This window comes from Sphingobacterium sp. R2 (genome assembly GCF_040760075.1).
Lineage (GTDB): Bacteria > Bacteroidota > Bacteroidia > Sphingobacteriales > Sphingobacteriaceae > Sphingobacterium.
Genome location: NZ_CP142884.1, coordinates 2018500 through 2479872, shown reverse-complemented (window position 1 = coordinate 2479872; position 461373 = coordinate 2018500). Strand labels below are relative to the sequence as shown.

370 protein-coding genes, 8 tRNA genes, 3 rRNA genes, 1 other RNA gene and 1 other annotated feature (2 of these 383 cut by a window edge) are annotated in these 461373 nt (G+C 39.6%); of the genes, 176 read left to right on the top strand and 206 right to left on the bottom strand.

All coding sequences use genetic code 11. The annotated features are described in order from the left end of the window. The 3 genes in view from VXM68_RS10345 to VXM68_RS10335 are tightly spaced (at most 12 nt apart) and all read right to left on the bottom strand, a layout consistent with a single transcriptional unit that may run on beyond the window. Window positions 1-18: the 5' portion of a nitroreductase family protein gene (locus VXM68_RS10345; protein WP_367211191.1), read on the bottom strand. It extends 618 nt beyond the left edge of the window; the window shows 18 of its 636 coding nt (coding positions 1-18); its start codon is at window positions 16-18; its stop codon lies beyond the left edge, outside the window. Between the two features lie 12 nt (window positions 19-30). Further along, entirely contained in the window at window positions 31-399 is a 369-nt protein-coding gene (locus VXM68_RS10340) for a DUF1304 domain-containing protein (RefSeq protein WP_293937007.1), read from the bottom strand. A gap of 3 nt (window positions 400-402) precedes the next feature. Then, a complete protein-coding gene (locus VXM68_RS10335; RefSeq protein ID WP_294185771.1) occupies window positions 403-828 on the bottom strand; it encodes an organic hydroperoxide resistance protein in 426 nt (141 codons plus the stop codon). Window positions 829-1169: 341 nt separating this feature from the next. Here VXM68_RS10335 and VXM68_RS10330 point away from each other — a divergent pair, with 341 nt between their 5' ends. Further along, window positions 1170-1736, top strand: coding sequence for a Crp/Fnr family transcriptional regulator (locus tag VXM68_RS10330; RefSeq protein WP_294185770.1), 567 nt, complete (start codon window positions 1170-1172; stop codon window positions 1734-1736). 58 nt (window positions 1737-1794) lie between these two features. After that, on the top strand, window positions 1795-2376 hold the full coding sequence (locus tag VXM68_RS10325) for an NAD(P)H-dependent oxidoreductase (protein ID WP_294185769.1): 582 nt from the start codon (window positions 1795-1797) through the stop codon (window positions 2374-2376). A gap of 85 nt (window positions 2377-2461) precedes the next feature. On the opposite strand, the gene VXM68_RS10320 is transcribed toward VXM68_RS10325, so the two are convergent. The 10 genes from VXM68_RS10320 to VXM68_RS10275 form a co-directional block, all read right to left on the bottom strand. Further along, window positions 2462-3697, bottom strand: coding sequence for a porin (locus VXM68_RS10320; RefSeq protein ID WP_294185768.1), 1236 nt, complete (start codon window positions 3695-3697; stop codon window positions 2462-2464). A gap of 299 nt (window positions 3698-3996) precedes the next feature. After that, a complete protein-coding gene (locus VXM68_RS10315; RefSeq protein WP_294347554.1) occupies window positions 3997-5532 on the bottom strand; it encodes a RagB/SusD family nutrient uptake outer membrane protein in 1536 nt (511 codons plus the stop codon). 11 nt (window positions 5533-5543) lie between these two features. Further along, the gene (locus VXM68_RS10310; RefSeq protein WP_367211190.1) at window positions 5544-8786 is read right to left on the bottom strand and encodes a SusC/RagA family TonB-linked outer membrane protein; all 3243 of its coding nucleotides are present in this window, start codon (window positions 8784-8786) and stop codon (window positions 5544-5546) included. Between the two features lie 729 nt (window positions 8787-9515). Further along, window positions 9516-10922 carry a RagB/SusD family nutrient uptake outer membrane protein gene (locus VXM68_RS10305; RefSeq protein ID WP_367211189.1) on the bottom strand — a complete coding sequence of 469 codons (1407 nt, stop codon included), beginning with the start codon at window positions 10920-10922 and terminating at the stop codon, window positions 9516-9518. Window positions 10923-10935: 13 nt separating this feature from the next. Continuing rightward, entirely contained in the window at window positions 10936-14142 is a 3207-nt protein-coding gene (locus VXM68_RS10300; RefSeq protein WP_367211188.1) for a SusC/RagA family TonB-linked outer membrane protein, read from the bottom strand. A 1104-nt stretch (window positions 14143-15246) separates the two neighbouring features. Then, window positions 15247-16257, bottom strand: a complete 1011-nt coding sequence (locus VXM68_RS10295; protein ID WP_367211187.1) for a hypothetical protein — start codon at window positions 16255-16257, stop codon at window positions 15247-15249. Window positions 16258-16375: 118 nt separating this feature from the next. Then, complete coding sequence (locus tag VXM68_RS10290) at window positions 16376-17833, bottom strand: SusD/RagB family nutrient-binding outer membrane lipoprotein (RefSeq protein WP_294347564.1); 1458 nt, start codon at window positions 17831-17833, stop codon at window positions 16376-16378. Window positions 17834-17851: 18 nt separating this feature from the next. Beyond that, on the bottom strand, window positions 17852-21085 hold the full coding sequence (locus VXM68_RS10285) for a SusC/RagA family TonB-linked outer membrane protein (protein ID WP_294347565.1): 3234 nt from the start codon (window positions 21083-21085) through the stop codon (window positions 17852-17854). 723 nt (window positions 21086-21808) lie between these two features. Continuing rightward, a complete protein-coding gene (gene serS, locus VXM68_RS10280) occupies window positions 21809-23080 on the bottom strand; it encodes a serine--tRNA ligase (RefSeq protein ID WP_293955741.1) in 1272 nt (423 codons plus the stop codon). 119 nt (window positions 23081-23199) lie between these two features. Then, a complete protein-coding gene (locus VXM68_RS10275; RefSeq protein WP_293955742.1) occupies window positions 23200-24273 on the bottom strand; it encodes a class I fructose-bisphosphate aldolase in 1074 nt (357 codons plus the stop codon). A gap of 111 nt (window positions 24274-24384) precedes the next feature. Here VXM68_RS10275 and rsmI point away from each other — a divergent pair, with 111 nt between their 5' ends. The 4 genes from rsmI (at window position 24385) to VXM68_RS10255 (ending at window position 28843) form a co-directional block, all read left to right on the top strand. Next, window positions 24385-25050, top strand: a complete 666-nt coding sequence (rsmI, locus tag VXM68_RS10270; RefSeq protein ID WP_307187404.1) for a 16S rRNA (cytidine(1402)-2'-O)-methyltransferase — start codon at window positions 24385-24387, stop codon at window positions 25048-25050. Between the two features lie 36 nt (window positions 25051-25086). Further along, window positions 25087-25845, top strand: a complete 759-nt coding sequence (locus tag VXM68_RS10265; protein WP_293955744.1) for a PH domain-containing protein — start codon at window positions 25087-25089, stop codon at window positions 25843-25845. 23 nt (window positions 25846-25868) lie between these two features. Continuing rightward, window positions 25869-27491: an apolipoprotein N-acyltransferase gene (gene lnt / locus VXM68_RS10260; RefSeq protein ID WP_367211186.1), complete on the top strand. Its 1623-nt coding sequence runs from the start codon at window positions 25869-25871 to the stop codon at window positions 27489-27491. 215 nt (window positions 27492-27706) lie between these two features. Then, window positions 27707-28843 carry a cysteine desulfurase family protein gene (locus VXM68_RS10255; protein ID WP_293955746.1) on the top strand — a complete coding sequence of 379 codons (1137 nt, stop codon included), beginning with the start codon at window positions 27707-27709 and terminating at the stop codon, window positions 28841-28843. Window positions 28844-28998: 155 nt separating this feature from the next. Here the strand turns inward: VXM68_RS10255 and VXM68_RS10250 are convergent, their stop codons facing one another. Together VXM68_RS10250 and VXM68_RS10245 are read right to left on the bottom strand one after the other, a co-directional pair. Further along, window positions 28999-29418, bottom strand: a complete 420-nt coding sequence (locus tag VXM68_RS10250; RefSeq protein WP_293955747.1) for a copper resistance protein NlpE — start codon at window positions 29416-29418, stop codon at window positions 28999-29001. 84 nt (window positions 29419-29502) lie between these two features. Further along, window positions 29503-29835, bottom strand: a complete 333-nt coding sequence (locus VXM68_RS10245) for a tetratricopeptide repeat protein (RefSeq protein WP_367211185.1) — start codon at window positions 29833-29835, stop codon at window positions 29503-29505. A gap of 400 nt (window positions 29836-30235) precedes the next feature. Between VXM68_RS10245 and VXM68_RS10240 the strand changes: the two genes are divergently transcribed. The 4 genes from VXM68_RS10240 to VXM68_RS10225 all read left to right on the top strand — a co-directional run bounded on the left by VXM68_RS10240 (window position 30236) and on the right by VXM68_RS10225 (window position 34106). Beyond that, a complete protein-coding gene (locus VXM68_RS10240) occupies window positions 30236-30973 on the top strand; it encodes an electron transfer flavoprotein subunit beta/FixA family protein (RefSeq protein WP_293955749.1) in 738 nt (245 codons plus the stop codon). A gap of 20 nt (window positions 30974-30993) precedes the next feature. Further along, window positions 30994-31968 (top strand): electron transfer flavoprotein subunit alpha/FixB family protein, encoded by a 975-nt coding sequence (locus tag VXM68_RS10235; RefSeq protein ID WP_367211184.1) that lies wholly within the window; start codon window positions 30994-30996, stop codon window positions 31966-31968. 115 nt (window positions 31969-32083) lie between these two features. Beyond that, complete coding sequence (locus VXM68_RS10230; protein ID WP_293955751.1) at window positions 32084-32710, top strand: bifunctional nuclease family protein; 627 nt, start codon at window positions 32084-32086, stop codon at window positions 32708-32710. Window positions 32711-32753: 43 nt separating this feature from the next. Further along, entirely contained in the window at window positions 32754-34106 is a 1353-nt protein-coding gene (locus tag VXM68_RS10225; protein ID WP_293955752.1) for a nucleoside permease, read from the top strand. A gap of 354 nt (window positions 34107-34460) precedes the next feature. Here the strand turns inward: VXM68_RS10225 and VXM68_RS10220 are convergent, their stop codons facing one another. The 3 genes from VXM68_RS10220 to VXM68_RS10210 all read right to left on the bottom strand — a co-directional run bounded on the left by VXM68_RS10220 (window position 34461) and on the right by VXM68_RS10210 (window position 37535). Then, entirely contained in the window at window positions 34461-36020 is a 1560-nt protein-coding gene (locus VXM68_RS10220; protein WP_293955753.1) for a calcineurin-like phosphoesterase family protein, read from the bottom strand. Between the two features lie 348 nt (window positions 36021-36368). Beyond that, a complete protein-coding gene (locus VXM68_RS10215; RefSeq protein WP_209576593.1) occupies window positions 36369-36788 on the bottom strand; it encodes a hypothetical protein in 420 nt (139 codons plus the stop codon). A 174-nt stretch (window positions 36789-36962) separates the two neighbouring features. Next, window positions 36963-37535, bottom strand: coding sequence for an NlpC/P60 family protein (locus tag VXM68_RS10210; protein ID WP_293955755.1), 573 nt, complete (start codon window positions 37533-37535; stop codon window positions 36963-36965). A 277-nt stretch (window positions 37536-37812) separates the two neighbouring features. Between VXM68_RS10210 and VXM68_RS10205 the strand changes: the two genes are divergently transcribed. After that, window positions 37813-38709: an EamA family transporter gene (locus VXM68_RS10205; RefSeq protein WP_293955756.1), complete on the top strand. Its 897-nt coding sequence runs from the start codon at window positions 37813-37815 to the stop codon at window positions 38707-38709. 287 nt (window positions 38710-38996) lie between these two features. Here the strand turns inward: VXM68_RS10205 and VXM68_RS10200 are convergent, their stop codons facing one another. Next, window positions 38997-40532, bottom strand: coding sequence for an IS1182 family transposase (locus tag VXM68_RS10200; RefSeq protein WP_367209531.1), 1536 nt, complete (start codon window positions 40530-40532; stop codon window positions 38997-38999). Window positions 40533-40663: 131 nt separating this feature from the next. After that, window positions 40664-41986, bottom strand: a complete 1323-nt coding sequence (gene mtaB, locus VXM68_RS10195; RefSeq protein WP_367211183.1) for a tRNA (N(6)-L-threonylcarbamoyladenosine(37)-C(2))-methylthiotransferase MtaB — start codon at window positions 41984-41986, stop codon at window positions 40664-40666. Window positions 41987-42253: 267 nt separating this feature from the next. Here mtaB and VXM68_RS10190 point away from each other — a divergent pair, with 267 nt between their 5' ends. The 4 genes from VXM68_RS10190 (at window position 42254) to VXM68_RS10175 (ending at window position 45562) form a co-directional block, all read left to right on the top strand. Continuing rightward, complete coding sequence (locus VXM68_RS10190; protein WP_293955758.1) at window positions 42254-43075, top strand: thymidylate synthase; 822 nt, start codon at window positions 42254-42256, stop codon at window positions 43073-43075. A 64-nt stretch (window positions 43076-43139) separates the two neighbouring features. Next, window positions 43140-43634 (top strand): dihydrofolate reductase, encoded by a 495-nt coding sequence (locus tag VXM68_RS10185; protein WP_293955759.1) that lies wholly within the window; start codon window positions 43140-43142, stop codon window positions 43632-43634. A gap of 238 nt (window positions 43635-43872) precedes the next feature. Next, on the top strand, window positions 43873-44289 hold the full coding sequence (locus tag VXM68_RS10180; RefSeq protein WP_367211182.1) for a hypothetical protein: 417 nt from the start codon (window positions 43873-43875) through the stop codon (window positions 44287-44289). 64 nt (window positions 44290-44353) lie between these two features. Further along, window positions 44354-45562: a serine hydrolase gene (locus VXM68_RS10175; protein WP_367211181.1), complete on the top strand. Its 1209-nt coding sequence runs from the start codon at window positions 44354-44356 to the stop codon at window positions 45560-45562. A 125-nt stretch (window positions 45563-45687) separates the two neighbouring features. Here VXM68_RS10175 and VXM68_RS10170 read toward each other — a convergent pair whose 3' ends face one another. Next, window positions 45688-46695, bottom strand: a complete 1008-nt coding sequence (locus VXM68_RS10170; RefSeq protein WP_367211180.1) for a D-alanine--D-alanine ligase — start codon at window positions 46693-46695, stop codon at window positions 45688-45690. A gap of 145 nt (window positions 46696-46840) precedes the next feature. Here VXM68_RS10170 and VXM68_RS10165 point away from each other — a divergent pair, with 145 nt between their 5' ends. The 6 genes from VXM68_RS10165 to VXM68_RS10140 all read left to right on the top strand — a co-directional run bounded on the left by VXM68_RS10165 (window position 46841) and on the right by VXM68_RS10140 (window position 53504). Continuing rightward, a complete protein-coding gene (locus tag VXM68_RS10165; protein ID WP_367211179.1) occupies window positions 46841-47806 on the top strand; it encodes a PASTA domain-containing protein in 966 nt (321 codons plus the stop codon). Window positions 47807-47989: 183 nt separating this feature from the next. After that, a complete protein-coding gene (mltG, locus tag VXM68_RS10160) occupies window positions 47990-49030 on the top strand; it encodes an endolytic transglycosylase MltG (RefSeq protein ID WP_293955764.1) in 1041 nt (346 codons plus the stop codon). Beyond that, window positions 49030-49437: a thioesterase family protein gene (locus VXM68_RS10155; protein WP_209576611.1), complete on the top strand. Its 408-nt coding sequence runs from the start codon at window positions 49030-49032 to the stop codon at window positions 49435-49437. Before mltG ends, VXM68_RS10155 begins: the two co-directional genes overlap by 1 nt. A 1-nt stretch (window position 49438) precedes the next feature. Then, complete coding sequence (locus VXM68_RS10150) at window positions 49439-50404, top strand: YihY/virulence factor BrkB family protein (RefSeq protein WP_294185738.1); 966 nt, start codon at window positions 49439-49441, stop codon at window positions 50402-50404. 228 nt (window positions 50405-50632) lie between these two features. After that, window positions 50633-52564 (top strand): 30S ribosomal protein S1, encoded by a 1932-nt coding sequence (rpsA, locus tag VXM68_RS10145; RefSeq protein ID WP_293955766.1) that lies wholly within the window; start codon window positions 50633-50635, stop codon window positions 52562-52564. Window positions 52565-52664: 100 nt separating this feature from the next. Continuing rightward, the gene (locus tag VXM68_RS10140; protein WP_367211178.1) at window positions 52665-53504 is read left to right on the top strand and encodes a sulfurtransferase; all 840 of its coding nucleotides are present in this window, start codon (window positions 52665-52667) and stop codon (window positions 53502-53504) included. A gap of 1 nt (window position 53505) precedes the next feature. Here VXM68_RS10140 and VXM68_RS10135 read toward each other — a convergent pair whose 3' ends face one another. From VXM68_RS10135 to gyrB, 4 genes are all read right to left on the bottom strand, one after another. Beyond that, window positions 53506-55407 carry an ATP-dependent DNA helicase RecQ gene (locus VXM68_RS10135; RefSeq protein WP_367211177.1) on the bottom strand — a complete coding sequence of 634 codons (1902 nt, stop codon included), beginning with the start codon at window positions 55405-55407 and terminating at the stop codon, window positions 53506-53508. Continuing rightward, window positions 55404-57488 (bottom strand): ComEC/Rec2 family competence protein, encoded by a 2085-nt coding sequence (locus VXM68_RS10130; protein WP_367211176.1) that lies wholly within the window; start codon window positions 57486-57488, stop codon window positions 55404-55406. Before VXM68_RS10130 ends, VXM68_RS10135 begins: the two co-directional genes overlap by 4 nt. Next, a complete protein-coding gene (locus tag VXM68_RS10125) occupies window positions 57485-59464 on the bottom strand; it encodes a helix-hairpin-helix domain-containing protein (protein ID WP_367211175.1) in 1980 nt (659 codons plus the stop codon). The genes VXM68_RS10130 and VXM68_RS10125 overlap by 4 nt, the downstream gene beginning before the upstream one ends. Window positions 59465-59690: 226 nt before the next feature. Beyond that, a complete protein-coding gene (gene gyrB / locus VXM68_RS10120; RefSeq protein WP_293955771.1) occupies window positions 59691-61649 on the bottom strand; it encodes a DNA topoisomerase (ATP-hydrolyzing) subunit B in 1959 nt (652 codons plus the stop codon). A 192-nt stretch (window positions 61650-61841) separates the two neighbouring features. Here gyrB and VXM68_RS10115 point away from each other — a divergent pair, with 192 nt between their 5' ends. Next, on the top strand, window positions 61842-62459 hold the full coding sequence (locus VXM68_RS10115; protein ID WP_367211174.1) for an OmpH family outer membrane protein: 618 nt from the start codon (window positions 61842-61844) through the stop codon (window positions 62457-62459). 86 nt (window positions 62460-62545) lie between these two features. Next, on the top strand, window positions 62546-63451 hold the full coding sequence (locus tag VXM68_RS10110; protein WP_293955773.1) for a CorA family divalent cation transporter: 906 nt from the start codon (window positions 62546-62548) through the stop codon (window positions 63449-63451). Here VXM68_RS10110 and tsaB read toward each other — a convergent pair. The 5 genes from tsaB to mscL form a co-directional block, all read right to left on the bottom strand. Then, window positions 63446-64153 carry a tRNA (adenosine(37)-N6)-threonylcarbamoyltransferase complex dimerization subunit type 1 TsaB gene (gene tsaB / locus VXM68_RS10105; RefSeq protein ID WP_367211173.1) on the bottom strand — a complete coding sequence of 236 codons (708 nt, stop codon included), beginning with the start codon at window positions 64151-64153 and terminating at the stop codon, window positions 63446-63448. The two genes, VXM68_RS10110 and tsaB, sit on opposite strands and share 6 nt — an antisense overlap. A 14-nt stretch (window positions 64154-64167) precedes the next feature. Beyond that, a complete protein-coding gene (yidD, locus tag VXM68_RS10100; protein ID WP_209576635.1) occupies window positions 64168-64422 on the bottom strand; it encodes a membrane protein insertion efficiency factor YidD in 255 nt (84 codons plus the stop codon). Continuing rightward, a complete protein-coding gene (locus tag VXM68_RS10095) occupies window positions 64385-64801 on the bottom strand; it encodes a ribonuclease P protein component (protein ID WP_367211172.1) in 417 nt (138 codons plus the stop codon). The genes yidD and VXM68_RS10095 overlap by 38 nt, the downstream gene beginning before the upstream one ends. A 61-nt stretch (window positions 64802-64862) precedes the next feature. Then, window positions 64863-65021: a 50S ribosomal protein L34 gene (gene rpmH, locus VXM68_RS10090; protein WP_075991291.1), complete on the bottom strand. Its 159-nt coding sequence runs from the start codon at window positions 65019-65021 to the stop codon at window positions 64863-64865. A gap of 240 nt (window positions 65022-65261) precedes the next feature. Further along, window positions 65262-65669, bottom strand: coding sequence for a large-conductance mechanosensitive channel protein MscL (mscL, locus tag VXM68_RS10085; RefSeq protein WP_293955776.1), 408 nt, complete (start codon window positions 65667-65669; stop codon window positions 65262-65264). Between the two features lie 278 nt (window positions 65670-65947). Between mscL and VXM68_RS10080 the strand changes: the two genes are divergently transcribed. Beyond that, complete coding sequence (locus VXM68_RS10080; RefSeq protein WP_209576641.1) at window positions 65948-66589, top strand: response regulator transcription factor; 642 nt, start codon at window positions 65948-65950, stop codon at window positions 66587-66589. Between the two features lie 29 nt (window positions 66590-66618). On the opposite strand, the gene VXM68_RS10075 is transcribed toward VXM68_RS10080, so the two are convergent. The 14 genes from VXM68_RS10075 to mraZ all read right to left on the bottom strand — a co-directional run bounded on the left by VXM68_RS10075 (window position 66619) and on the right by mraZ (window position 83647). Next, the gene (locus tag VXM68_RS10075; protein ID WP_294185729.1) at window positions 66619-67761 is read right to left on the bottom strand and encodes a sugar phosphate isomerase/epimerase; all 1143 of its coding nucleotides are present in this window, start codon (window positions 67759-67761) and stop codon (window positions 66619-66621) included. Between the two features lie 85 nt (window positions 67762-67846). Further along, a complete protein-coding gene (gene ftsZ, locus VXM68_RS10070; protein ID WP_293955778.1) occupies window positions 67847-69547 on the bottom strand; it encodes a cell division protein FtsZ in 1701 nt (566 codons plus the stop codon). A gap of 140 nt (window positions 69548-69687) precedes the next feature. Continuing rightward, window positions 69688-71064, bottom strand: a complete 1377-nt coding sequence (gene ftsA / locus VXM68_RS10065; protein ID WP_209576646.1) for a cell division protein FtsA — start codon at window positions 71062-71064, stop codon at window positions 69688-69690. 25 nt (window positions 71065-71089) lie between these two features. Further along, window positions 71090-71926 carry a cell division protein FtsQ/DivIB gene (locus VXM68_RS10060; RefSeq protein ID WP_367211171.1) on the bottom strand — a complete coding sequence of 279 codons (837 nt, stop codon included), beginning with the start codon at window positions 71924-71926 and terminating at the stop codon, window positions 71090-71092. Then, on the bottom strand, window positions 71919-73274 hold the full coding sequence (gene murC, locus VXM68_RS10055; protein WP_367211170.1) for a UDP-N-acetylmuramate--L-alanine ligase: 1356 nt from the start codon (window positions 73272-73274) through the stop codon (window positions 71919-71921). Before murC ends, VXM68_RS10060 begins: the two co-directional genes overlap by 8 nt. A gap of 9 nt (window positions 73275-73283) precedes the next feature. Then, complete coding sequence (gene murG / locus VXM68_RS10050; RefSeq protein ID WP_367211169.1) at window positions 73284-74384, bottom strand: undecaprenyldiphospho-muramoylpentapeptide beta-N-acetylglucosaminyltransferase; 1101 nt, start codon at window positions 74382-74384, stop codon at window positions 73284-73286. Window positions 74385-74397: 13 nt separating this feature from the next. Beyond that, a complete protein-coding gene (locus VXM68_RS10045) occupies window positions 74398-75597 on the bottom strand; it encodes an FtsW/RodA/SpoVE family cell cycle protein (RefSeq protein ID WP_075991285.1) in 1200 nt (399 codons plus the stop codon). Between the two features lie 29 nt (window positions 75598-75626). Further along, window positions 75627-77000 (bottom strand): UDP-N-acetylmuramoyl-L-alanine--D-glutamate ligase, encoded by a 1374-nt coding sequence (murD, locus tag VXM68_RS10040; RefSeq protein WP_294347659.1) that lies wholly within the window; start codon window positions 76998-77000, stop codon window positions 75627-75629. Between the two features lie 2 nt (window positions 77001-77002). Continuing rightward, window positions 77003-78247 carry a phospho-N-acetylmuramoyl-pentapeptide-transferase gene (gene mraY / locus VXM68_RS10035; protein ID WP_293955782.1) on the bottom strand — a complete coding sequence of 415 codons (1245 nt, stop codon included), beginning with the start codon at window positions 78245-78247 and terminating at the stop codon, window positions 77003-77005. 4 nt (window positions 78248-78251) lie between these two features. After that, window positions 78252-79712, bottom strand: a complete 1461-nt coding sequence (locus VXM68_RS10030) for a UDP-N-acetylmuramoyl-L-alanyl-D-glutamate--2,6-diaminopimelate ligase (RefSeq protein ID WP_293955783.1) — start codon at window positions 79710-79712, stop codon at window positions 78252-78254. Further along, the gene (locus tag VXM68_RS10025; RefSeq protein WP_294185726.1) at window positions 79712-81829 is read right to left on the bottom strand and encodes a penicillin-binding protein; all 2118 of its coding nucleotides are present in this window, start codon (window positions 81827-81829) and stop codon (window positions 79712-79714) included. Before VXM68_RS10025 ends, VXM68_RS10030 begins: the two co-directional genes overlap by 1 nt. 8 nt (window positions 81830-81837) lie before the next feature. Beyond that, on the bottom strand, window positions 81838-82251 hold the full coding sequence (locus tag VXM68_RS10020) for an FtsL-like putative cell division protein (RefSeq protein ID WP_293955785.1): 414 nt from the start codon (window positions 82249-82251) through the stop codon (window positions 81838-81840). Window positions 82252-82266: 15 nt separating this feature from the next. Continuing rightward, on the bottom strand, window positions 82267-83181 hold the full coding sequence (rsmH, locus tag VXM68_RS10015) for a 16S rRNA (cytosine(1402)-N(4))-methyltransferase RsmH (protein WP_293955786.1): 915 nt from the start codon (window positions 83179-83181) through the stop codon (window positions 82267-82269). 4 nt (window positions 83182-83185) lie between these two features. Next, complete coding sequence (mraZ, locus tag VXM68_RS10010) at window positions 83186-83647, bottom strand: division/cell wall cluster transcriptional repressor MraZ (protein ID WP_070564930.1); 462 nt, start codon at window positions 83645-83647, stop codon at window positions 83186-83188. Between the two features lie 434 nt (window positions 83648-84081). Between mraZ and aspS the strand changes: the two genes are divergently transcribed. Next, a complete protein-coding gene (aspS, locus tag VXM68_RS10005) occupies window positions 84082-85833 on the top strand; it encodes an aspartate--tRNA ligase (RefSeq protein ID WP_367211168.1) in 1752 nt (583 codons plus the stop codon). Window positions 85834-85929: 96 nt separating this feature from the next. Beyond that, on the top strand, window positions 85930-87318 hold the full coding sequence (locus tag VXM68_RS10000) for a LutB/LldF family L-lactate oxidation iron-sulfur protein (protein WP_367211167.1): 1389 nt from the start codon (window positions 85930-85932) through the stop codon (window positions 87316-87318). Between the two features lie 84 nt (window positions 87319-87402). On the opposite strand, the gene VXM68_RS09995 is transcribed toward VXM68_RS10000, so the two are convergent. Both VXM68_RS09995 and VXM68_RS09990 read right to left on the bottom strand, forming a co-directional pair. Continuing rightward, window positions 87403-87939: a hypothetical protein gene (locus VXM68_RS09995; protein ID WP_294185722.1), complete on the bottom strand. Its 537-nt coding sequence runs from the start codon at window positions 87937-87939 to the stop codon at window positions 87403-87405. Window positions 87940-88038: 99 nt separating this feature from the next. Continuing rightward, the gene (locus VXM68_RS09990) at window positions 88039-88947 is read right to left on the bottom strand and encodes an energy transducer TonB (protein WP_367211166.1); all 909 of its coding nucleotides are present in this window, start codon (window positions 88945-88947) and stop codon (window positions 88039-88041) included. A 72-nt stretch (window positions 88948-89019) separates the two neighbouring features. On the opposite strand from VXM68_RS09990, the gene VXM68_RS09985 reads away from it, so the two are divergent. After that, entirely contained in the window at window positions 89020-89841 is an 822-nt protein-coding gene (locus VXM68_RS09985; protein ID WP_367211165.1) for a hypothetical protein, read from the top strand. A gap of 69 nt (window positions 89842-89910) precedes the next feature. On the opposite strand, the gene tsaD is transcribed toward VXM68_RS09985, so the two are convergent. Continuing rightward, window positions 89911-90912 (bottom strand): tRNA (adenosine(37)-N6)-threonylcarbamoyltransferase complex transferase subunit TsaD, encoded by a 1002-nt coding sequence (tsaD, locus tag VXM68_RS09980; RefSeq protein ID WP_367211164.1) that lies wholly within the window; start codon window positions 90910-90912, stop codon window positions 89911-89913. A gap of 52 nt (window positions 90913-90964) precedes the next feature. Here tsaD and VXM68_RS09975 point away from each other — a divergent pair, with 52 nt between their 5' ends. Next, a complete protein-coding gene (locus tag VXM68_RS09975; protein WP_367211163.1) occupies window positions 90965-95344 on the top strand; it encodes a translocation/assembly module TamB domain-containing protein in 4380 nt (1459 codons plus the stop codon). 291 nt (window positions 95345-95635) lie between these two features. On the opposite strand, the gene VXM68_RS09970 is transcribed toward VXM68_RS09975, so the two are convergent. Both VXM68_RS09970 and VXM68_RS09965 read right to left on the bottom strand, forming a co-directional pair. Beyond that, window positions 95636-96961 carry a trigger factor gene (locus VXM68_RS09970; protein ID WP_293955795.1) on the bottom strand — a complete coding sequence of 442 codons (1326 nt, stop codon included), beginning with the start codon at window positions 96959-96961 and terminating at the stop codon, window positions 95636-95638. Window positions 96962-97029: 68 nt separating this feature from the next. Further along, window positions 97030-97111: transfer RNA gene (locus tag VXM68_RS09965), tRNA-Leu, on the bottom strand. A gap of 149 nt (window positions 97112-97260) precedes the next feature. Here VXM68_RS09965 and VXM68_RS09960 point away from each other — a divergent pair. From VXM68_RS09960 to VXM68_RS09945, 4 genes are all read left to right on the top strand, one after another. Next, window positions 97261-97872, top strand: a complete 612-nt coding sequence (locus tag VXM68_RS09960) for a hypothetical protein (protein WP_367211162.1) — start codon at window positions 97261-97263, stop codon at window positions 97870-97872. Next, window positions 97869-98171, top strand: coding sequence for a transcriptional regulator (locus tag VXM68_RS09955; protein ID WP_293955797.1), 303 nt, complete (start codon window positions 97869-97871; stop codon window positions 98169-98171). The genes VXM68_RS09960 and VXM68_RS09955 overlap by 4 nt, the downstream gene beginning before the upstream one ends. A gap of 50 nt (window positions 98172-98221) precedes the next feature. After that, the gene (locus tag VXM68_RS09950) at window positions 98222-98713 is read left to right on the top strand and encodes a hypothetical protein (RefSeq protein ID WP_367211161.1); all 492 of its coding nucleotides are present in this window, start codon (window positions 98222-98224) and stop codon (window positions 98711-98713) included. A 266-nt stretch (window positions 98714-98979) separates the two neighbouring features. Continuing rightward, window positions 98980-101061, top strand: coding sequence for a prolyl oligopeptidase family serine peptidase (locus VXM68_RS09945; protein WP_367211160.1), 2082 nt, complete (start codon window positions 98980-98982; stop codon window positions 101059-101061). A 411-nt stretch (window positions 101062-101472) separates the two neighbouring features. On the opposite strand, the gene VXM68_RS09940 is transcribed toward VXM68_RS09945, so the two are convergent. Further along, on the bottom strand, window positions 101473-102420 hold the full coding sequence (locus VXM68_RS09940) for an MlaD family protein (protein WP_294185712.1): 948 nt from the start codon (window positions 102418-102420) through the stop codon (window positions 101473-101475). A gap of 61 nt (window positions 102421-102481) precedes the next feature. Continuing rightward, a complete protein-coding gene (locus VXM68_RS09935) occupies window positions 102482-103282 on the bottom strand; it encodes an N-acetylmuramoyl-L-alanine amidase (protein WP_293955801.1) in 801 nt (266 codons plus the stop codon). Window positions 103283-103438: 156 nt separating this feature from the next. On the opposite strand from VXM68_RS09935, the gene VXM68_RS09930 reads away from it, so the two are divergent. The 3 genes from VXM68_RS09930 to VXM68_RS09920 all read left to right on the top strand — a co-directional run bounded on the left by VXM68_RS09930 (window position 103439) and on the right by VXM68_RS09920 (window position 109057). Then, window positions 103439-106114: a putative LPS assembly protein LptD gene (locus tag VXM68_RS09930; RefSeq protein ID WP_367211159.1), complete on the top strand. Its 2676-nt coding sequence runs from the start codon at window positions 103439-103441 to the stop codon at window positions 106112-106114. A 176-nt stretch (window positions 106115-106290) separates the two neighbouring features. After that, window positions 106291-107595 carry a competence/damage-inducible protein A gene (locus tag VXM68_RS09925; protein ID WP_367211158.1) on the top strand — a complete coding sequence of 435 codons (1305 nt, stop codon included), beginning with the start codon at window positions 106291-106293 and terminating at the stop codon, window positions 107593-107595. Window positions 107596-107707: 112 nt separating this feature from the next. Next, window positions 107708-109057 (top strand): dihydrolipoamide acetyltransferase family protein, encoded by a 1350-nt coding sequence (locus VXM68_RS09920; protein WP_293955804.1) that lies wholly within the window; start codon window positions 107708-107710, stop codon window positions 109055-109057. A gap of 76 nt (window positions 109058-109133) precedes the next feature. Here VXM68_RS09920 and VXM68_RS09915 read toward each other — a convergent pair whose 3' ends face one another. Continuing rightward, window positions 109134-110510: an MATE family efflux transporter gene (locus VXM68_RS09915; RefSeq protein WP_367211157.1), complete on the bottom strand. Its 1377-nt coding sequence runs from the start codon at window positions 110508-110510 to the stop codon at window positions 109134-109136. A gap of 240 nt (window positions 110511-110750) precedes the next feature. Between VXM68_RS09915 and VXM68_RS09910 the strand changes: the two genes are divergently transcribed. The 7 genes from VXM68_RS09910 to VXM68_RS09880 all read left to right on the top strand — a co-directional run bounded on the left by VXM68_RS09910 (window position 110751) and on the right by VXM68_RS09880 (window position 117566). Further along, window positions 110751-111272 carry a twin-arginine translocase TatA/TatE family subunit gene (locus VXM68_RS09910; RefSeq protein ID WP_367211156.1) on the top strand — a complete coding sequence of 174 codons (522 nt, stop codon included), beginning with the start codon at window positions 110751-110753 and terminating at the stop codon, window positions 111270-111272. Window positions 111273-111357: 85 nt separating this feature from the next. Further along, on the top strand, window positions 111358-113595 hold the full coding sequence (locus VXM68_RS09905; RefSeq protein WP_367211155.1) for a Tex family protein: 2238 nt from the start codon (window positions 111358-111360) through the stop codon (window positions 113593-113595). 175 nt (window positions 113596-113770) lie between these two features. Then, window positions 113771-114484, top strand: a complete 714-nt coding sequence (locus tag VXM68_RS09900) for a hypothetical protein (protein WP_367211154.1) — start codon at window positions 113771-113773, stop codon at window positions 114482-114484. A 5-nt stretch (window positions 114485-114489) separates the two neighbouring features. Continuing rightward, the gene (locus tag VXM68_RS09895; protein WP_293955807.1) at window positions 114490-114765 is read left to right on the top strand and encodes a hypothetical protein; all 276 of its coding nucleotides are present in this window, start codon (window positions 114490-114492) and stop codon (window positions 114763-114765) included. A gap of 533 nt (window positions 114766-115298) precedes the next feature. Next, entirely contained in the window at window positions 115299-115643 is a 345-nt protein-coding gene (locus VXM68_RS09890; RefSeq protein ID WP_294185706.1) for a PadR family transcriptional regulator, read from the top strand. A gap of 49 nt (window positions 115644-115692) precedes the next feature. Beyond that, a complete protein-coding gene (locus VXM68_RS09885; RefSeq protein WP_367211153.1) occupies window positions 115693-116250 on the top strand; it encodes a hypothetical protein in 558 nt (185 codons plus the stop codon). Next, window positions 116247-117566 carry a serine hydrolase domain-containing protein gene (locus VXM68_RS09880; RefSeq protein WP_367211152.1) on the top strand — a complete coding sequence of 440 codons (1320 nt, stop codon included), beginning with the start codon at window positions 116247-116249 and terminating at the stop codon, window positions 117564-117566. The genes VXM68_RS09885 and VXM68_RS09880 overlap by 4 nt, the downstream gene beginning before the upstream one ends. Before the next feature lie 727 nt (window positions 117567-118293). Here the strand turns inward: VXM68_RS09880 and VXM68_RS09875 are convergent. Then, on the bottom strand, window positions 118294-118491 hold the full coding sequence (locus VXM68_RS09875; RefSeq protein WP_294185704.1) for a hypothetical protein: 198 nt from the start codon (window positions 118489-118491) through the stop codon (window positions 118294-118296). A gap of 84 nt (window positions 118492-118575) precedes the next feature. Further along, window positions 118576-118905 (bottom strand): zinc-ribbon domain-containing protein, encoded by a 330-nt coding sequence (locus VXM68_RS09870; protein WP_367113679.1) that lies wholly within the window; start codon window positions 118903-118905, stop codon window positions 118576-118578. Window positions 118906-119363: 458 nt separating this feature from the next. On the opposite strand from VXM68_RS09870, the gene VXM68_RS09865 reads away from it, so the two are divergent. The 5 genes from VXM68_RS09865 to VXM68_RS09845 all read left to right on the top strand — a co-directional run bounded on the left by VXM68_RS09865 (window position 119364) and on the right by VXM68_RS09845 (window position 128438). Then, window positions 119364-122453, top strand: coding sequence for a SusC/RagA family TonB-linked outer membrane protein (locus tag VXM68_RS09865; protein WP_294185703.1), 3090 nt, complete (start codon window positions 119364-119366; stop codon window positions 122451-122453). A 78-nt stretch (window positions 122454-122531) separates the two neighbouring features. Next, window positions 122532-123971, top strand: coding sequence for a SusD/RagB family nutrient-binding outer membrane lipoprotein (locus tag VXM68_RS09860; RefSeq protein WP_293954163.1), 1440 nt, complete (start codon window positions 122532-122534; stop codon window positions 123969-123971). 103 nt (window positions 123972-124074) lie between these two features. Then, on the top strand, window positions 124075-124500 hold the full coding sequence (locus VXM68_RS09855) for a hypothetical protein (protein WP_367211151.1): 426 nt from the start codon (window positions 124075-124077) through the stop codon (window positions 124498-124500). A gap of 424 nt (window positions 124501-124924) precedes the next feature. After that, the gene (locus VXM68_RS09850) at window positions 124925-127255 is read left to right on the top strand and encodes a TonB-dependent receptor (protein ID WP_367211150.1); all 2331 of its coding nucleotides are present in this window, start codon (window positions 124925-124927) and stop codon (window positions 127253-127255) included. A 1-nt stretch (window position 127256) separates the two neighbouring features. Further along, on the top strand, window positions 127257-128438 hold the full coding sequence (locus tag VXM68_RS09845; RefSeq protein WP_367211149.1) for a PepSY-associated TM helix domain-containing protein: 1182 nt from the start codon (window positions 127257-127259) through the stop codon (window positions 128436-128438). A gap of 142 nt (window positions 128439-128580) precedes the next feature. Here VXM68_RS09845 and VXM68_RS09840 read toward each other — a convergent pair whose 3' ends face one another. From VXM68_RS09840 to VXM68_RS09820, 5 genes are all read right to left on the bottom strand, one after another. Next, complete coding sequence (locus VXM68_RS09840; protein WP_367211148.1) at window positions 128581-129306, bottom strand: LytR/AlgR family response regulator transcription factor; 726 nt, start codon at window positions 129304-129306, stop codon at window positions 128581-128583. Between the two features lie 74 nt (window positions 129307-129380). Then, window positions 129381-130700 (bottom strand): RagB/SusD family nutrient uptake outer membrane protein, encoded by a 1320-nt coding sequence (locus VXM68_RS09835; protein WP_367211147.1) that lies wholly within the window; start codon window positions 130698-130700, stop codon window positions 129381-129383. Window positions 130701-130721: 21 nt separating this feature from the next. Further along, window positions 130722-134060: a SusC/RagA family TonB-linked outer membrane protein gene (locus tag VXM68_RS09830; RefSeq protein ID WP_367211146.1), complete on the bottom strand. Its 3339-nt coding sequence runs from the start codon at window positions 134058-134060 to the stop codon at window positions 130722-130724. 19 nt (window positions 134061-134079) lie between these two features. After that, window positions 134080-136620, bottom strand: a complete 2541-nt coding sequence (locus VXM68_RS09825; protein ID WP_367211145.1) for a zinc-dependent metalloprotease — start codon at window positions 136618-136620, stop codon at window positions 134080-134082. A 446-nt stretch (window positions 136621-137066) separates the two neighbouring features. Beyond that, window positions 137067-138413: a sensor histidine kinase gene (locus VXM68_RS09820; protein WP_294185695.1), complete on the bottom strand. Its 1347-nt coding sequence runs from the start codon at window positions 138411-138413 to the stop codon at window positions 137067-137069. A gap of 249 nt (window positions 138414-138662) precedes the next feature. On the opposite strand from VXM68_RS09820, the gene VXM68_RS09815 reads away from it, so the two are divergent. Next, entirely contained in the window at window positions 138663-139196 is a 534-nt protein-coding gene (locus tag VXM68_RS09815) for a hypothetical protein (RefSeq protein ID WP_293954145.1), read from the top strand. Window positions 139197-139209: 13 nt separating this feature from the next. Here VXM68_RS09815 and VXM68_RS09810 read toward each other — a convergent pair whose 3' ends face one another. Together VXM68_RS09810 and VXM68_RS09805 are read right to left on the bottom strand one after the other, a co-directional pair. Next, window positions 139210-139623, bottom strand: a complete 414-nt coding sequence (locus tag VXM68_RS09810) for an NUDIX domain-containing protein (protein ID WP_367211144.1) — start codon at window positions 139621-139623, stop codon at window positions 139210-139212. Window positions 139624-139758: 135 nt separating this feature from the next. After that, window positions 139759-140901, bottom strand: a complete 1143-nt coding sequence (locus VXM68_RS09805) for an aminotransferase class III-fold pyridoxal phosphate-dependent enzyme (protein ID WP_294185693.1) — start codon at window positions 140899-140901, stop codon at window positions 139759-139761. A 631-nt stretch (window positions 140902-141532) separates the two neighbouring features. Between VXM68_RS09805 and VXM68_RS09800 the strand changes: the two genes are divergently transcribed. Next, entirely contained in the window at window positions 141533-142531 is a 999-nt protein-coding gene (locus VXM68_RS09800) for a beta-ketoacyl-ACP synthase III (protein ID WP_367211143.1), read from the top strand. A gap of 142 nt (window positions 142532-142673) precedes the next feature. Here VXM68_RS09800 and VXM68_RS09795 read toward each other — a convergent pair whose 3' ends face one another. The 4 genes from VXM68_RS09795 to VXM68_RS09780 all read right to left on the bottom strand — a co-directional run bounded on the left by VXM68_RS09795 (window position 142674) and on the right by VXM68_RS09780 (window position 147466). Beyond that, window positions 142674-144950 (bottom strand): multicopper oxidase family protein, encoded by a 2277-nt coding sequence (locus tag VXM68_RS09795; protein ID WP_367211142.1) that lies wholly within the window; start codon window positions 144948-144950, stop codon window positions 142674-142676. Window positions 144951-145042: 92 nt separating this feature from the next. Then, a complete protein-coding gene (locus VXM68_RS09790; protein ID WP_367211141.1) occupies window positions 145043-145939 on the bottom strand; it encodes a DUF3347 domain-containing protein in 897 nt (298 codons plus the stop codon). Between the two features lie 162 nt (window positions 145940-146101). Beyond that, complete coding sequence (locus VXM68_RS09785) at window positions 146102-146512, bottom strand: hypothetical protein (protein WP_367211140.1); 411 nt, start codon at window positions 146510-146512, stop codon at window positions 146102-146104. A gap of 147 nt (window positions 146513-146659) precedes the next feature. After that, a complete protein-coding gene (locus VXM68_RS09780; RefSeq protein ID WP_367211139.1) occupies window positions 146660-147466 on the bottom strand; it encodes an alpha/beta hydrolase in 807 nt (268 codons plus the stop codon). Window positions 147467-147664: 198 nt separating this feature from the next. Here VXM68_RS09780 and VXM68_RS09775 point away from each other — a divergent pair, with 198 nt between their 5' ends. From VXM68_RS09775 to VXM68_RS09760, 4 genes are all read left to right on the top strand, one after another. Beyond that, complete coding sequence (locus VXM68_RS09775) at window positions 147665-148096, top strand: SRPBCC domain-containing protein (protein WP_367211138.1); 432 nt, start codon at window positions 147665-147667, stop codon at window positions 148094-148096. A 134-nt stretch (window positions 148097-148230) separates the two neighbouring features. Continuing rightward, a complete protein-coding gene (locus VXM68_RS09770) occupies window positions 148231-148689 on the top strand; it encodes a MaoC family dehydratase (RefSeq protein WP_367211137.1) in 459 nt (152 codons plus the stop codon). Then, window positions 148658-149188 (top strand): GNAT family N-acetyltransferase, encoded by a 531-nt coding sequence (locus VXM68_RS09765; protein WP_367211136.1) that lies wholly within the window; start codon window positions 148658-148660, stop codon window positions 149186-149188. Before VXM68_RS09770 ends, VXM68_RS09765 begins: the two co-directional genes overlap by 32 nt. A gap of 60 nt (window positions 149189-149248) precedes the next feature. After that, complete coding sequence (locus VXM68_RS09760; protein ID WP_293954127.1) at window positions 149249-149626, top strand: VOC family protein; 378 nt, start codon at window positions 149249-149251, stop codon at window positions 149624-149626. 56 nt (window positions 149627-149682) lie between these two features. On the opposite strand, the gene cysM is transcribed toward VXM68_RS09760, so the two are convergent. From cysM to VXM68_RS09740, 4 genes are all read right to left on the bottom strand, one after another. Then, window positions 149683-150555, bottom strand: a complete 873-nt coding sequence (cysM, locus tag VXM68_RS09755; protein ID WP_294185687.1) for a cysteine synthase CysM — start codon at window positions 150553-150555, stop codon at window positions 149683-149685. A 5-nt stretch (window positions 150556-150560) separates the two neighbouring features. Further along, window positions 150561-151370 carry a serine O-acetyltransferase gene (locus VXM68_RS09750; protein ID WP_367211135.1) on the bottom strand — a complete coding sequence of 270 codons (810 nt, stop codon included), beginning with the start codon at window positions 151368-151370 and terminating at the stop codon, window positions 150561-150563. A 122-nt stretch (window positions 151371-151492) separates the two neighbouring features. After that, window positions 151493-151876 (bottom strand): DUF3037 domain-containing protein, encoded by a 384-nt coding sequence (locus VXM68_RS09745; protein WP_367211134.1) that lies wholly within the window; start codon window positions 151874-151876, stop codon window positions 151493-151495. Then, window positions 151854-152651: a HipA family kinase gene (locus VXM68_RS09740; protein ID WP_367211133.1), complete on the bottom strand. Its 798-nt coding sequence runs from the start codon at window positions 152649-152651 to the stop codon at window positions 151854-151856. Before VXM68_RS09740 ends, VXM68_RS09745 begins: the two co-directional genes overlap by 23 nt. Before the next feature lie 289 nt (window positions 152652-152940). On the opposite strand from VXM68_RS09740, the gene VXM68_RS09735 reads away from it, so the two are divergent. The 4 genes from VXM68_RS09735 to VXM68_RS09720 are packed head-to-tail and all read left to right on the top strand — an operon-like array spanning window position 152941 to window position 156138. Further along, entirely contained in the window at window positions 152941-153483 is a 543-nt protein-coding gene (locus tag VXM68_RS09735; protein ID WP_367211132.1) for a DUF1599 domain-containing protein, read from the top strand. A 7-nt stretch (window positions 153484-153490) separates the two neighbouring features. Beyond that, on the top strand, window positions 153491-154675 hold the full coding sequence (locus tag VXM68_RS09730) for a BT_3928 family protein (RefSeq protein WP_293954115.1): 1185 nt from the start codon (window positions 153491-153493) through the stop codon (window positions 154673-154675). Between the two features lie 5 nt (window positions 154676-154680). Next, window positions 154681-155196 carry a shikimate kinase gene (locus VXM68_RS09725; protein ID WP_294185682.1) on the top strand — a complete coding sequence of 172 codons (516 nt, stop codon included), beginning with the start codon at window positions 154681-154683 and terminating at the stop codon, window positions 155194-155196. Window positions 155197-155199: 3 nt separating this feature from the next. Next, complete coding sequence (locus VXM68_RS09720; RefSeq protein WP_367211131.1) at window positions 155200-156138, top strand: glycerophosphodiester phosphodiesterase family protein; 939 nt, start codon at window positions 155200-155202, stop codon at window positions 156136-156138. Between the two features lie 51 nt (window positions 156139-156189). Here VXM68_RS09720 and VXM68_RS09715 read toward each other — a convergent pair whose 3' ends face one another. Then, window positions 156190-158709: a cation-translocating P-type ATPase gene (locus tag VXM68_RS09715; protein ID WP_367211130.1), complete on the bottom strand. Its 2520-nt coding sequence runs from the start codon at window positions 158707-158709 to the stop codon at window positions 156190-156192. 184 nt (window positions 158710-158893) lie between these two features. Next, window positions 158894-159103, bottom strand: coding sequence for a hypothetical protein (locus VXM68_RS09710; protein ID WP_367211129.1), 210 nt, complete (start codon window positions 159101-159103; stop codon window positions 158894-158896). A gap of 246 nt (window positions 159104-159349) precedes the next feature. Between VXM68_RS09710 and VXM68_RS09705 the strand changes: the two genes are divergently transcribed. Beyond that, window positions 159350-160654, top strand: a complete 1305-nt coding sequence (locus VXM68_RS09705) for a hypothetical protein (RefSeq protein WP_367211128.1) — start codon at window positions 159350-159352, stop codon at window positions 160652-160654. A gap of 111 nt (window positions 160655-160765) precedes the next feature. After that, window positions 160766-162301: an IS1182 family transposase gene (locus VXM68_RS09700; RefSeq protein WP_367209531.1), complete on the top strand. Its 1536-nt coding sequence runs from the start codon at window positions 160766-160768 to the stop codon at window positions 162299-162301. A 357-nt stretch (window positions 162302-162658) separates the two neighbouring features. On the opposite strand, the gene VXM68_RS09695 is transcribed toward VXM68_RS09700, so the two are convergent. Then, the gene (locus VXM68_RS09695; RefSeq protein ID WP_367211127.1) at window positions 162659-164092 is read right to left on the bottom strand and encodes a succinate CoA transferase; all 1434 of its coding nucleotides are present in this window, start codon (window positions 164090-164092) and stop codon (window positions 162659-162661) included. 410 nt (window positions 164093-164502) lie between these two features. On the opposite strand from VXM68_RS09695, the gene VXM68_RS09690 reads away from it, so the two are divergent. After that, window positions 164503-165336, top strand: a complete 834-nt coding sequence (locus VXM68_RS09690; protein ID WP_367211126.1) for an AraC family transcriptional regulator — start codon at window positions 164503-164505, stop codon at window positions 165334-165336. Window positions 165337-165375: 39 nt separating this feature from the next. Continuing rightward, window positions 165376-166227, top strand: coding sequence for a DUF1080 domain-containing protein (locus tag VXM68_RS09685; RefSeq protein WP_367211125.1), 852 nt, complete (start codon window positions 165376-165378; stop codon window positions 166225-166227). A gap of 146 nt (window positions 166228-166373) precedes the next feature. Here VXM68_RS09685 and rpsT read toward each other — a convergent pair whose 3' ends face one another. Then, entirely contained in the window at window positions 166374-166628 is a 255-nt protein-coding gene (rpsT, locus tag VXM68_RS09680) for a 30S ribosomal protein S20 (protein ID WP_046671646.1), read from the bottom strand. Window positions 166629-166742: 114 nt separating this feature from the next. On the opposite strand from rpsT, the gene VXM68_RS09675 reads away from it, so the two are divergent. Together VXM68_RS09675 and sucD are read left to right on the top strand one after the other, a co-directional pair. After that, window positions 166743-167276 carry an RNA methyltransferase gene (locus tag VXM68_RS09675; RefSeq protein WP_293954098.1) on the top strand — a complete coding sequence of 178 codons (534 nt, stop codon included), beginning with the start codon at window positions 166743-166745 and terminating at the stop codon, window positions 167274-167276. A gap of 90 nt (window positions 167277-167366) precedes the next feature. After that, the gene (gene sucD / locus VXM68_RS09670) at window positions 167367-168239 is read left to right on the top strand and encodes a succinate--CoA ligase subunit alpha (protein ID WP_209576846.1); all 873 of its coding nucleotides are present in this window, start codon (window positions 167367-167369) and stop codon (window positions 168237-168239) included. Window positions 168240-168317: 78 nt separating this feature from the next. Here sucD and VXM68_RS09665 read toward each other — a convergent pair whose 3' ends face one another. The 22 genes from VXM68_RS09665 to VXM68_RS09560 all read right to left on the bottom strand — a co-directional run bounded on the left by VXM68_RS09665 (window position 168318) and on the right by VXM68_RS09560 (window position 191092). Continuing rightward, window positions 168318-168818: a DinB family protein gene (locus VXM68_RS09665; RefSeq protein ID WP_294185675.1), complete on the bottom strand. Its 501-nt coding sequence runs from the start codon at window positions 168816-168818 to the stop codon at window positions 168318-168320. A 7-nt stretch (window positions 168819-168825) separates the two neighbouring features. After that, entirely contained in the window at window positions 168826-169713 is an 888-nt protein-coding gene (locus tag VXM68_RS09660; protein WP_367211121.1) for a DUF4886 domain-containing protein, read from the bottom strand. A gap of 273 nt (window positions 169714-169986) precedes the next feature. After that, window positions 169987-170098: ribosomal RNA gene (rrf, locus tag VXM68_RS09655) — 5S ribosomal RNA — on the bottom strand. Between the two features lie 127 nt (window positions 170099-170225). Next, window positions 170226-173107 (bottom strand): 23S ribosomal RNA (locus VXM68_RS09650). Window positions 173108-173338: 231 nt separating this feature from the next. After that, a tRNA-Ala gene (locus VXM68_RS09645) sits at window positions 173339-173412 on the bottom strand. Between the two features lie 11 nt (window positions 173413-173423). Continuing rightward, window positions 173424-173497 (bottom strand) — tRNA-Ile (locus VXM68_RS09640). Window positions 173498-173619: 122 nt separating this feature from the next. Beyond that, window positions 173620-175147: ribosomal RNA gene (locus tag VXM68_RS09635) — 16S ribosomal RNA — on the bottom strand. Together the 16S, 23S and 5S rRNA genes with 2 tRNA genes alongside form the textbook arrangement of a ribosomal RNA operon. 810 nt (window positions 175148-175957) lie before the next feature. After that, entirely contained in the window at window positions 175958-180235 is a 4278-nt protein-coding gene (gene rpoC, locus VXM68_RS09630) for a DNA-directed RNA polymerase subunit beta' (protein ID WP_367211120.1), read from the bottom strand. A 71-nt stretch (window positions 180236-180306) separates the two neighbouring features. Continuing rightward, window positions 180307-184116 carry a DNA-directed RNA polymerase subunit beta gene (rpoB, locus tag VXM68_RS09625; protein WP_209582325.1) on the bottom strand — a complete coding sequence of 1270 codons (3810 nt, stop codon included), beginning with the start codon at window positions 184114-184116 and terminating at the stop codon, window positions 180307-180309. A gap of 169 nt (window positions 184117-184285) precedes the next feature. Further along, window positions 184286-184663 (bottom strand): 50S ribosomal protein L7/L12, encoded by a 378-nt coding sequence (gene rplL, locus VXM68_RS09620; protein WP_002992785.1) that lies wholly within the window; start codon window positions 184661-184663, stop codon window positions 184286-184288. Between the two features lie 78 nt (window positions 184664-184741). After that, window positions 184742-185260: a 50S ribosomal protein L10 gene (gene rplJ, locus VXM68_RS09615; RefSeq protein WP_367211119.1), complete on the bottom strand. Its 519-nt coding sequence runs from the start codon at window positions 185258-185260 to the stop codon at window positions 184742-184744. A 2-nt stretch (window positions 185261-185262) separates the two neighbouring features. Then, window positions 185263-185961, bottom strand: a complete 699-nt coding sequence (gene rplA / locus VXM68_RS09610; RefSeq protein WP_046672240.1) for a 50S ribosomal protein L1 — start codon at window positions 185959-185961, stop codon at window positions 185263-185265. Between the two features lie 22 nt (window positions 185962-185983). Then, window positions 185984-186427 carry a 50S ribosomal protein L11 gene (rplK, locus tag VXM68_RS09605; protein ID WP_070566323.1) on the bottom strand — a complete coding sequence of 148 codons (444 nt, stop codon included), beginning with the start codon at window positions 186425-186427 and terminating at the stop codon, window positions 185984-185986. A 268-nt stretch (window positions 186428-186695) separates the two neighbouring features. Beyond that, window positions 186696-188279, bottom strand: a complete 1584-nt coding sequence (locus VXM68_RS09600; RefSeq protein ID WP_367211117.1) for a S41 family peptidase — start codon at window positions 188277-188279, stop codon at window positions 186696-186698. Between the two features lie 69 nt (window positions 188280-188348). Continuing rightward, window positions 188349-188894, bottom strand: coding sequence for a transcription termination/antitermination protein NusG (gene nusG, locus VXM68_RS09595; protein WP_209582306.1), 546 nt, complete (start codon window positions 188892-188894; stop codon window positions 188349-188351). 20 nt (window positions 188895-188914) lie between these two features. Then, the gene (gene secE, locus VXM68_RS09590) at window positions 188915-189109 is read right to left on the bottom strand and encodes a preprotein translocase subunit SecE (protein WP_028072657.1); all 195 of its coding nucleotides are present in this window, start codon (window positions 189107-189109) and stop codon (window positions 188915-188917) included. Window positions 189110-189132: 23 nt separating this feature from the next. Continuing rightward, window positions 189133-189203 (bottom strand) — tRNA-Trp (locus VXM68_RS09585). Between the two features lie 163 nt (window positions 189204-189366). Further along, window positions 189367-190551 carry an elongation factor Tu gene (gene tuf / locus VXM68_RS09580; protein WP_075991174.1) on the bottom strand — a complete coding sequence of 395 codons (1185 nt, stop codon included), beginning with the start codon at window positions 190549-190551 and terminating at the stop codon, window positions 189367-189369. A gap of 72 nt (window positions 190552-190623) precedes the next feature. Next, window positions 190624-190695, bottom strand: a tRNA-Thr gene (locus VXM68_RS09575). A 95-nt stretch (window positions 190696-190790) separates the two neighbouring features. Continuing rightward, window positions 190791-190863: transfer RNA gene (locus VXM68_RS09570), tRNA-Gly, on the bottom strand. Between the two features lie 49 nt (window positions 190864-190912). After that, a tRNA-Tyr gene (locus VXM68_RS09565) sits at window positions 190913-190993 on the bottom strand. Between the two features lie 26 nt (window positions 190994-191019). Continuing rightward, window positions 191020-191092 (bottom strand) — tRNA-Thr (locus VXM68_RS09560). Window positions 191093-191419: 327 nt separating this feature from the next. On the opposite strand from VXM68_RS09560, the gene VXM68_RS09555 reads away from it, so the two are divergent. Then, window positions 191420-192583, top strand: coding sequence for a BamA/TamA family outer membrane protein (locus VXM68_RS09555; protein WP_367211116.1), 1164 nt, complete (start codon window positions 191420-191422; stop codon window positions 192581-192583). Between the two features lie 181 nt (window positions 192584-192764). Here the strand turns inward: VXM68_RS09555 and VXM68_RS09550 are convergent, their stop codons facing one another. From VXM68_RS09550 to VXM68_RS09535, 4 genes are all read right to left on the bottom strand, one after another. Then, window positions 192765-193292 (bottom strand): hypothetical protein, encoded by a 528-nt coding sequence (locus VXM68_RS09550; protein ID WP_367211115.1) that lies wholly within the window; start codon window positions 193290-193292, stop codon window positions 192765-192767. A 115-nt stretch (window positions 193293-193407) separates the two neighbouring features. Further along, window positions 193408-194727: a PAS domain-containing sensor histidine kinase gene (locus VXM68_RS09545; protein WP_367211114.1), complete on the bottom strand. Its 1320-nt coding sequence runs from the start codon at window positions 194725-194727 to the stop codon at window positions 193408-193410. Between the two features lie 3 nt (window positions 194728-194730). Next, on the bottom strand, window positions 194731-196092 hold the full coding sequence (locus tag VXM68_RS09540) for a sigma-54-dependent transcriptional regulator (protein ID WP_367211113.1): 1362 nt from the start codon (window positions 196090-196092) through the stop codon (window positions 194731-194733). 101 nt (window positions 196093-196193) lie between these two features. Then, complete coding sequence (locus VXM68_RS09535) at window positions 196194-197576, bottom strand: TolC family protein (protein WP_367211112.1); 1383 nt, start codon at window positions 197574-197576, stop codon at window positions 196194-196196. A 655-nt stretch (window positions 197577-198231) separates the two neighbouring features. On the opposite strand from VXM68_RS09535, the gene VXM68_RS09530 reads away from it, so the two are divergent. The 17 genes from VXM68_RS09530 (at window position 198232) to VXM68_RS09450 (ending at window position 232916) form a co-directional block, all read left to right on the top strand. Then, a complete protein-coding gene (locus VXM68_RS09530) occupies window positions 198232-199485 on the top strand; it encodes an efflux RND transporter periplasmic adaptor subunit (protein ID WP_367211111.1) in 1254 nt (417 codons plus the stop codon). Window positions 199486-199551: 66 nt separating this feature from the next. Beyond that, entirely contained in the window at window positions 199552-201918 is a 2367-nt protein-coding gene (locus VXM68_RS09525; protein WP_367211110.1) for an ABC transporter permease, read from the top strand. A 95-nt stretch (window positions 201919-202013) separates the two neighbouring features. Continuing rightward, a complete protein-coding gene (locus tag VXM68_RS09520) occupies window positions 202014-202691 on the top strand; it encodes an ABC transporter ATP-binding protein (protein ID WP_046672289.1) in 678 nt (225 codons plus the stop codon). Window positions 202692-202735: 44 nt separating this feature from the next. Continuing rightward, window positions 202736-205141 (top strand): ABC transporter permease, encoded by a 2406-nt coding sequence (locus VXM68_RS09515; protein ID WP_367211109.1) that lies wholly within the window; start codon window positions 202736-202738, stop codon window positions 205139-205141. A gap of 60 nt (window positions 205142-205201) precedes the next feature. Beyond that, on the top strand, window positions 205202-207622 hold the full coding sequence (locus tag VXM68_RS09510) for an ABC transporter permease (protein WP_367211107.1): 2421 nt from the start codon (window positions 205202-205204) through the stop codon (window positions 207620-207622). Between the two features lie 92 nt (window positions 207623-207714). Beyond that, on the top strand, window positions 207715-210117 hold the full coding sequence (locus VXM68_RS09505; protein ID WP_367211106.1) for an FtsX-like permease family protein: 2403 nt from the start codon (window positions 207715-207717) through the stop codon (window positions 210115-210117). 45 nt (window positions 210118-210162) lie between these two features. Further along, a complete protein-coding gene (locus VXM68_RS09500) occupies window positions 210163-212571 on the top strand; it encodes an ABC transporter permease (protein ID WP_367211105.1) in 2409 nt (802 codons plus the stop codon). Window positions 212572-212620: 49 nt separating this feature from the next. Then, a complete protein-coding gene (locus tag VXM68_RS09495) occupies window positions 212621-214984 on the top strand; it encodes an ABC transporter permease (RefSeq protein ID WP_367211104.1) in 2364 nt (787 codons plus the stop codon). 215 nt (window positions 214985-215199) lie between these two features. Then, entirely contained in the window at window positions 215200-217590 is a 2391-nt protein-coding gene (locus VXM68_RS09490; RefSeq protein ID WP_294345489.1) for an ABC transporter permease, read from the top strand. Between the two features lie 97 nt (window positions 217591-217687). After that, window positions 217688-220048 carry an ABC transporter permease gene (locus VXM68_RS09485; protein WP_367211103.1) on the top strand — a complete coding sequence of 787 codons (2361 nt, stop codon included), beginning with the start codon at window positions 217688-217690 and terminating at the stop codon, window positions 220046-220048. Between the two features lie 74 nt (window positions 220049-220122). Beyond that, window positions 220123-222516 (top strand): ABC transporter permease, encoded by a 2394-nt coding sequence (locus VXM68_RS09480; RefSeq protein ID WP_367211102.1) that lies wholly within the window; start codon window positions 220123-220125, stop codon window positions 222514-222516. A 191-nt stretch (window positions 222517-222707) separates the two neighbouring features. Beyond that, a complete protein-coding gene (locus VXM68_RS09475) occupies window positions 222708-225113 on the top strand; it encodes an ABC transporter permease (protein WP_367211101.1) in 2406 nt (801 codons plus the stop codon). Between the two features lie 27 nt (window positions 225114-225140). Further along, window positions 225141-227537: an ABC transporter permease gene (locus VXM68_RS09470; RefSeq protein ID WP_367211100.1), complete on the top strand. Its 2397-nt coding sequence runs from the start codon at window positions 225141-225143 to the stop codon at window positions 227535-227537. 246 nt (window positions 227538-227783) lie between these two features. Beyond that, window positions 227784-228008 (top strand): helix-turn-helix transcriptional regulator, encoded by a 225-nt coding sequence (locus tag VXM68_RS09465; protein WP_293939600.1) that lies wholly within the window; start codon window positions 227784-227786, stop codon window positions 228006-228008. 245 nt (window positions 228009-228253) lie between these two features. After that, window positions 228254-230656: an ABC transporter permease gene (locus tag VXM68_RS09460; RefSeq protein WP_367211099.1), complete on the top strand. Its 2403-nt coding sequence runs from the start codon at window positions 228254-228256 to the stop codon at window positions 230654-230656. Window positions 230657-231304: 648 nt separating this feature from the next. Next, complete coding sequence (locus VXM68_RS09455) at window positions 231305-231964, top strand: ABC transporter ATP-binding protein (protein WP_367211098.1); 660 nt, start codon at window positions 231305-231307, stop codon at window positions 231962-231964. A gap of 103 nt (window positions 231965-232067) precedes the next feature. Further along, the gene (locus tag VXM68_RS09450; RefSeq protein ID WP_367211097.1) at window positions 232068-232916 is read left to right on the top strand and encodes a transglutaminase-like domain-containing protein; all 849 of its coding nucleotides are present in this window, start codon (window positions 232068-232070) and stop codon (window positions 232914-232916) included. An 8-nt stretch (window positions 232917-232924) separates the two neighbouring features. Here VXM68_RS09450 and VXM68_RS09445 read toward each other — a convergent pair whose 3' ends face one another. Beyond that, the gene (locus VXM68_RS09445) at window positions 232925-234085 is read right to left on the bottom strand and encodes a hypothetical protein (RefSeq protein WP_367211096.1); all 1161 of its coding nucleotides are present in this window, start codon (window positions 234083-234085) and stop codon (window positions 232925-232927) included. A gap of 177 nt (window positions 234086-234262) precedes the next feature. Between VXM68_RS09445 and VXM68_RS09440 the strand changes: the two genes are divergently transcribed. The 12 genes from VXM68_RS09440 (at window position 234263) to VXM68_RS09385 (ending at window position 244322) form a co-directional block, all read left to right on the top strand. Further along, the gene (locus VXM68_RS09440) at window positions 234263-234913 is read left to right on the top strand and encodes an epoxyqueuosine reductase QueH (RefSeq protein WP_367211095.1); all 651 of its coding nucleotides are present in this window, start codon (window positions 234263-234265) and stop codon (window positions 234911-234913) included. 102 nt (window positions 234914-235015) lie between these two features. After that, window positions 235016-235552 (top strand): DUF177 domain-containing protein, encoded by a 537-nt coding sequence (locus VXM68_RS09435; RefSeq protein WP_367211094.1) that lies wholly within the window; start codon window positions 235016-235018, stop codon window positions 235550-235552. A gap of 14 nt (window positions 235553-235566) precedes the next feature. Then, a complete protein-coding gene (rpmF, locus tag VXM68_RS09430; protein ID WP_046672269.1) occupies window positions 235567-235758 on the top strand; it encodes a 50S ribosomal protein L32 in 192 nt (63 codons plus the stop codon). Between the two features lie 106 nt (window positions 235759-235864). Next, complete coding sequence (gene plsX / locus VXM68_RS09425) at window positions 235865-236803, top strand: phosphate acyltransferase PlsX (protein ID WP_367211093.1); 939 nt, start codon at window positions 235865-235867, stop codon at window positions 236801-236803. A 7-nt stretch (window positions 236804-236810) separates the two neighbouring features. Continuing rightward, window positions 236811-237800 (top strand): beta-ketoacyl-ACP synthase III, encoded by a 990-nt coding sequence (locus tag VXM68_RS09420; RefSeq protein ID WP_293956477.1) that lies wholly within the window; start codon window positions 236811-236813, stop codon window positions 237798-237800. 74 nt (window positions 237801-237874) lie between these two features. Next, window positions 237875-238357 (top strand): acetyl-CoA carboxylase biotin carboxyl carrier protein, encoded by a 483-nt coding sequence (gene accB, locus VXM68_RS09415; protein WP_367211092.1) that lies wholly within the window; start codon window positions 237875-237877, stop codon window positions 238355-238357. Window positions 238358-238431: 74 nt separating this feature from the next. Next, on the top strand, window positions 238432-239787 hold the full coding sequence (gene accC / locus VXM68_RS09410; protein WP_293956474.1) for an acetyl-CoA carboxylase biotin carboxylase subunit: 1356 nt from the start codon (window positions 238432-238434) through the stop codon (window positions 239785-239787). A 76-nt stretch (window positions 239788-239863) separates the two neighbouring features. Further along, window positions 239864-240724 (top strand): twin-arginine translocase subunit TatC, encoded by an 861-nt coding sequence (gene tatC / locus VXM68_RS09405; protein WP_293956473.1) that lies wholly within the window; start codon window positions 239864-239866, stop codon window positions 240722-240724. A gap of 13 nt (window positions 240725-240737) precedes the next feature. Then, on the top strand, window positions 240738-241184 hold the full coding sequence (rpiB, locus tag VXM68_RS09400) for a ribose 5-phosphate isomerase B (RefSeq protein WP_294184119.1): 447 nt from the start codon (window positions 240738-240740) through the stop codon (window positions 241182-241184). Between the two features lie 178 nt (window positions 241185-241362). Continuing rightward, on the top strand, window positions 241363-242937 hold the full coding sequence (locus VXM68_RS09395) for a M28 family peptidase (protein ID WP_367211091.1): 1575 nt from the start codon (window positions 241363-241365) through the stop codon (window positions 242935-242937). A gap of 157 nt (window positions 242938-243094) precedes the next feature. Next, window positions 243095-244027: a J domain-containing protein gene (locus VXM68_RS09390; RefSeq protein ID WP_294184115.1), complete on the top strand. Its 933-nt coding sequence runs from the start codon at window positions 243095-243097 to the stop codon at window positions 244025-244027. 4 nt (window positions 244028-244031) lie between these two features. Then, window positions 244032-244322, top strand: coding sequence for a chaperone modulator CbpM (locus VXM68_RS09385; protein WP_294184113.1), 291 nt, complete (start codon window positions 244032-244034; stop codon window positions 244320-244322). A 22-nt stretch (window positions 244323-244344) separates the two neighbouring features. Here the strand turns inward: VXM68_RS09385 and VXM68_RS09380 are convergent, their stop codons facing one another. From VXM68_RS09380 to VXM68_RS09355, 6 genes are all read right to left on the bottom strand, one after another. Then, on the bottom strand, window positions 244345-245238 hold the full coding sequence (locus VXM68_RS09380) for a hypothetical protein (RefSeq protein ID WP_294184111.1): 894 nt from the start codon (window positions 245236-245238) through the stop codon (window positions 244345-244347). 15 nt (window positions 245239-245253) lie between these two features. Then, a complete protein-coding gene (locus tag VXM68_RS09375; RefSeq protein ID WP_367211090.1) occupies window positions 245254-246498 on the bottom strand; it encodes an energy transducer TonB in 1245 nt (414 codons plus the stop codon). Between the two features lie 29 nt (window positions 246499-246527). Further along, window positions 246528-246896, bottom strand: coding sequence for a BlaI/MecI/CopY family transcriptional regulator (locus VXM68_RS09370; protein ID WP_367211089.1), 369 nt, complete (start codon window positions 246894-246896; stop codon window positions 246528-246530). A gap of 143 nt (window positions 246897-247039) precedes the next feature. Continuing rightward, window positions 247040-247444, bottom strand: coding sequence for an alternative ribosome rescue aminoacyl-tRNA hydrolase ArfB (arfB, locus tag VXM68_RS09365; protein ID WP_367211088.1), 405 nt, complete (start codon window positions 247442-247444; stop codon window positions 247040-247042). Beyond that, window positions 247441-247839 carry a DUF1003 domain-containing protein gene (locus VXM68_RS09360; protein WP_367211087.1) on the bottom strand — a complete coding sequence of 133 codons (399 nt, stop codon included), beginning with the start codon at window positions 247837-247839 and terminating at the stop codon, window positions 247441-247443. Before VXM68_RS09360 ends, arfB begins: the two co-directional genes overlap by 4 nt. A gap of 70 nt (window positions 247840-247909) precedes the next feature. Beyond that, window positions 247910-248158, bottom strand: coding sequence for a hypothetical protein (locus tag VXM68_RS09355; protein ID WP_367211086.1), 249 nt, complete (start codon window positions 248156-248158; stop codon window positions 247910-247912). 319 nt (window positions 248159-248477) lie between these two features. Here VXM68_RS09355 and bshA point away from each other — a divergent pair, with 319 nt between their 5' ends. From bshA to VXM68_RS09335, 4 genes are all read left to right on the top strand, one after another. Continuing rightward, window positions 248478-249620 carry an N-acetyl-alpha-D-glucosaminyl L-malate synthase BshA gene (gene bshA / locus VXM68_RS09350; RefSeq protein WP_294184103.1) on the top strand — a complete coding sequence of 381 codons (1143 nt, stop codon included), beginning with the start codon at window positions 248478-248480 and terminating at the stop codon, window positions 249618-249620. Window positions 249621-249694: 74 nt separating this feature from the next. Beyond that, window positions 249695-250399, top strand: coding sequence for a UMP kinase (gene pyrH / locus VXM68_RS09345; protein WP_075991132.1), 705 nt, complete (start codon window positions 249695-249697; stop codon window positions 250397-250399). A gap of 28 nt (window positions 250400-250427) precedes the next feature. After that, window positions 250428-250991, top strand: a complete 564-nt coding sequence (frr, locus tag VXM68_RS09340) for a ribosome recycling factor (RefSeq protein ID WP_294184101.1) — start codon at window positions 250428-250430, stop codon at window positions 250989-250991. 234 nt (window positions 250992-251225) lie between these two features. Beyond that, the gene (locus VXM68_RS09335) at window positions 251226-252209 is read left to right on the top strand and encodes a sugar phosphate isomerase/epimerase family protein (RefSeq protein WP_367211085.1); all 984 of its coding nucleotides are present in this window, start codon (window positions 251226-251228) and stop codon (window positions 252207-252209) included. A 44-nt stretch (window positions 252210-252253) separates the two neighbouring features. On the opposite strand, the gene purE is transcribed toward VXM68_RS09335, so the two are convergent. From purE to VXM68_RS09315, 4 genes are read right to left on the bottom strand one after another with little or no spacing between them, the layout of a single operon-like run. Continuing rightward, window positions 252254-252763, bottom strand: a complete 510-nt coding sequence (purE, locus tag VXM68_RS09330) for a 5-(carboxyamino)imidazole ribonucleotide mutase (protein WP_293956462.1) — start codon at window positions 252761-252763, stop codon at window positions 252254-252256. 8 nt (window positions 252764-252771) lie between these two features. Further along, a complete protein-coding gene (locus VXM68_RS09325; RefSeq protein ID WP_293956461.1) occupies window positions 252772-253914 on the bottom strand; it encodes a 5-(carboxyamino)imidazole ribonucleotide synthase in 1143 nt (380 codons plus the stop codon). 31 nt (window positions 253915-253945) lie between these two features. After that, entirely contained in the window at window positions 253946-254449 is a 504-nt protein-coding gene (locus tag VXM68_RS09320; RefSeq protein WP_367211084.1) for an NADH-quinone oxidoreductase subunit B, read from the bottom strand. Window positions 254450-254452: 3 nt separating this feature from the next. After that, on the bottom strand, window positions 254453-255046 hold the full coding sequence (locus tag VXM68_RS09315) for an NADH-quinone oxidoreductase subunit A (protein WP_294184097.1): 594 nt from the start codon (window positions 255044-255046) through the stop codon (window positions 254453-254455). 301 nt (window positions 255047-255347) lie between these two features. Between VXM68_RS09315 and VXM68_RS09310 the strand changes: the two genes are divergently transcribed. Beyond that, window positions 255348-256883, top strand: coding sequence for an IS1182 family transposase (locus tag VXM68_RS09310; protein WP_367209531.1), 1536 nt, complete (start codon window positions 255348-255350; stop codon window positions 256881-256883). A 156-nt stretch (window positions 256884-257039) separates the two neighbouring features. On the opposite strand, the gene ffh is transcribed toward VXM68_RS09310, so the two are convergent. From ffh to glyA, 4 genes are all read right to left on the bottom strand, one after another. Then, the gene (gene ffh / locus VXM68_RS09305) at window positions 257040-258380 is read right to left on the bottom strand and encodes a signal recognition particle protein (RefSeq protein ID WP_367211083.1); all 1341 of its coding nucleotides are present in this window, start codon (window positions 258378-258380) and stop codon (window positions 257040-257042) included. 134 nt (window positions 258381-258514) lie between these two features. Then, window positions 258515-259210 carry a zinc metallopeptidase gene (locus VXM68_RS09300; RefSeq protein ID WP_209578567.1) on the bottom strand — a complete coding sequence of 232 codons (696 nt, stop codon included), beginning with the start codon at window positions 259208-259210 and terminating at the stop codon, window positions 258515-258517. A gap of 391 nt (window positions 259211-259601) precedes the next feature. After that, window positions 259602-260198 (bottom strand): sigma-70 family RNA polymerase sigma factor, encoded by a 597-nt coding sequence (locus tag VXM68_RS09295; protein WP_293956458.1) that lies wholly within the window; start codon window positions 260196-260198, stop codon window positions 259602-259604. Window positions 260199-260720: 522 nt separating this feature from the next. Continuing rightward, window positions 260721-261992, bottom strand: coding sequence for a serine hydroxymethyltransferase (gene glyA / locus VXM68_RS09290; protein ID WP_294184093.1), 1272 nt, complete (start codon window positions 261990-261992; stop codon window positions 260721-260723). 285 nt (window positions 261993-262277) lie between these two features. Between glyA and VXM68_RS09285 the strand changes: the two genes are divergently transcribed. The 7 genes from VXM68_RS09285 (at window position 262278) to VXM68_RS09255 (ending at window position 270024) form a co-directional block, all read left to right on the top strand. Further along, complete coding sequence (locus VXM68_RS09285) at window positions 262278-262628, top strand: iron-sulfur cluster assembly accessory protein (protein WP_293956456.1); 351 nt, start codon at window positions 262278-262280, stop codon at window positions 262626-262628. Between the two features lie 212 nt (window positions 262629-262840). Then, window positions 262841-266254 (top strand): isoleucine--tRNA ligase, encoded by a 3414-nt coding sequence (gene ileS / locus VXM68_RS09280; RefSeq protein WP_294184092.1) that lies wholly within the window; start codon window positions 262841-262843, stop codon window positions 266252-266254. Window positions 266255-266257: 3 nt separating this feature from the next. Continuing rightward, window positions 266258-266644 carry a TraR/DksA C4-type zinc finger protein gene (locus VXM68_RS09275; RefSeq protein WP_046674049.1) on the top strand — a complete coding sequence of 129 codons (387 nt, stop codon included), beginning with the start codon at window positions 266258-266260 and terminating at the stop codon, window positions 266642-266644. A 55-nt stretch (window positions 266645-266699) separates the two neighbouring features. Next, the gene (locus VXM68_RS09270) at window positions 266700-267350 is read left to right on the top strand and encodes a lipoprotein signal peptidase (RefSeq protein ID WP_293956454.1); all 651 of its coding nucleotides are present in this window, start codon (window positions 266700-266702) and stop codon (window positions 267348-267350) included. Between the two features lie 87 nt (window positions 267351-267437). Further along, the gene (locus tag VXM68_RS09265) at window positions 267438-268382 is read left to right on the top strand and encodes a M20/M25/M40 family metallo-hydrolase (protein WP_367211082.1); all 945 of its coding nucleotides are present in this window, start codon (window positions 267438-267440) and stop codon (window positions 268380-268382) included. A gap of 185 nt (window positions 268383-268567) precedes the next feature. Then, window positions 268568-269482, top strand: a complete 915-nt coding sequence (locus VXM68_RS09260) for an NAD(P)-dependent oxidoreductase (RefSeq protein ID WP_367211081.1) — start codon at window positions 268568-268570, stop codon at window positions 269480-269482. A gap of 14 nt (window positions 269483-269496) precedes the next feature. Beyond that, the gene (locus VXM68_RS09255) at window positions 269497-270024 is read left to right on the top strand and encodes an acyl-CoA thioesterase (RefSeq protein ID WP_293956522.1); all 528 of its coding nucleotides are present in this window, start codon (window positions 269497-269499) and stop codon (window positions 270022-270024) included. A 116-nt stretch (window positions 270025-270140) separates the two neighbouring features. Here the strand turns inward: VXM68_RS09255 and VXM68_RS09250 are convergent, their stop codons facing one another. The 4 genes from VXM68_RS09250 to VXM68_RS09235 all read right to left on the bottom strand — a co-directional run bounded on the left by VXM68_RS09250 (window position 270141) and on the right by VXM68_RS09235 (window position 272653). Then, window positions 270141-270548 (bottom strand): EVE domain-containing protein, encoded by a 408-nt coding sequence (locus tag VXM68_RS09250; RefSeq protein WP_294184084.1) that lies wholly within the window; start codon window positions 270546-270548, stop codon window positions 270141-270143. A gap of 27 nt (window positions 270549-270575) precedes the next feature. Then, window positions 270576-270926: a gliding motility protein GldC gene (gldC, locus tag VXM68_RS09245; RefSeq protein WP_088160288.1), complete on the bottom strand. Its 351-nt coding sequence runs from the start codon at window positions 270924-270926 to the stop codon at window positions 270576-270578. Window positions 270927-271030: 104 nt separating this feature from the next. After that, the gene (locus tag VXM68_RS09240) at window positions 271031-271276 is read right to left on the bottom strand and encodes a hypothetical protein (protein ID WP_293956450.1); all 246 of its coding nucleotides are present in this window, start codon (window positions 271274-271276) and stop codon (window positions 271031-271033) included. A 6-nt stretch (window positions 271277-271282) separates the two neighbouring features. Then, on the bottom strand, window positions 271283-272653 hold the full coding sequence (locus VXM68_RS09235; protein WP_293956449.1) for a DEAD/DEAH box helicase: 1371 nt from the start codon (window positions 272651-272653) through the stop codon (window positions 271283-271285). Between the two features lie 176 nt (window positions 272654-272829). Here VXM68_RS09235 and VXM68_RS09230 point away from each other — a divergent pair, with 176 nt between their 5' ends. Continuing rightward, window positions 272830-274968: a S46 family peptidase gene (locus VXM68_RS09230; RefSeq protein WP_293956448.1), complete on the top strand. Its 2139-nt coding sequence runs from the start codon at window positions 272830-272832 to the stop codon at window positions 274966-274968. A gap of 116 nt (window positions 274969-275084) precedes the next feature. Further along, the gene (locus VXM68_RS09225; protein WP_046674057.1) at window positions 275085-275264 is read left to right on the top strand and encodes a hypothetical protein; all 180 of its coding nucleotides are present in this window, start codon (window positions 275085-275087) and stop codon (window positions 275262-275264) included. 377 nt (window positions 275265-275641) lie between these two features. Here VXM68_RS09225 and VXM68_RS09220 read toward each other — a convergent pair whose 3' ends face one another. The 5 genes from VXM68_RS09220 to VXM68_RS09200 form a co-directional block, all read right to left on the bottom strand. After that, window positions 275642-276430 (bottom strand): GLPGLI family protein, encoded by a 789-nt coding sequence (locus VXM68_RS09220; protein ID WP_294184078.1) that lies wholly within the window; start codon window positions 276428-276430, stop codon window positions 275642-275644. 18 nt (window positions 276431-276448) lie between these two features. Beyond that, entirely contained in the window at window positions 276449-279172 is a 2724-nt protein-coding gene (locus tag VXM68_RS09215) for an outer membrane beta-barrel protein (protein ID WP_367211080.1), read from the bottom strand. A 186-nt stretch (window positions 279173-279358) separates the two neighbouring features. Beyond that, entirely contained in the window at window positions 279359-279712 is a 354-nt protein-coding gene (locus VXM68_RS09210) for a hypothetical protein (RefSeq protein WP_367211079.1), read from the bottom strand. Beyond that, window positions 279705-280256 carry a sigma-70 family RNA polymerase sigma factor gene (locus tag VXM68_RS09205; protein WP_293956444.1) on the bottom strand — a complete coding sequence of 184 codons (552 nt, stop codon included), beginning with the start codon at window positions 280254-280256 and terminating at the stop codon, window positions 279705-279707. The genes VXM68_RS09210 and VXM68_RS09205 overlap by 8 nt, the downstream gene beginning before the upstream one ends. A 7-nt stretch (window positions 280257-280263) precedes the next feature. Next, window positions 280264-280578 carry a hypothetical protein gene (locus VXM68_RS09200; protein WP_293956443.1) on the bottom strand — a complete coding sequence of 105 codons (315 nt, stop codon included), beginning with the start codon at window positions 280576-280578 and terminating at the stop codon, window positions 280264-280266. Between the two features lie 107 nt (window positions 280579-280685). Between VXM68_RS09200 and VXM68_RS09195 the strand changes: the two genes are divergently transcribed. The 16 genes from VXM68_RS09195 to VXM68_RS09120 all read left to right on the top strand — a co-directional run bounded on the left by VXM68_RS09195 (window position 280686) and on the right by VXM68_RS09120 (window position 298315). Then, the gene (locus VXM68_RS09195; protein ID WP_367211077.1) at window positions 280686-282056 is read left to right on the top strand and encodes a dipeptidase; all 1371 of its coding nucleotides are present in this window, start codon (window positions 280686-280688) and stop codon (window positions 282054-282056) included. Between the two features lie 61 nt (window positions 282057-282117). After that, window positions 282118-283020 (top strand): LysR substrate-binding domain-containing protein, encoded by a 903-nt coding sequence (locus VXM68_RS09190; protein ID WP_367211076.1) that lies wholly within the window; start codon window positions 282118-282120, stop codon window positions 283018-283020. 80 nt (window positions 283021-283100) lie between these two features. Continuing rightward, on the top strand, window positions 283101-284081 hold the full coding sequence (locus VXM68_RS09185) for a c-type cytochrome (RefSeq protein ID WP_294184064.1): 981 nt from the start codon (window positions 283101-283103) through the stop codon (window positions 284079-284081). A 31-nt stretch (window positions 284082-284112) separates the two neighbouring features. Further along, entirely contained in the window at window positions 284113-284583 is a 471-nt protein-coding gene (locus VXM68_RS09180) for a DsrE family protein (RefSeq protein WP_293956438.1), read from the top strand. A gap of 6 nt (window positions 284584-284589) precedes the next feature. Beyond that, a complete protein-coding gene (locus VXM68_RS09175; RefSeq protein WP_367211075.1) occupies window positions 284590-285504 on the top strand; it encodes a molybdate ABC transporter substrate-binding protein in 915 nt (304 codons plus the stop codon). Between the two features lie 66 nt (window positions 285505-285570). Beyond that, window positions 285571-286362 carry a 1-acyl-sn-glycerol-3-phosphate acyltransferase gene (locus VXM68_RS09170; protein ID WP_307187585.1) on the top strand — a complete coding sequence of 264 codons (792 nt, stop codon included), beginning with the start codon at window positions 285571-285573 and terminating at the stop codon, window positions 286360-286362. Continuing rightward, window positions 286344-287102 (top strand): ABC transporter ATP-binding protein, encoded by a 759-nt coding sequence (locus VXM68_RS09165; RefSeq protein WP_293956432.1) that lies wholly within the window; start codon window positions 286344-286346, stop codon window positions 287100-287102. The genes VXM68_RS09170 and VXM68_RS09165 overlap by 19 nt, the downstream gene beginning before the upstream one ends. 122 nt (window positions 287103-287224) lie before the next feature. Continuing rightward, window positions 287225-287446 carry a DUF2795 domain-containing protein gene (locus VXM68_RS09160; RefSeq protein WP_028072584.1) on the top strand — a complete coding sequence of 74 codons (222 nt, stop codon included), beginning with the start codon at window positions 287225-287227 and terminating at the stop codon, window positions 287444-287446. A 148-nt stretch (window positions 287447-287594) separates the two neighbouring features. After that, window positions 287595-288062, top strand: coding sequence for a hypothetical protein (locus tag VXM68_RS09155; protein ID WP_367211074.1), 468 nt, complete (start codon window positions 287595-287597; stop codon window positions 288060-288062). Window positions 288063-288412: 350 nt separating this feature from the next. Then, the gene (gene trpD, locus VXM68_RS09150; protein WP_367211073.1) at window positions 288413-289402 is read left to right on the top strand and encodes an anthranilate phosphoribosyltransferase; all 990 of its coding nucleotides are present in this window, start codon (window positions 288413-288415) and stop codon (window positions 289400-289402) included. 1 nt (window position 289403) lies between these two features. Beyond that, entirely contained in the window at window positions 289404-290030 is a 627-nt protein-coding gene (locus VXM68_RS09145; RefSeq protein ID WP_367211072.1) for a phosphoribosylanthranilate isomerase, read from the top strand. Continuing rightward, window positions 290027-291211 carry a tryptophan synthase subunit beta gene (gene trpB / locus VXM68_RS09140; protein WP_367211071.1) on the top strand — a complete coding sequence of 395 codons (1185 nt, stop codon included), beginning with the start codon at window positions 290027-290029 and terminating at the stop codon, window positions 291209-291211. The genes VXM68_RS09145 and trpB overlap by 4 nt, the downstream gene beginning before the upstream one ends. A gap of 3 nt (window positions 291212-291214) precedes the next feature. Continuing rightward, window positions 291215-291976 carry a tryptophan synthase subunit alpha gene (gene trpA, locus VXM68_RS09135; RefSeq protein WP_367211070.1) on the top strand — a complete coding sequence of 254 codons (762 nt, stop codon included), beginning with the start codon at window positions 291215-291217 and terminating at the stop codon, window positions 291974-291976. Between the two features lie 139 nt (window positions 291977-292115). Next, window positions 292116-294626, top strand: a complete 2511-nt coding sequence (locus VXM68_RS09130; RefSeq protein WP_367211069.1) for a phosphocholine-specific phospholipase C — start codon at window positions 292116-292118, stop codon at window positions 294624-294626. 299 nt (window positions 294627-294925) lie between these two features. Further along, window positions 294926-295465: a hypothetical protein gene (locus VXM68_RS09125; protein WP_367211068.1), complete on the top strand. Its 540-nt coding sequence runs from the start codon at window positions 294926-294928 to the stop codon at window positions 295463-295465. 264 nt (window positions 295466-295729) lie between these two features. Then, window positions 295730-298315 (top strand): TonB-dependent receptor, encoded by a 2586-nt coding sequence (locus VXM68_RS09120; protein ID WP_367211067.1) that lies wholly within the window; start codon window positions 295730-295732, stop codon window positions 298313-298315. A 53-nt stretch (window positions 298316-298368) separates the two neighbouring features. Here VXM68_RS09120 and VXM68_RS09115 read toward each other — a convergent pair whose 3' ends face one another. Further along, window positions 298369-298947 (bottom strand): nucleoside triphosphate pyrophosphatase, encoded by a 579-nt coding sequence (locus tag VXM68_RS09115; RefSeq protein WP_367211066.1) that lies wholly within the window; start codon window positions 298945-298947, stop codon window positions 298369-298371. A 2-nt stretch (window positions 298948-298949) separates the two neighbouring features. Beyond that, the gene (locus tag VXM68_RS09110; protein ID WP_367211297.1) at window positions 298950-299429 is read right to left on the bottom strand and encodes a KdsC family phosphatase; all 480 of its coding nucleotides are present in this window, start codon (window positions 299427-299429) and stop codon (window positions 298950-298952) included. A gap of 1002 nt (window positions 299430-300431) precedes the next feature. Between VXM68_RS09110 and VXM68_RS09105 the strand changes: the two genes are divergently transcribed. The 7 genes from VXM68_RS09105 to VXM68_RS09075 all read left to right on the top strand — a co-directional run bounded on the left by VXM68_RS09105 (window position 300432) and on the right by VXM68_RS09075 (window position 309679). Further along, window positions 300432-303863: a response regulator gene (locus tag VXM68_RS09105; protein WP_367211065.1), complete on the top strand. Its 3432-nt coding sequence runs from the start codon at window positions 300432-300434 to the stop codon at window positions 303861-303863. Then, window positions 303851-304690 carry a protein-glutamate O-methyltransferase CheR gene (locus tag VXM68_RS09100; RefSeq protein WP_307187597.1) on the top strand — a complete coding sequence of 280 codons (840 nt, stop codon included), beginning with the start codon at window positions 303851-303853 and terminating at the stop codon, window positions 304688-304690. The genes VXM68_RS09105 and VXM68_RS09100 overlap by 13 nt, the downstream gene beginning before the upstream one ends. Before the next feature lie 6 nt (window positions 304691-304696). Then, complete coding sequence (locus VXM68_RS09095; protein ID WP_293956418.1) at window positions 304697-305257, top strand: chemotaxis protein CheB; 561 nt, start codon at window positions 304697-304699, stop codon at window positions 305255-305257. Window positions 305258-305278: 21 nt separating this feature from the next. Beyond that, entirely contained in the window at window positions 305279-306880 is a 1602-nt protein-coding gene (locus VXM68_RS09090; RefSeq protein ID WP_367211064.1) for a response regulator, read from the top strand. Window positions 306881-307057: 177 nt separating this feature from the next. Continuing rightward, window positions 307058-307591: a plastocyanin/azurin family copper-binding protein gene (locus VXM68_RS09085; protein ID WP_307187600.1), complete on the top strand. Its 534-nt coding sequence runs from the start codon at window positions 307058-307060 to the stop codon at window positions 307589-307591. A 210-nt stretch (window positions 307592-307801) separates the two neighbouring features. Continuing rightward, window positions 307802-309208 carry a dihydrolipoyl dehydrogenase gene (gene lpdA / locus VXM68_RS09080; protein ID WP_367211063.1) on the top strand — a complete coding sequence of 469 codons (1407 nt, stop codon included), beginning with the start codon at window positions 307802-307804 and terminating at the stop codon, window positions 309206-309208. A 66-nt stretch (window positions 309209-309274) separates the two neighbouring features. Then, window positions 309275-309679, top strand: a complete 405-nt coding sequence (locus VXM68_RS09075; RefSeq protein ID WP_307187602.1) for a hotdog domain-containing protein — start codon at window positions 309275-309277, stop codon at window positions 309677-309679. 148 nt (window positions 309680-309827) lie between these two features. Here VXM68_RS09075 and VXM68_RS09070 read toward each other — a convergent pair whose 3' ends face one another. Further along, entirely contained in the window at window positions 309828-310127 is a 300-nt protein-coding gene (locus VXM68_RS09070) for a DUF3817 domain-containing protein (RefSeq protein ID WP_209578608.1), read from the bottom strand. A gap of 245 nt (window positions 310128-310372) precedes the next feature. On the opposite strand from VXM68_RS09070, the gene lpdA (VXM68_RS09065) reads away from it, so the two are divergent. Then, complete coding sequence (gene lpdA / locus VXM68_RS09065) at window positions 310373-311761, top strand: dihydrolipoyl dehydrogenase (RefSeq protein ID WP_307187603.1); 1389 nt, start codon at window positions 310373-310375, stop codon at window positions 311759-311761. A gap of 86 nt (window positions 311762-311847) precedes the next feature. Here the strand turns inward: lpdA (VXM68_RS09065) and VXM68_RS09060 are convergent, their stop codons facing one another. From VXM68_RS09060 to VXM68_RS09045, 4 genes are all read right to left on the bottom strand, one after another. Beyond that, a complete protein-coding gene (locus VXM68_RS09060; RefSeq protein ID WP_367211062.1) occupies window positions 311848-312852 on the bottom strand; it encodes a LacI family DNA-binding transcriptional regulator in 1005 nt (334 codons plus the stop codon). A 127-nt stretch (window positions 312853-312979) separates the two neighbouring features. After that, window positions 312980-313510 (bottom strand): HAD family hydrolase, encoded by a 531-nt coding sequence (locus tag VXM68_RS09055; protein ID WP_307187605.1) that lies wholly within the window; start codon window positions 313508-313510, stop codon window positions 312980-312982. A 77-nt stretch (window positions 313511-313587) separates the two neighbouring features. After that, on the bottom strand, window positions 313588-314067 hold the full coding sequence (locus VXM68_RS09050; RefSeq protein ID WP_367211061.1) for a hypothetical protein: 480 nt from the start codon (window positions 314065-314067) through the stop codon (window positions 313588-313590). A gap of 63 nt (window positions 314068-314130) precedes the next feature. Further along, window positions 314131-314781, bottom strand: coding sequence for an ABC transporter ATP-binding protein (locus tag VXM68_RS09045; protein WP_307188045.1), 651 nt, complete (start codon window positions 314779-314781; stop codon window positions 314131-314133). A 172-nt stretch (window positions 314782-314953) separates the two neighbouring features. On the opposite strand from VXM68_RS09045, the gene sucC reads away from it, so the two are divergent. From sucC to VXM68_RS09030, 3 genes are all read left to right on the top strand, one after another. Further along, window positions 314954-316147, top strand: a complete 1194-nt coding sequence (gene sucC, locus VXM68_RS09040; protein WP_209578613.1) for an ADP-forming succinate--CoA ligase subunit beta — start codon at window positions 314954-314956, stop codon at window positions 316145-316147. Window positions 316148-316453: 306 nt separating this feature from the next. Next, window positions 316454-317899, top strand: a complete 1446-nt coding sequence (asnS, locus tag VXM68_RS09035) for an asparagine--tRNA ligase (RefSeq protein ID WP_367211060.1) — start codon at window positions 316454-316456, stop codon at window positions 317897-317899. A gap of 149 nt (window positions 317900-318048) precedes the next feature. After that, window positions 318049-318669 carry an L-threonylcarbamoyladenylate synthase gene (locus VXM68_RS09030; RefSeq protein WP_293956399.1) on the top strand — a complete coding sequence of 207 codons (621 nt, stop codon included), beginning with the start codon at window positions 318049-318051 and terminating at the stop codon, window positions 318667-318669. A 366-nt stretch (window positions 318670-319035) separates the two neighbouring features. Here VXM68_RS09030 and VXM68_RS09025 read toward each other — a convergent pair whose 3' ends face one another. The 7 genes from VXM68_RS09025 to tilS form a co-directional block, all read right to left on the bottom strand. Beyond that, window positions 319036-319470 (bottom strand): SRPBCC domain-containing protein, encoded by a 435-nt coding sequence (locus VXM68_RS09025; protein ID WP_293879585.1) that lies wholly within the window; start codon window positions 319468-319470, stop codon window positions 319036-319038. A gap of 251 nt (window positions 319471-319721) precedes the next feature. After that, window positions 319722-320285 carry a Crp/Fnr family transcriptional regulator gene (locus tag VXM68_RS09020; RefSeq protein WP_294184028.1) on the bottom strand — a complete coding sequence of 188 codons (564 nt, stop codon included), beginning with the start codon at window positions 320283-320285 and terminating at the stop codon, window positions 319722-319724. Window positions 320286-320296: 11 nt separating this feature from the next. Continuing rightward, complete coding sequence (locus VXM68_RS09015) at window positions 320297-320623, bottom strand: DUF721 domain-containing protein (protein ID WP_293956396.1); 327 nt, start codon at window positions 320621-320623, stop codon at window positions 320297-320299. Then, complete coding sequence (locus VXM68_RS09010; RefSeq protein WP_294184026.1) at window positions 320616-321719, bottom strand: DNA replication/repair protein RecF; 1104 nt, start codon at window positions 321717-321719, stop codon at window positions 320616-320618. Before VXM68_RS09010 ends, VXM68_RS09015 begins: the two co-directional genes overlap by 8 nt. Before the next feature lie 33 nt (window positions 321720-321752). Further along, window positions 321753-322073 carry a DUF4834 family protein gene (locus VXM68_RS09005; RefSeq protein ID WP_209578618.1) on the bottom strand — a complete coding sequence of 107 codons (321 nt, stop codon included), beginning with the start codon at window positions 322071-322073 and terminating at the stop codon, window positions 321753-321755. Between the two features lie 85 nt (window positions 322074-322158). Then, entirely contained in the window at window positions 322159-322653 is a 495-nt protein-coding gene (locus tag VXM68_RS09000) for a hypothetical protein (RefSeq protein ID WP_367211059.1), read from the bottom strand. A 188-nt stretch (window positions 322654-322841) separates the two neighbouring features. Continuing rightward, window positions 322842-324173, bottom strand: coding sequence for a tRNA lysidine(34) synthetase TilS (tilS, locus tag VXM68_RS08995; protein ID WP_312331536.1), 1332 nt, complete (start codon window positions 324171-324173; stop codon window positions 322842-322844). A gap of 54 nt (window positions 324174-324227) precedes the next feature. Here tilS and VXM68_RS08990 point away from each other — a divergent pair, with 54 nt between their 5' ends. Then, window positions 324228-326801 (top strand): OstA-like protein, encoded by a 2574-nt coding sequence (locus tag VXM68_RS08990; RefSeq protein ID WP_367211057.1) that lies wholly within the window; start codon window positions 324228-324230, stop codon window positions 326799-326801. 159 nt (window positions 326802-326960) lie between these two features. On the opposite strand, the gene VXM68_RS08985 is transcribed toward VXM68_RS08990, so the two are convergent. From VXM68_RS08985 to VXM68_RS08970, 4 genes are all read right to left on the bottom strand, one after another. Then, on the bottom strand, window positions 326961-327536 hold the full coding sequence (locus VXM68_RS08985) for a non-canonical purine NTP diphosphatase (protein ID WP_293956388.1): 576 nt from the start codon (window positions 327534-327536) through the stop codon (window positions 326961-326963). Between the two features lie 310 nt (window positions 327537-327846). Beyond that, window positions 327847-328509 (bottom strand): hypothetical protein, encoded by a 663-nt coding sequence (locus VXM68_RS08980; RefSeq protein ID WP_367211056.1) that lies wholly within the window; start codon window positions 328507-328509, stop codon window positions 327847-327849. A gap of 91 nt (window positions 328510-328600) precedes the next feature. Next, window positions 328601-329581 carry a deoxyhypusine synthase family protein gene (locus VXM68_RS08975; RefSeq protein WP_367211055.1) on the bottom strand — a complete coding sequence of 327 codons (981 nt, stop codon included), beginning with the start codon at window positions 329579-329581 and terminating at the stop codon, window positions 328601-328603. Between the two features lie 242 nt (window positions 329582-329823). Continuing rightward, the gene (locus VXM68_RS08970) at window positions 329824-330921 is read right to left on the bottom strand and encodes a mandelate racemase/muconate lactonizing enzyme family protein (protein ID WP_367211053.1); all 1098 of its coding nucleotides are present in this window, start codon (window positions 330919-330921) and stop codon (window positions 329824-329826) included. A gap of 307 nt (window positions 330922-331228) precedes the next feature. Between VXM68_RS08970 and gltB the strand changes: the two genes are divergently transcribed. Both gltB and VXM68_RS08960 read left to right on the top strand, forming a co-directional pair. Continuing rightward, entirely contained in the window at window positions 331229-335743 is a 4515-nt protein-coding gene (gltB, locus tag VXM68_RS08965; RefSeq protein WP_294345374.1) for a glutamate synthase large subunit, read from the top strand. A 17-nt stretch (window positions 335744-335760) separates the two neighbouring features. Then, on the top strand, window positions 335761-337221 hold the full coding sequence (locus VXM68_RS08960) for a glutamate synthase subunit beta (protein WP_293956382.1): 1461 nt from the start codon (window positions 335761-335763) through the stop codon (window positions 337219-337221). Between the two features lie 151 nt (window positions 337222-337372). Here the strand turns inward: VXM68_RS08960 and VXM68_RS08955 are convergent, their stop codons facing one another. After that, window positions 337373-338665, bottom strand: coding sequence for an esterase-like activity of phytase family protein (locus VXM68_RS08955; protein WP_367211052.1), 1293 nt, complete (start codon window positions 338663-338665; stop codon window positions 337373-337375). 339 nt (window positions 338666-339004) lie between these two features. Between VXM68_RS08955 and VXM68_RS08950 the strand changes: the two genes are divergently transcribed. Then, window positions 339005-342046, top strand: a complete 3042-nt coding sequence (locus tag VXM68_RS08950; RefSeq protein ID WP_367211051.1) for a VIT domain-containing protein — start codon at window positions 339005-339007, stop codon at window positions 342044-342046. A 138-nt stretch (window positions 342047-342184) separates the two neighbouring features. Here the strand turns inward: VXM68_RS08950 and VXM68_RS08945 are convergent, their stop codons facing one another. From VXM68_RS08945 to tgt, 3 genes are all read right to left on the bottom strand, one after another. Continuing rightward, window positions 342185-343096 carry an EamA family transporter gene (locus tag VXM68_RS08945; RefSeq protein ID WP_293956378.1) on the bottom strand — a complete coding sequence of 304 codons (912 nt, stop codon included), beginning with the start codon at window positions 343094-343096 and terminating at the stop codon, window positions 342185-342187. Window positions 343097-343192: 96 nt separating this feature from the next. Then, complete coding sequence (locus tag VXM68_RS08940; protein WP_293956519.1) at window positions 343193-344269, bottom strand: LptF/LptG family permease; 1077 nt, start codon at window positions 344267-344269, stop codon at window positions 343193-343195. A 28-nt stretch (window positions 344270-344297) separates the two neighbouring features. Beyond that, window positions 344298-345428 carry a tRNA guanosine(34) transglycosylase Tgt gene (gene tgt, locus VXM68_RS08935; RefSeq protein WP_367211050.1) on the bottom strand — a complete coding sequence of 377 codons (1131 nt, stop codon included), beginning with the start codon at window positions 345426-345428 and terminating at the stop codon, window positions 344298-344300. Between the two features lie 276 nt (window positions 345429-345704). On the opposite strand from tgt, the gene VXM68_RS08930 reads away from it, so the two are divergent. Then, on the top strand, window positions 345705-346847 hold the full coding sequence (locus tag VXM68_RS08930; protein ID WP_367211049.1) for a glycosyltransferase: 1143 nt from the start codon (window positions 345705-345707) through the stop codon (window positions 346845-346847). 22 nt (window positions 346848-346869) lie between these two features. Then, complete coding sequence (gene rsmG, locus VXM68_RS08925) at window positions 346870-347505, top strand: 16S rRNA (guanine(527)-N(7))-methyltransferase RsmG (RefSeq protein ID WP_293956375.1); 636 nt, start codon at window positions 346870-346872, stop codon at window positions 347503-347505. Here the strand turns inward: rsmG and VXM68_RS08920 are convergent, their stop codons facing one another. Both VXM68_RS08920 and VXM68_RS08915 read right to left on the bottom strand, forming a co-directional pair. Continuing rightward, window positions 347506-348096, bottom strand: a complete 591-nt coding sequence (locus VXM68_RS08920) for a hypothetical protein (protein WP_367211048.1) — start codon at window positions 348094-348096, stop codon at window positions 347506-347508. A gap of 86 nt (window positions 348097-348182) precedes the next feature. Further along, entirely contained in the window at window positions 348183-348416 is a 234-nt protein-coding gene (locus VXM68_RS08915; RefSeq protein WP_367211047.1) for a hypothetical protein, read from the bottom strand. A 206-nt stretch (window positions 348417-348622) separates the two neighbouring features. Between VXM68_RS08915 and dprA the strand changes: the two genes are divergently transcribed. The 5 genes from dprA (at window position 348623) to accD (ending at window position 352846) form a co-directional block, all read left to right on the top strand. Continuing rightward, a complete protein-coding gene (gene dprA, locus VXM68_RS08910; protein ID WP_367211046.1) occupies window positions 348623-349741 on the top strand; it encodes a DNA-processing protein DprA in 1119 nt (372 codons plus the stop codon). Between the two features lie 112 nt (window positions 349742-349853). Next, complete coding sequence (locus VXM68_RS08905) at window positions 349854-351359, top strand: MFS transporter (RefSeq protein WP_367211045.1); 1506 nt, start codon at window positions 349854-349856, stop codon at window positions 351357-351359. Further along, window positions 351352-351579 carry a DUF6814 family protein gene (locus VXM68_RS08900; protein WP_312331515.1) on the top strand — a complete coding sequence of 76 codons (228 nt, stop codon included), beginning with the start codon at window positions 351352-351354 and terminating at the stop codon, window positions 351577-351579. The genes VXM68_RS08905 and VXM68_RS08900 overlap by 8 nt, the downstream gene beginning before the upstream one ends. 106 nt (window positions 351580-351685) lie before the next feature. Then, an RNA gene (ffs, locus tag VXM68_RS08895) (signal recognition particle sRNA small type) lies at window positions 351686-351783 on the top strand. A 220-nt stretch (window positions 351784-352003) separates the two neighbouring features. After that, a complete protein-coding gene (gene accD, locus VXM68_RS08890; protein WP_209578637.1) occupies window positions 352004-352846 on the top strand; it encodes an acetyl-CoA carboxylase, carboxyltransferase subunit beta in 843 nt (280 codons plus the stop codon). Between the two features lie 89 nt (window positions 352847-352935). Here accD and VXM68_RS08885 read toward each other — a convergent pair whose 3' ends face one another. After that, window positions 352936-353295, bottom strand: a complete 360-nt coding sequence (locus VXM68_RS08885) for a hypothetical protein (RefSeq protein ID WP_367211044.1) — start codon at window positions 353293-353295, stop codon at window positions 352936-352938. A 165-nt stretch (window positions 353296-353460) separates the two neighbouring features. Here VXM68_RS08885 and VXM68_RS08880 point away from each other — a divergent pair, with 165 nt between their 5' ends. Continuing rightward, a complete protein-coding gene (locus VXM68_RS08880; RefSeq protein ID WP_209578639.1) occupies window positions 353461-353796 on the top strand; it encodes a MerR family transcriptional regulator in 336 nt (111 codons plus the stop codon). Between the two features lie 170 nt (window positions 353797-353966). Here VXM68_RS08880 and VXM68_RS08875 read toward each other — a convergent pair whose 3' ends face one another. Next, a complete protein-coding gene (locus tag VXM68_RS08875; protein WP_293886085.1) occupies window positions 353967-354461 on the bottom strand; it encodes a metallophosphoesterase family protein in 495 nt (164 codons plus the stop codon). A 3-nt stretch (window positions 354462-354464) separates the two neighbouring features. Further along, on the bottom strand, window positions 354465-355172 hold the full coding sequence (locus VXM68_RS08870; protein ID WP_367211043.1) for a tRNA1(Val) (adenine(37)-N6)-methyltransferase: 708 nt from the start codon (window positions 355170-355172) through the stop codon (window positions 354465-354467). 97 nt (window positions 355173-355269) lie between these two features. Here VXM68_RS08870 and VXM68_RS08865 point away from each other — a divergent pair, with 97 nt between their 5' ends. Further along, window positions 355270-356424 (top strand): hypothetical protein, encoded by a 1155-nt coding sequence (locus VXM68_RS08865; RefSeq protein WP_367211042.1) that lies wholly within the window; start codon window positions 355270-355272, stop codon window positions 356422-356424. A gap of 128 nt (window positions 356425-356552) precedes the next feature. Here VXM68_RS08865 and mutS read toward each other — a convergent pair whose 3' ends face one another. Beyond that, window positions 356553-359159: a DNA mismatch repair protein MutS gene (gene mutS / locus VXM68_RS08860; RefSeq protein WP_367211041.1), complete on the bottom strand. Its 2607-nt coding sequence runs from the start codon at window positions 359157-359159 to the stop codon at window positions 356553-356555. A 137-nt stretch (window positions 359160-359296) separates the two neighbouring features. Here mutS and mtgA point away from each other — a divergent pair, with 137 nt between their 5' ends. Beyond that, window positions 359297-360061 carry a monofunctional biosynthetic peptidoglycan transglycosylase gene (mtgA, locus tag VXM68_RS08855; RefSeq protein WP_312363747.1) on the top strand — a complete coding sequence of 255 codons (765 nt, stop codon included), beginning with the start codon at window positions 359297-359299 and terminating at the stop codon, window positions 360059-360061. Between the two features lie 115 nt (window positions 360062-360176). Here the strand turns inward: mtgA and VXM68_RS08850 are convergent, their stop codons facing one another. The 16 genes from VXM68_RS08850 to VXM68_RS08775 all read right to left on the bottom strand — a co-directional run bounded on the left by VXM68_RS08850 (window position 360177) and on the right by VXM68_RS08775 (window position 377312). Continuing rightward, the gene (locus VXM68_RS08850; RefSeq protein ID WP_367211040.1) at window positions 360177-360632 is read right to left on the bottom strand and encodes an ABC transporter ATPase; all 456 of its coding nucleotides are present in this window, start codon (window positions 360630-360632) and stop codon (window positions 360177-360179) included. A gap of 25 nt (window positions 360633-360657) precedes the next feature. Then, entirely contained in the window at window positions 360658-361203 is a 546-nt protein-coding gene (locus tag VXM68_RS08845; protein WP_367211039.1) for a DUF420 domain-containing protein, read from the bottom strand. A 7-nt stretch (window positions 361204-361210) separates the two neighbouring features. Next, window positions 361211-361939 carry an SCO family protein gene (locus VXM68_RS08840; protein ID WP_367211038.1) on the bottom strand — a complete coding sequence of 243 codons (729 nt, stop codon included), beginning with the start codon at window positions 361937-361939 and terminating at the stop codon, window positions 361211-361213. Window positions 361940-361948: 9 nt separating this feature from the next. Further along, window positions 361949-362326, bottom strand: coding sequence for a cytochrome C oxidase subunit IV family protein (locus VXM68_RS08835; protein ID WP_209578650.1), 378 nt, complete (start codon window positions 362324-362326; stop codon window positions 361949-361951). Between the two features lie 27 nt (window positions 362327-362353). After that, on the bottom strand, window positions 362354-363088 hold the full coding sequence (locus VXM68_RS08830; RefSeq protein WP_121125511.1) for a cytochrome c oxidase subunit 3: 735 nt from the start codon (window positions 363086-363088) through the stop codon (window positions 362354-362356). Between the two features lie 9 nt (window positions 363089-363097). After that, on the bottom strand, window positions 363098-363679 hold the full coding sequence (locus VXM68_RS08825) for a cytochrome c oxidase subunit 3 (RefSeq protein ID WP_293956360.1): 582 nt from the start codon (window positions 363677-363679) through the stop codon (window positions 363098-363100). Continuing rightward, entirely contained in the window at window positions 363679-364584 is a 906-nt protein-coding gene (gene cyoE, locus VXM68_RS08820; protein WP_293956358.1) for a heme o synthase, read from the bottom strand. Before cyoE ends, VXM68_RS08825 begins: the two co-directional genes overlap by 1 nt. A gap of 73 nt (window positions 364585-364657) precedes the next feature. Then, complete coding sequence (locus VXM68_RS08815) at window positions 364658-365701, bottom strand: heme A synthase (protein WP_307187640.1); 1044 nt, start codon at window positions 365699-365701, stop codon at window positions 364658-364660. A gap of 80 nt (window positions 365702-365781) precedes the next feature. Further along, window positions 365782-367653, bottom strand: a complete 1872-nt coding sequence (locus VXM68_RS08810) for a cbb3-type cytochrome c oxidase subunit I (RefSeq protein ID WP_367211037.1) — start codon at window positions 367651-367653, stop codon at window positions 365782-365784. A gap of 28 nt (window positions 367654-367681) precedes the next feature. Further along, window positions 367682-369019: a cytochrome c oxidase subunit II gene (locus VXM68_RS08805; RefSeq protein ID WP_367211036.1), complete on the bottom strand. Its 1338-nt coding sequence runs from the start codon at window positions 369017-369019 to the stop codon at window positions 367682-367684. A gap of 44 nt (window positions 369020-369063) precedes the next feature. Beyond that, window positions 369064-370299, bottom strand: coding sequence for a quinol:cytochrome C oxidoreductase (locus tag VXM68_RS08800; protein ID WP_294183983.1), 1236 nt, complete (start codon window positions 370297-370299; stop codon window positions 369064-369066). Between the two features lie 19 nt (window positions 370300-370318). Then, window positions 370319-370969 carry a cytochrome c gene (locus tag VXM68_RS08795; RefSeq protein WP_293956353.1) on the bottom strand — a complete coding sequence of 217 codons (651 nt, stop codon included), beginning with the start codon at window positions 370967-370969 and terminating at the stop codon, window positions 370319-370321. After that, window positions 370941-371477 carry a DUF3341 domain-containing protein gene (locus VXM68_RS08790; RefSeq protein WP_293956352.1) on the bottom strand — a complete coding sequence of 179 codons (537 nt, stop codon included), beginning with the start codon at window positions 371475-371477 and terminating at the stop codon, window positions 370941-370943. Before VXM68_RS08790 ends, VXM68_RS08795 begins: the two co-directional genes overlap by 29 nt. A 6-nt stretch (window positions 371478-371483) precedes the next feature. Further along, window positions 371484-372968 carry an NrfD/PsrC family molybdoenzyme membrane anchor subunit gene (gene nrfD, locus VXM68_RS08785; RefSeq protein WP_367211035.1) on the bottom strand — a complete coding sequence of 495 codons (1485 nt, stop codon included), beginning with the start codon at window positions 372966-372968 and terminating at the stop codon, window positions 371484-371486. Between the two features lie 29 nt (window positions 372969-372997). Continuing rightward, on the bottom strand, window positions 372998-376012 hold the full coding sequence (locus tag VXM68_RS08780; protein WP_293956351.1) for a TAT-variant-translocated molybdopterin oxidoreductase: 3015 nt from the start codon (window positions 376010-376012) through the stop codon (window positions 372998-373000). Window positions 376013-376049: 37 nt separating this feature from the next. Then, the gene (locus VXM68_RS08775) at window positions 376050-377312 is read right to left on the bottom strand and encodes a cytochrome c3 family protein (RefSeq protein ID WP_307187647.1); all 1263 of its coding nucleotides are present in this window, start codon (window positions 377310-377312) and stop codon (window positions 376050-376052) included. 438 nt (window positions 377313-377750) lie between these two features. Here VXM68_RS08775 and VXM68_RS08770 point away from each other — a divergent pair, with 438 nt between their 5' ends. Beyond that, window positions 377751-378131 (top strand): methionine-R-sulfoxide reductase, encoded by a 381-nt coding sequence (locus VXM68_RS08770; RefSeq protein ID WP_293956349.1) that lies wholly within the window; start codon window positions 377751-377753, stop codon window positions 378129-378131. On the opposite strand, the gene VXM68_RS08765 is transcribed toward VXM68_RS08770, so the two are convergent. Next, on the bottom strand, window positions 378121-379131 hold the full coding sequence (locus VXM68_RS08765; protein ID WP_293956348.1) for a LacI family DNA-binding transcriptional regulator: 1011 nt from the start codon (window positions 379129-379131) through the stop codon (window positions 378121-378123). The two genes, VXM68_RS08770 and VXM68_RS08765, sit on opposite strands and share 11 nt — an antisense overlap. Before the next feature lie 148 nt (window positions 379132-379279). On the opposite strand from VXM68_RS08765, the gene VXM68_RS08760 reads away from it, so the two are divergent. The 4 genes from VXM68_RS08760 to VXM68_RS08745 all read left to right on the top strand — a co-directional run bounded on the left by VXM68_RS08760 (window position 379280) and on the right by VXM68_RS08745 (window position 384716). Beyond that, window positions 379280-381562, top strand: coding sequence for a GH92 family glycosyl hydrolase (locus VXM68_RS08760; protein WP_367211034.1), 2283 nt, complete (start codon window positions 379280-379282; stop codon window positions 381560-381562). A 77-nt stretch (window positions 381563-381639) separates the two neighbouring features. Then, window positions 381640-381966 carry a DUF493 domain-containing protein gene (locus VXM68_RS08755; RefSeq protein ID WP_293956345.1) on the top strand — a complete coding sequence of 109 codons (327 nt, stop codon included), beginning with the start codon at window positions 381640-381642 and terminating at the stop codon, window positions 381964-381966. Between the two features lie 310 nt (window positions 381967-382276). Beyond that, window positions 382277-383032, top strand: coding sequence for a hypothetical protein (locus VXM68_RS08750; protein ID WP_367211033.1), 756 nt, complete (start codon window positions 382277-382279; stop codon window positions 383030-383032). A 22-nt stretch (window positions 383033-383054) separates the two neighbouring features. Beyond that, window positions 383055-384716, top strand: a complete 1662-nt coding sequence (locus VXM68_RS08745) for an IPT/TIG domain-containing protein (protein ID WP_367211032.1) — start codon at window positions 383055-383057, stop codon at window positions 384714-384716. Between the two features lie 58 nt (window positions 384717-384774). Continuing rightward, window positions 384775-384870 (bottom strand) — a sequence feature (Trp leader region). Here the strand turns inward: VXM68_RS08745 and pnp are convergent. The 7 genes from pnp to VXM68_RS08710 all read right to left on the bottom strand — a co-directional run bounded on the left by pnp (window position 384825) and on the right by VXM68_RS08710 (window position 391891). Further along, window positions 384825-387011: a polyribonucleotide nucleotidyltransferase gene (gene pnp, locus VXM68_RS08740; protein WP_294183962.1), complete on the bottom strand. Its 2187-nt coding sequence runs from the start codon at window positions 387009-387011 to the stop codon at window positions 384825-384827. (Overlaps the previous feature by 46 nt.) Before the next feature lie 183 nt (window positions 387012-387194). Further along, on the bottom strand, window positions 387195-387956 hold the full coding sequence (locus VXM68_RS08735) for a hypothetical protein (protein WP_293956341.1): 762 nt from the start codon (window positions 387954-387956) through the stop codon (window positions 387195-387197). 322 nt (window positions 387957-388278) lie between these two features. Then, the gene (locus tag VXM68_RS08730; protein ID WP_367211296.1) at window positions 388279-388503 is read right to left on the bottom strand and encodes a helix-turn-helix transcriptional regulator; all 225 of its coding nucleotides are present in this window, start codon (window positions 388501-388503) and stop codon (window positions 388279-388281) included. Window positions 388504-388554: 51 nt separating this feature from the next. After that, a complete protein-coding gene (locus VXM68_RS08725) occupies window positions 388555-389784 on the bottom strand; it encodes an ATP-binding protein (protein ID WP_367211031.1) in 1230 nt (409 codons plus the stop codon). Window positions 389785-389885: 101 nt separating this feature from the next. Next, window positions 389886-390080, bottom strand: coding sequence for a tyrosine-type recombinase/integrase (locus VXM68_RS08720; protein WP_367211030.1), 195 nt, complete (start codon window positions 390078-390080; stop codon window positions 389886-389888). A gap of 217 nt (window positions 390081-390297) precedes the next feature. Further along, complete coding sequence (gene rpsO / locus VXM68_RS08715; RefSeq protein WP_046674145.1) at window positions 390298-390576, bottom strand: 30S ribosomal protein S15; 279 nt, start codon at window positions 390574-390576, stop codon at window positions 390298-390300. 103 nt (window positions 390577-390679) lie between these two features. Next, on the bottom strand, window positions 390680-391891 hold the full coding sequence (locus tag VXM68_RS08710; protein ID WP_367211029.1) for an acyltransferase family protein: 1212 nt from the start codon (window positions 391889-391891) through the stop codon (window positions 390680-390682). 250 nt (window positions 391892-392141) lie between these two features. Between VXM68_RS08710 and VXM68_RS08705 the strand changes: the two genes are divergently transcribed. The 6 genes from VXM68_RS08705 (at window position 392142) to VXM68_RS08680 (ending at window position 400883) form a co-directional block, all read left to right on the top strand. Next, window positions 392142-393329: an ROK family protein gene (locus VXM68_RS08705; RefSeq protein ID WP_367211028.1), complete on the top strand. Its 1188-nt coding sequence runs from the start codon at window positions 392142-392144 to the stop codon at window positions 393327-393329. A gap of 3 nt (window positions 393330-393332) precedes the next feature. Beyond that, the gene (locus VXM68_RS08700) at window positions 393333-394007 is read left to right on the top strand and encodes a carboxypeptidase-like regulatory domain-containing protein (RefSeq protein ID WP_367211027.1); all 675 of its coding nucleotides are present in this window, start codon (window positions 393333-393335) and stop codon (window positions 394005-394007) included. Further along, complete coding sequence (locus VXM68_RS08695; RefSeq protein ID WP_367211026.1) at window positions 394001-396580, top strand: SusC/RagA family TonB-linked outer membrane protein; 2580 nt, start codon at window positions 394001-394003, stop codon at window positions 396578-396580. Before VXM68_RS08700 ends, VXM68_RS08695 begins: the two co-directional genes overlap by 7 nt. An 11-nt stretch (window positions 396581-396591) precedes the next feature. Next, window positions 396592-398178, top strand: a complete 1587-nt coding sequence (locus VXM68_RS08690) for a SusD/RagB family nutrient-binding outer membrane lipoprotein (protein ID WP_294183952.1) — start codon at window positions 396592-396594, stop codon at window positions 398176-398178. 72 nt (window positions 398179-398250) lie between these two features. Continuing rightward, the gene (locus tag VXM68_RS08685) at window positions 398251-399687 is read left to right on the top strand and encodes an alpha-L-fucosidase (RefSeq protein WP_367211025.1); all 1437 of its coding nucleotides are present in this window, start codon (window positions 398251-398253) and stop codon (window positions 399685-399687) included. Window positions 399688-399848: 161 nt separating this feature from the next. Beyond that, window positions 399849-400883, top strand: a complete 1035-nt coding sequence (locus VXM68_RS08680; RefSeq protein WP_367211024.1) for an exo-alpha-sialidase — start codon at window positions 399849-399851, stop codon at window positions 400881-400883. Between the two features lie 222 nt (window positions 400884-401105). On the opposite strand, the gene VXM68_RS08675 is transcribed toward VXM68_RS08680, so the two are convergent. The 8 genes from VXM68_RS08675 to VXM68_RS08640 all read right to left on the bottom strand — a co-directional run bounded on the left by VXM68_RS08675 (window position 401106) and on the right by VXM68_RS08640 (window position 412970). Next, window positions 401106-403469, bottom strand: coding sequence for a glycoside hydrolase family 3 N-terminal domain-containing protein (locus VXM68_RS08675; RefSeq protein WP_367211023.1), 2364 nt, complete (start codon window positions 403467-403469; stop codon window positions 401106-401108). A 133-nt stretch (window positions 403470-403602) separates the two neighbouring features. Further along, window positions 403603-404052: a hypothetical protein gene (locus tag VXM68_RS08670; protein WP_367211022.1), complete on the bottom strand. Its 450-nt coding sequence runs from the start codon at window positions 404050-404052 to the stop codon at window positions 403603-403605. Next, window positions 404043-404441: a glycerophosphodiester phosphodiesterase family protein gene (locus VXM68_RS08665; RefSeq protein WP_367211021.1), complete on the bottom strand. Its 399-nt coding sequence runs from the start codon at window positions 404439-404441 to the stop codon at window positions 404043-404045. The genes VXM68_RS08670 and VXM68_RS08665 overlap by 10 nt, the downstream gene beginning before the upstream one ends. A gap of 161 nt (window positions 404442-404602) precedes the next feature. After that, entirely contained in the window at window positions 404603-405796 is a 1194-nt protein-coding gene (locus VXM68_RS08660) for a metallophosphoesterase family protein (RefSeq protein WP_294183943.1), read from the bottom strand. Window positions 405797-405861: 65 nt separating this feature from the next. Then, on the bottom strand, window positions 405862-407514 hold the full coding sequence (locus VXM68_RS08655; protein WP_293956330.1) for a SusD/RagB family nutrient-binding outer membrane lipoprotein: 1653 nt from the start codon (window positions 407512-407514) through the stop codon (window positions 405862-405864). A 12-nt stretch (window positions 407515-407526) separates the two neighbouring features. Then, window positions 407527-411180 (bottom strand): SusC/RagA family TonB-linked outer membrane protein, encoded by a 3654-nt coding sequence (locus tag VXM68_RS08650; RefSeq protein ID WP_367211020.1) that lies wholly within the window; start codon window positions 411178-411180, stop codon window positions 407527-407529. 116 nt (window positions 411181-411296) lie between these two features. Then, a complete protein-coding gene (locus tag VXM68_RS08645) occupies window positions 411297-412286 on the bottom strand; it encodes a FecR family protein (RefSeq protein WP_367211019.1) in 990 nt (329 codons plus the stop codon). A 63-nt stretch (window positions 412287-412349) separates the two neighbouring features. Beyond that, entirely contained in the window at window positions 412350-412970 is a 621-nt protein-coding gene (locus VXM68_RS08640; RefSeq protein WP_367211018.1) for an RNA polymerase sigma factor, read from the bottom strand. A 585-nt stretch (window positions 412971-413555) separates the two neighbouring features. On the opposite strand from VXM68_RS08640, the gene VXM68_RS08635 reads away from it, so the two are divergent. Both VXM68_RS08635 and VXM68_RS08630 read left to right on the top strand, forming a co-directional pair. After that, the gene (locus VXM68_RS08635; protein WP_367211017.1) at window positions 413556-414203 is read left to right on the top strand and encodes a hypothetical protein; all 648 of its coding nucleotides are present in this window, start codon (window positions 413556-413558) and stop codon (window positions 414201-414203) included. A gap of 14 nt (window positions 414204-414217) precedes the next feature. After that, complete coding sequence (locus VXM68_RS08630; protein ID WP_367211016.1) at window positions 414218-415306, top strand: Gfo/Idh/MocA family protein; 1089 nt, start codon at window positions 414218-414220, stop codon at window positions 415304-415306. 48 nt (window positions 415307-415354) lie between these two features. Here VXM68_RS08630 and VXM68_RS08625 read toward each other — a convergent pair whose 3' ends face one another. The 9 genes from VXM68_RS08625 to VXM68_RS08585 all read right to left on the bottom strand — a co-directional run bounded on the left by VXM68_RS08625 (window position 415355) and on the right by VXM68_RS08585 (window position 428273). Continuing rightward, entirely contained in the window at window positions 415355-416875 is a 1521-nt protein-coding gene (locus VXM68_RS08625) for a RagB/SusD family nutrient uptake outer membrane protein (protein WP_367211014.1), read from the bottom strand. Between the two features lie 135 nt (window positions 416876-417010). After that, window positions 417011-420262: a SusC/RagA family TonB-linked outer membrane protein gene (locus tag VXM68_RS08620; RefSeq protein ID WP_367211013.1), complete on the bottom strand. Its 3252-nt coding sequence runs from the start codon at window positions 420260-420262 to the stop codon at window positions 417011-417013. Between the two features lie 131 nt (window positions 420263-420393). Continuing rightward, window positions 420394-420717: a hypothetical protein gene (locus tag VXM68_RS08615; RefSeq protein WP_367211012.1), complete on the bottom strand. Its 324-nt coding sequence runs from the start codon at window positions 420715-420717 to the stop codon at window positions 420394-420396. Between the two features lie 120 nt (window positions 420718-420837). Further along, on the bottom strand, window positions 420838-421209 hold the full coding sequence (locus VXM68_RS08610; RefSeq protein ID WP_294183920.1) for a hypothetical protein: 372 nt from the start codon (window positions 421207-421209) through the stop codon (window positions 420838-420840). Window positions 421210-421317: 108 nt separating this feature from the next. Further along, window positions 421318-422079 (bottom strand): hypothetical protein, encoded by a 762-nt coding sequence (locus VXM68_RS08605; protein WP_367211011.1) that lies wholly within the window; start codon window positions 422077-422079, stop codon window positions 421318-421320. 6 nt (window positions 422080-422085) lie between these two features. Further along, window positions 422086-422739, bottom strand: a complete 654-nt coding sequence (locus tag VXM68_RS08600) for a hypothetical protein (protein ID WP_367211010.1) — start codon at window positions 422737-422739, stop codon at window positions 422086-422088. After that, window positions 422723-423025, bottom strand: a complete 303-nt coding sequence (locus VXM68_RS08595; RefSeq protein WP_312364318.1) for a hypothetical protein — start codon at window positions 423023-423025, stop codon at window positions 422723-422725. The genes VXM68_RS08600 and VXM68_RS08595 overlap by 17 nt, the downstream gene beginning before the upstream one ends. 13 nt (window positions 423026-423038) lie before the next feature. Beyond that, window positions 423039-426536, bottom strand: a complete 3498-nt coding sequence (locus VXM68_RS08590) for a DEAD/DEAH box helicase (RefSeq protein WP_367211009.1) — start codon at window positions 426534-426536, stop codon at window positions 423039-423041. 39 nt (window positions 426537-426575) lie between these two features. Then, window positions 426576-428273: a hypothetical protein gene (locus tag VXM68_RS08585; protein ID WP_367211008.1), complete on the bottom strand. Its 1698-nt coding sequence runs from the start codon at window positions 428271-428273 to the stop codon at window positions 426576-426578. Window positions 428274-428921: 648 nt separating this feature from the next. Here VXM68_RS08585 and VXM68_RS08580 point away from each other — a divergent pair. From VXM68_RS08580 to VXM68_RS08560, 5 genes are all read left to right on the top strand, one after another. After that, window positions 428922-429449, top strand: a complete 528-nt coding sequence (locus VXM68_RS08580) for an RNA polymerase sigma-70 factor (RefSeq protein WP_367211007.1) — start codon at window positions 428922-428924, stop codon at window positions 429447-429449. A 97-nt stretch (window positions 429450-429546) separates the two neighbouring features. Then, window positions 429547-430494: a FecR family protein gene (locus tag VXM68_RS08575; protein WP_367211006.1), complete on the top strand. Its 948-nt coding sequence runs from the start codon at window positions 429547-429549 to the stop codon at window positions 430492-430494. Between the two features lie 67 nt (window positions 430495-430561). Beyond that, window positions 430562-433909, top strand: a complete 3348-nt coding sequence (locus VXM68_RS08570; protein WP_367211005.1) for a SusC/RagA family TonB-linked outer membrane protein — start codon at window positions 430562-430564, stop codon at window positions 433907-433909. A 180-nt stretch (window positions 433910-434089) separates the two neighbouring features. Next, window positions 434090-435610 (top strand): RagB/SusD family nutrient uptake outer membrane protein, encoded by a 1521-nt coding sequence (locus tag VXM68_RS08565; protein WP_294183903.1) that lies wholly within the window; start codon window positions 434090-434092, stop codon window positions 435608-435610. After that, window positions 435604-437457 (top strand): alkaline phosphatase, encoded by a 1854-nt coding sequence (locus VXM68_RS08560; RefSeq protein WP_367211004.1) that lies wholly within the window; start codon window positions 435604-435606, stop codon window positions 437455-437457. The genes VXM68_RS08565 and VXM68_RS08560 overlap by 7 nt, the downstream gene beginning before the upstream one ends. 159 nt (window positions 437458-437616) lie before the next feature. Here VXM68_RS08560 and VXM68_RS08555 read toward each other — a convergent pair whose 3' ends face one another. After that, window positions 437617-439392, bottom strand: a complete 1776-nt coding sequence (locus VXM68_RS08555) for an aminopeptidase P family protein (protein WP_367211003.1) — start codon at window positions 439390-439392, stop codon at window positions 437617-437619. Between the two features lie 237 nt (window positions 439393-439629). Between VXM68_RS08555 and dacB the strand changes: the two genes are divergently transcribed. The 7 genes from dacB (at window position 439630) to VXM68_RS08520 (ending at window position 446961) form a co-directional block, all read left to right on the top strand. Continuing rightward, the gene (gene dacB, locus VXM68_RS08550) at window positions 439630-441054 is read left to right on the top strand and encodes a D-alanyl-D-alanine carboxypeptidase/D-alanyl-D-alanine-endopeptidase (RefSeq protein WP_367211002.1); all 1425 of its coding nucleotides are present in this window, start codon (window positions 439630-439632) and stop codon (window positions 441052-441054) included. Between the two features lie 93 nt (window positions 441055-441147). Further along, entirely contained in the window at window positions 441148-443430 is a 2283-nt protein-coding gene (locus VXM68_RS08545) for an NADP-dependent malic enzyme (RefSeq protein ID WP_367211001.1), read from the top strand. Window positions 443431-443462: 32 nt separating this feature from the next. After that, window positions 443463-444044, top strand: coding sequence for a Holliday junction branch migration protein RuvA (ruvA, locus tag VXM68_RS08540; protein ID WP_367211000.1), 582 nt, complete (start codon window positions 443463-443465; stop codon window positions 444042-444044). A 541-nt stretch (window positions 444045-444585) separates the two neighbouring features. Continuing rightward, on the top strand, window positions 444586-444888 hold the full coding sequence (locus VXM68_RS08535; RefSeq protein ID WP_367210999.1) for a hypothetical protein: 303 nt from the start codon (window positions 444586-444588) through the stop codon (window positions 444886-444888). Window positions 444889-444945: 57 nt separating this feature from the next. After that, entirely contained in the window at window positions 444946-445929 is a 984-nt protein-coding gene (locus tag VXM68_RS08530; protein ID WP_367210998.1) for a hypothetical protein, read from the top strand. Between the two features lie 51 nt (window positions 445930-445980). Next, window positions 445981-446283: a hypothetical protein gene (locus VXM68_RS08525; RefSeq protein WP_367210997.1), complete on the top strand. Its 303-nt coding sequence runs from the start codon at window positions 445981-445983 to the stop codon at window positions 446281-446283. A 201-nt stretch (window positions 446284-446484) separates the two neighbouring features. Further along, window positions 446485-446961: a GAF domain-containing protein gene (locus VXM68_RS08520; RefSeq protein WP_293956287.1), complete on the top strand. Its 477-nt coding sequence runs from the start codon at window positions 446485-446487 to the stop codon at window positions 446959-446961. A 133-nt stretch (window positions 446962-447094) separates the two neighbouring features. On the opposite strand, the gene VXM68_RS08515 is transcribed toward VXM68_RS08520, so the two are convergent. The 13 genes from VXM68_RS08515 to VXM68_RS08455 form a co-directional block, all read right to left on the bottom strand. After that, window positions 447095-447697 carry a hypothetical protein gene (locus VXM68_RS08515; protein WP_367210996.1) on the bottom strand — a complete coding sequence of 201 codons (603 nt, stop codon included), beginning with the start codon at window positions 447695-447697 and terminating at the stop codon, window positions 447095-447097. Between the two features lie 31 nt (window positions 447698-447728). Then, the gene (locus VXM68_RS08510) at window positions 447729-448949 is read right to left on the bottom strand and encodes an LVIVD repeat-containing protein (protein ID WP_367210995.1); all 1221 of its coding nucleotides are present in this window, start codon (window positions 448947-448949) and stop codon (window positions 447729-447731) included. A gap of 123 nt (window positions 448950-449072) precedes the next feature. Then, a complete protein-coding gene (locus VXM68_RS08505; protein ID WP_294183880.1) occupies window positions 449073-449975 on the bottom strand; it encodes a WD40 repeat domain-containing protein in 903 nt (300 codons plus the stop codon). Between the two features lie 258 nt (window positions 449976-450233). Beyond that, window positions 450234-450818, bottom strand: a complete 585-nt coding sequence (gene hisIE / locus VXM68_RS08500; RefSeq protein ID WP_294183878.1) for a bifunctional phosphoribosyl-AMP cyclohydrolase/phosphoribosyl-ATP diphosphatase HisIE — start codon at window positions 450816-450818, stop codon at window positions 450234-450236. A 124-nt stretch (window positions 450819-450942) separates the two neighbouring features. After that, window positions 450943-451695 carry an imidazole glycerol phosphate synthase subunit HisF gene (hisF, locus tag VXM68_RS08495; protein ID WP_294348720.1) on the bottom strand — a complete coding sequence of 251 codons (753 nt, stop codon included), beginning with the start codon at window positions 451693-451695 and terminating at the stop codon, window positions 450943-450945. Window position 451696: 1 nt separating this feature from the next. After that, window positions 451697-452449, bottom strand: coding sequence for a HisA/HisF-related TIM barrel protein (locus tag VXM68_RS08490; protein ID WP_367210994.1), 753 nt, complete (start codon window positions 452447-452449; stop codon window positions 451697-451699). A 21-nt stretch (window positions 452450-452470) separates the two neighbouring features. Beyond that, window positions 452471-453061 (bottom strand): imidazole glycerol phosphate synthase subunit HisH, encoded by a 591-nt coding sequence (hisH, locus tag VXM68_RS08485; protein WP_367210993.1) that lies wholly within the window; start codon window positions 453059-453061, stop codon window positions 452471-452473. Window position 453062: 1 nt separating this feature from the next. Then, the gene (hisB, locus tag VXM68_RS08480) at window positions 453063-454202 is read right to left on the bottom strand and encodes a bifunctional histidinol-phosphatase/imidazoleglycerol-phosphate dehydratase HisB (RefSeq protein WP_367210992.1); all 1140 of its coding nucleotides are present in this window, start codon (window positions 454200-454202) and stop codon (window positions 453063-453065) included. 4 nt (window positions 454203-454206) lie between these two features. Further along, window positions 454207-455265 carry a histidinol-phosphate transaminase gene (gene hisC / locus VXM68_RS08475; RefSeq protein WP_367210991.1) on the bottom strand — a complete coding sequence of 353 codons (1059 nt, stop codon included), beginning with the start codon at window positions 455263-455265 and terminating at the stop codon, window positions 454207-454209. Between the two features lie 82 nt (window positions 455266-455347). Next, window positions 455348-456259: a ribonuclease Z gene (locus VXM68_RS08470; protein ID WP_294348753.1), complete on the bottom strand. Its 912-nt coding sequence runs from the start codon at window positions 456257-456259 to the stop codon at window positions 455348-455350. A gap of 1 nt (window position 456260) precedes the next feature. Beyond that, the gene (locus tag VXM68_RS08465) at window positions 456261-456641 is read right to left on the bottom strand and encodes an STAS domain-containing protein (protein WP_046672339.1); all 381 of its coding nucleotides are present in this window, start codon (window positions 456639-456641) and stop codon (window positions 456261-456263) included. A gap of 33 nt (window positions 456642-456674) precedes the next feature. Continuing rightward, the gene (locus tag VXM68_RS08460) at window positions 456675-457625 is read right to left on the bottom strand and encodes a phosphoribosylaminoimidazolesuccinocarboxamide synthase (protein WP_293956517.1); all 951 of its coding nucleotides are present in this window, start codon (window positions 457623-457625) and stop codon (window positions 456675-456677) included. A 149-nt stretch (window positions 457626-457774) separates the two neighbouring features. Next, window positions 457775-458740 (bottom strand): PhoH family protein, encoded by a 966-nt coding sequence (locus VXM68_RS08455; protein ID WP_294183870.1) that lies wholly within the window; start codon window positions 458738-458740, stop codon window positions 457775-457777. Between the two features lie 352 nt (window positions 458741-459092). Between VXM68_RS08455 and VXM68_RS08450 the strand changes: the two genes are divergently transcribed. From VXM68_RS08450 to VXM68_RS08440, 3 genes are all read left to right on the top strand, one after another. Next, window positions 459093-459890, top strand: a complete 798-nt coding sequence (locus VXM68_RS08450; protein WP_293956272.1) for an SAM-dependent chlorinase/fluorinase — start codon at window positions 459093-459095, stop codon at window positions 459888-459890. Between the two features lie 317 nt (window positions 459891-460207). Further along, on the top strand, window positions 460208-460768 hold the full coding sequence (locus VXM68_RS08445; protein WP_367210989.1) for a hypothetical protein: 561 nt from the start codon (window positions 460208-460210) through the stop codon (window positions 460766-460768). Window positions 460769-460932: 164 nt separating this feature from the next. Further along, window positions 460933-461373, top strand: the 5' end (the start) of a protein-coding gene (locus VXM68_RS08440) for an ABC transporter transmembrane domain-containing protein (protein ID WP_294183865.1). Its footprint extends 1395 nt past the window's final position; the window shows 441 of its 1836 coding nt (coding positions 1-441); the start codon lies at window positions 460933-460935; the stop codon falls past the right edge of the window.

Genomic DNA, 461373 nt, shown 5'->3' with positions numbered 1-461373 from the left:
ATCTTCTATTAATGACATATAATTATATATTTATTTGGAGAGAATAACAGCTAATATCGCCAACAATGCTGGCAGCCCCTGTACAATGAATATCTTTTTGCTAGATGTAATTGCGCCAAAAATTCCAGCCACAAGAACACATCCTAGAAAAAACAGTCGTACATTTTCACTCCATACCGGATCAGTGATAAAAAACGACCAGGCCAAGCCTGCAACCAAAAAACCATTATACAAGCCTTGATTTGCAGCAAGCCCCTTAGTAGGTTTGAAGAGCTCAGCAGGAAGAGCTTTTCCGAAACTGCGTTTTCCAGCCGTTTCCCAAGCAAACATTTCCATCCATACAATGTACACATGTTCTAAAAGTACAAGTGCCGTCAGCACATTGGCCAAATTATTCATCTATTATTCGTTAGTTGATACTGTCAATTTAACTTCTATATTACCTCTTGTGGCATTTGAATAAGGACAAACTTGATGTGCCTTTTCAATCAATTCCTGTGCAACTTCAACGCTCACACCAGGAATATTTGCATGTAGTTGAGCAGCGAGACCGAAACCACCATTTTCCAGTTGTCCTATACTGACATGAGCAGTTACAGATGTCTCTCCTGTTTTAACCTTTTCTGATCTGATCACCAAATTCAAAGCACTATCAAAGCATGCCGCATACCCTGCTGCGAAAAGCATTTCCGGATTAGCATAATCGTCATTGGCCCCGCCAAGACCTTTAGGCATACGAACAGCTAAGTCCAATACACCATTTTCACTTTTTACCTGACCGTTTCGTCCGCCTTTTGCTGTCGCACCGATGTTATATAACGTTTTCATATTTTAATTTGTTTTAATTTGACCATACAAATGTACACCAAGAAATTATATTGTGCAAAATATAATATTGTAATTTACATTGAAATGAGAATTATTGTCAATGGAACTACCGCCTGAAGTTAGAAAACAATTTCAGGTAATAAACGGTATAATTTACATCGTAGAAGGAACCAGTTGCATCTTTCCTTTCTATCCAGAAGACAAGATAGCGATGGACACGCATTGACGTATCCGGTGGAATGAATATTTCATATAGTGGAATGAATATTCAATAGCTAGGTTTAGCAACAAAACTGAATCTATTTTGCATAAAGACAGTAATTTCGCTAAGTTTGAAATCCATGATAGCAACATATTTCCGCTCTATTGGTCTCTTTGAGGAAGAAGAGATCAATCAAATTGTCGATCTTTTCGAATACAAAAAGTTGAATAAAAATGACTTTTTCATCAAAGAAAATCAGCGCTGTCATGAGGTTGCATTCATACAGTCAGGGATTTTCCGATCCTTTTATAGTAGCGTCAATAAAGAGGATATTACGTATTGTTTCCGCTTTCCGAATACTTGGATAGCGGCCTACTCCTCGTTCATTACGGGCGGACCAAGTATAGAGAGCATGCAAGCGATTACGCCTGTTGAACTATGGGTGATCAAAAAAAATATCATTAACAAACTTGCTACAAACAACCTAAAATGGACAACGTACCTTAAAATGATTGCTGAAGAACAATATCTTGAGCTCGAAAAACGTGTGTTTCAACTGCAAAAAGAAACCGCATCACAACGTTATGCCAATTTACTTAAAGATCATCCTGAATTTATCCAACAACTTCCTTTACAATATCTTGCTTCTTATTTAGGCATTACACAACGCCATTTAAGTCGTATTCGCAGCGAAATTTCTTTTTAGACATTTGTCCTATAACAACGGTATTCGTATGACTATTTTTGTGCTATAATACAAGGTCATGAACAAAAAAATACTCATCATCAATGGACACCCAAATCGGGAGTCTTTCAATTTCGCCATTGCAAATGCTTATCAAAAAGGTGCAGAAGCGTCTGGAGCGGTTATACGAACGATCCATATCGTCGACCTAGACTTCAATCCAAATCTTCAATTTGGTTATCGCAAACGGACTGAACTTGAACAAGACCTACAACTTGCCTGGGAAGACATCCTATGGGCCGATCATCTAGTCTGGGTACATCCCGTTTGGTGGGGTGGGCTCCCCGCCTTGATGAAAGGCTTTATTGATCGACTCTTTTTACCTGGGATGGCATTTCAATACCGTGAAAACTCGCTTTTTTGGGACAAATTATTAAAAGGTAAATCCGCTCGAATCATTACGACACTTGATCAGCCGAGTTGGTATTACACGCTGATATACGGTAGTCCCAGCGTTAATCAACTAAAAAAATCAACATTGCAATTTTGTGGAATATCACCCGTAAAAGTCACCTACATAGGCATTATCAAAACTTCGGATTCAATTCAGCGGGACAAATGGTTACACAAAGTGCAGCAGCTCGGTTACAGGCATGCATAAAATCAATCCGATGAATTTGCCGAATCTTTAAAAGAGAGGGTGGTGATTAATTTTTATCCAACCGCAAGTTCGGATCTATTTCAGCTTACCAGCGGTACTGCATTCTAGCTGTAAATACATCATCTTTAAGATCTGCTGAAAAGTTTGGCAAACTTGTCGCTTCATTGGTGACATGTTCATTATAGACCGTAAACTTGAGTCTATTGCTAAACTGATAAGCGAGTCCATAGCCAAGTGTACTAAACTTGACGTCACCATCAGCCGTAAAATTACCGGCCATGCCAATCGTTGAACCACTTGCTTTAGTATTTGGGTCATATACATCGTATGCAACCATTGCAGTAAATCCTGTACGCCCGATTTCCTGTGTTAACCAAAGGTAGTAACCGTTGAATTTGCGTTGATAAAGGTCTGTTGTCGGTTGTGCTGTAAAACTTCTACTCGCATAAGGACCTTTGATATCTACACCACCTGCAACACCAGGCTGATCACCAGCAACATATTCTGTTTTAAAGCTAGACTTACCGAAGCTGTTATCAAGCTCGAGTTGTAAGTTTGCCCCATAATAATTTCTACCGATGGCTTTGCCCTCATTTTCTTCGCTAGTATGCGCACTATATCCATTATTGTTCGCCGTATAGTAAGTTTTGGTATCGTTACGGACAGATCCCTTATAAAAGGAACCACCGAATCCGAGATGGATTTTTTTATCCGCAAGACTATCAAATTTAAAAGCTAGATTACCGATCAGATCCTTTTTTGAATCATAATCTTTCGCAGAATGCCCACTGCCATTAACCAATGCTAAATCGAGGTTCAGAAATTTAGCTTTACCTCCCGGATGGTAGCTAACCATCCCCCCTAGGTCACGTTCTCGAGGCATCAATGTTTGAAATACCCGTGCTCTTTCAGGGAAATCCCGATATCCTGAAGAATATACGATGGAGTATCCAAAAGGTCTATTAAAAAGACCAGCAGTCAAACTCAGGCCTTTCTGGCTAGGGTGTCGTAACTGGATAAATGCATCCATTAGCTGTACCCCATCCTGGGTCGCATCCAACTGGAATACAATACTGGAGTAAGTGTCTACACGGTCAATTTTAAGACGCCCCCTGCGGATCATAAACCTATTGTCAGAATTCTTTGAAAAATCACCTCCCGAAAAGGAAGTTATTCCGGGGGACTGCGCCTTTTGAAACTGTGTCTGAAGGTATCCCGTGATCTTGATATCATGTGGATCGTAGCTAGAAGGCGCATTATTATTTTGCGCAAGCGCTGCAACAGGACTTATCAGAGCTAAGAGTAAAAGTGCTTTTTTCATGAGAATTTTAAATAAATTGTCTTTTTCGCTTGTGATGACAAGATATGAATAGAATCATTTTTCGTTCTTCTATCACATCATCTTTTCAATGGCGTAAAAATAGATTCCCAATATTAAGTTAATATTAATAAATTGTTAGTCTATTAATTTATATACATAAAATTAATGATTTGGTAATAAACGACCTAGTTATAAAAGCCATGGGATTGAATATTTCCACGTCATACGTATTATCTTCAAAATAAAATGGCCGGTACAAGTTGTATCGGCCATTTTATCGTAAAGATTAGCAGCTAAAATTATTCTAATCCCTTATTGTAATCACTTTCGCGAAGTGGGATAGACCACGTCCATTTGTTTTTATCTTGAGGATTGATGGTAACCGCCAATGATGTCAAGAAATTACCGCCGTTTGCAAATGCATTGCGAACAATAGGATCTCCCCATCGCTTCATATCAAACCAGTCAAATCCTTCACCCCAAAGTTCAATCGCGCGATACAGTTTAATTTCCTTTAGTAATGCAACACCGGTTTTTGTACAGTTGTAATTAGCATCTCTGCCAGATGTTGCATTTAAAGCGTTCAAAGTTGATTGAATCTCGGAAGCTGGTTTATTTTGGAAATATTTTGCTTCAGCTTCTATTAGATACATCTCAGCAGCTCTAAAATGATTTAGATTACCAACTCCCGGTAAGTCTTTGGCTTTAAACTTGAAATTCATATAAGCATACGGAACGGCTGTCGATTGCAAATCTGGGAATGTCTGAAAAGCTCTAGCTTTCATAGCAGCACCAGCAATACCCGTTGCAGTTGTATACGCATCGCTTTTAGGATCAAGAAACAGATCTCTTCTGATATCTGTTTTCGGAATCTCGTTAAACAATTCCCGACTAATACATTTTGGAGTTGTTCTTGCTGCACTAGCGCTAGAGTTATAAGCTATATATGATTGGAACGAATAAAAGAACAAGGTTTCATCTGCGGCACCATAACTGCTCCAAATCCACTCACCGTTAGGGTCGTAAAATCCACTTTTGTATTCAGCATTAGTCATCAGCTTATAATTTGCACGAGCAAGAACAGCATACTTTTCTGCACTAGCATAATCTTCCTTATTTAAGGCTGCTCTCGCAAAGACAGCATATGCAACATCTTTATTTACCTGAAAGTTTTTTCCCGATTCGCGATTTAATCCAGCCTTTTCATATAAGCCTATTGCTTCATTGAGATCCTTGTATATTAAATCATAGGTCTGCCCCAAAGTTGATAACGGCATATCACCAGTAGAAACATCCGTTCTTAACACTAAACCTCCCGTTTGACCATTATTAGAATCGCTCCACCGATTTCCATAGATTTGAGCCAACATCATGAAGCTATATGCCCTAAAAGTTAGCGCCTGGGCTCTGATAAATTGCTTTTCCGAATCTGGACCTTCTGCTGCATCTATATTTAATATGATCTCATTTGCATTTACGATAAGTTTATAGTAATAATACCACGGGTAGTATAAATAAATACTTGTAAGGTTTTGATTGTAATTCGCATTAATGATATCAGCCCATCCGCTAAGATTAACAAAAAAATTGTTGCCGGGATAATTACCATAGTACATCTTGATTGTTCCCTCACCATTGAATCCCTGACTGCTCAGATACTGTTGTGTCATCATCTTCGCCAGACCGTTGACTGCAACTTTAGCACTTTTTGTTGTTGCGAACACTTCAGAATGTTCAACCGAATCCGTAGGCCGTGTATCTAAATAGTCTTTTTTACAGGAAGAAAGCGATACAATACCTAGTACTAATAACTTTATATAATTAATTTTTTTCATTGTTTAAATTCTTATAATCCAACTTTTACGCCAAAAGACACTGTACGCGGAGTTACCCAAGCGTTTGTACTGATACCATTCCATTGCTGCTGCGGATTCATACCCTTACGTTTTGTCATTGTTGCCAAATTTTCTATTCCCGCTACGACGGTAACCGATGATAGATCTATTCTATTAATAAGCTGTTTTGGCAAACGGTAACCTAACGAAATATTTTTTACCACGAGGTATGATCCATCGGTCAGAAAACGGTCGCTTGTATAATTGTTCATATTACTTTGCGAAAAATTGATTGCAGGAATTCCATTGGGATCCAATCTATTTAAGGATGTTGATGTCATGCCATCGGGAACACCAGACCAGGAATTCATAATATCGCTATGTAATGCTCCGGGAGTACCTGACATGCTCATTAAACCAGCGTAAGACGAATCATAAACTTTTCCGCCGATCGCGTAAGTAAACAAGGCCGAAAAACTAAAGTTTTTATACTCGAAATTCGTATTGAAGCTACCATTCATTTTTGGAATAACTGATCCGGACCAATCTCTCCGTCCATAGCTAGATGCATTAGTAACATAGTATTTACCATTGATTTCGATAAGCTCAGCTGTAGGTATCTCTGCTTTACCAGGCGCAGATCCGTTAACATTAAAACGTTCAGTATCTGCTAAGTATAGTGAACGGCCAGTCATTTGGTCTACCCCTGCAAATTTAAACATCCAAAAATCATAACGTCCCCCGCCTTCAACCCACTTGAAGTTTCCAGTGATGACACCGTTTTCTCTATTCTCTTCTGGCAAACTTAAAATCTTGTTCGTTAGCCAAGTCGCATTTGCCCCAACATTCCATCTCCATCCATCACCTTTCAATACATCAACATCGAAAGTTAATTCAATACCACGATTTGCCATCGAACCAATATTTTTAGTTACTGTTGATACAGCTGTAGTCGTGGAGTTAGGTCCAGCAGATAGCGGTAAATTAAGGTCGAAGATTAGATTTTTCGACTGTTTATTGAAATACTCGACACTTAAGTTGGCACGTTTAAACAATCGTGCCTCTATTGCCGCAGAAAATGAGCTTGATGTCTCCCAAATTAGGTCAGGAGAAGGAATCTGGCTTTTGTAAACCGCTCCCGCATTTGCATTTTGGTCGAGCGCATAGAGAGAAAGGTGCGCATATTTTTTGGCGCTTTCATCGTTTCCCACTTCACCATAAGAAGCTCTCACCTTTAGATTATTCACGGTATTTAGAGCATCCTTGAAAAAATCCTCTTTAGACACAATCCAGCTACCTCCTAAAGACCAAAAATTACCCCAGCGGTTTTCAGGACTGAACCTTGAAGACCCATCTCTTCTAAACGATGCTTCCGCAAAATATTTACCATCATAATTATATCGGGCACGTGATAAGTAACTTTCAACACGATAATCCTCTTGATAATCATACAAAGAAGTGATCTTCGTAAAATTAATCATGTCTGTTTTTCCCGCGAAAATCTCGTCCGTTTTATAACCATATAGATAACTCATGTTATCATAGAAATTTTCATGACCTGCCAATACGTCGACGTGATGCGCGCCAAAATCCTTGTTCCATGTTAACAACTGCTGGGCAGTATAATTTTTGTATCGATAGATACGTCTTGCGGCACGCCCCTGCCCAACACCATCACCAATAATAGCATTATTATATGTGCGTCGCTCTGAGTTACGCACATTCAGATCACCATTTATCGTAAACGTAAAATCTTTTAGGAATTTGAATTCCAAAAATGCTCTCCCGTTCATGGTATTTCGAATCGTCTGATCGCTATTCAATTCATTTTCCCAAATTGTATGGCGGCCAACATATTGCAATCTTGTCGACTCCCCGTTATCATACTGTCGGTTTCCTAATAGATCTGGTTTATAGCTACCATCTTCATTATGCAAGTGAATCGGATAGATTGGTGCAATGGATCGTGCGTAATTAAAAGGATTTGCAAAAGAACTGGCGTCGTCTGTAGAACCACTTATTCTATCTGAAATCTGATGCGATCCAGCTAGGTTGAATCCATATTTGAACCAATCTTTGGCTTGCAATTCCGCATTTAGTCTACCAGTAAACCTCTTTAGTCCAGAATTCTTAATGTATCCTTTTTCGTTTAAGTACCCTGTCGAATAAAACACTTTAGCCTTATCAGTCGCAGTAGTACCATCGATATTGTAGTTTTGGCGATGTCCGACGCGATCCACTTCGCTAAACCAATCTAAATCGTCACGGTAACCGCTTTTTATCTGTGCATCTGAAACCAATTTTCCATTTGCATCAAATAGTTTGTCATCATCTTTATCATAAATATTTAACTTCAAATAGTTACTAACGAGTGACTTTGAAGCTTCAGCGTTGGCTAGTTCAACAGTCGGGTAAGTCTTAGCATTAGTTGTCAGCAAATTGTTTCTGTACCCTGTCCACATTGCTTCCATAAACTGCCGATCATTTACACGATCATACTCAGCAATACCTCTCGAATAGAATCCTTGATCCGTAGTAATATTAACTTGTGAACGTCCCGCTTTTCCTTTCTTGGTCGTAATAATAATAACTCCGTTACTTGCCCGACTTCCGTACAATGCGGAAGAAGAAGCATCTTTTAATACAGAAATACTCTCAACATCATTCGGGTTTATATCTGAAATATTACCACCGAAAGGCACACCATCAACTACATATAATGGGTCATTTGATCCATTAAGCGATGAAAATCCACGAATTCGAATACTTGGTTCATCGCCGGGCATACCAGAAGTATTATTTAATTGAATACCCGCGGCAGATCCTTCTAATGCTGCAAAAGCATTGGTAACAGGTCTCTTCTCAATATCCTTTGCTGAGATAGATGTTACCGATCCTGTTACTGATTCTTTTTTCGCAGTCCCATAAGCAACGACTACCACCTCATCCAATGCCGTATTTTGATTCTCTAGCGCAACATTAAAAAATGATTGTCCCTCTTTAACGATAATTGTTTTGTCCGCGTGGCCGACAGATCTGAAAACGATTATTTTACCCACTGGTACTGATAATGAATAATTTCCATTGGAATCTGTTTGGGTAGCGATGTTCGATCCCTGGACAGCAATCGTGACGCCTACCAACGGTTTCCCGTCAGCTCCGGTTACTCGACCGTTGATTTTCTTCTCTTGCGCAAAGGCAACAGACGACAGGATCATACTCCCCACGAAAAAACTGAGTAGTTTGTGTTTCATATGTTTATATATGTTTAAAATAAGTAGTTTATCTAACTAAATACGATAAAGACAGCAAAGGATCTTTAATATATGTTATTCAAAAGTGATGAGCCTCTAGGGCTAATGCAGTTAGTGTTTACAAAACTACACGATAAATGTTAAAATTTTGTTAAAACAAAGATAAACAAGATTTTTAAATTTGCAATAAATATGTGTTTTTTATTCGAAAAACTTAATTAAACACACTTAGAATTATTACTTAAACAGCATAAAAACAATTAATATATAGCTTTGATTATCAAATATAAAAGAAAATAATTATTTACTCATTAAATTAAAAATATACTTTTTAAAATATTTATTTTACTCATTTTTCAGAAAAAGAATAAATGCAAAGACAACTATAATAATTAATTGATACATAAGAGGACCTTAGTCACTTCAAGAACATGAACTGTTTAAAACTAAGAATTCGATTAAAGTATTTTGTGAAATTATAACATCACTTGATAGAATGTTTGTTCGAAATGGTTACAATTTTGACATGCCTACTTTTTGAAGGACATCACTAATTTTGTTACTATTGTTGTTTGAAACGTCGCCCTAAATTATGCTGGGCTATCATAATTATAATAAGTTTTGAACATCTAAAATTGACAGACCAGGGTAGTTAACATCTAAATACTATTAAAATAAAAAAAGGAGCAGAAAACTGCTCCTTCCAATAACTTCAAAAAACCTTCTAAATTAATATCCGGGATTTTGCACAAGATTAGGATTTTGCTGAGTTTCAGAATAAGGAAATGGAAAGACCACTAAATTAGATCCCCATTTCTGTGTACTGAACGTTCCATGAGCTGGAATATCTCTACCAGTTCTTAAAAATTCAAATATCCCATGTCCTTCAAAGGCCAATTCTATCCTCCTTTCTGTTAAAATCGCAGCAATAAGTTGAGATTTATTGGTTGCAGAAATTGTTGTATTAACATCTGAGCGATGTCTGACTTGATTTACTAAAGCCAATGCTTCACTACTAACTGAACTACCTGAAGCCAAATTTGCTAAGGCCTCCGCTTTAATTAACAACATTTCACTAAAACGTAATACAGGAGCCCAATCACCAATAGCTGTATATTTGCCATTCCAATATGTTGTCCCTTGCGTAATAATGAGATCTTTTCTCCTTGCATCATCATTCGACATCAAATCCACAAATTGTGAACTTACTTGAATATCTGCCCTTAAGTTAGGTGAATAATGTTGGTTTAAAGCATTGTTTGTATTCGGGTTATCACTTCCGTTGTGAGCTACTGAAAAAATACTTTCAGCACTTGTATAATTAGTGAAAGTGGTTTTGGGAGATGCATTTAAGCTATATTCGTTGGAAGAGATAACCTTATTTGCAAACTCTAACGCTTTAGAATAATCTTGTTCGTATAAGTAAACACGTGCTAACAAAGCATTAACAGCGCCCTGCGTAGCTCGGCCAACATTTGAAATATCCCTTGCAGCTGAGTTAACTTTAGGTAAGGCTGGCAATGCCTCATTTAAGTCTTTAATTATCTGATCATAAACCTCTTTAACTGAATTTCTTGGAACCTGATTTGATGCATCAAAAGGAGAATCTGAAGCTGTTAAAACCAAAGCTACGCCCGGATGCGATGCATCCGATGTAAACTTATAAGGTTGTGCCCAAAGATTAACTAAATAAAAATAAGATAATGCTCTAATAAATTTTGCCTCTGCAATATACTTTGCTTCATCAGCAGGAGAAGCGATGCCACTATATTTTGCAATATTTTTTAAGAATAGATTCGCTTCATTTATAGTTCTATAACCACCAATAAATGCATCTTCCACAATAACCTCAGTAGAACGTAAAGAATTGTAATTAGGCACATTATTGAAATAAGGACCAGCACTACAATCAATTCCCCTTATATCTGCATAAATTAAAACTCTTCCTCCAAAATATTCTCTATTTTGAAGAGCATCGTACATACCTACTGCTGTTTTACCAATTCTATCTGCCGTTGAAAAAGCAGCCTCAGGATCCAATTGAGCATAAGGGCTTTCAAATGTCTGCTTTTGACAAGATTGAAATAATGTCGTAAAAGCAAGTGATCCAATTAATATATATTTAAATTTTGACATTTTTAATCTGTTATTATAGTCCAACATTTAATCCAAACGTGTATGTTCTAGGTTGAGGTACAGCTCTATTATCAACTCCAATAGCAATATTAGAATTATTTCTATTTGAGTTTACTTCTGGATCTTGCCCTTTATAACCTGTAATGATAAATGGATTGTAAACTTGAGCAAACAATCTCAAATTTTTAATTCCCACACGGTTTAACGTCTCTCCAGCGAAGTTATAACCAAGACTAATTGTTCTAACTCTTAAAAAATCACCTTTCTCTAAGAAACGATCGGAAGCAGCATTTGCTCCATTATCACTTAAGAACAATCGTGGAACATCAGTTTTTTGTCCAGGAGCAGTCCAACGATCTAGAATTTCCGTTGTATTATTTAAGAATTGGTTTGTCAACAAACTTGATCTTGTTGTATTATAAATGTAAAATCCACCGGTATACACAAGAGAAATTCCGAAATCAAATCTTTTATAAGTAATATTATTGTCTAAACCACCATAATATTTAGGCAATCCGCTTTTTCCAGTGTAAACCGCATCGCTTCCGCTAATTCCGGTCATAGGATTTCCTTTTTCATCAAATTTATTGCCATTCAATGACCAAGATTGATCGTCTGGATTATACATCTTTATTCCTCCATCCGCAGTATACCACATAGGATTTCCAGTCTGTTCATCTACACCTGCCCATCTTGTTAATTTATATGTACCTAATGGACGACCTACACTCGCGACGGAATTACCTTCAGTAATATCTGTATTAGCAGTTACTAAATCTTTCACTCTATTACTTATTGCAGTAAAATTGAATGAAGTATTCCATCTAAAATCTCCTCGCTCCATTGTCTTCATATTGAATGTAAATTCAATACCCTTATTGGTCATCGCACCAATGTTTGTAAAAATAGAACCAGCTTCTCCTACCTCTGTAGAAGGAACACCAGTTGTATATAATGGTTTTGCCTGAAGAATTAGTCCAGAAATATTGTTATAGAAATAGTCAATTACAAAATTGAAACGATTATTAGCAATGTTAAAGTCTAAACCAATATCATATTTATTTGATGTTTCCCATTTCAAATCTGATGTTCCAAGTTGATATGCAGAATAGCCATTTAGACTTGCATATGCTCCACCTTGGTAAAGTGTACGGGACGCGTAGGAGCCAATTCCTCTGGAATTACCTACTTTTCCATAACTGGCTCTAAGCTTTAAATATGATAACCAATCAAGTTCTTTAATAAAGTCTTCTTCTGAAGCAACCCATCCTAAGGACGCTGAAGGAAAATATCCCCATTTAGAATTAGCTCCAAATGCAGAATAAGCATCAGCACGCATTGCTAAATCAACTAAATATTTGTTTTTATATCCATAACCTACTCTTGAAAAATAGGATTCCAGGCCATTTGAAAAAACAGTTCCTCCAGTCAGGCCTAAAACATCACTACTTCCAGGTGCTGTGCTAGTGTAAGTTCCATCAATGATATCTGTAAAATACTCGTCACTAATGTTACTTGCACCTGCATAAACTTGCTTTTCTTTAGTAAACTGATACTCTGTACCTACAGTTGCTGAAATTCTATGATCCTCAGCAATTGTTTTATCATAATTGGCGTAATTTTGCCAAACCCACTGATTACGATTTCTAAAATTATCTTGGATTAAACCTCCATACGCAAGACCTAAACCACCAATGTTTGGATGACTATATTGATGTTCATAATTGTTTAAGTAATCAATACCAAATTTACTTGTGATTGTTAGCCCTTGAATTGGTTGAATTTCGATATAACCATTCGCTAAAATTTGCTCCGGCGTGTTCTGATTTAATTGCTTCTCAAGTGTCGCAATTGGGTTAGCAACATTCCCTACTAGATTAACATTCGCTCCATTTGCTTTTAATACTGTAAGATTATTTCCATACGCTAAATATCCTGTAGACCCTAAATTATAACCAATAACGTTATTTGGATTATTTACAGCTACAATTGGAGAAGCGTTTAGTGCTGCAACCGTAGCACCTGCAATATATCTATCTGTTAAGATTCCATCATTTGCTGTCTTTGAATAAGACAATGGAATACCCGTTTTTAGCCATTTAACAGGTTTGATATCTCCATTTAATCTAACCTGCCCTGATTTTAATTGATTTTTAAGAATGATACCTTTCTGATCAAGATATCTTGCTGATCCATAAAAATTTCCTTTCTCATTACCAGAACTAATGGATACCGAGTTATCATAACCGATTCCAGTTCGATATACCTCATCTAACCAATTGGTACGGTCATTAACACCATCTCCGTCGATGTCACTTTCCTTTGCAATAATGTTTACTCCGCCAAATTTAGGCGCAGCATTTTTTGCCTTTTCATTGTTAATTTCAATAAATTGATCTCCGTCCAATAAATCTAATAGTTTAGAGGGTTTACTAGAAGTCAATTTCGATTCAAAATTGATGCTTGAAACCCCATTTTTACCACGTTTGGTAGTAATCATAATTACACCATTGGCCGCCCTAGACCCATAAAGCACTGCTGCACTAGCATCTTTTAGCACCTCTATGGATTCAATATCATTACTATTAATTAAAGCCATTGGATTAAAACGTGTTCCATCTCCACTGTTGAACGTATTCACATTTTCGACCGAATTCATTGGTACTCCATCAATAACATACAGAGGAAGAGAACTTGAAGAGATCGAATTGACACCACGGATTCGCACTGACATACCATCGCCCAATGTTCCCCCTGTTGATCCAATCTGCACACCCGCCATTTTACCAGACATAGCCTGCTCAAAGCTCAAAGTAGGCTCAGCAGCAATTTTCTCACCTTTTACAGAGCTTTGTGATCCTGTTAAATCTTTAATTTGACGACGCTGGCCATAGCCCGTTACAATTACTTCTTCTAATTCTCTATCTGAGCCATCTAGTGTAACATTAAAAGCAGATTGTCCTTCCTTAACAATCAAAGTTTTATCAGCAAATCCTACCGAACGAAATACGATAACTTTTCCTGTTGGCACAGATAGCGAATAATTACCATTCGCATCTGTTTGCGTGGCGACATTAGATCCTTGAACAGCAATCGTCACTCCTGCCAATGGCTTACCATCTGCTCCAGTTACTCGACCGCTTACTTTTTTCTCTTGCGCAAATGCAACAGAAGTAAGAATCATACTACCCACGAAAAAACTGAGTAATTTGTGTTTCATATGTTTATGTTTATTAAAAATGTTTATTCTTGATAATATACTTTGGCTAGCAATATACTTTCCAATAATTTATATATGCGTTATAGTTAGTAACGTTTTACCTCGGATCGCATCCACATGTTAAAAAACGTTAAATACAAAATTATAACTTTTTTTAACATTTGCAATGCAAGCATAATTTATTGATAACAATTAATTCACAAACAAAGTTAAAGTACTGAATATCAGTATTTTAATTTTAAAAATTTAATACACTTAAGTAACATCGTTACACTATTAAGGAAAACTATTTACATCAAACCTTATCTGTTCATGTAAAATAATATATTAACTTTCCAATTATACTTTGAGATGGCTTACCCTATTATCTTTAGGGTAAAAACTTCTTACCTCTTATCCCCTACCTCGCTACATAAGCACTCGCAATGCTCGGTGGATCTTTTCCCTGTAGCTTCAACACCAGCCATAAACATTTATCTCAGTGCAACTACAAAAATATCGCACTCCATAAAGAGACGAATAGTATAATAAGTCAACTCAAAATCCTTAGTGAGAATTTTTCTTCGCCCCTGAGCCCTGTCCCATTACATAGCTATCATTCTGCTTAAAAAAAACTTATGTAAAGTAAACTTAGGCTCGCACAATAGTCAATCTTGTGTGATTGTTGTGGTAAACTAGTCAATATTGTATGTTTGTTGTGTTAAGCTATAGCCAACCAATACGTCACCAATAGGTGACCAACTCCTACCTTTTTCCCAGCGTTGCTCGAATTTTCTTCGGGCAGGCTTCGAATCTCCCTCGGATTAAATTCGAGGAACAGCTATGGAAAATACGAGGCTAATTCTATAAAAGGCAAGAGTTAGTAGGGAATTGGTGGAGAAAAAGTCGTCACAAAGCGGTACCTCTATCCCTAAGTCAGGTAGACTTTGACAGCGCTTAAATTTTCTTTGGTACATGTTCGAGGCATGTTTGCCTCCCTTCGACTGGGCTTTAGCAGGAATTTGAGCATACTTCTATTTGCGTGATCGCCTTGAACAGAAATTTGCCACAAGCATCGGCAGCGAATTTCTTTTCAAACACTGATTGAAGAACGTGTCAAAAACACTACAAAGATATTGGAATCGTATAACTCACAGCCACAGGCTCTCCTTGCAGTCTACCCGGCTTCCAAGGACCAACAGCCTGAATCGCTGTTGTAATCGCGCTACTGACCTTGATAGGAATATCCTGATCATATTTAAATTTACTGAGTCTACCATCTTTGTTGACAACAAATGTCACGTTAATAAGCCTAGACTTCAATTGAGTAATTAAATTGTCCGATATATCGATCTGCCGATAAACGGCTTCCATAAACTGCTTCAATTTAAGCGGAAGAATCGGTGCAGATTCCTTCGTCTCAGCATCGTATAAAATAACCTCTCCATTGGCACGGAATCGTTTCCCACTTTGGAGAATTCCACCTAAATACTGTTCTTCATAACGGCTCCCCATATTCCAACCTTCCCATTTACCCTCTCTTTCATTATCCTTTAGCTCTCCTTCAAAATAAGTACCATCCGAATAATCCAGTCGAAGGAATCCGTTTCCCCTCTTCAATAGGTAATTTCCCAAGGAATCCATATACAACAAGTGATATGGTTTTGTCATTCTCGAACCCGTAAACGGATTTTGTGCAGTGTCAATATGCGTCACGAGCATTTTCAATTTTCCTGTCGGATAATAATAGTATGAAGAATCCGTAGGCACACCGTCTACATCAAATTTCTCTAAGCTTTTCAACTGTCCATTTGGATAGTATACTGTCGACTCCCCGACATACTTCCACCCCAAAAAACCAACTGTGCTATCCCGGCTATAAGCGAAGGATTTTATGGTATCAGTCTCCGTATAATAGCTAACAATATTAAACAATCTATTCAAATCATTTCCTACAGGAACAATACATTGATAGGAATAAGACGCTAGTTTTGAGTTAACAGGATTCCCTGATTTATCAAAGTAATTCACTATCGTATCGCTAATAAACAATCCCCCCCTTGCTTTCGAAGAAAATGTTCCTGTAATAGCTCCTATCAAAATAAACACAATTAAAAATAGAGTCGATCTTTTCATAAAAATTTAGTAGCATTAAGAGGCGCAAAAATACATTTTTTCAAACAAACGCTTGCAAAACAAGAGCGGCAATTTCATTCGAAATTGCCGCTCTTCAAGTATTATAGAATTTAAAAGATTACTTAACGTCCCACCATACTGGTACTGTAATCGCTTTCGTACCTGGATAGTTTAAGTTAGTTGTTAACTCCGTATTCGGATACAACAAACGCTGAGGCATTTCACCATTAGCCAAAATGGATGCTTTTGATTGAATCAAGAATGTAGGATATCCTGTTCTTCTATATTCAGTCCATGCTTCAAAATTTTGGAAACCATTCATTGCGTAATACTTCTGCGTAATGATTGCTTCTAATTGTTTTGAGGCATCTGTTGGAAATTTCCCAGCAACAGCTAAATACTCAGTTAATCCTTCCGCACCTAAGTAGTTAAATGACGCAGTAACACCTTCATTATACAGTGCAGCAACACTTCCTGTCCCCCATCCTTTCAAAGCAGCTTCAGCTTGCAAAAATTTGCTTTCAGCAATAGAGAATAATTTTACAGGAGCGATTGCAGAAGCTGTATTTTTCGCATTTGCCCCAGTTACTGGTGAAGGAGCGGAGACTAATTTCGTGTTTTGTCCTCGGAAGTCCCCCTGTTCTAAGTAAGCTACTGTATCTTGCAATGTTACATTATCAGCTTTTAACAGTCTGTTATACAATGCAAATGATCTTTTATCCTTATTTGCTGCAAATGCTTTAACAGCCGTTCCACTCGCAACTACATTTTGAACATATTTTAAACCAACCATTTCTGTATAAAACGGGTTTTGGTTGCCACCTGTTGTCGTAAATGTGATGGAAACATCCTCATTTAAAAATGTCGGATTTGTCGCATACAATGCTTTGATTCCCGCTTGAGCAGTCGCAGCATCTACGTTTGAAATACGTAAATAGGCTTTCAATTTCAAGGTATTTGCGAACGCAATCCAAGATGCCTTATCGCCTCCAAAAAGCATATCTTGTTCTCCCGGTGTAGTACCAAGATTACCTTTCAATAACTCAACACCTTTATCAATACTCTCGAAAATACTGTTGTATACCTCTTTTTGTGTTTGATATTTTGGACTTAAGTTCGTTGCTCCTTGCAGCGCTTCATCTAACGGAATATCTCCAAAAGCATCAGTCGCTACTTGCAATGTATATGCTTTCAACAAATACGCCATACCAATTGTATAGTTGTTTGCACCACGCTCCGAATTAATGATGATTTCAGCATTGTTGAGTGCACTTCTATAGATAGTTGACCAAATACGATCCGTTGCTGTATTTTTGAGGTTATACTGATCAATAGTTTGATACTGCGACGATGATGGAGCCTGTGTCCAATACTGCGCCCACAAACCACCATATACTTGAAGCTGATTACCTACGATCTGGCTTAACGAAGCTTCGACTGTCGGCAGCAAGAGGTTTGGTTCTACTTTTTCTGGGTTATTTGGATTTTCATTAACATCCAAATATTTATTACAACTTGTAAATGCTACGGATCCAACCAATGCAGCAAAAACAAACTTTTTAATATTCTTGTTCATTTTGTTATTCTTTATAGTTTAGAAGGATACCTTCACATTGATACCATAGTTACGCAAAGACGGCTGAGCGGTATAGTCAAAACCTTGTGCATTTCCAGCACCAGCAGAATTTACTTCTGGATCTGCATATTTATTTTCGCTTGGCGTCCAGATAAATAGGTTATTACCAAATACGCCGACAGTTACATCACCAAAAGGCGTATTTTTTAGCATATCTTTTTTGAATTTATAAGAGATAGCCAAGTTGCGCAACTTCACATAAGAAGCATCTACAACATTCATACCCGCTTCCAAATATGGATAGTAATCCACTTTGTCATAAGTTGCTGTCGTATTTACAACTGAATTACCATTTGCATCTAAGTAAACTGAGTTAGGGAAAATTTGACCAAAACGCTCACCTCCTGTTTCTGCAGATGTACCTGTAAATGCCATGATATCTTTAGTACGTGAATAGAATACACCTCCATGTTTCATATCAAACAATGCAGTTAATGACCAGCCTTTGTAATTGACAGTCGTTCCTAATGAGGCTTGAAATTTAGGATTATAACTTCCTAAATACTTTGCTTCCGAAGTAGGTACTGGTAAGCCTGTTTCTTGGTCAACGATAGTTCTACCTTGTGCATCAGTGGCATTGGTTACAGCATAAAATTCACCGTAAGGGCGTCCTTTAGCGGCAACGATAGACATACCTGAGAAACCACCTAAAGAAACTTGATCAATACCATCCATCAATTCAACAACTTTATTGTTGTTTTTAGTAAAAGTACCCATCAATTCCCAGCTAAAGTTTTCTGTTTTCACTGGTGTCCCACGCAACGCAAGTTCAACACCCGAGTTTTTAATCTTTCCGGCATTAACAACATTGAATCCGTAACCTGTCGAATTTGCAATAGGAATTGCTAAGATTTGATTTTTCGAGTTGTTATTGTAGTAACTAAAATCAACAGTTAAACGATTTCTAAAGAAACCCAATTCTGCACCAACTTCAGCTGATGTAGTGATTTCTGGTTTCAACTCTGCATTTCCTAGAGTCGATCCAGACATGAATGCAGACACATTACCAAATGGGAAAGTTGTCGTTCCAAATCCACCATTGATCTCGCCTCTAGAAAATGTTGTCAACAATTGGTATGGATCTGTATCCGACCCAACTTTAGCATAGTTAGCACGCAATTTACCGTAAGAAAGGATTCTCTTCGCATCTTGGCTTAACAACTCAGAGAATACAAATGAACCACTCACACTTGGGTAAAAGAATGAATTGTTTTTCTTAGGTAATGTAGAAGACCAGTCGTTACGTGCTGTCGCTTGTAAGTATAGGAAGTTTTTATACGACAAATTCAAATCTGCATAAAGTCCGACCAAACGACGTTTTGACCATGAGTCTTGGATTAAGTTCAATGGTCCATTGGAGTTCGCTAAATTATAAAAACCGGGCTGTACCAAACCTCCACTTTCGTTAGTTGCTGTACTTAGATTAGAAACATTACGTTGACGAATGTTGTTACCCAACATTAATGATCCTTTAAAATCTTGATTAAAGTCATGGGTAGCAGTAACCATGAAATCATGAATGATCTCTGTTACATTGTATTGATCGATACGATACTCACCATTGTCAATTAGATCGTTACCTGTCGAATAATTACCTGAAGTTTTATCAATTGGTGTAAAATTATATTTTGGAGATTCAGAGCGTCTGCGGTCAGTATAATGATCTACCCCTACACGCTCTTTGAAATCCAGCCATTCAAATGGCTTATAACCGACGTTAAAATTACCCAGAATGCGATTTACATTATTATAATTGTTGTAATTTGCCAATGTCCAATAGGGGTTCATAGAATAAGCTCCATAATAGCCATACTCATTACTATGGTTTAGACCATTTGCATCGACATAACCATATCCATTATATGGATTGCTTAAATCTTTCATGTCAGCAACAGGAATATCACGAGGAGTTTGTAACAAGTTATTGTATACAGACGAATTTCCCTGTCCTCCACCTACGTTGTTCGAGTTAATCTGACTATAGTTAGCTGAAATTCCTGCATAAAATTTATTAGAGAATTCAGTTTGACCATTGAATCGAACACCATATTTGTTGTAGTTATCTTTGCTCCCAGGGTAAACTCCGTTTGAGTTCAGGGAATTCAGACCTAAATAGAAGGAAGACTTTTCACTACCACCAGAGAAACCTAAATTATTATCTGTTGCAAATCCAGTATTAAAAAAATCCCTGACGTTATCTTTAACAGCAGAATATGGCTTTGTTTGTCTTATCCCATTTACAGCTTGTCCCCATTCCTGTGTTTTCCCAGTAAAAGGAGCTCCCCAAGACCAGTTTTCCTTTGGATCATTGACAAAAACCAGGTCTCCATTTTTAGTATAACCAGAGTAACCTTGACCATATTCGTTTTGAAACTCAGGTAATTTTAAAATAGAAGAAAAGGTGTTTGTTGTATTGAAAGTAATATCTGTTTTACCGCCGCCTCTTTTACCTGTTTTAGTCGTAATGATCAATGCTCCGTTGGATGCACGCGATCCATATAACGCTGCTGCAGCCGGACCTTTCAATATGGTCATTGATGCAATATCATCAGGGTTGATATCATTACCACGGTTACCAAAATCTACACTTGATAATGATGAACCACCACCAATTACGCTGGAGTTGTCAATAGGAACACCGTCAACAACGATTAAGGCTTGGTTATTCCCTGAAATTGAAGAACCACCACGTAATACTACACGAGATGAACTACCTGGAGAATTTGAGGTCGATGTAATATTCACACCGGCAACTTTACCAGCCAATGCATTGATAGCACTTGAATTTTGACCTGACCGCAATTCCTCGTTGTTCAAGGTCGGTGCTGAATAACCTAATGTTCTCTTTTCTCTTTTGATAGCATTAGCAGTTACGACAACCTCTTCAAGCGCATTGTCATGATTATCTAAAGAAACATTGAACACCGTGTTGTTGTTATTCACAATAATGGTTTTATCGTCAAAACCAACGGAACGGAATACAACAACTTTGCCTGCAGGTACATTCAATGAATAATTACCATTAGTATCGGTCTGTGTAGCCTGATTAGTACCTTGTACAACTACTGTTACCCCTGGTATAGCTTTACCGTCAGCAGATGTAACACGACCACTAATCTTTTTTTCCTGAGCGAATGCGACCGAAGTCAGAATCATTCCGCCAACAAGAAAACTTAGTAATGTTTGTTTCATGTTTTAGTTAGTTAATTTTATTATTTTTTCTAATCCTATATATTGATATAAATTATACCCGTTCATATAACTGTCCAAACATAAATTGTGTAGACAATAAAACCGCAACCTATCAAATAGACTATTGCAGTTCATTTTTTAACAGTTGAAAATATTATTGAAAAAGCAGCCCTAGGTAGATGCAGGGCAATTCTTAGATAAATATCCAGCTGTAAATTTGCTCTTTTCAGCATTTACAGTAAATAATAGTTAGTGCGATTTTTATTAGCGGTGTCAAATATAGAAACCCCAAGTTGTTTTTACAAGTTTTTTAACATAATCCCTCAAAATCAGTAAATACCGCAATAATTAGAAGTCAAATTTGCAAATTGTTACTAAAGAATCATTTTAGAATAAAAACTAATCAAAGTAATCTCAAACAGAATTTTATACGGAATCCGACATATTTAACAAAACATTAACAATGCTATGAGAAATCTTTGAGGCATCATTCTTTAAATTATGAAATAAAAAGGAAAATTAATTTATAATGATTCTAAATACATGAGAGCAGAATGATAATGAACTTAAATTACATCATATCTATCCGCAACAATGAAAAGCAAAAAAAATTGCTTCTGATCAATAACAACTGAAAATTAAAAGAAAAGACGCTCTACCCTGTCAGGCTGAGCGTCTTTCACTTGGTATGAAATAAGTCCAAATACGACTTATTTATTGCTATTAATCAATATACTCAAATTTAGTGTAAGGCACCAAAACTGCTGGAATCTTAATTCCTTTTTCAGTTTGATTATTTTCTAATATCGCAGCTACAATACGTGGCAAAGCTAATGCTGAACCATTTAAGGTATGCGCCAATTGCATCTTGCCATCGGCATTTTTAAAACGTACTTTCAAACGATTCGCTTGGTAAGTTTCAAAATTGGAGACGGATGAAACCTCCAACCAACGCTTCTGCGCAGAACTATACACTTCCATATCGTAAGTCAATGCAGAAGTAAAACTCATATCCCCACCACATAAACGTAAGACACGGTAAGGCAACTCTAATTTCTGCAACAGTCTCTGCACATATAAGCTCATCTCTTCCAGCACTTCATACGACCTTTCGGGATGTACGATCTGCACCGTCTCTACTTTGTCAAATTGATGCAAACGGTTCAATCCACGTACATGTGCTCCGTAAGAACCTGCTTCCCGACGGAAACATGGGGTATAAGCGCAATGTTTGATTGGAAACTGCGCCTCTTTTACAATTTCGTCTCTATAAATGTTAGTGACTGGAACCTCAGCTGTAGGAATAAGATAGAGATTGTCATTACCAACATAGTACATTTGCCCTTCTTTATCCGGTAATTGCCCCGTAGCAAATGCAGAATCTTCGTTGACCAAAATGGGCACCTGTACTTCTTCGTATCCTTCTTCAGCTGCCTGATCCAAAAAGAAATTGATCAATGCACGTTGCAATTTTGCTCCTTTACCTTTATAGATAGGAAAACCCGCACCGGCAACTTTTACGCCAAGCTCTAAATCGACAATATCATATTTGTTCAACAATTCCCAATGCGGCAATGCGTCCTCCGACAACGCAGGGATTTCGCCATGGGTCAAAACAACTTCGTTATCGTCTGCACTTACACCTGCCGGAACGGATTGATGTGGTAAATTGGGTAATTGCACGATCTTCTCATTCAATTCTGCCTCAATTGTTCCTAATTGATCTAAAAGTTGCTTCACTTGCTCTTTATATCCAGAGGATTTGGATTTAACGGTTTCAGCTTCTTCTTTTTTACCTTGACGCATCAGATCCCCAATCTGTTTTGCTGCCGCATTAGCCTCTGCCGAAAGTGCATCAGATTCCGATTGGATCTTACGGCGCTCTTCATCTAAACTAATGATTTCGTCGATCAATCCAATTTCCGTGAAATGCTTGACAGCCAATCTTTCGATTACCGTATCCCTGTTCTCACGGATATAATTTAATTGCAACATAATATAAATGTGTTATTTAAAATAGTGAACAAACTTAGATAAATTTGCCTTTATTTACAAGCTATTTTATTCCCATAACACCTTTAGAAAGGCTTTTTGAACCTATTTTATGCGCTTTACTAAACAATACTCACCTCATCACACAAATATACATCTTGAATAGCGTGAAGCAGCGCTACACCCTCTTGCATCGGTTTTTGAAAGGCTTTACGACCGGATATCAAACCAGTTCCTCCAGCGCGCTTGTTGATAACCGCTGTTTTTACGGCTTCTTGGATGTCATTCTGTCCCGAAGCCCCGCCAGAATTGATCAAGCCTGCCCTACCAGCAAAGCAATTAAGAACCTGGTAGCGGCACAGATCAATTGGATGGTCGGAAGAAAGCTGTGTATACATTCGTTCATCTAGCTTCCCATAACTGCTTTTACCCATATTCAACGCTTTGAATCCCCCATTTAATTCGGGTAATTTTTGCTTAATAATATCGGCTTTGATTGTTACCCCTAAATGATTGGCTTGTCCGGTCAAATCCGCAGCTAAGTGGTAATCTTTATCACCGACTTTAAAAGCCGAATTACGCAAGTAGCACCATAGTACCGTCGCCATTCCCAAGGAATGAGCTTCCTCAAATGCTTTTGCTACTTCAATAATCTGCCGATCTGATTCTTCAGATCCAAAATATATGGTTGCCCCTACCGCAACAGCACCCATATTCCAGGCTTCGCGAATCGTTCCGTACAAGATTTGGTCGGCTCGATTGGGATAGGTCAGCAATTCATTATGATTGATTTTAACCAAAAACGGAATCTTATGGGCATACTTTCGTGCAACGGATCCTAAAACGCCAAAGGTAGAAGCCACAGCATTGCAATTGCCTTCCAAAGCCAGCTTAACGATATTCTCTGGATCAAAATACTGTGGATTTGGAGCAAAAGACGCTCCGGCACTGTGTTCAATACCTTGGTCCACAGGCAATATCGAAAGATACCCGGTATTAGCCAATCGACCCGTTCCAAAAAGTTGTCCCAAACTGCGCAAAACCTGCGGGCTACGATCACTTAAACTGTATACTTGGTCAATAAATTCTGCTTGTGGGAGATGTAGCATTGTTTTGGAAACTGCAGGTTGATCAAATTCTAACAAATAACTCGCTTCTGCACCTAGATGTGCCTGTATTTTTTCGATGTATTGCATAATATATTTATTTTAACGTGATGGAGTTTACCATTATCTTTAAAATAAAACTCTAAAAACCACAGAATGTTTTAGCGCATATTATGTAGTAAAAAAAACTTAACTTTGACCATGTTATATTTAGTTCCAACACCTATTGGCAATCTGGAGGACATGACGTTCCGTGCGGTCAATGTCCTAAAAGAAGTGGACCTCATCTTAGCAGAGGATACAAGGACTAGTGCTCCGCTTTTAAAACATTTTGGAATCGACAAAAAAGTATTTGCGCATCATCAGCACAATGAACATAAAGCGGTCTCGGAAATCATTAAATTTTTAAAAGAGGGACAAAACATTGCTTTGATTTCAGACGCTGGAACACCAGCAATCTCGGATCCGGGATTTTTACTGGTACGTGAGGCCATCAAAGAAGGACTGGAGGTACAGTGCTTACCCGGAGCAACTGCATTCGTGCCGGCGCTTGTCAATTCGGGGCTTCCCAACGACCGTTTTTGCTTTGAGGGTTTTCTACCCGTAAAAAAAGGAAGACAAACACGCTTAAAAGCTTTAGCAGAAGAAAAAAGAACAATGATCTTCTACGAATCACCACATCGTATTCTCAAAACAATTGAAGAATTTATCACCGTTTTTGGACCAGAAAGACAAGGGTCGATATCTCGTGAGTTGAGCAAACTCTATGAGGAAAATGTGCGCGGAACATTAACTGATTTAAAATTACACTTTGAAAACAATCCGATTAAAGGAGAATTTGTATTTTGTGTAGCAGGATTGGAATAAATTTTAACAATCTTTATGTATTAAAAAGTATTTGACATGAACATGGAACAATTTGCACAGGATGGGCAGGACATAAAAATCATTGAAAAATTGGTTTCTAAAGTCCAGGATATGCTTACTCCAGGAGAAAAAATAGATTATATTGCCGTTCAAAAGAAGCCTGCTGTGACTATTTTACCGGATAGTATTACCATCAGTAATAAGCGCATATTTATGTGCGAGTTTACTAAATTGGGCTTAGCTACGGATTTCGAAATTTTCGGCTGGCAAGATATCAAAGATATTGCGTTTAAAGAGGAAATCTTCGGTTCGAAAGTGACTGTTATTCCTTTTACTGGGGAGAATTTGAGCATCGATTATATCCCTAAGGTTCAGGCCAGAAAATTGTATCAGTATATTAAAGCGGCGCTTGAAAATTATAAAAAAGCGGAATTGGCCGCCGAAAAAGAGAAAATAGTGATTGCTCCAACTGTGGCAAAAGAAGGGATTATCGAAAGACCGGAAAGTAATGCCGCAGGGCAGCCAGCAGCTGCAGCACCTGCTCAATCAGCACCGCAATATTATGGGGCTGGTCAGCCAACTCCGCAGGCGCAGGTTCAGGCACAGCAACCGATCGCATCCACTCCAACTATTCCATCAGTTTCGGCAGCTCCTATCTCACCTGCTGCGGCAAAGGAAGAGGAAGAGGATGAAATTACCTTAAAGCTCAAAAAATTAAAAACGCTCTTCGATAAACAATTGATTACCCAAGAAGAATACGAGAGTAAAAAGCGAGAAGTATTATCCAGTTTATAATTATAAATGGGAGAAAATATATAGTGAAAAACAACTATTTACTGGCACTTTTAAGTGCCTTTTTATTGTGGCTGGGCTGGCCTCCAATCCCCTATTCCAGTCCATTGTTATTTATTGGATTTGTACCGCTGCTGATTGCTGTTGAAAACATTATCCGAAGTGAAACATGCAAAAGAAAAGGCCGTAAAGTATTTCTTACTGCAGGACTCACCGCAGTTGTGTGGAACACCGCCTCGATTTATTGGGTATATAACTCCATTTCGGCAGTTATGCCGGCATTTGCAGCCGTTGTGATCAGCCTGATCCCTTTTTGCCTTGGAGCGGCTTTAATGGCGCTGGCGTTCAGACTGTATGCACAACTACGACGCAAAACGAACATCCTATTATCCCTTTTCGGATTAATGGGATTCTGGATAAGCTACGAATTTTTACATGAATCCTGGGATTTAGCGTTCCCGTGGATGACATTAGGAAATGGTTTCGCCAGTTTCCACCAATTGGTGCAATGGTATGAAATCACGGGAGTCTACGGTGGAACCATATGGATCTGGCTGGTCAACATCTTGGTGTTTACACTTTACCTGAATCGGAAGGGACTTTATCCGATCAAACGTAAGATTGTCCCGATTGCTTCTTTAGCCGCAGTATTGTTACTTCCCACCGCTTACTCGCTGATACGGTACTTTAACTACGAAGAACATCAGAATCCGGCACAAATAGTCGTTGTTCAGCCCAATATTGACCCTTATATTAAATTTAATATAAGTCCTGAGGAACAATTAAACACCTTATTCGCTTTATCAAATTCAGTCGGGAAACCCAATACGGAGTTTTTCATCTGGCCTGAAACGGCGCTTTCACAGAATGGCGATTTCGATGAGGAAAACTTTAGGGAAACCTACTCTTACCAGCGCATCTTAAAATTTTTAGATCAATATAAAAATGGCAATGTACTTTCAGGTATTGAAAGCTATCAGCTGTACAACGATGCCAAAACACCAACTGCGCGCGAAATAGCTCCTCATGTTTATCAAGATAATTTCAATGCCGCGACATTGATCGATTATTCTTCCAAACTACAATTTTATCATAAGTCCAAGCTCGTTCCGGGCGTTGAACAAATGCCTTTTGGTGCAGCCATGAACTTCTTAAAACCTTTATTTAAAGCATTCGGCGGCACTACGGGAGGCTATGGAAAACAGGCCGAACCATCGGTATTTTATGCGCAAAGTGGCATTGGTGCAGCACCGGTCATCTGTTACGAATCCATTTGGGGCAATTATGTTGCTAAGTATGTCAAAAAAGGAGCACAGTTTATTGCGATCATCACCAACGATGGCTGGTGGGGAAATACATCGGGCAAAGACCAACATTTACAGTATGCTAAACTACGTGCGATTGAGAACAGACGATGGGTGGCTCGCTCTGCCAACACAGGGATATCTGGCTTTATTAATCAACGGGGAGATATTGTGCAACAGACGAAATGGTGGCAGCCTGCGGCCCTCAATCAGGAAATTAATTTAAATGAAGAAATTACGTTCTATACGCAAGCAGGTGATATCGCCGCTTATTTGGGTTTGACGCTCGCATTAGGAGGATTTTTGATCCTGATTGTGATCAGACGAAAAAAGGAACTCATATAAATTGAAAAATAGCGCCAATATGAACCAACATATTAGCGCTATTTTTCTTTATCAGAACAGAAAAACTTCCATCCCATACTATCCAGGGCAAAAAGAACCTCATTCTTAGAAACCGCAGTACTCAGACATCGACCTGCCATAATTAGGAAATTAAAATGATAAAAATTAGTGATTTGATAGCGTTAATTTACTTGAGAGATTTGTAATTTTGCGGCATGCAAGTATATTTTGATAATGCAGCGACTACAGCCTTAGATCCTGAAGTAATAAAAGTAATGATCGATGTGATGGACAATAACTTTGGTAATCCATCTTCAATCCATAGTCACGGACGACAAGTAAAGACAATTGTAGAAAAAGCACGAAAAACGATTGCCAATTTGCTTCATGTGTCTCCTGCAGAGATATTTTTTACATCAGGTGGAACGGAAGCAGACAATATGGCTATCGTGAGGTCAATAACCGACTTTGGGATAACCCATGCCATTACCTCCCCCATTGAACATCATGCCGTATTACACACCTTAGAGGAACTGCAAAAAGCAGGTAAAGTGCACCTTGACCTGTTGGAGGTTGATGAAAAAGGCAATTTAAATATCAACCAGCTGGAAGAGCTTTTAATGCGTAACCCCCGCACTTTTGTCTCTATTATGCATGCCAATAATGAAATTGGGAATCTCAACGATATTCACCATATCGCCGAGTTATGCCAAAAGCACAATGCTGTATTTCATTCCGATACTGTGCAGACGATGGGGCATTACCCACATGATCTTACTCAACTTAAAATAGACTTCGTCACAGGAGCTGCTCATAAATTCCATGGCCCGAAAGGGGTCGGCTTTCTTTATATCAACGCCAATAACAAGATCAAACCTTTAATCTATGGCGGAGCACAAGAACGCAATATGCGTGGCGGGACAGAAAATGTATATGGCATAGCAGGACTTGCCAAAGCGCTGGAACTTGCCTATGAAAACATGGAAGAACATCATACTTATATACAGGGGCTCAAATCTTATATGATTGATGAGTTATTGAAAGCAATACCCGACATTGGCTTTAATGGCGTCATCGAACCAGACAAATCATTGTACACCGTATTGAATGTTTCTTTCCCTTGCAGTAACCTCGCTGATATGCTGCTATTCAATTTGGATATTGCAGGCATATCATGCTCTGGCGGAAGCGCCTGCAGCTCAGGGACCGACATAGGCTCTCATGTATTGAATGCGATCAAATCGAGCGCTGAACGCCCCTCGGTGCGTTTTTCTTTTTGTAAAAACAATACCAGGGAGGAAATCGACTTTGTTGTAAATACGTTAAAAGAACTTTGTACAAAAAACCAATAGCATTTTCAGATAAATGTTGAAAAGTTTATCCCAAATGAAATTAAAGCATCAATCATATGTGCGAATGTTTTAAAGATAAAATAAGCTCAAAAACAAGAAAGCCGGAAGTTGTACCTCCGGCTTTCTTGTTATTAAATCATTTATAAAAAGTTAACTCAATTTTTCGTCAACACATAGTATTTGGATATATCTCCGGTAATGTCATTTCCTGAGAGATCCAGCTGACTGAGCATTCCATTTCCAAGTTTGAATTTATAATCTACACCATCTAAGGTAATAATATTACCATCCAACTTCCATTTTCCTTCCCGAACAAACACATCCTCACTTTTATTTAGATATTTAGATGAATATTGATATGTATTGTCAGCATGTAATGAAATTAGTGTTTCAATTCCGTCGCAATCCGCACAAGGCAGCACGCCCTTATATTCACCAATCACTACTTCCGCCTTATCTCTTCCTTTAAGATCCTGTAAATTATCTTTATAGACGGCTACACTTTGCTTGGGATTATCACACCCCACCATTCCAATGATCACCCACAAACCCACAATCCAAATATACCTTTTCATCACATTCTAAATTCAAAAAAATCAGCATCTAACAGTTACACCAATAAATTCATAACAAATTAAATACCAAAAATTTAGAAAAGATTAAAAATCAGCATCGTCATCGTCTGCCAAAACTGCCAATGCGCCCTGCAACTCGCCCAGAGCATGGAAATTACGACTTTTGCGGGCGATCTCGATTCCAGATCGGTATGTAGCAATCGCCGACTCTTCTCGACTTAATTTTTCGTACAATTTACCCAGATGATAGTAGGTTCCTACATATTCTGGATTAGACTGTACTAAATCCTCGAATCTCGACATAGCCTCCTGCTCATTCCCCTGCTTGAGATATTCAGCTGCAATCGCATATTTCAGAAAAGGATCCTCCGGGCTCTCTTTCAGAAATTCAATCAGTTGGTCCAATCGTGTTGACATATTTTTTTATTTCAAACTTAGACAAATTGAACTTTATATCCAATATAATACGTATACCTAGTGATAACAATCCACATCCCTGTATGATAGAAAAAAAACATTACTCTTCTAAACCCTTGAGAAATCTATACTTATCCAAAAATTACTATGCTAGCATACAAAATGACAATTTGCTGACGAAACAAATCTGTTGTCAGAAATCACTTGTTCAAAAAGAAAAATTACAAAAACAGCAACAAAAGCATTAAATATCTTGTTACATCAAAAAAAATAATCGAAAAATGCTTGAAAATTTTAAAAATATTCAATATCTATCAATTGCCATCTCAAGGGATTTTGGTTGATCTGAAACTTTTTAATTAAATGAAAATATGGTAAGTTTGGGTAAAACCAATCGTATATGAAAATATTAGTTTGTATAAGTAATGTCCCTGACACTACATCCAAAATCACTTTTACAAATGACAACACTGCATTTAATACAGCTGGTGTACAATTCATTATAAACCCTTATGATGAAATTGCTTTATCTAAAGCAGTGGAATTGGCCGAAGGTGGAAAAGGAACCGTAACTGTCATCAATGTGGGGGATGCATCGACAGATGCAACCATTCGAAAAGCATTGGCAATTGGCGCAGATAACGCTGTACGGATAGATGCCGCTCCCCGCGATGCTTGGTTTGTTGCGAATCAAATAGCAGCGTATGCCAAAGACAATGCATTTGACTTAATTTTAACTGGTCGTGAATCTATCGATTATAATGGTGCTCAGGTGGCGGCAATTATAGGAGAATTGCTACAGATCCCATCTGTTTCCATAGCCAAAAAAGTCGAGGTTGCAAGTGATATGGTGACCGTGGAACGTGAAATTGAGGGTGGTAAAGAAGTGTTAACGGCCAAGTTACCACTCGTCATCGGTACAGCCGAAGGTGTTGCTGAGCCTAAAATACCCAATATGCGTGGTATTATGAGTGCACGAAGCAAACCGCTGGACGTGGTGGAACCGTTCTCCGTAGAACTTCTTGCTCACATTGTCAACTATGAGACACCAGCTCCACGAGGTACGGTCAAACTTGTTGACGCTACTGAGGTAGAAAAATTAGTTTCTCTTCTTCATGATGAAGCTAAAGTTATTTAATCTTTAAACGCTAAAACACTATGTCGATACTTGTATATGTAGAAAATACCGATGGAAAATTCAAAAAATCTGCTTTTGAAGTTGTTTCGTATGCCAAATCCATCGCTGATAACATACAGACTGATGTTGTTGCAATTTCAATCGGGAATGTTGCCGAAGACGAACTTGCTGCTTTGGGCAAATACGGTGCTTCGAAAGTATTAAATGTCAATCAGGAACAACTTGCTTCTTTTGTAAACCAAGCTTATGCTAGTATCATCGCAGAAGCTTTAAAAAGTACGGGTTCGAAATTGCTTGTCCTGTCCAATTCATTTTCCGGAAAAGGACTTGCTCCTCGCATTGCAGCCAAGTTGGAAGCTGGTCTGGCCGATGGCGCGCTCGAATTACCGCACATTACGGATGACAAACTGACGGTCAAAAAAACGGCGTTCTCCAATAAAGCGTTCGCTACGCTCGAACTAACCTCGGATATAAAGGTCATCGCACTAAGTCCAAATGCATATGAAATAAAAGAGACTGGTGGTAATGCCACTGTCGAAACCTTTACGCCCAATATTGACCAACTTGATTTTTCAACCGTGGTTAAGGAGATTGTGCGCGCGACAGACAAAGTTTCTTTACCCGAAGCTGACATTGTGGTCTCTGCGGGCCGCGGTCTCAAAGGCCCCGAAAACTGGGGGATGATTGAAGAACTTGCGGATGTGCTAGGTGCAGCTACCGCATGTTCGAAACCTGTGTCCGACGCCGGCTGGCGCCCCCATTCGGAACACGTAGGACAAACAGGTATTGTAGTGAGCCCTAATCTCTATATTGCAATTGGTATCTCTGGTGCAATTCAACATTTGGCGGGGGTGAGCTCCTCAAAAACCATTGTTGTCATCAATAAAGATCCCGAAGCTCCATTTTTCAAAGTTGCCGATTATGGAATTGTAGGGGATGTATTTGACATCGTTCCAAAATTGACGCAAGCACTGAAGGCTTATAGAGGTATATAAACATTTAATCCATATATTCTCCCCATTTATTGAAACTGAATGGGGAGTTTTTTATTGGTTATAATTGCATATAAAAGCAAATTTATCTAAGTTTGTAAACCGGTTTGAAATTAAAATGAAGAAAATCAGATTAGATATCGTTGGTTTATCCTATAGTCAAACCCAATCAGGGGCTTATGCCCTGGTATTAGGTGAAGTGGAAGGCAACAGAAGATTACCCATCATCATCGGCAGTCACGAGGCTCAAGCTATTGCTATTCGGATAGAAAAAATGATTCCTAGTCGCCCGCTGACACACGACCTATTTCAATCCTTTGGAGAATCATTTGGAATTCGGCTTATTGAAGTTATTATCTACAATCTAATTGAAGGGATATTTTATGCTAAAATGATCTGTTCCGACGGCAACAAGATTGTAGAGATTGACGCACGCACTTCTGATGCTGTTGCCCTTGCAATACGCTTTGAAGCGCCCTTGTATGCCTACGAATTTATTATGTCCTCTGCAGGAATTATTATTGAAGGACATGATTTCGCATTTTTGGAAAATATGGACAAATCCAACAAAGTCCAGGATCCAAGTGTTGTTGAGGTCGAAGAAAAAACACCTTCAAAATCCCCACACAATCCTTTCTCCTCATTGACAAATGAGCAATTGGAACAAGCACTTAATCAGGCATTAACCGAAGAAAACTACGAACGGGCGGCGTTGATTAGGGATGAGATTTCCAAAAGGAAATAGTGCCTTTCATTAGAGCAAAACAAAATTTTAAATAACATCATTTATGTCTATTAAATTAAGATTGACCATCATGAGCTTCTTTCAGTTCTTCGTCTGGGGAGCATGGTTGATTACAATAGCGAACTATTGGTTTGGCACAAAGCAATGGGATGGTACGCAATTTGGAGCCATTTTTGCAACAATGGGAATCGCATCTCTATTTATGCCTACACTAATGGGAATCATTGCCGATCGGTGGATAAATGCAGAAAGATTATATTTTATTCTTCACTTATGTTATGCTGGTGTTTTATTCTATTTACCTCAGGTAAATGATCCAAACACCTTTTTTTATGCGATGCTTGCGGCGATGTGTTTTTATATGCCGACTTTGGCGCTATCGAATTCCATCGCTTATACTGCACTAAATGAAAACAACTATGATCTGGTCAAAGCATTTCCCCCTATCCGAGTGTTTGGCACAATCGGTTTCATCGTCGCGATGTGGATCACCAATTTAACGGGTAGCAAAGCAACGGCCTTTCAATTTTATATCGCCGGAACTGCAGCCTTAGCTTTAAGTCTCTACGCGTTTACGTTACCAAAATGTCCTCCGAAAAAATTACAACAGGAAAATGCTTCTTGGACACAGCTATTGGGCTTAGAAGCGTTTAAACTTTTTGGAAATTATAAAATGGCTTTATTTTTTATTTTTTCCATGTTCTTAGGCGCAGCACTCCAGTTGACCAACGCCTACGGCGACGTATTTTTGGATGAATTTAAATTCTACCCCAAATTTGCAGAATCTTTCGTCGTGAAATATTCGACGATCATTATGTCAATTTCACAGATATCCGAAACGCTCTTTATTCTTGCTATTCCATTCTTCCTGAAAAGATTTGGTATAAAAAAGGTGATGCTGATTTCGATGTTAGCTTGGGTTTTACGTTTTGGATTGTTCTCCTTTGGTGACCCTGCTGGCGGGCTTTGGATGATTGTATTATCCTGCATCGTATATGGCATGGCCTTTGATTTTTTTAATATTTCAGGCTCACTGTTTGTCGAAACCTCCACAACCTCCAGTATACGCAGTTCTGCCCAAGGTTTGTTTATGATGATGACAAATGGCTTTGGCGCCGTGGTAGGCAGTTTTGCTTCTGGGTGGATCATTGATCAATACTTTACCAAAAGTTTTCAGCATAGCAAAGATTTAGCCCAATACCTGGACACAACAGTGGATAACACTCACTTTCTGCACTTCTTAAAGGAAAGAAATATTTCGATCTTACCTGACGGTGTTTTAAGCGGAAATCTTATGCTAAAAGACTGGCATGATATCTGGCTTGCATTTGCGCTCTACACCTTTGTTATCGCAATTCTTTTTGCTTTATTCTTTAGACATAAACACGAGCGTTAACCGCTAAGCTTAAAATAATAAAAGCCGCAATTAGCGGCTATTTTTTTATTTTAAAAAGACAAATCGTATGATTGGATCTTACTTTATTGCTATAGCTGTTTTTTAACAAGATCAGCAGTCAGTTATAACACAATGTAAGCGAATGTTACGATGAAGGGGTTAAAAATAGCGAAAGGTAATCTGGGGAGATTACCTTCACTTTAAAAACAAACTAAATTTTCAGACGTGTTTCACAACAGATCTACACATTAACCCTAACTCTTTATGAATCAAAAATTACTCTATACAAATATAGGAGACATATGTTAAGTGTATCTTAAGCTATCTTTAAACTTAAAACAACGCTAAAATGTTTTATCTTACCTCTATAGTTTTCGTTGCAACATGCGTTCTATTGAAAAGATCGATCGCCTCAACCTCAATATGATATTTGCCTGCTTTAAGTTTTGGCAGATTAGCGACCCACAAATGACTGGATTTTTCAGGATTAGAAGGTCTACGAGTGTTCTTCAATTCAGTTGCTGTATCATATTTAGCCAACGAATTTAGAAATGCTGGATCGTTTTCATTTACAAAGTCCATTTCTTTCCATTCCCCCTGATTGATTCTATACCTGACCTTGTCGCCCTCCTTTCCTATAAAGAAATTAGCGTATATCGGATATCTTTTGCTGTACTTTTCCGGAATAACCGAAGCACCATATAAGTCAATCTGATACGTTGCCGGCTTATCGACAACCTTGTAATCGAAACTGTATTGATTATCTTGAATTTTCAAAATAGCATATCCTTTTGGTGTACCATCCCGCATTGTAGAAACAGGAATTCCTTTTTCATTCAACTCGCCAGAGTACCAATCACCCGATGTCGTGCCTACGTTATACTCGTGATGCGGCTTCTCTTGTTTCCATCCGTCTTTTTGCCCATAGAAATACTGCCGCTGAAAGTGTGTATGTGCCGATAAAGACAATGTATGCTTAAATGGAGCGAGCATATCAAAAAGACGTTGTCTATCTTCGTTACGAAAAACATCTGAGTTTTGATGGTATAAAGGAATATGGAACGCCAGCACAATTAATTTATCTTTAGCAACGTTTTTTAAGTCATTTTCCACAAACTCTAGCTGATCTTTACGAAATCCACCTAAATAACCTTTTCCTGTGCGTGGATTCGGATAAATAATATTGTCTAGGATAATAAAATGCGCATTCCCATAGTTGAATGCATAATTGTTGGGACCAAACGTTTTCTCGAATGATTCATCGGAAAGGCTATCTACTTTGGCATCATAGTTCATATCATGGTTTCCCATAACATTATACCAAGGCAATCCCATGGTAGAAATCACCGATTTATATTTTGGCTGTAGGGAAAGATCGTCGCCCACTAAATCGCCTAAGCTGATGCCAAATTTTGCAATTGTCTTATCCGAAATTCCGTTGATCACCCCGTTTTTGAAATAGGACAGTTCTTCCTCCGTGTAAGCCTGTGGATCACCGAAAACAAAAGCTGAAAAGTTTGGATCCTCTTCTTGCTGATACAAAGCAAAATTTACCGCAGCAGGGATTTTCCCTGTGGCAGCTACGGCAGGGTATTTTGAAGCTGGACTGCCGTTCAATTTATGGATATAATAGAATTTTGGATGATTATTTTCATCTAAAGGTACGGCATAACCTGCTGGTTTGACGACGAAAATGATATTGTCATTCCCAATGGGCAATTGATAATTACCATCTTTATCTGTGGTAGTTACCTCACGTCCGTTACTAACAGAAACAGACGCAATACCTTTCTCATTTTTATCTAATTTTCCGTTTTTGTTTACGTCCAAATAAACCTTTCCTTTTGCAAAATCTTGTGCGTGCGTAGCATGTACGAATGCCCAGGAAATTGCTAATGCCAAAAATGTTTTCATATGTTATTTTGTTTTGGCGCTAAAGTATTCCATTCAGGTTAAAGGAGTATAAAGAGAATATAAAGAATTCATCAAGAATCGAAGGGTATATCATGCAATCAACGTACTAATTAACACATATTTAATACTAAAGTAATAGGGATATCATTCGTACTTTATACGTTTTCATACGAATGCCCCCCCTATTAGCTCCCTATAAAGTACCTGTTATATTAGGCTGTATTAGTAGATTGACCTTTGTTCTTGCTTTGCAGTCTTTCATAAATGTTCCTAGAAAAAAGGAGTAGATACAAAAAAAGAGAAACCAATTGCTTAATTTCTCCTTTTACCCTTAGGTCTATTTCTTAATTACCTTGCCTGCGCGGTCGCCAACATGCGGTTGACTTCATCAATCATAGACTTTGCCGCGTCATGCATGCGCGGATTGCCTGCGAAATCGGCATCTAAAGTTACATGTTTGGATTTATCTTTGTAGTTGAACTCCAGATAAAAACGTGGAACCTTAGAATTTGTCGAATCCTGCTGCCATTCGGGACCTGTCATATCGGTATCCAAATTCCAAAAACCCAGCTCCATCGCTTTGCGATGTAAATATAATAAATCGTCTTTTGTAAATTTTACAGTATCGGTAATTAAAGAATCTTTTTTGTCTAAATATTTATAGATACGGGTTTTAGAATTGTACTCGTTGACCATGTGGTTTGGCTCGCCGTATTTGAATTCTATGGATTCAAAATCAGCAAAACGAAAAGGGGCATTTTTGATCATATTACTATAGTAATAAACACAATACATCAAAAACGGCACAATAATACAAAGGCCCAAAAAAATCTTCTTACTCTTTATTGTCATTGCTATAAATTTTGACAAAAATAAGGATTTATATAGGGTATAAAAGTTTATATCAAGATATGACATAAAACCTACATGAGCTACTGCGATCTAAATATTAGGAGAGCCTGCGTCAACAAAGGTCTTGGCATACCAGCTATCAGAAAGATCAGATATAATAACACCCTTGCGCGTTGATACATGTACAAACTTATTATTATGAAGGTATACACCAACATGATCTATCCCGCTACGCCCGAATGAAAAAAATACAAGATCCCCTTCTTGAAGTTTATCGACCTTTTTTCGCTTTACTACTCCTTCCATGTCACGAGAAGTGCGCGGTAAATTTCCTTTATAAACTTCCATGTAGAGCAGATTTACAAAGCCTGAACAATCCACACCGGATTTGCTCTGTCCGCCCATACGATGCGGTATGCCCATCCAGTCATCGATAAAAGAGTAAAGGTTTGGATTTAGCCTTTGAGGACTCACGTTAAGCAAATTGGCATAACTGTCAAGCCGCGATCCCGAAAAGGACCTTCCTCGCGCTGAACTAGCATCTGTCAAAACACCACCCTTAGCAGGATAAGAATTAGCGATAAGTACCTTTTTCTTTGTTGAACAACTGCTCAAAAATAGAACTACACCCAAAAAGAAAACAAAATAAAATCTGACAATCATGCTGTTCAATCTACGTTGTTGCCTAACAAACTTAAGTAAATTGCTATTTATATGCAACACATTTACCGTGTTGCTAAAACATTTTACGGTAAGAACCCCTTTTATCCATCCATCGAAAACCATTCATTATTGGTGACATAATTTTCACCAATTAGGTCTGAGCTACAGCTATTCCAATGCGATATCCCAGTCGAAAGATTCCTTTTCTCGATAAGGATGTCAGAGCAGGAAAAGAATTGTTCAGAAATCGTAACTTTGACGCCTAATTTATTTGACAATGGAAAAATTAAAAGGTGCATTGGCTGTCTTTTTAGGTGCAAGTAGTTTCGGAATACTATCAACATTTGTAAAAAAAGCTTACGGTAAAGGACTGACTTTAGGCGAAGTAACGGGAATCCAGGTATTGTTTGGCATGCTTATACTGTGGCTTATCTATATTGTCATCAAACTCTTTTCGGCAAAGTCATTTCACGCTTCAAGCAAAAAATCTTCCTGGGTTAAGATATTGATCAGCGGTACATCTACCGGTTTGGTGAGTGTTCTCTATTATAAATGTGTTCAGCTCGTTCCCGCTTCATTAGCCATAGTCTTGCTAATGCAGTATATCTGGATCGGCGTGCTCATTGAGTTTATCTTTTTTAAGACAAAACCTTCAAAAAACAATTTGATCGGTATTGGAATTGTACTTGTTGCAACCTTATTAGCAACGGGGCTCATTGAAAAAGGATTACAACAACTCAATTTAACGGGTGTGTTATTCGGTCTTTTGGCGGCGACTGCCTATTCGGTGTTCATGATTGTAAATGGGCGTGTAGGCAATGACTACCACCCCATTCAAAAAAGTGCTATTATGGTAACAGGTTCTTGTATCCTGATTTTCACTTTATTTCCACCGTCTTATTTATTTAATGGTCAATTTGATGATAATTTTTTCTATTTTGGATTGATACTTTCTTTATTTGGCACGGTCATTCCGCCTTTATTGTTTGCCTATGGTTTGCCCAAAACTGGATTCTCCTTAGGAGGAATATTGAGTTCGGCCGAACTGCCTGTAGCCACCTGTATGTCATTTTTCATCCTTCATGAAAGTGTATCGACTGTTCAATGGATTGGTGTGCTTTTGATCTTGGGTACCGTCATTTGGTTAAATGCAGCAAAGAGCAGTACACATTAGGGGTACCAATCACCTTTCGATCAGATAGCTGCACTCAATTTGAGGATATCTATCCGAATACAGCAATCAAAACTTCGTGATGTCGTACACGCCAACAGCGACAAAAGCGAATAAAAGTCCTTTCTGGGCAATAAAAGCAGACAACTTTCATACAAAAAAGAGGCTGTCTCAAATTTATTTGGGACAGTTTTTTTGTTTAAAAAGTCTATGAGATAGATTTGTGTGTTGTTTGTTGGTTATTTGAAAAAGACTCATATGGAGGGGAGAAATGAACAAAAAGTAGCTTTTTAGGCCGCTTTTTTTCTTAGATTTTGTGCTATTGCCAATAATCCCCATTCTATGGACACTTTTTCTTTACCCCGGAGCATAAATCTTCGGAACCCATGGTTCTGTTTAATGTTTGCAAAGACAGGTTCGACGTCACAACACCTCTGTTTTCGTTTAGCTACACCTACATCGCTGTTGAGCAATTGGTATGCCCTGTTCCTGTAAATCTCAAGTTGCTTATTCACCCCGATGATCCTATTTCCCTGTGATTTGTGACAGGCGCCATTCAACGGGCAGTTTGTGCAGTTTTTTGCCTGATACTTTTTGATTTCCTGCCGGAAGCCTGCGGAGGTCTTTTGGCTAAATGTACCTATACAATGCATTTCCTGTCCCATTGGACAGATATAGCAATCTTGTGAAGGATTATAATGTAATTTATCTACAGAAAATGGTTTCTTATCCCCACAGCTCTTTTTCTGTCCTTTGTCAAACATACCATATTTCACATAGCTCTCAATATTTTTTGCTGCCAGTAATGCATAGTTTTCTTCACTGCCATAACCGGCATCCGCGGTAAGGGTTCCCGGTGTTTTTCCAAAGCTGTCCTCATGTTGTTGCAAATGACCGGATAATGTTCTGGTATCTGTGGGATTGGAATGTATGGTGTAATTGACGATGTATTGATTGGACGTGGATATCTGGATATTATATCCTGGTCTGAGCTGGCCATTTTTCATATGATCCTCTTTCATCCGCATAAAGGTGGCATCGGGATCTGTTTTGCTATAACTGTTTCTGTCTCCCAGAGTAGCTTCCTGCTCTTCATATTGTACGATCTTCTCTGGATAGTTTTTGGTTACATAACGCAACTTTGCCTTCATCTTTTTATTTACCGAAGGTTTGTCGGATAAGACTCTGTTCAGCTTATCGACCGTAGCCCGGACTTTTTCGCTGTCAATTGTCGTCAGATCGGGAGGATCCGGGAGGTTGTCCTCCGACTTGGCAATACTTTGGGCGTAGTCCCATATATCTTTTAAGGCAGCTTTCATCTTTTCCTTATTGGTATGGATAGCTTTCTTCCAAACGAAAGTGTATCTGTTTGCATTAGCCTCTATCTTGGTGCCATCGGTGTAGACATCTTCTATGCTTAACAACCCTTCTTCGGCCAGGAGCTTAACAACTTCTTCAAATACACTGCGAAGTGCTTCTTTTAAGCGGACACCACGAAATCTGTTGATGGTATTGTGATCGGGATAGCTCATGCCGCTCAGCCACATGAAGTTGATATTCTCCCGGCAGGCTGTTTCCAGTTTCCGACTGCTGTAGACATTGCTTACATAGCCAAACACCAGAACCTTCAACAGCATTTGCGGATGATAACTGGAACAGCCTTTTATCTTGTAGGCATCCAAAAGACCCTGTATGTTGATACGGTTGATCACATCGTTAACAATACGTACCGGATGTCCTTTGGAGACCAATTCGTCCAAAGTTGGGGGAATTGCCATAATCTGATCCTGATAGTAAGGCTTAAAAGTAGGTCTTTGAGATGACATATATCTTTTTTTGAAATATAAATATATGAAAATCAATTAATTAAATCAAATTAAATATCATGAAATAACATAAAAAAGAGGCTGTCTTTTTGAGACAGCCTCTTTTTTGTATGTTATAAATCTTTATTGAACTAATGTGCCAATGTCTCTGGAATTTCTTCCACCTCGACTTCACAGGAGTCCGTTACTTCCATAAATTTAACCGGCACAACCTCATTTACCAATAAGGGATCGTATAAAGTCCGCACTTTAACATAATTTTTAGAGAAACCATGCATGTAACCGTCTTTCTCATCAGCCTCAAACAATACGTCTCCGATTTCTCCTAATTGCGATTCATAGAAAGCACGACGTTTCTTCTCAGAAAGGATATGCAGCATTTTGCTGCGATCGCTACGTTGCATTCCCGGTACTGCTCCATCCATTTGCGCGGCAATCGTATTTTCTCTTTCTGAATAGGTAAAGACATGCAGATAAGAGATGTCCATATCATTCAGGAAATTGTAGGTATAGATAAAATCTTCACGTGTTTCTCCTGGAAATCCAACAATGACGTCAACACCGATGCAACAATTAGGCATCAAAGACTTGATATATGCCACACGCTCTGTGTAAAGCTCTCTTTTGTACCTTCTGCGCATTAAACTTAGAATTTTATTGCTTCCAGACTGTAAAGGCATATGGAAATGTGGAACAAAACGTTTTGATTTTGCCACAAACTCAATAATATCATTGGAAAGCAGATTGGGTTCTATCGAAGAAATCCGAATCCTGTCGATACCTTCGACTTCATCCAAAGCCTTTACCAAATCCAAGAATCGGTCTTCACGTTTACCATCACGAATACCAAAATCACCAATATTAACTCCTGTTAACACGATTTCCTTTACACCTGAAGCTGCAATTTCTTCCGCTTGGCGCACAATATCCTCGATCTTCCCGGAGCGGCTTCCGCCGCGCGCTAGAGGGATCGTACAAAACGTGCACGAGTAATCACATCCATCCTGTACTTTAAGGAAAGTACGCGTACGATCACCAATTGAATAAGCAGATACAAATTGATTGGTCTCATCAATCGGACCATTATAAACGATTGTCTTTTCCTGTTTAGTCAAATCATTGATATGCTCAATAATATTAAACTTTTCTGCAGCACCCAAAACCATATCTACACCAGGAATCTCGGCGATTTCTTTTGGTTTTAGCTGCGCATAACAACCAACAATCGTAATATAAGCATTGGGAGAGTGCTTTAAAGCTTCCTTAACCACTTTTCTACACTTCTTGTCAGCATTATCCGTTACCGAACATGTATTGATTACATAAACGTCTGCACGGCTATTGAACGCTGTGGTATCATAGCCCGCTTCTTTAAATAAACGACCAATGGACGATGTCTCCGAATAATTCAGTTTACATCCAAGTGTATAAAAAGCTACTTTTTTATTCTCCATAATATTTTGCAAAATTACATTTTTTTTCAGTAACCACTCTTATCATTTTAAGTTTTGACTTTCTCGTTATAAGGATTTTCCTTAGTTTTGACTATCTTGAATGCTGAATGCACAGGCGGCTTATTATAGTCAAACGAAATTAGTCAGGACCTTGATGTATTCAGGTATTCCCCGATCGAGAATCAGACCCATAAAGTAGTGCTATACATTCTCATAGAGTTCGATAATAGCATTGATATTTAACATTTAAAAATTACTTTTTTACAGATGAAACAATATTTAGATTTACTCAGACATGTATATACAGATGGTGTTGTAAAGACAGATCGTACAGGCACAGGCACCAAAAGTGTCTTTGGATATCAGATGCGTTTCAACCTCCAGGAAGGTTTTCCTTTGGTAACAACAAAGAAATTACACCTGCGATCCATTATACATGAGTTAATCTGGTTCCTAAAAGGCGAAACCAATATTCAGTATCTCAAAGAAAATGGCGTAAGTATTTGGGACGAATGGGCTGACGAACAAGGAAATTTGGGCCCTGTGTACGGATCGCAATGGCGGTCTTGGCCGACGCCCGACGGCCGTCATATTGATCAAATTGCACAAGTAATTAATCAGCTTAAAAGTTCGCCGGATTCCCGTCGTATTATTGTATCGGCATGGAATGTTGCTGAAATAGAACATATGGCATTACCGCCTTGTCATGCTTTTTTCCAATTTTATGTGGCTCCAGCGCAACCCGAAAAAGGAATTTTAAAGCCACAATTGTCCTGTCAACTCTATCAGCGTAGTGCGGATATATTTTTGGGTGTACCTTTTAACATTGCATCTTACGCACTTTTAACCATGATGGTTGCCCAAGTGTGTGATATGGAAGCGGCTGAATTTATTCATACCCTAGGTGATGCGCATATTTATAGTAATCACTTTGAACAAACCGAACTTCAATTGAGCAGAGAACCTAAAGCGCTACCACAGATGAGCATTAACCCCGACGTAAAAGATATTTTTGATTTCAAATTTGAAGATTTTGAATTATTGAACTACGAATCACATCCTCATATCAAAGCTCCGGTTGCTGTTTAATTATGGCGGCACCTAATTTTGCAACAACATTCTTTTAGCGGATAATAATCACCTTATATCAACAATGAGCAACCCAACGATCACATTAATTGTCGCTGCATCGGACAACAATGCCATCGGAATCAACAACAAGATGCCTTGGCATTTACCAAACGACTTTAAATATTTCAAGAAAAATACTATTGAACATTCTGTACTGATGGGCAGAAAGACATTTGAGTCCATAGGTAAAGCATTACCGGAAAGAAGGAATATTGTCATCACACGCAACGCAGATTTTCAAGGTGAAGATATTGATGTCGCTAACAGTATTCAGGAAGCACTTTTATATTGTCGCGACGAGCGCGAAGTATTTATTATTGGTGGTGCAAACATCTATCAGCAGGCCCTTCCACTCGCCAACAAAGTACTTTTAACACGGGTGCATACCACCGTCAAAGGAGATGCTTTCTTTCCTGCATTACCAGCCGAAGAATGGGAATTGGTTTCCTCAGATGCGCATCAGGTGGATGAAAAACATGCATTTGCTTATACCTTTGAAGTTTATTCAAGAAAATAGTTCTGTGTTTACGAATTTCAAAACGCAATATATTGGAGCAAAAGGCTCCATGATCCTATGGATATTACGTTTCGTAATTTTCCTACTGGGTACCTCGAACCGAGCTCTTGCACAATTTAGCCCGCCAACCACGATACGAACTCCAAGCGGGAACGTTACTTTACCGGGCGTATATACCCCCCGGTTCTATTCTTTCAATAGCGAACCGATAAGCAGTAGGTATAAATTTTATATTGTTTTGAAAAATGACAGCACCGTTGTTGCAAAAACAAAAATAAAATTAAGAACCACAACAGCACCCAGTGAAATATCCTGGCGGGAAAAAGGCAAGAAACATACGGTAACGCCCGAGCAGACAAAAGAAATCTATCGGATAGATTATTGGAACAAGAAAATAAAAGGCATTCCACAGGACAGTTGCTGGTTATTTTTGGTCGACACTGTCAGTCGTGAACAGCGAATCCGCCGGTATAGCATGACCGCTGATATCAATCAGCCTACCATATCACATTTCAAAATTGAAAGGGCGAAGGAAATTTTACCACTGAAAAAAGAAACCTTGGAACCTTATGTAGAGGGAAATGAAAAAGCAAAAAAGCTCCTGTCAAAAAACAAATTGTTAAAAGCTATAGAAGAGCTTAATAGACAGGACTAAACAAGCGCAACACTTGGATATAAAGCACATGCACAAATACTTTATCTTAATTTTCACCCTATTCATGTCAGACGCATACGCTCAAAAGATAGATACTGTTTACCTGGAAAAATTACTCCAGAGTCATCCTGATCTATTTCAAAACATATTGAGGCATCCGACTAAAAATGAGGTGCAGATTCTGTATACGCAAATTGATCGTGACAAATCCAATATGCCGCATTTCAGGTCCTATAGCTATCGACTGAATCCGAACTGGTATTTTTATCCCGCAAGTACCGTAAAGTTGCCGACAGCAATTCTGGCCTTAGAAAAAATCAATGACCTACAGATTGCAGGTCTCAGCAAAGACACCCCCCTCCGTATTGATGCTGCATTTGAAAAGCAGACGAAGGTTCTTGTAGATGAGTCGGCAGCCAATGGGCTTCCTTCCGTGGCACAATATGTAAAAAAAATACTATTGACCAGCGACAATGATGCACAAAATAGACTTTTTGAATTTATTGGCCGTGCTGAACTAAATGCGAAACTAAAAAAATACGGCACCAAATACAGCCGTATTGTCAACCGTCTTGCCATTGGAGACAAGGGCATATGGGCCAAACATACCAATCCAATAACCTTTTATAGTGGGGAAAATAGTTTTTATAAACAAGAGGCACAGTTCGACCCCAAAGACTATCCCATCAAGCTGGCCAATACCCTTCAGGGAAAAGGCTATATAAACGACAAAGATGAGCTAGTCCATGCCCCCTGGAGCTTTGAAGGATTAAATGTCTACGCTCTTCAAGATCAACAGCTCATTCTGAAGAAATTATTATTTCCTGAAGCATTTCAGCCTAAAGATAGATTTAACCTGAAAAAGGAGGACTACGCACTGCTCTATGATTATATGTCGCGCTATCCCTTTGAGTCGGATTTCCCGAAATATGACTCTACAGAATTCTGGCCAACATATAGCAAGCTCCTTTTTTATGGCCGTGAAAAACATACGACCCTAAATCCCAACATACGGATCTTCAACAAGTATGGTGATTCTTATGGCTATAATATTGATAATGCTTATATCGTCGACTTTGAACATGGGGTGGAATTTATGCTCGCCGTTGTTGTGCAGTCTAATGAAAATGGCATCTACAACGATGGACGCTATGAATACGAAACAGTAACCTACCCATTTTTAAAAAATATCGGGCAGGTAATTTATCAGGAGGAATTGAAAAGGGTAAAAAAGTTTAAACCCGATCTATCCAAATTTGATTTCAGAAAATAAAACACAAAAAGACGGCTTTCAGAAAATTGAAAGCCGTCTTTTGTTATCTTTAGTTACCCAGTCGCATATTGTTAAATTCAGCAATCGTACGAACCTCCGATTCATATCTAATATAAAGGACAATATTATTTCGACTGCAAGGCTGTTTCGATCAATTCGCCATAGAAATCACATTCTTTCATTCCAAAAGCGCGTACTTGTTGCGGTATAAAACTTTGCGCGGTCTGCCCCGGAATGGTATTGATTTCAATAAAATAAAAGTTATCGGTTCCGTTTTCCAAAAAGAAATCTACACGTACCATACCTTTGCAATTCAATCTGACATAAATCTCTTTCAAGATACGTGCAGCCCGTTCCTGCTGTTCGTTAGTCAGCTCTGCCGGCGTAATCTCTTCGGTCAGTCCAGGTATATATTTCGCTTCGTAGTCAAAAAATTCGCGCGTAGTCCGAACCTCCGTAGCAGGTAAAACAACAAGCTCGCCTTTTGAATTCCGAAAAATTCCTTCGGAAAATTCGCGTCCAGTCACAAATTCTTCAACAATGACCTGTTTACCTGTATTCTCTGCATCAAAAGCTTTATCGATCGCTTCTTTTAACTGTGCAGATTCTTTCACCTTGGTCATACCGATACTGCTCCCACCTGCATTAGGTTTCACAAAATAAGGCAGCGAAAGATTGCTTTCGACGATTTTGAGTGCCTCCGGGCGTTGCGATTCAAACAGTAGGACCGATTTTGCCAAATGCAGCTCTGGAATATCCGATAAAATCGCCTTTGTATACCCTTTATTCATCGTCAAGGCAGAAGTTAGCGCGTCACATGACGTATAAGGAATATCTAATAAGTCAAAATAACTTTGGAGTCTCCCATCTTCTCCAGGCACACCGTGTACCATAATAAATGCCAAGTCAAAAATCAAAACATCCCCATGCAATGAAAGCGTGAAATCTGCTTTCGAAATGGGATGCTGCTGACCATCTACATCTTCGTAGTACCATGCTTCTTTGGTCACCGTAATCATATACACATCGTATTTGTCGTGATCAAGCTGCGAATTGACGAAGGCTGAACTTTTAAAAGAAACTTCAGCTTCTCCTGTATAACCTCCAGTTATTAATGCTATTTTTGCTTTCATAAATTTTAGCGATTCGAAGAGCAAATATAATTTGCTATACACGGAAAAACGAATAATTTTGTGACGAATAATTTTATTTAATCTTTCTGCAAACTTGGCTTTAATATTGCGGTTCTATGCAGAATTAATTTTTATTAACAAAGAAATGTCCAAAGTAGTACAATATCTTCAGACCCCCACTTTTAGGAAAAATCTTATTGCCGCTTTCATTGCGATAGTATGCGTATTCCTTTTCGTTTATATTGGTCTGAAAGTATATACCAAACATGATGAATCTATTGCGGTCCCTAAAGTCAAAGGACTTCATATCAGTGCAGCTATTCAGGCGCTGGAAAATGCGGGGCTCGAATATAAAATTGATTCTGTCTATCAGATGGACGCTAAGCCTGGTATGGTTATAGAACAAGATCCTGAACAAGGATTTCATGTAAAATCGGGTCGGACTATTTATTTGACCATTATCACACAGGTGGCACCTGAAGTTGCTTTTCCGAATATAAAGGATAAAACATTGATCGAAGCCACCGCCATCTTGAAAAACCATAACCTTAGAATAGGAGACACTTCGTATGTAGCGGACATCGCAAGAGATATCGTTTTAGATGCTCAATTTGCAGGACAGTCCATCCGTAATGGAAGGATGATACCTAAAGGTTCGCGTATAGATCTCGTTTTGGGAAATGGATTGGGAGCAAATGAAGTAGAGATACCTAATTTAATTGGACTTCCGTTAAATGAAGCGAAGTTTGCCTTATCTGGAGCTGGACTAGGTCTGGGCACTGTAACCTATGATCCAAATGTAACGGATACTGCTACCGCAGTAATCAGTGTACAATCACCAGGAATCGAAAAAGGCTTAACCAGCTTAGGCGCTAAAATTGATGTAACACTTTCAATTACAGCACCAGCACCTATTACAGATGCTCCTGCAGGTGTTACAACAACACCTAAACCACAAGCAAACCAAACACAAGCTAATCCGAATGCCCAATCGAAGCCTGCTGCACCGGCGAAGAGTACGACCACAAATACGCCGACAACGAAACCTGCAAATAACGCCGTGGGCCAAAAGAAAGATAAAGAAAACAAAGGAAATAGCCTTGGGTTCTAAGGCTACGACCGTAAATTGAAATTGCATTGAATCACTGATAAAAGATGCTAAAGTCTTTAAAGATTCAACACGATAAACATAAGAAAAAACTGCGTTTCATACGCGAGATTTTTCGAACATTGACCGCTAAAGGCTGCATGAATGCCATAAATAGCGAACAAAAAATGATTAAAAAATTTTAGAATGAAAAATAAAAAGGGAATACCAAGTTGGTTAAAAATAATTGCTCTAATCGTTGTTGTCGTTGGAGCTTATTTTGCTTGGAAATTTTATAGCACGTTTTATGCTTCGAATGTATCGGGAGATAAAAAGTACCTGTATATACACGAGGGTGAAAAGTATGAAGATGTCCTGAAATCAATCAGCGATTCAAATCTATTGGACGATATCGCTTCATTTCAGCGTGCAGCGCAATATAAAAAATATGAAAAGAGTGTAAAACCAGGTCGGTACTTATTGACACCTGGAATGAACAATAGACGTTTAGTTGGCAATTTAATGGGTGGCTACCAAGACCCCGTAAAATTCCGATTCGCCAATGTCCGATTAAAAGAAAATATGGCGGCGCTTCTTGGAAAAAGTTTCGAGGCTGATTCTGCGCAATTTATCGCTGTGCTGAATGATGAAGCTACGGCGCAGAAGTATGGATTTACGAAGGAAAATCTGATTACGATGTTTATTCCTAATACGTACGAAATATACTGGAACACTAGTCCTGAAAAGATAATCGCTCGTTTTGATGATGAATGGAAAAAATTCTGGAATACGGATCGCACGGCGAAAGCAAAAGCGCTTAATTTGACTCCACAGCAGATCAGCACGTTAGCTTCCATTGTTAAAGGGGAAGCGCTACATCAAGATGAAATGCCCATGATTGCGGGACTTTATTTAAACCGCCTTAAAAAAGGAATGTTATTACAGGCAGACCCAACAGTAATCTTTGCTAATAATGATTTTACAATCAGAAGGGTATTGAATAAGCACCTAAGGACAGACAATCCCTACAATACATATATTTATAGAGGATTGCCCCCAGGCCCGATTTCTATTCCAAGCATCGCTGCTATTGATGCAGTGTTGAACTTCAAGCAGCACGATTACATCTATATGTGTGCGAAAGATGATTTCTCGGGTTACCATAATTTCGCAAAAACTGAAGCAGAGCATTTAATCAATGCGCGCAAATTTCAACAGGCTTTGGATGCTAGAAATATTAAAAAATAATGTTTGTATTTGATCATCAGATTCGCGTTCGCTATGCAGAAACAGACCAGATGGGCTATGTCTATTATGGCAATTACGCTGCGTTTTATGAAATAGCTCGAACTGAAATGCTGCGGAGTACAGGGATCTCATACCGAGAACTGGAAGAAATGGGGGTCATGCTCCCTGTCACAGAGATGAAGACCAAATATCTAAAACCAGGCAAATATGATGACCTGATTACAATACGTGTAACCATCCGAAAGAAACCTGCTGTTCGTATTGTCTTCGAATATGAGCTTTTCAATGAGAATGGAGAGCTACTTAATCAAGGAGAAACGACATTGGTCTTTGTCAATATGGAGAAAAATAGACCTTGTATGCCGCCGCAGGTTTTCTTGGATAAGATGAGTAAATATTTTAATTAAAATGGGGAAAATCCACCAATGGCTATTAAATTTTGAACCTTATTTTAGATTGATCGAATGGAGTAAACGGGTCGTACTACCTGGGTTTGGCTCGCTCCCACTTTACACCGTAGCTGTATTTTTCTTTCAGGAAATTTCCAGAGACTCCATTATTAGCAAAGCTTCTTCCCTTTCCTACAGCTTTCTATTAGCTATTTTTCCAGGCATCATCTTTTTATTTACGTTAATCCCATATATTCCAATAAATAATTTTCAAGAGCAATTGTTGGATTTTCTTGCTGTAGTTATTCCTAAAAATGCATTTCTCGTTGTTGAAACAACTTTGGAAGATATTATCAAAAACCAAAATGGCGGATTGCTGTCCTTCGGTTTTGTGTTTGCAGCCTATTTTGCCACCAACGGCATGGCCTCCCTCATGAATGCATTCAATAAAGCATCGTTAATGACAGAAAAACGGCCTTGGATCAAAAAACGATTGTTGGCCTTAGCTTTGGCCTTCTTAATTATCTTTGCCCTGACTGTTGGAATGACGATTTTTACGATTGCTGGCATTACGATAGACTATCTTAAAGAAACGACGGGTATTAAATCAAGCTTCTGGGCGATATTGCTTAAGATAGCCCGATGGTTGATTATATTCGCTATCTATTTTTTCACAGTGAGTTGTATCTACAAATTTGGTCCTTCAACCTCCAATAAGTGGAAACTCTTTAGTGCAGGAGCATCGATGGCCACCATTCTGGCAATATTGACTTTTTCGATATTCACTTTTTATATCAATCACTTCGGTGCGTACAACAAATTGTATGGCTCTATCGGAACTTTAATTGTCATTATGCTCTGGATTTATTTGAATACGCTTATTTTATTATTGGGTTATGAGCTCAATGCTGCTATTGCGCTGTCCAAACAAACCATTGTTATTGCCAAACCACGTATTTTCAATTCGTTTAAGAGAGAAGATTAAGTCTTTTTAAGCAGTTTAACTTATGCTTTCTAAGAAAGGAATTTCAGCAAATAAAGTCGATAAATAACAGAGTCAACGTTCAATTAGTACCCTATATAGCTTGACCTATAAAAACATCCCTATAACTGAAAGTCTTTCAATAAAATAAGAAAAAATAAAGTTTTGCATTTAAAGTTTTTTTGTACCTTTGCAACTCCTACAAAGTAGGAAAAAGGAGAAAATTAATTAATGGCAAAAAAACAAGAAGCAGAAAAAGAATTAGCAGCGAAAAACGCAGAGCTACAAGGTGCTGACACTAAAGTAGTGAAAGACACTGAACAAATTGAATCAGAAGCTGATTCAAACTTAATCGATGAAATCAAATCAAACACTTGGATCACACCAGAAGGTGAATTTGACTGGGATGCAAATGATAAAGGTTTCGGAAATTATAGCGAAGCTGAACGCGCTAAACTTGAAGCACAATACGCAGATACTTTCAACCAAGTTAATCAAGGTGAAATTATCGAAGGTACTGTAGTTTCTATCAACAATAAAGACGTAGTCTTAAATGTTGGTTTCAAATCTGACGGTTTAGTTTCTTTATCAGAATTCCGTGACTTACCAGAATTAAAAGTTGGTGATAAAGTTGACGTATTCGTTGAATCTCAAGAAGATGCTAACGGTCAATTAGTACTTTCTCGCAAACGTGCTAAAACTCAAAAATCTTGGGAAGCTATCAATGAAGCATTAGAAAATGATGCAATCATTACTGGTTTCGTTAAGAGCCGTACTAAAGGTGGTCTTATCGTTGATATTAAAGGTGTTGAAGCATTCTTACCTGGATCTCAAATTGATATCAAACCTATCCGTGACTACGATGTATACGTAGGTAAAACAATGGAATTCAAAGTTGTAAAAATCAACCATGAATTCAAAAACGTTGTTGTATCACACAAAGTCTTAATTGAAAACGACTTAGAAAACCAAAAATCTGAGATCGTAGCTAAATTAGAAAAAGGTCAAGTATTGGAAGGAACTGTTAAAAATATCACTGACTTCGGTGTATTCATCGACTTAGGTGGTGTTGACGGTTTGTTGCATATCACAGATATCTCTTGGGGCCGTATCGAGCATCCAAAAGAAGTTTTATCACTAGATCAAACAATCAACGTTGTTGTATTAGATTTTGATGATGAGAAAAAACGTATTGCTTTAGGCTTGAAACAATTATCTGAGCATCCTTGGGAATCTTTAGATACAGCATTAGAAGTTGGATCTAAAGTTAAAGGTAAAATTGTAACAGTTGCTGATTACGGAGCTTTCTTAGAAATCATCCCAGGCGTTGAAGGTTTGATCCACGTTTCTGAAATGTCTTGGTCACAAAACTTACGTTCTCCACAAGAGTTCTTGAAAGTTGGTGATGAGATCGAAGCGCAAATCTTAACGTTAGATCGCGATGAGCGTAAAATGAGCTTAGGTATCAAACAATTGACTCCAGATCCTTGGAAAAATATCACTGAGCGTTACCCTGTAGGTTCTAAACAAACAGCTGTTGTTAAAAACATGACTAACTTCGGTGTATTTGTTGAATTGGAAGAAGGTATCGATGGTTTGATCCACATCTCTGATTTATCTTGGTCTAAAAAAATCAACCACCCTAACGAATTTACTAAAGTTGGTGAAACATTAGACGTAGTTGTTTTAGAATTGGATGAAGAAAACCGTAAATTATCTTTAGGTCACAAACAATTGGAAGAAAACCCTTGGGATACTTTCGAAACGATCTTTACTGAAGGTTCTATTCACGAAGGTACTGTGATCAAAGTTGGTGATAAAGGTGATATCGTAGCTTTACAATATGGTGTTGAAGGTTTCTGTCCTTCTAAACACTCTGTTAAAGAAGACGGTTCATCATTGAAAGTTGATGAAGTTACTTCATTCAAAATCATTGAGTTCAACAAAGAGAACAAACGTTTGGTAATTTCTCACTCTCGTATCTGGGAAGAAGAGAAAGAAGAAGCTCGCAAAGAAGAGTCTAGCAACCGTAAAAAAGACGCTAAAGCTGAATCTTCAGCTGTTAAAAAAGTAAAAGATTCTGTTGAGAAATCTACTTTAGGCGACTTAGACGTGTTAGCTCAATTGAAAGAGCAAATGGAAAATGATAAAAACGCTAAGTAATTAGCAATTTCAATCCATAAAAAGCGGCTGTTCTTTTGGAACAGCCGCTTTGCTTTTATAGGGATGCTTTTGTAATTTTGTAGCAATAAACTTTATTGTTATGTCATTCAAATCAGCCTTAATCAACCCCACCGAACTTCTGGAATCATTGGGACAGCATACAGACATTGTCCTCCTTGATTGCACCATCGACAAAGTTGGCCAATCCATCAAGGACGCCAAGTTCGAAGTACTACCCCATTCTCAATTTTTTGACATCGAAGGGAAACTTTCGGATTCTACTTCTAAATTACCACATACCCTTGTATCGGCAGAAGTATTCGAACGAGAAATGCAACGCCTAGGAATCAATCAGGATAGTACCGCCGTGTTATACGACAGATGGGGTGTTTATTCAAGCCCAAGGGCATGGTGGATGTTTAAGGTCATGGGTTTTGAACAGGTATTTATTCTAAATGGTGGCGTCCCCGCTTGGAAAAAAAGTAAATTATCGCTCGTAGACCAGTATGCAGCTGCTGTAAAACCTGGTAACTTTAAAGCCCAATTTCAAGAACACCTGTATGCCGATAAAGAGTATATCTTAGCTCATTATCGGGATCCTCTAGTAAATATTTTTGATGCCAGAAGCAAAGGTCGATTTAGTGGTTTAGTAGCTGAACCCCGGAAAGGCCTTCATGGTGGGCATATCCCCCATTCCAAAAACCTCCCTTTCGAAGAATTACTTGATGGAATCGTTTATAAACCAATTGATGAATTAAAACGACAATTTGATCACTTTAATAAGACTGGAAATGAGTATATCTTCTCGTGTGGATCGGGTATCACGGCCTCAATCTTAGCATTTGCTGCTCATCTCGCTGGTCACGAGCAAATCCGTGTATACGATGGTTCGTGGTCTGAATGGGGGCGCGAAGAGCTTAATCTTCCAATCGAAAAATAAGTTAAAATAAAGTATTCCAAGAGTAGAGATTATCCTCCAGGCGGATTTTTTCCGCATCCAGCAGATCACGAATAATCTCTATTCTTTGCTTTTCCGTACCTAATGTTAAACTACCCACCAAATCATGGATATTCTTCGCACCGGCAAGTAAACTGCTCTTTATTTCGGCTTTTATATTTGTCCGTTGCTTTGCCTGATGATTACGGATCAGGCATAAATCACATACTTCACAGAACCCCGCATTTTTCTCACCAAAATACAATAACAACGATTGACTACGGCAATTGCTTCGCTCGATATAATTAATCATGCCATTGACCTCCTCTTCCTTCACCTGATGGCGATCCCGAATAAAGACATGGTCGATATGCAGATGTTTATAATCGACCCGATTCTGTAGGAATGTCAATTGCGGTGAATCTGTAGAAGGCAAATAAGTCGCTATTTCCAACGTTTCTAACGATTTCAATAGCTCTACGACACGACCATATGGTAAACCTAATTTTCCTGCAAATTCGTATTCATTGATTAATATGAAATTCTCAAATACGCCGCCATAGCTACGTAAAATAGCCTTGACGAGCTTATCATATTTTGCATACTGAACCTGAAATTTATATAGCTCAGCACTGTCAATCTCAAATTTAAAGCGTGAAGGGATTGTAACAGCCTCCGACAAAACCAACCAGGTATCCCGCTCCAGAAATTTCAGTGCACTCATCACTGGCACCAAGGGGAGCTGATATTTTTTAGCAAATGTAACGACATCAAAATCCACTGTCACTCCCTCACCAGAACCATAAGGAATCTGAAAATGATTACAAAGGTAGTGATAGGTTTGTTGAATAAAGGAAATATCTGGAAAACTAGCCTGCAGATTATCCAGTAGTTTCTGCTCATCTGTTTTTTGATAAAGAATAACAGGGTAAGCTTTTTTTCCATCCCTCCCTGCCCTACCGGCTTCTTGATAATAGGCTTCCAGCGAATCGGGCAAATCCAGGTGAATCACGAAGCGCACATCAGGTTTATCGATCCCCATGCCAAAGGCATTTGTAGCGACGATAACACGAACAACATTTGTCATCCACACATGCTGTTTCTGATCCCGCTCTTGCCCAGAAAGCCCTGCATGATAATAATCCGCAGAAATCCCATTATTGACTAAAATACGCGCTACTTCTTGTGTTTCACGACGGTTTCTTACATAAACAATACCGCATCCGCCCAATTTATGAATGATGCGTACCATGCGGCCCATCTTATCTTCCTCTTCAATAGCCATATAAGCCAGATTATCCCGAAGAAAGCTTTTTACGAATACATTTTCCTTTGAAAAATCGAGTTTCTGCTGAATATCGGTTATCACACGCGGCGTTGCAGTGGCCGTAAGAGCCAAAAAAGGCACTTTGGGATGTAATTCACGTAATTTAGCTAACTCTAAATAAGGCGGTCTAAAATCATATCCCCATTGGGAAATACAATGTGCTTCGTCTATCGCAAAAAGATTGACATTCATAAATCGTATACGTTCTCTCACGATGTCATTGTACAACCTTTCAGGAGAGAGATAGAGAAATTTTATTTTTCCATAAACGCAGTTATCCAGGGTAATATCCACCTCTCTCTTCTTCATACCCGAGTAAATTGCGACCGCCTGAATTCCATTTTTTCTCAAATGCTCAACCTGGTCTTTCATCAACGCAATAAGCGGCGTAACCACGATACAAATTCCCTCCAGCATCAATGCAGGTACTTGAAAACAAATCGATTTTCCCCCACCTGTCGGCAATAAAGCCAAGGTATCTTTACCAGAAATGACAGATTGAATAATTTCTTCCTGCAGGGGTCTAAATGAGTCAAATCCCCAGTATTGCCTTAAGATTGATATACTATCTTGCGTCATAAGTTCTCCTTATTCCAAACATACGCAAAATTATCTTTCATGAGATAATTTTGTATCCCCAAACTATCCAGCATACGTTGCGTAAGCAGACACTTTTCCATTGAGTTGGACCCATCCAGCACAACAAGTTTTGGTCTAATTTGCTTTAATACATCTGGTAAACCATAAAAAAAATTTTTTCGAATAATGACAATATCAGCCGGTGACATCGTTCCTTTCGGATGGGACAAAATAGCGATTTTGCCTAAAGGAAGCGTAACAAAATAGTTCTTTCTATCCCGCCCATTTAATGGCACAAATTGAACTTCACCTGTCGATAACAATCCAATTTCTCTTCCACATGCATATTGTAATCCTTTGGCCTGCAAAGAATCAAAAGTGCTATAAACAATTCCGCGACCAGCTTTGAAATACCCCATAGTCAATTCATGTTTTGTATTGTAAATACGAAAGCGTTCTAAATCATTACTTTCTAACCGTTTTTTCCCAATGATTAGCGACATCCCAATTCCACAATATAGCCCCAGCCATACGTACCTTTTATCCTTCCACTGAAAAGCATATAAAAAAGAGAAAACTGCAAAATAGGCCAAAAATAAAACACTAAATTCCATAGTGCTTATCTTTATAGTCGAAAGAGGTAAATGGCCAATAAATTTCAAACATGATAGTATAAAATGAATGAGATTTTCTAAAAGAAAACCTAAAATCTCATTTAGCCAGTCGACAGGGCTAATGGTCATAATAAAACCAGCATACATCACTAGCGTGGAAGGAATATCGACAAGTAAATTGGCAATCAGAAAATAAGTGGGGAACTGTCCAAAATAATAAAGACTTAGCGGTGTTGTCAGTATCTGTGCTGCAATAGAAACTGTTAATAAATCTCTTACAAATCGGAATATAGAACTTTTGACCGGCAAAAGTACATTCACCAACGGTGCACATAATATCATACCCAAAACTGCTAAAAAAGACAATTGGAAACCAACGTCGTAAATAGCCCGGGGCGCAAACAATAGAATCAATACAGCAGCAATAATAAGCGAATTCAAGCTTGAAAAACTTCGTTTAAAATATTGTGCACATAGAACAAAACTAATCATAATAGCTGCGCGTGTAATTGGTGCATCAAGCCCTGCTATAAAGGCATATATCCAGATCGTGCTCCATAATAAAATTAATGGTAGCCACTTCAGATAAAGTGGCCATGCTATTTGTTTGATAATAAGAGATAAAAACCCAAATAAAACAGCAACGTGCATCCCCGATACACTTAAGATATGTACAGTTCCTGTATTCGTGAAAGCCTCCATACTACCGGTACTTATCTCGCTTCGAAAACCGTATAACAATGCCGATGCAATAGCAAAATTTTCATCCCCTTTGAGATGGCTACGGAGCTTAACTAAAAAATACTTTCTCGTTTGCAAAGCAGCTGCAAACACAGAAAACTCCCTTGTTGCTTGCCGACTGACCACCCTATAGTAACCAGATTTTATAAAAACTTCATGATATATTAAGTACTTTCTCATATACTCCCTATAATCAAACTCCATCGGATTACGTGGCGGAGCTATTCTCTTCACATCCCCTTTTAACCACAGGAAGTCACCAAATTGAAGGAAGTTTTTCGCACTCAATTTTAGGGTTATCATCAATCGACCGGAAGTTTGTACAAACTCCCCTTGCCTATATACACCGATCACTTCTGCAGAAAAACGGGTAATATTCTGCTTTATCTGAGGTTCCTCTATTATTTTCACTACATAACTCTCTGCATCGATCTGAGAGAAATGGTTTGCGATAACTATAGGGTCATTGCGCCAATAGTGAAAGATTCCAAACAGTATAACAGTTAGGTAATACCCGAACAAATAACCATATTTGCGAATTTTACCCCTAAAAAAATAGCAACACATGGTTAGCAGGGCCATTACAATCAACGCCTGTTGTAAATATTGAAATATTGGGCGAGAAATTGGTAATGTAGGAGCCAAAAGAAGCATCAAAATATATAGGATTGCAATTTTAAGAATGGGAATTCGCTCTAATCTTTGGAGAAAACTTAACTCATTCATAATTGCCATTTCAACTGTAATTTAACCTCAGATTTTATGTTACCGTCGATCTGATCCAATCCTGTTCCAATAGTCTCTCTTCCGGGATAATAATATATTCCGTACTTCGCCCATACTCGAAGATGGCGGCTTAAGCGATAGTTTAGATTGAGGTAGGTTCTCCATCCCTTTGTATTGTACATGCCGAAACCAGCTGCGTACAGTACATCTTGCTCATAAGCATAGATTCTATTGTCATAGCTAGCCGCGTCAAAATATGCGATCCGCATATTTGACTGTAACTTTCCAGCTGCCGACTTCCAGAATACATCCTGAAAAAACATATATCCGAAACTGTTTTCCTGATACTCTTTTTGGAACATATTGGCTTCTGCGCGTGAACGAATAGTCCACCGGGAATTAAGACGATAATGAAATTCTACCCTTAACTGCTGCTTAACTGTATTCACAAGCCCATGCTCGGTCTGTCCCTCTCCTGTGTAGTTAACTTGTTTTAATCGGTTGCGATAACGCAAGGAAAGTTGCCCCTTTTTATACCACATGTAACTTAGCTGACTGAAGAAATCAGCTCCTGTAGATAGTGTATCAGCCTGATACTTTGCTCCCGGAAAACGGAATACATCAGCATAATTAGACCAGAGTAGTTTTCTTCCAAGTTGGTACGTTAATCCCAAATATCCCCCCTGCTCATTTGACGTATCACCCGATTCACCAAATCCATGTCCATAAAAAGTATGAAAATTCTTCTTGTAGTCGCGAAGTGAAAGGACCGTAGACAATCGCGGATGTAAACTGATTATCGCGCCTGCTAATAACGCCGAACCGCCATCCATGCTGTTGGCATATTCGCCGAACACATAGATATTTCGAATCGTATAGTTTGAATACAAACTTATGTTTCGCAGAAAATCTCCTTCAAAATCAGCTTGCTGTCGTATTCCCTTTCCCTTGATTTTAAAGACATCCAACTGGGTCTCGTTAAAATGAACACCTGCTTTGAACCGTTTATAGCGCCACAATAGATTCAATCCATAGGCCATTTGAGATGCAGCACCACGATATTTCTGTTCGGTTGGAGTGCGATGTAAACCTGTACTTGCAATCGTTGAAATCGTTGCCGGAAAAGTTGTACGGTCAACATTTCCGTCAATAGATCGATAAGAAAAATAAGGTGTAATTTCTATATGTTTAATCTGCAAAGTTCCGGCAATACCACGCATAAAATTAACCTCATTTAACGAAGTGTAGGATTTTACACCAATCCCTTGTCTTGCGGCATGCTGTACCAATCCTCCTTTTCCGAAATTCAAACCATTCCACATACTGAGCCCCTGTCCAAACTGCAAGGCATAGTCGCCGATGACGATACTCCTGAAACGGCCAAAATTTTTTATCGACAAACTCAAGCTATAGAAATCAAACCCCATTTTTTGCTGATCTCTAAAAAAGGGTTCCCCGGCATCTTTTTTCATATTAACGGCGAGTTGGATTCTATCGTTCAATTGAGCTCTGTACCTCAGCGCATAGCGATTAGCATCGCCGAGATACCTGGATCGCGTTGTATCAGTGATACGATAGCCTTTCGATTTTTCGAGCGTCCGAGCATACCGCAACATAATTTCTTGCTTAAATTTCCTTAACTTAAGGACGCTTAACGGTGATTCAGAGCCTATTTGTACAAAAGGCAGCAATAAATGGACAATTTGTTCATTAAATCCTTCGATGGCCTGTAGTTCCAGTATATTGATAAATTTCCCTGATATAGCCCTATGCTCAAGCAGGTGATCAATTAATAAAGGATTTAGAAATTGTAACTCAGCGAGTTCGCTACCATCAGTTTTATTGAGATCGATGGGGTGTTTGAGGTAATGATGCCACTTTTCACTCAGTTCGCTCAAATCAGCATCCTCGGGAAGATCTTCCGATAAACTTTCAAATAAATCTTGGAGATCGATTTTTTCATTTGTCTGCGCCATACAGGTTCCAATAAAACAACCTATAAAGAGCAAAATTCTGCTACAATATTTCATAATAGGTTTTAATTAATATTGGCTAGATGTTAGGCGATGAAGCTTTTATCCCGGCAGAAAAAAGACTCATTAGCATGAAAATAGGAAATATAAATGAATAAAAAAAGCCTGATGAGAAATTCATCAGGCTTTGCTATTCACTTATGTACACTTCCGTTAGGCTAAACTTACATTAAATATCAATTTTAGCATAACGTGCATTTTTTTCAATAAATTCACGACGCGGAGCAACTTCGTCTCCCATTAACATGGAGAAAATACGGTCACATTCCGCCGCATTCTCAATAGTTACTTGCCTCAAGGTACGTGTTTCAGGATTCATAGTCGTATCCCATAGCTGTTCAGCATTCATCTCTCCAAGACCTTTGTAACGCTGTACGTGCACACTATCCTCTTTACCAGCTCCCTTCAAACGCTGAATAGCATTAATACGTTGATCTTCATTCCAAGCATATTCATGTTCTTTTCCTTTTTTGACCAGATATAGCGGCGGCGTTGCAATATAAACATATCCTCTTTCGATCAATTCTTTCATATATCTGAAATAGAATGTCAAGATTAATGTTGTAATGTGGGATCCATCCACATCGGCATCCGTCATGATGATGATGCGGTGATAACGTAGCTTTTCAAGATTCAGTGCTTTAGCATCCTCGGCAGTACCTACACTCACGCCCAAAGCAGTAAACATATTTTTGATCTCCTCATTTTCGTAGATCTTATGTTCCATCGCTTTTTCGACGTTTAAGATTTTACCACGTAAAGGCATGATCGCCTGATGTTTTCTATCACGGCCAGACTTAGCTGTACCACCCGCAGAATCACCCTCGACAAAATAGATCTCACATTTCGTAGGATCGTTGTCTTGACAGTCGGCCAATTTACCCGGAAGTCCAGAGCCCCCCATTACGGTTTTACGTTGGACCAAATCACGGGCTTTACGAGCCGCAGCACGTGCTTGAGCTGCAATGACAACCTTTTGCACGATAGCTTTTGCTTCACGTGGATTCTCTTCCAAATAAACACCTAAGATCTCACCAACAGCAACATCTACAGCCCCCATCACCTCGGAATTACCGAGTTTAGTTTTTGTCTGTCCTTCAAATTGAGGTTCTGCAACTTTCACTGAAATTACAGCCGTCAATCCTTCACGGAAGTCATCACCCGTAATTTCAACTTTCAAATTCTTAAGCAAACCAGACTTGTCCGCGTAAGCCTTCAATGTACGGGTCAAACCACGACGGAAACCGGCAACGTGCGACCCACCTTCAATGGTATTAATGTTATTCACATAAGAATGCACATTTTCAGAATACGTATCATTATATTGTAAAGCCAGTTCGACAGGAATACCTTGCTTTATACCTTCCACATAGATTGGATCTGGAATCAACGCCTGACGGTTTCCATCTAAAAATTTAACAAACTCCTTAAGACCTCCCTCAGAATGGAATGTTTCTTTTTTCTCAGAACCGTCCTCATTTGTCTCACGTTCGTCATTCAACGTCAAACTCACCCCTTTATTTAAAAAAGCAAGCTCACGAAGACGATTTGCCAAAGTATCGTAATTATACACCGTAGTCTGCGTGAAAATCGTAGGGTCTGGATGAAATGTTACAATTGTACCAGTCTTATCAGATACCCCAACTTCTTTCACATCATACAAAGGCTTACCAATTTGATATTCCTGCTGAAAAACCTTCCCGTCACGATGAACCTCGGCCTTCAGAAGAGTAGATAATGCATTTACACAGGACACACCTACACCATGCAAACCGCCAGAAACCTTATATGTATCTTTATCAAACTTACCCCCAGCATGCAATACTGTCATTACAAGCTCTAAGGCAGATTTATTTTCCTTTTTGTTGATTCCTGTAGGAATACCACGACCGTTATCCCGAACAGAAATCGAATTATCTTTATGGATAGTTACAAAAATGTCTGTACAATATCCTGCAACAGCTTCATCGATTGAATTGTCAACTACCTCGTATACCAAATGGTGTAGCCCTTTTACACCGGTATCACCAATATACATGGATGGACGCTTACGAACCGCCTCTAAACCCTCTAATACCTGGATATTATCGGCGGAATAGGTGGATGCATTTTTATTTTCTTCGCTCATTGAAAACCTCTTAAATGTAATATCCAAAAATACGAAATTTTGCCCGATTTATCAAGCCCACAAACAAGTATCAAGCGGATATCTAGAATTGTCAGAACATCGGATAATTTTACTTTTTTATTCTAAAAATTAGAATTTCAATTTTTTTGTGGTAGGTTTGTTTTCAGTAATAATTTGCAAAAAAACAAAATAATGAATACTATATCTTCAATTGTATCTAAAGTGTCCTTGGCCCTTTTGTTGGCTGGATCGATTGCATCGTGTAATCAAGGTACAAAAACAGCAAGCGAGCCTGCAAAAAATGATTCCAACACCGTAAACAAGGAAAATCAGGGAAGTAATAAAGATAAAATTGTCTATTTAAACTCCGATTCTCTTTCAGAAAAATATCAATATTTTAAGGATATTAAATCAAAGCTTGAAAATAAAGTAAAGAAAGCACAAACGGACCTGCAATCCAAAAGTACGGCCTTCCAACGTGAAGTTGCCGAATACCAAAAAAATGCAGCAACAATGTCGGCTGCTGATCGACAAGCTACAGAACAAAAATTAGCACGAAAACAAGATGAGCTTGCACGCTTGGACCAGACAGCGTCTTCCTCGATAGCAAAAGACGAATCTGAAGAATTCAACAATGTTTATAACAAAATAACTGAATTCCTAAAAAAACATGCGGCTGAAAATGGATATAAGTTAGTGTTGACCTATTCAAAAACCAATCCTACAGTCTTATATGCTGATCCTTCTTTGGAGATCACCAATGAAGTAATCAAACAATTAAACGAAGAATATAAATCGTCTAAAAAATAGAAGATTACAATAATCTAGGAAGCCATCAACTGAGTTGATGGCTTTTTTTATTTTCTTTCTTATCTTGTCCTTACAAAATTAGATTTATGGTCAGAACGATTGTTGAAAAGGAAATCGCAAACTACGAATGGATAGATATAGCTGAGCCAACCTCAGAAGACTTCAATTTTATTAAACAGCGTTTTAATTTAAATGAAGCTTCGATCAAGGACTCTAAAGAGCCAGAACATCTGCCTAAAATTGAAGAATTTGACAATTATACCTTTGTTATACTCCGCGTCATGTCAGACAATTTCAAAGAGAATTCAGACAGTATCGGAGAAATCACCGACCGCCTTACCATCTTCTACGGAAGTGATTTTGTAATTACTGTACACAAACGTCGCATCGAATTTCTAGAAAAGCTCAAGAATATTGAATTCACATCTATCAAAACAAAAAACAGCCGTAAACTGGCTGTTTTTATCACGACTGCGGCGGTCTTTACCTTTAGCCAAACCTTGGAGCAACTTTCAACACGCATCGATGCATACGAAGAATTGATATTCCTGAAACGCATGCGACAACAGCCAGTATTGAAAAATCTCTATTTTATCAAAAGACAGATTGATGTTGCACGTAAAGTGATCTTTCTCTACAAAGAGGTTGTTGAGCATTTTCATTCATCTTCAAAAAAAGATGTATACACACGGGATCTTAAAGATCTACAGGTTCGAACAGCGACATTATATGAAAACTTATCTGAAAATGTAGCTCAGCTACTGAATGTATACTTCAATATCTCGTCCAATCACACCAACGAAATCATGCGCATCCTCACAATTTTCTCCGTATTTTTTATGCCAATTACATTTGTTGCAGGAATTTATGGTATGAATTTTAAAAACATGCCCGAACTCGAATGGTACTACGGATATCCAATTGCCATAGCGATCATGATCGCCATATCTCTTGCGATCTATCTCTGGTTCAAAAGAAAAGGTTGGTTATGATAAGCCAACCTTTTTCTTTGCAGTAGTCACTACAAAATCTTTAAGATAGAATGGCTCAAAATAAGCAACATCCTCAAATAGCTTCCGCTCAAATTTTTCAAATGCCAATGGTGATAAAAAAGCCGCAGAATCTTTGAAACCACTTAAAATATTTACTCGCTCCGTTGAACTGAACAAAGTTTCAAATTTATCGGCTCCCGCACCAAACAATTGGACACGATCGTAGTCTAACAACAATCCATTGAAATAATCTATATCGATAATCTCCGCTGAGGTTGCTCTTACTAACGTAGCATCATGATCGTAAACAGCTGTATAGACTTCCATACGACGTGCATCGAGCATCGGAAGATAAGCCTCACCTACTGTTAGACCAAATTGACTTCTATACCCTACAAATAAAGCTTCCAATGTATTAATAGCAATTAACGGAATATCTAAGGCATAGCAGAGACCTTTGGCGGTAGACACTCCTATACGAAGTCCAGTATAAGAGCCCGGTCCCATACTCACCGCAACCGCATTCAAATCCTCCATATTTCGACTAGTTTGTTTGAGAATTTCCTCGATCAAAATAGTTAGTTTGGCTGCATGTGCATTCGGTTCATCGAGATTGATAACATGTAATGTTTGACCATTTTCACTCAGGGCAACCGAACATACAGTCGTTGATGTATCTATCTGTAAAATTAAATTATTCATCGTCTTTATAGAAATCAAGGTACAGGATCATGCCCGTGACCACCCCAGGGGTTGCAACGTGCTATTCGTTTCAAAGCCATCCAACCACCTTTAAAAGGACCGTATTTTATAATAGCTTCCTTACCGTACTGAGAACAGGTAGGCGTATATCGACAACTGGCGCCTAAAAATGGCGAAATGAAAACTTGATAGAAACGAATAATAATTAAGAAAATAAAACTAAACAAGGGGCTAATCCCCTTTTTCCAAATAAGCTTCAGCACATTCATCCTGCAATTTTTTCAGCATTTTATTCATTGCGATACGAAACACATCATATGCTAAGATCTGCTTGCCCACATATTGAATAGCTAAATACAAAGTTACATTATGTTTCAACAAAAATGGAATCAAATCATTCGATTTTTGCAAACGGTAACTTTCACGCATCATCCGCTTAATTGAATTGCGATCAATTGCTTTTTTAAACCTACGTTTGGATACAGAAATTATTGACTGACAAGAAGGGTAATGGTCAGCTATATTGTTTTTCTCAAAAATAAAAACAATTCTAAAGGGATACAAAACAAAAGAAGAACCGCTTTTAAAAAGCGCATCAATACGCCTTTTTGCACATAACCGTTCTTCTTTTGTAAATGTATTTTTCATACGATGACTTAATCTTATTTAGAAAAAGCTCTTATAAGTGGCCACCGATCTTTGTCAAAGATTAACCTTTGTGACGGTATTCGTCAGACACTGTAAGACGTTTTCTACCTTTGGCTCTACGTGAAGCTAATACTCTTCTACCGTTTGCAGAGCTCATACGCTCTCTAAAACCGTGTTTGTTTCTTCTTTTTCTTTGCGATGGCTGAAATGTTCTTTTCATGACGCTATTATGCTAATTTGTTCTTACTTCAATTAATACAAAACTCCCCAAGAGGAATGCAAAAGTAAAGTTTATTTTAGACAAAAACAAACAATATTCAGAACATTTAAAGTTAACATGTAGTCAGCAGGCTAAACTATTCAGCTACAGGGAAAAAAAACACCTTTCAATGTTCAAAAAATAAAAACAACAGCACGATCCGAGCGCGCTGCTTTTTTAGAATATAACCCGTCAGTGAAACTATTTATTTTTTAAAATATCTCTGATTTCTGTCAACAGTGTTTCTTCCTTACTTGGAGCTGCCGGTGCAGCAGGCTTTGCTTCTTCCTTACGTTTCAATGCATTTAAAGCCTTGATAACACAAAAAATACAGAATGCGACTATTAAAAATTGAATAACTACGTTGATAAAATTTCCGTAATTAATGGATACCTCTGCTTGTTTTGTAGCCTCATCAGCGGCCTTCAAAATCAATTTTTTGGATGAAAAATCAACACCACCAGTTAAATACCCTATCGGTGGCATGATGATATCGTCGACCAATGAGGTAACGATCTTACCAAAAGCTCCACCTATGATAACACCGACAGCCAAATCGACTACACTGCCGCGCATTGCAAACTCTTTAAACTCTTTTAGAAATCCCATATTTAATTTTTTTAGTGTATTAATATTAACAAAACTAGTAATTGTGACATAAATCTAATTAAAATATGCTAATTTTTTATCGTTAAACTAACATTAACCTGTATTAATTAAGTTTATATCCATTTTTCATAAAAATGCGCCCAATTTACCGCTACCCAATTTTTATTAACTTAATTTCTTATATTTGCACGTTAACTAGTAAAATATCAAGATATACTGATTATTGTTAGTACGTTATTTCATACGGTAATTAAAGCCCAGCATCAGAAAGCAAATCTATGAAAAAGATTCTTATAGCAGACGACCACGGCATTGTACGGTTAGGAGCCTCCGTTATTATTAAAGAAACTCTTCAGAAAGCAGAAATATTCCAAGCTGAAACCTTTGACGAGGTTCTCGACAAGATAAAGGTAGAAGATTTCGACCTACTATTGCTGGATATTAATATGCCTGGAGGAAATAATATACGCGTTGTTGAGGAAATCCTTCAAATTCGTCCAAGCATCAAGATTTTAATTTTTTCATCTTATGACGAATCGCTATATGCCTTACGCTATATTGAAGCTGGGGCAGTAGGCTATCTCAATAAAACAACAGCTATGGCTGAACTTTCGAATGCTATTTTGGCTATTCAGGATAGAGGAAAGTATATGTCGAGCAACGTACAGGATTTATATATTCAGAAATTGACACAAAGTAAATCTGAGCTGACGAAATTAAACCCTTTGGCACGTTTGTCAAATAGAGAGGTGGATGTCGCTAAGCAATTGATCAAAGGACTTGGCATCATTGAAGTATCTGGCTTATTGGAGTTAAGCCCATCAACCGTAAGCACGTATAAAAGCAGAATATTCGAAAAACTTAATGTCTCTAATATCCCTGAACTGATCGAACTTTTTAGAATACACTCCAACAATTAGTGATGTTGTTGGAGTGCTTTTTTAGTATATTAGCTCAATTTGTCCATCGTAACAACCGGAATATCCCTTACATTTAAATCTTTTAAAGGCTCACATTTCTTGTAAGAATATCCCACTTCTGCTTCTAAATCCCACAACATCGGTGCTAAAAAATTGAGGCAGGTAGTGAATCCTTGAACCGTAGCTGAGAAATCACCCGTATCTTTCGAATTCTTAGCTTCATTTTCTATCTCAAACGGACCACTGAAACCACGTTCTTGCAATAGGTCGACAAATCCTCGCCAATCCATACTGTCAGAACCGCCAAAGCCAGGCAACATCGCTTCGTAATGATGTCTATCCCAGTCATGCCCTGGAATACTTACATTGGCTTTTTTAGCCAATTCCATATCCACATGTTGCATTGGATACATACCGCCCCAATCAATACGTGCGGCTGTCTGTAAATTACGTGTGGTCTTCACATGTATACGCTGCAGACGTGCAATATCCGTATTACGGATTACCTCAATTGGATTTGTGTTTTGCCACACATCATGTGAAGGATCATAGATCTCACCGTGAGCCTTACTTGGTATCATCGCATACATTAATTTTCGTGCGGCCAACACAGCCGGCAGATTATTGTAGGTTGAGCTATAACGTGACGATCGCCATCCCTCCATGGGGCAATTCTCATAAAGAATGGTTACGCCTAAACTTTCTGCATAGTCAACAATGGGAGCAAATACGCGTTTGTATTCTTCGAGATTTTTTTGAAATCCATCAATTTGATTGCCCAGTTCGTGGTTATAGCCTACAAATGTCCCTACCTTGACGTTATTTTCATCGCCACCAAGCAAATGTGCAATACGGATCAATTTCAGTAAATGATTTTGATTCTTCACGCGTTGTTCAGGGTCGCCTCCAATCATATTTTCAAAAGCACCAAGCGAAAGTTTTAAGTCAGCTTGATTGAACAGATCGATAATTTCCCTCGCTTTTGCGGGAGTAAAATCTTCATAATCCAAGTGAGTCGCTGTATGGTCTTCGCGGGTACCATCTTTTCTAAAGACACAAAGGTCTATACCACCGGCTCCTATTCTCTTGGTTGTTTGAATCAACTCCGGTAAGGATAATTTATCAAATGCAGAACTCATCACCCATACAGGGTTATTTAATTTTGTCGTCATAGCTTATATAGTTGTCTTTCGATATTTAAAGATACTAAAAAAGCCGTCTTTTTGGACGGCTTTGTATTATTTAATAGCGAATCAATTAATCTACATTATCATGTAGAAAAGAATTATTCGGTCGAATTTCGGTATTTCCATCTTCAAAAGAAAGTGTGAAACGAGACACCTGAGACTGTGAAGAATGCGGCGTGTCTTCCAATGACATTTGCTTTCTTTTATAAGCAGGCTCATTTTCTAACTCGTGAAGACCATTAGAAGATTTTAGCTTCATACTTAACTCCTTTAAACGTAGAATTCGCTCTTTAGTGCGCACCAATTGATCTTCAAATGAAACCTGTTCTTCTTCAACCTGAGGAACTTCGACCTGCTCATTTGTCGTACTTGATGAAAATGTCGGCTTCTCCTCATATGCTGACGCTGAAGGGGTAGTATACGAATCAAAAACTGTTGGCATCTGGAATTGAAAGACAGATGGTGAAGTTTTCAATTGAAAGTCAGTATCTCCAAATGGCGTTTCTTCTTCATAATCATTATCAAATCCTAAGTCATGACGTATAACCTGTGGTTCTTCTACAGCAACATGCTGTTGTTGTACGGCATTTCTTGGTGAAGTGAACAAATCAGATTGCAAATTATTTGGAGTTGGCGTATTTGAAGAAGGAACTGGTGTATCCACACGTTGAACCGGAGTCACGAAACTATTCGTAGCTGGAACTTCTTTTGGTGCTACCTGAGAAACAGGTTTAATAAAGGAATTAGCCGGTTCAGCAGTTAAGGGCATGGACACCTTTGTATTTTCACGTTCTTTATCGCGCTCTTCAGATGTCTGAAAACCAGTAGCAATAATTGTTACCGACAATTCATCCTCAAAGTTCTCATCAATACAGTTACCCCAAATTAAATCAGCTGACAAACCAGCTTTTTCCTGAATATAATCAGTAATGATTGCAACCTCATCCATAGTTACCTCTTTTGTCCCAGAAGTAATATTCAACAAAATATAGCGAGCTCCCTCAATTTCATTATCTTTCAACAGCGGTGACGCCAAAGCACCCTCAACAGCGCGCAATGCTCGGTCTTCACCTTCAGCAACAGCATTTCCCATAATGGCAACGCCACTATCATTCATTACCGTGCGTACATCCTTAAAATCCACGTTTACATAACCGGGGATTGTGATAATTTCGGCAATACCTTTTGCTGCTGTTGTTAAAATATCGTCCGCTTTCGCGAACGCCGCAGTCATCGTTAAATTACCAAAAATTTCGCGAAGGCGATCATTCGAGATGACCAAATAAGAGTCTACATATTTACGTAACTCAGACAACCCTTCTTCAGCTTGTGAACGACGACGTTTGCCTTCAAATGTAAATGGTGTAGTGACAATAGCAACAGTTAAAATACCCAACTCTTTAGCTGCCTTGGCCAACACAGGACTAGCGCCTGTACCGGTACCACCGCCCATACCAGCTGTTATAAATAGCATCTTTGTATTGGTACCAAGCATACGCTTGATATCCTCAATACTTTCGATCGCCGAATTTTCTCCAACATCAGGATCCGCACCAGCTCCCATACCTTCGGTTAGACTTATTCCCAATTGAACTTTATTAGGAATCGGGCTCAATTCTAATGCCTGTGCATCAGTATTACACACGATAAAATCTACCCCACTAATTCCTTGTTTATACATGTGGTTTACGGCATTACCGCCACCGCCACCAACCCCAATAACCTTGATTATTGAAGATTGTTCTTTTAACATTTCAAACTGTATTGACATAACTTATCCCTATTTAACTTACAATGAAGATGATATCAAAATGAACCAAACCCACTATACGTAATGTAATAATAATATAATTTCAACAAAAGTTTTCCACATTTGTTAAATTGTGGAAAACTTCGCCTTTTGTGGAAAACTTATTTTTTATCTAAAAAAGTTGCATCATCGATTTCGTTACCATCTTTGATAAAACGTTTAAACCATGATAGCAATCCTTGCTCTTTTTGTTGTTGCTCTGAAACCTCTTTTGTTGTCATCGTAGCTGTCTGCACTTTTTTCGACGGGGCGTGCATTTCTCTGCGGCTGTCTTCTTCATCCTCATGGGATTGAATTCCCTTAATCAACAAACCAATACTTGTTGCATACAAAGGACTTTTCAATTCTTCAAACAACGGTTTCGGTAAAACCTCATTCTTAGAAAGATATTCATTCGGAAAGCCGATACGACAATCTATTCCGGTAATATATTCAACAAGTTGTACTAAATGCTTTAACTGAGCACCACCACCGGTGATAACAATACCACCAATCAGTTTATTCTCGTATCCGGAAGATTTGATTTCATAGTATACATGTTCGATAATTTCCTCCATTCTAGCTTGAATAATATATGCCAAATTTTTAACGGAAATCTCTTTGGGTTCCCGACCTTTCAATCCTGGCACACAAATCACCTCATTTTCCTTATTTTCATCAGCTAGAGCCGATCCGAAACGAGTTTTCAACAATTCAGCCTGCGAACGCAAAACAGAACATCCCTGACGGATATCTTCCGTTACAATATTACCGCCTAAAGGAATCACTGCAGTGTGACGAATAATTCCTTCATGGAAGATGGCAACATCCGTGGTTCCACCACCAATATCTACTAATACAACACCAGCATTTTTTTCGTCTTCATCCAATACAGCTTCAGAAGACGCTAGAGGCTCGAGAATCAATTCTGCAACTTCCAGATTGGAATTATCAATACATTTTTTGATGTTTTTAATATCAGTTACCCGACCCGATATAATATGGAAATTCGCTTCAATACGACGACCAGCCATACCAATTGGTTCGCGAATACCCGGTTCGTTATCTACCGTAAACTCTTGAGGTAAAACATGTATAATTTCTTCTCCTGGAGGCAGTACCAGTTTATACATATCCGAAATCAATCGTTCAATATCGCGTCGAACGATTTCATCATCACCATCAGTTTTGGTAAATATTCCACGGTGTTGAATACTTTTGATGTGTTGTCCAGCAATTCCCACATTCACTACTTTAATATCCACATTAGACTGTGCTTCGGCTATTTCGACAGCCTCTAAAATACTTCCCACAGTTTTTTGGATATTAGCCACCACTCCACGGCTTACACCCGCAGAATCAGCTTTCCCCACACCTAATAATTCAATTTTGTTTCCTGAGCTACGTCTCCCAACCGTAACACAAATTTTGGTAGTACCAATATCGAGTCCCACGATAATTGGGTTTTCTCTTTCAATTTCTGCTGCCTTTGAGTTCATAATTTCCTGTATTGTTGCTGTATTACTATAATGTATTATTTGCTATTTTTTTTGTTTCATCATCCGAAAAACTCCAGTTTCCACGCTTTTCACAGATAATCTGACCACTATATTTTACGTTGACAACACCATAAGCGTTTATACCCACCTTTGGCATGATCTGCGTATAAAAGGTCTTTAATAATTCAAATTTTTGTGCTAAAGAATCTGCCGATCCAACAATCAACTGTTGCGTCCCTATGCGTGGTACAAGTTCAATATCCTTATCTCCATTAACATATATCTGCACCACTTGATTAGTCCATAACTCATCGTTTTTTATAAATTCAACTACCTTCACCAAATCCTTAACCAATGGAGTTGAGATGGTATCTAGTGCTTCATTATATCCTTCAGCGATGTTGCCGGTAGCAACCATAATGTGTGGGATATATTTCAACGTTGTCGGTATCTTTAAACCATTAGGATCGACATAAAACTCCTTTCCATTTTTATTGATGACCCGCATGACAGCCTCGCGCTGACTAATATTAATTCTAATCGTACCATCCATATCGGCATGTATACTGGCATTGGAAACATAAGGTAGTTGACGCAAGGTTTTTTCAACCTTATGAAAAGGGATTTCATTCACTTTCTTTCCAACGAAACTACCATAGTTCTGTTCGATCAATTTGGAGATATCAGCCTGATCTATAAAAGCCTCGGTTCCTTCAATAACAATTTTTATATCTTTGCAAAGCTGTTGTTCATCACGTTTACCCACAATATTCATAATCACGACGACGACTATTACACCAATAAAAAACAGCGTAAAGTATAGTACACGATTCCATTGTATGTCACGTAATCTTTTAAGCATTCTCCAAAATTGTCTGTAACGGTTTAACCAATTTGTCAATATCACCCGCCCCCACTGTAACAATCAGCTCTGGATTTTCATTGCGTGCAAAATCCAAGACCTCTTCGGGAGTCACAATGCGCTTTTTCTCAGCTGTAATTTTATTTAACAACCAGCTGGAGTTTATGCCTTCAATCGGATTCTCCCGTGCTGGATAGATTTCCATTAACAACAGATTGTCTGCCATGGATAACACCTCTGCAAAACCATCTACAAAATCGCGCGTACGCGTAAATAAGTGCGGCTGAAAGACCACATTTAGTTTTTTTGTAGGATACAATTTACGCATCGAAGTTAAAAATGCACGCAGTTCCTCTGGATGGTGCGCATAGTCATCGATATACACCGTTCCAGGTTTACGGACAATATATTCAAACCTTCTTTTTACGCCTTTGAATGTTGTCAATGCCTTCTTTATCGCTTCATTTTCAATCCCAAGTAAACGGGCTACTGCAATCGCGGCTACCGCATTTTCAACATTGTGAGTTCCAGGAATACCTAAATGGATATCATCTATCCGCCCGTTGGTATCTTGGTAGTCAAAAAAGAACTCTCCATCGCGTACATGCACATTGGAAGCATATGCATCAGCGATTTCATGGCCTGAATAACTGATTTGCCCAGCAAACTCAAGGTCCTTTCTTATAATACGTGTACCTCCTTCAACTACTTTATCCAAGAACAATTGGAATGATTCGAGCAGATGGCTGCGATCGCCATAAATGTCCAAATGATCCGCATCAGAAGAAGTTACTATTGCGATATTGGGGTGAAGCGTCAGAAATGACCGATCAAACTCATCAGCCTCAACCACAACTGTATTATTATTTCCATAAAGCACATTGGTACCGTAGTTAGAACTGATTCCTCCTAAAAAGGCAGAACAGTCGTAACCCGAATCCTTCAATACATGTGCCACCATTGTAGAAGTTGTCGTTTTACCATGTGTACCGGCAACAGCGACCGTAAATCTACTCTCACTAATGATCCCCAAAACCTGCGATCTCTTATATAGTATATGCCCTTGAGATTCCAAAAAAGCTTTGATCCTTGAATCTTTCGGAATGGCTGGTGTAAAAATGACTAATGTCTCCGCTGTAGGTACGTGAAAAATAGCATCAATCGTATTGATATCATCCTGATATGAGATCGCGATTCCTTCCTTGACTAAGGTTTTAGTCAGCTCAGTTTCTGTACGGTCATAGCCATTCACCTCACAGCCCAAATGCTTAAAATAGCGCGCAAGACCACTCATGCCTATCCCACCTATCCCGATCAAGTAAACTTGTTTTATTGCATCTAGATTCATACGCTTCCTCTATTTTTTATTTACCAATTTATACACCTCCTCGGCAATCTGCACGTCAGCATTCAACTTACCGAGTTTTTTAATATTTTCACTTAATTGTGCGACATGATCTGCATCTTTCAATAAAGTTAAAGCAGCAGGCACCAAGTCTTTTTTTGCATCACTATCCTCAACCAATAACGCAGCCCCCTTATTGACCAATGCCATTGCATTTTTGGTCTGATGGTCTTCGGCCACATTAGGTGAAGGCACAAGAATAACAGGCTTACCGACTACACAGAGCTCAGAAATCGTACCCGCTCCAGCGCGGCTAATAATTAAATCTGCTGCAGCATACGCATAATCCATACGCTGTAAAAAGGCCAACATCTTAATGTTGTCGGGCAGCTGACCTGTTAACTCTTCCCGTAACTTTTCAACGTAGAAACTACCGCATTGCCAAATCACCTGCACTTCTTCCTTCAGCTCATTAAGGTAAGCAACGACACTTTCATTTAATGTTTTAGCCCCCAAACTACCGCCGAGCACCAAAATTGTCTTTTTGTGTGGATCTAACCCAAAGAACGTTAAAGCTTCTTCTCTTTTCCCCGATATCGCAATGGACTCGCGTCTTATTGGGTTCCCGGTAAGTAATACCTTCTCAGCAGGAAAAAATTGCTCCATCCCCTCATAGGCGACACAGATCTTTGCTGCCTTTGCCCCAACTTTTTTATTGGTCACCCCTGCATAGGAATTTTGTTCCTGCACAACTGTTGGTATACCCAATTTATTCGCCATCATTAACAATGGCCCCGAAGCAAAACCTCCTACGCCTACAGCTACATCAGGTCTAAATTCTTTAATTACACTCTTTGCCTTATTCAAACTTTTCATCAGCTTAAACGGCAAAAAAATATTCTTCCAAAGTTGCTTTCTATTGATCCCTTGGATATCAAGTCCAACAATACGATATCCCGCAGCTGGTACTTTATCCATTTCCATCCGGCCATTAGCACCTACAAATAGAATTTCATTTGCAGGATCCATCGCCTTCAGTGCATTTGCAATTGAAATCGCCGGAAAGATATGTCCTCCGGTTCCGCCTCCACTAATAATTACACGAATTGCCATGCTCAATTTTTTATTATGCTGGAATTGATCCTATAACCACTTTTTTCGGTTTAGGCTTTTCATCCAGCTCTTCTTTACCTTTTAATTCTTCAATATTTCTGCTCACGCTGAGAATTATTCCAAGCGCCACGCTCGTAAATAAAATAGAAGTTCCTCCCATACTAACCAACGGAAGCGGAACTCCTGTAACCGGACCTAAACCTACAGCAACAGCCATATTCGCTAAAGCTTGGATAGTCAAACTAAATCCTAAACCAGCAGCGAGAAAGGTACCGAAAGCTTTAGGACTCATCGTGACAATACGGATACATCGATACATAAAGGCCAAATACAGAAATAGTAAGATTACTCCTCCTACAGTCCCATACTCCTCAATGATGATCGCATAAATAAAATCGGAATAAGGATGTGGCAACACGTTACGCTGTACACTATTTCCCGGCCCTTTTCCAAAAAGCCCTCCCGTTGCTATCGCAATTTTCGCATTGTTTGCCTGATAATTTTTATCATCCTGGAAGGATACCGTTTTATCTACTTTTTCAGTATGAAAAAAAGATTTTACCCGACTGATATAGGTTGCCCTACGTGGACCAAAAAAGATAACCATCATCAGAAGAATACCACCACCACAGCAGACGATAGCGATTTGCTTAAAACTAATCCGACCGATCAACAGCAATAAAACACTCACTCCAAACAGCATCAATGCGGTGGATAAATTGGCCAGAGCGATCAAAATAAATACACCACATACCGATCCCATAATAGGTAAGAACGATTTTTTCACATCTTTGATCTCTTCCTGTTTCCGGGATAACATCCGCGCAAGAAAGACAATGAGTGACAATTTTGCCAAATCCGATGTTTGAAACGTTAAACCGATACCGGGTATGGTCAACCAACGACTGGCCTCATTAACTTTACTACCAAATAAGAGCGTAAACAACAATAAAGGGATTGTAATGCCCATCATAATTTTGGATATACCAGCGTAATACCGATAATCCAGCTTATGAGAAAGATACATGAGAATAAACCCAACAGCTATGATAGAAAAGTGCTTTAGCAAATACATTTCTGTTCCCTTCCCTTCTTTATACGCCAACGTACCCACCGAACTGTATACAGCCAAAAGTGACCATCCCGATAAGATAATCACAATGATCCATATCCATCGATCACCCTTCAATTTAGACATTATATTCTGTAGCATATACTTCCTCCTTTATTGGGTTATACCTTTTATAATTCCATGACAGCAGCCTTAAATTTATCGCCACGGTCTTCATAGTTCTTGAACCAATCAAAACTGGCACATGCCGGGGACAACAATACGGTATCACCTTTTTGCGCCAAATGCGAAGCCAACACCACCGCATCTTGCATGGAGGTGCTATTGACAATAATCTCCACATCTTGTTCAAATGCCGTATGAATTGCAGCAGTATCTTTACCCAGACAGACAATAGCGCGCACTTTGTTTTTCACCAAATCAGCAAGCATACTGTAATCATTTCCTTTATCCACACCGCCCAAAAGCAATACAATTGGTGTAGAGAAACTTTCCAAAGCATACCAAACTGAATTGACATTCGTTGCCTTTGAATCGTTAATATAATTTATACCGCCGATACAGGCCACATGCTCAAGCCGATGTGGAATGTTCACATACGACCCCATGCTCTCCTTCATCACTTGATTTCTCAATTCCTGCACTTTCGCGATTAGCCCGGAAGCCATGCTATTATAAATATTATGCTTCCCCTGCAATGACAATTCCTCAGCTCTCATAGTGAATGTATCGTTATTTGGTGTATTGATAATTATTGTCTTATTGGCATTCAAATAAGCGCCCAACTCGACAAGTTGTTCTTGCGTAAAAGGCAAATAAGTCCCTTTACTACGATGTCTTTCCAATCCTTTAATTGTTTCTGGATCGTCTAGACAGTATATAAAATAATCCTTCTCCGTTTGATTCTGAATCATCCTGAATTTTGAATCCACATAATTTTCCATTTTATGGTCATAGCGATCCAAATGATCAGGCGTAATATTCAATATAACAGCAACATCTGCTCTAAAATGGTACATATCGTCCAGCATAAAGCTCGATATTTCCAGTACATAACAATCAAATTGTTCTTTAGCTACCTGAAGCGCAAAGCTCTTTCCAATATTACCGGCCAATCCAACATTTAAGCCACCGTGCTTAAGCATTTCATAAGTCAACATCGTCGTCGTAGACTTTCCGTTTGATCCTGTAATACAGATTAACTTTGCGTCGGTATATTGTGCCGCAAATTCAATTTCTGCAATCACGGGTATATTCTTTGCTTTCAATGCGACAACCAAAGGCACCGTCTCTGGAATACCGGGACTCTTCACAACCAAATCCGCATTTAATATACGCTCCTCATCATGATTACCTTCTTCAAATGCTATCCCCTCAGCTTTCAACTGTTCCTTATAATGATCCGCTATAAGCCCTTTATCTGAGACAAATACATCAAATCCTTTTTCTTTTGCGAGAATAGCCGTTCCAACGCCACTTTCGCCTGCGCCTAAAACGACCAAACTTCCAGATTGAGGATAATATGTTGTTGCAATGTTTGACATCATTATCTAATTTTCAATGTTACAATAGTAAGAATGGCCAATATGATTCCTACAATAACAAAACGTGTTACGATTTTTGCTTCGTGATACCCCTTCTTCTGAAAATGGTGATGTAATGGCGACATCAGGAAGATCCTTCTGCCCTCACCATATTTCTTTTTCGTGTATTTGAAATACGACACTTGAAGAATAACCGAAAGGTTTTCCAAAAGAAATACACCACACAAGATCGGAATCAACAATTCTTTCCGGATAAGGATAGCGAAAGCAGCAATAATACCTCCTATAGCCAAACTTCCCGTATCACCCATAAAAACTTGAGCAGGAAATGTATTATACCATAAGAAACCAACGCAAGCCCCTACAAATGCTCCGGCGAAAATCACGAGTTCTCCCGAATTAGGGATATACATGATATTGAGATAATCTGAAAAAATCACGTTACCAGACACATACGCTAGAATCGCTAGCGTGACACCGATTATAGCTGAAGTACTCGTGGCCAAACCATCAATACCATCCGTTATATTCGCACCGTTTGACACAGCCGTCACGATGAAGATTACCACAACTAAAAAAACAAAAAAAGTTAAATAGTCACTCTGCAATCCAAACATCTTAAACACCTTGGCATAATCAAACTCGTTGTTTTTATAAAAAGGTATATTTGTCTTCGAGGATTTGACGTTTTCTGCATAGGTCTTCTCACCAGTACCTTCGTTGATAACCACTTCAACGGGTTTGGTGGAAGTAGGTTTATCTACTCCTTTTCGAACAACAATATCAGGATGAAAGTACATCGTACAAGCAATAATCGCTCCCAATCCAACTTGTCCAACAACCTTAAACTTACCGGCCAGACCTTCTTTATTATTTTTAAAAACCTTGATATAATCATCCAAAAAACCAATTGCTCCCATCCATAATGTGGTTACTATCATGATAATTACATAGATATTCGTCAATTTTGCAAATAATAAGGTTGGAATAAGGATACCTGCAATGATGATGATCCCACCCATTGTTGGCGTACCAGCTTTCTTTTTTTCTCCTTCCAGTCCCAAATCACGAATTGTTTCTCCAACTTGCTTATTATGTAAGAATTGAATCAATTTCCCCCCAAAAACCGTGGTAATGATCAATGAAACAATTACAGCCATAGATGTCCGGAAGGAGATGTACTGAAACAAACCTCCTCCTGGTATATGAATGTATTCACTAAGCCACGTAAAAAGATGGTACAACATATTTCTATTTTTCGTTAAATGTATTCTCTAAAACTTCCTTATCATCGAAATGATGCTTCACACCATTTATATCTTGATACTTCTCATGTCCTTTTCCCGCCACCAGGATAATATCGCCCGGATTCGCCAGCTGATAAGCCACCCGTATCGCTTCCTTACGATCCGCTATAGAAAGCGTCTTCGCCTTTTGATCTGATGCCACACCAGCTTCGATATCTCTAATAATCTGATAAGGATCTTCCGTCCGCGGATTATCAGATGTAATTAAAAAACGGTCACTATAACGCAGAGCCGCCTCTGCCATTTCAGGTCTTTTGGTCTTATCCCGATCGCCACCGCATCCTAACACCGTAATGATTTTTTGCTCTGGACGTCTCAAGGCGCTGATCGTTTTGAGTACATTTTCCACAGCATCAGGCGTGTGTGCATAGTCTACAATTCCAAAAATACCCGTAGCCGATTTCAGTGTTTCAAATCTTCCTTCTGCCCCTTTCAACGTACTGAGTGCAGTCAACACTTTCACCGTTTCCTGCTCAAGTAAGATCGCAGCAGTATATACCGCCAAAAGATTGTATGCATTAAAATCACCGGTCAATTTTACCCACACTTCCTGTCCGTCAACACTCATCAGCATACCATCGAAATGGCTTTCAATAACCTTTGCTTTAAAATCCGCACCTGAACGTAAGCCGTAGCTTTTCCGATGTGCCACCGTATTTTGAAGCATGACCTGACCGTTTCGATCATCCGCATTGGTCAAAGCAAAAGCATTTGCATCTAAATCGTCAAAAAACTTCTTCTTTGCTTTAATATAATGATCGAACGTTCCATGAAAATCCAGATGATCATGCGTAATATTCGTGAATATAGCACCCGCAAACACTAAACCTGCGATACGCTCCTGAACTACAGCGTGTGAGCTAACCTCCATAAAGGCATAATCACAGCCATCATTAACCATATCATGCAGCAACTGATTCAGTTGAATAGGATCTGGGGTGGTATGCGTTGCCGGTATAATCTTTGTTCCAATCTGATTTTGCACGGTAGATAAAAGCCCCACATGGTACCCCAATTCAGTAAACAACTGAAACAACAAGGTAGCAACTGTCGTTTTACCATTTGTGCCAGTGACACCGACCAGCTTGAGTTGTTCCGAAGGATTTCCGTAAAAATTAGCTGCGGCTACACCTAATGCATAAGCAGAATCGGCGACTAAAATATACGCTACAGAGTCTAATATATCATTTGGCAACTCCTCGACAATAACGGCTCTTGCTCCCGAAGTAATTGCCTTGTCTATATATAAGTGACCATCTGTCTGAACACCACGCACTGCGATAAACAAACTTCCCAACTCCACTTTTCTGGAATCAAAGCACAAAGAGTGCACATCAACCTCTTCAAGGTTTCCTACAACCTGTTGTACAGGGATAGCATGCAATACTTTTTTTAAATCCATCATTACTTAAGTTCTAAATTTATCGCCGTCCCAAAAGGCAGTTTCTGCCCAGCTACGAGTGACTGTATTCCCACTCTCCCTTTTCCAGTCACGTGTGCTTTAAAGCCTGCGTTTTCTACCACATATAGGGCATCCATCAATCCCATTCCAACAACATTCGGAACAATTCCTTCTCTATATTTCAAGTCTACAAACGGCACTCCCCGCGTAGATGTATCCACTTCTCCCCGCGCAATTGTATCCCAATTCACCGTATTAATTCCCAACCTATCGTACACTTTTTTACTCGCTTCTCTCGACCCTTGTAAAGTCAACGGCATTTTTCCACCTACATTGACCGCTTTAAACGTCTTTTTTCCTTTCATCTCCATATCGTTCGCGTACACCATATCGGCAAGCTCTTTAAATACAGGCCCTGCAACTGATCCACCATAATATCCATTTCTCGGGTTACGGATCACCACAATAATGGAATATTTCGGATCCTCAGCTGGAAAGTACCCTGCAAAGGAAGATTGGTAGCGTCGTGCACCATATCCTCTCGAACCATCTGCCATCTGGGCAGTACCAGTTTTTCCACCAGAACTATACAGCGGGCTCGCTACGCTTTTACCTGTCCCTTCAGTCATCACCCCTTCCATCATTCCCCTCACTTCTGATAAAGCATGGTCTGAAGCTATCTTTTCATTGAGGACTTTAGCCTTAAACGTTTGAATCGTATTCCCCAAATGCCGAATTTCCTTAACAAAGAGTGGCGCTATCAATTTACCGTTATTTGCAACAGCATTATAAAATGTCAACGTTTGCAACGGGGTAATCTTCATTTCATAGCCATAAGCCATCTGCACCAAAGACAATCCACTCCAGCTCTTGCTCTTCGACGATTTTACCAGAGGTACTCCTTCTCCCGGAATCTGCAGACCTAGTGTTTTCCCGAAACCGAAAGAATGCAGCTTCGAGGTAAATTGGTCTGGATTATCTTTATACGCTTGGTAAACAAATTTAGTAACCCCCACATTCGACGATTCCTCAAAAGCTCTTTTAGCCGAAATTACCGACTTCTTGGGCGCATGTGAATCACGAATGGTATGTTTGTAAATTGGCCAGTTACCATTACCAATATTTACAGTTGTACTCGAGTCAATTTTTTTATCATCAATCAAAGCTAGATAAGAAGCTAGCTTAAACGTTGACCCCGGATCTGCACTTTGCGCAATGGCAAGATTGAACTTTTCACGATAGACCCCATCTTTATCGCGCATAAAGTTGGCCACCGCACGCACCTCCCCTGTTTTCACCTCCATCATCACAACACAACCTTCATCTGCATTACTCGTAATCATCTGCTTCTCTAGCGCCCTTTGCGCCATATCTTGCATATTTACATCAATGGTAGAGATAATATCAGAGCCATCAACTGGAGCAACTTCGATATCTTTGTTAACAGGAATCCATACACCTCCTGCGATGCGCTGCATCAATCTTTTCCCACTTTTTCCGTCGATATATTCTCCATATGCACCTTCCAGTCCAACATGAATATTTTCTTTCACGTTTTTATAACCGATGGTTCTAGCAGCAAGATTGACAAAAGGCAAAATACGTTTGTTTTGGCGATCTGTAATCAAACAACTTGGAAAACGCTCCTTATTGACGCGAGCAGATTTAAGCAGTGGAAATTGCTTTACTCTTTTCAAATCCTGATGCGATACATTACGTTTAAGCAGCAAATAGCGTTGCTTTTTATTCCGTGCTTGTTTTAATAATGTCAAATACTGCCGAGATGATTTATCTTTAAAGAAATCAGCAAGCTTAATCGCCAAGGAGTCAACTTTTAAGTTGAAATACTCTTCATCCTCTTCTGGAATAGCCATGGCGTCGAAACGAAGCTCATACTCAGGCACTGAAGTAGCCAGCAAACTCCCGTCGTTTGAATAAATATTCCCACGAGCAGCTTCCACCTCCCGTTCCTGAATAGAAAGGCTATCCGCTAGAGCTTTCCAATGCTGTCCATCGACATACTGCAACTTTGCCATTTTTCCAAACACCAAAAACGCAAGCAACACGATAAGCCCAAAAGCAAAGTAGACACGAACAAGAATCGTATTTCTGATACTCATAACTCTTCCTATTTATCTTCTTTATTCTCTATAACTTCGATCTTGATCGGTGGTTCCACTCGCTCTTTCAAACCCAAAGAATCTACACGCTTAGCAATTTCTGTTTGTGTAGACATTTTCATCAGTTCAGCGGAAAGAGACTTATGATCCCACCCCAATTCTTTCACCTCTTTACTCACTTTATCGATACTCCGAATAGTTCGCTCGGCAAAATGACGATTGGAAATATACAACATCATCAGAAAGGCTATAAATGCTCCAAATGGCAAGTAATGCAATATTCTGTTTAACGATAGGTCTCCAACGGTAAAAAGCGTTTTAATAAACGCTTCTGTTTGTTCGGCCTTTTCTTCGACAGTTTCTTGCAGTTCCTCTTGAACCTCTTCGCTCAACTCTTTCTGTCTTATGGTATTTCTGCTCATCCTCTCGCTCCATTTTTAAGACACACCCAACTTTTCAGCAATACGCAGTTTCGCACTGCGCGATCTATTATTTAAAGCCAGCTCCTCCGCAGAAGCCGTAATCGCTTTACGGCTAACCACAAGAAATGGCTTAATTTCATTTCCAAAAAAATCTTTTTCAACCTCTCCTTTAAACTTACCTTTAGCCATAAAATTTTTAACCAAACGATCCTCCAAAGAATGATAGGACATCACCGCCAATCGACCTTCAACATGTAGCACATCAACTGTTTGCAACAAAAATTCCTGTAAGGCTTCCAGCTCGCGATTCACTTCTATACGAAGCGCCTGAAAAACCTGCGCATGATACTTATGTTCTTTACCTTTCGGAACCATCCGTTGAATTACCTCTTTCAATTCGGCAACAGTCTGGATCGGTTGCGCTAAACGCGCAGTAACAATTGTTTTTGCAAGCGACTTAGCATTCATGATTTCACCATACATCCCAAAAATGCGGTGAAGATCCTCCTCCGAATAGGTCGCCAAAAGCGACTTCGCATCTAAATCACCAACTTGATCCATACGCATATCCAGATCCGCGTCAAAGCGAATAGAAAACCCACGATCAGCCGCATCAAATTGATGCGAAGAAACACCTAAATCTGCCAAAATCCCGTCTACTGAACGCACACCTTCCAAACGAAGACTATTTTTTAAAAACCTAAAGTTCTGATGTATCAATGTAAAGCGAGGGTCGTCGATCGCATTCTTCAATGCATCCGGATCCTGATCAAAAGCAAATAACTTCCCTTCTGGCCCCAATCTCTTTAAAATCTCTCGAGAATGACCACCACCACCAAAAGTCACATCCACATATATGCCATTCGGCTTAATCGCCAAAGCATCCATGCACTCTTGTAACATAACCGGAACATGATAGACATTTTCCATACGCTTATAGTCCAAAATTAATATCCCCCATTACCTCTGCCGCCAAAGATGATATATCCTCTACTCCGCCATCACCCATCAATTCCTCATATCCTTCTTTTGACCAAACCTCAATCTTATTAAACTGACAAGCCAAAACCAATTCAGTGCTTATGCCAGCAAATTCCAACAAACTTTTTGGTAACAAAACACGCCCCGCAGCATCCAAAGTTAATTCCGTAGCGCCACGCGTAAAAGCACGCACAAACGCCCGTACTTTAGGATCGAATTGATTCAATTTCGCCAGCTTAGCTGTCATCAAATCCCACTCTTCTCTTGGATAAAATACCAGATGTTTCTCAAAACCGCGATTCACAACAAGACCATCCCGCTCTACATGAGGCATTTGCCTCTTGAGCGCAGCTGGCAACACCATCCTTCCTTTGGCGTCTAGCTTGCATTCGAATTCTCCGATCAACTGAGTCATATCGTCAATTATCCTATTCTAATTTAAATGTAAAAGTATACACTTTCTCCCACTTTCCCCCACTTTATAACATAAAAAAGTTTTCCACATCAATAAATAGCTACAACAGACAAAATCTTCTTTGAAAGAAAAATGCTGCAAAACCTAATTTACAAGCAGTTAAATCCATATTAACTTATAAATACCCCATGTTATAGCACAGTTTATTGTCCATACTTTTCTCTAATAAATTTGAAATGATTGTAAAAATCTTGGGCCTATCCACTTAATTTCGACCACTTTTTTCAGTAAAAGAAGATAAAGTGGGAGCCATAAAAAAGACGAAAGAGTATTGTGGAAGAAAGTGGGAGGAGGCTCTTCAAATAACCCAAGCAGAATTCGTTATTGTCGAGTAAAACCAATAATTTTGCGTCAAATATAATTTTCATAACGATATGCACAGAACACACACTTGTGGCGAATTGACACTAGCTGACTTAGGGAAGACGGTTACCCTAAGTGGATGGGTTCAAAAATCCCGCGATTTAGGCGGTATGACTTTCATCGATGTTAGAGACCGATATGGTATCACACAATTAACGTTCAATGCAGATGATGATGCGTCTTTACGCGCCAGTGCCCGCGAACTCGGAAGAGAATATGTCATCAAGGTAACTGGAGAGGTTATCGAACGCTCTAATAAAAATGCTAAAATCCCCACTGGAGATATTGAAATCAAGGTTTTAGATCTTGAAATACTAAATGCCGCAAAATTACCCCCATTTACAATAGAAGATGAAACAGATGGTGGCGATGATATTCGAATGAAGTATAGATACTTGGATTTACGCCGTAACCCCGTGCGCGAAAACCTTATTTTACGCCATAAAACTTCACAAGAAATTCGCCGTTATCTTGACTCCCAAAATTTTTTGGAAGTTGAAACCCCTTATCTAATTAAATCAACTCCAGAGGGAGCACGTGATTTTGTAGTCCCTTCTCGGATGAATCCAGGAGAGTTTTATGCGTTACCACAATCACCTCAAACCTTTAAGCAACTCTTGATGGTTTCAGGTTTTGACCGCTATTTTCAGATTGTAAAATGCTTCCGTGATGAAGATCTACGTGCAGATCGCCAACCAGAATTTACACAAATAGATTGCGAAATGTCGTTTGTGGAGCAAGAAGATGTTCTAAATATCTTCGAAGGGCTTGCAAAACACATATTCAAAACAATCAAGGGGATCGACCTAGGTACTGTTCCGCGTATGACTTACGCAGACGCGATGCGTCTCTACGGATCCGACAAACCGGATATCCGTTTCGGAATGCAGTTTGTCGAACTAAACGATGTTGCCAAAGGAAAAGGTTTCCCCGTATTTGATGCCGCGGAATTAGTGGTGGGAATAAATGCTGAAAACTGTGCCCATTACACCAGAAAACAATTGGATGCACTGACAGATTTTATCAAACGTCCACAAATCGGCGCAACCGGATTGGTCTATGCGCGTGTTAATGAAGATGGTTCAGTCAAGTCCTCTGTGGATAAATTCTTCACCCCAGAACAACTTAGTGCAATCGCGACAGCGTTCCACGCGAAACCTGGCGACTTATTGTTAATTATGGCTGGTGGAACAGACAAAGTTCGCAAACAACTCAATGAATTACGCCTTGAAGTTGCGTCACAACTTGGTTTCCGCAACAAAGAAACCTTTGCTCCACTATGGGTCGTTGATTTCCCACTATTGGAATGGGACGAAGAAAGTGGCCGTTTCCATGCAATGCACCATCCATTTACTTCACCAAAACCGGAAGATATTCCGCTTTTAGATACCAACCCCGGAGAAGTAAGGGCAAATGCTTATGACTTTGTATTAAATGGCGTAGAAGTAGGTGGTGGTTCAATCCGTATCCACGACAGAGAACTTCAATCGCTCATGTTCAAACATTTAGGATTCAGCTCCGAAGATGCAAAAAAACAATTTGGATTCTTAATGGAGGCCTTTACATTTGGCGCTCCCCCACATGGCGGATTGGCTTTTGGCTTTGACCGACTAGTATCCTTATTGGCAGGCTTAGACTCTATCCGCGACGTCATCGCCTTCCCAAAAAATAATTCGGGAAGAGATGTTATGATTGACGCTCCGTCAACCATTCACCAAGAGCAGCTGGATGAACTCAGCTTAAATATTGCGATAAATTCATAAATTATGTAACTCGGTTTTCGAGAAACAATTTATTAACAGTATATTTAAAAGTTGGTAATTTTTACCAACTTTTTTTGTGAAAAATTAGCAGATTAGATGGCAGAGAGTACCGCTAATGCATTTATTGAGGAAAGTGCACGAAAAGCATTTGATACCAAACACCGCGATATTATCAATTACAATATCGACAAATACAGCATGGCTTTCGAAAAAGGCAAGAGCAAATTTGCAAATCTTGAAAATAGCAAGATAAAAGCCAATTTGATCAAGTGGAAGGTTATGGAAAATCTCGACCATTATCTGTTGCAGTTTGAAGCAAATTTCACTGCCCGAGGTGGAAAAGTCATCTGGGCAAACGACGCCACTGAAGCATTGGAAGAGATCTATACAATTATTCAGCGTAAAAAGGCAAAGTCTGTAGTCAAGTCCAAATCGATGGCAACAGAAGAGATTGAGCTTAATCATTTTCTGGCTTCCAAAAATATTGATGCAATAGAAACCGATCTAGGGGAATATATTATTCAGCTGCTCGATCAAAAACCCTATCATTTTGTTACCCCAGCCATGCACTTGAGCCTGGAAGATATTGCCAAGCTTTTTCATGAGAAATTTGACACCCCATTAGATGCTTCCGCAGAACAACTGACGATGAAAGCGCGTGAATTACTTCGTGATCGCTACTTATCAGCTGAAGTCGGAATTACTGGGGCCAATTTTCTGATTGCTGAAACTGGCAGCCTAGCGATTACCGAAAATGAAGGAAATGCCCGATTGACATCGACGTTCCCCAAAACACATATCGCTGTAGTTGGAATAGAGAAAATAATACCCAACTTACAGGACTTAGACCTATTTTGGCCGCTTTTATCTACACACGGTACTGGTCAGAATTTAACGGTTTACAATACACTACTTACAGGGCCTAAACAAGCTTACGAATCCGACGGTCCCGAAGAGATGTATGTCATTCTGCTAGACAATGGCCGAAGCAAACTGCTTGCTCAAAAAGAACAGCGTCAAGGCTTGTATTGCATCCGTTGCGGAGCCTGCCTCAATGTATGCCCAATCTATCAGAACATCGGCGGCCATACTTATGAAACAACTTATCAAGGCCCAATTGGATCGCTCATATCGCCGCATTTAAATGGAATGAAGGAATTTAAACACCTAAGCTACGCCTCTACACTCTGTGGAAAATGTACTGAGGTCTGTCCGGTTGGTATTGACATACAACGCATGCTCCTTGTGAACAGAAAAGATTCAGTTGATCAAGGTCTAGCTTCAAAAACGGAGCAAAAAGCTTGGCAGTGGTTCACTTATGGAATTATGCGAAGAAAATTGGTCGATTTTTTCGGTGGAAAATTCAAAAGTTTTTTCATCCGAAAACTCTTTCAGAAAACTTGGGGAGGTCAACGGGAGTTACCAAAATTGGCTGACAAATCGTTCTCCAAACAGTGGAAAGAACATCAAAAAAATAAAGAATAATAAAAAAAGAAAGAGGGAACCGATGGTTCCCTCCTCTACTAACACTCACCAATATTTAATATGAAAACTAACCTTTTTTAATGTTTATGATGCTTTTACATCGGCGTCATTTGTTTTATTCACTTCTCCTTTTTTAAAGTCTTTTCTTTTGAGCTGTCTGTCTTTTTTCCAATGCTCTTTGTGCATTTTTCGATTTTCAGCATAAGAATCTTTTAACGTTTTTTGCTGCTCTGGGGTTAACATTCCCATCATTTTTTCATGCTCCGCCAAACGTTGCTTTCTCATTTTTGCACGATGTTCCTTCCGTTCAGCGGCCATTTTCTGATGATCCTGTGCTTGCTTCAAATTAAAGGCATAGATATCTTTACGCTGTTTATCCGTAAATTTTAGCTTCTGATCCATGCGATCAGTTTTCATCTTAGCTACTTCCTCAGGAGTTTTATTTTTAAAACCATCTTGCATCCTTCCACCTCTATGTTTATGCAATGAAGTTTGCATTTCTTTTAATTCTGGTTTAACATCTTTTTTTTCTTGAGCGAAACCGGCTAACATCAATCCAGATAGAGCCAAACTTAACATCAATTTTTTCATTTCTTTATTTTTTTTAAAACCAACAATCATTTTTTTAACAAGTACTCTTTTTCGACTTATTTATTAGTAAGAGCGATATTGGCTATCAAAAGTTTAATTGATGATTTGTTAAATAAAGTTAAGAAAAGCTTATTGGCTTACAGCACTTAAACGGATCGGTAGCGTATACGCCACACGTACTTTAAGTCCATTCTGTACTCCAGGCTTCCATTTTTTCGCCTTCTTCAATAAGTTTATAGCAGCCTCCCCAGTACCAAATTTCATGTCACGTTTGACAACAATATCTGTTAATGACCCATCTTTCTCAACGACAAAAGAAACCTCTATAATACCAGATACGCCCTGATCTAAAGCCTCTTGCGGAAAGCTATAATTCTCGGCAATCCATTTCATAAACGCGGGTAACCCTCCTATAGGTATTGGCATAATCTCCACCGATGTAAATGTATTGTTAGCATCACCATTGGTTCCACCGCCGGATACCGAACCAATCCCGGAGCCAGTAATATCACCATCTCTTTTCGAAGAACCAAATTCACCGCGCGCAATGTACGTTCCTGATGGACTTGCTTTCAATGTAATCCTTGAAGTCATTGTATTGGGATTCTTCAGCTCATCCTGACGCACAAGTTCTTCCGTAACTTGATTGGCTTTGGCCACTTTTATATCAGGCATTCTCACCAGATCAAATTTGGATACATCTTGGGCAACCTGCTGCGGGGCTTTCTCCTGCATCGTGACCGGTTCTTCAGGAACCTCCTCTTTTTCCTCTACCTTCTTTTGAATTTCTTCCAGCATGTCGGGTCCGATATCTTTTACCGTATAAATCACGGCTGGAACAGTTTGCTTAAAATATGTATTATAGGCATAGGATCCTCCTATCAGCAAAACTGCAAAAGAAACAACAATTCCTAAACCTACATTTGTTGCTTTATCAGAGAGATTTCGCAACTCGTAAGCACCATACATTTTGTTACGACCAGCAAAAATAACGTCCAGCCATTCTTTGCGGTAGATATTCAATTTAGAGTTCATCATAACATTAAAGTTTAAATCTTTTCATTATGATGCGCGAAAGCCTTATATTTCACAAAAAAAATATAGATGCTTATGAAGTCATTTTTTTTAGCTATTTTTCTACTTACATTATATGCTTGTGGCAACAATCAACATCAATCCAAGACTGCAGTTAAGCATGAAAATACGGAAAAAAGAATTTCACCCTATTTTGGTTTTTTAAACCAGCAAAGGGACTCACTTATCGCTCTTCCGATGGATCAGGCAATGGAAAGTCCCGAAAAATATAATTATGTTATCGTAGAAAACCAAGTCAGCCCCCTTGAGTTTGTTCAAAATAAAACAGATAGTAAGGAGAGCAACGGTAGACAGACCGCACAGAACTTTGCAAATAGTGAAGGTTCATTATTTAAAATTAGCGCTGCAATTAAATTCGGCGAATTTGGTATGCTTGTCAACAAAGCTTTTATAGATCAGTATAAGATCGAGAAGTTTACACAAGTTCAAAGAGAAACTTCCCCAAATATTAGGGAGCAACTTGAAAAAAAATACAACAGAAAGATTAACAAAAGTACAACTGTTGCCACCCTTAGCGACGAGTCCGAGTTTAACCTTACCGTGTTTGAAAATCAACAAGACTCTGCTTTAGCTGTATTTTCCTACGCAAAGGATGGACAGCTGATCAATTTGGATTTCCCGGCTTTATACGATGATATCAGCACTTGGCGTGTTGATGACGGCGGTCAGTTTGATAACGAGGCTTTTCAAATACTAACAGTATTGCGCTCTAAGCAAGGAATTGGTTTTATCAGTATCTTTTGGGGAGCCGAAGGTTATGAACTGAATTTCTACCAGCCTAAGAAAAACGTATTTACTTCGGCGGCACAAGCCTATGGATATAGTTCCCCTTTATAAAATAAAGAATTTTAAGTTTCCCCAGTACGAAAGGACAGTGCTCGGGGAAACTCAAAATTTCAATAGTTGCTACAGGTGCATCCTAGCCATAGGAGCGACGTCCTGACCCACAAAATCTTTCTTTAGAAATTTATGATAGCCCGCAATGGCAATCATCGCTGCATTATCCGTACAGTATTCAAATTTTGGTATGAAGACCCTCCAATTGTATTTTTCACCCATTTCAATCAAGCTGTGTCGGAGACCAGAATTAGCCGAAACGCCACCTGCGATAGCGATATCCTTTACACCAATTTCCTTTGCCGCTTTCTTTAATTTATTCAACAGAATAGATACAATACGCGATTGTACACTGGCACACAAGTCGGCTATATTGTCTGTCAGAAAATCTGGATTCAGCTTCAATTGGTCTTGAACCAAATAGAGTATTGCGGTTTTCAATCCTGAAAAACTAAAATTTAAACCAGGGATCTGTGGTTCAGGAAGCCTATAAGCGTTCGGATTTCCATCTTTAGCATATTTATCGATGAGCGGTCCACCCGGATAAGGAAGATTTAAGATTTTAGCTGTCTTATCAAAAGCCTCCCCCGCTGCGTCATCCAACGTCTCCCCCAAAAGTTCCATTTCAAAATAATCTTTCACCAATACAATTTGTGTATGACCACCGGAAACTGTAAGACATAAAAAAGGAAAGTTTGGCTTCGGATCTTCAATAAAATGAGCTAAAATATGCGCCTGCATATGGTTTATATCAATTAAGGGAATATTTTGCGCTAGTGCAAATGACTTAGCAAAAGACGTTCCTACCAAAAGTGCACCTAATAATCCCGGCCCACGTGTAAAACTCACTGCATCTATTTGATTTTTGCTTACTTTTGCTTGGCGAATGGCTTCGTCCACTGTTGGAATAATATTTTGTTGATGAGCGCGAGAGGCCAACTCGGGAACTACTCCACCATATTTTGCGTGGATTGCCTGAGTGGCGATAACATTTGAGCGGATTTCACCGTTTATACAGATAGAAGCGGAGGTTTCATCACAAGAGGACTCGATCCCTAAAATAATAGCCATAGCTGGAGGTAATAAATTTTAATACAAAAGTATCAAAAAAATAATTAAAATAGTGTCAATAGTCCTGGGTAGTATAGTCATTATACTGCTTGCATTGGCATTGTCCCTGCAATTGAAGCCCGTACAAAACTATGTTGCACAAACAGCTGTAGACTATTTATCAAAGGAACTAAATACCAAAATAAGTCTCAAGAGCATCTATTTTAAGCCCTTCAAATCTATTGTAGTAGAAGATTTTCAACTCTATAGTCCGCAAGGAAAAAAAATAATACATTCAGGCAAGCTAGAAGCTAATGTCAACCTTTCTGAGTTCATTGAGTCGAACAAGATTGTAATCAATAAATTAACCATTGAAGACACTGAAGCTTCCTTCGAACAATTTCAGGACAGCAGTAATATTTCATTTTTAATTCGATATTTCAACCCACCAAAAAAAGAAAAAAAGAAAAGTTCAAAAAAACTCATCTTTGCGATCAAAGAAGTTATTATCAAAAACAATGCGTTCGACTACATTGACCACAAACGTAAGCATTACAATAAAGTGGTTGATTTTGGAGATTTAGGAATATCTAAATTAAACGCTCATCTTGATAATATTAAAATGGATTCCAATCAATTTTCAGCAGATATTAAGACATTTAACCTGCATGAAAAGAAAGGATTGGTTATTAAAGGTCTTCTTGCACGTACGACGATAAGCAATACGGCTATTGAACTCAGTGAACTGATGTTGGCAACCAACCGTTCTACATTCAAGAATTATGTCAAACTTAGCTACAACAGCTTTGACGATTTTTCGGACTTCATCAACAAAGTTCAGGTAAAACTACGTGCACGGGACTCCCGTATTCACTCTGAGGATATTGCTTTCTTTTCCTCCCCCATGCACCAGGTCAAATTTGACGTTAATATAAAACGTGCAAATCTAGAAGGAACTGTATCTTCCATCAACGCTTCACAAGTCGATTTAACAATTGGTAAGAAAACGAGTTTAACAGGTGATCTACAAATTATTGGGCTCCCTGACATCGATAAAACAGATTTCATCATTCCACAGGTAGCAATTTCATCCGAATATCAAGACTTAAATCGGGTTATTGCCGATTTAGGAAATCTAAAAAACTTTAAACTCCCGGAAATTGTTCAGCTTTTCAATAGATTTTCTTTCAAAGGAAGTCTACATGGACTGTACAATAAATTTAAAACAAAGGGAATTTTCACAACCGATATTGGTGATGTTAAGGCAGATGGATTGCTGGATATCCAGAAAGAAACTAGATATGCAGGTAGCTTCCAATCGAAAAAAATCGATATCGGAGCGATTACAAAAGTAAAAGATTTAGGAACAACAGGGTTCAATCTACAAGTAGACGGAACAGGCACCGAACCAAAAAAGCTCGCATTAAAAATAAAGGGAAATCTGACAAATTTCAACTTCAAAAATTACAGTTACCAAGATGTACAGATTGAAGGAAATGCAGCCAAACAACTGTTCCTTGGCTCCGGAAAAATATCCGATCCAAATTTAAAATTACAGTTTACAACAGATATTGACTGGTCCGCCACCCCCAATTATCATCTAGATGCTGATATTCAGCAAGCTAATCTAAAAAAAATCAATTTCTTTCAGGGAGATTCCATCAACATTACGAACACAAAATTCCATACCAGCCTAATTGGGGATAATATCAATAACATTACCGGTGAGTTTAAATCAGACAGTGTAAGCTTCACCTCTTCGAAGGGGCAATTTGTTATACGGAACATAAACTTTCTAGCAGAAGGAGATGAAAATGCCCGATCGTTAACCTTGCAGTCGGCTATCGGACATATCGACCTCAAAGGAAGAATAGATCTTAATACGATAGTTCCTTATTTTAAAGCTTTAGCGATGCGCTATGCCCCGGCTATTGGTTTTGAGAAGGATATGTTTACCCGTCAAGACTTTGACCTCAATATTAATATTACTTATTTCAAGCCTATCGCAACGTTCTTTAAAAAAGATATCGCGCTGGACAGCGGTGCAACATTGAACGCCAAATTTGAAAGTGAAAAACAAACGGCTAATTTTAATTTTTACGCACCTGAATTAAAATACAATGGTATCCGACTCACTCACCTGATTATCGATCAAAATGCCAATTTGAGAAATATGGAACTGCAGACCTCCATTGATCGAATTAACTTTACCGACAGTACATATATTAAAAACATCAATATTTCAAACACGCTGGCAAACGATAGTTTACAATTCAACATCAAAATGTCGGAACTAGAGGCAAGCAACAGTCTAGATCTGAATGGAGTCATCCGTTTTGCTCATGCCAAACCTGCCTATATCAATTTCTATCCGTCGAATATCTTGATCAATAGAGAGAGCTGGCTAGTCAATAAAGATGCACAGCTGAAAATATCGAAAGGAAAATGGTACTTTGAAAAACTAACGCTAAGTCATGATAACCAAAAGGTCCACATTGACGGTATACTTTCCAATGAAGAAAGTGATCAGATCAATCTTAAATTCCAGGACTTTAACCTCACTTCGTTAAATGGTATAACCAAGCCTTACGGCATCAATCTCTCTGGGAATATGAATGGAAATATCGAAGTTAATGCTGTGTTTAAATCTCCCTTTGTGGTAGCCAATATAAAGACTTCTCCTATTCTTTATAACAATATTCCCATCGGTTCACTGGCGCTTAGTGCTAATTATGACCCCGAAAATCAACACGTGAAATTGGATAGCAAGATTGAAGAAGGTAATAAATTGATTCAGCTACAAGGTTCTTATAATCACTTAAATGAAAATAATAAGCTTAATCTTAAGGCCAAACTAGCAAATACAGATGTATTTATTTTCCAGCCATTTTTACGAAGTTTAGTATCCAATATCCAGGGAAAAGTGAACGCAGATCTTACTATTGAAGGTGACATTCTAAACCCCAAAATTACAGGCGACGGCAAATTGGAAAATGCTTCGATGATTATCAATTATCTCAAAACCCCCTATCGGCTTTCTGATAAAATTGAGCTTAATAACAATCGAATCTTTCTAAAAGGATTAAAAGTATATGATCCAAAAAACAATGTAGCGACCATTGATGGGGTTGTCGACCTCAACAAATTAAGTGACCCTGATATCGATATTACTGCAGAAGCCAAGAATTTTTTAGTATTAAATACCACAATTAAAGACAACGACATCTACTACGGAACGGCTTACGCCTCGGGCAATTTCAAGTTTAAGGGACTTACCTCAGCAATGAATATCAACATCCGTGCTAAATCCGAAGAAAATACTGTTATCAATATCCCTTTCAACAACGCGAGCACCATATCAGATACCGACTTTATTTACTTTATCGAGAAAGACTCCACAAAAATCAAGAAAACCACAAAAAAACGAGATTTCAACGGTCTGACCATGAATATGGATCTCCTAATAAACCCTAATGCAGAGATCAATTTATTCTCCAGTATGGGCGAATTATCGGGTCGGGGAAATAGCAATCTTAATATGCGAATATCCTCTTTGGGAGATTTTGAAATGTTTGGTGATTTTATCATCAACAGTGGAAAATTTAATTTCACCGCCCAAGATTATATCAATAAGATCTTTGATCTCAAAGAGGGTGGAACCGTGCGATGGGCTGGAAATCCTACAGAAGCCAATATCAATATCAACGCCATCTATCAACAAAGAACGAGCTTAGCACCGCTTTATAATGCAGCCGGACGTGAAGAAAATCCCGAACGCGTATTGGCACAGGCCGATATGATCTTAAAAGGTCAATTAAGTCAGCCTGAGATTACCTTCGACATCAATTTTCCGCAGAATCCCGGCGTAAAGGATGAGCTGCAAGGTTATTTTTCGGATGCTAACAATGTCAATCAACAAGCACTCAGTCTGATCGTGCGAAGGAGTTTTACACCCGGTACACAAACTGACTTCGGTAAAGAAGTGAACAACACTTTGCTATCTGCGGGAACTGAATTAGCATTCAACCAAATCAACAACATCATAGCCCAATCGCTTAACATCAACTTCTTTGATATTAATATCAAATCTTTAAATGATGCTTCCGCTTCGCTACGTTTATTTAATGACAGACTTGTCTTGACCGGGGGGATTTCGGATCGAAGAAGTCAAGCCCTTACGGATTTAAATGTTTTTTCAGATCGGGTTTCTACCGATGCCGAAGCGATGTTTTATTTAAGAAAAGATGGCCGTTTAGTCCTTCGGGCCTCAAATAGATTAAACACCCGGAATTTTCTTCTTAGCCCCAACGATGGCGAGTATATAAGCGCTTTTGGATTACTGTATAGACAGGAATTCAACAGCTTCTCCGAGTTCTTAAAACGGCTATTTCCATTTGGCAAGAAAACGATTACGACAGCCCCTACTGAAACAAATAAAAGCAAGGTCGATTAATCTTTCGGTACAATTACTTGACTATTTCAATAGGTCTCTTCCAACTCTAGCAACCACTTTCAATTCCAACAGCCCCAACTCCCATTCCAACCGCATTGTCCCTATTCCATGAATTCATGTCGATTCCAACAGCATCGCTTTTGTATTTCAGCTCCATATAACTGCCGACTCAGGCGATTTGCGGATGATCTGAACAATAAAAACTACTGTAAAAGCTGCGGCCGCGCTGCGAAGACAATAAAAAAAGTCCCTTCAGTAGAATGAAGGGACTTTTTTTTATTTAAAAATCGCTTAGGATAATTTCTCGAATTCTTTGTATTCGATTTCTTCCGGATTCAATTTAACTAAACCCTTCAAGTGATCAAATACCTTCAAAGCTTTAGCTTCTTCAAACAAACGATTACCTTGTTCGCGATCTTGCAATAATTGAATTGCAAATTGGTTTAACTGCTCATCAGAAGGCTCCTCATTGATGTTATACATCTTGATTTGCGCATAGATGCGTTCTTTCGCTAAATTGATCACCTCATCATATTTAACTTCAAGACCGTTTTCCGTAACCACACGATTTTCAATGATCGTCCATTTCAAGTTGTTTAAGAAATCGGCAAATCCTTCGTTTAATTCTTCTTCAGAAATACTTGGATTAGTTGCTTTCAACCATCTTTTTAAGAACTCTTCAGGGAACGCTACATCAACCTTTTCCATACCAAAAGTATACATGTCATTACGTAACTTTTGATCAGAATTTTGTTTGAATAAGTTTTCGACTTCTTCTCTCACTTTTTCTGTGAATTGAGCTTCTTCCGTCACTTCACCTTCAGTAAATAATTTATCGAAAAATTCTTGGTTAAGATCAGCTTCCTCTAGACGGTTGATATTCTTAACAGTCAACTCAAATTTAGTGACGTCCAAAGCAGTTGCTTCCTCTTCGGTAATACCTAATATCCGTGCTAAATCTTCTGTTTTAAATGCTTTCTTAACATCAATCTTAACGACATCGTCCTTTTTAAGACCAACCAAAGATTTTTTGACCTTAGCATCTTCTACAATATCAGTACGTATAGAAGTTGTTTTCTCTAAGCCATCCTCTTTATCTTGTTTCAATGTTGCATACAATACATCACCTTCTTCAGATACTTCTGGATTAGTCATTTTTCCATAGCTACGACGCAAGTTCTTGATACGATCTGCCAATGTTTCTTCATCAGCTTTGATTTCGTAAGAAGTAAATTCAGTCTCAGCAGTGAAAGGCAATTCAAATGCCGGAGCAAGACCAATTTCATATTTAAAGTTGAAATTGTCTTTATAATCCCAGCTGTACTGCGCATCATCTTCCAAAGGAAGTGGCTGACCTAAAACTTCTAATTTATTTTCAGTAATGTAATTGGTGATTTTTTCATTCACTAATTTATTGACCTCATCAAATAAAATAGACTTACCATAAGTACGTCTGATATGTCCAACAGGAACTTGACCTGGACGGAACCCTGGCAATTTTGCTTTTTTAGCTTGCGCTTTAATCTCTTTGTCGACTTGAGGATTATAATCTTCAGGTGCTAATGCGACGTTGACTACCGCATTGATTGCATCTACATTCTCGTGTGAAATATTCATACTCTTTTTAGCTATATCGCATTCATAAAAAAATCCTCCCGAGGTTTTAAGTTCGGGAGGACATCAAGTGCGGAAGAAGGGACTCGAACCCCCACGCCTTGCGGCGCCAGATCCTAAGTCTGGTGCGGCTACCAATTACGCCACTTCCGCATTAGGATTTCTTTTGATGCCACAAAGATAGAAACCAAACGTATATCCTGCAAGTATTTTCTTCTCTTTTTTTTATTTTTTTCCAATATTCCGCTAACCACTTGCATAATTCATTATTATTCATTTACTTTGAATATCAAAGTACTTTTATGGAACAGAAAGATTTATATAAAGAGCTTGGGCAGATCAGATTATTAATGGAAAAATCATCCAAATTTGTTTCAATAAGCGGATTATCGGGCGTCCTTATGGGCTGCTATGCGCTCGTGGGAACTGTATTAGGATACTATATTATATATCAGCCTCAAGGTGCCGAACTATTCGGAAGCGAGAATTTGGAGAGATCCCAAGTGCTTTTGATCATTGCGCTGACCATTTTATTCTTATCCTTAGTGACTGGATGTGTTATGGCGCGTAGAAAGGCTAGAAAAAGTAAACAGTCCATTTGGAATATGACAAGTAAATCACTTTTATTTACAGTTTCAATTCCACTGCTTGCAGGTGGCTTCGTATCGGCACTGTTTTTTATCCAGGGGTACTACCAGATGGTTGCCGCTATGCTGCTTATATTTTATGGACTGGCATTGACTGCAGGGAGTATTTATACCTTTTCCGAAGTGAAAGCACTAGGTATAATAGAAATCTGCCTTGGCTTGATCGTACTAGTTTTTCCGGATAAAGGATTACTTTTGTGGGGATTGGGATTTGGTGTGTTACACATCATCTATGGTTTTATCGTTTACAAAAAATACGAATCGTGAAATTAGATCTTTCTCTATATGACAAAATATTTGAAAACAGAGTGCGACTCCAGATAATGAGTGTTCTCGCGGCAAATGAGGAATACGATTTTAATTCTTTGAAAGAATTGTTGGAGGTAACTGATGGTAACCTTGCCTCCAATCTGAAAACGTTGGAAAAGGAAGAATATATTGTTGTAGAGAAAAGCTTTGTCGAACGTAAGCCAAATACCCGATATAAAAGAACTCCTAAAGGACTAAAAGCATTTGAAAATCACCTTGCTGCACTAGAAAATTTAATAAAACAACAATACAAATAATTTTTTTGCCGATTTACTTTGAAAAACAAAGTACTTTTAAAAAGAGAAAAATGAAAGAAATCAGATTAAAACTCATGTTATACCTATACAATTCGTCCTCCAAAGTGTATGCGAACATCTTCAAATGGAACAAAAAACCATGGGGAATCTCAAAAGCAGATTTCATGAACTATCCAATTGGAAGCATTGGACATAACTTAGGACTTTTCTATAAAAGTAAGGGTTTCGATGTCATGCCCAAATTGGAAAATCACGATGTCTTTCATATCTTGACTGAAACCGGAACAGAAATACAGGATGAAATTGCCATGCAATTCCTTCTGCTGGGTAATGGAAAGATCAGCTTGTATCTTATTGCGATGCTTCTTATTGGCGGTACTTTATTCCCCGAACACTTCGGTTACTGTAAAAGACACTTTCAGAAGGGCCGATCGCTCCAAAGCTTTCACCGTTTAGAATTTAAAGAAATTCTGCACTGGCAATTAACGGAGATCCAAGTTGCCTTATACAGTAAAAATATTCAAATCAACTTAAACAGCTGAGTCATGAACTATTATTACTTGCCCCGCTTTCATTAATAAACGATATTATTGAAAGCACCAAAATAGCGAATAAGATCGGTCAGTATGAATATCTAACAACGTCATCTTTATGCGGTATTGATGCAAATGTTGCGTAAAAAATATAAATCAGGCATCCGACTAGTGATATCAAAAAGAGATCCTATTTTTATACTGCGTCTCACAATTATTGCCAAATTCTGTAACTTGCGAAGAAATTTTTCAGCGGCATAGAGACTTTTAAACAGATGAAAAAACTTACAATACTTACAATAGCAATTATGGCTTGCAACCTAAGCAATGCACAAGAAGGCAAAGACGGAAAAAAAGATAATAAATTGACATCGGAATCGTCGCAACCAATTACTCCCAGCACACTTTGGGATCTTGGACGTGTTTCGGCTGAAGGACTTTCTAAAGATGGTAAAACACTGGTGTATGGAGTCTCCAATTATAGCTTGGAAAGTAATTCAAGTGAAAAAAATCTATATACGGTTTCACTCACCAATGGAGCCGTTCATCAGTTCACCGATCAGAAAGGTGGTGAGTCAGTGGTTCAAATCGAAAAAAATGGCGATGTTATCTACTTGTCCAAAGGCCAACTCTGGAAAAAAAATCTGTCAATGGGAGAAGCAGTCCAATTAACGTCTGGTGACATGCAATTGGAAAATGTTAAGTTTTCACCCGACGGAAAACAAATACTCTTCAGCCAGTCCGTTCTAGTAAAAAAATACCACAGCACGGATAAATACCCCGAATTGCCGAAGTCAGACGTTTATATCTATGACAACTTAGATTATAGACATTGGGACACCTTCAACGATGGTAAGTTCAGTCATCCTTTTGTAGCGAGTTTTGTGGATGGTAAAGTTGGTGAGCCGGTAGATCTGTTGAAGGACCAACCCTTCTATAGTCCGCAGGCGCCATTTGGTGGCGCTGAAGATTTCACTTGGTCTCCAGATAGCAAGGCCGTGTTGTATGTCTGCAAAAAGAAATTCGGAACAGATTACGCCGTTAGTACCAACACCGATATTTACAGGTTTGACATCGCTACTGGAACAACATCCAACTTAACTGAGGGAATGAATGGGTATGATACCTCCCCAACATATTCTCCCGATGGAAAGAGCCTAACTTGGCTAAGCATGAAGACCGATGGGTATGAATCGGACAAAAATGACATCATATTATTTGACAAAAATAGTTCCATCCGTCTTAACCTAACAGCGCATTGGGACGGTACAGTCAATAGCTTTATTTGGAGCAATGACAATCGAAAAATCTATTTCACCGCTGCTACGAAAGGCACCGTACAATTATTTGAGCTTGAAGTCCCTACCAATATCAAAACAAAAGCCTTACCTAAGATCCATCAAATTTCAGCCGGCGACTTTGATATCACGGGCATTGTAGGCCAGGTAGCTGATAAATTGATCGTCAGCTCCACAAAATTCACCCGCGCAACCGAGATCTTTAGTTTTGACCTAAAAGGCAAGTCCTTAACTCCTGTCACCAGAGTCAATGATGCTAAGTATGCAAGGATTAGCGAAAACAAAATTGAGAAACGTATCACCAAGGCATCCGATGGAGCAGATTTGTTTTCATGGGTCATTTATCCACCAAACTTTAACCCCGCAAAAAAATATCCAACTATACTTTATTGTGAAGGTGGCCCTCAATCTGCCCTCACGCAATTTTATTCATTCCGCTGGAACCTCCAGTTAATTGCATCGCAAGGTTATATTGTGATTGCGCCAAACCGTAGAGGGATGCCTGGTTGGGGTGTAAAATGGAATGAGGCTATTTCTCAAGACTGGGGAGGTCAACCTATCCAGGATTACTTAGCAGCCATAGACGACATTTCCAAAGAATCTTACGTAGATACCGCACGCCGTGCGGCCATTGGAGCCAGCTATGGTGGCTATTCGGTTTACCAATTAGCGGGCGTACACCAAAACCGTTTCAAGACGTTTATTGCGCACAATGGGTTGTTCGATATGAGAAGTTGGTATGGAACCACGGAAGAACTATTCTTTGCTAACCATGAATTGGGCGGTGGATATTGGGAAAGCAAAAATGAGAAATCTTACACAGCGTTCAATCCGATTGAAAAAGCAAATAATTGGCACACCCCGATTTTAATCTTTCAAGGTGGAAGAGATTACCGTGTTCCAATCGGACAGGGGCTGGCGGCATTCCAATTGGCTCAGCTCAAAAAGATTAAGAGCCGTCTAGTCTACCTTCCAGATGAAAATCACTGGGTACTGTCCGGGCAAAATGCGCAGGTTTGGCAAAATGAATTTTTCACCTGGCTGAAAGAAACCCTTTAGGTAGGAAGGTGAAATCGTCCATCAAGTTTTAATGTTGTTACCGAAAACGCCACGCCATGCGTGGCGTTTTTGTTTCCACTCAATTGACCTTCTCATTCTCCGCGTTACAAATCCATACCAAGTTAATCATTATCCAGGGGTTTACAGGGGGTTAACAGGGGGGCTACAGCGGTTTACCCCTATTAACCCCTTGTTACCACCCTGTAAAAATGGAGTTAAATCGGTGCTAATGTAAAACTTGGTATAAGCTTGCTAACTAGAAGGTATTGGTTACAAGCACACAATGCAGGGGAGCAAATTTAAGACATTGAATGGGTTGACGAATTACAATCCCAAAAGTCAACCTCTTGAAAACAAAAAAGCCTGCAATATGCAGGCTTTCGCTATAAGATTATTTGTGTTTTCTAAACGCTACTTTTCACCCTTTTTTCCAAAAATAGAAAGCTTAATATATTTTCCAGGATTCTCTTTAACATCCTTCATCAGATAATCCATTTCTTTTGAAGCGTTATTCAGATTATTATATAAAGCTTCATCATTAAGCAATAATCCAATAGAACCCTTACCGTTGTTAATCTTACCGGTAATCTCCTGAAAATCATTCACGGCTGTATTTACTTTGTTCATGGTGTGTTCAAAATCCAATCGGGCGGCTTTGTCTGTGATATTATTTAAATTGGACATAATCGCATTGATCTTCTCTCCATTTTGTGAAAAGTTGGATGTAATTGATTCCATGTTGGCCATGATGCGATTGAGTCTTCCCTTTTCGTTTCCAACTAGGCCTTCTACGTCTTTTGTGATTCCTTCCACATTTTTCAATGAGGTAGATATGCTATGAATGCTTCTTTTAAAGTCGTCCTGAAACTCCTTATCTAAAACATTATTCACAACGGACAGTGTTGAATCTAGTTTAATGGTAATGGTTTCGATCCTCTTTTGGATAGGCTCAACCTTATCCATAATATTCGGTTGGACACCTGAAGCTAAAAAATCACCATCCTTTGCTAATTCCTTACTGTTGCCCATTTCAAAGACAATCGCTTTACTCCCCAGCAAATCTGTACTTGAAATTCTGGCAATTGTGTTTTTCGGCACGGCGTAATCAGAGTGAATTTTAAATTCTGTCTTAATTTTGCCATCAGGTTGGAGAATCATCTTGGATACACGTCCGATTTGATACCCGTTCACTAAAACAGGCTTGGATGGAGTTAATCCATCAACGGCCTCGTAGGTTGTGTAATAGGTGTTATCGCTACTAAAAACATCATTCCCTTTTAGAAAGCTATATCCAATAAATAATAAAACTATTGCAACCGTTGCTAATATGCCGACCTTCGTCTCGTTTGATATTTTCACAAATAATCTATTTAGTAATGATCATTAATTTAAGTTTAAAACAGCACAAAAGCAAATCTGTTTAGCGTTCTACGGAATTTTTATAGATTTTTATAGCAGAAACCAGATTATCAACAATCTCTTGTTGTCCCGCATCAGACAATAAGTAGCTTTCCTCTTCTCTATTACTTATAAATCCAATCTCGGTCAATACCGCTGGCATACCCGCTTCCGCAAGTACAGCTAACCCTTTCTCCCAGAAGCCTCTACTGTATCGACCAGCTTTCACGTACTCCCCCTCTATCATTTGCGCAAGACGTATACTTTTTTCGCGAAATCGATTTTTCATCAATGAGAAGATGATTGCACTTTCGGGATCTTTGGGATCAAATCCCTGATAGTTTTCTTTATAATTGGATTCCAATAATAAGGATGCATTTTCACGAACAGCAGCATCCTGTTGGCCTAAACGATGTGAACCGGAGACCAACGTTTCGGTACCGTGCGCACTAGAACCACTGGAATTACAGTGGATTGATATAAATAAATCTGCTTTATTAGCATTCGCTAAACGTATACGTTTATAAAGTTCCACAAATTCATCGGTCGTCCTTGTGTAGATGATCTTAATACCAGGAATATCTTTCTGAATCTGCTTTCCTAATTTTAAAGCCACATCTAAAGCGACATTTTTTTCCAAAGATCGTCTTCCTTGTGCACCGGTATCCTTACCACCATGGCCAGCATCAATTACGATTGTCCTTATTTGGTACTCCGGAGGCTCGGGCTGCCCATTGTTTAATTTGAAAGAATTCAATAAAAAAAATCCCAAAGTAGCCAACATGACGCTACACCATTTTCTAATTCTTAAATCTGATTTCATTGAATAATTATTTGCTCTACTATAAACGAATCAAAATGAGTCAATATTATTTGTTGAATAGATAACGATATTTAACATATTTTCTATTGCTTTTTTGACTAATTTTGTCTCTCGAAGTTTAACATTATTTCACAAAAATAACATTTGTCTTTAATTTTGAAGTCGTTAATCAACATTTTAACACTATTTATCATTCTTGCAGTGAGCACTGCTAGTCATGCTCAAAGTAGTATTCCATTAAAACAGAACGGACTTCAAAGTAAGAACCCTACTTCGACGACCAATAAGTTGCAAGATACCAGTAAGACTAAAACGGGCGACACGACCAAATCTGTTCGGGATACCACCAAGAAAAAAGGAAGTGGCCTGCAGGCAGAAGTCAGCATTATCGCGGTGGATTCGCAAAAATCCGAAGTTGCAAAAAACATCAGTCACCTTTATCGTGGTGCAAAGGTTAAATATCAGGATTTTGAACTTTCTGCTGATTATATCCGTCTTGACCGAAACAAGAAAAAGATTTTTGCTTCCGGAATTTATGATAAAACCGGCAAATATGTAGGGCGTCCTATCGTTATTATGGGAAATGGCGAATCACCTAAAACGGTGGATTCACTCTATTATGATTACGAGAAACAGGAAGGAAATACCTATGGTATTATGACCGAGGTGGATGGTGGATATATCCAGGCCAATATTGTTAGAAAGAACATTTACGACGAAATGTCTATCTATAAGGGGCTTTACAGTACTTGTAATCTGCCCTACCCACATACCCATTTTGGTATCCATATTACAAAGGGTATTGTCACTAAAAACCAGATCATTTCAGGACCAGCTTATCTAGTGGTCATGGGCGTACCAATGCCTGTGGCATTTCCCTTCGCTTTCTTTCCAAAACCGGATAAAAGAGCTTCTGGCTTTCTCTTTCCTTCTTTTGGAGAAGATTACACCAGAGGGTTTTCCATGCGGGATTTGGGCTGGTATTTGGCCTTCAATGATTATTGGGATAGTGAAATTCGAGGTTCATTGTACTCAAAAGGTTCGTGGGAAGCCTCCATCAATACACGCTATACTGTCAATTATAAATTTAACGGTGGTTTTAATATCCGTTATGCCAATACCAAAACAGGCACCGAAGGAACCCGAGATTATGGTTCCAATAAAGATTTTAACGTCACCTGGAACCACACCCAGCGCCAAGAAGCCAATCCCGGAACGTCTTTCTCCGCCAGTGTAAACTTTGGTACATCATCATTCTATAGAAATACCGGTACAAGTAGTAACCAGACAACCTATCAGAACCTAGCGCAAAACAGAATGGCTTCCTCAATCAGTTATGGGAAAGTATTTGCAGACGGTAAGGTAAACCTGACAGCCAGCTTAACCCATAATCAAAACATGGCGGATAGAAGTATACAAATGAGTTTACCGAACATCAGCTTAAACGTCTCTTCTTTCAATCCATTTGACAGCAAGGACCGTGTCGGCGAACAAAAATGGTATCAGCGTATCAATGTAGGTTATAGTTTCCAGGCACAGAACTCGGTGAGCACTAAGGATACGTTGTTATTTAAACCGGGGGGCTTCAAAAAATTCCAAAATGGTTTCCAACACAACATCCCGATCAGTTTGTCGCTAAACGCGTTTAAATATTTTCAGTTTAACACCAGTGTCAATTATACAGAGCGCTGGTATTTGCAAAGCACCAGACAACGCTTTGATAACACAGCTGCAGGTTATACGCAACGTATTGACACCGTCCAGGGATTCAATCGTGCTTACGATTACTCCGTATCCACCGGACTTTCGACCAAGATCTATGGTATGTATCCCAAGATCGGTAAAATTCAGGCCATCCGACACGTGGTTACACCGTCCATCAACCTGAACTATAGACCTGACTTTTCGGATCCGAAATATGGCTTCTATCAGCAGTATAACGACCAATATGGAAATAGAAATGTATACTCCATTTTTAGTCAGGGTGTGTATGGCTCTCCTTCCGCAGGAAAATCAGCAGGTATAGGTTTTTCCATCGACAATAACATCGAAGCTAAAGTGAAAAGCAAATCGGATACCACAGATGGAGGGTTTAAGAAAATCCCTATTCTTCAGGGTCTAACCTTCAGCGGAAATTATAACTTCGTTGCCGATTCACTTAAATTGTCTCCTATCACCTTCTCTGGCCGTACCGCTTTTTTCGACCAAAAGATGAATGTCAACTTCAACGGTACTTTTGACCCCTATTCAGTGAATGAAAATGGTGTTCGCGTCAATCGATATGCCATAAAGGATGGTAGCCTGGCGCGTCTGACAAATTTCGGTCTTTCTTTTGACTATAGCCTGAACCCCAAAGCTGCAAAATCACGTAATAATAACATCGATTCGTTAAGAAAAGAAATGTCGGGCGCAGGTATGACTCCCGAACAGGCACAGGCCTTAGCTCGAATCAGCTCAGATCCAAATGCATTCGTAGATTTTAATATTCCTTGGAATCTTGCGGCATCGTTCAGTTTCAATACGTCCAAATCATTCAACTCGAGCACGCGGAGAATGGAGAGCCAATTTACAAGTACCTTAAACTTACATGGTGACTTCAGCGTTACGCCAAAATGGAAAGTTACTTTTCAATCGGGATACGATTTTAAACAAAAGGAAGTGGTCATGACCTCTTTCAATATCTATCGAGATCTGCATTGCTGGGATATGTCGTTCGGCTGGATGCCTTTTGGGCGATACCGAAGTTATAATGTGACGATCCGGGCTAAGGCCTCGATCTTACAAGATCTTAAGCTTACAAAAAGAGCAAGTTCAGGAGGCAGTTATTTTTAAAATAACTGCTTTTTCTTTTCAGAAGCCCCCTATCAAATGCATATTAATCGTTCCGCCGAATCGCAATTTTATGTAAGTTTATATCCTGAATCGTCCGATGTTGATTTTTTATTTTTAAGCTTTAGCGTAAGGAAACTGTATGCTGAAAGGTTAGGAAGATCAAACAATATACCCAAATGCATATGATCAATTACGGCGAAGTGTTAAATAATTACAACAAGATGAAAGCAGAGATTATTACCATAGGCGATGAGATCCTCATCGGTCAGATTATTGATACCAATTCGGGGTGGATTGCCAAACAATTACTCCGATTCGAAGTCGATATCGTTCAAATGACATCGATCCCTGATACAGAAGAAGCTATTTCAAAAACGCTGAAAGACGCCTCTTCCCGGGCAGATTTAATTTTAATCACCGGAGGTCTAGGCCCAACCAAAGATGATATTACTAAAAAAACAGCTGCAAAATATTTTGAAACAACCTTGGTTCGCGACGAAAATGTACTTCGTCATGTGACAAATATCTTTGAATCGCGTAAGTTAAAAATGCTTGACATCAATCTGCAGCAGGCCGATGTACTCGCAAATTGTGAAGTCTTATTTAATGACAATGGTACTGCGCCCGGCATGCTGGTAAACCAAGGCGAAAAGCGGTTTATATTTATGCCCGGAGTTCCCTTTGAGATGAAATTTCTGATGGAAAAACACGTACTCCCATTGTTAGCAAAACAAGATCCAGACCTGTTTATCTGTCACGAAACAATCTTGGTCGGAGGTATCGGTGAATCCTATTTAGCAGAAGAAATTAAAGATATCGAAACCGAACTGCCACCTAACATAAAATTGGCCTATCTACCTACATTGGCATTTATCCGATTAAGACTATCCGGAAAAAGTAGAAACAAGTCTGATATTATGCTTCAAGTTGCTCTTTTCAAAAAGAAACTTATCCATCGTCTACAGCAGTATGTTGTAGCAGATTATGATACGGGCATAGAGTCCCATCTGGTCAAAGAGCTCACCCATCGGGGCAGTACCCTCACTACGGCAGAAAGCTGTACTGGTGGTAGCCTCGCCGCTTCAATCACTTCAGTAGCGGGAAGCAGTGCTGTATTTCTTGGCGGCACGATTCCCTATTCCAACAAATTGAAACACCAACTGCTCAACGTCAATGAAGAAACATTGGCTCAATATGGTGCCGTAAGTGAACAGACCGCAATCGAAATGGCCTCGGGCTCAAAAGCAGCGTTCTCTTCGGACTATGCCATCGCAACGACTGGAATAGCCGGTCCAGGTGGGGGCACCGCTGAAAAACCTGTTGGAACGATCTGGGTGGCTGTCGCCGGGAAAAAAGAAGTTATAACTAAAAAGTTTCAATTTGACAATGACAGGCTCATCAACATCGAACGTACACGAATGAATGCCCTTTTATTATTATGGCAACTATTATTAAAAGAAAAAGAACAAGAAGTACGATAAGATAAAATAATGTTTTTAAAAAACCGCTATTTATGGAATAATATTTTAAATTGTTGAAAGTAAACCACAATTTAATTAACTTCGTTTTTCTATAACGAGATTGCTAAAAAATATGGCTTTATATAAACTCTTACTCCCAAAAATGGGAGAAAGTGTATCCGAGGCAACAATCACAAAATGGTTAAAACAACCTGGTGACCGGATTGATGAAGATGACACTTTATTGGAAATCGCAACTGACAAAGTTGATTCAGAGGTACCTTCTCCCGTAAAAGGCGTTCTAAAAGAGCAACGTTATACCGTAGACCAGACCGTCCAAGTGGGTGAAGTCGTTGCAATTATAGAAATTGAAGGCGAAGATGAAGAACCTACGCCTCCTCAACAAGATATTACAATCCCTTCAGCGACAAGCTCGGAAGAGCCTACAGCTTTGAACATACCAGGTATCGAACAGTTGCATAATGTCGAGGCTGATGCAACTTCGGCTCAGTACGAGAGTACGCTTCGTTTCTATTCCCCTTTAGTGAAGAATATTGCTCGTCACGAAGGATTGTCTCAAGACGAACTTGACCGTATACAGGGGACGGGAGCAGAAGGAAGAGTGACGAAGGAGGATATCTTAACGTATGTAGCGCATAGAGATTCATCATCCAAATCTGAAAAAGCTATTCAGACAGATCAGGCTGAAACACGCACGGAATCGCCCAAAATAACCGTAACAGCTCCATCCCATGTTCATACCGTTGCAAATGGCAATGATGAAATCATTGAAATGGATCGCATGCGAAGAATGATTGCAGACCATATGGTCAAAAGCACGCAGATTTCTCCCCATGTATGTTCATTTGTCGAGGCAGATGTAACGAATTTGGTTTTGTGGCGCAATAAAGTTAAAGATGCCTATAAAAAGCGTGAGGGAGAAAATATTACGTTTACCCCTTTATTCATTGAGGCTATCAGCAAAGCACTTAAAGATTTCCCATTGGTCAATATCTCGATCGATGGTTACAATATCATTAAGAAGAAAAACATTAATATCGGTATGGCGGCCGCATTGCCTAATGGGAATCTTATCGTGCCAGTAATCAAAAATGCAGATCAATTGAGTTTAGTCGGATTGAGTAAAAGTGTAAACGACCTCGCACAACGGTCGAGAGCAAATAAATTAAAACCCGACGACACACAAGATGGTACATTTACATTCACCAATATAGGCGCTTTCGGCAATATAATGGGCACGCCTATCATTAATCAGCCGCAAGCTGCAATCTTGGCAGTAGGTTCAATAACAAAAAAACCAGCAGTAATAGAAACGGAATATGGCGATATGATTGGTATTAGACATATGATGTATCTATCCCTCTCCTACGACCATCGCGCAATTGATGGAGCACTTGGAGGTACATTCTTAAAACGCGTTGCAGATTATTTGGAAAATTGGGATACGAATAGGGTAATCTAACATCCAAAATCGATCAATAAAAAAGGCTCTGTCAGTTGTTACTGACAGAGCCTTTTTTTGATGAGTATATACTTTTCTATTTCAACAAACTTTGTTCAAACTGCATTTTCTTCTTCTTGATTACCCGTTGAAATCGCAGATAGAGTAAAAGAGAAGAAGTCAACAAGCCTAATGTTAGCCCATACCATATTCCCTGGATGCCCCAGTTAAATACTATCCCCATTAGATAGCCGCTTGGCAAACCAATAATCCAATACGCAACAAATGTAATAATGGTGGGAATATTGACATCACCCATGCCCCGTAATACCCCAAGACCGACCACTTGTGTGCCATCAAACAATTGGAAAAGTCCCGCTATGATCAACAGTTGAGAAGCAATAATAACGACGGCATGATCTGATGTAAAAATATAAGGCAGAAAATTGTTCAGCAATGCAAACAAACAAGCTGTAATCAACATAAAGATCAATACCAACTGGTATGAAGTAATCGCAAATCGTTCAAGACGAAAAAGATTTCTATTCCCATAACTATTCCCCACCTTGATCGTGGCAGCAGCAGCAATTCCGCTTGCCATCATATACGTCATGGCAGCCAGCTGTATGGCTACCTGATGGGAAGCTTGCGCCGTAGCACTTATTGTACCGGCTAAGAGGGACGCCCCGGCAAAGGCCCCAATTTCAAAAACATATTGCATCGCTACTGGCGCTCCAATCCGCAATATTTTAAGCAGTCGATCCCAATCGATTAGGGTCACTTTAAAATATTGGATATACTCCTTGAATTTCTGCGACCGTAACACATAGGTCATCATGACAGACATCATGAGCACACGATCAATCAATGTACTATATCCAACCCCTTTGACCCCCATTGGACTGATGCCAAACATCCCTTTGACAAAGATGATTGCCAAAATAATATTCAGTACATTTCCCCAAATAGTTATATTCATAGCTTGTTTGGTAAATCCTAATCCCTCGGCAAATTGCTTGAACGTACTGAAAACCATCAGCGGAAGCATCGATAAGCTAAGGATAAACAAATAAGGCTTCGCTTCCTTCACCACCGCCGGATCTTGGTCGAGGTGATCGATAGCCAACATAGAACCAAAGTAAACTAAAGCAAACAGCAAGAGACCCGACAGAAGATTTAACCAAAAACTATTAGACAACAAGATGGCACACTCTTTCTTATTATCACGACCATTCTCTTGCGCAATCAATGGCGTGATGCCATACGCGATACCCAATCCAATAACCATAACAACCATGAAAACAGCGTGCACTAATGAAACTGCTGCGAGTGGAATAGTCCCTGCAAAATGTCCTACGATCACACTATCTGCCGTATGTACCAAGGTATGTCCTAATTGTGATATGACGACTGGCCCCGCCAATACTATCGTACTTTTGTAATATGGCTTGAAAGTTTTAAATTTTCCCAACATAGTTGATTTCTCAAAAAATAGCCACAAAAGTACGAAGATATTTCCGTCCTATCGTCATATTATAAAATATTTAGCAAAAATACAATCATTTACGGGCACTAGACAAGTACCGTTTGTTACGTAATTTTTATGTTTCAAATACCTTAAAAATATCTTAAATTTACTTTCGGGTCTAAAAACTATAGAAATATAAATGTAACTTAGCATCTAGTTAGTAATCAAAAGAAGAGGAAAAAGAGTATGTACAATCCAGTAATAGCATTTCTAAACATCGGTACACAAGAGATGATCTTAATTGTGTTTGCAATCTTGTTACTTTTTGGAGGCAAAAAGCTTCCCGAATTGGCGAGGGGTTTAGGAAGAGGGATCCGTGAATTCAAAGATGCGTCAGAAGGTATAAAACGTGAGATTTCAGATCAAATCAATAATTTCGAAAAAGATATAGACGTTAAGCCAGAAGTAAAAGAAGAAGCTGTTCCTAGTGACGTACGTTTGGCTGAAGAAAAGGCCCAGACGGCGCACCAAGAAGAGGTTAAACCAGATGAAACTGCACAGGTATCAGAAATAGAACAGCCAAAGAAAAAATATGAGTTCACCACACCCGCCGGTGTCGTCGAACACAATCCCCACAAGCAACCGGATTACGGAGAAGAACCATCTCATATTACTTACGGATATAATGATCATTTTGCTGAAACTAAAAACAACGAAGTAGAAGATAAAAAAGTTCCTGAGCAGGACAATACCCATAAGCCTGCCTAATTTTACTATTTTAGTTTATAATTAGATATACTTAGAGCTGTTGAATCACCATTCAACGGCTCTACTTTTTAAGATTAAACCATCAATGAGCTTATCAACACACGAAATTATTATTGCTAACGAGCTTTCTATTAGCGAAAAACAAGTTCGCACGACTATTGCACTATTAGACGAAGGTGCTACCGTTCCCTTTATCTCGCGCTACCGTAAGGAAATGACCGGAAGTCTAGATGAAGTTCAAATCACCGCCGTCAGAGATCGTTTCCAGCAGTTGCGGGACTTAGATAAACGCAAAGAAGCTGTTCTGAAATCAATAAACGATCAAGGGAAATTGACCCCAGCACTTGAACAACAAATATTAGGTACCGAAACCATGGCCAGCTTGGAAGATATTTATCTCCCTTACAAACCTAAGCGCAAAACGCGCGCAAGTGTGGCTCGTGAGAAAGGGTTGCAACCCTTAGCGGATCTTATTTTAGCACAAGAATCTGGCGATTTCCTTACACTTGCCGAAAGTTTAGTGGATGCAGAAAATGGCGTAAAAAATACGGAGGACGCGTTGGCAGGTGCTCGCGATATTATCGCGGAAATCATTGCAGAAGACGCTACTGTAAGAGCTAAATCGAGAGCTATTTTTCTCGAAAAAGGCTCATTTGTTTCAAAAGTAGTTCCTGGAAAAGAAGAAGCTGCAATAAAATATAAAGATTATTACGACTGGTCTGAATCCTTAAAAGATGCTCCATCGCATCGTGTGCTGGCCATGCGCCGTGGTGAAAAAGAAGAATTGCTCTACTTGGACATTGCTGTCAATGAAGAAGAGATTCTACCGCGTATCGAATCTATCTTTGTAAAGAGTGGCAACACTGCAGCTGCTCAGGTAAAACTTGCCCTGATAGACAGTTATAAACGTCTCCTCAAACCGTCCATGGAAACAGAAATACGTGTATTAACCCGTCAGAAAGCAGATGAGGAAGCCATCAAAGTTTTTGCAGATAACGTGCGTCAATTGCTTTTAGCCGCTCCATTGGGACAAAAGAGATTACTTGCAATCGACCCCGGGTTTCGCACCGGCTGTAAAACAGTCGTATTAGATGAACAAGGCCAGCTTAAAGAAAATACAGCTATCTTCCCACATACTGGTGCCAATGGATTGGCAGAAGCCCAAAAAACCATTAAGTATTTAGTATCGAAATATGATATCCAAGCCATCGCGATCGGAAATGGAACAGCTGGCCGCGAAACTGAAGAATTTGTACGGAAGCTTGGATTAAACAATGTGACTATTGTGATGGTCAATGAAAGCGGAGCTTCCATTTATTCTGCTTCCGAAACTGCCCGGGAAGAATTTCCAGATCAAGATGTTACGGTACGCGGCGCAGTATCCATTGGCAGACGATTGATGGACCCACTTGCTGAACTGGTTAAGATTGATCCAAAATCCATTGGTGTCGGACAATACCAGCACGATGTAGACCAAAACAAGCTACAAACCTCTCTCGACGACACGGTCATCAGCTGTGTAAATGCCGTAGGAGTTGAACTGAATACAGCATCCAAACAAATTTTATCTTATGTTTCCGGTCTAGGTCCATCCCTGGCACAACAGATCATTAAATATAGAAACGAGAATGGCCCCTTTGCTTCAAGACGTGAACTGAAAAAAGTACCTCGTCTTGGCGATAAAGCTTTTGAACAAGCAGCTGGCTTTCTTCGCATTCGGCATGCAGCAAATCCATTGGATTCGTCGGCAGTACACCCCGAACGATATGCTTTGGTTGAGCAAATGGCCAAAGATTTAGGAAAAAAAGTGGACGATTTATTGAAAGATGCGGATCTTAGAAAATCTATTCCCTTAAAAAACTACATCTCAGAGGAGGTAGGCCTACCGACATTAAACGATATTCTAAGTGAATTAGCGAAACCGGGACTAGATCCACGCGAAAAATTCGAAGCATTCTCATTCACTGAAGGTGTCAACAGCATTGGGGATCTAAAGGTCGGTATGAAACTTCCAGGAATCGTCACTAACATTACCAATTTTGGGGCTTTTGTTGATATCGGTGTCCACCAAGACGGTCTGGTACATTTAAGTCAATTATCCAATCGTTACGTATCAGATCCTCAAGAGATCGTGAAAGTACAGCAGCATGTGATGGTTACAGTGACGGAAGTCGATGAAAAACGTAATCGCATTGCTTTATCTATGAAGACCGAAGAAAGGTCCACTCAGCCAAACAACAGGAGAAAGGATAACAAAATACAGGTCGAACCACAAACGGATATGGCAAGTAAGCTAGCTGCCTTAGCTAGTAGGTTCAAATAGATACGTTTAATTTCACCTAAAAGAGCTGATCTTTGCTGGACTACCTCCCATAAAGTATATACACTTTTGGAAGCGTTCCATTAATGGTCAGCTGTTTTGTTTCGTTAAATCTGATTTTAATGACTCATAGCGACTCTTTATTTGTATCTTTAAAGAAAACAAAGATAAGACCGTTATGAAAAATTGCACGCTATTATTCTTCCTTTTTTTTGGGATCTGTTTTTCTAAAGCCCAAGCACAACAGCAACTTCATGATGGAGCCTATCTGTATCAGGATGGCATGAATAAGCATTTAATGCTCGTTAAAGACCATTACATCTCCTTTATAAGTTACGATGATGTGAGGAAACGTTTTCAACATACTTGGGGTGGCACACTTGATAAACAGCAGAATTTGATCAATATAGTTATCGAATATAACTCACAGGATTCGACTACTGTCGGTAAAACGATGCAATTGCCGTATCGGGCTGAAGTAGATTCTCTCCATCTAAAAACAGCCGATAATTACCATCTCTATATAAAGCAGAAAAAGACTCCGCAGGATCTTGATGCACTTTGGCGGATTAGTGGGCGTCAACAGGAGGGAAAAATGAATAATATTCCAAAAGCAGATCGCAAAACAATCAAAATATTAGTTGATGGATATTTTCAATGGGTAGCGATTAATCCTGCACAAAAAGGTTTCTATGGTACTGGCGGGGGATTGTATGAATATGCTCAAAATCGGTATACTGAAACACTACAATTCTTTTCAAGAGACAATAATCGAGTTGGGCAGGCGCTCGCCTTTGATGGTGAAATTGTGGCTGGAGCATGGCACCATAAAGGAGAAAGTTCGAAAGGAGACGCTATTTATGAAATCTGGAGCAAAGAAATAACAAAATAAAAAAAATGACAATAGAACAATTTCAATCTCTTGAAAGTCCCGTTCAGCACTGGACGGCAGTACAAAAATCACTTTGGTATGATCTAAAAGGACATTGGAAAACAGCCCACGATCTGATTGATCAATTAGGCGGAATTGACGCAGCACATGTTCATGCATACTTACACCGAAAAGAAGGCGATCAATGGAATGCAGAATATTGGTACCGCCGCGCAAAACAGGATGTTTACCAGGGTAGTCTGGAAGAAGAATGGAAGGAGCTCTTTAAACGATATGTATGATAATAGACAATTTTCCACGGGTCTGTTCACTTTTTAATACATTCCCCAACAACGTTGTGACAATGCTATTAAAAAAAATATATTTTTAACTCAATAGCACTCAAGCCCGCCCCATCCTAACAAAATATTACCAATTAAGAGAGCGTTGCAAGGAAAAATCGATAATTTTACGTAACAAACCTATCACAAGGAAAAATATTATAAGGAGAACAAACAGAATGGCACAGATATTGAACATTATAAATTATACTTGAGAAAGTATACTTTTCATAAATTTAGGTTAATAATTGGTTAGGTTAAACACTTGAAGTTCCCCACTTCAAGTGTTTTTTTTTGTAGAATTCGCTTGCATCAAATACTTTTTATTCCGCTTCTGGTGTGACTTCTATGTACAACTTCACTTCCTTTTCTAATAACACTTCTAAGCTAAGCATACCTTCTATTTATAGCACGGCAAATCATTTATCGAGGTCTGTAATGAAACTTTAAAATAAATACATTGCATTACTATGTATTTTGTTATATTTACCTCCATGAACAAAGAATTTATTGACAAATGGATTTCACAGCTAAAAAAAGGAAGCCTTTCTTTTGTTATACTCGGTGTCCTCGCTTACGAGCAAGAATACTACGGTTACGATCTTATCCAAGAGGTCAAGAAGAAAACCACCATTGATATTGCTGAAGGAACATTATACCCTTTATTAATTCGTTTAAAAAACGAGGGGTTGGTCGAATCGAACTGGGTTCCGCAGAAGACTGGGATTCCAAGAAAATATTACAAAATAACAAAGGAAGGCCAAAGTACCTTCTTAGAAATGAGAAGTTACTGGGCAGGCTTAAACCAACACTTAACCACCTTGACTCATGCATTATAACCAAATACATTTTACCAATAGATCCTCGGCTCAGCTTTATAAAAATTACATGTCAACAGCAACGGCTCTTGTCAAAAGATTAGCATTGGAGCAACGTCAGGATATATTATGCGAAATTAATAGCCACATATTTGAGGCTTTGCAACAGCAATTTCCCCAACAATTAATCCAGGATACGACGCCTATGCAGCTCGAAGATATTTTGGAAAAGCTAGGTTTACCTGCGACCTTTATCTTAGAAATGATCTCCTCAGCCTCCTTAGGTCAGGCAGTAGCGCCTTCAACTGAACCGGCATCCCTCTTGAAGATGCCCATCATGCTTGCACGAGGGATAGTCAACTTGGTTTATTACACCACCTATACCCTTATGCTCATCGCCGTATTTCTAGTCGTGGCCAAATTTATTGATCCTCAGGGAGTCGGCTTCTTCTATGCGCCCAACAAGTTTTTCATATTCGGCAAACTTATTTTACAGCACGAAGAAGCCCTACGTTATGAACAATTGGGCAATTATTTTATTCCAGTTCTTCTATTTATCATCACTGGGCTGTACTATTCTTCAACGCTTATTCTAAAAATCAAAAAATCTATATACCATAAATTATGAAAAGAACCTCACTTTTGCTCTTGCTATTAGGCAGTCTAACCAGCCCAATTTTAAAAGCCCAACAATTTAGTCCTATCCGGATGGACAGTCTGATGTCAATATTAGAAAGTAACCAAGTCTGGATGGGCAGTATTGCGATAAGTAAAGGAGACGAATTGCTCTACCAAAGGGCCATTGGAAATGCAGACATCGCCCAGAAAAAGAAAGCGAGCCCAGATACCCGCTATGGTATAGGGTCGATTTCAAAAACTTTCACAGCAACCCTTGTTCTAAAAACAGTGGAACTTGGCAAGCTAAAACTGAACCAAACATTATCGACTTATTTTAAAGACATTCCAAATTCAGAAAAGATCACAATTCATCAATTGTTAAATCATAGTAGCGGTGTTCATAGCGTCACCAACGACAAAGATTACCTAACATGGAACACTCAGCCTCAAACTGAACAGGAACTTGTTGAACGCATTATCAAAGGTGGTGCTGAATTTACCCCTGGAAGCAAACATGAATACAGTAATTCAAATTATATTTTACTAACATATATCCTAGAAAAAGTATGGAAAAAAGATTACGCTGCGCTCCTGAAAACGTATATCTGTAGACCATTGAAATTGGAACAGACCACATTTGGGCGACCACAAAATAATAGCGGTGCTGTTAGTGAATCCTATCGATTTACGCAAGAATGGATCCTTGAACCACACACCCACAACTCTGTTCCCCTCGGTGCGGGGGCAGTTTGGTCAACGCCAACAGATCTAGACAAATTTTTCAATGGTTTATTCAGCCATAAAATAATCAATGCGGCGAGCCTCGACGCCATGAAAAAAATAGATCAAGGTTATGGACTTGGCTTATTCCAGTTGCCGTTCTATGAGCATATGGGTTTCGGACATACCGGCGGAATCGATGGCTATTCTTCTGTAGCTGGGCATTTCGATGATGGTAATTATAATGTCGCTATCATTAGTAACGCCAACAATTATAATAATAATGAAATCCTAAAGTTCAGTTTAGGTGAACTTTATAAAAAGTCCTTGCCACTACCGGATCTTACGGAAGTACAATTGACAGACGAAGAAATTACTAGTCTTGTTGGCGAATATAAAAGCGAACAGCCTCCAATCCAGATAAATATTGCCCGAGAAGGAAACAAAGTGTTCGGACAGGTTATTGGTCAACCGTCGTTTCAGCTGAAAGCAAAGGATAAAAACACGCTGATTCAACCGCAATTTGGTGTAAAAATAGTTTTCGAGCGCAACGAAAACAAAATGACACTCTACCAAAATGGACATACACTTGTTTTGAAGAAATAAGGAGACATTGTTGCTAGTGCGCGTAGCTATACAACTTGATTAATGAAGATAACCCCATTTGCTATCCATATCTTCCCTATTCATCAAATTGTACAATCTAAAAAGCAGGATTTTATTTAAATCTTGCTTTTTAAGTTTCATATTTCACGATTTGTCTAAACAGACATTATTGTTACAGGGGGAATTCAAAGTAACTATAGTGCATATTTAAAACAATTCCCAAATCAAATTGACCGGTTTCGATATCTTAAATCACAATACGCAAAATTATTGGGGCAGTCAAGGCAATAGAACATATTTTGGAAATTCACTTACGCTGAAACAATACTTTATGATGGGTTATATTCATAAATTTAATATTGTAAAAACAAAGAAGTAGCTCATTTAAGATCCAAACCGTGTCTACAAGACATATTCTTGGGGATTAAATCAATACCTTCTCTTTTGCAAAAGAGGTCATTTGAGCGCTGGTTTAAACCTTGTTGTATATCCTTTGGGTTTCCTTGATAACAGCTATGCTATAGCGTTGCTATCTATTTGGTCTTTCGTTGCTATCTGATTACTATAAGACCAAATAATAGGTAACGAAACAGCAAAGGATAGGCAAAGAAACAGCAACGAAATAGCAGAGAAACAGCAAAGGATAGGCATAGAAACGGCAAAGAAATAGCAAACCAATACGCCAGTAGTATCAGCGAAGGTAGCAATAAGAAACAAGAAATGATCGTTAAAATCTTTCAATATTTGATATCCTTCTTTTCATTTCTTCAACTTCAGAACGTGACAATTTTCGCTGTTCAGCATAACAATCAGCATCCTGCTCTTTCAATTTGCGCAGACCCTTTCGGCTATCCGCTTCATAATCGTTAACATCAAAAGTCACTGAATCTGCTGTTAAATTGGCTATACGATAGAGTGTACGCATCGTTTTACCATCCTTTGGATAAGAAACCTCATACAAATCGCCTACTTTTGGATCTTTCAGGTATTTTTCTTTCTTTTTTGCACCTTAAATCCCAGCTATAACAATAGCAGCTACTAAAAGTCCAATCAGCATTAAACCCGTAAAATAACCGATAGGTGTTTTACGGATAGTTCGTGAAGACAGGGATTGAAGAGTCTGTGGCTTAATTTCAGATTGGTAGCTCAACTTTTTGCAATGATTGCAAATCGTAATAATCTGCGCAGAATAGGGAAATATGGGTATCCAAAAAATATGAAAATACTTAATCTGTCTATAGGCAAAGAGAGACTGAGCCGTGCCACAATAATCACAGTCACCTACTGCCGATTGCGATCTGTTAGTTAATACCTTGGTTCGTGTGCCAAAAATAATCATAGTATGATGCATTTTAATTTCTATATAATCGAAATACAAAAATCCTACCCAATTCCGAGCAGAATATACAAGGATTTACAATTCGCAATCCGGCGTTTACGATTCGCACCTACCCATCAATATCCTAATAGGCGCCATATTGCAAAGTCCAGATGAAAGCTTTCCGCAAAAAAGCAGCTTCCGTTTTTTATCCATACTACATCAGCTCATCTAAATTTCATCATTCTGACTCAAAAATTACAAAAAAGCTAAAAACAAAGTATAGTTATCAGGTAGATTTTATATATTTGCATTAACATTTTTTAACACATGAAACAGCATATACAGTATACCCTTGAAAAACGAATGTCCTAAGGGGATGTTTTACAAGTAAATTCAAATATCTCCGATAACCCATCTGAAACAATACACTCACTATTATAATTAGTATGACAAAAAACAACATAAATTTTGTCGTAATGGCCGCGCTTTGTCTAAGTTCTGGCGCACTATACGCACAAAACACTATAAAAGGAAAGGTAGTTGACAATAACAACAATCCTATTCAAGGGGCTACTGTCACCGAAACGACCAGTAAAAAACAAGTACAGACAGATACAAATGGTCTATTTGAGTTACCTTCTTCTGGCAGATCGCTAAATATCAATATACAATATATAGGCTTTGAAAGTAAAACGGTTCAAACTAATCCGACAGGCTTTACCACAGTTCAACTTGTGCCTTCAACTGCCCTGTTAGATGAAGTGGTCGTAACGGCTTTAAATATATCCAAGGAAAAAAAGACGTTAGGATATTCTATTCAGGAACTAAAGGGAAAAGATCTTTCCGAAGCTAAAGAAAGTAATCTCGTAAACTCCTTAGCTGGAAAAGTTGCTGGGGTTCAGGTAACAAATAGTCAGGGCAATATGGGTTCTTCGAGAATTATTATCCGAGGAGAGACCTCCATAGCCGGAAACAATCAACCTTTATTTGTGATTGATGGAACACCTGTTGATAATTCCCAGCTGGGAACGAGTGGTAACCGTGACTATGCAAATGCAATTTCAGATATCAACAGCGAAGACATCGAATCCATAAGCGTACTAAAAGGGCCCAATGCGGCTGCGTTGTATGGTTCAAGAGCCGCCGCTGGGGTGATTTTGATTACGACAAAAACTGGAAAAAAACGCAAAGGATTGGGGATAAATATTAATTCAAATAATACCATTGAACGGCTTGCCGTTCTACCCGATTATCAAAATGTATTTGGACAAGGTGCCAATGGAAAGTTCAGCTATGTCGATGGTAAAGGTGGCGGTATCAATGATGGTGTTGATGAAAGCTGGGGGCCAAAAATGGATGGCAGACTCATCCCGCAATTTTATTCAAAGGGTGAAGCAGTACCTTTCTTGCCACATCCAGATAACGTACGCAGCTTTTTTGGAACAGGAAGAACATTAAACAATGGAATATCTATTGCCGATGCCACAGATAAAGTTGATTATCGTTTTTCGTATAACAATAGTAATCAAACAGGAATTATCCCAAATTCTTCGATTGAAAAAAACAACTTCAATATCAATACACGTTATAAAATCACGGAAGATCTGACACTTACAGCAAATGCAAATTATGTACGTACAAACTCAGGTAATTTACCAGGTGTAGGGGGCTTTCGCTCGAACGGCTATATGCTCCAATTTACCTGGTTTGGCAGACAGGTCGATGTTTCCCGTTTAAAAAATTATCGGGATGAAAACGGTAACCTTGTCAATTGGAACAATAGTTATTATAGCAATCCATACTTCATCGCAGAGGAAAATACTGTACAGCAACAACGCGACCGAATTTTTGGAAATGTTGGTTTAAATTACAAGATCAACGAGTTTTTGACAGCCAACTTCCGTACTGGTAACGATTATTATACCGATCGTAGAAAAATACGGATTGCTTATGGTACCAATGGTACACCCTACGGTTCCTATGAAGAAGATGCTTATACAGTAAATGAAAATAATACGGAGTTTACTTTAAACTACAATAGACCGCTTTCAACAGACTTTACGCTGGATATATTAGCTGGAGGTAATATACGTAGCCAATCGCGGCAACGCAATAACCAAAAAGCCCCGCGTTTAGCTGTACCTGATGTCTATACGCTAGCAAACTCCAGAGATGCCTTGATTTCAACAGGTGAATATAGCCCATTGAAGGCCTACAGTATTTTTTCATCGGCGCAATTAGGGTACAAAAATTATGCATTTTTGAATCTAACAGCTCGAAACGACTGGTCTTCCACTTTGCCTGTTGACAATCTTTCGTATTTCTATCCGTCTGCAAACGCTAGCATAGTCCTGACAGATGCATTCGCTATTCAAAGCGATATATTGTCTTTCTGGAAATTACGGGGGGGCTGGTCCAAAGTAGGTAAAGATACAGACCCTTTTAGTTTAATTGATTCTTATCTATTTAGTGCACCATACGGAAACAACCCACAATTATCGGTCAATGACATTAAGAAAAACCCAGACCTAAAACCCGAAACAACCACCTCAACTGAACTAGGTACCGAACTGGCTTTCCTAAAAAATAGAGTGCGATTAGATTTAAGTTTATACGACATCAATAGTATCAACCAGATTTTAGCCGTTGATGTGAGTCCATCGACAGGTTATAAGAAGAAACTCATGAACGCCGGAAAGATCAACAATAAGGGGCTTGAAGTTCAATTAGGTGTTACGCCGGTGAAAAAACAGGAATTCCAATGGGATATCAATGTCAACTTCGCAACAAATAAAAGTAAAGTTGTAGAATTAGACAATGACGGATTATTACAAAGTTATACGATCGGATCATCAGGAACCGTGCAAGTTTTGGCCGCAGTCGGAAAACCCTATGGGACTCTTTACGGAACTGGCTTCTTACGAAATGAAGCGGGTCGCCTTATCGTGAACGCAGACGGGACACCTGCCACTGATCCAGTGAATCACTATTTTGGCAAATTTACACCAGATTGGTTGGGCGGTATTACAAATCAATTCCGTTACAAAAACTTTGATTTAAGCTTTTTGATAGACATCAAGCATGGGGGCAAACTCTACTCAGGTACGAATGCGACTGGTAGAGGAACTGGGGTATTGGCCTCGACTCTCCCTGGAAGAGATGCTGAACATGGCGGACTGAGTTATACAGTTAACGGGACAACCTATGATGATGGTATTATCGTAGATGGCCTAAATGCAGACGGTTCAGAAAATACGAAAGTTGTATCGGCACAACAATATTATAAAACGCTATATAGAACCAATGAAGCAAATGTATTCGATGCTTCTTATGTTAAATTGCGCGAGGTAAAACTAGGTTACCAATTTCCAAATCATTGGATTTCCAAAATCGGCTTTCAGGGAGCCTCATTCTCTTTAGTAGCTCGAAACCTATGGATTATCCATAAGAATGCCCCTAATATTGATCCAGAAACAGCCTTTAATACAGGCAATGCACAAGGTTTGGAAAGTTTACAGTTACCGACCACAAGAAGCTTTGGCTTCAATTTAAATCTTAAGTTTTAAGCAACTGAAATCATCGCTGCCTAATGCAGTTCGATTTCTTACTAGCGAACAATTGAAGAACAAATAATTATTTTGAGCATGAAAATAAACAGCAAATATATAACAGGACTTATTCTCTTACTGGGCCTAACCACGTCCTGCAAAGATGAATTAGCAAAAGTCAATCAAAATCAGAATGAGGCAGAAAATCCTCAACCTGGCTACCTTCTCACAAGCGCGATTAAAACAACAGCCGACAGCTACTGGGGCGTAAGCAATAATCTTGCTTCTAGCCTGTTGTTTGTACAACATTGGGCTAGAATCCAATACACGGACCCCGACCGCTATATTTTCACAAACAATGATTTCACAGAAGGATGGTCAACCTGGTACTCAAAGAGCATCAGCCAATTAAAGATCACGCAAAAATTAGCAGCAAATAGCGGCAATGACAACTACAAGGGCGTAGCACTTATCTTGCAGTCATGGGTATTTTCATTACTGACAGATGCCTATGGAGATATTCCTTATACTGAAACAGGAGACATTGATGCTTATTTGACCCCTCGTTACGACGCACAGGAAAATGTATATAAAGGCCTATTGAAAGATCTCAAGAACGCACAAAGTTTATTAAAAGTTGATGGTGAGGCTATCCAGGGTGATATTATTTATGAGAATAAAATCGTTAAATGGAAACGTTTTGCGAATTCACTCAGATTGCGCTTTGCATTACGTATTGCTGACCGCCTACCGGATCTAGCCAAAACTACATTGCAGGAAATCGCAGCAGAAGGAAGTGGTTACATTAGCTCCAATGAGGATATCGCTCAGCTGATCTACCGCGATGCTCCTTATCGCAATCCCGTCAGTGCATCTTTTGAAGCAAGAGAGGATTATCGCGTGAGTAAAACAATGGTAGATAAGCTTGTCGAGTTAAACGATCCACGCTTACCTATTTATGCGGATGCAACAGACAAACCGACTAAGGAGCAATATGTTGGTCTCCCAAATGGCCTCACTTCAAGTGAGGCTAGCAGTATTGGATTTGATCTTACATCCCGACCAGGAAAATATTTCCGTGAGCCAAAAGCTCCTGCAGTGATCTTAAGTTATTCGGAGGTTCTTTTTGATCTTTCCGAGGCCGTAAGCAGAGGATTTATTACGGGTGATGCAGCAGATCTCTACCAAAAGGCCATTCGAGCATCTTTTGAACAATACAAAGTCAGTAATAATTTAATCGATGCCTACCTTAGTCAATCATCAGTAATTTTCGACCCCAATAACTATAAAAAGTCAATTGGCGAACAAAAATGGATTGCGTTATATGGGCAAGGTTTGGAAGCATTTGCCGAATGGCGCAGATTGGATTATCCTAAGTTAACACCTGCAAAACAAGGTGCTTTGGGCGGAAAAATCCCTTTGCGCTTTCTATATCCCGGAACAGAACAATCTCTCAATGGAGCTAATTACCGAGAAGCCATAGCACGCCAGGGTAGCAATACGTTGTTAACTAAACTGTGGTTTGATGTAGAATAAATAGATATCAACAGAACTAAAAGCGGAGAAAGCACAAATTTTTTCCGCTTTTTTTTTGAATAGATTTCTTACCTTAGTATAGGACTTTAACGATTTAAATGCCATGGATGATCAAACATTAGACAGAATAGACCAACTCAGCGAAGAAGGAAACATTCAATGTGACGAAGGCAACTATCAAGAAGCGATCCGCTTGTGGACCGAAGCACTTGATTTGGTCCCAAGTCCGCAAAATGTTCACGCAGAAAGCCTCTGGCTCGAAGCCTCTATAGGAGATGCTTTTTTCTTACTCGACGACTTTACCAATGCGCTCTCCCATTTTGAAAAAGCAAAACACAATATCATCGAAAATGCTTACGAAAATCCGTTTATTATGTTGCGGTTAGGACAATGCTACCTACACGACAATAATAGTGAGCTGGCTCAGGAATATCTTCTCCGGGCTTATATGATGGAAGGAAAAGATATTTTCGAGGATGAATCCCCCAAGTACCTTACATTTTTAAGTAATAATATCGATTTAGATTGATAATTATCAATCTAAATCGATGGCTTCTTCACCTTTCATCGGCACACCAGATGCCATAACTACGGTGTCGACAGCAAATATAGCTTAGTACTTTTGGCCTTTCTGCTTTGTTTCACTTTATCGTTAATAATCGCGTTCTCGAGAAGTCCTGCTTCAATGGTCCCGATGCCAATTTCGTTGCCTTTAGAATAAGTAACATTCTCACACATCGCCTGATCAAAGTAAATATCTAACGAACAGATTATTTTTCCAAAAAATAATGATCTAATTTGATAGCAGACAGCAGTGCATTGGCTACTAAATTAGCCTTAAAATCTAACAATAACTACTAAAAAAAATCAAAAAAAGAGCACATTGATGTTGTCACAATTATAAAATAAACTATATTTGCACATTAATTTATATTTGATCTAAATAAATTACCATGAAGAATAGAACACGCTATAGGATGTTCAATTGTGGAATCTTTTTGCTTTTAAGTGCTAAGCTAAATGCACAAGAAATATCCCTTGTTGTAAAAGACCGAGAAAATAAACCATTAAGGCAAGCGAATATCAAAGTTGATGGAAAGAGCGTAGGATATTCCAATCAATTCGGGCAATTCAATTTTGCAAAAAAAAGTTTAAGCAATACTATTCAATTACGGGTATCCTATACAGGCTTCTCTCCGGTTGAAAAAATGGTGAATTTAGATACCGTTCAACAACCCTTAATCATTCAGCTTAATTCTACCCAAGTTTTAGATGAGATCATTGTAACAGCAGGACGTAAAGCGGAAAGCATCTCCACTGTACCTTCTTCAGTTTCTATCTTAACGACAAAGGAGATTGAAGCCCAAAGCCAAATCACCACTAATCTTTCCACTATTTTGGGTAACACCATTCCTGGACTTGGAACTGCGACAAACAAAGCAACCAACTCCGGCCAGACCCTCCGTGGACGATCTGTATTGGTTTTGATTGATGGAATTCCACAATCCACCCCCTTGATGAATGGACAACGTGATCTCCGCACCATTGACGCAAGCGTCATTGAGCGAGTTGAAGTCATCAAAGGTGCTACTTCCATCTATGGAAATGGATCCGCAGGAGGCATTATCAATTACATTACGCGCACCCCGTCAAAAGATGCTGCACCGATTCAGGGAATGACTAGTCTGCGAACAACATTTAATCCCGTCAACAGCGCGGGTACCATGGGATATCGCATAGGCCAAACATTATATGGTCAAAAAAACAAATGGAATTATACTGTAAGCGGTTCGGCCGATTACGTTGGACTGCAACGCGACGGCGACGGTGTCCCCCTTGGTCAGACTGACGGTCTTTCGAACACCTATCAATACAACGCATTCTTAAAGGTTGGTTACCGCATCGATAGTAGTTCTAATATAACGGCAGTGTACAACTTCTACAGAAGCAATCAACACAACAGGTACATCAGCCAGGCAGGTATATATGGACAGACTCCTACGATAGGAGTAAAAGGCGAAGATCCAGGTAAACCTGCTGGAACTCCCTACAACCACAATGCCATGCTGACCTATAACAAAAACAATCTCTTTGCCTCCACATCTTTAACGGCATCAGCGTACTACAATACGTTTCGCTCAATGAATCGTTATGTCGAGAAAGCTTCTGCATGGTATGGTCCGGGACAAACACAAATCAATTCGGAGAAAAAAGGATTACGCGTTAATCTCAACACGCCATTTCAGCTATTGGGATCCAATGCGGACATTACCTATGGTATAGACTTATTAAATGATGTGACAGATCAGAATCTGACTGATGGAAGGGTTTATATCCCCTATATGAATATGTTAAACATTGCTCCATACGCCCAAGTTAAGATTGATTTCCTAGAAAATTTAATCTTTAAAGGCGGTGTGCGCTATGAAAATGCAACCGTAAAAATCAAGGACTTCAATACCATTGCTACAGGACCCAATAACGAGGGAAGTATTGCTGTAAAGGGTGGAAAGATCCCTTACAAAGGAGCAACCTTCAATGCAGGCTTACGTTATAACAAATATGCAATTTTTAACCCCTTCATTAGTTTCTCACAGGGTTTCGCGATTAATGAACTGGGTCGTATCGTCCGCAGAGCAACAGATAATGACCTAGACAGCCTAAAAACTGATCCGATCATTACCAACAATTATGAAATAGGATTTTCAAGTAATTATAGTATTTTCCAACTATCCGCCGCCTACTACTACAGTACATCTAAAATGGGAGTCGAACTCGTTGATATCGGTGGTTACCTGATGCCCCAACGTCTGCCAGAGGATGTATATGGATATGAAGTTGCATTAAGCGCTAACATTTCACAGCAATTGACCATTGGCGGAACTTATGCCTATGTAGAAGGGAAATCCAAAAAGGACGACGGAACAAAGTCCTACCTCAATGGCTCACGTATTTCTCCCAAAAAAGCAACGGGATATATTTACTACACGCCAATCCGACCCCTTACCTTTCAGCTTTTTTGGGTACATACAGGGTCACGGGACAGATTCCTTCCCAACGAAAAAGGAATATACAAAAACAGCGAGGGACCGGTCAAACCTGTTGATGTATTTAATTTAAATAGTAACTACCATATCAATAAACAATGGTCTATTGGTATGGGAATAGAGAACTTATTTAATAAAAATTATTATCCTGTCGTTAGTCAATACCGTGCCCTAAATGAAGAGTATGTAAAAGGACAAGGGATGTTGGCCTCGTTTAACATCAACTATAAATTTTGATATGTTTAAAACTGTCACCCTTTGGTTGCATAAATGGCTCGGAATCATTACCGGTGTTGTAGTCACCATCCTAAGCCTGACAGGCTGCATATACACCTTTCAGGATGAGCTCAAACTAGTGGCTTATCCTGAAAAATATTTTATCTCCGGCACCACTGACCATCCAACCATTCCACTTCCTTTAAGCACGCTTCTTCACTATGCACAGAAAAGCCTTCCAAAGGATGAGAAAATTACGCGAGTTGACCTTTATCCAACCAAGAACCGCACTTGGGTGTTTCGTGCTGTAAAAACTGACGAAAAAGCATTTGGGCACTGGAACTATTACAAATACTATAAACGCGTATTCGTCAACCCATACAGCGGGCAAGTACAACACGTTGAAAATTCAAAAACAGAATTCTTTCAGCTGACACTTCAGCTTCACCTTAACCTACTTTTGGGCAAGCGATTTGGCCATCCTATCGTCGCCTGGTCAACTGCCATCTTTATTCTTATCCTACTTAGTGGCATCGTTCTTTGGTGGCCAAAAAAATGGAAACGCAAGAATCTCAAGCGAAGTTTTTGGCTTGATACCAAAGTTAAATGGAAACGACTCAACCACGATCTGCACAATGTCATCGGTTTTTATAGCCTATTCATAGGATTGATTTTTGCCATAACTGGACTCGCCTTTGCTTTCCCCGGCTTTAAAAAGTCATACATCGCAACATTCAATGTATTGCAGTCGACAAAAGCATCTTCTGGGCGCATTTCACCTGTACCATTACCTACGGCAGAAAATCAGTTTCAGGACAATGCGTTGCGGTATGCACTGACAAATTATCCCACCGCTGAAATGATGTCTATACGATTGAAAAAAGATACGCAAACAGGAATGGATATTCAGGTACGCCATGATGAAAAACGAAGCGGGGTGTTTGATTGGCTCTATTTTGACAGAAGAGGCAATAATCTATACGAAATCAAGTCTAGCGAACAACTACACTACGGTGATAAGTTGGGCGCCCTTAATTATGATATCCACACAGGTAGCATAGGTAACATCTCAACAAAAATCATTGCATGCCTAGCTAGTCTCTGCTGCGCGTCCTTGCCCATTACCGGATATATCATCTGGATCAACAAAAGCAAAAAGAACAAAAAGAAAGGTTATCAACACAATGTTAATAAGTACTGTTAATAAATGTATTTTTCTTATAAACAGGTTTTCAACAAGGTTATTAACATTATGTGGAAAAGTTAACCCAACATAGTTATCGGAATCAACAGCTCGTTTCGAATGAATATATCGGGTAGTAAGCTAAACTTGATCCAAATCACTATTATTGGTCAAGCCATCTTTGAAAATTTGGAGAGCGTTCTTCACTGACAATGACAACAATACTTTCAGGGGTTGGGGGTATTAATGCTAACTTGATCCGATTCCTGCTAATTTTTAACATGGACTGAATCGCATCTATCCGAACGAGAAATTTTCGATTGATCTGGAAAAAAACCATTGGGTCCACCTGGGTGACCAAATGGGTGATGGTATCTTCAATAATATATGCGATTCCCGATCCCTTTTCCACGGCATATAGCTCTTTGTCCTCCGCCATAAAATAAGCAATATCAGCAATAGCCAAGGACTTTAAAAAATTTCCGTACTTCACTAGAAACCGCTGTTTGAGTTGAGGTTCGATTTTGGGTAGTAATGGCTCAATACGATTCATTACCTGTTTCAGCTCATCAACGTCAAAAGGTTTTAACAAATAGGCATAACCTTTATTTTGATAAGCGTCCAAGGCATATTGTTCGTAAGCGGTCGTAAAAATAAGAGGAACATCAACAGCCACCTGCTTGAAAATCTCAAAGCTCAGCCCATCCATGAGGTGAATATCCATAAAAATCAGGTCGAATTGATGTCTATTGATCGTCGTCACCGCCTCCTGAATCTCTTTTGCATTGGAAAAGGTAAATATAGTTTCGCCGTATAGCGAGTTCAGCATTTCCTTTAAACCAACGAAAGCCCAGTCTTCATCTTCGACAATCAGTATTTTCCATCCCATGGGTTGAATGTAATAAAAAATCCATTTCCTTAAAAAGAAAATGGATTAATATATATAGGATTTAAAAAAATCAATTATTTCAACAGATCGGGATTATTGTTGATGGCTTCCTGTGGATAACGAATGACATAACGAGGATCATTCTGCTGTAAGGTTACCGTTCTGCCGAAGCTACTATGGGTGATCGTCGGTCTGGTCGTCCGTTTTAGATCATACCAACGTAATCCTTCAAGTGCTAGTTCGCGCTTGCGCTCCAACATGACCGCATCTAGCAATTGCTCCTTTGATAAACTAGCGTCAGCTTTAGATTCTGTGGTATATGCAACTGCGCTGAATCTGTTTTTCTTTAATGCCGAAAGATACTTCAATGCTTCTGCGGTATTTCCCAGACGAACGTAACATTCGGCCATAGTCAAATAAAGATCGGCATTTCTAAAACTCACATTGAAACGATTTTCACCGCCTTTGAGCGATACATAATTACTGCCACTTTTTTGGAAATAACGGCCTTTTCTCAAATCACCATCTGAGTATGCCGATAACAAAGAAGGCGAGATAAACGAGCTTGAGCGAACTTCAGGAACGGACACCTTTTCCAGAGCCATAATCATCTCTGCTGATTCAAAATCGTTCGGAAGTTGACTTCCCCCAACATTCAAGTCAACCAATTTATCGTTTATAGTCAGTGCCTTTTTTGCCGCATCAACCGCTTCCTGCCACTCTCCGCGATACAAATGAACACGTGAGGCCATCGCATACGCAGCGCGTTTACTAAAGCGATAATTAGCGCCTTTTGCCTGATCATCGACAGTCAATAAAGCTGTTCCTTTTTCCATATCCGTCAGGATCTGCGCATAAGACTCACCAATGGTCGCGGGAACAAAACGTTGTTCCATGTCAATCTTTGTCGATAAAGGAACACCCCGAAGCCCTGTATTACCCGCTGAATAGACCTCACTGTAAAGATTTAACAACTCAAAATGAGCATAAGCACGCATCAGGTAAGCTTCACCTTTAATCTGATCTACCGTGGCATTACTTCCTAATTTTTCATCGATGGTGCTGATGATCTGATTGGCGTAAAAAATACTGTTGTAAAATGCCAAATAGGGATAAGCGATTGTTGTTGCGTCAGGATTTTGGTCGTTCCAAAGATAGATATCTTTGGTTCTAGCGGCATCGGTTGAACTTTCATCCAACAATAGTTCATCCGTACGCAAGGACAAATAAGACTTATGTGTTGGAAACCCCACATAGCTACTTGTCATTAATCCCCTAAAATCACTTCCCGAAGCAGGGATGACTGTTCCAACCGGTTGTATATCTAAATATTTATTGCAGGATGTCAATGCACTTGCTGTCATGATCATTCCAAAATAAATTATCTTTTTCATGTTAAAAATCAATTAAGAGAATTAAAAACTTGCAGAAAGACCAAAAGCAAAAGATTTACTTATTGGTTGCGCATAATAGTTGCCGTAGGTCTCTGGATCAAAATACCCGTCGTAATTTGCGCCGAAAACAAAGAGATTACGCCCTTCTACATTCACACGCAAATTGCTCGCACCAATTTTTTTACTTACTGCAGCCGGTAAAGTATACCCTAATCGAATACTATTGATGCGGACATAGCTCATTTTTTTCGCCCAAATATCGTACTGTTTAAACGAATTAATCGGATCGTTACTTTCCATCCAAGCATAAGCCATCCAACGCTCATTCAATTCGGAACTTATACTGCCCAAGGCGGGCATATTACCACCTTCTTGCAATGCCTTAAAAAGATCTGTTGTATAATTCTGCCCACGGTCTACCAGAGCCGGATTATAAGTCGGGGTACGGCTTACCCAACGCTCCAAATTAAGCACTGCAGAAATCGCAAGGTCAAAGTTAGCATAACGGAAACGGTTAGTCATTCCACCGATAAACTTCGGATCTTTACTACCCTTGTATTTAAATTTAGAACGGTATTCTGCAGCAGTCATATCGGTTTGCGAAGTATAGCCCGGTAAGAATTCTGCCCATGGATCGTATAAACCATAAAACTCTTCAAAACTTGAAACGGACCCATCCTGATTTCTAAATTGCATTACGCCATCTTTATCCAAACCTGCAGTTTCCAATACATATAAACCATTTATGGGACGTCCCTCCTGTGCCTCCGGCGCATACGCTTTCGGATCATTCATGACCTTTAATAATTTATTGTCATTATGTGCGATATTGAAATCCGTTGACCAAGAAAACTTATCTGTCTGAATCTGACGGCTTGAAATCGTCAACTCAATACCTTGATTTCGTGCGGACGCCCAGTTAACCTGAACATTCTGAAAACCATTTTCCAAAGGTAAGGCGCTGAAACCAATCAGGTCAGTACTTTTTCTGTTATAATAGTCAACAGTAATGTTTAATCGATTTTTCCATAAGCCCAAATCAATTCCGGCATTATAAGATTGTGTCCGTTCCCAACGAAGTTTGTCATTGGCAGGCATATCAACAACCACAGTTCCCTCGGTGTTACCCGGAAGAAGCGTGGTATTACCATAGTTACCGACGATAAAAGGATAGGTATTGCGGTCTACATTTCCCTGGATACCATATGAAGCCCGTACACGCAAATCGGACAAGGCCGTTTTTCCTTTAATAAACTCTTCTTCTAGCACATTCCACGATCCCGAAAGCGACCAAATTGGTAAAAACCGATATTTTGGATCCACACCAAACATGTTTGAACCATCGTAACGAATGCTACCATTGACGTTGTACTTACGGTCAAAGGTATAAGTTGCATTCCCATAAAATGACGCATATGAGTTCTCAATAAATCCCTTTTTGTACTGAAGAAATCTTGAATCTGTTTGATAGTTACTATTTGGAAAAACAATGCTCTGGGTAGTCAAAGTCGCCGGATTGTAGCCAAATCCTTTGGTTGACACAGCTTTATTTGTGCTTCGACGCAACTCGGTTCCCCCCATTAATTCCAACTCATGTCTGTCATTCCAAGTTTTGTTATACTTTAAGTATGTTTTCCAATTATATTGGAAAATACTGTTATTGGAATTTTCGATCTTACTTCCTGTAGGCAAGAAATACTTATAAGTTTTACTAGCAGCATCGTAATACCGTGTAGCAGCACGTAACTTGCGCGTATTATAACTTTCTTGATCGGCAAATTTCTCTGTACTATTTTCATCAAACTGTAAACCAAATTCGGAGCGTAATGACAATTGTGGAATAATCGTATATTCCAAGTAACCAATCGCTTTCAGTGCCTTATTCGTTAAAGTATATTTGGTATTTTCCCTTTCTTCTATAGCATTGAAAGGAATATAGGTATCTTTTTCATAACCTTCAATATCCGGATCATAATTGTATTTACGGAACTGGTCACGAACCGCCAAATAAGGGTTAACCAAACGCATATAATTGCTGGGATTGGTAAAGGCATCATCATCTTGGATTGGATTTTGTCGGTTTGAAACCGAGCCTAATAAATTAATACCGGCCTTAAATCGATCGTTGATTGTAAAGTCGTTGTTTAAGGTAAGCGAATAACGGCGAAGATCAGCTCCTTTTGTAGCTCCTTTTTCATCATAAAAACCACTGGACAAATAATAGCGATGTCCGTCATTACCGCCTGAAATTGATGCTGAATACTGCTGGTTGACCGCCTGACGGTACAATTCTTTTCCCCAGTCCGTTTGTTGTGCACGCAATTGATTGATTGACTGCTGCACTTCTGGTGACAAAGCCGCTAAACCACCCGAACGATAAGCATCCAATGCATCTGCTTTGTTTAGTATCCGCATAACAGCGCCCTTATCCGTACGATAATTTAAATCGGTGCGGTCGGCCATCAATAACTCAAAATCTACCTTCTCGTTAGCATCCATCAGATTGAGCTTACCAAAATCCGGACGTTGCGTCACAAAGGTATTGGCCGACACTTGCAATTTTGCGGGTCCAGATTTACCTCTTTTTGTGGTAATCACAATGACCCCATTTGCAGCCCGTGCGCCATAAATTGAAGTTGCCGCTGCATCTTTTAATACCGTAATATCGGCGATATCATCAGGATTGATACCTGCAATCGGAAGATTATTCAAACTATTCAAATTATCTTTATCAATTCGTTTAGGCAATTCAGCTCCTTCAATCGGCATACCATCGATAACCCATAATGGGTCTTGTGTACCATTGAGTGATACCGTACCACGGATACGGATCTGTGGTGCACTATTTGGCCCACCGTTAAAATTGCTCAACTGCAAACCCGCTACCTGACCAGCAAGCATTTCATCGATCGATGCAACCCCCGTCTGTTTGATGTCCGCTACATTGATTTTATTGTAAGCCGTCGTATTCTTACGTTTTTTGATATCCGTATAACCTGTTACGATCACCTCATCCAAGGATTCACCACTTGGCTGCAGCAAGATTGTTTTATGATCCTGGAATACCGGCACCTGAATACGCTGGTACCCGACATAGCTAATCGTTACATATTTTAAATTACTAGGCACTTTTAAGCGAAATTCACCAGCCGCATCGGTCAATGAACCCAATGCCGACTGCTGCACCTGATTGGGTACACCGATATCTTCTGCTACTGCCGAACTTTCAACGACAACCGTCGCCCCAACGACCGGTTTTAACGTGACCGCATCCAGAACCTTTCCTTTCAGTTCCCTGGATTCCTGCGCATGCGCAACATGCACACACATGAAGGTCAACGGTATTAAAAACTTATTCATTTTGGTAGATGTTAATATATTAGTTTAATTCTAAGGTATTTGCAATACGTAATAAAAGATCCATGTAATGCGATTTTGTAATGGCATCACCAGTCCGCTGCTTTTGTTTCAGCAACTGGTAAATCTCATATAATTCAGCGCGTTTGTAAGTCAGCATATCGGACGTGCGCATCATACCGGTAACATGGACATTCCGAAGCCCGGCTTGCGAAGAGGATGTATGTTGTGGATGCAAACATAAAGCAGGTCGTGTCGCTTCAACCAGTTGCTCAATGCCCGCCAGTTTCTTCGCATTTAACTTCTCCATGGATTTGTTTGTAGAGACCATCAGCACATCCACATAGTTTTGTTGAAGCATCCGTGTTTTAAGATCCAAAGATTGTCCACTGATGGTTTTAGCAAAGATCGTCTGACGTACTGAAGTTAGAAACTCAGGTGCACTCCATGCTTTTCTACTTCCAAAAAGATTTTCCATCTCAACCATACGCAGCAAACGTTCATCATTGACCAGTTTATATAACATGGCATACTGAAACTCACGTTGTAGGTTATAAGGAGCATACTCAAATGGTCCTATCGGCGAATCTCTCAACGGAAAAGTTTTTGCCATCAGCTCTGGGACGAACAACCACTCGGGCATGTAAAAAACATTCTTCTTGAGATATTCCAAAGCACGTACCTGTTTGTCTTTTGGCACTGGACTATACGCATCTTTTTGATCGCCCAAAACAGCATTTTCTAGATAGATACCCCCGATGTTATTTAGAACATGGTCCGCATACGCGTACCATTGACCGACGACACCCATATATAATTTACCGGCACGGTAGTAATCATCACCTACCTTAGTGGTCCAGTTGATTATATTCGGCATCATACGACGCAGATTCAGCATGCCATATTCGCCAGCTTTCATCGCGTCGTCACCCAGATCTTCCGATTGGGCCCGCGGATCAACGATATTTTTTGAATCCTGCTGTTCACCATAATGATAAATCGGATCGTGTACATGGCTGTCAATTTCCTTTCTTAACAAAGGAATCTCATCCCAAGGTTGCGTTTTGCCATACCAACGGTAAGCCCAGCCAATCGCATACTTGTCGTATGCGCCAATCACCGGAGTAATCTGTTCTACACCATCCTCAGGTTGCGCGACATAATTGAAACGCGCATAATCCATGATAGAAGGTGCTGTTCCCCCCATTTTTGCGGTAAAGCTTTTACTCCGTAATGAATCCACAGGGAAACTTGCCGATGCCCCCATATTATGCATAAGCCCCAAAGTATGGCCAATTTCATGCGATGATACAAAACGAATAGCATGTGCCATTTTCTCATCGGAGAAAACATTAGCACGTACTGATGTATCGACGATGCCTGTCTGTATACGCATCCAGCTGTTCAGAATAGTCATAACGTTATGCCACCAGATCACATCAGCTTCCAATATCTCGCCCGAGCGTGGATCAACGACGGATGGTCCCATCGCATTAGCCTGTGCAGATGCTGCATATACGATAGAAGAAACGTTAGCATCGTCTGGATCAAATTTGACGCTGTCGGGCTGTTGTTTAGCCAGAATTGCATTCTTGAAACCAGCAGCTTCAAAGGCGACCTGCCAATCGTGTACGCCATCAATGATAGCCTGACGCCATTGTTTTGGTGTCGCCGGATCCAAATAAAAAACAATCGGCTTCTTTGGTTCTACAAGCTCCCCTTTCAAATAGCGCTCTTTGTCTTCATCTTTCGGTTCCAATCGCCAGCGATTGACTAGATTTTTCTTATCCAGTTCTTGTTGTTTATCGTTAAAATACCAACGTGGTGAAGTAAAAAATCCTACTCTTGGATCGGCAAAACGCGCTACCATAGGTGTTTCTGGCAGCTCATACAGATTGCTCGTTATCTCTAGAGAAACCGGCACCGATTCATTCCCTTCCGTCACCTTCGTGGACAATACCGATTTCACAACGATATTATTGGAATACGATTTGATATCTTCGATTGTAGAAATATTGGTCTTCGGCGAAGTACCCAAGCCCAAAGAGGTAAACACATCCGTAAAGCTCTTTTCTGAACCATCAAAAACCTTGTTTACTTTTATTACTACAGCACTAGAGTCTTTGGAGTAGCTCTCGACTTTGAAGGATTCGATATAAGAAGGACGGTAGTTATCATAAACTGAAGCCGCAATCGCATCCCCCTTAGGTACTTCGACCTGTGGTTTAATCTCCGAAACCCATACTTCTTTTCTCTCCTTACGATGGGTAAAACGAATGACCTTATTTTCATAATTCATTCCTTTATTTACTCCGGCTTCATTCAGCGCCAATGGAACAGAAGATAACTTCTGAATCAACAGAATATCTTGCCCCATCTTTTTCAATGGAATCTCAAAGTAGTAGTTATTTTCCTTACGGATCACCGTAAACATCCCACTATCCACCTGTGCATCTTTCAACAATTTGTCGTACGCTGCTGTAGAGTCTTTCTTGCCTATCGAATCCTTGGCAGCAATAACCGTCTCTTTTTTCTTAAACCAACTGTTTGCAATATAGAACAAGATTGCATTAGACCCGCTGAAAATAGAAGACCTATGGCTAGCTTTGTATAAGTGTTTTTCATCAAATAATTATTTTTAAGCTCGCTTTCAAAGGCATAAATGAGCTCGTGGCACGCTATTTGTTTTTCACTGGTATCGATGTAATATCAATCGAATATTCATGGTTTAACCAAAGCTTGTATTAGCTAAGGATAAGTTGTATCAGAAAGTAATTGCATCTATTCCATGAAGTCTATCCTAAATTGCATGCTATAAAGGTCTTGACATCTTGTCGGATAAGATTAGGCTGATCACAAACTAAAACCACTGGATTAAGAGCCAAATTTGTTAAAAATATTGTAGAGAATAATACATAAAGGGATGAACACGTAGTTTAGCGGTATGAACACGCACGATAAAAACGTGAACACGTTAGACACCTCCAATTTCATTACTCATATAAGGTATTATGCGAGTGGTAATCGAACAATAAATTGTCCTCCCTCTATTCCGAACTGAAAACCAGACATTCTATAATAAGTATAGATCGATGATAAGTAATTGAGCCCGTACCCCTCGCCTTGCGACTCTGCCCCCTGCCGGGGCTGCCAGTTGTTGCTAATCTCCAGTAAGTTACTTTCAGGAATGTAGATCAACCGGATAGTAAGCGGACTATCTTTAGAAATACGAGTATGCTTTATCGCATTCTCAATAAGCATTTGCAAACCTAAACGGGGAATCCTTTTTTCTAGTAATTCGTTTGAAATTTGAATATCCATATCATTTAATGCCGCCCCAAAACGCACCTGCTGCAAGAAGAAATAAGCTTTACCCAATTCCAGTTCCTCTCGTAGCGTAGACCATTCCGCCTCGTCGGTACGCAGCATCTTCCGATAGACTTTAGTCATCTTGCCAATAAAAGACTTGGCCAGTTCATCGTCTTTTCCGATCAAGTACTGAAGTGAACCAAATGTATTAAATAAAAAATGTGGATTGATCTGTTGTCTCAATTGCACAAGACGCATCTGTGTATATTCATTTTCCTGTTCCAAAGCCAGCAATTTCAATTGTTGAATTTTACGCCGCTCCACAACATTGAAGTAGATTAATGCCATAGCCACCAGCATCAGCCCCACACCGAGCAAGATACTATAAGTCAACAATTCCTGGATTTCCTCTTCGATGCTCAACAACAGAACATACACCTTAATTTCACCACCAACAAAAAGAATGTTAGAAGGATATGAATTGACCATTACGTCAAGCTGAAGAAAATCAGACTGGACAATTTGACCTTGTTTTGAAAATGCTGCGGTATTTCTTCGTCCCCACCTCCTATTATCTGGAGAATATACACAGATACCGCGGTCGTCATAGATCTCAAAGTAAGCGCGCCTTCCAAAGTTGAGTTTTGAAAAATAAGAATTCAGCCGTTCGATATCCATGTAAATATGATACAGCCGATGATGTATTGTCCGGGTGCGTAACAAGGTTAGCATCCTGTTGCCCACATCTTCAACCTGACCCACAGGGATAATGACCAATAAGGAATCCCCAATTTCTTTTGGATCGAAAACGGGTTGTTCCAATATCTTTTTCTCAGAAAGGTACAGATCTTGTTGCAGCAATTCTAGCTGCTTCTTGACAAGCAACATATTCTCATCAGCAAAATCAATCAATATTCTTTTCTTAAGACGATCAACTTTATGATGGATAATACCGAGCAGTCCTCCCCCTACCAGCAGCAGCAACAACAAACAGACAATCAGGATAATACTATTTTTCTGCTCGCTATTTTTAAATCGAAATTTCACGGCTCAAAAATACGTGAAAAATTTTAAAGCGTATGCAAACTACCTCACAAGATAGACTTTAACGAAACCATGCATCAATTAATGCCGATCGATCCCAACGGCTCTTTAAAAAACAGGCCGCAGAGAATAGAAAGAACCACCAATTACGTTTAGAAAATTTAGTCGACCAAAATAGAGTTTTAATTAAAACATGCATTAAAATAACAAAGAGAATTATTATCTTAATACCGTAATTAATGATTTTACGCCATGAAACATACACTAATTATTTCATTTGCACTGCTATCAATCTGCTGTTGGTACAGTTTCAACAGTCCGAATGTTCAACGAAATCCTTTATATGGTAAGGTATTCAGGGAGATTAATGAAATTGCTGAATTAAAATCTTATACCTACACAACTGGCGCGCTTATTGAAACCGACAGCCGTGCACAGGGCGACTATCGTTTTGCTGCCGGCTATTTTACAAATGCCAAAAATGGCATCTGTATTCTAGAGGAAGTGTTACCCGATGAAAAAGCAGGTAAAGGTAAAGTCAAATACAAGATTTTGGATACCATCAATATCGAAAAACTGAAGTCCAACGAGCAGCTCAGCCTATGCAACTGCAAGCAAGGTGACAAGCCAAACAGTGAAATTATAGCCATTAGCCAAGTCGATGAAAGCAAAGAATATTTCGACAAAATCGTCAAGGCATGGCGTATGGATACCAAAAGCCAGAAAATTATTCCTTTAAAAGACACAAAAGGTGTAACCTGCCTCAATGAAGGCTACGGCATCTAGTAGCGACAGGTTTTTAAATCAATCCGTCAGCCTTCAACTTGTCAAACACATGCAAAACGCCAATGACCTGGATAGGCTCTTCCAGGTATTCTTGGTGTGAAAAATAACGAACCGCGCCAATCTCATTACTGGGTTCGATCTGCTCTGTTAATGGATACAGAAAACACTCCTGTTCCATGACCACCTCCGGAACAATCCCATATGCCGGGGCTGTAACATGGCAATAATAGGAAATTTTATCCGGGTCCAGATTAATATTTAGCTCCTCCAAAATCTCGCGACGAAGGGACTGCAGCACTTCCTCCCCCACATCGATCTTCCCACCTGGCAGATACCATGCCTTTCTATTGTTGCTATACGCTAATAATAATTTGCCCTCTTTAATACTTACTAAACCCGCTGTTGGCAAAGTTTTTATTGTTTTCATGAATTTTAATATAAGCTAGTATTGATCAAAACGATGAATTGAAATTAATTCTTTTATGACATTTATCAAAAGGCAACAGGTAATTTTAAGGATTCCCTTCTGAAATTTTTAAAAAATCAATCAATCAATGTATCGTTAGTAGGATGATTTAACTTTGTGTACAAGCTTCCGCACACTCTTCAAAAAAGTATCTGCGTCGTTCCGGGTAAAACACAACGGGGGCAACAAACGTAGCGTATACCGTCCGGCATACCCCGTAAAAACCTTTTCAGAAAACAGCAGTTCTTCCCGCAGTTGTTTAATGTCGTTTTCAAATTCTACGCCAATCATCAAGCCTCGGCCTCTCACCTCACTCACGCCAGCTATTGTCTTCAGCTCTGTTAACAAAAATTCACCCACTGCAGCCGCATTGCCGATCAATTGTTCGTTTTGGATAACATCCAATACTGCTAAAGCCGCCGCGCACACCACCTGACTGCCACCAAAAGTAGTCCCTAATTGTCCCATCACAGGCTTTATCTTTGGAGAAATAATCGTGGCTCCCATGGGAAGTCCATTGGCAATTCCTTTGGCAACAGTAATCAGATCGGCTTCTATCCCGGCATGCTGATGTGCAAAGAAAAGCCCTGTACGTCCATACCCACATTGAATTTCATCCAAAATAAGCAACGTACCCGTTGCTGTACAAATTGATCTCACTTCTTGCAAGAAATCAGGACTTGCCTCATGAATGCCCCCAACGCCTTGAATAGGTTCAATAATTACAGCGCAGTATTCTTCTGTTTCCAATTGTTTTTTCAAACTGGAGATCTCGTTGAAAGGTGTAAAGACAAATTGTTCACTTTCATTGAATGGTGCACGAATTGACGGGATATCCGTTGCCGAAACCGCAGCTGAAGTTCTCCCATGAAATGCATTGGACATCGCCAGTACTTTCCTCCTCCCCGTATGAAATGAAGCCAACTTAAGCGCATTTTCGTTTGCCTCCGCACCAGAATTACTAAAAAAGACAGCATAGGTCGGATAACCACAGGCGCTACCTAGACGTTCAGCCAGACGATCCTGAAGATCGTTTGTAACTGCATTTGAATAAAATCCGATCTTTTTCATCTGTTGTATAGTTTGCTCAACAACATGCGGATGGCTATGCCCAACAGAAATAACGGCATGACCGCCATAGAGATCTAAATAGGCCTGCTGCTGTTTATCGTAAACAAAAGAGCCAAGGGCTCGTTCGATCGCAATATCAACTTTCTCAAAAACGGGAAATGGTTTCATGAATGACTTAGAATTAGTAAAACTCAAAAATCAACTTAAATCTCCTTTCATTCCTAGTCCAAGATGGTTATTTATTCCTAGTCCAGCCGTTAAACACAATAAACGAAACAATTCATCTTAAATAGAATAGCTCGGCACCGATCATGCGCCATCTATCGAATGTACTTTAATCCAGCAGAACAATTGTATATTTGAGCAATTACCCGATACAATAGACTCATGCTTAGACCTTGGAATTTAACGGTGGATATTAACAGATCGCCTTTTTTCATTAAAGAAGGAATCACGATTCTTGCCGAACTGTTGGAATAGGCAAATCTTAAATTCAAACAATTCCACCGGGTCGTTCGACTAGACCATTTTCCAATTTGGACGGACGACATTAGATTAAAATTCTGAAAAAGCAAACATATTCAACATTTAATTTCGCTTCATTAAAACCATTTAGAAGATTAGTATATGCAATACGTAAAAAACAGTTAAAAGTGTTGGTAAAAGGTAATTATTTTGTCAAAAATCTTTTTTTTCACTTATCAATCGCATAAATTAACCGTAGTTTTACAGCTCAAAAAGCACAAAGCTATTGCAATTGAATAGCAATACAATAAGAGAGAATGGAGTACATTAATTTATGACGGAGAGAATACCCAGCAGGCCATATGCCGCAATAACCGGTATTGGCGGATATATTCCACCGAATAAGAGATCAAATACAGATTTAGAACAGTTTTGCGATACATCCGATGAATGGATTATCAAACGTACAGGTATTAAGGAGCGAAGAATTTTAGAAGAGAATCTTGCCACATCAGATATGGCTGTAAATGCTATAAAAGATCTGGCAGAACAATATCATAAAAACCTAAAAGATGTAGATGCGCTCATTGTAGCGACTTCTACACCTGATATGCCTATGCCGGCAACAGCAAATATCATTTTAGAAAAATTAGGGCTTACTAATGTCTGGGCATTTGATGTCAACGCAGCTTGCTCTGGATTTCTATATGCCTTAGATATGGCTGCTGCTTTGGTGGAGACAGGACGTTACAAAAACGTACTTGTTGTTGGCGCCGATAATATCAGTACCTATGTAGATTTAAAAGACCGTTCAACCAATATTCTTTTTGGGGATGGTGCTGGCGTGATATGGCTTGAACCATCTTTAGAAGGTGGAATTATGGATGCCTACCTATGTAGCAACGGAGCGGGAAAAGAATTTTTAAAAATTGAAGCCGGCGGTTCTTTGTATCCAATCGACAACAATCTTCCTGTAAACGACAACAGATTTCTGAAGCAAGATGGTAAAACTGTATTCAGGCATGCTGTACAGTCTATGAGTGATGCGTGTACTACGGTTTTGCAACGGAACAACCTACAGATTGAAGATATCAATTGGTTAATCCCACATCAGGCCAATCAACGCATCATTGATGCCGTTGGACGTAGTCTTAATATACCAGAAGACAGGGCGTTAAGTAATATCGAATACCTAGGAAATACCATTGCTGCAACAATTCCATTATGTATCTGGCAAAACATTAAAAAATTAAATACCGGTGATTTAGTCATGTTAACCGCCTTTGGTGCAGGTTTCTCTTGGGGAGCCAGCCTATTTAAATGGATGATTTAAGTATTAAAACTTTTGTCGTCATAAAATTCACACTATGATTAAATGCCAGAAATTGATAATTTCTGGCATTTTTTTATTTTCTAGTAAAAGTCAGCCGTTCTACTTCCACACTAGCGATTTCGCCTATGCTGATCTACCCCCCTTAATAATTTAATGACAAGCCCACACCAAAACGCATGTCACTATCATAATGCGTTCTAAAAGCCATATTTTTGGTGATGACATAGTTTAATCCCATCATATATTCTCGATCTGAATTGACCATAAAATCACCACGGATCCTTCTGGAGATCGGAATATCTTCTCGCATCAGCTGCAATCTGACAATGCCATCGTGATACACCTCCGCCTGAAAGTTGACCAACATGGGTAGAGTATACATAAAACCTAGACTCAAAGCTTTGCGACTATCTTTTTTATTGGCTTGTCCAAAAATATTTTTCTCATGTTTATCCTCCCCCATACGGCGATAACGATAATCAAAACCTACAAATGGCATAAACCATTGCATCTTCCCAAAGTATCTTCCTAGGTGGGTTTCCACCTCATAGCCATGCATATCGTTGTACCCTAATCGCCATTCGGAACCGAGCTGCCAACGCGCATTCTGAAACATGGCCTGACCGTCATTTCCATTGGACGCAAAATCATTTTGCGCCATAAAATGGGTCATATTACTTTCCATTTGCAATTCCTTGTAGGCTTTGGCTTTGTCTGGAAGATTGGGGTTTTTATAATCATCCACAGCAAACACGCGATTCATCCCAGCCATCATGTGATACAGGATGTGGCAATGAAAAAACCAATCACCTTCTTTATTTGCTAAGAATTCGATCGTATCCGTCTCCATTGGCATGATATCCACCACATTTTTCAATGGTGCTTTTGATCCTTTTCCATTCAACAGTCTAAAGTCAAAGCCATGTAGATGTATGGGATGACGCATCATCGAATTGTTATAAATGGTAATACGCAATACCTCTCCCTTTTTTACAGGTATCTTATCCGTTTCAGAGAGAATTTTATTGTCCATGCTCCATACATAACGACTCATATTTCCCGTAAGCGTAAATTTAAGATCTCGTATCGTCGCTTCTTTAGGCAGTTCGGTCGCTTGAGGAGACTCCAACATCGCATAGTTTAGCGTGACAATATTTCCCAATGAATTGGCATTATAACGATTAGGATCTTCTTCCATCTTCATTTGTCCATGATCCATACCACTATGTTTGCTGTGATCTTCGTTTTTCCTTCCATCACCTGTAATTTCGGGATACATCACCACATTCATATCCATTTGATTCAGACTCATCTTCATGCCCATGTCATTGAGATCGCCATTCATCTTCATCATGTCGTTCATCATCTTCATTCCTTCAAAATATTTAAGACGGGGAAGTGGGGAAATCAACTGTTTGATGCCATTACCGATAAAATAGCTTGTAGATTGTGTTCGATCTTCTGTTGTTGCCATGAATTCATAAGCTGTACCTTCATTTGGGATTGTTACAATGACATCATAAGTCTCCGATACGGCAATCATTAATCGATCAACCTCCACCGGTAACACATCATTCCCATCATTGGCAACAACAGTAATTTTACCACCTGCGTAGCGCAGCCAAAAATAAGACGAAGCACCACCATTGGAAACTCGTAAACGCACTTTATCTCCTGCTTTTAAAGCTTTACCATTCACCGACTTTAAATCTGTGGAATGAGCTCCGTTCATCAAGACCTTATCATAATAAACATCACTGACATCCATCGCAAGCTGACGTTTCCATTCATTCGTGACTTTCGTCTTAAACTTTCCTTCTTGAATAGCTTCAACGTAAGATTGTGTTGAACCTTTTTTTATCGCGGCCCAATCGTTTGCTGTATGCAGCATCCGCTGAATATTGTCTGGATTGTAATTTGTCCATTCACTTAATATGACGGGAATCGTGGGTAAATCATCAATTCCTTTCCGGAAAGTCTTATCGTCTGCACGCTTTTTGAGAATAAGACTACCATACATACCGATCTGTTCCTGCAGGCCGGAATGCGAATGATACCAATGTGTACCGTGCTGGATTATCGGAAAGCGATAGGTGTGAGTTGAATTTGGTTTTATCGGCTCCTGCGTCAAATGCGGTACGCCGTCTTCTTTGTTCGGCAAAAATATACCATGCCAGTGTAGCGAGGTACTCTCTTTTAACTCATTGTGAACAACAATCTCCGCTGTATCTCCTTCTGTAAAAGTCAGGGTAGGCATCGGAATCTGTCCGTTTACAGCGATTGCCCGTTTTGGTTTGCCGGCATAATTGACAATTGTATCCCGTACATAAAGGTCATGCCGAACCACTTTCTGGGCTAGCACCGTCAGTTGTGCCATCAATAGTAGAACAACGGTGAATATATTACACTTTTTACTCATCTTAATTCACTTACTTAATTAGTATTCCGTTACACATAGGTCCTACCCTATACTGGTGGATCGACCTCGAAAAATATTTGATAGGCGGGCGATTAGTTTAATGTTTCTACAGTACTTCCACAACTGATCATTTGCGCCCCATAGAAAGGATTTTTTATCGTGTTCTCCTTACTGAGCCATTGTGCACCCTTTCCATTATCATACATAGGACAATGCTGATAATAAATAGGTCCATCCAATTTACTCACCTTCAGAAGTTCATGCAAAGCGTTTGAAAGAGAAGCAAAAGTCATGCGTTGCTTAGCCACATCTTTAGTTTGGGCGATGCTGGATGCATCAGCTGCTAAGCTACTCATCACTTTCATCCAAACCGTATGTTCGGCAGGAGTAAGTTTATTCATATCGACGGCTTTGATCGCTTCTTTCAACGCGGTGGCTTTGACTGCAGCCCCCTGTGCATCGGTCTTCACCAAAGCATCTTTTAGACCCAAATAATAGTTTGTCAACTGGCCAAACGCTGTATTCTCTTTTCCAGGTTCCGTTATCTTCGAAGGGTGAACATGGGAAGCATTAGCTGCTGTTTGGACACCCTGATTATGCTTATTATGATCGACCTGCTGTTCAGATCGATTTTTTGACACTGGTTTTAGCACGCGTTCATATTGCTCAGCTTTCGCCAATTCCGCATAGACATCATCTGGAGCCAGGAACCTTTCATTATCGAAGCCTGCCAATGCTATACGCTTTAGAACCTCGTCAGCACTTGTTTTTGAAGGATCATAAGTAATAAATGCTAATTTAGATGTCGGATCCCAGTCAACGATCGCAGTATGTCCATCGCTGCCAACTTTTTCAATCATCTTTTTAACAGCGGTAGTTTTTCCAAAGACCTTTACTGTCGCTGTCTTTGCATTTTTTATCTGTCCATATGTATATTGAGTGGATAGTAATACCGAGATTACCAAACCAAGTAATGAAATTAATCTCATGATTATGATGTATTGTATATAAATGAATACTAATGAAAATCACATACAGCAATTAATGCATATATTCATTGAATCCGATAGATCCAAAGGAATTTTCATAAGCTAAAAAAATCGGGCTTGGACAGAAAACCTATCCAAAAAGACATAGCATGGGCTATCAATCTATTGTTGAGCGAGCTGAGGGGGCTGCCAAATGGAAAAATATATATCTGTACAAAAAGGTTGCTTATAGCGCGCATAGGAGCTTGAAGCATCGGTATACGCCGTTAAAATCTGCGGAGCTTCGATAACTGATACAATAAAACTATATTGAAAGGAGACACGGCAAGACTTTTCTCCACAGCGCTTACTGCAGTCATCTACCTGATAGTCTGAAGCTGCCGACTCGGCTCGATTATCTTTACAACAATCTACGGTTGCTGTGTCTCTTGTCTTTTGCGTCTCATCCAGACAACATGATTTCTCTTGCTGACTGTTTTTTTCGGACGACGCATGGCAGGCAAATAACCTATTTGGAACAAAAAAAAGCCCCACAATACAGATTATAAATACGATACCGCGATTTGTCCACATAACGGATTGAAATTTGCGAAGTAACTATATACGTTATTTCGGAAGTAAATGTCGGTAGAATTTTTGAATGACCAATTGTACTATTTTATTTTTTGTTTATGATATTTCAATAAGGTGTATTTTGACACGCTATTTAAATACATAAAACTACCTCTCAATTCGTCTAATCCAGTTAAGCATCAGCAGACAGGCAGGTGCATATACACCGCCATGGTCAAAGCCCTGCAGCTGATAGAGTGAGGTTTTTGTATGTCCAACCTGCTTCAATATTGCTGCCAAATGTGCATTTTCCTCAAACCGTGCAGCCATTTCCAATTGCTGATCGCCCGTGATCAGGAGGATGGGCGGCGCATCTTTACGTACAAATGAGAGTGGTGCGAACTGATCAATCTGAGGGATCACCATCGATTGTCCACGTTCCTTCTTTATTGTATAATGTGTATTGGTCTGTCCACTAATCGGCGCCAGACCTTTTATACGATTTGCATCAACACCAAATTTTTCAAGATATTGCTTATCTAAGCCTACCATTAGAGCCAAATACCCACCCGCCGAATGGCCCGAAACATAAATTTTTGAGGGATCTCCACCATAATTGGCAATATGTGAAAATGTCCATGCTACAGCTTCTGCAGCATCTTCAATATAGTCAGGGGCCTTTGCTTTAGGACTCAATCGATAATTGGCCGCTATAACCGCAACACCTTTCTCTTTAAGTTCAAGTGGAATAAATTTATTCCCCTCTTCTAGTCCACCCCCATGAAACCAAACAATGGTAGCAAAATTTTTACGATCTGTCGGGATATAAATATCCAATTTACAACGTTCTTTCTTATAAGAATCTGGCTCGTTAGGTTTGCAATACGCAACATCAGGTGTCGTCTTATAGTGCTGCGCAAAAATCAAACTTGGCGATAACAGGAAAAAAGAAATAATAAGGAATTTGAAGGACATATAAATCGTATTTAAGTCTTATATCCCTTAAAGGTAACAAACTTTAAGAGAAACTATTTAATTGCGCAAAAATAAGTTTCCATTTTGCACTTTTTATTATATCTTAATAATTATCTGGAGACAGGTATAACAAAACACAAATTTACCTGTTATAAACGTAAAAAACATGTATTAACATAGAAAACAAAGTCACATTATATGGAACGGATAAAAATTGAAACCGCTATCAACGTGCCCGTAGAAACGGTCTGGAATGCATATAACTCGGCAGAAGATATCATGCAATGGAACCATGCCTCAGATGATTGGCACTGCACAAGTTCAATCAATGACTTACGCATTGGCGGAAAGTTCAAAAATAGAATGGAAGCAAAAAATGGATCGATGGGGTTTGATTTTGAAGGCAGCTATACCGCACTGGAGCCTTTTAAAAAAATAGCCTATGTCATGCCTGATGGACGTCAGGTTGAAGTCAACTTCAATGCTAAAAAATCTGTAACTGAAATCAATATCATTTTTGATGCTGAATCTGAAAATTCAATTGATATGCAGCGTAATGGTTGGAAGACCATACTAGAAAATTTCAGATCTTACGTAGAAAACACGTATGCAAATACACAAAACGCATAACTCCATCACCTTTTAAATAAAGGATAGCTTTAGGATTCTTAAAAGTATAGTTATATTTAGCCACAAATTCGTCTTCCCTTCACCTTACATAGTGGAACCGACAAAAACAAAAAAACGCGATAAAAAGATTACATATGACAATAATTAACAATTATGAAGAGTACAAAGCCTTTGAAGGAAAATCATTAGGCGAATCCCAATGGCATATTATTGATCAAAAACAAATTAATCAATTTGCGGATGCAACACTCGACCATCAATGGATTCATTTAGATAGTGAAAAAGCAAAAACTGATAGCCCTTTTAAATCAACTATCGCTCATGGATATCTAACATTGTCTCTTATTCCCTATTTATGGAAACAAATTGCTGAAGTAAGAAATGTCAAGATGGAAATCAATTATGGGATCGAAAACCTACGTTTTGCACAGCCCGTTTTGGTTGACAATGCAGTGCAGCTACATACACTGGTAAAGTCTGTCGTCAATTTAAGAGGGGTTATCAAAGTAACCATAGAAGCTACATTGAAAATCAAAGACAGTGCAAAACCCGCTTACGTAGGTGAAGTCATCTTTTTATATCATTTCAATTGATCCCTGCTTTAAATCGAAAGAAATTAGCGAATCCCTATCAATGCAAAATGGCTTTCAAATAAAGCATATTACAAATCATAAGGAATACCCTTATGATTTGTTGCTTTTAGCAGACGAAACGGTAGATGCAATCGATAAATATCTTTATGACTCCCTCGTGCATGTTGTATATGATGGAAAAACGCCTATCGCTGTTTTCTGTTTATATCCAGCCGATTCAGAAACATTGGAAATTAAAAACATCGCCGTATCCCCAGCGTTCCAAGGCAGGGGACTCGGAAGTCAATTGCTTGATTTTATTAAGGCCAATTACCAAGAATATGCTAACCTGATCGTAGGTACCGCAGATTGCGGATTAGCACAAATTCGGTTCTATGAACGAAATGGATTTGTTAAATACGGAATTCGTAAAGACTTTTTTATCAAAAATTATGAGCAGCCCATATATGAAAATGGCCAGTTATTAAAAGATATGATTATGTTGAGGTACGGTAAATAACTATCTTTGAAAGAAGTAACTAACAGAATTTAATCAACGAGACTTTATTTATATATACAGATGAAACTGACCGCCATTCACCCCAAACTACCCATGCGCGATAAATCCATTACAAAGGATTTTTACGTACATAAACTTGGTTTTTCATTGATCGGGAACGTCGATTACGAGGGTTATCTCATGCTAAAAAAAGACCATATTGAAATCCATTTTTTCGAATTTAAAGAACTTTCACCAGAAGAAAACTATGGTATGGTGTACGTCCGTACAGACGACATTGACCGCTTGTATCAATCTTTTCAGGCAAACAACGTAGCTATACACCCCAATGGAAAACTTGATACCAAGCCTTGGGGTCAGCGTGAGTTTTCAATTTTGGACCCCGACAGCAACCTCATAACCTTTGGGCATGACGCTGAATTCCAAAAAGCCCACTAAGATTTGGTTAAAATTGCCCTAATTTCCTAGTGGGCCGTGATTTTTTCATGTAATTTTTAACCAAAAAGATCCGAGCTCAGATAACGGTCACCGCGGTCGCAGGCAATAAATACAATGACACCCGCTTCAATTTCATTTGCAATTTTCAGTGCTCCGGCTAAAGCTCCCCCCGTACTCATCCCTGCAAAAACACCTTCGCGCTTAACAAGCTCCCGAGCGAGCTCAGTTGCCTCCTGTTGGGATATATCAAGAACACGATCTACTCTGCCCGGATCAAAAATCTTCGGTAAGTAGGCCTCCGGCCAACGCCGTATACCTGGTATGGACGACTCAGGAGTGGGTTGGCAACCTACAATCTGAATGGCTGCATTTTTTTCTTTCAGGTAGATGGAGTTACCCATAATTGTCCCCGTGGTACCCATGGCGCTTACAAAATGCGTAATCTTACCATCTGTGTCACGCCAGATTTCAGGCCCTGTGGTCTTGATATGTGCTTTGTAATTATCTGGATTCGCAAATTGATTCAATATAAAATAGCCCTCTTTTTCCGCCTTTTCTTCCGCATAATCACGGCATATTTCCATCGATTCCAACAGGGTAACTTTCGCTCCATAAGCCTCCATCGTAAGCGTTCGCTCGCGGGTAGAAGAAGACGGCATCACAAGTTCTAGGCTCAACCCATATATACCTGCAATCATAGCCAGTGCGATTCCTGTGTTGCCACTTGTTGCCTCAATTAATTTGCTATCCTGCGTGATATCGCCACGTTCTATCGCTGAACGGATCATATTGAGCGCCGCACGATCTTTAACTGAACCAGCTGGATTGTTACCCTCCATTTTCGCGAAAATCTTCACCTTCGGGTTGGTATGGAATTGCGTAATCTCAACTAATGGCGTATTTCCAATCGTATCTATGATATTTCCCATGGTATTTAACTTATTGGTTTTGAATCTATAAACTTTGATGTAGCTTGATGATATACCGTGGTATAGGGCTCTACAGAACTTGTGAGCCACACATTACCGCCAATCACCGAATGATGTCCAATCTGTGTTTCGCCGCCAAGAATGGTAGCACCGGAATAGATAATCACATGATCACCTATAGTCGGATGGCGTTTTACATTGGAAAAAACCTTATCCACACTCAGTGCGCCTAAGGTTACCCCCTGATAAAGCTTTACATAATTACCAATAGTACAAGTCTCACCAACGACCAGTCCGGTTCCGTGATCAATATGCAAATGATGGCCTATCGTTGCTCCAGGATGGATATCTATTCCAGTTTTGGAATGAGCATGCTCCGTCAATATACGTGGTATCAAAGGAACACCCAAGCGATGCAGTTCATTGGCGATCCGGAAAATACAGATTGCAAAAAAACCAGGATAAGTACGCACGACTTCTCTCTTGTTCTGCGCTGCAGGATCCCCATCCATCAACGCATCGGCATCCCAGCACATCAATTCATAAAGTTGTGGAATCCGTTCAAAAAATTTATGCGCTACGTCCGAATGATTGCAGCTTTGACAAGCTTTGGATTTGCTCAAGAGCTGCTCGAGCTCCAATTCAAATTGCTCAAAAGCGAGCTTCACGTCATCGACAGATTTCATATTGCCTGAATTTCGTTCAGGAAAGAGCACATCCAAGATTCGGATAGCCCATCCACAGATCTTCTTATTAGAAGGCATCTCTAAAACAGCCAATTGCTGCTCATAGATATGTTGATAAAAATCATGCATCTTCACTAATTTATTGAAACAAATATACTATACAATATTTATAGATTAAGCCTTATATTAAAAAACTTAACGGCTTTGACCATCACTTTAAATCCGCTCGCTAATGGAATACATGCTTTGACCTAAAGAACCAAACGCTCAAACAACGCTCTCAATGTTACTTCTGGATCTTCACACAAGCCAGGATGGGAAGCCGAACATTGGACCAAGGTACTTCGCTTCGCTGTCAACCAACGAAAACGCTCGGTGATATCCAGCTCAGCAAGTTTGCCGGCACCTCTTTCCCCATGACAGATTCGCTGGAAAGAAGACAGATGATTTTCAATCATTTCCAAATCGATATCCGGACAAAGCGACCGCGCTTTCTGTTCATTGACAAAATAAATCATTTTCGCATAACGGTACTTGCGACAATACAGAGCTACACCGACGTTAATAAATTCCTCACGCTCCACCCGTGGTATCAAACGTACCACAGCGTACTCATATAAGGTCTTTTCTGGCATCTTCAATTTGCTTTACAAAAATGGATGAATTGGCTACACGGCGTTTCAAGAAAGAAACATATACTTCTCGCGCATCCGCCGCCGAAAGTTCACGTTCGGAATCTTCCAGCCACTCATCCGGTACCACGGCTAATATATCACGAAATACCGTCTCCGTAAAAAGTGAACGATATTCCACATCGATCTCTCCCACCCTACTGGCATTTTTTAACAGTACGTGATCCTTGATCTGAACAAATGGCTTTAACGACTGTTCCTCCCAGTTATCCCAGCTGTGATGGAAATATAAAGCAGCACCATGATCTATTAACCAAAGTTCTTTGTGCCATATCAGCATATTTGTGTTCCGAACAGTTCGGTCAACATTCATTAAGAGTGAATCTAACCAAACAATCTTAGACGCTTCTTCCGCGGCAATAACGTCAACATTTGCATCGAATGTAATGGCTCCGCTCAGAAAATGTAAACCGAGGTTTTTACCCACACTGAATTTAAGTAGATCCTGAATTTCTTCATCAGGCTCTGTCCGACCAAAAGACTCGTCCAAATCAGCAAACACAATTTCGGGGACGCGCAATTTTAACAGTCTTGCCAGCTCTCCGCCAATTAACTCGGCAATGAGGGCCTTCCGCCCTTGCCCCGCACCACTAAATTTTATGACATAACTGAAGCCATCATCGGCATCGACCAGTGCCGGTAAAGACCCCCCCTCCCGAAATGGCTGTACATATCGGATGATCTTTACTTCCCTAATAACAGGTTGTTGAAAATCCATGAATTTATATTTTTTATGAACTAAAGTTGGCAAACTAATCCACTCTATTAAAACCTATATCAATTAAACATTTTAGAAAATAGAAAACAAAAATCTACACCATGTATTTGAGCATTGCCAAGTGCTTTACCCTGCGAACTTTATATTGTGGTAATATCCAAAATTATTATCTATATTTTAGCAACAAAGCATAAATTGTACATTCATTTGACCGTCGGAAGTACTATTTTCTAATTATATTTGTAGTGTAATCACAACTTGTCTCATCAAGTCTTCTTCAATCAACGATATGGATACCATTCAGGAATATAACAATGTGATCAAACATTGTCAGGATTTATTTATAAAAAAAACAAAAGATTATGGAACAGCTTGGCGAATTATGCGCCTATCTTCCATTACAGATCAGATTTATATCAAAGCTCAGCGTATACGTACGCTAGAAATCAAAAAAGTTTCCAAAGTAGGCGAGGGAATTACTGACGAATACATTGGTATCATAAATTATTGTGTTATGGCCATGATTCAAATTGATTTGGGAGAAGACGGCGAGGAAAATTTGGATCCTACCTTTGTAAAGCAAAAATATACCGAAAAGGTCAGTGAAACGAGAGATCTTATGCTCGCTAAAAATCATGACTACGGTGAGGCTTGGCGCGATTTGCGAGTATCATCCATGACTGATCTGATCTTAATGAAAATACACCGAGTGAAACAAATCGAAGATAATGATGGACAAACGCTTGTTTCTGAAGGTATACATGCCAATTATCAGGATATGCTCAATTACGCAGTTTTTGCATTGATTAAATTAGGGATAACACAACAATAACCGGATTATGACATTGACACAGCAGCGCAACAAAACAAATTACCTATTAGGGTTTTGCCGAATTTTTACTGGACTTCTATTCATATTCTCAGGTTTTATAAAAGCCAATGACCCGACAGGGTTTGGCTATAAGCTCCAGGAATACTTTGAGGTGTTTCATCTCACAGCTTTTAATGAGTATGCTACCGCAATCGCTGTCGTGATCTGTGGTTTTGAAATTTTATTAGGAGCACTATTGTTACTGGGGGTGTATGCCAATACAGTTGCTTGGGGGCTACTCCTGCTGATCCTATTTTTCACCTTTTTAACCTTCTATTCGGCTTTTTTTGAGGTTGTGACCTCCTGTGGCTGCTTTGGAGATGCAATCCCGCTCACGCCTTGGCAATCATTTTCCAAAGACCTCGTGCTGCTAGCGTTGATTCTAGTAATATTTTTTAACCGAAAACAGTTGCGATCTATTATCAAGGGATCAGGCAATCAGTTTGTTGCTACACTAATTACAGCGGTTATCTCCTTAGGTATCGGCATTTATACAGTAAACTATCTCCCATTTATTGATTTTTTACCCTATAAGGTTGGCAATAATTTACCTTCGTTAATGGTATTGCCAGAAGGCAAACAAGGTGATCTGTTTGAGCAAATCTATACCATGAAAAATAGAAAGACAGGCGAAACTAAAAAGGTCAACGACAAAACTTATATGGCTGATAAACTATGGGAAGATGAATCATGGGAAATTATAGGTGAACCTGAGAGTAAATTAGTCAAAAAGGGGTATGATATTCCTATTCCAGATCTTTTAATCACTGATGCAGACGGAGCTGATCACACACAAGAAATCATTGCTAATCCTTACTACAATCTTATTATCGTTGCAAAAGATCTATCGACGGCCAATATTGATGCCATCCAAAAGATCAATCAAGCAGCTATCCAATTAACAAAAGATTACAACGGACTCCGTGTCGTCTTATTAACCGCGTCAGCATCGAAAGATGCTCAATATCTGAGTGATAAAATGCAATTAATCGCGGAGATATTCTACGCCGATCTAGTTCCTTTAAAAAGTATGGTCAGAGCAAATCCGGGCGTACTACTCTTAAAAGGAGGAAACGTAATCGGAAAATGGCATTATAATAATTTCCCGGATGCCAAATCAATAGAAGATGAATTTCTAAGTAAAGACAAATAATACCTATGCCTAAACCTATATTTTTGATTGGTTATATGGGAAGTGGAAAAACTACACTTGGTAAAAAACTTGCCAGTAAATTAGCACTGCCATTTATAGATACAGATGAGGAGATCGTCAAGCAAATCGGTATGAGTATTACTGAATATTTCGCCCAATATGGCGAAGATGCATTTCGAGCGTTGGAACGCGAGCAATTGCGTAAATTTGCGGAGAAAGCCGCTGTAATCTCAACAGGGGGCGGTGCACCTTGTTTCTTCGACAATATGGATTGGATTAAGGCAAATGGTTATGCCGTGTATTTACAAATGTCTCCCAAAGCACTATTTGACAGGCTTTCGCAGTCAAAACTTCACAAAAGACCAATTCTGATCGGAAAATCACCTGAAGAACTCCGCATATTTATTGAAGAAAAACTGATCGAAAGAGAGCCTCATTATACACAGGCCCACTTAACAATCGATCAATTAAATACCAGTGTCGAAGAACTAGCCGATCTGATTATTGAGCACAATAAATAAACAATGAATTCTCGTATCGCCCACTATTTCCTCTTATCGATCTGCCTGGTATTAAGCAGTTGCTTTCGGCATGGAGCCAATACGGATGGCTTGCCAGTGGGCAAACGTATACAGCTCCAAAATGTGGAGGATCTGTATCAGTTTTTGACCTACGACGATAATCGATATCCTTTGGTCAGTTTGCATCGCGGTGGCCCGACATCTGGATACCCCGAGAATGCTATCGAAACATTTTCTTATAATGCGAGCCTGCAGCCAGTCATTATCGAGTGTGACGTACGCATGAGCAAAGATTCAGCATTGGTATTAATGCATGACAATACGTTAAACCGTACAACGACGGGCAGAGGACCTGTGAGCGCCAGCACCTTGTCTGAACTCAAGCAGCTACGTCTATTGGATAATAATAAAAAAATAACACCATATCAGATCCCAACGCTGGAAGAAGCGCTATCTTGGGGAAAAGGTAAGGTAATTTTCACCTTAGATATAAAAAATGATGTTCCTTATGAAGTTGTTATCCATGCTATTCGTAAGCAACGCGCAGAATCTAGTGTGGTCATCATTACCTACAGCGCTAACCAAGCAGCCAAAGTCCATAGTCTCGCTGGCGACTTAATGATTTCGGCTTCTATTAATACCTTGAACGATCTTGCCAGGCTTAATGAAAAAGATATTCCAGACAATCGACTATTAGCCTTTGTAGGAACGCGAGAAGCGGAGCCTCAGTTGACAAAGATACTTCACGATCACGGTATCATGTGTATATTGGGCACACTTGGTAATTTGGACAAACAAGCAGACAAAAAAGGCATTCAAGTTTATGCAGGATTTATTGACCGAGGTGCCGATATATTGAGTACAGATCGCCCAACTGAAGCAGGGCGAGCGCTGAATTTCTATGTCAAAAAGAGAGGAATCACTTCAAAATTTATTCAGTAATATTCCCAATTTGATTAAGCCTTCTTTTCGATGCCAAAATTATATTTACGTTCATTTACGCTCGACTTTTTGATGGGCTATTCTTCTGAACATTTTATAAACCTCGAACCATAGTACAGATACAGCGGCAACGGCGAAGGTTATGCCTAATTCATATCCGTTCAGCACTGTTACGTTAAAAAAGTCGGCCACGGGTGCTACATATAGTATCGCAGCCAAAAATAAGAGCACAGCGATCGAAATTCCCAACAACAACAAATTTCGATTTTTAAAACTTTCTAGGATACTATAGTGGAAAGATCTGTTTGCATAACTCAGAAAAATATTCGCAAATATTAAAGTTGAAAACACCATTGCTCTGGTTTTCTCTTCCGTATTACCCTGCTGAACAGCAAGTTGGTAAATAAATAGAATCCCTATCGTAATGACAACCCCTTGAACAATGCTTATACCAAGCTCCTTGATACTGAGAAAGGTATCGCTCATCGCCCTGGGAGGACGTTTCATGGTGTCCTTTTCAATAGGTTCGTTTTCATAGACAATCGAACAAGTAGGCCCCATCACTAACTCAAGAAAAATCACATGAACGGGGCTAAAAATCTGCGGAAATACCCAACCCAAAAACAATGGGAGCGATACGGTTAAAATAATGGGGATATGAATAGAAATGATATACTGAACGGCCTTCTTGATGTTTGCGTAAATTCTTCTTCCGGCGGCTATACCGATGGTCAACTTTTCTAAATCATCATTCGTGATAATTAATGCTGCAGCTGATTTTGCAATTTCAGTACCTTTATCCCCCATAGCCACTCCGATATGAGCGGCTTTCAACGCCGGTCCGTCATTGACGCCATCGCCAAGCATAGCAACGACTTCACCCTTCTTTTTCAGGGCATTTACAACGGCCAATTTAGCATCTGGGAACATTCTCGTAAATAAGGTTGTCTGCTCCGCTAATGCGATCATTTCATCTTCCGCCCGGCTCACTATTTCGCTGCCATTGACTGGCGGAGCTAAGCTAATAATTCCAGCCTGGGCCGCTATTGCCTTCGTGGTATCAGCATTATCACCAGTTATTACTTTAACTTTAATCCCCGCCGCATAGATATGCTCGAAGACTTTATCAATATCTTTCTTAGGTGGATCATAAAACACGGTCAGTCCTAAAAATTCAAACGCAAAATCCTGTTGCCTTTTAGGAAAATTATCGCCTTCGAAGTTCGCCTTGCCCACGCCCAATAGACGAAACCCCTGCTCTCCATAGGATTTAACAATACCTCTAATTTTATTCTTCTCATATTCGGGAAGCCTTGAAACGCTTAGAATAGCTTCAGGAGCGCCCTTAGCCGCAATAATCCTTTCTCTATGGCCATTTTCGAAAAGATGGGTCATCATCGGCGGCTTGCCTTCCAGGGGATATTCATGAAATAGCCTGAATCCATTTCTAAGGTCCGGATGCTGCGTTTTTTCGTATATGTTATGCAATGTAATTTCCATCGGATCAAAGGGCACAGGCTCACTACTCCACATAGCGTAATCGATAAGTTCACTCAGCACTGGATCGCCAAATTCTTCCTGTTTATACGAGGCATCACTAGCGTAATTATACAGGCATTTTAACTGCATTGAATTTTGGGTAATGGTTCCCGTCTTATCCGTACAGATCACTGTGGTGCTACCCAACGTCTCAACAATACTGCTTCTTTTGATAATAATTCCTTGACGCATAAGTTTCCAAGCACCAAGTGCCATAAATGTAGTGAATGCAACAGGAATCTCTTCAGGTAGTACTGACATAGCCAAAGTAAGCCCATTTAGTAAGCTTGCAACAAAATTGCCACTCTTAATAAAACTATAGACACATACAAACAAAAAAATTACGATACCAATAACGGCCATTGCTTTTACAAACTTTTGAATTTGCAACTGCAATGGTGAAATCTCTTCTTTGATGCTGCTTATAGACTCGCCTATCTTTCCAACACGCGTCGCTTTGCCAATTTTTGTAACTTCAAATACTGCAAGGCCAGAAACTGTAACGGTTCCGCCATACACCATGTTATCTTCGGATTTATTATCCTTAAATACGGAAAAGCTCTCTCCTGTCAAAGAAGATTCATTAACAGAAAAATCGTTACTATGTAAAATATGGCCGTCTGCGTTTATAATACGTCCTTCTTCGGTAATACAAAGATCCCCTACAACAATCTCATGAGTCGGGATTTCAATAACCTTACCATCACGAATGACCGTACTTAATGGTTCATTTAGCTTTTCTAATTCCTCTAAAGCCCTCTTACTTCGGTTATCTTGATAAAACGATATTGTTGTGACTGCAACAATAGCAGCAAACATAAATACCGCCTCTCCATAATTCCCTACAAGCATATAAATCATGGAGATAACGATCAAAAGAATCAACATCGGCTCCTTCAAAATGCCAACAAGTAGTTCAAACCAGGTGTTTTTATGGTTTTCGCTCAATCGATTCCAACCATATTGATTTCGAGCAGCCGCAACCTCGCTTGCAGAAAGACCTTTCAAATTTTCGGGAATAGGATATGACATATCTCAATAACTAGGTTACCTAAATATAATGAATAATTCCGATTTTAAACCGGTCAAATCTTCTACTGTTCAGGTTATTCTATCACGCTAATTCACGGTTTTTAGCAATATAACACATATTCAATTGGTTTTCAAGGAACGCAAAACACCAAGAAACTCAAAATAACGCACCGTTTAACCTTATTTATATTTTTTTGAGCTCTTCCTCCGGCCAAGTTAGTAGCTCTTTCAATAAATAAGTTTTAGGTGCTGTATCCGCTGTATCTTCCGAGACTTTCTTCAAAAATTCGGGTATATCACCTTCAACTTTAATTAACTCTCCATCCTGAAGAATGTCATAGCCCTCCGCAATCCATTCTTCTATTTTTTTCGTCGTGATTTGTTGTTTCTCCATATACTATATCTTACACCTATGCAACAATAAAAAATACGCCAATAATGGAATATCAATTTTACAAAAAGCAATTGCTTTAAAACTAGAACACCACTAAGCGGTAAATCGTTGGCATGATTATATTCCCTCAAATTCGTACAAACAGTAAGCCATTGAAAGAATTGGCAGTGACAAAAAATTAAAAAGTTTTTTATTACCTTAGTTACATAAATCGAATAAAAAACAACTTGTTTTTCCATTAACGATATGATCACACATATAAAAGTATATGCCTTTGTTTTGAGTGTAGGTTTACTTCCCGCTGTTGGCATCTGTCAGAAAACCGTCACGCCAGGTAGTCGCGATATCAACACTAACTATATTAAACCAGAAAAATCGCTGTACACTGTCTATTATGTCAAAGATAACAACTGGGATAAACAAGGGTCATTGACCTACAACATTATCGCCGCTAATAATCAGCTGACTTTAACTAATACCTATGTTCCCAAGGATTATGCATGGACATCGATGCGAACCACTGTTGCCGATGCAAAAACGCTTAAACCTATAAGCTATTCCAGCGATGGAAAGGAAACAAAACTAAACCTCAGCTTTGGCGAAACAATTACAGGTAATTATTATTCAAAGAAAACTAAAAAAGATAAAAAGATTAGCTTAAATCCGACTCAGCCATTTGTAGATTTTAATTGGATGGATCACCTGATTTTAACACTCCCTTTAGATCTCGGTTATAAAGCGCGCATCCCACAATTCTACTACAATAAAAATTCGGACATTTTCGTTGAAGACTACACAATCAAAGAAGTAAAAAGCTACAGTTATGGTTCCCCAAAAACGGGTAAGCATGACAGTTGGCTAGTTACACTTTTGGAAGAGAGTACCGGTGCCATTTATAATTACGTAGTCGATAAGAAAGATCGAAGGCTGTGGCAACGTGAGATGTCCATGGGTAACGGAAAATGGGAAATTACAGTAAACGAAGAGCTGGACTATCAACCTATTAAAAATAGATTCAACAAAGAACAAGCTGCGCAGCAGATAGCTCAAGGGAACAGTATTATCATCGGGACTGCTTACGCAAGATCTAGCTCAGGAAAAAAACTTGCTGGTCTCGTCAATACCGCAAAAAAGCAGTATGCTCCCAAAGGTACAGAAATCACACTCTTCGCCAACTCTCCTTATTACGAAGAATGGCTGGAAGTCAATAAAAAGATACGAAAACAGAAGAAGTTTCAGGAAGTGCCATTAGATCCTGATTTCGGATATGCTGTTAAAAAAGCAAAGGTATACGACGATGAAGGACATTTCGAATTTACAGATCTGATGCCTGGTAGTTACGTGATCATGGCAAGCTTCGATTTCACCAATTCTTACAATTATTCATACGTATCAGGTTATACTAATTATTACAATTATTGGGGCTATACCGGTTCCACCACAAATTATGGTACGGCAAGATCATCCTATGTGGATAAGGCTAATATCGAAAAACGTATTACCATCGAAAAAGATGGCGAAAAGAAAGAGGTGAGCTTAAAGGAAATGTAACTTAAAAATGAGGCTGTCTCAAAAAGACAGCCTCTTTTTTATGTTATTTCATGATATTTAATTTGATTTAATTAATTGATTTTCATATATTTATATTTCAAAAAAAGATATATGTCATCTCAAAGACCTACTTTTAAGCCTTACTATCAGGATCAGATTATGGCAATTCCCCCAACTTTGGACGAATTGGTCTCCAAAGGACATCCGGTACGTATTGTTAACGATGTGATCAACCGTATCAACATACAGGGTCTTTTGGATGCCTACAAGATAAAAGGCTGTTCCAGTTATCATCCGCAAATGCTGTTGAAGGTTCTGGTGTTTGGCTATGTAAGCAATGTCTACAGCAGTCGGAAACTGGAAACAGCCTGCCGGGAGAATATCAACTTCATGTGGCTGAGCGGCATGAGCTATCCCGATCACAATACCATCAACAGATTTCGTGGTGTCCGCTTAAAAGAAGCACTTCGCAGTGTATTTGAAGAAGTTGTTAAGCTCCTGGCCGAAGAAGGGTTGTTAAGCATAGAAGATGTCTACACCGATGGCACCAAGATAGAGGCTAATGCAAACAGATACACTTTCGTTTGGAAGAAAGCTATCCATACCAATAAGGAAAAGATGAAAGCTGCCTTAAAAGATATATGGGACTACGCCCAAAGTATTGCCAAGTCGGAGGACAACCTCCCGGATCCTCCCGATCTGACGACAATTGACAGCGAAAAAGTCCGGGCTACGGTCGATAAGCTGAACAGAGTCTTATCCGACAAACCTTCGGTAAATAAAAAGATGAAGGCAAAGTTGCGTTATGTAACCAAAAACTATCCAGAGAAGATCGTACAATATGAAGAGCAGGAAGCTACTCTGGGAGACAGAAACAGTTATAGCAAAACAGATCCCGATGCCACCTTTATGCGGATGAAAGAGGATCATATGAAAAATGGCCAGCTCAGACCAGGATATAATATCCAGATATCCACGTCCAATCAATACATCGTCAATTACACCATACATTCCAATCCCACAGATACCAGAACATTATCCGGTCATTTGCAACAACATGAGGACAGCTTTGGAAAAACACCGGGAACCCTTACCGCGGATGCCGGTTATGGCAGTGAAGAAAACTATGCATTACTGGCAGCAAAAAATATTGAGAGCTATGTGAAATATGGTATGTTTGACAAAGGACAGAAAAAGAGCTGTGGGGATAAGAAACCATTTTCTGTAGATAAATTACATTATAATCCTTCACAAGATTGCTATATCTGTCCAATGGGACAGGAAATGCATTGTATAGGTACATTTAGCCAAAAGACCTCCGCAGGCTTCCGGCAGGAAATCAAAAAGTATCAGGCAAAAAACTGCACAAACTGCCCGTTGAATGGCGCCTGTCACAAATCACAGGGAAATAGGATCATCGGGGTGAATAAGCAACTTGAGATTTACAGGAACAGGGCATACCAATTGCTCAACAGCGATGTAGGTGTAGCTAAACGAAAACAGAGGTGTTGTGACGTCGAACCTGTCTTTGCAAACATTAAACAGAACCATGGGTTCCGAAGATTTATGCTCCGGGGTAAAGAAAAAGTGTCCATAGAATGGGGATTATTGGCAATAGCACAAAATCTAAGAAAAAAAGCAGCCTAAAAAGCTACTTTTTGTTCATTTCTCCCCTCCATATGAGTCTTTTTCAAATAACCAACAAACAACACACAAATCTATCTCATAGACTTTTTAAACAAAAAAACTGTCCCAAATAAATTTGAGACAGCCTCTTTTTCCTATTATTCCTGCTTTCCAAACTGTTCAATCCATCGTTCATGTAATTCTAAACGATATCGTTACCACCATTGCGACCTAATGATTTTAATCGCTGCAATTAAGTGATCAAAATCGGATTATAATCGGTGGTAAAATACGTGATACTTCAATTGGAAGAGCCCTACTTATGCTTTTTCATAGTACCGTTTTCACGGAGATGAATATGCCAGCTAAAAGCTTCCTCTAATAAGTGCGGAGTATGCCCCCCCTTTCACAAGCTCGGTTATAGTAATCTAAAAGCTGTTCCTTATAATCGGGGTGTACGCAATTTTCAATAATAACTTTTGCACGTTCCCGAGGCGCTAAACCACGTAAATCGGCCAAACCAAAATCTGTCACTAAAATATCTACATCATGCTCCGTGTGATCTACATGGGAAACCATCGGAACAATATGAGATATTGCATCCCCCTTAGAGGCTGCCTGAGTGACAAAGATGCTCAAATAAGCATTTCGCGCAAAATCGCCCGATCCTCCAATACCATTCATAATATTAGTACCGGAAGTATGGGTAGAATTTACATTTCCATAAATATCAAACTCAATGGCAGTATTGATCGCTATAATCCCCAAACGTTTGATCAATCCAGGAGTATTGGAGATATTTTGCGGGCGTAACACAATTTTATCACGGTATCGATCCAAATGATCAAACACTCTTGAATAACATTCTTCCGAGACTGTTATTGAAGAAGCCGAAGCAAAATCAAGTTTTCCGGCATCGATAAGGTCGAATGTACTATCTTGCAAGACCTCGGAAAACATGGTTAAATTTCGAAACTTACTATGTATAAATCCCGTCAAAACAGCATTGGCAACTTTTCCAATACCCGCTTGAAGCGGCATTAAACTCTCTGACAAATGGCCAAGTTCCACTTCATTTTCAAAAAAGTTTAAAATATGCTTGGCTATGGCTGTTGTTTTGATATCGGGTTCAGCAATATCAGCAGGGCTATCCAATTCATTCGTAAAAACAATCCCCACCACCTTGCTTGGGTCCAAAGGAATAGTTTTACGCCCAATTTTATTTTCAGGAGCGACGATTGGAATAACATTACGCCGTGGATAATCCTCTGCCTGGTAAATATCATGTATCCCCTTGATGCTCATCGGGATCGCTGTATTTATCTCCAAAATAACCTGCTTAGCCAAAGCAGCAAAAGTCGCTGAATTGCCCACAGAAGTCGTTGGAACAATACTTCCGTCAGATTCAATTGCTGCAACTTCGAGAACGGCAATGTCTACTTGAGGTAAATTCTTATTGTGCAGCAATTCTGCTGTTTCGCTTAGATGTTGATCAATAAACAATACATCTCCAGTATTTATTTTATTACGGAGAATACGATCTACCTGGAAAGGCATGCGCTTGGATAGTGCTCCCGCCTCGGCCAATTTACCGTCAGTTCCATGCCCTAAAGAAGCCCCTGTGATCAAGGTTATTTTCAATGGATCCACCTTGGCTCGTTCAGCTAATGCCGGTAATACAACCTTGCTATCCCCAGCCTTCGTAAAACCACTAGATCCAACCACCATTCCATTTTGAAATAATTTAGCGGCTTCCTCCCCTGTAATTACTTTATCATGTAAGCTTTGAACTTTTATTCTTTCGTAAGCCATAGTGTTATAATTTTATTTTATTCAGTTATTGTAAACTTAAGAAATTGAAAGCTATTTAATATATATCATAGAGCTTTACACCAAACAATTTTAGCATTTTTTCCAGCGCTATATTTATTGTCATGTGACACAAAATTATCCAAACGCGACTAAGAATACGCAATTAGCTAAAAATCAAAAATATACAACAAATCATAGCAAAAAAATAGTTTACATCACCTACATTTATAATTTATATCATACTGTAAATAAATAACTTACCCATAATACATAAAAATTAGAGTAAGTAAATACTAACTTTCATGATAGATAAAAACCGTTTTACTGTAAGTGCGCACTCACCTTTAATAAGTAAAAGGTGCCGTATAGTAAAAAAGTCTTACCTTTGTCAAATAGGATGATAGTTTAAAATGAATACACAAGATATTACGACAGATGCAAAATATGTCAACCGTTATTACATGACGGAAGTAGACTCATTTGAAGATAGCATTTATTGTCATCACGCTATTATAGCAGAGCAATATATTTCCGAGCATCGCCACGATAAGGATCAATTTCTATATACCGAAGGCGGTGTGGTTTTTATCAAAACAGAGAAAAAGTCATATTTCTTACCAGCGCGTCATTATTTATGGATTCCTGCCGGTATAAAGCATAGTATTCATCCGAGCACACCAGAGGTCGTTATGCGTAATTTATACTTTCCAAAAGCCAATAATGATGCTCCATTTTACAGCAAGATGGGAATTTATCCTGTAAATGATCTTTTGATAGAGCTTATCATGTTCACTAACCGCTGGAACGGCAATATATTTCCAGTTGAAGAGCCTAAATACAGCATTGCTACTGCATTTAAACTTATCCTTCCAGAGTTATCCCTGCATGAACTTCCATTAGCCCTGCCCTATCCCAGTCACCAAAAATTAAAGGATATAGTCACTTACCTAGAAGAAAATATAACGGAAAATGTCAACTTTAAAAAGCTTGCAGGATTATTTAACATTAGCGAACGCACATTAGCCAGATTGTTTCAAAAAGAATTAAATATGTCTTTTATCCAATATTACACAATCCTCAGAATGCTGACGGCACTTAAGCTGCTTTTGGACGAAAAATTGAGTGTAAATGAAGTTGCATTCAAAGTGGGGTATAATAGCTTACCCACATTTAGTAACACATTCAATAAGGTTGTCGGTATCCGTCCCAGCGAATATGTCAAACAAAAAGAATTGCTTATATAAAAATGTTTACCTAATTTAGGTCAATAAACCTAATTCAGGATGAAATTCAAACATATCATTTATAGTGCTGGAATTCTATTGCTTAGCACTAATCTATTTGCCAACGCTCAAGACAAGAAACCCAAACCCATTCAATTATTTAATGGGAAAGACTTAAAGAACTGGACCCCTAAGATTAGAAATCACAAAGTTGGGGATAATTATAAAAATACATTTCGCGTAGAAGACGGATTACTTAAGGTGAGATATGATGGCTATGATAATTTCAATTTTCAGTATGGCCACCTGTTCTATAATAAAGAATTCTCTGCTTATCTATTACGTGTCACTTACCGATTTGTTGGTGAACAGGCGAATGGTGGTGAAGGCTGGGCCTGGCGTAATAGTGGAGCCATGTTACATGGACAAGATCCAAAAACCATGGGCGTAGATCAGGACTTTCCAATATCAATTGAAGGACAGCTGTTGGGCGGAAATGGCAAAGATGAACGGACCACAAGTAATTTGTGTACCCCAGGTACCAACGTTGTTATGGACAACAAATTATTCACGCCACATTGCATCAGCTCAACATCCAAAACTTATGCCGGGGACCAATGGGTAACTGCGGATTTCCTAGTGCTGGGCGACTCTTTAGTACAGCATATTCTTGAAGATAAAGTAGTCTTACAGTATACTAAGCCCCAAATTGGTGGCGGAAACGTAAGCGATTTTGACCCAAACGTAAAAAAAGATGGTCAGCTATTGACTAAAGGTACCATTTCACTTCAAAGTGAAAGTCATCCGATTGACTTCAAAAAGGTAGAGCTTTACGATTTAGAACCTTATATGAAAGATCCAAACAAATTGAAAAAGGTTATTGCCGAATTGCTACCCAATTTGCACCAATAAGGTTTGCAAGAAAGGATTAAACGTAAAAAAGCATCGAATATCGATGCTTTTTTATTTACAATTCGCTTGGAAAGAGAAATCCAAAGTATATAACATAAAGAAAAGGGATACAGCGAGCTGTACCCCTCAATATCTATACAAAAAGCTTACGCTAAACCGTTAACAAATTTAGTTAACTTAGATTTGTTGTTTGAAGCTTTTTTCTTGTGGATCACATTTTTCTTTGCCAAACGATCAAGCATAGAAATTACGCGTGGTAACAATGTTTTTGCTTCTTCCGCAGAAGTAGTATGACGTAATTTTTTGATTGCGTTACGTGTAGTTTTTGCTTGGTAACGGTTTCTTAAACGTTTAGTAGCGTTTGCTCTAATTCTTTTGATCGCTGATTTATGATTTGCCATTTTTTTTAGCTAATTTTTATTCAATTTTTTTCTTGTAATTCGGACTGCAAAAATAACACCTTATTTTCAATATTCAAAATCTATTTTATTTTTTAGGTTTAGTATATTTGCAGCATGCAAAAATTATCGATGGATGAACTTCAACGTACAGATGTTGAATCGTTTAAAAAACAAGAAAAAACTCCAATCGCAATCATTATGGACAATGTACGGAGCATGCATAATGTAGGCTCGGCCTTTCGTACAGCAGATGGGTTTGCTATTGAAAAAATATACTTGTGTGGCATCACCGGAACGCCTCCCCATCGCGAAATCGAAAAGACAGCCTTAGGAGCAACCCAATCGGTCGCTTGGGAATATCATCAGGATACTGCAGCTGTCGTCGATCAGCTTCGGTCAGAAGGCTATGTCATTGTTGCCATTGAGCAAGCAGATAACAGTGTTATGCTACATGATTTCAAACCCGAAAATCACCAAAAATATGCATTGATTTTTGGAAATGAAGTCAATGGGGTTGATGAAGAGGTCATGAGAAAAATTGATACCTGTATCGAAATACCGCAATACGGAACGAAACACTCCTTCAATGTATCTGTCGCAATTGGCATTATTCTTTGGGATTTTATCCAAAAACGCAATTCCATTTAAAAATTTATCAATAAAGGTCACATTCCTATTCACATTGCTTCCATTTTAGAAAGCAAAATAGTAGATTTGTGTGCAAAATTTAAAGAAGAAATGAGTGTATTAGTTAATAAAGATTCAAAAGTAATCGTTCAAGGTTTCACTGGAAACGAAGGTACTTACCATGCTACTCAAATGATTGAGTACGGAACAAATGTAGTTGGTGGTGTTACTCCTGGTAAAGGTGGTCAACAACACTTAGACCGTCCTGTATTCAATACTGTTCAAGATGCAGTAGACGCTACAGGAGCTAATGTTTCTATTATCTTTGTACCTCCAGCATTTGCTGCGGATGCGATCATGGAAGCTGCCGCTGCAGGTATTGAAGTGATTGTTTGTATCACAGAAGGTATCCCGACAAAGGATATGATCCAAGTTAAATCTTATTTAAGCGACAAAAACTCTCGTTTAATCGGTCCTAACTGTCCAGGTATTATCACTGCAGACGAAGCTAAAATCGGTATCATGCCAGGATTTATCTTCAAAAAAGGTAATGTAGGTGTTGTTTCTAAGTCGGGAACTTTGACTTACGAAGCTGTAGATCAAACGGTAAAAGCGGGATTAGGAATTACAACTGCAATCGGAATTGGTGGCGACCCTATTATCGGTACAACAACAAAAGAAGCTGTTGAATTATTGATGAATGATCCTGAAACTGAAGCTATCATCATGATTGGTGAAATCGGTGGTGGAATGGAAGCTGAAGCTGCTCGTTGGATCAAAGAACATGGTACTAAACCTGTTGTTGGATTTATCGCAGGCCAAACAGCGCCTCCAGGACGTCGTATGGGACACGCTGGTGCAATTGTAGGTGGTGCAGACGACACAGCAGCTGCAAAAATGAAAATTATGCGTGAGTGTGGGATCCGTGTTGTTGAGTCTCCAGCTGAAATCGGAAAAGCAATCGCTGAAGAATTGGCTAAATAACTAGCTGATAAAGCATATAAAAGAAAGGGAATCAAAAATTTGATTCCCTTTCTTTTTCTTAATTGGCGACGATACACACTATATCGGCATTGCTTCATCTGCCGATGGTCCATATAAGCCAGGTACAGCAATATCCAACAATCGTAAATATACCGTTAACTGACCACGATGATGTATTATATGGTTATTAACAATAAAACGTATCGCTCCGGCTCGGGGTAAACGTGCAATAACATAATCTCCAGATTGTAACACCCACTCTTTAAACCAGTCTTCCTCTTGAATACCTTCAATTGCGGCCTTATTATTTTCCAATCCCATTGTTAAGATTTCTTTTAATTCTTCTACAGAGGACACTTTAATAGGTTGATAATCCACTCTGAAATCGAATACATCTTTTGGTATTGCCTGGTGTACCCAGTTGTGTAGTCCAACCACGTGAGAAGCCAGCTCACCCAAGCGCATTGACTTATCGTGCGGACGCCAATCCAATTTATCATCCGGTATACGATCTAAAATACGTCTTGTGTTTTTGGTTTCTTGATCCAATTCGATCAAATAACTCTTTTTAATACTCATATAAATATTAATTGACTAATTGAAAATCCTTTAATACAGTTACTCCATAAGGAGTTTCCACTGCCTTATGTGCAGCAGCCCGCGCAATAGTTCCCTCCACATAGGTTACTTTGAGGGGTAAAAATGTATTACTCAACACACTTTCATGGAACAAAGATTCATACCAGGTACAAGCCGCAGTAAAACGTCCGTAATCTAAATTTAGATGATAACCATCGCGTGTAAAATGATCTCCGATAAAACTTGAGCGTGCATTTTGGACCGCTGTGCCGCACGGCACTAATAGATCAAAATTCCCCCAGTTAAAGACCTCTCGAGAAGTACGGGCAATCGCCTTATACATAATATCCTGACTACGGTTATAACGGACAAAACCTTCGTGAGATGCCCCATTTTGATATGCCCAAGTCTGATGCAATATATATCTTGTCTCAGGAAATGCAACATGCTTCGTTACGTACTCATACAAAAGGGGAAGATCTTTCGCATAGGAATCATAATCACCCGATAGTGGACTTGCTTGCTGAAAGCTGATATAATCCCAGGCTTCATCTATTAACGCCTCAGATAAGCGTTCATTTGCTTTCTCAGACATTTTTCCATCAATATTGATTTTGCGATAGCGGTAAGCAGGCTTATCATCTTTTGCATTCCTTACATGTAAACTCAAAGGAGCTCCGCCAATATAGAGATTTCCGATCACTATCTTTTTCTTTCCTGCTTTCGCTAATTCATATAAATTTTGTTCAATAGCATCTTCGGAAAAGCTATTACCAATGGCCAAAATGCGTAAGACGCCGTCGTCTAGAGATTTATTCTGCGCAATTAGTCGATCATGCTTTAGAAAGAACAAGATCAAAAAAATGAATATCGATATCTGTTTTATTTTCATCATAATAAAATGCAATAAGCACTAAATTAGTTAATATCTGGCACAAATACGAATGATAGCAAATAGAAATAGGATAGGGATTGGTCACGCAGCGAGTAAGGATGGGAAAAATTACATGGCAGATGGATAGCCTCCGCTGGACCGGGCTCTCCGACGGTCCTGTGCTGCGATAACCGATAGGCGAAGGATAGGCAATAGCCTCTACATGGAAATACGGAAGTATGTATCCAAACGAAAGAAGCCCTTGACTGTTTCCAGCAAGGGCTTCCGTGTAAAAAAAGGCACCGACCTACTCTCCCACCTGTTACGGCAATACCATCGGCTCTGGCGGGCTTGACTGCTCTGTTCGGAATGGGAAGAGGTAGACACCGCCGATATAGGCACCTAAAAATCTTTATTGGCTGCTATGGTATGATCAGTTATGAGCATATCCATGCCAATTGACATATATACTGAAAGAGTTACGTTTCTGTACGTTTCAAAAATTAAAGAGGAAGACAACAGTGTCTGTCTGCTTGAGAAAGCTTCGGGCTATTAGTACCACTTGGCTTTGGTCTCTCAACCTTTACACCTATGGCCTATCAACGTAGTCATCTTCTACGACCCTATAAGGAAGTCTCATCTCGTGGCTAGTTTCGCACTTAGATGCTTTCAGCGCTTATCTATTCCAGACGTAGCTACCCTGCCGTACACCTGGCGGCATAACAGGTTCACCAGAGGTCTGTCCAACCCGGTCCTCTCGTACTAAGGTCAGATCCACTCAAACTTCCAACGCCCACAACAGATAGGGACCGAACTGTCTCGCGACGTTCTGAACCCAGCTCGCGTGCCACTTTAATGGGCGAACAGCCCAACCCTTGGGACCTTCTCCAGCCCCAGGATGTGACGAGCCGACATCGAGGTGCCAAACCTCCCCGTCGATATGAGCTCTTGGGGGAGATCAGCCTGTTATCCCCAGCGTACCTTTTATCCTTTGAGCGATGGCCCTTCCATACAGAACCACCGGATCACTATGTCCGTCTTTCGACCCTGTTCGACTTGTCGGTCTCACAGTCAAGCAAGCTTATGCCATTGCACTCCGCGTACGGTTACCAAGCGTACTGAGCTTACCTTTGAAAGCCTCCGTTACCTTTTTGGAGGCGACCACCCCAGTCAAACTACCCACCAAACAATGTCCTCGGCATTGCCGAGTTAGAAACCGGATACAGAAAGGGCGGTATTTCAAGGTTGATTCCATGACTCCTGGCGAAGCCACTTCAACATCTCCCGCCTATCCTACACATCCTGTACCCAATCTCAATGTTAAGCTATAGTGAAGGTGCATGGGGTCTTTCCGTCCCGTTGCGGGTAATCGGCGTCTTCACCGATACCACAATTTCACCGAGCTCATGGCTGAGACAGCGCCCAGATCGTTACACCATTCGTGCAGGTCGGAACTTACCCGACAAGGAATTTCGCTACCTTAGGACCGTTATAGTTACGGCCGCCGTTTACTGGGGCTTCGATTCAATGCTTCTCTTGCGATGACATCCCCTCTTAACCTTCCAGCACCGGGCAGGTGTCAGGCCTTATACTTCATCTTGCGATTTTGCAAAGCCATATGTTTTTGTTAAACAGTCGCCTGGGCCTTTTCACTGCGGCTGCTCTTTCGAGACAGCGCCCCTTCTCCCGAAGTTACAGGGCCATTTTGCCGAGTTCCTTAGCCATGACTCACTCGAGCACCTTAGGATTCTCTCCTCGACCACCTGTGTCGGTTTGCGGTACGGGTCTTCATAACCTGAAGCTTAGCGGGTTTTCTTGGAAGTCTGTTTACCTGCTCTATCAGCGCCACCGGAGCTTTGCTGTACTATTGGGTTTCAGCTAGAGTTGCGGATTTGCCTACAACCCCAATACCTACGCCTTTCAACGAACTATTCCGTCAGTTCGCGGCAGTGTCACTACTCCGTCACCACATCGCAGTTATGAAGAGTACTGGAATATTAACCAGTTGTCCATCGGCTTGCCCCTTTCGGGTGCGCCTTAGGTCCCGACTGACCCTGATCCGATTAACGTTGATCAGGAAACCTTGGTCTTTCGGTGGGCGGGTTTCTCACCCGCCTTATCGTTACTTATGCCTACATTTGCTTTTCCATAACCTCCACACAGCATTACCACTGTGCTTCTCCGGCGATGGAATGCTCCCCTACCAGATGCACATCTTTCAGTGCAAATCCATAGCTTCGGTACCGTTCTTGATGCCCGTTTATTATCCACGCCCGGCCGCTCGACTAGTGAGCTGTTACGCACTCTTTAAATGAATGGCTGCTTCCAAGCCAACATCCTAGCTGTCTGGGCAACCGGACCTCGTTAGTTCAACTTAGAACGGATTTGGGGACCTTAGCTGATGGTCTGGGTTCTTTCCCTCTCGGCCTTGGACCTTAGCACCCAAAGCCTCACTGCCGGCTATATTTGATAGCATTCGGAGTTCGTCTGGATTTGGTAGGATTTGACTCCCCCGCACCCAATCGGTAGCTCTACCTCTATCAAACTCTACGCCGACGCTGTTCCTAAAAACATTTCGGGGAGTACGAGCTATTTCCCAGTTTGATTGGCCTTTCACCCCTACCCTCAGGTCATCCGGAAACTTTTCAACGTTTATCGGTTCGGTCCTCCATTACATGTTACTGCAACTTCAACCTGCCCAAGGGTAGATCACAAGGTTTCGCGTCTACCTCATCTGACTATCCGCCCTATTAAGACTCGCTTTCGCTTCGGCTGCGTCCCTGAAGGACTTAACCTTGCCAGACAAGAGTAACTCGTAGGCTCATTATGCAAAAGGCACGCTGTCACAGAACTCGTCTGCTCCAACCGCTTGTAAGCACACGGTTTCAGGTTCTTTTCACTCCCCTGTTCGGGGTTCTTTTCACCTTTCCCTCACGGTACTGGTTCACTATCGGTCTCTCAGGAGTATTTAGCCTTACCAGATGGTGCTGGTGGATTCCCACAGGATTTCTCCGGTCCCGCGGTACTCAGGATACCACTATGTCAACATTCTTTACCTGTACGGGGCTCTCACCCTTATTGCGCAGTTTCCCACCTGCTTCCAGTTCATAGCGCTGTACAATCTCGTGGTCCTACAACCCCGTCTATGCCGTAACATAAACGGTTTGGGCTCTTTCCCGTTCGCTCGCCACTACTTGGGAAATCATTGTTATTTTCTTCTCCTACGCCTACTTAGATGTTTCAGTTCAGCGCGTTCGCGTTTTATACGGCTATTCTTCAAATAGCCAGGTTGCCCCATTCGGAAATCTACGGATCACGTCGCATTTGCCAATCCCCGCAGCTTATCGCAGCTTATCACGTCCTTCTTCGCCTCTGAGAGCCTAGGCATCCCCCGTGTGCCCTTATTTACTTTCTTCACCGGCATAGCCTTTTGCTACTATGCGGCTGCTTTTGATATATATACACCTATGCTACGTAAAGATTCGTTCGGCCTTGACCGAGGGTCTCCTCTTTACATCGGACACATACACGTATTGTCTCTATACTGTTGTCTTCTCTTGTAATTTTTTTTCTCTTTCAATATGTCAAAGAACTCTTTTTCCGGTTTGTTTCTTCGGAGCATCTGTCGATGTTCCTACCGGAGATGTGGAGAATAACGGATTCGAACCGTTGACCCCCTGCGTGCAAGGCAGGTGCTCTAGCCAGCTGAGCTAATTCCCCTTTAATTTTAGTAGTCCCGAGCAGATTTGAACTGCTGACCCCTACATTATCAGTGTAGTGCTCTAACCAACTGAGCTACGGGACTAGCTATTTCCTGTTCATCTATCTCTCTCGGTCCTGCTCCCTTAGGGGCGGGCACTTTCTTCTGATGTTTTTTTCTTCTGCAATCATATGTAACGTGACGAGTACCGATCCGCGATACTCTAGAAAGGAGGTATTCCAGCCGCACCTTCCGGTACGGCTACCTTGTTACGACTTAGCCCCAATTATCGGTTTTACCCTAACACGCTCCTTGCGGTAACATGCTTTAGGTACCCCCAACTTTCATGGCTTGACGGGCGGTGTGTACAAGGCCCGGGAACGTATTCACCGCGTCATTGCTGATACGCGATTACTAGCGAATCCAACTTCATGGGGTCGAGTTGCAGACCCCAATCCGAACTGTGAATGGCTTTTAGAGATTAGCATCATATTGCTATGTAGCTGCCCGCTGTACCATCCATTGTAGCACGTGTGTAGCCCCGGACGTAAGGGCCATGATGACTTGACGTCGTCCCCACCTTCCTCTCTGCTTGCGCAGGCAGTCTGTTTAGAGTCCCCACCACTACATGCTGGCAACTAAACATAGGGGTTGCGCTCGTTGCGGGACTTAACCCAACACCTCACGGCACGAGCTGACGACAGCCATGCAGCACCTAGTTTCGTGTCCCGAAGGACGGATGCGTCTCTGCATCCTTCACTAACTTTCAAGCCCGGGTAAGGTTCCTCGCGTATCATCGAATTAAACCACATGCTCCTCCGCTTGTGCGGGCCCCCGTCAATTCCTTTGAGTTTCACCCTTGCGGGCGTACTCCCCAGGTGGATAACTTAACGCTTTCGCTGGGACGCTGGCTGTCTATCGCCAACATCGAGTTATCATCGTTTAGGGCGTGGACTACCAGGGTATCTAATCCTGTTCGATACCCACGCTTTCGTGCATCAGCGTCAATACCAGCTTAGTGAGCTGCCTTCGCAATCGGAGTTCTAAGACATATCTATGCATTTCACCGCTACTTGTCTTATTCCGCCCACTTCAAATGGATTCAAGCCCGTCAGTATCAAAGGCACTGCGATGGTTGAGCCACCGTATTTCACCCCTGACTTAACAGGCCGCCTACGCACCCTTTAAACCCAATAAATCCGGATAACGCTCGGATCCTCCGTATTACCGCGGCTGCTGGCACGGAGTTAGCCGATCCTTATTCTTCCAGTACATTCAGCTAGATACACGTATCTAGGTTTATTCCTGGACAAAAGCAGTTTACAACCCATAGGGCAGTCATCCTGCACGCGGCATGGCTGGTTCAGGCTTCCGCCCATTGACCAATATTCCTTACTGCTGCCTCCCGTAGGAGTCTGGTCCGTGTCTCAGTACCAGTGTGGGGGATTCTCCTCTCAGAGCCCCTAGACATCGTCGCCTTGGTAAGCCGTTACCCTACCAACTAGCTAATGTCACGCGAGCCCATCTCTATCCTATAAATATTTAATCAACTGAACATGCGAACTGTTGATATTATGCGGTGTTAATCTCTCTTTCGAGAGGCTATCCCCCTGATAGAGGTAGGTTGCTCACGCGTTACGCACCCGTGCGCCACTCTCACCAGTGGTAGCAAGCTACCACCGGATCCCGTCCGACTTGCATGTATTAGGCCTGCCGCTAGCGTTCATCCTGAGCCAGGATCAAACTCTCCATTGTAAAATGAAGTTTTTGATTCCAACTATTTATAAATAATCAGAATTCTTTTTTTATATCTCTGATCTTGGATCGAATTGAACGAATTACTTGAATTTGTTCATGACTTTCGTTTGTCTACTCGTCACGCTTACATGATTGTGTTTTCTTAAAGAACTTTTCCCGCTTCAACTTCCGTATCCGCTATATTCCGATGGCACCAGGCCGTCTTTATCTTTTTTTGTTTTTCCCTCCGTTTCCGTTGGGACTGCAAAGGTAGAAATCTTTTTTGAACTTCCAAAAACTTTCTGAAGTTTTTTTCTTTTCCCTTTTTTCGATTTCCGCGTTTAAAATACACCGGACGGGATTTTAAATCCTGCCAGACTTCTCTTAAACCCTTCTTTTTTTCAGGGTTCCTTCTCTCGAAGCAACCGTCCCTCCCTTGCGGAGTGGTGCAAAGATAGGAAGTTTACAAACAAACTTCCAAGCCTTTTGTTTATTATTTTTTAATATAACGGTTAACTGGCTGTAACATTGAGAGATTATTTCAGAAAAAGCACCTGAAGGAAAGTATATAAGGGGGGCAAAGACACACCCCACAATTAAATAAAGGACTGCATTTCGGATCAGCTAGCGGATAAGCATAAGAGAAATTATCCGCGCTATAAAGCGTTTGAGCAGTATAAATTTCCATAATGATGAACAAATTACACCCCATCCCCTTTACTGATCCCTAATAATTAAAAGAAAATATAGTATAATCCGCAGTTATATAAAACAAAAAAGGGTCCAAGTATGTACTTGAACCCTTTATATAAAATAATCGATTAACGATTAATCTTCTTCTTTCGAAGCCAACAATTGATCGTACTCTTCACGAGAACCTACGATTAAGTTGCTGTATTGACGAATACCTGTACCAGAAGGGATCAAGTGACCAACAATTACGTTTTCTTTCAAACCTAATAAGTTATCACGTTTACCAGCGATAGCAGCCTCGTTCAACACTTTTGTAGTCTCTTGGAAAGAGGCTGCAGAGATGAACGATTTCGTACCCAATGAAGCTCTGGTAATACCTTGCAACAATGGACTTGACGTTGCCGGAATTGCTTCACGAACTTCCACAAGTTTTAAGTCACGACGTTTCAGACTAGAGTTTTCCTCTCTTAATTTACGTAAAGAAACAATTTGTCCTGGACGTAGTGTATTAGAGTCTCCTGCGTCAACAACGACTTTTTTGTCAAACAAGGAATCGTTTTCTTCCATGAAATCCCATTTGTTTACAGCTTCTTTTTCTAAGAAACGAGTATCCCCTGGATCTTCAATGTTAACTTTTTGCATCATTTGGTGAACGATCGTTTCAAAGTGTTTATCGTTGATCTTCACACCTTGCAGACGGTATACCTCTTGGATACCATTCACAATGTAATGTTGTACCGCTGAAGGACCTTTAATCGATAAGATATCCGCTGGAGAGATCGAACCATCCGACAATGGCATACCAGCTTTCACAAAGTCATTATCCTGAACAAGGATATGTTTGGAAAGAGGTACCAAATATTTCTTGATTTGACCATCACGAGATTCGATAGACATCTCACGGTTACCACGTTTCACACCACCTAATGTTACCACACCGTCGATTTCTGTCACAACAGCAGGATTAGAAGGATTACGTGCTTCGAATAACTCTGTTACACGTGGTAGACCACCGGTGATATCTCTCGTTTTACCTGTAGAACGAGGGATCTTAACTAAGATACCACCTTCTTTTACAGTCACGCCATTGGCCACAGCAACGTGTGCTCCCACTGGAATATTGTATGTACGGATCACTTCTCCAGATTTATCTAAAATCTTAATGGACGGGTTTTTCGTTTTATCACGTGTCTCGATAATTACTTTCTCTTTGTGACCAGTTTGCTCATCTGATTCTTCACGGAAGGTAACACCTTCGATGATAGCATCAAATTCAACCTTACCGGCAAACTCAGAAATAATAACCGCATTATATGGATCCCACTCGACCAATTTATCACCTTTTGATACAGCGGCACCATCTTCAACGAACAACTGCGAACCGTAAGGAATATTTTGTTGGAAAACAACTTTATTATGTGCATCGATGATTTTGACTTCACCAGAACGGCCTAAGACCACCTGATGCGTGCCATGATCGTTTGTTTGCGAAACTGTACGTACATTTTCAAATTCGATTTTACCATCGTATTTCGAAATGATACTTGAATCAGCAGCAATGTTCGATGCCGTACCACCCACGTGGAATGTACGAAGTGTCAACTGTGTACCTGGCTCACCAATTGATTGCGCAGCGATAACACCCACAGCTTCACCTAACTGAACGCGCTTACCTGACGCCAAGTTGCGTCCGTAACAACATGCACACACACCACGCTTAGATTCACAAGTTAATACCGTACGGATCTCAATTCCTTCGATACCTGCTTTTTCAATAGTCTCAGCAATTTCTTCCGTGATGTCTTCGTTTGCAGAAACGATCAATTCCTCTGTATCTGGGTGGAATACATCATGCAATGGTGTACGACCCAAAATACGATCGAACAATGGCTCAACAACATCATCATTATCTTTCAATGCTGTTGTATAAATACCACGTAAACCACCACAATCTTGTTCCACAACGATCATATCTTGCGCTACGTCATGTAAACGACGAGTCAAATAACCCGCATCCGCCGTTTTCAATGCCGTATCGGCAAGACCTTTACGCGCACCGTGTGTAGAGATAAAGTACTCCAATACCGACAAACCTTCTTTAAAGTTTGATAAGATCGGGTTTTCAATAATCTCTCCACCAGAAGTACCTGATTTTTGAGGTTTCGCCATCAAACCACGCATACCGCATAACTGACGGATCTGCTCTTTCGAACCACGAGCTCCAGAATCCAACATCATATAAACTGAGTTGAAACCTTGGTTATCATTCGAAAGAATATCCATAACGTGCGCCGTCAACCTGTTGTTGATACGCGTCCAGATATCGATGATTTGGTTGTAACGTTCGTTGTTTGTAATGAAACCCATGTTATAGTTATTCATTACTTCTTCAACCTCGTTAGTTGCTTGTTGAATCAATTCAGCTTTCGCAGCAGGAATGTTCAAATCTTCCAAGTTGAACGAAAGACCACCTTTGAAGGCTGTTTGATATCCCAATTCTTTCATATCATCCAAGAACTGTGCTGCACGGGCCATACCCGTAGTCTTCACAATTTCACCGATGATATTACGCAAAGATTTTTTCGTAAGCAATTCATTGACAAATCCCATTTCGTCAGGAACAACTTGGTTGAAGATCACACGACCTACAGTTGTTTCTAATAAGGTATCAACGATGCTACCATCTTTTTGTCTAACTTTTGTTTTTACTTTAATCCAAGCGTGAAGGTCAATTTGCTTCTCATTTAAAGCGATGATAACCTCTTCAGCCGAATAGAAAGTCATATCTTGACCTCTTACGATGTGATCGCCAGCAGTTCTACGGCCTTTAGTAATATAATAAAGACCCAATACCATGTCTTGAGATGGTACTGTGATTGGAGAACCATTCGCAGGGTTTAAGATATTGTGCGCGCCTAACATTAAGATTTGGGCTTCCAAAACTGCAGCATTACCAAGCGGTAAGTGGACTGCCATCTGGTCACCGTCAAAATCGGCGTTGAACGCTGTACACACTAATGGGTGTAATTGAATAGCTTTACCCTCTACTAAGGTAGGTTGGAAAGCCTGAATACCCAAACGGTGAAGCGTAGGTGCACGGTTTAGCAATACAGGGTGACCTTTCAATACATTTTCAAGGATATCCCATACCACAGGATCTTTACGATCAACGATTTTCTTAGCTGATTTTACTGTTTTTACAATACCACGCTCGATCATCTTACGGATGATAAACGGTTTGTAAAGTTCTGCAGCCATATCTTTAGGAAGACCACACTCGTGTAATTTCAAGTGCGGACCTACAACAATTACCGAACGAGCCGAATAATCCACACGCTTACCTAACAAGTTTTGACGGAAACGACCTTGTTTACCTTTCAAAATATCAGATAAAGACTTCAATGCACGGTTACCTTCTGTCTTAACAGCGTTCACTTTACGTGAGTTGTCAAACAAAGAGTCTACCGCTTCTTGAAGCATACGTTTTTCGTTACGTAAGATTACTTCAGGAGCCTTGATTTCGATCAAACGTTTTAGACGGTTGTTACGGATAATCACACGACGGTATAAGTCATTCAAATCCGAAGTCGCAAATCGACCACCATCCAAAGGTACTAAAGGACGTAATTCAGGTGGAATGATTGGAACAATTTTCACAATCATCCATTCTGGACGATTCTCGATATTTTCACGTGAACTACGGAAAGCTTCAACTACATGAAGGCGTTTCAATGCCTCATTTTTACGTTGTTGAGAAGTCTCATTAGCAGCTTGGTGACGTAAATCGTACGACAATTGATCCAAATCAATACGTTTCAACAAATCTTCTAACGCCTCAGCACCCATTTTAGCAACGAATTTTTGAGGATCGTTATCGTCTAAATATTGATTTTCTTTTGGTAGGGTATCTAAGATATCTAAATATTCTTCTTCAGTCAAGAAGTCCATAAAGTTGATACCATCTTCTTCCTTAATACCAGCTTGGATAACCACATAACGTTCGTAGTAAATGATCATATCCAATTTCTTGGTAGGAAGTCCCAATAAATAACCAATTTTATTAGGAAGAGAACGGAAGTACCAGATGTGTGCAACAGGAACCACCAAGTTGATGTGTCCCATACGCTCACGACGTACTTTTTTCTCAGTTACTTCAACACCACAACGGTCACATACGATACCTTTATAGCGGATACGTTTGTATTTACCACAGTGACATTCGTAATCCTTTACGGGACCAAAAATACGCTCACAGAATAAACCGTCACGTTCCGGCTTGTAGGTACGATAGTTAATCGTTTCTGGTTTTGTAACTTCACCACTTGAGCGTTCCAGAATAGTTTCTGGAGAAGCCAAGCTGATCGTAATCGACGTGAAGTTGCTTTTAATTTTATTATCTTTTTTGTAAGACATACTTATTCAAAAGTTAAAGCTCTATAAAGAAGCTTTGAAGGACCGAGCCCTTCAAAGCCCTAATTGCTTAATTAATCCAATGTGATATCTAGACCCAATCCACGCAACTCGTGTACCAATACGTTGAACGATTCTGGTACCGATGGTGTCGGAAGATTGTTACCTTTTACGATTGCTTCGTAAGTTTTGGCACGACCGACCACGTCATCCGATTTCACAGTCAAGATTTCTTGAAGGATGTTAGACGCACCGAATGCTTCCAATGCCCAAACCTCCATCTCACCAAAACGTTGACCACCGAATTGTGCTTTACCACCGAGAGGTTGTTGTGTTATTAATGAGTACGGACCGATTGAACGTGCGTGCATTTTATCATCCACCATGTGACCTAATTTCAGCATGTAGATTACACCCACTGTTGTTGGTTGGTCAAAACGGTCACCTGTCAATCCGTTGTACAAGTATGTACGTCCAGATTTTGGTAAGCCAGCTTTCGCTACCCAATCCTGTACCTGATCCATTTCAGCACCGTCAAAGATAGGTGTAGCAAATTTAACCCCTAATTTTTGACCTGCCCAACCCAATACAGTTTCGTAGATCTGCCCCAAATTCATCCGCGAAGGTACCCCTAGTGGGTTCAACACGATATCAACTGGTGTACCATCTTCTAAGAAAGGCATATCCTCATCACGTACAATACGTGCAACGATACCTTTATTACCGTGACGACCAGCCATCTTATCCCCTACTTTCAGCTTACGTTTTTTAGCAACGTAAACTTTAGCCATCTGCACAATTCCGGAAGGAAGCTCATCACCGACAGATACTGCAAATTTATCCCGTTTGAACGAACCTAGCTCTTCATTAATTTTAATGTTATAATTATGAAGGGCCATTTTGATCAACTCGTTTTTATCTTCGTCAGTTGTCCATCCCATCGGGTTGATGTTGTTGTAATCTAATTCAGCCAAGATTTTTTGTGTAAACTTAGCACCTTTAGCAACCAACAACTCTTTATATACGTTGTAAACACCTTGGCTTGTTTTACCATTCACTATCGTGAATAATTTTTCCACCAAACGTTCCTTCAACGATTTAACAGCTCTATCGTGAGCAACTTCTAGTTTCTCTAACGTTTTACGTTCAACTTCTTTAGACATTTTCTTCGCACGAGAGAATAACTTCGTATCGATAACAACACCTTTTAATGAAGGCGGAGTTTTCAATGAAGCATCTTTCACATCACCAGCTTTGTCACCAAAGATTGCACGTAATAACTTCTCTTCTGGAGAAGGGTCAGACTCACCTTTAGGAGTGATTTTGCCAATAAGGATATCACCCCCACCAACTTCAGCACCAATACGGATAATACCGTTTTCGTCCAAGTCTTTTGTTGCTTCTTCAGAAACGTTAGGAATATCGGCAGTTAACTCTTCTTCGCCCCGTTTTGTATCACGAACTTCAAGTTCAAATTCCTCAATGTGAAGAGAAGTAAACCAATCTTCTTTCGCTACACGTTCAGAAATTACGATCGCATCCTCAAAGTTATATCCTTGCCAAGGCATGAATGCCACTTTTAGGTTGCGGCCCAATGCCAATTCACCATTTTCAGTTGCATACCCTTCACACAATACCTGTCCTGGTTCAACTCGTTGACCTTTCTTAACGATAGGCTTCAAGTTCATACATGTATTTTGGTTGGTTTTCTTAAACTTGATCAACTTATACGTTTTGACATCATCATCAAATGATACAAGACGATCATCATCGTTTCTGTCATAACGGATCTTAATTTCATCAGCATCTACATACTCAACTACCCCGTGACCCTCAGCATTGACCAACGTACGTGAATCTTTCGCAACACGCCCCTCGAGACCAGTACCTACAATAGGAGCTTGTGGACGCAATACAGGAACAGCCTGACGTTGCATGTTTGATCCCATCAAAGCACGGTTGGCATCATCATGTTCCAAGAAAGGAATCAACGAAGCTGCAATAGATGTAATTTGATTAGGAGCAACGTCCATATAATCGAGCATATTAGGCTCAATAATTGGGAAGTCACCCTCATATCTGGCTTTCACTTTTGCATCTTCGAAATTACCTTTGTCATCATACAAAGCATTCGCTTGCGCAATTGTTTTGCCATCTTCGTCCTCAGCAGATAAATATACGACAGGCTCGTCAACGACAACTACCCCGTCTTTTACCTTACGGTAAGGAGTTTCGATAAATCCTAAGTGGTTGATTTTTGCGTGTACAGCCAAAGAGGAAATCAAACCGATGTTTGGTCCCTCTGGTGTTTCAATTGTACAAAGACGACCATAGTGCGTATAGTGAACGTCACGAACTTCGAAACCTGCACGTTCACGAGAAAGACCACCTGGACCTAAAGCTGACAAACGACGCTTATGAGTAATCTCAGCAAGAGGGTTAGTTTGGTCCATAAACTGAGACAATTGGTTTGTACCGAAGAACGAATTGATTACCGACGAAAGTGTACGTGCATTAATCAAATCAGTCGGTGTAAATACCTCATTATCGCGGATATTCATACGCTCTCTGATTGTACGAGCCATACGAGATAGACCAACACCAAACTGAGCATATAATTGTTCGCCTACAGTACGTACACGACGGTTCGACAAGTGGTCAATATCATCAACCTCTGCTTTAGAGTTGATCAAATTGATCAAATACTTCACAATTGCAATGATGTCCTCACGGGTTAATACTTTCGTATCATCCGGAGTATCCAACTTCAACTTACGGTTGATACGGTAGCGACCTACATCGCCCAAATCATAACGCTTGTCAGAGAAAAATAAACGGTCGATGATACCACGCGCGGTTTCCTCATCTGGTGGTTCAGCGTTACGTAATTGACGATAGATATGTTCTACCGCTTCTTTCTCCGAGTTGGACGTATCTTTTTGTAAAGTGTTATATATAATAGAATAGTCAGCATTGTTAGACTCATCGTCTTTCGCTAAGATAATAGACTTAACGCCAGCTTCGATAATAAAATCAATGTGATCATCTTCTAGAACAGTTTCACGCTCAAGGATAATTTCATTACGATCGATGGATACTACTTCACCAGTATCTTCATCCACGAAATCTTCTACCCATTTTTTCAATACCCTAGCCGCAAGACGACGACCAACATATTTTTTAAGACCAGATTTACTAACTTTTACTTCATCCGCTAAGTCGAACAATTCTAAGATATCTTTATCCGAATCGTAACCGATAGCACGCAATAAGGTCGTAACTGGGAATTTCTTTTTACGGTCGATGTACGCATACATGACGTTATTTACGTCAGTTGCAAATTCGATCCAAGATCCTTTGAAAGGAATTACCCTTGCAGAATAAAGTTTAGTACCATTTGTGTGTCTACTTTGACCAAAGAAAACGCCTGGTGAACGGTGTAATTGCGATACGATGACACGCTCTGCACCATTTACCACGAAAGTACCTTTAGGAGTCATATAAGGGATAGTCCCTAAATATACGTCCTGAACAATAGTTTCGAAATCTTCGTGTTCTTCATCATTACAAGATAACTTTAACTTAGCCTTTAAAGGAACGCTATAAGTCAAGCCGCGCTCGATACACTCTTGGATATCATAACGTGGTGGATCAATGAAATAATCCAAAAACTCTAGCACAAAAATGTTTCTTGAATCAGAAATAGGGAAGTTTTCCGAGAATACCTTGAACAGCCCTTCCTGATGGCGGTTGTCAGAAGTAGTTTCTAATTGAAAAAACTCCTTGAAAGATTCCAATTGCACATCTAAGAAATCTGGATATTCCAATACTTTCTTACTTGTTGCAAAGTTTATTCTTTCTTGTTGAATATTATTGTTTGCCAAGGGAATATGAATTTTAGTTTTAAAAAAACTGCGCTTACACTTATGCTGTAAACCACGTGTCCACTGTGCCCAGCATATACACAGCATAGTGGCGTATTGATATAAATAGGAATAGACTCTGACGAAAAATCGTCAGAGTCTAAACCTTTTCGGGCTAATTTAGTTGAGATTATTTAATCTCAACAACAGCACCAGCTTCTTCTAATTGTTTTTTCAAAGCTTCTGCTTCGTCTTTAGATACACCAGCTTTTAATTCTTTAGGTGCTCCGTCAACTAAATCTTTAGCTTCTTTCAAGCCTAATCCAGCTAAATCTTTAACCAATTTAACTACAGCTAATTTTTGACCACCAGCTTCTTTCAAGATAACGTCAAATGAAGTTTTCTCTTCTGCAGCAGCAGCACCACCTTCAGCTGGAGCAGCAGCTACAGCAACAGCAGCAGCAGCAGGCTCGATGCCATACTCGTCTTTTAAGATATCAGCTAATTCTTTAACTTCTTTTACTGTTAAGTTAACTAACTGTTCAGCAAGTTGTTTTAAATCTGCCATTTTATTTTGAATTTTTGAATGTACTTTATAAAAATTGTTAATTAAATTGTAACGAATGTTTCTGTTCTAGAGGATTCGTTAACCTCTTTCTTCTAAAGCTTTTACTAAACCTGCAACCGTATTTCCTCCTGATTGAAGAGCTGAAATAACATTTTTCGCAGGAGATTCCAAGGCTGCGATAACGTCCGCAATAAGCTCGTTTTTAGATTTAAGATTAACTAATGCAGTTAATTGATTATCTCCAACGAATGCTGTTGCTTCAATGAAAGCCGCTTTTAACAACGGTTTTTCATTAGTTTTACGCAATTCTTTGATTAATTTCGCAGGCGCATTAGCGACTTCTGAAAACATCATTGTAGACGCACCTTTAAGCGTTCCAAAAATATCTTCTTCATCAACACCAGCTTCGATTAATGCTTTCTTGATTAAAGTGTTTTTTACAGCTTTAATCTCGATGCCTTGTTCAAAACATTTACGACGAATGTTATTCACTTTTTCAACTGACAACTCAGCAGTATCGGTAATGTAGAAGTTACCGTAAGATTTAATCTGTTCGGCCAAAGCTAGAACAATTTCTTGTTTTTCTTCTTTTCTCATGATTAAATACCTGCTACTGATTTAGTCTCAATATGAATACCAGGACTCATAGTTGAGGAAATGTGAATACTTTTAAAGTAAGTTCCTTTAGCTGCAGATGGTTTCAAACGAGCTAGAGTTTGTAATACCTCTAGTGCGTTATCATATATCTTATCTGCATCGAACGACGCTTTACCAATAGAAGTATGGATGATACCGGTTTTGTCAACTTTGAAATCGATCTTACCACCTTTTACATCTGTTACAGCTTTACCAACTTCTGTTGTAACTGTACCAGTTTTAGGGTTAGGCATCAAGTTTCTTGGACCTAAAATACGACCCAATTTACCAACTTTAGCCATAACACTAGGCATAGTAATAATGATATCAACGTCAGTCCAACCACCTTCAATTTTGCTGATGTAATCATCTAAACCTACGTAGTCTGCACCTGCCGCTTTAGCTTCTTCTTCCTTATCAGGAGTACATAAAACTAAAACACGAACAGTTTTACCAGTACCGTGAGGTAATGTTGCAATACCACGAACCATTTGATTTGCTTTACGAGGATCTACGCCCAAACGAACGTCGATATCCACAGAAGCATCAAATTTGGTCAATGAGATTTCTTTAACTAAAGCCGAAGCTTCTTTCAAAGAGTATGCTTTACCAGCTTCAATTTTGGATAGTGCCGCTTTTTGATTTTTTGTTAATCTAGCCACTTTTCTTAAATTGATTTCTTAATTAATTGTTCCAAGGAGCATTACCTGACACGGTAATACCCATACTACGTGCTGTACCCGCTACCATTTTCATAGCAGCCTCTACAGTAAATGCATTTAAATCAGGCATTTTATCTTTAGCGATGGTCTCAACTTGTTCCCAAGTGATAGCCGCAACTTTTTTACGGTTAGGCTCGCCAGATCCACTTTTTAATTTAGCAGCGTCTTTCAACTGAACCGCTACCGGTGGAGTCTTGATGATAAAATCAAATGATTTATCAGCGTAAACTGTAATGACAACAGGCAATACTTGACCTGGTTTGTCTTGCGTACGAGCGTTAAACTGCTTACAGAAATCCATAATATTCACACCTTTAGCACCCAATGCAGGTCCTACTGGAGGTGAAGGATTCGCAGCCCCGCCCTTAACTTGTAATTTTACTAACGCACTGACTTCTTTTGCCATTTTGTTTTGAATTTAATTTTGTTAAATGTCTGTTAGTAAGTTGGAAGCAAATAACGTAACATTCATCGGCCAGGACGTAACACCCCAACCGAGGTGCAAAGTTAATAAGAAGATTTGAATCCTGCAAGTATCTAACTTTTAATTTTTCAGGAATTTATGTTTTTTTTATATCCTAGCCCAGATCGCACATCTTCCTACAAAAAAAAAACTTGACACCTTTCTAAATATTAACACTAGAATTATCGATTTTAACAAATTCACATCAGTTCTACTGTACTCTAATAGACTTCAACACCTTATCCAATACTGGATCTTTCTTCTTGATAACATCATCAACACTCCGTAAGACAGGAATATCCGGCATGACACCCCTTCCCTCTTCTGATACTTGATAATAAGGTTTGACATCCATTAAGCCAAAACGCCAACGCAGATGGGAGTTTGGAAGTTTCAGCACAGGAAGAGATCCGGCAACTGTTCCATTGGCAGCCCCACCAGTTTCCTCCCCCACAAAAACAGCCCGCTTCCCAACTTTTAGATTTGTAGCAATTAAACTTGCTGCAGAAAAAGTTCCGCCATCAATCAGTACAAATAAATCACCGCGATAGCGACTGCCTTTTGATTTTTCGACTTTACTTCCTGTAAGATGGGTATAATTTATCCCATCTTTGGAAAAGCTCTTTGTCCAGGATACTACAGCACTTGGTATAATAAATGGTGATAAAATGGGATAAGACCAGCCAGGCAACCCTTTTATCTGATAAAACGGCAAGTTGAATTTTGAGGTGATAACTGCCGGCTGAACAAATTGGAATTTATCCTCTTCCACTAAGTAACTGTATAGTTCACGGACATCGGACAAACGTCCGCCCAAATTGCCACGAAGATCCAAGATCAGGTATTGGACCGAATTAAGCTTAAGCCGATCAAAAATTCTTCTATAGGCTTCTTTTGGACGCCCATACGAAAAGTCAACCACTTTCAATAAAGCAACACTACTATCGCCTTTAACAGGGAAAGAGAGCTGTTTACTCATTCTTTTTAGATTAGGATTATAACCAAAGATTTTACGCTGCTTTTTTAGATCACTTTTCTTCTGATCAGGTTGGCTCACTTTTTTCACTGCCGTGGTCCTTATCCCTGATTTAGCCTTTGTATCAACACTGTCAAACCTTCTGACCACAGTCCGCTGATATGTACTATCGGCGCGAGAAAACAAAACCGAAATAGAATCTTTATACCCCAGTTCCAATTGGTAATACCGCGGTAATAAACGCTCGAAAGCCTGATCTATAAATGTCGTATTATAGCCGTCCGACGTAAAGGTTGGACGATATTTAGTGTACAGATTTTGCGGCTGTATTCCCTGAATAGCAAGTATTTTGGATCCGACAAGCAAAATTGAATCTGAGGTCCCATTTTTTGAGAGATAGAGTGTATTTTCTGTCCAATGAAAGCCTAATTGGAAAAGGGGACCAATGCTTTTTTGGTAGCGGACTTTATCCTTACCTTTCGGATCAAATTTAAAAATAAGTGGACTTAAAGTCATATGCCCTTGCCGAACTTGAGCCAGCACAGCCGCTAATGCCAGCTGGAACTGGTTGGGCAATAACGGTTGACGGATGGTGGAACGAAGGCTGTCAAACTTACCTTTCAACTGATTCTGCTGCACATAAAGAAACAGGTCGGGATGCATGTTCCATAGATTACGTTCAACATAGTTGATATCCTGCAGCATGGCTTTGACGGACAGTGGAGTCTGAATAAATCGATTATACTTCGCTACACTTGTACAGCTTATCAATGTAAAGAAGTATAACAATAGAAATAGATAAATTACTGGCTTTTTCATCGGCAGTAAGATACAAAAAAAGCCTTCCAATTTTCATGAAAAGCTTTTCTCTATCGTTAATTACTAATTTTACTCTTTTTCTACTTGCATGTAGTTTAGTTCAAGTGGTGTCTTACGACCGAAGACTTTCACCATCACGATTAATTTCTTTTTATCCTCGTGAACTTCTTCGATCTCTCCAGTGAATCCATTGAAAGGACCATCATTCACTTTGACTGTTTCACCCACGTAATAAGGAACATTAATGGTTTCACCTTGCTCTGCCATTTCATCCACCTTACCCAGGATACGATTTACCTCTGCTTGGCGTAAAGGGACAGCGTTACCAGCTTTATCTCCCAAGAAACCAATTACACTATTGATATTTTTAATCACGTGCTCTAACTCACCATCAAGTGCGGCTTCTAACAATACATAGCCGGGATAGTAGTTGCGTTCTTTAGCAACTTTCTTACCATCGCGCATTAAGTAGTATTTCTCCATTGGAATCAACACCTGAGGAATCAAGTGTTCAATACCTAAACGGCTAACCTCGGCATCAATATATTGCTTTACTTTCTTTTCTTTACCACTTACAGCACGAACTACGTACCACTTTAAACCTTGATCTGCCATAAATAAATACGATTGAAAAATTAAGAAGCAATACCGTACAAGAATTCTAACCCTACACTTGAAGCTTTATCCATTACAAAGACGACCAATGCAATAAGAAGAGAAGCAACAAGTACAATAACAGCTGAACTTTGTAACTGAGACCATGTAGGCCAAGTCACTTTCTCAGTGATCTCTACATAAGAGTCTTTAAAAAAATCAAGTACTTTTGCCATTTTAGTTTATCTGTTTTTATAAGCACGGGCACCAGGACTCGAACCCAGACCAAAGGTTTTGGAGACCTTCGTTCTACCTTTAAACTATGCCCGTGTATTTCTTATTTTGTGATGCAAATATAGTGTTTTAAACCACTTTCTGCAAATCTTTTTTCACTTTTTTTTATTCTAATCCGATAAATCGCTTATCGAAAAAATAAGCTAATCAACCTGAGTCGATTAGCTTATCTTATGTGATTCTAAATCTTAATTTAAGACTAGATAATTTCAGTTACCTGACCTGCACCTACTGTACGACCACCTTCACGGATAGCGAAACGTAGACCTTTTTCCATTGCAATCGCAGAAATTAATTTCACGCTGATTGTAACGTTATCACCTGGCATAACCATTTCAGTACCTTCTGGTAAAGAGATTTCTCCAGTTACGTCAGTTGTACGGAAATAGAATTGAGGACGATATTTGTTGAAGAATGGTGTGTGACGACCACCTTCAGCTTTTGACAATACGTAAACCTCTGCTTTGAAATGATCGTGAGGAGTTACTGAACCTGGTTTACAAATAACCATACCACGTTTGATATCAGTTTTCTCAATACCACGTAACAATAAACCTACGTTATCACCAGCCTCACCGTAATCTAAGATTTTACGGAACATCTCAACACCTGTTACTGTAGATTTCAAGTTCTCAGCACCCATACCTAAGATCTCAACTGGATCACCAGAGTTGATCACACCTCTTTCGATACGACCTGTAGCTACTGTACCACGACCTGTGATCGAGAATACGTCCTCTACTGGCATCAAGAAAGGTAAGTCAGTCAAACGTGGAGGAATTGGAATGTAGTTATCAACAGCATCCATTAATTCCATGATTTTCTCAACCCACTCAGGCTCACCATTCAATGCACCTAAAGCAGAACCTTTGATTACAGGGATATCATCACCAGGGAATTCGTAGAATGATAATAACTCACGAACTTCCATTTCAACTAAGTCTAACAACTCAGGATCATCAACTAAGTCAGTTTTGTTCATGAATACTACTAACGCAGGAACACCTACTTGGCGAGCCAACAAGATGTGCTCACGAGTTTGAGGCATAGGACCATCAGTCGCAGCAACTACGATGATAGCACCGTCCATTTGAGCAGCACCAGTTACCATGTTCTTAACGTAGTCAGCGTGACCTGGACAGTCAACGTGTGCATAGTGACGGTTAGCTGTAGAATATTCTACGTGTGCAGTATTGATTGTGATACCACGCTCTTTTTCTTCAGGAGCAGAGTCAATTGAATCAAATGAACGAGCTTCTGACAAACCTTTATCAGCCAATACTTTAGTGATAGCAGCTGTAGTTGTAGTTTTACCGTGGTCAACGTGACCGATAGTACCAATGTTTAAGTGTGGTTTACTACGGTCAAATTTCTCTTTTGCCATGTTTATGCGAATTAGTAATTATAAATTATTTCTATTTGTTATATACTCTTGCTTAACTTTTACACAAGTACGAGCCAAAGATGGGATTTGAACCCACGACCTCTTCCTTACCAAGGAAGTGCTCTACCCCTGAGCTACTTCGGCTTACTAAAAAACCTTATTTACGTATTAATGCCCCCACCTTTAGATACATTATTATCAAAGAAGATAGAGACTAAATTTAATACTTGAAAAATTTGAGCGGAAGACGAGGTTCGAACTCGCGACCTATAGCTTGGAAGGCTATCGCTCTACCAACTGAGCTACTTCCGCTTAACAATCAGAAATTAGAATAATCTAATCATCTAATTAAAAAAAAGTGTGGAGGGAGAAGGATTCGAACCTTCGAAGCCGAAGCAACGGATTTACAGTCCGTCCCATTTGACCGCTCTGGAACCCCTCCAGACCTGTAACTTTCGTTACATTTAGAGCCTCTTATCGGAATCGAACCAATGACCTACTGATTACAAGTCAGTTGCTCTACCAGCTGAGCTAAAGAGGCTTCTAATATCTTTTTTAAAACTTACATTCTATCAACGTCTGATCAAGCATTTCTACCTTTTCAGCGAGTGCAAATATCGAATTTACTTTTGATTTCTGCAAGTTTATTTTTTATTTTTTTTTCATTTAAAGAACTAAGCAAACTTTCGTTGTTTTGAACCGTTGTTCCCTTGTTTGCTGATGCAAAGATAGACACAAAACTCACTTTACAAAAATAATTATCAAAAAAAAACCACACTTTTTATCAATGACACTGATATGCAGCACAATAATTTTTCTTTGCTTATTTGCCTGTTTTGGTTATTTACCTAATATACTATCTTTGGGCATGCAAATTTTACCGCAATCACTTTCTAAACTTATCCCATACTCGACACTTGTCACGGTACTTTTGATGGTATCAGGTGAATTGAAAGCTCAAAATATTATTCAAAAATTGAGTAAAAAATTTCTTTCTTCCGAAAGAGATTCCACGCGTTCCGGCAGTTTTATGGTTTTGCCGGCAATTGGCTATGCGCAGGAAACAGGTGTGGAATATGGCCTGGCCAGCACCTATAATTTTTATCTGGACAAATCTGATCCCAAAATACGTACCTCCACGGTCATGGCTATGGGAACTTTCACATCCAACAGCCAATCGAACTTTAAACTGCAGACAGATTTTTGGACTAAAAACAACGACTACCATTTGATCAGTGAAATACGTTACCGAAACTGGCCGTTTAACTATTATGGCTTGGGTATGGACACTTGGAAAATAGATGAAGAACGTATCGATCAAAAATTATTTCGCGTCAAACTCGAAGCTGAGAAAAAAATCAGCAACAACCTCTATTCGGGCATCAACATTCAATACGACAACTTCACCATTCGCAGCGACAGCGCCGATCGCATCTTCAATCATTCCGATCTTATTGGAAAAGATGGCGGACAACAACTCCTGATCGGGGTATCGCAATTATTTGATGATAGGAACAACGTATCTTATACCACAAAAGGTTATTATGCCAAATTACGCTTGGCCTATGCTCCCAAATTATGGACCAGTACTGATTTTACAGGGGCAAACCTCGATGTAGATCTCCGTGGCTTCATTCCTCTGCACAACCAAGTCACACTGGCCCTACAAGGAATCTTTCGTTCTACATTTGGAAAAACCGTCCCATTTTACAATTACCGTGAGCTCGGCGGAGACATGATGATGCGAGGTTATTACCTCGGACGTTATCGCGACAAGAATTATCTTGCTACACAGGCTGAACTGCGTTATCGCTTTCATCCACGCTTTGGTATAGTTGGTTTTTCAGGACTAGGATCCACCTTCTCCAAAGAAAATAGCAGTCGATATGTTGCAAACTATGGCGGTGGCTTACGTTACTTCTTTAGTCTCGAACACAACAGCAGTATTCGCTTCGATTATTCCTTTGGTGAACAACGACCTGGAGAAAAGCGACAATCGGGATTCTACTTATCCTTAAGTGAAGCTTTTTAATAAAAAAGAGCAGCGATAACTTAGAAATTATCAATGCTCTTTTTTATTATTACCGGATCACGCACCCGTTCTTATCCGTTCTACTTTCCAATCGCGTCAGGTTTTAAAAATTAGTTCAGTCCCTTAAAGAACACGATGATTATAGTCCAAACGTTTGTCAAAATAATAGACGCAAAACAGCCTAAAATCTTATCAGAAAATTCTCCTTGCGCTGCTCCTTCCGAAAGAAAACCAAACCCATGCGGTACAAATCAATTGTCACCACAACCCGCTCATCTTTTTTGATCTCATCCCAGTAGGCCTCCCTGCCCGCCGACTGATGCGGTTCGTTTATAATTAACATATCGCGGTCCTGGATATCGCTCAAAAAATTCAATTCAAGATTATCCCGATCAATATAATAGATATGCCGATACGCATAATGCCCACATTGCTGCTGCAGAAGACTTGTGTAGCTCTCCTGAGACTCGTTGGCCCAATAACTAAATTGATCATAGATAAATGCTTTTAATAATCTATTGACCAATGCATATTTCTTCTGCTCCACTTTATTTGCTTTCCGTATCGGGGCAGGTAATGCTGATACGTTGTCAATAAGTTCTTTCCGATAGATCACTTCATCAACCAATTTATACACAAAAGGAGAATGGGTCCCATGGCGACTATGGGATACAAAATAATGCCGCCAATACTTTAGCCGATAGTTCATTTCGCTGCAAACATCGCTAAATTTTATGATTTTTCACATGGAACATCGCGGTTTATTTGGACAATCGGGAGGACTGTTAGAACCCAAAAAGAATTTTGGCAACAGGTAAAAAGTACTAAAACTGGAGTACAAAAACACTTCCCTGCCCTTCGGTGCTGTTCAGAAAAATCGTTCCCTTGTGCAACAGCATGATCTGCTTACTTAACGTCAAGCCCACACCTGTACCGGTTTTCTTTGTTGTAAAAAATGGCGTAAAGATCTGTTCCTGAAGATCGGCAGGAATTCCTGCCCCGTTATCTTCAATCCGAATCTGCACCTTTCCGTCTACTTCAAGAGCAGATAAACTAATATAGGCGTCTTCCCTATTTTTAACCGCATCTATTGCATTCAACATTAAGTTGATAATAACCTGCTCGATCAAATTGACATCGGCAGATAAGATTAGCCGTGTATTTTTCAGAATAATATCAACATCAATATTTTTTTGGATCAAGGTTGGTTCAAGCAGCTGATAGATATGTTCAAATAATTGGGAAATTTGAATAGGCGCTAGCTGAGGCTGATCGACCTTATTGATCATACGATAACTCTTCGCAAAATGTAAAAGTCCTTCGCTACGGCGTTTGATGGTGGAAATGCCTGTTTTTAGATCATCAATATCTTCAGTCCCTTTAAAATGGTCCAAACGACCGTTCAAGGTTTCAGCAAGTGAGCTGATTGGAGCTATGGAATTCATGATTTCATGTGTCAGTACACGTAATAACTTGTGCCATGCCTTTGTCTCGGTCTCATCAATTGCTTCATTGATATTTTGGTATACCACAATGCGAAACAAAGCATCCTGTGTCTCAAAGCTTGAGCTCTGAATCAATAGCTTTATTTTTCCTTTACTTGACTGAACGGACTCCATCTGCTGCTGTCCGTTTTCAAGCAACATGGTTTTTTCATAAAGATCATTATTTTTTTTCTTCAGTCCTGCTATGTTTCCGAGATGTGGTAAATGGAATAGTTGTTTAAATGCATCGTTGACCCACATCACCTTACCACTATCCCTTTCATAGAAGATGATCGCAGAATTTAACATATTGATTACACGATCCAAGTACTGATGCTGAATTTCCTGTTTGATGCTGATATCCTTATAGGTTTCGTTGATCTGATTAAAAGCAAGGAAAAGCTTTCCTTCCACAGATTGGGTATTTTTCACCAAGAAACGTCTTGTAAAATCACGATATTTGACGGCTTCAGAAAATTCAATCAATTGCCGGGCTAAAAAATTATATTGTGCATATAAATTAAAACCGAGATAAAGCATGACGCAAAAGATCAACGCAGCCTGTACATATTCGCGCTTTATTAACAGATAAGCACTTAGAAGAGCCGCGATCAGCAGTACTACGATCTTTATCGCATTTAGTATTTTTCCGTGCCGCATCGACTAAATATCATATTTTTCCAAGCGTCTATAAAGTGCCGCCCTCGTAAGCCCCAATTCTTTCGCTGCTTTACTAATATTCCCATTATAACGCTCAATCGCCGACTTGATCGCTTTGCGTTCCAATTCTTCCAGATTTTGACTGCTGGGACTGGATTCGACAACGCGGTTATCTATTTGTTGTTCTATTGGCGAGAAAAAAAGATCATTTCCAGCGATACTGAGCTGATCAGCCATAATAACAGCACGCTCGATGCTGTATTGGAGTTCTCGAACGTTGCCGGGAAAATGATATGCGCACATTTTTTTTACCGCATCCGGTTCAAAGCCTTCAATCCGCTTATTGTATTTCTTCGAATAGATATCGAGAAAATGATCAGCCAATAACTTGATATCCTCGCCTCGTTCACGCAATGGCGGCACCTGAATTTCAACGGTATTGATCCGATAAATTAAGTCTTTTCGAAAACGGCTTTCATCTGCGAGCTGTTTCAACGGAACATTGGTTGCTGAGATCAAGCGTATATCCACCGATATTGGTTGATAGGAACCCAACGGTGTAACCTGTCTATTCTGCAGTACGGTTAACAGTTTGGCTTGTTGCTGCAAAGAGATATTGCCAATTTCATCGAGGAACAATGTCCCGCCATTTGCCGCTTCGAATCGCCCTTGACGGTCTTCACGTGCGTCCGTAAATGCGCCCTTCTTATAACCAAAAAGCTCGCTTTCAAATAATGATTCTGTCAGCGCCCCGACATCAACCTTAACATAAGTCCGATCGGCACGCAGTGATCTTCGCTGAATGGCTTGAGCAATCAGGTCCTTCCCGGTGCCATTTTCACCTAATATTAATATATTGGCATCTGTAGGTGCAATTTTCTCCAACTTATATTGCAATTCGTCCATAACAATGGAATTACCAATCAAATCAGGACTGCCCACACTACTGAGCAACGAACTTTTACTTTTCTTTTCTTTATTTTTTGATTCGGCAAGGGTGCTTTCTATTGTAGCGAGCAGCTGCTCATTTTCCCAGGGTTTCACCACAAAATCCGCAGCCCCCTGTTTCAGCGATTTTACAGCGAGATCAACAGCTCCATAAGCGGTTATCATAATGACATGAACCTGTGGAAACTTTTCTTTGATCCGCGACAACCAGTATAATCCCTCATTACCGGTATTAATCGTACTTTTAAAATTCATATCTAAAAGCACCAAATCATAAGGTATCTTCTCCAAATGTGCAATAAGATTCTCCGGATTAGGCTCGACTTGAATATGGCTGACTTTAGGTTTAAGCAAGATTCTCGCTGCCGTAAGTAAGTCCTGATCATCGTCAACCACTAAAATTGATGCTTTTTTCATCTTTTTAAATTATGATTTTCTTTATTTTAATGGAATTAAAGAACTTGCCACACGCTATGTGATTTTTCCATGTCTGCTAAAATATGAAGATACTAAGATAACTATAAATTCAACGAGCCTGCATAATAATCATTGATATATTTTTGCAGCAGCCATTCATACTGCTTGACGACCAACTGAATCTGGCTATTGTCGAATTTATTTTTCGCCGTCAAAAAAATCACTGAATTACTGTTTCCCAATTCGAAAACTACCTTGGCAATACGAAAAGATTCCGCGTAGTTTTCATTTTGACTACGTAATTGTGTAATCATGTTACTTGCATTCTGCAAGTTAAAAACAGCATTGGATGTCGCCGACCGCAAAACATTTTGCTGGATCTCTTTTTGAAACCTAGCCGTCTGCAGATCTAATTTTGCCAAGCGCACGTTGTTATAAACTTGCAAATGATTAAAAATCGGAACAGAAAGATTGAGCGAAATATACTTTCCTACGTTATTACGCATTTGTGACCAATAGGTTCCTTGAATCCCCAATTTAGAATAATTTGAACCTAAACCGGCGCTCAGACTCAAGGATGGATAATAGTATGATTTTGCAATCTTTATATCCCGCTCCGCCACTTTGATCCGATAATCCAGTGCCTGTATATCGGGCAATTGATCAACAGCCATTTCATAGAGCTGTTTCGCATCCAGTCGTTGCCCGCTCTCTTTTATTCCAAGATTCTCCAATTCGCCCAATTGATTTTCATCCATATTGAGTAAGGCTGCAAGCTTCACACGGCTACTGTATAGTAACTGACGATTATTTTCAATCGTGTTGACATCATTTGCCAGTTGTCCTTTCAGATCAAAGTAGTCCCCGGGATTAATTGCACCTTCCTTATGCATACTCTCCGCACGTCTGACCTGTTCTCGGGTTACTTCAGTCTGCATTTCTGATTGCCGCAATATATCCTGAGCAGTTAAGCTTTGGATATAAGCGGTAATAACGTCCAGTTTTAACGCATTAATCTGCGTATCAAAAGTCAATTTACCGGCAGTCTTTGCATCAGCACGCATCCGGATATCGTGAAATAAACGGAACCCTCTAAATATTGGAAGGCTTGCGCCCAAAGAAAAATTGCCTGTTGAGTTGTTGGATGAAATATATTGAAGGGTCGAATTATCCTGAGATCTTCCTGATGTTAGGCTATGTTGTAGGCTTGCATCAACATCGGGAAGTCTATTCGCTTTAGCCTGTGCTAAATTCACCTCCGCACGCCTCACATCGAGTTCATTCTGCAATAAGGTTGGATTGGCCTTTATTGCCAACTGAATACACTCAGCTAAGCTCCGCTTGGTAATTTGTTTATCGTCGACAGCTGCAATTGTTGCTGTCCCAGCCACTCTTTCCGTTAGTCGCTGCTCCGTCTGTTGCGCCCCTGCCTTGGCATAACTCAATAAAAAGCATAATGTACTATATATATAGACTCTCTTCATATCCATTTTTTATTTTCTTGCTGACCATCGCCATGCCAAACAACAAAAACACTAACTATCAAACAGATACAAAAAACATAATTTCAAAAATGTTCATTAATGAACAGTCGGTGTGCGTAGTTGGACAATAGCAAAGACAAACTGTATAAATAGCAGAATAATTCAAATCAAGTTCGATAGTTAGTCTTCCATTCAATGGATATCAGTCGGAGCTTGTTCGGACTTTTTTCGGTCACAACCGAAGAAGCACCGAAGAAGTACCGAACAAGCTCCGACTAAGCTCCGACTAAGTACCGAACAAGGGTCGAGTAAATAACGAATGTCTTATATAAATCCTAAATTTTAACAGACCACTTTTACCAACCGTTATAACCGATCGTCCATTATAGCTACCTACCCCCTTCCCTAATTTACACCAACAGAGTACCCCCTGCTCCATCGGAATTAATGTGCTTCACGGCAGCCAGATTATATCTGCCAAAAGCGCTTCAGTTGACGCCCTAAACAACAAAAAACTTCCAGTTGTACGCCTTCGTACAAGAAGTGTCCGCTATCGAACACCAAGCTTAAAACTAAACAAAACAAGAACCTATCAATCAATAATTTACATTCTTGGCACAGCTTTCATAGTTATATACAAAATTGATATTAAATTATGGACAGACCTTTAGAAAAGAAGAAGTGGAATAGCAAACGTATCATGACTATTGTGGGGGTTGCTGGATTAGTTGGATTGATCAGCGCCAGTTTCTATTTTACCTCCGGCAAAAGCAAACTGAATGTTGAAGCTGACCGCATCTCTATTGTCGAAATAAAAAATGGAAACTTTCAGGAATTTATCCCTATAAATGGTACTGTGCTTCCTATTAGCAGCATATACCTCGATGCTTCTGTTGGTGGACGCGTAGAAGAAAAGTTTGTAGAAGATGGCGCTATCTTAAAAAAAGGGGATGCAATCATGCGTCTTTCCAATACCGATCAGGAGCTTACCTTGGTACAACAAGAAACACAAGTGTTGAATCTATTGACACAGTCCCAAATAGCGCAGACCAATGCACAACAAGCATCGATTAACAATCGCAATCAAATGGCTGATGTGGAACAAGCCTATAGAGAAGCAGAACGTGTCTATAACCTCAATAAAAAATTACTAGCTGAGAAAGCCATTGGCACACAAGAGTTCGAAAAATCAAAGAACGAATACAACTATCAAAAAGAGCGGGTCAACTTGACCAAACAGATCCTAAAACAGGACGAAATCTCCAATGCGCAAAAAACTAATCAGGATAAGCAAACTTATCAACGTACACAGAGTGCATTGGAACTGATGAAAAGAAAAATTGGTGATCTGATCGTTAGAGCGCCTGTTGACGGACAATTGACAGCATTCGATGCAGAAATCGGACAAAACAAAAATGCAGGAGAACGGTTGGGACAAATAGACGTTTTAACCGGGTTTAAAGTTCGCGCTGATATTGATGAACACTATATCAACCGAATTTTCCCTGATTTACAGGGAGAGTTTGCTATCGGCGATAAAACCTACAAACTCCGTATTAAAAAAGTGTATACACAAGTTACCAATGGTCGTTTCCAAGTTGACATGGAATTTATCAATGATGTTCCCAAAGGGATCCGTCGTGGACAAACTTTGCAAATACGTTTAGCGTTAAGTGACGAGACAAAAGCATTATTACTTGCAAAAGGAGGATTCTATCAACAGACCGGTGGTAACTGGATCTTCAAATTGGATAAAAATGGAAGCACAGCATATCGTGTGGATATCCAACTTGGAAGACAGAATCCGGAATATTATGAGGTCATCAAAGGTCTTCAACCGGGAGATAAAGTTATCGTATCAAGCTATGAGACTTACGATAAGGTTCAAGAACTGAATATTAAAAAGTAACATCATATAGCGGTTATCGATAACATCAGGTCTGTCGATAACCGCCTTTATCATACGACCATAATTATGATTAAAAACTTTATTAAAACCGCTCTTCGCAACCTTTGGAAAACCAAAGGTTACAGCTTTCTCAATATTTTTGGCCTGGCGGTCGGGATTGCTGCGGCATCGTTGATTTTTTTATGGGTTGAAAATCAGTTGAGTTTCAACGATAATTTCGCCAACAAAAAGGATATCTACATTGTCAAATCAAAACAAACATACGATGGCGCCACCTATGTATTTGAATCTACCCCAGGACCTTTTGCCCAAAGCATAGCGAAAGAAATCCCAGGCATCAAGCATGCCGTACGCATAAGCTGGAATTCGCCAATGCTTTTTTCCGTCGGAGACAATAATATATTTCAAAATGGTGTATATGCCGATGGAAGCATCGCTGATGTGCTATCCCTTGCATTTCTTGAAGGGGATCGAAAGACTGCCTTTGATCAGGTCAATAACATTGTATTATCAGAAACTGCAGCGAAGAAATTATTTGGCAACCGTCCTGCCTTGGGAAAAACCGTCAAAACAAACAATAGTGAGCCATTTATTATTGCGGGGGTAATCAAGGACCTACCCAAAAATAGCAGCTATGATTTTCATTGGCTCATCCCTTTCAAAAAATTTGAAGCAGATAAGGATTTTCTAAAAAATTGGGGAAATAATAATGTTCAAACGCTAGTGCAGGTCGAAGATAATGCCAACGTCGATCAGATTAACAAGCAGATGATGGATTTCGTCAAACACAAGACCAATGGTAAAGTCACTTTCTCACAGAATTTTCTCTATCCAATGGAACGTTGGATTACCTACAATCAGTTTGATAACAGTGGTATTGAAAAAGAAGGTGGCATTAAAAATATTCGTTTATTTACCTTTATCGCTTGGGTTGTCTTACTAATCGCCTGTATCAATTTCATGAATCTTGCAACTGCAAGATCTGAAAAAAGAGCAAAAGAAGTTGGGATGCGCAAAGTAGTTGGTGCAAGTCGCAAATCGCTCATTATGCAATTCTTGGGAGAATCCCTTGTTTTGGCAATTATTTCCTCTCTTGTTGCAATATTACTAATCTATATCTTCATCAGGCCGTTCAACACCATGATAGGCCAGGATCTTCAGGTTAATCTTTTAGCCCCCTCGCACCTGCTATTTTTAACGACAATAACGTTAGCATGTGGATTATTTGCAGGTAGCTATCCCGCATTTTTCCTTTCGGCATTCAAGCCGCTTTCAACGATCAAAGGGACAAAACAGAAGGCCGGTAGTGGAAGTCTCGTCCGTAAAGGGTTGGTCATCCTGCAATATACAGCCTCAGTTGTATTAATTATCTGTACCATTATCATCTACCAACAGATTCAGCACAACAAGAACAGGGATCTCGGTTTTGATAAGAGTCAGGTGTTGACCACAGCGCTACAAGGCGATATGGCCAAACATCTGCCGCCCATTAAAAATCAATTATTGGCAACAGGAATTGTGCAAGAAGTCGGTGTCAGTGACATGAGTATCCTCAATATCAACTCCAATACGTCCGGTTTTAGCTGGGAGGGAATAGATCCAAATGCCAGTATTTTGATTGGTATGTTACGTTCTGATGAGGGTCTTATTCCGGCTTTAGACTTAAAGCTTTTTGACGGTAGAAACTTTCATCAAAATTTTGTAGGCGACAGCACATCGGTTGTCATCAACGAAGCATTTGCAAAACTGATCAAAAAAGATGGCCTTGTGGCCGGTAACATCATCAGCTACGGTGAGGAAAAGTTTACTATCGCCGGTGTCGTCAAAAACTTCGTTTATAACAATGTGTATGCCGATCCTGAGCCGATGCTGTTTCTACCAATGAATAGAGATAATGGCATCATGACCATTAGGACAAAAGCTGGAGTAGATTTACCAGATGCCATTCAACAAATCGAGAAGGTCATCGTCAAAAATAACCCTGGCTTCCCTTTTGACTATAAATTTTTAGATGATAGTTTCAATAGTAAGTTTAAAGCTGAGCTTTTTGTACAGCAACTATCCAGTGTATTTGCACTGATGTCCATCATTATATCCTGCTTAGGTCTATTTGGTTTAGCTGCCTTTGCAACCGAGCAACGCGCAAAAGAGATCAGCATCCGTAAAGTCTTGGGCGCGTCTGTTTCGGGACTTATTCAAATGCTCAACCGTGAATTTGTCATTCTTGTAGCAATATCATGTATCATTGCCTTTCCTATTGCGTGGATGATCATGAGCAAATGGCTAACTAATTATGCACATCATATCGATATTTCCTGGACCATTTTTATCATCAGTGGTCTGACAGCTATTATCATTGCCCTATTGACCATCAGTTCACAGGCCTTTAAAGCAGCGATAGCCAATCCGACGAAGACTTTAAGAGATCAATAAACAATTAAATAAATAGAATTTAATAACAGAAATAATAACTGTTCAAGGCAATATCGCCAAGGACCCAAAACATAAAAACCATGAGTACAAAAAATATGATCAAAATTACCAACCTTCAAAAGTATTACCGCACTGAAGAAGTTGAAACCGTCGCATTAAACAACCTGAATATTCATGTCAAAGAGGGCGAGTTTGTTGCTGTAATGGGGCCTTCGGGCTGTGGGAAATCGACTTTACTCAATATCATTGGCCTCTTGGATGATTTGGACGAAGGAAGCTATCTTTTCAACGAGATTGAAGTTGCCAAATTCAAAGAACGTGGTCGCTCAGATCTTCGCAAACATAACATTGGTTTTGTATTTCAGAGCTTCAATTTGATTGATGAGCTGACTGTATTTGAAAACGTGGAACTTCCACTGGTTTATACCAATGTTCCAGCTGCAGAACGCAAAAAACGTGTAGAAGAAGTTTTGGAAAAAGTGCAGATCATGCACCGTCGCAATCACTTCCCACAACAGCTTTCCGGAGGTCAACAGCAACGTGTGGCTGTCGCTCGTGCGGTTGTCAATAATCCCAAACTGATCCTTGCCGATGAGCCTACGGGTAACCTCGATTCCAATAACGGTAACGAAGTTATGCAACTCTTGACTGAATTGAACGAGGCCGGCACAACCATCGTCATGGTAACACACAGTGAGCACGATGCAAAATTCTCTGACCGTGTAATCCGCATGCTAGACGGACAAGTGATTATGGAAACAACTTCGGTATAAGACAACTCATACATAACCAAAATATTAATCCTAATAACCTATAGATGATGAGCACGATTAAATTAATTTTCAGACAACTATGGCGCAACCGTCTTTTCACATTTTTAAATGTATTTGGGCTTGCCATCGGAATAAGTGCCTGTTGGCTAATTTTCCGCATCGTCAATTATGAATTTAGTTTTGACCAGCATCATCCGGAAAGTGAGCAGATTTACAAAGTCCATACTTCCTATGAGGAAAAGGATAAATTAGATCATTTTGATGGTGTTCCCGCACCATTACCGGCATATATCAAGGAAAACTTTGTCAATGTTGAACTGACAGTCCCCATCTTTAAACAATACTTCGAGCGTGTCAGTAATAATCGCGGCGCGCAGAAAATAGAGTTTGAAGATCAGCCCGAAATCATCGGTACCACGGGAGACTATTTCAAAATGACACCTTATGTTTGGTTAGCTGGCGACAAAAGGAATATACTAAAAAATAGCCATGAAGTCATCCTGACAGAATCGCGGGCTAAATTGTACTTCCCAAATACGTCAATGGACCAAATCATAGGACAGACTTTGTCCTATGATAGTACATTATATAATGTCACCGGTATTGTAAAAGATTTAGCGCTTCCAAGCAGCTTTTTGGGCAAAGAATTTATCCGGATTCCAGAAAAGGAATGGGACAGTACAAACTGGAGTAATTCAAATTCAAATTGGCAGCTCTTTATTAAGGTAAAATCATCGGCTTCTCTTCCTAACCTCATAAAGACAGCCGATAAAAAGGCGTATGAGATGACGCATGCCGAATTTGACAAATTCGGATTTAAAATGCATGTAAATACAGTACCCTTAAAAGACTTACATTTTACTTCTTTCGCCCAGAATAGTGTGGATAAGAAAATCATATTTGGACTTATTGGCATTGGTATATTCCTCCTCCTATTGGCCTGTGTCAATTATATCAACCTGGCTACTGCACAAATTCCTCAGCGGGCGAAGGAGATTGGTATTCGTAAAACATTGGGTGAAAGCCAACAGAGGATCAGCAAATCCTTTTTATTGGAAACCTTTTGCATTACGGCTTTTTCGGTACTTTTATCATGGCCTTTACTTATTCTCATTCAAACAGTTTTAGCATCCTATATTCCCGATCAGCTCAAGCTATATCCAGACCCCTTTGGCGTATCGCTATTTTTAGCAACACTTACCATAACGATTACCTTAATTTCCTCATGTTACCCAATTTTACTGACAAATAAAGTCAAGATTGTTGAAGTCATTAAAATCTCGAATGCGCAAACGCTCAAATTTGGCAATCTTTCTTTTCGAAAAATGCTCATTGTTTTTCAATTTTTGATTGCCCAGCTATTCGTTATTTCAACTTGCATCATTGGTCTACAGTTGAAACATGCCCTACAGAGTAACTACGGCTTCGATAAGGATGCGATCATTACCCTACGTTTCCCGAGTAAAAGCTATCAGGACAGTAATGTTGATCCTTTTGTTTTCAAACAAGCGATCAAGCAGATCGCAGGCGTAGAGCAGGTTTCCTTGGGGCATCTGCCCATGAGTAGCGAACATTGGGGAAATGCCTTGTTTGCAAAAAGTGATACGGGACGGGTACAAGCCGATGTACAAATGAAGTTTGTCGACCAAGATAACTTTAAGCTCTATAATTTTAAAATGCTTGCTGGCCGCCCGCTGCAATTGGCCGATACGAGCACAGGCATCGTGTTAAACTTAGCCAGCGTTCAAAAATTAGGTTTTAAATCTGCTGAACATGCTGTAGGGAGCTTTGTTACGTATACAGATAAACAGCGTCAGATTGTGGGGGTGACGGACAATTTTCATACAAAAAATCTCCATGCAGCCATTCAACCTGTCGTCATGCTGAGTTCCATTAAAAAATGGGAATTAAGCAGAATAAGTATCAAACTCAACACTAACTCAACTACCTGGCCGGAAACTTTAAAACAGATTGAGAAAGAATGGAAAAAATACTATCCAAAAGCCCCATTTAAATATGATTTCTATGATCAGCAAATCAAAGAACTTTATAGCAGTGATCTAAAATTCTCGAAGATCATCAATCTATTTACGTCGACGACAATTCTCATCAGCTGCCTGGGATTGATCGGTTTGGTTACGATCACCACGGTACAACGTACAAAAGAAATTGGTATTCGAAAAGTGTTGGGAAGTACAGTACTGGGAATTATTGGATTATTATCAAAAGATTACGTCAAACTTATACTCATTTCTATTTTGATTGCTACTCCAATTGCTTGGTGGGCGATGCACAAATGGTTGGATGATTTTGCGTATAGGATAGATCTATCCTGGTGGATGTTTATTATTCCGGCTGCCGCAACCCTACTTATTGCATTTTTTACAATGAGCTACCAATCCATAAAAGCAGCACGTGCAAACCCGGTCGATAGTTTAAGAGATGAGTAAAAGCTGGAATATAAGAAACTAATTGATTGTCAAACACACTGCAATTTAAGAAATTGAGCTATGATCAAAAACTATATAAAAATAGCCTGGCGCAATATCTCTAAAAATAAAGGATATTCGACCATAAACATAATTGGATTAGCAATAGGATTAGCCTGCTGCCTATTAATAGCGATTTATGTACAAAATGAATTGTCTTATGACAAATACCATGTGAATAAAGATCGAATTTACCGCATCGTCCATGACTATAAGGGTGTAAGCAGCACCGAGCAGCATCAGATCTGGGGCAATGCACCCGTCGGTGATGCCATCAGGGCTGATTTCCCTGAGATAGAGAAGGTCGTTCAATTTTCAGGGCAAACCTCTATCCTACTCAAAAAAGGCGATAAAAGATTCCAAGAGGAAAATGTATTTTTCATGGATTCAACTGCTTTTGATGTCTTCAGTTGGAAGGTTTTGGCCGGCGACCCTCAGTCAGCCTTAAATAATGCCTATTCTGTTGTATTAACAGAGAGTACAGCCAAAAAATATTTCGGCGATCAAAATCCCATTGGCAAGACGCTTGAGGGAGGTTTAGCCGCGGGCCGTGCTGACGCAGGTCTATACACGGTAACAGCAGTAATGGCCGATGTCCCCTCTAATTCACACTTTACGTTCGATGCACTGCTCTCGATGAGTACCTTCCGAAAAGCTCGGCCAGACGTATTTAACAAAGAAGGCTGGGATTATGTGGACTTCTACACGTACTTTCTCGCTTCAAAAGACTTTGACCCTGTAAAGTTCAACCAAAAAATACCGGAGTTTCTCAAGCGGCATCTCCCTGCAAACGAAAACCGCAACGCAAAATACGATTTCCATATTGAGCCACTTCTGCAGGCTTACATGCACTCGTCTGCGGATCGTCAGCCCGGTCCCAATGGAAGCTATCAGAATTTATACATATTCAGCATTATTGGCGGATTTATATTATTGATCGCCTGTGTGAACTTTATGAATCTGGCTACATCAAGGTCAATGGAAAGAGCAAAAGAAGTCGGCGTCCGAAAAACCATAGGCGCGAGCAAAAGCAATCTGATCTTTCAGTTTATGTCTGAATCATTGGTCCTTGTATTTGTCAGTAGTATTTTGGCTATACTGCTCGTTATGGCTTTTCTTCCTTTTTTGGAAGCATTTTCAGGCAAACACCTCAATTATTCGTCCCTGCTAAACGGGACGACCTGGGCAATATTCCTATCCACTACCGTTTTTACGGGGCTACTTGCAGCCAGCTACCCCGCATTGATTCTAGCAAATTTCAAACCTATTTCAGTGCTTAAAGGAAGTTATAGCAACAGCAAAGGTGGCACATTATTACGTCGCGTATTAGTTGTTTTTCAATTTTGCCTTTCCATTGCGCTCATTGCAGGTACTGTCGTCGTCTTTTCTCAATTAGATCAATTGCAGCACCGCGATCTTGGATTTCAAAAAGATCAACGACTTGTCATTGATTATAATTTCGATGATAAGGTAAACAATAACCTGGAAGCGATAAAATTGACACTTGCAAAAGATAAAGATGTGCTGTCTGTCACCGCATCACGCACGGTACCCGGAACATTTTTTCCAAATGCCGGAACCGAAATCATGTCAGCCAACGGAACAATGACTTCATTTGCTCCTTTTTTATATGAAGTCGATGTCGACTTTATTCCTAATATCGGTTTACAAATGGCCGCAGGGCGCGCCTATTCCAGAGATTTCCCTGCCGATACAGCTCATTCACTTGTTATCAATGAATCTGCTGCTAAACAATGGGGATACTCCAATCCACAAGATATTATTGGTAAACAATTTCGTCAATGGGGAAGAGAGGGGACAGTTATTGGTGTGGTGAAAGATTTCAACTACCTTTCTCTACACCGTAAGATTGAGCCATTAGCGTTGCGCCTTGATCCAAGCGGCAGCCGATATTTAACCTTGAATATCCAACATGTAAACCAGCCTGAGACCATTGCAAGAATCGGCAAACTGTGGAATGAGCTTGTACCAAACCGTCCATTTTTATATAGCTTTCTTGATGATAGCTTCAATCGACAATATGAAGCGGATTATAATTTTAGAAGACTTTTTACAGCCTTCTCTGGACTGGCACTTTTCATTGCCTGTCTGGGATTATTGGGACTTGTGACGTATACAGCCCAACAGCGTACCAAAGAAATCGGCGTACGGAAAGTTCTCGGTGCATCCATCTATCATTTAATCCTCCTGCTCTCTTCCGACTTCATCAAGTTATTGGCTGTAGCCCTCCTCATTGCCACTCCCCTATCTTGGATGGCGATGAAAAAATGGCTGGACAACTTTGCTTATCACATTGAACCACAATGGTGGATGTTTGCCTTGGCCGGTTTCGCCGCCATTCTGATCGCTTTATTTACGGTAAGCTATCAAACACTTAAAGCGGCCAGAGCAAACCCGGTAGACAGCCTAAGAGATGAATAACTAGCGTCAATTTTAGTCAATCACTACGCTTCTGCTATGAACAATCTTTTATTAGAACAGGTCATCAGACAACTTTCCAAACACACACGATCATGATAAAGAACTATATAAAGACAGCTTGGCGAACAATCAGGGCAAACCGATTTTTCAGTATCCTTAATATCAGTGGACTGGCCATAGGTATCTGTGTATCGCTATTGTTATTCGCCTTTATCCGACAGGAACTAAGTTTTGATTCTATGTATCCTAAAGCTGAGCATATCTACCGCGTCTACATGAAGCTATCCGCAGCATATAATGAGGAGAAAATGCTTACACTCCCCAATGCGGTGGGACCAACTTTAAAATCCGACATTACCCAGGTGGATAATATGGTGCGTCTGGTAAAAGACGGTTATGGTGCAACGGCTTCCATCGGCACCGGGAATGATAATTTCTCTGAAAAACAATTGTACTTAGCAGATTCGACGCTGTTCTCGATATTTGATTTTCAATTTATTGAAGGAAATGCGCGTACTGCTTTTTCAAATAAAAAAAGCATCGTCCTATCCCAATCGTCGAAAGAAAAACTATTTGGAAAACAGGAAGCCATTGGCAAATTAATCAGTATCAATCAACAGGATACCGTACAGGTCACCGGAGTCTTCAAAGATCTTCCAGCTAATAGCACATTAGATTGTAACATGGTCATGAATATTATGGATTCATGGATGGGGCAAAATGTATACTGGAGCAATGCGAGTTACGAAACTTATATTCTATTGAAAAAGGGCGCAGATCCAGGCTCTATTGCGCAAGAAGCTACTAAATTGATAGACAAGTATGTCGAAAAAGACAACCAATATTATACACAATTTTTCCTACAACCGTTATCAGCAGTACACCTCTATTCAGCAGATCTTACAAGTGGAGTTACTACACGTTCTGGAAATATAACCATCATTAGAACATTATCAGTCCTTGCCCTTCTCGTGATTATAATTGCATGCATCAATTATATGAATCTTGCGACAGCCAAATCACAGAAAAATGCAAAACAAGTTGGAGTCAATAAAGTACTTGGCGCTACCCGTCGGCAGCTCATTATCCGTTTTTTTGTAGAAACGGCAACAATTAGTCTTTCCGCTATGCTTATTGGGCTCGTCCTTGCCATCATACTTATTCCTGCGTTCAATTTGGTCGGTAAGACCGATATGACTATTCAGCATCTGCTGAATTGGAATATGTTAGGAATATTGGCTATAGCATGGCTAGTCATTACGTTGGTTGCAGGTAGCTATCCTGCATTATTCCTTTCAGGCATTAAATCAATCTCTTTAATGAACAAAGGATACAATAAACAGGGGCAAACAATATTAATCCGACAAATATTGGTTGTATGCCAGTTTTCTATTTCGATCGTACTGATTATTGGTATCAGTATTATGCTTGCCCAAATAAGCTTTATCCGCAATAAGGATTTAGGGTATCAACCTGAAAATGTTGTGTCTATTTCAATTCGTTCTTTAAAAAATCAAGAAAAGTTAAATACCCTTGGCCAACAAGTTCAAAACCTGACCAATACGGTAGCCACGACTTTCGCACAATCGATACCCGGATTCAATGAAAGTGGTAAATCAACTTATAAATTTACGACTGACAAGCAGGGCTTACCCACACTGAGCTGCGTCACCTATGGCAAGACGATCAATACTTTAGGACTAAAATTACTTGCGGGTACAGATTTACCAAATGTGATCGGGCGTACAGACTCAACGTGTTATGTATTGATCAACGAAAAAGTAATGAAGTTTTTAGGTTATAAAACACCCGAAGAAGCAATAGGTAAACATATCGTTACAGAAATGAGTGCGACTAATTCCATCATATCTGGTGTTGTTCGAGATTTTAATTATGCCAACCTAAAATCTGAGATCGGTGGATATACCTACTATACAATGAATGCTTCTTCTGAATCTCCTCGGAATTTATTGATCCGCTATAAAACAGCAGATCTTCAGTCGTATATGGAGGAGATAAAAAAAATCTACACAGCTATTGCTCCCGATGCTGCATTTGATTTTTTCTTTTTAGACCAGCATGTACAAGATCAATATGATAATGAAATTCGTTCATCCAATGTCATGACTTTGTTTTCATTTTTGACCCTATTTATTGCCTGCCTGGGTTTACTAGGACTAGCTGCCTATACAGCTGAATCAAAGAGTAAAGAGATCGGCATACGTAAAGTTCTTGGTGCAAGTGTCGGTAGTATTATTCATTTGCTGTCCGCAAACTACATCAAATTGATCTGTATAGCATTTCTGATTGCAGGACCAATTGCATACTACTTATCAAATAGCTGGTTAAATGATTTTGTTTATCACATCGATATGCCGTGGTGGGCATACGTAGTCGCTGTCCTGACAGTGACAATTGTCGCATTTATAACAATTGGATTCCAAACTTTTAAAGCTGCATTACTAAATCATGTAAATAGTTTGCGGGACGAATAGCAACACTAGAATATCAAATTGGGGTTAACAAAAAACGAAATAACAATGATTGTAAATTCACTTAAAACAGCGTATCGTTTCTTAAAAAAACATAAGTTGATCACGTTCATCAATATTACTAGTCTCGCTATTGGGATTACGGCTACGTTGGTTATTTTCCTCATGATTCAATACGACTATAGTTTTGATAAACATGTACCCGGTAAAGAACGAGTGTATCGCGTAGTTAACAATGGGGAATTTAAAAATGCCGGTGTCTACGTCCCATTGGTTCGTACGATGAAAGCAGAACTCCCAAACTTAGAAGCGGTAGCGCCGATCTACCATAGCCATATCCAAAAGCTGAAAGTTTCGCTGGCTAAGGACAAATTCCAGACTTTCCCGAAAGAACAGAAGATGGTATTCACTAACAGTCAATATTTCGATATTTTCCCTTCAAAATGGTTGGCTGGCAGTCTTAAGGCTTTGAATTTATCCGGAAATATCATCCTTACGCAGAAAACATCAGAAAAGTTTTATGGAAAAGAATCGCCGGCAAATGTGATTGGCAAAACCATCTTCTATGCGGATAGTATACCGCTTCAGGTCGCTGGAGTGATTGAAAATCCGCAACATAATTCGGACTTCAATTATGAAATCTTCATTGCCGATGCGACGATCCCTATTGACAATAACTTAAAGAACATGTATAACTGGGAAGCTTGGAACAGCATCTCCGACTCCCATCAAGTACTTATCAAAACAAAAGCCCACAGCAATCCGCATCTGCTGGAGCACAATATTGCTAATCTCCTTAAAAAATATAAATACAAAGAAGGAGAAAAGATCCGCGATAAGCTGGAACTTCAAGCCTTGGCAGATGTACATTTTGATACGCGATTTAATTATGATGCGACCCACCCGGAAGCACTACGCAACCTCATTCTACTGGCCTTATTCCTCTTGGCGCTAGGAGCGGTAAATTTTATCAATCTATCCACTGCGCAATCCATCGAAAGAGCGAAAGAAGTGGGTATTCGCAAAACCCTGGGCAGTTCTAAAGCTACATTGATCAAGCAATTCTTAATAGAAACATTTCTGATAACCTTATCGGCGACATTACTTGCAGTTTTGTTGCTCCCTTTGTTTTCACATGTCTTCGAAGGATTTATTCCGAAAAACCTGAGCGTAGACCGCTTAGACAAAGCCGTTATTGTTTTGTTCCTATTCGGGCAATTGATCTTAGTCACTTTACTTGCGGGATTCTACCCCGCCTGGGTACTGACAGGATATGCGCCAGTGCTGGCGCTCAAAAATCAGCTTGGGAAAAGCACCAATTTATCCCGAAGTGCATGGATACGCAAAGCGCTGACCATCTTTCAGTTTGTCATGGCCCAAGCGTTCCTTATCTGCGTACTTATCGTTGTTCGCCAAATCAATTACGCCACTCATCGAGATATGGGGTTCCAGAAAGACGCCATTGTCAATGTTTACATTCCGGGAGCTTTTCAAAATTCCGCTAAAGGCATCATTCTCAAAAATGAGCTCCAGAAGTTAAAAGATGTCAAAGCAATCAGTTTTGGGAACATCGCTCCTGCAATGAACGGTTGGATGACTACTGCCATCGCTTACGATCAATCGCCCGACAAGGAATCCTTGACTTTTGATAGCCGCTCTGGTGATGAAAACTATTTAGAAGTTTATCAGATTCCGCTTTTAGCAGGAAGAAATATACGCCTATTGGATTCAACAAGGGAAATGTTGATCAATAGAAAAGGTCTTGAACTGCTAAATATCAAAAACCCAGAAGATGCCATCGGTAAAACCTTTGAAAATGGAAATAGCATCATTGTGGGGGTAATGGAAGATTTTGACCTTGCTTCAGCACGACAAGGAGTTAAACCCGTTGTTTATACGGGTAGCAAAGATGGTTATGTACTCCATATTGCATTGGATCAATCGCATCCTGAAAACTGGAAAAATGCTATCGATAAAATAACGTCCAGTTATAAATCGGTCTTCGCTGATGATGAATTGGATCTACGATTTGTAGACGAGGTAATCCAAAATTTCTATACCCAAGAGAAGCAGCTTTCTAAACTTTTATCCTGGGCAGTGGGACTCTCTGTAACCATCGCTGGACTGGGTTTATTTGGACTAGCCATCTTCACGGCAAATCAACGCACAAAGGAAATTGGAATCCGTAAAGTATTGGGGGCATCTGTTTTCCAGATCACATTCCTACTGCTTCGAAATTTGCTATCACTGGTTGCGATAGCCTGTCTAATAGCTTTTCCAATTGCCTATTATTTTATGCATAATTGGCTTAATGATTTTGTCTACCGAACGACAATCAGTCCCTGGATTTTTGGGCTATCAGCTGTAGGATTAATTGCTTTTGCAAGTCTTGTACTTTCAACCAAAAGTATATTTGCAGCAAAAGCAAATCCGATAAATAGTTTAAGGGACGAATAGAGCGGTTGATAAATAACGAGTAGCTTATAATTAAATACCAAACAATAAAATGATTCAGTTATTCCTAAAAACAGGACTTAGAAATTTAAAACGCAGTCCCCTCAATACAACAATAAATATTTTGGGATTAGCACTGGGGTTTACTGTTGCTCTGATCAGTACGTTATGGGTGCTGAAACAATTTTCTTTTGATAAGCATTACCGCAATTATCAACATATTTATCAGGTCATGATGACCGGAACTTTCAACGATGAAAAATCAACTGATCGCTCTACGCCTATTCCTTTGGCCAAAACGATTGTCTCTGATTTTAAAAATGAGATGCCAGATGCCACTTTGGTCACCAATCTAGAAAGCAATAATCTTAAAGTAGGTGATAAAAAATTAAATGCTCCGGGGTTTTACGCCATGGGAAAATTTGCCGAATTATTTTCTCTCGAATCTGTAAAAGGAAATAGTACCACACCGGGCAATCCATCAACCATCATAATTTCAGAATCTTTAGCAAAACGACTGTTTGATAAGTTAGATATCATCGGGAAAACACTTCAATTGAATGGCAAAGAACAGTATACTGTTCAAGGTGTTTATAAAGATATTCCTGAAAACAACACTTTTTATGGCTTAGATTATGTATTGCCGTTTGTCGATTATCTTGCGAAAGACCAAGGCATACAAGACAGCTGGTCCAGCTGCTTTTTTAGCACTTTCGCCAAAATCGACAATGCTGCCTTTGTTCCCGCGTTGGAAAACAAGCTGACAAATATTATCAACAAAAAAATACCGGATATAAAACCTGAGATCCTCTTACATCCGATGTCGAAATGGCATTTATACGATTCATTCAAAAATGGAAAGAACGTAGGTGGACAAATTCAATATGTATGGATGTTTGGGTGGATCAGTATATTCATTATGTTGCTGGCCAGTATAAACTTTATCAATTTAAGTACTGCAAGAAGTCTAAAAAGAGGAAAAGAAATCGGCGTTTTAAAATCTGTTGGCGTCAATCGCAGCCAACTTATCGCTGGCTTTCTTGTGGAATCCATCCTCGCGGTAGACTGTGCTTTTTTGATCGCCGTTCTATTGGCTACAGTACTGTTGCCTTGGGTCAATACAATCACCCATACGAACTTACATATGCCCTTTATGGATCTTCGATTCTATGGCTACTCCTTAGCAGGAATAGGCGTTATAGGTCTTTTAGCAGGTATTTACCCTGCGCTATTTTTATCGGCATTTAATCCTATTCTTGCTCTTAAGGGTAAAATCAACAGCCGAAAAGGCGGATCAAGAAGTAGAAAGGCAATGGTCATCGTGCAATTTGCGATTTCTATTTTCCTGATGATATCCACTTATCTGGTGATCCAGCAACTGCGTTACACAAAGGATCGTCCTATGGGATATAAAAGTTCCAATTTGCTGAATATTACTTCCTCTAGTCCTACAATCATTAAAAACTTTAACGTGCTCCGGAAAGAACTGATCGAGCAGCGATTAATTCAGGATGCGGCACTTTCCTCCAGCTTTGTCAACCGTCTTTCGTTGACCGGAGGTGGATTTAATTGGCAGGGAAATGACAGCAAAGATGGTGCTATTATGGGTATCTTTACCGTTGATGACAATTTTGCGAAGACTGTACAATGGGATTTTATACAGGGCCGTAATTTTTCAAAAGATTTTAAAACAGATTCAACCGCTGTTATTTTGAATGAGGCCGCTGCTCAATTTATGGGCGTGACAGACCTTAACAGTAAACAGCTTTCACGTGCCGGTATTGATTATCATATTGTGGGTATTATCAAGAATACACTTTCCGAATCCCCTTTTAAATCGATTACGCCGACAGCTTATTTCCTCAAATTTTTACCAAAGAACAAGATCACGCTGCAATTGAACGAAGGTCAAGATGGTAAGCAGGACTTAAAAGCTATTGCGGAAAGCTTCAATCGTATAGATCCTGATTTGATTTTTGATTATACCTTTACGGATCAGGAATATGCCAAGCAGTTTCAACAAATGGAAATGATCAAGAGCTTAACAAGTTTATTTACAGGACTGGCCATACTCATTTCCTGTCTCGGTCTATACGCCTTAGTGTCCTTTCTTACGGAGCAACGTGAAAAGGAAATCGGTATTCGAAAAGTATTGGGTGCTTCAGAACTTGGCTTGTGGCGACTACTTTCCACAGAATACATTTGGCTCACGGGCATCAGCTTTATGCTTGCATCTCCCCTGGCTTATCTGTTGATGAAATCGTGGCTCGAAAACTATGTCTACCGCATATCAATTACATGGACGGTGTTTGCTATCACAGGCTTAACCGCACTAGTCATTACCATATTAACCGTTAGTTACCAAGCGATTAAAGCTACTTTAGCAAATCCCGTAAAAACCCTAAGAAGCGAATAATATTAATTTGTTCGGGGACGGACACTGTACTGTCCGTTTCCGAACATTTAAAACCACCACAAAAACACATCAAAAACCTAAAAATCAATACATTATATTTATGGCAGACGAATTGAATTAACTGACTTTGCTATTTGTCTAATAACACAGCCTTCTACTAAAGCGAACTATGTGACAAGAATATAGCCTAATTAACAGTCTAAATACGCATAACCATGGTAAAGAATTATTTTAAAATCGCTTCGCGAAATATTAGAAAAAACAAAGGATTTTCTCTTCTAAATATGTTTGGACTTAGTATAGGAATAACATGTTTTCTATTATTGGCGGCATATATATACCATGAATCGAGCTATGAACGTTTCTTTCCCCACGCTGACCGCCTAGCTTATATTAGCCTCACCTATAAATCACCCAATAGCACCGAAGAAGTAAACTCTGCCGTAACACCAACAGGCTTAGCGCCTACATTGCAGGCTGAATTTCCGGATGTAGAACAAGCAACCAGATTCTACAGCTATTCCAAAGGCGGCAAAATAGAATCCAAAGAAGCACTAATAACTGAAAAAGGCCTGCTGTATGCTGACCAGAATGTTTTTAAAACTTTAGGTTATACCTTTCTCGAAGGTGATTCACAATCAGCTCTGGCAGAACCAAATCAGATTGTCTTGACAAAAAAACTCGCAGAGAAATATTTTCCCAAGCAGTCGGCCATCGGTCAGACACTATCCATTGACAAAGTCAACTGGAAAATCACAGGCATTATCGCAGACTTGCCCACGAATACACAGCTGAACTTCTCCGCACTCCTTTCCAATAAGGGATTAGAACGCTACAAAGAAATAGCATGGTCTTCTGCAAATGATGTAACCATAGCGCTCTTAAAAAATAAAGATCAGTTCAGCTTGATCCAACAGAAATTGGATCAAATGACTAAATCAAAATTCGCCGAAGCGACAAAACAAGGCTATCAATTTCGATTTATTCTGGAAAAGCTGACCGATATCCATCTCCACTCCAAAGCAGCAGGTACAGGAAACATTACTTATATCTATATTTTAATGGCATTAGGTGCTGCGCTTATTATTTTAACCTGTATCAATTTTACAAATTTGGTATTAGCACATGCGCTTGAACGTAAAAAGGAAATCGGTGTCAAGAAAGTACTAGGTGCTGCAAAGAAAACGATATTCTTTCAATTCTTCTTTGAATGTAGTATCATGGTCTTTCTAGCTGTTGGCTTTAGTCTTTTGACAACTGTACTCTTATTACCGGTATTTAGTTCGTTTATGGGCGCTGAGATAAAATTGACGATATGGGCCGATCCCCGCTTTTATGCAGTTTTGGCTACATTTATAGTGTTAATAACTCTGCTTTCGGGCGGCTGGCCAGCCTATTCCATAGCAAGCTCAAAACCTATTTCGATTTTTAAACGAAAATTGACTGAAAAACAAAATGGTATATCTCTGAGTAGAGTACTCGTTACTTTTCAATTCAGTATCTCTATATTTTTTATTATCTGCACCTTATTCGCCGGTAGGCAGATGGATTTTATCCAGTCTAAAAACACCGGATTGGATCGCTCTGATATGTTGGTCATTGATGGCCGAGGATGGCAAAATAAAGAAAGGCAGCTATTAAAAGAAAAGTTAATGCAGCTCAATAGTGTCCAGGGCGTTACCGCTTCGTATGACAATCCTGTCAATATCCAAGGTGGCTACAGCGTCAGTGAAGTAGAAGGCCAACCCAATGATTTTGATATGGATGTCACGGCAATTCCGATTGAAAAAGATTTTGTTTCTGTTTTTCACATTCAGTCTGTAGCCGGTGAACCGCTATCAGATACGGATATCTTACGTGCACAGGATACAGTCTCACCCGAATATGGTTTCGTTGTAAATACGCTAGCGGCATCCGCTATGGGGTTTACACCCCAACAAGCAATTGGAAAGAAAATCAACCTAAACGGGCGTAAAGGAATGATTAAGCAGGTGGTCGCAAGTTTTAACTTTGCTTCGCTACATAGTGAGGTTAAGCCGATCGTACTCTTTCCAGAATATGATTATTTCGGCAATATTTTTATTCGACTCAATCCGACATCGCCGGTGAAAGATGCTCTTGCGCAGATAAAAGCTGTTATAAAAGATATTGATTCAAAAAACAGTTTTGAGTATCACTTTCTCAATGATGATTATAATAAGTTATATCTCAAAGATCAGCAAACAACACGAGTAATGCAGTTATTTTCCATCATTACCATTGCTATTGCCTGTATGGGACTATTTGCATTATCGGCCTACGCCGTGCAACAACGTTTTAAGGAAATAGGAATACGTAAAGTATTAGGTGCTTCAACAATCAAAATTGTCCAGATATTAAGCCTCGACTTCATGGTTTTAGTCTGCTCTGCCCTGCTAGTTAGTGTACCATTGGGATGGTATGCTATGCATCGCTGGATTGAGAATTTTGCCTATCATATTACGTTGGATTGGTGGGTATTTATATTGGCTGGAATCAGCGCATTGTTTGTATCATTTATAACCATCAGTTTTCAAACTGTAAAAGCTGCGATTCTGAACCCAGTTGATAGCTTAAGAGACGAGTAATTATTAACGTGACTAATTAACTAATACATCCGATAGATAACACCCGAGAGACTCTGTAAATTTCTCTCTTGCTATTTATCGATAATCGAAACAAAAAATGCTTAAGAATTATATCAAAATAGCTTGGCGTAACCTTTGGAAGAATAAAGGTTATTCCGCAATCAATATCATTGGGTTGTCCATCGGCATGACTGCCGTATTGATTATCGGAATATGGATACAAAATCAATATCAATTTGACAATTTTTATAGCAATAATACCAGTCTTTATAAACTTTGGAACAAATATGAAGACGAGGGAAAAATTAAACTTCAACAAGTTACGTCGGGCCTCGCATCACCAGCACTGGAAGCTGAATATCCAGAGGTAGAACACGCTGCACGAATTTATTGGAGCTCTAATAGATTATTGTCTTTCGATGAGAAAAAAATAAAATCTAAAGGAAACGAAGTTGACCCCGCCTTTATACAAATGTTTGATTTCAAAATCCTTAGGGGAAATAACAACAACGCGCTAGCAGACAATAAAAGTATTGTTCTCACGGAGAGCCTGGCAAGAAATATCTTTGGCGATATCGACCCCTTGGATAAAATAGTTATGCTCGACGATAAAGAGCCTTATAAAGTAACTGCTGTAATCGCGGATTTGCCGAGCAATACAAATTTTGATTTTACCTATTTAATCCCCTTGGCTCAACCGGAGAATTACTCTCCGAATTGGACTTCCAATTCATTTTACACCTTTGTGCAGCTGAAAAAGGGTGTTGATATAGAAGCTTTCAATGAAAAACTGATCGGTTTTATCACAAAAAAAACGAACAATATCTCAAAAGGATCGCTTTTCCTATATCCTTTGTCAAAAATGCATCTTTACTCCAAATTCGAACAGGGAATACCTGTGGGGGGAAAGATAGACCAGGTCAAACTGATTGGTGGTATTGGCCTACTAATTTTGCTGATCGCCTGCATCAATTTTATCAATCTCAGTACGGCAAGAAGTCAGAAAAGAGCAAAAGAGGTTGCGGTTCGCAAAGTGGTGGGCGCCCAACGTTTCAACCTGATTGCCCAATTCCTTACTGAATCGGTCTTATTAGCACTTATTTCTGGACTAATCGCTATTGGTATGGCCATCGGTATATTGCCCTTATTTAATAAAATATTAGACAGGCCTTTATCATTTTCCTTAACAGATCCAATCATCTGGATATCGTTAGCCGGATTCACACTTTTTACAGGCACATTGGCCGGATTATACCCTGCCTTTGTCCTATCTGCATTTAAGCCCGTTAAAACACTGAAACCGCTAAGCCACTCCAAAAAGTTTGTGTTGAATTTTAGAGAACTACTGGTCATTTTCCAATTTGGTATCGCGATTATACTGATTATAGCGACTATGATTGTACGACAGCAAATCAATTATGCTGCGCAACGTGATATCGGTTACAACAGTTCACAGCTGATCGAAATACCAATGGAAGGCAATATGGAAAAAAATTATGAAGCAATTAAATCGGAGCTGATCAGCGCCAACATAGCGCAGTCGGTGACACGCACCGGTTGGTCTATTACACAAAATGCATCGAATACGAGCGGAGGTTTTCTATGGGAGGGTGCTACTCCTGAACAAGGCAATAAAATCGTCTTCAATCTTGGAAAAACAGAAAGTGATTTTGTGAAGACGCTTGGATTAAAACTTATAGCAGGCCGAGATATCGATTATAGTAGAATGCTAGCTGATAGCTCGTCAATATTGCTCAATGAAGCTGCCATTAGAGAAATGAATCTCAAAAATCCGGTTGGCAATTACTTAAAATGGGGCGATAAGACATATACGATTGTTGGTGTTATCAATGATTACATTAGCGGATCTCCCTATAATCCCGTCTCTCCATTGTTAATATCTGCGAACAAAAATTGGCTATTTAACATGGTTATTCGGGTCAATGTTACATCATCGTTTAGCGATCAGTTGAATCAAATTGAAAAGACGCTTAAGAAATTCAATCCAGCTTATCCTTTTGAATACAAATTCGTTGATCAACAGTTCGCTTCAAAATTCGGCGATCAACAACAGACGGCTAAGTTAGCATTTATCTTTTCGCTATTAGCCATATCCATTTCCTGTTTAGGTCTATTTGGACTTGCATCGTATATGGCCGAATTGAAAACAAAAGAAATTGGTATACGCAAAGTACTTGGTGCATCCGTCTCAGGAATTACAGCAATGTTATCTAGAGATTTTGTCAAACTTGTCGTCATTGCCATTTTAATTGCATCTCCTATTGCGTGGTGGGCTATGAATAAATGGCTTCAGGATTTCTCCTATCGCATTGAAATACAGTGGTGGACATTTGGTTTAGCTGGAGCCTCCGCCATACTGATCGCTCTCATTACTGTCAGCAGCCAAGCAATTAGAGCTGCAAGCAGTAATCCGGTGAAGGCATTAAGAGATGAATAGCGGCTAAGTACAGTTAATTAATAAGATTAGGCTTTAAAATCAATTTTAAAAACAAATAGAGAAAAACTATAATTATGATAAGCAACTACATCAAAATAGCATGGCGCAACCTAATGAAGAATAAATCGTTTTCTATGACTAACATCATCGGGTTGGCAATAGGTATGGCCGGAGCATTGCTTATAGTGCTTTGGTTACAGAACATGTTGACGATGGACCGCTTTCATGAAAAGGGCAATCGCCTCCATGTCTTGAGTAATCGTGATGAATTTAAGGGCGATAAATCGGCTTGGGCATATACACCTAAAATATTAGGCCCCTCATTGGCCGCTGATTTCCCAGATATCGAAGCGTTTACACGATACAATGAGGGACACGAATTTTTAACGACATTTAAAGAAAAGAAGCTTATTGCAAACACAGTTTTTGTCGATCCCGGATTTTTCAAGATGTTCTCCTTTCCTTTTATGAAAGGCGAACAGAATGTTAAATTTGATCACCCAAAAGGTGTTGTTCTTACTGAAAGCTATGCAAAGTCGCTGTTCGGCGATGAGGATCCAATAGGCAAATCGGTTAGAATAGATTCGGTCAATCAAGTTGATGTACAAGCTGTTCTCAAAGATATCCCGAGTAATTCAAGTTTCAGATTTGACATACTTCTTCCTTTTGAATATGCAAAAATAATTGGTTATGTGGATGACAACTGGAGCAATAATTCAATAAGTACTTATGTCTTATTAAAAGATGGTGCTTCTTTAACAGCATTTAATAGTAAGATCAAGACCTATTTAAGGGATCATATCAATGCCAGCAATAAGGCAGAGGGTCGCTTATCAGCGAAAAACACAGGGGAGATTTTTGCTTTTCCTTATCCCGATTCTTTTCTGTATAACAATGGTAAAGGTGGAAATTATACTTCGGGACGGATTGATATTGTCAAGCTTTTTGCGTGGATCGGTGTTTTTATTTTATTAGTAGCCAGCATCAATTTTATGAACCTAAGCACAGCACGTTCTGAGCGTCGCGCAAAAGAGGTTGGTGTCCGTAAGGTAATTGGTGCAAGTAAGGCAAGCCTAATGGCTCAATTTCTCGTTGAGAGCATACTAATTAGTTTAATTGCGATGGTTCTCGCAACTTTACTTGTCTTTATAGTGCTGCCCTTTTTCAATGATCTTGTTGGTAAAAATCTTAGTCTTTCCTTATTGAGTCTACAGACCTGGCTTTTTCTACTCGCATTTGCACTGTTTACAGGGATATTAGCAGGTACTTATCCAGCCTTTTTCCTTTCCTCATTTCAACCGATCAAAACTTTGAAAGGAAAATTTGTTTCGAAGAGTAAAGGGTTTAACATTCGTTCCATACTCGTTGTTATACAGTTTAGCCTCGCTATTATATTGATTATCGCTACAGTCATTGTGGCAAAACAAATCCAGTATACTAAGCAGCGCGACCGCGGCTATAATGAAAATGGTTTGCTCTATAGCAGTATTAAAGGAGACCTGGAAAAGAATTATAAAATCCTCCGGGACGAGCTTTTGGCCAGCAATGCTGTTGTCTCTGTATCGAAAAACATGTCGCCAGTAACTGACTTTTATAGCAATGGTTGGGGATTTACCTCAGGTACACCTACCGAGGAGGACAAAAGAATTTCTTACAACCGCTTTAGTACGGACGCAGATGCGGTAAAAAATCTTGGTCTCACTTTGATTCAAGGACGTGACATCGACATATATAAATTTGCAACAGACAGTACAGCATTAATTTTAAATGAGTCTGCCGTTAAAAGTCTTCATCTCACAAACCCTCTAAACAGCATTGTGGATGGCGATGGCACCAAATGGACAGTTGTTGGAGTTGTCAAAGATTTTATTATAGGATCGCCTTTTGGGGACAAAAAACCTATGGTAATATTGGGTCCAAAGGCTTGGTTTACAACGATTCACTATCGTTTAAATACAAACAATAGCATCGCCGGCAACTTAAAAACAATTGAAACTATCTTTAAAAAATTCAATCCAGATTATCCATTTGAATATCAGTTCATTGACAAAACGTATGAACAAAAATTTAAGGAAACAAAGGCTATAGGTACATTAGCGATGGTTTTTGCAGGATTGACGATCTTTATTTCCTGTTTGGGATTACTGGCACTGATCGCGTATATGGCCGAAACGCGCATGAAAGAAATTGCTGTCCGCAAAGTTCTTGGCGCAAGTGTCACCCAAGTAACTTCTTTACTTTCGATCGATTTTATCAAACTCGTGGTGGTCGCAATTTTTATCGCCACACCTATTGCTTGGTGGGCCATGGATAAATGGTTGCAAGATTACAGCTACCGAATAGCGATCCATTGGTATTACTTTGCCGTTGCTGGATTGATGGCCATTTTAATCAGTATGGCTACTATAAGTTATCAAACGATTAAGGCCGCTTTAGTGAATCCCGTCGACAGTCTACGTGATGAATAAAATAGACTCGTCTGTTCAGCTATGGACAAAGCACTGTCCGATATTGAACAGCAAGGAAAAGAACCAGGAAGACAACACGTTAATGATCAAAAGGATAACTACTTGGCCAAACATTTGTATTTTAGTTTTCTAAGTCGAGCACACAAGCGATCAGCAGCTCCACGACCGGAATAAATTCTTAGTATAAGACAATGAACTTTACAAACTTCAAGATTGCGTGGCGAAATATCGGAAAGAAAAAAGTCCAAAATCTGATCAATCTAATTGGATTGACCTGCGGTATTACTTTTCTACTACTTGTAAGTGCCTATGTATGGGATGTACACCAAGTGAATAGCACTATCAAAAATATTGATCGGCAATTTTTGTTGCAAAGCAAGTATAAGAAAGAAGGATTTGGTATTAACTTAACCACACTAGGGGCGCTCCCCAAAGCCTTGCATGAGGAGTATCCCAATCTGGTCTCTAACTATTATCGGATTGATGGATTGACCGGTATCGTAGCAAACGGTGCGACAGTACATGAAGAAGGCATGTCTCTTGGAGATCCCAGTCTATTGACGATGTTCGGATTTCATATTCTGGCGGGCAATGCCAATACGGCATTAAATAATCCCTTTTCAGTTGTTATAAGTGACAAAGCAGCCATAAAATATTTCGGGCATGTGGATGTACTCGGCAAATCGCTACAGATAAAAAATTTCAAGGGTGAAAAGCAGGATTTTGAAATTACAGCAATCATCAAATCCGATGTTCAAAATGCCATTATGGATCTCACAAAGAATATGCATGCCGACATATTTTTACCGATCATCAATGAGCAATTCTTTGGCCGATCGATAGACAATTGGAATAACCCTTATATTGCCGGTTACATCGAATTGAAACCAGGTGTAAGCTTGAATCGTGTAGATGCCGCCATTGAAACGTTGGTAAGAAAAAATACCGATAAGGAATTTTCCAGTGAATATAGCCCTGATCTAAAACCATTGAAAACTTATTATTTGGATGACAACCAAGGGGCCGTCCGTAAAATGATACAGACGCTGGTTTGGACTGCCATCTTCATCTTGATCATGGCCATCATCAATTTCGTCAATTTTAGTATTGCTCAGCACATTACGCGATTAAAGGAAATCGGTGTTCGAAAGATGATGGGATCATCTCGCATGCAGCTTATTAGACAGCTGATGACCGAATATATTCTGATTGTGGCCATAGCAGCATTGATCAGTCTTCCAATTTATTTCATCACAAGTCCAATCTTCGAACATGTCTTGATGCGCAAGCTACCCTCGTTGGTGGAATTACCAATTTACTTTTTTGGTCTACTGGTTATAATGACGTTGTTCATTGGTCTATCAGCGGGGCTCTATCCAGCCATTAAACTTTCCAATGTCGCAATACTTCCGGCAGTCAAAAGCCAGTTTTCGACGCTGGGGGGCAAACAGCTGGTCCGAAAAATTCTTTTGTTTTTTCAATTTGGGGTAGCCTTGCTCCTGCTTGTCTGCACCTTAATTATTTCCAAACAAGTGGATCTATTTCTCCATAGCAATCTAGGCTACAACAAAGACTACTTATTAACCGTTCAGGTACCTAGAGATTGGTCCGTAAATGGTGTTCGCAAAATGGAGACCGTACAACAGGAACTCAGCCAACAGCCAGAAGTAAAATCAATAAGCTTATCTTATGAAACTCCCGGATTGCTTGGGTCCAATATGCAGCCTGCCTTCGGGACGACAGATGACAGAGAAATCCAGGTACAACGGATTACAAGTGATAGTCATTTTTTGGAAACGTATGAGATACCACTAGTTGCTGGAACTTTTCTCCCTAAAAACTATGTTGCCAATGCGAATAACAATCCAGTTGTTATCAATAAAAAGGCCATGAATGATTTTGGTTTTAAAAATGCCGAGCAAGCTATTGGTCAGCAAATTGCTCTGGCTGATCCCAGTTACAAAATGACTATTGTGGGCGTTGCAGACAATTTTGTTGCCAATTCACTTCATCAGGCCTCTCCTCCTATCGTCTGGACAGATGTACAGGAAAGCTTACAATATCGATACTTTAGCATCCGTTTACAGCAAGGCTCCCTTTCCAATGCAGTACAACAACTCGAAAAAAAGTGGAAAACGTTGTTGCCCGATGCTCCATTCGAATATCAATTTATGGATGAACGTATCAAAAATTTATATGAAACTGAGCTGCAGTTGCATCGCGCTTCCCACATTGCTACGGTTGTTTCGCTGCTGATTGTTGTATTGGGACTTACCGGATTAATATCGCTTTCCATCCATCTGCGCAATAAAGAAGTCGGCATTCGTAAAGTACTTGGGGCTTCCCTAGCACATTTGATGTTGCTCTTTTCGAAAGAGTACTACGGAATCTTCCTATTTGCGGCATTAACGACAGTTCCACTGAGTTATCTATTGATGCAATACTGGCTGCAAAATTACATTATCAGAATAGAAATCAATGCGTTTACCTACTTGTTACCATTGGGGACTTTGATTGGTTTGCTGAGTTTATTGGTGGGCATTATTGTATTTCGATCAACTCGGTTTAATCCCGTTGAAAAATTACGAGATGAATAATTTACGAAACCAATCCATATTAACCCTATGATAAAGAACCATCTTAAAACCGCCTGGCGGACATTGATGCGCAATCGTATCTATTCGCTATCAAACCTCGTTGGTTTAACGATTGCCCTGCTGGTTTTTATGCTAATCAGTTCACTTGTCGTTGATGAGCTTTCCTACGACAGACAATGGAGCAACTCCAAAGCGCTCTACAGAATGCGAATTGTGCCCAAAGAAACGCAGAAAGGATTCACAAACAATAATTCGGGAGCTCCTGAAGGTATCTCTGCAACATTAAAAGCTCATTTCCCAGAAGTACTTGGCTATACTTCAATCAATTCATTTTCACCAAAATTAACAATAAACAAGCGCTCAGGGCAATTTACCGAAATCAATACGCTGGAAGTCGACAGCGGCTTTTTCCATCTTTTTGATACAAAAATTATCGCAGGTAATCCGAAACAGGTTATTTCCGGAGCAAAAAATATCACATTGACAGCTTCTGGGGTACAAAAATACTTCGGTGGCAAAGACGTGCTCGGTAGCACATTCTACAATAAACCTCAAGAAGGGGAACCCGAAGCTTATTATGTTAATGCCATTATTGAGGATATGCCCCATAACTCTTCCTTCCAGGCAGAAGCCTTCGTGCTGATGCCTAAGGTGAATGAATTCAATCCCGAAAAAAGTGGTTCGTTACAAACACAAATTCTATTGCTCAAAAGTACAACTGATGTTCAAAGTTTTTCAGACAAGATAAACAAGTGGTATAATACGCAAAAACTAGGTGATTGGACGAAAGAGCACAATCTTTTTATTGAGCCCATCACAGATATACACTTGCGAAGTATTACAGGTTGGGAAAACCCGATGCAAGACATTTATCTGCTAGCAGGAATAGGGATCTTGATCCTTGTATTGGTCAGTATCAATTATATCAACTTGAGCTTTGCCCATGCACTCAAACGCACACAGCAGATCGGTATACGCAAAGTACTGGGAGCAAGCCGAAAAAATGTGATCCTACAAATGGGCCTAGAGAGTACCATACTCTTTGCCGGCTCTTTTATGATTGCATTTTTGAGTTACGTGCTTATCAGTCCTGCATTTGAACACTATTTAGAACATCCATTGACCATGAGCTACCAACATTCCCTATTCATGTTTGTTGGATTGCTATCCATGTGGATCATTCTGGGCTGGCTTTGTAGCCTACCTACGGCCTTGTCACTATCAAAAACACGGCCGTCCCTAGAACTTCGGAAACAGCTTTCTTTCTTCAAGCTCCCGCTAAATATGGCATTTACCAAAGTGCTGGTGATTGTACAGTTTGCCATTGCCATCGTCGTAGCGATTTGTATGGTGTCCATGCGGGCACAATTGCATTACCTGTACAACAAAGATCTTGGCTATGCCCCCAAAAATCTCTTGACCATCAATTATACCTCCTGGGAGGGAAAAGATCAGGCGTTCAAACAAGAGCTATTAAAACATTCGTATATTTCTTCGGTCAGTCTCACAAGCTGGACGCCCTTTAGTGGCAGTGTAGATTTTAAAACAGTAAAAGACCCTATCAATCCGAACGAAGAACTCCCAGTTGTATTTGTCTATGCGGATTATGATTACATCAAAACAATGGGTATAAAGCTCCTGAATGGCCGGCCTTTAAGTGCGGACTATGCGCTGGATAGGCCATTTACGGATTCGATACAGGCCGAGCAACAGGTCTTTACCAATATGCTCGTTTCCGAACAGACCGCCCAACGGCTGTCTTTAAAACTTAATAAGAGCAATGAGCCTTTAAACAATACACCCGTAGGCATATTTAAAGAGTTCAACGGAGCAAGTCTAAAGTTTCCGATCGGTCCTTTTGCGATTAAAGCGCAAAATGAATGGGAAGGCAGCTGTATGCTTATCCGCGTAGAAGAAGGTAAGAAAAAGGAAGCTTTAGCACTGGTAAACAGCACGTGGAACAACTTTTTCCCTAACCGGATAGCGCAGATCAACTGGCAGGAAGATCAGGTACAGCATCAGTATAACAAAGAGAAAAAGCAGTACCAACAATTGGCACTTTTTACAGGAGCTAGTATGCTGATTGCTATCTTAGGGATCGTAGCCATTGCCATTTATACGTTAGAACGAAGAGTAAAAGAAATTGGTATCCGTAAAGTGCTCGGTGCTTCGGTAAATACGATCACCTATATGATTTCCAAATCATTTATTTTACTCCTGCTGATAGCAATTCTGATCGCTTTGCCCATAGCATGGTGGTTTATACACAAATGGCTGGAAAACTTTTACTACCATATCGATGTTCCGATTGCTCTCTTTGTTTTCACGGGATTGTTTATGGGTTTGACGACATTAACGATTATTGCTATCCGGATATTCCAGACAGCCCGCATCAATCCCGTAAATAGTTTGCGGGATGAATAAGAAAAAATAAGCCGTAGTTGTGCAAATTTAAATCGAGCAAACTGTTATTTAGCTAAAGGGAATGAAAGTTTATAATTGGTGTAAGTTTTTTGAATTTTCGCTGTTTTCATAATTGGTACATTGAAACAATATAGATTTTCGATACAAAGAAATAGAAAGTATTGCAAAAACAAAAACATTTGTATAAATAAAAATAACATTATCTATATTTATCTATACAAAAGGACAGATTATTAAAATAAAAGGATGACAAAACTAGGCGAGTTTCTAGCGAAGAAATCTGTGAATAAATCCCAGATTGCCCGCAAAACAGGATTAAGTAAAGCGAGAATTAATGAATTGACCATGACCGAGACCGCTAAATTACGTTTAGATGAAATGTATTTGATTGCTCTGGCCATTGATACAGATCCGGCCAAAATGATGCTTGAACTTTGCGAACATCTCCAACTGAAAGAGATTAAGGACTAGGATACCTTCCTAGAGCCCTTTAATAAGATGATCTGTGCGGTATTGGACGAAAAACTGTTCGATATCGTACAGCCTCAAAATCCAACAAACAAGACAAAAAACTAAAAAACAATAACTTAACAAAATGGCAATACAATTGACTTCAGTCTAATGTCTAGATTAATTGGTCGATTACCGATCGACCAATAAGATCTTAAAAATGTATTGTTATGATAGGAAATAGTCTTAAAATCGCTTGGCGAAACATGGCAAAAAATAAGCTCTATTCTTTTATAAAGATCGGAGGATTTGCTTTTGGTATCGCAATCTGTATGCTCATCGTACTGTATATCAAGCATGAGACCAGTTACAACAAGTTTTATCCAGCAATGGATCGCACCTATCGTCTCGTCGTTCAGCTACCGATCGAAGGTAAAATTCAACGTTGGGTATCACTCTCGGCTCCCGTTGCCCCAGCACTGAAAGCCGAAATTCCCGCTATCGAGCAAACAGGCCGAATACTCCCTAACCCTTTATTTGGCGCCGGAAGTAACCAGCTCTCCCTGAATGATAATCCGCAAAGCTTTTATGATGATGGCTTTGTCTATATTGATCAATCTATTCTCGACATGTTTCCGACACCCATGGTTTCAGGAACTCTTGCCCACGCATTGGATGAACCCAATACACTTGTCATTACGAAAAGTAAAGCGGAAAAATACTTTAAAAATGATCCTATCGGACAGACCATTTATCTGAACAATAACAGATCCAAGCTGTATACCATTACCGGCGTGATCGAAGATATACCCCAAAACTCCACTTTAGCAGGTTATAGCTTCTTCATGTCGCTCGCAGGCGAACCCTTTTATCCCGGTGAACAGAACCAATGGCTCAGCAATAATTACACGGTCTACGTTAAATTAAAGCCGCAAGTCAATATTGAACAAACCGAAAAGGAGATTTTGAGAAATTATAAAGCGCACTATTTACCTGAATATAAAAAATCAGGACGTAAGCTCAATCCTCTATTCGAACAGGCAAAAATCAACTTACAAAATGCACTTGACATCCATTTGAAATCTTCCGATATCGATGACGATAAAGTCAGTACATTGAATCGGGGAGATATTCGCATGGTCTGGACTTTTGCCATCGTCGCATTGTTTATTCTTTTGATTGCCTGTATCAATTTTATTAACCTATCGACCGCCAATGCCGCTACAAGGTCCAAAGAAATTGGCATCCGGAAGACAATTGGTTCGACAAGGACATTATTGATCGGACAATTCCTGCTCGAGGCAATTTGTTATAGTGTATTGTCTTTGCTTGTTGGTCTATTGTTGAGTTGGGTTTTGTTGCCCATATTCAACAGTCTCGCCAATAAGTCCCTCACCATCCCATGGACATCCCCTTACTTTTTCCCATCTTTATTATTGACAATACTGATCATCGGCAGCCTGGCAGGAATCTATCCAGCTTTGTATCTATCCCGATTTAAACCGATTGCCGCATTGAAAAATAAGACCACCGGAGCCAAATCTTCATTATTCAGAAATGGGCTTGTCGTCTTTCAGTTTGCGACGTCCATCATCCTTATTGTAAGTGCCTTGGTGACCAATCAACAGATACGTTATATCCTTGAAAAAGATTTAGGTTTTAAAAAGGAGCAGGTCATTATCCTACGTGGTATTGGTACATTGGGAAATCAGATCCCAAGTCTTAAAAATGAGTTGAAGTCCATTGCAAATGTAAGTTCCGTTTCCTTAGGCGATTTTATTCCAGTCCCCATTGATGGTGTCAAAAGAAACGGCAACCCATTTTGGAATGAAGGCAGACGGGAGGTCGATATGGCCACACAGGGACAGTTCTGGGAGATTGACCAGGATTACCTTGAGACCTTCGGATTGAAACTGACCAAAGGTAGAAATTTTGATCCCAAAATGGCCACAGACAGCACGGCTGCCATCATCAACCAAAAATTGGCGAATGACCTGGGATTAAAAAATCCCATCGGAGCAAAAATAACCAATGGCGATACCTGGACAGTCGTTGGTGTTGTGGACGATTTTATTTTTGAGTCGCTGAAAGGTAAAGGATACGCTGGCTTATGTATGGTATTACGGGGTTATCCCTCACTTTTATCCATTAAAGTTAAACCCGAAAACCTACAGGAGACCCTGAACGGAATTAACAGTGTATGGAATAAATTTTCACCCAATCAAAAGATCAATTACAGTTTTTTGGATGAGAGCTTTGCTTCCCTTTATCAAGATGTTGAACGAACGAAAAATATATTCAGCTGTTTTGCAATCGTCGCCATTTTTGTGGCTTCCCTCGGTCTCTTTGGACTAGCCACCTATGTGACACAACAGCGGACAAAAGAAATCGGTGTGCGGAAGGTGCTTGGCGCAAGTACGATGAGATTACTGAAACTGCTGTCTGGAGACTTTATAAAATTGGTGTTTGTTGCCTTGGTCATTGCCACACCTGTTGCGTGGTGGGCAATGAACCAATGGCTCAGAGACTTCAACTATAAAATAGATATCAACTGGATGTACTTTTTTCTAGCTGGCATGGGCGCTGTCCTCATCGCCTTAGGTACCATTAGTTATCAGACCTGGAAGGCTATCAGGACCAACCCCGTCGATAGTCTAAGAGATGAATAAAGTCAGAAGAACTTAAAAATTGGTGTTTGTTGCCTTGGTAATTGCCATGCCTGTTACGTGAGGGCAATGTACCAGTGGCTTAGTGGGAATGGTTGTTCGATTGTGAACGAAAACTGTTCGAAATCGAACATCCAATAACAAAACAAAAATACGATAAGTGATTTATAACAAAACAATTACAACACTGGCAAGGGGATTGCATTTTTCAATTAGGTGAAATAGTCAGTATTGGTTTAAATATACACTTCCAGCGTAAAATGGCACAAAATGATTTCAAACTGGCTTGGCGTAAACTTGTAAAGAACAAAGGATTTACTCTTCTAAATATAATTGGATTGACATTGGGTTTTACCGGTTTTATTTTTTCCTATCAATACATCAATCGAGAGAGCAGTTACGATAAATGGAATTCACTTCAGCTGTTCTGGTGGTCGTTTTTGATCTCAATATTTTGCATATTTATGTTGATATTATTTTCCATCAGCTTTCAATCTATAAAAGTTGCAAAAACAAATCCAGTAGACAGTCTGCGGGAAGAATAATAAAAAAGGAATAGAACCAATGACAGTCTTTACGCTGCAATCGATTACCTATTGTGGCTACTAGAAAAAATATAAATGCGAATATCTAAGATCTCAATATTAAAAAATGATACAATTAAAAAATTTATTCAAGTGGTATAATGTAGGTGGTACACGCTCATTCGTCCTTAAAGATGTAAGTCTCGATATCGCTGAAGGCGATTTTATCTCCATCATGGGGCCATCGGGGTCTGGAAAATCGACCCTGCTGAATATTATCGGTATGCTTGATGAACCTGACGAGGGCGGGTATTTTTTTATGGGCGAGAATGTATTGGAAATGAAAGCGAAAAAAAGAACGCAGCTTTACCAGTCCCATATTGGCTATGTATTTCAAGCCTATCATCTCTTGGATGAATTGACTGTATACGAAAATATCGAAACGCCCTTGATCTATAAAGACATTTCAAGCAAAGAAAGAAAAGCCATTGTGGCCGATATGCTCGATCGTTTTGGCATCGTTGGAAAGAAAGACCTATTTCCAGCGCAGTTATCTGGGGGGCAACAACAGATTGTCGGTATTGCACGTGCATTAGCAGGTTCGCCTAAATTATTACTGGCCGATGAACCTACGGGTAATTTAAACTCCAAACAGGGTGAAGAAATCATGGATCTATTTAAACAGCTCAACGATGACGGTGTGACGATCATACAAGTAACGCATTCGGAAAAGAATGCAGAATACGGTAAAAGAGTTGTCAATATGCTGGATGGTCAGCTCAAATAATTGTACGCCAATTTAACCTAAATAATCCCTGCCCGGTGAGTAAATTACTGGGAGGGGGATTTTTGTATACTATTTCTCGAATCAATTTTTTAACTTCGTTAGGATGAATGAGAGAGAGTTGAAATCGCTAATATCCCTGTTGGACGACACCGACCAACAGATTATTCAGGAAGTGGAACACCAGTTAAAAAGCCAAGGTCCTGAGATTGTACCCTATTTAGAAAAATTTTGGGAATCGAGCTTCGATCCCCATATACAAGGACGTCTGGAAAATATCATTCATGAAATTCAATTTGATCAGACCAAAAACGAGCTACAGATCTGGAACCTGAGCAACTCATTCAATCTACTGGAAGGATTAATTATCCTCAATAATTATCAATATCCTTCTTATGAAAACCATAAAATTGTTTTGGCGATAGAAGACCTCAAAACTGAGGTATGGCGAGGCCTGCATTACGACATGACTCCACTGGAACAAGTTAACCTGATGAATCACGTTCTTTTTGGATCTTTTGGCTTAGCTGGGAATACAAAGGACTATCATCACCCACAGAACTCCTATATTGGTCAGGTACTGGGCACAAAAAAAGGAAATCCCCTAACCTTATCTTGCATCTATAGCATCATTGCACAGAAACTGGACATTCCGATCTATGGAATTAATTTACCAAAGCATTTTGTGTTGGCGTATATGGATATGGACGAAGAAGGGAATGAACAAGTTCTATTTTACATCAATGCATTTAACCGCGGTCAGGTAATGCAAAGAAGTGATGTAAATTCATTTTTGAAGCAACTGAACCTATATCCAGATAGAGCGTTTACCTATCCCTGCGATAATGTTACAATCATTAAACGTGCTTTACGAAATTTGATGTCTGCATACGAAGAGCATGAAAGTTCAAGCAAGCAACAGGAAATCAGAACACTGTTTGAACTGCTTGCTTAAACTATTTATTAAAAGTTTGTAATCGAACGACCATCCAAAAAGATATAATTTGGACGCAGAGTACCGTAGGTTTTTGCTGCGATATCGGGTTGTATGTTGCCTTCTTTTAACAAAGGAAATCGCGAAATAGTATGATTCGTTAGATCAGAAACATAAAAAAACTTTCCTTCGTCGCGCCGGTCGTCAATTGTTACTCCCCAAGGCTCTACTAATCCAGTATTTGCTCCACCGACAACATAATCAGGTTCGACATCTGTTTTGTCTGTAGTCCCACTAAACAAAGCGGCAGGATTTTTAAAAAATAATACTTCTTTACCCGATGTTACCGAGAATAACCCCTTATTGGGTGCATAAGATACGGGGCCCAGTTGTGTTCTTCCTTTGATATAGACTTTCATCATAGGCGAGAATCTTTCAGGTCCAACAATCGTATCACGTGCCTGATTAATCAATTGTTGTTGAAGATTGGCATAAACAGCAAATCCACTTCCCTTACCTGAGCCATCACTATTAAAACCTATAACTACTAACTTATCGTTTTTATCGCTGCCATTGAGCAAGGTCAGCGAACTCGGGATAACAGTTCCCAGATTAATCTGTTTGTCAATAATAGGTGCTCCACCTTTACGGCCTACCTTCCCAGAAGGTGTACTAATGGCATACAACATGGAGCTACCGGCTCCACGGTTTGTCACGGCTAAAAGAAACGGAATCGTTGTCGCTGATGTAGCACTATTTTGTTGCGAAAAAGTGTAGTAGGCCAATCCCATTACATTCGTGAAACCACGGTATCCAATTGCGCCGGAATTACCAGGAATACCATAGATATCATTTGCAAATGGAATAACTTGTAAAAATGTGTCCTGCGGTGTAATACTTGCCTGGAAGACGGCCTTGGCATTCGCATCAAAGAGAATCGGCCCGCCCCCTTTAGCCGGAGATAGATATTGATAGATATTATCCAAATTGTTGGTATCTGCTGGGTCAACAATCATCATATTCTTCAGGGAAGAATTATTCGGATCATAATCCAAAAAAGAAATATACAATCTTGATATCTGCGTGATGCGTCCTTCGTTTGTTGGTTCATCGTCCAATTTCTTACAGGAAACAAAACCTATAATACTGATGAATACTATAATAATACAGGATTGAAACGAAAATTTCATGTTTTTTTATTAAAAATAGTGTATTGCGTTAAACATACAAATCTACTAATATATGTAGAATATAAATGAATTTATATGATTCTTTTAGGGACAACCCCTTCAAAGTAAAACGGAAATATTTGTCAATTCGCTACTTTTTGATTAAAATTGCCTTTGTTTTTGTTAGGATATACGATTATGGAAAATAAGGAATTTGTAAGGGAGAAATTGACGTTACCTGGAGAAGGCAAGAAATTACTTTTACACTCCTGCTGCGCTCCTTGTTCTGGAGAAGTGATGGAAGCACTCATTGCTTCAGATATCGATTTTATGATTTATTTTTACAATCCAAACATTCATCCACGCAAAGAATATGATTTACGCAAAGACGAAAACATTCGATTTGCAGAAAAACATCATATTCCTTTTATTGATGCAGATTATGATGTAGACCATTGGTTTGATTTAGCCAAGGGGATGGAGCAGGAGCCTGAGAGAGGCATTCGCTGCACGATGTGTTTTGATATGCGTTTTGAAAAAACAGCGGAATATGCAGCGGCGAATGGCTTTGATGTGATTTCAAGTTCATTGGGCATTTCCCGCTGGAAAAATATGGAGCAAATCAACGATTGCGGCTTACGTGCGGCTTCTCGCCATGAAGGTATGGAATACTGGACCTTCAACTGGCGTAAGAAAGGTGGTTCTGCCCGTATGTTGGAAGTCTCCAAGAAGGAGAAATTCTATATGCAGGAGTATTGCGGCTGCGCTTATTCGCTGCGCGACACCAATAAATGGCGCATGGCAAATGGGCGCGAAAAGATAGAGTTAGGCAAAAATTATTATGAATAAGCCCTATCATTGGTTGGTATAAAGCTTGGCCTTAGAATATTTAAAAAAATATTTCAATCCTAATGATTTTATACATACCTTTGCAGGCTCAAATGCAAGATTGTGAAACATCTAAAACAATATAGAATTCCCTTTTCGGGGCTCAACGCTGGAAAGCACAATTTTGAGTTTGACATTAATAAAAAGTTCTTTGACTGCTACGAACATTCAATTGTAAAAGATGGCAATCTGGAAGCAGAAGTTGAGTTGCAAAAACAGGAGAACCTGTTGATATTGCATTTTGATATCCAAGGTGAAATTCTGTTGACTTGTGATACCTGCTTAAAAGAGTTTATGTCACCGATTTCAATTCAAGAGCGGATATTAGTCAAATTCACGGATGAAGATTGGACAGATAATACCGAAGAGGTGTTGATTTTATCCAAAAGCGACCATGAGTTGGATATAGCTGAACTATTGTATGAATACATTAATTTAGCTGTTCCCTATATCGTCAAATGCGAAGAGCAGGGACAAGGCATACAATGTGATCCTGAGATGCTCGCATTATTCACAAGCGAGCCAGAATCAGAGGAACAAAAAGAAGAAGAAATTATCGACCCACGTTGGGAAGCATTGAGAAATATTAAAAATAACTAAAACAAGAATACGAGATGGCACATCCAAAACGTAAGACTTCTAAATCAAGAAGAGACAAAAGAAGAACACATTATAAAGCTGAAGCTCCAAGCTTGACAGTATGTAAAGAAACTGGCGCAGTTCATTTACCTCACCGTGCATATACTGTAGACGGAAATTTGTACTACAACGGTAAATTGATCATTGAAAATACAGCTGTTGTCTAAGGTAAACCTTTCATAACGCCAAAACATCCCAGACAAGCACTATTTTAGAAATTTGCTTTACTTTGGGATGTTTTTTGCGTATTATTGATTTACTAAATAATAACGGATGAAGATTGGTTTAGATATTTTAGGAGGAGATTATGCTCCTAAAGCAACGATAACAGGTGCTATTGAGGCACAAAAGCAGCTTACTGGAGACCAAAAAATAGTCCTTTTTGGTAAAACTGAAGAGACAAAACAATTAATCAATCAAGCCGGAGGAAATTCATCTGACTTTGAATATGTTGAGGCTCCAGAAATCATTGCAATGGGTGAACATCCAACCAAAGCAATAACTCAAAAACCCAACTCAAGTATTGCGAAGGGATTTGACTATTTAAAAAACAAAGAAATCGACTCATTCGCTTCTGCTGGTAACACAGGCGCTATGCTCGTGGGCTCGATGTTTAGCGTTAAAGCTATCCCAGGCATATTGCGTCCTGCTATAGCGTCCATCGTTCCCAAATTGAAATCAGGCTTCGGGATCTTATTGGACGTCGGCGCAAATGCGGACTGTAAACCAGAGATGTTGAACCAATTTGCAATCTTGGGAAGTGTCTTTGCCGAACATGTGTTCAATGTATCCAACCCTAAAGTCGGTTTATTGAATATCGGAGAAGAAGAAGAAAAAGGAAACATCTTAACAACCTCTACCTACCCCCTACTAAAAGCCAACGACAAAATTAACTTTATCGGAAATGCAGAAGGTCGCGACCTGTTCAGTGACCATGCGGACGTATATGTCTGTGATGGATTTACAGGAAACGTCGTCTTGAAACTTGCAGAATCATTTTATGTAGTAACGTTGAAAAAGGGTTTTAAAGATGATTTTTTCGACCGATTCAACTACGAACAGTACGGCGGAAGCCCTATCCTGGGAGTAAATGCTCCTGTCATTATTGGCCACGGTATTTCGACACCTGAGGCCATTAAAAATATGGTTTTATTTTCAAGAGATATGATCGAGTCTAAGTTCATTGACAGCATCAGATCTATTTTCAATTAGAATATTTATGTCAAAGATTCACGCCGCAATTACGGCTGTAAATGGTTACGTTCCGGATTACATCCTAACCAACAAAGAATTGGAAACAATGGTCGACACTAACGACGAGTGGATCGTTTCCAGAACGGGAATCAAAGAGCGTCGCATCTTAAAAGGCGAAGGGCTTGCTACTTCAGATCTTGCTGTACCTGCCGTTCAAGGTTTATTGAAAAAAAGAGGCATAGCTGCTACAGATATTGATCTTATCATCTTTTGTACCAGTACTCCAGATATGCTGTTCCCTGCCACAGCTAATATTCTTGCCGATAAAATTGGAGCGACCAATGCTTGGGGATTTGATCTTCAGGCTGCATGCTCAGGATTTTTATTCGGTTTGAATACGGCAACGCAATTTATCATTGCTGGTACACACAAAAAAGTACTCGTTGTCGGTGCAGACAAAATGTCTTCGGTCATCAATTATCAAGACCGCAATACCTGTATCCTATTTGGTGATGGTTGTGGTTGTGTACTACTGGAACCTAATGAGGAAGGCATGGGTATACAAGATGCAATTTTAAAAACCGATGGTTCTGGGGGACAATTTTTGAATATCAAAGGTGGAGGTTCACTCAATCCAGCCTCACATGCAACGGTAGATGCAGGATTGCACTATGCCTATCAGGAAGGCCGTACTGTATTTAAATTTGCGGTAACCAATATGGCAGATGTTGCGCACGAAGTGATGGTCAAAAACAATCTTAAATCTGAAGATATCGCGTGGTTGGTACCTCATCAGGCCAATAAACGTATCATTGATGCTACAGCAGAGCGGGTGGGATTGCCGGATGAGAAGGTCATGGTAAACATTCAAAAATATGGCAACACAACAAGTGGTACGATCCCTTTGTGTTTATGGGAATGGGAATCGCAATTGAAGAAAGGAGATAATCTTATCCTTGCCGCTTTCGGCGGTGGTTTCACTTGGGGATCCATCTATTTAAAATGGGCGTATTAATTGTCCATTTTATGGTATAATTTATTACTTTTGACAGTTAGAATTTTTTAGAAACAAACAAAACCTAGAATACTATGGGTATGGATATCAAACAAATTCAGGACTTGATTAAATTCGTTTCAAAATCAGGTGTGAATGAAGTCTCGATTGAAGAGCAAGATTTTAAAATTACAATAAAAACAAATCAAGAGCCTACGTATGTAACAGCTTCTGTTCCTGCTGCTGCTGCCCCTATCGCTGCTCCTCAAGTTGCGCAAGCGGCGGCACCAGCTCCTGTAGCTAGTCCTGCAGCGCAAGCTACAAATGCAGATGCAAACTTGATTACAATCAAATCACCAATGATCGGTACATTCTACCGTTCGGCAGGCCCTGGCAAACCGTCTTTCATCAATGTTGGTGATGATATCAATACAGGTTCTGTATTATGTATCGTTGAAGCGATGAAATTATTCAACGAAATTGAATCTGAAGTTTCAGGTAAAATCGTTAAGATTTTGGTAGAAGATGCTCAACCTGTTGAGTTCGACCAGCCATTATTCTTAGTTGAGCCTAAATAATTTACAATTGCGTAAATGAATATATGTAGCCTCCAAAGGGCTACATTTTTTTGCAAACTTCATAATACAAGACAATGTTCAAAAAAATATTAATTGCTAATAGAGGAGAGATTGCCCTGCGCATTATCCGTACCTGTCGTGAAATGGGTATCAAAAGTGTCGCAGTATATTCTACTGCTGACCGAGATAGCCTACACGTAAGATTTGCGGATGAAGCCGTTTGTATTGGTCCCCCTCCAAGTAGAGATTCTTACTTAAACATTCCGAATATTATTTCTGCTGCCGAACTGACAAATGCTGATGCTATCCATCCAGGATATGGTTTCTTATCCGAAAATGCGCGCTTTTCAGCGATATGTGCAGAGTATGGCATCAAATTTATTGGTGCTACGGCCGAACAAATCGAGAAGATGGGTGATAAATCCCGTGCTAAGGATACCATGAAAAAAGCTGGTGTTCCTACAGTGCCCGGATCAGAAGGTTTGATCTCAAATGTAAAAGAAGGTATTTCATTAGCCAATGAAATCGGTTATCCTGTTATTATCAAAGCAACTGCTGGTGGTGGTGGTCGTGGGATGCGTATCATTTGGAAAGATGAAGAATTCGAACCAGCGTGGGATTCTGCACGAGTTGAATCAGCAGCAGCTTTCGGTAATGACGGAATCTACCTTGAAAAATATGTGGAAGAACCTCGTCATATTGAATTTCAGATTGTAGGTGATCAATTTGGCACTGTATGCCACCTATCTGAACGTGACTGTTCAATTCAACGCCGTCACCAAAAATTGATCGAAGAATCGCCATCTCCATTTATGACTCCTGAGTTGAGAGCAGAAATGGGTGAAGCTGCTGTCAAAGGTGCCAAAGCGGTGAACTATGAGGGCGCAGGTACAATCGAATTCTTAGTTGACAAACATCGTAACTTCTACTTTATGGAAATGAATACCCGTATCCAGGTAGAACATCCAGTAACGGAAGAAGTCATCAACTTTGATTTGATCAAAGAACAGATTAAAGTGGCAGCAGGAATTCCGATCTCGGGAAAAAATTATGAACCGCAGATGCATGCCATTGAATGTCGTATCAATGCAGAAGATCCTTTTAATAACTTCCGCCCTTCTCCAGGTAAGATCACGAACTTTCACTCGCCAGGTGGGCATGGAGTACGTGTAGATACTCACGTATATTCAGGATACACGATTCCGCCTAATTACGATTCAATGATTGCGAAATTAATCACCGTGGCACAAACACGTGAGGAAGCAATCAGCACGATGGAACGAGCACTCAGCGAATTTGTTATCGAAGGGATCAAAACAACCATCCCTTTGCACTTAAGATTGATGCGTGATCCTAACTTCAGAGCAGGTAATTTCACGACAAAGTTTATGGAAACTTTCGATCTAACTGAATATCCTGCAGAAGATTAAATAAAATTATCTTTACACACATAAAAAATACCATTCTTTACAATAAGAATGGTATTTTTGTTTCCAAACAATTTTTATGAGTACACCTAATTCGAAAGATCTTATACAAGCTATTAAAGATAAAGGGAAGAACATAGAAGCAGAGATGTCGTTCTTTGACCACCTTGAGGTTTTAAGATGGCATTTAGTCCGTTCAGCAATTGCGATCTGTATCTTTGCAGGTATTGCTTTTACATTCTATGATTTCGTATTCAACGATATCATCATGGGACCAAAGAATCTAAATTTTTGGACCTATCGCATGATGTGTAAAGCAGCCGACGCTTTCAATCTGGCAGACTTTTGTGTAAAAAAAATTCCTTTTAATATCATCAATACTGAACTAGCTGGTCAATTTATGCTTCAGATAAACTCCTGTTTATTGATGGCCTTGATGATGGGTTTCCCTTATCTCCTTTTCGAAATTTGGTTATTTGTAAAACCCGCATTAACAGACGTAGAAAGACGATCTGCCCGTGGGTTTGTATTTTATGCTTCGCTATTGTTTATTTTAGGGGCACTTTTCGGATACTACATTGTTGTACCATTATCCATCAACTTTCTAGCAAATGTATCGCTGAGTGATGAAATTGTCAACCAAATTACCATTGATAATTACCTTTCGACGATTTCAACCCTAACATTGGGTTGTGGTATTGTTTTCTTACTTCCGATACTGGTATTTATTCTATCTAAAATCGGTATTATGACTCCGGAATTTATGCGAGCCAGCCGTCGTTATGCAACAGTCATTATTTTAGTGATAGCAGCGGTTATTACACCTTCGGCAGATGTTATTACCATGCTGACAGTTGCAGCACCAATGTTCCTATTATATGAAATCAGTATTATGGTTTCTGCAGATGTTAAAAGAAAAAAATTAGCACAAGAAAAATAAAATAACAATAAAAATGAGCAGCGTAAAGAAAATTGCAATTGGAAGTGACCACGCGGGTTTTGAGTACAAAACAGCTTTGGTAAGCTTTTTGAAAGAACTGGGGTATGAAGTAACAGATTTTGGGACAAATTCTCCAGACTCAGTTGACTATCCAGATTTTGCACATCCGGTTGCATCAGCAGTAGAAAATAAAGAAGCAGATGCCGGAGTTTTAATTTGTGGCAGTGCAAATGGAGTTGCTATCACAGCCAATAAGCACCAAAATATTCGTGCTGCTATTTGTTGGTTAGAGGAAATTTCTGCTTTGGCCCGTCAGCATAACGATGCAAACGTAGTGTGTATACCAGCACGTTTTATCGATCTTGAGCTTGCTAAAAAGATTATCAATACATTTATAAACACAGCATTCGAAGGCGGACGTCACGCTAATCGGGTAGACAAAATCGCTTGTAGCTGTTAATAAATTAACATATTTTAAGATGCGGATGAGAGGTAGTCGATACTTTTCATCCGCTTTTTTTTATATATTGTGCAGATACTGAACGTACTCACATCTATCTGCAGGCAGATAGCGGCTGCGGAGCCTACTAAAAACTCAAGATAAAGCTCAAAAAACTAGGAACAGTAAAAAATAAACAATGAAAAAAATATACAACCTGCTATGGATTGCATGCTCGCTGATGAGCTGTGCTAACGCACAGGACGTTAACAGCAAATATGCGGAGGAAATCACGGTAGAATCTACGCAAAAGCATCTGCGCACTTTAGCTTCTGTCGATTTTGAAGGCAGAGGAACAGGGCAAAAAGGAGGACGCCTAGCGGCGGAATATATAGCCAATGAATTTAAAAAGTATGGGCTTACTGCACCTGTCAATGGATCTTATTTCCAACCCCTGCAGCTTATTCGAAACAGCTTCAAGGTAAAGCAATTTAGTATTAATGATAGACCTTTTCAACATGGCAAAGATATTTTTGTCATTGGCAACAATGAAAACAAGTTTTTCGAGAGTAATGAAATCGTTTTTATTGGCTATGGTATTGATGATCCCAAATATTCAGATATCGCTGGCATGGATCTCCACAATAAAATCGTTATGTTGATCAATGAGCATGAACCAAAAGATGAAAAGGGTAATTCATGGATTAGCAAAACAAAGACTCCATCTAATTGGTCGACAACCAGAAATAAAAAAGTTAAGGAAATCCTCAAACACAATCCTAAGATGATACTGGCTATTAATAGTCAGTTATCTCAACTTTTGGAAGATGCCGGAGACCGAGCTACAGAAGGACGCTATAACTTGGCTATAGATCAACCCGCACCAGAGAGGTCGCCTATGATCCCAGTTGTCAATATTACTGATCATGCGGCCAACTATGTTTTGAATCTAGCACGAACCAACCTTGCTGCTGTAGTTTCAAAGATTAATCGATCTGGACAACCAAGTTCTTTTGTTATCCCTACTAATTTTAAAGCAGAGTTTGGCACCAATGCCACTACCCTTACTGACCCAAATATTCTTGGTTACCTGGAAGGGACAGATAAAAAAGATGAAGTCGTGGTAGTTGGAGGCCACTATGACCACGATGGAATAGATTCCAAAGGAAATATCTTCTTTGGGGCCGATGACAATGCCTCGGGCACAACAGCCGTCCTTGAGTTGGCACGTGCTTTTTCAAAAGCTAAATCTGCTGGAAATGGCCCTAGACGCAGTATTTTGTTCATCACCTATGCGGCAGAAGAAAAAGGTTTACTGGGTTCCAAATTCTATACAGAAAATCCGGTATTCCCATTGAAAAACACCGTTGCCTGCATTAATATTGATATGATTGGCCGTGTGGACGACAAACATCTCAAAGGTAATCACGATTATATCCATGCGATCGGTTCAGATAAATTGAGCTCGGAGTTATATCAGATCAATAAAAACGAGAATGAAAAACATACGAAAATGGAGATCGACTACACCTATGACAATCCAAAAGATCCCATGCGTTTGTATTATCGTTCAGATCATTACAACTTTGCAAAAAAAGGTATACCCTCAGTCTTTTATTTTTCCGGATTGCATCCGGACTATCATACACCTGCGGACACCTATGACAAAATCAATTTTCCCTTGATGGTAAAGCGCGAGCAGCTTGCATTCTACACAACATGGCAAATTGCCAATCGGGAAAATCGTCTTGTTGTGGACACGAGTAAAGAATAAAACCGAATTATCCGATGTAAATAAAATTATCTGAACGTACAAAAAAAAGCAGGTGAACGAAGGTTTACCTGCTTTTTTTATACCGTAAAATGATCTCCAGAATAAACATTTTATCGGTAATTATTGTTAACTTTAATACAAAAAACAAGTATAATTTATGGCTTTTGTAGATTACTATAAAGTGCTTGGCATCGATAAGACAGCCTCAGCTGATGAGATCAAAAAAGCATATCGAAAACTGGCCCGTAAATACCATCCTGATGTCAACCCTAACGACAATGAGGCCAAACAACGATTTCAGGAGATTAATGAGGCTAACGAAGTATTATCCGATCCCGAAAAGCGCAAAAAATATGATCAATACGGTGAACATTGGCAACATGGAGAGGAGTATGAAAAAGCGCAACAACAATACCGGCAGTCCCAATCCACCGGTGGAAATCCATTCGGAGCTGGAGGGAATCCATTCGGCAGTGGCGGATCTTACGAATACACTGGAAACTTTGATGATGGGCAATTCTCCGATTTCTTCGAACAGATGTTTGGCAGCAGACGTGGCGGCGGGCGCCAAAGTACATTTCGTGGACAGGACTTTAATGCTGAACTTAGCTTAACCTTACAAGAAGCTTACACGACACATCAACAGACCTTCAATATCAATGGGAAAAGTATCCGCATCACGATTCATGCCGGCGTGGAAGATGGCCAGAAAATCAAATTGAAAGGATATGGCAGTGAGGGCATCAATGGTGGACCGAAGGGAGATCTCTATATCACCATTAACATCATACCAGATGCTCGTTTTAAACGTCAGGGAAACGACTTATATACAACACTAGATATTGACCTCTATACTGCGGTTCTGGGCGGTGAAGCAACTTTAGATACGTTCGGAGGCAAAATAAAATTGAAGATTAAAGACGAGAGTCAAAATGGTGCAAAAATGCGTCTTAAGGGAAAAGGCTTTCCCTTATATCGCAAAGAAGGTGAGTTTGGCGATCTATATGTCACATTGAATATACAAATGCCGAGCAATCTGACTGCCAAAGAAAAGGCATTGTTTCAACAATTGAGGGATTTAAAGCAATAATCTTATGGAAACAACACTGATAAAAGTCATAGATTTCTGTCAATCCAGAAAGGTTGAAATAACTTTCTTGGAAACGATGGTGGAATATGGTCTCATACACATCGTCATTCAACAGGAAGAACAATATATCGATGAAGACGATCTTCAGAAACTGGAACGCTTTTCGAATCTCTACTATGAACTTGATGTAAATCCTGCGGGAATTCAGGTGGCAAGCCATCTCTTAGAGAAAGTTGAACAGCTCCAAAATGAAATCTTGCATTTAAAGAATAAATTGAAAGCCGTGGATTATTGATCCACGGCTTTCAATTTATTCTTTAGAATTCGACATCACGCTCTGTATTCACCTTAGTTTGCCAAATAATGTTGTCTTGCAATGTGGTATACAGAATTTCATAGTCCCCTTTACAGGTGACAAAAGACCCATAAAAATCACCGGGCTTCATCACGCGGTAAACAACTAATTTTCTTTTCCCCTCAACCAAACCATAGGCTTTCATTAACATATAGCCTGTTTGATTTACCTTTTCTTCGGGAATTTTATAATCCAAATGTGAACGGCTACTGCCATCATCAGGGCATAAAATTTCTGTGCGGCTCGGGGTAAATTTATAATGATCGCGATACATTGCTACATTCGACATAACAATGTCCTTTGCCCACTCGATATCTGTAAAATCCTCTGGAACGATAAAAATAAGAGACACCATTTTCTCCTGCCAAAGTCGTCCATTAACAGGAATTACAAAATGAAGTAATTTTTGTCCTTTAAAAGTTGTCGTCGTGTAAAAATATCGCCCTTCCTTATTTTGCTCCCGTTGAAAAGAACTTAGATCAAATAAATGATTTTTCTTTCCTTTTACATTTGGCGAATTGTTAACAATTGCAAGCATATTGTAGCGATATTTTCCCTCCAAATGTCCAGAAAATAGCACGCTGTAGGCAGTGTCCGAATAACGCAAGTGGCGTAGAACCTTGCGAAAACTACGCGTAACTTTATCGGCATTGATTGGACTATTATTGCCTTGCCAATTTTTGCTCTCCATAATATCATCTCCTAAAAATACGGTGAGCTCTTTATTGAGATTAACAAAATATTCATCTCCCTCGACAGAAAAACCGTTAGGAACGACCTGATAAGATTTACATGAAGAGAGCGTCGCAAAGGCGATAATGACACAGAAGAAACGGATGATTATGGGGTGCATCATGTAATACCTGGTGTTTTATTTTGCTAGATTAAGACGAATGGGCAATGTATAGGCAACCCGTACTGGTTTACCACCTACAAGCGCTGGTTTCCATCTTTTTGCACTTTCCACAAGTTTCATCGTTGCTTCTTTGGTGCCATAACCGATATCCTTTTTAACGTTAATATGGGATAAGCTACCATCAATTTCAACAATAAAATTGACTTCAATCATACCACTGACATTATGTTCCACAGCCTCTTTTGGAAACTGAAAATTATTGCCTACCCAAATCATAAATGACTGCATTCCTCCTTCTGGAACTGGCTTCACTTCGACCCGATCAAAAGACATCGTATCCGATTGTTCATTGGACTGTATGTGGCTTCGCTTTGTTTGTTTAGGCGGATAGCTCTGATGATCGAATGCTGCCACCTGCTTAACACCTGACTCAACAGCTAAAACCATTCCTTTAGCCCTGCTCGTATTAAATATCATGGTTGAAGCAAGTACAACCAATATCATAGGTAAGATAGATACATATAGCAGCTTACATTTACTTGCGGATTTATTCTTAAATAACATCATAATTCTTTTCTTTAAAAATGAATGATTTGAAAACTCATGTATCAGCGGCAGCTGATCTACCTGTAATGCATGGGCGACCAACATCTCTGCGTATGCTACCCTATCTGTCGAACAGATTTCGTCTGCAATACATTCGTGCTGGAACTTTAACTCCTGTTGAAAGAAATATAAGATGGGATTAAACCAGTTGAAGATTTTCAATAGCTCTATTAAAAGCAAATCATACGAGTGCCGCTGATCCACATGAACACGCTCATGAGATTCTATAGTACTCTTATTTTTAATCGCTTCGCCAATGAAAACCTTATCGAAAAATGAAAAACTTAAATAGTCATGCTTCTGAGCTAACGTCTTTACCAACGATATTCCCTTCCAGATAAAAAAGCCCCCGCTAATGGCAACACCAATCCAATATACAAAAGTAAAGATGTATATTAAATAAATAGGTTGCTCTTGCGGCCCACCGATGGCGATATCTACATAGGTATTTAAATCTACATGAGGAATCTCATATTCGACTGTCTCTATATTTGGCAATTCGATAAAAATTCCAATAGGAGCCAATAATGAAAATAGGGCCATTCCAATCAAATAAATACGATTCAATTGAAAAAAAGTGAGTCTTCTAAAAATCAGTTTATAGAGTACAAAACTGATGATCAATGAGCTATTGACAATCAATAAATAAATCATAATCAAATAGTTTATAAAGGTTTTGGTTGTTATTTATTGCGGTCAATTATAGACAGGATTTCATCAAGTTCCTTAACGTTTAATCTATTCTCTTCCAAAAAATAAGAAAGCATACTTTTGGGGGAATTATCAAAATAATTGTTTAGTAATTTTCCTGTAATACCTTTCTTATATTCCTCTTTTGAAATTTTCGGTAAATACTGATGGCTTTTTCCAAAAGATTCATGCGTCACAAAACCCTTCGTTTCGAGAATACGAACGATGGTCGACACTGTATTGTAGGCAGGTTTCGGTTCTGGCAATCGATCAATAATCTCTTTAACAAATCCACGCCCCATCTCCCAGAGCTCCTTCATAATTTGCTCTTCAGCTTTCGTTAACTCTTTAAAATCATCCATAACTTACATAGAATAAAAAATACCGTCATAATAACACCGTGTCTAAGTTAAAACTAAATATTTAGTTTTACAACTATATTTTTAGTTTTAAAATAAAACACTGATAAACAACACTTTTTATTAAATACTCTAATTTTTCGAATTTATTCCTCGAAATTCTTCCTGCGTGAAGCTTTCAGTTGAGCTTGTTGCTTTTTTCTGTCTAACCTTTTTAAAATACTTGAATAAGGTATTTTTGTTTTCTTTCGGGCCTTTATTGGTACAAGCGCCGACTCCAAAGTGCGTCTAAAGCGATCGATTGCAATTTCTTTATTCCGGATCTGTGATCGATCGATATCACATTCCAGTTGAAATATTCCATATTTATTTATGCGATTTGCCAAAACTGTATAAATCATCGCTTTTTCTTCAAGAGAAATAGCTCTGGAAACCTCGACATTCCACTGGAGCAATACTTTGGATGACACCTTGTTTACGTGTTGTCCACCTGCTCCGCCTGACCTGGAAAACTTAAACGTCAGTTCGCCTATTACTCCTTCTAAATTCATTTTTCTTTGAATGCTTCTTCTATCTTTTCCATCTTTTTTAGCAAAAAACCCAATTTCTCTACTTGGTCCCGCTGTACTTCTGCAAGTTCCTGCTCTTTTCGGATAATGAGATGATCAATTTTCTCATGCAATTCCCTAATTTCCAGTTCAGCCTTTAAGTTAACCATATAATCATTTCTTGCACGCTCGCGATCTTTATCTTCCTGCCTATTTTGGCTCATCATAATAACTGGAGCCTGTAACGCTGCCACACAGGACAGAATCAAGTTAAGTAAGATAAATGGATAGGGATCAAAACCCTTATTATTTAACCAATAGATATTGGCTAAGATCCAAACGATCAAAAAAAAGATAAAGGAAATAATAAATACCCAGCTTCCACCAAATTCAGCCACTTTATCTGCGACTTTGTCCCCTAAGGTGACAGCTTCATTTGTATCCCCATCTAGACTCGCGCTGATTACCTTATTCCTTGAAGCTATCTATGACCTGTTGATCTAATTGACTTAACTGCCCCGACTCATCCCTTAAGAATTCGGATATATAAGCTTCTTTGAACCGTGTCAACTCTGTGGAAGCGATATATTTATCTTTGCCAAAGCTCGGATACTCTTTTTTTATCAGCTTAAAAATTGGCTGTCGAATTGAAGCCCCCAAAATACGTTGTTCAGAAGGGAATTGCTGTCCTGAAATATCACTTATAAAGTTATCCATATACCAATTAAATGTCTATTTAAAGATAGCGCTTTTTAACCAATCAAAAAATTCACAAAACTATGGCAATTGGTTTCTGTTATTTTACGCATAAATAGTCGAAATTTGCAGCACAAAATTTAGTAGTAATCATCTTCAAATTTTCGTGTGGCCATGAAATAATTGAAGAAGATAATCGTCAGATGAAATAGCAATATCGCATATATTTAGACGAAAATAGTTGGAATACTAACATGAGGTTCACGGGAGCCTTTACAATAAAATTGAACAGTGCATACTAGAGATGCCGTTAAATATACGCTCAGACATAATTACGCAGATGAAAATAGGAATTGTTTGTTATCCCACCTTTGGTGGAAGTGGTGTAGTTGCAACCGAACTCGGAAAGGCTTTGGCAGCTAATGGACATGAGATCCATTTTATTACCTATCGACAACCTGCACGGCTGGATTTCTTCTCTGAAAACTTATACTACCACGAGGTAGCTGTTTCGCAATATCCGCTTTTTGACTTTCTACCCTACGAATCTGCATTAGCCAGCAAACTGGTGGATGTTGTTCGTTTCGAAAAGTTGGATTTGATCCACGTCCACTATGCAATCCCACATGCATCAGCGGCATTTATGGCAAAACAGATCTTGCTTACTACCTATGGCATTACTATTCCAGTAGTAACCACCTTACATGGCACAGATATTACGCTAGTGGGTAAGGACAAAAGTTTTAGTCCCGTTGTTACATTCTCCATCAATCAATCAGATGGTGTAACTGCAGTATCACAGAATCTAAAAGATCAGACGCAGGGATACTTTGACATCACCCGCGACATCAAGGTGATCCCGAACTTTATTGATTTGGACAGATTCAGCAATAAAGACCGTTCACATTTCAAAAAAGCCATTGCTCCGGGCAATGAAAGGATATTGGTGCATACGTCCAACTTCAGAAAGGTTAAAAATACGGAGGATGTCATTCGCATTTTTAAGAAAGTACATGATGTCATCCCTTCGAAGCTCTTAATGGTAGGAGATGGTCCCGAACGTCGAAACGCAGAAGAGCTTTCGAGAGAACTTGGTGTATGTCAAGACATACGTTTCTTGGGTAAACAAGATGCGGTGGAAGAAATACTGTCTGTATCGGATCTTTTCCTCATGCCTTCCAGCTCGGAAAGTTTCGGACTTGCAGCACTAGAGGCCATGGCCTGTCAAGTTCCGGTGATTTCTTCTAATACGGGTGGTTTACCTGAACTGAATAAGAATGGTGTCACTGGATTTCTCAGTGCGGTGGGCGATGTGGCTGACATGGCGAAAAATGCAATCTATATCCTCGAAGATGGTGAACGTCTACAGAAATTTAAAGAAGCAGCATTAAATCACGCCAAAGAATTCCAATTGTCTAATATTATGCCTCTTTATGAGCAATATTACCAACAAGTCATTAATCAAACACTAAAACCACAATAAATATCACTTTAAGTCTTAGGGGATAAAAAAAATATTTTATCTTTGACCTTTGGAAAATTTCCAAAAAAACAATTATGAAATACAAACGTATCTTATTAAAACTTAGCGGTGAATCCTTAATGGGTGACCAAAGCTATGGTATCGATATTAACCGTGTATCACAATACGCTAATGATATCAAAGAAATTCACGATCAAGGTTTAGAAATTGCAATTGTTATCGGTGGCGGCAATATTTACCGTGGTTTAAGCGCTGAAAAATCAGGAATGGACCGTGTTCAAGCAGACTATATGGGCATGCTTGCCACAGTCATCAACAGTATGGCACTGCAGGATGCGCTTGAGAAAGTTGGTAAAAAGACACGTTTGCTTACTGCGATCAAAATGGAGCAAATATGTGAACCATTTATTCGTAGAAGAGCCGTTCGCCACTTGGAAAAAGGCCGTATTGTTATTTTCGGAGCTGGTACTGGAAATCCGTATTTCACAACAGACACTGCTGCATCCTTACGTGCGATCGAAATCAATGCAGATGCCGTATTGAAAGGAACACGTGTAGATGGTATTTACACTGCTGATCCTGAAAAAGATCCTAGTGCAACAAAATTTGAGGAAATATCATTCACAGAGGTTTATGAGAAAGGATTAAATGTCATGGATATGACTGCCTTTACCCTTTGTCAAGAAAACAAATTACCGATCATCGTATTTGATATGAATAAACCAGGCAATTTATTAAAACTTGCTAATGGTGAACATGTCGGAACTGTGGTTAAATAATTTAAATCTGTTAAAAACGTAATCTTATATGAACGAACTAATTTCAATTGAATTGGACGATTGTAAAGACAAGATGTCCAAAGCAGTTGCTCACACCGAATCCGAATTAACTAAAATTCGTGCCGGTAAAGCTTCTCCATCTATGTTAGATGGTATTTCAGTAGACTATTATGGTAGCGCCACTCCACTTTCACAAGTGGCAAACATCAATACAACTGATGCGCGGACTATTGTCATTCAGCCTTGGGAGAAATCGCTTATCAACGCAATTGAAAAATCTATCACAGACGCTAACCTAGGCATCAACCCGCAGAACGATGGTATCGTTATTCGTCTGAATGTCCCCCCTCTAACAGAAGAAAGGAGACGTGATCTAGTTAAAAAGGTAAAAGAAGAAACTGAGCGAGGCCGTATCGGTATTCGTAACATCCGTAAGGATATCAATGAGTCCATCAAGAAATTAAAAAATGATGGTGCTTCAGAAGATGAAATTAAAACTGCCGAAGGTGAAGTCCAAAAGTTAACTGACGCATTCATTGTAAAAGTTGATAAATTGGCTGAGCTAAAAGAAAAAGATATCATGACTGTTTAGGTATTCCTACTTAAATGGAAAAAAGGTCTGAACGTATTCAGACCTTTTTTCGTAAGGTCTTCCCACACTTTTGCTCCCATTAACTTTCCAAAGACCTGCTTCATACACTCACAAACTATTGTTTTACACATATTTAGAACTCTAAACTCAACGCATCTTTCAAAATATTCCTCGTTGCACCATTGATTTTTAAACAAATAATTGTACATTGTACACTAACAAGTAATCAATTATATGATGAACAATTCTCGCCGTCAATTTTTAAAGCAAGCTGGAATAGGTCTTTCGGCAGCTTATCTGGTGCCCAACTTTATATCTTGTCAAAATAAAGCCGGTGCAATCAGCGACAATCCATTACAGAATATAGGCGTACAGCTTTATTCCATCCGCGATTTAATGGATAAAGATCCGAAAGGATCTTTGGAACAAATTGCCAAAATTGGGTATAAACATGTTGAGCTCTATGGTATAGACGCCACAGCCAAACAGTTCTGGAAATTGCCCTACAAAGAGTTGAAGAAAATATTGGATGATAACGGTCTAAAAACACATTCAGGCCATTATGATATGTCCAAATACCTAAGTAAAGCTCATATCGACAAAGAGGATCTTGCGGTTTATTTTGATGCAGCAAAAGAACTTGGTCAAGAATATGTAATTGCCCCTGTAACACCAATGTTCGATCTGAATGCATTGAAAAAAGACGATTATCTCTATGCTTCAGAGCAATTGAATAAGGCTGGTGAACAGGCTAAAAAATTAGGTTTAAAAGTTGCTTATCACAACCATTTCTGGGAATTTAGGGATCTAGGCAATAATACGACGGGTGAAGAGGTAATGCTTGCATTTACCGAGCCAGACCTGGTCGATTTTGAATTAGACCTTTTTTGGGCAGAAAAAGCTGGTAAAAACCCGATATCTTTGTTTGAAAAATTCCCCAACCGTTTTAAATTGTGGCATGTCAAAGATATGGATAAAACAAAATCCAATCCTATTGAGTGGCCGAAAGATGGAAAATTGCCTATCGAGCAAATTTTCAATGATATCAAGTATACCGAAGTAGGAACAGGCAGCATCAATTTCCCTGAGATTGTTAAAGAAAAGAGCAAATCAGGACTTAAATATGCCTTTGTTGAACAAGATAATATTGATATGCCCAATAAGATGGAAAGTCTTAAAAAGAGCTACGATTATGTTCAGGCAAATCTTACAAAATAAAAAAGGGAGCAATGCTCCCTTTTTTATTTTGTAAGAATGTCAACTTAGAATTCGGTATCCTCAACTTGCACAGCTGTCTCAATTACTTTTCTCGCTAACTCTTCTTTATAGTCAATAATATTATTGCCGATTACTTCATCACTTGTACCTAGAATCTGAGCGGCTAATATACCCGCATTCTTCGCTGCATTCAAAGCGACTGTAGCTACAGGAATGCCATTGGGCATCTGAAGGATAGAAAGCACAGAGTCCCATCCGTCAATTGAATTCGAAGATTTGACAGGGACACCTATGACGGGTAAATGTGTAATAGAGGCTACCATTCCTGGTAAGTGCGCGGCTCCGCCTGCCCCAGCAATAATAACTTTCAAACCACGAATTGCGGCATTTTTTGCGTAATCAAACATACGCTGAGGTGTACGGTGTGCTGAAACAATCGTTACTTCAAACTCTACACCGAGGACTTTTAGAACATCGATAGCATCCTGCATGACCGGAAGATCAGATTTACTCCCCATGATGATACCAACTTGGGCTTTATTATTTACTGACATAGTCTCTTTTAAGCTTTAACTTTTAATATTTCTTGTACTTTTCTCGCATTGGAGATTGCCTTCTCCCGATCGTCATTGATAATGCAGACATGTCCCATTTTACGGAAAGGCTTTGTATATTTCTTGCCATAAAGATGGATATATACACCTTCCATAGCAAGTACCTCTTCAACACCTTCATATTTAGCCAGCCCTTCATAGCCCGCTTCACCCAATAGATTAATCATGACTGTATTCGTCCTGCAGCGCGTATCCCCCAGAGGTAGATTAAATATGGCTCTTAAATGTTGTGCAAATTGCGACACATAATTACCCTCAATGGTCTGATGGCCACTATTGTGTGGACGGGGAGCCAATTCGTTAACTAAAATATCGCCATTTTTTGTTAGAAACATCTCTACGGCCAATATTCCGACAATTTGTAGATCTTCTGCGATTTTTTTTGCGATCATCTCGGCTCGCTGTTGTATTTCCACACCATACAAAGAAGGAGCGATCAAAAATTCAACTAAATTTGCTTGTGGATTGAATTCCATTTCCACCATTGGAAAGGTAGAAACTTCTCCTTTATCATTCCGGGCAACAATAACAGCAATTTCCTTTTCAAAATCTACCCATTCTTCAATTAAACTTGGCTCCTCAAAAGCCTCTTGAATATCCTGCTGTGTGACAATTTTCTTTACACCCTTTCCGTCATATCCGTCCCGACGTAATTTTTGGATATAAGGAAGGCTTAGTGGAGCGTTCATCATATTATCCTTATTGGATATCAATTGGAATGTAGATGTCGGAATATCATTTTGTTTAAAAAATTGCTTTTGTAAACCTTTATCCTGAATTAGACGAATGATACGTGATTGCGGATAAACGATCACTCCTTCACCTTCCAGCTTTTCCAGCGCATCTACGTTTACCTTCTCAATCTCGATCGTAATCATGTCCAAATCCTTACCGAAATTATAGACCGTTTCAAAATCGCCCAATGATCCACATTCAAATCTATTGCACAACTTGCGACAAGGAGCATTCTTATCGGGATCCAATACATGAACGTTTACATTGTAATTAATGGCTTCCTGGATTAACATTCTTCCCAGTTGTCCACCGCCAAGAATACCTAATTGCAGTTCGCCATAAAAATCTTTTGCCATAATTGATTTAAATCTTATAAATTTTATTTTTTTAAGCTTTCTCTTTGAACAGCTGTTCTCCAAGTAAGCTTTCTTTGTCTATTTTTTTTTGCAATTCAATAAAAGCTCCGATCAGCGCTTCGGGCCGAGGTGGGCACCCTTGAACATACACATTTACAGGAATAATTTTATCCACTCCTTTGACGACATGATACCCATGTTGCCAATAGGGACCACCACAATTTGAACATGACCCCATTGAAATAACATATTTGGGATCAGGCATTTGCTCATATAATTTCTTAATGCGATCAGCCATCTTGAAGGTAACGGTTCCGGCGATAATAATCACATCGGATTGCCGAGGAGAAGGTCTTGGAAAGACGCCCATCCGATCCAAATCGTAGGTAGATGCCATTGCTCCCATCATTTCTATGGCACAACAGGCAATACCGAAACTCATCGGCCACATGGACGACAGCCTTGCCCAGTTGAGTAAATCATCTAATTTGGCAACAATAACACCATCATTTTGCAATTGACTATCTAGACTCATGCTTTATTCAGGTTTTTTAAATCGCGGTTTAAAAGCTGGTTTAGGAACAGAGACGACTTCGTTTGCCGTTACTACTTCTCCAACTACTGTTTCATCTGCTACCGCTACATAATCGCGCAGCTGATATGTTTTATTATTTAAGCTCGCATAGGCGCTATCTGGGATATATACAGGAACCTTCGGTAACGACACTTTCGGCTTAACCCATTCCAAATCCCCCCTCTTCCACACAAACACCAATCCTAAAATTAAGACACCAATAAATATGCCCATTTCGATCATAGTAAACCATCCCCATCTTTCATCTGCTGCAATATATTCCGATTGTCCAAATACAGTAGCCCATGGAAAGATAAAGATAAGCTCCACATCAAAAAGTAAAAAAACGAGGGCAATAACATAGAAGCGCGGATTGAACTGAACCCAAGATGAACCAATTGGTTCCTCTCCACATTCGTACGTACCGGATTTTATGGGATTATTCTTTTTAGGAGAAATTAGACGTGCCAGGAAAATGGTCGCACAGACTAACAGCGCCCCTATCAGAAGAATGATAAGGATTTTGCCGTATTCCGATAATTGCGCGGGGTCATCCATAATGATTACAAATTTAACAAATATTTTGTTCACTCGGGTGAGGAACTTGAAATTACGAATTATTTCTTTAAAAACAGATCAGTTCCAACAAAATCAAGCAGAAGTGACGCTCAATATCCATCTAATCCGACTCACCATGTAATCATACATTCGAGCGGATGAAAGCATGATCATCCAAGAATTAAATCATAAAAAAATAGAGGCTGTCTCAAAAAGACAGCCTCTTTTTTATGTTATTTCATGATATTTAATTTGATTTAATTAATTGATTTTCATATATTTATATTTCAAAAAAAGATATATGTCATCTCAAAGACCTACTTTTAAGCCTTACTATCAGGATCAGATTATGGCAATTCCCCCAACTTTGGACGAATTGGTCTCCAAAGGACATCCGGTACGTATTGTTAACGATGTGATCAACCGTATCAACATACAGGGTCTTTTGGATGCCTACAAGATAAAAGGCTGTTCCAGTTATCATCCGCAAATGCTGTTGAAGGTTCTGGTGTTTGGCTATGTAAGCAATGTCTACAGCAGTCGGAAACTGGAAACAGCCTGCCGGGAGAATATCAACTTCATGTGGCTGAGCGGCATGAGCTATCCCGATCACAATACCATCAACAGATTTCGTGGTGTCCGCTTAAAAGAAGCACTTCGCAGTGTATTTGAAGAAGTTGTTAAGCTCCTGGCCGAAGAAGGGTTGTTAAGCATAGAAGATGTCTACACCGATGGCACCAAGATAGAGGCTAATGCAAACAGATACACTTTCGTTTGGAAGAAAGCTATCCATACCAATAAGGAAAAGATGAAAGCTGCCTTAAAAGATATATGGGACTACGCCCAAAGTATTGCCAAGTCGGAGGACAACCTCCCGGATCCTCCCGATCTGACGACAATTGACAGCGAAAAAGTCCGGGCTACGGTCGATAAGCTGAACAGAGTCTTATCCGACAAACCTTCGGTAAATAAAAAGATGAAGGCAAAGTTGCGTTATGTAACCAAAAACTATCCAGAGAAGATCGTACAATATGAAGAGCAGGAAGCTACTCTGGGAGACAGAAACAGTTATAGCAAAACAGATCCCGATGCCACCTTTATGCGGATGAAAGAGGATCATATGAAAAATGGCCAGCTCAGACCAGGATATAATATCCAGATATCCACGTCCAATCAATACATCGTCAATTACACCATACATTCCAATCCCACAGATACCAGAACATTATCCGGTCATTTGCAACAACATGAGGACAGCTTTGGAAAAACACCGGGAACCCTTACCGCGGATGCCGGTTATGGCAGTGAAGAAAACTATGCATTACTGGCAGCAAAAAATATTGAGAGCTATGTGAAATATGGTATGTTTGACAAAGGACAGAAAAAGAGCTGTGGGGATAAGAAACCATTTTCTGTAGATAAATTACATTATAATCCTTCACAAGATTGCTATATCTGTCCAATGGGACAGGAAATGCATTGTATAGGTACATTTAGCCAAAAGACCTCCGCAGGCTTCCGGCAGGAAATCAAAAAGTATCAGGCAAAAAACTGCACAAACTGCCCGTTGAATGGCGCCTGTCACAAATCACAGGGAAATAGGATCATCGGGGTGAATAAGCAACTTGAGATTTACAGGAACAGGGCATACCAATTGCTCAACAGCGATGTAGGTGTAGCTAAACGAAAACAGAGGTGTTGTGACGTCGAACCTGTCTTTGCAAACATTAAACAGAACCATGGGTTCCGAAGATTTATGCTCCGGGGTAAAGAAAAAGTGTCCATAGAATGGGGATTATTGGCAATAGCACAAAATCTAAGAAAAAAAGCAGCCTAAAAAGCTACTTTTTGTTCATTTCTCCCCTCCATATGAGTCTTTTTCAAATAACCAACAAACAACACACAAATCTATCTCATAGACTTTTTAAACAAAAAAACTGTCCCAAATAAATTTGAGACAGCCTCCTCTTATGATGTAACTATTCTCTAAAAATTACATTTTTCCCGGCATTTTGGGCATATTACGCATCAATTTAGCAGCCATTGCTGGATTAGACATCTGTTTCATGACTTTACGCATATCACCAAATTGTTTCAATAATTTATTCACTTCATTAATATCAGTACCTGATCCTTTTGCAATACGCAAACGACGTTTTTGATCAATGACATCTGGATTTTCACGTTCGAAAGGAGTCATAGAGTCGATAATTGCTTCAATAGGTTTGAATGCATTATCGTCGACTTCAATATCCTTCATTGCTTTACCGACACCAGGGATCATTCCCATAAGGTCTTTCATATTACCCATTTTCTTAATCTGTTGAATTTGGGATTTAAAATCGTTGAAATCGAATTTATTCTTACGGATTTTCTTTTGAAGCTCTGCAGCCTGTTTCTCGTCAAATTGCTGCTGCGCCCGCTCTACTAAGGACACCACATCACCCATTCCCAAAATACGCGAAGCCATACGATCAGGGTGGAATACATCCAATGCATCCATCTTTTCACCCGTACCAATAAACTTAATAGGCTTATTCACGACAGATTTGATAGATAATGCCGCACCACCACGTGTATCTCCATCTAACTTAGTCAGGACTACTCCTGTAAAGTCTAAACGGTCATTAAATGTTTTTGCGGTATTAACTGCATCCTGCCCAGTCATTGAATCCACAACAAATAGAATCTCATCAGGCTTTGTAGCTTCTTTAACTGCAGTAATTTCTACCATTAAAGGCTCATCTATTGCCAAACGACCAGCAGTATCAATAATTACAACATTGTTCCCATTACGTTTAGCTTCCTCAACACCAGCCTTTGATATAGCAATAGGATCGTTAGATTCCCGATTCACATAAACGGGTACCCCTACTTGCTCTGCAAGTACTTCCAATTGATCGATCGCAGCGGGACGGTAAACATCACCGGCAACCAATAATGGCTTCTTATTTTTTTTATCTTTAAGATACAACGCCAACTTACCTGAAAACGTTGTTTTACCAGCACCATTTAACCCCGCAATTAAAATAATTGTTGGATTTTTCCCAGTTTCAAGCTCCGTAACAGACCCGCCCATCAAAGCAGTCAACTCATCGTTCATGATCTTTGTCAACAATTGGCCTGGCGATATACTTGTCAGTACATTTTCACCTAAAGCTTTTTGTTTAACATCGTCGGTAAAAGTTTTGGCAGTTTTATAATTCACATCGGCATCCAACAACGCTTTGCGAATTTCTTTCATCGTTTCTGCAACGTTGATCTCGGTAATACTACCTTGTCCTTTTAATACTTTAAAGGCCCTATCTAACTTATCTTGAAGATTTGAAAACATAAAATCTGAATCTTATTCTATATAAACAGCAAAGTTAAAAAAATTGTCTATAGTAACCTCATTAACACCCCATAAAAAATGCGACTATAAAAAATAATCGCATTTTTGGCAAGATAAAGTGGCCATACCTATATTTAATCACTTCTACGACCACCAAATAATATAGAGGCGTAATATAAAAGAGTCACCAGTGCGCTTAACGCCGCTACGACATAGGTCATCGCCGCCCATTTCAAGGCATCTTTTGCTCCCTCATGCTCTTCGCCATTATACGTTACACCCGCATGGTTTAACCATTCCAATGCACGGTTTGATGCATCGAACTCTACAGGTAAGGTAATAAAAGAAAAAATTGTCGTAATAGCCAATGCGCCTACACCCACAGCTAAAAGCCAGGGGTTACCACCTTTGGAAAAGGCAAACAACATAACGCCGAGCATCAACACCCAAGATGTCAGTTTGGAAGCGGCATTTACCATGGGCACCATAGCCGAACGAAATCCCAACCATTTATAGGCTTTCGCATGCTGTACAGCATGACCGCATTCGTGCGCCGCCACTGCTGCAGCCGCAACACTACGACCACTGTAAACCTCGGGACTTAAATTCACGGTCTTATCTGACGGATTATAGTGATCTCCCAAACGATCTGGGATAGATAATACCTTTACATCATATATACCGTTATCATTTAACATTTTTTGCGCAATCTCAGCTCCGGACATTCCATTATTCAATGGCATCTCAGCATATTTCTTAAATTTGTTTTTGAATCTTGTTTGGACAATTAGGCTCACCACCATTATCCCAATGAATAAAATCAAGTACATAGCTATTTAATCGTTTTTATAGTTATTATATGACTATCAAACCTTATTCCAGTTCTTGAAAAAAGGCGTTTCCATAAACTCCTAAGATAATAAAACTCTTTGATCTGACAAAAAGAACAGTTTCTTCTGATCTCCACATGACATATTTACCTCATGTCTTTAAATAAATACCATCATATCAGGTTTGAAATAACCTCCGCGCGTTCCAACAATACACGAGAAGCCGCTCTTAAAGTAGTTCTTTCGGAAATAAACCAAATCAATTGGAGGAAAAAATAATCAACGAATGCTTTTTAAAAAATTACTTTTGTAGGTTGGAATTATAGTTGTATAATTGGGCAGTAGATAGAGAAGATGGATCATAAATAAGGGCGTTAATCGCCCTTATTTATTACAAATACCCCATCTGTAATGTAAGATCAGTACCTTCGATCATCTTACGTAAATTACTTAGTGCGTAACGCATTCTTCCTAAAGCTGTATTGATACTTACTTCGGTGATTTCTGCGATATCTTTAAAACTCATATCGCAAAAGTGCCGCATAATGAGCACTTCTTTTTGATCATCGGGAAGCTTTTGAATCATTTTCTTCAGGTCTACATCGACCTGTCTTTTTAGCATCTTTGACTCAGCACTTTCATCGCTAAATTCGAGGACCTCAAAGATATCAAAACCATCAGCGTTTACAATATTTGGTGCCCGTTTTGCCTTTCTAAAAAAGTCGACAATCATATTGTGTGCTATACGAATAGCCCAAGGCAAAAATTTACCTTCTTCGTTATATTTTCCTGATTTTAATGTGTTGATGATTTTAATGAAAGTCTCCTGGAAAATATCTTCAGCAAGATATTCATCCTTTACTTTCATATATATAGAGGTATAAATTTTCGATTTATATCGATTCAACAATGCCTCTAGGCCAGACTCTTGGCCACCGACATACATTTGGATCAACTCTTGATCGCTTTTACTTTTTAAAAGTCTCATACGTCACTTACTTTTTTAGCAGTTCGCAAATAAATTATCAGTTCTGTGTTAAAATGTAAATGTTTGTCGTATAACGTATCCTTTCTTATTGTAAAACAATCAATTAATCACAAATCAAATTACAGCAAAATAAATGAGTAATCAAATTATTACATTTTATTTTAAGACTTTTTAACATTTAAAAATAAGTTTCCTTTCCACATTTCCAAAAGGACGCTCCTAAAGCAATTCCTCCTTTACAAGAGGAACTAGATATAACAGTATTACACGAGAAGCACAACAGGGTAAACAGGGCATTGTATAGTCCGGAATTAATAGGAAGCTAATAGGGAACTCATTCGAATGAATCCTTATAAGATCTGTTTAGAGTACGATTCCGATAAGTATAAAATTCCTATGATAAGTTAAGTCGAAAGGTACTTATACTGCAAACAGGACATTGAAAATAGCTTTAGGAAAAGGAATAAAAAAAGCGGAAGCACCGCATGGTACTTCCGCTTTTTTCATTCGTAGAGGAATGTCTTATTTATACAATGGGAACTCAGCCATCATTGCTTTTACTTTACCATGGATCAAATCCAGTTGAGTATCGTTAGACGCATTTTTCAATGCCTCATCGATCAATTCACCGATTTGTATAATTTCATTTTCTTTAATACCACGTGTTGTAATGGCAGCTGTACCAAAACGTACGCCTGAAGTCACAAAAGGAGAACGTGTATCGAAAGGAACCATATTTTTATTTGTTGTGATACCTGCTTTGCCCAATACAGCTTCAGCTTCTTTACCAGAAATATCTTTGTTGCGAAGATCCACCAACATCAAGTGGTTGTCTGTACCGCCAGAGATGATCTTATAATCTCTTTCTACAAAGAATTGTGCCAATGCCGCCGCATTTTTCTTCACTTGAACGATATATTCCATATAATCATCAGATAAAGCCTCACCGTATGCGATCGCTTTCGCAGCAATGGTATGCTCCAAAGGACCACCTTGTGTACCTGGGAATACAGCCAGATCCAACAATTGCGTAATTGTACGAATTTCACCTTTAGGTGTTTTGATACCCCAAGGATTCTCAAAATCTTTACCGACCATAATCATACCACCCCGTGGACCACGAAGCGTTTTGTGTGTCGTTGTCGTAACGATATGACAATGTGGAAGTGGATCATTCAATAAACCACGCGCGATCAAACCCGCAGGGTGAGAAATATCAGCCATCACGATAGCACCAATTTCGTCTGCAACTTTACGTATACGTGCATAATCCCAATCACGAGAATACGCAGAAGCACCACAGATGATCATTTTAGGTTTTTCGCGAAGTGCTGTTTCTTCCAATTGCTCATAATCAATTAGACCAGTATCTTCTTTTACACCATAAAATAACGGTTGATAGATCTTTCCAGATAGGTTCGCTGGTGAACCGTGTGTCAAGTGACCACCATGAGATAAATCAAGGCCTAAGATTTTGTCGCCAGGTTTGATGGTCGCCAAAAAAACAGCGGCATTTGCCTGTGCACCAGAGTGAGGTTGAACATTTACCCATTCTGCGCCAAATAATTGTTTTGCACGATCAATTGCGATGGTTTCAATCTCATCCACAACTTCACAACCTCCATAGTAACGTTTTCCTGGGAGGCCCTCTGCATATTTATTTGTCAACACTGAACCAGCAGCTTCCATGACCTGTTTTGAAACAAAGTTTTCTGAAGCAATTAATTCAATACCCTCCTCTTGGCGTTTAAGCTCATCAGCTATTAAATTAAAAATGGCTTGATCTCTTTCCATTGTTTTTAAATGTTGTAAAGTAAATTTTGTAGTTTATTTTAATGCCTCAAAGATAGCATATTCCATAAAGAATATCGACAAAAAGCCATATTTTATTAAATGTTCTTAGAAAAAAGGCCTTATTTATGCAAATTACCTAATTATCTAAGAATCCGTCTACTCCAATAATTGACCGAATAAGCAGACGAGAAACTGAATGTTTAGAAAATGTCAAAAAATCCCAGTCGAGTGTTTTGCCATCAAAAAAATGTATTTTTGTATTGGATCGGCTAAAAAATTATTATAATGAGTACAGAACATACAGCAGTTGCTCCTGTTTCGTTGACAGAAGGGGCGATCAAGGAACTGAATAAATTAAAGGATCAACAAGAAATCTCTGATGATTTTGGTTTACGCATAGGTGTCGAAGGTGGTGGTTGTTCGGGAATGAGTTATATCTTGGGCTTTGATCAAAAAAAGGATGGTGATAACGAATACGAAATCCAAGGAATTCGCATCTTTATGAACAAAGCTCATGGCTTATATCTTGCAGGAATGGAAATCGACTTTAAATCAGGGCTCGATGCACGGGGCTTCACATTCAATAATCCGAATGCAACTAGCACGTGCGGATGTGGAAGCAGCTTCTCAGCTTAACAACATTTATTTACGAATAAACTAACAAAGGGACTGCCATGGGTAGTCCCTTTGTTGTAGCAGCTATCACCATCCTGTTCGCCATTTGCCGGAAGTTAGATGCTATACAGCTCCCTTCAACTTAATGATATTACCACTACATAGCCCTCTTTCATTTTCCATCATAAATCACTAAATTAGCGACCTTTAGAAAAGAAGCATACAACAGTCTGATGTACAAAGAATATAAGCAGTTAAATTTACCCGAGATAGGTAAAGAGATTTTGACCCGTTGGGAACAGGAAAAAATATTCGAAAAAAGTATCAATAATCGTCCTGAGAGCAAGACCTATACATTTTTTGAAGGTCCGCCTTCTGCAAATGGAATGCCTGGAATTCACCACGTGATGGCACGTACGATTAAGGATATTTTCTGCCGTTACAAGACTTTGAAAGGTTACCAAGTGAAACGAAAAGGCGGCTGGGATACCCATGGTCTGCCCATTGAACTTGCCGTCGAAAAAGCTCTTGGAATCACAAAAGAGGATATCGGCAAAAAGATAACCGTAGAACAATATAATGACGCTTGTCGTAAAGAGGTAATGAAATATACCGATGTATGGAATGACCTAACCACCAAAATGGGCTATTGGGTTGACCTTGAACATCCTTATATTACTTACAAGAATGAATACATCGAAACCTTATGGTATTTATTGAAAGAACTTTACAAAAAAGGTCTTTTGTACAAGGGTTATACGATACAACCTTACTCTCCGGCAGCAGGTACGGGATTGAGTTCGCATGAACTTAACCAGCCCGGCACCTATAAAGATGTTAAAGATACCACCATCGTTGCCGAGTTTAGACTGATCAAAAGTCAGCTTCATCCAGCGATAGAAAAATTAGTTGACGACGATGCGGAGGATGTAGCATTCATTGCCTGGACGACCACGCCATGGACTTTACCGTCCAACACAGCCTTGGTTGTAGGCAAGAAAATAAATTATGTTAAAATCCGAACTTTCAATAAATATACTGGTGCTCCTGTATCTGTCGTGTTAGCGAAAGATTTGATCAGCAAACATTTTAAAGCGGAAGGAGAAAATGCATCCTTCCAAGACTATAAATTGGGCGACAAAGTAATTCCTTGGGAGCTTGCAGCAGAATTTGTAGGCGAAGAACTTGTTGGCTTGCGCTATGAGCAATTGTTGCCCTATATCACCAACGAGGACTTACAAGAAAATGCTTTCCGCGTTATTCCAGGTGATTTTGTTACCACCGAAGATGGTACTGGTATTGTCCACGCTGCTCCTACTTATGGTGCGGATGACTTTCGTGTAGCAAAAGAACATGGTGTACCGGGCATCTTGATAAAAGATGAAAATGGAAAAGAGGTACCTACTGTTGACCGTACTGGACGTTTTGTAAGTGAAATCACCGATTTTGCCGGAAGATTTGTCAAAGAGGAATATTACAGCGCTGAGGAACGTTCAAAAGAAGACTTCAAACCCACAGACGTGTTGATCTCTATCAAACTAAAAGAGGACAACAAAGCTTTCGATGTCAAAAAATATGAGCATACCTATCCACATTGTTGGCGTACAGACAAACCTGTTCTATACTATCCATTAGATAGCTGGTTTATCCGCACAACAGCAGTAAAGGAAGATTTGGTTGCATTAAATAAAACCATCAACTGGAAACCTGAAGCAACCGGTACCGGCCGCTTTGGAAACTGGTTAGAAAACCTGGTAGACTGGAACCTTTCTCGTTCGCGTTACTGGGGAACTCCACTTCCTATCTGGCGTTCAGAAGACGAAAATGAAGAAATTTGTATCGGCTCCTTACCTGAATTAAAGTCCTTATTGGAAGCTTCTCTGAACTCAGACGTCTTGTCTGACGATGAAAAAGTGAAGAATAAAGCTTACCTGGATAAATTCGACACCGAACAACTGGATCTTCACCGCCCATATGTGGACGATATTGTCCTTGTTTCTGATGCCGGACAAAAGTTATTCCGCGAACCTGATCTGATCGATGTTTGGTTTGATTCAGGTGCAATGCCTTATGCACAATGGGGATTGGATCACGAAAAACTAGCCAAAGGGGAAGAGTTTCCTTTTAAAGCTGGATTCGATCATGCATACCCGGCAGACTTTATTGCTGAAGGGGTTGATCAAACACGAGGCTGGTTCTTTACCTTACATGCGATTTCTACGATGATGTACAAATCGGTTTCCTTCAAAAACGTGGTTTCCAATGGTTTGGTATTGGATAAAAATGGAAATAAGATGTCCAAACGCCTGGGCAATGGTGTTGATCCATTCTCAACGATCGATCAATACAGCGCCGATGCAACACGCTGGTACATGATCAGTAACGCGGCACCATGGGACAACCTTAAATTCAATATGGAAGGGTTGGATGAAGTTCGTCGTAAATTCTTCGGTACTTTATATAATACCTATGCCTTTTTTGCACTGTATGCCAATATCGATAAGTTCTCCTATTCAGAACCCGATATTGCTTTGGAAAAACGTCCTGAAATTGACCGTTGGATTATCTCCTTGTTAAATTCGTTGACCAAGGAAGTAGACGAATACTTAGCGGATTACGAGCCTACAAAGGCTGCGCGCGCTATTCAAAACTTTGTCGATGAACATCTCAGCAATTGGTATGTCCGTCTTTGCCGTCGTCGTTTCTGGAAAGGAGATTATACAGAAGATAAAATTTCGGCCTATCAAACACTTTATACCTGTCTTGATACGATTGCGAAACTGATGTCGCCAATATCACCTTTCTTCTCGGACAGGTTATTCCTGGATTTAAATTCAGCAACAAATAAGGATCAAGTTGAATCTGTTCACTTGGCGAATTTCCCGGTCTACAATGAAAGTCTAGTCGATAAAGATCTGGAAGAACGTATGGCTTTAGCGCAGGATATCTCATCGTTGACACTTTCTTTACGGAAGAAAACTTCCATCAATGTACGTCAACCTTTAAACAAAATTTTGGTTCCGGTACTTGATAGTGTTTTCCAAGTAAAGGTAGAGAAAGTAAAAGATCTGATACTTTCTGAGACCAATATTAAAGATATCGAGTTCATTACAGATACCACTGGTATTATTAAGAAAAAAATAAAACCAAATTTTAAAGCTCTTGGCTCGAAAGTTGGTAAGGATATGAAGTTAGTTTCTTCGTCTATCCAATCGTTGACTATAGATCAAATTAGCACGTTGGAATCAACAGGCGAATTAGCCCTAACAGGTACGCCATATACGATTCTACTGAGCGATGTTGAAATTATAGCTGAAGACGTTGAGGGGTGGCAGGTAGCAAATTTAGGTAAATTGACCGTAGCATTAGATATACATATTACCGAAGAATTGAAGAAAGAAGGTCTATCAAGAGAATTGATTAACCGTCTACAAAATCTAAGGAAAGAAAAGGGATTGGAAGTCACCGACAGAATTAACGTAAAGTTAACAGCTGCTTCGGAAGTGATCAATGCTGCCAACGAAAATTTATCGTATATTTGCACCGAAATTCTGGCCGATTCATTGGTATTTGAAGATTCACTAACTGAAGGAGAGACCATCGAGATCGATGGCAAAGAACTTAAGGCATTAATCCAAAAAAATTAAATTATGGCAAACAACAACGAGAAAACACGCTATAGCGATTCAGAATTACAAGAATTCAAAGATATTATCCTAGACAAGCTTAGAATAGCAAAAGAAGAGCTTTCCTCGTTGACCGCAACGCTTAATAACAGTAATGCTAATGGTACCGATGATACTGCTGGAACGTACAAAACATTGGAAGACGGTTCAGCTACTTTAGAAAAAGAGCAAACTAATCAATTGGCTGCTCGTCAAAAGAAATTTATCGACAACCTTGAAGCAGCGTTGGTGCGCATCGAGAACAAAACGTATGGTATTTGTAGAGAGACCGGAAAACTGATTCAAAAAGAACGTTTGAAAGCTGTTCCACATACGACGCTAAGCATCGAAGCGAAAAACAAACAATATTAATTTTAGGCATTAAATATATGGTCTTTGCTTAGGCAAGGACCATTTTTATAACACAATGAAGGGTTATACAAAACCGATCGCACTTATTGTCGCGATTCTTTTATTAGATCAATTGTCGAAGATCTGGGTTAAGCTAACCATGACAATTGGACAAAGCCACCATGTATTGGGGAAATTTTTCCAGATTCATTTTATTGAAAATAATGGAATGGCTTACGGCATGGAATTTGGCGGCGATTATGGCAAATTGTTTTTGACAGTATTTCGCATTCTTGCCGTAGCGGGCATTGGATACGGCCTACATTACATGATCAAGAATAAATATAATCGAGGCTTTATCTTAAATGTAGCCTTAATTCTTGCTGGTGCGCTTGGAAATATCATCGATTCTGCTTTTTACGGTGTCATCTTTAGTGAAAGTACCTGGTATGATAAAGCGAGTCTGTTTCCGGCAGGAGGAGGATACTCATCCTTTCTTCATGGAAAAGTAGTCGATATGCTTTATTTCCCATTAATTCAAGGCAACTTCCCTTCTTGGGTGCCCTTTTGGGGCGGTGAAGAGTTCCTCTTCTTCCGACCCGTATTCAACATTGCTGACTCGGCAATATCTGTTGGGGTGGTTTTGATCCTGTTATTTCAAAAACGGTATTTTAAAACAGAAAAAGAAGAGAAATCCAGCATCCACAGTGAAATCGTTGAAGATTAACGAAATATCCCTAAAAGCCTTGTTAATCTCAAGGCTTTTATTTTTATATAGATAATACCTGAAACTAATTAAACATCGCTATTAAAAATGAAAAACATCAGCTTACTTCTGATACTCTGCTGCCTAATGGGAATCAAAACGGCGCAAGCACAACAGATTGAAGTTTCAAACTTAAAAAAACATATCTACTTCCTCGCCGATGATAAAATGCAGGGACGGGGAACAGGCAGTAAGGAAGTATTCAAAGCTGCAGATTATATTGAAAAGGAATTCAAAAAATACAAGCTTGAGCCTAAAGGTGAAAGAGGGTACCGTCAATCCTTCAAAGCCAAAGTCTGGAAAGTAAAAGTTGCAGACAGCATTCGCAATGCAGATAATATCATTGGATATATTGACAACGGCGCAGACTTAACAGTTGTTATAGGCGCACATTATGATCACTTGGGAACAGGTCGTCAAGGAAGCTCAAAAGATTCCTTAGGAGTAGGTAAAATACACAATGGAGCCGACGATAATGCCTCTGGTACGGCCGGCCTATTGGAACTTGCACGTTACTTCAGTAGCAACAATGAAAAAGAACCTTACAACTTGCTGTTTATTGCTTTCGGAGCGGAAGAATTAGGATTAGTTGGTTCCAAATATTTTACAGAACACCCTACCCTACCCCTAGACAAAATCACAGCGATGCTCAATATGGATATGATTGGTCGCTATAATCCTAGCAATGGCCTTGCTGTAATTGGTTATGGAACAAGTAGCCAATGGCCAGTGATATTTAAAGATATCCAGGCACCTATAAAATTTAACCTAAGCCGGGATGGGAATGGCGGCTCTGACCAAACTTCATTTTACAAAAAGAATATACCCGTATTGTTTTTCCATACGGGCGGACACCCAGACTACCATATGCCGACCGATGATGCAGATAAAATTGATTATAACGCATTAAAGTGTATTTTGGATCTAGAAAAAACTGTAATTGAAAATATCATGAAACAATCCCGTAAAATGGATTTTATATGGACCAATTAAAACAAATAAAAAAGCGGATTCACGTCTAGCGAAATGTGACAATTTAACTTTTTGCCTGAACGAATGCTACATTACAAATAGATAGGCCGCTTCGTAGAAATACACGAATAAACTAAACAGCGTACTTAAGCCCCTCCAAACGAGTCTTGATAAACAGCTGCTTGGATATCATTTAATTATTGTTGATGAAAAAAATTCTAGTGACAGGATCCAATGGATTCCTTGGCCAAAAGGTGGTTGATTTACTGGCTAAAAATGGCCAATATGATGTTGTTGCCATTTCAAAAGGACCAAACCGCAATCCGAATCAAGCGAATTATGCTTTTTTTCAGGTAGACTTATTGGACCGTAATCAATTAACAGATTTTTTGTCTGCACAAACTTTCGATGCAATCGTCCATACTGCAGCTATGACGAGTGTAGAAGCTTGTGAAGCAGATCGAACCGCATGTCAATCGCTTAACGTCGATCTCGTAGCCTTTCTGGCTTCCTATTGTACTACACATAAGACCCAATTGGTCCACTTATCTACGGACTTTGTATTTGATGGCAAAAAAAATGCTCCTTATGATGAATCAGATCTTCCCAATCCACAAAGTGAATATGGGAAAAGTAAATACGCTTCCGAACAAATGCTTGTACAATCGGGCTGTCATTATGCTATCCTTCGCACCATATTAGTCTATGGGATCAATGCTGACCCCAATCGTTCGAATCTCGTATTATGGGCCAAAAGTAAGTTGTCGCAAAATGAACCCATAAAAGTAGTCAATGACCAATGGAGAATGCCTACCTTTGTGGATGATTTAGCTAATGCTTGCCAACTCGCGATTGACCGAAAAGCGCAGGGAATATTTCATATTTCAGGAGCAGAATTAATGTCGATCAGTGAGGCTGTCTACAAAATTGCGGACTATTGGCAGCTAGACAAAGGATTGATTTCGGAGATCAGTGCTGCCAGCATTGGACAGGCGGAAAACAGGCCACGGCAGACAGGCTTTGATCTGACTAAATCTAACGCTGAATTGGGTTATGTGCCGACGTCATTTATGGATGCCTTGGCAATCATAGATAATCAATTCAAAACGTTTGGAAGATAATGACAAATAATGATATGATAGAAAAATTTGCGCGAGAGTCATACACTGAGATGAACGAATTGGTATTACCCAACGACACAAATACTTTTGGGAATTTGATGGGTGGCCGTTTATTATACTGGATGGATATCTGTTCGGCTATTGCTGCTCAAAAACACTGCAGCAATGTCGTCGTAACAGTATCAGTGGACAATGTATCTTTTAAGCGCTCCATTAAACTCGGTGAGGTAGTCACGATACAAGCTCAGGTAACGCGTGCATTTAATAGTTCTTTGGAGGTACGCATGGAAATTTTCGCTTCTAATTTACCGGAAGGCACCCGTGTAAAAACCAACGAAGCGTATTATACCTTTGTTGCAGTTGATGCGGATAACAACCCAAAAGCGGTGCCTGTTTTAATTCCGGAAACAGAGTCAGAACACAAAGCATACGAAGATGCATTACAACGAAGAGAATTACGTCTTATTCTCGCGGGGAAATTAAAGCCTGAAAATGCAAAAAAATTACAAGCATTGGTCAGTCTCTTTAGCCAAAAGAACTGATGCCTAACTTTGATTGTTCAGTTCACATACTGTTTGAAAAAGGCAAAAAGGGAAAACGATCGTTTTCCCTTTTTGCATTATATCAACATATAATAGCCTGATTTATTCGAGGTACCTTAATCGTTACCAAGCGCTAAAATCCGATCAAATTCTTCTGGCTTCAAAGGCATGACAGACAAACGTCCTTGTCTGACCAAAGCAATATCCTGCAACTGCTCGTCGGCCTTAATGGTTTCCAACGTAACGGATTTCTTCAGCGTCTCAACAGGTTCCAGGTCCACAACAACCCAACGCTCATCATCTGTTGTGGGATCTTGATAAAATTCCTTGACGACTTTGGCCACGCCCACAACTTCTTTTCCTTCATTGCTATGGTAGAACAGGACCAGATCCCCTTCTTTCATCGCTTTGATATTATTCCTAGCTTGATAATTGCGAACACCGTCCCAGAAGGTGCGTCCATCTTTATTAAATTGCTCCCAGCTATATTTAAATGGTTCAGATTTTACTAAGAAGTATTGCATGGTGAAATTTCTGTTAAGCGTTAAAAACTATTGTTGTGGCATTAAAACTTCCATTTTATCTGCAAAATGCGCACAATAATCGCGCAAGTCGCCAATAACTTTTTCAGCCATCGGATCACCGCCTGAAGAACGGATAAAAGAGTCGCCCAATGTTTGAAGCGTTTCATAGAAAAAACGTTTCATCTCATCGTAGGGCATATCTTTAGTCCAAAGGTCAATACGCATTGAATTTTTATAATGTGAATCCCATAGGGCTAAAAACATCGCTTTTGCAGGTAATTCCTCCGCGTTATTTCCATCTGTAGAAGACCACATGATATTTTCAGGTACGTTGTTTTCATCTAACTCTACCTGTAATTTTATTTCAGCTTTTTTCATTTTAATATTATTGAGCTATTTATTTTGAGCTATGTTTTTTGAAACAGGAACTATATTTACCATCGATTCACAACCTAACCCATCTTTATTTTTAATTTTACCTCTTACCCAAAGGTTACTTTGACAATTAAACTGGTGACACAAACGACGGCCAAAAATGCCAATTGTAATAACCACATTTTTTTATTTGGCTTTACAAAGACCCTAAATACAATATCAATGACGGTCAATATCAACAACAATAAGATAAATGCGCCCCAAGTAAATAAGGCCTTTTCATCATTGTGGTTTTCCATAATAAACCAGGCAACAAGGGATGCACTAGCGATATTTAGTGGTGTAAAGCGCACAATAAATTAACGTTTTTTAAAATTACGATTTGTTCCTCCCGATTTTCCGCCTGCAGACTTACTTTTACTTTTTGCTTTTGGTTTAAATCCGGAAGCTCGTTGTGCCTCCCGCACTTCTTTCTGTTTGATAACGTATTTCTTTTCGTGAAAAGCGCCTTGAAAATCTGGATCATCTTTTCGTTTTTGATTGTCAATCTCGCGCGCGATGTCTTGTTTTTCATGAAAAGGTGTTTTCTCTATAAAGACTTCTTCTGGGATTGGATATACAGGTATACTTTGCTTGATTAACTTTTCTATTTTGCGAACGTAATATTTCTCAGCCTCATTACAAAACGTAATGGCATCACCTTCATTAAAAGCGCGTCCAGTACGTCCAATACGATGCACATAATCTTCTATAACAATAGGTACTTCAAAGTTGATCACATGGCTTACATTAGAAACGTCTAGTCCACGCGCCGCCACATCCGTTGCGACTAAAATACGAATATTACCTTCCTTAAACGCATTGATGGAGTTGATACGTGTATTCTGACCTTTATTGGCATGGATAACACGAACCTCATCTTTACCGTATTTACGTTCCAAAAAGTGGAAGACATTGTCTGCTACCTGCTTGGTTTTACAGAAAACAATCAGTCGACTAAACGCTTCATCATCTTTCAGAAGATGCTGAAGTAAATTCAATTTTGTCTTTTGGTTGGGAACGACATATAGCGCCTGACTTACCGTCTTTGCTGGTGTAGCTTGTTCGGACACCTCAATAATGGTAGGAAACGCCAAGAAATCACCTGCTATTTTCCGCACAAGTTCACTCATGGTAGCCGAAAACAATAAGTTCTGCCGTTTCCGGGGTACGATTTCCAGAACACGATGAATCTTACTAATGAAACCCATATCCATCATCTTATCGGCCTCATCCAAGACCAAAAATTTTAGTGATTTGACACCAATATGCCCTTCCAGGTACAAGTCCAAAAATCGACCTGGTGTTGCAACGATAATATCCACTCCTTTTTCGAGTGCTTCTATTTGAGTTTTTGGCCCTAATCCACCATAAAGTACCACTGATCGTAAATCAAGATAAGTAGAAAATAGTTTAATATTTTCTTCGATCTGCATGGCCAATTCTCTCGTTGGTGTTAAAATCAAAGCACGCGCATCATTTCCTTGCGCATACTTTAGCTTCATCAGCATCGGCAACACAAATGCCGCCGTCTTTCCAGTTCCCGTTTGAGCGATTCCCATCACATCCTGTCCGGCCAATATTGGTGTAATTGCCTTTTCTTGGATTTCGGTCGGCTGTTGATACCCAGCCTCCGCTATCGCATTTAAGATCTGTTTATTGAATTTAAAATTTTCAAATGATTGCTGCATCTTGCAAAGATAAGGAAAAGAGTCCATTTGGCTTTCCTCACCGATCAATACCGCACACATTTACTTTTAATTGACATAAAAATTGGTGAAAAGCACATTATAAAGTCTAATATTTTGGTTTTTAAGAGAATTAAAGCATTTTTGTAGGGTATAAACAAACTTTTTATCAGGTTGATATGAAAAAATTATGGATGTGTTTGTTGTTCATAACAACAAGCTTTACTGCATTTGCCGACGAAGGGATGTGGTTTTTAATGTATTTGAAGCGTCTGAATGAGTCAGATATGCAAAAAAAAGGACTTCGTTTAAGTGCCGAAGAAATCTACAGCATTAACCACTCTAGTCTAAAAGATGCAATTGTACAATTTAACGGCGGCTGTACAGCAGAAATCGTTTCAGACCAAGGCTTAGTATTTACCAACCACCATTGTGGATATGGCGCCATTGCTGAACTATCTACGCCAGAAAATGATCATTTGACAAATGGCTTTTGGGCGAAATCCAAATCTGAGGAGCTAAAGCCAAAATCTTTGTCGGTTCGCTTTTTTGTTCGTATGGATGATGTTTCAAAACGAATCTTAGGTTTGGTGAACAACAAAATGTCTGAAGATGAGCGAAAAAAAATCATTGCTGCTGAAATTGCCAAAATTCAAAAAGAGAATAGCGAAAATGGCAAGTATGTAGTTGAAGTAAAATCGTTCTACCAAGGCAACGAGTACTATTATTTTGTATACCAAGATTACAATGACGTTCGGTTAGTAGGAACTCCTCCAAATAGCATCGGAAAATTTGGTGGTGATACCGATAACTGGGAATGGCCACGTCATACTGGTGACTTCTCAATTTTCCGTGTCTACGCTGATAAGAATGGTAATCCTGCAGAATATGCACAAGACAATGTTCCTTTGAAGCCTAAGCATTTCCTACCTGTCAGCTTAAAAGGTGTTCAAGAAGGAGATTTTGCAATGATTTTAGGTTACCCAGGTCGTACAAACCGTTGGATGCCTTCAGGAGGGATCAACCAAAATGTAAAATTCGCTTATCCAGCTTGGGTAGAAGCGTCTAAAACCGGTATGGATGCCATGAAAAAATTCATGGATCAAGACCAAGCTGTCAAATTGAACTACGCGTCTAAATACTCTCAAGTAGCAAATTACTGGAAAAATCGTCAAGGGATGATTGACGCTTTGACATTACATAAAACAGCGGAAGCAAAAGCAAAAGACGAAGCGAAATTTGACAAATGGGCAAATAAAACTGCAAACAAAGCCGAATATGGAGATGTCATCACGACAATCAATGAGTTCTATGCAGCAACGAACGATAAGGCTAGACACGACAACTATTTGATGGGCATGTTGCGTTCCAGTGCGATTGCTGCTCTTCCATATTCAATCGGATCTGGATTAGAAGTATATGCTGCTGGGGACGAAGCGCAAAGGAATGCAATTCTCCCACGTTTAAAATCTGCAATAGAGGCAGGTTACGAAAAGATTTACATGCCTCTTGAAGAGCAAGTATTAATTGACGAATTGAACCTTTATGCTAAAAAGGCTGGAAATATAGCGCCATATATTGCTGAATTGGCTGCAAAAAATAATGGCGACTTTACGGCTTTTGTTAAAGAATCGGTGAAGAACAGCATCTTCGCTTCGGCTGAACGTCTGAACAATTACTTGGAAACTCCTAATGCTGAAATCTTAGCGAATGATCCATTATATAAACTTTCTTCAGCATTACTCAACCGATACCGTCAAGTAGATCCTAGCTGGAAAATGCAAGACGACAAATTTGAAGGTGCTTATCGTAAATATGTTGCTGGTGTATTGGCTTCGAATCCAAAAGGAAAATTCTATCCGGATGCGAACAGTACTTTACGGTTAACTTACGGCTCGATAAAAGGCTTACCAAGCGATCCGCGTAACGATGCTGATAAGAACTTCTACACGACATTAAAAGGCACCATTGCGAAGTACAAAAAAGGTGACGAAGAGTTTGATTTACCGCAACGTCTGATTGACCTGTATAATAATAAGGACTATGGCCGCTATGCAGACAAAAAGGGATATTTACCAGTAAACTTCCTAAGTGACAACGATATAACAGGAGGAAACTCCGGTTCACCCGTAATAAATGGCAATGGCGAATTAATTGGCCTAGCTTTTGATGGTAATATTGAAGCAATGGCTGGAGATGTTATCTTTGACCATAAGTTGCAACGTACAATTTCAGTTGATATTCGTTATGTATTATTTATTATCGATAAATTTGCAGGAGCAACCAACATTATTGACGAACTAAAGATTGTTGAATAGTTTTTTCAGCTTTTTCGATAAAAAAAAACGAAATTTATTTTCTATTTGATTCGTTTTTGTATATTTAAGGAGTGTTTAGGAAAAACCATAAAAACTAAAATTATAATTATAAAAAAATGGAAAACTACGTAAAATTAAAAGAGTTAGTAGCTTCTATCGAAGCTGATGCAGACAAGTTCTTCAACAATGGTAATTCTGCCGCTGGTACACGTGTACGTAAAGGATTACAAGAAATTAAAACTTTAGCACAAGAAATTCGTAACGAAGTTACTGCTAAGAAAAACGACGGAAAATAGTCTTTTTCGGAGTTAACATAAAAAAGGCCTTTCTAATGAAAGGCCTTTTTTTTTGGATGATTGGTGAAACGTTGCATACGATCTTCCACTCATAAACTTTGATATCTTAATAATCTTCAAAAGGAGCCTGCGGTCCATCTTAGGTTTTTTCCGTCCATGTTTTTTACTTTGTATTAACAGGTTAGCTGACACAAATTTAATAGCACTCGATTCGATATTAGTCGCGAAGATATTTTTATTCTACTCGGAAATAGCTAAACGAAAAATTATTCTGGGTTATCGCAGCAAAAACAAACAGCTCGTCAAGGGAAGAGCTGTTTGTTTTTGCTGCGAGTTACGAATACTCATTATATTATTAAAACAGAATTTTGGAATGTTTACAAATTACCAAGTTCCATAATAAATTGAACGGTTTCTTTATTCATGTGTTGCGATAGGACACTCGTCATTTGATCTGTCATCGCCTTTCGAGTCATCCGCTTCACCTTTGTATTCTCAAATTTCTTTTTATCCATCACAACCGTGTTACTAAATTCTACTTTCGTTGCAAAATAAGAGACATGCTGACTTGGTACCACTAAGCCTAAAATCATACCAGGGAGACCGTTGATAGATTCGGGACCGCCACTGATGGGGATTTCATTGCAATAATATCCAATAACATAAACAGAGTCAGGTGTAATCCCATTGGCTCTCCTACAATTGTAACCAGCGATTTCACGATACTCATCAGTGATTTTCCATTTGATACGCTTCATAGAATCTTGAACGATGATCTTTTCACCAACGATATCATTGTATCTTAAGAACGATCGGTTCACCATGTTTGAAAGTGTTGCCGCGTCGAAGTCTAACGCAAACATCATAATATACTGCTTTATCTCCGCGTCCAGGCTCTCATCTTTTAGCGATTCGAAAAACGTCTCCGTGGTATTGAATTTCATTGACTTCTTTAACACGGCACTTTCAGGTAGCCTAGGCACTATACGTTCAAAAAACTGTTTAGAATTTTCATCAGCCTTAGCGATGAATTTTTTATTGACGATATTCTTCATGTACATCGTTTTGTCGTAGGAAATAGTCCCAGCTCGTCCAAATAGCACGTACTGCGCTTTTAGACCTAGGGCAGAGCAACAGAAAAGGAGAAAAAAGATATATTTTAACATTGTATCTTGCTTAATATTTTATAAAAACATTTTTGTAAAATCCCATGATAGTTTAAGCATATAATATCTGCGTATCGTATCATATCGACGTTGCGTAAAGACTGAAGTCGATGCCGAACGACTAAAGCCCTTGTTTTGATTAAGAACATCGTTGATTGTAAAATCCAGCACCAATGATTCATTTTTAAGGAATTTCTTACTCACACCCGGATGCAACAAAAACTGCTCAAACTTCTCATCGAAAGCTTTGGTGGCCGCCTCGTAGGAATAGGTGTAATTGGTATAAACCTTAAATGTTTTGTTGAAAAAATACTCCACACTTCCGTTTGAGGAAAATACAAAACCATTACTGTTTGTATTACGCTCCAAACTTGATTTCATCAAACGGTACTGGGGACTAAGGTTCAGGTCAAAATTTAAACCTGTTTTGGTATCTCTTTTAAAATTATACGTAAAATTAAAGTTCGTGGTATTTACTTTATTCAATTGGTGATTGAACATATTATAGTTGTCACTCATATTTACATAAAACTGTGGCGAGTTGGAAAGGCCAAGTTTTTTGCTCAACTTAAAATAAACACCAGACCATACGTTCAGCGAAGTATTTGTCTTACCATCAACATTATTCCACGTATATGTGTTGATCCCGTTCAATGTATCAATATTTTGTGTTATCGGGTTCTTTTCGGTAGAAATATTACCACCGATATACATATAGTTTCCGGTCAGCACGCGAAATGAGTTATAGTTCAGATTTAAGGAATTTTTAAATGACGGCTTTAAATTTTCATTCCCCAGATAACGATTAATCTGGTCGGAGTTATCTAATATCGGTTGGATCTGACTCAAGGAAGGCAATTGGTTTTTACCAGTATAGTTCAGCCATAACCCCTTACTTTTCGTAAAAGAATAGCCTGCACTTACATTTGGATTGTACGTAAAGTAACTTCTTGTAATCCCCTCGTCTGTATAGTTATTGAACTGTTTCAATTTATCATTATTAAAATTATTGGCCACAGTAAACTTAAACTTTTCACTTGTATGGACTATAGCAAATTTGTATCTGTTACTACTTCTATCGAAATCATAATTATTACTGAAACGACGATCGAGTTGAGTATAATCGCCATCATCACCTTTATTGAATGACTCCACAAGGGAACTACTGTTACTTTGCTCAATTCCTGTTCCAACCACAAGGTTCCAGCTATTGGTTAAGGGTTCAGTATAGGAAATTGAAGCACTTAGCACATTACTTGTATTGTTACGTACTTTACTTTGATCGGTCGTAGAATCTGTTTTTAGGCTATAATTTTTCAGGTCTGACTTTAAATGTCCAGTACCTTTCATCTCATTTCGTTTCCATTGACCATCAAATGTAAAGGAGCGTCCTTTTTTCTTGAACTTATGGGTGAAATAGGTACTCAAATCAAACTCATTAATGTTATTTTTAACCAATTCACTTGTACTTTCAGCAATGGTCGTATCTGCATTTTGACTAAACTGATACGCCTCACGCGTATTATTTGACCAAAGATTTTTTCTTGATGCTCCCCCCTTTATGGTTAAAAGGTTTAACGAATCTAATTTGAGATCATATTTCAGATTGGCACGATGCTGATCATTTTCAGAATCGACATTCTTCACCGATTTGTTATTGATCAAACCGGTCATAATCGTTTCATCATTTCCATCGCTACTCAATCTTCCATATTTATAGTTTATGTTGACTGTATGTTTGTCCTTATCAAATTTATCCGAGAAGTTAACGCCTGAATTTATGGCACGTGGCACACCGATAACTCCTTGTCCAGAAAAAGGGTCCGTAAAATTAGACCAGCTCATCGAACCGTCATCACCATAGGATACACCTGAATCACCACCATACTTTTGTGCATCCTGCCAATTCATACTGGTAGTACCATTATTACCAAAAAGACCGTAAACTGATATTTTTTGCGAGCCCTTAAACTTGTTCAACATCAATTGCCCCATATAGTAATCGTCGGTTCCACCGCCAAGAAGCGCTTTTCCGAACATACCATTTTTGGAACCTTCTTTTAGCTTTACATTGATCGTTTGCTCACGCTGACCGTCATCCACTCCTGTTCGCTCGGCCTGTTCCGATTTTTTCTCATAAACCTGAACTTTATCGACCATATCCGATCGGATATTGCGTGTTACCAACGTCGGATCATCGCCGAAAAATTCCTCGCCATCTACCAATACTTTTTTTACTGTTTTACCCTGTGCAGTAATTTTTCCAGATGCATCAACCGTGATACCAGGCAACGCTTTCAACAGGTCTTCAACCTTTGCATTCTTCTCCACTTTAAAACTGCCGGCATCATACTCAGTGGTATCCCCTTTGATGGTAATTGGGATACGGCCAGTAACAATAACTTCTTGTAATAATGTGGCTGTATTCGTTAGACCAATAGCCAATTTGGAATAGTCCACACCGGATTTGATCTCCGTATAAAAATCACCATACTTGGGATAACTCACAATGAGAATATAAGCTCCTGTATCAGGCTTGGTCAATGAAAACAGACCATTTTCATCCGATCGGGTAAAGCCGGTCAATATGGAATCTTTAGCAGTCAATAGCATGACTGTTGCGTCTGATAACTTTAGTTGCTCCTTTACATCACTTATTTTTCCAGCAATCTTGGATTGACCTGAAGCCAAACCAGGGATAGCAAAAATGAAAAACAAGAGCATTTGTAAAACTCTCTTCATAAAATTGTTGGATAGTAAATTAATATCAATATATCATTAGTAGATAAAACTAATGTTTTGTTACAGTAAAATTAATTTTATTTTTAAAAAACCAATTTGACCCCTTAGCTGCGCTAGTTGAACGAAATATAAAGTCCAATTCGCAAAAAACTTAGACTATGCATATTCGACAAAAAAGATCGTTTACTATACCTGATAATGCCTCTTTTGTTGCATATTGATCAATCGCCACAACTGAAGACAGAAAAAGCATATCAAAACAGCAAAAGATAACTGGCCACCAATCGCACTATAATTTTTAAAATCCGGGGCAATGTCTGCAACTTGAATTTTGGCCATCAGATAATTATTGAACATCATGCCACAAACAGTCCCAAGAAGAAAAAATGTAATCGCATACTTTTTATTTGACAGGGCTTTCTCTTTATCTTTCTCAAGCGCAGCAATACCGTTCATGATACGTTGTTCAAAATCATCAAATGGCATTTCTATTTTACTCATTTGCATAACTTTCTTGAATTTTTCCTGTTCCTTATCCATAATACTCCGCTTTTTTAATTAACTGACTTAAAATGATCTGCATATTTTTACGGGCCCGGTGCAAGATCACTTTGGTATTCGCCAATGTCCAGCCCATAATCTCTTTAATTTCATCCATCGACTGTTCTTCGAGATAGAACAACCGTAATGCAACAGACTCTCGAGCGGGCAGAATAGTGAGTGCATCGTTGATCATTTCTTTTCTTTCGTGGTCGATTATTTCATCCAATACGGAATCTTCATGCGACATGTCATGGTGGGTTAGATCAAAATTGACCAAATCCAGTTTCTTATGACGAATGGCATTAAAAGCAACATGCACAACAATTCGGTAAAACCATGTACTAAATTTCGATTTCCCTTTAAAGGAAGACAGCGATTGATAACATTTTATAAATGTATCCTGAACGACATCTTCTGCCAAATGCTCTTCCTTTACAATAGAAAGAGCGACAGAAAATGCCATATCCTTATACGTTTTTATAAAATAACGATAGGATTCCACATCGCCTGATAGAACTTTTCGAATATAGATTTCATCCATTGGCGAGTTAAATATCGCGTTTTTTATCCAATCGGTTAGCAATTATCATTGCAACACCCGCAGAAATAATCAAAATTGCGACGGCAAGTGAATCTGGCAAATCAGTATTCATGTAGTTGTCCAAAATTCCCACAATGAATAATCCTATCCCTATACCAAGTACCAAAATCCCGGGCTTTTGCCAATCTAGTGGCTCTCTTTTCTTATTTTCACCTGGAATATGTACAGCCACGCTCCGATACCGCATAATAAAATAAACACACAACGTGATACATGTAAATAGTCCGATTCCTAAAATGGCCCCTACTGTTTGCTTTTCCATAATTATTTGAATTAGTTTTTACATTAGTCGCAACCATCCCCGAAAAGGTTACAACAAATTGAGTTAAATGTGTTGATTTGTGTAAATTTGTTTCAAACACAAACAATATGCAAAACATTAAAGAATATGTAGAAGCAAATAAACAACGATTTTTGGATGAGTTGTTTGATTTATTGCGTTTACCATCAGTAAGTGCCGATCCTAAATTCAAAGGAGATGTCCAAAAAACTGCTGAATTTGTTGCTGAGAAATTGCGTGAAGCCGGAGCCGACAATGTAGAAGTTTGTCCTACCGCTGGTAATCCAATCGTTTATGGAGAAAAAATTATCGATCCGGCACTTCCCACAGTGTTGACATATGGTCATTACGACGTACAACCCGCTGATCCATACGAGTTGTGGGATACCCCTCCTTTCGAACCGACGGTCCGTGATGGTAAAATTTATGCACGTGGATCTGCCGATGATAAAGGTCAGTTTTACATGCATGTAAAAGCCTTTGAATACATGATTAAAAATGATGCTTTAGCATGTAACATCAAATTTATGATTGAGGGTGAAGAGGAAGTAGGCTCAGTCAATTTGGGTACATTTGTTAAAGAAAATACAGAGAGACTGAAAGCAGATGTTATCGTTATTTCTGACACCTCGATGATCAGCATGGATCAACCATCGTTAGAAACTGGCTTACGCGGCCTTTCTTATGTTGAAGTTGAAGTTACGGGGCCTAATAGAGATTTACACTCAGGCGTATATGGTGGAGCAGTAGCTAATCCGGCCACGATATTAGCGAAACTGATTGCATCATTACATGACGAAAACAATCATATCGCTATCCCTGGATTTTATGATGATGTTGTCGAATTGACGGCTGAAGAACGTAAAGCTTTAAATGAAGCACCTTTTGACATTGAAGAATACAAAACTGACCTGGGTATCCAAAATATCTGGGGAGAAAAAGGTTTCACAACATTAGAACGCACCGGTATTCGACCAACCTTAGAAGTAAATGGTATTTGGGGTGGTTATATCGGTGAAGGCGCCAAAACAGTACTTCCATCAAAAGCGAATGCGAAAATCTCCATGCGCCTCGTGCCAAACCAAAACTCTCACCTTATTACGGAGCTTTTCAAAAAACATTTTGAATCTATTGCACCAGATTATGTGAAAGTAGAAGTTAAACCTCATCATGGTGGTGAACCTGTCGTCACACCGACCGACAGTGTTGCTTACAAAGCGGCAGAAAAAGCCCTACATGACACCTTTGGTGTCAAACCTATCCCAACGCGTGGTGGTGGTTCAATACCAATTGTTGCTCTTTTTGAAGAAGTATTGGGTTTAAAAACAGTGCTTTTGGGCTTTGGGTTGGATAGCGACAACCTACACTCGCCAAATGAAAAATATGGTATTGAGAATTACCTCATGGGAATTTCAACAATTCCATTATTTCATAAATATTACGCAGAACTGAGTAAATAATTTAGTTTTTCATTAGATAAAGGGTTATTTTTAAATTTTAGAAATAACCCTTTATCGTTTTATGGATTTTGATTTTCGCTTAATTGTTTTTTATACTGCAGCGCAGCACCTTAATTTCACCAAAACGGCTTCGGCACTCTTCATCTCGCAACCTGCAGTAAGCAAAAATATCCAAGAACTGGAAAAGAGACTCGGAATACCGCTTTTCGAACGAAAGGGAAATAATCTCAATCTCACTGATGCAGGTCAAATTTTATATAAATATGCCCAACAAATTATAACACTTTATAATCAGGCTGGCCAAGAAATACAGGAATTACAGGAAGGAAGAAAAGGGAATCTGGTTTTAGGAGCGAGCACAACCATATCCCAATATGTTTTACCTGCTCTACTTGCCGATTTTCTATCGCAATATCCCAACAATTGTATCCAATCTTTTCAATCCAACAGCCGCAGTATTGAGGAACAGCTTATCGATAGAACATTGGATTTAGGTATTACGGAAGGGTCTACCGACAACCGGGCCCTAAAATACATTCCTTTTATGAAGGATGAACTCGTCTTAGTCACAAATAGCCAAAACCCATTATTAGCTCAATTGAAAAATCTAACATTATCCGATATTACACGCTTACCTTTGGTACTACGCGAGCAGGGCTCGGGTACACGAACAATTATAGAGAATGCACTAAAAGATAACCGCATCAATCTATCCGAAGTACAGATAGAAATGATCTTGCCTTCAACAGAGAGTATCAAAGGCTATCTTGCCCGTCGCAATAGCTTTGCTTTTTTATCGATTCATACAGTTCAAAAAGAAGTGTTAAATAATTTATTGATCATTGTCGATATCCCGCAATTGACAATAGAACGTTATTTCTATTTTACCCATTTATATGGAGGACTTGCCGGTACGCCCAACCAGTTTCTGCAATTCTGTCTACGGCAAAACCTCAAGTTATAACCAAATGTTATGTCTCATAAACAAACGTCGTTTTAATTACAGATTAGAGGCGCTTAGATTTGTAGAAATGAATTAGCGTAATGGATTATAAGAAACTTACAAATCACTTAAAGGCACTCAGCTGGATCATTGTAGCGTTGGTGATTACCTGTACAACTTTATGTGTATTTCCGTTAAAATATGAAGAACACCAAAGGCAAACAGATGCTATTGAAATACACAACGATTCCCTTATTACGCACGTTTCACAGTTTAAGAAAATCGCTTTCAAAGATAATCCCGAAGGTAAAATGGCCAATTATGGTGAAAAGCTCATCAAAAATACATACGATTATTTCTATGATAGGGAGGTCAAAATTGGAAACAAGCTTGCCTGCAGCAGCTGCCATCTCAATGGGGGCACAAAGGCTTTTGCTGCCCCTTATGTCGGGCTCACCAATGTCTTCCCAACGTACATCGCAAGGGAAAATAAGGTTGAATCACTTGAAGAGCGCATCAACGGTTGCTTTGAGCGAAGCATGAACGGCCGAGCCATTCCTGAAAATAGCAAGGAAATGAGAGCCATTATCACCTATATCAAGAACATCAGCGTAAATACCGTTAATAAAGGTCGGTTAGCAGGCCAAGGATTTATAAAAATGGATATCCCCAATCGTGCTGCGGACTTGAAACATGGTCAATTGGTCTTTGAGAATAAATGTACAAGTTGTCATGGAAAGGATGGTCAGGGACTACCTCAAACAGCGGGAAAAGGGTATCAATATCCTCCCTTATGGGGTAATGACAGCTACAATGATGGTGCTGGAATGGCACGATTGCTTACCGCGGCTCGTTTTATCAAAGCCAATATGCCTTTAGGCGCAACTTATGATGCACCTCAGTTGAAAGACGACGAGGCCTATGATGTCGCAGCATATATCAATTCTTTCGATAGACCACAAAAAACAAACAAGCAATTGGACTATCCTAATCTAATTAAAAAACCAAAAGATAGCCCCTATCCACCTTATTCCGATAACGTTAGTATAGAACAACATAAACTCGGACCTTTTAATTTTTAAACATAAATACCCCATTAAATCAATAATAAATATGAAAAAACAATTTACAATCGCTTGCATTCTAGTAGTGATAATGACTATTCAAGCGAAAGCACAGGACAATAAATTGTTGCTCAATAACCATCATTACAGCGGTGCCGTTGCAAAGAAAAAAGCGTATAAAGCCATTTATCAGCTGGACAGCAATGATCCAAAAACAATCGAAAAAGCAATTCGCAATATTAACAATGTCTTGAAAGACCCACGGTTAAAAGGACGTTTACAAATTGAATTGGTTGCATTTTCCGGTGGTACCGAAGCTTACCTAAAAAAGAACAGCCAATATGAGAAACCTTTGAAAGACCTGGTCGAAAAAGGCGTTATCGTAGCGCAATGCCTTAATACGTTGGAAGAGAAACATATTGCCAAAGAAGAACTATTTGATTTTATAGGCTATGTGCCTAGCGGAAATGGTGAATTAATCTTAAGAGCAAATGAAGGGTGGATTATCGTTAAACCATAAAGTATAATGAGAAATTTTCTATTGCTTGGTCTAACAATAGCATTATTGGGGGCCCATGAAATTAAGGCACAAGAACATCGTTTTGATCCCCCCTGGAATAATCCACCAGAATCGGCTTTAAACTTTACGGTCCCCGGGATAGACAATATTCCAGATTTATATGGTGATATCGAGAATCCGCAGCTTACTGTCTTTTTCGCGGGCAATCAATTTATGGTTGTCGATGATCTACTTGCAGCATTCAAAAAAGAATACCCACAATACAAACGTATTTTTGTTGAAACACTGCCACCAGGCATTTTAGCCAAGCAGATTAAAGGCGGTTCAGTCACGATAGGCAATCTACGCATTACGCATAAACCCGATATTTACACAGCGAGTAAACGGGCGATCAACGAAATGGCAGATTATTTTAGCCATACACAGGTGTATTGCTATAACAATATCTGTTTGATGGTTCCAAAAGGAAATCCCGCTAATATCAGCACATTGAATGATCTGGGTAATGACAAAGTTCGTATCAGCATGCCTAATCCCCAATGGGAAGGAATTGGGGAGCAGATCAAAGCATCCTATAGAAAAGCTGGGGGCGAACAACTTGTCAAAAAAATCATGGAAGATAAGGTCAAAGACGGCAGCACTTATCTGACTAAGATCCACCATCGCGAAAGCCCCATGCGTGTATTGTATGGACAGGCTGATGCGGCTCCAGTTTGGGCTTCTGAAGTCGTTTACCAAAAACTAATCGGCCATCCTGTCGAAGGCATTATCATTCCGGATGCACAAAATACAGCTGCAACTTACGTTGCTGCAAAACTGAAAAACGCGTCCCATGCACAGGCAGCAGATGACTTCTTAAAATTCATAAACTCTGCAACGGCCAAGGATATTTACAAGAAATATGGGTTTACAGTAGACTAAAAAAGAAAATGTATAATTAATTATCCATTTTCTTTCTTTACTTTAGGTCAAAATTAGTCGACTTGTATGATCTTATTGCTCAAAAAACTCCATCGGTATTGGTATTTTATCAGCGTTCTACTTGTTTTTCTTCTGTTTTTCCCTTATATCTATTTTTTAGCACGACGCCCTGAAAAAAATTATGCTCGGATTGCCCGTATGCGGCGCTGGGTATCGATTGGTGGTTCTGCCCTAGCGGGTGTATTTTTCAAGGTGACCTATGAATCAAAAATAGATTGGAATCGTTCCATGGTATTGTGCCCCAATCATACCTCCGTGTTGGATATAACAGCCCTCACCTACTTGTGCCCCGCTCCTTTTTCATTTATTGGAAAAGCTTCTCTGCTTAAAAATCCGGTTACACGCATTTTTTTTAAAACAATAGACATTCCGGTCACAAGAAAAAGTAAAGTATCTTCTTTCAAGGCTTTTCAACGTGCCAATGAACTCGTCCGAAATGGCAGAAGTGTCGTTATCTTTCCAGAAGGAAAAATCGATGATAGTTTCCCTCCACAGATTCACGCATTTAAATCCGGAGCCTTTCGAATCGCCGTTCAGAATGATGTTCCCACAGTGCCCATTATCATAGAAAATGCCTGGGATATCTTTTTCGATGATGGATCAAAAAGGGGCTCCAGACCAGGAGTTGTTAAAATTCATGTGTTCAATCCGATAGAAACAACAAATTTTAACGATGATAATGCATCAGAACTAGAAAAAGTGGTATATGACAAAATGCATTCTTATTGGATTATGAAGAATAAATCGTATTTTCATAACCTAGAGAATCTCCAAAAAATATGTCAGGAAAGATCTTAATCGAAATCAAGGATATTGCCAGAGAATACCAGATTGGCGCTGAAACAATTCATGCCTTAAGCTCCGTAACGCTCAATATCCATAAAGGAGAATTTGTCGCCTTAATGGGGCCCTCGGGCTCAGGAAAATCCACGTTAATGAATATTCTAGGTTGCTTGGATACGCCAAGCCGAGGAGAATACATCCTCAATGGGATTAATGTGAGTGACATGACTGACGATGAACTTGCAGAAGTAAGGAACAAAGAAATTGGTTTTGTCTTTCAAACATTTAACCTATTACCAAAGAATACAGCACTTGAAAATGTTGCGCTTCCCCTAATTTACGCGGGCTATAATAAAAATAGACGTGAGGAAAAAGCCACTGCAGCGTTGGAAAGTGTTGGCTTAGGACACCGTATGGATCATAGACCTAACGAACTCTCAGGCGGACAACGACAACGTGTTGCTGTTGCAAGAGCATTGATCAACGATCCTTCCATTATACTTGCCGATGAGCCAACAGGAAACCTTGACACCAAAACTTCTATTGAAATTATGGGTCTACTGGAAGAAATTCACTCCAAAGGTAATACCATTATTCTAGTTACACACGAAGAAGATATCGCATTACATGCACATCGTATTGTACGTATGCGCGATGGGCTGATTGAAAATGATTATCCTAATCCAGATATAAAATCAGTGTCCCCAAGATTGAATGCTTTAAATGAAAAGGGAAGTGATTTCGAGAATATTTAAAAATATTATATAGTTATAAATCAATAACTTAGACTACAAGCTCAAAAATAACATGCAATTTACTTGCTTAAGTTAAATTAAATCATAGTTTTGCGAAAATAGAGAACTTAAATTGTTTTTATATGTATTGGACATTAGAATTAGCTTCGCATCTAGAAGATGCACCGTGGCCAGCAACAAAAGATGAATTAATCGATTACGCTATTCGTTCGGGTGCACCTGTTGAGGTGATTGAAAACTTACAATCTCTTGAGGATGATGGCGAGCCATATGAAAATATCGAAGAAATTTGGCCCGACTATCCAACAAAAGACGATTTCTTCTTCAATGAAGATGAATACTAAAAAATAGAAAACGCCTTTAAAATAAAGGCGTTTTTTATTTAGGGCTACTCTTGCCATTCGTAGACGATACAGTGTAGCTTGCATGCGGTATCAAAAGGTTTTTATTTTATAGTTTTAATCCATTTTAATAAAGACAAGTCTCATAGGTATGAAGATTAAATTAAAACTATTATTGTTTTTGTTTATAAGCTGTATAGTTATCCAAAGCTCATTTGCACAAGAACAACAAATTGCCAATGAAAATAGTGTTGTTTTAAAAAGGTTCGTCCATCGATTAAATGATCCAACGCTAGCTACCGATATTATTTTAAGTCAAGACCTAATAACAGCAGAAAAACAAGAGAAAGATATGCAGGAGTACTTATTGGCGAGTATTGATGAAGTCAGGATAAATATACAAAGTAAGGATATTAAAAAATTGGAATATCTAAGCTTTGATCAAGCGGGAAGGAAAGAAACAAGCGACATAGATCTAGAAGGTATTGACCCGCAGCAAGTTTACTTTGTCAAATATCTCAAACGTTTTGTATTTGCTGTAGTCATTCGTGATAAAAAAATTGCATCGCTCACATTAGTCTCCAAAGGCAATAACAAAGCTCATTTTGTTTTTTATTAATTTTCTTTGTGCGCCTATTTAACGGACCGTCTATGTGTCCTTCGCTCAAATTTCGCCGTCAGAGCAACATTAATACACTCTTACCAAATTATACTTTACAACATATTTGTAAGCAATATTAAGCTAATGATGCTTTCTTAAAAATTTTTCAATAAAAACACTTGCATTTTATAATTCTATCAACCATATTTGTATTAATAAAAATAACAATGATAATAACTGTATCAAATAAAGCTTGGTGGTGGCACAACGAATAACGTTGTGGCAAACTCCTATTGCATTATTTGATTAATACATCAAGATATGATGGGCTTGCCTAAATAAGGTAAGCCTTTTTTATTTAAATTACCATGAAAGAAATTTTAGCGCATTTATTTGAATACAAGACATTTTCTCGGCAAGAAGCCTACGAGATTCTAACCAATATTGCCATGGGCAAATATGACAGTCACCAAATTGCGGCATTTATGACTGCTTATGGTATGCGCAGTATTCGCGTTGAAGAGCTTGGCGGGTTTAGAGATGCGATGTATGATTTATGCCTCAAGCTGGATTTTAACGGTTATGATTTAATTGACCTTTGTGGTACAGGTGGTGATGGTAAAAATACCTTTAATATCTCAACAATAGCATCTTTTATCACAGCTGGAGCTGGTTACCATGTCGCAAAACACGGTAATATCGGAGTATCTTCAAGCTGTGGTTCATCCAATGTCATGGAATATCTAGGCTACCAATTCAGCAACGACAAGTCTGAACTTCTACGCCAGCTTGATGAAGCCAATATCTGTTTCCTTCATGCGCCATTGTTTCACCCTGCTATGAAAACAGTTGCCCCAATACGTCGTGCATTGGGTGTTAAGACTTTCTTTAATATGCTGGGACCGTTGACAAATCCCTCCAATCCAAGATTTCAGTCCGTTGGTGTATTTAGTTTAGAATTAGCAAGACTGTATGGTTACCTATACCAAAATACAAACAAACAATATTCCATTATCCATGCATTGGACGGTTATGACGAGATATCCATGACCGGTGATTTTAAGGTAATCAACAACCAAGGAGAGAATTACTATAGCATGGAAGAGCTTGGTTTTACCCCAGTCTCAGCACAGGAATTGACGGGTGGTGAAACGATAGCAGATGCCGCCCGGACATTCTTATCGATATTGAACAATCAGGGTACAGATGTGCAGAACAATGTTGTTTTGACCAACGCCGCATTTGCGATTAAGACCTTTAAACCCGAAAAAACTTTTGGCGACTGTTTTTATGAAGCAGAAAGTTCATTGATGGAAGGGAAAGCCCTGCGCAGTTTCCAAAAAATAATCAAAAAATAAAATGGCGGTCAAAGTAAAAGTTTGTGGTATGAAATATCCCGATAATATAGCGGCTGTTGCTTCTCTGGGAGTGGACTATATGGGATTTATATTTTATGATCAATCCAAACGTTACGTTGGCGAAAACTCTTCAATATATGTAAGAGAGCTTGAGAACCTAAACAAGGTTGGAGTTTTCGTCAATGCAAGTCTCTCAGAAATCCTTATTAAAAAAACTGAATTTAAATTAAATGCAATTCAGCTACATGGAGACGAATCTGTAGAATTCTGCCGCGAATTGAAAGAAAAATCAAAAGCGACGATCGTCAAAGCTTTCGGAGTTGATCAAGATTTTGATTGGAAAGCTTTAGATTCTTACGCTAATACTATAGATTACTTTTTATTTGATACGAAAAGCAGTTCTTACGGCGGTACAGGATTACAATTTGACTGGTCCCTCCTGGACCAATACAAACTTACTACCCCCTATTTTCTTAGCGGTGGTTTGGATCCCGAAAATATTAAAACAGCGCTAGAAAGAAATGATCCACGGCTATATGCATTGGATTTAAATTCAAAATTTGAAGTAGAACCCGGCTTAAAAGATATTGAGCTATTAAGCCAAAGTATAAATACTATTAAAAAATGAGTATATATCAAGTCAATGAAAAAGGATATTATGGTCCCTTTGGAGGAGCCTATATCCCTGAGATGCTCTATCCAAATGTGAAAGAGCTACGTGAAGAATATCTCAAAATTATCGAAGAAGAGAGCTTTCAGGAGGAATTTAACCAACTGCTAAGAGATTATGTCGGACGCCCTTCTCCGTTATATCATGCCAAGCGTCTTTCTCAAAAATATGGAAATACGATTTACTTAAAACGGGAGGATCTAAACCATACCGGAGCGCATAAAATCAACAATACCATTGGCCAAATTCTATTAGCGGAACGCCTGGGTAAAAAGCGCATCATCGCGGAGACAGGCGCAGGACAGCATGGCGTTGCCACAGCTACCGTTTGTGCGCTGAAAGGGATACAATGTGCAGTGTACATGGGAGAAGTTGATATTCAGCGTCAAGCTCCAAATGTAGCACGGATGAAAATGATGGGTGCCGAAGTTATTCCTGCGACATCGGGCTCCAAAACACTAAAGGATGCCACCAATGAAGCGTTAAGGGATTGGATCAACAACCCTGTCGACACCCATTATATCATTGGGTCGGTTGTGGGACCACACCCTTATCCCGATATGGTTGCTCGCTTTCAGTCAATTATTTCTGAAGAAACTAAAAAACAGCTCTTGACAAAAACAGGAAGAGAAAATCCAGATATCGTATTGGCTTGTGTTGGAGGAGGCTCCAATGCGGCAGGGATGTTCTATCATTACTTAGATGAAGAATCGGTTCAATTGTATGCCGTAGAGGCCGCAGGTCACGGTGTTGATTCAGGCGAATCCGCAGCTACAACAGCGTTAGGAAAAGAAGGAGTCTTGCATGGAAGTCGCTCCCTCCTCATGCAGACAGCAGATGGTCAGGTCATAGAACCGTATTCCATATCCGCTGGGCTCGACTATCCCGGAATTGGTCCGCAGCACGCCTGGTTATTCAAATCCGGTAGAGGTAGCTACGTCAGTGTAACTGATGACGAAGCCATGCGTGCCGGTCTTGAACTTACACGTTTAGAAGGTATCATACCGGCTATTGAAAGTGCCCATGCGCTTGCTTATTTAGAGAAAATTCCTTTTAAAGGTGATGAGACCGTCGTTATCTGTCTTTCTGGCCGAGGCGATAAGGATCTGGATAATTATATGAAATACTTTGATTTTTAAGTCATGAATACAATTGAAAAAAAAGAAGGCACTCCCCTTTTATCGATATATTTTACAGCTGGGTATCCAACATTGGACAGTACAATAAGTATTGCCAAGAAATTGGAAGAAGCCGGAGCGGACTTTCTGGAAATTGGTTTTCCCTATTCCGATCCGGTAGCGGACGGACCTGTCATTCAGCATAGTTCAGAAATTGCTTTGGCAAACGGTATGACGCTAGAAAAGCTGTTCGACCAATTGAATGACCTCCGTGAACATATCAGCATCCCCGTATTTCTCATGGGATATTTTAATCCTGTGTTACAATTCGGTGTTGAAAAATTTTGTGAAGCATGTAAAAATGTAGGTGTAACCGGAGCGATTATACCGGATCTACCTATGGATGAATATGAAGACTTCTATAAAGAAACATTCGAGAAAAATGGAGTGGCCAATGTATTTATTGTAACACCCCAGACATCGACGGAACGAATCAGAAAAATAGACAGCCTTTCAAGGAGCTTTATCTATTTACTTTCTTCAAATGCCACAACCGGTAAAACACTCGATGTCGAAGACAATACAGCAGCTTATTTCAAGCGAGTAAATGACCTTCATTTAAAAAACCCTTTGATTGTCGGATTCGGTATTTCTGATAAAACAACCTTTCAAAAGGCTACTAGAGATACTGCAGGAGCTATCATAGGTACTGCATTTGTTAAACGGTTAAAAGATCAGGATTATCTCAACCAAATCCCCGCATTTATTTCGTCCATCAAAGCTTAATCCACAAGCTACGAATTAGCAAAACGTTATTTTTTTAATAAGCGTTCGATCTAAAGTCTTTTTTCTTGAATCGAACGCTTATTTTTAGGACAGTTTTTTAAGATATATTTTTTTCAAAGCGAATAACTATGCTGCCTTGATGCGTCAAGGAATAAACAGCCAGGCAATCAATACTGATATAACCATGGATACGCGACGAGATTTTTTAAAGAAAGCAGCTATGCTTGCCGGGGGAGCATCTCTCTCCCATGTTATTCCATCCGCTATTGCGAAGGCGATGGCCATAAATCCAGCATTGGGCAGCACCTTTTACGATGCCGAGCACGTCGTTTTATTAATGCAGGAAAACCGTTCATTTGATCATGCCTTTGGAACACTACGTGGTGTAAGAGGTTTTAATGATCCTCGAGCTATCCGGCAACCCAATCGGAATAAAGTCTGGTTTCAGACGCAAAAATCCGGAGAAACATTTGCTCCTTTTCGCTTGGATATCAAAGATTCAAAAGTTACCTGGATGGGTTGCCTCCCACACAATTGGACCGACCAAACCGACGCAAGGAATAAGGGTAAAATGAACAGATGGCTGGATGTCAAACATTCCGGATTTAAAGAATTTGCCAATCTGCCTTTGACTATGGGGTATTATACCCGTGAAGATATTCCTTTTTACTATTCACTGGCAGACTCTTTTACCATTTGCGATCAGCACTTTTGTTCAAGTATCACCGGTACTAATCCCAATAGACTTTACTTCTGGACTGCTAATATCCGGGAAAATCTGACGGGAAAAGCCTTGGTATGGAATGGTGACTCCGAGTTTAGTGGCAAGGCGACATGGACAACCTTTCCCGAACGCCTTTCTGAATTAGGTGTAGACTGGAAGATCTATCAAAATGAAATTTCTTCAAGCAGTGCCGGATATAGTGGTGAAGCAAACAGCTGGCTAGCTAATTTTGGCTGCAATCCAATGGAGTACTTTCCACAATATCAGGTCAAATATCATCCGCGTTATCGTCAGCTTCTTACTTTAAAAAAAGAAGATCTCGAGCGTAAAATGAAAGAAACGACAGCTGTCGACGCACTTGAAAAACTAAATAAAGATCTCAAGCATATCCAAGAGGAACTACAGTTATATACCGCCGAAAACTTTGAGAAGCTTGACGAGCGGACAAAAGATATTCATCGCCGTGCTTTTGTTAACAATAGTGCACAAGCTGACTATATGGAATTGGAAACAATGCATTATCAGGATGGAGATCATCAGCGGGAGTTGCAGATCCCCAAAGGCGATGTCCTGTACCAATTCCGAAAAGATGTTGAGGAGGGTAAACTTCCTATGGTATCTTGGTTAGCCCCACCGCAACTTTTTTCTGACCATCCCGACTCTCCTTGGTTCGGCGCATGGTATGTCAGCGAAATTATGGACATTCTTACCCAAAATCCAGAAGTTTGGAAAAAGACAATTTTTATACTTACCTATGACGAGAATGATGGTTATTTCGATCACTTTGCACCCTTTACAGCACCAAATCCTGACGATGCAGAAAGCGGAAAAGTATCCAAGGGAATAAACCCTGCGTTGGAATTTGTACGCCGCGACGAGCAATATTATCCTGAAAGCGGCAGAGAAAGCAACATCGGTCTTGGCTATCGTGTACCGATGATTATTGCTTCTCCGTGGACAAGAGGCGGTTGGGTAAATTCACAAGTGTTTGACCATACCTCCAGTTTACAATTCCTGGAGAAATTTATAACATATAAAACCAAGAAAGAAGTAAAAGAAACCAACATCAGCACTTGGCGACGTACCGTATGTGGAGACTTAACTTCTGCATTTAGGCCCTACCATGGTGAAAGCATGAACAAACCTATTGTACTGGAACGAGAACCTTTTATCCAGGAGATCCACCAAGCAAAATTTAAAGGCGTTCCCATGGGCTATAAAGTGCTTGGTCCATCGGAGATCGTACAAATTGAACAAGCCCCTAGTAGTTCACCCTATTTCCCGAAACAAGAAAAAGGACTCCGAGATTCGTGTATCCTTCCTTATGAACTTTATGTCCACGGCGAATACCAACCCAAAGGAAATTACTTGGTCACATTTGAGGCTTCGAATAAAATCTTTGGCGAGCATACAGCGGGTTCGCCTTTTACAGTCTATCATGCGGCTAACTACAAAGGAGAAGTTGGAACCTCCAGAAATTATGCTATTTCTCCTGGAGATCGTGTAACGGACCTTTGGTCACTAAATGACTTCGAAAAAGAAATATATCATCTCGAAATTTACGGTCCAAATGGATTTTATCGCGAATTTAAAGGCGATGTGAATAATCCACATGTAAAGACACGATGCACGTATGAAAAATGTAAAAATGAATCAGCATTTAGTGGCCGTTTATCTTTCTCCTGTACAAATCATGGAAAAACAGCTCAGCAACTTATGTTCGAAGATGTAAGCTATGGTCAGAAAAAAAAGACCGTAAAAATTAAAGCTGGACAAACTATCATCATTCATTTTGATTTGGCTAATCAACACTTTTGGTATGACTTCCGACTCACTTGCGCCGGTTTTCCAAACTTTTTGGAACACTATGCCGGTCGTGTCGAGATTGGAAATGCAGGCAAAAGCGATCCCTTATTCAATCGATAAACAAAGAGGAGGACTGCTCAAAAAGACTGGATAGCCCACGTTTATTTGACTTTGCTGCTGACCCACACAAAATATGCAAATACCTGACTAAACCGCTTTACAGAACGATTAATCTCGAATACAACATACAAGAATCGGTTACCTTCAGCAGAGCTAAAGCACATTCAAGGCATAAAACTACACCAAAAGAAGATCCAATCCTTTATTCCTGTATACGACGAGCGAGATGGTAAAAGCCTTTATATAATAGTACTGCCCCAACAATCAAAAAGCTGGCTAATAAATATGAGCCGACCGAATTGATAAATAATACATACATAACTCTGGTAATTTTTGGTTTTTCATTTGTGTCTACAAGTTATAACATTTATCCAAAATTTTACAAAAAAAAATTGCATATTTTCTCTATTTTTGTTTCGATGAAGAAAATCGCGCTATTTGTCGGCTTATTTTTCTATTTGCTCGCAGCAAGTGGTGCTTCATTACATCTTCATTTTTGCCAAGGGGAAACACAAAGTGTATCGTTAACGGAAAGCCATAATATAGCCTGCCCTCTTTGTGCCAAGTCTGCAAAAAAACAGCAAAAACACTGTCATGAAACAGGAAGCTGTAAAGATGTTAAGATCGAAGCACAGAAGGTCGATAAATTCAGCAGAGTAACACAAAATCTTGATTTTGATAATTTTTCTCCTGCAATAATTACGCTTCATTGGATACTTAATTATTATCATTTCTCTGGGGAGGAAGACGATTTTTCTAAACTAAAGTATACTGATTTTGCGAGCTACAATAGACAGAGCCCTCCTGTTTTTATTCTCAATCAAAATTTTAGAATTTAATATCACCTCTTTTCACTGAACGCAGTTCACTTTCTTGAATTGATTTAAGCGCAGTATAATTTTTATATTTCATAAGAATGGCAGACTGTTATTCCCAACAATCATCTTTCCGTAACGGAACACGGAACAAAAAAAGTGGATTTTAAGTCGTTCAGCAATACATTTTAGAAATAAAAAAAATAAATCCGTACCCCTTGCATATGGTTGCGCGATATCATGGAGGTAAAAATTAAATGCTAGTTGAAGCGAATACTCTTAATTAAAATGATGAATCAAATTTTCAAAAAAATATATACGACAACCATTCTATCTTTATTTTTTCTGGCATTTGTACAGGCACAGACCGACAGTACGAGAACGCTTACCGTAGCTGGGAATTGTGCCATGTGTAAAAAACGTATTGAAACCGCAGCGAAAATGCATGGTGTAGAAACAGCCGTTTGGAATGCAGGAGACAACCTTTTGCAAATCAAGTATAACTCCCAAAAAGTTCAGCTGGAGGAAATCAAGAAAAATATTGCTCAAGTTGGTCATGATGTAGACAACTTAGTTGCCACTGATGAATCCTATGCTAAGCTCCATGAATGTTGTATGTATCCGCGATTGGAAAATGGCAAAATACCCGAAAAGAAAACTATAACAACCGGTAACCATGATCATCCACATACAGTAACCGGGGTTGTAGTTGAAGAAAACCAAAAGGGGGATCTTAAACCCATTGTTGGCGCTAATTTACACTGGGCAAACCTTCCGACCAAAAATACAAGGACAAACGAAAATGGTGTTTTTAAATTAGACCATAAAGAAGGATTCGACCAATTGGTGGTAAGTTACGTTGGAATGAAACCTGATACCATCACCATCAAAGATCTGCATGAAGTCATTATGATTACAGCAAAGGGTAATGTATTGATGGAAGTTGAGGTTAAAGGAATACGACGCTCAAATTACATCGACCGTATGACACCTGCACGACTAGAAGTTCTTACCGGAAAAGAGTTATTCAAAGCGGCATGCTGTGACTTAAGCGAGAGCTTTGAAACTAATGCTTCTGTCGATGTCGTCAGTGCTGACGCTGTAACAGGTAGTAAACAGATTCAAATGCTAGGTCTAAGTGGTATTTACACCCAATTAACTGTGGAAAACTTACCCGGCCCGCGTGGACTGGCTTCTCCATTAGGCTTAAATTCTATTGCAGGAACATGGATTGAATCAATTCAAATCGCGAAAGGTATCGGTTCCGTAGCCAACGGTTTCGAAAACATGGCCGGACAGATCAACGTTGAACTGAAGAAACCTCAAAATTCGGAAAGACTGTTTTTTAATGCCTATGCGAACAACATGGGACGTACAGATGTCAACTTAAATCTTTCTCAAAAAGTTGGTCAACACTGGTCGACAGCAGTCCTACTGCACGACAATTTCATGTACAATAAGTCCATGAACTTTAGTCACAACGGGTTTAGAGATATACCTGTAGGCAATTTATTCTCCGGTGTCAACCGCTGGTTTTATGAAAATGGAAAAGGGCTGATGGTACAATTTGGGGTCAAATATCTCAATGATGACCGTACAGGTGGGCAGATTGATTTTAACGAAAAGACAGATAAGGGAACTACAAATCGTTATGGTTTAGGATTTGATATCGAACGCGTAGAAGGTTTTGCCAAAATTGGTTACGTGTTCCCCGAAAATAAGCACCGCAGCATAGGTCTCCAACTCGCAGGATCAAACTATAATCAGAAAAGCTATTTTGGGCTCAATAACTACGACTCGGAGCAACAAAATGGATATGCTAATCTCTTATTTCAAGATATTATCGGGACAGTCGCTCACAAGTATCGCGTTGGTGCCTCCATTAATTATGACAATTACAACGAATGGTATTTAAAAGACAATAACTTCAAACGTAAAGAGGTTGTTTCGGGTGCATTTGCAGAATATACCTATAGTCCATCAGAAAAATTTGATGCCATAATTGGTCTCCGCCAAGACTACAACTCCCTGTATGGATGGTTTACAACACCACGCATCCATTTACGTTATGCTCCGATTTCGGGAACAACAATTCGGGCTAGCTCAGGAAGAGGTCAACGTACGGCAAATATATTTGCAGAGAATACGGCTGTCTTGGCAAGTAGTAGAAAATTGGTTATTCAATCGCCTGATATATACGATAAAGCCTATGGCCTACAACCTGAAGTCTCTTGGAATAGCGGAATAGCGATAGACCAAAGTTTACAAATATTTGGTCGCGAGGCTTCGGCATCCGTTGAATTTTTCCACAACAACTTCTCTAATCAGGTCGTGGTCGATTACGAAAATCCCCGAGAGATCAATTTTTATAATCTGAATGGAAAATCTTTCTCCAATAGTTTGCAAACAGAATTTCGCTTGATGCCAGCTCCTCATTTTGAAACGAGGTTCGCCTATCGCCTACTTGATGTGCAGACTGATTTTGAAAGTGGCAGAAAGACCAAACCGTTATTGGCTAAACACCGTGGCTTTGTCAACCTAGCCTATAACCACCATGCTGGCTGGAGTGTAGATTATACATTGAATGTCGTTGGACAAAAACGCATTCCATCAACAGCAGAGAACCCCGTTGAATATCAAATACCTACAGCATCAAGGGCTTATGCCACAATGAATGCACAGATTAGCAAAACGTTTGGGAAAGAGAAAAACTTTACCGTTTATGTGGGCGGAGAAAATCTATCCAATTATTTCCAACGTATGCCAATCCTTGCCGCAGATCAACCCTTTGGAAACTATTTTGATACGTCGATGCTTTGGGGTCCTTTAACAGGACGAATGTTCTACACTGGTGTTCGTTATTTCATCAAATAACAGCTAAGCTAAAAAAATAAAAGCGTAATAAAAAAGCGGCAAAAGCCGCTTTTTTACATTAACTTTTTCAATTCTTGATAAAGCTTTGCCGTGGGTAATCCAACCACATTATTATATTCACCTTCTATCTTTTTTATGGCGATTAAGCCGATCCATTCCTGTATTCCATAAGAACCCGCTTTATCTAGTGGCGAAAATTGAGTAACATAATGACCGATTTCATCCAACTCTAGTTCATAAAAATAAACAGTTGTTGTTTCGACAAAAGTGCTGATCTTACCCTCCCATGAGATCGCTACGGCAGTCAGCACCACATGTTTCTGACCAGACAAGGTCGCTAGCGTTTCTATAGCTTCCTGTTCATCTTTGGGCTTACCTAAAATTTCGCCCTTATCCGACACCACAATAGTGTCGGCACAGATAACCAAACAATCTTTTTTATCCGCAAATGCCTCCGCTTTACAAGTAGCAATTTGACGAACGACCTCAGTTGCAGACAAATTCGGATCTACATATTCTGCGGTTTCCCGTACGTCGACTTCAAAGGTCAGCCCAAGCCCTGCTAACAGCTGTTTTCTCCGTGGAGACTGAGACCCTAATATAATTGTTCTATTTTTTAGATTTTTCAACATCCCTATATGCTTTTTACAGTTTCATCCTCATACCAGCGGCCTTGCACTTTCATTACCTTTTCGATCAATTCACGTACAACTCCCTTTCCGCCACAAAAACCAGACACATAATGTGAAATTTTCTTGATCTCCTCTACTGCATCTGCCGGAGAAACAGCTATCCCAACGGACTTCATGCAGCTGAAATCAGGAACATCGTCCCCGATGTACATCAACTGATTTAATTCCAACTTGTAAGCATAAGCAAGTTCGGTCATTTTTGAAAGCTTATCACTTACTTTTGAATGCACCTCACTGATACCCAATCCTCTCATACGCTTCTCAACACCAATCGATCCACCTCCGGTGATTATAAAAATCGGGTAACCTCTTTTGATTGCCAACTGCATCGCGTATCCATCCTTAATATTAAAGGTACGCAATTGATGTCCGTCTTCATTTACCTGCACGGTTCCGTCAGTCAACACACCGTCCACATCCAATACAAAAGCCTTTATCGATTTAAATTCGGTCAATATCATAAAAATATATTTTTGTAAATGTAAAGCATTTCTAATAAATAATTCGAGTAATGACGGCAATCCAATGAACAAGGCTGTCAAATAATTATCCAAATTAGTCGAAATATCATTTGTGTGTCACAACATAGTTGTATTAGCAACTTATTGGAAAAAATATTTGGAGGCTACTGCATATTTACTGTATCTTTGTTGAAGATAATTAAAGGTTATCTCACTATGAAACACTAATAGCAACCAATCAAAGACGTTATTCACGTTTTGATTGCAAAAGATAAAAAAACAATCATTTTAGTTTTCATAGTAAAAAAAACGGCAACTAATTTAGTTTAGCGGCCTTTAAAAAGTCTTTTCATAATTTAGGTTTATAATTGGTTAGTAACGAACCCTGGTGCCCATCATCAGGGTTTTGTTTTTACACGCATTTCTTCCTGTCTAGATTGACTGAATTATTGGCTCAGTACACAGGTTTTGAAATTGATTCATTATCACCTTAGTCCAAACTTTTTTATATGATGTTATTTTTCCCCTTATATCAATAACCGTCGTGATAATCAAATTGTATGCAACTTGATACCAAGTTACCCCTAATCTCATTATTCGGCCAATTTTTAGACAGTGATCGGTCATTGCTTTTTCAGTAGCGACTGAGTAATCAGTGAAGAAGTACTGAACGAGCACTGAACAAGCAATGTTAAAAGGGCGGATTTGGACACCGCTTGATCTGCGTATGATGGAACTAAAAAATAAGACGCAAACATGCCATGCTACACATCGGTAAGAAAAAACGGCTGTCGTGTTTGGCATTGATGCATTTGGTATGCCTCTGGAATTTTCTATAGCGCTGTTTCTATTCCAGCTTTTGATTAATAGCAAGTTTTTTTGTTATTTTACATATATCTTTTTCCCCAGGTACAATCAAAAAACATTACCTACAGAAAAGTAAAACGATAAACTCATTCTCACATGAATCGAAAAAACTATAGAAAGCAAATTACCCTAGGAGTGATCATTTCTTTTTTGCTTATATTCCTTTCAGCCCTATATTTTTTCATATCGCTGCATCATAACTTAAATAACGAGCGAACTATCGTTCAAATCGCCGAAAATAGATTTAATACTATTAATGAAATTAAATCAAATGTAGACGAAGTAAATGATGTCAAACTTGATTACCTGAATAAGAAAGATGCTTCTTTATTTATTCCCTACAAATTGGAATTAAGAAAAACCGATGAACTGCTCCGTTCATTAATTCTTAAAGATGATTTCTATCATTTCCAATTGAACAAAATTGAAATATTACGTAAAGAAATTTCAGCATTTTATAACTTTGAGCAAGATATTGCAGATACCAGAGAAATTCAATTTAGATCCAATCACATTCACGAACAAAAAGCCTCTATATTGGGCCAGATTAATCTAATATCAAAAGATTTATTGGATCAACGAGCAGATCTTTTAGAAAAATCTAGAAACGACCTGCAAATAGCCCAATACATTACCTACCTGTTCATTGCTATCGGTTTAAGTGGATTCTTCTATATCCTTTCCAAGATTTCTTCTATCTCAAGATTTCTAAGGGCGACCGTGAAAAGTCAACAGGAGTCTAACAGCAGTCTTCAACTATTGCAGGAACAAACAAATAATGATAATTGGATTTTGAATGCAATCAGTAGCATCGATGAACAGTTACGTGGAGATTATACAGACAAGAAAATTGCTGAAATAAGTCTACACGCTATTGCCTCGTCGACTAGAGCACTAGGCGGAACAGTTTATATTTTCGACGACAATTATCAGGAATATCAGCTTTGCCACAAAATCGGCATTTCCGCAAAACAATATATCAAACAAACATTTAAGGAAAATGACGGTATATTAGGCGAAGTTGCAAACAATCATGAAGTTGTTAAAATTAAAGATATCAACAACAAGCACCTTTTATTAGAAACCTCATTGGCAGATCGGGTAGACACTGAGATTTATATTATTCCTTTTTCTTATGAAAAACATTGTGTCGGTATCATGGAGATATGCTGCCCCGTTATTAATAAGAAAGACGAAAAACTGCGGTTTAGCTTTTTAAATAAAGTAAAAGATAACATTGCCGTTATTATTAAAGTAGCCCAAACGCATGGAAAGCTTGCGGATCTTTATGAGGAGCTTCAACAACAAACCGAAGAACTGGAGACTCAACAGGAAGAGTTGAGAACAACCAATGAAGAGCTAATACATAAAACACATTTGTTAGAAGCCTCAGAAGAAGAACTTAGAGTGCAGCAAGAAGAACTTATCCAAACGAATAATGAGTTGGATGAGAAAGCGAAATTACTCTTCGCCCAAAACGAAGATCTGGAAAAAGCCCGTCAGGCGATAGCGCAAAAAATAGAGGAAGTAGAGCTATCTAGCAAGTATAAATCTGAATTTATGGCCAATATGAGCCATGAACTGCGGACACCCCTTAATAGTATTCTCATTCTGGCCAAATTACTTCAGGATAACAAAAAGAAAAACCTCAATGAGGATCAAATAAAATATGCTTCTGTTATTCATAGTGCAGGTTCAGATCTACTACATTTAATCAATGAATTGTTGGATCTGGCAAAAATTGAATCCGGTAAAGTTGAAGTCCAAAAAGAACGTATCAGCACCAACGATCTCGTAAATTATATTAAAGATTTTTTCAACGATACCGCAGCATCAAAAACTATCCACTTCCTACTTGACGTAGACTCAAATGCTCCACAAGAATTTGTTGGTGATGAGCATCGTATACAACAGGTCATTAAGAATTTGTTATCGAATGCATTTAAGTTTACAGGTGAAAGAGGAGAAGTTTTTTTTGGAATAAAAGCTGACACACAAAATCTTATTTTTACCGTCAGAGATAACGGTATTGGAATCGCCCCGGAAAAACAAGAGCTTATCTTCGATGCTTTTAAACAGGAAGATGGTTCAACAAGCCGTAAATATGGTGGCACTGGTTTAGGTTTATCGATCTGTCGGGAAATCGCCAATTTATTGAAAGGGAAAATAACCTTATCCAGCAAAATCGGTGAGGGTAGCGTCTTCACTTTTAGCATTCCGCTAGAACAGGAAATCCAAACCCCGTTAGTAAAAGTATCATCTATCGACAATGAAAATAATTATCCGCCGCCAATGCCGAATGAAACTCCTGTCACTACAAAAATTCAAAGGATAGAAAACGATGGAAAAAACAATAAATTGCTGATTATTGAGGACGACTTTATTTTTGCAGATATTTTAAAAGACTACGCCGAGCAAAATGGCTATGATGTCTACATCAGCTATGATGGAAAAGATGGCTTACAAAAAGCTGAAAATTTACTACCTGCTGCAGTAATACTAGATATTATGTTGCCCAAAATGGATGGTTGGGAAGTACTTCGTAACCTCAAAAAAAATGATAATACCAAGGATATTCCAGTACACATGATGTCGGCAGGAACATTTTTACATGATGAACCTATTTCTGCTGGAGCCATCGGCTTTATGTCCAAACCAGTGTCAGAAGAATCACTGGCCGAAACTTTCTTAAAAATAAAGGCATCAACAAGTCATCCATTGAAAAAAATTCTTCTGGTGGAAGATCAAGAAATCCAAAGCGATTTTATCAAACAATCTTTGGAAGAACAACATATTCAAATCTTTCAGGCCTTCAATGCAGGACAAGCGCTCGATTTATTGAATCAGGAGAAATCATTTGATTGTATCATTATGGACTTAAATCTCCCAGACCGATCAGGGATTGAACTCCTGAACGAAATCAAATCGAACAATCAATTTAAGAATCTACCGATTATCATCAATACGGCAATGGAACTTAGTACAGAGCAGACTTCTGAAATACTCCACCATAGCCAAGCCATGGTTCTCAAGTCGGCTAAATCAAATAACCGTCTGATTGATGAGGTAAATTTATTCTTAAATAAAATTCGTAGCAACAATCACGAATACACCATGTTCAACAACGCTGGAAGCTCTGTAATTGCTGAGAACAATTTAGCTTCCAAAACAGTACTACTAGCAGATGACGATATGCGGAATATTTTTGCCCTAAGTACAGCGTTTGAAAGTTATGATATGAAGATTGAGATTGCCAACAATGGTCAGGAGGCATTGGATATTCTTGAACGAAATGACCAGATCGATCTTGTGTTAATGGACATTATGATGCCTGTCATGGATGGTTATGAGGCTATTGGAAAAATAAGAGCAAACAAAAAATTTGCGAATCTTCCTATTATTGCTGTAACAGCAAAAGCAATGAAAGGTGATCGCGAAAAGACAATTGCTGTTGGCGCAAACGATTATATTAGTAAACCGGTTGACGTAGACAAATTAATATCCTTAATGCGTGTATGGCTGAGTTAACCGTTAAAAATGTGACAATGATCAATTTTGAAGAGTTAGAAGAAATTATTGATGTAGTCAAAAATCTCCACGGGTATGATGTATCTGGCTATACCAGAGCATCTCTCAAAAGACGTGTAACGAGAATTATGGAACTCAATAAATTTAATCTACAGGAATTGAAATCCAATTTGATCAACCAACCCGGATTCAGCACCTATTTTCTCCAGGAAATCACCGTAAATGTCACAGAAATGTTTAGGGATCCAGATTTTTATAAAGCTGTCAAAACGGAGGTGTTCCCCTATCTTGCAACTTATCCCCATATTAAAATTTGGAGCGCAGGTTGTTCGACGGGTGAAGAAGTCTATTCGCTAGCCATATTGTTGGAAGAAGCAACTCTTTACCAACGTGCATTCATCTATGGTACTGATATTAATGGGAAAGTGCTAGAAAAAGCAAAACGCGGTATTTATTCTCTTGGAAAAGTGAAAGAATACTCGGAAAACTTTATCAAAACAGAGCCCAAAAACTCATTGTCGGATTACTATACAGCCATGTACAATGCCGCGACAATTAATAATAGTCTCAAAAGAAATATCCTTTTCTCTATACATAGTTTAGTATCCGATGGAGTTTTTAATGAATTTCAGATGATTACCTGTCGCAATGTATTGATTTATTTTGATACTGCGTTGCAAAATAAAGTCTTGGATTTATTCTATTATTCACTCTGTCACCTAGGTTTTCTCTGTTTGGGGGCGAAGGAATCTCTGATCAACTATAAAGATGCTTCCAAATTTAAGATTGTAAACAAAAAACACAATATTTACCAAAAAATTGGGTAATAGGAAATGGAAAGAAAGATTCTTTTGTTAGCAGGCTCAGCAGGTGGCTTTAGTGTGATTCTAAACATTCTTAAATCATTGGAACACCCTATACGCATACCCGTTATTGTCATTGTACACAGAAATCCTAAATACGCTTCTACTATCGAAGAAACACTCTCCAAAGCGCTCGTTCAAAAAATAAAGACTGCTGATGATAAAGAAGCAATAGAAAATGGCACCATTTACTTTGCACCTGCTGGTTATCATCTATTAGTTGAACCAGATTATAGTTTTTCTTTGGATATCTCTGAACCTGTTCAATACTCAAGACCTTCTATTGATGTAACTTTTGAGTCTGTAGCTGAAGTATATAGAGAAAACTGCATTGCTATATTGTTCTCGGGAGCGAATCAAGATGGCGCACAAGGATTGCTCATGATAAAACGATACGGAGGAAAAACTTTTGTACAAGATCCTACAACTGCTGAAGTTCCCGTCATGCCCGAAGCAGCTATTCAACTTGGAGCACAAGAAGGTATTTTGACCATTCAAGAAATTAAAGATTACATCAAGCAGTTGACATAAATTGTATTTAGATTTGCTGTAATGAAGAAGATAAATATATTGATTGTTGATGATAAAATTGAAAACATTATCAGTCTAACAGCCCTGTTGGAAGATATAGAAAATATAAATATAGTATCAAGTACAGATCCCAACGACGCTTTAAAAATTTGTTGGAAGGAGCAAATTGATTTAGCGCTCGTGGACGTTCAGATGCCGGACATCAATGGTTTTGAATTTGTTTCCTTTCTAAAGAATAATCCGAAAACTAACCATATCATCACAATTATGGTAACGGCTATTTCTAAAGAAGATAAATACCTCATACAGGGGCTCAATAGCGGAGCTGTAGATTATCTGTATAAGCCTCTTAATCCAGAAGCCACTATAGCAAAAGTAAAATCTTTCGTTCAGCAACTCCTGATCCAGCAAGAAATTAAAGAAAAAAACATTGCTTTAGAGGAATCTAAGCAAACTATTCTTAAAGCGAAAGAGGAGGCCGACCTTGCCAGGAAATCTAAGGAAACATTTTTAGCCAATATGAGCCATGAGATTCGTACTCCTATTAATGGTATTATGGGGATTACACAGATGCTAAAAAACTCCCAGCTTACCTTAGAGCAAGAAAATTGGATCAATAAACTGGACTCTGCATCGCAAAATTTGCTGAATATCATCAACGACATACTAGATCTTTCCAAGGTTGACTCAGGAATGATGAAGCTAAATATGGAATCCACATCAGTGCATGATATCATAGACGACCTAAACAATCTCTTTATTGATAAAGCCAATTACAAAGGACTGAATTTTTCAATTGATGTCGACGATCGCATTACAAGTTATTTTCTGACAGATCCATTGCGATTGAAACAAATATTGACGAATTTCATTTCCAACAGTTTCAAATTTACCGCTGAAGGCGCTGTCCTCTTAAAAATCCAGCTCCTATCGGAAGATACCCACAATATTTGCTTACGGTTTCAGGTGATCGATACAGGAATTGGCATTGCAGAAGATGCCCTTGAAAAAATATTTATTGCTTTTGAACAGGGCGAGGATAGCATAACCAAAAAATTTGGAGGTACAGGATTAGGGCTCGCCATCGTAAAACGCATTGCTGCACTGCTCAACGGTCAAGTCTTCGCCTCAAGTGAATACGGGAAGGGTAGCGTGTTTTCATTTGAATGTAATTTTGACAAAATCAAAGATAAGCCTGTAAAGAAAGAAACCCAAGTACTCTACACAGAATTACCGAAGTTCAATTTCCCAATGGTTCTAATTGCTGAAGACAACGAATTGAACAGTTTCATGCTGGCGAATATCCTCAAAAGCTGGAATTGCAATATTACTTTAGCAACCAACGGTCTTATTGCCCTAGAAGAGATTAATAAGAAAAAAATCGACCTGGTATTTATGGATGCACATATGCCATTGATGAGCGGTTTTGAAGCAATTAAGGAAATACGTCGAAACACAAATCCGGTAATAGCCAATATGCCCATCATTTCGATTTCGGCTTCTGTGCTGCAAGCCGAACAACAGGAAGCTCTTGATGCTGGAGCAAATGAAGTTGTTGGAAAGCCATTCGATCCGATCAAGCTCTATAAAACAATTGATACTTTATTGTCAAAAATGAAATGATAGTTTCAATTTATCAATGAATTGATTACTTTTAGAACATGAACAATATGTATTGATGTTGTTTGTCATGAACGTATATCCAGAAAGGGGTCAAAGTTTATACTAACTTCATCACTAAACCGCTGAAGGCAGTGGAAATGCCTATAACAAATATAAGATAAACAAACAATCATTCAAATGAAAAAACTTTTTATGATACCAGCAGTTGCAGTTGCTTTATCAATTGCCTCTTGCGGTGGAAACAGTGACAAGTCTGAAAAATCAACAAGTACAGAAGCGGCAACTTCGACAGAAAGCCAAGCAACAGAAACAGTACCTGGTATTGAAAACGTTGCTATTTCCAACAGCCTATCTTTAGAAGGTAATGATCAAATGAAATTTGACAAGGATTTATTCCGTGTGAAAGCTGGCGAACCTGTTGAATTATCTTTCAAAAATGCGGGTACAATGCCTAAAGAGTCTATGGGGCACAATGTAGTTATCCTAAAACCAGGAGTTGATCTGCCCACTTTTGGTGCTGAAGCTGCTGCAGCTGCTGCAGACGAATATATCCCAAAATCGGCTTTATCGTCAATTGTAGCCCACACCAAATTGCTGGGACCTGGAGAAACTGATAAAATCACGTTTACACTCGAAAAAGGAGTCTATACCTTTATCTGTAGCTTCCCTGGTCACTATGGTGTCATGCAAGGTAAAATTGTTGCAGAATAATCACCAGATAAGAAAAGGTATTCAAAAGATGAATACCTTTTTTATTTATCTTCTCTCCCAAAAGCCTATCATTTCCGTTATGGTGTATAATTTCTCTCTGTTTATCAAATAAATGTAAAGTAAGGCGCTTTAGTCACAAATCGTAAGTTTTGATTTCCTATCCCGTTAATAATCATTAAATTTGTGGTACAAAAAAATAAAACGTAAACAATGCAATACGACGTAATTGTAATCGGAAGTGGTCCAGGTGGATATGTAGGAGCTATCCGTTGTGCCCAATTAGGATTAAAAACAGCTGTTATCGAAAAATATAGCACATTTGGTGGTACTTGTCTTAACGTTGGATGTATTCCTTCTAAAGCGCTTTTAGATGCTTCGGAGCATTACCACAATGCTGCGCACAATTTTGATACATTCGGCATCAGTTTGAATGACCTGAAAGTAGATATGGAAAAGATGATTGCTCGTAAAGACGATGTCATTGCACAAAATACTGCCGGTATTACCTTCCTATTCAAAAAGAATAAAATTGACAGTTTTCAGGGTGTAGGTTCATTTGTGGACAAAAACACGATCAAAATAACAAAAGCAGATGGTTCTACAGAACAGATCACTGGTAAAAATGTAATTATTGCGACCGGATCGAAACCAACTTCATTGCCTTTTTTGCCAATTGATAAAAAAAGGATCATTACTTCTACAGAAGCACTTAATCTAAAAGAGATACCGAAGCACCTTATTGTCATCGGTGGAGGTGTGATTGGTCTTGAATTGGGATCAGTTTATGCCCGTTTAGGTTCAAAAGTTTCTGTTGTTGAATTTGCAAAATCCATTATCGGCACGATGGATGCTGGCTTAGGGAAAGAACTACAGCGTGTTTTGAAAAAATCATTGGGAATGGAGTTCTATTTGGGGCATAAAGTGACAGGAGCTTCCGCTAATGGCGATGTCGTCAAAGTAACTGCAGAGGATCCGAAGGGACAAGAAATTACTTTAGAGGGCGACTATTGCATCGTAGCGGTTGGCCGTACCGCATATTCAGAAGGGTTAGGATTAGAAAATATTGGCATTACTGTAGAAGAAAGAGGTAAAAAAATACCTGTTAATGCACACCTTGAAACAGCCGTGCAAGGCGTCTTCGCTATCGGGGATGTAATCACTGGAGCGATGTTGGCCCATAAAGCTGAAGACGAAGGTGTATACGTCGCCGAATACATCGCAGGTCAAAAACCACATATTGATTATAATTTGATTCCGGGCGTCGTTTATACGTGGCCAGAAGTTGCATCTGTCGGAAAAACCGAAGAACAATTGAAAGATGCTGGTATTAAGTACAAAGCAGGATCATTCTCTTTCAAAGCCTCTGGCCGTGCAAAAGCGTCTGGCGATACTGATGGTTTCGTAAAAGTACTCGCAGATGCCACTACTGACGAAGTATTAGGCATTCATATGATTGGTCCACGAGCCGCAGATATAATTGCTGAGGCTACGGTAGCCATGGAATACCGCGCATCTGCAGAAGATATCGCACGTATTTGCCATGCGCACCCAACCTATACAGAAGCTCTCAAAGAAGCTGCGCTAGCAGCTACAGCAAATCGAGCAATACACGCTTAGGCGTCAATATAAAATACTCAAGGGGAAAAGGAAACTTTTCCCCTTTGCCTTAAATAGCTATACACAATGAATTTTTACACAAGAAAATGGGTCAAACCCGAAGACCTAAATCCTAACGGAACATTATTTGGAGGAACATTGCTGCGATGGATAGATGAAGAAGCGGTAATCTATGCTATCGTTCAACTTGGGAACCCAAAAGTAGTTACAAAATTTATTTCAGAAATAAACTTTGTAAGCTCAGCAAAACAAGGTGATATTCTAGAACTCGGCATTGAAGCTATCAATTTTGGAACAACATCCTTAACGATGCGCTGTGAAGTCCGAAATAAAATATCTAAAAAGACAATTCTATCGATCGAAAAACTGGTATTTGTAAATTTAGATGAGGATGGCAATCCCGCAGCTCATGGCAGGAATAGCATTACTTATGCTTACATGGGTATTGAGAAAACAGGAAGAGATGATTAAACATCTCCCTGTTGCTCTTAAAATCTGTATTTCTTTTCAATAATTTTTAACACTATTGTTCGTCCTACAGATAGGATTTTCTTCATTTCTATTTTCGATCGCACTCGCTAAGAAAATTCAGGCATCAATACACTGTATCACAAAAAGGCTAAGACTTTTGTCTTTTTCCTTCAATTTCCTTTTTTAGATCCAATTCTACCCAAAAGCCAAAAATAGGAATCAAAGAAGCCAAGAAATATTTAATAGCCTTTAAAATAGGCCACTTGTATTCTACGGTAGACATAATTAGCATAACGACAAAAATAACAACAAAAAAGCCATGAATGGATCCTGCTATTTTGACTGCTTCGGGTATTCCTGCGAGATATTTCAGCGGCATAGCAATGAAAAACAAGCAAATTGTGGAAATAGCTTCCCACAGTGCAATCTGTCTAAATATTCTTAACATAATGATAAACTGTCTATTGTGAATTCCAAAAATAAGACTCTAAATAAAGATTAGCTATTATTTTTACCCCTTTGACTAAGATGTGACATATACCTACAAACAGCGACAGTGTTTTATCAGATACCGCCAATTTTACAATAAATTGTTCAGTTTCATCAGAAAAAATGCGTACTTTTGAATGAATATAGGCTTCACATATTTTGGTATTTGAAGCTATAACACTCAACTACAGAATATTTATTTATATGAATTACGACATCATTGTAATCGGTAGTGGTCCAGGCGGGTATGTTGCTGCCATTAGAGCCGCTCAGTTAGGGTTCAAAACAGCGATTATTGAACGCGAATCATTAGGCGGAATCTGTCTAAACTGGGGCTGTATCCCTACAAAAGCATTATTGAAAAGTGCTCAGGTATTTGAATATTTAAACCATGCCGCTGATTACGGCATCAATGTTCAAGGTGGTGAGGCCGATTTTGAAGCTATCGTCAAAAGAAGTCGCGGAGTTGCTGAAGGAATGAGTAAAGGTATACAGTTTTTGATGAAAAAGAATAAAATCGACGTTATCAATGGTACTGCAAAAATTAAAAAAGGTGGTAAAATCGATGTTAAAGGAGCAGACGGTTCTACTAAAGAATATTCGGCAAAACATACTATCCTTGCGACTGGTGCACGTTCGCGTGAATTGCCTAATTTACCTCAAGATGGTAAAAAGATAATCGGTTACCGTCAGGCAATGACACTACCTAAACAGCCAAAATCTATGGTTGTTGTAGGGTCTGGTGCTATCGGTGTCGAATTTGCTTATTTCTATAACGCTATTGGAACGAAAGTGACTATCGTCGAATTTATGGATAGAATAGTTCCTGTTGAAGATGAAGAAATTTCAAAACAATTAGAGAAAAGTTTAAAGAAACAAGGCATCTCTGTTTTAACAAAGTCTGAAGTTCAATCTGTTGATACATCAGGTGAGTTGAGCAAAGTTTCAATCAAAACCGAAAAAGGTGTAGAAGTGATCGAAGCTGAGGTGGTATTATCGGCTGTTGGTATTGCCCCAAATATTGAAAATATAGGATTAGAAGAAGTTGGTGTAAAAACAGATCGTGGACGTGTTGTAGTAGATGATTACTACAAAACCAACATCGAAGGCGTATATGCTATCGGAGATATCGTTAAAGGTCAAGCCTTGGCTCACGTTGCATCAGCAGAAGGGATTACTTGTGTTGAAAAAATCAAAGGGCTACATGTTGAACCGATCGATTACAACAACATCCCCGGCTGTACGTATTGTTCACCAGAAATTGCATCTGTAGGTTATACCGAAAAAGCTGCCAAAGAAGCTGGTTATGAAATTAAAGTTGGTAAGTTCCCTTTCTCAGCTTCTGGAAAAGCTTCAGCTGCAGGTGCGAAAGATGGCTTTGTAAAAGTTATTTTTGACGCTAAATATGGTGAATTCCTAGGTGCACACCTCATTGGAGCTAATGTAACAGAAATGATTGCGGAAGTTGTTGTTGCCCGTAAATTGGAAACAACAGGTCACGAAATGATTAAAACGATCCATCCTCACCCAACAATGAGTGAAGCGATCATGGAAGCTTGTGCTGATGCTTACGGTGAGGTAATTCACTTATAATATTTGCAACAACTTCATAAAACTAAAAAGGGGAAGATCAGTAGATTTTCCCCTTTTTAGTTTTATGAAGTAATAAATAAATGTGATTACATAACTAGCCTCGACTTAAAGACGATCTGTTGGTTTGGGGCTTCGGGATTATCTATTCGATCGAATAGGATTTCTGCTGCTTTGCGCGCTTGCATTCCCGGAAATTGTTCAATACGCCCCATTGGTGGATTTTCCATATATTGCCATAACGGATAATTTGCATAGCTGATGAAAAAGATATCTTGGTTCAATACAAGACCTTTCTGCCGCGCCGCTTTCATCAAGTCAAGTGTTACAAAATCGTTAAAAGATATTATCGCTGAAGGTCGCTCAGGCATCGCAAATATACTCTCCATAGCGCTTTCATTTCCATCCGTACTCAAATCCGTTTCGATGATATTCTTATCAACAATATCCATACCGTTTCTCTTCATAGCAGATAGATAGGCCACTTTTCTGTCTTCACTCGCGGGCAATGTTTTCGGTCCATTTACAAGGGCAATAATTTTGTGACCACAAGCTACGAATGCATCGACAGCCTCGTTCATACCAGTAGAAAGGTCACTTTGTACTTTATTGATATGAGGCAAACTAGGTACACAGTCAAAGAAGACAACCGGAATGTCCGAAGCACCCAATTTTTCGATAAACTCCAAATTAGTCGTCTTTTTACCAATAGACATTAAAATTCCATCGACACGATGGTTTTTAAATGTTTTTAAGATCTGCTCTTCACGATCAGGATCATCCAATGATTGTCCCATTAGAACAGTGTATCGGTGCTCAGATGCAACATTTTCAATTTCACTGATAGCAAAAGAAAAAAAAGGTTCAGACAAACTCGGCAAGATGACAGCGATAGTAAATGTTTTGCGCTGTTTGAAGAATATGGCTGTTTGATTGGGTTCGTAATTCAATTCTTCGGCCATCTTTTTTACCCGCATTGTTGTTACCAATCCAATACTCGGATGATCATTCAATGCTCTAGAAACTGTTGAAGGACTGATTTTCAGCTTCTTGGCAATTTCTTTTATCGTGGCAGGCTTGTTCACTTTATTCATAAATCCAAGGGCTTTATATAAAAATAGGGCTTTTAAATCCCTAATCATAATTTTTTTCAACAATATTGACTACGATTATACTGACAATATCGTCTTGGTAGACTAAACAAATATACTTACTGTAAACTTAGTCTACAAATTGAATTGCGCTTGGTTCAACAGTAAACTCATCCGCAAGGAAGTCCAAAGGCACGATCCCCCTAAAAATAAGTTCATCCAAAAAGTAAACTTTTACCTCATTCTCATATTCGCCCCAGTCCACAAATTTCACTTTATTGAGCTGTTCGAGCGGATTTCCTTTTGTTAAGATACAGATATGCTTACCCTCAGCTTTTAACGCTCTAAAAAGTATATTAATGTGATCAAACAACTGTAATCGCACTGGCAAAATAGCATTCACATGAAGCCGCTCAAAATTCTCCTTATATTTTTGGTCCAGTCCGAAGGCTTGTTGTGCACATTCAAACAATAAATCTTCTCCTTGGCGCTCGAGATGATCTTTCATAAATTGAATCAAATCTGCTTGAGCTGGAACCGTCTCAGTAAATTCAATAAAACTAGCGAAAAGGTAATAGACTTGGAGTAGGTAATCTTTTTTAGAGAAAATAACATCATCTAATTCAAAAACATAAACCTTTTTTTCTTCTGGAAACATCATCTATTAAAACTTAAAATTATGGATAGCGCCTACACCGATTAAACAAAACAATAGCATCGGCAACGGAAAATAAGATGCTACTTGGATACACATATTAGTGCTAATTCCTCTCCAGAATCAGAGGCGGCAAACAAGCCGTCTAATGATCTCTCGAAAGTTGTTGAGTCCAATAAATCTTTACCTTTGGAAAGAAGTCTATAAGGCAGGTCTGCTGGAGGGTTTTCCATAACAGGTATTGTTTCGAGCATATCCTTATCCGGAACAAGAACTGAGATCTGATATTCCTCAAATAAAACTTTGGCGGTGGACAATGGTTCCAGCTCAAAACCACCCAAAGGCAACACATAATCAACCTCTTGGTCTAAACTTAATTTAAGTATCTCATGAGCAAAAGTAGGAAGGAGACCTTTTGGAACTTTAGCATATTTCCCTGAGGCTAAAAGCAATTCGGGAATATCTTCTGAACTTGCATATAATATTTCGAAATCAGCCCCAAGTCTTTTAGCGATACGCATCGCCAAAGGTCTGGTCCCGAAAGTTATGAGTATTTTCTTCATTAAAATATAGTTATAATCCCCAATGCTTCAGGGTATTTTAATATTTAAGCGTATTTAGATCTGTTACACGACTAACCCATCGCGCATATGAATCGTTCGATCCGAAATGCGAGCAAGTTCTTCATTGTGCGTAACGATAATAAATGTTTGCTGAAATTTATCTCTAAGATCAAAAAACAATTGATGTAAAGCGGCTGCATTTTCAGAGTCGAGATTACCTGAAGGTTCATCTGCCAAAATGATAGAAGGATCATTGATCAGCGCACGAGCCACAGAGACACGTTGCTGTTCACCGCCAGACATTTCAGCAGGCTTATGGTCAATACGATGAGAAACCCCCAATAACGCCAACAATTTCTTCGCCTTTTCTTCCGCCTCGAGTCTTCCCTTTCCATGGATAAAAGCAGGAATACATACATTTTCTAAAGCAGTGAATTCAGGCAGCAGATGGTGAAATTGAAATACAAAACCGATATGTTCGTTTCGGAAAGCACTTAATTTTTTAGCACTCAGTTTTTGGACATCGACACCATTGATCAAAACCGACCCCTGTTCGGGTCTATCTAAAGTACCGATGATGTGCAGCAACGTACTTTTTCCAGCCCCCGATGCACCTACAATACTAACGATTTCGCCCTTTTCGACAGCGATATCAACACCTTTCAAAATCGGTAATGACCCATAAGCTTTGTGAATTCCTTTGGCATGTAACATCATAGGACAAAGATAAATAAATTTACGATACAACGAGTTTGAATAAATAAGCTGTTATTTCTCAATTCCAGCCATTTTATTTTGTCTAAATGTCAAAAAATAGATAAAAGAGAAACTTATCCCTTGTCTTATCCCCCAAAAAATTATATTTTTACGCCAAATATTTTTGCAAATGAACATTCACGAATATCAAGGAAAACAAATACTAAAGAGCTTTGGTGTGCGCGTACAGGAAGGTATCGTAGCAGATACTCCAGAGCAAGCTGTGGAAGCGGCCAAAAAAATGAAAGAAGACTACAATTCTGATTGGGTTGTTGTCAAAGCTCAAATTCACGCTGGTGGCCGTGGTAAAGGTGGTGGTGTCAAGTTAGCTAAGAACTTAGATGAAGTCAAACAAAGAGCAACTGACATCATTGGTATGCAATTAGTAACGCCTCAAACTGGACCTGAAGGTAAAAAAGTAAACAAAGTTTTGGTAGCTCAAGACGTTTACTATCCAGGTGAGAGCGAAACAAAAGAATTCTACATGTCCGTATTATTGGACCGTGCTAAAGGACGTAACATTGTTATGTACTCTACAGAAGGTGGTATGGATATCGAAGAAGTAGCAGAAAAAACACCGCACTTGATTTTCAAAGAAGAAATCGATCCAAAAGTAGGCTTACAAGGATTCCAAGCACGTAAAATTGCTTTCAATCTTGGTCTTTCTGGTGCTGCCCACAAAGAAATGGTAAAATTTGTTGCTGCCCTTTACAAAGCATACGATTCTACAGATTCTTCCATGTTTGAGATCAATCCTGTATTGAAAACTTCTGACGATAAGATCTTAGCCGTTGATGCTAAAGTAAATCTTGATGAGAACGCTTTATACCGTCACGCAGATTACGCAGCTATGCGCGACGTAACTGAGGAGGATCCAACAGAAGTGGAAGCTGGTGAATCAAACCTAAACTACGTTAAATTAGATGGTAACGTAGGTTGTATGGTAAATGGTGCTGGCTTGGCAATGGCTACCATGGATATCATTAAAATAGCTGGCGGTGAACCTGCCAACTTCTTAGATGTAGGTGGTACGGCAAATGCTGAAACTGTGAAAGCTGGTTTCAATATCATCTTAAAAGACCCTAATGTAAAAGCGATCTTAATTAATATCTTCGGTGGTATTGTTCGTTGCGACCGTGTTGCTCAAGGTGTAATTGATGCGTATAGCGAAATTGGAAACATTCCAGTTCCTATTATTGTTCGCCTTCAAGGTACTAATGCTGAAGAAGCGAAAAAATTAATTGATGAATCCGGTTTACAAGTCTATTCTGCAATCTTATTGAAAGAAGCTGCTGAATTAGTAACAAAAGTATTGAAAGGATAATTCCTTGAATCATCATAACAAAAAGCGCGAATTACAAATAATTCGCGCTTTTTGTTATTACACCTCATCTTATGAAGCCCCTCTTATCAAAGTTATGTCTCCTATAGAAATAGGACATATTTCACTCCCTAATCTTGCAATTTCCACCTGTCTTGATTTCTATAAAATATTTGCCCCATGACCTATAATACCCCGTCGTGCATTGAATTAAATCAACATTTATAGCCAATAAACCAACAGAATAGCGTATTTTTGTATTGCTTTTTTAACAAAGCATCTTTTACAAGTCAATCTCCAAAAATTAAGATGGAACACACAAGAATAAAGGAACTATTGAATGCCACAGAATTTGGCAAAGAGGTCGTTGTTAAAGGTTGGGTTAGAACTTTCCGTAACAATCAGTTTATAGCAATCAATGACGGTTCGTCAATCAATAATATTCAAGCAGTTGTCGATTTTGAAAATACACCTGAGGATATCTTAAAGCGTATCACCACTGGAGCAGCAGTCCGCGTAAAAGGTCAATTGGTAGCATCATTAGGTAAAGGTCAAAAAGTTGAGGTTAAAGCTACTGAGGTAAGCATTATTGGTGATTCTGACCCCGAAAAATATCCATTACAACCCAAAAAGCATAGCTTAGAATTTTTACGTGAAATTGCGCATTTACGTTTCCGTACCGGTACTTTCAATGCTGTATTTAAAGTGCGTAATGCTTTGGCATTTGCTGTACATAAGTTTTTTCAGGAAAACGATTTTGTCTACATGCACACACCGATCATCACAGGTTCGGATGCCGAAGGTGCTGGAGAAATGTTTCAGGTTACAACCTTGGATTTAAAAAATCCGCCACGCAACGAAAATGGAGATATTGATTTCAAAGAAGACTTCTTTGGAAAATCAACCAACCTTACGGTATCGGGCCAATTAGAAGGTGAGCTTGGCGCCATGGCATTTGGAAACATCTATACGTTCGGGCCAACATTTAGAGCGGAAAACTCAAATACAACACGTCACTTAGCCGAATTTTGGATGATCGAACCCGAAATGGCTTTCTATGAATTAGAAGATAATATGGATCTGGCCGAGGCTTTGCTGAAATATGTCATCAAATACGCTTTGGAAACTTGTCCAGAAGAAATCGAGTTCCTCAAAAATCGTTTGCTGGAAGAGGAAAAATCCAAGCCTGCTGCAGAACGCTCAGAATTAAACCTTGTTGAGAAATTAAACTTCGTATTAACAAACGATTTTGAACGCGTTACCTATACCGATGCTGTTGAAATCTTAAAGCGTAGCAAACCAAACCAAAAGAAACAATTCAAGTATTTAATTGATGATTGGGGAGCTGATTTACAATCGGAACACGAGCGTTATTTGGTTGAAAAACACTTCAAGAAACCTGTTATCTTAACCGACTATCCGCGCGAAATCAAGTCCTTCTATATGAAGCAAAATGAGCCGGACGCACAAGGAAGAAATACAGTCCGCGCCATGGATATTCTTTTCCCAGGCATTGGTGAAATGGTCGGTGGCTCGCAGCGTGAAGAGAATCTTGATCGCTTACTCGATCGCATGGCTGAAGTTGGTATTCTTGCAGAAGAAATGGAGTGGTTCTTGGATACGCGCCGTTTTGGATCGGTACCACATTCCGGATTCGGCGTAGGGTTCGAACGCCTTGTTTTATTCACGACGGGAATGACCAATATCCGCGATGTCATTCCGTTCCCACGCACACCGAAAAACGCAGAATTTTAATCTAAAGAACAACAGCCAAAACAAAATATTTTGGCTGTTGTTCTTTTAGATATAGCGTATCTGAATACAGATAGTAACCATTGCCCCATTGGCATTCTTTAATAGGGCTTGAGATTAAACCTAATTCAGGTACTTAACAAAAATAGAAAATGCTTATTAAGATATATAACGACAACCCCAACCCCAAGGCAGTAGAACAGGCGGTTGATATTCTTCGCCGTGGTGGTGTAATCATCTATCCGACCGACACCGTATATGGTATTGGCTGTGATATCACGCAACAAAAAGCCATAGAACGCGTATGTGAAATTAGAGGACTAAAGCCTGAAAAAGCAAATCTATCATTTATATGCTATGATTTAACAGATATTTCGCAATACACAAAATCCTTCGATACCTCCGTTTTCCGTGTACTGAAAAAAGCCTTACCTGGACCTTTTACTTTTATTTTTAATGCAACAACTAAAGTCCCTAAGCTCCTAAGTTCCAAAAAGAAGACAGTGGGTATCCGTGTTCCAGACAATAACATTGTTCGTGAAATAGTCAAACAATTAGGCAACCCTATTGTGACAGCTTCCATTCACGATGAAGATGAAATTATTGAATATTCTACTGATCCTGAATTAATTCACGAGAAATACGAAGATCTAGTTGATGCTGTTATAGATGGCGGTTATGGCGATAATATAGCATCTACCGTGGTCGATGTTACCGAAGGAACTTTTGATGTCATTCGTGAAGGAAAAGGTGATTTGGAACAATTCCTATAAAAGCCAACTTGCAATAGAAATTCCCCTGATCAACTATTTGCAAAATCCCCGACAGCAGCATTGTTGGTAATTTGTGCAAAAAATGCTCCCATCAACATACTTATAAACAAAACAAGCCACTTATTAACATAAGAAATGTTAATAAGTAGCTTATCAACATAGAGGTATTAACATAAAATGTGCATAACTAGTCATTTATCAACACACAATTGTTAATAACACAACCCAAAAGAATTCAAAAAAGTAACAAAATGTGTAAAACTATGGGGTTATACACATAAAAATGTGTATAAGATAACATTCATCGACAAATTCGTTAAATATCGTGTTTATAAATAAACTATATTAACAGATCTCTGTGGAAAGTTAAGATCGATACTCCACCCGCCTTTTTATCGCTATGTTGAAAAGTTCAAATCCGCGCTTCGTTTCTGTCAGTAGTTTTCCCAGAAAAGGAACCAACAATCCAGAAAATAATTCGCCTTGGACAAATCTAACTTGTGAAGCTCCCACTTGTTCTAACCTAAAATAATGCTCGCCATCAAAAATACCTGGAAAGAATAAATCTCCTTTCCAGCGCAGTTCGCTATGCTGTTCAATAGACAGGAATTTTGGATTCATTTTGATCTTGAATCCGTTTGGTTGTTGTAAAAGCACTTTGCAGCGTTTTCCGACTACCGGTTGCTTTTCAAACTGTTTGATTGTTGGGCTCCACTGGGAATAAGCCTTAAATTCACTTAATACCTGCCAAACCTCTTCTATTGTTGCTTCAATGAGAATACTCGTTTCAATCTTTTTCATTGTGTTCTTTTTATCGCTGAAACGACAAAATAGCTCCATCTTCTTCATCCGTCTTCATATAACGATAAAGCGTATGTGATGCTATCCTAGTTTCGTCTTAATGTCAATTATTACAGCTGCACACAAACTATTCCAAGCTTATTATGAACCGTATACATAAAATTTTGCTTACGTGTTCGATTAATTAAGCTGTTCGTTAACAGCTACACGACAAAACTAGAAAAAGACAGGCAGGTCGCTCTTGACTTTTATCAAGAACTTATTTTTGTTCGAATACGACTCAAGGTTTCTGGGCTCATACCCAAAACGGAGGCGATATATTGAAGAGGAACTTGTTGGAATAATAATTTATGTTGTTCAAAGTATTGGACATATCTCTCCTCCGCCGTTAGACAAATGAAATCCGAAATGCGCTGCTCCATTGTACAAAAGCATTTGGCTAAAAAAGCCTTCTCAAATTTATTCCATTCCTCAATTTCGGATTCCATCCGCTGGTAATCGGACTTTGACAAACGGTATACCGTACAATCGCTAATGCATTGGAAATTCCATCTGGAAGCCCTGCCAAAGATGAAAGAAGCTAGATCTGTCACAAAATGATTCGTTGTACCTATCCATTGCGTAAACTCTCCTTTTTTTGACCAAGCATATTGACGGATTAATCCGGATTCTATCACAAACAGGTTGGAAGAATAATCGCCCGCCTTGATCAAATAATCACCACGTTTTAATTCAATACGCGCGAAGTTTGAGAAAAGTTTTAAGGCACTAGCCTCAGAAATAGGGAAAAAATCTTGGAAGAGTTGATCAAACATGAAAAGAGATTTTATAAAATCACGACTTCTTCAATAATGACGTGACCTACATATTCATTTACCCTTCCTAAAATTTGTCGTCGCATAAGCGCCAATTCATTTTTAATAACAGCAGACTCGACACGTACAAACAGTTTTTTATCACGAACATATAGCTGCTGAGTGCGATTAGCAATAGCTCTACCGATCAATTGAGGCCAAACGGAAGCGATCGATGTTTCGTCAAATTTCCTGCGCAGTTTATAAGCCTCAAGAAGACGTTCAACTCCCTCCTTAATCGTGATATCATCGCTTGAACGAATAAATTCCAGGCTTTTCTTAGCGTGCTTCTTATACATTGACTTGTCCTCCTACAATATCAAATATACGAACAGGACGGTTGATTTCCTCAAATATTCGCTCAATTCTTTTTGAATCTGTATCGGTTAGGAAAATCTGTCCAAAATCATCTTCGGAAACCATTTGCATCAATTTGTGTGTTCTACGATCATCTAGTTTATCGAAGATATCATCCAAAAGAAGCAGAGGCTTAAAACCCTTTTTATGTTGCAAATAAGAATATTGAGCAAGTTTTAGCGCAATTAAAAAAGATTTTTGTTGCCCTTGAGAACCAAATTTTTTCAAAGGCATTCCACCGTGAATTGTAAATATTAGATCATCCTTATGTATACCCTGCGTGGTACGTTCTAACATACGGTCACGCTCCAAGTTCTTCTCCAAAATACGTAAAAAAGAATCAGTCATTAAAGGCGATTCATAGTGCAATTGTACGGACTCCGCGTCGTCAGTGAGGAACTGATAATGTCGGTCAAACTCAGGCTGAAACTCCTCCATAAAGGATCTTCTTTTTTGAAAAATAATATTTCCAACTTCTTCAAGTTGAAAATTAAGAATTTCAATTAGTCCAAGATCAAGTACACTAGTTTGACGCGCTTGTTTAAGAAGGCTGTTACGTTGAGCTAAAAACTTATTATAAATAATCAGCGTATCTAAATATTTATTGTCTGTTTGGGAAATTACATTATCCACAAACTTTCTACGTTCTTCACTCCCATCTGTGACGATGATACTATCGTTTGGGGAAATCATCACCAAAGGAAACAAACCGATATGATCAGCCAATCTAGGATAATCCTTCTTGTTTTTTTTAAACTGCTTCTTTTGATTTTTTTTTAGGCTACAAGATATAAAATCACTGGTTGATTCCTTATTAAACTCTCCCTGTACCATAAACCAGTCGTTACCTGACTTGATGTGCTGTGAATCGATCGGATTGAAATAACTTTTACAAAGGGATAAATAATGAATCGCATCCAAAAGATTCGTTTTTCCAACCCCATTATCACCTGTAAATGCATTTACCTCAGGAAGGAATTCCAAAGATGATTCCGCGTAATTTTTGAAATTTAGAACAGAAAGTTGCTTGAGCCACATGGCACAAAGATACGCTATTTGGATTGCTAAAAATTATTTAATTTCCTCAAAATCGACAAACTCGCCAGCCGTTTCTGTACCTTTACGTTCGACACCTTCTTTTGGCGGAATGTAATCTACATGCACCTTACCTTCGGGCTGCGACCTTTTGGCTTGCTCTTGACGTTGACCGTTAAATTCATAATAAAATGTTCCGCCTTGCCCTTGGCTATTATATGCTCCACCCTGTTGCTGCGCTTTTTTCATTAACTTCTCAGCTGCTTTGCGCATCGCGAAAGGTAAAAATAATTTAAATAAGAATCTTACTACAAAGTAAACAGCGAATGCAATAAGTATAAATTTTAAAAATGCCATAGTTCGTTGTTATTTTATCAAATTTAACCAATAACTCGGAAAATTGATGTCTTTAAAATGTCAGATAAGAATTTATTAACACATTTTAAGATTTTCCTAATTTCTCTTTCGTTTCCCTAATAATCCGGTAGAGCTCTTCTTGACGTTGTGTGCCCAAGACATAAGTAAGGCCATTTTTATCTGTCAGAAAGACAGCATTTTTACCACCTGCAAAAAATTTAATTTTACCTTTTGTATGCAGATTGTAAACTGGGTTATTGAAAAAGAAAGTGCTATATGGTGCCTTTTCAATATTTGTGATAGAAGCAAGATCTATTTTGACCACTCGGGTAGACCAAAGCCCGCTAATAAGAATGTGATCTTCAAAGACCTCCGTACGGAACAATACCATATACATCATTACGATAGATGTGATGATAATACCTACCCCGACAATAAAAAACAATTGACTGGATATCAAATGATCCAAATTCAGATAAAATGCAGTAAAGCAAAAAAGTACAAGCACCAAACGCACACTTATCCAAACACGGTCACGACCTAAATATTGATTTTCCGAATAGAGTATACCTTCTTTCATTTATTTAAGATTTAGCTGTCAATTGGGAGACTCAATACCATTGTTAGGTTATATTTCAACCTATCAATAGCATCGCTTCGCTTCTATGGTTTTCACAATCCACACTATACTGGATTAGCTTCATAGAAACACCTTGTACGTTCTCCAAAAACAGAGTTTTTTTTCTAAATCAGCGGCAGCATTTGTCGCTAATCAGTTCTGCAAACTAAAGTAAGGACTTTTTTTGTATTGGAGGTAATTTTATAACGATTGTCTATCCGATAATTTGCTACCCAAAGAATATCTCCGTTTCCATTCACCACGATCGGAATATTTTCTTTTTCAAATAAGCTGATCTTCTTATTGATAAAAAAATCGCTCAGCTTCTTACGGCCTTCCATACCTAAAGGATAAAAGCTATCGCCAACTTTCCACGATCGAATCGTGAGAGGAAAAACCAATAAATCATACTCCAGCTTCGCAACCTCTGTCGCTTGGACAATAGTTACATCTGTAGAAACCTCAGCATGAAAGCAATACTGCTTCCACTCCACGGTTGAAGTTTCGGAGGTAATCAACCCCTCATCAGCAGAAACAAATTCCTTCTCTCGAATAAAAAGTTCATTTCTGTCCAAGAGCATATGGTAGCAATCAGATTGAAAAATACGCCCCGATTCTCTTACCCATGCCTGTTGGAGATCACTTAATATCGCCTTTGAGAAATTAAAGGGCGAGAATAGCTCATAGAGCAGTGGTAGATTATCAAGATAAGGTTCTAAATCTTCTTTCCGAACCTCCCACCCAGCGCCAGTAGGAAAAAAAAGCAGTTTGCGAATAGGCTCTACAAATTGCTGCAGCAGTTGATAAGACTCTTTAAAATGTTGGATATTCTGCTCGAAGACCATTTCGAAATCTGGCTGAAGCTTTTGAAAATGCGGAATAATATCAATCCGTATTTTATTTCGGGCATATTTTGTTGAAAAATTGGATTGATCATCTCGATAGGAAATACCGTACATATTAACAAAATGTTCAATTTCGCTGGCCTTTAGGAAAAGTAAGGGTCGAATGATGCGTTCCCGGACAGGGAGAATACCCTGAAGTCCCTGAAGACCAGTTCCGCGACAAAGGTTTAATAGAACCGTTTCGATATGATCATTCAGATGATGAGCAACTGCAATTCGATCGAAGTCCATTTCATGTCGCAATTTCTCAAACCAGGCGTAACGAAGTTCACGGGCAGCCATTTGAATCGAAATCTGTCGCTCTTTCGCATAGGTTTTTGTATCAAAATGCCGCACAAATATCGGGACATTATTTTCCGTGGCGAACGTTCTAACCAATGCTTCGTCCGCATCAGAATCCGTACCCCTCAATTTAAAATTACAATGTGCAATAGCAAGGGTATACCCCGCTTTTACAAACAGATGTGCCATAAGCATCGAATCCTTTCCTCCACTCACTGTAAGCAATACCTTATGATGGGGCATCAACAAATGCTCCTTTTCAATATAGCCCTTTAGTCTTTCCAGCACATTCATAGAACAAAGTTAAGGTATATTTTATGTCAAAGATAAATTCAAGTCTTAAAATTTGTGAAATCCAGTAAAGTAGCAATTAAAATACATATTTTTGCCCATGTGAAACAATACATTTATACACTTATTGTATTTATTTTAACTGGCTTGTCGGTCCAAGCACAGAAACAGGATGAGCTAAAGCTTCTTTCATCATCCCATATTATTACTGGAAAAGACGGCAATATTTTGTTTTACCGTCCAGTCTATGAACATGTGGGTTCAACGCTATCCTCAGATAGTGGCTATTTACATAAAGACAACATTGGCAGACAATTTTTTGAAGCCTTTGGAAACGTAATCATTACTCAACCCGACGGTACACAGATATTTTCCAATAAATTACATTATGAAGCAGCAATGCAACTCGCTACACTTACAGGAGCAGTTCGCATGGTCAGCACCAACGGCTCCATACTGACGACCGACCACCTTGTCTATAATATGCGAAGTAAAATCGGTAATTATTACAGTGGTGGGCGTATTCTATCAGGAAGCGATACAATTACAAGCCAGCGGGCTACTTATTTCGAAAATACAGGGGAATCTTATTTCAATCAAAAAGTTGTGGTCCGATCAACCAATGTAAAAGTCTACACGGATTCCATGAAATATAATGGTAATACACGTATTACTGATTTCTATGGGCCTACAAATATCAAGGGAAATAAAGGGGAAAACCTGTATACTGAAAAAGGCCGATACCATATGGCAACGGGCCAGGCTTATTTCTCTAAAAACAACCTCTACACAGAAGGGACAAAGTTTCTTAAGGGAGACAGCCTATTCTACGATAGACAAGTGGGAATCGGTAAAGCCGTAAAAAATGTGGTCTTTGTTGATACCTTAGACAAATTTTACGCCTATGGTGGATTTGGCTTGTACAATGGAAGGAACGAATCCATCACAATGACTGATAAGCCGTTGATCATTTCGGTTGTCAAAAAAGATTCAACACAAAAAGATTCTGTACCTTCTTTGTCTCCTGCTCCACAAAAAACAGGGCAAGAGCTCAAAAAAGAAACTAAAGAGTTAAAGGAAATTGATAAAGATAGACAGAAAGATAAGCTCAAATCAAATAAAACTACATCGCAAGTTGCTCTAGAAGAAAAGGAACGTCCAGGTAAAAATATCAAAAGCGGCAATAATAAACCACTTAAGACTGATTCACAGGTAGATTCTGTTTTTATGACAGCCGACACGCTCTTCTCACAGATGATATTTCGCCGAGATTATATTGCAAGAGATTTTAAATTGAATCGTGAAGGTGGGGCGATTGAGGACGACAATGAGGTCGATTATGGTGACCAAGATTCCAGCTCAACAACAGTTGATTCCACAGGTACATTAGAAAACATAAAAGATGGCATTCACAAGGGAATCGACAGTTTGCCTAAAAAAGACAACAGCAAACCGGTTCTTGAAAAGAACATTAAAAAATTACAAGATACCCTGACAAATAAGAAACCGATTGCAGCAAAAAAAACATCAGCTATTGTCGGTGATCAAAACAAGATAGAAATTGAAAAAAATCTTAAGGCTGATAGTTTATTGCGTAAAAAAGCGATCATCCCGAAAGGCGGTGAATCCGATAAACTGATGGGAGCAGCTTTAAAAAATGCTCAACAGGGTAAACGAGATTCTCTAACACAGGATACGGCCAAAACACGGATTATAAAAGCCTACTATAATGCGCGACTATTTAAATCTGACCTCCAAGCCGTAGCAGATTCTATGTATTATGGTATGCAAGATTCCATGTTCAGACTAATGGGAAAACCAATGATGTGGGCCGAAAACTCACAAATCTCTGGAGATACCATATTCCTACAAGTAAAGAATCAAAAATTGGACAATTCACTACTTGTCGGTAACGCTTTCATGGTAAACGCAACAAGCGACTCATTAAAATTCAATCAGATTAAAGGTCGGAAGATTACCAGCTTTTTCACCAATAACCGTATGGAACGTCTGTTTGTTGATGGAAACGCTGAAAATATATTCTACAATATTGATGAAAAGACCAATGTAACCACAGAGCTTGTCCACGATCGAAGTAGCCGCTTCAAGATCTTGATGGAAGATAATAAGCTGAAGGAATATGTATCCATCCGGAAAGTAGACGGCAAGGTCTATCCTATTGCTGAAGTCACGGCCGATAAGGAATTTCTTCCGAATTTCACTTGGCGACCTGAAGACCGGCCTAAGTCAAAAGACGATTTATTAAATCGAAAAAGGGATCTTTCAAAAGCATCATTTACGGTTCCTACTGCGCCAGAAGGTGAGGAATCAGGGACAATGAAGTCTATTAAAAAAGGCGATAAATCAACGACCCCTCAAAAGGGTGCCGCCAAGAAAGCTGATGGGAACGAAACGCTCGAGAAAGAGAAAGAGGTGGACGCTTCAAACAATAAAACAAGCGCTGCCACCAAAACAGCTAAGCCATCGGAAACAACAGGTAAAGCTAACAGTACGAAAACAAATGTAAAGACTGCAGCCGACAAAGCAACTGCAAAGTCCGACTCAACAACAAATAAATCGGCGATAATATCGGCGCAAGATAGTACACAGACAAAAGTAAAAGCTAAATAACCGCCAATACCAAGTCGCATAAAAAAGCAGCGCAAAACAAATTGTTTTGCGCTGCTTTTTTGATTTAAGCCTATCTGCTGATCCTCTCAGACGCGCTCATTCCTTATCATTAAATAAATAAAAACTTCTATTTATAACTCAAATCAGATCGTAACTAACTTACTTCGTTCTTAAATATGCAGCAAGTTTGCCCACAGCAATCGCACGATGGCTTATGCTGTTTTTTTCAAGGGCAGTCATCTCCGCAAAAGTCTTGTCATAGCCATTAGGGATAAAGATGGGATCATAACCAAAACCATCAACACCTCTACGTTCCGCAATAATTTTACCTTCAATACTTCCCTCAAAGAAGTGCTGCTGCTCATTCAAATATAGTGAAATAACTGTTTTGAATCTCGCTGTACGATTGGGGTTATCGCCTAAATTTTTCAGGACAAGATCAATATTCTTTTCCATATCCCTCGATCCTGAATAACGTGCTGAATAAACTCCAGGCTCACCATTTAATGCATCAATTTCTAAGCCTGAGTCATCCCCAAAACAGTAAAGACCATATTTGTTCACCAAATAGTCCGTTTTCTGCTGGGCATTTTCCTCAAATGTTATACCTGTTTCTGGAATATCATCCTGACAGTCAATATCGTTTAAACTCTTAATGACAAAAGCATCCCCCACGATCGCTTGGACCTCTTCCAATTTATGGGCATTATTGGTTGCAAACACTAATTCTAGCATCTTCTTCAAATTTAGTTTTTGTTTGTTATTTCGCTTTATCTACCGTGCTCCTCACTTTGCAGTGGGCTACGATTTTTCCATGAAGTTACACCTCCAAAAATAAGCATTACCATATATATTCTGTAATAAAACTCATAATTGGCACTATTAACCCAATAAAAATAATAAAAAAGTTTTCTTTAGAAGTTCTTCTACTGCTGACCTTAGTGATGGTGTCGCATGCGGTTCAATTAAATAACAGATGGGGTTTAGGAGCTCACATTCCCTCTTAAATCCCAATTTTATTCATAACAAGTTTCTGATAAAAAAATCAAGAAACAATAAAGGTCTTAAATTCGTTCCAAAACAGCTTCTTTTTGTTCACATCAACAAACATCTCTTCAAAACTGAACGTATTAAAAACCGTCGCAATACGGCCTTTCATGTAGGAATTATGTTCAATAAATGGAAGTTTCAAAGATGCGGGGTCAACACCTAACAATATAATCTTAGTTGGTTGGAAAAACTGCATAATACGCTTAAAATCATTTGGATTATGGGGATTTGCCAAATTGAGTACCGCAACGGTCTCTTTGGTCAATTTCAAGGCACCAATTGTTTTTTCAAAAGCGTCCAATGCGGCGGGAGAAAAGTAAGGGTATTCCTCGTAACGCAAAATAAAGAGTATTCCCTGATCCTTATTTCCTTGATATATAAACTCACCACCCAATACCTCCAGATGGTTAACAGTATCACCGCCCTTGCGGGGCTCAATAGCCAAAGCGGCCTGCTCCGCACCTACCCCCAATGCCAAATACGAAGTGTCCTTCGTTGTCGATGATGCTTGTACAAAAGCTGTTTGCGCATGCGCACTGTTCTCCTCTGGCATAGGATGGGCAGATATATCGGCTTGAAAATCAAAACCATTTCCAAAGATTGTTTCATCCATTAAGGTCTGAAGTGCAACGGGATTATCTGTTGTAAGATTGCTCATCGGGAAAAGAAATATTAGACAGTAAAGATAAAGAAGAAAAAGGGAAAAGAAAAAGGAGCGAAAAATCGCTCCTTTCTGTATGTCAAAAAGATTAATGACTTAAGATATACGAGAAGATTAATGGCGCAACGATTGTCGCATCAGATTCTACGATAAATTTAGGAGTATCAATATCTAATTTGCCCCAAGTGATTTTCTCGTTTGGAACAGCACCAGAGTAAGAACCATACGAAGTTGTTGAATCCGAAATTTGACAGAAATAAGCCCAGAAAGGTACTTCTTCCCATTCAAGATCTTGATACATCATCGGAACTACACAGATTGGGAAGTCACCAGAAATACCACCTGCGATTTGGAAAAATCCAACACCTTTACCTGCTGAGTTGTTACGGTACCATTCTGTCAAGTAAATCATGTACTCGATACCCGATTTTACTGTACTCGCCTTCAATTTACCTTTGATCACATTGGAAGCGAAGATATTACCTGTCGTTGAATCTTCCCATCCTGGACATACAATTGGTAAATTTTTCTCAGCAGCAGCAACAATCCAAGAATCTTTTGGGTCGATTTCATAATATTGCTCCAACACACCAGAGTTAACAACCTGATAAAGAAACTCATGTGGTAAGTAACGCTCACCTTTAGCCTCAGCAGCATGCCAAACATCTTCAAGATGTTTCTGCAAACGACGGAAAGCTTCCTCTTCCGGAATACAAGTATCTGTCACACGGTTATAGTGGTTATCCAATAACTCTCTTTCTTGCTCAGCTGTCAAATCTCTATAATTCGGGATTCTTTTGTAGTGTGAGTGTGCCACAAGGTTCATCACATCCTCTTCCAAATTAGCACCAGTACAAGAAATAAAGTGTACTTTATCTTGACGGATCATTTCTGCCAAAGAAACACCCAATTCGGCGGTAGACATTGCACCTCCCAAAGAGATCAACATTTTTCCACCATCCAATAGATGTTCCTCGTAACCTTTTGCAGCATCTACTAATGCCGCTGCGTTAAAGTGACGGTAATTATGCTCAATAAATTGAGAAATAGGTCCTTTTTGAGTACTCATGATATTTTCTAACTTTTATAAAATAATAAGTACCGCAAAGGTACTGAATATAATCTATTTCGTCCCAATAGAGATTCAAAACGCGTATAGAACACATTTTTTTTAAAGCCAACTAAACCTACTTTCTCAACAACTTAGAGAAAAACAAATAGGCCGCTACCAAAAAGATAACAATAATAATCAGCACAACAATCTCTTGTATCCCTATTCCCCAGTTCATACTATTCATCATTTACCACAATTTAAATGATCCATTTCTCACAACGGTCTAAGAACCCTTGGTCTATATCGGCCCCGATACCAATTTCGTCTGAAATATGTATTTTGTATCCGTCATACTGAATACCACCGATAACAGGATCCTCCAGATGGCCAACCATACACGTGTCCAGATCAAAAAACTTGACATTTGGTGCAGCATACGCGAAATGTACCTTAGCAGCCAAAGCCAAGCGAGATTCCAGCATTCCTCCGATCATACAAGTAATGCCGTATTCCGCGGCAATATGATTAATTTTTAAGGCCTCTTGAATACCTCCTGATTTCGAAAATTTAATATTGATATAATCGCAAGCATCAGCTTTACAGAGACGCTCTGCGTCATGGTGAGAATAAACAGATTCATCTGCCATCACGGGAACAATAGTTTCTGTGCGCAATTGCGGTAAATATTCGTCATCCCAGGTACGCATTGGTTGTTCACAAAATTGTATCTTAAAAGGTTCCAGCCCCTGCAAAGCTTCTATTGCCCCCGCATAAGACCAGCCTTGATTTGCATCCACGCGAATAGGCATTTCGAATCCAACAGCCTTACGTATTTCACGAATACGTGCAATATCCGTTTTTGGCTCCTTCCCCAGTTTAACTTTCAACATGACCGCACCTTCGTCCTGTAAACGCTTTGCCTTCACCGCCATCTCTTCCGGAGACGCAATTCCTAAAGTGATATCTGTCGTAATTTCTCGTTTCGTTCCCTTTAGAAACTGATAAAGCGGTAGACCAGCATGTTTGGCGGCCAAATCATACAAGGCCATATCAAAAGCCGATTTGATCGTTTTGTTACCGGCTATATACAAATCCAATTCAGCCAAACGCTCTTCTATGGCCAAAGGATCGCGCCCCTTCCAGATCTTTGCAAAATCTCTTGCCAGAACTAAGCAAGTATCTTGTGTTTCTCCAACGATCATCGGAAAGGCAGAACATTCACCCACACCATAGATATTGGCATCGGTATATATACGTATAAAGGTATTTTGCGCATAGTCCATTGTCCCTGTCGCAATGACAAAAGGTTCCATAGGAATGCTTAGTCGATAAATTTCAATTTCAGTTATTTTCATCTCATTCTCTTTAGTTAAGCCATGTCGATACAGCATAAAAGCATATGCAATACTTTGCCTAATTTATATATATTCTCGCAATCTTGGGATGCTTTTTCCATATCACACAAAAAAATATTGCCAAATGTTGCATTATTCAGCTACGCATCAAACTGTATTAACAGCTAAGAACAATAAATACAATATCAGCAACAAAACACTTCAAAAGAAATGATAAAATCAAATTAAACAGATTTTCATTAGAATATTTACAATATTTACGTTTTTTATTCCTATATTAGCAATGTATAATATTTGAAAAGGAAAGATGATTCAACAAAGACCGAAAACGGAGGGCCTCTACGACCCTAATTTTGAGCATGACGCCTGTGGGGTAGGCTTTGTCGCCCATATCAAAGGGAATAAATCACACGCACAAGTAAAGGATGCATTGACCATGTTGGAAAACATGGAACACCGCGGTGCTTGTGGCTGTGACCCAGAAAGTGGTGACGGAGCAGGTATCATGATCCAACTTCCGCATGAATTTTTATGGGAAGAATGTATCAGCTTGGGTATACAATTGGAGGAGCCAGGTTATTATGGCACAGGTATGGTTTTTCTTCCTAAAGAAGAAGACATGAACAAAATATGTCGGGATTTAATTGAAGAGGCGGCAGTAGAGAGGGGTATGAAATTCCTTGGTTACCGTCCAGTACCTGTCAATCGTGAAGGTATTGGACCAACAGCGCTCAGTGCGGAACCCGAGATTGTCCAATTTTTTGTCAGCAGACCGGACGGCGTTTCAAACACTGAAGAATTTGAACGCAAGCTTTTTGTATTACGTCGCCTGATCATCCAAAAAGTTAAACAACAACAAGAATACCCTCTCCCACTTTACTTTGCATCCCTTTCTTGCAAAACAATTATTTACAAAGGTCAATTAACAACATACCAAGTCGGAACCTATTATCTCGATTTACGCGATCCTCGTGTAGTATCTGCTTTTGGCTTAGTTCACTCGCGTTTTTCAACCAATACATTCCCTTCATGGTCACTCGCACAGCCTTTCCGTATGTTGGCACACAATGGCGAGATCAACACCCTGACAGGTAACCTCAATTGGTTTTATGCAGGCATGCGTGCATTATCATCGCCTTACTTTACAGAAGAGGAAATGGAAATCCTGCTTCCTGTTGTAGACCGTGGTCAATCAGACTCTGCATGTCTCGATAATGTTGCCGAATTGCTTTTACATAGCGGCCGTAGTTTAACCCATGTCATGTTAATGTTAGTTCCTGAAGCTTGGGATGGCAACACACAAATGGATCCGTTAAAACGTGCTTTCTACGAATATCACGCCACATTAATGGAACCTTGGGATGGTCCTGCAGCACTTTGTTTTACCGATGGTAAACACATTGGCGCTACATTAGACCGCAACGGCTTACGTCCACTTCGTTATGCCGTAACCTCAGACGACCGTGTCGTGGTTGCTTCTGAAGCAGGTGCACTTCCAATCGAAGAATCTACCATCATCAAAAAAGGCAGACAACAAGCAGGCAAGATTTTTCTTGTCGACATGGAACAGGGCCGTATCCTTACCGATAAAGAAGTAAAAGATCAATTGATCAATCAACAACCCTACAGCGATTGGTTGGATAATTACAAAATCAAGCTGGAAGAATTGGAAGAACCCCGTGTAACCTATACCTACCTTTCCAAAGATTCCGTTTTCAAATATCAAAAGACATTTGGTTTCTCCCGAGAAGACCTGGAAACTATCCTGACGCCAATGGCGCTAACAGGATATGAACCAACAGGCTCAATGGGTTCCGATGTTCCGCTAGCCATTCTTTCCGATCAACCACAGCATATCTCAAGTTACTTTAAGCAATTCTTTGCTCAAGTAACCAATCCACCAATCGATCCAATTCGCGAACGCTTGGTCATGAGTTTAGCAACATTCATCGGTAACGCAGGCAATATCCTGATCGAAGACAAGAAATTCTGTCACTGTGTGACTTTGCCACATCCGATTTTGACCTCCAAAGAACTGGAGAAATTGCGTTCCATCGATACAGGTTTATTCCAGGCAAAAACCATTCAATCTTACTTCCGCTCGGATGGCAAACCTGGGGCATTAGAAGCAGGTTTAGAGCGCCTGTGTCGCTATGCTGATGATGCTGTACGTGATGGTTTTGAAGTCTTAATCCTTTCGGATCGCGCAATCGACTCCAAACATGCTGCGATCCCTTCCTTACTTGCTGTATCAGCTGTGCACCACCATTTGATCAAAACCGGAAATCGCGGCGCAGTAGGTCTAGTGGTCGAAGCCGGTGATGCTTGGGAAGTACACCATTTTGCCTGCCTATTGGCATTCGGTGCCACAGCGATTAATCCTTATATGGCACTGGCAAGCATCCGTACCATGAAGGAACAAAACACCTTAGATACAGAGCTTACTTGGCCAGAATTATCCAAAAACTACGTCAAGGCCGTCAACAATGGTTTGTTGAAAATTTTCTCCAAAATGGGGATCTCCACATTGCAATCCTACCACGGAGCACAGATCTTCGAGGTACTCGGCATCGACAAATCCGTTGTTGATAAATTTTTCTGCGGAGCAGTCTCACGTATCGGCGGCATGACATTAGATGATCTTGCCAAAGAAGCCCTCTCAAAACACTGGCGTGGATTTGAAAAAAGCCGTACCCCGCAAAATCTATTGCCAGAAGGCGGTATTTACCAATGGAAACGCCGCGGTGAAGGCCACCTTTGGAATCCTGACACGATTCACCTCTTGCAACAGGCCTGTCGCACTGGAGACTACGCAACCTATAAAAAATACGCGCAGAAAATCAACGAGCAAAAAGAACATATGTTTACCCTTCGTGGATTGTTGGACTTTGCAAAACATCGCAATTCTATTCCATTGGAGCAAGTAGAACCTGCTAGTGAAATTCTAAAACGTTTCGCAACCGGAGCGATGTCCTTTGGGTCAATTTCCCACGAAGCGCATAGTACCCTTGCCATCGCCATGAACCGCATCGGAGCAAAATCCAATACCGGCGAAGGTGGAGAGGATGAACTTCGTTATAAACCACTCCCAAATGGAGATTCCATGCGTTCAGCAATTAAACAGGTTGCCTCGGCTCGTTTTGGTGTCACGTCCAATTACCTGACACAAGCAGATGAGTTACAGATTAAGATGGCGCAAGGAGCCAAACCAGGTGAAGGGGGACAATTACCAGGGCCTAAAGTTGATGCCTGGATAGCAAAAACCAGACACTCTACACCGGGTGTCGGTCTGATTTCACCACCACCCCATCACGATATTTACTCCATCGAAGATTTAGCCCAGCTGATCTTTGACCTAAAAAATGCCAATCGTCAAGCAAGAATCAACGTAAAATTGGTCTCTAAAGCAGGTGTTGGTACCATTGCTGCCGGAGTTGCAAAAGCTCACGCCGATGTCATCCTCATTGCAGGTTTTGACGGCGGTACAGGCGCATCCCCAATCAGTTCAATCAAACATGCCGGTCTTCCTTGGGAATTAGGCCTTGCAGAAGCCCATCAGACACTGGTGAAAAACAAATTGCGCAGCCGTGTCGTGCTTCAAGCTGATGGTCAGGTAAAAACAGGTCGTGACATCATCATTGCTACACTATTAGGAGCCGAAGAGTGGGGTGTGTCCACTGCTGCCCTAGTTGCCGGCGGCTGTATCATGATGCGTAAATGCCACCTGAATACCTGCCCTGTAGGTGTTGCAACTCAAGATCCAGAACTGCGTAAATTATTCTCCGGAAAACCAGAAGATATTGTCAACTTATTCACTTTCTTGGCAGAAGAAGTGCGCGAAACAATGGCGTATCTAGGCTTTCGCACCATCAACGAAATGGTTGGACGAGCTCAATTCCTAAAAAAACGTGAAAATATAGATCATTGGAAAGCAAAGAAAATTGACTTTACCGATATATTGCACGTAGAGCGAAACGAGCCTGGGCAATCATTATACAATACCGAGGAGCAGGATCACGGTATGGCCATGATCTTGGATTGGGGCTTATTGAAACAGTCTAAATTGGCTCTTGATACCAAAACACCTGTATTTGGCACCTTTAAAGTAAAAAATACAGACCGTACCATCGGAACAATGCTGTCTAATGAAATATCAAAACTCTATGGTTCTGAAGGCCTACCTGATAATACCATCAATTTCAAATTTGAAGGTTCGGCCGGACAGAGCTTCGGCGCATTTTCGACCAAAGGACTTTCATTTGAGTTACAAGGTGAAGCCAATGATTATGTTGGAAAAGGGCTATCAGGAGCTCAGCTAGCCATCTATCCCGTTGCAGAAAGTGCTCTTGTACCGGAAGATAATATCATTATCGGTAACGTAGCACTATTTGGTGCAACCTCAGGTCATCTATTCGTCAACGGACAGGCCGGCGAACGCTTTGCTGTACGTAACTCAGGTGCAACAGCGGTAGTTGAGGGTGTTGGTGACCATGGCTGTGAGTACATGACTGGGGGCCGTGCGCTAATCTTGGGCGCAACAGGTCGTAACTTTGCTGCCGGAATGAGCGGCGGTATCGCATGGATCTACGACATTAACGAAGATTTCCGCGATAATTGTAATCAGGAAATGGTTGACTTAGATCCATTGGAAAGTGAAGACGAAACCGCAATCATTGCCTTGTTAAAACGTCATATCTTGCTGACCAATAGTCGCAGAGCAGATTTCATTCTACAAAACTGGTCGAGAGAAAAAAATAAATTCATTAAGGTATTCCCAAGAGAGTACAAAAATGTCATTCGTCAAAAATTGGTTGAAGCATAATATAGGAAGCACAAATCATGGGAAAAATTACAGGTTTTAAAGAATTTGAGCGCGTGCTTCCACCAAAAGAAGCTGTCGAAGCACGCGTACAGCACTTCAAGGAATTTAACAAAGGTTATTCTGAGAATGAACTTAATAAGCAGGCCGCGCGCTGTATGGATTGCGGTATTCCATTCTGCCATTCAGGCTGTCCATTGGGCAATGTTATCCCTGAATTTAATGATGCTGTATACGATGGAAAATGGGAAGAGGCCTATCAGATTTTATCCTCCACCAATAACTTCCCCGAATTTACAGGCAGAATATGTCCGGCACCGTGTGAGTCGGCTTGTGTACTGGGTATACATAGTACTCCGATCACTATTGAAGAGATTGAGAAACATATTATTGAGATCGCTTTCAAAAAAGGCTATGTCAAAGCGCACAAAAGTTATTTAAAAACAGGCAAACGCGTTGCTGTGATCGGCTCTGGTCCTGCAGGACTTGCCGCTGCAGCACAGCTTAACAAAGCAGGACACGATGTTGTCGTCTTCGAACGTGATGATCAGGTCGGAGGATTACTACGCTACGGTATTCCAGATTTTAAATTAGAAAAATCAGTGATTGATCGTCGTATCCACCTCATGAAAGAATCTGGAATCGAATTCAAGGTGAATACAGAAGTTGGCAAAGATACAAGTATTTACGAACTAAAAGCTTATGACGCTATTGTATTGGCAACAGGATCAACTGTACCCTGGCATATGCAATTACCGGGACATGATGCCAAAGGTATCCATTTTGCAATGGACTTTTTGACCCAACAAAATAAAGAAGTGAGCGGAATAACGATCGAACAAGACCGCATCCTGGCAACAGACAAACATGTTATTGTCATCGGCGACGGTGATACTGGATCAGACTGTATAGGTACATCCAACCGGCACCGTGCAAAAAGTATCACACAGATTGCCCGTAAACCAACGCCATCTAAAGAAAGGCTAAAGAGTAATCCCTGGCCAATGGATAAGCTTACATTTGGTACATCCTCTTCGCAGGAAGAAGGCTGTGAAAGACTTTGGGCTACAGAAACCCAAGAATTCGTTCAAGATGAAAATGGACATATCAAAGCAGTAAAAATCAAAGAGGTTCAATACGAAGTGGATGAATTCGGACGAAGAACCCGCTTAGGCGAATCCGAAATCCGTGAAATCCCGGCAGATCTCGTATTACTGGCTATAGGTTATCAACATACTGAACATACGCTCTTAGAGCAGTTAGGTGTACGTGTCGATGAAAAAGGAAATATCCTTGCAAATGACAAAGACTACCAAACGACAATTGATAATATCTTTACTGCCGGAGACTGCCGTAAGGGACAATCCTTGGTTGTTTGGGCCATCTCCGAAGGACGCGAATGTGCTCGAAAAGTCGATGAATACCTAATGGGTTATTCAGAGCTTGAAAGCAAAGACTTCCTGACCACAATAAATGCTTAAAAGTAGGCCGCGCTCGCCAAAAAGTTCATACAAGTGGTATACTAAGCCATCGTATAATCATTAGCGATAAGAGCAAAAGCGTGGAAAGTATAAAATTATAAAAAGGTCCGTTGAGAATTTAACGGACCTTTTTATAATCAGGCATTAGTCCCTATTTCAGTGGGTCCTTAAGTTTAACAAAATAAATGCTGTTTTTATCTACAGTCTTTATGTAAGGCAATATTTTCGACTCATAGAAACCTTTTCCAGTTACCCCAAAATCATCATCATTACATACCGCAATCAGAGATGGATGAATAACAGCCAAGCCTTCTGCTTTATCATGCGGATACAATTCCTTGATGTCAGTCATTAAATCGGCAACCAACGTTTTATTGACTGGTTTAATATTATATTTAGCCAATGTAGCCGCGTCTTTGAGTTCCTCGACAGTTTTACCGTCAAATAATTTCCCATTTACGGTATTATTCGCATCCGAGATATCTGTTGCGCCAGAAAGATCTATTTTATAAATTCGCTTAAATACAGTAGAACGAGTTGCTTCTGTCGCGTATTCCCCATCGCGTTCCAAGACAATAAATGTTGAATTGCTCACGGCAGCGATTTCACTCACAGCCTGCAAATCGCTACGCTCCATCATATAGACATATTGTTTCGTGGCGCCGCTCGCAATATCCAGCGTAACAATACGGATTGCCAACGAGTTTTTAATCGCATCTTTCGATGGATTATACAGTGGAAATTGCATGATACCGACTAGAGTCTTTCCATCTGGGGTAATTGTCAAACCTTCCATTCCGCGATTAGGACGACGTTTGGCAAATACCAAAGGCAACTTTTTACCCGTAGACCACGGATTAATCCGTTCGATTTCTTTTCCCGAAACGTCAAAGTGAACAATATGTGGTCCATATTCGTCACTGACCCACCAAGAACCATCCGCAGCCCTTGCTAGTCCCTCGGAATCGATTCCATTCTCACTTTTCCCTAGATCTTTACCATCAACCCCCAATGCTTTTTCCCCAGAACCACCCTTTCCTTCAGGATTTGGCAGACCATTCAATTTCAAGCCATCTTTATTTTTTAATTCGATAACAGACTCCAATGTTAGCGTATTTTCCTTTAACCTAAATTTACCAATCTGTGGTGCAAATGCTGGAGTAGCAAATACTTTGCTATCACTTTCAGTTCCATCAATATTCGGTCCCCGATCAGTTAAAAGATAAAATATGGATTTATCAGTAGGATCTTGAACCATCGATGACCCATAGCCTCCATTATACACTTTTACACCATTAATATCACTTAATACTTTTGGATCTGTTGCTATTGCCTTTTGGGGATAGGTCAATTCCACAATCGGGTCAATAATCTGCGACACATCATCTTTACTACATGAAGCACACAATAGGGCCATCCCCAGTACACTGTATATTTTTTTCATCTGTTCAAATTTTTAAATAATGCTTACTGCTGTTCAGGTTTATTCGAATAACCAAATTTTATTCCTCTCACCTTGCATGCCTGATAAAACAGTACGGTTAATCTAAACGATCTATGCTTGGCCGGCTGTCCGAATACTGCTGCAAACATAATGGCCAGATATTAGCCAATCATTAACATAAGTTTAAATAAACTGCACCTATCGCAAAAATCATCCTATAAAAATTAAATACCCGCGGTTATGGAATTTTGAATTTTCCTGCATCACTAGAAAAATAAAAGCTAATTGTGCCGCGAACCATCGATGTATTCACGGACCTCATTTACTAAACATAGAAAGATGAAAAAGATCATAATTGCCCTTTTCATAATTTTGGTATTTTCCAATGTGAATACGAAATCTCAGATCAGAACTACACGCGAAATACCCCGTTTAGAAATTATAAACGACAATGGCCAGCAAAACAAGGTGATGTTGGCAGACCTCAAAGTAGATGTCGTCATCTTTGGAAATATAGCCAAAACGACAATGACAATGATCTTCGAAAATAAGACCAATCGCGATCTCGAGGGCGAACTGACATTCCCCATGCCGGAAGGCGTCTCCGTAAGCGGTTATGCCTTAGATATTAATGGGAAATTACGCCAGGCAGTTCCAGTCGATAAAAATAAAGGTACCGAAGTATTTGAAAGTATAGAAACACGTAGGGTCGATCCAGGACTATTGGAAAAAGTCGAAGGAAATAATTTCCGTACCCGCATTTATCCTTTGCCAGCGAATGGTAAACGGACTATTCAGATCAGTTATTCCGAAAATCTAATTACGGAATCCGATCATGCTCGTTACTACCATCTACCCTTAAACTATACGTCCCCCATTGAAAATTTCGTCTTGGATATTCATGTCTTTCAGGATACACATAAGCCAGATTTCACAGAGAAACCAGATGGTTCTCTAGCATTCTCTCAACACAATAACAATTACACAGCTTCTTTACATCAACAACAGTTTAGATCCCAGCGAAATTTAGTCATTCAACTGCCAACAGACAACAGGGAAACATCAGGTCTATTTCAGGCAAATAATGACAATACCTTTTATTTTCTTGCCAATGCAAGCGTCAACTCCGTAAAACCTGCTCAAAAAAAATGGGGGCACAGCATTGGAATTATATGGGACCGTTCGCTCAGTAGTAAAAACAGAGATATTGAAAAGGAACTCGCGCTATTAGATCTCTTCTTTAAAGAAAACCCCAATATGACTGTTGATCTTGGCTTATTGGATATTCAATTTGTAAAAGGGCATACCTTTCAGGTAAGTCAAGGTAATTGGAATGATCTCAAAAACTACCTCAAAGGAATTGATTACGATGGCGGTACAGATTATAGCCAAATAAAGGCAGGTGTAATACAGGCCAGCGATTACCTGCTATTTAGCGATGGCCTTTCCACATTTGGTCAAAGTGAAATTAGCCTTGAAAATCCAGTCTATTGCATCACTTCATCCAATGGATCAGACTATGGTGTCCTAAAACAAATCGCCCAGAAACATATTGGAAAGATGATCAATTTAACCAATACTTCAGTAAATCAAGCGTACAATAATCTAAATACGATAGACCTTATTTACCTGGGGATAAAAGAACAGCATGATTTTGAGGAGGTTTATCCTCAAAAAGGCACCGCAATACAAGCTAATTTTTCTATCGCTGGCTTAGGGAAACGTCCGGGATTGAAGCAGCTCACGCTACTTGTAGGGGATGGACAGCATGCTCCAAAAGAAATTAGCATAGCACTGCAACCAGATCATGGCGAAATTGACCTACAACAGATCTGGGCGCAGAAGAAAATCGAAGCATTGGATCTTCAATACGACAACAATCGTGAGGAAATAGAAACCTTGGGTAAACAATTCGGAATCGTGACGCGAAATACGAGCCTAATTGTACTGGAAACCGTAGAAGATTACATACGTTACGCAATAACACCTCCAGAAGAATTACTCCCGCAATTTAATGCACTCCAAAAAGAACATGCAATCGAACGTGAAGAGCGTGTAGCGAATCTCTTAGATAAGGCCGAAAATAGTGCAGAACAACTGCGCTCCTGGTGGAAAACCGATTTTCAGCAAAAAAAGAAATACCCACAGCGTAATAGATTGATTCCAATTCCCGAACTTGCCGTTGCTGAAGAAATCGCCAACCCAGCGGATCCTATTATACCTATTCCGTCGCGCCCTTCAGCCAGCCCCGTCGCGACAGCACGAGCCGAAGAATTCAGATCATCAGATGCCGCCAGTGAAAAAAGATTGTCGGTTGGCGGCAATTCAAGCACTGCCCATGCAGCAACCAGCGAACTGGCAATGGCGACCTTATCTGATGACGCTCTTCAGGAAACAGTTGTTGTTCAATCCTTAGAAGGACGTGTAGCTGGCATACAAACTGCCAACACCATCGCTAACATACGCGGAAAAATCAGCATCCCCGAAATCAAAGAAGACCAAGCCTATTTGCAGGACCTTATTCAATCCAAAGATCCCTACAAAAGCTATCTTCAACTTCGGAATCAGTACATGGGAACACCAACTTTCTATTTTGATGTTGCAAACTTCTTTTTCAAAAGAGGAGATCGAGACAAAGCCTTACTCATCTTAAGTGCACTCGCAGACTTACAAATTGAAAATATAGATCTGTACAAAACCATCTCCTATAAGTTACGTGAATGGGGAGATTACGACAATGCACTATTCATTACAGCTAAGGTATTAAAATGGCGTCCTATGGATCCACAAAGTCACCGCGATTATGCCCTTGTCTTACAGGACAAAGGTATGTTCAAGGAAGCATTAGAACAATTATATGGGATTTTAACCCAGAGCTACTCCCCGGAAGCTGCCGACCGCGATGACGGTATTGAAGAAACATTGGTTATGGAAATCAATAATCTCATTAAGGCAAACAAATCGGCAGGCTCTACCCTAAGATTGGACAAAAAATTGATTGCAGACCTACCGGTTGACATTCGAGTTGTCATCAACTGGAATTCACAAAACACGGATATCGACCTTTGGGTAACGGATCCAAATCAAGAAAAATGCTTTTATAGTAATCCTGCCACAGCCATTGGAGGAAGACTCAGCAATGACTTTACTGGCGGCTACGGTCCTGAACAATTTTTATTGAAAAAAGCATTGAAGGGAAAATACAAAATTGAAGTTGATTTCTTTAACGATGGTTCCCTGACCCTAGCAGGTCCAGCAGCCGTCATGGCTGAAATCTATACTTACTATAGCAGTGGAAAGCAGGAACGAAAAATTGTTACGATCTATCTGGACCGCAATAAAGAACGCAGTGTAGGGATTGGCGAGTTTTCATTTCAATAGATCAACAGCGACAGCAGATGATCAAAAGTCAAATAAGCCTGTTGAAAATTGAATCTCCGAAACGATGCTGTAGAGTAACACGTATAAATCAAATAAGTCGGGTGCTGTCTAAAAAAGATTGGATAGCACCTGATTCAACTAATGCAATTTACGGATAACCAAATCTTTTTGTCTATTTTCCAATTTGGTCTTTACATAAGGGTAAGTGAATACCGCCCCCAAGACAATACAGGCTCCAAGATAAAAGCCGCCGCTCATGGTCTCCTTCTGTCCAAAGATCAACATCGCCAAGAGAATACCATAAACGGGCTCCAGGTTTGTTGTCAGCGCAACAGTAAAGGCTGACAGCTCTTTCATGACGGCAACACCCATCACATAAGCAACAGCAGTACAAACCACCCCTAACAATAAAAGATAGATTAGATCTTGTTGTCCCAATCGCATTTCGGCATTAAAATCTCCTGTAAATAGCATCAATATGCTGATCCAAAAGCATGCCCCCATCATCTCATAAAACGTAATCAGTGTAGGACTAGATTTCTTAACCATCCGTGCATTGGCAATAGAAAATATACTTGCACAAAATGCACAGCCAAGCCCGGCCAAAAGACCAATAAGGTAATGTGTCTCAAAAGAGAAGATGGTATAAATACCGATAATGATGACCAAACCAACAACAATGTCCAACAGCGCAATGCGCTTTTTATTTATAATAGGTTCCAATATTGCCGTAAACAATGTCACCGAGGAAAGTGTTACTAACGTCACTGAAACTGTAGAAACTTTAATCGAATAGAAAAATAGTACCCAATGCAACCCGACAACCGCTCCAACCATAAAAAATTGGAGAAACTGTTTCCGCGAAACTACTATCGACTGTTTGGTTACCAAAAAATAGATCAACAGCGCGATAGACGCGATTGCAACACGATACCACACTAAATGAAGGGCAGATACGGAGATCAGACTCCCCAAAATCCCGGTAAATCCCCAAATAAGTATGGTTAAATGCAGAATTAGAATATTCCGATTTAATTGAAATTTAGTCATATTCTCTAGAATACATGTGTATAGAAATGATGAGCAATACCTACTATTCCCCTTTAAAAGGCAAGCTCATTGAAGTTATTGAAAACTGAACAAAAATTATTTCGGCGCTTTAATCGCCAAATATATTGCTACCAAAAAGAAAGTAACATTTGGAATCAATACGGCTATCAACGGTGGCAGTCCCCCTTTCAAAGAAAACATAGTTGCAAACTGTATAAAGACGATATACGTAAAACTTAACGCGATACCGATACCCAGACTCAATCCTATACCCCCACGCACTTTCTTGGAGGACAGTGCCACACCCATCAAAGTCAGTACAAAAGCGGAAAATGGATACACATAACGCTTGTATTTCTCAAGCAATAAATCGTTCATCACCCCTGTACCACGGATTTCCTCTTTACGGATCCGAATATTTAATTCGTGTGTATCCATGGCGGTAAACATATTGTCACGTACCTCAAAATCCGAAGGTTTCATATCCAAGGTTGTGTCTTTAACAGTACCTTTATCCATGCGTTCATGTAGTCCATTGATAATACGATTGGTATACCCTTCGATCTTCCATTTTGTTGCCACCGAGTCCCAGGTAATACGGTCAGCCATCATTTTCTCCTTGAGGGTATCCCCTTTAAAAATTTCAAGTACAAAGCCGTATCCTGTTTTGGTTGTATTATCAAAATTGTCTATATACACATAGCTGTTTTTGTCCAATTGCATGTGAGTAGAAACCCTCGAATTATCCTTGGGTGGCTTTACATAGATATTTTCAAAATCAACCTTCATTTTATTCGTATTCGGAATAATAAAAATGTTGAATACCAAAGAAATGGCAAATATCAGGGTTGCAGCGATCATGTAAGGACGAAGCAAACGGTTAAAGCTATACCCTGCGCTTAGAATTGGGACAATCTCAGTTTGGTCCGCCATCTTGGACGTAAAGAAAATTACCGCAATAAAATTGATCAATGGGCAAAGGAAGTTCAGATAAAAAGGAATGAACCCAGCATAATATTCAAAAATAATCTTATCTAGAGGAGCATGATACTTTAAAAAATCATCCAATCGTTCGGACACGTCGAAAACCACCATGACAACAGTAAATATGGCCATAGTGAATAAAAAAGTACTTAGATACTTTTTAATAATGTAACGATCGATTAACGACAGCATTTCCTTTAACTTGAACGAGTTACTCTTATAAACGTTGATCCAATATTTTTACCATTTTGTTTTTCCAATCGTAGAAAGTTCCATCAATGATTCGCTCCCTAGCCTGATTAACCAACCAAAGGTAAAAATGTAAATTATGCAAAGATGCAATTTGTGCTCCAAGAATTTCTTGCGATTTAATCAAATGTCGAAGATAAGCTTTTGAATAAAATTGATCTGCATGCAAATCGCTTTCCACTTCTATTGGCGAAAAATCATCTTTCCACTTCTCATTTTTGATATTGATAATCCCATTTTGTGTGAATAGCATACCATTTCTAGCGTTGCGGGTTGGCATGACACAATCGAACATATCCACCCCTAAGGCAATATTTTCAAGAATATTCACGGGCGTGCCCACCCCCATAAGATAACGTGGCTTGTCATGCGGCAAGATATCGCAGACAACCTCGGTCATCGCGTACATTTCTTCCGCAGGCTCCCCTACCGACAATCCGCCAATCGCATTCCCATCACGATTAAATGAGGCAATAGTCTCTGCAGATTTCATCCTTAAATCTTTATAAACAGAACCTTGAACAATTGGAAATAAAGTTTGATCATAGCCATAAAGCGGATCCGTACTATCAAAACGATCTACACAACGTTTTAGCCAGCGATGTGTCATATCCAAAGAACGACGTGCATAATTATAATCACATGGATAAGGTGTACACTCATCAAATGCCATAATAATATCGGCACCGATAATACGTTGCGTATCCATGACATTTTCTGGTGTAAAGAGATGCTTTGATCCATCAATATGAGAACGAAAGGTAACCCCCTCTTCTTTAATCTTACGTACTTCCGTCAATGAATATACCTGATAACCACCCGAATCGGTCAAAATAGGACCATCCCAACCGTTAAACTTGTGCAATCCACCCGCTTTATTCAATACATTCAATCCTGGTCTTAAATACAAATGATAGGTATTACCCAAAATAATCTGCGCTTCAATATCATTCTTCAATTCATGTTGATGAATTGCTTTCACTGTACCTGCCGTACCAACAGGCATAAAAATAGGTGTTTGAATGGGACCGTGTGCAGTTTCGACAACACCTGCACGTGCTTTAGACAGCTTATCTTGTGCTTGTAGCGTAAATTTCATTAATATTTTTCCTCTGAGACTATTTCTATTTTAAAGGATGATCGACCATGAACATGGCATTATTGACTGTTGGACTAAAAACCATACACCCTTATTTCCAACAACTTGCAGATTAAAAAAGCTTCGTAACTTTCTGTATTGCTGCCCAAGCCCGGATTCATCCCTAGAATACGTTGCAAAAATACTATAAAAAGATTTGCAAACAGGATGTTTCAAAAATAAATTATCATTTTTCAGCTGTAAAAAAGTTGTGGAAAGCACTTATCTTTGTGAGCTATGCTTGACCTTCACGTATTTTTGGCCAATCTCCCCTATATTGCTTTCGGAGTATTGGGCCTTTTTCTATGTATACAATTATACTACATCTTATTTGTATATAGTAAATTGAGCCGTTATCAAATTAAACCAATACAAGAAGGAACGGAATTCCCACCGCTATCCGTAATTATTTGTGCACACAATGAACAGGATAATATCGCCCAATTCCTCCCGGAGATAATGCATCAAGATTATCCTAATTTTGAAGTAATCGTTGTCAATGATTTTTCGACAGACAATACACCTTGGATATTACATGAATTCGAAGCAAAATATCCCAATTTAAAAATTGTCGATATCAAAGAACATATCCGCCTAAAACATGGCAAGAAGTTCGCCGTAAGTATGGGTATCAAGGCTTCAAAACACGAGATACTGGTGTTTACCGATGCAGACTGTGCACCACAATCCAATCAATGGCTTAAAGAAGTCGCAGCTGCTTTCAGACCTGAAACAGAAATTGTGCTCGGCTATTCCCCATATTTTAAGAAAAAAGGGGTATTAAATCTATTGATTCGATTTGAAACCAGTCATACGGCCATGAGTTATTTCTCCTATGCCCTGAAGGGGAATGCTTATATGGGGGTCGGTCGGAATATGGCTTACAAAAAAGATCTCTTCTTTCGAAACAAAGGGTTTGCAGCCCACATGCATATTAAATCGGGCGATGATGATCTCTTTGTCAACCAAAATGCAAATCCGGTCAATGTCAACATCGTACTGTCGGCAGGATCCATTGTCTATTCCGAACCCAAAACGACTTGGAAAAGCTACTACAAACAAAAAGCAAGGCATTCAGGTGCATCTACTATTTATAAAAAACGTCATCAACGCATGCTGGGAACCCAGCTGCTATCCGCATTCCTGTTTTACATAGCAGTCATTGCGACCACAGTTGCTTTCCCAATGTACTGGTATGTGCCTTTGAGTGCCTACCTCCTTCGGCTTATTGCACAATGGATAATATTTAACAACATCTATAAAAAACTAGCAGTAAAGGAACTGATTTGGTGGTTGCCTTTGGTAGACTTCATCTACTATTTCTATATTTGCATCAATGGTATGTTCAGCAGAAAAAAGAAAAAAATAAGCTGGAAATAGTTCACATTTAAAACATCACACTTTGAATCCAACAGTCGATATCATCTATAATTATTTTCCAAAACTGACTGAAAGTCAGAAAGAGCAGTTTGCAAAGCTAGCCGATTTATATACGTTTTGGAATAGCCAAATCAATGTCATATCGCGTAAAGATATTGATAGCCTCTACCTACATCATGTATTACACTCGCTGGGTATCGCCAAATTTGTCCAAGAGTTTACACCTGGAACACAAATTTTGGACGTGGGGACAGGAGGGGGCTTTCCGGGCATCCCAATGGCCATTATGTTTCCAGAAGTCAAATTCCACTTGGTCGATTCGATTGGCAAAAAAATAAAAGTCGTACGGGAAGTTGCAGCCGGATTAGGGCTTAATAATGTCGAAGCGGACCATATCCGTGCCGAACAGCTGGACGACAAATATGACTTTGTGCTATCAAGAGCGGTAACAAGACTCGCTGAATTTACACCTTGGATAAGAAACAAGTTTTCAAAAAAAGATAAAAACGGAATTCCCAATGGCATTCTTTATTTAAAAGGAGGCGATCTCACTGAAGAAATCAAAGAATCCAAACTTAAAGCAGAATTACATCCACTGTCAGATTACTTTAAAGAAGAGTTCTTCGATACAAAATATTTGGTCTATGTACCAATGTAGTTAAAGCTTGGCATTACCCATCGGAAACTGAAGCCGCTTATGGATTATGTCTACAGAATCGAGGTAGTTTCTTAAACACTGATGGATATAAGCGATCTTCTCATAACGATCATTCTCTCGAAACCATTTTAAGGAAGGCTCATAGTATATCCTAAATTTGCGCAACGAATCTCCCGACAACTTACTATACTCCTGCGTTAGCGGATACCATTCTTCCCGGATCAGATCCTGATGGTATTCCTTTTCAAACTGACGCTGGAGCTTCCTTGAATTTCGTCCCTTCCGGCTAAATTTATTATAAAGCTTGTTTAGATTGACAGCAATCCCACCTCGATGGGGAAGGGTAACCATATTTTTAGTATCGCCCCAAAAAAAGATGGATTTATATTCCTCCTTTTTTTCACCCCATTTATCCCCTGCTGATTTGCGTTTGATCGAAACAGTATCCAAACGAAGCGTATCCCGTTTACTTCCTCTTTCCTCAATAGTATCCTGATTATAAGAAACTATTGGATAGGCAAAAATACCCTGCCGATAAAATGAAAAATAGAAACAAAAAAACAATAAAGATAGAAATGCGATCCGCACCATATTTACAATTGATTAACTAAAACTAATCAATTAAAAATAAGGTTAAAAAGTCTTTAACCGCCTTTAACTATCTTTAACTAAAAAAGTTAATACCCTAACTCTCTTTTGATTTCAAGGCCAATGAGATTGATTTCCTCATCCATTCCGAACATCGGTAGTTCTGTCTCTGGATTCAATTTTAACCAGTTGGTATCATTATCTTTAATAATCTTGACGTATTCCGTGCCATCTTTAAAAATAACATAGGTATCCTCTTCCTCAGGGAAGACAGAATAAACTATATCTCCCAATTCAATATCAAAAGGTTCTTTCATTTCCATCGTTAAAATATTTATTATTCGAACAAAGTTACCAATTCCTCTTCGCTCTTTCCAAAATAGACCGATATTTCCTACCATATTAAACCTGGTCCCTACCCCTCTTATCGATATTGCTTAATTGGAACAAAAAATACAGTGCTCCGAGCAATTCTAACAAAAAGTACAGCAGCTACTTATATTTTTCTTATCTTTAAACAAACCCAATTATGAAACTAATTTATCCCATAGCTTTGACGCAAATCAAGGGCATTGGCCCTCGAACGGCACGTAATATCATTGAACAAGGACATAGTCTAGCCGATGTGTTCACCTATTCAAAACGAGAATTGATGCAGCTTCCTGGAATACGGGAGTCAATCGCTGAAGCAATATACAACAAAAGTTATATGCCCGCCTGCGAAAAAGAACTTGCTTTTATCGACAAACATCAGATACAAGCCTTGTGGCTGGAAGACGAAAATTACCCAAACAGACTTCGCCAATGTGAAGATGCTCCGCTTGTTGTCTACTATAAGGGCAACCAGCCGCTAAACAGTTCGAAGATCATTAGTATTGTTGGTACTAGGCATGCAACCCACTATGGCCAGAAAATATGCGAAGATCTGCTGGACGCCATGAATGGATCCAAAGACACCTTGATTGTTAGCGGTCTTGCCTATGGTATAGATGCATTGGCACATCGCAATGCATTAAAGAACAATCTACCTACCATTGCCGTATTAGGACATGGCCTCGATCGAATTTATCCAGCATCTCATCGTGAGCTTGCCGCGAAAATGTTAGACCATGGCGGCTTACTGACAGAATTTACATCCAATACCTTACCCGAACGCGGTAACTTCCCTATGCGCAATCGAATTATAGCTGGGATCGCCGATGTCACCATCGTCGTGGAGGCAGCCATTAAAGGCGGTGCTTTGATCACTGCAGAGCTGGCCAACAGCTACAACCGTGATGTATGTGCTTTTCCAGGTTCCATTTATGAAAAAAGCTCCGAAGGCACCAACTACCTCATCAAAACCAACCGCGCACATATGATTCGAGGACTTCAGGATCTTGAATACCTCATGAATTGGGAAATCACCAAAAAAACTGCGGAGCCACAGCTTAGCCTCCCATTAACATTGACGAAAGATCAGCAACTCCTTTTTACGCTCATTCAACAAAAGGGACAACTCGAATTAGATGAATTGATTGAACTCACAAAATGGCCACAAAGCAAATTGGCATTAATCTTACTGGAACTCGAAATGCAATCATTCATTCATGCCCTGCCTGGCAAAAGATATAAAACCGTTGGAATGGTAGAAGCTCAAAAAAACTGATACACTTTACCCAAAAAGCCAAAGGCCGTTGCTATTATCGCACATATCAAAGTAAGAAGCACGACATGTTACTTCCAATATTCATAAACTAAACCAACAAAACAAACAATTAATGAACGAAAACAACACAAAAAGTATCTGGAAAGTCATCGGCGCATCCTCCATGGGCACACTCATCGAATGGTATGACTTTTTTATCTTTGGGAGCCTATCGATCGTAATTTCCACCAAATTCTTCCCCGCAGAAAATCCAACAGCTGCTTTCCTTTCCACATTAGCCACATTTGCGGCTGGATTTGTCATTCGCCCATTTGGTGCCCTATTTTTTGGCCGACTAGGTGATATCATCGGTCGAAAATATACGTTTATGGTTACCTTAATGCTTATGGGCGGAGCAACATTTCTTATAGGCTGCATTCCAAGCTATGAAAGCATCGGATTTTGGGCTCCCCTGCTCGTTTTGATCCTTCGCCTGTTACAAGGTCTTGCCCTCGGTGGAGAATATGGCGGCGCAGCCACTTACGTGGCCGAGCATGCGCCTATTGGGCAGCGAGGATACTGGACCTCCTGGATACAGACAACAGCGACATTTGGCCTCTTTATATCACTAGTCGTCATCCTACTGACCAAAAGCCTTCTCACCGAATCACAATTTGACATCTGGGGATGGCGGGTTCCTTTCTTACTCTCTTTAGTTATGGTATATGTCTCCTACCTTATTCGTAAAAAAATGAAGGAGTCACCCGAATTTAGCAAAGCTAAAGCAGAAGGTAAAACAAGTACAAATCCTTTAAAAGAAAGTTTCGGCAACCGATACAACCTCAAATTTGTGCTGCTCGCACTATTTGGTGCCGCCATGGGACAAGGTGTTGTTTGGTACACCGGACAGTTCTATTCCATGAGTTTCATGAAAACAGTGATGCACCTACAATCGGATCAGGCAGATACCATTCTTGGGATAGCCCTACTTTTAGGGACACCATTTTTTGTCGTGTTTGGATGGCTCAGTGACAAAATTGGACGAAAGTGGATTATGCTCGGCGGTATGTTACTCGCTGTATTGACCTATCGCCCAATTTATGAATCGATGTACCAACTTTCCAATGCAGCGCACAAAGTCAAACTGAATGAAACAGTCGAAAGTCCGACGGTTACAGAAAAAACAGAAATAAAATCAGTTGTCAAAACACAATATGACGACGGAACCGAAATCAATCGTACTAAAACAATACACCAATCGGGCAAACTAAAAGGCCAGCAAACAGTCACAACAACTGTTCATATTGCCAACTGGAACTACATATGCCTCATTCTCCTCATCTTTATTCAGGTGATTTATATTACCATGGTATACGGTCCCATTGCAGCCTTTCTCGTCGAACTGTTCCCGGTAAAGATCCGCTACACGTCCATGTCTTTGCCTTACCATGTTGGAAACGGAATATTCGGTGGACTCCTACCCGCCGTATCCACTTACCTAACGACCAATGCCGAAGTAGCTCAGACACCACAATTTTATCTTGCGGGACTATGGTATCCGATTATTATCGCAATTGTATGTTTTATCATCGGCAGTATTTATATCAATAACAAATCAACGCCCACTAATCATGAATAATATCAAAAAATTACTTGGCATACTCTGGATTACTTTAGCGCTTTTCACCGCTTATTTTTCCGTTTTTGAACTGGCATTGCCAAAAATCTCCACCGGCCACCAGGAAGATGTAGTATTTGGAATCATTATCCTATGTATCTTAACACCGATTATCTCCATTGGACTTGGCCTATTTGGGTATTATTCGCTATTGGGAGAATATGATCAAAACAAAATGTAAGTGTTTTTAACCACTTCAAAATAAATTATCAGCATGATAATCAATCGCATAAGATAAAATAGCATTTTTTCTTTCCTAAAACTGTTTTTTTTTCTACTTTTGTGACGGGTAAGTCTTCTACGACCAGCTCCCATTGACTCCCCCAGGTTGGGAACAAAGCAAGGGTATTTGGTTGAGCGGTGCGATAGAAGTAGCTTACCCTTTTTTGTGCCCTAATTTTTGGCTGAACTGCCACTCCAAAATTAATTTCAATCTAATAATCAGCTCAATGTCTTATATAGCCCAATGGTGGCCCATAGTCCCATTATGAATAGAAGGCCTGTTAGACAAGGCGTTTTCATCGCGTGGCCTACACATTCAACATAATTATAATTGTATATAAACTCAAATTTATATAAGTTTGTAATCGAATAAGAACTATCGTATGAGTTGGTTTAAAAGAGAAAAAGCTGGTATTAGCACAGCTACCGCTAATAAAAAAGAAGCACCTGATGGCATGTGGAACAAATGTCCCACTTGCAAAAAGCCATTATTGCATCTTGAACAAGTAGAAAATGACTATGTTTGTCAATATTGTGGCCACCATTTAAGAATTGGCTCCAAAGAATATTTTTCAATTTTATTTGACAATAACGAATTTACCGAACTATTTCCCAATCTCAGTTCGGGTGACCCATTAGAATTCTTCGATTCAAAGCCATATCCCGATCGTTTAAAAGAAAGCCAAGCCAAAACAGGCCTTAAAGATGCCTTACGTTCTGGACATGGAAAAATGAATGGCCAAGATATTGTTATCGCCTGTATGGACTTTAGTTTTATCGGCGGATCAATGGGGTCAGTGGTCGGTGAGAAAATAGCACGCTCGATAGATTACTGTATTGCGCATAAAATTCCATTTATGCTCATCTCAAAATCAGGCGGTGCACGCATGATGGAAGCTGCATTTTCATTGATGCAAATGGCTAAAACTTCGGCTAAATTAGCCCTATTGGCCAAAGCAGGCCTTCCGTATATCTGTTTGCTGACAGATCCAACAACGGGGGGAGTTACAGCATCTTATGCCATGTTGGGTGATGTAAATATTGCAGAGCCAGGTGCGTTAATCGGGTTTGCTGGCCCACGTGTCATTAAAGAAACAATAAAAAAGGATCTACCAAAAGGGTTCCAGACTTCAGAATTTGTTCTTGAACATGGATTTTTAGATTTCATTGTCGACCGCAGACAGTTGAAAAACAAGGTAGCTACTTATCTAAAATTAGTCGGATAATTAATCTTCCAGAAGATAAAACAGAAAGCGGTACCAAAAATAGTTTTGGTACCGCTTTTCTCTTTTTAAACACCATCAAATAGTCCTATTCAAAGATATCGCCAAAATGACCATAGCCTTCTCCTGTTTAAATAGTCCGGTTCACCTTCCTTATCATACGCTTCCCGCTCAAAAGAAATATGCAGATAAGCGCCATGAAAATCTTTCAATTGAATAAAGCGAAAGACAAATTCAATAAGATACCATACATAAAAGAAGAGAATACCCAATTCAAGCGCTTGACGCAAATGTATACGTTCATGACGGATCAGATTCTCGTTGCATTTGAAAGAAGTGCTTTTTAAAAAGATAAAGGGATAAATAGTAATTGCATTCGCTCTCCCAAAAGAAAATAAATTTGTCCAAAATTTGCTAACGATAACCATACCTAATACTTTAACCCTTTTCACACGAATCAAACTTATAAAAATTTACGCTTACCCACAATAATTAGCGATTACATATAGATTAGATTACTTTGTTCGCTTTCATTGAGTCACTACATAAGATGATCGCAAAAATTTCTTTTTGAATAGGAATTTTTATTAAGTTTGCTATAGATTAATTGTGAAGATATGCCGTACAAAGAGCGTGAAATAAATAAATTGTATTATACTATGGGAGAAGTTACAGAGATGTTCGAAGTAAACGCCTCCCAAATACGTTTTTATGAGCGTGAGTTTGATATTTTACAACCTAAAAAGAATAAAAAAGGTAATCGCCTTTTTACACAGGAAGATATTGCCAATTTAAAAATTATTTTCAATCTGGTTAAAAACAAAGGTTATACGCTTCAAGGAGCACGCGATTATCTGCGAGACAACAAATCAGAAGCAAAAGAGAACCAACGCGTTATCGATTCACTTGAACGTCTAAAGAGCTTTCTTGTTGAAGTTCGTGATTCCTTATAACAACCCTATTTACTGCAGAAATCCTTTTGTTGAACAGAAGTCCCCAAGAGCATACGGAGCAACACTGTCTAATAGAGCAAAGACGATGCATCTATTTTTCAAAACGTGACATACCAAGATAAACAGCCCACGGTGGATCTTCTGCTGGAAACAAATGGTAGCCGCTTTGTCTAACGCCCATTCAGCTCAATTACCTCAAGATTTTCAATTTTATCCGCATGAATGTCAAATCGCATCAATGTGCGCACTTTATGCCAGCCGTGCTTTCCTGCTGCCCCAGGATTGAGGTGAAGGCATTGTATTTTGGGATCGAACATCACCTTTAAAATGTGTGAGTGTCCTGTGATAAATAACTTCGGAGGATTTTTCATTAATTCCCCCTTAACACGCGCAGCATATTTCCCTGGATAGCCACCAATATGCGTCATAAAAACGTCTACTTCCTCACATCTAAATCTCAAATCTTCAGGAAATTGCAGACGAATATCCTGACCATCAATATTTCCATACACGCCGCGTAATGGTTTAAAAGAAGCCAGCCGGTCTGCAATAACACCTTCACCAAAATCTCCGACATGCCAGATCTCGTCGCAGGCTGCAAAATGAGTAAATACCGCTTCGTCTAGAAAAGAATGTGTATCCGAAAGTAATCCGATTTTTGTCATAACCTAAAAAGCTAAAAAATAAGGGGCCAATACGCTGCGATAAGCTGCTGAATAAATACCCTTCCCTGCGTATATAACAAACTCACGTACAGCAACCGATTCGACAGGCTTCCGTTCAAATGTAATAATCTTACGGATGACGGATCCACCTTCAAAAGAACTTATCTGAACTTCAGCACAACAATAAAGAGCGTGCTCTGCTGAAATCTTCATCAGTATATCTGCCAAAGTAGTAGGAACGATCAGAATTAATTTCCCCTGATTCGATAAGCGTAAAGAAGCGAAATCCAATAATTCAGCAAAAAAATCCAGGTCAGCATGCCGCGCGAGCTTCTTTCGATCGTCAGGATTATGGAGTGAATCGGTATAAAATGGTGGATTCGAAACAATCAAATCATAAGGCTCTGCCATTTCCATACGCTGAAAGGCACAGGCGTGAAGCTTAAGCCGTTCACAGAAAACGGAATGACGAAAATTTTTATCTGCCATCGCAGCAGCTAAAGAGTCCATCTCGACAGCCTCTACCCAACTGTGCGCAAACCGTTGAGCCAACATCAATGCAATGACTCCCGTTCCTGTACCGATATCCAGAATTCGACCTAAAGTCCCCGCTTCCAACAATGAAGCCAATAATACGCCGTCTGTGTTAATCTTCATTGCACAATCAGACTGATCAACCTCAAATTCTTTAAATCGAAATATCGACGCCATAGACCAAAGATAAAACTTTTAAAGCCGTTGGCGCAAACAAACGAATATATCCTGCGATTTATTTACTAATTTAGTCTGCAATAAATCTAGATAAACCATGAGTATCCGCCAGTTTGCTTTTTTCATGTTGATCATCAGTAGCATCCTTTCCACCACACCCGTGCATGCACAGGAAAATTGTGAACGATATACGGTTGAAACCCTTCCTTTGTTGACAAAAGCCTTAAACAACAATGAGTTTGAAAAAATTGTCCCCTTACTGAACACTATACAAGCAAGCTGCGGCATCAACGAATATATACAAAGACTACGCATCCTAATACTCATTATTGAAAAGAAAAATAGCACGACAGCGATCGACCTATACTGGAACAATCAATTTGATAAGAGCCTGCTCCAAAGGCTCGATGCAGCAGATCAAGAAGATTTTACTACCCAATATGAGCAAAATAAAGCAAAATTCCATTTCTATCCATTACGCCATCCACTAGATAACCTTATCAAATTAAGAGCAAAAGCACTACTTGCATCTGATAATTATACATTAAGCGGCCAGGAAACAAATATCCTTCATCTCTTTGCCGATACACAAATTGAAGAAATTCCAGACAAACAAGCCAATACACAAAGTGATGAACAACGATTTCCAACCCCTAAAGGATATAAAGACCGGCATAAGGCCAAACTAGGCTATGTACCTTCCATTGGCGTGATGAGCCCGCTAGGAGGAGGCAACAAAGTGTTCGGTACAAACGTAACGCTCGGATTTATGCTGATGAGCTCCTTAGAAAGGAAATTGATCTTTGAAGGAGGTTTAAAGGTACGCATCAACGCAAACGATCGCGATATCGACTATAATTATGATGGATCAGAAGTAGCAGTCAATTCAACAGCGACCGCTTTTATGGGAGGTGCTGTAGGCTATAAAGTTTTTGACAACGACCAATTCATCCTGATTCCAAAAGCCATACTAGGTATTGATATCACAGATACCGGCATTACAGAGAATACGTATTCTTCAGGCTATTATGATCCGGATGGTTACTATTATGATGGTGGATACACAGAAAATATGGTTACCATCAACAATATTCACCTCGGACTTGGTATTTCCTCACTATTTCGCATGAAAAACCAAAAATACATCGGCTTCGAACTAGGCTATCATTACGCACCGTATGACGCAAGTAGCAAAGTACTGAGCCCCATCCAAGCCAACTACGGAAGCTTAGCACTATGCTTTAGATTTTAAGAAAATGTCGGTAATCCAAAATGAATAAGTCAGTATATGCTTGTACAACCAAGATAGCACGCTACTGTGCTATTCCAATCGAAAAATAAGCCCTATTTTAAGCATTACTCCGAGTATGATAAGAAAGATTAATGCTTTAGCAACCGCTGAATTTCATCCAGTTTCATCAATGCTTCGACCGGAGTCAGCGAGTTAACATCCAAATTATTCAACATATCCCTAATCTTGTTTAGGACAGGATCATCAATCGAAAACATCTGTAACTGATAAGCCTGTTTCTGGATCTTACGCATACTATCCTTAATCTGCTCTCCACCAGTACGCTCCTGCTCCAACCTCTTTAAAATCTGGTTAGCGCGATTGAGCAATTTTTGCGGCATCCCTGCCAACTTGGCTACATGTATACCAAAACTATGTTCTGAACCTCCCGGCACAAGTTTCCGCAAGAAAATAACTTTATTATTGACCTCCTTTACAGTGACGTTATAGTTCTTGATACGATCCAAAGAAGTTGTCAGTTCATTCAATTCATGGTAGTGAGTCGCAAATAGTGTTTTTGCTTTGGCAGCCGGGTGATTATGCAAAAATTCCGCAATGGCCCAAGCAATAGAAATTCCATCATATGTACTTGTACCACGGCCAATTTCGTCCAAAAGAATAAGACTGCGGTCCGATAGATTGTTCATGATACTCGCAGTTTCGTTCATCTCGACCATGAAAGTAGATTCTCCAGAAGAAAGATTATCCGATGCTCCGACACGAGTAAAAATTTTGTCAACCAATCCAATTTTAGCCTCTTTGGCAGGAACAAAACAGCCTATTTGTGCCATGAGTACAATCAATCCAGTCTGACGAAGCAGCGCTGATTTACCCGCCATATTAGGCCCCGTAATGATAATTATCTGTTGTGTCTTCGGATCTAAAAACGTATCATTCGTGATATAATCTTCGCCCACCGGTAGATTTTTTTCGATAACAGGGTGTCTTCCACCTTTTATATCTAAAATCTTGCTCTCACTAACTTCTGGTTTCACATAATAATTCTTCTCCGCCACAACAGCAAAGTTGAGTAGTACATCCAGCTTAGCAATCAACTGTGCGTCCAGCTGAATAGGTTTAATGTATTCGGCGATCGAAATCAACAGCTCAGCATACAACCTACTCTCTAAAGCCTGAATCTTTTCTTCGGCTCCAAGAATCTGTTCTTCATATTCTTTAAGTTCCTCCGTAATATAACGCTCGGCATTGACCAAGGTCTGCTTACGTATCCAAGTAGTTGGAACTTTGTCTTTATGTGTATTAGTAACCTCCAGGTAATAGCCGAACACATTGTTAAACGCTATTTTTAAGGAAGGAATACCCGTGATTTCAGCTTCCCTTTTTTGGATTTCCAGCAAATAATCCTTTCCTCCAAAGGCAATTTTACGCAATCGATCCAGTTCCGCATCAACCCCATCCGCAATTACACTTCCTTTATTGATGGCAACAGGTGGTTCTGCCTGAATCTGCAGCTCAATTTGCTCACGGATAGCAGTACAGGCATCCAATTGTCCCGAAATCGTACGCAGTGCATTTGCATCTTTGCGATCTGTAAGTTCTTTCAACTTCTCTATAGCAAATAACGCACGCTTCAACTGCACGATTTCCCTTGGATTCGCTTTCTGAAGCCCGATCTTTGAGATTAAGCGTTCCAGATCGCCTACTTGCTTGATCTGGCTAATCAACTCATCCCTTAGATCGCGGTTAGCGAAAAAGAAATCCACAACATTCAATCGCTCCTGAATACTCTTTTTATCTTTCAAGGGCATTACAATCCAGCGCTTAAGCAAGCGCGCTCCCATTGGACTAGATGTATGATCCAATACATCCGATAACGTGACTGCATTTTCATTCATCGAGCCGATTAATTCCAGATTGCGAATCGTAAAACGGTCCAGCCACATGTAACGGTCTTCTTCGATGCGGGCAAGCGTAGAGATATGCTGCAAGTTACGGTGCTCGGTCTCATTGAGGTAATGTAAAGCCACACCAGCGGCAACAATACCCGTAGACATACGGTCAACTCCAAATCCTTTCATCGATGAAACTTCAAAATGTTTCAATAATGTTTCAGTGGCATAGTCGCCCGTGTAAGGCCATTCATCTAGAAAATAGGTGTAATACTGAGCTCCAAATTGCTCGATAAAATCCTTGCTCTGTTTTTTGGAGAGAATAATTTCTGTCGGTTTAAACCCTTGAAGCAATTTATCGATATAAGCGACGCTTCCCTGAGCAACTAAGAATTCACCTGTTGAAATATCCAGAAAAGAAATTCCAATCCGTTCTTTTTCGATAAAAATTGATGCCAAGTAATTATTGGACTTCTGTTGAACAATGTTGTCATTGTAAGAAACACCAGGGGTTACCAGCTCTGTCACGCCACGCTTAACTATTGTTTTCGTAGCTTTCGGATCCTCCAGTTGATCGCAAATAGCCACCCTTTGACCAGCACGCACCAGTTTCGGAAGATAAGTTTCCAACGAATGATGCGGAAAACCAGCCAATGCCGTTTCCGATTCCGAGCCATTTCCACGCTTCGTCAAAACAATACCCAAAATCTGAGCAGCCTTAATTGCATCCTCACCAAATGTCTCGTAAAAATCGCCAACACGGAACAACAACAACGCTCCAGGATACTTAATCTTGATCGCATTGTACTGTTGCATCAATGGGGTTACTTTCTTTTCTTTTGCCAACTTTTAAACTCAATTTTTATGAAGCGTAAAAATAGGATAATAACATCGCTTTGGCAAACGATACACTCAACTTCTCAACAAAATCATTTCCATTAAACAAGAATATAAGCTAAGTTTGTAAGCGAAAAAAATTAGTCATGGCCATCAAAAGAACTGGTAAACAAAATACGTCCAGCACACAAAAAAACACCTTCAAAAAGAATTCATTTAACCCGTTGAAGTCAATAAAGTCGCCCATACTACGTATTCTCACACGAGTAATTCTCTATTTCATCGGTATTACACTGTTTTGGGTCATTAGCTTACGTTTTATCAACCCTCCAATTACTTGGCTGATGATTCAACGCGGATTCGAACTGAAAGAACAAGGAAAAGGCTTCAAATTGAAAAAAAATTGGTTGGATTACGATGAGCTGTCCGATAACCTCAAGTTAGCCGCTATTGCAGGAGAAGATGCCCATTTTATGACCCACTGGGGTTTTGACTTAAAGGGAATTCAAAATGCCATTAAAAAAAATGCACAAGGCAAAAAACTGCGTGGAGGAAGTACCATTAGCCAACAGGTAGCTAAAAATGTATTTCTATGGCCAGGAAGATCTTGGTTGAGAAAAGGATTCGAAACCTACTTCACCGTACTTATTGAGACCTTTTGGAGTAAGAAAAGAATTCTTGAAGTTTATCTTAATGTGATTGAAATGGGACAAGGGGTCTATGGTGCTGACGCCGCGGCAGCATATTACTTTAGCAAGACAGGGAGCAATCTTTCCAAAAAGCAAGCTGCCCTAATCATAGCGATATTGCCAAATCCCAGAGAATGGGATGCACGCAACCCTTCTACGTATGTCAATAGACGCGCAAATGCAATTGCAAAATACATGCACCATTATACCATTCCTGAGTAAGCGGATAATCATCCCTTTGGCGAAGGCCCTGAAAGTGGCAAAAACGATGCAGTGTATCAAACCACTAAGGGCCATAGTTCAGTACTATGGCCCTTAGTGGTCATTATAATATAAATTATTTAAAAAGTCGCTTATGCCAACTGCTGTGGAAAGGTACGGCCCACGCATTTTCCATTTGATGCTCCTGTGTAATGGTATTATCAAATACTAAAGTATCGTCATTGATGATACCCTCAGCCAACAACTTTTCAAATCCATCACGGTTAACTACAGCGATCCCATGCTCCGACTTGTATGCGAACTGCATACGGTCAAATAATTGAATATTATATTTAGATTCAATGCCTTTTAAAAAGCGCACCGAACTGTCAATCGAGCAACCAGAAGCAGCGGCGATTTCCTCGTCCACTTTAAGAATCACAAAAAGCCCATCACGCAATTCCGCAGAAGCCGAAAGCGGCTTTCCATGCACTTTCCACTGTTCGGCAAAAGCCATCAATTCGTGCGAAATTTGCGTGCTTTCTTCTTGAGACAATATGCGATCAGCCTGATAAATCCAAATACGTTTCATAAATAAACTCCCTTCCTTGCTTAAATTAACCAATATAATATGGAGAAATCATCCAATAAACAATTACTCCTGTAACAGCAACATATAACCACATCGGATAGGTAATTCGAGCTAATTTCTTATGGCGTTCATAAGATCCCGATATACCGCGTACAAATGTAAAAAGTACAAAAGGAATAATGATAATAGAAAGCAGAATATGCGTGATCAGGATGAAAAAATAGATCGGTCTCCAAATGCCCTCACCTCCATACTTTGTTTCGATCGAAGTCATGTGATAGGCAACATACATCGCTAAAAATGCCAAAGAGCAAGCGATGCAGCACTTGATCAAACGTTCGTGCAACGCCTTATTCCCCCTTTTTATTGCCACTACAGCCCAAAAAAGCAATACAGCAGTAATGCCATTTATCGTAGCATAGATCGGAGGTAAAAATGTAAGCGGCTTCACATTATAACCCAATTTCTGCAAATTCACTGTAAAAAGGATAGCGACTACTATTGGAATCACAATAGATAGTAGCCAAATCCACTTACTATACTTTTTCTCTGTGTTGAGACTCTCTCCCATGATATAATTACCTTTTTTGTTCTATAGTAGCTGGATGGTTCCGGATTTCCTCGACCAACAATAATTTAATTTCATCCTCAAGACGATCAACGTCAGTCTTCACATTGATATCGTATATTCCTCTTATCCTACCTTTGGTATCGAGCAACAGATAATTTGATCCGATTATAAATGGCTTGCTACCATCAGGGTTGACAAGCGCATCCTGTAAAAGACTTTCTTTCGCAAATTTAAAGATATCCACAGAAGGCTTCGTCACAAAAAACCAAGATTTGGTCCAGGGCTTGTAAACTTTTACATATTTTGCCAATACCTCCGGTGTATCATAAGTAGTATCAACGGTAATCGAATACAACTTAACCTTCCTATTCTGAATAAATCGATTAGCAATCTGATCAAGTCGCTTAATCATCGTCCTTGATAACGAAGCATCCCTAGAATACATCAGATGCACCACAGAAAGCGTCGTATCATTATCCAATAGATGCACCTTTTTACCATCGTAATTAACAAAATCAACCGAGGGTACGGTATGATAAATTGTGTCCATGATGGCCCGCCCCCATTTTCGATGGGTAGTGCCAGGGACTTCCTTCTTTCCAAAGATTGGCAAAGAAGCATAGCTGTTCGACCCGCTTTTATTCAGTATAAAATATAAAAATCCTGGCAGTAAAAGAATTACGGCCAGGATCAATATAGTTTTAATACCTTTCTTTTGTCCAGTATTATTATCCATTCACTTTATCTATTTATTGGGAAATAATTGATGTTCTTGAAAAACAGAAGCCAAATGCCCCCCTTCAACAAGCATCAAAACAATAAAATAAATAATAAAAATAAAGACAATTCCAACGGTAACGATAAAGCTCGATTTTTCGAATTTTAAGTGCATAAAGAATGCAACGATATAATAAGCTTTAACCAAAGTAAGTACAATGTAAATGGTATTTACCAATGCACCCTTCGCTAAAATTTGCCAATGGTGTACAAAGCCCAATGCAATTAAGAACTCTAGACAAGTAAGCGCTAAAAGCACGCCAAATACTCTCCAAATGGCTTTTTTATCCATCCCACCTTCGTGAGCATGCTCTCCATGAGCGATATTATCTTGATATTGTGACATAGCTATCTAAAATTATTTATTGCGTAATTAGATTAAGTAGAAGAATGTAAAAACAAATACCCATACTAAATCCACAAAGTGCCAATACAAACCTACTTTTTCGATCATGAGGTAAGAACCACGGTTTTCAAATGTATTATTTAATGTCATACATAACACGATGATATTTAAAATAATACCTACTGTAACGTGAAATCCGTGAAAACCAGTAATTGTAAAGAACAAGTTAGCAAATTGTAACGCGGAAGTATAGGAAATATCGTGTGTGAAATAAGGTAATAATGCTGTTTTGATAGCATCACCTTCCAATCCAGTTGCTGGATTTTTACCAAACCAAAAACCCATGTGGTGCAAGTGAGTCCACTCAATAGCCTGACAACCAACGAAACAGATACCACCCAAAATAGTCCACAACATCCATTTAACTACCTCATTCTTTTGGTTACGGTGGCCTGCCTCAACGGCCAACACCATCGTCACCGAAGACATAATTAAAATGAAGGTCATCAAACCGACGAATACCAATGGCTGACCATGCTCCGCAATTCCAGGGATAGATTGGAAGATCTTATCTGGATCAGGCCAGGTTGGATGAGAAAAGCGTTGCGCGCCATAATAAACCAAAAATGCAGAAAATGTGAAGGCATCCCCTACCAAGAAAAACCACATCATGATTTTTCCATACTCTAAGTTCCAAGGTGATTTTCCACCATTCCATGGACCAGTTTTTACCTTATCCAATTGCGATACTGTTGTACTCATTGTTTACTATTATTGATTCAAAAGTAAGAAAACATATATATAAATCCATAAAAGATCGAGAAAATGCCAAAAAATACTGGCAAGATCCATGCGGAAAAGATTGCCGTCTTTAGGAAGTTTGTTAATTCCTATAATCGCGCCAATCAAAACGATCAAACCCGCAATAATATGCGCCAAGTGCATCCATATAAAAACATATACAAACGATTGCGATGCATTGTTATTCACAAAATAAACACCCCTATCGATCAATACATTCCAAGCATGAACTTGCAAGGCAAAAAATACGACTCCCAAAATAAAAGTTGCTATCAAAAACAACCGCTGTTTGGAACGCTCACCATTTTTAGCCGATCTATGCGCTAAAAACATGGTCAGACTACTCACCACAATCACCAGTGTACTATACAAAAGTGCGTTAGGCAACAAGGTCTTAATGCCTTTGTCCACACCACTCGCTGTATATACTATGAAACCACTGGATAACGCGGCAAACATCATGAACATACCCAACATACCCAACCATAGGTTGAACTTTTGGGCTTTTCTCTGTACTAACTTCTCGTCAGTTTGTGCTTGTATATCTAACATTATTTCAACGGAATAAAGTTAAGCAATAATACGAGTTGTGTCACAGGTAGATAGATAAATGAGGTAAACATCACTTTCTTCGCCGAAGGAATATCACAATTCTTAAACAGCAAATAACCATAATAACCAAACATCAATCCACCAATTACCGATACAACCGTAAACCAAATCCCACCAAAGCCAAAATGATACGGTATAAAACCTGCTGGTATCATAAACAATCCTGTTAAAAATACCATAAAGGCTGATATCTTATCACGTTTTGTCGTCGGTAATAAGCGAAAGCCCGCTAATTTATAGTCGTCATCCACCACCCAGGCTATTGCCCAAAAATGCGGAAACTGCCATAAAAACTGAATAGCAAACAATACAAAAGGAATAATAATAATGGCCTCTTCGTTATGTCCACTATAGTAGGCTAAATCATCTTGCGAAAAGGCTGCATAATATCCTATCAACGGAGGAAATGCACCCGGAAACGCACCGACAAACACTGCTATTGGCGATTTTCTTTTTAGAGGTGTATAGATAAACGCGTAAAGAAGAATACAGAATACAGATAGCAAACCCGCTACGAAATTCAATCGAACAAGTACCAAGGTCCCTAATATGCCCATAAAGACACTCAATACCAAAGCTTGTCCAGTTGTCATCCGGCCAGACGGCAAGGGTCTGTCTTCCGTACGTTTCATCAGTTTATCCAAATCTTTTTCAATAATCTCGTTAAAACCATTGGCAGACCCTGTTACCAGAAAACCACCTAACGTCAACAATAACCAGTTGATCCAGACGATATCACCCTGTTGTTTTGATCCGATCAAAAAAGCAATTGAGGCAGAAAATACCACCGTCAACGTAAGCCGCAACTTAACAAGCTTTTTAAAATCTGAAATAAATTCTTTCATAACTAAAAGAGACCTCCTACTATCAGTGTAATTAAACACGTCATTTTAAACATAAACATCCCGATTGCAGTAATTAGTGCCGTTGCTTATTTAACAATAACAACAAGTAAAACTGCGCTCCAAATAAGAGCGTAGCCACCACCAAATGTGTTGTCTGTGCAAAGGCAGGTATTGCAAATCGAGCTAAAATAATTCCTGATAGCATTTGGATACCCACTAGAATTAGTGCAATCAAAGCAAATTTATACTGCTTAGACCCCGAATTAAAACTTGTGCGGACCAAAAAGAATAATACGATTACTAAAATCAAAGAACAATATGCCAACCAGCGATGCAATTCAAACTGCTGGCCGATAGTCGTTATAAAATCAGTTCGGGCTATGGTAGAACCGGTTAACAAATCAACCTCTTCCCGGACACCCGTACCGACAATCACTTGTGTTAGCATCAATAAAATAGAAGCTATAGCAAGTCCTTTTAATATACCCAAAGAACGATTGACCAGTAGGCTTTTGTTTCGTAAAGTAACCGCTTTGAAATAAGTATAAATACTAATGCAAACAATTACAATCGCCAAAAGCATATGCACTGTAATAATCCATGGCATTAAATTGGTCGATACAACAATTGATCCTAACCAGGCCTGAAGGACTACAACAAAAAGATTGATCACTGACCATACAACGATCGAACTTCTTAATTTTAAATAGGTGAAAGAATAAATCGCTGTCAATAACAAACAAAATCCAGAAACAACACCGACCAACCGATTAATATATTCCGTCCAGGTCTTTGCGACATTAAACTCTTCATGTTGCAAAATACTCTTATCGGTACGGAGTTTGTAAGCCATTTCCTTATCCCCGAAAAATTCTACAATCTTCGCGAAACGTTCGTTCTTCTTTGCTCTTCCTTCGATATAATGCTGTTCATATCCTTGAGGTAATTGAGAAATATCTGTGGGAGGAACAATACGGTTAAAACATTTTGGCCAATCTGGGCATCCCATACCTGACCCTGTACTCCGAACCACTCCTCCAGCAACAATGACCAAAAACAACACAATGATCGTTATCAAATTGGTCTTTATAAATCGCTTTTCAGCTGCTGGAAACATAATACTACCCCTACCTCTTAAAAAATACAAACTTCTATAAAATAGAGTAGGATTGCTCCTACTCTATTGATAAGATTCTATTAGTCTTTTCTACCATTTTGAGCATTCCATTCTGCCTGGATACGCTCAGCTTCCTCATCTCCTTCAAAATCATGAGGTAAGTTAGAACTCATGGTTTGAGAGAAAGGAACATCTTGAGGAATAAAATCCTCACCATGACCTGGCTTACTGTAATCGTAAGGCCAACGGTGCACAGTTGGAATCTCACCTGGCCAGTTACCATGAATATGCTCAACCGGAGTAGTCCATTCCAATGTGTTAGATTGCCAAGGATTTTGAGGCGCTTTCTTACCGAAGAAAATCGATGTAAAGAAATTCCATAAGAATGCTACCTGACCTAAGGCAGCGATAATCGCAGCCCAAGTAACCAATTTATTTACAGAAACCCACTTCGCCATGAAAGCAAATTCTGTAAATGCATAGTACCGGCGGGGAACACCATCAATACCCATAAAGTGCATTGGGAAAAATACCAGATAAGCACCTATGAAAGTCAACCAAAAGTGTAAATAACCTAATTTTGTGTTCATCATACGACCGAACATCTTAGGATACCAGTGGTAAACACCACAAAGCATACCGAAGATTGACGCCGATCCCATTACCAAGTGGAAGTGGGCAACAACAAAATACGTATCGTGTAAGTTGATATCTAACGCTGCATTACCTAGGAACAATCCTGTCAAACCACCAGAGATAAAGAAGGATACTAAACCGATAGCAAACATCATTGCAGGAGTGAAACGGATATTACCTTTCCACAATGTTGCAAGGTAATTAAAGGCTTTTACAGCGGAAGGAACTGCGATAATCAGTGTTGTAATCATAAATACACCACCCAAGAACGGATTCATACCCGTTACAAACATGTGGTGACCCCATACGATAAACGATAATACAGTAATACCGATTAAAGAATATACCATGGCATGGTAACCAAAGATTGGTTTACGAGCGTTTGTAGCAATAACCTCAGATGTTAGACCCAAAGCTGGCATAACAACGATATATACCTCAGGGTGACCTAAGAACCAGAACAAGTGCTGGAACAGAATTGGAGAACCACCTTCGTTTGGTAAAATTTGTCCTTGAACAACAAGATCCGATAAATAGAATGACGTACCAGCAGCACGGTCAAAAATCAGAAGAACAACCGCTGAAACCAATACTGGGAATGACAACATACCCACGATAGCAGTTAAGAAGAACGCCCAGATTGTCAAAGGCATTTTCCATAAGTCCATTCCTTTTGTACGCATGTTCAAAATTGTACTTACATAGTTAATACCACCGATCAACTGTGAAGCTACAAATAGAACCATACTCACTAACCACAAGGTCATACCTGTTGCAGATCCTGCGATCGCGGTAGGAACAGCCGATAGTGGCGGGTAGATTGTCCAACCAGCAGAAGCAGGTCCACTTTCTACGAAGAACGATGCAACCATAATTACCGATGCTACAAAGAACAACCAGTAGGACAACATGTTCATAAAAGGAGATGCCATATCGCGTGCTCCGATTTGATATGGAATCAATAAATTACTAAAAGTACCTGACAGACCAGCCGTCAACACGAAGAATACCATTACGGTACCGTGAATGGTTACCAAGGAAAGGAAAAACTCCGGTTTTATACGTCCACCTTCAGCCCACTTACCTAAGAATACTTCTAATATAGGGAACTCTTTATCCGGCCATGCTAATTGGATACGGAATAATACTGATAAAAGCATCGCAAAAACTGCCATGATGATACCAGTGATCAAGAATTGCTTAGCAATCATCTTGTGGTCACCCGAGAAGATATACTTTCTGATGAACGACTCCTCGTGATGATGGCCGTGCGAATCGTGATGTTCAGCGCTATGCGATATTACTGTACTTGACATATTCGATTTTATATTCAAAAATTCTTAATTAGTTCAAAGATGCTGTAACTTGTACACTATCCTTTTTCACGTTAGCTGTTTTTCCACTGAACTCTTTTTGCAAATCCTCAGTAAAATATTTATTTTGCTTAGCTAACCATTCTTTATATTTCTCCTCTGTTACGACAACAACCTTCTTCTGCATATTGTAGTGACCAGATCCACAGATCTTATTACACAACATGACGAAGTCATAGTTATAATCACCCAAACGGTCGCGCATCTCTTCTGTCGTTACAGTAGGTGTGAATTGGAAATAGTTGGTCATCCCTGGTACCGCATTGATCTGAACGCGGAAATCCGGAATGTAGAAAGAGTGAATAATATCTTTTGAAATGATATGGAAACGTACAGGTTTATTGACAGGCAACCAAATTTCAGATCCTTGAATATCATCCCAAGAATTTTTATCATTAAAGTCAATACCGTATGGATTAGTTGGCGTCGTCATTTTATAATTACGTTTACCAATAATGCCATCTGAACCAGCATAACGAACATTCCATTGAAACTGCTCACCAAGAACCTCAACCTGTAATGCTGACTTTTGAAGATCTTCAGGAATATTTGTGATTGATCTCCACGTAAAGAAACCAAACAGTACCAATACTGTCAATACGACAGCAGGGACAATTGTCCACAATTTCTCGATTGCATTGTTATGAGGGTAATAGTAAGCTTGACGTTTTGCCCGCATACGGTACAAAAATGTAAACGTCAGCAACAGAATGTGTGTAATAACCAATACAAATGTTGTGATCGCTGTCGTAATGATAAACATGGTATCAATACGCTCGCCATGCTCCGTCACTGCTGAGCGCCAATAAGCTGCTCCCCAATGTACATAGGACCAATACACACCATAAAGAAATACGACCAAGAAAATGAATAACAATGACGATTGAAATGTGTTATTCGCAAACGGATTATATTTACCGTTCATTTTTCTTGTCAGTTCATAGATCGAAAGTACTTTGCCAATTACGGCAACCACTGTACAGATAACTAAGAACAACAACACATAATATGTGAAGTTTTTATAAACCTGAGGGTCTATCTGCTTCACTTCTTCAACAGCAGGAGCAGCTGCACTAGCTTCTGTACCAGAACTAGTAGATGCAACAGCAGCAGTACCTGCTGCCGCTGTTGTATCATTTGCAACCGAATCCGTCGCTGCAGGGGCCGCTAACGCTGTAGTTGCCACTTTTGCAGAATCAGATGCTACTGTATCTTGTTGACTCGCCAGGATAGGATTTGCAAAAAGCAACCCTAGAGCAAGCACAAAACCCGAGATGGATTTGAATCTATTATTTAATTTAAAGCTCATTTCTTTTATAACGTTTTTTACGTAACCTTCCTTTAAAAGTGAAACTATATTTGGTGATGCAAACTCTCGTCCAACAAAGGATGATTTTTAGGCACCAATGCCTGCTTGCTTAATTTGCTAAACACTAAGAAAGTGAACAAACCTAAGAAACCAAGCGCAGTTCCGATTTCAATGACACCAAATCCTCTGTGCTCTGCTACCGTACCTGGCATAATCATGATGTAATAATCAAGCCAGTGACCAGCCAATAATAGAATACCGACGAACAACATGACATTTTGTTTACGTTTCGCATCGCGGTCTACCAACAATAACAAAGGTGCCACAAAGTTAATGATAATACTTAACCAAAACCAAGGTTTGTATTCCGGTTCCCAACGTTTGTAGAAATAAACTGTTTCCTCTGGCATATTTGAATACCAAATTAACATGAATTGTGCAAACCAGACGTAAGTCCAGAAGATCGAGAAACCGAACATCAATTTACCCAAATCGTGCAAATGATTTTCGTTTACCCAGTTCATATAACCCGCTTTTTTCAATACAACAACAATGATGGTAATACATGAAATACCACTTACCCACATTGCTGCAAAGTTATACCATCCGAACATCGTCGAAAACCAGTGTGCTTCTAAAGACATCACGGTATCGAAAGACCAGATAGGCGTGGTAAAACCGAAAATAACCAAGAAGATTGCTGACAATTTGAATGACTTTTTATAAGAAGCCAATCCGCCTTCCAAATCTTCCTTATAAGAAAGCTTCGCAAAAATAACTGCAAATATGCTATATGTACCCATAAATACTACTTGACGGATCAAGAAGAATGGAACATTTAAATAAGCAGACTTACCTGCGATGATAGGGTCATAATTTGTACTATGCGGATCAGTGATACCGTCTGCATTCCAGTGATGATATAAATTATGTGTAGTTAAACCTAAACCTACAATAACCAATAAAATCAATGAAGCAATTGGTAAAACACTCGCCATAGCCTGAGGTATACGTACCAAACCTGCAGACCATGCAGATTGGGTCACATATTGCAAGGCAACAAAGAATGTTCCAGCTGCGCATACACATGTAAAGTAATAACCCATCAATAACAAGTTGGCATAAGTACGCTCTACAGTAACGTGATCGCCCGAAAGCAACCCAATAGCTACAGCAGCTATACCTAGTACAACAGCGATAATACTGAACATTTTAGCTTTGCCAGCAAACTCGTATCGCTCGTTGAAATTATAATCGTGATGATGACTGTGAGTTCCCATTTATATATCTGATGTTAGATTATTTCTTTTGTAATTCGTGAACATACATAACAACTTTCCATCTCTCCTCTGGAGATAATTGAGATGCATGTGATCCCATGGAGTTGTGTCCGTAATAAATTGTATGGTAAATTTTACCATCAGTCAAGTCAGCCATCAAACCACCTCGTGAAGAGTTCGCCGCATCTGTGCGCTGATAAGATGGTGGCGGCGGGAAGTTCTCTAATTGACGGGTACCTCTTGAATCTGTCACGCTACGATCTTTGGTGATAGGACCATCACCTTTACCCTCTACACCATGGCATACAGAGCAATACGTAGTGAACAAAGCTTTACCTTTTTCAAGATTTTCGGCATTTACGACCAAAGGACTTTTTACTTCTCTTCCGGCACGCTCATAATCCTCTAATGTATTGGCATACTCAAAACGAGTAAAACCGATAGGATCTGTACCTTTAGGAGGTGTTTGTGCTGTTTTACCATCAGCAAAATTCGCATTAGGTTGATCCGGATTGAAAGCAAGCGGATCGTACATGTTACGAGAAAACTCTAAACCTGTACTACGAGTTGTTTTGTCACCACAAGAAGAAACAAGTGCTGTCAATGCCACAGCGGCGCAAAGCGTTCCAAGTAAATTCTTCTTATTCATAGCTAACATATTTTCTATCATTGTACTTAACTTCAACAGCACCAGCTTCTTTCAATAAGCTATCGATCAAAGCGTGATCTGTATTTTCATTGGCATCTACTGCAAGGATGAAACGGTCATCTGTTGCTCTCAAGTCCATTACACGAGGTGCACGTCCAGGGAATAAGTGGTTACGGAAGAAGAATGTAGCAACCATACCCAAAGCACACAATAAAATCGTAACCTCAAACGTAACCGGAACAAAGTTCGGCATACCAAAAGATGGCTTACCACCGATATTCATCGGCCAATCGTACGCCATTGTATAATACAACAAACTAAAACCTAATGTCGTTCCTAATGCTCCAAAGCAAAATGCTGCGATAGGCAAGCGAGAAGGTTTCACACCCAGCTTTGCCTCGATACCGTGAATAGGCATCGGAGTAAAGCAGTCGTAAATACTTATATTGTTTGCTTGCAATTTGTCGATCCCATGCATCATATCATCGGGATCCGCAAAACTACCTAATATATATTTTGTATTGCTCATTGCTGATTATTTTCTAACTGATAATTCTTTAATCTCTTCTTCTGTCACTGAATCATATTTCTCCAATGATTCTTGGAAGTACTTCACTTGTTCGTCAGGGAATGCACCTTCTTGAGCCAACTTAGTTTTATGTTGTAATGAAGATGATTTCAACAACAATTTCACTTCGGCGATAGCAATACCCGGTAAGAAACGTAAGAACAATAAGAACAATGTAAAGAAAAGTCCAATCGAACCTACAAAGATCCCTACGTCTGTCCAAGTTGGGTAGAACATTGCCCAAGATGAAGGTAAGTAATCACGGTGCAATGAAGTCACGATAATTACAAAACGTTCAAACCACATACCGATGTTTACAACAATCGATAAGATCCAAGAGATCGGAATACTTGTACGGATTTTTTTGAACCAGAATAACTGTGGAGAAATTACGTTACACGTCATCATTGACCAGTAAGCCCAGGCGTATGGACCCAACATACGGTTCTCGAACGCATACATTTCGTATTCTGAACGAGAGTACATGGCGATAAACAACTCAGTCAAATAAGCCACACCTACGATAGAACCTGTCGTCATTATAATGATATTCATCGACTCAATGTGGAACATCGTGATGTAGTTCTCAAAGTTCATTACTTTACGTAAGATCAACAATAAAGTCTGTACCATCGCAAAACCAGAGAAGATCGCACCTGCCACGAAATATGGAGGGAAGATCGTCGTGTGCCATCCAGGGATAACCGAAGTGGCAAAGTCCATGGATACGATTGTGTGTACAGAAAGTACCAACGGCGTGGAAATACCAGCCAAGATCAATGACACGATTTCAAAACGTTGCCAAGTCTTAACCGAACCATTCCATCCGAATGATAATACCGAATAGATTTTTTGTTTTAATCCAGTAGCACGGTCACGAATTGTCGCGATATCCGGCAACAAACCACAGTACCAGAATACCAAGGATACGGTGAAGTAAGTCGAGATCGCGAATGCATCCCATACCAAAGGAGAGTTAAAGTTTACCCAAAGTGATCCAAATTGATTTGGAAGTGGGAAAATCCAATACGCCAACCAAGGACGACCCATGTGAGCAACAACGTATGTTGCCGCACAGATTACCGCGAAGATCGTCATCGCCTCAGCGGAACGGTTGATTGAATTACGCCAGTTCTGGCGGAAGATTAATAATACAGCTGAAATCAACGTACCCGCGTGACCGATACCTACCCACCATACGAAGTCGGTGATATCCCAAGCCCAGCCTACAGTTTTATTCAGACCCCAAGCGCCGATACCTGTCCAAAAGGTATAACTAACGCTAACTACCCATAGTAAAGCACCCAATGCAGCTACGGTAAAACCAATCCACCATGCTTTATTTGGTTTATTTTCAACCGGTAGTAAGATATCATCCGTAATTTTTGCATACGTAATGTCCTTACCGGTCATTAATGGTTCTCTTAATATTGATTCGTTATGCGATGACATAGTATTTTTATTTCAAATATTGTACAAGATTACGCCTCAAAAGTGTTTCTAACTTTTGTCATATAACCGATACCCGGTTGAACATTGATTTCCTCAAGTACGTAATAAACACGCTCGTTGCGTAATGCTTTGGATACTTCTGATGCTGGATCATTGGCATCTCCAAAGATGATTGCATTTGCCGAACATGCTTGTTGACAAGCCATTTGGATATCGCCATCTTTAACTTTGCGATTTTCAATCTTAGCTTGCAATTTACCTGCTTGGATACGTTGGATACACATTGAACATTTCTCCATTACCCCACGTGAACGAGTAACAACATCAGGATTCAATACCAATTGTGTGAACTCATTGTTCAAGTAGTTGTCAAAACGGGAATCATTCCAGTACGCAAACCAGTTGAAACGACGCACTTTGAAAGGACAGTTGTTCGCACAGTAACGTGTACCAAAACAACGGTTATATGCCATATGGTTCAAACCTTCTGAAGAGTGTACTGTTGCCAATACTGGACAAACCGTCTCACAAGGCGCGTGACCACAGTGTTGACACAACATCGGTTGGTGAACAACAGTGACATCTTCGAAATCTAAATCAGCCGAAGCTTTCGCAATTTCCTTCTCTTTCGTAAGATCTTGATCTTTTCCTTCGATCGTATAATAACGGTCAATACGTAACCAGTGCATCTCACGACGACGGCGAACCTCATCACGACCGACAACAGGAATATTATTTTCCACGTTACAAGCTACGATACAAGCACCACAACCTGTACATGCGTTCAAGTCGATCGCCATCACCCATTTGTGACCTGGTTGCTCGTATTTGTTCCACAGATCGTAGGTTTTGTGATTATCTGTAAAGCGTCCTGCCTCCGAGTTAGGATCTTTCAGATATTTCGCAAATGTCGTCTCACGGATCACGTTACGACCTTCGATCGTGTGGTGTGTCTGTGTTTGTGCCAATTGGTAAGTACCAGACGCTTTCGCTACAGTTGCTTTTGCAACACCTTGCACAGTACCATTGATGATAGAAGCAAAAGGGAAAGCATTTTTACCAACTTCGTTACCTGCTTTACCTACTTTTGTACGGCCGTAACCTACAGCAATGGAAACCGTTCCTTGTGCTTGTCCAGGTTGTTGTACAACCGGCAATTCCAATTCAACACCATTTGCTTTAACCGTAACTTTACCGTCTTCACCCAATCCTAACTTCTCAGCATCTTTCGGGTTAAGGGCAGCATAGTTATCCCAAGTTACTTTAGAAACCGGGTCAGGCAACTCTTGTAAGTAAGCATTGTTGGCATAACGACCATCGCGAAGCGCTGAAGGCTCATAAAGTTTCAATTCAAACTCACCTGCAATCGCTTTGCCTGATGCTTCAATTGCCGAAGCCGCTGCTGCAGCATTTCCTGTAAATGCAGGAGCTGTTGCCGCTTTGGCACCTTTATATTCAAAACCAGTCTGCAATACAGCATCCCAGTTTTTCGTAGAACCTGCTAAGATTTGTGTAGACCACAAGTTCTTAACAAAGTTGTACATATCGGTATTATTTCCAGCCCAAGTCAATAAGCTTTGCTCAACTTGACGTGTCTTGAAAACAGGATTAATCGTTGGTTGGATAATTGAATACAACCCTTCTTTTGGATTAGAATCACCCCAAGACTCTAAGAAAGTACTCGCTGGAGCGATAGCAGTCAATTCAGAAGCTGTTTCATCCGCACGCTGCGCGAATGACAACGTGAAAGGAATCTGCTTCAATGCAGCTTTTACATCCTCTGCTTTGAAGTAATCGTAAACAGGGTTGCTGTTCAAGAAGAACGCTACACCAACTTGGCCAGATTTCGCAGCAGCTAAGAACGCCTGGAACGAAGAATCCGAACCTTGGTATTGTTTAGAATAGTTATCCAGGTCGATGATGGTACCATAAGCGCCCAATGCAACGTTAATTGCATTAACCAACACCTGTACATTGACATCATTAGACCCTGCAACAACAACAGCTGCGCCTTTGCTATTCACCAATTCTTTAGCCGCTAATGCGACACCTTTTTGAGCTTTTTTGTTTGCAGTTGCTCCAGCCAATGATTGACCAGTAATTGCATTATATAAAGCGATTAACGTAGCACCCTCTTCCGAAGGTTTGATAGCGATACGAGCGTCAGCATTTGTACCCGTCATGGAAAGACCAGATTCAAACTGCACGTGACGTGACATTTTTCCGTTTTTCAACGATTTATAGTCACGATTTTTAGCGTATTGTTGTGTATGCTCCTCACCTGCCAACCAAGTTCCTAAGAAATCAGCCGCAACGGAAACAATCACATTTGCATTTTCAAAATTATAAGAAGGAACCACTGCTCTACCAAAAGAAGCCTTATTTGCTTCAATAATACCGCTGTAAGATACAGCATCGTATTGTACATGGTTAACCGTAGGGAATTTCGTTCCGAAAGCAGCAATAGCTGCCAAAGTTGAAGGACTGTTTACCGTATTAGAGACGATCGTAATTTGTTTACCAGAAGACGCCGCAGCATTTAACGCTTTAACAACTTCCCCATCCAATTTAGACCACTCCACATCTTGACCTTTCAATTGTGCCTGTTTCAATTTGGACTCATCATATAAATCCAATACAGAAGCAGCTGTTGTCGAATCCAAACCTTGGTTCAAACCAATTGCATTTGGGTTAGGCTCAACATTGATCGGACGACCTTCGCGTGTTTTAACCAAGATACTTTGACCGTTGAACGTCGAAGCATAATAGTTAGGGATACCTGGAGTTACCTCTTCAGGTTTAATCAAATAAGGAACTGCCTTATGCACAGGAGTACGGTTACAAGCCGCTAAAGAAACAGCACCCAAACCAAATCCTAATGCTTTCAAGAAGTCACGGCGAGGAGTTTTTGTGCTCAAGCCAGCTTCATTTAATACATCTTCTACAGGAATAGATTCGGCAAACTCACCCTTGCTTCCTTCAACGAAAGCAGGAGTTTGATTTAACTCTTCCAAACCTTTCCAATATTTTTTATTGCTATCCATTTAAGCTGTATATAAGATTGCGTATTTCAAATAATTATTAATAGTGACATTTACCACACTCAAGACCACCGATCATGGCTGCAGTCATTTTTTCACCCTTCTTAATTCTTTCGTGTGCTTTAATCAAATCTTCATAGTACTTATTATCTGACTTGATATCTGTCTTTTTGTGACAATCAACACACCATTTCATCGTCAATGGAGAGTATTGGTACACCTCTTCCATATTCTGAATTGGACCGTGACAAGTCTGACATTCCACACCAGCCACTACAACGTGTTGTGAGTGATTGAAGTAAGCAAAATCAGGCAAGTTGTGGATACGAACCCATTGAATTGGTTTCGGATTATTACCGTAAGTACGCGTTTCAGGATCCCAATCCAAAGCACGGTAGATTTTAGCAATTTCCGGAGAAATTTCACCGTCATAATGCTCTGAAGCAGTGACTGTATTGTGACAGTTCATACATACGTTGGCCGATGGAATAGATGCATTTTTAGATTTAAATGCACCACCGTGACAGTATTGACACTCAATTTTGTTAACACCCGCGTGGATTTGGTGCGAGAATTTAATTGGCTGAACCGGCTGATAGCCTTGGTGAACACCAACATTCCACATCGTCTTCCAACCGCCTACAGCTAATAATGCAACCAACATCAAGACCGTAAAACCAACCAGTTTTTTGTTTTTAACGAATGCTTTCGCAAACTTCACAAAACGCTGATTATCTTCTGGTTCTTGCTGCGCTGCAATAGCTTCTTGGTTTTTAGCAATTACATTTTCCAGCGTACGAATCACACGATTCAATACAACGATAACCACCACAGCTAAAACAACAACTGCGATCAAGCCCAAAATCATGAACATCGACGCATTATCATCTTTAGCACCAGCACCACCATTGTTTGCATCTTTCGGTTTCTCCTTAGACGCATCAGTAATATACGCTAATACCGATCTAACCTGATCATCAGATAAATCAGTAAAAGAAGTCATCACAAGTTTGTTGTTCTCTTCGAAGATTTTAATTGCCTCAGCATCGCCAGAAGCAATTAACGCCTGAGAATTCTTGATCCACTTGATTAACCAAGCTTCGTCTTTCGTCTCTGGAATCCCTTTCAAAGCAGGACCAACCACTTTTCTGTCAATGGCGTGACAGGATGTACACTTAGATTTGAAGATTTTTTCACCTTCCTTGACATCTTGCGCATGCAACGTCGTAACGGCAAATAATAGCATCAAACTCGTTGACACCACCCTCGCAAGGCTTCCCAAAACGGATGAGATAGTTCTCATATTTAGCACTTTATACTATTTATTTGTGAATGTAAAAAATTAACTCCCATGGTTAAAGGAGCCACTACCCCCCTAACAATGCCACAAAAGTATGATTTATTAATAAATCGCTGACAATTTTGTGACCTTTAATATCAATTTATAATCATTCTAAACAAATGCGTTTAAACAAGGATAAAATAACATTTCGCTATTAAAGTAGTTCCATCGCTACAACTTTTCATTTGGATAGCCAATCAAATATAAGACAATTCCATGACAGTTTAAAATATGTAAAAATACAACACTGTCATTTATACAAATGGTGTATTTTTAGCATGAATTGCGTAACTTTAAAAACGGGGATCGATAGCCCTTCAGAGTAAAAATGAAAGCATAAAAAAAATTCATTAATATATCAGCTCTGCATATCTATAAATATAAACAAACACAAGAGCGATGAAAGAAAACAAAAAATACAATCCGTTGAGTAAAGAAGAGGAATATGTTATTGTACATAAAGGAACCGAGCGCCCATTTACAGGCGAACTTTTAGACAATAAGTACAAAGGAACTTATATCTGCCGCCGTTGTGACAGCCCATTATACCGTTCGGAGTCAAAATTTGAATCTGGCTGTGGCTGGCCAAGTTTTGATGATGAAATTCCTGGGGCAATTACAAGGATCACCGATGCCGATGGTCGCCGCACTGAAATCCTTTGTAGTGATTGTGGCGCGCATTTAGGCCATGTATTCCTCGGAGAAGGCTTTACGACAAAAAATACGCGTCACTGCGTTAATTCTATTTCAATGAAATTTGTAGCCGATCCTACAACGTAACTTTTACTTTTGTCGACTCCCGGACCTTCAGTTCACAAGGCAACACCATTTTACGTGTTGCTTTTATTTTGCCTTGAAGACGAAGCAACAGAATATTGATCAGATTCTCTGCAATATCCTTGATCGGCTGCGAAACCACGGTTATTGAGGGTTCGACCAATTTAAAGGCTGTATGATCGTCAAAAGCAATCACGGCAGGCATCGGAAAGTTATACTTTTTAGAAGCTTTCAGACCAGAAATAGCCAAATAGTTTGTTGAGAACAATACAGCATCCAGCCTATTTTCGCAGATAAACTCCCGCAACGCTTCCATGGCCTCTTCGTCCGATGCATCCATCTGGATCTTTTGAATAAAACTTTGCTGCTTATTATTGTCCATCGCCTTCAGATATCCCTCAGCGCGTTCCTTCATCTGGGTCTGATCAGAATAGAGCGATACAAATCCAATACGTTTATACCCTTGTTGACACAAATGGTCGCTTGCATCAAAAGCCCCCTGAAAATTGTCGGCCCCAACATAGTCTGTTTCAAGCCCGGGAAAATACCGGTCAAAAAGGACTACTGGAATATTATTCTGCTGCAACTGCTTTACCGTATCTTCCAGACCATCGGATGGGGTAATAATAAAACCATCGACCTGCCGATCGTAAAACATCTGGATTAATTCCTTCGCTTTCTCCACATCATTGTTCGTACTACAATAAATAATACGATACCCCTGCTCATAAACCTTACTTTCGATCAGACGCGCGATATTCCCAAAAAAGGGATTAGAAATATCTTCGATAATCAAACCCAGAATCTTCGTCTTCCCTGTGCGGAGACTTTTGGCCAATTCATTGGGTTTATACCCTACTTTTTTGACATAATCCAACACCCGTTTAGTCAAAGCCTCACTAATACGCTTTTCCTTGGCCTTATCATTTAAAATAAAGGACACAGTAGTGACAGAAATCCCCAACGCCTTTGCGATATCACTGATCAGAATACGTTTCTTCATGTAGTAGTAGTAGGTTTGTTAAGTTTTTTATTTCGAAGATTACTAAAGTAAAAAAATTAACGACAATTTACGAAAAATAATAATAAAATTGCGCTAAAAGGTTTTATTTACTAATTTTAAGCAGTTTTCAAATACCCGAACAAAACCTATGACAGGAAATAAACTATTCAAAACAGTGTTGGGCACACTAATTTTGCCATTTTGCGCGCAAGCTCAGCAAAATCTCACACAATATGTCAACCCTTTTATTGGATCTGCAGACCATGGTCACGTCTTTGTCGGCGCCAATGTACCATTAGGTGCGGTGCAATTGGGCCCCACTCAAATTCCACAAGTATGGGACAAGTTCAACGGATGGGATTGGTGCAGTGGCTACAATTACAAAAGCCAGGAAATTTTGGGCTTTACCCATACCCACCTAAGCGGAACAGGCATCGGTGACCTCAACGATCTGATGATCGTTCCAGCCAATGGAAAATTACAATTAACACCAGCGGAATTCAACAAAATGAGTACCGGTTATGGATCTTCTTTTAAAAAGGAAAATGAAGTCGCCAAACCTGGTTTCTATAGTGCTTATTTGGATGACTACCAGGTGCAGGCCAACTTAACGGCAACAGAACGAGTGGGCTATCATCAATATCGTTATGAAAAGACGGACAATGCCCATATTTTGGTCGATTTAGGTTACCACATCAATTGGGATAAACCAACAGACACCTACCTCAAACAGGTTAATGATTCCACCTTCGTTGGTTACCGCTTTTCAACAGGATGGGCCACCGACCAAAAGTTATATTTTGCAATCAGAACTTCACAACCGATACAAAAAGTAAGATTTTTCGACGGAAAAGAGGAAAAATTAGGCCAAACGACATTCAAAGGACAGGCAATCAAAGCGGCTTTATTCTTTGATGCTGTTAAAAACAAAACCATCGAACTTAAAGTCGGTATTTCTCCGGTAAGCTCGACCAATGCCCTGAATAATATCAACGCAGAGATTCCAGGCTGGAATTTTGAAAAAGTAAAGCAAGAGGCAGATCAACGTTGGAACAAAACATTAAATAAAATCCAATTCGAAGCTGATAAAGACACAAAAACCATCTTCTACACCGCACTATATCATACCTACTTTGCACCTACGATTTTTAATGATGCAAATGGAGATTATATGGGCACCGATAAACAGGTTTATGAAAAACAAGATTTTGTCAACCATACCGTATTTTCCCTTTGGGACACCTACCGTGGCCTTCATCCGCTGATGACCATCTTGGAAGACCGCAAAATCAACCAGGACTTTATCAAAACCATGTTGGCAATCTATCAGCAACAAGGTAAACTACCCATGTGGCACTTACAAGGTAATGAAACCAACACGATGGTTGGATTACCTGCTATTCCAGTCATTGCCGATGCCTTCCTAAAAGGGATCATTGACGAGAAAGATTATCCATTGGTCTGGGAAGCAGTTAAGACAACAGCCATGGGTAATGACCACGGACTAAAATATGCGCGTGAACTCACCTACATTCCGATCGATAGCATGCCGAATGAATCTGTCGCCTGGGCCCTTGAGTATGCCATCGCAGACTTTGGTGCTTACAAAATTGCGGAGAAACTTGGAAAAACCGAAGATGCCGCTTACTTCAAAAAACGCTACAAACTATATGAGCAGTATTTTGACAAGGAAGTAGGTCATTTTGTCGGTAAAAAAGCAAATGGTGAATTTCGGAGACCTTTCGATCCATTGATGGCTAAACACCGCGAGAATGATTATTGCGAAGGAAATGCATGGCAATATACCTGGCTGGTACCTCAAGATGTCAAAGGTCTGATCAACCTTTTCGGTGGCGAGGAGAAATTTTTGAAAAAGCTGGATTATTTTACAACCATGTCATCCGATCTTGGTGGTGAAGCCTCTCCAGATATTTCAGGACTGATTGGCCAATATGCGCAGGGCAACGAACCAAATCATCACATCCCTTACTTGTATGCTTACGCCGGGCAACCTTGGAAAGGAGCAGCGTTGGCACGTAAAGCGATGACTGAATTTTATACAAACAGCCCTGCAGGCCTTTGTGGAAACGACGATGTAGGCCAAATGAGTGCCTGGTATGTCTTTTCAGCAATGGGTTTCTATCCGCTAAATGCCATGAGTGGTGTTTATGTCTTTGGCTCGCCTATGATGCAGCATGCTAACATTAATTTACCAAATGGCAAAACAATGGCAATCGATGTTAAAAATCAAGGTAAATCTAATCCATACATCAAGTCGATCAAATTGAATGGAAAACCATACTCTAAAACGTTCATTACCCATGCACAGCTTTTAGAAGGTGGACAGATGGAAATCGAGATGAGCGCTACGCCAAACAAAAACTTTGGTAAGAACAAAGCCGATTGGCCTTCAAGCATTGACAATAATTAACTGAAAAATTGTCAGTAAAACATTAGTGGATTAATATTTGTTAACACCTTAATAACATATTTAAGGAGAAACAAAACATGGCAGATTACAAAAACATCAATATACAAGATATCCCCGATGGAGGTGATAATCCAAAAGACTTCTATGAAACTTTTAAAGAGCGTTTAGAAGACTTAGAAACATTTCCAAAGGATTATACGTACAAGTTTATCTTACCAAAAGATCAGGATCACTTCAATCAGATCCAACGTGTATTTGATGAAACAGGTGCTCGGTTTGATTTTAAGGATTCCAAAACAGGTAAGTATACTTCAATTACGGTAAACTTGAACGTAAAAGACGCCGACCAGGTGATCTACTTCTACAAAGAAGTCGCGAAGATCAAAGGTGTTATCATGTTATAAAATAAACAAATCAGGCTGTCGAATCGACAGCCTGATTTGTTTATTTTCATTCACCTACAAAGACATCCCTTCGATAATGTTGGCGCTCATCGCATTGATATTAAGAATCAATTAACAACTAACTAACTATTTACCCTAAATTTCTGGCTATTGATTTCTGGCTGTCCCATAGTATTACACATATGGTATTCAATTCACACCTATAGCCGGAGGTTGATCACCCACCCTATCATAGCAATTAAAACTTTAACAAAAGGTTTGAAAACAGCTTGTAAAGCGCTATATTTATCCCGTTAGTTTAATATATTTTATGAAAAGAATCTTATCGGCTATCCTATTATTAGGAGTGGCCAGTGTTGCCTATGCGCAAACCCCGGTTGACAACCAAAACGAAGGTATTAAATCAAAAAAAGGTAGTTTCGTTACGGAACTGAATTTCAACCCTTTTAAAGGAAATCTCAGCTTAAACAATGCACTAAATCAGATAAAAGGAAGATATTTTATCCAGAACGATCTTGCTTTGCGATTGGGAATTGGGATTGACGTACTCGATTCCGCCGCAAATTATGGTAACCCTTATGGTACAAACGGCTATTTTAATTCCAATAACAGAAAAAGTACAGCACTTGATGTCAATTTTGGTATAGAAAAGCATTTTAAAGGCAGCTCCAGACTGTCGCCCTATATTGGCTTTGACGTCTCCATAGGTTCAAAAACCACCAAACAGGAACTATCGACCAGCGCCTATACAATGAATTTAAAGAATGCCTCGATGGAGGTAATCTATCAACAGACCAACAATGGATATTATACATCGATGCAGTTGGTTCCAAATGGTTATACAAGATTTGGAGGCTACGCAGTTGCGGGATTTGATTTCTACGTATCCAAAGGACTGTTTGTTGGATATGAGTTTAATTTAGGCTATCTACACACAAAGTATAAAAAACCTGATGTTACAGTGATCGGCACTGACCCTGGTTATGGCTCTTATATTTCCGAAAACAAAACCAAGACATTTAAAAGCTCTTTGGTGAACGGTGTCAGAGTAGGATATTCATTTTAAAAACGATAGCTAATTGATTATTATGAAAGGAACTAAAATACTTTGTATTGTTTTTATCTTGTTATCTGGAGTAATTTTTTCCTGTAAGAAAGATGATTTTACGCCTCCCGCTGTGCAGACCTTATCGGTTACAGCACTATCATCCACCTCATTTGAGGTTGTTGGAAACATTGGGAAAACAGGGAGTGAGGAGACTTTAGAATATGGCTTTGTTTATAATTCAACGCAAGAAGTCGGGGAAAATAAGGGTATAAAAGTTTCATTGGGCAAAGATGCTAAAGAGGGAGAGTTTCGTAAACAGATTAGAGTGGACAGTGCATTATCTTCTAACTACTACAATACCATCTGGGTGAGATCCTATTTACGGGATGCTAAGGGTACTGTTTTTGGGGCAATGCTGAATATCAATCTGCCAAGTCCTTCGATGGGAGACATCACACCAAAAATGGCTATGTCGGGCGACATTATCAAAATTGTGGGAACATTTTTCGATGCGACCATCAACAATACCGTTGTTACGATCGGTAATGTCAGAGCTAAGACTGTATCAGTAAGCTCAACCGAAATAAGCGCGGAGGTACCTAGTGGTATACAAGCCAGCCATGGTAATTCTGTCAACGTTTCTATAAAGATTGGATCCACTCCAGCCGGCAATAGTTCCTTACAGATGCTAGCAAATTATAAAGATTTCTCGCCCAAATCGGGTCCTGTGGGCTCAGAATTGAAATTTACCGGAGATAATCTACCCGATTATTATGGCAGTTCAAACATTCAGGTTGAAATGGGAAATCAACTGATTAATCCCACGTATTATTACTCAACAATCAATGTACCCTTCACCGTCAAGGAAAGTTCAGATCTTGCGATAACCATTAATGGAAAGAAAAAAGTATTAGGAACCTTCACCGTCACTCCGCCAGTGATCAGTGAGCTTTCGCCCGAGTCGGTTTATCCGGGACAAGCTATCCTAATTCGAGGCACTAATTTTCCGACAATGAGCGATGGTAGCGAGGGACGCCCTTTAGTGAAACTAGGTACAGGAAGTTACACGGATGTCTCATTCTCCGACAGAAATACTTACCATTACACTATACCTGGTAATATTTCGGAAGGCGATCATTCCCTTTATTTGAAGGTAGGCCCCCACGAAGTACAAGCTCCAAGAAAATTAAAAATTATGGGTTATTCAGCCACGAGCTTTGCTCCTAAGTCAGGAAGTTCATTGCAGCTGATCAATATTACTGGGAATTTTATTTCAGGAAATTGGTATACGGTATATTTTGGTTCAATAGAAGCGGGTGGTACAGCCACTTCTGCTACAAATCTGCAGGTAACTGTTCCTTATGGTATGCCCGAAGGTAATGTAAAAATTAGCATTGAATTTCCAAACAAACGAGTCACTGTTCCTGGTGACTTCGAGATCGTGGGTCCTTCCTTTACTTCCTTCAATCCGACATCTGCCGTACCTGGAACAGTTTTAACGATCAAAGGATCGGGATTTGTCCAAAACTACGACACAGTTGTAAAATTCGGTTCAATAGCAGTATCTCCCAATAGCGTATCTTCCAATACTATATTGGTAACGGTACCTTCCAACGTGTCTCCGGGCGCAATGAAATTAACCGTCGTTACAGCTGGACAATCTGTGACACATAAAGATAATTTCACCTTATTGGACAAATAGTATTCGCTTGAATAAGTTCCCGATATTCATTGTTGAATTTTCTTGAAACGAGTAGAACATAAAAAAGCCCGCGTAAAGCGGGCTTTTTTTATCTATTGCCTAACAGGTTTATTCCTGACCAGCACCAGCTACAGGAGCTTCGCCAGCAGGTTTATCCTGTTTTGGCTTGTCTTCTCTTGGCGGGCGCGGTAATAATGCTTTACGTGAAAGCTTCATCTTACCTTGTTTGTCAATGTCCAACAATTTTACAGTGACTTTATCCCCTTCTTTGAAGATACCGTCCATTGTTTCAAGACGCTTCCAGTCGATTTCAGAGATATGCAATAAACCATCTTTACCTGGCATGATTTCAACGAACGCACCAAATGCCATGATGGATTTCACCTTACCTTCGTAAGTTTCTCCAATCTCAGGTTTAGAAGCAATCGCTTTGATACGGCCTACAGCATCATCTATAGCAGCTTTATTATCGGCAAAAACCTGAACAACACCTTTATTATCAACTTCTTCAATTGAAATCGTAGCACCAGTTTCACGTTGCATCTCTTGGATAATTTTACCACCAGGTCCGATTACAGCACCAATAAATTCTTTGTCGATCAGCAATTGAACGATACGTGGCGCATGAGGTTTGTAATCTTCACGAGGAGCATCAATGGTTTTCTTCATCTCGCCTAAGATGTGCAAACGCGCTTCTTTTGCTTGATCCAACGCTTGCGTCAAGACCTCCCATTTCAAACCATTGATTTTTAAGTCCATTTGACAAGCAACGATACCCTTTTCAGTTCCCGTTACTTTAAAGTCCATATCTCCCAAATGATCTTCATCACCCAAGATATCCGATAAGATCGCATATTTACCAGTTTTCTCATCAGAAATTAATCCCATGGCAATACCCGAAACTGGCGCTTTTAATTTCACACCAGCATCTAAAAGCGCTAATGTACCAGCACATACCGTTGCCATAGAAGACGAGCCATTCGATTCTAGAATATCAGAAACCACACGGATAGTATATGGATTTTCATTGTCTGCCGGAAGAACCTGTTTCAATGAGCGCATCGCTAAGTTACCGTGACCAACTTCACGACGACCCGGACCTCTGTTAGGTCTGACCTCACCTGTAGAGAATGCAGGGAAGTTGTAATGAAGAATAAATTTATTGTAACCGTTGATAAAAGCACCATCGATCATTTGCTCATCATCTTTAGCACCCAAAGTAACCGAAGTCAATGATTGTGTTTCGCCACGAGTGAACACAGCTGAACCGTGCGCAGCAGGCAAGTAATCTACTTCAGACCAGATTGGACGAACTGTACGTACGTCACGACCATCTAAACGAATTCCTTCATCCAATACAAGATTACGAACAGCATCATACTGCACATCGTGGAAATATTTCTTAAACAAGAACGCTGTATCATCATCCAATTCCTCAGGCATTGTTGCTCTATATTCTTCTGCAATCTTCGCGAAACTTTCAGAACGGTCATGTTTTGCAGAAGCAGATTTTGCAATAGCATACACTTTATCGTAAGTAGCTGCAAAGATTGAATCTCTCAATTCTAAATTTTCTGGTTCGTGATTGTATTCACGTTTAACTGTTTTACCAACCAGATTCGCCAATTCCACCTGAGCAGCAACTTGCTTTTTGATTGCCTCGTGTGCAAAAGCAATGGCTTCAACCATTTCAGCTTCAGAAATTTCCTTTGCTTCACCTTCAACCATGCCTATATCTTGTGCAGAACCAGCAACGATAAATTCTAAAGTTGCTTTTTCAAGTTCAGATAATTTTGGATTGATCACCAATTGACCATCAATTTTTGCTACACGAACTTCTGAAATAGGACCATTGAAAGGAATATCAGATACTGCGATCGCCGCAGAAGCAGCCAAGCCTGCTAAAGCGTCAGGCATAATATCTTTATCTGCAGAAATTAAGCTAATCGCCACTTGAGTATCTGCATGATAATTTTCAGGGAACAAAGGACGCAATGCACGGTCTACCAAACGTGAGATCAACACCTCATAGTCTGACAATCTGGCTTCACGACGTAAGAAACCACCTGGAATACGGCCAGTTGCCGCATATTTTTCTTGATAATCTACAGATAAAGGTAAAAAATCGACACCAGATTTAGCTTCTTTAGCAGAAACGACTGTCGCAAGCAACATCGTATTGCCTTGTTTTAATACTACAGCACCATCAGCTTGCTTGGCCAATTTTCCTGTAGACAATTCGATCTGGGTGCCATTACCCATATCGATGGTTGTTTTAATTTCGTTGTAATTCATTTAATCTTGTTTGCGACATGCTTTTCGTCTTGTTGGCAGCATGCCAATATTTTAAATACATTAGATTTCAGCACAAAGGTAAATTAAAATATTAAGATTAGTGCAATTAACCGCAGGCTAAATACGCAAATACTATCTATCAATTCAATTTTTATTTTCGTTTCCCAAAATGTGCCTTATACCTTACACAAGCTGAAAAGCTGCTAGAATCGAAGCTGGATTAAAATCTATCTCATTGAGCACATTTGACCGATAGCTTCCCTTTTCCAGATACAGCATAGTAAATCCCACAAATATTGAACTACCGACAAAATCGTTACATTTAATGGTCAAGTTTTTTGCCGGTATCACATTCTCTTTATACTTAACATCGTATTCCCATTCTACCCCTTTTATTTCTGTGAGTTCAAACTCATCAAAATCAAATGAGAAGGCATGAAATTTGAATACCACTGCATTGCATTTGTCAGGAAGGACCAGCGCTCTTTTGATATCAAACTCCGGGAATGATATTTTAAGATCTTTCTTCTTGTTCATGGAAACTACAGGATCAATAAAAAAATAATCGTGCATGTGGCAGTTTTCATTAAACTGAAAATTCACCAACCTATCCAATATGCTGTTGCTCAGTGTACGGCTACCTTTATCCGAATCGAGGTTGGTCTTTATTGCACGATAGATCTGCCTATTTAGCCGATTGCCCATCTGCCCGTCATGAAGCCCTTGATGTATTTCGCCAAAACACATCCGCATCAGTGCACCGGCACGGCTTACATTTCCAAAATCCTTGCCTGCCCGCTTCGTATCTTCCGTCTGTTTGACACGATGTGGCCTGCTCTGCAGGTAGTTTTTGTTACCAACTTTTCTATTTACCAGTGGGCCAACTAGGCCCCTGATAAATCCATTATCATTTATTCCCATACCTAAAGATACCACTGCGAGCATCTATAATCAAGCATGTTGTTGATTTTTAATAAATTACAAATCCGAGTAAAATGACAATTATAAATATTGCAATTTTCAAGGGACTTTGTTGCAAATTGCTTATGGACAAGTTTGCCCCAAGTTCGTCCCCCTCACGACTTGTAAAAAACATACAGGCACAGTGAGAGAAGCTTAAAAGGTGGACTCAACGTGGACTCACTGTACACTCAAACTGCCTACAGGGCAAACTTGGTAATAACTTGGTCTTAACTTGCCCCCTATCAAAGGGCTCTTCCAGCCGAAGCCCGAAGCTACAGTAACCCATCCCGCTATACTCCATTTCTTATTTTAATTTTCTGTCTTTTTCGACTAATATTTGCATGGCTAAGCTATCACGCTTATCCTCGGGGCAGAAGCTGACCATCCCTTTTCCTTCTTCAGTAAGTATAGGAATCCCTGCTTGTTCCAATGCTTTAATGTCCCTATAAATAGTTCTCTTACTTATAGAAAATCTGTCTGCTAATTCGGAAGCCGTTATTAAACGCTTGGTTTGTAACTGAGTTAAAATTGCTGTAAGCTTTGAAATTCGCTTTAATTCTTTATCGTCTATATTTTGTCTTTACAATTCAAGCAACCAGTTAAACACATTCAGATGTTTAACTCCATTCCGGTCTTGTGTAAATGAGTCTGTAGTTAGTAAATATTTCGGGTAGTTGTCATTAATTTTCTCCAATGAGCCAAATTCACGTTCTACGGTCTTTTCATTGGACATTTCCCAAGCTACCTGATAATATGCTATATCGCCTTTGGGTGTTCTGCACACAAAATCTACTTCTGCATTTCGGGCTGTACCTGTCCAAATTTTATTGCCTCTACGTAACAGTTCCAGATAAACAATATTTTCCAAAATGTGTCCTCTGTCTGTAGTGCGCTCCTTACCTGTTAAGACGTTGAGCAAACCTGCATCGACCAAATAGTATTTTTCCTGAGTAGCTAATTGCTTCCTTCCTTTCAAATCAAAACGGTTTACTTTATAAAACACAAAACTTGCTGTTAGATATTCTAGATACCTTTCTACTGTTGTGTTATGGGTGGTTTGTCCGTCCTGTTTTAAGGTTTTAGCAATATTACCAGGCGAAAGCGGATTTCCAATATTGGAAGCTACGAATTTCACAATATTACCAAAAGCGCGTTTATCGTTAATCTGATGACGTTGGGTAATGTCCTTTTCAACAATGGTGGTGTAAATGGCTTCGAGATATTCTTGGATAATATCGTAACCACCTTCACGCAATTCAACGCCTTTGGGCAAAGACGTTTCATTAATGTAATCAAAGAAAAGAGCTTCATAGTTGAGGTATTTATTCGATGTATCAATATCTCTTGCTGTTAAATATTCTTTGAACGAAAAGGGCAAAATAGAAATTTCTATGTATCGTCCACTCAATAAAGTTGCTAGTTCTCCTGACAACAAAAAAGCATTTGACCCTGTAATGTAAACGTCTATATTTGGCTTTACAAATAATCCATCCACCAAACGCTCAAACTCGTTGACGTTTTGGATTTCATCTAAAAAAACATAGCTTGGTTTTGACAAATCTAAATTTCCGATAATGTGTGCGTACAAACCATCTAAATCGTTGAGAAATTTACGCAGTTCAAAATCTTCAAAGTTCAGAAATACAATTTGACTTGCAGGTACACCCATTTCCACTAATGTTTGACGATACAATTCAAATAAGGTGCTTTTCCCGCTTCTGCGTAATCCACTAACTACTTTGATAAGATCTTTATCTTTATAGGCTAATAATTTAGACAGGTATTCTTTGCGGTTTGTGTAATTTATCATAGTGCAAAGTTACCCAATAAATCATTAAAACTTTCATTACTTACAAGTTTTAATGATTTTAATGCTTTTTATCAATTATCAACTTATAGAAATACTAGAATTTAAAATTTATTAAAACCCATAGAAAAAGAAAATTTTACAATTTTTGGATATACCTGTGTTTGCTGTACGGTAGCGTGGTCAAGCAACTTACATACATACTCTATCCTCATACCGTTGTTCAGTACATTGGTAGCAAATGTATGTCGGCTCAAATGAAAGTGCAGGTTAAACGGCCGTTTTAAATGCTCGCCCACTTTCTTTAGGTGTACCTCGCCTAAGCGAACTTTTGAACTCAGCTAATCGCATTGTTAGCGAAGCAACCCGCGTATAAAATGTATACATTTATTACAATACTTCGCTAAGAAATCTGTGCCGAATTTTGCTAAAAAATAAGAATACCTCATTTCTGTATAAACACAAAAAAAGCCATCCAAAAATTGGATGGCTTTCTTAACACCTTTGTATTAAAGCTTATTTGATAATATCACGTAAACCTAGACCTTTAATGATCGCACGGTAACGGTTGATATCTTTTTTGTAAAGATAAGCTAATAATGAACGACGTTTACCTACTAACATTTGTAGGGCACGTTGTGTACCGAAATCTTTTCTGTTTTTTTTCAAGTGCTCAGTTAAGTGAGCAATTCTCTTAGTGAATAAAGCAACTTGACCTTCAGTAGATCCTGTGTTTGTAGCTGATCCAGCAAATTCTGCGAAGATGTCAGCTTTGTACTCTTTACTTAAATACATTTCCTGAATAATATTAAAGCGTTAAAAATTTTATTAATTGGCTGCAAAGATAGCAAAAGTATTTGGTTGCCAAAATATTTAATAAGCAAAGTTTCAGATGCTATTATACCTTTACATAGATCTTTTTCTTATCCAACCAATAGCAGATTACCCACATCAACGTCAGAAAGCAGAGCGAATAAACAAAAGAGCCAACTTCCGGGATTCCAGGTATTTTCGCGCAAACATATTTATAGAACCAAGCGAAAGCATCAATGTATTGTTGTGTACCGTCATCCTTAACGCCGTCTGGGATACGGAATAGTCCTAAAAAGCGCGGAAGAATACCGCTCAATACAAAGATGAATAGCGGATTTTTACCAAAAACATCAAAAAATTTTGTCAATTTATTTCTTACACCCTGCACCTCGATAAACCAGATCATACCACCGATCGTCATGGTTGCCAAACCAGTTGTATAGAGTACATACGAACTTGTCCATATTTTTTTATTGATCGGAAAGCCTAATGCCCATATCCACGCCAATACGACCAAAATAAATCCGGCCACAAACATCCCCGCCAACAATTTAAAATGCGGTTCGTTCGAAGCGGGAACTTTCTTCCACAGCCAGTCCACCTGACCTTGTTTTTTAATAAATACACCAACTAAATATCCAAACACGACCTGTACTATGGTAGGCAAGGTACTCATCAGACCTTCAGGATCAAACGGCACCCCCTCCCCTTTGTAAACATGCGGTAAACCCAAAATGGCGATATCATACTTTGTACCAAACCAGCCGTCCAAGCTATAAGGATCTACCCCACCCGCAATAGCACAAATTGCCCAATATAACAATAGTATGATTGCAGAGATCCAGATAATCGTTTTTTCTTTAAAATAATAAGCAAGAATTGATGCAAAGCAGTAGGCCACAGCAATACGTTGCAATACACCGAAGATACGGATACCCCGACTTGGATCAGTTCCGTCAACCCATTGTTTAAATACCAGTTCAGCCCCCTCCCACTTGACAAAGGGCCACCAGTTTATAAACAGACCTATGGCAAAAATCAAAACTGTGCGCTTAAGGACTTTTTTCCAAAAAACAGCCGGACCAGCTTCCTGCAACCGGGGTATCACAAACGACATGGCATTACCGACTGCAAAAAGAAAAAAAGGAAAAACCAGGTCTGTAGGCGAGCAACCATGCCATTCTGCATGTTTTAGCGGTGCAAACATATGAGCCCATGTCCCAGGATTATTCACCATAATCATCAGTGCCACAGTAGCTCCACGAAAGACATCCAAGGAGTAATAGCGTTGTTTCATAATCAGATACTATAATTAGAAGGTAAATATAAGCTATTTGATATTCACTTTTATGCCTAATCTCCAATTAAAAGGCACAAACAGGAGTTCTTTAGTGACAAGCTTGTTACAATGTTTAGCAGCTTTCATCCCGCAAAAAATAAAGAAATCAAAACTTTTTAAAAAAAAACAAAAAGTTTTTGGAACTTACTTTTTTTTTAACATATCTTTAACGAAAGTTTAACCGACTTCTACTAACCATTCATTTACGATGGAAAACGAGATATTAATAAACCTTTATGTTGAATCGATGCTGTCAATTGCTGATCTTGCTAAAAAGATAGCAAAAAGCACTCCCTCCGTAACTAAGGTTGTTAATCACTTAATTGAGCAAAATATAATAGTTGAATGTGGATTTGCGGAGTCAACTGGTGGACGCCGACCGATTCAGTACACCATAAATGAAAACTCAGATAACTATATCCTTTCAATCGCATGCGATCAGTATTTTACTACAATCTCGATTTCTGATTTGCATAATAAGGTGATTGCAGAAGATCGCGATATAGCAGTAGAATTAAAGGAAAAATCTTCGCTAGATACCATACTAAATCGTGCAGAGGAATTGATTCAAAAGTCTACAATATCACTTAAAAACTTCATCGGCATTGGGGTGAGTATACCTGGATTTGTCAACAGCGAATTAGGCATAAATGAATCTTACCCCAAAGCTCATGGTCTATTTAATCTTAAGCGAAATATTGAGAAAAGATTTAATATACCAACTGTGATAGAGAATGATTCTCGATGTATTGCGTTGGCAGAAAAACAATTGGGAATAGCAAAAGACATCACGAGTTCTTTAATTATTAACCTTAACTGGGGTGTCGGACTGGGGATAATCATCAATAACGCTATATTTAAGGGAACAGCCGGATACGCGGGTGAATTTAGCCACATCCCATTAGCAGATAACCAAATGCTCTGTTCTTGCGGCAAAAGGGGTTGCCTAGAAGTTGTAGCCTCACTCAATGCTGCTATAAAATATGTCGAGAATGATATTGAGAATGAGCAATATTCAATTTATAGCACTTTTATAAATAGTAACGACAATAAACTCGAAGCATTGTTTGATTCGATCAGAGTAGGTGATCAAGTTGCTATAAATAATATAGGAAAAATTGGCTATATGCTTGGAAAAGGTATTTCGACCTTAATTCATATTTTAAATCCGAAACAGATATTGATCAGCGGCCGCGGTGCTGAAGTTGGTCATATATTAGAACCGCATATTCAAATTGCGCTAAATGAATTTTGTATACCTGAGATTGCTAAAACAACACATCTGGCAATCTCGGAACTTCATAAAGATGCGCAAATAAAAGGTACAATGTGCCTTGTTGTAGAAAACCTAATACACCGAATATTTAAATCTAGTTACACACAAATTAATCAGTAGAATATGAGTCTATTTTACAAAAAAACTGCAGGATTAGCGCTATGCACACTTTTTAGTGCGACATCTCTTTATGCGCAGCAAAGCATTTCTGGAATAGTTTCAGATGCGAAGGGACCTGTATCCGGGGCAACAGTTTCTGTAAAAGGAACAGCTCGCGGTACGCAAACCGGAAGTAATGGGTCGTTTACGATCCAAGCATCGCCGGGCGAAGTCTTACGGGTATCTATTGTTGGATACAAATCACAAGAAATAACTGTTGGTTCTTCAAAAACACTTAATATCAAATTAACGGAAGATGCATCCGCTTTGGACGAAGTTGTGGTAACAGCAATGGGAATCAAAAGAGAGGCTAAAGCTCTTGGATATGCCTCATCGACAATAAGCTCTAAAGAATTGACCCAAGCAGGTACGACAAACATTGGTTCGGCCCTTTATGGAAAAGCACCGGGTGTGCAAATTAATTCCGCTCCAGGGGGAGCATCTAGTGCTGTTAACATTCAGATCCGTGGCATTAATTCCCTAAGTAACAACAGACAACCTTTATATGTGGTTGATGGGGTAATGATCAGAAACGATCAACAGGCGGGTTCAAAAGGTTTAAACAATACTGGTGGTATTACTGACCCGGGGGGCAAGCAATATGGTCTGACAATAGAATACGTGGAAACGGTATGTTAGATTTGAACCCTAACGATATTGAGTCCATGACAATTTTAAAAGGGGCCAGTGCAACAGCGTTATATGGTTCTGATGCTGCAAGTGGTGTCATTGTAATCACAACTAAAAAAGGTACAAAAGGAAAAGGCCTTGGAATCGACTTTAATTACACCGGTTCTATCGAAACTGCTGCTTTTCTTCCGAGATTACAGTACGAATACGGACCAGGATATGATGCTGCTACTAATTTACAAGTCGGTGCGACTGAAGAAGGCTGGATGACAAATCCACTCTTCCCAGGTGATAGGCTCTTGAATTACAATGCCTGGGGCCAATTTGGACCTAAATACGATGGTCAAGATGTCCGCTGGTGGGACGGTTCGTTAAGAAAGTACTCCGCTAATAAAGGTAATTATGGTGATATTTTCGATACTGGACACAATAGTAACTTTAATCTAAGTGTTTCCAATCAAACTGAAAAAATAAATTATAGGTTATCAGCTTCCAATATGGACTACAAGGCAATTGTACCAGGTAGTAAGATGAATAAAAGTACCTTTAATTTAAATAGTTCAATCAAGCTCGCTAATCGATTGGATTTGGATGTAGTTGCATCTTATATTAATACGATTACCAAAAATAGGCCCGGTTTAATGGGAGATGTTCTCGGTTCTTATGCGGGATTTTTTAGCGGTGCTGAAGACGTTGAGAAGATGAAAAACGAACTCTACCAGACCTCCGACGGCTACAGATACAATCCTTTTGGATCCAATAGACCTGAGGCATTTCCCGTTAATTATAGAGCTGTTAACCTCTTAAACTATTTTTGGCAACAAAAACGTAACAGTTATGAGGAGAAGGAGAACCGCTTTTTGGGAAGTGCTACATTAAATTGGGGTATTTTAGATAAACTAAAGTTTAGAGGTCGATTGGGGACCGATTTCACTGGATTAAATATTGAAAACAAAGAACATAACGAGTACGCTGTCCAATATAATGCAACTAATAGTACAGGTAAATTTGAGGTTTCGAAAGGAATCTACAAAATTGTTTATGGGGATGCATTATTAACTTATGCAGACAAATTATCTGACGACTTTGACTTTAGTTTAAGTGGAGGTTTTCAGTCACGTATGGAAAACTATGATGATCAAATGTCCAGAACAGAAGGTGGTTTGGTTTCTGCAAATTGGTTTAGCTTAAATAACACCTTCGGGCAAGCTGTGACTACCCACGTTAGAAAGGAGCTTATAAAATACGCTTACTTTGGTTTATTAAACCTCTCTTATAAGAACTATTTATTCTTAGAAGGGACAGGTCGTAAAGAATATTCTTCTACTTTACCCGCACAAAATAACCCTTACCATTATGGTTCAGTAAACACGAGTTTTGTGTTCTCTGATGCATTTAAATTACCTGAATTCTTTAGTTACGGAAAGCTAAGAGCATCTTACGGAGTAGTTGGTAATGATGCACCGATGTACGCTTCGAATATCGCTTACAAACAATCTTCATTAATTACTGTAAATGGGCCTGTGCCTGCTTTAAATCTAAATTCTAGCTACGGCAACTTAAATCTAAAGCCTGAAAAGAAAACTGAAAAGGAAATCGGATTGGATTTAAAATTCTTAAAAAATAGATTAGGTTTAGATGTAAGCTATTATTCAAATTTCATCGATGATCAAATTATGCCGCTGTCTACAGCGTACACGACAGCAGCTACAACTCAAATACTAAATGTGGGGAAAATCTCCAACAGGGGTTGGGAGGTATCATTGAGCGGAACACCAATAAAAAATGAAGAATTTTCTTGGAATGCTAGATTAAATTTTTCAAATAACAAATCTAAACTTGATGCTCTAATTTCTGGAGTACCTAAATTGGTTTTTTATGATGCGGATCAAAGTTCGATCCGGATGGAAGCAAGACCTGGGGAGATCTTAGGAAATATATATGTGTTCCCCAGAGCCACAAATGAAAAAGGAGAATTTCTAATTTCTGATGAAGGTAATTATGTCATTGATAAGTCAACTTATGTTAAAGCGGGTAATATTATGCCGAAAGCGATTGGAGGATTATCAAATACTTTCAACTACAAAAACTTTAGCTTAGACTTTACTGCTGACTACAGATTTGGAGGACAAATGATTTCCACGCCGCATAAATACGCTTATGGAGCAGGTCGACTAGAAAGCACATTGGAATATCGCGAATCAGGAATAACTTTAGATGGTGTTAATCAAAACACAGGCGCTAAAAATGATGTTCATCTTTCCGGTGCTGAATATTATATTAATAATTTCTATTGGGGAAATAATGCTTGGAATGAGAAAGCGGCTGTACTAGATAATAATTTCATTAAGCTAAGAGAGGTTGTTATCGGTTACAATTTGCCTGAATCATTTACTCAAAAATTAAAATTGAATAGTTTACGTTTCTCTCTAATAGGTAGAAACCTCTTCTACTTCTATCGTTCGATCAAAGATATTGATCCAGAGGCGCCTGTTGGTAACTATTGGTATTCTCAAGGTATAGATATCGGTTCTAATGCAGCAACTAGAAGTTTTGGTTTCTCTCTTAATGCTAAATTTTAATACTTAAAGCAATGAAAAAATTTAATAAAATATTAATATATGGAAGTTTTCTCTTGACACTGGGAAGCTTTCAATCTTGTAAAACTGAATTAGAAGACCGTTATGTCGACCCTGAACAAACAGTAACACCTAATATTCCAGCTTTTTTTACGCAGATTTTAAATAATCCACGTTTAAGATCCGAATACTGGCATTATAGGACATTTATATTTATGCACCATGCTCGATACACTCAAACAGCATATTTTGAAAATGAAAACACAATGTATCAGCAAAGCGATTCGTATACAAATGATTATTGGAAAGATTTCTACTCGCCGGGAATGATGGGAATCTATAGAGTAATGGAGAAAACATTTAATGGTCTTCCAGATCAAGACAAAGCTTCAAAAGAAATATTTATGACGGCGGCAAAAGTTGTCCTTTACGACCAAGCCTCGAAACTAGTTGATAACTTTGGCGACATACCCTTTTCAGAAGCGGGAAGTCTTGCATCAACAGATCAGATTAAATTGGCAAAATTCGATGATCAAAAAGAGCTATATAACACCTTCCTAACTGGCTTAAAAGAAGCGAACAGCTTTTTTAAAAATGCTTCCGCCACAAATGAATTTAATAGAGCAGATATTCTAAATTCAGGAAATCTTACAAAATGGCGTAAGTATACTAATTCTCTACGTCTACGTTTGTTAATGAGAATCTCGGCAATTGATGAAAATAAAGCTAAAACCGACATCATGGAAATGTTGAACAATCCAACTGAATACCCATTACTTGACGGCACAAATACTGGCGATTATAGTGTTGGAACAGAGGATATACTGTTGCAGCCTTTAACAAACTATACATCGAGCTTATTAGACGCAGTGAGGGAACTACCCAGCCATTATGCTCCTGATTATATGCTTAATACCGTTTTGAAAACTGCGAATGATCCTCGTACTGCAGTACTATTCGATAAGTTTGGAGAAACAGTAGGCGGAAAATTTATACCTAATAAGGAGTATCAAGCTATGCCGATTACATTCACTTCGGCTCAAGCCAATGCTCAGTACATGAAGTATTCGGTTGTCGATTCTGCAACTGCATGGATCAATAATAAATTGCCGGGAGTTTTGATGACTGCATCTGAAACAAATTTTATTAAGGCTGAGGCTCAAGAAAGATGGGGTACTGACGCTGCTGCAAAAACTGCATATGAAACAGCGGTAAAACAATCTGTTGCTTTTTATTATTATTTAAACGCTAACTCCTCTAATTCAGCCAAAGCAACTAAGCCAAGTAGCGAAGTAATTAATAAATTTGTCACTGAATCAAACATAGCTTTCAGTGGAGATAAAAATGCAAAATTGAAGCTTATAGGGACGCAAAAATGGTTACATTTTGGTTGGCTACAGGGCGAACAAGCATGGTCGGAATACCGAAGAACAGGATATCCAACTCTGCCAGCGTTTCCAGTTTCTACATTGAATGGATTTCAGCGTCCTCCTGTACGATTAACATATCCTTCATCAGAGATCACCAACAATAGTGAAAACTATCAGGCTGTAAAATCTAAAGATACGCGCGATACCAAAATTTTCTGGGACGTTAACTAACACCATTTCACGCTTAATTATAGAAAGCCACCTAAGGTGGCTTTCTTTTTATCACTTTCACTATATTTATACATGCAAAAACTAAAAACTATTATATTCACTGCGTTGATCGCTTCAAGCGCAACACTAGCGTTCGGCCAGGCACATAACGTATCTGCCGGCTACCAAAAACCGACAGATCCATTAGTGATCGAAAACCTCGAACAATGGCAAGATATGAAGTTTGGACTTTTCATGCACTGGGGAACGTATAGCCAATGGGGTATTGTTGAAAGCTGGAGCTTGTGCCCAGAAGACGAAGGCTGGACACAACGAAAACCAGAGCATGGAGCGACCTACAACGCGTATGTAAAAAATTACAACAATCTACAGACTACCTTCAATCCTACCGATTTTAACCCACAAAAGTGGGCCGATGCTGCTAAAAGCGCCGGAATGAAATATGTGGTCTTCACCACCAAACATCACGATGGATTCGCGATGTTCGACACTAAGGAGTCCGATTATAAGATCACATCTTCTAAAACGCCGTTTTCGACGAATCCGAAAGCAAATGTGACTAAAGAAATTTTTAATACATTTCGCAACGATGGTTTTAAAATCGGTGCATATTTTTCAAAACCTGATTGGCATACAGATTTTTACTGGTGGAGTTACTTTCCCCCAAAAGACCGTAATGTAAACTATGATCCTCAAAAACACCCGGATCGCTGGGAAAAATTCAAAAACTATACCTATAACCAGATCAACGAATTAACCTCAGAATACGGAAAAGTTGATATTCTTTGGTTAGATGGAGGCTGGGTACGCCCTTTTAAAACAATTGATCAGTCTGTCGATTGGCAAAGAACAATCAAAGTGGAACAAGATATCGACATGGACCGCATCGGTAATATGGCGAGAAAAAATCAACCCGGCATTATTGTCGTAGATCGTACTGTACCCGGAAATTGGGAAAATTATGTTACCCCCGAACAAGCGATTCCTGAACACCCGTTAGATATTCCATGGGAAAGCTGCATTACAATGGGTGATTCGTTCAGCTATGTTCCCAACGACAACTACAAACCAACCAAGAAGCTTGTCGAAACATTGGTGAAGATTATTTCCCGTGGCGGAAACTACCTATTAAACATAGCGCCCGGCCCTAATGGAGACTACGATCAAGCAGCTTACGATCGCCTGAACGAACTGGCTGCCTGGATGAAAATTAATCAAACTGCCGTGTTTGCAACACGGACGATTGCCCCATATCACCAAGGTGACTATTACTACACCCGAAGCAAGGACAGTAAAATGGTCAATGTATTCCATCTTTCTGAAGGTGATACTTACCAACAGCCCAATGAATATATTTTCGAAGTACCTGATAATTTCAATGTAAAAAAGATCGCTATTTTAGGTCATAAAGGTAAATTGGACTGGTCTCAACGCGGTAACCAAATTACGTTGAGAAGCCCCGCTACACGATTTAACTATGCTACTGCAATCCAATTGCAAAGCAAATAGAATAAAGTTGCGCTGGATTTAATTCAGCGCAATTTTATCATTTTACAAAGTCAGCAATTATAAGTCCAACACCTGTACATTTTTGCCCCCAAAAGCTTCAGTACAGCAAAAAGAAAATGATACTTAAACCAACAATTCAGGTTTTGAAACCGTCAATTCTAATGAGAAAAATCACAGTACTTTCGACACTATTCGCTTTGCTCCTATCTTCGTGCGGCACCTACAAACCACAAATTCTCCGTTCAGAACAAATTTTCCACGCAGGTGAGGTTCCATTCAAGCAATGTCATGCATCCACAATTCAAGTCATCGGAAAAGACAGCTTATTGGCGGCCTGGTTTGGTGGCACACACGAATCTAACCCCGACGTGGTTATCTGGAGCTCCCTATATCACCATGGGCAATGGCAGCCTCCTGTACAGATTGCAGATGGAATCCTTGGCGACAACCGCTTCCCAACATGGAATCCGGTCTTCTATCAATACCCCCACAGTGACACCCTATCATTGTATTATAAAATAGGGCCCAATCCCAGAGAATGGAAAGGTTATGTCAAACATTCGCTAGATAAAGGAACAAGCTGGTCAGCAGCGCAACAATTGCCTGAAGGTATATTGGGGCCAATCAAAAACAAACCACTCACCTTGAAAAACGGATTGCTTCTCTCCCCTTCCAGCACGGAGTCCAAGGAGGAAATCTGGAAAGCTCATCTAGAAATTAGCCGGGATCATGGCCGCTCCTGGTCCGTCAGTCCGATTCGCCCTGATACCAGTATCCAGGTGATTCAGCCCAGTGTGATCCAACACACAGATGGACGCATTCAGGTGCTCTGTCGAAGTAAAGAAAATAAGGTAATGGCGGCTTTTTCAAGAGATCAGGGCCTTACCTGGGGACCGTGGCAAGCAACCAATCTACTCAACCCAAATTCAGCAACTGATGCTATCCGTCTGAAAAATGGCCTCTTTATGATTGTCTTCAACCCGGCCATCGCTGGCAACGACTGGTGGGAAGGACGTACAAAACTACATGTCGCCATCTCAAAGGATGGCTTACAGTGGAAAGATGTGTTAACCCTTGAAGATGGTGTCAAGAACGACGAGTATTCTTATCCGACAATTATTCAGGACCCCAATGGCCTTATCCATATTACGTATACTTGGAACAGGAAAAGTATTAAGCATATTGTGCTCAGGTAACTTTCTGGAGCAGAAAAAACGCCAGTAGATCCGACTAAGATACCAAGCTATCGGTACAGCAAAAAAGAGCTTTTCTGGCATTTAATATAAATCACTATGGATCTAATATTCGAAATAATACAGCAGTTTGAAATGGCACCGTAGGTAGTTTCAATGAGCAACATGAAAATGGGGCGGTCCAAAAAAATTGGACCGCCCCATGTCATATCTCGTGTTTTGAATTTAATAATCCTTCGTTAATTCCAATGTTCCCTTCAACCGGATATCATCCGAAGATGCGCCGACCAAAAGTTTAAACCTGCCTTTTTCTGTCTTCCATTCATTACCTGCATTCCAAAGTTTGAGGTCCTCCTTGGTCAATTGAAAAGAATAACGTTCTTTCTTTCCTGCTGTAATATTTCGACGCTCAAAACGCTTCAATTGCATGACCGGTGTCACCACCGAACTCACCTCGTCCACAACATATAACTGAGCAACTTCATCGCCCGCCAATTTGCCGTTATTTGCAACGTCGAACGATACCGTACATGTAAAATCATGCTCAGACTCATTCAAAGAAATCTGTAAATTGGAGTACTCAAAATTGCTGTAGCTCAATCCATAGCCAAATGGATACAATGGACTGGCCGTCATTTCTACATAGTCGTGATGTTTGGGTTTTGTATGATTGTAATGTACTGGCAGCTGCCCAACAGACCGAGGTACTGAAATCGGTAATCTTCCTGCCGGATTGTAGTCGCCAAACAAGACATCTGCAATAGCCGAGCCTCCTTCCTGTCCCGGATACCAAGCGTTCACAATCGCAGGCACATGTTCTGCTGCCCAATTCAAGTTTAAAGGTCTCCCCATAATTGTTACAAGTACAACGGGTTTTCCTGTTGCCTGTATTGCCTGCATCAATTTGATCTGATCGCCCATCATATCTAGCGAAACGCGGTCAAAACCCTCTCCACTCTCCATATCACTCACGGTATTGGGGTCCACATTCGCTGCTCCGGTTGCCTGATAGGAGGTTTTGAAATCACGTGCGCTTGAACCTCCTAAAACTAAAATCACCGCATCAGCCTCTTTAGCAGCAGCTACGGCGCCAGCGATATCCGAATGACTTGTATCCCGTATTGCACAGCCTTTAACATAATCAATTTTGGTACTTTTACCAACTACAGACCGGATTCCCATTAGTAGGGTCTGAATTTTACCATCGGCCTGTGGCGCGGTGTAATCGCCCAGCTGGTTATAGGCATTGTCAGCATTCGGTCCTATAACTGCTATTCGTTTCAACGATTTACTTAAGGGTAAGAGTTGCTGATCATTTTTTAGCAAAACAATCGACTCGCGCGCTACTTGCCTCGCAAGCATTTTATTTTGTGGTGTAGCGACTTTTTGAGCAACTAATTTCTCATCCACATAAGGTTGATCAAAAAGGCCAAGATTGAACTTCATCCGCAATACACGGGCAACTGCTGTATCGAGAACAGCAGATTCAACAAGCCCTTGCTGCACAGCCTTGAGCAAATTTGCACCATAACCAGTCCCGCTTAAATCAACATCCAGTCCCGCATGAATGCTTTGCGAAGCGGCGTCTTCGCCAGTAGCAGCAGTAGCGTGACCGCCGTTGAGCCCCGATATGCTCAATAAATCCGACACAACAAAGCCGGTAAATCCCCAGTCTTTACGTAAAACGTCTTTTAGCAGCCAAGGGTTAGCCGAACACGGAATACCGTCAATACTGTTATAAGCGGTCATGACCGACCCAGCGCCTGACTTTACAGCACGCTCAAAAGGCGGAAGGAAATATTGCCGGAGGCTCCGCTCGCCAAATGAAACAGACTCACCATTGTGCCCTCCATCTGGAGCAGCATAGGCGACAAAATGCTTCAATGTACCTATTATTTTATCGTGCTGCCCTAACTTCTCACCCTGAAAACCACGGATCATCGCACTTCCCATCTGTCCAATCAAGTACGGATCCTCACCATAGGTTTCTTCGGTACGCGACCAACGGGGGTCTCGCGCTAAATCAAGCACAGGACCATATCCGTTTTTACCGCCCACTGCATAGGTCTCCTTAGCGATCGTCGCTGCCATATCCTGAATCAACTGCGGATTCCAGGTACTCGCTTGCCCAATAGCAGTAGGGAAAACGGTTGCACCGATAGCCATATGTCCGTGCGGCGCCTCTTCAGACAATAACAACGGAATCCCCAGTCGTGTACTATCCACCATATAACGTTGGATGGCGTTTGTAGCACGCGCGGCTTCTACCGGACTCAGACCATTCAATAAGGTTTTTTGTGTCCAAGGGTCAGCGCGCAATGTCGCCCACAATAACCCAATATGTTGCTCTTTCGCTGCTTTCCGTAATTTATTGCTAACCGTTATCTGCTTTCCATCTTTCGTATACATTTCCCAGCCAAGCAATTTACTCAACTGCCCGACCTTCTCCTCCACAGTCATTCTTCCCAACAGATCACTTACCCTCTTTTCGGTAGGCAAAGTATGGTTTTTATACGGAAATTGTTGGGCTTGAAGTGGTGGACAGAGCCATGCTCCCATTGCGGCCAAAAGTAATATACGGACTTTCATAAATGGATTATTGTTTTTTTATTTCTGTGCTTTATTATGGTCCGGATTAGCGCAGCACTAGGCTATGCAACCGGTTTCCAAGACACTAAATTAACGATTTAGCATCAATAATCAAGTTAAATTTTGATTCCCCTTAGAGCACTTCACGCCACAGACCTGGCTGGTCGGTCTGAATAAGGCGCACAAACGGATATTTTTCCAAGAAAGACCGATAAGCCATGCTTCCGTCCTTCGCCGCTTGATCGTCATATTCCCCCAAACTATTCATCCAAAAATAAATGCCCTGTTCGCGCAGCCGGTTTAGTTCTTCGGTTTCTATAAACGACTCATCAAGGTGGACAACCGTCGTTAATCCCATCTTGAGTATAGCCGCTAGGTCAGCCATGCTACGTGCTCTAGGGAACAGCGTGATCGTCGGATTGAGTTTGTAAGTCTTCGGCATGTCTTTGTAATCGTAAAGGAAAAACAATACTTGGTCTTCCATCCCCTCCTGTGCAATAAGCGTATAAGTTGTCTTGACAAATTCTTTCCGATCTTCTTTAAAATCCAAATCCACGATGATTTTCCCCTTTGCTACACGCAAAGCTTCTGATAAGGTCGGAATAACATGTTCCGATTCGCCTCCATGAGCTTGGGTGCGTAGTGGAGCTTTTGAAGCTCAGCATAAGTATGTTTGGCGACCTCTCCTTGTCCCGTTGTCGTACGGTTCACTGTTTTATCATGCATCAGTACCAGTACACCGTCTTTGCTTGCCCGTACATCGACCTCTACGACGGAAGCTCCTTGCCGAATGGCCTCTTCAATCGCAGCGATGGAGTTTTCTGGCTGTTTTAAATGAGCGCCCCGGTGCGCTGCAATGTGAACACTTTTTTGATTTAACTTTTTAATCAAATCAGCCGATTGACCATATACCACTGTGGTCAAACTCACTATCATTCCCAGTAAGATAGTATAAAATAAAATCTTTTTCATTGCTATATAGCTATTTTTTTTTAAGCAATATCTTTTTGTTATACCGTATAAATCAGCCATCTCGACGCAGATAGATCTTAATCTTTTAATGGATTGGATCCCGCAATTAAAATAACGGAAAGTCTTCCGGTTTGAATGGATTACTTTCCGTCATTCTCGTTTTATTTTTTCGACAACTCGAATGAATCAAACAGCTGACCATTCAGCTTGTAGCTTGAAAAATGCAGTTTATTGTTATTCAGCTTAATGACCTGATAGAGTTGCGTCTGTGAGGTTGCCCGATCCATCCAGCGTTCGGAATCTGACTCATACATTTTCGGTCCGGCTACGGATAAAAGGTAAATAGGACGCTTTTTACCAAGCCCTCCGCGTGCATAGGTATGATCATGTCCCTGAAGAACCAAATCCACCCCATATTTCTCAAAAATAGGTTTAAAGCGTTCTCTCAAGATGGTGTTGTCACGATTTTTAGCCGTGGAGTATACGGGATGGTGCATCACAACGATGTTCCATTTTTTTGGTGAGGATGACAACACTTTCTCCAGCCATTTTTCCTGTACTGCTGCCGCGGTGGAGTCTAGCATAATCAACTGAGAATTTAGGGAAATCATACGCAGATCCTGATAATCCAAATAATAAACAGCATCCTGCATGTCCTCAGGGCCATTCTTAGGCAAGTTGAACTGTACGTTCCAATGCGGGTCAAGTACAAGCTTCCCAAGCGAGTCGCGACGGTACTCGTGATTCCCCGGTGTTGGAACAGCAGGGACCATCTGATGAATAAATCCCGCGGCCTCATGCCATTCTGCCCACTCTTCGTCGGCATTCGAACGATTGATCAGGTCGCCCGCGTGAACAATAAAGCGTGCATTCGCCTCCTGTTGATAAGCACGACGGATGGCACGTGCCCATCGTGACCGTAGGTCATTCTGTGCATCGCCCAAATAGATAAACGAAAAGCCGCCAGAACGCTCTGCAGTTCTGAATTGGTTCCAGGGACTCCAAATGGTGCCATCTCCAACCCGATAGGCATAGACCGTTCCGGGTTTCAGGTCACGGAAGGTTACCTGTCCATAGGTGTCGGTTTGTTGCCCTTGCTCCAGAGACACCCCTATTCCCTGTACTGATATCGCTTTTGCTTCAAGTTCAGGATTACTCAGTTCTTCAACAACCTGACCAATCATTTTAGTCTTATCCGCGTTGACGCGCCACGAAACAGACTGCGTTTGGCTGGGATCATCGGACCAAGTCAATGTAATCCGGTCTGGCTGTTTATACGCGTTGGTGGTCTGGCTTTTCCCTTCCAATAAAGTACAGCAAACGCCGATAACAAGTAGAATATGTTTTATTTTCATTTTTATATTGATTTTATAAGCGACTGAACCGCTGGTTATAATGACTTTCATTTTACGATCAGGACTTACCAGGGTTTGTTTGTTCCTTGCAATAACCAAGGTTTTGACCAGGCACTATTTTCATTATCTGCCTGTGAATATGCTGTCTTCTCAATGCGCTTTAAGGCCTCTTCTGCATTTTTTTGATTCACACTCATTTCGGTTTGCATATAAGGCACACGCACCGGAAGTTGTGTACGAATGGCTGCGGGGCCGGCCTTTAGAGCGGGGTACCCTGTGCGACGATAATCAAACCAGGACTGTGCGGCAGTTGACCAGCTTGCGATCCATTTTTGTTCAATGATCTGCACTTGCGTATTTTCAAACGCCACCCCTTTCTGACGAATATAGTTGGAATAGTCTGCGCCCCTTCCCCAGCTTGCCAGAGATTCCTGTATAGCACGCTCATAATAGGTCTTCGCTGACTCAGGCAGCCCCCATCCTTTCCAGGCTGCTTCAGCCAAAATAAAATTAACTTCGGCAGCAGAAAGCAAACGTGCTTTTAACAAACTTCCCTTCGCCGAACGATAGCTATCATTCAGGTAAGAAACATGCGGATTGATCGAGGTCTGCCCGGGCGTTGGATTGAGGTTGTAGGCTGAAGGGTTTTTAGATACACTTGGCGGCAGTCCGACATACTCCTTATCGGTATCCACGGGAACACCTTTGACGACATCTGGCGATACAATCCGAACACCATTAACGATCTTATCTGTACCTGCGGGCTCATTGCTGCGGATCTCAATGGGTATGTCTACCTTTCTTGCCCAAACCGCCAAACGGGGGTCGCCAAGTTCCTGTAGTCGGTCGACCAGTGTTGCACACATTTTCATTCGTCTAAAATTACTTCCACTGGCATCATAAACCGTATTTGACGGCCAGGAGTCATTTGCATTATTTCCAACAAAATCCATCAATACATCATCAGTGGTACTCGTAATAATTGGAAATTTATCGGGATTGGCAACAATACTTTCAATCCCCTGTTTGGCAAAAGCAGGAGACTTTTCCGAAAGACGCATATAATACCGCAAAGCTAATGAGTTGGCAAATCGCCGCCATTTTGAAGCCTTTCCGCCAAAATACACATCCGCATTCGCTAGTACCTCATAAGAGGCATCTGGACGCGACAAGAGTTCATTAGCTTGTAATAATTCGTCTATTATACCCCTGTAAATAACTTCCTGTCCGTCATATTTCGGAAAATTATAGACTGCATCTCCGAGTTCCGCCTTCAACGCATCTGTATAAGGCGCATCCCCCCAGAGATCAGTCACCAATCCGAATAAGTAAGCGCGCATCACCAAAGAAACTCCTTTATGGAAATCCAGTCCTAATTTCTCCGCCCGTCTGCGCATAAGCTCATTGTCCCGTAAAAATCCATAATAAGCATCCCAACTCAAAATTCCCCCAGTCCATTCATAATCATTATGTGAGTTGAACCAGGCATCTAATTGAGTATGCTGCATCACTCCGCCAAGATCTGAGAAACTCAATTCATTGTATTTCTTTGCCGCCCCTGTTAGTATTGTTGGCAGCAAAAGATTGGGATTTGCATCCTCTTCACTTACGCCGTTCGGATTAATATTAAGTTCGGTCAGATCTTTACAAGCTGAAATATTCCATACGATCCCAAGGCCCACTAACGCCATGGTGAAGCGCTTCAACTGATTTTTCATTTATGTCGTGTATTAAAATGTCACATTTACTTTAAATCCAATAGGCATCGACCAAGGGGTCACGTTATAGCGTTCAATCCCCTGCTTGAATCCAATACCAGTTTCCGGCTGAAAGGCCATTTCCGGATCTATACCCACTTTCGCTTTGGTCCATAAAATCAGGTTACGGGTATAGACTCCCACACTACCATTCTCTATTCCGAGACGTTTCAGCCATTTTCCTGATAAATCATAGCTAAAGGACAGTTCCCGAAGCTTAATAAAAGAGGCATCAAATGTTGCAGCGTTCATAAAATCCCAAGGATAATTATCTGAATAAGCGATATATTTTGTTCCTTCACCACCAAGATTCTCTGTATATCCGGTAATGTTGCCTTTGGCATCATATTGTGCGATAACGCCCGGATTAAACACCCCAAAATTGCCAACAAGACCACCCACACTGATCGGATAACCACCATACTCTTCGCCTGGTCCTCCAACAATGGGATATCTATTACCTTGCACACGGACAAGATTATTATCAACCAAGTAATTCCGCAACGTTTCGCCCGTCATTCCATTAGGATTGATCATCTGGTCAAGAAAGCGTTGCGTCGTCAAGTTAGATTCAAAATAGCGATAGGTCTGCGACATGAACTTGCCTCCAAAACGCATATCTGCAGCGATATTCATTGTCCATTTTTTATAGCGAAGACTTGACTGCAGGCCCATCGTGAAATCGGGATTAAAATTTCCGATTTTATTGCGGCTATTGTTTATCCTGACCGCCTGCCACGAACCATTTTTATTTAGAATTGGAAACCCGTAATAAGGTGATGACTGATCCTCCACGGTCACTAACTTAGAATCATATAGATCCCCGATCTCTTCCCCGACATAGGTACGTGCCCCACCCCGACCGTCGGTCCAAAACGTATAAAATTCTACTCCTTCAGAAAGTTTGTCGATACGAGTACGATTGCGGTGCCAATTGACACCAATATCCCATGTCCAATTTTCCTTGGCAATAGGTCGTCCGGAAACAGCAAGTTCAATACCGCGGCTGCTTAACAGTCCGGCGTTGATATTTTTCGAATTGAAACCACTTGATCCGGGAAGTGTTGTTGAAATAATTTGGTTTTTGTTTTCCAGCTTATAATAGGTTCCTTCAAACTTCAGTCGATTATTCCACATGCCCAGATCCAGTCCAAACTCGTAAGATGTTGCAATTTCGGGCTTCAGATTAGGAACCAAGAGTGACCCCGAGCGGGTTAGTCGCAGCACGTCACCCCAGCTACCGGGATTACTCAGTACATTGGAGAGATTATAGGGATAAGTATCATTTCCCACGCGCGCAATACCAGCTCTCAGTTTTGCCAAATTGATCGTTTTAGGCAAAGAAAATACCTGGTTGGCCAACACACTTAGAGATGCCGAAGGATAAAAATAGGATCGATTGTTTACAGGTAAGGTGCTGGACCAGTCATTGCGCCCAGTCACATCCAAATAAACCATATCCCGATAACTTAGATTGACCAGTCCGTAAACACTGTTTATAGCTCTTTCAGAAATTGTGCTGTAGAAATCCAGGTTCAGTGGACTGATATTGGCCAATGTGTAGAGCCCCGGTGTGATGAGTCCAGCGCCATTCTTTGACGTGTTTTGCACCGATTTTCCTCGGTTATAGCGCAGATTTCCACCCAATGACCCTGTGACCTGAACGGCATCCAATTTTGTAGTGTAAGTTGTCAGAAAGTCGATATTCTGCTCCATATTCATTAAATTGACAATACCATAGGCTCCTCTCGGTTCGTTGGTGTAGCTGTAAGGGATTTTTGTCTCCCTATTTTCCCAATAAATATCCGTTGCATACCTGAGCATTGCAGTCCAGTCTTTTTTGACAGTCCAATCCAACCTCAAGTTGCCAAAGATCCGGTCTCTCGTAAACGCATTGTTCACCCCATAAGCAAGAAAATAGGGATTGTTGTGGTTACCGATAGACTGCGAGCGCTGTTGAATCTGTTCCTGTCCCGGCAGCCAATAATCCTGCAAATCTAGTATGTTGATATGTGGAGCAACTTCATAGGCCGCTTGCATCGGATTGGTTCCTCGGTTTCCTGCGGGCCTATTGTTGGAGTTATTTCTACTGGCATCCAATGCGAGGCCCAATGTCAGGCTGTTGCGAAGGCGCATGGTCGAATTAACATTCAAGGTGTTTCTGAACAGATCCGAATTGGGAATAATACCTTTATTGGCCATATTGGAATACGAGAAACGATAATCCAATTTTTCGCTTCTGTTGCTTAGGGAAATCCCATTGGTACTTGTGACCCCAGTTTGGACAAAGTTTTTGATATTATCTGGGTATGCTTTTAGTTCCGTAGGAATGGGCTTACCGTTCTCGTCAAGTGGACTATTCCATTGCACAGCTTTATACCCCTTATCCAGTGCGGGGCCTACCATAACACTCGACTCTTCCTCGATCACCAAATTACCAGGCAGATCACCGGGTCGCCAAGGTAAAGTACCACTGGCAAATTTGTTGTGCAATTCAATAAATTTATACGGGATATCAAATACTGTGTTACTAGTCACGGCAATGGTCATCTTCTCTGCATTCTTACCACTTTTGGTGGTGATCAGCACCACACCATTACCTGCACGTGAGCCGTAAAGCGCAGCTGCACTTGGCCCCTTCAAGATGGAGATATTGTCAATATCTTCGGGATTGATGTTGGCAATTGCATTACCATAATCCACTTTATTGTCGTCACCGATCTGACCGATATTATTTAAACTGTTCATCAAGGGTACACCATCCACTACAAACAGTGGCTGGTTGTCTGTACTGAGCGATGACGCCCCCCGAATCACCATATTCACGCTCGAGCCAGTGGGCCCTGTCGCGCTAATGGATACGCCGGGCAGCTTACCTGCCATACCAACCAAAAAATTATCATTATTTACGCGATTGATGTCTTCACCTTTGATTTTACCAACGGCATAACCCAATGAGCGGTCCTGACGTTTGATTCCCAATGCAGTCACGACCACTTCATCCAATTCGTTGTCATCATCGTTTAAGATCACTTGGCGTACAGCTGCTGCACCAGCATCGAGCTTCAGACCAGTCAATTCTTTTGGTTCATAGCCGATGTGGGTTATCAGTACATTGTACACGCCCGCAGCCAACTTGATGGTTACGTCACCATCTGCATTAGACAAAGCACTTTCTCCCGTGAGCGGAATACGCACAGAGGCTCCGCGAATGGGTTGTTTGTTGCGATCGACCAACTGTAACTTTAAGTCATAAAGCTCTTGTTTATTTCCATTTTTAACAAGTACGACTCCTCCTAAAACTCTTTTTGATTGAATGTTTGTTCCTTTCAGGATATACGCAAGAACTTCCTCAAAACTTGCATGCTGAAATGTCTTTTGTGCAATTGAAATTCGCTCTAGCTGCAGCATTTTTCTATCATAGCCAATGGCTTGACCTGTTACTTTTGAAAGTTGTGCTATTGCCTGAGCGGCATTACCATTCAAGAGATGGATAGTGATAGTATCCCAATGTGCAGCGCTACCCCGATCCAGTACCCTAGCCTGGCTGTCGACGACGGCACAAGACACCAAGGAACAAAGCGCAAGCTTGGTGGCAAGTCCGGTAAGCTTAATTATTTTATACATATATTTGTATGAATGTTTTAAACATGAATATTCAGGTGCTCACTGGTCGATTTAGCGGTTTGCCAGATGAGCACTTTTCTTGAGCAGATAAAGGATGCTGATCTGCTCCTTACAGCTTATTTGTACAAGATTATTTCATTTTTCTCCCTCCTAAATTTGATTTGATGAATGTTGCAAACGATAGTCAGCACCTGGTTCAATGACACTACATGCGGTATCATCAGCGAATAGTTGAACGAATCGGTATTCAGATTGTCGGTATGCAGCATAACGCCGAAGCGGTTATAGATTACTTCTTTTAGTTCCTTGAAGCCGATGTTATTCAATTGCATACCACCTTGTGTCCAAAGACTGATGTAAGCTGGATCACTATCGAAAGTTTCAAAGCCATTATGAGCTACGTTATACCGGACGGCCTTACCTGCTGTAAGGATATGGTTCGCTCCATTTTTGGCATTTAGAACACTCACCCGCCCCGTTTTTACTTCGACCGTCACCTGTTTAGTAGACATCGAATTGTTGACGTTGAATGATGTTCCTAGTACTGCAACAGAAACGCTGCCTGTTTCTATCTTAAATGGATGTAAAGTATCCCGTCTGACCCGAAAGAATGCTTCCCCTCGATCTAAAAAGAATTTTCTATTTGATGCAAAATTCTTACGATCGTAGCGGATACGTGTATTTCCGTTTAAAAAAATGGATGTGCCATCAGGTAACTGAATTTCTTTCAACTCGCCGGCATTCGTAACCGTTTCCGTCAGTAATGCGGTCGTTTCTGTCCGCTTCCGAGAAAGCGACGTCGGGTTGTGCTGAAAAAATAGCAGACTGATGCCTCCTACGATTAAAATAGCCGCTGCTGCTGAAAGCCAGGAAAATTTTCTGACCGGTATGTTAGCCACCTTCTTTGCCCCGACAGGTGCTTCAGCTATTCCTACACGAATAAATAAGTCTTGTTTGATTTTTTCCCGATGATTTGCATCGATAAAGGGATTAGTGTCTTCATTTGAGATGGACTCATACCAGTCGTCCACATGACCTTTTTCCTCCTCAGTCAATTTCCCTCCGAGATAATCTGTTATGATAAGTTTAAAGCGTTCTAAATCCACCTGCAATAATTTTTATAAGAATACAGGTCAGAACATCGAAAGTACTTTAATTAAATATGTTCTTTATATTAAATAATCATAAAGGAGATAGCTACCCGCAAGCAATAAAAATACAGAATCATGGTCTGCAAATCTTTGCATTAATTCACGGCGCATGATCTTTTTGGCTTCCGACAAATAGTTTTTAACGGTCTGTTCTGCGAGATTAAGTTCCTTGGCAATTTGTGTTATTGAATAATTGTCAGAACGCATTAGATAGACTGCTTTCATCAATTTAGGTAATTTGCCTATCGAATCATCCACAATAGCCTCCAGCGCCTTATACTTGGCAAAGGCCTGGCTATCCAAATAGGAAAAAGCTTCCATGCGTTCCATTGATTTCTCCAGGACCTGTTTTCGTACACGTTCCGAGGCGTAGTAATTCAGTATTTTGTTTTTGAGGGCTTTGTGGAAATAGAATTTCATATCGCAGTATTCAGTACTCACGAGCGATCGTTTTTCCCAGACGTGGATAAATACTTCCTGCACAAGATCCTTAGCCTGATCCTCTTCCCGAAGATGACGAAAAGCGACGGTGTATAGATCCTCCCAATACCGCTCAAAGAAATAGGCAAAGGCAATGGGGTCACCTTCTTTAAAGCGCAGCACATAGTGGTTATCAAATTTGGCTTCGGTAGTGTTCACTTCGCAAAGATAGCCCCGGTAGATTATCAAAATGTTAATTTAACGGGAAGCTTTTATTCGAATGTACTCCACTATTTGATTAAACTGCGCTATTTAAATACACACCGCTTAGTTTTTGTAAAAAGCATGGCAAAAATTGTTAATAAACATGTTAACTCTCTCGTATACAGAAGACCTTTTGTTAAAAAAAAAGATGGAACCCTATTTAGCACGATTAGGCATTCCAGCTAAAAAGGGAACAGTTAAAATGTGAACAACAATGTTAATTAACTTGTAACCAATGGACTTTATGTTAACAACCACTTATAAGCAAAACACATGAAACTTTCCTGTAATGAACCCCATATCCAGTTGTTTTTACCTGCAACGAACGAATTTTTAACAAGGGACATTTTTTAATTCACTTTACTAAAAACGATACCGCTCAGGAAAACAATATCGTTAGGATGTTGCTATCCGAATACAACAATTCCAAACTGAAAGTGTATATTCACAAAAGTTGCTACACTATCGCAGCTAAATCGGTTAAAAAACCGCAAACGGATTGATCAGGCTATTTTTGAAGATTAAAAACTACGGTCGGAGATGAAAAATGATGAAAAGAAATTGGTCGGTACTATTGCTCATTTTATGGTCAGTGATTCGGATGCCACCGCATTAAGGTCATTGTTATGTTCATTGACCTATCAGCCCAGTAACATTAGAACCGAACTTATTCAATTGTTGAATAAATGGCAAAACAAAGCAGCTGGAACTGTATTTCCCGGGGAAGACCTCTGGCCAGATTTTAAGCAACTTCTGGGAAGCAATCCCGATCTCGGCGTGGCACTTATCGATGGTAATAAAATTGACAGTATCGCCAGTTTTTACGAAGAAATCAATGCCGTCTACATGTCCCATGAAAGTTGGAAGATAGGAAGTCTAGATGGCTTTGACGATTTGCTGTACGGAGGATTTGGTACTTTTAAAGAGGCGACTTCACATGCTATTGTCTGGAAAGATAGTGACCACAGCAGCGCATCACTGGGCATCGAAACCACTTTGGCGTATTACCAGGGAAAACTTGGCACACAATCCCCATTTAATCAAACACATTTTCAAAAAAAAATAGAGGAACTAAAAGCGGGGCAGGGAGAAACTTATTTTGACATCGTTGCCGAAATCATCCGGTCTCACCACAAGATCACCTGGATCTATAAAGGACATTCCCACCACAAATCGGTCTATTTATAAAATCTAAACTTAACATGATGAAGCATCTGATCAAAATAACTTTTCTGCTTATTCTATTATCCCATCAGGTTGCAGACGCCAGTGAACGCCTTAAAGTAGCCATTGCAGGGCTCAACCACGACCATGTATTCTTGCTCCTAAATTTATATAAGGATAAGCAAGTGGATATTATCGGTATTGCTGAACCGAATCAAACCTTATCAAACAAAATACGAACGCAGTATAATTTACCTGACGCAATCTTCTATCATGACTTACCCAGCTTATTGAAACAAGTCACACCGGATGCAGTACTGGCCTACAATCCAACCAATGAGCATATCGACGTCGCGGAGACCTGTCTCCCACTCAAAATCCCAGTAATGGTAGAGAAGCCTCTTGCGACCACTCTTTCTGACGCAAAACGGATCTCACATTTATCCAAACAGTTCGAAACACCTTTTTTGGTAAACTACGAAACGACCTGGTATAAAAGCAATCAGATATTGAAGCAATTGGTGGATAACGGTGAAGTTGGACAAATCACACGTATGCTTGTAAAAGACGGGCACGAAGGTCCAAAGGAAATTGGATGCAGCGATTACTTTCTGGATTGGCTCACTGATCCGAAAAAAAATGGCGGCGGTGCAATCATGGATTTTGGCTGTTATGGCGCCAATCTGATGACCTGGCTCAAAAAGGGAGAAAGGCCAATTTCAGTGACAGCCTTTACACAACAGCTCAAACCTGAGGTTTATCCAAAAGTCGATGACAACGCTACCATCATACTAAGCTACCGTGACGGCAGCACGGGTATTATTCAAGCTTCCTGGGCCTGGCCATACAGTGTGAAGGATCTGCAGGTTTTTGGCACAAAAGCTCAGCTCTACGCCAAAAATGACAAAGAACTTCTAAAATACAAACAGCAGAATGGTCCACCTACACCTGTATCGACTGCGATCCCATATTTTGAGCATCATATTGCCTATCTTGAACAGGTTCTGAAAGATGCCGTGCCACCAGTAAACGATCTCGGATCAATCAATAATAATGTCATCGTAGTTGAGATTCTGGAAGCTGCAAAACAATCGGCTAAAGAAGGAAAGACCATCGTTCTAAACTAAGCAAGGTCAGTAGATAGCTAATCTACCGACCTTGTGTGTACTATTCGATTAATAACCTGGGTTTTGGTACATGCGTGTCGGATCCAGTTTATATTCATCAAAAGGAATTGGATAGTATCGATCTTTTGTCGAGATATTGGAGATTTTAGCATTTCCATAATCAGCCTGGCTTTTGGTCTTGAAATAAGTCACCAGTTCCTGTGCAGTATAATTACGGATCAAATCAAACCAACGTTGGTTTTCAAATGCCAATTCTACACGGCGTTCATGCAAGATGGCCTCTTTTAAGGTTGGATATTTACTACGGTAGCTCGTATTCAGCATAGCCGTTGCATAAGATGGCAATCCCGCACGTTCACGTACCTGATCCAAAAGCGCGATAGCTTCCGCATCTTTACCCAAGTGATGTTTTGCTTCTGCCAACAACAACATCACATCGGCGTAACGGATCAATATCCAGTCGTTTCCACCCCAACCATTGGTACCGGCAGCGTCACTGTTATCTCTAAATTTGGTTACAAACCAATCGTTAACCTGTGTATTCGCTGCAAACTTTACCGAGAAGCCTTTTCGGATATCGTCTTGCTCGTAATCTTTGACCAGATCTAGTTTTGCTACCTCACCAGCACCTGTAGCGTTATAGCGTGAATTGATGGTCTCCCCCCGCGCCTGGTAATTACGGGCAATACTCGAGCTATAGTTTTGGTCACCTTGTTTGTACTGAATCTGAAAAACAAGTTCTTTACAACTATTTTTCTTGGTCACATCGAAAACATCGGCATAAGGAATTTCGTTTAGTTTACCAAAAGTACGCATTTGGTAAGCCGCATTGAGGTATTGTTCTGCCTTCGCAAAATTTTCTGCACTCCCCGATGTTTGTGTCGCACCCAAAGTGAGGTATACTTGTCCCAAGATTGCATTAATGGCCGCTTTAGACGCTCTGCCAATAACGTAATCTTTTTGTGTATTGGGAAGGTTGCTGGACAATGCCTCCGTTAAATCCTTAATGATTTGTTCGTACACAACTGATTCTTTCTGACGAAAAGCCAATTCATTTGCTTGTTCTTTACTGGTCACCTGTACCGTAGACAATGGTATATCTCCAAATTTACGTACCATATGGAAATATAATAATGCACGAACGAATTTCGCTTCCGCAATATAACGTCCTTTTAATTCCGCACTTGTAAAGGTCACCTCATCAACGTGCGAGAGAACAGCATTACAGCGACTGATTGCGGCGTACATAGCCGACCAATGTGTCTTGAGGTAGGTATTGCTCGGCAGCAACGAAAAGTCATTGAATTGGAAAGGCTCCCCGGCATTGGACTGATTATCATTACGTCCACTATTGTCCGAACGTTCCTCATTATACAAAGTACTCGACTCCCCAAGTGTGCTCCCCGAACGAAGGGACTGGTAGAGCCCATTGATGGCCAAAAGCACATCATTCTCTGATTTGAAATAATCATCGATTGTGACAGCATTGGGATTTTTCTGATTCAAGAAATCTTTGGTACATGAAGACAATGCCAACAAAACAAAGGGTAATATATATCTTTTTTTCATCCTGTTATTTTTTTATTTTTTACCAGTCCATATAACCCAAGGGTGCTCATAGGACTGCATATTACTATACTGAAGCTATTGACATAGGTTTTTGCTTAATATTTCCGCTGTACAAATAGCTCCTACATACTGCTATTAAAAAGTGACTTTCACGCCAAGGTTATACGACCGCACCAATGGATAAAGCCCATAATCCACACCCGGAGTCAAATTACCACGCTGATTGTAATCCGGTTCTGGATTGTAGCCTTTGTATTTAGAAATCGTAAATGGATTGTCTACAGTAGCGTAGACCCTTAGCCCAGAAAGCGTTAATTTTTCTGCCAGACCTTTGGGAAGATTGTAGCCTAAAGCAATATTTGTCATCCGCAAGAATGAACCGTCCTGCAGATAAAAATCAGAAAGACGGGTACTGTTACTTTGCGTACCGCCACGCGATGCCCGGTATACTTTACCATTTCCCGGATTTTGCGCTGAACGGTAGCGTTGTGCCACATCGGCATATTGATTGCCAGAGCCTTCCATATTGTAGAGGTAATAATCATAGCCATCCAATACTTTATTTCCTTGGGAGCCATTAAATGATGCCCTTAGATCAAAAGCCTTATAGCGCGCATTAAGAGCAAAGCCATAGGTGAAGTTAGGATGCGGATTGCCGATCACCCGTTTATCGGCATCATTGACGATACCATTACCATCTACATCTTCAAAATAAAGATCTCCGGGTTGTAGCGGAGTTGTTGAAGCCGCTGAAGGTGCCACAGTTTTATAATTCTCTTCAGTTGCAACACCAAGAACTTTAAAGCCGTAGAACATACCAATTGGGCTTCCTTCTTGCGTAATATGCGTTAAGTAAGAGCGTTCAGCACCATTTGTCAATATTGTAGAAGCCCCACCAAGATCGAGCACTTTATTTCTGTTGACATTGATATTCCCGCTCAATCCGAGCTCAAATTCATTTTTACGAATCAGCGTAGCATCCACCTGTAAATCAAAACCTTTATTCTGCACCTTCGAATTAGGGAGATTGGTTAAGATCGTTGTTGATCCAGACACAGCAGAAAGTGGTTGGTTGAATAATAAATTGAAGGAACGGCTCAGGTAGAAATTGGTCATAATGTTGAGGCGGCCTTTCAACAAACCGAGATCGAGACCAGCGTTGTATTGCGAGGTTGATTCCCAGCCTAATTTTGGATCGAGCAGATCACCTGCTGTATAGGAAGTCTCCACTTTATCGCCAAGGATTACACCCGCCGGCGAGTTGATAACGGATAACGCGCGATAATCACCAATATTATTATTTCCACTACGTCCCCAGCTCGCTCTTAGTTTGACCGTTGACTGTTGTCCTAACCAATCGGTATAAAACTCCTCCTTGGAGAGCGTCCAACCACCTGAAACCGACGGGAAGGTTCCCCATTTATTATTTGGCCCGAAGCGCGATGAACCATCGGTACGGATGGAAGCTGAAAGGAAATACTTCGAATCAAAGCTATAGTTTACGCGGCTAAAATAAGACTGGAGCGTTGTGATGCGTTTGAACGTATCGTCTTTTAGCAATTGGAAATTAGAAGGATCGGCTCCCTTGTCGGTAATTTCTCCTATAGCATTGTTATTAAAACCGTTGGCTCTCACACCTTGATAATCGTAATCTGTTCGTTGAGCCGAATAACCTAACAATGCGGATACCTGGTGCTTCCCACCAAAGGTCTTGTTGTAGTTTAACGTTGTTTCCAGCAATTTGTCCAATTCATTTTTTGTCTTGGCATCTGCATAAGCAGCAGAAATGGCCTGCGGTGAAAACGGTTTGTTGTTTCCATCGGATATACTTGTCGGACGGAAATAATCATACTTCTCGTCATAAGTAGACAATCCACCGTTTACTTTGAGATTTAGACCATCCATAATGGAGAAATCAGCAAAAGCATTGTATAAACCTCGCTTTCCACGACGGTTATTTTTAATCTCAGTGACATAAGCCAAGGGGTTTTCAGGGTTCTGGATACCATAATTATTGGCAGAAAGATCGGCCATCAGGTATTTGGCATAGGTTCCATCTTCATTATAAACTGGCAGTGTCGGCAGATAGATTAGAGCTGCCATAGACGGACTTCTATCGTAACGGCCTGTCGTCACCTCGTTATTGTCGTTATACGTAAAGGATACATTAGCGCCAACGGTCAACCTCTTGCTGACTTTGCTATCGATATTGGCGCGGAAATTAAAGACTTTCTGATCCGTCCCAAGCATGATACCCTGCTGATTTTGATAAGATCCACTTAGGAAATAGCGATTTTTTTCGTTACCGCCATAGGTAGAGAGATTGTGACGTTGGAAAGGTGCATTACGGTATAAAGCATCCTGCCAATCGGTATCGTATTTCGCTTTTTTTGCTGTACCAGACGCAAAGTCATAGTAATCTTCAGGAATACTTACTGAGCCGGCATTTCCGACATTGGCAATACGTGTTTTATTATCATCAAAGCGTCTACTGTCGCTCCAGGCGATCCCTTTCGTAGCCAGAAGGTCTTTATAGGAATTGTTACGACCATCAATCAGGAGATCAATAAACTGCTCTGAATTTAAAACATCGATTTTCTTGGAAAGCTGACCAAAGCCACCCAATACTTCGTAGTCTACATTACTTTTACCTTCCTTACCACGCTTGGTTGTAATCAATACAACACCGCCCGCGCCTCGCGAACCATAGATGGCTGCAGAAGCAGCATCCTTTAGCACATCAATAGACTCAATATCATTGGGGTTGATATTTAAATTGTTGCCTGCTGGATAACCATCAATAACATATAGTGGATCCGAACCAGCGTTAATCGATCCCATTCCGCGGACACGCATTTTGGTGCCATCGTATGGGGCACCACTTGTCTGCATGACTTGTACACCTGCTACTTTACCAACCAATGCCTGGGATAATTTTGGTGCGCTCAAATTAAGTTCCTCGGCCTTAACGCTAGCGATCGCGCCAGTGACGTCCGACTTTCTGATCCGCTGATATCCGATAGAGATGGTCACCTCTTCCAGTGTGTTTTCATCGGTCTGTAGGGAAAATATCTGCCCATTGGATTGACTGACAGTTTGCACGAGTCTGCTATACCCAATAAAAGAAACACTCAGATTATCGCCCATTTCAGCTTCGATCTGAAAATTTCCTTTTTCGTCAGACTGAACAGATTTTTTACTCTTCAAATTTTGGACGGTTGCTCCAGCGACAGCACGTCCTTGGGCGTCGACGACACGACCTTTTACGATTCTTTGTACATGCGTAAATTGCGATGGGGTTAGTGTGAGCGGTTTGGCTTGAACAGCGGGTGAGCTTGCTGCGATGGCACATAACAACCAAAAGACATTGTTGGCTTTAAATTTCATAAGTAGCGCATTTGATTTATGGGTACAAGATTACAAATGCTATATGAAGGCAGGGTCAATAAAACGTTAACAGTTTTTAACTAAACCGGGTTAGCAAGCTATGAAAACTTAACAAAAGGATAACAAAAAGCCTAAGATTTATTCCTAAGCTTCCTGCTAACAAAGCTATAAATCAATAGAATCAGAAGATATAAAGTAGCAGAAAAAAGAATATTGCCGATCAATTTTAGAGGTTCAAATTCATGGTATCCAACGTGCTCATTAAGATCTGGGCTATAACCGCTTCCTTCCCTATAAAATATCCAGGGAAATCCTACCGTTAAATTACCATCGACGTACAGTTCATTGCGATAGAAACAAACTGTCAAAATAGCAAAAACACCAATAGTACCAATAAGCACTTTGAATAATGCTGGCACTATTGATGTTTTACGTTGTTCAGGTTTTGCGTGCATGCTACAATATAGCAATTCATTTTGATTGCATGTTATAATCACTATAGGTACCTTACCATTGACTAGCTAGGTCTACACATTTTGATGTATTTTACAAGGTTGATCAAATTTAACATAAAATTATACTGTATCCTTACCTTCATCTTCTTTCATAATACTATGAATACGATCCTCTAAAACTCTTTTATGCCAAGCATCTAATAGCGATCTTGTTTTCCCGACAGGGTCTCCCTCGTTTGTATCCATCATTTTCACCCACTCTTCTGCAAATTCCCCATATTCAACGATACTATTTTCGGACTGCGTATATTGGATCAAATATTCCATCGCAAATACATTAGCCCAACGGTCGGGGTGTATTGGATCGCACATATACTCAGCAATGTCGATTTTATCAATAAATTCCTGTACAACTTCTTCCGGTGTGAAATTGAACAGGTCGCAAAATTGTTTAAATGCTGGTGTTAATTTAATATTTTCTAATGTTTTCATATTTATTCATTTAAAAAGTGATCAATGGCTTCATCCATATCGTACCTGTCTAACCACTTTGATGCAAGTCCTCCTTTATAAAAAGACAAGTAGCTTTCCACAATTCATTTATAACTCAAACTCTTCATCTTTGGATTCCAAAATACGATCGAGCCAGGCCTCATACAGCGCTATTCTTTTATCGAGGTCGCGATAAAAAAAATAGCGCTTATTGAGTTCCTGTAAATCCATGATAAATCGTTTAAAAAAAGGCGTATGGCGATATTCCCAATCAATAAGATTTCCATAACCATCGTGGACACGATGAATAAGTCCCAAAACTGGATTATAGGTAGCTTTATCCAGGTGCATTGCTGCTAAAAATTCAGCTGTAGAGACCTGTTGCATCATGGTGTTGATATAGTGCGATGGATGAATACAATTTATTATGCAAGTCAGCAGAAAATCCTTGCTCAATTTAAAGGATATGTTTTCGTTTAAATAGATGCGGTCTTTAAGCCGCACTTTAGTAGCAAAGAGGTCATAGATCTGTGCAGTGATTTTACGGCCTTTATTTCTGCGCTCGCCCGTGCTATAATTTCTATTGATTGCCAATTTTACCTGACGTCGCAATAATTTCACCGCCATTTCCTTTTCGTTCTTTTCGAATTTAATTTTTAAAGGATTATCGCCTTTAGGAATTTTATCGTTGATATAACGTACGGCTCTAGTGGCAATATTATAGCTTGACTTATCTGTAAAATTTTGATCTATAAAAGAGCAATGATCTAGAAACAATTGAATAAAAGCTGGTGCAGCGATGCCAAAAAGCTCGCATATCAAGCGAAAATTTCGCGGTACCTCTAAAGGTACTCCAGTAATATCTTCCATATTTTTTTATTTATGTTCAATATAGCGGAAGCCAAAACTTTTGGCTTTAGTTTTACGCAGCGGTGCGCTTCCTTTCTTTCCTACGAAAACCTCAAGTTTCCGCATCAAGCTTTTCACGCGGATATTTTCTTCGAGGTATTTTTCCGTATAGCGCCAAATTTCCAGCGGCGTTCTGTATTTCTTAAAATAATCTTTTTGGATAAGCTTATCCAAAAGGAGTTCCACGGCCATGCAATCGCTTGTATACTGTTCAGCTTGTGCTGAATATTCGGGGCTGATTTCTTCCATTAACTGGAAAAAAGTTATGGTTTCTACGGCATTGATAAAATATTCCATTTGGTAGTAGCGGATACCTTTTTCTTCCCAAATCGAGAGTTCAAACGGATAGCTGATTTTATTATCCAATTTACTGATTTCTAATTTCCTACGGTTGAAAACCCAATTCAGGTGGACCATAACTTCAAGATTTCCAGCCGGTATTTTGAGTTCTTCCACTTCCTTAACATAAGTCTCCTTTTGTCCCATTAAGAAAGCCATTTCTTCGCGAGTAAAACCGCAGCTGATCCGATTTAATATCAGGAGATAAATAATACCCGCATAGTACATGGAAAATTCTGCGCGAAATCTTTCTCTTTCAGTATCATTAATTAAATGATGCATACTCCCCCTTTCGATTTCTCACGACCAATCCATTTTGCTGGATCAGTACATACAGCACATTTTTCAAATGCCATGGATAAATCTGGAGATTAACTAGCACCGTTTCCTCAACTTTCCGAAACAATTGCCAATGAGCTGTGCCACCAGCTACAAACTCCACCTTCGATAGTCCAACAATATTTTGTTGTACATGCAATCCAGTATAAGTATATCCAAGCTGAAAATCTTGTGTACGCATCATTCCTTCAAAAGATGCTGTTTGTGTAGATACTTTTTTGATCATCATAGTGTACAGTTGGTTATTCAAATAATTTAAGCAACTCTTCTTTACTGATCGATTTCATCAGATTTGTTTCATCTAAAATCAGTCCTTCGGATATTCGTTTTTTACTTTCTTGAAGGGCTAAGATGTGCTCCTCAACGGAATCCCGACAAACAATCTTATAAGCCATCACATGCTTTTCTTGCCCTATTCGATAACAACGATCTATCGCCTGTGCTTCGGCAGCAGGATTCCACCAGGGGTCTAAAATATAGACATAGTCGGCAGCCGTTAGATTTAAGCCGGTTCCTCCCGCTTTAAGGCTAATGAGAAACACACGGCATTCGTCCTCGTTCTGAAATCTTTCGACCGCATTTTGCCGTTGCTCCTGATTCATTTTGCCATCAAGGTAGGTATATGCTATTCCTTTCGTTTCGATACGCTTAGCCACAAGTTTAAGCATGGAAGTATACGACGAAAAGATTAGCATCTTATGATTTGGAGCTACTTCATCCATGATCTCATCAATAAAATCCAATTTAATAGATTCATGACCGAAGCCGCCATCTTTCATCAGAATAGGCGAGTTGCAAAGCTGTCGTAGTTTTTGCAGCGCCTCGATCGCTAAAAATTTGGATTTCGTGGAATCAGCGCTATTCAGATTATTTTCAATCTCTCCCTTAAATATTTTCCGGACCTTATCGTAAATTTTCCTTTGATCGGGAAGCATATCCATATAGATAATTGTTTCGGTCTTTTCAGGAAGGTCCAAAGCAACCTGTTTTTTTGTACGCCGAAGAATAAAAGGTTGGATCATCTTTTGGAGGCCGAGGACAGTTTCTTGCGCTGTATTTTCATCTTTGATCCCCCGATAGGTGTTATTAAAATTACCATAAGTTCCAAAAAAACCCGGGTTGACCATACTCATTTGTGCATAGATATCCTCCACGCCATTTTCAATAGGTGTTCCTGTCATCGCTATTCGATAGCAAGATTTTAGCTCAGTAAGCGCTTTAAATCTTTTTGAATTACGATTTTTTATCACCTGCGACTCATCTAAAATCATGTAACTAAAGGACTGGGATTTAAGAAAATCAAGCTCCATCATAACTGTTCCATAGGTCGTAATCAAGATGGATTCGTTCTCTATTTCCGTGATTTCCCTCCTTTTTTGTCCATGATAAATAGTTGTCCGACGATTTGGGGAAAATTTCTTAAATTCTGCCAGCCAATTGAATAGCAGAGAATTGGGTACAATAATAATTGAGGGGGCTGCCTTTGGATTATTTTGATAGAAATATTCCAAAAGCGTTATTGCCTGTAAGGTTTTCCCTAATCCCATATCATCAGCCAAGATACCGCCCCATTGAAAATCGCTTAAGAATACCATCCAGCTAAATCCGGCCTGTTGGTACGGGCGCAGCTCTGCCTGGATCTCTTTCGGAACATCCAACAGGGCTATTTCATCCGTATTTAATAATTTCTTTCGACGTTCAGCTAGGCTATTTTGAATAATACGAGGATCAATTCGATCCAGCTGTGTTTGGAAAGATAGCAATTGGGCTGAAGTGAGTTTAAGACAGTCGGTTTCAACCACCGCATAATTAAACAGTACATCAAATAATGCTTTATCTGAAGCTTTGATATATCCGAAAGATTGATCCGCCAATTGAATGCTACTGTAGTTGTATACGATCTTTTCTTCAAACTCTCCCGGTAAATAGGTCGTTGTTCCAAATTTGAAAATCATGTAAATGGAAAATACATTATTGTCCTGACGAATATCCAATACTTCCCATTTCAGTTGGTGCGGCAGCAGATAAGTTCCCTTTGAAATATTGTTCAGTATAGTTTTGTACCCCTTGCTCTTACATTTTTTTATAAATTCATTCAGTCTATTTCTGTTGCTATACGCCTGCCATTCCAAGCGCTTTACCATCCTATTGCTGCAACTTTTCAAATTTGGAAACTGTGTTTCAATAAAGGTATTAAACTCATTCTCGCCAACAAGATCTCGCTCAGTATATAGGCAGGTTCCATTTTCCGATTTTAAAATCAAGTTTCCTCCATATGGAATTATATATTCTTCCTTTTCACTCAGCATAGCTTTCAATTCGAAATTTAATTTATCGTCGTCGTCTTTCTCCACCACAACCTTAAATTGAGACACTTGATGAGCGGTATTAGAAATAAAAACTGTATCCTTTTTTAAAGGTTCAAGGTCTATATGAAAGGATGTTGACAATGGAATCAACATACGCGTAAAGAAGTCTTCATAGTCTCTCTTTAACACCGTGATTTTAGTGGAAATACTGTGAAAGAAACGTAATAGAAACTCCTTTTGTAGATTATCAACAAAAAGACACTCATCTTCATTTAGATTGATAAAGAAGAAATTGGACCGACATTCGGATGTATAGTCTTTCAACTCCTCTCCTTTGTAGACAAGAATTAACGATAGAAGCAGGTGATCGCTATATTCTTTCAAATGAAATTTCAGGCTAAGATCATCGCCCGCCAAAATCACATTCCGATAAGTTGTACGATATTTGGCTGGATATTTAAAGTTTTCGATTGTGGTTTTAAAATTATTCCTATCGACAAAGGCAACACGTAATCTTTGATCCAATTTTCTTTCCAAAAGTTTACGCCAAGCACTGATAATAAAATCCTTCTCCACATGATCAAAGTCATTTCGTAAGTCATCTTGTTCCCGATCCCTTATTTGTCTCTGTGGACTTTTGGAAAAGGCTAAAATCTTACGACATAAATCGATTTTTAACACATCACTATCAGCAAAATTCGTCAACCCATTACCCAATTCTCCTAAATAATTTATCTTACTGTCTATTTCAAAAGGTATTAAAAAGGGCAGTCCGTCCACCTGACGCTCTGTAGGAATAACATACATAAAATCCGGAAAAGGCTCCTCAGTCTGTCCCAGCCATCGGTTTTCAGATGCTGCAACTAGCAATTCCGATTCAAGCTCCTGGTGGTCGAAATAATTATATACCTGACCAAACTGCTTATGGTTTTCAATACAAACCTTATCATTGCGGTAATATAGTCTAGAAATACCCAATTGAAAGAACTTATGCTGACTTTCGGGCAGGATGGCAATATCTTTTGCATATAAATCATGTAAGAATTTATTACTGAGTAAAAACTTACGATAAAGCCCAATAATTACATAATCACACGGACCATCATGACGCTTTTTACAATCACACTTAACCTTCAATCCGACTTCTTTGATCTCTAGATCGATTTTGAGATATTTGTTTTTATAATTTCCTTTTCTTCTTAGAGAAAATGGCCATTTAAACTTGTTGACTTTGATTATCCTAACGCTGTAACTGTAAAGGCTGAAATCTTCCAGTGGTATTTCTCCTTTATAGTGCTTAAGAAAGTAGTCTGATGAAATATAAAGATCCTCTTGGTCTTCCCAAGGAATAATAAAGCTATTCTTCTCTTTGTCAGGTATAATCGGAGCAACATCTGTTGGTAGCCCCAGATTTTCAACACTATTTCCCATAAATTCTTCTTTATTGCTTACTGCACCTAACCTCTGATTTTAGCTCCATATACCGTATGCTCTGATCACAGAGATCGACAAAGAAATCTGTAATTTCTTTCGCTTTCGATCTGAAATATTCGATATCAAGACGGGCCAGTTCCGGGGAAGCTCGTAGACCCTGCCTTTCATCTGTTTTAATAACTCTGCATTCAATATTTCTTCTACATCACCTCTGGCTGTAAAAAATTCCTTGACTTTTTTATCACAGATGCAAGTCCAATCCACCAGATCCGCCATAGTTACGTACATCGGTGCATAACCGATCCGTAGATAGAGATAACTGTAAAGGCCGATAGAGGTCAGCTGATTTAAAAATAACACGGCCAATTGCGGACTCGAAAGACCATCAAATGCAAAAACATCAACAAGATCTTGCATGAGTTTTGAATTCCGAGTCCATGAAATCGAAGTCTTAGATATGGTACTCTGCCAATCGACAGGCACAACCGAATAAGTTGGTTTATAACGCGGATGCCGGTAGAGGACAACGGATTCATTCCATATGGTATGGGAGAACCGGCTGCCTTGGCTTAATTTTGTCTCCAAGAAGTCGGTATTCAAAAAAGCTACAACTGCAGTAACTTGACCATAAGCGACTTTTCGAAAATGACAGTGACCCAATTTCTTTTTTATCACAACAAGGTAGATCTCGGCATTTCCATTGTCCTGCTGCGGAAAATCAAACAACCCCTTTCCATGGGCATCGCTGACATAGTAATTGAGCAACATGATTTGCTCGGGATTATTTTCCTGACAGAGCTGACGCAACAACTCCTGTATATCGCCTTGATACCGTGCTGGCCAGGGGAAACTATGAAAGTCTGCACCAACGTTGACTTGCTCCTGTCCCTTCTTTTTGGCCAACTTGCTCTTTTCCAGTTCTGCTTGAGCGGAGGCTTCTGCTTTCACAAGCACATCGTATTCAGCCTTTAAGGCATCTGTAAAGTAGCGGAACAACTTTTCTATCCCAGCCTGTAATACGATGCAATGATCATATAGTTGCGAAGCATCGACAGCCGAAATATCCAGATCTCTGTTTTGATTAACCGCATTAAAAGAATTATCCAATAATGCAAAACGCATCTTATCTTCGTCTGTCTCTCCCATAAAGACAGATTTGAACGTCTGGAAATGGGTATGCAGATTCCGAATCCGACTGTCAAGACTATGTACATTATTGCCCTTGCCATCCACCATTACCTGAAGCAGTTTCAAATGACTTTCCAAACTTTGGTGAACCATAAATAATGCGCGGGGATAATTAGCGATTTCTGCAAATGTTTGTGCTCCCTGTAAAAACTCCGCGGATACAGCAATCGTCTTTTCATAATACCTTTCCGAGAGATCCAATATGCCACGTATTTCCTTCCCTTTACTAAGGATAGAACTGCTTCGCGAACAACCAAAAATCTCATGCTGAGGCAAGACTGCATAACAATAAAATAAGCTTCCAAGCTTTATTTTATTCTTTAATTCTGGCGCAAAAATCAATTCAAATGAAATGTTCTCCTGATCGATCAAGCACAACTCCACAATCGGTTTTAGCACTTTGTGCGAAAGCCCACTCACGGGTTTAAGCGCTAAAACTAAATGATAGGATTCCTTATCGAGAAATTGATATTTAACGAAAAAGGCACGATCGAGATCCATACGCTGAGAAAGCCTATCAATAATTAATCGGCTATTAATTTCCATACTAAATGATTTAAGGTTAAACAATTAGCGCAACAAAAACTCCCAACAGATCAAACTGTTACAGATCATTATTGCAAATAATCAATACTTAATTTGTAAAAAAAATAGTATAATATCCAAGGGGACTACATAGGGTTCAACACGTTTTAATATACAGACGTTCGCCCCCTGGCTTTTTAGGAAATACCAGCACCACAATCAAAAATGTATCGAAACTTTCATTTCATGAAAGAGTGATGAGCTACCGCTGGTAATTTGATAGCTAAACACGTTGTAATTCTATTATAAGAAAAACAATAACGATACAAACATATAGTTTATATATACAACTATATGAATTAACAGGTTCATTACAAAATATTTTTTTGAAATAATTCATCAAGATTTACAATACCCCTGTAAATACAAATATTGATAAAACCTATAAATTCACGAATTGCAAATAGGAAGAACTGCTTTTGAAGCCTTTTTAAAGGAACACTATTTTAATAGCTGTTGCCACGGAAAAGAATGTAAAGAGTAAGAAAGGTCCAATTTCAAGAGAAATATCCAACACTCATTTTAATAACAGACGACATATATGCTTTAAGATTTATTAACCTTAAAGGAATACTGAGTTATTAGCTTTGTCCAACTAAAACTGATTTTGTGAGCGAATTATTAATAGCATCATTGAAGCAGGGTGATCACTTTGCCATGGAACAGATTTTTAATCTGTATTGGGAAGCCATATTTGATGCAGCTTTTAAGAAAATAGGTGACGAAAATATCGCTCAGGACATTACCCAGGAAATCTTCATTTCGCTGTGGGAAAATCGCGGACAGGTCATCATATCTGGCGGTTTGGCAGCCTACCTACATGGCGCAGTAAAATTTAAAGTAATCAACCATTTTCGGAGTACAACGGTTAAAGATGTTCATAAAGCCGAATTAGCTACTTTAATGAACCAGCAATATGCAGATTCAGCGGACGACCTGCTCATCCTTAAAGATGCACAGCAAAAAGTTGAAGAAGCTTTAACACAACTTCCCGAACGTATGCGACTGGTTGTCACCATGAGCCGAAAGCAAGAAAAATCGATCAAAGAAATTGCCAGCGAGCTGGATGTCTCCGTACAAACTGTCAAGAACCAAATTACCTCGGCGATGAAACTGCTCAAAAAAAGCCTTTCTTAACCCCTTCTCCCATTTTATCTGCGTGTTAACGATAAATTAATATACTCCTAACATTTCTCGCTAGTACCATTTCCCATTTGAAGTGACATGTATTCAAATGATGGAAGAAAATGCAAAGCAGCTACTGCAAAAATATTTAAATGGAGAGGCCAGCGCCGCCGAGATTAAACAAGTCGAAGATTGGTACGCCCAACTGGATAATGCAGTCAAAAAAATCCCACAGCAACGCAAAGCAGCACTGCGCGAACAATTATTGACCAATATCCAATCCAGTATTTCGGAAAAGGAAAGTAAACGACCTTCCCTGCTATATTCACCTGTATTCAAAATAGCGGCCGCTATTTTAATGATTTCTTCCATAGGACTTCTTTATTGGAAAGTAAATAATCAACCTATCGCACCATCTGCGCAGATCGTCACCACAACCCTTGCAGGTGAACATAAAAAGATTGTATTGGCAGATGGTTCGGAAATTATTATGGAACCATCTTCAAAAATCAGCTATCCAAGTAAATTCAAGGGAAATATCCGCGAAATAGCACTTACTGAAGGGGAAGCCTTCTTTGCTATTGCCCACGACGAACAACACCCATTTCAGGTGCAGCTTGCATCCAAGCTAGCGGTTAAAGTATTGGGTACCTCCTTTCGGATAAAAGCTTATCAGGCTTCCGACCAAGTCGAAGTCACCGTCGCTACCGGTAAGGTGGCAGTACAGCAACAAGATAAAATATTAGGTATATTAACCAAAAACCAAAGTCTACGTTACAGCAAAGAAACCGCACAATCTTCGCGTAGTATAGTAGAAAATAATACAGCTGTCGCCATAGCATTTGATGGAACAAACCTCCAAGAGGTGGCAAAAAAACTGGAATATATCTACAACATTGAAATTATCTTAAAAGATACATCGCTTAGGTCTCTCAAAACAACAGCCACATTCAATAGCACACAAAATCCAGCAGAAATACTGGATATCATATGCAGCCTACATCACCTTAAGTACAGCACGATTGAAAAGGATAAAGTATTTAAAATCCACAAATAATGTCTAAAAATTTACCTAAAACATCTTAGTCACCATGCGCAATTCATTACCTAATCATTACAAAAAAATGAAAACACCTGCATTCAAAAGAGAATTCTCTTTTTATCGGATCATGAAGTATCCCTGCATCGCATTTTCGATTACTTCGGTATTCTGCAGTTCACTAATGGCCTCACCCGGTATGGCCCAACGTTTGGACAAAAGCAGTGTAAACATCAACATAAGCAAGGGCGAGAAAATCGATTTGATTCTTCACAAAATCGAAAGTCTTTCGGGCCTTCATTTTGTTTACAATCCCGATCTATTGCAAAAACGGAACACAGTTTTAAGCGGTAGCTTTAAAACCGAGCCTGTTCGTTCCCTCTTGAATAAACTTGGAATCAATGCGGTAGAAAAGGAGGACTATGTAATTTTGAACACCCAAACAAACATCAAGGCAGACCGCATCGTGACAGGTTTTGTAAGAGATACACTGGGAGCTGCCATCGCAGGTGTATCTGTAAAAGTAGTGGGTACGCAGGTAGGAACCACAACAGATATAAAAGGTGCATTTCGAATCGAGGCTGCACCGCAAGCTGTACTTTCTTTTTCGATGGTCGGATTCCATTCCAAGGAAGTCGTAGTCGGCGAAAACGAGGTCATTAATGTTACACTAAGTGAAGAACGTTCGACCTTATCCGAAGTTGTTGTCGTAGGCTATGGAACGCAGAAAAAAGAGACGTTAACAGGTGCTGTCAGCTTGGTATCACTTGACAAATTATCGTCTAGATCTGTCAACAGTGTTGGCGAAGTATTGGCCGGTAAATCGCCAGGCGTTATTGTTACGAATGAAGGTGGCGATCCGACATCGCCCCCACGTATCAATATTCGGGGTGCCGGTGGTATCAATGGTGAAAGTGTACTCTATGTTATTGATGGTTCGATCTTCTTAGGTACTCCACAATTAAATCCCAACGACATTGAGTCTATTTCCGTATTAAAGGATGCATCGGCAGCGATCTATGGTGCCAGAGCTTCTGGTGGTGTGGTATTGATCACCACGAAAAAAGGAAAAAAAGGACAGATGCAAGTTAGCGTTGATGCCAAGTTAGGCCAACAAAGTGCATGGCGAAAATTACAGCCTTTGAACGCCGAACAACGTGCCGAGGTCGCTGCAACAGCTGCAAAAAATGGTGGGACGACCATCTTACCAGCTTTCGATCCGGCGAAATACCCAGAAGGTTTAGTGACCAAAACAAACTGGATGGATGAGGTATTTAGAAACGCGATATTGCAAGATTACAATGGCGCAATTAATGGCGGAAATGAAAAATCTAATTTTTACCTAAGTTTCAATTACCGCAAAGCAGAAGGTATTGTACTCAATACGAAAACGCAGCGTTACAACTTCAGGATAAACTCAGAGCATCAAGTTACACCATGGTTAAAAATAGGTGAAAATCTTTCCTATAGCAGTACCAATGGAAATGGCGCTAATACAAGCAGCGACTATACAGGAGCGCTATTGTCGGCCATTTATTATCCAACCAATGGAACACCTTATAATGCCGATGGTAGTTTTGCTGGTCTACCGGGTCCATTCCCTGGCGATTACGGTGATATCATTAATCCTGTTGCCGAACTGATGCGCATCGACATCAACAATCCGGTCAATGTGCTGGTTGTGAATCCATACGCCAACATCCAATTGGCAAAAGGCTTAACTTTTAGATCCAACTTAAGCATTACAAAATCGAACATTAGATATAAAAGCTTTACACCAAAACGTCCTGAAATAGGTAAACCCGTTTTGAGCAATAGTCTGGTGGAAAGAGCGAATGACGCAAATGATATCCTTGCCGAACAAGTCCTAAATTATAAAACCAAATTTGACCATCATCAACTTGATTTGACCGGAGGTTATAGTTTTCAAAAAACCAAAAGTAGTTATTTGAATGCTTCAGGAACCGGCTTTGACGACGAATCCAAGCAATACAGATACCTGAATAACGCGAACACAATACAACCGTCGGAAAGTGGTTATGGAGCCACAGCACTTTCGTCTCTTTTCTTACGGGCAAACTATAATTACAATGAAAAATACTTACTATCCTTAATTGGTCGAAGAGATGCTTCATCCATCATTCCATTAAAAGAGAATAGAGCGCGCTACTATTATTCAACATCTGCCGGATGGGCTCTACACAAAGAAGATTTCTTGAAATCTGTAGAATGGTTAAACGAGCTTAAAATAAGAGCAAGTTACGGTAAATTGGGTGGTCTAGCCAACCTAAACCCACTGGATGTTAACCCTCTTCTTATTCGCGCCGATGCCTATTTCGGTGAAAACCCAAAATTACAAAATGGATATGCTCAGAATGTATTACCCAATATGGATATGCGATGGGCTGAAAGTAAACAAACAAATATAGGTTTAGATCTTGGAATTTTGAACGGATTGAGCTTGGTAGCAGATTATTTTGTCAAAGAAACCAATAAGATGATCTTAACCAAACCTCTTCCGGGAACAGCGGGTTTGAGCACACAAACGATTAACGGTGGTATAGTAAAAGATAAAGGTATTGAACTAGGACTAACGTATAGTAGTGCTAAAAATAAAGATTTTTCGTACTCAATTAATGCAACCCTAACCAAATTGACCAACAACGTTCAAGAATTGGCCCCTGGATTGAACAATATCGCAGTAGGTACTAATTTTAGAAATGAGCTAGCTCCGTTGACAATTACTGTTGGCCAACCTCTTTACAGTTACTACGTATTAAAGACCGATGGTATCTTCCAGAGTCAGGCAGAAGCTGATAACTACAAAAATACCAATGGACAAAAAATTCAACCCAATGCAAAAGCGGGCGATTTCAAATTTGTAGACATCGATGGGAATGGTTCGATCGGACCTGAAGATCGCTACTACGCCGGAAGTGCTTATCCTGATTTTTCTTACGGTCTGAGCTTCAATGCGAATTACAAAAACGTTGATCTCAATATTTTTGCACAAGGTGTACAAGGAAACAAATTGTTTAATGCCATCAAAAGAACAACCTACAGCGCGAGCGGTCCTTCGTACAACAAATTAGTAGGAATCCTCGATGCATGGTCACCAGAAAACCCGAATGGGAAAGTGCCTATTATCTCAAGCTCAGACGCCAACGGAAACTTTAATGCATCAGATTTCTATATCGAAGATGGTTCTTTCCTTCGTATCCGAAATGTCACATTAGGGTATACACTTCCAAAATCTTTGACTGACAGATATAAACTTGGAAACGTGAGAGTCTATGCGACTACGAACAACTTATTTACGTTTACAAAATACACTGGTTTTGATCCGGAAATTGGTATGGATAACAATGGACTTGATGTCGGACGCTACCCACAAGCCCAAAGCTTTATTTTCGGTCTAAACGTCAATTTTTAATCTTAGCAGAATGCCAATGGGATCTAAACGAAGGTGACCTCATTCAAGTATTATTGAGTTTAAGATCTTATCGATTATTAAAACGAGAAAAATAAAAAGGATGAAACCGAAAAATAATAGTTGTCATTCACAGACGGACGATTTTACGCAGGTTTTATCAGTCATTAAAAAAATAAAACGATGAAAACGAATATTAAATACCTTGCAATAGCAGCAGTAGCACTTTTTGCATCGTGCGAAAAACAGTTGGATATAACGCCTGAGGGCTCTCCTTCCGCGCAGAATTTTTGGAAAACCGAACAGGATGCCATCAAAGCGGAGGCTGGTATGTATCAAAAATACAATGAAGAGGATTATTACGGCCGCGGAATGTTTTGGTTTATTAACGCCAGTGACGACATGGTAACAGGACGTAACAAACCGGAAGCCGACAATATCAAAAATTTCAACCGCAATTACATCGGTGGTGGTTATACCGAATCGCAATGGAGCATGCGCTATGCGATTATAAAAAGGGCCAACGATATTATTATCCATGTTCCCACTATAAGCATGGATGAAGCGCGAAAAAAACAGATCATTGGCGATGCCTATTTCAATGCAGGTCTGGTTTATTTTCAATTGGCGGCAAACTATGGGAACGACAAGGCGGGGGTGCCTATTGTTACACCTGAAACAGATGCTTCTGTTCCGGTAGCCAGAGCCAATAGCGTTAACGAAAATTACGATTACATCATTTCACTACTATTAAAAGCGGCCGACAACCTTCCCTATTTCTCAGACATGAATGCCTCAGATTACGGTAAAGCGCACAAAACTGCGGCATGGGCCTATTTATCAAAAGTATACCTGTACAAAAAGGACTATACCAATGCGGCCAAATATGCAGATATGGTGATCAATTCGGGCAAACATGATTTACTGCCTAATTTTGTCGATGTGTTTAAAGCGGCCAACAACTGGTCCAAAGAATATATCTGGTCGGTGGTCTGTACGCCAAATGGTGGCGGTACTGGATGGGGAAGTAAGCTTCCTGGAGTTATGCTCACCAACAAGGCCTGGGGAATCTACAATGGCTGGGGCTATTATCTACCGACAAAAGAACTGTACGATTCTTTTGAATCTGGCGATCTACGCCGTGAAGCAACAATCTTGAAACCTGGGGACAAATTTCAGTTTTTCGGCAATGAACGCACTTTCACAAAAGACGGCGGCGCTACATCCAATTACCAATTCAAGAAATACATGGAGCCGTTTTCTTATAAAGACCCTATTCCAACACATGTCAATCCAAATGGAGATAATGGCACTACAGATCTAAATGTTCCATTGATGCGCTATGCCGAAGTACTATTGATCAAGGCTGAAGCCGCCATTAATTTAAATGGCTCCGGTGCTGGCGATACTGAATTAAATAAAATCCGCAAGAGAGCGGGCTTGTTGGCAAAAAGCGGAATGACGCTTGTAGATTTAAAACGTGAGCGCCGCAATGAGCTTGCTGGGGAATGGGCAGACCGTCACCGCGATTTGGTCAGATGGGGTGATGCACAAGCTACCTATGCTAAACCTCTACACGATTTCGATGGTACGGTCATTTGGCCAGCTAGAAATTTCAATCCGCAAGTACATGACGTGTGGGCTGTTCCACAACGCGAGATCGACAACAGTTCCGGTGTCATTAAACAAAACCCAGGATGGTAAAAAACAATAAATTAATGTGGCTGCTATTTGCAGGCCTAAGCATTCAGTCGGTTTCTGCACAACAGAAACTGACTGCCAATGCCGGACATAGTCATAATGATTACAAACAGCAAATCCCGCTGTTGGAGGCTTATTATGCTGGAATGGGCTCTATCGAAGCGGACGTCTTCTATCGCAATGGAGAGCTTTACGTTGCCCATGAAAGCAGTGAGATCAAACCAGGGAAAACGTTAAAAAAACTTTACATTGACCCTTTAATTGCTTTCTTTAAGGAGAACGGGAATAAACCTTATGCCAAACCTGAGCAAACCTTGCAGCTCGTGATTGATATCAAGGAAAATTACGAACAGGTACTGTCTAAATTGTTGGCCGATTTGAAGGGCAACGAATCTATATTCGACCAGCAGAAAAATCCTTCCGCCATTAAAATTGTCGTCAGCGGTGAAATCCCACCGCCCGAAAAGTTCGACAATTATCCATCAATGATTTATTTTGATGGCCGGCCGGAAAAAGACTATACGCCGGCACAGCTCAAACATATTGGCATGATCAGTCAGGATATTAAACAGTATTCAGTCTGGAATGGCAAAGGGACCCCTACTCCACCCGACCTTGAAAAGATGAAATCTGTGATAGACAAGGCGCATAAATTGGGCAAGCCCTTTCGTTTCTGGGCAACCAAAGACAGCCCCAATAGTTGGAAAGAACTTGGTCACATGGGGGTAGATTGGATCAATACAGACCATCCTACTGCGCTTAAGAATTTCTATTTAAACAGCGCTAAAGTCGAATATGCAAATCCAAAGGCCTACGTTCCCTATCAGCCAACCTATAAAAACGATGGCGCCACGAGCAAGGTCAAAAATGTTATTTTACTCATTGGTGATGGCATGGGCTTAGCCCAGATACAGGCGGGTTTAAGTGCAAATTTTGGTCAGTCCAATATTATCAACATGAAACATATTGGTCTTTCACGCACCGAAGCATCCAATTCGGATTTTACCGACTCTGCTGCAGGAGGGACTGCCTTGGCTACTGGACATAAAACCAATAACAGGTACATCGGTGTGGATGCCAATGGTAAACCCATCAGTTCGATTCCAGATACACTGGCTCATCATGGGATCAAAAGTGGCATCATCAGTGTCGGGGATATTACCGATGCCACCCCTGCGGCATTTTATGCTCATCAGATCGACCGGACTATGTCGGAGGAAATTGCAGCAGATTTTAAAAATAGCCATGTGGATATTTTAGTGGGTTCGCGTCGCGAAAGCTTTGTTAAAAACAAGGATAATACATTAATGCAGCAACTGATTGAAAAAGGTTATCAGCTTCAGCAAAATTTAGATGATTTCGAAAAAGCGACATCGGGCAAACAGCTGGTGCTCTTGGCGGATTCTGCGACAAGAAGAATACTCGATGGCCGGGGAGAAATGTTAAAAACTTCGCTCTCAAAAACGATTGAGCTTTTGTCTAAAAATGACAATGGCTTCTTTATCATGGCCGAGGGTGCACAAATTGACTATGGAGCTCATGCCAACGATCTCCCCTATGTTGTTACCGAACAGCATGACTTTGATCGGCTTGTCGGGGAAGCCCTAAAATTTGCGGACCAAGATGGCGAAACACTCGTTATTGTCACTGCAGATCACGAAACTGGCGGACTTTCCCTATTGGATGCCAATTATAAAAAAGGAACGATAAGAGGAAATTTCAGCAGCGATGACCACACCAACATTATGGTACCTGTCTTTGCTTATGGTCCCGGCGCACAGCATTTTATTGGTATCTACAACAATACAGCAGTTTTTAAAAAGATTATTCAAGCGTATCGGTTGAAATAATCGATTTGAAGCCTTCATACAACGCAAAACCCCTCGGTGTTTATACCGAGGGGTTTCATTTCTATAGTTCATCAATTTGAATGGCCGCCTTGCCGCGGATCGCATGCTTAGAACAGCGACTTTGAAAGCCTTTGCGGTTTAATCTTCAGTTTATGGGGATTAAATTGCTTGGCACTTATCTGCCAACCAGTTCTTTTCCTCCGCATTAAGATGCGTCGACAATTGATCGTAAACCCATTGATTATAATTATTCAACCAGGCAATATGTTTCTTATCCAATAGGGATTTCTCGATCAAATCAGTTGCGATATAACATATTGTTAATGTCTCAAAATCTAGAAAATCGCCAAATTCAGAAGAACCTGCTTTACGGGTCAACACTAAGTTCTCAATACGGATCCCATGTTTTCCTACACGGTACAATCCAGGCTCTATTGAAGTAATCATGCCAGGTTCAACCGCAACATCGATTGCCGCCGGGTTAAACACCTGTGGCCCTTCATGCACATTCAGAAAAAAGCCTACCCCATGTCCGGTACCATGCCCATAATTGCGTAATGTTTCCCACAATGGACGACGCGTTATCGCATCGATCTGATAGCCGCGCGTTCCAGTCGGAAAAATGGCCTGAGAGCCTTCTATCGTTCCTTTGAGCACCAATGTATAATCCTCCTTTTCCTCTTGGGTCGCAGCACCGAGGGATACTACACGTGTAATATCTGTTGTGCCCGTTTGATATTGCCCTCCAGAATCTACCAATAGCAACCCCTTAGGCTCTAACATATAGTTTGATTTTTCATTTGCCGAATAGTGCGGTAAGGCACCATGGTCCAAATATCCGGCAATTGTGGTAAAGGAGACGTCAACAAAGCCCTCTTGACGCTCGCGCAACTCGCGCAATTTATCTGCGATAGATAATTCGGAAAGTTCACCGGAAGAAACATTTTCTTCCAGCCACTTAAAGAAACGCGTCAACGCTACGCCGTCTTTTACAAACGTATGGCGATTATTTTCAATTTCAATTGTATTCTTAATAGCTTTTAAACTCGTCGAAGGGTTTGTTTTTTCAACAATTTTAACCTGTTTAGGTATGCTGTCAAAGACGGCAAAACAGGTACGTTTGGGATCAATAAGAATTGACGCCACATCCAATGCTGAAATCGCTTTAAAAACATCTTCATAGGGCGCCACTTGCACTCCACACGTTTTCAGTTGCTCCGTCGCCTCAGCGCTTAGTTTCGATGGTTCGATATAAAGTGTACTATCTTCGGTTGTAATCATTACAAAGCCCAAAACAACAGGGTTACAGGGCACATCCTGACCACGGATGTTTAATAACCAGGCCAGGTCGTCCAAAGATGAAATGAGATGCGCCGCCGTTCTATTCTTTTTCATTTCGGCACGGACAGCTTCAATTTTAGAAACCGTTGATTGTCCCGTAATATTTTCATCCAGCAGGTAGGCCTGTGCCTTAGGCAGCGCTGGACGTCCTTCCCATAAGGAAGACAGCAGATCAACATGACCATCTACTGTAATCTCCAAAGGCTCCAAAGTATGCTGAACAGATTGGGCCACCAATAAAGAAGCGAGATTGCCGTCAAAAGCAACTTTAGCGCCAGCACCCAGCTGCTCTCCCAACCAATCCGCGTATTCTGCGGCTCCCTGTGCTTTCAATTTCACCAGTTCAAAACCTGTTCCTGCCAACTGCTCTGCCGCTTGAACAAAATAGCGAGAATCGGTCCAAAGTCCCGCAAAATCCTGCGTGATAGCCAAAGTGCCTGCGGAACCTGTAAATCCGGATGCCCAAGCAATACATTTGTAACGTTCTGGTAAATATTCACTAATATGAGGGTCTGATGACGGGATAATATAGCCGTCGATTCCTTGAACCTTCATCGCCTCACGAATAGCAGCTAATTTTTCGATATGCTTCATGTCGTTTATACAATTTTATGCAAGTTAGGATTTTTTAGGGGCGAATGCCTAACTTTAAGCCAAATAAAACAAACGAATACAGCGAACGCTTTCCCCTAAAAATAAGGCAGTGTTCAAGTCATCATGATACATCCGACGAAATATCCATGATTGCCTGCACGAATGTAGATAGCCGTGTTTGGTCGCATGTAATTCAGGATATGAAAATATACCATAGGACAATAAAAAATAGGATATATGAACCAATTTGTGCTAAGTACGATAGCTTTTTCCACTTACGCGTTAACGACCGTTACCACTCCACTATTTGCACAGGATCTTCGCAGTAAAATCCAAGATGCTTTTACACAGTTTCAAAATCAGGAAAGCCTCAAGAATGGTTTGAGCTCATTGATCGTTTTCGATGGAAAAACAGGACAAACGCTATTCGCAGCAAATGAAAATATCGGACTGGCGACCGCCTCCACCATGAAGGTAATCACTTCGGCAACGGCATTGGACTTCCTGGGCAAGAATTTTCAGTTCAAAACAACCCTGTATTATACCGGTGAAATCGACGAAAATGGTGTGTTAAACGGAAATATTATTGTGACAGGCACGGGTGACCCCACACTTGGCAGCGCCCGCTATCCAGAGACTCAAGCAACAACGATACTGAACAAGTGGCTCGCAGCAATCCAAAATGCCGGTATCAAAAGTATTCATGGCGCCATCATCGCCGATGACAGGCTTTATAATGGGAACCAGCTTCCGGGCGGGTGGATCTGGACCGATATGGGGAACTATTACGGTGCGGGAATTTCGTCACTCAATTGGTGTGAGAACGCCTTTGGCGTAAATTTCAGTCCAAGCAATAAGGTTGGCGCCAAAGCGGAGATCCTGAGCTATACCGCTCATGTTCCCTACCTGGAAATTATCAACGAAACAACTACGGGTAAAGCAGGAAGTGGAGACAATGTATACGCCTATGCTGCCCCTTATTCGACCAAGATATTTGTCCGTGGTTCGTACGGACAGGATCTCAAGAAAACAATTGAGCTCTCTTCGCCCGATCCGGCCTATGATCTCGCTTATCAATTAAACGAAGTCTTAAACAATAACGGTATTTCTGCCAGCGAGCTACCTGCCACCGGGACAAAGATGGATTCGGTCGATGTTTCAAAAAAACAAACCCTGGATATCCACCTTTCCCCAACCTTAGACAAAATTGTCTACTGGTTTAACCAAAAGAGCATTAACCTCTATGGAGAAGCCCTTTTGAAAGCCATCGCTTATACAACAGCGGGTAAAACAGGCACCGACGATGGCGCCTATTATATACAGAAATATTGGAATGCCAAACTAGGCATAAAATCCAGTGAACTTAATAGCATGGATGGCTCTGGTTTATCACCTCAAAATAGGGTGACCACAGCTGCCATGAATAAGATTATGCAATATGCACAAAAACAAAACTGGTACCCCGCTTTCTACGAAAGTCTTCCCACCTATAACAATATGAAGATGAAAAGCGGAACAATTGGCGGCGTACTTGGTTATACAGGTGTGCATACCAATAAATCAGGACAGTCGTTTACGTATACTTTGCTGGTCAACAACTATTCAGGACCGGCTTCTATTATGCGGCAGCAGATGTTTAAATTACTGGATGTCCTGAAGTAACATATTATTGTCTAATAATAATAAGATATTGGTAAAAATTTTCAATTATCAAAAAGAATGATAGATTTGTAGCCTTAAATTAATAAAATCGTAATGAGTAACACTAATCGTAAACAGGCAGCATTAAATTACCACGCTATGGGTAGACCTGGTAAAATAGCTGTTGTTCCGACCAAACCAACAAATTCGCAAAGAGACTTGTCATTAGCATATTCTCCTGGTGTAGCGGAGCCATGTTTGGCTATTGCTGAGAACAAAGAAGATGCATATAAATATACCGCAAAAGGAAACCTTGTTGCCGTTATCAGTAATGGTACAGCCGTATTGGGTTTAGGCGATATCGGTGCCCAAGCTGGTAAACCAGTCATGGAAGGTAAAGGTTTATTATTCAAAATTTTTGCCGACATTGATGTATTTGACATCGAAGTGGACACCAAAAATGTCGATGAGTTTGTCAACATTGTCAAAGCATTGGAACCTACTTTTGGAGGTATCAACCTGGAAGATATCAAAGCACCGGAATGTTTTGAAATCGAACGCCGTTTAAAAGAAGAAATGAACATCCCTGTGATGCACGATGACCAACATGGTACGGCAATCATCTCCGGTGCAGCATTGATCAATGCCTGTGAAATTATCGGTAAAGATATTTCAAAAGTAAAAATCGTTGTCAATGGCGCTGGAGCAGCTGCAATGTCATGTACAGCAATGTATATTTCAGTAGGTGCTCGCAAAGAAAATATTGTGATGCTGGATAGCAAAGGTGTAATCCGTACGGATAGAGAAAATCTTGACAGTATGAAAGCACAATATGCAACAGATCGCGATATTCATACCCTGGCAGACGCTGTCAAAGATTCAGATGTATTTATCGGTCTATCGGCAGCAGAAGTCATGTCGGCAGAAATGTTGTTATCGATGGCTCCAAACCCAATTGTATTGGCGATGGCAAATCCAAATCCTGAGATTGCTTACGATTTGGCGATGGCAACACGTAACGATATTATCATGGGTACGGGTCGTTCAGACTATCCTAACCAAGTAAACAATGTATTGGGTTTCCCTTATATCTTCCGAGGTGCGTTGGACGTACGTGCAACTGCCATCAATGAAGAAATGAAAATTGCGGCAGTACGTGCGATTGCTGACTTGGCGAAACAACCCGTTCCGGAAGAAGTTAATCAGGCTTATAATACCAATAACTTAAAGTTCTCAGAAGAATATATTATTCCAAAACCTACAGATCCACGTTTGATCACGGAAGTTTCTATGGCTGTTGCGAAAGCCGCTATCGCATCAGGTGTAGCAAAGACCGTAATAGAAGATTGGGATCAATACAGCGATGCGCTACGTAAACGCCTTGGTAAGGACGATGCGATCATGCGCAATTTGACTATGGCTGCTAAAAGAGATCCTAAACGTGTTGTTTTTGCGGAAGCAGACAATTATAAAACACTGCGCGCGGCACAGATTGTCAAAGAAGAGGGCATTGCGGTTCCTATTCTTTTGGGCCGAAAAGATAAAATCGAACGCCTAATTAAAGAATATGCTTTTGAATTGGATGGCCTCGAAATCATCGATCCCATTGCTGAAGTAGATGGTGAAACAGAGCGTTCCAAGAAATTTATCGAGCACCTGTACATCAAGAGACAACGTCGCGGTATATCGAAATATGATGCCCGTAAGCTGATGTATGACCGCAACTATTTTGGAGCCTCTTTAGTGGAATTTGGCGAAGCTGATACCTTAATTTCTGGTATGACCAAAAATTACGCAAATACGATCCGTCCGGCATTGCACGTGATCGGGGCTAAACCAGGAAGTCGCGTCGCAGGAATGTATATGATGTTAACCAAAAAAGGACCCATTTTTATGGGGGATACAACGGTGAACGAAGATCCAACTGCGCAAGAATTGGCCGACATTACCTTGCTTTTGGATAAAGCCGTTAAGCGCATGAATATCCAGCCACGTATCGCTCTATTGTCGTATTCTAACTTTGGTTCAAGTGAAGGAAAAACGCCTACAAAAGTAAGAGCTGCAGCACAGATTCTACACGATCAATATCCTGATATCATTGCTGAGGGTGATTTACAAGCAAACTTCGCATTAAATAGCGAAATGCTGACAGCAAACTTCCCTTTCAGCTATTTAAATGGAAAATCAGCAAATACACTTGTGTTCCCTAATCTAGAATCAGGGAATATTGCCTATAAATTATTGCAAGAAGTTGGTGAGGCGGAAGCTGTAGGGCCGATTCTTTTGGGTATGAACAAACCCATCCACGTTTTGCAGTTGGATAGCTCTGTACGCGAAATCGTCAATATGGTTACCATTGCCGTCGTAGACGTACAGACACATCTTAAAAATTTATAGAATAGCTTAAAATCTTCCTATATTCGTATACTATGTACGAATATTTCAACGGAAAATTAACATATAAAGCCCCCACTCACGTTGTTATCGATGTGAGTGGGATTGGCTATTATGTCCACATCTCTCTTTATACCTTTTCTCAAATCAAAGATCAGGAAAACTGCAAATTATTCATTTCACTTCAAGTTCGGGAAGATTCTCATACACTTTATGGCTTTGCAACTGAAGGTGAGAAAAAACTATTTGAAAATTTGATCTCTGTTTCGGGTATAGGTCCCAATACAGGTCGTATGATCCTGTCGTCAAACACACCAGATGAGATCCAGTCTGCCATTGTTAATGGGCAGGTCTTACTGATTCAAAAGATTAAGGGAATTGGTCCTAAAACAGCACAACGTCTTATCTTGGAACTTCAGGATAAATTAAAAAAGCAGGGATTCGAAGCTTTGGCAACATCTATTCAGTCCCAATCCATACCGGACGAAGCGCTATCCGCACTTGTTATGCTCGGGTTCAACAAAGCCGCGGCAGAGAAAGTATTAAATACCATTCTAAAAACAGACAGCAATCTTTCTGTAGAGGATATGATCAAATTAGCACTGAAACGACTTTAATGCAGATACGTTTTTGCTGAACTAATCCAACAACAAACATCGGATCACACATACGTACTGCATATGCTGTAGCGAAAAAGACATAAAGGAACCTTAGCGTTCCTTTATGTCTTTTTCCTAACCTCGGTTTTGCAATACTTCGCGCCCTCTTAATGGTTCACTTTTGGGACAGCACCACGGTAATGAGTACCACTTTTCACCAATAATATTGCATGGAGGGCCTCTCTGGTAGCGAACATATATAGATAGCGCTTACATATCGAAGTCTTCTTCAAGCATCTAAAGCAAGGCTTAAAAATACGACATTCGTCGAGACTTCTGAAAATCCAATAATGATCTAGATCTGGACTTCACTGATCGGTATATTGCTATTTAAATATCTGCAAAATAAGGTCAATTTTTTCCTTAAATAGCTAGCGTTAATCAGTACACAAATGGGTAGTTTTGTTATCCCTTAGTTATTATTAAAGTTTAATTTTATAATTTTAACATATAGCTCATCCCTACTTTAGAGCTAATTATAAACTAAGATAATCAAATTATGAAAAAGAAACTAAATTGTATTGCTTTGATAGCATCATTTTTGGTTTTAACTACCTCCTGTTCAAAAGATCTCATTCCAAGTGGAACTGTTGAGCCTAACTCTGGACTTAAAGGCCTAAAGACATACACATTTAAACCTACTAGATCAATCTTTCAAGTTTTGGGAAGTACAATCGGCAATAATGTGATCCAGTTATTGATCAATCCAAGTCCTAATGGCGTATCTCATTTTATTACACAGAATGTAGGCACATTTACTGCGAGTGATCCAGGTTTGCCGATTTACTATACTGCAAAATAGCTAAAAGATATCTCGACGTTTAAAACGACGTTTAGAATTGACCATTAAATATATTTTATGATGATGAATACAACATATAGAGAAAAGAGTTTAGGGATTTTAAGTGTATGTTTACTAATGGCATGCTTCTTATTCTCATGTAAGAAAGATACTCCAGATGTTCCTGAGAAGAAAAATGAAAAATGGAGAACCCAAGCTAAAACTGATAGTGTGGGGAATCAATACTATGTGGTAAATACACTGGACAATACATTAGAGATTAGAGTCGATAATAAGGATGGGAAGACGATCTTTTCAGAAGTTTGCCCGACTATTGATTCTACTGAAATACCTAGTGATATGCGCAATTTGATTGTTGATTTGGTTGCTCCAAATAGGTTTATTAACAGAGATCAAGCGTCCCTATCTTTGGAGATAGTGCTTGATGATCTAGAGACTAGGAACAAATACATCCAGCTTTTGGCGAATATCGATCTTGACAGCAAAAAGTTTTATACAAAAAAGTATAAGGTAGAACAGCCTCTGGATTGGGCTTATGTAACCTTTCCTTATTCTTTAGTGCAGTGGTATGGTAATTCGTTGTTGGTCCGGGAGGGCACGGATAAAGACCTCAATAGAGGCGGGGGATATATGGGGTTGGGACAGCGTGGTACGCAGTTGGTCTGTTATGAGCGAGATTTTTCCATTCGTTATACGAAGGATATAGATGCTTCTGATGCTTACTATCCTTCTGGTAATTTATGGAATATTCCTATTAACAACTATGAATATATGCTGTTCTTAAATGACGGCTATGTAGGTCGGATGCAAATAGTCACCAGTGTCGAGGATAAATGGGCTGGAAAACAGGCTGTGATCTGGCGAGATAACCTAAAGGAGACAAATAATATTCCGGCAGATTATTCCATAAAAATTACTGATTATAATATTCAGAATAATGTAGTAAGTGCTAGTTATAACATTTATGATGAAAAAGGCCAGTTAAAGGAGAAAAGGACCCGGAAATGGTCGATTGGTAATGGAATGCCGTTAGGGAGTTAATTCATGTTTCCTGTATGCCAGGGAGACCTATGCCTATCAATTCTTAAATATATGAAAAGTAGAATGAACTATTTTTTTAAAAGGATCACTAAGTATGTTCCTTTGTTATTGATGCTATTTTCAATAGTTAGTTGTTCAAAATTCGAATCTGACTTTGACAGCGGAAACGGTAAAAACGCTTTGGATCAATTAAGATTACCGAAGATTCAAGATTTTACCGTTAGTTCAAGATCTAATCCGGAAAATAATGTGTCCGGCAAAAGATCAGCAGGAGGGAAAAGAGCAGACTTGACTACTCCTCCTGATGAAGATAATCCCTTTAAGCCAAAAGCAGGCTCAGCTAGATTCGGGTAAACATTATCAACACAAAGAAATAATAACATTCGCCTGATGTGAAAGCGCTAATATTCTCTTAACTTTGAACAGCGTATTAGTGCTTTTTCATTTCATGCAGGTTGAGACATGACATGTACTGTAGCTTTCTGAGCAAGCAAAGCATGTTTGGCAGTATAGTCCTCATAGCAAATGCATGATTATTTTTTTAGATAGATTTTTATGGCAGAGGATTTACAAATAGCTAAAGGTAGCAAAGAAGAACAATATCAAAATTTACTTCCTCAAATTGGAGGATTACTGCAAGGCGAGCCTAATCAAATTGCCAATCTGGCTAACATCGCTGCTGCATTGAAAGAACAATTCAATTTTTTCTGGGTTGGTTTCTATCTTATAGATGGAGATGAGCTGGTATTAGGTCCATTTCAGGGACCTGTTGCATGCACGCGTATCAAGAAAGGTCGTGGTGTCTGCGGAGGAGCTTGGGCACAAGAAAAAACATTGATTGTTCCGGATGTGGAGCAATTTCCGGGACACATTGCCTGTAGCTCACTATCGCGATCAGAAATCGTGCTACCCGTTTTTAAACAGGGACAGATTATCGGTGTGCTGGACGTTGACAGCAGTGAATTAAATAGTTTTGATGAAGTCGATGAGCAATACCTTAAACAGATATTACTGCTTTTAGACAGCGAATAAATAAGCTCCACAACCAACGAATGAAATAGCATAAGTATCGGACTAGATTTGAAAAACAAACCGTATACTTATGCTATTTTTTTACAATTCAAGCAATCGATAACTGTTCATAAAAAAAACATCTGATAGATACCTAAAAACCAAATCCGACCTGTAAAGTAAAACGGTGCAGGTCATATTTTTTATCTATTTGTGTTCTTCCATACCAGATATCAATTTCTGGCAAGCTTGCTGAGGGTCGCGTATACGTGTCCTTTCGGCTATAGTGTTGATACCGATATCCTGTTGCCAATGACCAATATTTCGCCGAATTATTAAATTTAAAGCGCCAACCCAGCTGTGGGTTTATCAGCAAGCCGCCCCGATATTCATATTTTAAATTGTTCTCGACTGCATTTTTATTCAAGGAAGTAAAACTATAGCCTAAATCCAATCCTGCAAAAAAACTACGCTTTCTGTCAGGAAATTCTACATAATTCACTTTGGCTGAGACCGGAAGAAACCATTTTGATCCTTCGCCGTCTACTGGATACCTATCCACCCCTATATTTAATCCCAGAGCGATATTTTCATGGAGCTGCAGCCCATGGAATGTATGCAGGCCAAATCCAGATTCGAGAAAGGCAGGACCATAGGTTAAAACCGAAAATTCATTATGATTTGTATATTTTTTTGTTTGGGCATCAACAGTTAAATAACCGAGAAAAGCCAAAATGGCTATTGAAAATCTTTTCATATCAGAATAATGAAGCTCTTGAAATTTTTTTTTAATTGGAACCGATAATCGGAATGATGCTCAATTCCTTCAGTTTGGCTTTATTGCTATAATCATATTGATGTACACCTTTTTCTGCAACAACGATTAGCGATTTTGATCCGGCGATCACATCTATGCTCGTCAGTTCTTTTTGAGTTTCGAGAAGCTTATTGCCTATTTGGCTGACATCACTGGCATCGAATGACTTCAATCCGAATTTTCCTTCACAAACATATAAGGTTTGGTCTGAGAGCGCCAAGCCATGGGGATTCTCCAACGTGAAGGTATTTTTTAACATCGGTTTTGTCAGGTCTTGGATGTCGATAACTTCCAATAGATTCTGCTGTCCACCACATACTACGCCAGCCCGTAAAGTTACAAAGGCATATTTCTCGTTAACTACCACAGGATCACAAGCACGAATATGCGAATAACGCGACAGCTCTACGGGAGCCGATGCTGTGGTGATATCATAAATCACCATACCTGTATTGGAGCCTATAAATAGGTTGTTTTTAAAAGGAAAAATTGTTTCGATACCAGGGCCTATCTTGATGTCCTTTACATAGACAGGTTGACTTGCATTCTGTACGTTAAAAAGGTGTAATGTCGTTTGATCTACAGCATATAAATGTTTATTAGCAATGGTAAATCGCGCCATAGATCCGCCCTGCCCCGATCCCGAATTGGTCTCGTAATAAACATTATCTTTTCGGTCATAGGGTGAATATTTATCTTTTTGGCTATAGCTTACAAGACTATCTCGGTATCCTGTAATGATGCGATCTGTAGTATTATTGATATAATCCATTTCAAGCAAGACCTTAAACACATCCTTATTTCGTGTCAATAACTTGGGTGACGCTGGATTTTCCAGATCGAAGGTCAACAGATCTGTAAAACTATCAGCATACAGCTTTCCATCCAGAACCGCAAGATCCACATTTCCAGGAATACTTAAGAACGCCATCGCCAGAGGTTTTGACGGATCTACATTATTAAAGATATGAATGCCTTTCCCTGGTTCATTGATTAACAAATAATCTTGATAAATATAGATCTTTCCAGCTTGAACAATAGCGGTAGGGCCGCTTACGGGATTCGCTTTAGCCCGTATACTTTCCATTGTTTCAAATATTGGCACGCGAGCCAGATACATTCCCTTACTTTCGATCTTATCACAGCTCGAAAGCGCTATACAACTCAATAAGATAATCCAAATTCTTTTCATAAAATATAACTACGAGGTCAATTAAGTTTACAATCTCTATAGTTAACGATATACTTATGAATTCGCTACAAACAATCTAATTTTTTTTTCTACCCGGATAGTTTGCTTTTCCGGATCAATCTTCTATAAATGACATTCCCAGACTTTAACGAGTTTGTCATCGCTCACACTAAAGAAATATTTCCCATCTTCAGACCATACTCCCGCATTTATAGATAAATGATGGCCATCCTGCATTTTCTCTCGGCTCATATTTTTCAATAAGGCAAAGTCATCTGCTGACCAGAATTTTAACGATTTATCCCGACTGACAGTTGCAAAAATTGGCGCTTTTGGATGGGGATATATACCGTATACGGTAAAAAGATGAGGTACAAAGGAAAAATTACTCGTCAATTGATTTGGGTCTGAAATCACCAATTGCGCATCCCGTCCACCACTTAGCAATTTATTATCGATAAAAGCCAAAGACGTGGCGGGCATACTATGCAATTTTGAATCAGTAATCATATGAAAGTCGGTACTATCTAACATATAAACTTGCCCATCTTTATCGGCCAAAGCTATTCGTCCAAGTCCTTCGTCAATTGCAATTGCCCGAATTGTTGTCGGGGATATACGTTTTTCGTAAATATTTTTATAAGTTTCCAGATCAATGACATACAATGTCCCTTCTTCACCTGCCGCCAGCAGTTCATTTTTCCAAGGCATATAGACCAATGAAAAGATAGCTTTGGTGCTTAGTTGTATGCTTGCCACAAGCTTTTGCTCTTCTACATCTACAAAAAGCAGCTTACCTTCGCGCAACGCGATGGCCAGAATCGGTGTTCCCGCTATCATCCGTAAAGCGTAAACCGATGAACTTACCGCGCACAGAATACGCTTAAACGCATTGTTTTCAATATCCCATTCCACAACACCCTTATCGTTACCAGCGGTAAAAAAAGTGTGCGGGTGATAGCCTTTTTCTACACAAAAAATAGGGTTTTGATGTCCTGGTAATGTCGATTTTAATGTAATATCCATAGTAATTTCGCTAAAACTCCTTCGCTATCCAGATCGCATAGTCCATATCCATTTGTTATGCTGTAGGATTAAATTTTCCGCCGACCGAACTGCGATCCGCTAAAGATCAATACAGCAATACGAATTGATCGCCGGTAGAAACAAGAAGTGCAGTATATCCACAAATATACTGCACTTCTGAGATTCTTTTGTCATCTTAGCTTAAAGCCTGCTGACCACTTCTGATTTTGTTCAACGGCAATCCCATTGCTCAAACACCTATTGATGTCTGCTTTCCAGATTTTTAGCAATCGTTTCTAAAGAAAATCCTTTCTCCCGCAACAATACGATCAAATGAAACAATAAGTCTGAGGTCTCATTGATAAAATCAGTATCAGTTTCGGTCAAAGCTGCAATGACTGTTTCGACTGCTTCCTCGCCCACCTTTTGCGCAATCTTATTGATCCCACGAGAACGCAGACGGTTAACATAAGATTCGTCTGACGGATGCGCATACCGATGATTAACAATGCGCTCTAGCTCCAACAGAAAATTTTGATTAAAGTCTGTACTGAAACAACTTCTGCTCCCTGTATGACAAGTAGGCCCCATTGGGTCTGCTTTAATCAAAACGGTATCTTTATCGCAATCAATATGAATGCTTTTTACATTCAAAAAGTTACCACTCTCTTCGCCCTTTGTCCAAAGGCGATTTTTGCTTCGGGAGAAAAACGTGACACGTTTCTCTGCTTGAGTCTTCTGCCAAGCTTCCTCATTCATATAGCCCAACATCAAGACTTCCAACGTTTGGAAGTCCTGCACAATCACTGGAACGAGGCCGTCACTTTTTGCAAAATCTAACATGATTTTAGTATTTCAATTTTTAATTATTCTCGAAGAGCCATGGGCTCCTGTTTAACTTCTCAGGACTTCATTCAGCAAGTGTATGACGTACTACTCTTTGATCATTGGTCTTCAATCCTGTTTCCTATCTTACGACAATTCCATTTTGCTGCAACGTAGCTTTAAGATCCGGAATCAATATTTCACCATAATGGAAAACGGAGGCCGCCAAAGCTGCATCTACGTTAGCGTGTTGAAAAACATCCACAAAATGCTGTTGATTACCCGCACCTCCAGAAGCTATAAGCGGAATATGGATCTGATCATTTATGGTTTTTAAAAAGCCATTATCAAAGCCATTTTTTGTACCATCATGATCCATCGATGTAAGCAAAATCTCTCCTGCTCCTCGCTCCTGTGCCTCAACGATCCATTCTGATGTATTCAACTCGGTCTTTATACGTCCACCGCTCAAATACACAAAATTTTGTCCTTCAATAGATCGGGTATCTACCGCTACTACAACGAATTGTGCACCAAAAGCAGCTGCCATTTCATTAATCAAAGCCGGATTACGTACCGCGGCTGAATTGATGGAAATTTTATCTGCACCTGCATTCAACAGGATATCAGCATCTTTAATTTCATTGATACCACCGCCGATTGTAAAAGGAATATTGACTTGACGTGCGACCGCTTTGACTAAATCAATTGTTGTTTTACGACCCTCATGTGTCGCTGTAATATCCAGGAAAACGAGTTCATCAGCTCCCTGTTGGGAATACGCATAGGCTAGCTCAACAGGATCACCCGCATCACGCAAGTCTACGAAATTGACGCCTTTTACAGTTCGCCCGTCTTTAACATCCAAACACGGAATAATACGTTTTGCAAGCATGCTAAAATCTGATTAACGATTTTAAATTCCAATCTTTGATTTCATCGATCGAGATTCTATTTTCATAGATTGCCTTTCCAACAACTACAGATTCTACTCCACCCAATTCCTGAAGTTTCTGAATATCATCCATTGAACTGATTCCACCAGAAGCAATGAGCTTGATAATTGGAGAATGGCTCAACAACTTTTGGTACAATTCCACACCAGCACCGCCCAATTTACCATCTTTACTAATATCGGTACATAAGAACCTAAAGAATCCCAATACCAAGCATTTATCAATATATTCGATCAATCTGATTGGCGAGCTTTCCAACCAGCCCGAATATTTAATAACTTCATCCAATACGTCAATTGCTATTACAATGTGATCCGCATACTTCACTTTCCCTTCGTTCAAGGTAGCCAGTTCTTCCAGAAAAGAAGGATTTGTAATGGCCTGGGTTCCCACAATGACACGATAAACACCAGCATCGACCAGTTCCTTTACCTTTTCTATACTTCTGACACCACCTCCATATTGAATTTTCATTTCTGTTTTTTGGATGATATCAAATAAGTAGGCCTGATTACTGAAGTCTCCTTTTGCTCCGTTTAAATCAATGATATGAACCAGCTCAGTACCATTTGCATGATAGTTTTCGATCTGCTCTTCTAAGCTGATTGCATACGTTGTAACGTCGTCATAGTTGCCTTCTCTCAGACGGACAACCTTTTTGTCCAAAACGTCTATTGCTGGAATGATATACATAGTTGAATGTTTTTAGTCAATTTAAATAGTTGAAAAATTGAGCAATAATTGCTCACCTGCTTTCCCGGATTTCTCGGGGTGAAATTGCACACCAAAGAAATTATCTTTGGAAATTGCCGCTGAAAAAGGCTGCCCATAGACACATTTTGCAGCGGTATACCTGTCATCGAATTCAATGAAATACGAGTGGACAAAATAAAAATAAGTCTGATTTTGAATGTGTGCAAATAAAGGATTATTTTCTTGTACAGAAACGCTATTCCACCCCATATGTGGCACTTTACCTGCCTTTTTGCTATCAAAATGAAGGGTTTTCAAAGGAATTAACTTTAACATTTCTGCATTTCCCTCTTCTGAAAAATCAGTTAGCAATTGCATTCCTACACAAATGCCCAACACCGGCTTACGCAACGCCTTGATAGAAGGCACGAGTCCAGACTCGTGCAATTTATCCATCGCTGCACCTGCATGCCCAACTCCTGGAATGATAATCCGATCGTACAGATCGATCTCCTCCGCCCTGTTGATCATCCCATAGGAGAGTCCTACCCGATCTAATGCCGCTGTTAAGGAAAAAATATTCCCCGCACCATAATTAATAATTCCTATCATTTTACAATACTCCCTTCGTACTTGGCAACTGCATGTGATCAGCATCGCGTCTCACCGCTTTCTTGATGGATTTAGCAAAAGCTTTGAAGATTGCTTCGATCTTATGATGCTCATTTTCGCCTTCTGCTTGTATATTTAAATTCGATCGCGAAGCGTCCGAAAAGGATTTAAAGAAATGAAAAAACATCTCTGTAGGCATATCGCCAATTTTTTCCCTTTTAAAAGCTGCATCCCATACAATCCAGTTTCGACCACCAAAATCCAATGCAACCTGAGCCAAACAATCATCCATCGGTAATGTATACGAATAACGTTCAATACCGCGCTTATCACCAAGGGCTTTCAAAAATACCTCCCCCAAAGCGATACCTGTATCTTCGATGGTATGATGTTCGTCTATATGAAGATCCCCTTTCGCCTTAATGGTCAAGTCTAATGCCCCATGCCGAGCCAATTGATCCAACATATGGTCGAAAAACGGCAGTCCTGTCTCAATGTCTGACTTACCCGAACCGTCCAAATTTAACTGAATAAAAATATCTGTTTCGTTAGTCTTACGATGATGTTCGGCGGTACGCGTGCCCAATTTAAGAAATTCATATACGGTCTTCCAATCTGTTGTTTCTAAAGCTATAACAGTTGAATCGATCGCTAAGTTTTCCAAAGCACCTAATTGATCGTTAGCACGTAGCCAAATTGCCTTTGCGCCGAGGTTTTGTGCCAGTTTAACATCGTTTACACGATCACCAATAACAAAAGACTGGCTCAAATCATATTTTGATGCATCAAAATAATCCCCCAACATACCTATCCCCGGCTTACGCGTGTCTGCATTTTCATATGGAAAAGTTTTATCGATATGCTCTTTGGCAAATACCACCCCTTCCCCTGCAAACGTATCAATCACAAAACGATGGACTGGCCAGAAATTTTCTTCCGGATGGGAAGACGTTCCTAAACCATCTTGGTTGGAAACCAAGATCAATTCGAAATCCAGTTCCTTTGCGATACGTGGCAGATACTGCAAGGCACCAGGATAGAATTTTAATTTGGCAAAAGAATCGATTTGTTCATCTTCTGGTTCCAAAATTAATGTTCCGTCTCGGTCTATAAACAGTACACGTTTTAAGTTATCAGGCATAGTATTATTTATTGATTTGATTAAGTTTTTCTAATAATGTTTGATTTTCAGCCGGTGTACCAACAGTGATCCGCAAACATCCGTCACATAATTCGACTTTAGACCGGTCTCTCACGATGATTCCATATTGAACCAAATAGTCGTAAACTTCCCGAGGTTGATCCATTTTGACCAAAATAAAGTTAGCATCCGAAGGTGTAATATGATGCACATAATCCAGTTCAAGCAGTTCGCGCACGAGTTTTTCGCGCTCCGCTACGGTTTCTTTGATCCAGTCATTGACTTGATCCACCTGATCCAAAGCTTCAAGTACAATATCTTGTGTGGCCTGGTTAATGTTATATGGAGGTTTAATTTTATTGTAAACAGTTATAATCTCCTTACTCGCAAAAGCCATACCCAAGCGTAAGGCTGCCAAGCCCCAGGCTTTGGACAATGTCTGCAACACTACTAAATTGGGGTATTCTGCCAATTCTTGTGTAAATGATTTTACAGCGGAAAAATTGATGTAAGCTTCGTCCACAATCACCAGCCCCTGAAAATTATTCAGGATCGTTTCAATGTCCTGACGACGGATTGAGTTTCCGGTTGGGTTATTCGGAGAACAGATAAAAATTAGTTTCGTATGAGCGTCTATTGCATTGGCAATACCCTCCAAATCCAATTGATAATCTGCGGTAAGGTTGACTTTCCTACAGGCAACATCATTGATGTTGGCAGAAACTTCATACATACCATAGGTTGGTGGAACTAAAATCACATTATCCACACCGGGCGTACAAAAAGCACGATATAAAATATCAATTGCTTCATCGCTTCCATTTCCCAAAAAGATATTTTCTGCTGGTACGCCTTTTATTTTAGAAAGCTTTGCTTTGAGTTGATGTTGGAGAGGATCTGGGTATCGGTTGTAATCATGGCTTAGTGGGGATCCAAAAGGATTTTCATTGGCATCGATCAATATGGATGCCTCCCCTTTAAATTCATCTCTTGCGGATGAATAAGGTACGAGCTTCTTAATATTTTCCCGTAATAGATTGTTTAAGTTGAATGGATTATCCATTATAAAAAAATTAGAGCCGTAAACTTAGATAAATTGTTCATCATATGCAATATAATAAGCAATTATTCATCGGAGCGCTTATTTATACTGAAAACCATGTACCCTCTATCGAAAGCTCTGTATTGGGGAATACCGACCTCGCTTCTTCCAATAATGGCTGTAAATCTCTATATCGTGCTGAATAATGACCCAACAGCAATTTTTTGGCATGGGTTTCTTTTGCTATCTCGCCGGCTTCAAAGGCTGTTGTGTGAAATGTCTCTTTAGCACGATCCACCATATCATGTAAGAATGTAGACTCATGATACATGAGATTTGCTTTCTGAACAAAAGGGAGATAATCTGCTGTACGTACCGTGTCCGAACAATAGACATAGCTGCGCGACAGTGGTGCAGGAAGACTTAACTCATCTGCAGCATATACTTTACCGCTTTCGTCGACATAATCCATCCCCTTTTTTATCACAGGATAATAAACGGTAGGAATATTCAAGGCTTGTACCACATCGGCAAGTAAGGTTCTTGCCCGCGGCCCTTCATCAAAGCGAAATCCCGTACAAGCAATTCGATGTTTGAGCGGGAATGTACTTACCTTTAATGTCCTATTCTCAAAAATAACACCTGGTGCGTCAGGTGAAATTGGATGAAAAACAAGGTTATAGCGTAAAACAGTTTCAGAATGTAGAAACTGTAAGTCTAAGATTTCTTTTAACGCGGCAGGACCGTACAGATGGAGATCACTTTTTCTGCCGACAAGATGCATGGATGACAGCAAACCCACCAAGCCCAAATAATGATCTCCATGTAAATGGCTAATAAATATATGTCCGATACGATTGCTCTTGATACCATATCTGCTGAGCTGCATCTGTGTGCCTTCTCCGCAATCGATCAAAAACAATTGCTCATTAAAGTTCAACACCTGGCTGGTCGGATGACGATCAAACATCGGCGTCGCTGAGCTATTTCCTAATATCAGAACTTCAAACTTCATATTAATCCTCGATTGCCCCCCGATATTCAGATTCCAGTTCATGCGCAAAGATTAAATCTTCAGCAACCTTTAAAGATGGTGCAATCTTTAGCGATTTGTCCAAATGCGAAACACGAACCATATCCATTAATGTAGGACAGAGATTTACCAAAATAAAAATGCCACCAACCGATTGACACAACCGATGTGCGAGTACCCCTAAACGGATCCCCACCTCGTCCGTCTGCTTAACGTGGATCATATCCAAAACAATATTCCGTTGTCCAATCGTATTCCGCAACAAAAACTCTCCTTTGAGTTTAGCTGCATTATCCGCATCTATCACATCGACATGAGGTTCTATGACAATATAGCGATCGTGTTTATCAATGGTATACTTCATGAGTTGATCTCCTTTATTTGAGGATACAATGTACTAATAATTTAGCGCTTTTAAGGCGTTTGCCACATTTCTTTCTACCCGTTCAAGCACATTTTCCTGTTCTGGGTAAACAAACTTTTCTCCGACAATATGTTCGTATAGTTCAATATAGCGCTCAGAAATGGAAGCTACAATCTCATCCGTCATTTCTGGAACAGTTTGTCCGTCTTTTCCTTGAAAACCGTTTTCGATTAACCATTTCCGTACAAACTCCTTTGATAGTTGCTTTTGTGGCTCATTTCGATCTTGGCGTTCTTGATAACCTTCTGCATAAAAATAACGCGAAGAATCCGGTGTATGAATTTCGTCAATCAACACGATTTGACCATCTTTTTTACCAAACTCATATTTCGTATCCACCAATATTAAACCGCGTTGTGCTGCAATTTCAGTTCCTCTTTGGAATAAAGCTTTGGTATATTGCTCGAGCTGAACATAATCCTCTTCGCTTACGATGCCCTTATTCAAAATATCAGCACGTGAAATGTCCTCATCGTGTCCGACCGCTGCTTTCGTTGTCGGCGTAATAATAGGTTCAGGCAACTTGTCGTTTTCCTTTAACCCTTCTGGCAATGATTCTCCACAAACTTCACGTTTACCTGCCGCATATTCACGCCAGGCATGGCCAGATAAATAACCACGGATAACCATTTCCACTTTAAACGGCTCACACATTTGGCCAATGGTCACACTTGGGTCCGGCACAGATACCACCCAGTTTGGAATAATATCAGCAGTAGCCTTTAAAAATTTGGCTGCAATTTGATTCAGAACTTGCCCCTTATACGGAATAGGACGTGGAAGCACCACATCGAATGCTGAAATACGGTCGGAAGCTACCATTGCCAAATACGTATTGGCAATCGTATACACATCACGTACCTTTCCTCTGTAAAAAGCAGTCTGGTTTTCAAAATTAAAATTTGTTTCTTTTATAGCATTCATGTTCAAAGTAAAATACACCTGTAAATAATTATTATAATCTGCGAATGGCGCCTTCATGCCAGGCAGGATTATACAGCATTTATTTTATGAGCTCGCTGTACTCATTTATTTCTAGCGGAAAACAACACCTTACTTTCGGTATCAGCCTATTAAATATCGCCGTATGCTTCTAAAATGCGGCGCACCAATTTATGCCGTACCACATCTCCACCGCTGAGGTGAACAATATCTATCCCTTCGATATTGTCTAATAAGCGAATCGCCGTTGACAATCCCGACTGATTTTTCTTCGGCAAATCCACTTGTGTCATATCACCAGTAACAATAAATTTGGCCGTAGGCCCCATCCGCGTTAAAAACATCTTCAACTGCATATCTGTTGCATTCTGAGCTTCATCCAAAATGACAAAACAGTTGTCGAGCGTACGTCCCCGCATAAACGCCAATGGTGCCACCTCGATGGTGCGGTTTTCCAAATAACCTTTGAGTTTTTCGGCAGGAATCATATCATCCAAGGCATCATAAAGGGGCCTCAAATAAGGATCTACTTTTTCCTTTAAATCGCCCGGAAGAAATCCCAGATTCTCTCCCGCTTCAACAGCTGGCCGCGTCAAAATGATCCTTTTGATTTCTTTATTCCGGAGTGCCCTAACAGCCAAAGCAACGGCAGTATAGGTTTTTCCCGTTCCTGCCGGTCCGATAGCAAATAAGATATCATTTTTGGAAATACTATCCACCATCTTCCGCTGGTTGGGGGTACGTGCACGTACAATCAAACCATTAGGCCCATATACGATTGGTTCGGATCCAAAAGCAGCATTTTTGGAAGCGAGTTCCTTTTCCTGTTGAGCGGCAGAACCTGCACTTGCTCCCAGCAGATTTTCAAAATCCAACAAGGTAATGTTGTTAAATTTCTCCAAATGGGCCACAACTTCCTGAAAAGAGTGTTCAAACAGGTCCAATTCCTTCGCATCTCCTAGCACTTTCATTTCACTTCCGCGAGCTACAATCCGCAGTTTAGGGAATTGCTTCTTCAAATAATCGAAGTGCTCATTGTCTGCTCCCCATAATACGGGCAAATTCAGACCATCTAATGCAATTAGTAATTCGTTCAAATTTTATCTATTTAGAATTAATTAGATTGTAGCCATTACACAATATCATTGCTGTATAACACTATTCAAAATTAACGTATTCTAACGAAACCACCAAGAATATAGCGCGTACAAACAACGAGAATAAGAATGCATATTTGGAGGGTAATGTCTAAGGTGCAAACATGTCAATATACGTGAAATTTGTGCTATGTCGGTGTATATCAACCGAAAAGAAAAGATAATCAAAATAAGTTCTCCAATTAGCTTTACAAATCACCTGATAAATAGTAATTTTGTTCTCTATTTGGATAAATTACGGGGTATATTTTACGGGAATTCGACAGCAATTCAATCTAGGATTTAGATTATAATGGCAGTAATTACATTAACAACAGACTTAGGACATAAAGATTTTTATCAAGCAGCGCTAAAAGGGAGTCTTTTAACGCAGTTATCTGATGCCAATATTGTTGATATTACTCATGAGATCCCAGCATTTAATATTCCTCGAGCCGCTTTTGTATTGGGAAATGCTTATCATTATTTCCCCAAAGGGACTGTCCATATCATCGGGATCAACACCTTATTTCATGAAGAATCCAGGTATATCGGCATGAAATATAATGATCACTATTTTGTTGGAGCCGACAACGGTATCTTCAGCCTATTGTTGAATGGCAATGAGCCGCAAGAACTCTACGAACTCAACTTAATGCAGGATTTGCGGTATCTACATTTTCCATTAGCAGACATTCTATCTAAATCTGCTTGTCACATCGCAAAAGGCGGAAAACTCAAAGATGTCGGAACGCCAATGCAACAGCTGATTGAAAAAGTGACCTTGCAGCCTATCTTTGATAAAGATATGATTAGAGGCAATGTCATTTATGTGGATGCCTTTGGCAATGCCATCACCAACATCTCCAAAGATTTATTCAATAAGGTACAGAAAGGACGGCAGTTTGTACTCTACTTCAAACGCAATGAAACCATCACCAACCTTTCCTGGCACTACAACGAAGTAGGCGAAGGAGAAAAACTGTGCTTATTCGGCATTTCCAACTATCTCGAAATCGCCATCAATAAAGGCAATGCAAGCCAGCTCCTTGGACTTCATGACGATGACTCCAACGTAATTCGCATAGAATTTAAGGATTCCGTATCGTAAAACAATTATCAAGCGTCAACCCGCGGTCATCGCTACTAGTAATCGCTTCGCTATCTGTTCGCAACTGCTTCGCCCCTTATTCGGGGCCGCTCCACGCTGCGCCCACTAATTGCCCACCTTGGGTCCACTGATTAGGTGGACAATCAGTGGGCCCAAGGTGTAACCAAGGTAGCCAATTTCCGAACAAAGGGCGAACAGATGGCGAACGAAGGGCGAAGTCAGCTACGACCGGATTACAAGCACGATAATAAAACAAAATCTTACCGCAAACGTTAGTTTTAAATTAGATATTTGATTATACAAATTGTTCAACATACATGAGATCTATAAAACTACTTTTTCTGCTCACAATTCTATCCGGCTTCCTGAAACAAGTCAACGCTCAAACCAATCCAGATTCCAGCGCTTACGAAGTACAGCGGAACCATGTAAACGAACTACTCAATGCCCGACAACAGAAATTTGGTGCTTATGACACCAGTCTGACCAAAAAAACGGGCCTTTTTGGTCTATTTAAATCAAAAGGAGACATGCAAAAGAGTATCGACATCCTTAAAGATATTGTGATTACCGATAATAATATCTTTCTCGAAACACAAAAACTTCTTAAAATCAAAGATTTCGAAAAAGACAAATTTCAGCAGCTGGCAATAGATTATGACAAACAGGTTTCTGCTTACATCGGCACCATTAGCAAGCTTCAGAAAGAAAACGAAAAATTGCGTAGCCAAGTTGACAAAACATCAGGTAATGGAGGTATAAGCACTATTCTCCTTTATATTGCTTTACTTGTAATCGGGGTCTTAGGCTATCTACTCTACGCGGCCAAAGCTAAACAATCCGTGCAAAGCAAGCCTTTACGGAACGACAAAATATAGGATACAATAGGCAAATGCCTGGATTGACACCATAGTCAACAAGTTAAACAGTCATTGGATAATAAAAAGTCAGCCTATTGGTGAAAAAATTGACTATAGTATGATAGCAAATTGTTTTTAATCTCGTTACATTTGTCCTCGCAACAAAATTTGAAGTAGCGGATATGGCAAGAGGATTCAACAGCGGCAATAAACAAGAAGAGGATCTACCAAAACCAAAATTGAATAAGGAGCTCCTGTTGAGAGCTGCAAAATTATTGACCTATTTAAAACCTTATCGGTTTAAATTTGGAATAGGCATGTTTTTCTTGGTATTATCCAGTTTAGCCATGTTAGCTTTCCCAGCGCTACTTGGGGCAATGATCGATGCTGCTCAAGGTAAGCAAAAATATCTCTGGCTTCCTCCAGAAGTATATTACATCGGCGGCATTGCATTTATTATATTATCTTTTCTGTCAGTCGTTTCTTTTTTTCGCATCCGTATTTTTGTTGAAATTGCAGAACGTACATTGGCGGCCCTCCGCAAGGATACTTATCTTAAACTGATTTCCTTACCGATCGAATTTTTTGCCAACCGTCGTGTTGGGGAATTAAACAGCCGGCTT

What these genes read in the sequence shown, in the direction of transcription:
- VXM68_RS10340 (WP_293937007.1), bottom strand. Translation starts at nt 399, where the DNA reads ATGAATAATTTGGCCAATGTGCTGACGGCACTTGTACTTTTAGAACAT.
- VXM68_RS10335 (WP_294185771.1), bottom strand. Translation starts at nt 828, where the DNA reads ATGAAAACGTTATATAACATCGGTGCGACAGCAAAAGGCGGACGAAAC.
- VXM68_RS10330 (WP_294185770.1), top strand. Translation starts at nt 1,170, where the DNA reads ATGATAGCAACATATTTCCGCTCTATTGGTCTCTTTGAGGAAGAAGAG.
- VXM68_RS10325 (WP_294185769.1), top strand. Translation starts at nt 1,795, where the DNA reads ATGAACAAAAAAATACTCATCATCAATGGACACCCAAATCGGGAGTCT.
- VXM68_RS10320 (WP_294185768.1), bottom strand. Translation starts at nt 3,697, where the DNA reads ATGAAAAAAGCACTTTTACTCTTAGCTCTGATAAGTCCTGTTGCAGCG.
- VXM68_RS10315 (WP_294347554.1), bottom strand. Translation starts at nt 5,532, where the DNA reads ATGAAAAAAATTAATTATATAAAGTTATTAGTACTAGGTATTGTATCG.
- VXM68_RS10310 (WP_367211190.1), bottom strand. Translation starts at nt 8,786, where the DNA reads ATGAAACACAAACTACTCAGTTTTTTCGTGGGGAGTATGATCCTGTCG.
- VXM68_RS10305 (WP_367211189.1), bottom strand. Translation starts at nt 10,922, where the DNA reads ATGTCAAAATTTAAATATATATTAATTGGATCACTTGCTTTTACGACA.
- VXM68_RS10300 (WP_367211188.1), bottom strand. Translation starts at nt 14,142, where the DNA reads ATGAAACACAAATTACTCAGTTTTTTCGTGGGTAGTATGATTCTTACT.
- VXM68_RS10295 (WP_367211187.1), bottom strand. Translation starts at nt 16,257, where the DNA reads ATGAAAAGATCGACTCTATTTTTAATTGTGTTTATTTTGATAGGAGCT.
- VXM68_RS10290 (WP_294347564.1), bottom strand. Translation starts at nt 17,833, where the DNA reads ATGAACAAGAATATTAAAAAGTTTGTTTTTGCTGCATTGGTTGGATCC.
- VXM68_RS10285 (WP_294347565.1), bottom strand. Translation starts at nt 21,085, where the DNA reads ATGAAACAAACATTACTAAGTTTTCTTGTTGGCGGAATGATTCTGACT.
- serS (WP_293955741.1), bottom strand. Translation starts at nt 23,080, where the DNA reads ATGTTGCAATTAAATTATATCCGTGAGAACAGGGATACGGTAATCGAA.
- VXM68_RS10275 (WP_293955742.1), bottom strand. Translation starts at nt 24,273, where the DNA reads ATGCAATACATCGAAAAAATACAGGCACATCTAGGTGCAGAAGCGAGT.
- rsmI (WP_307187404.1), top strand. Translation starts at nt 24,385, where the DNA reads ATGTTATATTTAGTTCCAACACCTATTGGCAATCTGGAGGACATGACG.
- VXM68_RS10265 (WP_293955744.1), top strand. Translation starts at nt 25,087, where the DNA reads ATGAACATGGAACAATTTGCACAGGATGGGCAGGACATAAAAATCATT.
- VXM68_RS10255 (WP_293955746.1), top strand. Translation starts at nt 27,707, where the DNA reads ATGCAAGTATATTTTGATAATGCAGCGACTACAGCCTTAGATCCTGAA.
- VXM68_RS10250 (WP_293955747.1), bottom strand. Translation starts at nt 29,418, where the DNA reads ATGAAAAGGTATATTTGGATTGTGGGTTTGTGGGTGATCATTGGAATG.
- VXM68_RS10245 (WP_367211185.1), bottom strand. Translation starts at nt 29,835, where the DNA reads ATGTCAACACGATTGGACCAACTGATTGAATTTCTGAAAGAGAGCCCG.
- VXM68_RS10240 (WP_293955749.1), top strand. Translation starts at nt 30,236, where the DNA reads ATGAAAATATTAGTTTGTATAAGTAATGTCCCTGACACTACATCCAAA.
- VXM68_RS10235 (WP_367211184.1), top strand. Translation starts at nt 30,994, where the DNA reads ATGTCGATACTTGTATATGTAGAAAATACCGATGGAAAATTCAAAAAA.
- VXM68_RS10230 (WP_293955751.1), top strand. Translation starts at nt 32,084, where the DNA reads ATGAAGAAAATCAGATTAGATATCGTTGGTTTATCCTATAGTCAAACC.
- VXM68_RS10225 (WP_293955752.1), top strand. Translation starts at nt 32,754, where the DNA reads ATGTCTATTAAATTAAGATTGACCATCATGAGCTTCTTTCAGTTCTTC.
- VXM68_RS10220 (WP_293955753.1), bottom strand. Translation starts at nt 36,020, where the DNA reads ATGAAAACATTTTTGGCATTAGCAATTTCCTGGGCATTCGTACATGCT.
- VXM68_RS10215 (WP_209576593.1), bottom strand. Translation starts at nt 36,788, where the DNA reads ATGATCAAAAATGCCCCTTTTCGTTTTGCTGATTTTGAATCCATAGAA.
- VXM68_RS10210 (WP_293955755.1), bottom strand. Translation starts at nt 37,535, where the DNA reads ATGATTGTCAGATTTTATTTTGTTTTCTTTTTGGGTGTAGTTCTATTT.
- VXM68_RS10205 (WP_293955756.1), top strand. Translation starts at nt 37,813, where the DNA reads ATGGAAAAATTAAAAGGTGCATTGGCTGTCTTTTTAGGTGCAAGTAGT.
- VXM68_RS10200 (WP_367209531.1), bottom strand. Translation starts at nt 40,532, where the DNA reads ATGTCATCTCAAAGACCTACTTTTAAGCCTTACTATCAGGATCAGATT.
- mtaB (WP_367211183.1), bottom strand. Translation starts at nt 41,986, where the DNA reads ATGGAGAATAAAAAAGTAGCTTTTTATACACTTGGATGTAAACTGAAT.
- VXM68_RS10190 (WP_293955758.1), top strand. Translation starts at nt 42,254, where the DNA reads ATGAAACAATATTTAGATTTACTCAGACATGTATATACAGATGGTGTT.
- VXM68_RS10185 (WP_293955759.1), top strand. Translation starts at nt 43,140, where the DNA reads ATGAGCAACCCAACGATCACATTAATTGTCGCTGCATCGGACAACAAT.
- VXM68_RS10175 (WP_367211181.1), top strand. Translation starts at nt 44,354, where the DNA reads ATGTCAGACGCATACGCTCAAAAGATAGATACTGTTTACCTGGAAAAA.
- VXM68_RS10170 (WP_367211180.1), bottom strand. Translation starts at nt 46,695, where the DNA reads ATGAAAGCAAAAATAGCATTAATAACTGGAGGTTATACAGGAGAAGCT.
- VXM68_RS10165 (WP_367211179.1), top strand. Translation starts at nt 46,841, where the DNA reads ATGTCCAAAGTAGTACAATATCTTCAGACCCCCACTTTTAGGAAAAAT.
- mltG (WP_293955764.1), top strand. Translation starts at nt 47,990, where the DNA reads ATGAAAAATAAAAAGGGAATACCAAGTTGGTTAAAAATAATTGCTCTA.
- VXM68_RS10155 (WP_209576611.1), top strand. Translation starts at nt 49,030, where the DNA reads ATGTTTGTATTTGATCATCAGATTCGCGTTCGCTATGCAGAAACAGAC.
- VXM68_RS10150 (WP_294185738.1), top strand. Translation starts at nt 49,439, where the DNA reads ATGGGGAAAATCCACCAATGGCTATTAAATTTTGAACCTTATTTTAGA.
- rpsA (WP_293955766.1), top strand. Translation starts at nt 50,633, where the DNA reads ATGGCAAAAAAACAAGAAGCAGAAAAAGAATTAGCAGCGAAAAACGCA.
- VXM68_RS10140 (WP_367211178.1), top strand. Translation starts at nt 52,665, where the DNA reads ATGTCATTCAAATCAGCCTTAATCAACCCCACCGAACTTCTGGAATCA.
- VXM68_RS10135 (WP_367211177.1), bottom strand. Translation starts at nt 55,407, where the DNA reads ATGACGCAAGATAGTATATCAATCTTAAGGCAATACTGGGGATTTGAC.
- VXM68_RS10130 (WP_367211176.1), bottom strand. Translation starts at nt 57,488, where the DNA reads ATGAATGAGTTAAGTTTTCTCCAAAGATTAGAGCGAATTCCCATTCTT.
- VXM68_RS10125 (WP_367211175.1), bottom strand. Translation starts at nt 59,464, where the DNA reads ATGGCGCAGACAAATGAAAAAATCGATCTCCAAGATTTATTTGAAAGT.
- gyrB (WP_293955771.1), bottom strand. Translation starts at nt 61,649, where the DNA reads ATGAGCGAAGAAAATAAAAATGCATCCACCTATTCCGCCGATAATATC.
- VXM68_RS10115 (WP_367211174.1), top strand. Translation starts at nt 61,842, where the DNA reads ATGAATACTATATCTTCAATTGTATCTAAAGTGTCCTTGGCCCTTTTG.
- VXM68_RS10110 (WP_293955773.1), top strand. Translation starts at nt 62,546, where the DNA reads ATGGTCAGAACGATTGTTGAAAAGGAAATCGCAAACTACGAATGGATA.
- tsaB (WP_367211173.1), bottom strand. Translation starts at nt 64,153, where the DNA reads ATGAATAATTTAATTTTACAGATAGATACATCAACGACTGTATGTTCG.
- yidD (WP_209576635.1), bottom strand. Translation starts at nt 64,422, where the DNA reads ATGAATGTGCTGAAGCTTATTTGGAAAAAGGGGATTAGCCCCTTGTTT.
- VXM68_RS10095 (WP_367211172.1), bottom strand. Translation starts at nt 64,801, where the DNA reads ATGAAAAATACATTTACAAAAGAAGAACGGTTATGTGCAAAAAGGCGT.
- rpmH (WP_075991291.1), bottom strand. Translation starts at nt 65,021, where the DNA reads ATGAAAAGAACATTTCAGCCATCGCAAAGAAAAAGAAGAAACAAACAC.
- mscL (WP_293955776.1), bottom strand. Translation starts at nt 65,669, where the DNA reads ATGGGATTTCTAAAAGAGTTTAAAGAGTTTGCAATGCGCGGCAGTGTA.
- VXM68_RS10080 (WP_209576641.1), top strand. Translation starts at nt 65,948, where the DNA reads ATGAAAAAGATTCTTATAGCAGACGACCACGGCATTGTACGGTTAGGA.
- VXM68_RS10075 (WP_294185729.1), bottom strand. Translation starts at nt 67,761, where the DNA reads ATGACGACAAAATTAAATAACCCTGTATGGGTGATGAGTTCTGCATTT.
- ftsZ (WP_293955778.1), bottom strand. Translation starts at nt 69,547, where the DNA reads ATGTCAATACAGTTTGAAATGTTAAAAGAACAATCTTCAATAATCAAG.
- ftsA (WP_209576646.1), bottom strand. Translation starts at nt 71,064, where the DNA reads ATGAACTCAAAGGCAGCAGAAATTGAAAGAGAAAACCCAATTATCGTG.
- VXM68_RS10060 (WP_367211171.1), bottom strand. Translation starts at nt 71,926, where the DNA reads ATGCTTAAAAGATTACGTGACATACAATGGAATCGTGTACTATACTTT.
- murC (WP_367211170.1), bottom strand. Translation starts at nt 73,274, where the DNA reads ATGAATCTAGATGCAATAAAACAAGTTTACTTGATCGGGATAGGTGGG.
- murG (WP_367211169.1), bottom strand. Translation starts at nt 74,384, where the DNA reads ATGGCAATTCGTGTAATTATTAGTGGAGGCGGAACCGGAGGACATATC.
- VXM68_RS10045 (WP_075991285.1), bottom strand. Translation starts at nt 75,597, where the DNA reads ATGCTACAGAATATAATGTCTAAATTGAAGGGTGATCGATGGATATGG.
- murD (WP_294347659.1), bottom strand. Translation starts at nt 77,000, where the DNA reads ATGTCAAACATTGCAACAACATATTATCCTCAATCTGGAAGTTTGGTC.
- mraY (WP_293955782.1), bottom strand. Translation starts at nt 78,247, where the DNA reads ATGTTGTACCATCTTTTTACGTGGCTTAGTGAATACATTCATATACCA.
- VXM68_RS10030 (WP_293955783.1), bottom strand. Translation starts at nt 79,712, where the DNA reads ATGATGGATTTAAAAAAAGTATTGCATGCTATCCCTGTACAACAGGTT.
- VXM68_RS10025 (WP_294185726.1), bottom strand. Translation starts at nt 81,829, where the DNA reads ATGAGTATCAGAAATACGATTCTTGTTCGTGTCTACTTTGCTTTTGGG.
- VXM68_RS10020 (WP_293955785.1), bottom strand. Translation starts at nt 82,251, where the DNA reads ATGAGCAGAAATACCATAAGACAGAAAGAGTTGAGCGAAGAGGTTCAA.
- rsmH (WP_293955786.1), bottom strand. Translation starts at nt 83,181, where the DNA reads ATGGAAAATGTCTATCATGTTCCGGTTATGTTACAAGAGTGCATGGAT.
- mraZ (WP_070564930.1), bottom strand. Translation starts at nt 83,647, where the DNA reads ATGACTCAGTTGATCGGAGAATTCGAATGCAAGCTAGACGCCAAAGGA.
- aspS (WP_367211168.1), top strand. Translation starts at nt 84,082, where the DNA reads ATGCACAGAACACACACTTGTGGCGAATTGACACTAGCTGACTTAGGG.
- VXM68_RS10000 (WP_367211167.1), top strand. Translation starts at nt 85,930, where the DNA reads ATGGCAGAGAGTACCGCTAATGCATTTATTGAGGAAAGTGCACGAAAA.
- VXM68_RS09995 (WP_294185722.1), bottom strand. Translation starts at nt 87,939, where the DNA reads ATGATTGTTGGTTTTAAAAAAAATAAAGAAATGAAAAAATTGATGTTA.
- VXM68_RS09990 (WP_367211166.1), bottom strand. Translation starts at nt 88,947, where the DNA reads ATGATGAACTCTAAATTGAATATCTACCGCAAAGAATGGCTGGACGTT.
- VXM68_RS09985 (WP_367211165.1), top strand. Translation starts at nt 89,020, where the DNA reads ATGAAGTCATTTTTTTTAGCTATTTTTCTACTTACATTATATGCTTGT.
- tsaD (WP_367211164.1), bottom strand. Translation starts at nt 90,912, where the DNA reads ATGGCTATTATTTTAGGGATCGAGTCCTCTTGTGATGAAACCTCCGCT.
- VXM68_RS09970 (WP_293955795.1), bottom strand. Translation starts at nt 96,961, where the DNA reads ATGAATATTTCACACGAGAATGTAGATGCAATCAATGCGGTAGTCAAC.
- VXM68_RS09960 (WP_367211162.1), top strand. Translation starts at nt 97,261, where the DNA reads ATGGAACAGAAAGATTTATATAAAGAGCTTGGGCAGATCAGATTATTA.
- VXM68_RS09950 (WP_367211161.1), top strand. Translation starts at nt 98,222, where the DNA reads ATGAAAGAAATCAGATTAAAACTCATGTTATACCTATACAATTCGTCC.
- VXM68_RS09945 (WP_367211160.1), top strand. Translation starts at nt 98,980, where the DNA reads ATGAAAAAACTTACAATACTTACAATAGCAATTATGGCTTGCAACCTA.
- VXM68_RS09935 (WP_293955801.1), bottom strand. Translation starts at nt 103,282, where the DNA reads ATGAAATCAGATTTAAGAATTAGAAAATGGTGTAGCGTCATGTTGGCT.
- VXM68_RS09925 (WP_367211158.1), top strand. Translation starts at nt 106,291, where the DNA reads ATGCATATGATCAATTACGGCGAAGTGTTAAATAATTACAACAAGATG.
- VXM68_RS09920 (WP_293955804.1), top strand. Translation starts at nt 107,708, where the DNA reads ATGGCTTTATATAAACTCTTACTCCCAAAAATGGGAGAAAGTGTATCC.
- VXM68_RS09915 (WP_367211157.1), bottom strand. Translation starts at nt 110,510, where the DNA reads ATGTTGGGAAAATTTAAAACTTTCAAGCCATATTACAAAAGTACGATA.
- VXM68_RS09910 (WP_367211156.1), top strand. Translation starts at nt 110,751, where the DNA reads ATGTACAATCCAGTAATAGCATTTCTAAACATCGGTACACAAGAGATG.
- VXM68_RS09905 (WP_367211155.1), top strand. Translation starts at nt 111,358, where the DNA reads ATGAGCTTATCAACACACGAAATTATTATTGCTAACGAGCTTTCTATT.
- VXM68_RS09900 (WP_367211154.1), top strand. Translation starts at nt 113,771, where the DNA reads ATGAAAAATTGCACGCTATTATTCTTCCTTTTTTTTGGGATCTGTTTT.
- VXM68_RS09895 (WP_293955807.1), top strand. Translation starts at nt 114,490, where the DNA reads ATGACAATAGAACAATTTCAATCTCTTGAAAGTCCCGTTCAGCACTGG.
- VXM68_RS09890 (WP_294185706.1), top strand. Translation starts at nt 115,299, where the DNA reads ATGAACAAAGAATTTATTGACAAATGGATTTCACAGCTAAAAAAAGGA.
- VXM68_RS09885 (WP_367211153.1), top strand. Translation starts at nt 115,693, where the DNA reads ATGTCAACAGCAACGGCTCTTGTCAAAAGATTAGCATTGGAGCAACGT.
- VXM68_RS09880 (WP_367211152.1), top strand. Translation starts at nt 116,247, where the DNA reads ATGAAAAGAACCTCACTTTTGCTCTTGCTATTAGGCAGTCTAACCAGC.
- VXM68_RS09875 (WP_294185704.1), bottom strand. Translation starts at nt 118,491, where the DNA reads ATGCGTACACTCTATCGTATAGCCAATTTAACAGCAGATTCAGTGACT.
- VXM68_RS09870 (WP_367113679.1), bottom strand. Translation starts at nt 118,905, where the DNA reads ATGATTATTTTTGGCACACGAACCAAGGTATTAACTAACAGATCGCAA.
- VXM68_RS09865 (WP_294185703.1), top strand. Translation starts at nt 119,364, where the DNA reads ATGGCCGCGCTTTGTCTAAGTTCTGGCGCACTATACGCACAAAACACT.
- VXM68_RS09860 (WP_293954163.1), top strand. Translation starts at nt 122,532, where the DNA reads ATGAAAATAAACAGCAAATATATAACAGGACTTATTCTCTTACTGGGC.
- VXM68_RS09855 (WP_367211151.1), top strand. Translation starts at nt 124,075, where the DNA reads ATGGATGATCAAACATTAGACAGAATAGACCAACTCAGCGAAGAAGGA.
- VXM68_RS09850 (WP_367211150.1), top strand. Translation starts at nt 124,925, where the DNA reads ATGAAGAATAGAACACGCTATAGGATGTTCAATTGTGGAATCTTTTTG.
- VXM68_RS09845 (WP_367211149.1), top strand. Translation starts at nt 127,257, where the DNA reads ATGTTTAAAACTGTCACCCTTTGGTTGCATAAATGGCTCGGAATCATT.
- VXM68_RS09840 (WP_367211148.1), bottom strand. Translation starts at nt 129,306, where the DNA reads ATGGGATGGAAAATACTGATTGTCGAAGATGAAGACTGGGCTTTCGTT.
- VXM68_RS09835 (WP_367211147.1), bottom strand. Translation starts at nt 130,700, where the DNA reads ATGAAAAAGATAATTTATTTTGGAATGATCATGACAGCAAGTGCATTG.
- VXM68_RS09830 (WP_367211146.1), bottom strand. Translation starts at nt 134,060, where the DNA reads ATGAATAAGTTTTTAATACCGTTGACCTTCATGTGTGTGCATGTTGCG.
- VXM68_RS09815 (WP_293954145.1), top strand. Translation starts at nt 138,663, where the DNA reads ATGAAACATACACTAATTATTTCATTTGCACTGCTATCAATCTGCTGT.
- VXM68_RS09810 (WP_367211144.1), bottom strand. Translation starts at nt 139,623, where the DNA reads ATGAAAACAATAAAAACTTTGCCAACAGCGGGTTTAGTAAGTATTAAA.
- VXM68_RS09805 (WP_294185693.1), bottom strand. Translation starts at nt 140,901, where the DNA reads ATGAAACCATTTCCCGTTTTTGAGAAAGTTGATATTGCGATCGAACGA.
- VXM68_RS09800 (WP_367211143.1), top strand. Translation starts at nt 141,533, where the DNA reads ATGACGGAGAGAATACCCAGCAGGCCATATGCCGCAATAACCGGTATT.
- VXM68_RS09795 (WP_367211142.1), bottom strand. Translation starts at nt 144,950, where the DNA reads ATGAGTAAAAAGTGTAATATATTCACCGTTGTTCTACTATTGATGGCA.
- VXM68_RS09790 (WP_367211141.1), bottom strand. Translation starts at nt 145,939, where the DNA reads ATGAGATTAATTTCATTACTTGGTTTGGTAATCTCGGTATTACTATCC.
- VXM68_RS09785 (WP_367211140.1), bottom strand. Translation starts at nt 146,512, where the DNA reads ATGTGGACAAATCGCGGTATCGTATTTATAATCTGTATTGTGGGGCTT.
- VXM68_RS09780 (WP_367211139.1), bottom strand. Translation starts at nt 147,466, where the DNA reads ATGTCCTTCAAATTCCTTATTATTTCTTTTTTCCTGTTATCGCCAAGT.
- VXM68_RS09775 (WP_367211138.1), top strand. Translation starts at nt 147,665, where the DNA reads ATGGAACGGATAAAAATTGAAACCGCTATCAACGTGCCCGTAGAAACG.
- VXM68_RS09770 (WP_367211137.1), top strand. Translation starts at nt 148,231, where the DNA reads ATGACAATAATTAACAATTATGAAGAGTACAAAGCCTTTGAAGGAAAA.
- VXM68_RS09760 (WP_293954127.1), top strand. Translation starts at nt 149,249, where the DNA reads ATGAAACTGACCGCCATTCACCCCAAACTACCCATGCGCGATAAATCC.
- cysM (WP_294185687.1), bottom strand. Translation starts at nt 150,555, where the DNA reads ATGGGAAATATCATAGATACGATTGGAAATACGCCATTAGTTGAGATT.
- VXM68_RS09750 (WP_367211135.1), bottom strand. Translation starts at nt 151,370, where the DNA reads ATGCATGATTTTTATCAACATATCTATGAGCAGCAATTGGCTGTTTTA.
- VXM68_RS09745 (WP_367211134.1), bottom strand. Translation starts at nt 151,876, where the DNA reads ATGCCAGAAAAGACCTTATATGAGTACGCTGTGGTACGTTTGATACCA.
- VXM68_RS09740 (WP_367211133.1), bottom strand. Translation starts at nt 152,651, where the DNA reads ATGGATTTTCAACAACCTGTTATTAGGGAAGTAAAGATCATCCGATAT.
- VXM68_RS09735 (WP_367211132.1), top strand. Translation starts at nt 152,941, where the DNA reads ATGGATACCATTCAGGAATATAACAATGTGATCAAACATTGTCAGGAT.
- VXM68_RS09730 (WP_293954115.1), top strand. Translation starts at nt 153,491, where the DNA reads ATGACATTGACACAGCAGCGCAACAAAACAAATTACCTATTAGGGTTT.
- VXM68_RS09725 (WP_294185682.1), top strand. Translation starts at nt 154,681, where the DNA reads ATGCCTAAACCTATATTTTTGATTGGTTATATGGGAAGTGGAAAAACT.
- VXM68_RS09720 (WP_367211131.1), top strand. Translation starts at nt 155,200, where the DNA reads ATGAATTCTCGTATCGCCCACTATTTCCTCTTATCGATCTGCCTGGTA.
- VXM68_RS09715 (WP_367211130.1), bottom strand. Translation starts at nt 158,709, where the DNA reads ATGTCATATCCTATTCCCGAAAATTTGAAAGGTCTTTCTGCAAGCGAG.
- VXM68_RS09710 (WP_367211129.1), bottom strand. Translation starts at nt 159,103, where the DNA reads ATGGAGAAACAACAAATCACGACGAAAAAAATAGAAGAATGGATTGCG.
- VXM68_RS09705 (WP_367211128.1), top strand. Translation starts at nt 159,350, where the DNA reads ATGATCACACATATAAAAGTATATGCCTTTGTTTTGAGTGTAGGTTTA.
- VXM68_RS09700 (WP_367209531.1), top strand. Translation starts at nt 160,766, where the DNA reads ATGTCATCTCAAAGACCTACTTTTAAGCCTTACTATCAGGATCAGATT.
- VXM68_RS09695 (WP_367211127.1), bottom strand. Translation starts at nt 164,092, where the DNA reads ATGGCTTACGAAAGAATAAAAGTTCAAAGCTTACATGATAAAGTAATT.
- VXM68_RS09690 (WP_367211126.1), top strand. Translation starts at nt 164,503, where the DNA reads ATGAATACACAAGATATTACGACAGATGCAAAATATGTCAACCGTTAT.
- VXM68_RS09685 (WP_367211125.1), top strand. Translation starts at nt 165,376, where the DNA reads ATGAAATTCAAACATATCATTTATAGTGCTGGAATTCTATTGCTTAGC.
- rpsT (WP_046671646.1), bottom strand. Translation starts at nt 166,628, where the DNA reads ATGGCAAATCATAAATCAGCGATCAAAAGAATTAGAGCAAACGCTACT.
- VXM68_RS09675 (WP_293954098.1), top strand. Translation starts at nt 166,743, where the DNA reads ATGCAAAAATTATCGATGGATGAACTTCAACGTACAGATGTTGAATCG.
- sucD (WP_209576846.1), top strand. Translation starts at nt 167,367, where the DNA reads ATGAGTGTATTAGTTAATAAAGATTCAAAAGTAATCGTTCAAGGTTTC.
- VXM68_RS09665 (WP_294185675.1), bottom strand. Translation starts at nt 168,818, where the DNA reads ATGAGTATTAAAAAGAGTTATTTGATCGAATTGGATCAAGAAACCAAA.
- VXM68_RS09660 (WP_367211121.1), bottom strand. Translation starts at nt 169,713, where the DNA reads ATGATGAAAATAAAACAGATATCGATATTCATTTTTTTGATCTTGTTC.
- rpoC (WP_367211120.1), bottom strand. Translation starts at nt 180,235, where the DNA reads ATGTCTTACAAAAAAGATAATAAAATTAAAAGCAACTTCACGTCGATT.
- rplL (WP_002992785.1), bottom strand. Translation starts at nt 184,663, where the DNA reads ATGGCAGATTTAAAACAACTTGCTGAACAGTTAGTTAACTTAACAGTA.
- rplJ (WP_367211119.1), bottom strand. Translation starts at nt 185,260, where the DNA reads ATGAGAAAAGAAGAAAAACAAGAAATTGTTCTAGCTTTGGCCGAACAG.
- rplK (WP_070566323.1), bottom strand. Translation starts at nt 186,427, where the DNA reads ATGGCAAAAGAAGTCAGTGCGTTAGTAAAATTACAAGTTAAGGGCGGG.
- VXM68_RS09600 (WP_367211117.1), bottom strand. Translation starts at nt 188,279, where the DNA reads ATGAAAAAGCCAGTAATTTATCTATTTCTATTGTTATACTTCTTTACA.
- nusG (WP_209582306.1), bottom strand. Translation starts at nt 188,894, where the DNA reads ATGGCAGATCAAGGTTTAAAGTGGTACGTAGTTCGTGCTGTAAGTGGT.
- secE (WP_028072657.1), bottom strand. Translation starts at nt 189,109, where the DNA reads ATGGCAAAAGTACTTGATTTTTTTAAAGACTCTTATGTAGAGATCACT.
- tuf (WP_075991174.1), bottom strand. Translation starts at nt 190,551, where the DNA reads ATGGCAAAAGAGAAATTTGACCGTAGTAAACCACACTTAAACATTGGT.
- VXM68_RS09555 (WP_367211116.1), top strand. Translation starts at nt 191,420, where the DNA reads ATGCAAATTTTACCGCAATCACTTTCTAAACTTATCCCATACTCGACA.
- VXM68_RS09550 (WP_367211115.1), bottom strand. Translation starts at nt 193,292, where the DNA reads ATGAACTATCGGCTAAAGTATTGGCGGCATTATTTTGTATCCCATAGT.
- VXM68_RS09545 (WP_367211114.1), bottom strand. Translation starts at nt 194,727, where the DNA reads ATGCGGCACGGAAAAATACTAAATGCGATAAAGATCGTAGTACTGCTG.
- VXM68_RS09540 (WP_367211113.1), bottom strand. Translation starts at nt 196,092, where the DNA reads ATGAAAAAAGCATCAATTTTAGTGGTTGACGATGATCAGGACTTACTT.
- VXM68_RS09535 (WP_367211112.1), bottom strand. Translation starts at nt 197,576, where the DNA reads ATGAAGAGAGTCTATATATATAGTACATTATGCTTTTTATTGAGTTAT.
- VXM68_RS09530 (WP_367211111.1), top strand. Translation starts at nt 198,232, where the DNA reads ATGGACAGACCTTTAGAAAAGAAGAAGTGGAATAGCAAACGTATCATG.
- VXM68_RS09525 (WP_367211110.1), top strand. Translation starts at nt 199,552, where the DNA reads ATGATTAAAAACTTTATTAAAACCGCTCTTCGCAACCTTTGGAAAACC.
- VXM68_RS09520 (WP_046672289.1), top strand. Translation starts at nt 202,014, where the DNA reads ATGATCAAAATTACCAACCTTCAAAAGTATTACCGCACTGAAGAAGTT.
- VXM68_RS09515 (WP_367211109.1), top strand. Translation starts at nt 202,736, where the DNA reads ATGATGAGCACGATTAAATTAATTTTCAGACAACTATGGCGCAACCGT.
- VXM68_RS09510 (WP_367211107.1), top strand. Translation starts at nt 205,202, where the DNA reads ATGATCAAAAACTATATAAAAATAGCCTGGCGCAATATCTCTAAAAAT.
- VXM68_RS09505 (WP_367211106.1), top strand. Translation starts at nt 207,715, where the DNA reads ATGATAAAGAACTATATAAAGACAGCTTGGCGAACAATCAGGGCAAAC.
- VXM68_RS09500 (WP_367211105.1), top strand. Translation starts at nt 210,163, where the DNA reads ATGATTGTAAATTCACTTAAAACAGCGTATCGTTTCTTAAAAAAACAT.
- VXM68_RS09495 (WP_367211104.1), top strand. Translation starts at nt 212,621, where the DNA reads ATGATTCAGTTATTCCTAAAAACAGGACTTAGAAATTTAAAACGCAGT.
- VXM68_RS09490 (WP_294345489.1), top strand. Translation starts at nt 215,200, where the DNA reads ATGGTAAAGAATTATTTTAAAATCGCTTCGCGAAATATTAGAAAAAAC.
- VXM68_RS09485 (WP_367211103.1), top strand. Translation starts at nt 217,688, where the DNA reads ATGCTTAAGAATTATATCAAAATAGCTTGGCGTAACCTTTGGAAGAAT.
- VXM68_RS09480 (WP_367211102.1), top strand. Translation starts at nt 220,123, where the DNA reads ATGATAAGCAACTACATCAAAATAGCATGGCGCAACCTAATGAAGAAT.
- VXM68_RS09475 (WP_367211101.1), top strand. Translation starts at nt 222,708, where the DNA reads ATGAACTTTACAAACTTCAAGATTGCGTGGCGAAATATCGGAAAGAAA.
- VXM68_RS09470 (WP_367211100.1), top strand. Translation starts at nt 225,141, where the DNA reads ATGATAAAGAACCATCTTAAAACCGCCTGGCGGACATTGATGCGCAAT.
- VXM68_RS09465 (WP_293939600.1), top strand. Translation starts at nt 227,784, where the DNA reads ATGACAAAACTAGGCGAGTTTCTAGCGAAGAAATCTGTGAATAAATCC.
- VXM68_RS09460 (WP_367211099.1), top strand. Translation starts at nt 228,254, where the DNA reads ATGGCAAAAAATAAGCTCTATTCTTTTATAAAGATCGGAGGATTTGCT.
- VXM68_RS09455 (WP_367211098.1), top strand. Translation starts at nt 231,305, where the DNA reads ATGATACAATTAAAAAATTTATTCAAGTGGTATAATGTAGGTGGTACA.
- VXM68_RS09450 (WP_367211097.1), top strand. Translation starts at nt 232,068, where the DNA reads ATGAATGAGAGAGAGTTGAAATCGCTAATATCCCTGTTGGACGACACC.
- VXM68_RS09445 (WP_367211096.1), bottom strand. Translation starts at nt 234,085, where the DNA reads ATGAAATTTTCGTTTCAATCCTGTATTATTATAGTATTCATCAGTATT.
- VXM68_RS09440 (WP_367211095.1), top strand. Translation starts at nt 234,263, where the DNA reads ATGGAAAATAAGGAATTTGTAAGGGAGAAATTGACGTTACCTGGAGAA.
- rpmF (WP_046672269.1), top strand. Translation starts at nt 235,567, where the DNA reads ATGGCACATCCAAAACGTAAGACTTCTAAATCAAGAAGAGACAAAAGA.
- plsX (WP_367211093.1), top strand. Translation starts at nt 235,865, where the DNA reads ATGAAGATTGGTTTAGATATTTTAGGAGGAGATTATGCTCCTAAAGCA.
- VXM68_RS09420 (WP_293956477.1), top strand. Translation starts at nt 236,811, where the DNA reads ATGTCAAAGATTCACGCCGCAATTACGGCTGTAAATGGTTACGTTCCG.
- accB (WP_367211092.1), top strand. Translation starts at nt 237,875, where the DNA reads ATGGGTATGGATATCAAACAAATTCAGGACTTGATTAAATTCGTTTCA.
- accC (WP_293956474.1), top strand. Translation starts at nt 238,432, where the DNA reads ATGTTCAAAAAAATATTAATTGCTAATAGAGGAGAGATTGCCCTGCGC.
- tatC (WP_293956473.1), top strand. Translation starts at nt 239,864, where the DNA reads ATGAGTACACCTAATTCGAAAGATCTTATACAAGCTATTAAAGATAAA.
- rpiB (WP_294184119.1), top strand. Translation starts at nt 240,738, where the DNA reads ATGAGCAGCGTAAAGAAAATTGCAATTGGAAGTGACCACGCGGGTTTT.
- VXM68_RS09395 (WP_367211091.1), top strand. Translation starts at nt 241,363, where the DNA reads ATGAAAAAAATATACAACCTGCTATGGATTGCATGCTCGCTGATGAGC.
- VXM68_RS09390 (WP_294184115.1), top strand. Translation starts at nt 243,095, where the DNA reads ATGGCTTTTGTAGATTACTATAAAGTGCTTGGCATCGATAAGACAGCC.
- VXM68_RS09385 (WP_294184113.1), top strand. Translation starts at nt 244,032, where the DNA reads ATGGAAACAACACTGATAAAAGTCATAGATTTCTGTCAATCCAGAAAG.
- VXM68_RS09380 (WP_294184111.1), bottom strand. Translation starts at nt 245,238, where the DNA reads ATGATGCACCCCATAATCATCCGTTTCTTCTGTGTCATTATCGCCTTT.
- VXM68_RS09375 (WP_367211090.1), bottom strand. Translation starts at nt 246,498, where the DNA reads ATGATTTATTTATTGATTGTCAATAGCTCATTGATCATCAGTTTTGTA.
- VXM68_RS09370 (WP_367211089.1), bottom strand. Translation starts at nt 246,896, where the DNA reads ATGGATGATTTTAAAGAGTTAACGAAAGCTGAAGAGCAAATTATGAAG.
- arfB (WP_367211088.1), bottom strand. Translation starts at nt 247,444, where the DNA reads ATGAATTTAGAAGGAGTAATAGGCGAACTGACGTTTAAGTTTTCCAGG.
- VXM68_RS09355 (WP_367211086.1), bottom strand. Translation starts at nt 248,158, where the DNA reads ATGGATAACTTTATAAGTGATATTTCAGGACAGCAATTCCCTTCTGAA.
- bshA (WP_294184103.1), top strand. Translation starts at nt 248,478, where the DNA reads ATGAAAATAGGAATTGTTTGTTATCCCACCTTTGGTGGAAGTGGTGTA.
- pyrH (WP_075991132.1), top strand. Translation starts at nt 249,695, where the DNA reads ATGAAATACAAACGTATCTTATTAAAACTTAGCGGTGAATCCTTAATG.
- frr (WP_294184101.1), top strand. Translation starts at nt 250,428, where the DNA reads ATGAACGAACTAATTTCAATTGAATTGGACGATTGTAAAGACAAGATG.
- VXM68_RS09335 (WP_367211085.1), top strand. Translation starts at nt 251,226, where the DNA reads ATGATGAACAATTCTCGCCGTCAATTTTTAAAGCAAGCTGGAATAGGT.
- purE (WP_293956462.1), bottom strand. Translation starts at nt 252,763, where the DNA reads ATGTCAGTAAATAATAAAGCCCAAGTTGGTATCATCATGGGGAGTAAA.
- VXM68_RS09325 (WP_293956461.1), bottom strand. Translation starts at nt 253,914, where the DNA reads ATGGCAAAAGATTTTTATGGCGAACTGCAATTAGGTATTCTTGGCGGT.
- VXM68_RS09320 (WP_367211084.1), bottom strand. Translation starts at nt 254,449, where the DNA reads ATGAGTCTAGATAGTCAATTGCAAAATGATGGTGTTATTGTTGCCAAA.
- VXM68_RS09315 (WP_294184097.1), bottom strand. Translation starts at nt 255,046, where the DNA reads ATGGATGACCCCGCGCAATTATCGGAATACGGCAAAATCCTTATCATT.
- VXM68_RS09310 (WP_367209531.1), top strand. Translation starts at nt 255,348, where the DNA reads ATGTCATCTCAAAGACCTACTTTTAAGCCTTACTATCAGGATCAGATT.
- ffh (WP_367211083.1), bottom strand. Translation starts at nt 258,380, where the DNA reads ATGTTTTCAAATCTTCAAGATAAGTTAGATAGGGCCTTTAAAGTATTA.
- VXM68_RS09300 (WP_209578567.1), bottom strand. Translation starts at nt 259,210, where the DNA reads ATGTACTTGATTTTATTCATTGGGATAATGGTGGTGAGCCTAATTGTC.
- VXM68_RS09295 (WP_293956458.1), bottom strand. Translation starts at nt 260,198, where the DNA reads ATGAGACTTTTAAAAAGTAAAAGCGATCAAGAGTTGATCCAAATGTAT.
- glyA (WP_294184093.1), bottom strand. Translation starts at nt 261,992, where the DNA reads ATGGAAAGAGATCAAGCCATTTTTAATTTAATAGCTGATGAGCTTAAA.
- VXM68_RS09285 (WP_293956456.1), top strand. Translation starts at nt 262,278, where the DNA reads ATGAGTACAGAACATACAGCAGTTGCTCCTGTTTCGTTGACAGAAGGG.
- ileS (WP_294184092.1), top strand. Translation starts at nt 262,841, where the DNA reads ATGTACAAAGAATATAAGCAGTTAAATTTACCCGAGATAGGTAAAGAG.
- VXM68_RS09275 (WP_046674049.1), top strand. Translation starts at nt 266,258, where the DNA reads ATGGCAAACAACAACGAGAAAACACGCTATAGCGATTCAGAATTACAA.
- VXM68_RS09270 (WP_293956454.1), top strand. Translation starts at nt 266,700, where the DNA reads ATGAAGGGTTATACAAAACCGATCGCACTTATTGTCGCGATTCTTTTA.
- VXM68_RS09265 (WP_367211082.1), top strand. Translation starts at nt 267,438, where the DNA reads ATGAAAAACATCAGCTTACTTCTGATACTCTGCTGCCTAATGGGAATC.
- VXM68_RS09260 (WP_367211081.1), top strand. Translation starts at nt 268,568, where the DNA reads ATGAAAAAAATTCTAGTGACAGGATCCAATGGATTCCTTGGCCAAAAG.
- VXM68_RS09255 (WP_293956522.1), top strand. Translation starts at nt 269,497, where the DNA reads ATGATAGAAAAATTTGCGCGAGAGTCATACACTGAGATGAACGAATTG.
- VXM68_RS09250 (WP_294184084.1), bottom strand. Translation starts at nt 270,548, where the DNA reads ATGCAATACTTCTTAGTAAAATCTGAACCATTTAAATATAGCTGGGAG.
- gldC (WP_088160288.1), bottom strand. Translation starts at nt 270,926, where the DNA reads ATGAAAAAAGCTGAAATAAAATTACAGGTAGAGTTAGATGAAAACAAC.
- VXM68_RS09235 (WP_293956449.1), bottom strand. Translation starts at nt 272,653, where the DNA reads ATGCAGCAATCATTTGAAAATTTTAAATTCAATAAACAGATCTTAAAT.
- VXM68_RS09230 (WP_293956448.1), top strand. Translation starts at nt 272,830, where the DNA reads ATGAAAAAATTATGGATGTGTTTGTTGTTCATAACAACAAGCTTTACT.
- VXM68_RS09225 (WP_046674057.1), top strand. Translation starts at nt 275,085, where the DNA reads ATGGAAAACTACGTAAAATTAAAAGAGTTAGTAGCTTCTATCGAAGCT.
- VXM68_RS09220 (WP_294184078.1), bottom strand. Translation starts at nt 276,430, where the DNA reads ATGTTAAAATATATCTTTTTTCTCCTTTTCTGTTGCTCTGCCCTAGGT.
- VXM68_RS09215 (WP_367211080.1), bottom strand. Translation starts at nt 279,172, where the DNA reads ATGAAGAGAGTTTTACAAATGCTCTTGTTTTTCATTTTTGCTATCCCT.
- VXM68_RS09210 (WP_367211079.1), bottom strand. Translation starts at nt 279,712, where the DNA reads ATGGATAAGGAACAGGAAAAATTCAAGAAAGTTATGCAAATGAGTAAA.
- VXM68_RS09205 (WP_293956444.1), bottom strand. Translation starts at nt 280,256, where the DNA reads ATGGATGAAATCTATATTCGAAAAGTTCTATCAGGCGATGTGGAATCC.
- VXM68_RS09200 (WP_293956443.1), bottom strand. Translation starts at nt 280,578, where the DNA reads ATGGAAAAGCAAACAGTAGGGGCCATTTTAGGAATCGGACTATTTACA.
- VXM68_RS09195 (WP_367211077.1), top strand. Translation starts at nt 280,686, where the DNA reads ATGCAAAACATTAAAGAATATGTAGAAGCAAATAAACAACGATTTTTG.
- VXM68_RS09190 (WP_367211076.1), top strand. Translation starts at nt 282,118, where the DNA reads ATGGATTTTGATTTTCGCTTAATTGTTTTTTATACTGCAGCGCAGCAC.
- VXM68_RS09185 (WP_294184064.1), top strand. Translation starts at nt 283,101, where the DNA reads ATGGATTATAAGAAACTTACAAATCACTTAAAGGCACTCAGCTGGATC.
- VXM68_RS09180 (WP_293956438.1), top strand. Translation starts at nt 284,113, where the DNA reads ATGAAAAAACAATTTACAATCGCTTGCATTCTAGTAGTGATAATGACT.
- VXM68_RS09175 (WP_367211075.1), top strand. Translation starts at nt 284,590, where the DNA reads ATGAGAAATTTTCTATTGCTTGGTCTAACAATAGCATTATTGGGGGCC.
- VXM68_RS09170 (WP_307187585.1), top strand. Translation starts at nt 285,571, where the DNA reads ATGATCTTATTGCTCAAAAAACTCCATCGGTATTGGTATTTTATCAGC.
- VXM68_RS09165 (WP_293956432.1), top strand. Translation starts at nt 286,344, where the DNA reads ATGTCAGGAAAGATCTTAATCGAAATCAAGGATATTGCCAGAGAATAC.
- VXM68_RS09160 (WP_028072584.1), top strand. Translation starts at nt 287,225, where the DNA reads ATGTATTGGACATTAGAATTAGCTTCGCATCTAGAAGATGCACCGTGG.
- VXM68_RS09155 (WP_367211074.1), top strand. Translation starts at nt 287,595, where the DNA reads ATGAAGATTAAATTAAAACTATTATTGTTTTTGTTTATAAGCTGTATA.
- trpD (WP_367211073.1), top strand. Translation starts at nt 288,413, where the DNA reads ATGAAAGAAATTTTAGCGCATTTATTTGAATACAAGACATTTTCTCGG.
- VXM68_RS09145 (WP_367211072.1), top strand. Translation starts at nt 289,404, where the DNA reads ATGGCGGTCAAAGTAAAAGTTTGTGGTATGAAATATCCCGATAATATA.
- trpB (WP_367211071.1), top strand. Translation starts at nt 290,027, where the DNA reads ATGAGTATATATCAAGTCAATGAAAAAGGATATTATGGTCCCTTTGGA.
- trpA (WP_367211070.1), top strand. Translation starts at nt 291,215, where the DNA reads ATGAATACAATTGAAAAAAAAGAAGGCACTCCCCTTTTATCGATATAT.
- VXM68_RS09130 (WP_367211069.1), top strand. Translation starts at nt 292,116, where the DNA reads ATGCGTCAAGGAATAAACAGCCAGGCAATCAATACTGATATAACCATG.
- VXM68_RS09120 (WP_367211067.1), top strand. Translation starts at nt 295,730, where the DNA reads ATGATGAATCAAATTTTCAAAAAAATATATACGACAACCATTCTATCT.
- VXM68_RS09115 (WP_367211066.1), bottom strand. Translation starts at nt 298,947, where the DNA reads ATGTTGAAAAATCTAAAAAATAGAACAATTATATTAGGGTCTCAGTCT.
- VXM68_RS09105 (WP_367211065.1), top strand. Translation starts at nt 300,432, where the DNA reads ATGAATCGAAAAAACTATAGAAAGCAAATTACCCTAGGAGTGATCATT.
- VXM68_RS09100 (WP_307187597.1), top strand. Translation starts at nt 303,851, where the DNA reads ATGGCTGAGTTAACCGTTAAAAATGTGACAATGATCAATTTTGAAGAG.
- VXM68_RS09095 (WP_293956418.1), top strand. Translation starts at nt 304,697, where the DNA reads ATGGAAAGAAAGATTCTTTTGTTAGCAGGCTCAGCAGGTGGCTTTAGT.
- VXM68_RS09090 (WP_367211064.1), top strand. Translation starts at nt 305,279, where the DNA reads ATGAAGAAGATAAATATATTGATTGTTGATGATAAAATTGAAAACATT.
- VXM68_RS09085 (WP_307187600.1), top strand. Translation starts at nt 307,058, where the DNA reads ATGAAAAAACTTTTTATGATACCAGCAGTTGCAGTTGCTTTATCAATT.
- lpdA (WP_367211063.1), top strand. Translation starts at nt 307,802, where the DNA reads ATGCAATACGACGTAATTGTAATCGGAAGTGGTCCAGGTGGATATGTA.
- VXM68_RS09075 (WP_307187602.1), top strand. Translation starts at nt 309,275, where the DNA reads ATGAATTTTTACACAAGAAAATGGGTCAAACCCGAAGACCTAAATCCT.
- VXM68_RS09070 (WP_209578608.1), bottom strand. Translation starts at nt 310,127, where the DNA reads ATGTTAAGAATATTTAGACAGATTGCACTGTGGGAAGCTATTTCCACA.
- lpdA (WP_307187603.1), top strand. Translation starts at nt 310,373, where the DNA reads ATGAATTACGACATCATTGTAATCGGTAGTGGTCCAGGCGGGTATGTT.
- VXM68_RS09060 (WP_367211062.1), bottom strand. Translation starts at nt 312,852, where the DNA reads ATGAATAAAGTGAACAAGCCTGCCACGATAAAAGAAATTGCCAAGAAG.
- VXM68_RS09055 (WP_307187605.1), bottom strand. Translation starts at nt 313,510, where the DNA reads ATGATGTTTCCAGAAGAAAAAAAGGTTTATGTTTTTGAATTAGATGAT.
- VXM68_RS09050 (WP_367211061.1), bottom strand. Translation starts at nt 314,067, where the DNA reads ATGAAGAAAATACTCATAACTTTCGGGACCAGACCTTTGGCGATGCGT.
- VXM68_RS09045 (WP_307188045.1), bottom strand. Translation starts at nt 314,781, where the DNA reads ATGTTACATGCCAAAGGAATTCACAAAGCTTATGGGTCATTACCGATT.
- sucC (WP_209578613.1), top strand. Translation starts at nt 314,954, where the DNA reads ATGAACATTCACGAATATCAAGGAAAACAAATACTAAAGAGCTTTGGT.
- asnS (WP_367211060.1), top strand. Translation starts at nt 316,454, where the DNA reads ATGGAACACACAAGAATAAAGGAACTATTGAATGCCACAGAATTTGGC.
- VXM68_RS09030 (WP_293956399.1), top strand. Translation starts at nt 318,049, where the DNA reads ATGCTTATTAAGATATATAACGACAACCCCAACCCCAAGGCAGTAGAA.
- VXM68_RS09025 (WP_293879585.1), bottom strand. Translation starts at nt 319,470, where the DNA reads ATGAAAAAGATTGAAACGAGTATTCTCATTGAAGCAACAATAGAAGAG.
- VXM68_RS09020 (WP_294184028.1), bottom strand. Translation starts at nt 320,285, where the DNA reads ATGTTTGATCAACTCTTCCAAGATTTTTTCCCTATTTCTGAGGCTAGT.
- VXM68_RS09015 (WP_293956396.1), bottom strand. Translation starts at nt 320,623, where the DNA reads ATGTATAAGAAGCACGCTAAGAAAAGCCTGGAATTTATTCGTTCAAGC.
- VXM68_RS09010 (WP_294184026.1), bottom strand. Translation starts at nt 321,719, where the DNA reads ATGTGGCTCAAGCAACTTTCTGTTCTAAATTTCAAAAATTACGCGGAA.
- VXM68_RS09005 (WP_209578618.1), bottom strand. Translation starts at nt 322,073, where the DNA reads ATGGCATTTTTAAAATTTATACTTATTGCATTCGCTGTTTACTTTGTA.
- VXM68_RS09000 (WP_367211059.1), bottom strand. Translation starts at nt 322,653, where the DNA reads ATGAAAGAAGGTATACTCTATTCGGAAAATCAATATTTAGGTCGTGAC.
- tilS (WP_312331536.1), bottom strand. Translation starts at nt 324,173, where the DNA reads ATGAATGTGCTGGAAAGACTAAAGGGCTATATTGAAAAGGAGCATTTG.
- VXM68_RS08985 (WP_293956388.1), bottom strand. Translation starts at nt 327,536, where the DNA reads ATGCTAGAATTAGTGTTTGCAACCAATAATGCCCATAAATTGGAAGAG.
- VXM68_RS08980 (WP_367211056.1), bottom strand. Translation starts at nt 328,509, where the DNA reads ATGAGCAATCTTACAACAGATAATCCCGTTGCACTTCAGACCTTAATG.
- VXM68_RS08975 (WP_367211055.1), bottom strand. Translation starts at nt 329,581, where the DNA reads ATGAGTACTCAAAAAGGACCTATTTCTCAATTTATTGAGCATAATTAC.
- VXM68_RS08970 (WP_367211053.1), bottom strand. Translation starts at nt 330,921, where the DNA reads ATGAAAATAACTGAAATTGAAATTTATCGACTAAGCATTCCTATGGAA.
- gltB (WP_294345374.1), top strand. Translation starts at nt 331,229, where the DNA reads ATGATTCAACAAAGACCGAAAACGGAGGGCCTCTACGACCCTAATTTT.
- VXM68_RS08960 (WP_293956382.1), top strand. Translation starts at nt 335,761, where the DNA reads ATGGGAAAAATTACAGGTTTTAAAGAATTTGAGCGCGTGCTTCCACCA.
- VXM68_RS08955 (WP_367211052.1), bottom strand. Translation starts at nt 338,665, where the DNA reads ATGAAAAAAATATACAGTGTACTGGGGATGGCCCTATTGTGTGCTTCA.
- VXM68_RS08950 (WP_367211051.1), top strand. Translation starts at nt 339,005, where the DNA reads ATGAAAAAGATCATAATTGCCCTTTTCATAATTTTGGTATTTTCCAAT.
- VXM68_RS08945 (WP_293956378.1), bottom strand. Translation starts at nt 343,096, where the DNA reads ATGACTAAATTTCAATTAAATCGGAATATTCTAATTCTGCATTTAACC.
- tgt (WP_367211050.1), bottom strand. Translation starts at nt 345,428, where the DNA reads ATGAAATTTACGCTACAAGCACAAGATAAGCTGTCTAAAGCACGTGCA.
- VXM68_RS08930 (WP_367211049.1), top strand. Translation starts at nt 345,705, where the DNA reads ATGCTTGACCTTCACGTATTTTTGGCCAATCTCCCCTATATTGCTTTC.
- VXM68_RS08920 (WP_367211048.1), bottom strand. Translation starts at nt 348,096, where the DNA reads ATGGTGCGGATCGCATTTCTATCTTTATTGTTTTTTTGTTTCTATTTT.
- VXM68_RS08915 (WP_367211047.1), bottom strand. Translation starts at nt 348,416, where the DNA reads ATGGAAATGAAAGAACCTTTTGATATTGAATTGGGAGATATAGTTTAT.
- dprA (WP_367211046.1), top strand. Translation starts at nt 348,623, where the DNA reads ATGAAACTAATTTATCCCATAGCTTTGACGCAAATCAAGGGCATTGGC.
- VXM68_RS08905 (WP_367211045.1), top strand. Translation starts at nt 349,854, where the DNA reads ATGAACGAAAACAACACAAAAAGTATCTGGAAAGTCATCGGCGCATCC.
- VXM68_RS08900 (WP_312331515.1), top strand. Translation starts at nt 351,352, where the DNA reads ATGAATAATATCAAAAAATTACTTGGCATACTCTGGATTACTTTAGCG.
- accD (WP_209578637.1), top strand. Translation starts at nt 352,004, where the DNA reads ATGAGTTGGTTTAAAAGAGAAAAAGCTGGTATTAGCACAGCTACCGCT.
- VXM68_RS08880 (WP_209578639.1), top strand. Translation starts at nt 353,461, where the DNA reads ATGCCGTACAAAGAGCGTGAAATAAATAAATTGTATTATACTATGGGA.
- VXM68_RS08875 (WP_293886085.1), bottom strand. Translation starts at nt 354,461, where the DNA reads ATGACAAAAATCGGATTACTTTCGGATACACATTCTTTTCTAGACGAA.
- VXM68_RS08870 (WP_367211043.1), bottom strand. Translation starts at nt 355,172, where the DNA reads ATGGCGTCGATATTTCGATTTAAAGAATTTGAGGTTGATCAGTCTGAT.
- VXM68_RS08865 (WP_367211042.1), top strand. Translation starts at nt 355,270, where the DNA reads ATGAGTATCCGCCAGTTTGCTTTTTTCATGTTGATCATCAGTAGCATC.
- mtgA (WP_312363747.1), top strand. Translation starts at nt 359,297, where the DNA reads ATGGCCATCAAAAGAACTGGTAAACAAAATACGTCCAGCACACAAAAA.
- VXM68_RS08850 (WP_367211040.1), bottom strand. Translation starts at nt 360,632, where the DNA reads ATGAAACGTATTTGGATTTATCAGGCTGATCGCATATTGTCTCAAGAA.
- VXM68_RS08845 (WP_367211039.1), bottom strand. Translation starts at nt 361,203, where the DNA reads ATGGGAGAGAGTCTCAACACAGAGAAAAAGTATAGTAAGTGGATTTGG.
- VXM68_RS08840 (WP_367211038.1), bottom strand. Translation starts at nt 361,939, where the DNA reads ATGGATAATAATACTGGACAAAAGAAAGGTATTAAAACTATATTGATC.
- VXM68_RS08835 (WP_209578650.1), bottom strand. Translation starts at nt 362,326, where the DNA reads ATGTCACAATATCAAGATAATATCGCTCATGGAGAGCATGCTCACGAA.
- VXM68_RS08830 (WP_121125511.1), bottom strand. Translation starts at nt 363,088, where the DNA reads ATGAGTACAACAGTATCGCAATTGGATAAGGTAAAAACTGGTCCATGG.
- VXM68_RS08825 (WP_293956360.1), bottom strand. Translation starts at nt 363,679, where the DNA reads ATGTTAGATATACAAGCACAAACTGACGAGAAGTTAGTACAGAGAAAA.
- cyoE (WP_293956358.1), bottom strand. Translation starts at nt 364,584, where the DNA reads ATGAAAGAATTTATTTCAGATTTTAAAAAGCTTGTTAAGTTGCGGCTT.
- VXM68_RS08815 (WP_307187640.1), bottom strand. Translation starts at nt 365,701, where the DNA reads ATGTTTCCAGCAGCTGAAAAGCGATTTATAAAGACCAATTTGATAACG.
- VXM68_RS08810 (WP_367211037.1), bottom strand. Translation starts at nt 367,653, where the DNA reads ATGTCAAGTACAGTAATATCGCATAGCGCTGAACATCACGATTCGCAC.
- VXM68_RS08805 (WP_367211036.1), bottom strand. Translation starts at nt 369,019, where the DNA reads ATGAGCTTTAAATTAAATAATAGATTCAAATCCATCTCGGGTTTTGTG.
- VXM68_RS08800 (WP_294183983.1), bottom strand. Translation starts at nt 370,299, where the DNA reads ATGGGAACTCACAGTCATCATCACGATTATAATTTCAACGAGCGATAC.
- VXM68_RS08795 (WP_293956353.1), bottom strand. Translation starts at nt 370,969, where the DNA reads ATGATAGAAAATATGTTAGCTATGAATAAGAAGAATTTACTTGGAACG.
- VXM68_RS08790 (WP_293956352.1), bottom strand. Translation starts at nt 371,477, where the DNA reads ATGAGCAATACAAAATATATATTAGGTAGTTTTGCGGATCCCGATGAT.
- nrfD (WP_367211035.1), bottom strand. Translation starts at nt 372,968, where the DNA reads ATGTCATCGCATAACGAATCAATATTAAGAGAACCATTAATGACCGGT.
- VXM68_RS08780 (WP_293956351.1), bottom strand. Translation starts at nt 376,012, where the DNA reads ATGGATAGCAATAAAAAATATTGGAAAGGTTTGGAAGAGTTAAATCAA.
- VXM68_RS08775 (WP_307187647.1), bottom strand. Translation starts at nt 377,312, where the DNA reads ATGAGAACTATCTCATCCGTTTTGGGAAGCCTTGCGAGGGTGGTGTCA.
- VXM68_RS08770 (WP_293956349.1), top strand. Translation starts at nt 377,751, where the DNA reads ATGAAAGAAAACAAAAAATACAATCCGTTGAGTAAAGAAGAGGAATAT.
- VXM68_RS08765 (WP_293956348.1), bottom strand. Translation starts at nt 379,131, where the DNA reads ATGAAGAAACGTATTCTGATCAGTGATATCGCAAAGGCGTTGGGGATT.
- VXM68_RS08760 (WP_367211034.1), top strand. Translation starts at nt 379,280, where the DNA reads ATGACAGGAAATAAACTATTCAAAACAGTGTTGGGCACACTAATTTTG.
- VXM68_RS08755 (WP_293956345.1), top strand. Translation starts at nt 381,640, where the DNA reads ATGGCAGATTACAAAAACATCAATATACAAGATATCCCCGATGGAGGT.
- VXM68_RS08750 (WP_367211033.1), top strand. Translation starts at nt 382,277, where the DNA reads ATGAAAAGAATCTTATCGGCTATCCTATTATTAGGAGTGGCCAGTGTT.
- VXM68_RS08745 (WP_367211032.1), top strand. Translation starts at nt 383,055, where the DNA reads ATGAAAGGAACTAAAATACTTTGTATTGTTTTTATCTTGTTATCTGGA.
- pnp (WP_294183962.1), bottom strand. Translation starts at nt 387,011, where the DNA reads ATGAATTACAACGAAATTAAAACAACCATCGATATGGGTAATGGCACC.
- VXM68_RS08735 (WP_293956341.1), bottom strand. Translation starts at nt 387,956, where the DNA reads ATGCTCGCAGTGGTATCTTTAGGTATGGGAATAAATGATAATGGATTT.
- VXM68_RS08725 (WP_367211031.1), bottom strand. Translation starts at nt 389,784, where the DNA reads ATGATAAATTACACAAACCGCAAAGAATACCTGTCTAAATTATTAGCC.
- rpsO (WP_046674145.1), bottom strand. Translation starts at nt 390,576, where the DNA reads ATGTATTTAAGTAAAGAGTACAAAGCTGACATCTTCGCAGAATTTGCT.
- VXM68_RS08710 (WP_367211029.1), bottom strand. Translation starts at nt 391,891, where the DNA reads ATGAAACAACGCTATTACTCCTTGGATGTCTTTCGTGGAGCTACTGTG.
- VXM68_RS08705 (WP_367211028.1), top strand. Translation starts at nt 392,142, where the DNA reads ATGGAAAACGAGATATTAATAAACCTTTATGTTGAATCGATGCTGTCA.
- VXM68_RS08700 (WP_367211027.1), top strand. Translation starts at nt 393,333, where the DNA reads ATGAGTCTATTTTACAAAAAAACTGCAGGATTAGCGCTATGCACACTT.
- VXM68_RS08695 (WP_367211026.1), top strand. Translation starts at nt 394,001, where the DNA reads ATGTTAGATTTGAACCCTAACGATATTGAGTCCATGACAATTTTAAAA.
- VXM68_RS08690 (WP_294183952.1), top strand. Translation starts at nt 396,592, where the DNA reads ATGAAAAAATTTAATAAAATATTAATATATGGAAGTTTTCTCTTGACA.
- VXM68_RS08685 (WP_367211025.1), top strand. Translation starts at nt 398,251, where the DNA reads ATGCAAAAACTAAAAACTATTATATTCACTGCGTTGATCGCTTCAAGC.
- VXM68_RS08680 (WP_367211024.1), top strand. Translation starts at nt 399,849, where the DNA reads ATGAGAAAAATCACAGTACTTTCGACACTATTCGCTTTGCTCCTATCT.
- VXM68_RS08675 (WP_367211023.1), bottom strand. Translation starts at nt 403,469, where the DNA reads ATGAAAGTCCGTATATTACTTTTGGCCGCAATGGGAGCATGGCTCTGT.
- VXM68_RS08665 (WP_367211021.1), bottom strand. Translation starts at nt 404,441, where the DNA reads ATGAAAAAGATTTTATTTTATACTATCTTACTGGGAATGATAGTGAGT.
- VXM68_RS08660 (WP_294183943.1), bottom strand. Translation starts at nt 405,796, where the DNA reads ATGAAAATAAAACATATTCTACTTGTTATCGGCGTTTGCTGTACTTTA.
- VXM68_RS08655 (WP_293956330.1), bottom strand. Translation starts at nt 407,514, where the DNA reads ATGAAAAATCAGTTGAAGCGCTTCACCATGGCGTTAGTGGGCCTTGGG.
- VXM68_RS08650 (WP_367211020.1), bottom strand. Translation starts at nt 411,180, where the DNA reads ATGTATAAAATAATTAAGCTTACCGGACTTGCCACCAAGCTTGCGCTT.
- VXM68_RS08635 (WP_367211017.1), top strand. Translation starts at nt 413,556, where the DNA reads ATGAAAAATGATGAAAAGAAATTGGTCGGTACTATTGCTCATTTTATG.
- VXM68_RS08630 (WP_367211016.1), top strand. Translation starts at nt 414,218, where the DNA reads ATGATGAAGCATCTGATCAAAATAACTTTTCTGCTTATTCTATTATCC.
- VXM68_RS08625 (WP_367211014.1), bottom strand. Translation starts at nt 416,875, where the DNA reads ATGAAAAAAAGATATATATTACCCTTTGTTTTGTTGGCATTGTCTTCA.
- VXM68_RS08620 (WP_367211013.1), bottom strand. Translation starts at nt 420,262, where the DNA reads ATGAAATTTAAAGCCAACAATGTCTTTTGGTTGTTATGTGCCATCGCA.
- VXM68_RS08615 (WP_367211012.1), bottom strand. Translation starts at nt 420,717, where the DNA reads ATGCACGCAAAACCTGAACAACGTAAAACATCAATAGTGCCAGCATTA.
- VXM68_RS08610 (WP_294183920.1), bottom strand. Translation starts at nt 421,209, where the DNA reads ATGAAAACATTAGAAAATATTAAATTAACACCAGCATTTAAACAATTT.
- VXM68_RS08605 (WP_367211011.1), bottom strand. Translation starts at nt 422,079, where the DNA reads ATGGAAGATATTACTGGAGTACCTTTAGAGGTACCGCGAAATTTTCGC.
- VXM68_RS08600 (WP_367211010.1), bottom strand. Translation starts at nt 422,739, where the DNA reads ATGCATCATTTAATTAATGATACTGAAAGAGAAAGATTTCGCGCAGAA.
- VXM68_RS08595 (WP_312364318.1), bottom strand. Translation starts at nt 423,025, where the DNA reads ATGATGATCAAAAAAGTATCTACACAAACAGCATCTTTTGAAGGAATG.
- VXM68_RS08590 (WP_367211009.1), bottom strand. Translation starts at nt 426,536, where the DNA reads ATGGGAAATAGTGTTGAAAATCTGGGGCTACCAACAGATGTTGCTCCG.
- VXM68_RS08585 (WP_367211008.1), bottom strand. Translation starts at nt 428,273, where the DNA reads ATGGAAATTAATAGCCGATTAATTATTGATAGGCTTTCTCAGCGTATG.
- VXM68_RS08575 (WP_367211006.1), top strand. Translation starts at nt 429,547, where the DNA reads ATGATGGAAGAAAATGCAAAGCAGCTACTGCAAAAATATTTAAATGGA.
- VXM68_RS08570 (WP_367211005.1), top strand. Translation starts at nt 430,562, where the DNA reads ATGAAAACACCTGCATTCAAAAGAGAATTCTCTTTTTATCGGATCATG.
- VXM68_RS08565 (WP_294183903.1), top strand. Translation starts at nt 434,090, where the DNA reads ATGAAAACGAATATTAAATACCTTGCAATAGCAGCAGTAGCACTTTTT.
- VXM68_RS08560 (WP_367211004.1), top strand. Translation starts at nt 435,604, where the DNA reads ATGGTAAAAAACAATAAATTAATGTGGCTGCTATTTGCAGGCCTAAGC.
- VXM68_RS08555 (WP_367211003.1), bottom strand. Translation starts at nt 439,392, where the DNA reads ATGAAGCATATCGAAAAATTAGCTGCTATTCGTGAGGCGATGAAGGTT.
- dacB (WP_367211002.1), top strand. Translation starts at nt 439,630, where the DNA reads ATGAACCAATTTGTGCTAAGTACGATAGCTTTTTCCACTTACGCGTTA.
- VXM68_RS08545 (WP_367211001.1), top strand. Translation starts at nt 441,148, where the DNA reads ATGAGTAACACTAATCGTAAACAGGCAGCATTAAATTACCACGCTATG.
- ruvA (WP_367211000.1), top strand. Translation starts at nt 443,463, where the DNA reads ATGTACGAATATTTCAACGGAAAATTAACATATAAAGCCCCCACTCAC.
- VXM68_RS08535 (WP_367210999.1), top strand. Translation starts at nt 444,586, where the DNA reads ATGAAAAAGAAACTAAATTGTATTGCTTTGATAGCATCATTTTTGGTT.
- VXM68_RS08530 (WP_367210998.1), top strand. Translation starts at nt 444,946, where the DNA reads ATGATGATGAATACAACATATAGAGAAAAGAGTTTAGGGATTTTAAGT.
- VXM68_RS08525 (WP_367210997.1), top strand. Translation starts at nt 445,981, where the DNA reads ATGAAAAGTAGAATGAACTATTTTTTTAAAAGGATCACTAAGTATGTT.
- VXM68_RS08520 (WP_293956287.1), top strand. Translation starts at nt 446,485, where the DNA reads ATGGCAGAGGATTTACAAATAGCTAAAGGTAGCAAAGAAGAACAATAT.
- VXM68_RS08515 (WP_367210996.1), bottom strand. Translation starts at nt 447,697, where the DNA reads ATGAAAAGATTTTCAATAGCCATTTTGGCTTTTCTCGGTTATTTAACT.
- VXM68_RS08510 (WP_367210995.1), bottom strand. Translation starts at nt 448,949, where the DNA reads ATGAAAAGAATTTGGATTATCTTATTGAGTTGTATAGCGCTTTCGAGC.
- VXM68_RS08505 (WP_294183880.1), bottom strand. Translation starts at nt 449,975, where the DNA reads ATGGATATTACATTAAAATCGACATTACCAGGACATCAAAACCCTATT.
- hisIE (WP_294183878.1), bottom strand. Translation starts at nt 450,818, where the DNA reads ATGTTAGATTTTGCAAAAAGTGACGGCCTCGTTCCAGTGATTGTGCAG.
- hisF (WP_294348720.1), bottom strand. Translation starts at nt 451,695, where the DNA reads ATGCTTGCAAAACGTATTATTCCGTGTTTGGATGTTAAAGACGGGCGA.
- VXM68_RS08490 (WP_367210994.1), bottom strand. Translation starts at nt 452,449, where the DNA reads ATGTATATCATTCCAGCAATAGACGTTTTGGACAAAAAGGTTGTCCGT.
- hisH (WP_367210993.1), bottom strand. Translation starts at nt 453,061, where the DNA reads ATGATAGGAATTATTAATTATGGTGCGGGGAATATTTTTTCCTTAACA.
- hisB (WP_367210992.1), bottom strand. Translation starts at nt 454,202, where the DNA reads ATGCCTGATAACTTAAAACGTGTACTGTTTATAGACCGAGACGGAACA.
- hisC (WP_367210991.1), bottom strand. Translation starts at nt 455,265, where the DNA reads ATGGATAATCCATTCAACTTAAACAATCTATTACGGGAAAATATTAAG.
- VXM68_RS08470 (WP_294348753.1), bottom strand. Translation starts at nt 456,259, where the DNA reads ATGAAGTTTGAAGTTCTGATATTAGGAAATAGCTCAGCGACGCCGATG.
- VXM68_RS08465 (WP_046672339.1), bottom strand. Translation starts at nt 456,641, where the DNA reads ATGAAGTATACCATTGATAAACACGATCGCTATATTGTCATAGAACCT.
- VXM68_RS08460 (WP_293956517.1), bottom strand. Translation starts at nt 457,625, where the DNA reads ATGAATGCTATAAAAGAAACAAATTTTAATTTTGAAAACCAGACTGCT.
- VXM68_RS08450 (WP_293956272.1), top strand. Translation starts at nt 459,093, where the DNA reads ATGGCAGTAATTACATTAACAACAGACTTAGGACATAAAGATTTTTAT.
- VXM68_RS08445 (WP_367210989.1), top strand. Translation starts at nt 460,208, where the DNA reads ATGAGATCTATAAAACTACTTTTTCTGCTCACAATTCTATCCGGCTTC.